Annotated in this window: 446 protein-coding genes, 2 tRNA genes, 4 pseudogenes and 1 riboswitch (1 of these 453 cut by a window edge); of the genes and pseudogenes, 206 read left to right on the forward strand and 246 right to left on the reverse strand. The window is 60.1% G+C overall.

Annotated elements, in window-relative coordinates; translation table 11 throughout:
* Positions 1–70 precede the first annotated feature (70 nt).
* From HX790_RS01925 to HX790_RS01945, 5 genes are all read left to right on the forward strand, one after another.
* The gene (locus tag HX790_RS01925) at positions 71–1,351 is read left to right on the forward strand and encodes a glycerate kinase (protein WP_017136237.1); all 1,281 of its coding nucleotides are present in this window, start codon (positions 71–73) and stop codon (positions 1,349–1,351) included.
* Positions 1,341–2,756, forward strand: coding sequence for a pyruvate kinase (gene pyk, locus HX790_RS01930; protein ID WP_099549034.1), 1,416 nt, complete (start codon positions 1,341–1,343; stop codon positions 2,754–2,756). The genes HX790_RS01925 and pyk overlap by 11 nt, the downstream gene beginning before the upstream one ends.
* A 138-nt stretch (positions 2,757–2,894) precedes the next feature.
* A complete protein-coding gene (locus tag HX790_RS01935; RefSeq protein ID WP_017136236.1) occupies positions 2,895–3,767 on the forward strand; it encodes an urea transporter in 873 nt (290 codons plus the stop codon).
* A 31-nt stretch (positions 3,768–3,798) separates the two neighbouring features.
* Positions 3,799–4,623, forward strand: a complete 825-nt coding sequence (locus tag HX790_RS01940) for an ion transporter (RefSeq protein WP_017136235.1) — start codon at positions 3,799–3,801, stop codon at positions 4,621–4,623.
* A gap of 96 nt (positions 4,624–4,719) precedes the next feature.
* Complete coding sequence (locus tag HX790_RS01945; RefSeq protein WP_017136234.1) at positions 4,720–5,724, forward strand: sulfate ABC transporter substrate-binding protein; 1,005 nt, start codon at positions 4,720–4,722, stop codon at positions 5,722–5,724.
* Positions 5,725–5,868: 144 nt separating this feature from the next.
* Here HX790_RS01945 and HX790_RS01950 read toward each other — a convergent pair whose 3' ends face one another.
* Positions 5,869–6,483 carry a DUF5666 domain-containing protein gene (locus HX790_RS01950; protein ID WP_017136233.1) on the reverse strand — a complete coding sequence of 205 codons (615 nt, stop codon included), beginning with the start codon at positions 6,481–6,483 and terminating at the stop codon, positions 5,869–5,871.
* Between the two features lie 178 nt (positions 6,484–6,661).
* On the opposite strand from HX790_RS01950, the gene HX790_RS01955 reads away from it, so the two are divergent.
* Complete coding sequence (locus HX790_RS01955) at positions 6,662–7,861, forward strand: MFS transporter (protein WP_017136232.1); 1,200 nt, start codon at positions 6,662–6,664, stop codon at positions 7,859–7,861.
* Between the two features lie 30 nt (positions 7,862–7,891).
* On the opposite strand, the gene HX790_RS01960 is transcribed toward HX790_RS01955, so the two are convergent.
* The 12 genes from HX790_RS01960 to HX790_RS02020 all read right to left on the reverse strand — a co-directional run bounded on the left by HX790_RS01960 (position 7,892) and on the right by HX790_RS02020 (position 22,044).
* Positions 7,892–9,133 carry a cysteine desulfurase-like protein gene (locus HX790_RS01960; protein ID WP_017136231.1) on the reverse strand — a complete coding sequence of 414 codons (1,242 nt, stop codon included), beginning with the start codon at positions 9,131–9,133 and terminating at the stop codon, positions 7,892–7,894.
* Positions 9,134–9,164: 31 nt separating this feature from the next.
* Positions 9,165–10,535: a cysteine--tRNA ligase gene (gene cysS / locus HX790_RS01965; protein ID WP_017136230.1), complete on the reverse strand. Its 1,371-nt coding sequence runs from the start codon at positions 10,533–10,535 to the stop codon at positions 9,165–9,167.
* Positions 10,536–10,585: 50 nt separating this feature from the next.
* Positions 10,586–11,212, reverse strand: coding sequence for a glutathione transferase (yfcF, locus tag HX790_RS01970; protein WP_017136229.1), 627 nt, complete (start codon positions 11,210–11,212; stop codon positions 10,586–10,588).
* 49 nt (positions 11,213–11,261) lie between these two features.
* Positions 11,262–12,539: an ATP-grasp domain-containing protein gene (locus HX790_RS01975; protein WP_017136228.1), complete on the reverse strand. Its 1,278-nt coding sequence runs from the start codon at positions 12,537–12,539 to the stop codon at positions 11,262–11,264.
* Positions 12,536–13,495 (reverse strand): EamA family transporter, encoded by a 960-nt coding sequence (locus HX790_RS01980; protein WP_080593748.1) that lies wholly within the window; start codon positions 13,493–13,495, stop codon positions 12,536–12,538. Before HX790_RS01980 ends, HX790_RS01975 begins: the two co-directional genes overlap by 4 nt.
* A 28-nt stretch (positions 13,496–13,523) precedes the next feature.
* Complete coding sequence (locus HX790_RS01985) at positions 13,524–14,495, reverse strand: JmjC domain-containing protein (protein ID WP_157786482.1); 972 nt, start codon at positions 14,493–14,495, stop codon at positions 13,524–13,526.
* Complete coding sequence (locus tag HX790_RS01990; RefSeq protein WP_017136225.1) at positions 14,492–16,051, reverse strand: thioredoxin family protein; 1,560 nt, start codon at positions 16,049–16,051, stop codon at positions 14,492–14,494. The genes HX790_RS01985 and HX790_RS01990 overlap by 4 nt, the downstream gene beginning before the upstream one ends.
* 35 nt (positions 16,052–16,086) lie before the next feature.
* A complete protein-coding gene (locus HX790_RS01995) occupies positions 16,087–17,484 on the reverse strand; it encodes a KamA family radical SAM protein (protein ID WP_017136224.1) in 1,398 nt (465 codons plus the stop codon).
* A gap of 265 nt (positions 17,485–17,749) precedes the next feature.
* On the reverse strand, positions 17,750–18,382 hold the full coding sequence (locus tag HX790_RS02000) for a DUF2282 domain-containing protein (protein ID WP_017136223.1): 633 nt from the start codon (positions 18,380–18,382) through the stop codon (positions 17,750–17,752).
* A gap of 653 nt (positions 18,383–19,035) precedes the next feature.
* Complete coding sequence (locus HX790_RS02010; protein WP_017136222.1) at positions 19,036–19,830, reverse strand: DNA-binding domain-containing protein; 795 nt, start codon at positions 19,828–19,830, stop codon at positions 19,036–19,038.
* The gene (locus HX790_RS02015) at positions 19,820–20,656 is read right to left on the reverse strand and encodes a DUF692 domain-containing protein (protein WP_329606352.1); all 837 of its coding nucleotides are present in this window, start codon (positions 20,654–20,656) and stop codon (positions 19,820–19,822) included. Before HX790_RS02015 ends, HX790_RS02010 begins: the two co-directional genes overlap by 11 nt.
* Before the next feature lie 266 nt (positions 20,657–20,922).
* Entirely contained in the window at positions 20,923–22,044 is a 1,122-nt protein-coding gene (locus tag HX790_RS02020; protein WP_170039013.1) for a cytochrome P450, read from the reverse strand.
* 74 nt (positions 22,045–22,118) lie between these two features.
* Between HX790_RS02020 and HX790_RS02025 the strand changes: the two genes are divergently transcribed.
* Complete coding sequence (locus HX790_RS02025) at positions 22,119–22,850, forward strand: helix-turn-helix transcriptional regulator (protein WP_176991178.1); 732 nt, start codon at positions 22,119–22,121, stop codon at positions 22,848–22,850.
* A gap of 117 nt (positions 22,851–22,967) precedes the next feature.
* Here the strand turns inward: HX790_RS02025 and phnP are convergent, their stop codons facing one another.
* The 13 genes from phnP to phnC all read right to left on the reverse strand — a co-directional run bounded on the left by phnP (position 22,968) and on the right by phnC (position 33,404).
* Positions 22,968–23,717, reverse strand: coding sequence for a phosphonate metabolism protein PhnP (phnP, locus tag HX790_RS02030; RefSeq protein WP_176991179.1), 750 nt, complete (start codon positions 23,715–23,717; stop codon positions 22,968–22,970).
* A complete protein-coding gene (gene phnN / locus HX790_RS02035) occupies positions 23,708–24,280 on the reverse strand; it encodes a phosphonate metabolism protein/1,5-bisphosphokinase (PRPP-forming) PhnN (RefSeq protein ID WP_169985727.1) in 573 nt (190 codons plus the stop codon). Before phnN ends, phnP begins: the two co-directional genes overlap by 10 nt.
* Complete coding sequence (locus HX790_RS02040; RefSeq protein WP_017136216.1) at positions 24,280–25,425, reverse strand: alpha-D-ribose 1-methylphosphonate 5-triphosphate diphosphatase; 1,146 nt, start codon at positions 25,423–25,425, stop codon at positions 24,280–24,282. Before HX790_RS02040 ends, phnN begins: the two co-directional genes overlap by 1 nt.
* On the reverse strand, positions 25,415–26,134 hold the full coding sequence (phnL, locus tag HX790_RS02045; protein WP_017136215.1) for a phosphonate C-P lyase system protein PhnL: 720 nt from the start codon (positions 26,132–26,134) through the stop codon (positions 25,415–25,417). The genes HX790_RS02040 and phnL overlap by 11 nt, the downstream gene beginning before the upstream one ends.
* On the reverse strand, positions 26,134–26,943 hold the full coding sequence (phnK, locus tag HX790_RS02050; RefSeq protein WP_171045849.1) for a phosphonate C-P lyase system protein PhnK: 810 nt from the start codon (positions 26,941–26,943) through the stop codon (positions 26,134–26,136). Before phnK ends, phnL begins: the two co-directional genes overlap by 1 nt.
* Entirely contained in the window at positions 26,904–27,770 is an 867-nt protein-coding gene (locus HX790_RS02055) for an alpha-D-ribose 1-methylphosphonate 5-phosphate C-P-lyase PhnJ (protein WP_017136213.1), read from the reverse strand. Before HX790_RS02055 ends, phnK begins: the two co-directional genes overlap by 40 nt.
* Positions 27,763–28,839: a carbon-phosphorus lyase complex subunit PhnI gene (locus HX790_RS02060; protein WP_176991180.1), complete on the reverse strand. Its 1,077-nt coding sequence runs from the start codon at positions 28,837–28,839 to the stop codon at positions 27,763–27,765. Before HX790_RS02060 ends, HX790_RS02055 begins: the two co-directional genes overlap by 8 nt.
* Positions 28,839–29,429: a phosphonate C-P lyase system protein PhnH gene (gene phnH, locus HX790_RS02065; RefSeq protein ID WP_138451751.1), complete on the reverse strand. Its 591-nt coding sequence runs from the start codon at positions 29,427–29,429 to the stop codon at positions 28,839–28,841. The genes HX790_RS02060 and phnH overlap by 1 nt, the downstream gene beginning before the upstream one ends.
* On the reverse strand, positions 29,429–29,866 hold the full coding sequence (gene phnG / locus HX790_RS02070) for a phosphonate C-P lyase system protein PhnG (protein ID WP_138451749.1): 438 nt from the start codon (positions 29,864–29,866) through the stop codon (positions 29,429–29,431). Before phnG ends, phnH begins: the two co-directional genes overlap by 1 nt.
* A 3-nt stretch (positions 29,867–29,869) precedes the next feature.
* Positions 29,870–30,574 carry a phosphonate metabolism transcriptional regulator PhnF gene (gene phnF, locus HX790_RS02075; RefSeq protein WP_169985717.1) on the reverse strand — a complete coding sequence of 235 codons (705 nt, stop codon included), beginning with the start codon at positions 30,572–30,574 and terminating at the stop codon, positions 29,870–29,872.
* Between the two features lie 36 nt (positions 30,575–30,610).
* Positions 30,611–31,393: a phosphonate ABC transporter, permease protein PhnE gene (phnE, locus tag HX790_RS02080; RefSeq protein WP_017136208.1), complete on the reverse strand. Its 783-nt coding sequence runs from the start codon at positions 31,391–31,393 to the stop codon at positions 30,611–30,613.
* 143 nt (positions 31,394–31,536) lie between these two features.
* The gene (gene phnD, locus HX790_RS02085) at positions 31,537–32,538 is read right to left on the reverse strand and encodes a phosphonate ABC transporter substrate-binding protein (protein WP_017136207.1); all 1,002 of its coding nucleotides are present in this window, start codon (positions 32,536–32,538) and stop codon (positions 31,537–31,539) included.
* Between the two features lie 32 nt (positions 32,539–32,570).
* Positions 32,571–33,404, reverse strand: coding sequence for a phosphonate ABC transporter ATP-binding protein (gene phnC / locus HX790_RS02090; RefSeq protein ID WP_017136206.1), 834 nt, complete (start codon positions 33,402–33,404; stop codon positions 32,571–32,573).
* A 560-nt stretch (positions 33,405–33,964) separates the two neighbouring features.
* Between phnC and HX790_RS02095 the strand changes: the two genes are divergently transcribed.
* Complete coding sequence (locus HX790_RS02095) at positions 33,965–34,240, forward strand: DUF6124 family protein (RefSeq protein ID WP_138454414.1); 276 nt, start codon at positions 33,965–33,967, stop codon at positions 34,238–34,240.
* 31 nt (positions 34,241–34,271) lie between these two features.
* Here the strand turns inward: HX790_RS02095 and HX790_RS02100 are convergent, their stop codons facing one another.
* Entirely contained in the window at positions 34,272–35,174 is a 903-nt protein-coding gene (locus HX790_RS02100; RefSeq protein ID WP_138454164.1) for a LysR family transcriptional regulator, read from the reverse strand.
* A gap of 110 nt (positions 35,175–35,284) precedes the next feature.
* Between HX790_RS02100 and HX790_RS02105 the strand changes: the two genes are divergently transcribed.
* Complete coding sequence (locus HX790_RS02105) at positions 35,285–36,469, forward strand: MFS transporter (RefSeq protein WP_176991181.1); 1,185 nt, start codon at positions 35,285–35,287, stop codon at positions 36,467–36,469.
* Positions 36,470–36,834: 365 nt separating this feature from the next.
* On the opposite strand, the gene HX790_RS02110 is transcribed toward HX790_RS02105, so the two are convergent.
* The 10 genes from HX790_RS02110 to ccmA form a co-directional block, all read right to left on the reverse strand.
* Entirely contained in the window at positions 36,835–37,227 is a 393-nt protein-coding gene (locus tag HX790_RS02110; RefSeq protein ID WP_017136202.1) for a hypothetical protein, read from the reverse strand.
* Between the two features lie 15 nt (positions 37,228–37,242).
* The gene (gene ccmI, locus HX790_RS02115; protein WP_017136201.1) at positions 37,243–38,427 is read right to left on the reverse strand and encodes a c-type cytochrome biogenesis protein CcmI; all 1,185 of its coding nucleotides are present in this window, start codon (positions 38,425–38,427) and stop codon (positions 37,243–37,245) included.
* The gene (locus HX790_RS02120) at positions 38,420–38,893 is read right to left on the reverse strand and encodes a cytochrome c-type biogenesis protein (protein ID WP_017136200.1); all 474 of its coding nucleotides are present in this window, start codon (positions 38,891–38,893) and stop codon (positions 38,420–38,422) included. Before HX790_RS02120 ends, ccmI begins: the two co-directional genes overlap by 8 nt.
* Positions 38,890–39,426, reverse strand: a complete 537-nt coding sequence (locus HX790_RS02125; RefSeq protein ID WP_017136199.1) for a DsbE family thiol:disulfide interchange protein — start codon at positions 39,424–39,426, stop codon at positions 38,890–38,892. Before HX790_RS02125 ends, HX790_RS02120 begins: the two co-directional genes overlap by 4 nt.
* A complete protein-coding gene (locus tag HX790_RS02130) occupies positions 39,423–41,411 on the reverse strand; it encodes a heme lyase CcmF/NrfE family subunit (RefSeq protein WP_017136198.1) in 1,989 nt (662 codons plus the stop codon). Before HX790_RS02130 ends, HX790_RS02125 begins: the two co-directional genes overlap by 4 nt.
* A gap of 3 nt (positions 41,412–41,414) precedes the next feature.
* A complete protein-coding gene (gene ccmE / locus HX790_RS02135) occupies positions 41,415–41,870 on the reverse strand; it encodes a cytochrome c maturation protein CcmE (RefSeq protein ID WP_017136197.1) in 456 nt (151 codons plus the stop codon).
* Positions 41,867–42,043 carry a heme exporter protein CcmD gene (ccmD, locus tag HX790_RS02140; protein WP_017136196.1) on the reverse strand — a complete coding sequence of 59 codons (177 nt, stop codon included), beginning with the start codon at positions 42,041–42,043 and terminating at the stop codon, positions 41,867–41,869. The genes ccmE and ccmD overlap by 4 nt, the downstream gene beginning before the upstream one ends.
* Positions 42,040–42,795: a heme ABC transporter permease gene (locus HX790_RS02145; RefSeq protein ID WP_017136195.1), complete on the reverse strand. Its 756-nt coding sequence runs from the start codon at positions 42,793–42,795 to the stop codon at positions 42,040–42,042. The genes ccmD and HX790_RS02145 overlap by 4 nt, the downstream gene beginning before the upstream one ends.
* 85 nt (positions 42,796–42,880) lie before the next feature.
* The gene (gene ccmB, locus HX790_RS02150) at positions 42,881–43,549 is read right to left on the reverse strand and encodes a heme exporter protein CcmB (protein WP_176991182.1); all 669 of its coding nucleotides are present in this window, start codon (positions 43,547–43,549) and stop codon (positions 42,881–42,883) included.
* On the reverse strand, positions 43,546–44,181 hold the full coding sequence (ccmA, locus tag HX790_RS02155) for a cytochrome c biogenesis heme-transporting ATPase CcmA (protein ID WP_017136193.1): 636 nt from the start codon (positions 44,179–44,181) through the stop codon (positions 43,546–43,548). Before ccmA ends, ccmB begins: the two co-directional genes overlap by 4 nt.
* A gap of 200 nt (positions 44,182–44,381) precedes the next feature.
* On the opposite strand from ccmA, the gene HX790_RS02160 reads away from it, so the two are divergent.
* Positions 44,382–45,950 (forward strand): flagellar hook-length control protein FliK, encoded by a 1,569-nt coding sequence (locus tag HX790_RS02160; protein ID WP_176991183.1) that lies wholly within the window; start codon positions 44,382–44,384, stop codon positions 45,948–45,950.
* Positions 45,947–46,276 carry an EscU/YscU/HrcU family type III secretion system export apparatus switch protein gene (locus HX790_RS02165; RefSeq protein WP_099549057.1) on the forward strand — a complete coding sequence of 110 codons (330 nt, stop codon included), beginning with the start codon at positions 45,947–45,949 and terminating at the stop codon, positions 46,274–46,276. Before HX790_RS02160 ends, HX790_RS02165 begins: the two co-directional genes overlap by 4 nt.
* A 118-nt stretch (positions 46,277–46,394) precedes the next feature.
* Here the strand turns inward: HX790_RS02165 and glp are convergent, their stop codons facing one another.
* Entirely contained in the window at positions 46,395–47,582 is a 1,188-nt protein-coding gene (gene glp / locus HX790_RS02170) for a gephyrin-like molybdotransferase Glp (protein ID WP_050547735.1), read from the reverse strand.
* A gap of 22 nt (positions 47,583–47,604) precedes the next feature.
* The gene (gene moaB, locus HX790_RS02175; protein ID WP_017136189.1) at positions 47,605–48,144 is read right to left on the reverse strand and encodes a molybdenum cofactor biosynthesis protein B; all 540 of its coding nucleotides are present in this window, start codon (positions 48,142–48,144) and stop codon (positions 47,605–47,607) included.
* A gap of 76 nt (positions 48,145–48,220) precedes the next feature.
* Between moaB and mobA the strand changes: the two genes are divergently transcribed.
* Positions 48,221–48,823 carry a molybdenum cofactor guanylyltransferase MobA gene (gene mobA, locus HX790_RS02180; RefSeq protein ID WP_017136188.1) on the forward strand — a complete coding sequence of 201 codons (603 nt, stop codon included), beginning with the start codon at positions 48,221–48,223 and terminating at the stop codon, positions 48,821–48,823.
* 79 nt (positions 48,824–48,902) lie between these two features.
* Positions 48,903–49,124, forward strand: coding sequence for a YgdI/YgdR family lipoprotein (locus tag HX790_RS02185; RefSeq protein WP_017136187.1), 222 nt, complete (start codon positions 48,903–48,905; stop codon positions 49,122–49,124).
* Between the two features lie 56 nt (positions 49,125–49,180).
* Here HX790_RS02185 and HX790_RS02190 read toward each other — a convergent pair whose 3' ends face one another.
* From HX790_RS02190 to HX790_RS02200, 3 genes are all read right to left on the reverse strand, one after another.
* Positions 49,181–50,071, reverse strand: coding sequence for a pseudouridine synthase (locus tag HX790_RS02190; protein ID WP_099549059.1), 891 nt, complete (start codon positions 50,069–50,071; stop codon positions 49,181–49,183).
* A 71-nt stretch (positions 50,072–50,142) separates the two neighbouring features.
* Positions 50,143–50,478, reverse strand: coding sequence for a hypothetical protein (locus HX790_RS02195; protein WP_003189932.1), 336 nt, complete (start codon positions 50,476–50,478; stop codon positions 50,143–50,145).
* 118 nt (positions 50,479–50,596) lie between these two features.
* Positions 50,597–51,508 carry a LysR family transcriptional regulator gene (locus HX790_RS02200; protein WP_099549060.1) on the reverse strand — a complete coding sequence of 304 codons (912 nt, stop codon included), beginning with the start codon at positions 51,506–51,508 and terminating at the stop codon, positions 50,597–50,599.
* Between the two features lie 166 nt (positions 51,509–51,674).
* Here HX790_RS02200 and lysA point away from each other — a divergent pair, with 166 nt between their 5' ends.
* Positions 51,675–52,997, forward strand: coding sequence for a diaminopimelate decarboxylase (gene lysA / locus HX790_RS02205; protein WP_170038989.1), 1,323 nt, complete (start codon positions 51,675–51,677; stop codon positions 52,995–52,997).
* A gap of 49 nt (positions 52,998–53,046) precedes the next feature.
* On the opposite strand, the gene HX790_RS02210 is transcribed toward lysA, so the two are convergent.
* Together HX790_RS02210 and HX790_RS02215 are read right to left on the reverse strand one after the other, a co-directional pair.
* Complete coding sequence (locus HX790_RS02210) at positions 53,047–53,283, reverse strand: glutaredoxin family protein (RefSeq protein WP_169985704.1); 237 nt, start codon at positions 53,281–53,283, stop codon at positions 53,047–53,049.
* A gap of 89 nt (positions 53,284–53,372) precedes the next feature.
* Positions 53,373–54,581, reverse strand: a complete 1,209-nt coding sequence (locus tag HX790_RS02215; protein WP_138450029.1) for an ammonium transporter — start codon at positions 54,579–54,581, stop codon at positions 53,373–53,375.
* Positions 54,582–54,934: 353 nt separating this feature from the next.
* Between HX790_RS02215 and HX790_RS02220 the strand changes: the two genes are divergently transcribed.
* From HX790_RS02220 to HX790_RS02255, 8 genes are all read left to right on the forward strand, one after another.
* A complete protein-coding gene (locus tag HX790_RS02220) occupies positions 54,935–55,249 on the forward strand; it encodes a YqjD family protein (protein WP_017136182.1) in 315 nt (104 codons plus the stop codon).
* 5 nt (positions 55,250–55,254) lie between these two features.
* Positions 55,255–55,644, forward strand: a complete 390-nt coding sequence (locus tag HX790_RS02225) for a phage holin family protein (protein ID WP_017136181.1) — start codon at positions 55,255–55,257, stop codon at positions 55,642–55,644.
* The gene (locus tag HX790_RS02230) at positions 55,641–55,973 is read left to right on the forward strand and encodes a hypothetical protein (protein ID WP_017136180.1); all 333 of its coding nucleotides are present in this window, start codon (positions 55,641–55,643) and stop codon (positions 55,971–55,973) included. Before HX790_RS02225 ends, HX790_RS02230 begins: the two co-directional genes overlap by 4 nt.
* Positions 55,974–56,065: 92 nt before the next feature.
* Complete coding sequence (locus tag HX790_RS02235; protein WP_169985702.1) at positions 56,066–57,229, forward strand: EAL domain-containing protein; 1,164 nt, start codon at positions 56,066–56,068, stop codon at positions 57,227–57,229.
* A gap of 71 nt (positions 57,230–57,300) precedes the next feature.
* A complete protein-coding gene (locus tag HX790_RS02240) occupies positions 57,301–58,632 on the forward strand; it encodes a deoxyguanosinetriphosphate triphosphohydrolase (protein WP_138450032.1) in 1,332 nt (443 codons plus the stop codon).
* A 166-nt stretch (positions 58,633–58,798) separates the two neighbouring features.
* Positions 58,799–59,194: a response regulator gene (locus tag HX790_RS02245; RefSeq protein WP_017136177.1), complete on the forward strand. Its 396-nt coding sequence runs from the start codon at positions 58,799–58,801 to the stop codon at positions 59,192–59,194.
* A gap of 256 nt (positions 59,195–59,450) precedes the next feature.
* Positions 59,451–60,077, forward strand: coding sequence for a response regulator transcription factor (locus HX790_RS02250; protein ID WP_017136176.1), 627 nt, complete (start codon positions 59,451–59,453; stop codon positions 60,075–60,077).
* Between the two features lie 8 nt (positions 60,078–60,085).
* Positions 60,086–63,721: a transporter substrate-binding domain-containing protein gene (locus HX790_RS02255; protein ID WP_099549064.1), complete on the forward strand. Its 3,636-nt coding sequence runs from the start codon at positions 60,086–60,088 to the stop codon at positions 63,719–63,721.
* 25 nt (positions 63,722–63,746) lie between these two features.
* On the opposite strand, the gene HX790_RS02260 is transcribed toward HX790_RS02255, so the two are convergent.
* Both HX790_RS02260 and HX790_RS02265 read right to left on the reverse strand, forming a co-directional pair.
* Entirely contained in the window at positions 63,747–64,229 is a 483-nt protein-coding gene (locus HX790_RS02260) for a GAF domain-containing protein (RefSeq protein ID WP_176991184.1), read from the reverse strand.
* Positions 64,226–65,116 carry an ATP-binding protein gene (locus HX790_RS02265; protein ID WP_017136173.1) on the reverse strand — a complete coding sequence of 297 codons (891 nt, stop codon included), beginning with the start codon at positions 65,114–65,116 and terminating at the stop codon, positions 64,226–64,228. Before HX790_RS02265 ends, HX790_RS02260 begins: the two co-directional genes overlap by 4 nt.
* 163 nt (positions 65,117–65,279) lie before the next feature.
* Between HX790_RS02265 and HX790_RS02270 the strand changes: the two genes are divergently transcribed.
* A complete protein-coding gene (locus tag HX790_RS02270) occupies positions 65,280–67,589 on the forward strand; it encodes a response regulator (protein ID WP_176991185.1) in 2,310 nt (769 codons plus the stop codon).
* Here the strand turns inward: HX790_RS02270 and HX790_RS02275 are convergent.
* From HX790_RS02275 to msrB, 3 genes are all read right to left on the reverse strand, one after another.
* Positions 67,543–68,034, reverse strand: a complete 492-nt coding sequence (locus HX790_RS02275) for a MarR family winged helix-turn-helix transcriptional regulator (protein ID WP_017136171.1) — start codon at positions 68,032–68,034, stop codon at positions 67,543–67,545. The genes HX790_RS02270 and HX790_RS02275 overlap by 47 nt on opposite strands.
* Positions 68,031–68,516, reverse strand: a complete 486-nt coding sequence (locus tag HX790_RS02280) for a glutathione peroxidase (RefSeq protein ID WP_017136170.1) — start codon at positions 68,514–68,516, stop codon at positions 68,031–68,033. The genes HX790_RS02275 and HX790_RS02280 overlap by 4 nt, the downstream gene beginning before the upstream one ends.
* Positions 68,517–68,722: 206 nt before the next feature.
* Positions 68,723–69,115 (reverse strand): peptide-methionine (R)-S-oxide reductase MsrB, encoded by a 393-nt coding sequence (gene msrB, locus HX790_RS02285; RefSeq protein ID WP_017136169.1) that lies wholly within the window; start codon positions 69,113–69,115, stop codon positions 68,723–68,725.
* A 202-nt stretch (positions 69,116–69,317) separates the two neighbouring features.
* On the opposite strand from msrB, the gene HX790_RS02290 reads away from it, so the two are divergent.
* Both HX790_RS02290 and htpX read left to right on the forward strand, forming a co-directional pair.
* Positions 69,318–70,529, forward strand: coding sequence for a pyridoxal phosphate-dependent aminotransferase (locus tag HX790_RS02290; protein WP_017136168.1), 1,212 nt, complete (start codon positions 69,318–69,320; stop codon positions 70,527–70,529).
* Positions 70,530–70,834: 305 nt separating this feature from the next.
* Positions 70,835–71,722, forward strand: a complete 888-nt coding sequence (gene htpX, locus HX790_RS02295) for a protease HtpX (protein WP_017136167.1) — start codon at positions 70,835–70,837, stop codon at positions 71,720–71,722.
* A gap of 134 nt (positions 71,723–71,856) precedes the next feature.
* On the opposite strand, the gene HX790_RS02300 is transcribed toward htpX, so the two are convergent.
* Complete coding sequence (locus HX790_RS02300; protein WP_176991186.1) at positions 71,857–72,513, reverse strand: thiopurine S-methyltransferase; 657 nt, start codon at positions 72,511–72,513, stop codon at positions 71,857–71,859.
* Positions 72,514–72,616: 103 nt separating this feature from the next.
* Here HX790_RS02300 and HX790_RS02305 point away from each other — a divergent pair, with 103 nt between their 5' ends.
* On the forward strand, positions 72,617–73,384 hold the full coding sequence (locus HX790_RS02305; RefSeq protein WP_138451885.1) for a class III extradiol ring-cleavage dioxygenase: 768 nt from the start codon (positions 72,617–72,619) through the stop codon (positions 73,382–73,384).
* 197 nt (positions 73,385–73,581) lie between these two features.
* Here the strand turns inward: HX790_RS02305 and HX790_RS02310 are convergent, their stop codons facing one another.
* Positions 73,582–75,255 (reverse strand): DEAD/DEAH box helicase, encoded by a 1,674-nt coding sequence (locus tag HX790_RS02310; protein ID WP_017136163.1) that lies wholly within the window; start codon positions 75,253–75,255, stop codon positions 73,582–73,584.
* A gap of 424 nt (positions 75,256–75,679) precedes the next feature.
* Here HX790_RS02310 and HX790_RS02315 point away from each other — a divergent pair, with 424 nt between their 5' ends.
* The gene (locus HX790_RS02315; protein WP_017136162.1) at positions 75,680–76,471 is read left to right on the forward strand and encodes a crotonase/enoyl-CoA hydratase family protein; all 792 of its coding nucleotides are present in this window, start codon (positions 75,680–75,682) and stop codon (positions 76,469–76,471) included.
* Positions 76,472–76,591: 120 nt separating this feature from the next.
* Here the strand turns inward: HX790_RS02315 and HX790_RS02320 are convergent, their stop codons facing one another.
* Complete coding sequence (locus tag HX790_RS02320; RefSeq protein WP_017136161.1) at positions 76,592–77,347, reverse strand: spermidine synthase; 756 nt, start codon at positions 77,345–77,347, stop codon at positions 76,592–76,594.
* Positions 77,348–77,471: 124 nt separating this feature from the next.
* Here HX790_RS02320 and HX790_RS02325 point away from each other — a divergent pair, with 124 nt between their 5' ends.
* Positions 77,472–78,818, forward strand: coding sequence for a class II 3-deoxy-7-phosphoheptulonate synthase (locus HX790_RS02325; protein ID WP_017136160.1), 1,347 nt, complete (start codon positions 77,472–77,474; stop codon positions 78,816–78,818).
* A 171-nt stretch (positions 78,819–78,989) separates the two neighbouring features.
* On the opposite strand, the gene HX790_RS02330 is transcribed toward HX790_RS02325, so the two are convergent.
* A complete protein-coding gene (locus tag HX790_RS02330; protein WP_176991187.1) occupies positions 78,990–80,207 on the reverse strand; it encodes a winged helix-turn-helix domain-containing protein in 1,218 nt (405 codons plus the stop codon).
* A 45-nt stretch (positions 80,208–80,252) separates the two neighbouring features.
* Positions 80,253–80,459: a DUF1127 domain-containing protein gene (locus HX790_RS02335; protein WP_026013616.1), complete on the reverse strand. Its 207-nt coding sequence runs from the start codon at positions 80,457–80,459 to the stop codon at positions 80,253–80,255.
* A 70-nt stretch (positions 80,460–80,529) separates the two neighbouring features.
* Between HX790_RS02335 and HX790_RS02340 the strand changes: the two genes are divergently transcribed.
* Entirely contained in the window at positions 80,530–81,411 is an 882-nt protein-coding gene (locus HX790_RS02340) for a LysR family transcriptional regulator (RefSeq protein WP_169985693.1), read from the forward strand.
* On the opposite strand, the gene HX790_RS02345 is transcribed toward HX790_RS02340, so the two are convergent.
* Complete coding sequence (locus tag HX790_RS02345; RefSeq protein WP_065929730.1) at positions 81,401–82,150, reverse strand: sulfite exporter TauE/SafE family protein; 750 nt, start codon at positions 82,148–82,150, stop codon at positions 81,401–81,403. The two genes, HX790_RS02340 and HX790_RS02345, sit on opposite strands and share 11 nt — an antisense overlap.
* Positions 82,151–82,258: 108 nt before the next feature.
* On the opposite strand from HX790_RS02345, the gene HX790_RS02350 reads away from it, so the two are divergent.
* The 3 genes from HX790_RS02350 to HX790_RS02360 all read left to right on the forward strand — a co-directional run bounded on the left by HX790_RS02350 (position 82,259) and on the right by HX790_RS02360 (position 84,349).
* Positions 82,259–83,209 carry a LysR family transcriptional regulator gene (locus tag HX790_RS02350; RefSeq protein ID WP_017136155.1) on the forward strand — a complete coding sequence of 317 codons (951 nt, stop codon included), beginning with the start codon at positions 82,259–82,261 and terminating at the stop codon, positions 83,207–83,209.
* A gap of 79 nt (positions 83,210–83,288) precedes the next feature.
* Positions 83,289–83,741, forward strand: a complete 453-nt coding sequence (locus HX790_RS02355) for a MarR family winged helix-turn-helix transcriptional regulator (RefSeq protein ID WP_017136154.1) — start codon at positions 83,289–83,291, stop codon at positions 83,739–83,741.
* Positions 83,742–83,929: 188 nt separating this feature from the next.
* Positions 83,930–84,349 carry an organic hydroperoxide resistance protein gene (locus HX790_RS02360; protein WP_076017342.1) on the forward strand — a complete coding sequence of 140 codons (420 nt, stop codon included), beginning with the start codon at positions 83,930–83,932 and terminating at the stop codon, positions 84,347–84,349.
* Positions 84,350–84,416: 67 nt separating this feature from the next.
* Here HX790_RS02360 and HX790_RS02365 read toward each other — a convergent pair whose 3' ends face one another.
* Positions 84,417–84,989: an elongation factor P gene (locus HX790_RS02365; RefSeq protein ID WP_017136152.1), complete on the reverse strand. Its 573-nt coding sequence runs from the start codon at positions 84,987–84,989 to the stop codon at positions 84,417–84,419.
* 49 nt (positions 84,990–85,038) lie between these two features.
* Entirely contained in the window at positions 85,039–86,172 is a 1,134-nt protein-coding gene (gene earP, locus HX790_RS02370) for an elongation factor P maturation arginine rhamnosyltransferase EarP (RefSeq protein ID WP_176991188.1), read from the reverse strand.
* A 132-nt stretch (positions 86,173–86,304) separates the two neighbouring features.
* Between earP and HX790_RS02375 the strand changes: the two genes are divergently transcribed.
* Together HX790_RS02375 and HX790_RS02380 are read left to right on the forward strand one after the other, a co-directional pair.
* Positions 86,305–86,685, forward strand: a complete 381-nt coding sequence (locus HX790_RS02375; RefSeq protein WP_026013615.1) for a hypothetical protein — start codon at positions 86,305–86,307, stop codon at positions 86,683–86,685.
* A 12-nt stretch (positions 86,686–86,697) separates the two neighbouring features.
* Positions 86,698–87,180, forward strand: a complete 483-nt coding sequence (locus tag HX790_RS02380) for a GreA/GreB family elongation factor (RefSeq protein ID WP_069788694.1) — start codon at positions 86,698–86,700, stop codon at positions 87,178–87,180.
* A 135-nt stretch (positions 87,181–87,315) separates the two neighbouring features.
* Here HX790_RS02380 and cysB read toward each other — a convergent pair whose 3' ends face one another.
* From cysB to HX790_RS02405, 5 genes are all read right to left on the reverse strand, one after another.
* Positions 87,316–88,290: an HTH-type transcriptional regulator CysB gene (gene cysB, locus HX790_RS02385; RefSeq protein ID WP_003189876.1), complete on the reverse strand. Its 975-nt coding sequence runs from the start codon at positions 88,288–88,290 to the stop codon at positions 87,316–87,318.
* A gap of 103 nt (positions 88,291–88,393) precedes the next feature.
* On the reverse strand, positions 88,394–88,894 hold the full coding sequence (locus HX790_RS02390) for a universal stress protein (protein ID WP_017136149.1): 501 nt from the start codon (positions 88,892–88,894) through the stop codon (positions 88,394–88,396).
* 48 nt (positions 88,895–88,942) lie between these two features.
* On the reverse strand, positions 88,943–89,860 hold the full coding sequence (locus HX790_RS02395; protein ID WP_017136148.1) for a 5'-nucleotidase: 918 nt from the start codon (positions 89,858–89,860) through the stop codon (positions 88,943–88,945).
* Between the two features lie 16 nt (positions 89,861–89,876).
* Positions 89,877–90,830 (reverse strand): putative 2-dehydropantoate 2-reductase, encoded by a 954-nt coding sequence (locus HX790_RS02400; protein WP_017136147.1) that lies wholly within the window; start codon positions 90,828–90,830, stop codon positions 89,877–89,879.
* A complete protein-coding gene (locus tag HX790_RS02405; protein ID WP_017136146.1) occupies positions 90,827–91,213 on the reverse strand; it encodes a hypothetical protein in 387 nt (128 codons plus the stop codon). Before HX790_RS02405 ends, HX790_RS02400 begins: the two co-directional genes overlap by 4 nt.
* Here HX790_RS02405 and HX790_RS02410 point away from each other — a divergent pair.
* Both HX790_RS02410 and HX790_RS02415 read left to right on the forward strand, forming a co-directional pair.
* A complete protein-coding gene (locus HX790_RS02410) occupies positions 91,212–91,646 on the forward strand; it encodes a PilZ domain-containing protein (RefSeq protein ID WP_017136145.1) in 435 nt (144 codons plus the stop codon). The genes HX790_RS02405 and HX790_RS02410 overlap by 2 nt on opposite strands.
* Before the next feature lie 130 nt (positions 91,647–91,776).
* Positions 91,777–92,853 (forward strand): 3-deoxy-7-phosphoheptulonate synthase, encoded by a 1,077-nt coding sequence (locus tag HX790_RS02415; RefSeq protein ID WP_017136144.1) that lies wholly within the window; start codon positions 91,777–91,779, stop codon positions 92,851–92,853.
* Positions 92,854–92,981: 128 nt separating this feature from the next.
* Here HX790_RS02415 and HX790_RS02420 read toward each other — a convergent pair whose 3' ends face one another.
* Entirely contained in the window at positions 92,982–93,263 is a 282-nt protein-coding gene (locus tag HX790_RS02420) for a GNAT family N-acetyltransferase (protein WP_003189869.1), read from the reverse strand.
* Positions 93,264–93,885: 622 nt separating this feature from the next.
* On the opposite strand from HX790_RS02420, the gene oprI reads away from it, so the two are divergent.
* Positions 93,886–94,137 (forward strand): outer membrane lipoprotei OprI, encoded by a 252-nt coding sequence (gene oprI, locus HX790_RS02425; protein WP_003172710.1) that lies wholly within the window; start codon positions 93,886–93,888, stop codon positions 94,135–94,137.
* A gap of 135 nt (positions 94,138–94,272) precedes the next feature.
* Here oprI and HX790_RS02430 read toward each other — a convergent pair whose 3' ends face one another.
* The 3 genes from HX790_RS02430 to HX790_RS02440 form a co-directional block, all read right to left on the reverse strand.
* Positions 94,273–95,244, reverse strand: a complete 972-nt coding sequence (locus HX790_RS02430; RefSeq protein WP_017136143.1) for a L,D-transpeptidase family protein — start codon at positions 95,242–95,244, stop codon at positions 94,273–94,275.
* 84 nt (positions 95,245–95,328) lie between these two features.
* Positions 95,329–95,619 carry a hypothetical protein gene (locus HX790_RS02435; RefSeq protein ID WP_017136142.1) on the reverse strand — a complete coding sequence of 97 codons (291 nt, stop codon included), beginning with the start codon at positions 95,617–95,619 and terminating at the stop codon, positions 95,329–95,331.
* A gap of 58 nt (positions 95,620–95,677) precedes the next feature.
* Positions 95,678–96,283: an arylesterase gene (locus tag HX790_RS02440; RefSeq protein WP_017136141.1), complete on the reverse strand. Its 606-nt coding sequence runs from the start codon at positions 96,281–96,283 to the stop codon at positions 95,678–95,680.
* Between the two features lie 10 nt (positions 96,284–96,293).
* Here HX790_RS02440 and HX790_RS02445 point away from each other — a divergent pair, with 10 nt between their 5' ends.
* Together HX790_RS02445 and HX790_RS02450 are read left to right on the forward strand one after the other, a co-directional pair.
* On the forward strand, positions 96,294–96,977 hold the full coding sequence (locus HX790_RS02445; protein ID WP_017136140.1) for an ABC transporter ATP-binding protein: 684 nt from the start codon (positions 96,294–96,296) through the stop codon (positions 96,975–96,977).
* Positions 96,977–99,487: an ABC transporter permease gene (locus HX790_RS02450; protein WP_099549076.1), complete on the forward strand. Its 2,511-nt coding sequence runs from the start codon at positions 96,977–96,979 to the stop codon at positions 99,485–99,487. Before HX790_RS02445 ends, HX790_RS02450 begins: the two co-directional genes overlap by 1 nt.
* A 44-nt stretch (positions 99,488–99,531) precedes the next feature.
* Here the strand turns inward: HX790_RS02450 and greB are convergent, their stop codons facing one another.
* Both greB and HX790_RS02460 read right to left on the reverse strand, forming a co-directional pair.
* Entirely contained in the window at positions 99,532–100,005 is a 474-nt protein-coding gene (gene greB / locus HX790_RS02455) for a transcription elongation factor GreB (RefSeq protein ID WP_056857197.1), read from the reverse strand.
* 126 nt (positions 100,006–100,131) lie between these two features.
* Positions 100,132–101,178, reverse strand: a complete 1,047-nt coding sequence (locus HX790_RS02460; RefSeq protein ID WP_099549077.1) for a hypothetical protein — start codon at positions 101,176–101,178, stop codon at positions 100,132–100,134.
* A 238-nt stretch (positions 101,179–101,416) separates the two neighbouring features.
* Here HX790_RS02460 and HX790_RS02465 point away from each other — a divergent pair, with 238 nt between their 5' ends.
* The 3 genes from HX790_RS02465 to HX790_RS02475 are packed head-to-tail and all read left to right on the forward strand — an operon-like array spanning position 101,417 to position 104,799.
* Positions 101,417–102,343, forward strand: a complete 927-nt coding sequence (locus HX790_RS02465) for an ABC transporter ATP-binding protein (RefSeq protein ID WP_099549078.1) — start codon at positions 101,417–101,419, stop codon at positions 102,341–102,343.
* Positions 102,340–103,065: an ABC-2 transporter permease gene (locus HX790_RS02470; protein WP_176991189.1), complete on the forward strand. Its 726-nt coding sequence runs from the start codon at positions 102,340–102,342 to the stop codon at positions 103,063–103,065. Before HX790_RS02465 ends, HX790_RS02470 begins: the two co-directional genes overlap by 4 nt.
* 15 nt (positions 103,066–103,080) lie before the next feature.
* Positions 103,081–104,799, forward strand: coding sequence for a Gldg family protein (locus tag HX790_RS02475; protein ID WP_176991190.1), 1,719 nt, complete (start codon positions 103,081–103,083; stop codon positions 104,797–104,799).
* Positions 104,800–104,806: 7 nt separating this feature from the next.
* Here the strand turns inward: HX790_RS02475 and HX790_RS02480 are convergent, their stop codons facing one another.
* The 3 genes from HX790_RS02480 to HX790_RS02490 form a co-directional block, all read right to left on the reverse strand.
* The gene (locus tag HX790_RS02480; RefSeq protein WP_003172695.1) at positions 104,807–105,115 is read right to left on the reverse strand and encodes a hypothetical protein; all 309 of its coding nucleotides are present in this window, start codon (positions 105,113–105,115) and stop codon (positions 104,807–104,809) included.
* Positions 105,116–105,375: 260 nt separating this feature from the next.
* Positions 105,376–105,810 (reverse strand): DoxX family protein, encoded by a 435-nt coding sequence (locus tag HX790_RS02485; RefSeq protein ID WP_017136132.1) that lies wholly within the window; start codon positions 105,808–105,810, stop codon positions 105,376–105,378.
* A gap of 103 nt (positions 105,811–105,913) precedes the next feature.
* Complete coding sequence (locus HX790_RS02490; protein WP_017136131.1) at positions 105,914–107,335, reverse strand: transglycosylase SLT domain-containing protein; 1,422 nt, start codon at positions 107,333–107,335, stop codon at positions 105,914–105,916.
* 236 nt (positions 107,336–107,571) lie between these two features.
* On the opposite strand from HX790_RS02490, the gene HX790_RS02495 reads away from it, so the two are divergent.
* The 3 genes and pseudogenes from HX790_RS02495 to HX790_RS02505 all read left to right on the forward strand — a co-directional run.
* The gene (locus HX790_RS02495; RefSeq protein ID WP_176991191.1) at positions 107,572–108,393 is read left to right on the forward strand and encodes a TatD family hydrolase; all 822 of its coding nucleotides are present in this window, start codon (positions 107,572–107,574) and stop codon (positions 108,391–108,393) included.
* A gap of 210 nt (positions 108,394–108,603) precedes the next feature.
* Positions 108,604–110,085, forward strand: a complete 1,482-nt coding sequence (locus tag HX790_RS02500; protein WP_138449876.1) for a methyl-accepting chemotaxis protein — start codon at positions 108,604–108,606, stop codon at positions 110,083–110,085.
* 109 nt (positions 110,086–110,194) lie between these two features.
* Positions 110,195–110,443, forward strand: a pseudogene (locus HX790_RS02505) (terminase); the annotation flags it as partial.
* 6 nt (positions 110,444–110,449) lie between these two features.
* Here the strand turns inward: HX790_RS02505 and HX790_RS02510 are convergent.
* From HX790_RS02510 to HX790_RS02520, 3 genes are all read right to left on the reverse strand, one after another.
* Positions 110,450–111,247, reverse strand: coding sequence for an acyl-CoA thioesterase II (locus HX790_RS02510; protein WP_176991192.1), 798 nt, complete (start codon positions 111,245–111,247; stop codon positions 110,450–110,452).
* A 90-nt stretch (positions 111,248–111,337) separates the two neighbouring features.
* Entirely contained in the window at positions 111,338–112,099 is a 762-nt protein-coding gene (locus HX790_RS02515) for a CHAD domain-containing protein (RefSeq protein ID WP_017136127.1), read from the reverse strand.
* A 42-nt stretch (positions 112,100–112,141) separates the two neighbouring features.
* On the reverse strand, positions 112,142–112,420 hold the full coding sequence (locus HX790_RS02520) for a hypothetical protein (protein WP_010176194.1): 279 nt from the start codon (positions 112,418–112,420) through the stop codon (positions 112,142–112,144).
* A gap of 237 nt (positions 112,421–112,657) precedes the next feature.
* On the opposite strand from HX790_RS02520, the gene HX790_RS02525 reads away from it, so the two are divergent.
* Entirely contained in the window at positions 112,658–113,695 is a 1,038-nt protein-coding gene (locus tag HX790_RS02525) for a patatin-like phospholipase family protein (RefSeq protein WP_099549110.1), read from the forward strand.
* A 122-nt stretch (positions 113,696–113,817) separates the two neighbouring features.
* On the opposite strand, the gene HX790_RS02530 is transcribed toward HX790_RS02525, so the two are convergent.
* The 6 genes from HX790_RS02530 to kdpF all read right to left on the reverse strand — a co-directional run bounded on the left by HX790_RS02530 (position 113,818) and on the right by kdpF (position 121,821).
* The gene (locus HX790_RS02530) at positions 113,818–114,507 is read right to left on the reverse strand and encodes a response regulator (RefSeq protein WP_053255124.1); all 690 of its coding nucleotides are present in this window, start codon (positions 114,505–114,507) and stop codon (positions 113,818–113,820) included.
* Between the two features lie 37 nt (positions 114,508–114,544).
* A complete protein-coding gene (locus tag HX790_RS02535; protein ID WP_176991193.1) occupies positions 114,545–117,196 on the reverse strand; it encodes a sensor histidine kinase KdpD in 2,652 nt (883 codons plus the stop codon).
* A 125-nt stretch (positions 117,197–117,321) separates the two neighbouring features.
* Positions 117,322–117,867, reverse strand: coding sequence for a potassium-transporting ATPase subunit KdpC (kdpC, locus tag HX790_RS02540; protein ID WP_017136081.1), 546 nt, complete (start codon positions 117,865–117,867; stop codon positions 117,322–117,324).
* A 75-nt stretch (positions 117,868–117,942) separates the two neighbouring features.
* Complete coding sequence (gene kdpB, locus HX790_RS02545) at positions 117,943–120,000, reverse strand: potassium-transporting ATPase subunit KdpB (protein ID WP_026013603.1); 2,058 nt, start codon at positions 119,998–120,000, stop codon at positions 117,943–117,945.
* Between the two features lie 21 nt (positions 120,001–120,021).
* Positions 120,022–121,722 carry a potassium-transporting ATPase subunit KdpA gene (gene kdpA / locus HX790_RS02550; protein ID WP_017136083.1) on the reverse strand — a complete coding sequence of 567 codons (1,701 nt, stop codon included), beginning with the start codon at positions 121,720–121,722 and terminating at the stop codon, positions 120,022–120,024.
* 9 nt (positions 121,723–121,731) lie between these two features.
* Positions 121,732–121,821 carry a K(+)-transporting ATPase subunit F gene (gene kdpF / locus HX790_RS02555; protein WP_003218754.1) on the reverse strand — a complete coding sequence of 30 codons (90 nt, stop codon included), beginning with the start codon at positions 121,819–121,821 and terminating at the stop codon, positions 121,732–121,734.
* A 396-nt stretch (positions 121,822–122,217) separates the two neighbouring features.
* Between kdpF and eat the strand changes: the two genes are divergently transcribed.
* Both eat and HX790_RS02565 read left to right on the forward strand, forming a co-directional pair.
* Positions 122,218–123,582 (forward strand): ethanolamine permease, encoded by a 1,365-nt coding sequence (eat, locus tag HX790_RS02560; RefSeq protein WP_017136084.1) that lies wholly within the window; start codon positions 122,218–122,220, stop codon positions 123,580–123,582.
* A 111-nt stretch (positions 123,583–123,693) separates the two neighbouring features.
* Positions 123,694–123,861: a DUF2897 family protein gene (locus tag HX790_RS02565; protein WP_017136085.1), complete on the forward strand. Its 168-nt coding sequence runs from the start codon at positions 123,694–123,696 to the stop codon at positions 123,859–123,861.
* A 6-nt stretch (positions 123,862–123,867) separates the two neighbouring features.
* On the opposite strand, the gene HX790_RS02570 is transcribed toward HX790_RS02565, so the two are convergent.
* Together HX790_RS02570 and HX790_RS02575 are read right to left on the reverse strand one after the other, a co-directional pair.
* Positions 123,868–124,716, reverse strand: coding sequence for a DUF1989 domain-containing protein (locus HX790_RS02570; protein ID WP_138449011.1), 849 nt, complete (start codon positions 124,714–124,716; stop codon positions 123,868–123,870).
* Positions 124,717–124,731: 15 nt separating this feature from the next.
* The gene (locus HX790_RS02575) at positions 124,732–125,376 is read right to left on the reverse strand and encodes a GntR family transcriptional regulator (RefSeq protein WP_026013604.1); all 645 of its coding nucleotides are present in this window, start codon (positions 125,374–125,376) and stop codon (positions 124,732–124,734) included.
* Between the two features lie 133 nt (positions 125,377–125,509).
* On the opposite strand from HX790_RS02575, the gene HX790_RS02580 reads away from it, so the two are divergent.
* Positions 125,510–126,088: a TetR/AcrR family transcriptional regulator gene (locus tag HX790_RS02580; RefSeq protein ID WP_176991194.1), complete on the forward strand. Its 579-nt coding sequence runs from the start codon at positions 125,510–125,512 to the stop codon at positions 126,086–126,088.
* A 27-nt stretch (positions 126,089–126,115) separates the two neighbouring features.
* On the opposite strand, the gene HX790_RS02585 is transcribed toward HX790_RS02580, so the two are convergent.
* Both HX790_RS02585 and HX790_RS02590 read right to left on the reverse strand, forming a co-directional pair.
* Entirely contained in the window at positions 126,116–126,448 is a 333-nt protein-coding gene (locus HX790_RS02585) for a helix-hairpin-helix domain-containing protein (protein ID WP_017136089.1), read from the reverse strand.
* A gap of 111 nt (positions 126,449–126,559) precedes the next feature.
* Positions 126,560–128,554, reverse strand: coding sequence for a nucleoside-diphosphate sugar epimerase/dehydratase (locus HX790_RS02590; protein ID WP_099549089.1), 1,995 nt, complete (start codon positions 128,552–128,554; stop codon positions 126,560–126,562).
* 1,189 nt (positions 128,555–129,743) lie between these two features.
* On the opposite strand from HX790_RS02590, the gene wecB reads away from it, so the two are divergent.
* From wecB to HX790_RS02640, 10 genes are all read left to right on the forward strand, one after another.
* Complete coding sequence (gene wecB / locus HX790_RS02595) at positions 129,744–130,883, forward strand: non-hydrolyzing UDP-N-acetylglucosamine 2-epimerase (protein WP_026013605.1); 1,140 nt, start codon at positions 129,744–129,746, stop codon at positions 130,881–130,883.
* The gene (wecC, locus tag HX790_RS02600; protein WP_099549091.1) at positions 130,880–132,145 is read left to right on the forward strand and encodes a UDP-N-acetyl-D-mannosamine dehydrogenase; all 1,266 of its coding nucleotides are present in this window, start codon (positions 130,880–130,882) and stop codon (positions 132,143–132,145) included. The genes wecB and wecC overlap by 4 nt, the downstream gene beginning before the upstream one ends.
* Positions 132,146–132,281: 136 nt before the next feature.
* Positions 132,282–133,526 carry a hypothetical protein gene (locus HX790_RS02605; protein ID WP_017136092.1) on the forward strand — a complete coding sequence of 415 codons (1,245 nt, stop codon included), beginning with the start codon at positions 132,282–132,284 and terminating at the stop codon, positions 133,524–133,526.
* A gap of 2 nt (positions 133,527–133,528) precedes the next feature.
* Positions 133,529–133,990, forward strand: coding sequence for a serine O-acetyltransferase (locus HX790_RS02610; protein WP_026013606.1), 462 nt, complete (start codon positions 133,529–133,531; stop codon positions 133,988–133,990).
* A 16-nt stretch (positions 133,991–134,006) separates the two neighbouring features.
* The gene (locus HX790_RS02615; RefSeq protein ID WP_176991195.1) at positions 134,007–135,629 is read left to right on the forward strand and encodes an O-antigen ligase; all 1,623 of its coding nucleotides are present in this window, start codon (positions 134,007–134,009) and stop codon (positions 135,627–135,629) included.
* Positions 135,629–137,470: an asparagine synthase (glutamine-hydrolyzing) gene (gene asnB / locus HX790_RS02620; protein ID WP_099549093.1), complete on the forward strand. Its 1,842-nt coding sequence runs from the start codon at positions 135,629–135,631 to the stop codon at positions 137,468–137,470. The genes HX790_RS02615 and asnB overlap by 1 nt, the downstream gene beginning before the upstream one ends.
* Before the next feature lie 60 nt (positions 137,471–137,530).
* A complete protein-coding gene (locus tag HX790_RS02625; protein ID WP_176991196.1) occupies positions 137,531–139,159 on the forward strand; it encodes a heparinase II/III family protein in 1,629 nt (542 codons plus the stop codon).
* 7 nt (positions 139,160–139,166) lie between these two features.
* On the forward strand, positions 139,167–140,345 hold the full coding sequence (locus tag HX790_RS02630; protein ID WP_176991197.1) for a glycosyltransferase family 4 protein: 1,179 nt from the start codon (positions 139,167–139,169) through the stop codon (positions 140,343–140,345).
* A 2-nt stretch (positions 140,346–140,347) separates the two neighbouring features.
* Complete coding sequence (locus HX790_RS02635) at positions 140,348–141,307, forward strand: SDR family oxidoreductase (RefSeq protein ID WP_138449026.1); 960 nt, start codon at positions 140,348–140,350, stop codon at positions 141,305–141,307.
* Positions 141,304–142,320, forward strand: coding sequence for a glycosyltransferase family 4 protein (locus tag HX790_RS02640; RefSeq protein ID WP_176991198.1), 1,017 nt, complete (start codon positions 141,304–141,306; stop codon positions 142,318–142,320). Before HX790_RS02635 ends, HX790_RS02640 begins: the two co-directional genes overlap by 4 nt.
* 60 nt (positions 142,321–142,380) lie before the next feature.
* Here HX790_RS02640 and HX790_RS02645 read toward each other — a convergent pair whose 3' ends face one another.
* The 11 genes from HX790_RS02645 to mtnA form a co-directional block, all read right to left on the reverse strand.
* A complete protein-coding gene (locus HX790_RS02645) occupies positions 142,381–142,608 on the reverse strand; it encodes a LapA family protein (RefSeq protein ID WP_169985671.1) in 228 nt (75 codons plus the stop codon).
* 19 nt (positions 142,609–142,627) lie between these two features.
* A complete protein-coding gene (gene ihfB, locus HX790_RS02650) occupies positions 142,628–142,921 on the reverse strand; it encodes an integration host factor subunit beta (RefSeq protein WP_003172657.1) in 294 nt (97 codons plus the stop codon).
* 132 nt (positions 142,922–143,053) lie between these two features.
* Positions 143,054–143,338 carry a hypothetical protein gene (locus HX790_RS02655; protein WP_017136101.1) on the reverse strand — a complete coding sequence of 95 codons (285 nt, stop codon included), beginning with the start codon at positions 143,336–143,338 and terminating at the stop codon, positions 143,054–143,056.
* 161 nt (positions 143,339–143,499) lie between these two features.
* A complete protein-coding gene (gene rpsA / locus HX790_RS02660; RefSeq protein WP_017136102.1) occupies positions 143,500–145,194 on the reverse strand; it encodes a 30S ribosomal protein S1 in 1,695 nt (564 codons plus the stop codon).
* A gap of 120 nt (positions 145,195–145,314) precedes the next feature.
* Positions 145,315–146,004: a (d)CMP kinase gene (cmk, locus tag HX790_RS02665; RefSeq protein ID WP_003172653.1), complete on the reverse strand. Its 690-nt coding sequence runs from the start codon at positions 146,002–146,004 to the stop codon at positions 145,315–145,317.
* A complete protein-coding gene (locus HX790_RS02670) occupies positions 146,001–148,211 on the reverse strand; it encodes a bifunctional prephenate dehydrogenase/3-phosphoshikimate 1-carboxyvinyltransferase (protein ID WP_026013608.1) in 2,211 nt (736 codons plus the stop codon). Before HX790_RS02670 ends, cmk begins: the two co-directional genes overlap by 4 nt.
* 28 nt (positions 148,212–148,239) lie before the next feature.
* Positions 148,240–149,352 carry a histidinol-phosphate transaminase gene (gene hisC / locus HX790_RS02675; RefSeq protein ID WP_017136104.1) on the reverse strand — a complete coding sequence of 371 codons (1,113 nt, stop codon included), beginning with the start codon at positions 149,350–149,352 and terminating at the stop codon, positions 148,240–148,242.
* 9 nt (positions 149,353–149,361) lie between these two features.
* A complete protein-coding gene (gene pheA / locus HX790_RS02680) occupies positions 149,362–150,456 on the reverse strand; it encodes a prephenate dehydratase (RefSeq protein WP_003172650.1) in 1,095 nt (364 codons plus the stop codon).
* Positions 150,456–151,541 (reverse strand): 3-phosphoserine/phosphohydroxythreonine transaminase, encoded by a 1,086-nt coding sequence (gene serC, locus HX790_RS02685; RefSeq protein ID WP_026013609.1) that lies wholly within the window; start codon positions 151,539–151,541, stop codon positions 150,456–150,458. Before serC ends, pheA begins: the two co-directional genes overlap by 1 nt.
* Positions 151,542–151,787: 246 nt before the next feature.
* Positions 151,788–154,451 (reverse strand): DNA gyrase subunit A, encoded by a 2,664-nt coding sequence (gene gyrA / locus HX790_RS02690; protein ID WP_017136106.1) that lies wholly within the window; start codon positions 154,449–154,451, stop codon positions 151,788–151,790.
* 423 nt (positions 154,452–154,874) lie between these two features.
* Entirely contained in the window at positions 154,875–155,945 is a 1,071-nt protein-coding gene (mtnA, locus tag HX790_RS02695) for an S-methyl-5-thioribose-1-phosphate isomerase (RefSeq protein WP_099549097.1), read from the reverse strand.
* 109 nt (positions 155,946–156,054) lie between these two features.
* Between mtnA and HX790_RS02700 the strand changes: the two genes are divergently transcribed.
* The 4 genes from HX790_RS02700 to HX790_RS02715 all read left to right on the forward strand — a co-directional run bounded on the left by HX790_RS02700 (position 156,055) and on the right by HX790_RS02715 (position 159,743).
* Positions 156,055–157,386 carry a TRZ/ATZ family hydrolase gene (locus HX790_RS02700; RefSeq protein ID WP_017136108.1) on the forward strand — a complete coding sequence of 444 codons (1,332 nt, stop codon included), beginning with the start codon at positions 156,055–156,057 and terminating at the stop codon, positions 157,384–157,386.
* Between the two features lie 64 nt (positions 157,387–157,450).
* Positions 157,451–158,149, forward strand: coding sequence for a bifunctional 2-polyprenyl-6-hydroxyphenol methylase/3-demethylubiquinol 3-O-methyltransferase UbiG (gene ubiG / locus HX790_RS02705; RefSeq protein ID WP_003172645.1), 699 nt, complete (start codon positions 157,451–157,453; stop codon positions 158,147–158,149).
* A 4-nt stretch (positions 158,150–158,153) separates the two neighbouring features.
* Positions 158,154–158,825, forward strand: coding sequence for an N-acetylmuramic acid 6-phosphate phosphatase MupP (gene mupP / locus HX790_RS02710; protein ID WP_099549098.1), 672 nt, complete (start codon positions 158,154–158,156; stop codon positions 158,823–158,825).
* A 177-nt stretch (positions 158,826–159,002) separates the two neighbouring features.
* Entirely contained in the window at positions 159,003–159,743 is a 741-nt protein-coding gene (locus HX790_RS02715; RefSeq protein ID WP_017136110.1) for a YciK family oxidoreductase, read from the forward strand.
* A gap of 166 nt (positions 159,744–159,909) precedes the next feature.
* Here the strand turns inward: HX790_RS02715 and HX790_RS02720 are convergent, their stop codons facing one another.
* From HX790_RS02720 to HX790_RS02745, 6 genes are read right to left on the reverse strand one after another with little or no spacing between them, the layout of a single operon-like run.
* The gene (locus tag HX790_RS02720) at positions 159,910–161,424 is read right to left on the reverse strand and encodes an ABC transporter substrate-binding protein (RefSeq protein WP_176991199.1); all 1,515 of its coding nucleotides are present in this window, start codon (positions 161,422–161,424) and stop codon (positions 159,910–159,912) included.
* Between the two features lie 35 nt (positions 161,425–161,459).
* Positions 161,460–162,431: an ABC transporter ATP-binding protein gene (locus HX790_RS02725; protein ID WP_026013610.1), complete on the reverse strand. Its 972-nt coding sequence runs from the start codon at positions 162,429–162,431 to the stop codon at positions 161,460–161,462.
* Positions 162,428–163,384, reverse strand: a complete 957-nt coding sequence (locus tag HX790_RS02730; protein ID WP_176991200.1) for an ABC transporter ATP-binding protein — start codon at positions 163,382–163,384, stop codon at positions 162,428–162,430. Before HX790_RS02730 ends, HX790_RS02725 begins: the two co-directional genes overlap by 4 nt.
* On the reverse strand, positions 163,381–164,238 hold the full coding sequence (locus HX790_RS02735; protein ID WP_176991201.1) for an ABC transporter permease: 858 nt from the start codon (positions 164,236–164,238) through the stop codon (positions 163,381–163,383). Before HX790_RS02735 ends, HX790_RS02730 begins: the two co-directional genes overlap by 4 nt.
* The gene (locus tag HX790_RS02740; RefSeq protein WP_017136113.1) at positions 164,235–165,182 is read right to left on the reverse strand and encodes an ABC transporter permease; all 948 of its coding nucleotides are present in this window, start codon (positions 165,180–165,182) and stop codon (positions 164,235–164,237) included. The genes HX790_RS02735 and HX790_RS02740 overlap by 4 nt, the downstream gene beginning before the upstream one ends.
* 3 nt (positions 165,183–165,185) lie before the next feature.
* Positions 165,186–166,073 (reverse strand): proline iminopeptidase-family hydrolase, encoded by an 888-nt coding sequence (locus tag HX790_RS02745; RefSeq protein WP_176991202.1) that lies wholly within the window; start codon positions 166,071–166,073, stop codon positions 165,186–165,188.
* Between the two features lie 183 nt (positions 166,074–166,256).
* Between HX790_RS02745 and HX790_RS02750 the strand changes: the two genes are divergently transcribed.
* Both HX790_RS02750 and HX790_RS02755 read left to right on the forward strand, forming a co-directional pair.
* Positions 166,257–167,021, forward strand: coding sequence for a LuxR family transcriptional regulator (locus HX790_RS02750; protein WP_170038929.1), 765 nt, complete (start codon positions 166,257–166,259; stop codon positions 167,019–167,021).
* Positions 167,022–167,114: 93 nt separating this feature from the next.
* Positions 167,115–168,047, forward strand: coding sequence for a proline iminopeptidase-family hydrolase (locus HX790_RS02755; RefSeq protein ID WP_176991203.1), 933 nt, complete (start codon positions 167,115–167,117; stop codon positions 168,045–168,047).
* 99 nt (positions 168,048–168,146) lie between these two features.
* Here HX790_RS02755 and HX790_RS02760 read toward each other — a convergent pair whose 3' ends face one another.
* Positions 168,147–169,649, reverse strand: coding sequence for a nucleobase:cation symporter-2 family protein (locus HX790_RS02760; protein ID WP_017136117.1), 1,503 nt, complete (start codon positions 169,647–169,649; stop codon positions 168,147–168,149).
* A 158-nt stretch (positions 169,650–169,807) separates the two neighbouring features.
* On the opposite strand from HX790_RS02760, the gene HX790_RS02765 reads away from it, so the two are divergent.
* On the forward strand, positions 169,808–170,641 hold the full coding sequence (locus tag HX790_RS02765) for a nucleoside-binding protein (RefSeq protein WP_176991204.1): 834 nt from the start codon (positions 169,808–169,810) through the stop codon (positions 170,639–170,641).
* Between the two features lie 157 nt (positions 170,642–170,798).
* Here the strand turns inward: HX790_RS02765 and punC are convergent, their stop codons facing one another.
* Entirely contained in the window at positions 170,799–171,983 is a 1,185-nt protein-coding gene (punC, locus tag HX790_RS02770; protein WP_169985654.1) for a purine nucleoside transporter PunC, read from the reverse strand.
* A 122-nt stretch (positions 171,984–172,105) separates the two neighbouring features.
* Between punC and punR the strand changes: the two genes are divergently transcribed.
* The gene (gene punR, locus HX790_RS02775; protein WP_099549104.1) at positions 172,106–173,020 is read left to right on the forward strand and encodes a DNA-binding transcriptional activator PunR; all 915 of its coding nucleotides are present in this window, start codon (positions 172,106–172,108) and stop codon (positions 173,018–173,020) included.
* 119 nt (positions 173,021–173,139) lie between these two features.
* On the opposite strand, the gene HX790_RS02780 is transcribed toward punR, so the two are convergent.
* Entirely contained in the window at positions 173,140–174,309 is a 1,170-nt protein-coding gene (locus HX790_RS02780; RefSeq protein ID WP_176991205.1) for an aspartate aminotransferase family protein, read from the reverse strand.
* 103 nt (positions 174,310–174,412) lie between these two features.
* Between HX790_RS02780 and HX790_RS02785 the strand changes: the two genes are divergently transcribed.
* Positions 174,413–175,318, forward strand: coding sequence for a LysR family transcriptional regulator (locus HX790_RS02785; protein ID WP_176991206.1), 906 nt, complete (start codon positions 174,413–174,415; stop codon positions 175,316–175,318).
* Here the strand turns inward: HX790_RS02785 and HX790_RS02790 are convergent.
* Positions 175,315–175,938 (reverse strand): HAD family phosphatase, encoded by a 624-nt coding sequence (locus tag HX790_RS02790; RefSeq protein WP_017136123.1) that lies wholly within the window; start codon positions 175,936–175,938, stop codon positions 175,315–175,317. The genes HX790_RS02785 and HX790_RS02790 overlap by 4 nt on opposite strands.
* 244 nt (positions 175,939–176,182) lie before the next feature.
* Positions 176,183–177,376, reverse strand: coding sequence for an enoyl-ACP reductase FabV (gene fabV / locus HX790_RS02795; RefSeq protein ID WP_065929256.1), 1,194 nt, complete (start codon positions 177,374–177,376; stop codon positions 176,183–176,185).
* A gap of 275 nt (positions 177,377–177,651) precedes the next feature.
* Between fabV and HX790_RS02800 the strand changes: the two genes are divergently transcribed.
* Together HX790_RS02800 and ppnN are read left to right on the forward strand one after the other, a co-directional pair.
* Positions 177,652–178,476, forward strand: coding sequence for an aspartyl/asparaginyl beta-hydroxylase domain-containing protein (locus tag HX790_RS02800; protein ID WP_169985652.1), 825 nt, complete (start codon positions 177,652–177,654; stop codon positions 178,474–178,476).
* A 149-nt stretch (positions 178,477–178,625) separates the two neighbouring features.
* Positions 178,626–179,999 carry a nucleotide 5'-monophosphate nucleosidase PpnN gene (ppnN, locus tag HX790_RS02805; RefSeq protein WP_176991207.1) on the forward strand — a complete coding sequence of 458 codons (1,374 nt, stop codon included), beginning with the start codon at positions 178,626–178,628 and terminating at the stop codon, positions 179,997–179,999.
* Here the strand turns inward: ppnN and HX790_RS02810 are convergent, their stop codons facing one another.
* Positions 180,000–180,392 (reverse strand): RidA family protein, encoded by a 393-nt coding sequence (locus tag HX790_RS02810; RefSeq protein WP_176991208.1) that lies wholly within the window; start codon positions 180,390–180,392, stop codon positions 180,000–180,002.
* A gap of 155 nt (positions 180,393–180,547) precedes the next feature.
* Between HX790_RS02810 and HX790_RS02815 the strand changes: the two genes are divergently transcribed.
* The 3 genes from HX790_RS02815 (at position 180,548) to HX790_RS02825 (ending at position 181,643) form a co-directional block, all read left to right on the forward strand.
* Entirely contained in the window at positions 180,548–180,805 is a 258-nt protein-coding gene (locus HX790_RS02815; RefSeq protein ID WP_017137462.1) for an AbrB/MazE/SpoVT family DNA-binding domain-containing protein, read from the forward strand.
* Positions 180,802–181,197 carry a PIN domain-containing protein gene (locus HX790_RS02820; RefSeq protein ID WP_053255073.1) on the forward strand — a complete coding sequence of 132 codons (396 nt, stop codon included), beginning with the start codon at positions 180,802–180,804 and terminating at the stop codon, positions 181,195–181,197. Before HX790_RS02815 ends, HX790_RS02820 begins: the two co-directional genes overlap by 4 nt.
* A gap of 77 nt (positions 181,198–181,274) precedes the next feature.
* Complete coding sequence (locus HX790_RS02825; RefSeq protein WP_176991209.1) at positions 181,275–181,643, forward strand: hypothetical protein; 369 nt, start codon at positions 181,275–181,277, stop codon at positions 181,641–181,643.
* Positions 181,644–181,664: 21 nt separating this feature from the next.
* Here HX790_RS02825 and HX790_RS02830 read toward each other — a convergent pair whose 3' ends face one another.
* Positions 181,665–181,994 carry a YXWGXW repeat-containing protein gene (locus HX790_RS02830; protein ID WP_099549597.1) on the reverse strand — a complete coding sequence of 110 codons (330 nt, stop codon included), beginning with the start codon at positions 181,992–181,994 and terminating at the stop codon, positions 181,665–181,667.
* Between the two features lie 159 nt (positions 181,995–182,153).
* Entirely contained in the window at positions 182,154–183,029 is an 876-nt protein-coding gene (locus tag HX790_RS02835) for a LysR family transcriptional regulator (protein ID WP_176991362.1), read from the reverse strand.
* A 120-nt stretch (positions 183,030–183,149) separates the two neighbouring features.
* On the opposite strand from HX790_RS02835, the gene HX790_RS02840 reads away from it, so the two are divergent.
* Positions 183,150–183,815 (forward strand): NAD(P)-binding domain-containing protein, encoded by a 666-nt coding sequence (locus tag HX790_RS02840; RefSeq protein ID WP_240792720.1) that lies wholly within the window; start codon positions 183,150–183,152, stop codon positions 183,813–183,815.
* 67 nt (positions 183,816–183,882) lie between these two features.
* Here HX790_RS02840 and mqo read toward each other — a convergent pair whose 3' ends face one another.
* The gene (mqo, locus tag HX790_RS02845; protein WP_099549600.1) at positions 183,883–185,538 is read right to left on the reverse strand and encodes a malate dehydrogenase (quinone); all 1,656 of its coding nucleotides are present in this window, start codon (positions 185,536–185,538) and stop codon (positions 183,883–183,885) included.
* Between the two features lie 435 nt (positions 185,539–185,973).
* Between mqo and HX790_RS02850 the strand changes: the two genes are divergently transcribed.
* Positions 185,974–187,161, forward strand: a complete 1,188-nt coding sequence (locus HX790_RS02850; RefSeq protein ID WP_176991210.1) for an MFS transporter — start codon at positions 185,974–185,976, stop codon at positions 187,159–187,161.
* 113 nt (positions 187,162–187,274) lie between these two features.
* Here the strand turns inward: HX790_RS02850 and HX790_RS29520 are convergent, their stop codons facing one another.
* From HX790_RS29520 to HX790_RS02865, 4 genes are all read right to left on the reverse strand, one after another.
* Positions 187,275–187,496, reverse strand: a complete 222-nt coding sequence (locus tag HX790_RS29520) for a hypothetical protein (RefSeq protein ID WP_225933040.1) — start codon at positions 187,494–187,496, stop codon at positions 187,275–187,277.
* 145 nt (positions 187,497–187,641) lie between these two features.
* Complete coding sequence (locus tag HX790_RS02855) at positions 187,642–188,007, reverse strand: DUF6124 family protein (RefSeq protein ID WP_176991211.1); 366 nt, start codon at positions 188,005–188,007, stop codon at positions 187,642–187,644.
* Positions 188,008–188,314: 307 nt separating this feature from the next.
* A complete protein-coding gene (locus HX790_RS02860; RefSeq protein ID WP_176991212.1) occupies positions 188,315–188,725 on the reverse strand; it encodes a hypothetical protein in 411 nt (136 codons plus the stop codon).
* A complete protein-coding gene (locus tag HX790_RS02865; protein WP_176991213.1) occupies positions 188,718–189,620 on the reverse strand; it encodes a hypothetical protein in 903 nt (300 codons plus the stop codon). The genes HX790_RS02860 and HX790_RS02865 overlap by 8 nt, the downstream gene beginning before the upstream one ends.
* Positions 189,621–189,994: 374 nt before the next feature.
* Between HX790_RS02865 and HX790_RS29785 the strand changes: the two are divergent.
* Positions 189,995–190,081 (forward strand): annotated as a pseudogene (locus HX790_RS29785) (tRNA-dihydrouridine synthase); the annotation flags it as partial.
* A gap of 269 nt (positions 190,082–190,350) precedes the next feature.
* Here HX790_RS29785 and HX790_RS02875 read toward each other — a convergent pair.
* Together HX790_RS02875 and HX790_RS02880 are read right to left on the reverse strand one after the other, a co-directional pair.
* Positions 190,351–190,872 (reverse strand): hypothetical protein, encoded by a 522-nt coding sequence (locus tag HX790_RS02875; RefSeq protein ID WP_176991214.1) that lies wholly within the window; start codon positions 190,870–190,872, stop codon positions 190,351–190,353.
* A complete protein-coding gene (locus HX790_RS02880) occupies positions 190,869–191,717 on the reverse strand; it encodes a ParA family protein (protein ID WP_176991215.1) in 849 nt (282 codons plus the stop codon). Before HX790_RS02880 ends, HX790_RS02875 begins: the two co-directional genes overlap by 4 nt.
* Before the next feature lie 407 nt (positions 191,718–192,124).
* Here HX790_RS02880 and dusA point away from each other — a divergent pair, with 407 nt between their 5' ends.
* The gene (gene dusA, locus HX790_RS02885) at positions 192,125–193,111 is read left to right on the forward strand and encodes a tRNA dihydrouridine(20/20a) synthase DusA (RefSeq protein WP_176991216.1); all 987 of its coding nucleotides are present in this window, start codon (positions 192,125–192,127) and stop codon (positions 193,109–193,111) included.
* 669 nt (positions 193,112–193,780) lie between these two features.
* Positions 193,781–194,707, forward strand: a complete 927-nt coding sequence (gene tal, locus HX790_RS02890; protein WP_099548685.1) for a transaldolase — start codon at positions 193,781–193,783, stop codon at positions 194,705–194,707.
* A gap of 196 nt (positions 194,708–194,903) precedes the next feature.
* Here tal and rssC read toward each other — a convergent pair whose 3' ends face one another.
* A complete protein-coding gene (gene rssC, locus HX790_RS02895) occupies positions 194,904–195,386 on the reverse strand; it encodes an anti-sigma factor antagonist RssC (protein ID WP_003172602.1) in 483 nt (160 codons plus the stop codon).
* On the reverse strand, positions 195,386–196,567 hold the full coding sequence (gene rssB / locus HX790_RS02900) for a two-component system response regulator RssB (protein ID WP_099548684.1): 1,182 nt from the start codon (positions 196,565–196,567) through the stop codon (positions 195,386–195,388). The genes rssC and rssB overlap by 1 nt, the downstream gene beginning before the upstream one ends.
* A 276-nt stretch (positions 196,568–196,843) precedes the next feature.
* Here rssB and HX790_RS02905 point away from each other — a divergent pair, with 276 nt between their 5' ends.
* On the forward strand, positions 196,844–197,140 hold the full coding sequence (locus HX790_RS02905) for a PilZ domain-containing protein (protein ID WP_017137444.1): 297 nt from the start codon (positions 196,844–196,846) through the stop codon (positions 197,138–197,140).
* Positions 197,141–197,202: 62 nt separating this feature from the next.
* On the opposite strand, the gene HX790_RS02910 is transcribed toward HX790_RS02905, so the two are convergent.
* Positions 197,203–197,892 carry a VacJ family lipoprotein gene (locus tag HX790_RS02910; RefSeq protein ID WP_065929195.1) on the reverse strand — a complete coding sequence of 230 codons (690 nt, stop codon included), beginning with the start codon at positions 197,890–197,892 and terminating at the stop codon, positions 197,203–197,205.
* Between the two features lie 209 nt (positions 197,893–198,101).
* Between HX790_RS02910 and HX790_RS02915 the strand changes: the two genes are divergently transcribed.
* Together HX790_RS02915 and HX790_RS02920 are read left to right on the forward strand one after the other, a co-directional pair.
* Positions 198,102–198,710: a phosphatase gene (locus HX790_RS02915; protein WP_099548682.1), complete on the forward strand. Its 609-nt coding sequence runs from the start codon at positions 198,102–198,104 to the stop codon at positions 198,708–198,710.
* Between the two features lie 110 nt (positions 198,711–198,820).
* Positions 198,821–199,087, forward strand: a complete 267-nt coding sequence (locus tag HX790_RS02920) for a DUF4404 family protein (protein ID WP_017137441.1) — start codon at positions 198,821–198,823, stop codon at positions 199,085–199,087.
* A gap of 75 nt (positions 199,088–199,162) precedes the next feature.
* On the opposite strand, the gene queF is transcribed toward HX790_RS02920, so the two are convergent.
* Complete coding sequence (queF, locus tag HX790_RS02925) at positions 199,163–199,993, reverse strand: NADPH-dependent 7-cyano-7-deazaguanine reductase QueF (RefSeq protein WP_176991217.1); 831 nt, start codon at positions 199,991–199,993, stop codon at positions 199,163–199,165.
* Positions 199,994–200,059: 66 nt separating this feature from the next.
* Positions 200,060–200,590 (reverse strand): cupredoxin domain-containing protein, encoded by a 531-nt coding sequence (locus tag HX790_RS02930; RefSeq protein ID WP_176991218.1) that lies wholly within the window; start codon positions 200,588–200,590, stop codon positions 200,060–200,062.
* 156 nt (positions 200,591–200,746) lie between these two features.
* On the opposite strand from HX790_RS02930, the gene HX790_RS02935 reads away from it, so the two are divergent.
* Together HX790_RS02935 and HX790_RS02940 are read left to right on the forward strand one after the other, a co-directional pair.
* Positions 200,747–201,427 carry a heavy metal response regulator transcription factor gene (locus tag HX790_RS02935; RefSeq protein WP_169985568.1) on the forward strand — a complete coding sequence of 227 codons (681 nt, stop codon included), beginning with the start codon at positions 200,747–200,749 and terminating at the stop codon, positions 201,425–201,427.
* A complete protein-coding gene (locus HX790_RS02940; RefSeq protein ID WP_176991363.1) occupies positions 201,424–202,779 on the forward strand; it encodes a heavy metal sensor histidine kinase in 1,356 nt (451 codons plus the stop codon). Before HX790_RS02935 ends, HX790_RS02940 begins: the two co-directional genes overlap by 4 nt.
* Before the next feature lie 105 nt (positions 202,780–202,884).
* Here HX790_RS02940 and HX790_RS02945 read toward each other — a convergent pair whose 3' ends face one another.
* From HX790_RS02945 to HX790_RS02955, 3 genes are all read right to left on the reverse strand, one after another.
* Positions 202,885–204,132: a lipoprotein-releasing ABC transporter permease subunit gene (locus tag HX790_RS02945; RefSeq protein ID WP_170038821.1), complete on the reverse strand. Its 1,248-nt coding sequence runs from the start codon at positions 204,130–204,132 to the stop codon at positions 202,885–202,887.
* Between the two features lie 61 nt (positions 204,133–204,193).
* The gene (gene lolD, locus HX790_RS02950) at positions 204,194–204,877 is read right to left on the reverse strand and encodes a lipoprotein-releasing ABC transporter ATP-binding protein LolD (RefSeq protein WP_020372695.1); all 684 of its coding nucleotides are present in this window, start codon (positions 204,875–204,877) and stop codon (positions 204,194–204,196) included.
* A 7-nt stretch (positions 204,878–204,884) separates the two neighbouring features.
* Entirely contained in the window at positions 204,885–206,135 is a 1,251-nt protein-coding gene (locus HX790_RS02955; protein WP_099548679.1) for a lipoprotein-releasing ABC transporter permease subunit, read from the reverse strand.
* 94 nt (positions 206,136–206,229) lie between these two features.
* On the opposite strand from HX790_RS02955, the gene HX790_RS02960 reads away from it, so the two are divergent.
* Both HX790_RS02960 and HX790_RS02965 read left to right on the forward strand, forming a co-directional pair.
* Positions 206,230–206,808 carry a PilZ domain-containing protein gene (locus tag HX790_RS02960; protein WP_138453757.1) on the forward strand — a complete coding sequence of 193 codons (579 nt, stop codon included), beginning with the start codon at positions 206,230–206,232 and terminating at the stop codon, positions 206,806–206,808.
* 44 nt (positions 206,809–206,852) lie between these two features.
* A complete protein-coding gene (locus HX790_RS02965; RefSeq protein ID WP_017137433.1) occupies positions 206,853–207,575 on the forward strand; it encodes a glycerophosphodiester phosphodiesterase in 723 nt (240 codons plus the stop codon).
* Between the two features lie 42 nt (positions 207,576–207,617).
* On the opposite strand, the gene sthA is transcribed toward HX790_RS02965, so the two are convergent.
* Positions 207,618–209,012 carry a Si-specific NAD(P)(+) transhydrogenase gene (sthA, locus tag HX790_RS02970; RefSeq protein ID WP_017137432.1) on the reverse strand — a complete coding sequence of 465 codons (1,395 nt, stop codon included), beginning with the start codon at positions 209,010–209,012 and terminating at the stop codon, positions 207,618–207,620.
* A gap of 235 nt (positions 209,013–209,247) precedes the next feature.
* Here sthA and HX790_RS02975 point away from each other — a divergent pair, with 235 nt between their 5' ends.
* Both HX790_RS02975 and HX790_RS02980 read left to right on the forward strand, forming a co-directional pair.
* The gene (locus tag HX790_RS02975; RefSeq protein WP_138454216.1) at positions 209,248–209,790 is read left to right on the forward strand and encodes a chalcone isomerase family protein; all 543 of its coding nucleotides are present in this window, start codon (positions 209,248–209,250) and stop codon (positions 209,788–209,790) included.
* A 273-nt stretch (positions 209,791–210,063) separates the two neighbouring features.
* The gene (locus HX790_RS02980) at positions 210,064–211,362 is read left to right on the forward strand and encodes an MFS transporter (protein WP_017137430.1); all 1,299 of its coding nucleotides are present in this window, start codon (positions 210,064–210,066) and stop codon (positions 211,360–211,362) included.
* Positions 211,363–211,524: 162 nt separating this feature from the next.
* Here the strand turns inward: HX790_RS02980 and HX790_RS02985 are convergent, their stop codons facing one another.
* Positions 211,525–212,988 carry a glyceraldehyde-3-phosphate dehydrogenase gene (locus HX790_RS02985; protein WP_017137429.1) on the reverse strand — a complete coding sequence of 488 codons (1,464 nt, stop codon included), beginning with the start codon at positions 212,986–212,988 and terminating at the stop codon, positions 211,525–211,527.
* A gap of 340 nt (positions 212,989–213,328) precedes the next feature.
* Here HX790_RS02985 and mfd point away from each other — a divergent pair, with 340 nt between their 5' ends.
* The 3 genes from mfd to HX790_RS03000 are packed head-to-tail and all read left to right on the forward strand — an operon-like array spanning position 213,329 to position 220,059.
* Complete coding sequence (mfd, locus tag HX790_RS02990; protein WP_017137428.1) at positions 213,329–216,778, forward strand: transcription-repair coupling factor; 3,450 nt, start codon at positions 213,329–213,331, stop codon at positions 216,776–216,778.
* An 11-nt stretch (positions 216,779–216,789) separates the two neighbouring features.
* Positions 216,790–217,359, forward strand: a complete 570-nt coding sequence (locus HX790_RS02995; protein ID WP_058419621.1) for a CsiV family protein — start codon at positions 216,790–216,792, stop codon at positions 217,357–217,359.
* A gap of 9 nt (positions 217,360–217,368) precedes the next feature.
* Complete coding sequence (locus HX790_RS03000; protein ID WP_099548677.1) at positions 217,369–220,059, forward strand: DEAD/DEAH box helicase; 2,691 nt, start codon at positions 217,369–217,371, stop codon at positions 220,057–220,059.
* 100 nt (positions 220,060–220,159) lie between these two features.
* Here HX790_RS03000 and nagZ read toward each other — a convergent pair whose 3' ends face one another.
* Complete coding sequence (gene nagZ / locus HX790_RS03005) at positions 220,160–221,170, reverse strand: beta-N-acetylhexosaminidase (RefSeq protein WP_176991219.1); 1,011 nt, start codon at positions 221,168–221,170, stop codon at positions 220,160–220,162.
* 134 nt (positions 221,171–221,304) lie between these two features.
* Complete coding sequence (locus tag HX790_RS03010) at positions 221,305–222,012, reverse strand: TetR/AcrR family transcriptional regulator (protein ID WP_017137424.1); 708 nt, start codon at positions 222,010–222,012, stop codon at positions 221,305–221,307.
* Positions 222,013–222,275: 263 nt separating this feature from the next.
* Here HX790_RS03010 and lexA point away from each other — a divergent pair, with 263 nt between their 5' ends.
* On the forward strand, positions 222,276–222,884 hold the full coding sequence (gene lexA / locus HX790_RS03015; protein WP_017137423.1) for a transcriptional repressor LexA: 609 nt from the start codon (positions 222,276–222,278) through the stop codon (positions 222,882–222,884).
* Between the two features lie 10 nt (positions 222,885–222,894).
* A complete protein-coding gene (sulA, locus tag HX790_RS03020) occupies positions 222,895–223,368 on the forward strand; it encodes an SOS-induced cell division inhibitor SulA (RefSeq protein WP_170038815.1) in 474 nt (157 codons plus the stop codon).
* 251 nt (positions 223,369–223,619) lie between these two features.
* Here the strand turns inward: sulA and HX790_RS03025 are convergent, their stop codons facing one another.
* The 7 genes from HX790_RS03025 to HX790_RS03055 form a co-directional block, all read right to left on the reverse strand.
* The gene (locus tag HX790_RS03025; RefSeq protein ID WP_010212068.1) at positions 223,620–223,853 is read right to left on the reverse strand and encodes a hypothetical protein; all 234 of its coding nucleotides are present in this window, start codon (positions 223,851–223,853) and stop codon (positions 223,620–223,622) included.
* A 227-nt stretch (positions 223,854–224,080) separates the two neighbouring features.
* The gene (locus HX790_RS03030) at positions 224,081–224,602 is read right to left on the reverse strand and encodes a DUF6586 family protein (protein WP_026013729.1); all 522 of its coding nucleotides are present in this window, start codon (positions 224,600–224,602) and stop codon (positions 224,081–224,083) included.
* Between the two features lie 127 nt (positions 224,603–224,729).
* Positions 224,730–227,351, reverse strand: coding sequence for a type I DNA topoisomerase (gene topA / locus HX790_RS03035; protein ID WP_099548675.1), 2,622 nt, complete (start codon positions 227,349–227,351; stop codon positions 224,730–224,732).
* A gap of 114 nt (positions 227,352–227,465) precedes the next feature.
* Complete coding sequence (locus HX790_RS03040) at positions 227,466–227,702, reverse strand: DUF1653 domain-containing protein (protein WP_017137419.1); 237 nt, start codon at positions 227,700–227,702, stop codon at positions 227,466–227,468.
* Between the two features lie 97 nt (positions 227,703–227,799).
* On the reverse strand, positions 227,800–228,975 hold the full coding sequence (fadA, locus tag HX790_RS03045) for an acetyl-CoA C-acyltransferase FadA (protein ID WP_017137418.1): 1,176 nt from the start codon (positions 228,973–228,975) through the stop codon (positions 227,800–227,802).
* Positions 228,976–229,004: 29 nt separating this feature from the next.
* Positions 229,005–231,152 carry a fatty acid oxidation complex subunit alpha FadB gene (gene fadB, locus HX790_RS03050; protein ID WP_017137417.1) on the reverse strand — a complete coding sequence of 716 codons (2,148 nt, stop codon included), beginning with the start codon at positions 231,150–231,152 and terminating at the stop codon, positions 229,005–229,007.
* 499 nt (positions 231,153–231,651) lie between these two features.
* On the reverse strand, positions 231,652–232,089 hold the full coding sequence (locus HX790_RS03055; RefSeq protein WP_017137416.1) for a hypothetical protein: 438 nt from the start codon (positions 232,087–232,089) through the stop codon (positions 231,652–231,654).
* A gap of 104 nt (positions 232,090–232,193) precedes the next feature.
* Between HX790_RS03055 and HX790_RS03060 the strand changes: the two genes are divergently transcribed.
* Positions 232,194–232,646, forward strand: a complete 453-nt coding sequence (locus tag HX790_RS03060; RefSeq protein WP_176991220.1) for a universal stress protein — start codon at positions 232,194–232,196, stop codon at positions 232,644–232,646.
* A gap of 181 nt (positions 232,647–232,827) precedes the next feature.
* Here HX790_RS03060 and HX790_RS03065 read toward each other — a convergent pair whose 3' ends face one another.
* Positions 232,828–234,750, reverse strand: coding sequence for an ATP-binding cassette domain-containing protein (locus tag HX790_RS03065; RefSeq protein WP_017137414.1), 1,923 nt, complete (start codon positions 234,748–234,750; stop codon positions 232,828–232,830).
* 213 nt (positions 234,751–234,963) lie between these two features.
* Here HX790_RS03065 and HX790_RS03070 point away from each other — a divergent pair, with 213 nt between their 5' ends.
* A complete protein-coding gene (locus HX790_RS03070) occupies positions 234,964–236,892 on the forward strand; it encodes a transglycosylase SLT domain-containing protein (RefSeq protein WP_017137413.1) in 1,929 nt (642 codons plus the stop codon).
* A gap of 229 nt (positions 236,893–237,121) precedes the next feature.
* Here the strand turns inward: HX790_RS03070 and HX790_RS03075 are convergent, their stop codons facing one another.
* Entirely contained in the window at positions 237,122–238,909 is a 1,788-nt protein-coding gene (locus HX790_RS03075) for an ABC transporter transmembrane domain-containing protein (protein ID WP_176991221.1), read from the reverse strand.
* Between the two features lie 235 nt (positions 238,910–239,144).
* Here HX790_RS03075 and HX790_RS03080 point away from each other — a divergent pair, with 235 nt between their 5' ends.
* Positions 239,145–239,318 carry a PA1571 family protein gene (locus HX790_RS03080; protein ID WP_017137411.1) on the forward strand — a complete coding sequence of 58 codons (174 nt, stop codon included), beginning with the start codon at positions 239,145–239,147 and terminating at the stop codon, positions 239,316–239,318.
* Positions 239,319–239,511: 193 nt separating this feature from the next.
* Here the strand turns inward: HX790_RS03080 and pdxB are convergent, their stop codons facing one another.
* Positions 239,512–240,654 (reverse strand): 4-phosphoerythronate dehydrogenase PdxB, encoded by a 1,143-nt coding sequence (gene pdxB, locus HX790_RS03085; RefSeq protein WP_176991222.1) that lies wholly within the window; start codon positions 240,652–240,654, stop codon positions 239,512–239,514.
* Between the two features lie 208 nt (positions 240,655–240,862).
* Here pdxB and HX790_RS03090 point away from each other — a divergent pair, with 208 nt between their 5' ends.
* Positions 240,863–242,245, forward strand: coding sequence for an MATE family efflux transporter (locus HX790_RS03090; RefSeq protein WP_017137409.1), 1,383 nt, complete (start codon positions 240,863–240,865; stop codon positions 242,243–242,245).
* On the opposite strand, the gene tusA is transcribed toward HX790_RS03090, so the two are convergent.
* A complete protein-coding gene (gene tusA / locus HX790_RS03095; RefSeq protein ID WP_058419610.1) occupies positions 242,242–242,487 on the reverse strand; it encodes a sulfurtransferase TusA in 246 nt (81 codons plus the stop codon). The two genes, HX790_RS03090 and tusA, sit on opposite strands and share 4 nt — an antisense overlap.
* A 125-nt stretch (positions 242,488–242,612) precedes the next feature.
* Positions 242,613–243,689: a 23S rRNA (cytidine(2498)-2'-O)-methyltransferase RlmM gene (gene rlmM / locus HX790_RS03100; protein WP_017137407.1), complete on the reverse strand. Its 1,077-nt coding sequence runs from the start codon at positions 243,687–243,689 to the stop codon at positions 242,613–242,615.
* A 196-nt stretch (positions 243,690–243,885) separates the two neighbouring features.
* On the opposite strand from rlmM, the gene acnA reads away from it, so the two are divergent.
* Positions 243,886–246,627, forward strand: a complete 2,742-nt coding sequence (gene acnA, locus HX790_RS03105) for an aconitate hydratase AcnA (protein ID WP_176991223.1) — start codon at positions 243,886–243,888, stop codon at positions 246,625–246,627.
* 64 nt (positions 246,628–246,691) lie between these two features.
* Here acnA and HX790_RS03110 read toward each other — a convergent pair whose 3' ends face one another.
* Both HX790_RS03110 and cysK read right to left on the reverse strand, forming a co-directional pair.
* Positions 246,692–247,630 (reverse strand): aspartyl/asparaginyl beta-hydroxylase domain-containing protein, encoded by a 939-nt coding sequence (locus HX790_RS03110; RefSeq protein ID WP_017137405.1) that lies wholly within the window; start codon positions 247,628–247,630, stop codon positions 246,692–246,694.
* Positions 247,631–247,942: 312 nt separating this feature from the next.
* Complete coding sequence (gene cysK / locus HX790_RS03115) at positions 247,943–248,917, reverse strand: cysteine synthase A (protein ID WP_099548669.1); 975 nt, start codon at positions 248,915–248,917, stop codon at positions 247,943–247,945.
* A 124-nt stretch (positions 248,918–249,041) separates the two neighbouring features.
* On the opposite strand from cysK, the gene HX790_RS03120 reads away from it, so the two are divergent.
* From HX790_RS03120 to HX790_RS03130, 3 genes are all read left to right on the forward strand, one after another.
* Positions 249,042–250,118 (forward strand): DUF748 domain-containing protein, encoded by a 1,077-nt coding sequence (locus HX790_RS03120; RefSeq protein WP_176991224.1) that lies wholly within the window; start codon positions 249,042–249,044, stop codon positions 250,116–250,118.
* A 238-nt stretch (positions 250,119–250,356) separates the two neighbouring features.
* A complete protein-coding gene (locus HX790_RS03125; RefSeq protein WP_017137402.1) occupies positions 250,357–251,202 on the forward strand; it encodes a MoxR family ATPase in 846 nt (281 codons plus the stop codon).
* The gene (locus tag HX790_RS03130; RefSeq protein ID WP_176991225.1) at positions 251,202–252,380 is read left to right on the forward strand and encodes a VWA domain-containing protein; all 1,179 of its coding nucleotides are present in this window, start codon (positions 251,202–251,204) and stop codon (positions 252,378–252,380) included. The genes HX790_RS03125 and HX790_RS03130 overlap by 1 nt, the downstream gene beginning before the upstream one ends.
* 106 nt (positions 252,381–252,486) lie before the next feature.
* On the opposite strand, the gene HX790_RS03135 is transcribed toward HX790_RS03130, so the two are convergent.
* From HX790_RS03135 to HX790_RS03145, 3 genes are read right to left on the reverse strand one after another with little or no spacing between them, the layout of a single operon-like run.
* On the reverse strand, positions 252,487–253,401 hold the full coding sequence (locus tag HX790_RS03135; protein ID WP_169985547.1) for a biotin-dependent carboxyltransferase family protein: 915 nt from the start codon (positions 253,399–253,401) through the stop codon (positions 252,487–252,489).
* Complete coding sequence (gene pxpB / locus HX790_RS03140; protein ID WP_169985545.1) at positions 253,398–254,102, reverse strand: 5-oxoprolinase subunit PxpB; 705 nt, start codon at positions 254,100–254,102, stop codon at positions 253,398–253,400. The genes HX790_RS03135 and pxpB overlap by 4 nt, the downstream gene beginning before the upstream one ends.
* A complete protein-coding gene (locus HX790_RS03145; RefSeq protein WP_017137398.1) occupies positions 254,099–254,839 on the reverse strand; it encodes a 5-oxoprolinase subunit PxpA in 741 nt (246 codons plus the stop codon). The genes pxpB and HX790_RS03145 overlap by 4 nt, the downstream gene beginning before the upstream one ends.
* 175 nt (positions 254,840–255,014) lie before the next feature.
* Here HX790_RS03145 and HX790_RS03150 point away from each other — a divergent pair, with 175 nt between their 5' ends.
* Positions 255,015–255,929 (forward strand): LysR family transcriptional regulator, encoded by a 915-nt coding sequence (locus HX790_RS03150; protein ID WP_017137397.1) that lies wholly within the window; start codon positions 255,015–255,017, stop codon positions 255,927–255,929.
* A gap of 109 nt (positions 255,930–256,038) precedes the next feature.
* On the opposite strand, the gene HX790_RS03155 is transcribed toward HX790_RS03150, so the two are convergent.
* The 3 genes from HX790_RS03155 to HX790_RS03165 are packed head-to-tail and all read right to left on the reverse strand — an operon-like array spanning position 256,039 to position 257,936.
* Positions 256,039–256,581: a DUF2937 family protein gene (locus HX790_RS03155; protein WP_099548664.1), complete on the reverse strand. Its 543-nt coding sequence runs from the start codon at positions 256,579–256,581 to the stop codon at positions 256,039–256,041.
* A gap of 11 nt (positions 256,582–256,592) precedes the next feature.
* Positions 256,593–257,369: a class II glutamine amidotransferase gene (locus tag HX790_RS03160; RefSeq protein WP_017137395.1), complete on the reverse strand. Its 777-nt coding sequence runs from the start codon at positions 257,367–257,369 to the stop codon at positions 256,593–256,595.
* Between the two features lie 30 nt (positions 257,370–257,399).
* Entirely contained in the window at positions 257,400–257,936 is a 537-nt protein-coding gene (locus tag HX790_RS03165; RefSeq protein ID WP_017137394.1) for a hypothetical protein, read from the reverse strand.
* Positions 257,937–257,957: 21 nt separating this feature from the next.
* On the opposite strand from HX790_RS03165, the gene HX790_RS03170 reads away from it, so the two are divergent.
* On the forward strand, positions 257,958–260,000 hold the full coding sequence (locus tag HX790_RS03170; RefSeq protein WP_170040555.1) for a S9 family peptidase: 2,043 nt from the start codon (positions 257,958–257,960) through the stop codon (positions 259,998–260,000).
* A gap of 70 nt (positions 260,001–260,070) precedes the next feature.
* Complete coding sequence (locus HX790_RS03175) at positions 260,071–260,544, forward strand: cyclic nucleotide-binding domain-containing protein (protein WP_017137392.1); 474 nt, start codon at positions 260,071–260,073, stop codon at positions 260,542–260,544.
* Here the strand turns inward: HX790_RS03175 and HX790_RS03180 are convergent.
* Positions 260,541–260,825: a hypothetical protein gene (locus HX790_RS03180; RefSeq protein ID WP_026013726.1), complete on the reverse strand. Its 285-nt coding sequence runs from the start codon at positions 260,823–260,825 to the stop codon at positions 260,541–260,543. The genes HX790_RS03175 and HX790_RS03180 overlap by 4 nt on opposite strands.
* A gap of 78 nt (positions 260,826–260,903) precedes the next feature.
* Here HX790_RS03180 and HX790_RS03185 point away from each other — a divergent pair, with 78 nt between their 5' ends.
* Positions 260,904–261,590: a spermidine synthase gene (locus HX790_RS03185; RefSeq protein WP_099548662.1), complete on the forward strand. Its 687-nt coding sequence runs from the start codon at positions 260,904–260,906 to the stop codon at positions 261,588–261,590.
* Between the two features lie 140 nt (positions 261,591–261,730).
* Here HX790_RS03185 and HX790_RS03190 read toward each other — a convergent pair whose 3' ends face one another.
* Positions 261,731–262,651: a ParB/Srx family N-terminal domain-containing protein gene (locus tag HX790_RS03190; RefSeq protein WP_099485661.1), complete on the reverse strand. Its 921-nt coding sequence runs from the start codon at positions 262,649–262,651 to the stop codon at positions 261,731–261,733.
* A gap of 151 nt (positions 262,652–262,802) precedes the next feature.
* Between HX790_RS03190 and HX790_RS03195 the strand changes: the two genes are divergently transcribed.
* The 3 genes from HX790_RS03195 (at position 262,803) to HX790_RS03205 (ending at position 264,216) form a co-directional block, all read left to right on the forward strand.
* Positions 262,803–263,177, forward strand: coding sequence for a YajD family HNH nuclease (locus HX790_RS03195; protein WP_003210675.1), 375 nt, complete (start codon positions 262,803–262,805; stop codon positions 263,175–263,177).
* 162 nt (positions 263,178–263,339) lie between these two features.
* Positions 263,340–263,807: an RNA methyltransferase gene (locus tag HX790_RS03200; RefSeq protein WP_003189607.1), complete on the forward strand. Its 468-nt coding sequence runs from the start codon at positions 263,340–263,342 to the stop codon at positions 263,805–263,807.
* A 67-nt stretch (positions 263,808–263,874) separates the two neighbouring features.
* Positions 263,875–264,216 (forward strand): DUF2892 domain-containing protein, encoded by a 342-nt coding sequence (locus HX790_RS03205; protein ID WP_017137388.1) that lies wholly within the window; start codon positions 263,875–263,877, stop codon positions 264,214–264,216.
* Between the two features lie 51 nt (positions 264,217–264,267).
* Here the strand turns inward: HX790_RS03205 and HX790_RS03210 are convergent, their stop codons facing one another.
* Positions 264,268–265,488 (reverse strand): hypothetical protein, encoded by a 1,221-nt coding sequence (locus HX790_RS03210; RefSeq protein ID WP_176991226.1) that lies wholly within the window; start codon positions 265,486–265,488, stop codon positions 264,268–264,270.
* A 12-nt stretch (positions 265,489–265,500) separates the two neighbouring features.
* Positions 265,501–265,950 (reverse strand): YcgN family cysteine cluster protein, encoded by a 450-nt coding sequence (locus HX790_RS03215; protein ID WP_017137386.1) that lies wholly within the window; start codon positions 265,948–265,950, stop codon positions 265,501–265,503.
* Between the two features lie 153 nt (positions 265,951–266,103).
* Between HX790_RS03215 and HX790_RS03220 the strand changes: the two genes are divergently transcribed.
* The gene (locus HX790_RS03220; RefSeq protein ID WP_017137385.1) at positions 266,104–266,688 is read left to right on the forward strand and encodes a nitroreductase family protein; all 585 of its coding nucleotides are present in this window, start codon (positions 266,104–266,106) and stop codon (positions 266,686–266,688) included.
* Positions 266,689–266,840: 152 nt separating this feature from the next.
* Here HX790_RS03220 and HX790_RS03225 read toward each other — a convergent pair whose 3' ends face one another.
* The 5 genes from HX790_RS03225 to HX790_RS03245 all read right to left on the reverse strand — a co-directional run bounded on the left by HX790_RS03225 (position 266,841) and on the right by HX790_RS03245 (position 271,638).
* Complete coding sequence (locus tag HX790_RS03225) at positions 266,841–267,773, reverse strand: D-2-hydroxyacid dehydrogenase (RefSeq protein ID WP_017137384.1); 933 nt, start codon at positions 267,771–267,773, stop codon at positions 266,841–266,843.
* 108 nt (positions 267,774–267,881) lie between these two features.
* A complete protein-coding gene (locus tag HX790_RS03230; protein WP_017137383.1) occupies positions 267,882–268,175 on the reverse strand; it encodes a YcgL domain-containing protein in 294 nt (97 codons plus the stop codon).
* Complete coding sequence (gene rnd, locus HX790_RS03235; RefSeq protein ID WP_169985534.1) at positions 268,172–269,305, reverse strand: ribonuclease D; 1,134 nt, start codon at positions 269,303–269,305, stop codon at positions 268,172–268,174. Before rnd ends, HX790_RS03230 begins: the two co-directional genes overlap by 4 nt.
* 122 nt (positions 269,306–269,427) lie before the next feature.
* On the reverse strand, positions 269,428–270,027 hold the full coding sequence (locus tag HX790_RS03240) for a class I SAM-dependent methyltransferase (RefSeq protein WP_017137381.1): 600 nt from the start codon (positions 270,025–270,027) through the stop codon (positions 269,428–269,430).
* Positions 270,028–270,267: 240 nt separating this feature from the next.
* Positions 270,268–271,638: a glutamine synthetase family protein gene (locus HX790_RS03245; protein WP_176991227.1), complete on the reverse strand. Its 1,371-nt coding sequence runs from the start codon at positions 271,636–271,638 to the stop codon at positions 270,268–270,270.
* A gap of 333 nt (positions 271,639–271,971) precedes the next feature.
* On the opposite strand from HX790_RS03245, the gene HX790_RS03250 reads away from it, so the two are divergent.
* Positions 271,972–272,736 carry a transporter substrate-binding domain-containing protein gene (locus HX790_RS03250; protein ID WP_026013725.1) on the forward strand — a complete coding sequence of 255 codons (765 nt, stop codon included), beginning with the start codon at positions 271,972–271,974 and terminating at the stop codon, positions 272,734–272,736.
* Between the two features lie 50 nt (positions 272,737–272,786).
* Positions 272,787–273,623: a cache domain-containing protein gene (locus HX790_RS03255; RefSeq protein WP_017137378.1), complete on the forward strand. Its 837-nt coding sequence runs from the start codon at positions 272,787–272,789 to the stop codon at positions 273,621–273,623.
* A 71-nt stretch (positions 273,624–273,694) separates the two neighbouring features.
* Here HX790_RS03255 and HX790_RS03260 read toward each other — a convergent pair whose 3' ends face one another.
* Together HX790_RS03260 and pobA are read right to left on the reverse strand one after the other, a co-directional pair.
* The gene (locus HX790_RS03260; protein ID WP_176991228.1) at positions 273,695–275,212 is read right to left on the reverse strand and encodes an MDR family MFS transporter; all 1,518 of its coding nucleotides are present in this window, start codon (positions 275,210–275,212) and stop codon (positions 273,695–273,697) included.
* A 67-nt stretch (positions 275,213–275,279) separates the two neighbouring features.
* Positions 275,280–276,464 carry a 4-hydroxybenzoate 3-monooxygenase gene (pobA, locus tag HX790_RS03265; RefSeq protein WP_171045816.1) on the reverse strand — a complete coding sequence of 395 codons (1,185 nt, stop codon included), beginning with the start codon at positions 276,462–276,464 and terminating at the stop codon, positions 275,280–275,282.
* Between the two features lie 190 nt (positions 276,465–276,654).
* Here pobA and HX790_RS03270 point away from each other — a divergent pair, with 190 nt between their 5' ends.
* Complete coding sequence (locus HX790_RS03270) at positions 276,655–277,530, forward strand: helix-turn-helix domain-containing protein (protein ID WP_017137374.1); 876 nt, start codon at positions 276,655–276,657, stop codon at positions 277,528–277,530.
* Between the two features lie 58 nt (positions 277,531–277,588).
* On the opposite strand, the gene HX790_RS03275 is transcribed toward HX790_RS03270, so the two are convergent.
* Together HX790_RS03275 and HX790_RS03280 are read right to left on the reverse strand one after the other, a co-directional pair.
* Positions 277,589–277,765 carry a hypothetical protein gene (locus HX790_RS03275; RefSeq protein ID WP_017137373.1) on the reverse strand — a complete coding sequence of 59 codons (177 nt, stop codon included), beginning with the start codon at positions 277,763–277,765 and terminating at the stop codon, positions 277,589–277,591.
* A 99-nt stretch (positions 277,766–277,864) separates the two neighbouring features.
* Positions 277,865–278,770 (reverse strand): LysR family transcriptional regulator, encoded by a 906-nt coding sequence (locus HX790_RS03280; protein WP_170040559.1) that lies wholly within the window; start codon positions 278,768–278,770, stop codon positions 277,865–277,867.
* 104 nt (positions 278,771–278,874) lie between these two features.
* On the opposite strand from HX790_RS03280, the gene HX790_RS03285 reads away from it, so the two are divergent.
* A complete protein-coding gene (locus HX790_RS03285; RefSeq protein WP_176991229.1) occupies positions 278,875–279,741 on the forward strand; it encodes an MBL fold metallo-hydrolase in 867 nt (288 codons plus the stop codon).
* A 33-nt stretch (positions 279,742–279,774) separates the two neighbouring features.
* Positions 279,775–280,389, forward strand: coding sequence for an NAD(P)-dependent oxidoreductase (locus HX790_RS03290; RefSeq protein WP_169985526.1), 615 nt, complete (start codon positions 279,775–279,777; stop codon positions 280,387–280,389).
* A 138-nt stretch (positions 280,390–280,527) separates the two neighbouring features.
* Here HX790_RS03290 and HX790_RS03295 read toward each other — a convergent pair whose 3' ends face one another.
* A complete protein-coding gene (locus tag HX790_RS03295; protein ID WP_176991230.1) occupies positions 280,528–281,400 on the reverse strand; it encodes a LysR substrate-binding domain-containing protein in 873 nt (290 codons plus the stop codon).
* A 111-nt stretch (positions 281,401–281,511) separates the two neighbouring features.
* On the opposite strand from HX790_RS03295, the gene HX790_RS03300 reads away from it, so the two are divergent.
* The 3 genes from HX790_RS03300 to HX790_RS03310 all read left to right on the forward strand — a co-directional run bounded on the left by HX790_RS03300 (position 281,512) and on the right by HX790_RS03310 (position 285,723).
* A complete protein-coding gene (locus HX790_RS03300) occupies positions 281,512–283,137 on the forward strand; it encodes a 5-guanidino-2-oxopentanoate decarboxylase (RefSeq protein ID WP_176991231.1) in 1,626 nt (541 codons plus the stop codon).
* Positions 283,134–284,576, forward strand: coding sequence for an aldehyde dehydrogenase family protein (locus HX790_RS03305; protein WP_176991232.1), 1,443 nt, complete (start codon positions 283,134–283,136; stop codon positions 284,574–284,576). The genes HX790_RS03300 and HX790_RS03305 overlap by 4 nt, the downstream gene beginning before the upstream one ends.
* Positions 284,577–284,787: 211 nt before the next feature.
* Positions 284,788–285,723, forward strand: a complete 936-nt coding sequence (locus HX790_RS03310) for a LysR family transcriptional regulator (RefSeq protein WP_176991233.1) — start codon at positions 284,788–284,790, stop codon at positions 285,721–285,723.
* Positions 285,724–285,726: 3 nt separating this feature from the next.
* On the opposite strand, the gene HX790_RS03315 is transcribed toward HX790_RS03310, so the two are convergent.
* The 3 genes from HX790_RS03315 to HX790_RS03325 all read right to left on the reverse strand — a co-directional run bounded on the left by HX790_RS03315 (position 285,727) and on the right by HX790_RS03325 (position 288,306).
* Positions 285,727–286,089 (reverse strand): 5-carboxymethyl-2-hydroxymuconate Delta-isomerase, encoded by a 363-nt coding sequence (locus HX790_RS03315; protein ID WP_017137365.1) that lies wholly within the window; start codon positions 286,087–286,089, stop codon positions 285,727–285,729.
* A 68-nt stretch (positions 286,090–286,157) separates the two neighbouring features.
* Positions 286,158–287,345: a low temperature requirement protein A gene (locus tag HX790_RS03320; protein WP_169985522.1), complete on the reverse strand. Its 1,188-nt coding sequence runs from the start codon at positions 287,343–287,345 to the stop codon at positions 286,158–286,160.
* A 25-nt stretch (positions 287,346–287,370) separates the two neighbouring features.
* Positions 287,371–288,306, reverse strand: a complete 936-nt coding sequence (locus HX790_RS03325) for a LysR substrate-binding domain-containing protein (protein WP_017137363.1) — start codon at positions 288,304–288,306, stop codon at positions 287,371–287,373.
* A 129-nt stretch (positions 288,307–288,435) separates the two neighbouring features.
* Between HX790_RS03325 and HX790_RS03330 the strand changes: the two genes are divergently transcribed.
* A complete protein-coding gene (locus HX790_RS03330; protein WP_176991234.1) occupies positions 288,436–288,615 on the forward strand; it encodes a hypothetical protein in 180 nt (59 codons plus the stop codon).
* A gap of 31 nt (positions 288,616–288,646) precedes the next feature.
* Positions 288,647–289,039 (forward strand): VOC family protein, encoded by a 393-nt coding sequence (locus HX790_RS03335; RefSeq protein ID WP_017137361.1) that lies wholly within the window; start codon positions 288,647–288,649, stop codon positions 289,037–289,039.
* A gap of 125 nt (positions 289,040–289,164) precedes the next feature.
* Here HX790_RS03335 and HX790_RS03340 read toward each other — a convergent pair whose 3' ends face one another.
* Entirely contained in the window at positions 289,165–289,317 is a 153-nt protein-coding gene (locus HX790_RS03340; protein ID WP_157786503.1) for a hypothetical protein, read from the reverse strand.
* 191 nt (positions 289,318–289,508) lie between these two features.
* On the opposite strand from HX790_RS03340, the gene HX790_RS03345 reads away from it, so the two are divergent.
* Entirely contained in the window at positions 289,509–290,813 is a 1,305-nt protein-coding gene (locus HX790_RS03345; RefSeq protein ID WP_017137359.1) for an MFS transporter, read from the forward strand.
* On the forward strand, positions 290,813–291,571 hold the full coding sequence (locus HX790_RS03350; protein WP_017137358.1) for a substrate-binding domain-containing protein: 759 nt from the start codon (positions 290,813–290,815) through the stop codon (positions 291,569–291,571). Before HX790_RS03345 ends, HX790_RS03350 begins: the two co-directional genes overlap by 1 nt.
* Here HX790_RS03350 and HX790_RS03355 read toward each other — a convergent pair.
* Entirely contained in the window at positions 291,563–292,465 is a 903-nt protein-coding gene (locus HX790_RS03355) for a LysR family transcriptional regulator (protein WP_017137357.1), read from the reverse strand. The two genes, HX790_RS03350 and HX790_RS03355, sit on opposite strands and share 9 nt — an antisense overlap.
* A gap of 345 nt (positions 292,466–292,810) precedes the next feature.
* Here HX790_RS03355 and HX790_RS03360 point away from each other — a divergent pair, with 345 nt between their 5' ends.
* From HX790_RS03360 to HX790_RS03370, 3 genes are read left to right on the forward strand one after another with little or no spacing between them, the layout of a single operon-like run.
* Positions 292,811–293,092 (forward strand): type II toxin-antitoxin system ParD family antitoxin, encoded by a 282-nt coding sequence (locus HX790_RS03360; protein ID WP_176991364.1) that lies wholly within the window; start codon positions 292,811–292,813, stop codon positions 293,090–293,092.
* Positions 293,089–293,403 (forward strand): type II toxin-antitoxin system RelE/ParE family toxin, encoded by a 315-nt coding sequence (locus HX790_RS03365; protein ID WP_176991235.1) that lies wholly within the window; start codon positions 293,089–293,091, stop codon positions 293,401–293,403. The genes HX790_RS03360 and HX790_RS03365 overlap by 4 nt, the downstream gene beginning before the upstream one ends.
* Before the next feature lie 50 nt (positions 293,404–293,453).
* Entirely contained in the window at positions 293,454–294,332 is an 879-nt protein-coding gene (locus tag HX790_RS03370; protein WP_017137354.1) for a hypothetical protein, read from the forward strand.
* Positions 294,333–294,424: 92 nt separating this feature from the next.
* Here HX790_RS03370 and HX790_RS29720 read toward each other — a convergent pair.
* From HX790_RS29720 to HX790_RS03400, 6 genes and pseudogenes are all read right to left on the reverse strand, one after another.
* Positions 294,425–294,660, reverse strand: a pseudogene (locus tag HX790_RS29720) (histone deacetylase family protein); the annotation flags it as partial.
* A gap of 20 nt (positions 294,661–294,680) precedes the next feature.
* A complete protein-coding gene (locus HX790_RS03380; RefSeq protein ID WP_176991236.1) occupies positions 294,681–295,448 on the reverse strand; it encodes an anti-sigma factor in 768 nt (255 codons plus the stop codon).
* Positions 295,445–295,942: an RNA polymerase sigma factor gene (locus HX790_RS03385; RefSeq protein ID WP_017137351.1), complete on the reverse strand. Its 498-nt coding sequence runs from the start codon at positions 295,940–295,942 to the stop codon at positions 295,445–295,447. The genes HX790_RS03380 and HX790_RS03385 overlap by 4 nt, the downstream gene beginning before the upstream one ends.
* A gap of 60 nt (positions 295,943–296,002) precedes the next feature.
* Positions 296,003–296,554 (reverse strand): tetratricopeptide repeat protein, encoded by a 552-nt coding sequence (locus tag HX790_RS03390; protein ID WP_017137350.1) that lies wholly within the window; start codon positions 296,552–296,554, stop codon positions 296,003–296,005.
* A 40-nt stretch (positions 296,555–296,594) separates the two neighbouring features.
* Positions 296,595–297,146 carry a cytochrome b gene (locus HX790_RS03395; protein ID WP_017137349.1) on the reverse strand — a complete coding sequence of 184 codons (552 nt, stop codon included), beginning with the start codon at positions 297,144–297,146 and terminating at the stop codon, positions 296,595–296,597.
* Positions 297,147–297,289: 143 nt separating this feature from the next.
* Entirely contained in the window at positions 297,290–297,544 is a 255-nt protein-coding gene (locus HX790_RS03400; protein WP_017137348.1) for a hypothetical protein, read from the reverse strand.
* 276 nt (positions 297,545–297,820) lie between these two features.
* On the opposite strand from HX790_RS03400, the gene HX790_RS03405 reads away from it, so the two are divergent.
* From HX790_RS03405 to HX790_RS03420, 4 genes are all read left to right on the forward strand, one after another.
* Positions 297,821–298,693, forward strand: a complete 873-nt coding sequence (locus HX790_RS03405; protein ID WP_099548643.1) for a DUF6216 family protein — start codon at positions 297,821–297,823, stop codon at positions 298,691–298,693.
* A gap of 392 nt (positions 298,694–299,085) precedes the next feature.
* Entirely contained in the window at positions 299,086–300,312 is a 1,227-nt protein-coding gene (locus HX790_RS03410) for an MFS transporter (RefSeq protein ID WP_017137346.1), read from the forward strand.
* Between the two features lie 424 nt (positions 300,313–300,736).
* Positions 300,737–300,976, forward strand: coding sequence for a type II toxin-antitoxin system RelB/DinJ family antitoxin (locus HX790_RS03415; protein ID WP_026013721.1), 240 nt, complete (start codon positions 300,737–300,739; stop codon positions 300,974–300,976).
* Complete coding sequence (locus HX790_RS03420; protein WP_170040570.1) at positions 300,966–301,253, forward strand: type II toxin-antitoxin system RelE/ParE family toxin; 288 nt, start codon at positions 300,966–300,968, stop codon at positions 301,251–301,253. The genes HX790_RS03415 and HX790_RS03420 overlap by 11 nt, the downstream gene beginning before the upstream one ends.
* A 69-nt stretch (positions 301,254–301,322) precedes the next feature.
* Here HX790_RS03420 and HX790_RS03425 read toward each other — a convergent pair whose 3' ends face one another.
* From HX790_RS03425 to dapA, 7 genes are all read right to left on the reverse strand, one after another.
* On the reverse strand, positions 301,323–301,772 hold the full coding sequence (locus HX790_RS03425; RefSeq protein ID WP_017137342.1) for a DUF86 domain-containing protein: 450 nt from the start codon (positions 301,770–301,772) through the stop codon (positions 301,323–301,325).
* Positions 301,762–302,157, reverse strand: a complete 396-nt coding sequence (locus HX790_RS03430) for a nucleotidyltransferase domain-containing protein (protein ID WP_017137341.1) — start codon at positions 302,155–302,157, stop codon at positions 301,762–301,764. The genes HX790_RS03425 and HX790_RS03430 overlap by 11 nt, the downstream gene beginning before the upstream one ends.
* A gap of 119 nt (positions 302,158–302,276) precedes the next feature.
* Positions 302,277–302,366, reverse strand: a tRNA-Ser gene (locus tag HX790_RS03435).
* 83 nt (positions 302,367–302,449) lie between these two features.
* Positions 302,450–303,163, reverse strand: coding sequence for a phosphoribosylaminoimidazolesuccinocarboxamide synthase (gene purC / locus HX790_RS03440; protein WP_017137340.1), 714 nt, complete (start codon positions 303,161–303,163; stop codon positions 302,450–302,452).
* Between the two features lie 27 nt (positions 303,164–303,190).
* Positions 303,191–303,949, reverse strand: coding sequence for an MBL fold metallo-hydrolase (locus HX790_RS03445; protein ID WP_017137339.1), 759 nt, complete (start codon positions 303,947–303,949; stop codon positions 303,191–303,193).
* Between the two features lie 4 nt (positions 303,950–303,953).
* Complete coding sequence (gene bamC / locus HX790_RS03450) at positions 303,954–305,069, reverse strand: outer membrane protein assembly factor BamC (protein ID WP_017137338.1); 1,116 nt, start codon at positions 305,067–305,069, stop codon at positions 303,954–303,956.
* 17 nt (positions 305,070–305,086) lie between these two features.
* Complete coding sequence (dapA, locus tag HX790_RS03455; RefSeq protein WP_017137337.1) at positions 305,087–305,965, reverse strand: 4-hydroxy-tetrahydrodipicolinate synthase; 879 nt, start codon at positions 305,963–305,965, stop codon at positions 305,087–305,089.
* A 273-nt stretch (positions 305,966–306,238) separates the two neighbouring features.
* Between dapA and HX790_RS03460 the strand changes: the two genes are divergently transcribed.
* Together HX790_RS03460 and HX790_RS03465 are read left to right on the forward strand one after the other, a co-directional pair.
* Complete coding sequence (locus HX790_RS03460; protein ID WP_017137336.1) at positions 306,239–306,799, forward strand: glycine cleavage system protein R; 561 nt, start codon at positions 306,239–306,241, stop codon at positions 306,797–306,799.
* Between the two features lie 10 nt (positions 306,800–306,809).
* Entirely contained in the window at positions 306,810–307,283 is a 474-nt protein-coding gene (locus HX790_RS03465) for a peroxiredoxin (protein ID WP_169985512.1), read from the forward strand.
* Positions 307,284–307,413: 130 nt separating this feature from the next.
* Here the strand turns inward: HX790_RS03465 and HX790_RS03470 are convergent, their stop codons facing one another.
* Together HX790_RS03470 and HX790_RS03475 are read right to left on the reverse strand one after the other, a co-directional pair.
* Positions 307,414–308,484, reverse strand: a complete 1,071-nt coding sequence (locus HX790_RS03470) for an AI-2E family transporter (RefSeq protein ID WP_017137334.1) — start codon at positions 308,482–308,484, stop codon at positions 307,414–307,416.
* Between the two features lie 31 nt (positions 308,485–308,515).
* Positions 308,516–308,755 carry a sulfurtransferase TusA family protein gene (locus tag HX790_RS03475; RefSeq protein ID WP_017137333.1) on the reverse strand — a complete coding sequence of 80 codons (240 nt, stop codon included), beginning with the start codon at positions 308,753–308,755 and terminating at the stop codon, positions 308,516–308,518.
* Between the two features lie 95 nt (positions 308,756–308,850).
* On the opposite strand from HX790_RS03475, the gene HX790_RS03480 reads away from it, so the two are divergent.
* On the forward strand, positions 308,851–310,284 hold the full coding sequence (locus HX790_RS03480; protein WP_017137332.1) for a M48 family metalloprotease: 1,434 nt from the start codon (positions 308,851–308,853) through the stop codon (positions 310,282–310,284).
* A 67-nt stretch (positions 310,285–310,351) separates the two neighbouring features.
* Here the strand turns inward: HX790_RS03480 and HX790_RS03485 are convergent, their stop codons facing one another.
* The 4 genes from HX790_RS03485 to rpoE all read right to left on the reverse strand — a co-directional run bounded on the left by HX790_RS03485 (position 310,352) and on the right by rpoE (position 314,203).
* Positions 310,352–311,791, reverse strand: coding sequence for a DegQ family serine endoprotease (locus HX790_RS03485; RefSeq protein WP_017137331.1), 1,440 nt, complete (start codon positions 311,789–311,791; stop codon positions 310,352–310,354).
* A 234-nt stretch (positions 311,792–312,025) separates the two neighbouring features.
* Positions 312,026–312,985, reverse strand: a complete 960-nt coding sequence (locus HX790_RS03490; protein ID WP_176991237.1) for a MucB/RseB C-terminal domain-containing protein — start codon at positions 312,983–312,985, stop codon at positions 312,026–312,028.
* Positions 312,986–313,001: 16 nt separating this feature from the next.
* Positions 313,002–313,589, reverse strand: coding sequence for a sigma-E factor negative regulatory protein (locus HX790_RS03495; protein WP_017137329.1), 588 nt, complete (start codon positions 313,587–313,589; stop codon positions 313,002–313,004).
* Positions 313,590–313,621: 32 nt separating this feature from the next.
* Positions 313,622–314,203: an RNA polymerase sigma factor RpoE gene (gene rpoE, locus HX790_RS03500; protein WP_003172477.1), complete on the reverse strand. Its 582-nt coding sequence runs from the start codon at positions 314,201–314,203 to the stop codon at positions 313,622–313,624.
* Positions 314,204–314,665: 462 nt separating this feature from the next.
* Between rpoE and nadB the strand changes: the two genes are divergently transcribed.
* Positions 314,666–316,282, forward strand: coding sequence for an L-aspartate oxidase (nadB, locus tag HX790_RS03505; RefSeq protein ID WP_017137328.1), 1,617 nt, complete (start codon positions 314,666–314,668; stop codon positions 316,280–316,282).
* Here nadB and HX790_RS03510 read toward each other — a convergent pair.
* Complete coding sequence (locus HX790_RS03510; protein ID WP_017137327.1) at positions 316,251–316,697, reverse strand: hypothetical protein; 447 nt, start codon at positions 316,695–316,697, stop codon at positions 316,251–316,253. The two genes, nadB and HX790_RS03510, sit on opposite strands and share 32 nt — an antisense overlap.
* On the reverse strand, positions 316,681–316,935 hold the full coding sequence (locus HX790_RS03515; protein ID WP_017137326.1) for a succinate dehydrogenase assembly factor 2: 255 nt from the start codon (positions 316,933–316,935) through the stop codon (positions 316,681–316,683). The genes HX790_RS03510 and HX790_RS03515 overlap by 17 nt, the downstream gene beginning before the upstream one ends.
* Positions 316,936–317,075: 140 nt before the next feature.
* Between HX790_RS03515 and HX790_RS03520 the strand changes: the two genes are divergently transcribed.
* Together HX790_RS03520 and HX790_RS03525 are read left to right on the forward strand one after the other, a co-directional pair.
* Complete coding sequence (locus HX790_RS03520) at positions 317,076–318,017, forward strand: folate-binding protein YgfZ (protein WP_176991238.1); 942 nt, start codon at positions 317,076–317,078, stop codon at positions 318,015–318,017.
* 36 nt (positions 318,018–318,053) lie between these two features.
* A complete protein-coding gene (locus HX790_RS03525; RefSeq protein ID WP_017137324.1) occupies positions 318,054–318,875 on the forward strand; it encodes an HDOD domain-containing protein in 822 nt (273 codons plus the stop codon).
* Here the strand turns inward: HX790_RS03525 and HX790_RS03530 are convergent, their stop codons facing one another.
* The gene (locus HX790_RS03530) at positions 318,876–320,261 is read right to left on the reverse strand and encodes a sensor histidine kinase (RefSeq protein ID WP_017137323.1); all 1,386 of its coding nucleotides are present in this window, start codon (positions 320,259–320,261) and stop codon (positions 318,876–318,878) included. It lies immediately after the preceding gene.
* Entirely contained in the window at positions 320,254–320,925 is a 672-nt protein-coding gene (locus tag HX790_RS03535; protein ID WP_017137322.1) for a response regulator, read from the reverse strand. Before HX790_RS03535 ends, HX790_RS03530 begins: the two co-directional genes overlap by 8 nt.
* Before the next feature lie 235 nt (positions 320,926–321,160).
* On the opposite strand from HX790_RS03535, the gene HX790_RS03540 reads away from it, so the two are divergent.
* From HX790_RS03540 to HX790_RS03560, 5 genes are read left to right on the forward strand one after another with little or no spacing between them, the layout of a single operon-like run.
* Positions 321,161–322,450: an OprD family porin gene (locus HX790_RS03540; protein ID WP_099548635.1), complete on the forward strand. Its 1,290-nt coding sequence runs from the start codon at positions 321,161–321,163 to the stop codon at positions 322,448–322,450.
* A gap of 33 nt (positions 322,451–322,483) precedes the next feature.
* Positions 322,484–323,467, forward strand: a complete 984-nt coding sequence (locus tag HX790_RS03545; RefSeq protein WP_017137320.1) for a tripartite tricarboxylate transporter substrate binding protein — start codon at positions 322,484–322,486, stop codon at positions 323,465–323,467.
* A gap of 60 nt (positions 323,468–323,527) precedes the next feature.
* Complete coding sequence (locus HX790_RS03550; RefSeq protein WP_099548634.1) at positions 323,528–323,986, forward strand: tripartite tricarboxylate transporter TctB family protein; 459 nt, start codon at positions 323,528–323,530, stop codon at positions 323,984–323,986.
* 1 nt (position 323,987) lies between these two features.
* Positions 323,988–325,502, forward strand: coding sequence for a tripartite tricarboxylate transporter permease (locus tag HX790_RS03555; RefSeq protein WP_017137318.1), 1,515 nt, complete (start codon positions 323,988–323,990; stop codon positions 325,500–325,502).
* Complete coding sequence (locus HX790_RS03560; protein ID WP_026013720.1) at positions 325,495–326,532, forward strand: AbrB family transcriptional regulator; 1,038 nt, start codon at positions 325,495–325,497, stop codon at positions 326,530–326,532. The genes HX790_RS03555 and HX790_RS03560 overlap by 8 nt, the downstream gene beginning before the upstream one ends.
* 126 nt (positions 326,533–326,658) lie before the next feature.
* Here the strand turns inward: HX790_RS03560 and ung are convergent, their stop codons facing one another.
* On the reverse strand, positions 326,659–327,351 hold the full coding sequence (gene ung, locus HX790_RS03565) for a uracil-DNA glycosylase (RefSeq protein WP_017137316.1): 693 nt from the start codon (positions 327,349–327,351) through the stop codon (positions 326,659–326,661).
* Positions 327,352–327,486: 135 nt separating this feature from the next.
* Between ung and HX790_RS03570 the strand changes: the two genes are divergently transcribed.
* On the forward strand, positions 327,487–328,599 hold the full coding sequence (locus HX790_RS03570; protein WP_017137315.1) for an enoyl-CoA hydratase/isomerase family protein: 1,113 nt from the start codon (positions 327,487–327,489) through the stop codon (positions 328,597–328,599).
* A 54-nt stretch (positions 328,600–328,653) separates the two neighbouring features.
* On the opposite strand, the gene HX790_RS03575 is transcribed toward HX790_RS03570, so the two are convergent.
* The gene (locus HX790_RS03575) at positions 328,654–329,019 is read right to left on the reverse strand and encodes a hypothetical protein (protein WP_017137314.1); all 366 of its coding nucleotides are present in this window, start codon (positions 329,017–329,019) and stop codon (positions 328,654–328,656) included.
* A gap of 305 nt (positions 329,020–329,324) precedes the next feature.
* Here HX790_RS03575 and HX790_RS03580 point away from each other — a divergent pair, with 305 nt between their 5' ends.
* The 12 genes from HX790_RS03580 to HX790_RS03635 all read left to right on the forward strand — a co-directional run bounded on the left by HX790_RS03580 (position 329,325) and on the right by HX790_RS03635 (position 343,370).
* Positions 329,325–330,947: a methyl-accepting chemotaxis protein gene (locus HX790_RS03580; RefSeq protein WP_099548632.1), complete on the forward strand. Its 1,623-nt coding sequence runs from the start codon at positions 329,325–329,327 to the stop codon at positions 330,945–330,947.
* Between the two features lie 157 nt (positions 330,948–331,104).
* Positions 331,105–331,208: riboswitch (guanidine-I (ykkC/yxkD leader) on the forward strand.
* Between the two features lie 60 nt (positions 331,209–331,268).
* The gene (locus HX790_RS03585; protein WP_176991239.1) at positions 331,269–332,336 is read left to right on the forward strand and encodes a putative urea ABC transporter substrate-binding protein; all 1,068 of its coding nucleotides are present in this window, start codon (positions 331,269–331,271) and stop codon (positions 332,334–332,336) included.
* A 12-nt stretch (positions 332,337–332,348) separates the two neighbouring features.
* Entirely contained in the window at positions 332,349–333,164 is an 816-nt protein-coding gene (locus tag HX790_RS03590) for an ABC transporter permease (RefSeq protein WP_176991240.1), read from the forward strand.
* Positions 333,161–333,925, forward strand: coding sequence for an ABC transporter ATP-binding protein (locus tag HX790_RS03595; protein ID WP_176991241.1), 765 nt, complete (start codon positions 333,161–333,163; stop codon positions 333,923–333,925). Before HX790_RS03590 ends, HX790_RS03595 begins: the two co-directional genes overlap by 4 nt.
* Entirely contained in the window at positions 333,922–334,647 is a 726-nt protein-coding gene (locus tag HX790_RS03600) for an urea amidolyase associated protein UAAP1 (protein ID WP_138453786.1), read from the forward strand. Before HX790_RS03595 ends, HX790_RS03600 begins: the two co-directional genes overlap by 4 nt.
* A gap of 9 nt (positions 334,648–334,656) precedes the next feature.
* A complete protein-coding gene (locus tag HX790_RS03605) occupies positions 334,657–335,286 on the forward strand; it encodes an urea amidolyase associated protein UAAP2 (RefSeq protein WP_138453787.1) in 630 nt (209 codons plus the stop codon).
* Positions 335,287–335,527: 241 nt separating this feature from the next.
* Positions 335,528–339,166, forward strand: a complete 3,639-nt coding sequence (gene uca / locus HX790_RS03610; protein WP_176991242.1) for an urea carboxylase — start codon at positions 335,528–335,530, stop codon at positions 339,164–339,166.
* Positions 339,167–339,194: 28 nt separating this feature from the next.
* Entirely contained in the window at positions 339,195–340,967 is a 1,773-nt protein-coding gene (gene atzF, locus HX790_RS03615; protein WP_176991243.1) for an allophanate hydrolase, read from the forward strand.
* Between the two features lie 51 nt (positions 340,968–341,018).
* Positions 341,019–341,231, forward strand: coding sequence for a cysteine-rich CWC family protein (locus tag HX790_RS03620; RefSeq protein ID WP_017137305.1), 213 nt, complete (start codon positions 341,019–341,021; stop codon positions 341,229–341,231).
* Positions 341,231–341,923: a pseudouridine synthase gene (locus HX790_RS03625; RefSeq protein WP_017137304.1), complete on the forward strand. Its 693-nt coding sequence runs from the start codon at positions 341,231–341,233 to the stop codon at positions 341,921–341,923. The genes HX790_RS03620 and HX790_RS03625 overlap by 1 nt, the downstream gene beginning before the upstream one ends.
* Positions 341,924–342,227: 304 nt before the next feature.
* On the forward strand, positions 342,228–343,112 hold the full coding sequence (locus HX790_RS03630; protein ID WP_017137303.1) for an alpha/beta fold hydrolase: 885 nt from the start codon (positions 342,228–342,230) through the stop codon (positions 343,110–343,112).
* A gap of 184 nt (positions 343,113–343,296) precedes the next feature.
* Positions 343,297–343,370, forward strand: a tRNA-Gly gene (locus HX790_RS03635).
* Positions 343,371–343,564: 194 nt separating this feature from the next.
* Here HX790_RS03635 and HX790_RS03640 read toward each other — a convergent pair.
* A complete protein-coding gene (locus HX790_RS03640; RefSeq protein ID WP_017137302.1) occupies positions 343,565–343,804 on the reverse strand; it encodes a DUF6124 family protein in 240 nt (79 codons plus the stop codon).
* 464 nt (positions 343,805–344,268) lie between these two features.
* Between HX790_RS03640 and HX790_RS03645 the strand changes: the two genes are divergently transcribed.
* Both HX790_RS03645 and HX790_RS03650 read left to right on the forward strand, forming a co-directional pair.
* Positions 344,269–344,562: a type II toxin-antitoxin system RelE/ParE family toxin gene (locus HX790_RS03645; RefSeq protein ID WP_026013719.1), complete on the forward strand. Its 294-nt coding sequence runs from the start codon at positions 344,269–344,271 to the stop codon at positions 344,560–344,562.
* A 2-nt stretch (positions 344,563–344,564) separates the two neighbouring features.
* Positions 344,565–344,873 (forward strand): addiction module antidote protein, encoded by a 309-nt coding sequence (locus tag HX790_RS03650; RefSeq protein WP_017137300.1) that lies wholly within the window; start codon positions 344,565–344,567, stop codon positions 344,871–344,873.
* Here the strand turns inward: HX790_RS03650 and HX790_RS03655 are convergent.
* Together HX790_RS03655 and HX790_RS03660 are read right to left on the reverse strand one after the other, a co-directional pair.
* On the reverse strand, positions 344,858–346,057 hold the full coding sequence (locus tag HX790_RS03655) for an MFS transporter (protein WP_176991244.1): 1,200 nt from the start codon (positions 346,055–346,057) through the stop codon (positions 344,858–344,860). The genes HX790_RS03650 and HX790_RS03655 overlap by 16 nt on opposite strands.
* Complete coding sequence (locus HX790_RS03660; protein WP_176991245.1) at positions 346,054–347,217, reverse strand: MFS transporter; 1,164 nt, start codon at positions 347,215–347,217, stop codon at positions 346,054–346,056. Before HX790_RS03660 ends, HX790_RS03655 begins: the two co-directional genes overlap by 4 nt.
* A 95-nt stretch (positions 347,218–347,312) precedes the next feature.
* Between HX790_RS03660 and HX790_RS03665 the strand changes: the two genes are divergently transcribed.
* The 5 genes from HX790_RS03665 to HX790_RS03685 all read left to right on the forward strand — a co-directional run bounded on the left by HX790_RS03665 (position 347,313) and on the right by HX790_RS03685 (position 349,977).
* Positions 347,313–348,206, forward strand: coding sequence for a LysR family transcriptional regulator (locus HX790_RS03665; protein ID WP_176991246.1), 894 nt, complete (start codon positions 347,313–347,315; stop codon positions 348,204–348,206).
* A 167-nt stretch (positions 348,207–348,373) separates the two neighbouring features.
* Positions 348,374–348,556 (forward strand): type II toxin-antitoxin system HicA family toxin, encoded by a 183-nt coding sequence (locus HX790_RS03670; RefSeq protein WP_017736377.1) that lies wholly within the window; start codon positions 348,374–348,376, stop codon positions 348,554–348,556.
* A 22-nt stretch (positions 348,557–348,578) separates the two neighbouring features.
* On the forward strand, positions 348,579–348,989 hold the full coding sequence (locus HX790_RS03675) for a type II toxin-antitoxin system HicB family antitoxin (protein ID WP_017137295.1): 411 nt from the start codon (positions 348,579–348,581) through the stop codon (positions 348,987–348,989).
* 75 nt (positions 348,990–349,064) lie between these two features.
* Positions 349,065–349,388 (forward strand): hypothetical protein, encoded by a 324-nt coding sequence (locus HX790_RS03680; protein ID WP_017137294.1) that lies wholly within the window; start codon positions 349,065–349,067, stop codon positions 349,386–349,388.
* An 88-nt stretch (positions 349,389–349,476) separates the two neighbouring features.
* Positions 349,477–349,977, forward strand: coding sequence for a methylated-DNA--[protein]-cysteine S-methyltransferase (locus HX790_RS03685; protein ID WP_017137293.1), 501 nt, complete (start codon positions 349,477–349,479; stop codon positions 349,975–349,977).
* Here HX790_RS03685 and HX790_RS03690 read toward each other — a convergent pair whose 3' ends face one another.
* The gene (locus tag HX790_RS03690; protein WP_169985479.1) at positions 349,978–350,760 is read right to left on the reverse strand and encodes a GNAT family N-acetyltransferase; all 783 of its coding nucleotides are present in this window, start codon (positions 350,758–350,760) and stop codon (positions 349,978–349,980) included.
* A gap of 181 nt (positions 350,761–350,941) precedes the next feature.
* On the opposite strand from HX790_RS03690, the gene HX790_RS03695 reads away from it, so the two are divergent.
* On the forward strand, positions 350,942–351,367 hold the full coding sequence (locus tag HX790_RS03695; protein ID WP_017137291.1) for a low affinity iron permease family protein: 426 nt from the start codon (positions 350,942–350,944) through the stop codon (positions 351,365–351,367).
* Between the two features lie 54 nt (positions 351,368–351,421).
* Here HX790_RS03695 and HX790_RS03700 read toward each other — a convergent pair whose 3' ends face one another.
* The 3 genes from HX790_RS03700 to fos all read right to left on the reverse strand — a co-directional run bounded on the left by HX790_RS03700 (position 351,422) and on the right by fos (position 353,175).
* Positions 351,422–351,949, reverse strand: a complete 528-nt coding sequence (locus tag HX790_RS03700; RefSeq protein ID WP_017137290.1) for a DUF4142 domain-containing protein — start codon at positions 351,947–351,949, stop codon at positions 351,422–351,424.
* 119 nt (positions 351,950–352,068) lie between these two features.
* On the reverse strand, positions 352,069–352,710 hold the full coding sequence (locus tag HX790_RS03705; RefSeq protein WP_169985477.1) for a LysE family translocator: 642 nt from the start codon (positions 352,708–352,710) through the stop codon (positions 352,069–352,071).
* A 54-nt stretch (positions 352,711–352,764) separates the two neighbouring features.
* A complete protein-coding gene (gene fos, locus HX790_RS03710) occupies positions 352,765–353,175 on the reverse strand; it encodes a fosfomycin resistance glutathione transferase (RefSeq protein ID WP_176991247.1) in 411 nt (136 codons plus the stop codon).
* Between the two features lie 101 nt (positions 353,176–353,276).
* On the opposite strand from fos, the gene HX790_RS03715 reads away from it, so the two are divergent.
* Positions 353,277–353,516, forward strand: a complete 240-nt coding sequence (locus HX790_RS03715; RefSeq protein WP_017137287.1) for a CopG family ribbon-helix-helix protein — start codon at positions 353,277–353,279, stop codon at positions 353,514–353,516.
* A complete protein-coding gene (locus tag HX790_RS03720; RefSeq protein ID WP_017137286.1) occupies positions 353,506–353,790 on the forward strand; it encodes a type II toxin-antitoxin system RelE/ParE family toxin in 285 nt (94 codons plus the stop codon). The genes HX790_RS03715 and HX790_RS03720 overlap by 11 nt, the downstream gene beginning before the upstream one ends.
* A gap of 7 nt (positions 353,791–353,797) precedes the next feature.
* On the opposite strand, the gene HX790_RS03725 is transcribed toward HX790_RS03720, so the two are convergent.
* Positions 353,798–354,715 carry a LysR family transcriptional regulator gene (locus tag HX790_RS03725; protein ID WP_176991248.1) on the reverse strand — a complete coding sequence of 306 codons (918 nt, stop codon included), beginning with the start codon at positions 354,713–354,715 and terminating at the stop codon, positions 353,798–353,800.
* A gap of 68 nt (positions 354,716–354,783) precedes the next feature.
* Here HX790_RS03725 and HX790_RS03730 point away from each other — a divergent pair, with 68 nt between their 5' ends.
* Positions 354,784–355,272 carry a DMT family transporter gene (locus tag HX790_RS03730; protein ID WP_176991249.1) on the forward strand — a complete coding sequence of 163 codons (489 nt, stop codon included), beginning with the start codon at positions 354,784–354,786 and terminating at the stop codon, positions 355,270–355,272.
* Here the strand turns inward: HX790_RS03730 and HX790_RS03735 are convergent.
* The 6 genes and pseudogenes from HX790_RS03735 to yiaY form a co-directional block, all read right to left on the reverse strand.
* Positions 355,273–356,599 (reverse strand): annotated as a pseudogene (locus HX790_RS03735) (MFS transporter). It abuts the gene before it with no gap.
* Between the two features lie 59 nt (positions 356,600–356,658).
* Positions 356,659–357,600, reverse strand: coding sequence for a hydroxymethylglutaryl-CoA lyase (locus tag HX790_RS03740; protein ID WP_017137282.1), 942 nt, complete (start codon positions 357,598–357,600; stop codon positions 356,659–356,661).
* On the reverse strand, positions 357,597–358,790 hold the full coding sequence (locus HX790_RS03745; protein WP_176991250.1) for a CaiB/BaiF CoA-transferase family protein: 1,194 nt from the start codon (positions 358,788–358,790) through the stop codon (positions 357,597–357,599). The genes HX790_RS03740 and HX790_RS03745 overlap by 4 nt, the downstream gene beginning before the upstream one ends.
* A 218-nt stretch (positions 358,791–359,008) precedes the next feature.
* Positions 359,009–359,920, reverse strand: coding sequence for a LysR family transcriptional regulator (locus HX790_RS03750; RefSeq protein ID WP_017137280.1), 912 nt, complete (start codon positions 359,918–359,920; stop codon positions 359,009–359,011).
* On the reverse strand, positions 359,920–360,594 hold the full coding sequence (locus HX790_RS03755; protein WP_138453635.1) for an NAD(P)H-binding protein: 675 nt from the start codon (positions 360,592–360,594) through the stop codon (positions 359,920–359,922). Before HX790_RS03755 ends, HX790_RS03750 begins: the two co-directional genes overlap by 1 nt.
* 92 nt (positions 360,595–360,686) lie before the next feature.
* Positions 360,687–361,835, reverse strand: a complete 1,149-nt coding sequence (gene yiaY, locus HX790_RS03760) for an L-threonine dehydrogenase (RefSeq protein ID WP_017137278.1) — start codon at positions 361,833–361,835, stop codon at positions 360,687–360,689.
* A gap of 123 nt (positions 361,836–361,958) precedes the next feature.
* Here yiaY and HX790_RS03765 point away from each other — a divergent pair, with 123 nt between their 5' ends.
* A complete protein-coding gene (locus tag HX790_RS03765) occupies positions 361,959–362,975 on the forward strand; it encodes a DUF4917 family protein (protein WP_099548612.1) in 1,017 nt (338 codons plus the stop codon).
* A gap of 140 nt (positions 362,976–363,115) precedes the next feature.
* Here the strand turns inward: HX790_RS03765 and HX790_RS03770 are convergent, their stop codons facing one another.
* Positions 363,116–363,643 carry a helix-turn-helix domain-containing protein gene (locus HX790_RS03770; protein WP_058421756.1) on the reverse strand — a complete coding sequence of 176 codons (528 nt, stop codon included), beginning with the start codon at positions 363,641–363,643 and terminating at the stop codon, positions 363,116–363,118.
* A gap of 106 nt (positions 363,644–363,749) precedes the next feature.
* Between HX790_RS03770 and HX790_RS03775 the strand changes: the two genes are divergently transcribed.
* The 6 genes from HX790_RS03775 to HX790_RS03800 all read left to right on the forward strand — a co-directional run bounded on the left by HX790_RS03775 (position 363,750) and on the right by HX790_RS03800 (position 370,965).
* Positions 363,750–364,532, forward strand: a complete 783-nt coding sequence (locus HX790_RS03775) for an aldolase (protein ID WP_017137275.1) — start codon at positions 363,750–363,752, stop codon at positions 364,530–364,532.
* A gap of 27 nt (positions 364,533–364,559) precedes the next feature.
* Complete coding sequence (locus tag HX790_RS03780) at positions 364,560–365,432, forward strand: dihydrodipicolinate synthase family protein (protein ID WP_176991251.1); 873 nt, start codon at positions 364,560–364,562, stop codon at positions 365,430–365,432.
* 158 nt (positions 365,433–365,590) lie between these two features.
* Complete coding sequence (locus tag HX790_RS03785; protein WP_017137273.1) at positions 365,591–366,130, forward strand: RNA polymerase sigma factor; 540 nt, start codon at positions 365,591–365,593, stop codon at positions 366,128–366,130.
* Positions 366,127–367,095: a FecR domain-containing protein gene (locus tag HX790_RS03790; RefSeq protein WP_169985460.1), complete on the forward strand. Its 969-nt coding sequence runs from the start codon at positions 366,127–366,129 to the stop codon at positions 367,093–367,095. Before HX790_RS03785 ends, HX790_RS03790 begins: the two co-directional genes overlap by 4 nt.
* A gap of 128 nt (positions 367,096–367,223) precedes the next feature.
* Positions 367,224–369,782 (forward strand): TonB-dependent receptor, encoded by a 2,559-nt coding sequence (locus HX790_RS03795; protein WP_176991252.1) that lies wholly within the window; start codon positions 367,224–367,226, stop codon positions 369,780–369,782.
* A 229-nt stretch (positions 369,783–370,011) separates the two neighbouring features.
* Positions 370,012–370,965 carry a DMT family transporter gene (locus HX790_RS03800; protein ID WP_017137270.1) on the forward strand — a complete coding sequence of 318 codons (954 nt, stop codon included), beginning with the start codon at positions 370,012–370,014 and terminating at the stop codon, positions 370,963–370,965.
* A 39-nt stretch (positions 370,966–371,004) separates the two neighbouring features.
* On the opposite strand, the gene HX790_RS03805 is transcribed toward HX790_RS03800, so the two are convergent.
* From HX790_RS03805 to HX790_RS03820, 4 genes are all read right to left on the reverse strand, one after another.
* On the reverse strand, positions 371,005–372,222 hold the full coding sequence (locus tag HX790_RS03805; protein WP_017137269.1) for an SAM-dependent methyltransferase: 1,218 nt from the start codon (positions 372,220–372,222) through the stop codon (positions 371,005–371,007).
* A gap of 188 nt (positions 372,223–372,410) precedes the next feature.
* Entirely contained in the window at positions 372,411–373,028 is a 618-nt protein-coding gene (locus HX790_RS03810; RefSeq protein ID WP_176991253.1) for a TPM domain-containing protein, read from the reverse strand.
* Positions 373,029–373,059: 31 nt separating this feature from the next.
* On the reverse strand, positions 373,060–373,788 hold the full coding sequence (locus tag HX790_RS29725) for a YgcG family protein (RefSeq protein WP_026013717.1): 729 nt from the start codon (positions 373,786–373,788) through the stop codon (positions 373,060–373,062).
* 18 nt (positions 373,789–373,806) lie between these two features.
* Positions 373,807–374,418 (reverse strand): LemA family protein, encoded by a 612-nt coding sequence (locus HX790_RS03820; RefSeq protein WP_017137266.1) that lies wholly within the window; start codon positions 374,416–374,418, stop codon positions 373,807–373,809.
* 241 nt (positions 374,419–374,659) lie between these two features.
* On the opposite strand from HX790_RS03820, the gene bglX reads away from it, so the two are divergent.
* Positions 374,660–376,951, forward strand: a complete 2,292-nt coding sequence (gene bglX, locus HX790_RS03825; protein WP_017137265.1) for a beta-glucosidase BglX — start codon at positions 374,660–374,662, stop codon at positions 376,949–376,951.
* Between the two features lie 113 nt (positions 376,952–377,064).
* Here bglX and HX790_RS03830 read toward each other — a convergent pair whose 3' ends face one another.
* The 7 genes from HX790_RS03830 to HX790_RS03860 all read right to left on the reverse strand — a co-directional run bounded on the left by HX790_RS03830 (position 377,065) and on the right by HX790_RS03860 (position 384,394).
* Entirely contained in the window at positions 377,065–378,222 is a 1,158-nt protein-coding gene (locus tag HX790_RS03830) for a phosphatidylserine/phosphatidylglycerophosphate/cardiolipin synthase family protein (RefSeq protein ID WP_099548607.1), read from the reverse strand.
* Position 378,223: 1 nt separating this feature from the next.
* A complete protein-coding gene (locus HX790_RS03835) occupies positions 378,224–378,805 on the reverse strand; it encodes a YceI family protein (RefSeq protein WP_017137264.1) in 582 nt (193 codons plus the stop codon).
* Positions 378,806–378,978: 173 nt separating this feature from the next.
* A complete protein-coding gene (locus HX790_RS03840; protein ID WP_017137263.1) occupies positions 378,979–379,737 on the reverse strand; it encodes an IclR family transcriptional regulator in 759 nt (252 codons plus the stop codon).
* 64 nt (positions 379,738–379,801) lie between these two features.
* Complete coding sequence (locus tag HX790_RS03845) at positions 379,802–381,244, reverse strand: amidase (protein ID WP_176991254.1); 1,443 nt, start codon at positions 381,242–381,244, stop codon at positions 379,802–379,804.
* Positions 381,241–382,551 (reverse strand): citrate-proton symporter, encoded by a 1,311-nt coding sequence (locus HX790_RS03850; RefSeq protein WP_176991255.1) that lies wholly within the window; start codon positions 382,549–382,551, stop codon positions 381,241–381,243. The genes HX790_RS03845 and HX790_RS03850 overlap by 4 nt, the downstream gene beginning before the upstream one ends.
* A 59-nt stretch (positions 382,552–382,610) precedes the next feature.
* Positions 382,611–383,786 carry a M20 aminoacylase family protein gene (locus HX790_RS03855; protein WP_176991256.1) on the reverse strand — a complete coding sequence of 392 codons (1,176 nt, stop codon included), beginning with the start codon at positions 383,784–383,786 and terminating at the stop codon, positions 382,611–382,613.
* Between the two features lie 236 nt (positions 383,787–384,022).
* The gene (locus HX790_RS03860) at positions 384,023–384,394 is read right to left on the reverse strand and encodes a colicin E1 family microcin immunity protein (RefSeq protein ID WP_017137259.1); all 372 of its coding nucleotides are present in this window, start codon (positions 384,392–384,394) and stop codon (positions 384,023–384,025) included.
* A gap of 395 nt (positions 384,395–384,789) precedes the next feature.
* Between HX790_RS03860 and HX790_RS03865 the strand changes: the two genes are divergently transcribed.
* On the forward strand, positions 384,790–385,083 hold the full coding sequence (locus HX790_RS03865; RefSeq protein ID WP_099548603.1) for a DUF3077 domain-containing protein: 294 nt from the start codon (positions 384,790–384,792) through the stop codon (positions 385,081–385,083).
* A 179-nt stretch (positions 385,084–385,262) separates the two neighbouring features.
* Here HX790_RS03865 and HX790_RS03870 read toward each other — a convergent pair whose 3' ends face one another.
* Entirely contained in the window at positions 385,263–385,577 is a 315-nt protein-coding gene (locus HX790_RS03870) for a hypothetical protein (protein WP_058421741.1), read from the reverse strand.
* Entirely contained in the window at positions 385,574–386,656 is a 1,083-nt protein-coding gene (locus HX790_RS03875) for a serine hydrolase (protein ID WP_017137256.1), read from the reverse strand. Before HX790_RS03875 ends, HX790_RS03870 begins: the two co-directional genes overlap by 4 nt.
* Before the next feature lie 185 nt (positions 386,657–386,841).
* Between HX790_RS03875 and olsB the strand changes: the two genes are divergently transcribed.
* Together olsB and HX790_RS03885 are read left to right on the forward strand one after the other, a co-directional pair.
* Positions 386,842–387,597, forward strand: coding sequence for an L-ornithine N(alpha)-acyltransferase (olsB, locus tag HX790_RS03880; RefSeq protein ID WP_017137255.1), 756 nt, complete (start codon positions 386,842–386,844; stop codon positions 387,595–387,597).
* Positions 387,597–388,388, forward strand: coding sequence for a lysophospholipid acyltransferase family protein (locus HX790_RS03885; protein WP_017137254.1), 792 nt, complete (start codon positions 387,597–387,599; stop codon positions 388,386–388,388). Before olsB ends, HX790_RS03885 begins: the two co-directional genes overlap by 1 nt.
* A 26-nt stretch (positions 388,389–388,414) precedes the next feature.
* Here the strand turns inward: HX790_RS03885 and HX790_RS03890 are convergent, their stop codons facing one another.
* Positions 388,415–388,999 carry an ACP phosphodiesterase gene (locus tag HX790_RS03890; RefSeq protein ID WP_176991257.1) on the reverse strand — a complete coding sequence of 195 codons (585 nt, stop codon included), beginning with the start codon at positions 388,997–388,999 and terminating at the stop codon, positions 388,415–388,417.
* 154 nt (positions 389,000–389,153) lie between these two features.
* Here HX790_RS03890 and HX790_RS03895 point away from each other — a divergent pair, with 154 nt between their 5' ends.
* The 3 genes from HX790_RS03895 to HX790_RS03905 are packed head-to-tail and all read left to right on the forward strand — an operon-like array spanning position 389,154 to position 391,747.
* Positions 389,154–389,480 (forward strand): helix-turn-helix transcriptional regulator, encoded by a 327-nt coding sequence (locus tag HX790_RS03895; protein WP_017137252.1) that lies wholly within the window; start codon positions 389,154–389,156, stop codon positions 389,478–389,480.
* A 13-nt stretch (positions 389,481–389,493) separates the two neighbouring features.
* Entirely contained in the window at positions 389,494–390,660 is a 1,167-nt protein-coding gene (locus HX790_RS03900) for an MFS transporter (protein ID WP_017137251.1), read from the forward strand.
* A gap of 31 nt (positions 390,661–390,691) precedes the next feature.
* A complete protein-coding gene (locus HX790_RS03905) occupies positions 390,692–391,747 on the forward strand; it encodes an alkene reductase (RefSeq protein ID WP_170040890.1) in 1,056 nt (351 codons plus the stop codon).
* 358 nt (positions 391,748–392,105) lie between these two features.
* Here the strand turns inward: HX790_RS03905 and HX790_RS03910 are convergent, their stop codons facing one another.
* Positions 392,106–392,738: a TetR family transcriptional regulator gene (locus HX790_RS03910; protein WP_017137249.1), complete on the reverse strand. Its 633-nt coding sequence runs from the start codon at positions 392,736–392,738 to the stop codon at positions 392,106–392,108.
* A 265-nt stretch (positions 392,739–393,003) separates the two neighbouring features.
* On the opposite strand from HX790_RS03910, the gene HX790_RS03915 reads away from it, so the two are divergent.
* The 8 genes from HX790_RS03915 (at position 393,004) to HX790_RS03950 (ending at position 406,408) form a co-directional block, all read left to right on the forward strand.
* Positions 393,004–394,152, forward strand: a complete 1,149-nt coding sequence (locus HX790_RS03915; RefSeq protein ID WP_138452460.1) for an efflux RND transporter periplasmic adaptor subunit — start codon at positions 393,004–393,006, stop codon at positions 394,150–394,152.
* A gap of 3 nt (positions 394,153–394,155) precedes the next feature.
* Positions 394,156–397,317: an efflux RND transporter permease subunit gene (locus tag HX790_RS03920; protein ID WP_017137247.1), complete on the forward strand. Its 3,162-nt coding sequence runs from the start codon at positions 394,156–394,158 to the stop codon at positions 397,315–397,317.
* On the forward strand, positions 397,314–398,771 hold the full coding sequence (adeC, locus tag HX790_RS03925) for an AdeC/AdeK/OprM family multidrug efflux complex outer membrane factor (RefSeq protein WP_017137246.1): 1,458 nt from the start codon (positions 397,314–397,316) through the stop codon (positions 398,769–398,771). The genes HX790_RS03920 and adeC overlap by 4 nt, the downstream gene beginning before the upstream one ends.
* Positions 398,772–398,935: 164 nt before the next feature.
* Positions 398,936–400,633 (forward strand): molecular chaperone HscC, encoded by a 1,698-nt coding sequence (locus tag HX790_RS03930; RefSeq protein ID WP_017137245.1) that lies wholly within the window; start codon positions 398,936–398,938, stop codon positions 400,631–400,633.
* Between the two features lie 11 nt (positions 400,634–400,644).
* Positions 400,645–402,327 (forward strand): J domain-containing protein, encoded by a 1,683-nt coding sequence (locus tag HX790_RS03935; RefSeq protein ID WP_176991258.1) that lies wholly within the window; start codon positions 400,645–400,647, stop codon positions 402,325–402,327.
* A 153-nt stretch (positions 402,328–402,480) separates the two neighbouring features.
* Positions 402,481–403,731, forward strand: coding sequence for an OprD family porin (locus HX790_RS03940; RefSeq protein WP_169985446.1), 1,251 nt, complete (start codon positions 402,481–402,483; stop codon positions 403,729–403,731).
* 83 nt (positions 403,732–403,814) lie between these two features.
* On the forward strand, positions 403,815–404,702 hold the full coding sequence (locus tag HX790_RS03945) for a polysaccharide deacetylase family protein (RefSeq protein WP_176991259.1): 888 nt from the start codon (positions 403,815–403,817) through the stop codon (positions 404,700–404,702).
* A gap of 110 nt (positions 404,703–404,812) precedes the next feature.
* Entirely contained in the window at positions 404,813–406,408 is a 1,596-nt protein-coding gene (locus HX790_RS03950) for a M91 family zinc metallopeptidase (protein WP_176991260.1), read from the forward strand.
* A 27-nt stretch (positions 406,409–406,435) separates the two neighbouring features.
* On the opposite strand, the gene pcaC is transcribed toward HX790_RS03950, so the two are convergent.
* The 11 genes from pcaC to pcaR all read right to left on the reverse strand — a co-directional run bounded on the left by pcaC (position 406,436) and on the right by pcaR (position 417,505).
* Complete coding sequence (pcaC, locus tag HX790_RS03955) at positions 406,436–406,834, reverse strand: 4-carboxymuconolactone decarboxylase (protein WP_017137238.1); 399 nt, start codon at positions 406,832–406,834, stop codon at positions 406,436–406,438.
* A 245-nt stretch (positions 406,835–407,079) separates the two neighbouring features.
* A complete protein-coding gene (pcaD, locus tag HX790_RS03960; protein WP_017137237.1) occupies positions 407,080–407,871 on the reverse strand; it encodes a 3-oxoadipate enol-lactonase in 792 nt (263 codons plus the stop codon).
* Positions 407,872–407,881: 10 nt separating this feature from the next.
* On the reverse strand, positions 407,882–409,246 hold the full coding sequence (locus tag HX790_RS03965) for a 3-carboxy-cis,cis-muconate cycloisomerase (protein WP_176991261.1): 1,365 nt from the start codon (positions 409,244–409,246) through the stop codon (positions 407,882–407,884).
* Positions 409,247–409,255: 9 nt separating this feature from the next.
* Positions 409,256–410,551, reverse strand: coding sequence for an MFS family transporter (locus tag HX790_RS03970; protein ID WP_017137235.1), 1,296 nt, complete (start codon positions 410,549–410,551; stop codon positions 409,256–409,258).
* A gap of 189 nt (positions 410,552–410,740) precedes the next feature.
* Positions 410,741–411,307, reverse strand: coding sequence for a protocatechuate 3,4-dioxygenase subunit alpha (pcaG, locus tag HX790_RS03975; RefSeq protein ID WP_017137234.1), 567 nt, complete (start codon positions 411,305–411,307; stop codon positions 410,741–410,743).
* A gap of 1 nt (position 411,308) precedes the next feature.
* The gene (pcaH, locus tag HX790_RS03980) at positions 411,309–412,013 is read right to left on the reverse strand and encodes a protocatechuate 3,4-dioxygenase subunit beta (RefSeq protein ID WP_017137233.1); all 705 of its coding nucleotides are present in this window, start codon (positions 412,011–412,013) and stop codon (positions 411,309–411,311) included.
* Between the two features lie 17 nt (positions 412,014–412,030).
* Positions 412,031–413,233, reverse strand: coding sequence for a 3-oxoadipyl-CoA thiolase (pcaF, locus tag HX790_RS03985; RefSeq protein ID WP_169985849.1), 1,203 nt, complete (start codon positions 413,231–413,233; stop codon positions 412,031–412,033).
* Complete coding sequence (locus HX790_RS03990) at positions 413,230–414,009, reverse strand: CoA-transferase subunit beta (protein ID WP_058421725.1); 780 nt, start codon at positions 414,007–414,009, stop codon at positions 413,230–413,232. Before HX790_RS03990 ends, pcaF begins: the two co-directional genes overlap by 4 nt.
* Positions 414,009–414,866 carry a CoA transferase subunit A gene (locus HX790_RS03995; protein WP_017137230.1) on the reverse strand — a complete coding sequence of 286 codons (858 nt, stop codon included), beginning with the start codon at positions 414,864–414,866 and terminating at the stop codon, positions 414,009–414,011. Before HX790_RS03995 ends, HX790_RS03990 begins: the two co-directional genes overlap by 1 nt.
* 311 nt (positions 414,867–415,177) lie before the next feature.
* Positions 415,178–416,518, reverse strand: a complete 1,341-nt coding sequence (locus HX790_RS04000) for an MFS transporter (RefSeq protein WP_017137229.1) — start codon at positions 416,516–416,518, stop codon at positions 415,178–415,180.
* A gap of 144 nt (positions 416,519–416,662) precedes the next feature.
* Entirely contained in the window at positions 416,663–417,505 is an 843-nt protein-coding gene (gene pcaR, locus HX790_RS04005) for a pca regulon transcriptional regulator PcaR (protein WP_017137228.1), read from the reverse strand.
* Positions 417,506–418,009: 504 nt separating this feature from the next.
* Between pcaR and HX790_RS04010 the strand changes: the two genes are divergently transcribed.
* Positions 418,010–418,210, forward strand: coding sequence for a hypothetical protein (locus HX790_RS04010; RefSeq protein WP_003189295.1), 201 nt, complete (start codon positions 418,010–418,012; stop codon positions 418,208–418,210).
* Positions 418,211–418,549: 339 nt separating this feature from the next.
* The gene (locus tag HX790_RS04015; RefSeq protein ID WP_017137227.1) at positions 418,550–420,025 is read left to right on the forward strand and encodes an inorganic phosphate transporter; all 1,476 of its coding nucleotides are present in this window, start codon (positions 418,550–418,552) and stop codon (positions 420,023–420,025) included.
* Between the two features lie 201 nt (positions 420,026–420,226).
* On the opposite strand, the gene ccoM is transcribed toward HX790_RS04015, so the two are convergent.
* The 3 genes from ccoM to HX790_RS04025 all read right to left on the reverse strand — a co-directional run bounded on the left by ccoM (position 420,227) and on the right by HX790_RS04025 (position 421,235).
* Entirely contained in the window at positions 420,227–420,343 is a 117-nt protein-coding gene (gene ccoM, locus HX790_RS29730) for a cytochrome c oxidase subunit CcoM (RefSeq protein ID WP_017137226.1), read from the reverse strand.
* Positions 420,344–420,486: 143 nt separating this feature from the next.
* Positions 420,487–420,681: a hypothetical protein gene (locus HX790_RS04020; protein ID WP_138452551.1), complete on the reverse strand. Its 195-nt coding sequence runs from the start codon at positions 420,679–420,681 to the stop codon at positions 420,487–420,489.
* A gap of 68 nt (positions 420,682–420,749) precedes the next feature.
* Positions 420,750–421,235, reverse strand: a complete 486-nt coding sequence (locus HX790_RS04025) for a lipocalin-like domain-containing protein (RefSeq protein ID WP_176991262.1) — start codon at positions 421,233–421,235, stop codon at positions 420,750–420,752.
* A gap of 158 nt (positions 421,236–421,393) precedes the next feature.
* Here HX790_RS04025 and HX790_RS04030 point away from each other — a divergent pair, with 158 nt between their 5' ends.
* The 3 genes from HX790_RS04030 (at position 421,394) to HX790_RS04040 (ending at position 424,005) form a co-directional block, all read left to right on the forward strand.
* Positions 421,394–422,266, forward strand: a complete 873-nt coding sequence (locus HX790_RS04030; protein WP_099548592.1) for a LysR substrate-binding domain-containing protein — start codon at positions 421,394–421,396, stop codon at positions 422,264–422,266.
* A gap of 90 nt (positions 422,267–422,356) precedes the next feature.
* Positions 422,357–422,827, forward strand: coding sequence for a RidA family protein (locus tag HX790_RS04035; RefSeq protein WP_099548591.1), 471 nt, complete (start codon positions 422,357–422,359; stop codon positions 422,825–422,827).
* Positions 422,824–424,005: an aminotransferase class V-fold PLP-dependent enzyme gene (locus HX790_RS04040; protein ID WP_169985434.1), complete on the forward strand. Its 1,182-nt coding sequence runs from the start codon at positions 422,824–422,826 to the stop codon at positions 424,003–424,005. Before HX790_RS04035 ends, HX790_RS04040 begins: the two co-directional genes overlap by 4 nt.
* Here the strand turns inward: HX790_RS04040 and HX790_RS04045 are convergent.
* Positions 424,002–424,343, reverse strand: coding sequence for a hypothetical protein (locus HX790_RS04045; protein WP_017137220.1), 342 nt, complete (start codon positions 424,341–424,343; stop codon positions 424,002–424,004). The two genes, HX790_RS04040 and HX790_RS04045, sit on opposite strands and share 4 nt — an antisense overlap.
* Positions 424,344–424,560: 217 nt before the next feature.
* On the opposite strand from HX790_RS04045, the gene rapA reads away from it, so the two are divergent.
* On the forward strand, positions 424,561–427,407 hold the full coding sequence (gene rapA / locus HX790_RS04050) for an RNA polymerase-associated protein RapA (RefSeq protein ID WP_017137219.1): 2,847 nt from the start codon (positions 424,561–424,563) through the stop codon (positions 427,405–427,407).
* A gap of 166 nt (positions 427,408–427,573) precedes the next feature.
* Here the strand turns inward: rapA and HX790_RS04055 are convergent, their stop codons facing one another.
* Entirely contained in the window at positions 427,574–428,920 is a 1,347-nt protein-coding gene (locus tag HX790_RS04055) for an MFS transporter (RefSeq protein ID WP_176991263.1), read from the reverse strand.
* 251 nt (positions 428,921–429,171) lie between these two features.
* Here HX790_RS04055 and HX790_RS04060 point away from each other — a divergent pair, with 251 nt between their 5' ends.
* Positions 429,172–429,537: a YkgJ family cysteine cluster protein gene (locus HX790_RS04060; protein WP_099548587.1), complete on the forward strand. Its 366-nt coding sequence runs from the start codon at positions 429,172–429,174 to the stop codon at positions 429,535–429,537.
* A gap of 138 nt (positions 429,538–429,675) precedes the next feature.
* Entirely contained in the window at positions 429,676–431,940 is a 2,265-nt protein-coding gene (locus tag HX790_RS04065; RefSeq protein WP_176991264.1) for a bifunctional diguanylate cyclase/phosphodiesterase, read from the forward strand.
* 284 nt (positions 431,941–432,224) lie between these two features.
* Here HX790_RS04065 and HX790_RS04070 read toward each other — a convergent pair whose 3' ends face one another.
* Positions 432,225–432,545 carry a DUF2288 domain-containing protein gene (locus HX790_RS04070; RefSeq protein WP_017137214.1) on the reverse strand — a complete coding sequence of 107 codons (321 nt, stop codon included), beginning with the start codon at positions 432,543–432,545 and terminating at the stop codon, positions 432,225–432,227.
* Positions 432,542–432,748, reverse strand: coding sequence for a hypothetical protein (locus HX790_RS04075; protein ID WP_138453093.1), 207 nt, complete (start codon positions 432,746–432,748; stop codon positions 432,542–432,544). Before HX790_RS04075 ends, HX790_RS04070 begins: the two co-directional genes overlap by 4 nt.
* 138 nt (positions 432,749–432,886) lie before the next feature.
* On the opposite strand from HX790_RS04075, the gene HX790_RS04080 reads away from it, so the two are divergent.
* The 5 genes from HX790_RS04080 (at position 432,887) to HX790_RS04100 (ending at position 437,883) form a co-directional block, all read left to right on the forward strand.
* Complete coding sequence (locus HX790_RS04080) at positions 432,887–434,014, forward strand: branched-chain amino acid ABC transporter substrate-binding protein (RefSeq protein WP_017137213.1); 1,128 nt, start codon at positions 432,887–432,889, stop codon at positions 434,012–434,014.
* Positions 434,015–434,242: 228 nt separating this feature from the next.
* Positions 434,243–435,166 (forward strand): high-affinity branched-chain amino acid ABC transporter permease LivH, encoded by a 924-nt coding sequence (gene livH / locus HX790_RS04085; RefSeq protein ID WP_017137212.1) that lies wholly within the window; start codon positions 434,243–434,245, stop codon positions 435,164–435,166.
* Complete coding sequence (locus tag HX790_RS04090) at positions 435,163–436,416, forward strand: high-affinity branched-chain amino acid ABC transporter permease LivM (RefSeq protein WP_017137211.1); 1,254 nt, start codon at positions 435,163–435,165, stop codon at positions 436,414–436,416. Before livH ends, HX790_RS04090 begins: the two co-directional genes overlap by 4 nt.
* Positions 436,413–437,180, forward strand: coding sequence for a high-affinity branched-chain amino acid ABC transporter ATP-binding protein LivG (gene livG / locus HX790_RS04095; RefSeq protein WP_017137210.1), 768 nt, complete (start codon positions 436,413–436,415; stop codon positions 437,178–437,180). The genes HX790_RS04090 and livG overlap by 4 nt, the downstream gene beginning before the upstream one ends.
* Before the next feature lies 1 nt (position 437,181).
* Positions 437,182–437,883, forward strand: a complete 702-nt coding sequence (locus HX790_RS04100) for an ABC transporter ATP-binding protein (protein ID WP_017137209.1) — start codon at positions 437,182–437,184, stop codon at positions 437,881–437,883.
* 50 nt (positions 437,884–437,933) lie between these two features.
* Here HX790_RS04100 and HX790_RS04105 read toward each other — a convergent pair whose 3' ends face one another.
* Positions 437,934–439,226 carry an MFS transporter gene (locus HX790_RS04105; RefSeq protein WP_176991265.1) on the reverse strand — a complete coding sequence of 431 codons (1,293 nt, stop codon included), beginning with the start codon at positions 439,224–439,226 and terminating at the stop codon, positions 437,934–437,936.
* Between the two features lie 225 nt (positions 439,227–439,451).
* On the opposite strand from HX790_RS04105, the gene HX790_RS04110 reads away from it, so the two are divergent.
* The 4 genes from HX790_RS04110 to HX790_RS04125 are packed head-to-tail and all read left to right on the forward strand — an operon-like array spanning position 439,452 to position 441,926.
* The gene (locus tag HX790_RS04110; RefSeq protein WP_017137207.1) at positions 439,452–439,760 is read left to right on the forward strand and encodes a DUF2282 domain-containing protein; all 309 of its coding nucleotides are present in this window, start codon (positions 439,452–439,454) and stop codon (positions 439,758–439,760) included.
* Between the two features lie 23 nt (positions 439,761–439,783).
* Positions 439,784–440,671, forward strand: a complete 888-nt coding sequence (locus HX790_RS04115) for a DUF692 domain-containing protein (RefSeq protein ID WP_176991266.1) — start codon at positions 439,784–439,786, stop codon at positions 440,669–440,671.
* A complete protein-coding gene (locus HX790_RS04120) occupies positions 440,668–441,444 on the forward strand; it encodes a DNA-binding domain-containing protein (protein WP_017137205.1) in 777 nt (258 codons plus the stop codon). Before HX790_RS04115 ends, HX790_RS04120 begins: the two co-directional genes overlap by 4 nt.
* A complete protein-coding gene (locus tag HX790_RS04125) occupies positions 441,441–441,926 on the forward strand; it encodes a DoxX family protein (RefSeq protein WP_017137204.1) in 486 nt (161 codons plus the stop codon). The genes HX790_RS04120 and HX790_RS04125 overlap by 4 nt, the downstream gene beginning before the upstream one ends.
* On the opposite strand, the gene HX790_RS04130 is transcribed toward HX790_RS04125, so the two are convergent.
* Positions 441,917–442,831 carry a LysR family transcriptional regulator gene (locus HX790_RS04130; protein WP_099548581.1) on the reverse strand — a complete coding sequence of 305 codons (915 nt, stop codon included), beginning with the start codon at positions 442,829–442,831 and terminating at the stop codon, positions 441,917–441,919. The two genes, HX790_RS04125 and HX790_RS04130, sit on opposite strands and share 10 nt — an antisense overlap.
* A 104-nt stretch (positions 442,832–442,935) precedes the next feature.
* On the opposite strand from HX790_RS04130, the gene HX790_RS04135 reads away from it, so the two are divergent.
* The 3 genes from HX790_RS04135 to HX790_RS04145 all read left to right on the forward strand — a co-directional run bounded on the left by HX790_RS04135 (position 442,936) and on the right by HX790_RS04145 (position 446,024).
* Entirely contained in the window at positions 442,936–443,535 is a 600-nt protein-coding gene (locus tag HX790_RS04135) for a short chain dehydrogenase (protein ID WP_176991267.1), read from the forward strand.
* A 97-nt stretch (positions 443,536–443,632) separates the two neighbouring features.
* The gene (locus HX790_RS04140; protein ID WP_099548579.1) at positions 443,633–444,304 is read left to right on the forward strand and encodes a COG3650 family protein; all 672 of its coding nucleotides are present in this window, start codon (positions 443,633–443,635) and stop codon (positions 444,302–444,304) included.
* Positions 444,305–444,410: 106 nt separating this feature from the next.
* On the forward strand, positions 444,411–446,024 hold the full coding sequence (locus HX790_RS04145; RefSeq protein ID WP_176991268.1) for an NAD(P)/FAD-dependent oxidoreductase: 1,614 nt from the start codon (positions 444,411–444,413) through the stop codon (positions 446,022–446,024).
* Positions 446,025–446,159: 135 nt separating this feature from the next.
* On the opposite strand, the gene HX790_RS04150 is transcribed toward HX790_RS04145, so the two are convergent.
* A complete protein-coding gene (locus HX790_RS04150) occupies positions 446,160–447,254 on the reverse strand; it encodes a PLP-dependent cysteine synthase family protein (RefSeq protein WP_176991269.1) in 1,095 nt (364 codons plus the stop codon).
* A 215-nt stretch (positions 447,255–447,469) separates the two neighbouring features.
* Here HX790_RS04150 and nhaA point away from each other — a divergent pair, with 215 nt between their 5' ends.
* Entirely contained in the window at positions 447,470–448,645 is a 1,176-nt protein-coding gene (nhaA, locus tag HX790_RS04155) for a Na+/H+ antiporter NhaA (RefSeq protein WP_176991270.1), read from the forward strand.
* A 196-nt stretch (positions 448,646–448,841) separates the two neighbouring features.
* On the forward strand, positions 448,842–450,464 hold the full coding sequence (locus HX790_RS04160; protein WP_169985418.1) for a methyl-accepting chemotaxis protein: 1,623 nt from the start codon (positions 448,842–448,844) through the stop codon (positions 450,462–450,464).
* Positions 450,465–450,747: 283 nt separating this feature from the next.
* On the opposite strand, the gene HX790_RS04165 is transcribed toward HX790_RS04160, so the two are convergent.
* The 3 genes from HX790_RS04165 to HX790_RS04175 all read right to left on the reverse strand — a co-directional run.
* On the reverse strand, positions 450,748–451,212 hold the full coding sequence (locus tag HX790_RS04165; RefSeq protein ID WP_017137197.1) for a glycine zipper 2TM domain-containing protein: 465 nt from the start codon (positions 451,210–451,212) through the stop codon (positions 450,748–450,750).
* A 262-nt stretch (positions 451,213–451,474) separates the two neighbouring features.
* Complete coding sequence (pdxH, locus tag HX790_RS04170; protein ID WP_099548576.1) at positions 451,475–452,122, reverse strand: pyridoxamine 5'-phosphate oxidase; 648 nt, start codon at positions 452,120–452,122, stop codon at positions 451,475–451,477.
* Positions 452,123–452,149: 27 nt separating this feature from the next.
* Positions 452,150–453,262: the 3' portion of an OmpA family protein gene (locus HX790_RS04175; protein WP_099548575.1), read on the reverse strand. The gene runs 45 nt beyond the window's last position; the window shows 1,113 of its 1,158 coding nt (coding positions 46–1,158); its start codon lies off the right edge, out of view — the gene reads right to left on this strand; its stop codon occupies positions 452,150–452,152.

Raw genomic sequence — 453,262 nt, forward strand, 5'->3', positions numbered from 1 at the left:
CCAGCTCCCACATTTTGATCCCGTTTCAAGTCTTAACTCTAATAACAAGAATCCCCCCGGGAGCCCGCTTATGTCGGTCGATCCGCAACACCTGCTTCGCGAGCTGTTTGCCACAGCCATCGACGCCGCCCACCCCCGGCAAGTCCTTGAACCTTATCTGCCCGCCGACCGCAGCGGCCGTGTAATCGTGATCGGCGCCGGCAAAGCCGCGGCCGCCATGGCGCTGGTGGTCGAGAACTGCTGGCAGGGCGAAGTCTCGGGCCTGGTGGTCACCCGTTACGGCCACGGCGCACCGTGCAAGAAAATCGAAGTGGTCGAGGCCGCACACCCGGTGCCCGATGCGGCCGGCCTGGCCGTCGCCAAGCGTGTGCTGGAACTGATCAGCAACCTCACCGAAGACGACCGCGTGATCTTCCTGCTCTCCGGCGGTGGTTCGGCCTTGCTGGCCCTGCCCGCCGAAGGCATCACCCTGGCCGACAAACAAACCATTAACAAAGCCTTGCTCAAATCCGGCGCGACCATTGGCGAGATGAATTGCGTGCGCAAGCACCTCTCGGCCATCAAGGGCGGCCGGTTGGCCAAGGCCGCATGGCCGGCGACGGTGTACACCTACGCCATCTCGGATGTGCCGGGCGACCAGGCCACGGTGATCGCCTCCGGCCCCACCGTCGGCGACCCGAGCACCTCGCAGCAAGCCCTGGCGATTCTCAAGCGCTACAACATTGAGGCGTCGGCATCGGTGCGCAGCTGGTTGCAGAACCCCGCCTCGGAAACCGTCAAACCCGGCGACCCGGTGCTCGCCCGCAGCCACTTCCAGTTGATCGCCCGCCCGCAGCAATCGCTGGAAGCGGTAGCGGTGAAAGTTCGCCAGGCCGGGTTCAGCCCGTTGATCCTCGGTGACCTCGAAGGTGAAGCACGCGACGTGGCCAAGGTACACGCCGGTATCGCCCGGCAGATCGTGCAGCATGGCCAGCCCTTGGCGGCGCCGTGCGTGATTCTCTCGGGCGGTGAAACCACCGTCACCGTGCGCGGCAATGGCCGTGGCGGGCGTAATGCCGAATTCCTGCTGAGCCTGACCGACAGCCTCAAAGGCCTGCCCGGCGTGTACGCACTGGCCGGTGACACCGACGGCATCGACGGCTCCGAAGACAACGCCGGCGCAATCATGACCCCGTGCAGCTACCGCCGCGCCGAAGCCCTGGGCCTGTCGGCCAGCGACGAGCTGGACAACAACAATGGCTATGGCTACTTCGCCGCACTCGACGGTTTGATCGTCACCGAGCCGACCCGCACCAATGTCAATGACTTGCGCGCCATCCTGATTCTTGAGACTGCCAAACATGACGCCTGACAAGAAAGTCAAAATCCTCGCCACCCTCGGCCCGGCCACTGACGGCATCGATGACATCCGCGAGCTGGTGGAAGCCGGGGTGAATATCTTCCGGCTGAACTTCAGCCACGGCGAGCATGCCGACCACGCCCAGCGCTACCAGTGGATTCGCCAGGTGGAGCGCCAGCTCAACTACCCGCTGGGCATCCTCATGGACCTGCAAGGGCCGAAACTGCGGGTCGGGCGCTTTGCCGAGGGCAAAGTGCAACTGGTGCGCGGCCAGGCGCTGCGCCTGGACCTGGACCCGACCCCGGGCGATCAGCGCCGGGTCAACCTGCCCCATCCCGAGATTATCGCGGCGCTGGAGCCGGGCATGGACCTGCTGCTGGACGACGGCAAATTGCGCCTGCGCGTGATCACCAAACATGCCGACGCCATCGACACCACCGTGCTCAATGGCGGCGAGCTGTCCGACCGTAAAGGCGTGAATGTGCCGCAAGCGCTGCTGGAACTCAGCCCGCTGACCGCCAAGGACCGCCGCGACCTGAGCTTCGGCCTGGAGCTGGGCGTGGATTGGGTGGCGCTGTCGTTTGTGCAACGTCCGGAAGATATCCGCGAAGCCCGCGAACTGATCGGCGACAAAGCCTTCCTGATGGCCAAGATCGAAAAACCCTCAGCCGTGCTGCGCTTGCAGGAGATCGCCGAACTGAGCGACGCGATCATGGTTGCAAGAGGCGACCTGGGTGTGGAAGTGCCCGCCGAGAGCGTGCCGCAGATCCAGAAAGACATCATCAGCACCTGCCGCCAATTGGGTAAACCGGTGGTAGTAGCCACGCAGATGCTCGAATCCATGCGCTTCTCACCGGCACCGACCCGCGCCGAAGTGACCGACGTGGCCAACGCCGTGGCCGAAGGCGCGGACGCGGTGATGCTCTCGGCCGAAACCGCCTCGGGCGAATACCCACTGGAAGCCGTACAGATGATGAGCAAGATCATCCGCCAAGTGGAAAACGGCCCGGATTACCAGGCGCAACTGGACGTGAGCCGGCCCAAGGCGGATGCCACGGTGTCGGACGCCATCAGCTGCGCGATCCGGCGCATCAGCAGCATCCTGCCAGTGGCGGTTCTGGTGAACTACAGCGAGTCCGGCAGTTCCAGCCTGCGCGCGGCGCGGGAACGGCCGGTGGCGCCGATCCTCAACCTCACGCCGAACCTGTCCACGGCGCGGCGGCTGAGTGTGGCCTGGGGCGTGCATTCGGTGGTCAATGACCGGCTGCGCCAGGTGGACGAGGTGTGCTCGACGGCGCTGGAGATTGCCCAGGCGCAGGGCATGGCGCAGCGCGGGGACACCCTGGTGATTACCGCGGGGGTGCCGTTCGGGCAGCCGGGGTCGACCAATTCGTTGCGTATCGAGACGTTGATTTAGCGTCTGTAAGGGCCTCATCGCGGGCAAGCCCGGCTCCCACAGTTGATTGGGTTCGCACCTCTTTATGTGTGAACACAGCCAACTGTGGGAGCTGGCTTGCCTGCGATAAGGGCAACTCGGTCTCACTGACTAACCACCATGCACAACCCAACCTGCCCCGACTGGGCCGAAGCCCTGCTCAACGGCTTCAGCCAGATATTCCTGCAGCGCCAGCCGTTGTGCGGCCTGCTGTGCCTGTTGGCCATCCTGATCGGCGCCCCGGCCTTGCTCGGCGGAGCGTTGCTGGGCGGCCTCGCCGGTTTGCTCACGGCCCAGCGCCGGGGTTATCCCAAGGCAGAGCGCCAGGCCGGCCTGTATAGCTACAACGGCGTGCTGCTGGGTGTGTTGATCAGCCAGCACTTCGCCTGGTCGGCGTTGTTGCCGCCGTTGATCCTGGCGTGCGGCGGCCTGAGTGCGATGCTCACGCGGCTATGGTTGAAACATACCCATCACCCGGATGACTTGTCCGCGTACACCGCGCCCTTTGTCGGCCTGGGTTGGCTGTTGATCGGCAGCGCGCCTCAGCCTACGTTTGCCTTGGTCGAGCCCAACTTCTTTGCGATTGTCAGCGCGCCCTTTATTGGCCTTGCGCAAGTCATGCTGCTGGACCAACCACTGGCGGGAGTCTTGATTGCCGTCGGCTTGTTGTTGGCCAACCGTCGCGCCGCCCTGTGGGCCTTGGTCGGTGCCACTGCTGGCGTGCTGGTGGCTCTACTACTCGACGAACCCGCCAGCGCCCTCCTCGGCCTGCACAGCTACAACCCGGCGCTGGCGGCACTGGCCTTGAGCCAGTCACGACGCCAGCCGTGGCTGCCACTGCTGGGCATCCTGCTGGCGATTATCCTCACACCCGGTTTTGCCATCCTGCACCTGCCCGCGTTGACTGCGCCGTTTATCCTCGCCTGCTGGCTGGTGCGCGCCACGCAGCGGATGTTCAAAGCCCGCGTGGACAGCCCGTTCGAATCCCCCTAGGCTTGCTCGATATTCGATTCAGGCGGGTTTTATGAACAGCAACAGCGACTGGCGCCAGCGCCTCTATGTCATGGTATTCCAGAGCGACACCGCAGCCGGGCGGCGCTTTGACGGCATCCTGCTACTGATCATTCTTGCCAGCATTGTGATCGTGATGCTCGACAGCATCGACGAAATCCACCAGAACTACGCCGATGTGTTGGCCTATATCGAATGGGGCTTCACGCTGATCTTCGCCATCGAGTACGGCTTGCGGCTGTACTGCTCGCCCAAACCCTTGCGCTACGCCTTCAGCTTTTATGGCTTGGTGGACTTGCTGGCCATCGTGCCCGGCATCCTCGCGCTGTATTACAGCGATGCGCAATACCTGCTGATTATCCGCATCATTCGGATGCTGCGGATTTTCCGCGTGCTCAAGCTCAGCCCGTACCTCAAGCAAGCCAACTACCTGATGGCGGCGCTGCGCGGCAGCAAGCAGAAGATCGTGGTGTTCCTGGTCAGCGTGTGCACCCTGGTGACGGTATTCGGCACCCTGATGTATGTGATTGAAGGCCCGGAGCACGGGTTTACCAGCATTCCCAAGGGCATTTACTGGGCGATCGTGACCCTCACCACCGTAGGCTTTGGCGATATCGTGCCGAAGACGCCGCTGGGCCAGGTGATTTCGTCGCTGGTGATGATCACCGGTTACTCGATCATCGCCGTGCCCACCGGGATTTTTACCGCTGAACTGGCCAGCGCCATGCGCGGTGAGCAGCTGGAACACGATTGCCCGGTGTGCAAGAAAAACAGCCACGAACCCAACGCAGCGTTTTGCTCGCGCTGCGGCAGCAACCTGTTTCATAAAGTGGAATAAGCACAGTACGTTTTAATCTTTAAACGCCTATGCAGGCCCGGCTATAGTCGCTGGCAAATTGCCCCCACTCTTCTCTCGAACAACAAGGAATGAGCAGTGAAAAAAATCCTCAGCGCCTCTCTTCTGGCCGCGGGCCTGGCCCTGGCCGGTGCCGTGCAAGCCGCACCGGTCACACTGCTTAACGTCTCCTACGACGTGATGCGCGACTTCTACAAGGACTACAACGCCGCCTTCCAGAAGCACTGGGAAACCGAGCACCCGGACGACAAGCTGACGTTGCAGATGTCCTTCGGCGGTTCCAGCAAACAAGCGCGCTCGGTGATCGACGGCCTGCCGGCCGATGTGATCACCATGAACATGGCCACCGACATCAATGCCCTGGCGGACAACGGCAAACTGGTGCCGGACAACTGGGTGACCCGCCTGCCGAACAACAGCGCGCCGTTCACCTCCGCCACCGTGTTTATCGTGCGCAAGGGCAACCCCAAAGCCCTGAAAGACTGGCCCGATCTGCTCAAAGATGGCGTGCAAGTAATCGTGCCCAACCCGAAGACCTCGGGTAATGGCCGCTATACCTACCTGTCGGCCTGGGGTTATGTGCTGAAAAACGGTGGTGATGAAGACAAGGCGAAGAAGTTCGTCGGCGAATTGTTCAAACATGCACCGGTGCTGGACACTGGCGGCCGTGCCGCTACCACCACCTTCATGACCAACCAGATCGGCGATGTGCTGGTGACCTTTGAGAACGAAGCCGAAATGATCGCCCGTGAATTCGGCCGTGATCAGTTCGAAGTGATCTACCCAAGCGTCTCCGCCGAAGCCGAGCCGCCGGTGTCGGTGGTCGACAAAGTGGTCGACAAGAAAGGCACCCGTGTGGCTGCCGAGGATTACCTGAAGTACCTGTGGTCGCCGGAAGGCCAGGAAATTGCTGCCAACAACTACCTGCGCCCACGTGACCCGAAAGTGCTGGCCAAGTACACCGACCGCTTCCCGAAAGTCGACTTCTTGTCGGTGGAGAAGACCTTTGGTGACTGGCGTACCGTGCAGAAAACTCACTTCAATGATGGCGGGATTTTTGACCAGATCTATTCGGGTCAATAACTGAAGGTACGCGGTAAAAAATGTGGGAGCTGGCTTGCCTGCGATAGCATCCCCTCGGTGTAACTGATACACCGAGGTGATTGCATCGCAGGCAAGCCAGCTCCCACACAAGCCAGCTCCCACATTTGTTTTGTGTTGGGTCCGTTACATCGGCGGTGTCACGCCATCCTTGCCAGCTGAGATCGCCTGGGCCGTAATGGTCCCATCCGCGCCCTGCGCCGCAAACAACACCACCTTCACGCCCGCCTTGAGCAAGCTGCGATCGCCCGGCTCCAGGTTCACGATTGGCACATCATCCGGCACCACAATCTTCTGCTCGCCGCCTTTGTACTTCACGGTCAGGGTGCGCCCGTTGCTGACCACCAGGTCGCCAACCGTGCCGTTGGTCATGCTGCTGCCTTCTTTCAAATCAAACGCGCGGTGCCCGTCACCCGTGCCGGCCATGGCCGGTGGGAATACGTGGACTTCCAGCGCAGTCAGGGTGCCATCGGCGTTCGGCATGGCAGCCGAGCCAATGTAGCTGCCGGGCTTGATCTCATCGATCTTGGCCAAGGTAACGGCGCGTACCTGGGTGGCCGGCGTCAGATGCACCACAACCTCTTCGCCACTGTTGACCTTGACGTGCATCGCGTCACCGTCCATCGCAGTAATGGCGCCGCGTACGCCGACCCGTGGGGCCTCGGCGGCGTTGGCCAGCCCGATGGCCATGGCCGCAGCCAGGGTGGAGGCCAGGAGCATCTTGTTCAGCGTGATTTTCATCGCAGTGGATTTCCTGTTTCGACAGTTATGCCTGAATGTATCATTGGCGCTCGCCCCAAAAGTTAACGATTCAGTCATTAATTTGCGGCATGAGTGATATCAATGCGCGCGCTCTACACCGGCGCAGACGTTGTCTTTACTCTCGCCCGCTACCTTCCTTCGCTTGAATGAGAACACCATGACCGCTACCTCACACGCTTCAAGCACCATGACCCGAGGCATGGTGATGCTGTTTGCGTTCTGTTGCGGCGCCATTGTTGCCAACATCTACTACGCCCAGCCGATCATCGAGTTGATCGCGCCGGACATCGGCCTGACCCCGGCACTGGCGAGCCTGATCGTCTCACTCACGCAAATCGGCTATGCCCTGGGCCTGTTCTTTCTGGTGCCGCTGGGCGACCTGCTGGAAAACCGCAAGCTGATGATCATCACCAACCTGGTGGCCATCGCCAGCCTACTGGGTGCGGCGTTTGCCGAGCAGCCGAATGTGTTCCTGCTTGTGTCGTTGCTGATCGGCTTCAGTTCCGTCTCGGTGCAGATTCTTATCCCGCTGGCCGCGCATCTGGCGCCCGCCGAGTCCCGAGGCCGTGTAGTCGGCAGCATCATGGGCGGCCTGTTGCTGGGCATCCTGCTGGCGCGGCCGGTGTCCAGCCTGGTGGCTGACCACTTTGGCTGGCGTGCAATGTTCATGGCGGCCGCCGCGGTGATGGTGTTTATCAGTGCCGTGCTGATGCTGACTATCCCCAAGCGCCAACCCGACCACAGCGCCAGTTACGGCCAACTGCTGGGCTCGCTGGGCACCTTGCTGCGCAAGCAACCGCTACTGCGTCAGCGCGCCTTCTACCAAGGCTGCATGTTCGCCACCTTCAGCCTGTTCTGGACCGCTGCACCGTTGGAGCTGGCGCGTAACCACGGCCTGAGCCAAAGCGAAATCGCCCTGTTTGCCCTGGTCGGCGCCCTGGGCGCGATCGCCGCGCCTATCGCCGGGCGCCTGGCCGATGCCGGGCACACGCACCGCGCTTCACTGCTGGCCATGCTGTTTGCCGCGTTGAGTTTTCTGCCAGCCTTTGTGCACCCGTTGTACAGCGTGATCGGCCTGGCGGTGACCGGCGTGGTCCTGGACTTCTGCGTGCAGATGAACATGGTCCTCGGCCAACGCACCATCTACGCCCTCGACGCCAACAGCCGCAGCCGCCTGAACGCGCTGTACATGACCAGCATCTTCATCGGCGGCGCCTTCGGCTCGGCGATTGCCAGCAGCGTGTATGAACACGGCGGCTGGCTGGGCGTGATGCTGGTGGGCAGTGCGTTCCCGCTGGTGGCGTTGTTGCGGTTCCTGAGCGCTTCGCGCCAGGGCTCACCCGCGATTGCCTCATAATCCTGGCGGCCATCAGCGGCTCAACGCCTCTCAGCGAAAATGCTGCATGGCCAAGAGGAAGCGCTGAACATCCTCCGAAGACGTGTACTGAGCAAAGCTGATTCGGACCACACCATCATTCTGGTCAAGGCCGAGTGCATGGAGGGTTTCAGGGCTGAAGTTATTGCCATGCCAGAGGCGAATGCCCTGCCGGGCCATATGCTGGGAGACCACCGCACTGGGCGTCGACTTGAGTGTAAAAGACAGGGTTGGAACTCGACATTGCAGATCATGGGGCTTGCATAGGCCATAAATCTTCACTTCGTCCAGTGCTTCGAGCCCCGCCAACACCTCTTGCACCAAGCGTTGTTCATGGGCAATCACCGCGTGCATGCCACTCACGATCTGATTGCGTTGGCTCCCATTCACAGGGCTGCCACCCAGGGTGCGCCCTATCCACGCTAAATGCTCGATCGCTCCTCCCACACCCGCGATGGCCTCCCTGCTTTTAGTTCCGGTTTCGAACTTGTAGGGAGGCTTATCGAGCGTAGGTCGAGGTTTGTAGGCAATGAGCTGCTCAAGCAGAGCAAGACGGCCCCACAGAACCCCCTGATGAGGTCCATAGAGCTTGTGCGAAGAACAGGCCAGCAAGTCACACCCCAAGGCCTGGACGTCGATCACGCCATGCGGGGCGTACTGAACCGCATCCACGTAGACGATCGCGCCCATGTTTCTGGCCAACGCTGCAACTGCTGCTACATCGTTAATCGTGCCCGTGACATTGTTCGCATAGCTCAAGGCTACGACCCGGGTGCGCTCAGTGATCAACGAGGCTGCCTGGGATAGATCAAAACCATAGGTTTCGAAATCGAAAGGTAGCCAGCGCACGGTTAATTCCAGGTCTTTTGCCAATTCAAGCCAAGGGGAGATATTGGCTTCGTGGTCTGAACGGGTCAGGACGATCTCGTCGCCCTTGCGCAGGCTTCGCCCGATGCAACGCGACATATGAAACGTCAGGGCGGTCATGTTCTGGCCGAAGACAATTTCCTGCGCACACGATGCATTAAGCAGTGCCGCTGCAGCCGATCGCGCGCGGTCGAGATCCTGCTCGGCAATGATGGAGGTCGAGAAATGCCCCCCCAGATTCGCGTTGTTTTCAATGGACGCCCTGACACTCGCCTCCAGTGCCCTGCTGCACATCTGCGTGCCTGCAGCGCCGTCAAAAAATACCGCACCCTCCAGAGAGGGCACGGAAAAGACCGGAAACTGCTGCCTGATTAGCGCTACATCCACAATGCCGCTCCTTGTTCAATGCACAGATGCCTCAAGCTTTCAGATCGCTGACACCGATACCCTGCGCCAACAGCAAGTCCCTGATCCGATCAGACTCTGACCAGTTCTTCATCAGGCGTGCGACACGTCGCGCCTCAATCAAACTTGCCTGCTCCTGGGTTAATTCAACCTGTACCTCGTCAAACAAGCCCACGCTGAGTATGCCGTCAAAACTACGCAGTAAATCGAGGCGTTCGGCGTCATCCAACACATCAGCCTTGAGCACCCACCACAGCTCGGCAACCGCCCCTGGCGTATGCAGATCCTTATCCAGCGCGCCGAAAAAACGCGTTTTAGCTGCAACATACTCTGGCGAGAACGAAGCCTGCGGCTGGACATTGTCGCCCTGGATCTGCGCGATACGCAGCCGAGCCTTGCGTAAGGCGGTCGACGCTGCGTCCAGGGCATCCCACGAGAACGTCAACGCGCTGCGGTAATGGGATCCCAGTACCAGCAATCTGAACGCGAGCGGGTCGTAGCCTTTATCGATCAGTGTGTCGACTGTGAGGAACTCGCCCTTGGACTTGGACATTTTCTCTGCATCGACATTGAGAAACTCACAGTGAAACCAATAATTGACCCAGCGGTGGCCAAAACAGCATTCCGACTGGGCCACCTCGTTGGAGTGGTGCACATTGATATGGTCAATACCCCCGCAATGGATGTCGATTCGATCGCCGAGATAGCGGCTTGCCATAGCCGAACATTCAATATGCCAGCCCGGAAACCCAAGCCCCCAGGGCGATTCCCACTTCATGATCTGATCGGGAAATTTCGACGTCGAAAACCATAACGCGAAATCCGACTGTGAGCGCTTCAGCGGGTCATGAGCAACCCGGTCGGTAGCTTGCTGGTCTTGAAGTTTCAGCTGGCCCAGTTCGTGATAGGTGGGAAATTTTTCCAGGCTGAAGTAGACATTTCCGGCACTGATATAAGCCACGCCTTTTTCCAACAGTTGCTCGACCATGGCGATTATTTCAGGGATATGCTCCGTCGCTCGGCATACGATATCCGGCCGTTTTACATTCAACGACGCGCTGTGCCTGAAGAATGCCTCCTCGTAAAACCGAGCAACCTCCCAAGGGGTTTTCTGTTCACGCGCCGCCCCCAGCATCAATTTGTCATCACCAAAATCAGCGTCCGATTGCAGGTGGCCGACATCCGTGATGTTCATCACGTGCCGCACACTGAAACCCTGCTCGCGTAACGTTTTGGCGAGCACATCCTCAAATATGTAGGTACGCATATTGCCGATGTGGGCGTAGTGATAAACCGTCGGCCCACACGCATAAAACCCCACGTTTTTCCCTGCAACCGGGACGAAGGGCATTAGCGTCTTACCCAGTGTGTTGAATAATTCCATGTGCCATCCCTAGGTTTCTTATTTCTGCCGGTGCGGGCTCACACCTTGATTCAGCCTGCCCGCGCCCTGCTACGGTCAATCTCCAGCCACTCACGAACAGACGCACGATCCCATGCCCGAAGTGCGTAATCTTTGAGTACATCAGGAACTGGATCATCACTATAAATAAGCCGATTCAACATGCCTGCAGCGTCAACATCGGCAATACACCACTCGCCCAGTAAAAACATCCGGCCGTCGCGCAAGCTGTGCGACAAGCCCTCAACCAGCCGTCGCGCGTCGCTCGCAGCCAGTGGCCCGAGCGGCTCATGGGCAGGTTCAATAAAGATGGTTTCGGTGGGCCGCTCGCCGCGCAAGTTGAAAAAATCGCTCCTCAACCAAGCCTGAATCTGCCGGGCCTGGGCTCGCGCCCGCGCATCAATGGGATACAACGGTTTGTTCACCGAACACTCATTCACGTACTCGGCAATCGCGGACGATTCGGTCAGCGAAAATCCGTCCTCCACCCACGTCGGTACACGCTGCGTCAGCGAAACCTCACTGAAGGGTTGCTGGTGGTGATCGCCACGGGACAAGTTCAGATAGTGCATGTCAAACGCCACCTGACACTCACGAAGGGCCACGAAGGCCGACATCGCGAACGGTGAAGTACATTGATGATCGACATAAAGTTTCATGAGCGATGCTCCGCCAATTGGAAGGTTCGGGCCAGGTGCGACAAAGCGCTCAGCACAGGTGCGCGACAACTGCGCTACTGAGTTTCACGTCAAAAAAGCCGGTGGCTTGAGCCTCTTTCTCACGGATCCACAGGTAGTCTGCATAGGTGACCGCCGGGTCTTCGTGAATAAGGTAGATAAACCCGTAATTGGTCGAAATGCCGATGGTGGGCGCAACACTGTCGCCTATCTGCGGAGCTCTGATCATCTTGAAAAAACTCGGCCTGGCGCTCAGCTCATCGAGCCAATGCCGATGCACAACGGTGCCTGACACGCTATTGATCATGCCGATGACTTCACAGGTCGCATTCGAACGATTGACTTTATCGAGCATGGCATCAAACGCCGTTGGGTCGGCGTAACAGGCCACGCACAGATTGACCGCATTCACCCCACTTACACGCGTCATTGCGCTGAGTTCCTGGGTGCCCATCATCCTGGCCGCCCACTCGATCAACTTGGGGCCGTCCGCTGTCACCATCACTTCAAGAAACGAAGGCCCAATGTGCACTCCAAAGGCATCCAGGCAACGTTGCACATAAGCGATGATCGGCGCGGCCTCTTGTGATTGCAGATCAATCAGCACTTCGCGGTCATTGACCACGCCAGCGCCCAGTACACGCTTGCGATTGTCTCGCCAGATTTCAAACACCAAGTGCTCGCCGTCTCGTGAAACCGCTTGAATCAGGTACTGCTGCCCAGCCAGATGCTCCATTGCCAACATGCGATCATTGATAAACCCCATTTCGTTGAGCCGGCCCAACTCTTTGTCGATGGCGTGACGGACTTGCTCTTGATCAAAGCAAAAGTAGATGCCGTCGGCACCCGCGCTGTTCACGGGTTTGATGACCACCGGCCAGTCGCCAATCAAATCGATGGCCTGGGGTATATCGTGTGCGTGATGGATCAGCGCGACGCGTGCGGCCGGAATCCCCAGGTGATGCAGGCGCTGCGCCATATGCCATTTATCGCGGCGGCAAGGGGACAATGCCGTGCCATTTCCCGGCGTGCCCATCAACTCGCTGAGCTGGTCCGCCAATTCAACGCCAGACTCACACCCCGGAATGATAAAGGCCGGCTCAAAAACAGCCAGAGCGTCGGTCAACGCCTTGAGATCCTGGGTCGCGACAAACAGGTGCTGAAAATCATCGGGCTGAAAGCTATCGACGTCGTAATCGAGAATTTCAGCGGATGTCTGCACGTGAATACAAGCAAAGCCACGGAGCTTAAGTTCGTCAGCAAGGCGCGCACCGGTGGAATAAGCATCAACAATCACCGCATATTTCATACGTTAACTCCTTCAGTCGGCAGCCGACTTAAATGGGCATAACCGTTATAGGTGGCCGCCATGCAAATGAGGATGACGCCGATGAAACTGAACATTGAAAACGTCAGCCTCGAATCAGCAGCTTGAAAAATGATCGTAAATAGCGGTGCCATCGCCAGGATGGCTTCAATGGTCACAGGTTCGCAGCGCTTTATGCCTTCCTGGAGTAAAAGCAGCGGTAATATCACGCCTCCCAATGCCAGCAGGGTTAACGTCACTAGATGCTCGACCACCGCAGACAGCGCGCCGGTATTCAACGCTGCGTAGGTGCCCGAAATCGCCAGCAACAGATAAAACCGATGTGCGTAGAGATAACGACTGGATACACCATGGTCGGCGACCATTTTTGAAAGAATCGTGGTCAATGCCATGGCAACACCGCACACCAGCATCATCAGATAACCCAGTAATACCTGATACCGTTCTGGTTCATCCTGGACCGCGGTGCGGTCAGCAAATGAGGCCCAGCACAAATAGAGACTGGCGAAAACGATAAGACCAGCGGCCAAATAATCGGCACCGATCATGACTGCCGACGGGCGCATCAGCTTGTTCAGTATCAATACCGACACCATCCCGACACCGCCCACCAGCGCACTGACAATTGCCGGTTCGACCCATTTCAAGGCACACAGAAAAGAGATCCACAGCGCAGCCGAACTGAAATTCAACATCACCACGCAACGTCTCACGGACGCTTTGTGGGTGGTCAGGCTTTGCATCCCGCGGGTTGAACCGGGGTTCAACAGGTAACTGATAAAAAACACCGGCCAAGCGATGGCAAACAACACGAATGTCACGACAACCGTGTCGAGCGCTTGTACCAACATACCGAAGTAAACTTCCTTAAGCCCGTCCACTGCATTGACGAGCATCAGGGCGGTTATCCCGATAAATAAACTTTGAGCTGCACGCATGGCGAGAGGTCCGCTGGTTAAATCGTACTTAAAGAGCGCTCAACGTACGCACATTGCCTTTACGTGATTGCTTATAGCGTTGAAGCAATTGCTCGGGCGTCAACTGGCTGGATAACCTCCCGGCTTCATCAAGACCCTGCTGAATACTCTCCAGAATCGACGTGCGCGCCTGTACCGATAACGTATCAAGCGGGTGCGCCCTGAGCGCTTCAATGCCATGCAACTTTTCCAACACGGCGTAGGTAATGAGATCGGCCAGCGTCGGAGGATTAATCACGAAGCCTATTGAAAACGACTCCTCATGGGCCACCGTACTGTGCCAATAGCCACGCGGCATAAAGGTTGTGGTGCCCGGCTTGACTAACCGCACCTGTTTATTTTCAGGCATCACGCGCGGTAAGGCCGCCCCTGTATAGGGCTGAATACCGTCGGTGTAAAAGCGGTTCGGGTTGTTTGGGAAAAACGGATAAATCGGATCGGGCAATGCGGTATTTTCGGCAAAGGCCCAGGTCTTCTCGCCCTTTATCTGGATCATGAAATTCGTTTCGTGATCAAAGTGCGTGGCGACCTCTACGCCATAGTTGGCGGCAAACGCTTCACAGCTGACATAGTGCCGTGGAATATCCAACACACTGGCCAGCTCATCACAGGCCTTGGAAATGGTCGGAATCGCTTCCAGGTCCTTTATATAAACCATCGCGGCACCGTCGTTGTAAGGCGCAAGAGCGTCGGCTGACTTTGCCACGGTGATACGTTTGCCTCCGGGGAAAAGCAGATCGACAGATCCCGGCAGTGCACTGAAGAGCTTGCGGATATCCTGGAACTCATCCAAGGCTGCCAACGCGCTGAACCGGCTCATCTCACCGTCCGCGACGTAGGCGTGTTTCGGCCAGCATGTTCCCAGGAACGTCTCGGTTTGATCACCAAACATCTGCTGCACTATATTCATCACGGTTCCATCCTTGAAGCGGCGCGCAAGGCGCGCCGCCGGGTCATTCACACCGCAGCTGCTTGCGACTGGGCTTTCAATGGAGCATGGGCGCCAGCATTGGACTTATTGAGATACCCCTCGTAAACCCGGGCAAGCTCGTCACTGCGCTCTTTCAATTGCTGCGCGGCATTGGCGAAAAGCGCGTGCTGTTCTTCGTGAGACAAGCCAACCATTTCCCCTTCGGCACGTCCAAGCGCATTAAACAGAAGCTTGGCCAGCAACTCCGTCTCCGAACGTTCGTGGCCGATGCGCTGGCAGATGGTTTCGACAACCGCTGCATGATCATGGAAATGCCAACCCAAGCGGCACATACGGAATTTTATCGAGACCGGTGAGTCCTCCCACCAGCTGCGGGTGGCGTCGAGCTCGGCATCGCTGATACCCGAGAACTCCTCAACCAATTGCTGATGACGCTGCTCCCAAAGCGCCAGCAGAGAATGGAGGTTGCCGAAGTTAGACGGCGCTGGGCCATATTTTTCCCAGTTGAGCATCGCCGGGCTGACCTTATCCGTTCTCTCGATATTCGAGCGGCTCGCCTCCAGGGTCGAACGTATGGCGGGGGCATGCGCCCAGAACTCAGCCATGACGCAGTGCACAATATTGTTGCGGATCGTGCGCTGCTTGCCGAGGGTGTAATTCTGATGGAGATGCTGCTGATCGTATTCAGCGCCCTTGAGCCCGATGAGGCTGGCCTGCAGATCCCGGAATGCCACTTGCCAGTCACGAACGATCATCTGCGCACGACTCAAGCCTCGACCTTGCGCGTTTCGCTGTTGCGCTGCGTCCGTGGCAACATCCATCAGCATTTGATAAATACCCAGGCACAGTTCACGCAGACAGTCGGTGTAATGCGCCCAACCGCCTTCACCCTGTACGCCGGGCCAGTCGACCATCAATTCATGATCCGGCACTTGAATCAGCGTATTGCAAAAACGTCGCACTTCTCGAGCGATAGGGGTCTGCGCAATCCCCGTTTCGGGCAGGCTGTCTTCAGGATATTGCCCACGCGCCTGGGCGATCGGCAGCCAGTACTCAGCTTCACGCACTGCGATACTTTCGGCATCGCGAGTATCCAGTCCTTTTCTCAGGAGAGACTCAGCCACGCTATAGTTGTGGGAGGCCATCGCCTGTTTAGCCAGGCCTACCGACAATTGCGCGAGGACTTCTTTGGCATCGATATCACCGGCCACATCGTGATGCACACGGCAATAACCCAAGTCCAGCCTTGTGTGCAGGGGAGCGCCCAGGAACTTGTGGTAAATATCCCCCTCACTGGAAATAAGCTGGAGGACCGGCGACATAATAAAAATGTGGCTGCCTACCAATTCTGAAATACGTGGATCCGGCTTGTCGTTTTCCACTTCGACCCAGACTGGAATCACCGAGCCGCTGACCGCTCCAATCAATTGCGGATCATTCAAAACACTGTCCACCAGCCGGTTACAACCGCCACATGAGCGGCTATTGAAATAAATCAGTATCGGCTTACCCGTCGACTTGGACTGCGCGATGGCCTGAAGGTAGTCCTGGTGACGAATCCAATCAATCTTATTAACTTGGTTCATTTCGATGCTTCCATTCACGGTGATTGAACATTTCGTTAGTATGCAGCGTGTACAACGTCATTCAGCAACTGCGTCCTCGACGCGGGACTCAGCCACAACGCCTGAACATCCGAAGCCAACGTATGCAACGGATCACAATACAAAAAGAACTTGTCTTTCTTAACCGCTGGCGCTCGGTAAACAGCCACACCTACGTGCTTGTCATAATAATCAAAACTATGAATATCACGTTTACCGCCACCACCCGGCAAGTCCACAATAAAGTGCGGCGTGTTATGCCCGGCGATTAAGCCGCGCGTCGACTTCTCCAGGGCGATAGAGTCGGCAAGGCTGGTTCTTAGTGTTTCTACGCCCCGAATCATGTCACCTTGAAAACAGTAATATGGACGCACATTACAATACGCCAGGCACTCATTCAGCCGATGCATGTCCGTCGCGTTATTATTAACGCCTTTCAAGATAACCGCCTGATTTCTGACCTCCACACCCCGCTCATACAAAATCCGCAGTGCCTTCACCGTCATGTCGGTAATTTCATTAGGGTGATTGAAGTGCGTATGAATGGCGATCGACTTACCCATTTTGCGTGCACGATCGGACAAGCGAGCGATGGCATCGGTCCATTCGTGATCACTCTGGATTTTCATCGGCAGTACAGCCAACCCCTTGGTGGCAAAACGCATGCGCCGCACGTGGGGAATCTCCAGCAAACGCTCGCCAATATCAGTGATCTGCCGCGCTTTGAGGCGATAAGCATCGCCACCGGAAACCACCACATCCTCCACGCTGGAGTTGGCTGCTATGTAGCGAAACGCCGGCTCCCAACGCTCTCCAGGTGCATTGATTTTCTGCTTAGTCACCACATCGGTATCCAGCCCCACCGCATAACTACGGGTGCAGTAACGACAGTAGACCGGGCATACATTGGTTGCCAGAAACAACACACGGTCCGGGTAACGGTGAGTAAGGCCCATGGCGGGGGAGTCATTCTGTTCGCCCATCGGATCAAGCTGGACCATGGGGTGATCAACTTCGATTTCCGACGCCAGTGGCAAGAACTGTCGACGCAACGGGTCAAAATAAGGATTAGACCAATCAATCAATGACAAAATATAGGGTGTCAGTCTTATCGACATCGGGGCCAGTTGATGGCCCTTCTCAATATCGCTCACAAAACCGGCAGGCGTTATATCTTTGATGAGATCGCCCAGTACCGCAACACTGGTCACCGCATTCTTTTCTTGCCAGAGATGATTGAGAAATGTATCCGCATCCACCGAATGCCAACGCTCCAGCTTGCGCCAAAATTCGTCTTGCCTGAATTCATACTTGGAGGTGCCCTTCTGCTCAACGCATTGCCCCGTGAATGAACTCACTATCACCGAATTCAAACGGTCAGCCACTGAGTCATATTCCACATTTTCACCCGACATGTTTGCAGTCCCTTTCAAGCGGTGGCGTCCATAGACAGACAATACTGAAAACCATCTTTAAATCAACAAGCCTTTGTCTTTTTTTATTTTGCTTTTTTACACTCGACGGCCGTCGAGCCGCATTAAAACCTGCAACTTAATAACGCCTCGCCCGCGCAACTAACCACGCAATCGACTGTGATACTTAGTCGATATTCAACGCATGAGCAGCGTAAGGTGAGTGTATTTAAAAAGGCGGGATTTCATCCCGGCGCAGTCGCTGTTATCAGCGTGTGACCGCCGTTACCGGGCCGGTCGTATCAGCCTGACCTTGCACCGTCGCCGGCACCGCTGTTGTCGAGGGCTGGACCAGGTACTGCACCACGTTGGCAATGTCTTCGTCATTCAGGGATTTGGCAGCCGCTACCATGACAGGGGACGGGCGAGAAGCGTCGCGGAAGGCACGCAGTTGGGAGTCAAGGTATTTGCCGAACTGTCCTGACAACTTCGGATAGTCGGCATTTTGCGAATCACCGGCCACGCCATGGCATGAAGAACACGCAGGAATACCACGGGTATGATCGCCTTGATTGAACAGGCGCTCGCCCATTTGCGCACTCTTCACCGAAGTTTCCGTCTGCTCATCGGCCTGGCATGCATAAGGCTGGGCTCTGAGCACCCCGCCCATTTGCGTACACGTGCCTTTGGGCACAGCCATCCACTCGTTCGGGTCATTGTCGACCTTGCTCGATTCCGAGCAGTCATGCAGGCAACTGCTGTCGGAGCAATCATTGTGCCCTGCCTTGGCCACACCGTAGCAGACCTCGGTTTCTACTGTTTTCTCGGTGGCTGCATCGGCCAACGCAGCACCGCTGATAGAAGCCAAGGCGGTGGCTACCAGAATATCTTTTAGATTCATCACGCAAGTTCCCGGTTAAGGATGGGTACATTCAATTATTTTTTTTACGCTCACGTACGTGAGCCAACTAACATTGGAGCCAGTCAGGGGTTATTCATCAAAGATGTGAAGACTACACTGAGCCGATCGGAGCCTTTCAGGGCTCGGCGATCAAGGTGGGGCAGAAGATCAGACGAAGGGAATGAACCAGGCACTCGACATGACGCCGAAGCTCGGAGCTTTTGTGCCCCGCAACCAGAAGGTTCTCCGGCCGACACGACGCAGAGGCGGCTGTTAAGCAGATCGGATGCATGTGTTGCTCCTTGCAAAACTTTGCCGCACGGGGCGGCATCGTCGGAATCCATTCCTGACCCGGGTCTGCGACGCGTCTTTCTTAGCCAAAGACGCACGCTGCCAAGCGTATCGTTACCAGATCAGCAAAGGAGCACGGACAGTGCTTATTCCTGAATGCACACTTGGTAACTGCTTTTGTTCTATGCGTTATTTTTTATAGCCCATGGCTTAAATATGTCGAATTAATTCAGACCGGCAAATGTTTCAAGATGTTAAAATTGGATCCAATCATCTGAAAGCCCTTGGTTCCCGGCCACGGCTCTGCGCGCCTATCCTGGGAAAGCGGCGTGACACCCAGTGAAACAATGCTGTTCAAAAACCTACGGTATGGCGACCAGCAACCCATCACACAACCAGCGCGTCACCCATGCAGCGCTGTCAATGAACGCGCCGTCATCGCGATTCATTGCATAGTGTTCCTGCGCGGCCAGCAGTGCATCCCCCAAGGTCGCATGCTCCAGCAGACGGGCCAGTGCAGTGAACTCCCAAGCATCAACCTCGCGAACCTCCACGCGCCAGCCACTTCGATACACCAGCGCCGAACAGGCGCCACCGGCCACCTTCGGCACGCTCTGGTCACCCTTGTTATGGGCCGCCCAGATAGCAAAGATCGGCCACCCACTGCTCACCAATGCACAACCCGGAGCCAAAGTGAGTTGCGTACTTTCCAGGGCCTGGGCACCTATCGCCGCCATTGCCCGAGCATCCAATGCATTGACGTCACTGGCTGTGCAGGCGCAATGAACTGCCCACTCCAAGGCTGCCACGTCGGCGAAATACGGATACGCTGCCACGGGCACATAAGTACCCAGAAACTCCGCGAGGTGCTCACCGAACCGCCCCAGATCAGGGTGATGCGAGGGATACCGTTGACCATAGGAAAAAGCCAGGGTGCGAAAGAATTCATCGCCCACCAATGCCTTGATCACCGGATGAGTGAGTGCCAACGATTGCTCCTGATGCTGCCACAGGCCACTGCGGTAGCGAGCGAAGCGTCGTTCACTACCCGATACACCGGCCAGCAGCCAGCTCTGCGGTAAGCGGGGTGATGGAGCCGGGTCCTCCAGAGCGCGGGAAAATTCGAGCTGTAACACCGCCAGTTCTTCAAGTGTCATGCAACACCTCTTCGGCAATCGCCCTGGCGATCCGTACTTGATCAAGCAACTCGCCCAGCGGCGGCAGGTGAGTGTCCCATTCGACCAGCACCGGCACCGGCCCAAACTGACGCAAAGCCGTGCGATACAACGACCAGACCGGCTCCGCCACAGCACTGCCATGGTCATCGATCAACAGCCCCTCAGCGTGGCTATGGCCGGCCAGGTGCAATTCGCCAACGCTGGTCGAATCCAGCCTGCGCATCGCCTCGAGCGCAGGTTCACCGTGGTTGCACTGGTTCACGTAAAGGTTGTTCAGATCAAGTAACACAGCACTCCCCGTGCGTGCGACCACTTCAGCGAGAAATTGGGTTTCTCCCAGCGTGTCGCCCTTGAACCGCAAGCTGGTGGACACGTTTTCGAGCATGAGCGGCCGGCCCAGAGCGTTTTGAACCTGATCGACCCGATCACAGACCAGGTTCAGTGACGCCTCCACCAAGGGCAATGGCAACAAATCATTCAAGCAGCGCCCTTCCACAGCCCCCCAGCTCAAATGCTCCGAAATCAGAAAGGGGTTGATCAGCTCGGCCAAGGCCCGAATTCGCTCGACATGTGCGTTGCTAAAGCCATGGACTGAGCCGATACCCAAACCGACGCCATGCAGGCTGATCGGGTAGCGCTGTGCCAACTGACGGAGGATATGCAGGTCTTTCCCTCCGGGGCCCAGGTAGTTCTCCGTATGAACCTCCAGCCAATCGACCGCAGGGTGATGGTTCATGAAATCTTGATAGTGGGGGGCTCTGAGGCCAACACCAATCCGTGGTAACGGGCTCACTGGATAATTCACTCGCGTAATGGTCCGCCCAGGATCATAGCGCAGCAGGGGCGCTGAGCCCGGCGTTTTTACCGAACGTTATCGTGCAGCAATGGGTGTCTCAGGACCTGTATAGCCGGGCGCCGGAATTGACCGGTTAACAACGCACCCACTTCTCCAACGCCGCATCCGCCAGAATATTCTCGCCCTCATCGAGCGCGCTACCGCCGAGCTGATCGCTTCCGGCAGGTCGAATGGCGAGTACCAAGGCTCAAGCGTTTGTGGAATAGGGAGAAGGGTTACTGGCTTAGCGCCGCAGCGCTGAACCTGGGGATACGGCCGTTAAGCGAGGGCCAGTAGCTGAACCGGCCAGCGTCCGCCAGCAAGGCAGGCTGATGACGCAACAAACCCAACAGCGCTTGCGCGGCGATCGTCAACGCCATCTGTTGGCCTGGGCACTGATGGCGCCCGATACCAAAGCTGAACAGACGCCGTTGCGTGCGCGCCAGCACAAAACTGTCGGGATCGAGGTTGGCCTCAGCGTCCCGATTGGCCGATGCCAGCAGGACTAAAACACTCTCTCCCGCCGCCAACACCCGGTTGCCGATGGTGCAGCGCGCCGCCACGAATCGCCGTGTGTTTTGCACCGGTGAATCGTAACGCGCCACCTCCTCCACCAGCGCCGTGGCGAGGGCTGGCGTGCGCATAATCTGCGCAACCCGCTCAGGGTGCCGCGCGAGCATCACCAGTGAGTTGCCGATCAACCCGGCGCTGGCTTCGCAGGTCTGCGACAACAGGCCGATCAAATTGGCCGTCAATACCTGCGCACTTTCCCAGTTGCCACTGCGGATATGAGCCAGCAGCGCTGTTTCTTCCAACACCGCACAAAACATCTGCTGCAACTGCGACGCGCCGGCCTGCGCATTGCACAACTGCGCTTCACTGCTCAGCGGTGAAAGGCCGGCGACAAACGCCCGCGTTAGCCCGGCGACACATGCCAGCTGTGGCGCCGGGCATCCCAGCAGCGACGCGACCACCGAGACGGGCAAGGTAAACATCAGTGCATCCAGGGTCTGCACGCTGCCGATCAACCGAGCGACCCGTTCAGCAATGGCCGACGCCTCCACCGCCGCCAACGCGGGTTCAATCGCCGCCCGCGGGCATCGATGCGCCGGGCCTTCGTTCATGCGCATCAACCGCGCAAAAACCTGTCCTGCCGCGCCCTGTGCAAGCGCCTTGGGCACCGGCTCATGCAACGGGCGTACGCGACAATCCGGGTGTGCCAGCACCGCCTCTACCGTCTTGGCGCGGCTGGCGACCCACAGCCCCAACTCGGCATCGAACAACAGTTCTTCATGGCGACGCAGGCTTGCGTAATACGGATAGGGATCAACATGGGTAGCGGCTTGCAGCGGTGTCATCCGGGACGTCCTGTGCTTAAAGAAGCGTTACTATCGGCCCTCCCACGCGGCAATGATTCGTTCAGGAACGAAATATGAACGCCTTTGATGATGACGCGGCACTCTCACAAATCGCCGGTGCGATAGCAGAGCCTGCGCGCACAAAAATGCTCTGCGCGCTGATGGATGGCCATGCGCGCACCAGTACCGAGATGGCCGTGATTGCCGGCGTCAGCACCTCGACGGCCAGCGCCCACTTGGCCAGGCTCAAGGACGATGGCCTGCTCAAGCTGCACACCCAGGGCCGACACCGCTACTACAGCCTCGCCGGCGCACACGTGGCCCAGGCCATCGAAGGGTTGATGGTGATCAGCCGCAACACCGCCCAGGCATTTGTCCCCAGCACGCCCAACCGCCTGCAGCTCGCACGCACCTGCTACGACCACATGGCCGGCACGCTGGCGGTGCACCTGCACGACCATTTCATCGCCTCTGGTTGGCTGGTTGGCGACGGCACCTATGCACTGACGGCCCCCGGCGAAACCGCAATGATCGCGTTGGGGCTGAATATGCCTGCGTTACGCGCGCAACGTCGGCGTTTCGCCTGTGCCTGCCTGGACTGGAGCATGCGCCGCCCGCATTTGGCCGGGGCATTGGGCGCAGCGGTCTTGCAGTGCGTGATTCGTCGTGGGTGGGTGACTCAGGATCTGGACAGCCGCGCGCTGGGGGTCACCGCCAATGGGCGCAAGGCGTTTGCAGCGCGCTTTGGAGTCGAGTGGTTGAAGCAAGAGCCAGATCAAGTGCAAAGCAAAAGCCTATCTACCTGATGCAACACAGTCTAAATGTGGGAGCTGGCTTGCCTGCGATGCAGACACCTCTGCACATCAGGCACACCGAGTTGATGCCATCGCAGGCAAGCCAGCTCCCACAGGGTTATGCGGTGTTCAAATAATCCGGCCATCCCAGGCCACCGTCACATGCCGTGGCAACTCGCGTCGGTGCTCCAGTAGCCACGCATCCAAGGTGTGCCCCACATGGGTCAAAACACCCAACTGCGCACCCGTCTCCTCAATGCTCTGCAACGCCAACGTCAGGTCATTGTGGTTACGCGGCGCTTGCGGCTGCGGCGGCATGGAGCAGTCGAGCACCAACACGTCCAACGGCTGCCGTTGCAACCAGGCCAGCGTGGCCGGCGGCAAACCCACCGTGTCGGTGAGGTAGGCGATGCGCCGCCCCTCGCCTTCCAGCAGATAACCCAAGGTCGGTTTTGAATGTTGCAACGGCAATGCAGTGACGCTCAGCTCACCAAACTGCCGTGTTTCGAACTCGGCAAACGGCTGGCTGAAATCGAGGATGCCCGGATGTTTGTAAAGGTCGGACAAACCCTCCGGGTCGGCGGGGCCGTGTACCGGAATGATCAAGCCCTGGCCCCAACGCAGGTGCAACAAACCCTGAGCGTGATCGGCATGATAGTGCGTCTGCAAAATCCCATTAAAACTGCGCGGCGGGAAGCGTTCGCAGAGGTCGGGCAAGCCGCTGTCGATCAACCAGCGCTGCTCGCCGCACTCGATCAACGCGCTGCACGGGCGGCGGCGCAGGCTGGCATCGGTGCGCGCCAAACCGCACGCCGCGCACTCGCAGCCATACACCGGGACTTGCCGCGCGTCACCGGTGCCCAGTAAGGTCAGGCGCATGCCGTGTGTCCGTGATCGAGGCAGCACAGCAAGCGCTCGACGGTGTTTTCCAGCGGGCCGGAATTGTCGAGCACAAACAAGCCGGCGCCATTGCCTGCGATCAAATCGGCGGTGAACCGCGCATTGCGCGCCAGGCGTTCCTCGATATCGGCCTGGGACTCGCGCCCGCGCGCCATCAGGCGCTGGCGCAATACGGCCTGATCCACCGTCAACAGCAATACCAGCAAGCTCGGATAGCGCTCGCGGGTTTGTGCCAGGTGCGCACGCGAACCATTGACCAGCACATCGTCCCCCGCCGCCAGCCATTCGTCGATGGCCTTGGGAATGCCATACCACAACCCATTAGCCTGCCAACTGAGGGCAAACGCGCCCTCGGCCTGCATCGCGGCGAACTGTTCCGGGCTCACCCCTTGTGCGGCCTCGCCCACCGCTTCCGGCGAGCGGGTGATCACCCGGCGCACAATGCGGCAGCCGCGCTCGGCCAAGCGTGGGCGTGCGGCATCCAGCAGGCTGTCCTTGCCCGAACCGGATGGCCCGATGAGATAGATCAACCTGCCTGCCATCAAAACACCCTCTTCGCTTGTCGCCAGACTTGTTGCACCACAGGAAGCCCCTCGCAGCGGCGGGCTTGCACCAAATCCGCTCGCAGGCCAATGGCAATTTCACCCCGATCATTGAGGCCCGCCGCTTGTGCAGGCGCCAGGCTGATCATCTTGACGGCCCGCGACAGGTCGCCGCCATCCTGTTGATCGGCCAGAACAAAGGCCGCCTGCAACAGGCTGGCCGGGTAGTAGTCACTGGAAAGTATATCCAGCAATCCTTCGGCAGCCAGACCGGCGGCGGCCACATTACCCGAGTGCGACCCTCCGCGCACCACGTTCGGCGCGCCCATCAGCACTTTCATGTTCAGCGCCTGGCAGCCCTTGGCCGCCTCAAGTGTGGTGGGGAATTCAGCAATGGTCATGCCATAGCCCGCCGACTCCTCCACATGCGCCAGCGTCGCGTCGTCATGGCTGGCCACCGACAGGCCGCGTTCCAGGCAATGCGCAACAATGGCGGCGCGATAGCGGTCGCTATATTGCTTGGAATTGGCCATTTGCAGCACGATAAACGCGTCCATGGTTTCGTCGTTGAGGTGGTACTTGCCCATGTAGTACTCACGGTACTTGGATTCGAGCACGAACTGTCGCTGGCCCGGCGAATGGTCCATCACCGACACCAGGCGCACCAGCGGGTTTTCCACCAGGTCGCGGAACACGCTGAGGGTGTCCGGGTGGCACAGCTCGCAGCGCAGGTGCAGGTGGTGTTCGGCGCGGGTCAGGCCGGCGTCTTCAGCCTGGGCGATCGCGTCGAGCATCGCCGGCAGCTTTTTCATGCGGTTGCCCTTGGGGTTCACATCGCCGATGGACACCGCGTCGAACACTGTAGTGATCCCCGCCGCGATGATTTGCGCATCATGGCTGAGCACCGCCGAGATCGACGGCCAATCCACGCCTGGGCGCGGGGTCATGTGTTTTTCCAGGTTGTCGGTGTGCAGCTCCACCAGGCCCGGCAGCAGGCAATCGCCGCCCAGGTCCTGAGCCTGGGGCAACTGGCTGCGGCCTTCGGCGAGGTCGACAATCTTGCCATCGCGCAGCACCACCGTGCCCTGGAACATGCGCTCCGCCGTGACGACCTGGGCATGGGTGAGGATCTGTTCAGCGGGCATGGGCGTATTCCTCTTGGGCGACGGGCGATGGGGTCATGTCGAAATGGCGGTCGGCGACCGCTTCACGGGCGGCGCGGTCGTGGAAGATGCCGATCAGCGCCGCGCCGGCGGCCTTGGCTTCGTTCATCAGTTCCAGCACCACCTGGCGGTTGCTGTCGTCCAGGGACGCGGTAGGTTCGTCCAGCAACATCACCGGCCAGGCGACCATGAAGCCCCGAGCGATGTTGACGCGCTGTTGTTCGCCACCGGAGAACGTGCCGGGCGCCAGTTGCCACAAGCGCTGCGGGATGTTCAGGCGCGTGAGCAGCTGTTCGGCGCGGGCCTGTGCATCGGCCTTCGGCCAGCCACGCGCCAGGGCCGGCTCCATCACCACGTCCAGGCAGGCCACGCGGGGGATGACGCGCAGAAACTGGCTGACGTAACCGAGGGTCTGCTGACGCACCTGAAGAATGTCACGCGGCTCGGCGCCGACCAGCTCCAGCCACTCACCGGCATGCTGCACACGAATACTGCCGCCCGCCGGCAGGTAGTTGCCGTACAGGGTGCGCAGCAAGGTGCTTTTACCCGCGCCGGACTGGCCATGCAGCACCAGGCACTCACCGCCCTGCACACTGAACGCCACACCGCGCAACACGTTAAGCACCACGCCGTGTTGCTGATGCAGGGTGAAGGTTTTCGAGAGGTCACGGACCTCGATCAAGGCATTCATCATGGCTGCAATACCGAAGACACCAGCAGTTGAGAGTAAGGGTGCTGTGGATCGTCGAGGATCTGGTCAGTGAGCCCGGTTTCCACCACGTGCGAGCGGCGCATCACCATCAGGCGGTCGGCGAGCAAACGCGCAACGGCCAGGTCGTGGGTGACGATCACCACCGCCAAATCCAGCTCACGTACCAGGCCGCGCAACAGGTCGAGCAGGCGCGCTTGCACCGACACATCCAGGCCGCCGGTGGGTTCATCCATGAATACCAGGCGCGGGCTGGAGACGAGGTTGCGGGCGATTTGCAGACGCTGCTGCATGCCGCCCGAGAAGGTGCGCGGCAAGTCGTCGATGCGCTGCGGGTCGATTTCCACCTGGCCGAGCCAATCCAGACCGGCGCCGCGCAGTTGCGCGTAGTTGCGCACGCCTTGGGCCATCAGGCGTTCGCCGATGTTGGCACCGGCCGACACGCCCATGCGCAGGCCGTCCCGTGGGTTCTGCTCGACAAAGCCCCACTCGGTGCGCAGCAAGGTGCGGCGCTCGGCTTCACTGGCGCTGTACAAATCCAGCCATTCGCCGTCCTTGCTGCGGTAGCCGATGCTGCCCGCTTGCGGCGGCAAACGCCCGCTCAGCAGCGAGAGCAAGGTGGATTTACCTGAGCCGGATTCGCCGACAATTCCCAGCACTTCGCCAGGGTAAAGATCAAAGCTCACGCCCTGGCAACCCTTCTCCGGGCCGTACAGCAACGACAGGTCACGTACTTGAAGCAAAGGCTGGCTCACTGGTTGTTCTCCTTGACCCGTTGGGCGCAATACCAGGTGTCGGAACACACAAAACTCTGGGTTCCCGCGTCGTCGAGAATCAGCTCATCAAGGAAGGAATCGTGGCTGCCGCAGATGGCGCAGTTGTGTTCCCACTGCTGCACTTCGAACGGATGGTCTTCGAAGTCCAGGCTGGTGACCCGGGTGTACGGCGGCACCGCGTACAGGCGCTTTTCGCGACCGGCGCCGAACAGCATCAACGCCGGGCTCATGTCGAGTTTGGGGTTGTCGAATTTGGGGATCGGCGACGGGTCCATCACGTAGCGCTCATCGACCATCACCGGGTAGGCGTAGCTGGTGGCGATATGGCCGAAGGTGGCGATGTCTTCGTAGAGTTTGACGTGCATCACCCCGTAGTCGTTGAGGGCGTGCATGGTGCGGGTCTCGGTTTCCGAGGGTTCGATAAAGCGCAGCGGCTCGGGGATCGGCACTTGGTAAACCATGATCTGACCGGCCTGCAGCGCCGTTTCCGGGATGCGGTGGCGGGTCTGGATCACGCTGGCGTCGGGCGTCGCTTCAGTGGTGGCAACCCCCGCCGTGCGGGCGAAAAAGCGCCGGATCGACACGGCATTGGTGGTGTCGTCGGCGCCCTGGTCGATCACCTTGAGCACGTCATCATCACCGAGGATCGCGGCGGTCAATTGCATGCCGCCGGTGCCCCAGCCGTAAGGCAATGGCATTTCGCGGCCGCCAAACGGCACTTGGTAACCGGGAATCGCCACGGCCTTGAGCAAGGCGCGGCGGATCATGCGTTTGGTCTGTTCGTCGAGGTAGGCGAAGTTGTACGCCGGGTCGCGCACAGCCGGTAGGGTCAAGTCATTCATGGCGGCTGCCCTCGGCCGGTTGGCGCAGTTTGCGGATCAGTTCCAGCTCGGACTGGAAGTCCACGTAGTGAGGCAATTTGAGGTGCGAGACAAACCCCGCCGCCTCGACGTTGTCGCAATGGGCCAGCACAAACTCTTCGCGCTGGGCCGGTGAGATGATTTCTTCGTTGTATTCCCCGGCGCGCAGCGAGCGGTCGACCAGCGCCATGCCCATGGCCTTGCGCTCCGCATGCCCGAACGCCAGGCCGTAACCACGGGTGAACTGCGCAAGCTCAGTGGCCGAGCCGACAAACTGGTTGACCATCTCGCACTCGGTGACTTCGATGCTGCCCAGGCAGATGGGAAAGCCCAACTCTTCGGGGTCGATCCACACTTCGACGTCGCCGATGCGAATCTCACCGGCAAACGGGTGGTTGCGGCCGTAACCGCGTTGGGTCGAGTAGCCCAGCGCCAGCAGAAAACCCTCGTCGCCACGGGCCAGGGCTTGCAGGCGCTCGGCGCGGCTGGCCGGGTATTCCAACGGGTCGCGGGTGATGTCGGCGACGCTGGCGTTGTCGTCGGCTTCGTGCTTGATCAGGCCTTCTTTGGCAAGCAAACCGAGCACCCGTGGGCAGGCGTCAATCTGCGCGTCCGTCGTGGTCTGCGGGCCTGGGTATTGACCTTCGGCCAGCAGCGAAAAATCCAGCAGGCGGTGGGTGTAGTCGAAGGTCGGGCCGAGCAGTTGGCCGCCGGGCACGTCCTTGAACGTGGCCGACAAACGTCGGCTCAAGCACATCTGCGACGTATCAATCGGCAGGCTCGGGCTGAAGCGCGGCAGCGTGGTGCGGTAGGCGCGCAGCAGGAAGATCGCCTCGACCAAATCCCCTGCTGACTGCTTGATCGCCAGCGCAGCCAGCTCTTCGTCGAACAACGAGCCTTCGGTCATCACCCGCGCCACCGCCAGCGGCAATTGCTCGCGGATTTGCCTCACGCTGAGTTCAGGAATGGCGGTATCGCCCCGACGTTTTTTTGCCAGCAGGCGGTGGGCATTGTCGATGGCCTGTTCGCCACCTTTGACGGCTACGTACATCAGGCGTGCTCCTGTGCAATACGGCTGCTGCGCGGCAGGCCGATCAGGTGGTGGCCGGCGGTGAACACCAGGTCCAGGCCACGCGGGAAAGCTTCACGGCGTTGGCGCTCTTGCCAGAAGGCTTGCGGCACCGGCAGGTTGACCAGGCGCTGGGTTTTGATCCCTGGGCCGCGCCAGTGCAGGCCGCGACCGGATTCCAGGTCGGTAAGCTGCACGAGCAAGGTGCAGGACTGATCCGGGTAACGGTCGTTGCCGTGGTCGAAGCCGCCGAGGTCGAGCAGGTCTTGCTCGCCGAGCAGCGCGAACACCGCGTCTTCGCGTTTATCGGTGAGCGGGCAACCGCAGTGGAAGGCCAGGTTGGCGCGGATCAATGGCGTGTCGAAGCTCGGCGCCAGCCACAGCGGCGTGTCCATATCCAGCAGGGCCAGGCACAGCGCGTAAGTAGCCGGCGCCAGGCCGTCGAGGCGTGGCGCGGACGGCAGATGCTGGATCAAACCGGGTTCGGCCAGCGCCTTGAGGGCCGCACGAAAACCGCGTTGGGCATCCAGCACCGGCTCGACAAACGCCGGTTGCAACAGGTGAGCGTTCATCAGTTTTCTCCTCGCACCAGGGTGAAGAACTCGACCTTGGTGGCAGCGGTGTCAGCTTCTTTTTGCGCACGGCGCTGGGCCTGGGCAGTGGCCAGGGAGGTGATCAAGTCGCTGAGCCACAGGCTCGGTTGCGTGCCTTGCAGATGGGCGTCCGCCAACGCGGCCAACTCGGCATGCAGCTTGTCGCGCCCGGCCAGGTAGCTGTAGCCGGTGCGGCCGTCGGCCAGGCGCACCACGCAGCGGGTCACGCTCATTTCGCCGACGTTGAAGGCTGCGCCGTCACCGCCCATGCGCCCGCGTACCAGGGTCATGCCGATTTCCGGGGCGCGGATCAGTTGGTATTCGGCGTCCTTCAAGGCGGCCTCAAAGGGTTGCAGTTCATTGAGCTGGGCGCGGGCTAATACGCCGATCCAATGTTGTCGCGGGGACACACTCATCATTCAAGTCACCACTTGGTACTGGAAGCGATCCGAACGGCTGGTGGACTGCGCCAGCTCCACCGGGCGGCCATCGCGATCGCAGGAAAGGGTAAACACCGTGAGGGCCGGCAAGTGCCGAGGCATCATCAGCAGCGCGGCTTCATCACGGTTGGGCAAACGCGCACCGATCAGGCTTTGGGTGCGGGTCAGCGGCAGCGCTCGTTCACGCAGGTACTGGCGCAGAGAGCCGCCGTTGTAATCGGCCAGCAATGGCGCACGGCTGGCGCAGTAGCGATGACGGATCAGGCTGACGGGCTGGTGATCAAGCTTGCGCAGGGTTTGCAGCTCGATCATCGGGGCCATCTCGGCGATGCCCAAATGCTCGGCTTCGTCGCGGCTGGCGTAGCAATAGCGGCGCTTGAGCAACACCGCCTGCACGCCGACGCCCTGGGCCGACAGCGATTGGCTGTAGGAGGTCTCGGCGCCCATCGAGTAAATCAGCGGGCGGTCGAGCACCTGGGTGCCCTTGCCCTGACGGCGCAGCAGGCTGCCTTCGAACACCAACTCGTCGATGGCGCGGCGCAAGGTGTGGCGGTTGACGCCAAAGCGCTCGGCCATGTGCACCTCGCCGGGCAGGAAGTCACCGGCCTGGTAGCTGCTCAATTCACGGCGCAGGATATCCGCGAGTTCGCGGTACACCGGCTCATCTTGTCTAGACAACTGCATGCTTAAAAAAAGCGCCGCGCGGGCACCCCTCAGGCGTCAGATGAACTGCTTGCGCAGGCGTTGGGACAGCACGTCGATACAGCTCACCACCACGATGATCACCAGCAGCACCGCGCAGGTTTGTACGAACTGGAAAGCGCGAATGTTTTCCCAGAGGATCACGCCGATCCCGCCGGCGCCGACCATGCCCACTACGGTTGCCGAACGCACATTGGCTTCGAAGCGGTACAGCGCGTAGCTCACCCACAGCGGCATGACCTGCGGGATCACGCCGTAGATCACCTCCTGCAAAGCACTCGCGCCGGTGGCTCGCACGCCTTCTACCGGGCCGGGGTCGATGGCCTCGACGGCTTCGGCAAACAGCTTGGCGAGCACGCCGGTGGTGCTGATCCACAAGGCCAATACACCGGCAAACGGACCGAGGCCGACGGCGACCACGAACAACATCGCGAAGACCATTTCATTGATGGAGCGGAACGCATCCATCACGCGGCGCAGCGGTTGATGGACCCACCACGGGGTGATGTTGTCGGCGCACAAGATGCCCAGCGGCACCGAGCAGACGATGGCCAGCACCGTGCCCCACAGGGCGATTTGTACGGTGACGATCATCTCCTTGAGGTAGGAGCGCCATTCGTGGAAGTCGGGCGGGAAGAAGTCGGCGGCGAAGGTCGCCATATTTCCGGAATCGCGGTACAGCGCCAGCGGGTTCATCTCGGCGCCGTGCCAGGCCCAGGCCAGCAGGACCAGGAACAGGCCCCAGCCGAGGTATTGCGGCCAGGTTCTTTTACCCACCGCTTCAGCATGTAAAGTCGTCATGGTTGTCCTCGATCAAAATGTGGGAGCTGGCTTGTCGGATCGCCGCACCGCTGCGATAGCGGTCTGTCAGTTACAAATTTGTTGGCTGATACACCGCAATCGCGGGCAAGCCCGCTCCCACATGAATCCGGTTCCTACTGGGGTTAGCCGTTTGCTGCGGTCTTCTTGTCCAGCTCGGAGATGCGCTGTTGCAGCTTGGCCAGGTCAGCATCGATGTCGGCGAGCTTCTTGGCCTTGTCGGCTGCCTCAAGCTTGTTGTCGGCACTGATGGTGGTGCGCTGCTTGAACAGCTCCAACTGGCGGATCGGCAAGAGCTGGTCGTCGTTGGAGGCGAGGAACTTGCCCAGTTGCATGTTCTTCAACACCGCCTTCTCTTCATCGGTGTCGCCGTAGTGGGCGAAGAAATCACGGATCTTGGTTTTCTCGCTGTCCGTCAGCGCCTTGCTCCACACCATCGGGTCGGCCGGAATCAGCGGCGATTTCCAGATCACCTTGAGCATTGCGGCTTTGTCCGGCTGGGTGACTTCCAGGCGGTCCCAGCTTTCGGTGTTGAAGGTGGCCACGTCCAACTGCCCCTTGGCGACGCTGAGTGCGTTGACTTCATGGCTGGAGTTGAGCGTGCGTTTGAACGCGGTGGCGGCATCCACATGGTTCTTGGCGAACACGTAGTAGCCCGGCACCAGGTAGCCCGAGGTGGAGTTCGGGTCACCGTTGCCGAAGGTCAGGTTCTTGGCGTTCTTGAGCATGTCGTCGACGTTGTTGATCGGGCTGTCCTTGCGCACGATCAGCACGCTCCAGTAACCGGCGGCGCCGTTGGCGGCGGCGGTCTGGGCGAAGATCTCGCCGTTGGAACGGTCCACGGCTTCCATCGCCGCCTTGTTGCCCAGCCAGGCCACGTCGACCTTGTTAAAGCGCATGCCCTGGATCAAACCGGCGTAGTCGGAGGCGAAGGTGGCGTTGATGGTCAGGCCTGTTTTCTTGTGCATGTCATCCAAAAACGGCTGCCAGATGCTCTTGAGGTTCTGCGAAGACTCGGTGGACATGATGCCGAAGTTGATGGCTTTGTCGGCAGCCTGGGCATTGCCCATGGCGGCGCCGGCCAGCAACACCGCAGACAGAAACACTTGGCCGATACGGTTCAACATGGACGGGATTCCTGTGGGTCGTGAGTAGGGTTTCAAGCGCGCGCCATGGCCAGCCGAGGCGTGGCGACGGCTGTGCGGGTGTGGTCGGAAAACATCAGGCTGGTGTCGACGTCGGCACCGTACAAATCGTTGAGGAACTGGCTGCTCATGGCGCTGCCCTGCCCGTCGAAATGAATCCGGCCGCCTTTAAGGGCCACGGCACGCGGGCAATAACGCATGGCGTAATCGACTTGATGCAGGGTCACCACCACGGTCTTGCCGTCGCGGCGGTTGATGTCGGCGAGGATCTCCATGACCTTGCGCGCCGACTCCGGGTCCAGCGAGGCAATAGGCTCATCGGCGAGGATCACTTCGGCGCGCTGGGTCAATGCACGGGCAATCGCCACGCGCTGCTGCTGGCCGCCGGACAAGGTCGAAGCACGCTGCCCGGCCAAATCGGCCAAACCCACACGGGCGAGGGATTCGAGGGCAAACGCCTTTTCCTCGGCATTGAACAAACCGAGGTTGCCGCGCCAGCGCGGCATGCGGCCCAGGCAGCCGAGCAATACGTTGTCGAGCACGCTCAGGCGGTTGACCAGGTTGAACTGCTGGAAGATGTAGCCGATGTCTGCGCGCAACCGCCGCACCTTGCCATTCAAGCGCCCACTGGCCTGCACCTCCCGGCCCAACACCTTGACGCTGCCACCGTTGCTCTTGTCGCAACAGGCCAGGCCCGCCAAATGGCGCAACAATGTGGACTTGCCGGAACCGGAAGCGCCAATCAGCGCGACCATCTCACCTGCGGCAATGGTGAGTTCGAGGTCGACCAATGCGGACTTCTTCGCAAAGGTCTTGTTCAAGTGATCGACATGGATAGCGTGAGTCATGGGCTTCTCTGTCTGGTTTGAACAGCCACACAAGGGCTGCGGTTGAGTTCAAACGACAGTAGGCGCGGGAGGTGTCAGTGCTATTACTTGCACATGACTGGCGGGGGGCGGTTTGATGAAGGTTTTGTGAAAGGTTGGATGCGACCCTGAGAGGTCTTGTTGTGGCGAGCAGGCTTGCCCTGCTCGCCACAGGGGATTGGCTTGCCTTAAGGTATTCAGTGTTGACCGATCGTTCCCACGCTCTGCGTGGGAATGCCGCCTGGGACGCTCTGCGTCCCGAAGCAGGCGAAGGTTTGCGCAACGGTGACGCAGAGCGTCACGGGATGCATTCCCACGCAGAGCGTGGGAACGATCGGTAGCCTGCGTATGGCTCTCTCTTCTTAGCAGCCCTCTTGTTAGGACATGCCCTACACAGATTTCGGGTTGCGTCCGAACATAGCTCACCGCTAACCTTCTCGAGTCGTTGCAAAATCAACGACCGGGTGTGGAAGCCCGAATGATCCAGGCGCCTTAGCGCCCACAGAAGTGAGCGCTTTTTTCATAACTCACGGAGTATCCGTATGAAAAAAGTAACGCCTAACCCAATATCGTCTACCCCGGATGAAACCTCACAAGCCACAAAGAACATCATCTTCACCGTCCGCCCCGGCCTCAGTACCGAAGTTGCCTTGAGCAATGCCAGCGAGATGCTGGAATCGGCGACGGTGTGTGCCTATGACTGTGCCGAGCATTTGGACGGTTCAAGCCGCAAACAGGTGCTGGCGGTGGTGCAGATGGTTGAGATTGCGCAGTTGTTGGTGGATCAAGCGCTGAATCGGGAGTGTCCCGTGGCCTGATGGCTGAGGCGATCTAGTGTGGGAGCGTACATCAGGGGATATTTGCGTCACGCACGCGCAGTCGCGGGGTGACGAAGTCCAGGAAGGCGCGCACTTTCAACGGCAATGGCGCCTGCCCTTTATGCACCAGGCTGATGGGCAATGCCGCTGATTCATAGGGCTGCAACACCACCTGCAAATCACCCTTTTGCACTGCGTCCGCCACTTGATACGACAGCACTCGAATCACGCCAACACCCAGTGTTGCCGCCGTGATCGCCGCTTCCGCCGTGTTTACCGACAGCCGCGAATGCACGGGCACGGTCTGTTGCGCTTTACCCGCCCCAAACACCCAGGCGCCCACCGAGGACAGCACTTCAAAGGTGATGCAACTGTGGTCCGTCAGCGCCTGCGGCGTGGTCGGTTCGCCATGGGTTTGCAGATAGTGGGGACTGGCACACACCACCCGCCGCACCGTGCCGACTTGCAGCGCCTTGAGCGAACTGTCCGGCAAGTCACCAATACGCACGGCCACATCGCACTGTTCTTCCATCAGGTGTACTACGCGGTCGGTGAGCATCAGGTTGACGCTGATCTCGGGGTATTGCGCCAGAAACTCCGCCACCACCGGCACGATATGCAGGCGCCCGAACACGATGGGCGCGGTCACCGTGAGCTCGCCTTTGGGCACGGCATATTCGCCGGTGGCGGCCCGTTCGGCTTCGCCGATCTCTTCGAGAATCCGCCGGCACGCCGCCAGATAGGAAGCGCCCACGTCCGTCAGCGACAACTGCCGCGTGGTGCGGTGCAGCAGCCGGGATTTCAGGTGAGCTTCCAGTTCCGCGACTTTACGGCTGACGGTGGCCAGCGGCATGCCCAACTGGCGCGCAGCCGCCGACAGGCTGCCCGCCTCCACCACCGCAACAAACACCGACATCGATTCAAGACGGTTCATAACGCCCTATCAATTTTTGGAAGGATGATTCCCGATCCTAGGGGATTATCGACATAAACGCGACTGCGTAAGGTTGGCGACTCATCCCCCAGCGACATGAGGCAAACGCCATGACATCCGAGAATGCACCGCCGCGAGGCAAGATCATCATGATGGCGGTGATCGCCGGCGCGGTGGTCACCAACATTTACTGCACCCAGCCGGTGCTGCCGTTGATCGCCTCGGACATGGGCGTCGCAGTGTCGACGGTCAACCTGGTGGCAGGCGCAGCCTTGCTGGGGTTTGCCACCGGGTTGGCGTTTTTATTGCCCATGGGCGACCGCTTTGACCGGCGCAAGCTGGTACTCGGGCAGATTGCGCTGGCGTTCTGCTTTGCCTTGGCGGCGGCTTTTGCGCCGAGTATCTGGGCGTTGATCGGCGCCTCGTTCGGGCTGGGCGTGGTGTGTTGCGTTCCGCAGCAACTGGTGCCCTTTGCGGCAGTGATGTCGCAGCCCCACGAACGCGGGCGCAATGTGGGCACGGTGGTCAGCGGGATCATGTTGGGGATTTTGCTCGGCCGCACCATCAGTGGTGTGGTCGGTGAGGCGTATGGCTGGCGGGCGGTGTACGCCATGGAGGCAGCGTTCATGATCCCGGTGTGGTTTATCGCGGCCAGGCTACTGCCGCCGGGCGTGCCGAGTACGAACCTGTCCTACCCTCGCCTGCTGGCTTCACTGTGGCCGTTGATGCGCGATAACAGCCCGATTCGGCAATCAATGTTGGTGCAGGCGTTGTTGTGGGCATGCTTCAACGCGTTTTGGGTGAATTTGGCCGGGTTGCTCGCCAATGGGCCGTGGCAGCTGGGCAGTGCCTGGGCCGGTGGTTTCGGGATTATCGGCGCGGTGGGTGCGTTCGCGGCGTCGTATGGCGGCCGGGCGGCGGACAAGCTGGGTTGTCGCAAGGTGATTGGCGCCAGCGTGGGGATTGTGACCTTGGCGTTCTTGCTGCTGGCGGGGGCGCAGACGTCATTGATCTTGCTGGTGCTGGGGGTGATTGTGCTGGATATCGGTGTGCAGGCCGGGTTGGTGGCGAATCAGACACGGGCGTTTGCGGTGGACCCCAAGGCCCAGGGGCGGATTAACAGTTTGTATATGACCGCGACTTTTGTGGGTGGAGCGGTTGGGGCAACGGTGAGTGGCTGGTTGATGGCGCAGTTTGGTTGGGTGGGGATTGTGGAATTTGGGGTGGTATTGGGACTGTTGGCTGGGGTGATTCACTGGCTCGGAGCGCCGCGCCAGGTTCGAGAACTGGCGTAAATCTCAGATCAAATGGAGATCAAAACTGTGGGAGCGGGCTTGCCCGCGATAGCGGTGGACCAGGCAATACCTAGCCAGCAGGTGTACCGCTATCGCAGGCAAGCCAGCTCCCACAGGGGATTGCGTTTCAAGTCAGGTAATGCTCGTTCCCACGCTCTGCGTGGGAATGCCGCCTGGGACGCTCTGCGTCCCGAAGTGGGCCTGACGCAGAGCGTCACCGCATGCATTCCTTTGCTGCGCGTGGGAACGATCAAATTCGAACGATCAAAGGGGATCTACTGTGGGAGCTGGCAAGCCAGCTCCCACAGTGGATTGCATTTCAAGTTGAGTGATAAAAAAGGCGACCTTTCAAAGGTCGCCTTTTGTTATTGCGCGTATTGCTTGCTCAACCCCGGCGGCACGCCGTGTATGTCGGTGTCTTCCCACGGCCCGTTCGGGCTGATGGAGCGGCTCCAGCCGTTGCTCCAGCGGTAGTAGGTGCGCTGGCGGTAGAAGGTGTCGGGCTGTTCGTCCAGCACATACACCTGCATCTTGCCGTCCCAGTGGCTGGCGGCGCCCGGTGGAGGGGCGAAGGTCGGCGATTTGCTTGGCACAGGTTTCGGCGGCGGTGTTACCGGGCCGGAAGGCTTGGTGCCCGGTTGGGTCGACGGGCCAGACGGTGGGATGGTCGGGCCAGTGGGTGCGGGAGGCCGATGGACCGCACAAGCGCTCAGCCCCAATACCAGGCTGAGTAAGGTGATACGTGCAAATGCGGTCATAGGCGTTTCCTCGATTTACTTGTCCGGAGTGTCAATGGTCAGTTGCTGCAGCGCAGTGGTAGTGCTGGCCAAAGGTTGGCTGCGGCCGATCCACTCGCCAGTGGTCGGCTGACCGGCCCGGGATATGCGCGCAACCAGTTGGACTTCGGGGAAGTTCGACAGTTTCAACTGCGGCATCATTGCGTCCGCATCGCCCAGTTCGACGGTAACCGGCAGTTCAGCCACGGTGACACGCTTGGCCGCCAACGGTGCCGGAGGGCCATTCACGGCGCGGGCGAAGATGAACACGCTGTCGGTGGGCAGGGCTTTGGCCTTCACATCAGGTGCCAGGTCCACACGGACTTTCATCACGGTTTTTGCCGCGACGGTGCCACCGCTTTCCTTGAGCTTCTCGGCCGCGCGGTCAATACCGCCTTGCAGCGCGACACGGGAGTTGTCTTGCGCTGGCAACTGGGCCAACAGGCGGTTCCAGTAATCGATGGCTTCCTGATAACGCTGGCCTTCAAAGGCGGCGATACCCAGCAGGCCAAGGCTGGTGACTTCCTTGGGGTCGAGCTTCAAGGCTTCATCGGTCAGCGCCTGCACCTTGGGCGACCATTGTTTGTTGTCGGCAAAGTACTGCGCCTGGGCCCATTGGCCGAGCAGTTCGGGCTGGCGACCGGCGAGAGCGACGGTGCGCTCGAAGATTTTCGCGGCATCGGCGGAACGGTCCTGAGCCATGTAAGCGCGACCGAGGAAGTACAAGCCTTCCGCCGAGTCCGGCTGGGCGGCGGCGGCGCGCTCCAGGCGGCGGGTCATGTCTTGCATCGACACCGGCGGCTGGGAGAATTCGCGGGTCAGCTCGACCTTGTCGCTCGCCCCGTAATGCAGGTACAGCGCAACGCCCAGGACCGGCACGAGAAACGCCGCCAACAACGGCAGTGGTTTGCCCAGGCGCGATTCACGCGGCTTTTCCACGCCTTCGGTATCAGCCAGCAACTCACGCGCAGCCTCGGCGCGGCCGGTGTCGAGCTGGGCGGCATTCAGCACGCCTTCGTCCTGCTGCACTTGCAGCTCGGCTACGCGTTCCTGGTAGAGCGCCACGTTCAGTGCGGTGCGGTCCTCTTCACGCTGGGCACGGCGGCCGCGCAGTACAGGGATCAACAGAAAACTCAGGGCAATCAGGAGCAGCAACCCTGCTGCGAGCCAAAAATCAATCATCAGTCTTGGTGTCCAGCAATTGGTCGAGGCGTTTGCGTTCATCCGGGGAGAGCGCATCGGAACCATCAGTAGGCGCAGCGCGGCGACGGCGCACGATCACGGCCATCACCACCACGCCGGCCAGCAACAGCCCAGCGGGGCCGAACCAGAGCAACGCAGTCTTGCCGGTAAGGGCCGGTTTGTAGCGCACGAAATCACCGTAGCGGTCGACCATGAAGTCGATGATCTGCTGGTTGTCCTTGCCCTCCCCCAGCATGCGGAAAATCTCTTTGCGCAGGTCGGCGGCGATCGGGGCGTTGGAGTCGGCGATGTCCTGGTTCTGGCACTTGGGGCAGCGCAGTTCCTTGGTCAATTCGCGAAAACGCTCACGGTCACCGTCCTTGGCGAACTCGTAGGTGTCGATGGCCGCATGGGCGACGCCAACCAGTCCAAGTGCAAGAACCGCAGCGGCTAACAGACGCTTCATGGCTTGGCCTCATCGACCAGTGCCTGGTACTTGGCGGCCAGTTGCTCGCGCCAGACCACTTCGTCGATCACGCCAACATACTTGTCGCGGATCACGCCTTTGGCATCGATGAAGAAGGTTTCCGGCGCGCCGTATACACCGAGGTTGAGACCGAGGTTGCCGTCCTCATCGCGGATATCCAACTGGTAGGGGTTATGGAACTCGGCCAGCCACTTCAAGGCGGCAGCATTGTCGTCCTTGTAGTTGATGCCGTAGATCACCACGCCCTGCTCGGCCAGTTTGTTCAGTACCGGGTGTTCAACGCGGCAGGAAATGCACCAGGTGCCCCACACATTGACCAGCGCCGGTTTACCCAGCAGGTCGGCCTGGGTCAGAGTCTTGTCGCCCTGCACCGTCTTCAGGCTGAACGCCGGGAATGGCTTGCCGATCATCGCCGACGGCAACTCGGCTGGGTCCAGGTACAAGCCACGGTATAAAAACACTGCCATCACCAGAAAGGCCGCCAGCGGCAACACCATCAACCAACGCTTCATGCCGCCGCTCCTTGCAGGCCGAGGGCTTCACGCACACGGCTTTTGACCTTGACGCGATAACGCCGGTCCAGCGCGGCCAGCAACCCGCCGAAACCGGTGAGCAAACCGCCGAACCAGATCCAGCGCACAAACGGTTTGACGTGCACGCGCACCGCCCAGGCGCCGTCGCCCAGCGGCTCACCCAATGCCACATAGAGGTCACGGGTGAAACCGGCGTCGATACCCGCTTCAGTCATCATCGAGCTTTGCACGGTGTACAGGCGTTTCTCCGGGTGCAGCACCGCCACTTCCTTGCCGTTGCGCACGACACGAACAGTGCCTTTGTCGGACGTGAAGTTCGGGCCTTCGAAGTGCTTGGCGCCTTCGAAGATGAAGTGGTAACCGGCCAGGTCCATGGACTCACCCGGCGCCAGGCGCAGGTCGCGCTCGGCGCTGTTCTGGCTGGACAGCACCACGCCGAGGGCGCACACGGCGATGCCGATGTGGGCGACTTGCATGCCCCAGTAGCTGCGGGTCAACGTCGGCAAGCCTTTGATCAGGCCTTTGTGACGGGTCTTGTCGAAAATATCGCGCACGCCGGCCAGCAATACCCAGGCAGCCAGCAGGAAAGTGGCAAGCACCGCCCAATTGAAATCGCCGTAGGCGAACCCGGCGATCACTGCCAGGGCCACGCTGCCCAGCAGCACCGGCATCAGCATGCCGGCCAGCCATTTGACCGGCGTGTCTTTCCAGCGCACCAGCACACCAACGGCCATGACCACCATCAACAGGCCCATCAACGGGATAAACAACGCGTTGAAGTACGGCGGCCCGACGGACAGCTTGGCGCCGCTCAAAGCGTCCAGCACCAAGGGGTACAGGGTGCCGAGCAGGATCATCGACGCGGCCACCACCAGCACCAGGTTATTGCCCAGCAGCAGGGTTTCCCGCGACCACAGGTTAAAGCCGACCTGGCTCTTGACCACGGGTGCGCGCAACGCAAACAGGGTCAGCGAGCCGCCGACTACAAACAGCAGGAAGATCAGGATGAACACGCCGCGCTCCGGGTCGGACGCAAACGCATGCACCGAGGTCAACACGCCCGAACGCACCAGGAAAGTACCCAGCAGGCTGAGGGAAAACGCGGCGATGGCCAGCAACACGGTCCAGCTTTTGAACACGCCGCGTTTTTCGGTGACGGCCAGCGAGTGAATCAGCGCGGTGCCCACCAGCCAGGGCATGAACGAGGCGTTTTCCACCGGGTCCCAGAACCACCAGCCGCCCCAGCCGAGTTCGTAGTAGGCCCACCACGAACCGAGGGTGATACCGATACCGAGGAACGCCCAGGCCACAATGGTCCATGGCCGCGACCAGCGCGCCCAGGCCGCATCGAGGCGCCCGCCGAGCAAGGCGGCGATGGCAAACGCAAAGGCCACGGAGAAACCGACGTAGCCCATGTAGAGCATCGGCGGGTGCACGATCAGGCCGATGTCTTGCAACAAGGGGTTGAGGTCATGCCCATCCATCGGGATCTGCGGCAGGATGCGCGTGAACGGGTTGGAGGTCATGATCAAAAACAGCAGGAAGCCGATGCTGATCATGCCCATCACCGCCAACACGCGGGCCAGCATGACCTGCGGCAGTTGGCGCGAGAACACCGATACGGCAAAGGTCCAGCCGCCAAGGATCAAGGCCCACAGCAGCAACGAACCTTCGTGGGCGCCCCACACGGCGCTGAACTTGTAGTACCACGGCAGCGCGCTGTTGGAGTTATTGGCGACATAGGCGACGGAAAAGTCGTCGGTCATAAAGGCGTAGGTCAGGCAGCCAAACGCGAACACCAAAAAGGCAAACTGGCCCCAGGCGGCCGGTTGCGCCAGGCTCATCCACAGTCGGTCGCCGCGCCAGGCGCCGAGCAACGGCACCACGGCCTGGACGATGGCGAAGCACAGGGCGAGGATCATCGCCAACTGGCCCAGCTCCGGAATAAACAGTGCGGACGTCATGGCTTAGCCCTCCTTGGCAGGTGCTGGGGCCGATTGGCCGCTGTCTTTCAACGCCTTGGTCACTTCCGGCGGCATGTACTTCTCATCGTGCTTGGCGAGTACTTCATCGGCCACCACCACGCCGTCGGCGTTGAGCTTGCCCAGGGCGACGATGCCCTGGCCTTCACGGAACAGGTCCGGGAGGATGCCGCGATAGGTGATGGTCACGGCTTTGTTGAAGTCGGTGACCACAAAGGTCACGTCAAGGGAATCACCGGAACGCTTCAAGGAGCCCTTCTCGACCATGCCGCCGGCGCGGATGCGCGTGTCGACAGGCGCTTCGCCATTGGCGATCTGGGTCGGGGTGTAGAACAGGTTGATGTTCTGCTGCAAGGCGCTCAGGGCCAGGGTCACGGCAATGCCGACGCCGGCCATGATGGCGAGGATGATCAACAGACGCTTTCTACGCAGCGGATTCACTTATCGGTCTCCCGGCGCAAACGACGCGCCTCTTGTTGCAGGTAACGCTTGCGGGCCAGGATCGGCGCGGCAACGTTGAGGGCCAGCACCGCCAGGCAGATGCCATAGGCCGTCCAGACATACAGGCCGTGATGGCCCATGGCGAGAAATTCACTGAACGAGTTGAAGTTCATCCGCGCGCTTCCAGGCTGTTTTGCACTTCGGTCTTGACCCAACTGGTGCGGGCTTCACGCTTGAGCACTTCGAGGCGCATGCGCATCAGCAGCACGGCGCCGAAGAAGCAGTAGAACCCCAGCACCATCAGCAGTAGCGGCGCCCACATTTCCAAGGGCATCGCCGGTTTTTCGGTGAGGGTGAAAGTGGCGCCCTGGTGCAGAGTGTTCCACCATTCCACCGAGTATTTGATGATCGGGATGTTGATTACGCCGACAATCGCCAGCACCGCACAGGCCTTGGCCGCGCTGTCGCGGTTGCTGATGGCATTGCCCAGGGCGATGAGGCCGAAGTACAGGAACAGCAGGATCAGCATGGAGGTCAGTCGCGCATCCCACACCCACCACGAACCCCAGGTGGGTTTGCCCCAGATCGCGCCGGTGACCAGCGCCACGGCGGTCATCCACGCGCCGATGGGCGCGGCGCATTGCAGGGCCACGTCGGCCAGTTTCATCTTCCACACCAGCCCGACGATGCCGCACACGGCCAGCATCACGTAGCAGGACTGGGCCAGCATGGCGGCAGGCACGTGGATATAGATGATGCGAAAGCTGTTGCCTTGCTGGTAGTCCGGCGGCGCGAAGGCCAGGCCCCAGACCAGGCCGATGCCGATCAGCAAAATGGCGGCGATGCTCAACCACGGCAGCAATTTGCCGCTGATGCCGTAAAACCATTTGGGCGAGCCGAGCTTGTGAAACCAGGTCCAGTTCATTGCTGTTTCCATCACGGTGGCTGTGCGTCATTGCGCAAAGCTCAGGGTCTTTACTGGCCAAGGCATAACACTTGGCCAGACCTCATTATTCGCCGACGCTGATCTTCAGGCCAGCCGCTATAGCAAAGGGTGTCAGGGTTACCGCCAGGGCGGTCAGGCTGCCAAGCCACAGGAGGTAACCGGTCGCCGGCATGCCCATGAGCGCGGCCTGCAAGGCGCCGCTGCCCAGGATCAACACCGGGATGTACAAAGGCAGAATCAGCAGGGCCAGCAACAGGCCACCCCGCTTCAAACCGACGGTCAACGCTGCGCCCACCGCCCCCAACAGGCTGAGCACCGGCGTACCGAGTAACAAGGACAGGAGCAACACCGACAGGCACTCAACGGGCAAGCCGAGCATCATCGCCAGCAGCGGCGAGAGCAATACTAGCGCCAAGCCGGAAAAAACCCAGTGTGCCAGCACCTTGGCCAGTACCAGAAGTGGCAAGGGGTGCGACGAAAGGACCCACTGTTCGAGGGAACCGTCTTCAAAATCACTGCGAAACAGCCCGTCCAGCGAGAGCAGCACCGATAAAAGCGCGGCCACCCACACCAGTCCCGGGGACAAGGTTTGCAACAGTTTAGTCTCGGGGCCGACTGCCAGCGGGAACAGCGCGATGACGATGGCGAAAAATACCAAAGGATTGGCCAATTCAGCCGGGCGACGGCACAACAGGCGGGCTTCACGGGCGACTAACAGCGCGAACACACTCATGCCGACCACCGCCCTAAATCCAGGTCGCGGTAACCGGCGGGCCTGCGCGCCAGCGTGTGGTGGGTGGTGAGCAGCACCAGGCCACCCTGTTCACAGTGCTGTGCCAGGTGTTCTTCGAGTTGGGCGACGCCCTGCTTGTCGAGGGCGGTGAAGGGTTCGTCGAGAATCCACAGCGGCGGGCCAGGCAGATACAAACGTGCCAGCCCCACGCGGCGCTGCTGGCCGGCGGACAAGGTGTGGCAAGGGACATCTTCGAAGCCTTTAAGGCCAACAGCGGCCAAGGCTTGCCAGATGGCATCGCGGGGCGCCGGATGATGCAGGGCGCTGAGCCAGCTGAGGTTTTCTTCCGGCGTGAGCACGTCCTTGATGCCGGCGGCGTGGCCGATCCAGATCAGGTTGCGCGCAAGCTCGGTGCGTTGTTCGTTGAGGGGCTTGCCGTTGAGTCGAACCTCACCGGCCGTCGGCTGCATCAACCCGGCCAGCAGGCGCAACAAACTGGTCTTGCCGCTGCCATTGGGGCCGCTGATCTGCACCATGTCGCCGCCCGCCAGCCGCAGTTCGAGGTGCTCGAACAGCAGGCGCAGGTCGCGTTCACAGGCAAGCGCTACGGCTTCTAGAAGAGGGCTGGTCAAAAGATCGCGGGCCTTTACGGTTCAAGTCGGCGGTGCAGCGGCCGTTATAGAGAAGTGCACAATAACGGCTTTGGCGACCGATTTTAGAGAGCTGGATCAAATAGTTGTGAGGTTTTTACCGCTCTCTTTGCAGACGGGCGGCATTATACATGTGATGCCCTACTCTAAAGAGGGCAATTTCCCCAGAGACGACGCGCACGATGACCGGTGAGATCAACCTTCCTACGCTGCCGCCAGCACCGACGCCCGGGCCTGCCCCGCTGCCGCCGACCGGCGAGTTGTTGAAACTGCTGGAGCCGCAGACCGGCCTGATCGACCCTGGCAAAACCGCGAACGCCGAGGTGATAGCGCTTAAACAAGGCGGCGATGCGTTTCAGCTGTTGCTCAAGTTGACCCTCGAAGGCGGCCGCCAGACATTGGTACAGGCCAGCAGCGCCCAGCCGTTGCCGCTGGGCAGCAACGTGGCGGTGAGCCAGACGCCGACCGGCAACCTGACCATCACCTTGCAGCAAGCCCTGAGCGCCAATGTGGCCGCCCTGACCCGCATCGACACCACGCAACTGCCGGTGGGCACGCTGTTGCAGGCCAAGGTGCTGACCACCCAGATGCTGCCGCAAGGCACCGCGCAACCGGCGATCTATCGCTCATTGGTCAGCGTGCTCAATAACGCCCTGGCCGGCACCACGTTGAGTCTGGAAAGCCCGCAGCCGCTGCGGGTCGGCAGCTTGCTCAGTGCGGTGGTGCAGAACGCGCAGACCCTGAATTTCGTGCCGTTGAGCGGTCTCAAGGATCAACTGGCCGTGGCGCAACAGTTGTCGACCCAGCAAAGTCGCCAAGGCTCGCTGGATGTGCTGTTCAACGCGCTGCAAAGCCTGCCTGCCGACGACACCACCTCCAGCGACCTGCGCGCCGCCGCCGCGCGCTTGCTCAACGCCCTGCCCGACCTGGCGCAAGTCAGCAACCCCAAGGTGCTGGCGCAGTTGGTACAAAGTAGCGGCGTGTTTCTTGAAGCCAAACTGCTGGCCGGGCAAGACCCGCAAGTGCCACCGCTGGACATGAAAGGCAGCCTGCTGCGGCTGGTCGCCGAACTGCTGCCCGCCGCCACTAATCTGAACGCCATCCTCGCCGCCAATACCCTGGCCCAGGTACTGCCCAACTTCGTGCGCAACCCGCTCAGCACCCTCGGCCAGATCGGCGCACGACAAGCCCCGGCGGGCTTTCCGCTGCCGGACCGGCTGATGGCCAAACTTGCAGGCGAAGGCGACCTGGAAAACCTGCTGCGCCTGGCCGCCGGGGCCATTTCCCGGCTGCAAAGCCACCAGTTATCGAGCCTGGAGCAAACCGGCACTACCGCCGATGGCCGCCTGCAAACCACTTGGCAGTTGGAAATCCCCATGCGCACCTTGCAGGACATTGTGCCGTTGCAGGTCAAGTTCCAGCGTGAAGAACCGCCGCCGGACAAGGACCAACCGGAGCGCAAGGACAAGAAAGACCCCAAGCAAATGCTCTGGCGCGTCGAGCTGGCCTTCGACATGGAGCCGCTGGGGCCGTTGCAGGTGCAGGCGCAACTGACCCAGGGCAAATTGTCCAGCCAGCTGTGGGCCTCGCGCCCGTTTACCGCCAGCCTGATCGAAAGCCACTTGGGCAGCTTGCGCGAGCGCCTGGTGACCTCGGGCATCAATGTCGGCGACCTGGACTGCCACCTCGGTACGCCGCCACGTGGGCCACGAACCGGATTGGAGCAACGCTGGGTGGATGAAACCGCATGAAAAACTCCCTTCCGCCACGCCAGGCGATTGCCCTCAAGTACGACGGCCAGCAAGCGCCGACCCTGACGGCCAAGGGCGACGATGCCCTGGCCGAAGCCATTTTGAAGTTGGCGCGGGAAAATGAAGTGCCGATCTATGAGAATGCCGAGCTGGTGAAACTGCTGGCGCGCATGGAATTGGGCGACAGCATCCCCGAGGAGCTGTACCGCACGGTGGCCGAGATTATTGCGTTTGCGTGGACGCTCAAGGGCAAATTCCCGGTGGGCTATGACCCGAATGCCGAGCCGGTGGAGCGGGATGTGACGGCACGTGGGGATGATTACTAGCTGCACACAAATCCAAATGTGGGAGCTGGCTTGCCTGCGATGGCATCAACCGGGTGTACCTGACACTCCGAGGTGTCTGCATCGCAGGCAAGCCAGCTCCCACAGTCGGTCTCTATTGTCAGTTCAGGACTTCACTCAAGGGAATGAAATTGACGCGGTCGCCAATATCGAGTGTCGTCCCCTCCAACACCTCCACAAACCCTTCGGCCCACGCCGCGCTGCGTAGCACGCCGGAGCTCTGGTTGCGGTAGATAATCGCCCGGCCCTGCTCGATACGCCCGCGCAGGTACTCGCGGCGGTTGCCCGGCTGAGGCCACACGAACCCCACCGGCACTTCGAAGCGCAGCGGCGCCACGTCCTGCACGCCTTGGCGGCGCAGCAGATAGGGCCGGGCCAGCAGCGCAAAGGTCACCAAAGTCGACGCCGGGTTGCCAGGCAGGCCGATCACCGGCACACCGCGAAAGTGCCCGAAGGTCAGCGGTTTGCCTGGTTTGATCGCAAGTTTCCACAGGGCCAGTTCGCCCTCTTCGCGCAGGGCGATGCCGAGAAAGTCCGCCTCGCCGACCGAGACACCGCCGGTGGACAGGATCAGGTCGACACTGCCCAGGCTTGCCAGGCGTGTGCGGGTCTTTTCCAGGTCATCCGGAAGAATCCCGGCATCGATCACTTCACAGCCCATGCGCACAAGCCAGCTGCATAACACACGCCGGTTGCTGTTGTAGATCTGCCCCGGCCCCAGCGGCAGGCCGGGTTCGATCAGTTCATCGCCGGTGGACAGCACGGCCACGCGTACCCGGCGCACCACACTTAAACAGTCATGCCCGAGGGAAGCAGCCAGGCCCAGCTCTATCGGGCCAAGCCGGGTGCCTGCGTTTAGCACCAACTCGCCGACCGTGGTTTCCTGGCCTTGGGGGCGGATGTTCTGGCCGGCCCGCAAGCGCTCGGTGAAGCTCACGCGGTCGTCGGCGTGGACCACGGCGTTTTCCTGCATCTCTACACAATCGGCGCCTTCGGGCACGGGCGCGCCGGTAAAGATGCGCGCGCAAGTGCCGGCCGCCAGTGGCTGCGGTGCCTGGCCGGCGAAGATGCGCTGGCTCACGGGCAGCGGCTCGCCGGTCCAGTCCGACAGGCGCAGGGCGTAACCGTCCATGGCGCTGTTGGGCCAGGGCGGCAGGTCGAGGGTGGAGACCAAATCTTGCGCCAATACGCGGCCATCACACTCGGCCAAGGGCTGCACGTCGTGCTCGCGAATCGGCGTTGCTTCAGCCATGTCCAATAGTTGCTGCAGCGCTTGTTCCACCGGCATCAGTGCACCGGACTTGCCAGGCTTATCCACGGGATTCGCAGGGTTCGGCCTGCTTCAGGTGCGGCACAAAGTTGCACGGGCGGTGGCGGTTATCCAGTTGCTCGGCAAGGATGCCATCCCAACCGGTGCGCACCGCGTTGGTCGAACCCGGCAGGCAACACACCAGCGTGCCATTGGCCAGGCCGGCCAGGGCGCGTGATTGGACGGTGGAGGTGCCGATATCAGCCACGGAGATCTGGCGGAACAGCTCGCCAAAACCATCGACCTGCTTGTCCAGCAGGCAACTGACGGCTTCGGGCGTGCTGTCGCGGCCGGTGAAGCCGGTGCCGCCGGTGATCAGCACCACTTGCACCACGTCTTCGGCGATCCAGTGGGCGACCTGGGCGCGGATTTTGTACAGGTCGTCCTTGAGCAGCACGCGCTCGGCCAGGTTGTGGCCGGCGGCGGCCAGGCGATCGACGAAGACCTGGCCGGAGGTGTCGGTGTCCAGGGTGCGGGTGTCGCTGACAGTCAGCACAGCGATATTGAGGGGTACGAAGGGCGCATCAGCCTTGGCTTTCATGGCTTGGTCCGGTTGTCGAATGAACAGCCCGATGTTATATCACAGGCCCCTATTTGCCTGCCGCTGCGGAACCACCATGTCGCTTGATTCTTCGCCCCTGCCTTGTTCGATCCTGCTGCTGGCCGGCGGCCGTGGCCAACGCATGGGCGGCCAGGACAAAGGCCTGCTGCCCTGGCACGGCCAGCCATTGGTTGCACATTTGCAGCGCCTGACCCGACCGCTGACCAATGACCTGATCATCTCGTGCAACCGCAACCATGAGCAGTACGCGCCCTATGCCGACCAGTTGGTGAGCGACGACAGCCCGGACTTCCCCGGCCCGCTGGCGGGCATCCGCGCGGGCCTGGCCGCCGCGCGCCATGCGCATGTGCTGATACTGCCGTGTGACGTACCCAACATCGACGTGGGACTGTTGGCCGATTTGTGTGAGACGGCACACCGCAACCCGCAGGTGCCGGTGATGGTACGCCATGGCGAGTTCTGGGAACCCTTGATCTGCATCATCCCCACCCACCTCAAAACCCAGGTACAACAGGCATGGGACGCCGGTGAGCGCAGCCCGCGCAAGATATTCCTGCAGTTGGGCGGTGTGGGCCTGGAATGCCAAGCTGACGACCCACGCCTGGCCAATCTGAATACACCCGAGCTGTTGCACCCTGGGTCTGGCGTGTCAGAATGAACCTCGCACAAGGAACTTTGTCGACGCCATGCGCGTCACAAGGTCAGCTATTTAAAAGAATTCTCTTGGAGACAAACTCATGACTCAACGGACCATCGCCGCTCTCATGCTTGCACTGGGCCTCGCCACTCTCGCCGGTTGCGCTTCGCCTACAGTGATCACCCTGAATGACGGTCGCGAAATCCAGGCCGTCGACACCCCTAAATACGACAAGGCTTCGGGCTTCTACGAGTTCGAACAACTTGACGGCAAGCAGACCCGTATCAACAAGGATCAGGTTCGCACCGTTAAAGACCTGTAAGTCTTAAGCGTTTGCCCACAAGGCCCGCCATGTGCGGGCCTTGTCGTTTCTGGCGGTTACCAGTCGAGGGTGATGCGGCTGCGAAAATGACGTTGTTCACCGGTCACCGGGTCAATAAAGCGCACGCCCTGAGCCAGCAGTTTGAGTGGGTTGGCGTAGTCGTCCTCGGCATCTTTGAGCACATCGGGGTAGAACGGGTCGTTGCAGATACTCGCCCCCAGCGCCGTCATGTGCACCCGCAGCTGGTGCTTCTTGCCGGTCACGGGGAACAGGCCGTAGCGCCACAGATCGCCATTTTTCTCGCGCACTTGCACCGCCGTTTCGGTGTTGCTGGCGCCCGGCCCTTCCTGCATGCGAAAGAACGGCTGGCCATCGACCAGGCGACTTTTATGCACCAGCGGGAAGGTCAGGTCGGGTAAGGCCGGGGCAATGGCTTCGTAGAATTTATCGATGCGCCGCGTGGGGAACAGCTGTTGATACGCCGACCGGGTTTGCGGGTTGGCCGAGAACAGCACCAGCCCCGCCGTGTGCCGATCAATGCGATGCAGGGGCACCAGCGCGGGGTTATCCAGGCGACGAATCAGGCGGCGCAACAGGGTTTGCTCGACGTATTCGCCGGCCGGGGTCACCGGCAGAAAGTGTGGTTTGTCGGCCACTACCAAGTGCTCATCGGCATACAGGATGCTTTCCTGAACCGGGATCACCTTCTCATTCGGCACTTCGCGGAAATAATAAATGCACAGGCCTTCCTTGTAGGCGAGGTCCAGGCTGATTGGCAGGCCATTGATGTCCAAGACGCGGCCACGGGCGACGCGGTCCAGCCAGTGTTCACGGCTGATCGCCGGAAAGTGCTCGCACAGGCAATCGAGCACTGTCGCCCAGGGGCCGGGTGGCAGATACAAGGTGCTGGCTTGATGCTGGGACGCAGAGAAAGCGGATGTGGACATGCAATGCTCGAAACCTGGATAAACCGGCAGGCATTATCCCGCATGGAACGCGATTGGGCCTAGGGCGGATCTCAGGCCTTGGCCAATTGCGCTCGCAACACCGGCGAGGCGCTGGCCGCCTCGGTAAATTCCTTGAGCCAGCGCAACACGTCCACCGCTTCCCAGCGGCCGGGATCGTAGAGCGCGTACAACAAGCCCTGGTAACCCACCACGTCCAGCTGCTTGTGGTAACCAGCGCGCTGGAACAACGCCTCGATCTCGGCAAAGCAGGTATTGAAATGCACTTTGTTAAACGGCGTCTTGCCTTCCGTGACCAGGCCGTCGAGGCGCAGCTCATTCACCGCGTCGCGCACGACGTCGGCGGACATGCGATTGACGCTGCTTTTCAGTTGTTCAACATTCACCACGGGCGTTCCCTCTATTCAATCGCTGTACAAACATACAGTAACTTAATATTCGGAAACTCGCCATCGCGAAAACGCGCCTGTGCAATCAAGACCACCCGTGCGCGACCAGTGGGCCTGCTCAGAGGTTCTGCAACTGAGCACTTATGCGCTGACAATGGCTGCGCAGCACATCCACAAAGTGAATGACGCTGGACGATTCAGGGCGGTGCAACGGCCGCACGACACTCACACAGTAAGAAATCGAATGGGAAAAACGCCGGATCTGCAAACCTCTGCCTACATAGTCCAGAGCGGTGAGCGGATTGACGATTGCTACGCCCACACCCAGGTTTACGGTCGCACACACAGCGCTGGCGTTATGCGTTTCGACCACCAGCCGTCTCTCAATGCCCGCCTGCTGAAAGATCGCGTCGGTTTTGATCCTGTAGGGGTCATCCGCCGCAAGGTAAACAAAGTTTTGCCCATTGAAGTCCTCTGGCGTGAGGACTGCTTTTGCATTGAGCACATGATGAGAAGGCAATACACACACCACATCAAGGTTTAACAAGGTTTCGCTGTGGGTTCCAGGTGGTGTCTCAAGGGTTTCAGTCAGCCCCAAATGATAACGCTGAGCCGTCAGTGACTCTTCCAGGGCAGGAGATTCCTGCGGCGTGACATTGATGCTGACACCCGGGAACTTAATACAAAAATCCTGGCAGACCTGTGGCAGCAAGGCATTCGAAAACGCAGGCTGGCAGGTCAGCGAAATTTGCCCATGGCGAAAGTGCCGGATGGCCTCAGCGGCGTTCTTGACGCGAGCCAGGCCCACATAGCTGCGCTGAACTTCATCGAAGAGCATCAGGCCATGCTCGGTGGGAATCAGTTTCGCGCCCGCGCGTTTGAACAAGGTCAACTGAGTCAAAGTTTCAAAACGACTCAGCTCGCGGCTGATAGTGGGCTGCGAGGTATGCAGCAATGCCGCGGCAGCGGTCGCACTGCCGGTGGTCATGACCGCCCAGAACACTTCCACATGGCGAAAACTGAAATTCATGAGCACACCCACGCGTTGAATTGAATGGGTCGAACCATATCAGAAATGAATAGATGGCCATCATTTTGATATTTTTTCTTTATTTTTTCGCCATGCACACTTGCATCGTCTGCGCCGAGAAAGTTGTCAGTGCGTTTAGTCGGAGTCATCCAATCGAGGTAGGAAGATGGACCATTTTAATTTTATCAACGGCCATTTACATGTAGAGCAAGTGGATGTAAATGCCATTGTCGAACAGCACGGCAGCCCTGTTTATCTCTATTCAGCACAGACGCTGAAAAATCACTATGCCGTACTACAAAACGCATTTTCTGCACTGGCGCCTTTGATTTGTTTCTCGGTTAAAAGCTGCAGCAATCTCAGCGTCCTCAAGCTCTTGGTCGACCAAGGATCCGGCCTCGATGTGGTCAGTGGCGGTGAACTGTACCGGGCACTGATGGCAGGCGTGACCGCAGACAAGATAGTGTTCGCGGGTGTCGGCAAGTCCCACGAAGAAATCAGCTATGCCGTTGACGTGGGCGTATTCCTTTTCAATGTGGAGTCCGAGGCAGAGCTGCTGCGCCTGGATGCGGTAGCGTCGGCGGCCGGCAAGCGTGTAAAGGTGGCCATTCGGGTCAATCCGGATGTGGTGGATGCCGGTACCCATGAGAAAACGGCCACTGGCGGCCGCCAGACGAAATTTGGCATACCGATTGAACGCGCCTATGAACTGTTTGCCCCAAAGCGTTACGCGAGCGTCGATGTCGTTGGCATCCATATACATCTCGGGTCCCCGATCCCATCGGCCCACACCTACTTGTCTGCCATCGACAAGATTGAAGAAATGGTCAACCGGCTTCAGGCCGCTGACTGCCCGATTGAGTTCATCAATATCGGCGGTGGGTTTCCAGCGCAATACGGCAACGAAAGCAATCCCGTCTGTTCACTGACTGAAACGGGAGCGCATATTTGTGAGCGTCTGCAAGAACTGAAACGTCGTGGTCTGCGCTTCATCATTGAGCCGGGCCGTTCGATCAGCGCGAACGCGGGCGTTTTACTCACCACGGTCGAGTACATCAAACAAGGCTGGGATCGCAAGATTGCGATTGTTGATGCGGGTATGAACGTCCTGCTGCGCCCCACTTTATACGGCGCGAATCACGTCATCTGGCCAACCCGATTTGGCGACTTTTCCGGCCATTGGACGGCGTTGAGCGAAAGCGTCCGTGAGGCGGGAGCCGCGCCTCTGGAAGAGGTCGACATTGTTGGCCCCATTTGTGAAACCGGCGATCACTTCGCATTAGGCCGGCCCTTGCCCGTACTGGAAGACGCAAGCTTGTTGGCGATTTTCTCATGTGGCGCTTATGGGATGAGCATGGCCAGCCAATACAACTCCCGAGGGCGCCCACCAGAAGTGCTGGTGGAGGGAGCACACGCCAAATTGATACGGCGGCGCGAAACCCACGATGACTTGATCGCGCATGAGCGCTGCGGTCTGGAGAACACTTAAAGCGCTTGAACAACCAAAGCCTGGTGGTCGGCAAGCCACCGGGTTCGCGCTATTTAAGGAAGTTGACCACCTGTTCGCTCTCAAACGGCCAATCCAGCTCCGCCCCTGTATCGGCGCGCCGAAGCACCGGGATGCGCAGCCCGTAAACTTCAGTGAGGTCGTCGGGGTCAGTAATATCCACTAACTCCACCAGCAACCCGCCCTCGACGAGCAGCATGATTTCGGCTTCAGCAAGCTCACAGAGATGGCAACCCAGGGTGCCGAACAACTGGCATTCAGGAAGCATGGCGAATGGACCCGATCAAAAACAGGCAACCATTCTAAGCCCACCCACCTGACTGTGGCGAGCGGGCCAGCCTGTTGCCAGACAGTCGATCAATCCTGGCTGACCGCACCAATTTTGTGAATCGACAGATCCGCGCCGTAATACTCCTGCTCCTGACTCAGACGCAGCCCGTGCACGCGCTTGATCACGCCGTATACCAGCAAGCCGCCGCCCAATGCCACGGCCACGCCCAGCGCGGTGCCGATCAACTGGCTGATCAGGCTGACGCCGCCCAGGCCACCGAATGCGGTCTGGCCAAAGATCCCGCAGGCAATGCCGCCCCACACACCACACAGGCCATGCAGCGGCCATACGCCCAGCACGTCGTCGATCTTCCAGCGATCCTGGGCGGCAATAAAGCACCACACGAACAGCCCACCCGCGACCACGCCCGTGACCAGTGCGCCCACCGGGTGCATCAGGTCGGAGCCGGCGCAAATCGCCACCAGCCCTGCCAGCGGGCCGTTGTGCAGGAAGCCAGGGTCATTGCGGCCGATCACCAAGGCTGCGACCGTACCGCCGACCATCGCCATCAGTGAGTTGACGGCGACAAGGCCGCTGACGCCGTTGAGGGTTTGCGCGCTCATCACGTTAAAGCCGAACCAGCCGACGATCAGAATCCACGAACCCAACGCCAGGAACGGAATGCTCGAAGGCGCAAACGCGACCAGCCGCCCTTCCCTGTAGCGCCCGTTGCGCGGGCCCAACAGCAGCACCGCCGCCAGCGCCAGCCAGCCGCCCATGGCGTGCACCACCACGGAGCCGGCAAAGTCATGGAAGCTGGCGCCAAAGCGCGCGAGCAACCAGGCTTGCAGGCCAAAATTGCCGTTCCACACCATGCCTTCGAAAAACGGGTAGATAAACGCCACGATCAGCGCGGTGGCACACAGCTGCGGGGCGAACTTGGCGCGTTCGGCAATGCCGCCGGAAATGATCGCCGGGATCGCTGCCGCGAAGGTCAACAGAAAGAAGAACTTCACCAGGCCATAGCCGTGATCGGCGCTGATCACCGCCGCCGGCTGCATAAAGCTCACGCCATAGGAGATCCAATAGCCTATAAAGAAATAAGCCAGGGTCGAGATGGCGAAGTCACTGAGGATTTTCGACAGGGCGTTGACCTGGTTTTTCTGGCGCACGGTGCCGACTTCCAGGAACGCGAAGCCGGCGTGCATGGCCAGGACCATGACCGCACCAATCAGGATAAACAGGGTATTGGAGCTGTGGACGAGGGTGTCCACTGCGCTTTGCAAATTTTCCATGGAGGTTGGCAGGCCTGCATTCAAGGCAAAAAGCACCAAAGCGGTTCAAGCCAGGGTTGCGCGCACTAAATTGGCACCACCGGCACCGCCCCTCTTGAGAGGGCGTGAACCGCTTTAGCGCAGCGATCAACACAATGGGCCGTTGCCGACAGGGTTTTTCCGCGAGTTTGTGTGATTTAGGGTAAGGTTTTTCCAGGCATTGGCCTCGATCCGCCCCGACTCGGCGCAAGCCCCAGGGCCTGCGCACCAAGGCAAAGCAAAAGCTGTACCAGACAATTGAAGTGAACCTTCACCGAAACCGGTGACTCGAAACCACACGTACCAAACCAGATCAGCCAATCACGGAGATACCCATGGCCAGAAGAACTGCAAAGACTGCTCAAGAAATACTGATGGCGGATTTCCAAACCCTGGTCAGTGACACCGAAAAGTTGCTCGACGACACCGCCGTGCTGGCCGGTGACCAGGCCGATGAGCTGCGCAGCAAGATTCACGAAAGCCTGCTCAAAGCCCGTGAAACCCTGCAACTGACCGAAGATTCCCTGCGTGAACGCGGCCAGGCGGCGGTCACGGCCACCGAAGATTACGTGCAGGCCAACCCTTGGCAGTCTGTAGGCATTGCCGCCGGCGTGGGCTTTTTGATCGGTCTGCTGGCTACAAGGCGCTAACTATCATGTCTATCGGCGAAACCGGCTCGTCCACGGGCACCAGTTCCACTTCACGACGCCTGGGCGCAGCCGTTCTGGGCTTGCTGCACAGCCACGTCGAATTATTTGGCATCGAGTTGCAGGAACAGAAGGCCCGCACCGTGAGCCTGCTGCTGTTTGCAGGCTTGGCGCTGGTGTTTGCGCTGTTATTGCTGGTGGGGTTGTCGACGTTGGTGATGATTCTGGTGTGGGACACCGGCTATCGTCTCACCGGGATTATCTGCCTTTGCGTGTTCTACAGCCTGGCCGCGGCCTTCTGCGGGGTGCGCTTGAAAGCGGCGGTGTTCGATGAATCCACGCCCTTCCACGCCACCCTTGAAGAGTTGGCCAATGATCGGGAGCGCCTGCTGCCATGAGCATGACTGAAATCCCGCAAAACACCTCGCGCCGGGAAATGCGCAAGGCGTTGATTCGCCTGCGCATGGAAATGCATCGCCAGGAGATTCGTCACGAGTCCCAGCAACTGATGGCGCCGTTGAACAAAATGCGCGACATGCGCCACAACTGGCAAGACAGCCTGGGCATCAAGCACGCGCCGCTGTGGGGCGTGGCGGCGGTGACCCTGATGGGCTTTTTCACCGGCAAGGGCGCCAAGGGCGGCGGCATCAGCAGCCTGACGCGCCTGGTGCGGCTGGGTGCCGGTTTGATCCCGCTGATCAAATTGGCCATGCAGCGTAAAGGCTGAAGCTGGCTGGCTGCATTCTTGCAAACAGAATCGGCCCGGCCCTCGTCATTGAGGGCCGGGCCTTTTTTCGCCAGCTCTCTTAAGGAGGCCCCGTGATCGACGGGCAACCGCTCGCCTGCTTCCAACCCTTCATCGACACCGCCACCGGGCGCATTGCCGGCGTCGAAGCCCTGGGCCGCTTGCGTCAGGCCGATGGTCACTTGCAGTCGGTAGGCCCGCTGTTTGCCGACCCACGCACACCGGGTGTGGCCCTGCGCCGTCTGGACCGGCAGATCCGCGAGAATGCCTTGAGCCGCCTGCATGAAGCCCCCGCCGACTGGTTTCTGAGCCTGAACATCTCACCGCGCTGGATCAACCGCCTGCGCCCTGGCCAAGCCTTGCCCAGCCTGAAACAAGTGCAGGCCCACAATGTCGATCCGCGGCGCATTGTGTTTGAAATCACCGAGCTGGGCGGCGACATCCAGCGCCTGGCCGAGGTGGTCGCACGCTACCGCGACGCTGGCGCACGCATCGCCATCGATGACTTCGGTGCCGGCTATTCGCAACTCGACCGCGTACTGGCGCTGCAGCCGGACATTCTCAAGCTCGACATGCGCCTGTTCCAGGAAGCCGCCAAAGGCGGGCCGAGCAGTGACGTGGTGCGGGCACTGGCGCAAATGGCCGAAAAAACCGGCTGCTGGATCATCGCCGAGGGCGTGGAAACCGAGGCGCAACTGAATTTTGCCCTGGAGTGCGGCGCACGTTATGTGCAGGGCTATCTGTTTGCCCAGGCCCAACTGGACTGGTTTGCGGCCGATGCGTTCGTCGCGCGCTTTGCCCAACTGCGCGGGGTTTACGTGCAACACAAACTCGCCGAGCGTGGCCGTGTGATGCAGTTGCGCGTGCAATTGGCCGAGCTGATGAGCATCCTCCAACGCTGGGCACAGGCCCGCGCGCCGCTCGATCAACTGCCCCAATTGCCGGACTTTCCATGGCTGCTGCGCTTTTACCAGTGCGACCGCCATGGCACCCAACTGACGCCCAACTTCGAGTGGCGCCAGGATGCCTGGCAAGCCGACAGCCGCTACCTGGGCCACAACTGGTCATGGCGGCCATACTTCTATCACCTGCTCGCCGAAGGCTGGGAGGAGCGGCGCCTGACGCTGTCGTCGACCTACCGCGATGCCACCACCAACCAGTACTGCCTCACCGCCGGGCAGTTCTTCGATAACGGTCAGCGCTTGCTGTTAATCGATATCGATGCGGCCGGCCTGTAGATTTTTGCTTGCCGATGCCGCGCTGAACCGGGAAGCTGGGAGGGTCATTCACCGCACGGAGAGTAACCGCCTTGGATTGGCCCACCCTGCTTACCCGCGAACGTCTTGGAAAACCCCTGCACAGCCCGGAAGAACTCGGCCGTAGCCCGTTCCACAAAGACCACGATCGGATTATTTTCTCCGGCGCGTTCCGCCGCCTGGGCCGCAAGACTCAAGTGCACCCGGTGTCCAGTAACGACCATATCCATACACGTCTGACCCACTCCCTGGAAGTCAGCTGCGTCGGCCGCTCCCTTGGCATGCGTGTCGGCGAAACCTTGCGCAGCGCCCTGCCCGACTGGTGCGAGCCAAGCGACCTGGGCATGGTGGTGCAATCGGCTTGCCTGGCCCATGACATCGGCAACCCGCCGTTCGGGCACTCGGGTGAAGATGCTATTCGCCATTGGTTCCAACAGGCAGCCGGACGCGGCTGGCTGGATGACATGAGCACGGCCGAGCGCAATGACTTCCTCAATTTCGAAGGTAACGCCCAAGGTTTCCGGGTGCTCACCCAGCTGGAATACCATCAGTTCGACGGCGGCACACGCCTGACCTACGCCACCCTCGGCACCTACCTGAAGTACCCCTGGACCGCCCGTCACGCGGATTCGTTGGGCTACAAGAAGCATAAGTTCGGTTGTTATCAGAGCGAGTTGCCGATCCTTGAACAGATCGCCCACAAGCTCGGCCTGCCCCAGCTGGAAGAGCAACGCTGGGCCCGTCACCCGCTGGTCTACCTGATGGAGGCGGCCGATGATATCTGCTACGCCTTGATCGACCTCGAAGACGGCCTGGAAATGGAGCTGCTCGAATATGCCGAAGTCGAGTCGCTGCTGCTAGATCTGGTGGGTGATGATTTGCCCCAGACCTACCGGCAACTGGGCCCGCAGGATTCACGCCGGCGCAAGCTGGCGATCCTGCGCGGCAAGGCCATCGAGCACCTGACCAATGCGGCGGCACGCGCCTTCGTCGAGCAGCAGGACGCATTGCTCGCCGGCACGCTGCCAGGCGACCTGGTGGAACACATGCACGGCCCGGCCAAGCGCTGTGTACTGGACGCCAAGGACATGGCGCGCAAAAAAATCTTCCAGGACAAACGCAAGACCCTGCACGAGATCGGCGCCTACACCACCCTGGAAATCCTGTTGAACGCGTTTTGCGGTGCCGCCCTGGAGCAGCATGGCGGGCGTACGCCGTCGTTCAAGAACCGACGCATCCTTGACTTGCTGGGCAACAGCGCGCCGAACCCAGCCTGGTCGCTGCACGCTTCGTTTCTGCGCATGATCGACTTTATCGCCGGCATGACCGACAGCTACGCCACCGAAATGGCACGGGAGATGACCGGGCGTTCAAGCCCACAGTAAAACCTTAGGTTATGCCGCCTGCGTCCCGTACAGACTTTACCTACGACGGGAACAGAGCGGCCTGATCGAATTCGCACATCGGCTCGAGGAATAATCGCGCACGCTTCTTGCGAACCTGACACGCAATTCCTACGTCACGCCCCTCTGACTGAGCCATGTGCCTTCTATGCCCATACCCCGTCTTCGAATCCTATTGGTGGAGGATCATCCCTTTCAACTCCTGGCCACGCAGTGCCTGCTCAAAAGCTTCGGTTTCGAACAACTGACCCTTGCGGAAAATGCCGAGCAGGCGATCCGCTCGATGTCTTGCGCCACCCGCCCCTTTGACTTGATGCTGTGCGATCAATGCCTGCCTGACCTGCCTGGGCTGGAACTGGTAGACATTGCCAGCCGCCAACACTTCATCACCGGCGCAATCCTGTTGAGCGGGCTGCCCGCAACAGAGTTGTCCAACCTGACACTCCAGGCCCGGCGGCGCGGGCTGCCCCTGCTTGGTTATTTATTGAAGCCCCTGAATAAAGATGCACTGACAGAGTTGATTGCGCCACTGCTCTCGTTATAACTGTAGGACTATAAACACCGTTCACCGGTAAACAATCGCCGCAAAACCATCGCCGAATCCCAGGCACGGCTCCAAGGCTTACTGATCCAACTATTACTTACATCCGACGACGCAAAGCCTTATCGAACCGTAGGTCGTTACCTTTTATTATGTAGGAATTCTCCTGTTTTATATCTACTCCCCCCAACGCTCGTCCTCCTCCCTCTTCTTCTGAGCTAATGTGCCCGCTTTATTTGCACTTGCATGGAATATGATTATGAACACGGTTTTTATCATTGATGATCACCCGGTTATCAGGCTGGCGATTCGCATGTTGCTGGAACACGAAGGTTATAAAATCGTTGGCGAAACGGACAACGGTTGTGACGCGATACAAATGGTTCGCGAATGCCTGCCCGACCTGATCATCCTGGACATCAGTATTCCAAAACTCGACGGCCTCGAAGTGCTCTGCCGATTCAACGCGATGAACACCTCGATGAAAACCCTGATCCTGACGGCCCAGAGCCCGACGTTGTTTGCCACCCGCTGCATGCGCTCGGGCGCAGACGGCTATGTGTGCAAGGAAGGCGACCTGAGCGAACTGCTGAGTGCCATTCGTGCGGTACTGTCTGGCTACAACTACTTCCCCAGCCAGGCACTCAATTCCAATGGCGCCGACAGCAAGGACGCACTGGAACTTGAGTTATTCAAGGCCGTGAACGACCGGGAACTGATGGTGCTGCAACTTTTTGCACAAGGTCGTACAAACAAAGAAATCGCCAAAGGTATGTTTCTAAGTAACAAGACAGTAAGCACCTACAAAAAAAGGCTGATGCAAAAACTTAAAGCCAAGTCCTTGGTAGAACTTATCGAGATGGCAAAACGAAACGCGCTAGTGTGAGAAAGCGGATGCCAAGGCGTATAAAGGACTATCTGATTATATTATTGGCCGGCCTGTGCTTGAGCACTACCGTGCCCGCGGCCCCTCAAATCGGACCGGAACACTTCACCTTATTGAGCCGCGCGGGTACCGTTCAACTCGATATTCAGCTGGATAAGACCCAGCGCCAGTGGCTAATGTACAAACGTGAGCTGGTACTGGGCACCTCGGCACCCGACTATCCGCCCTTCGACCTCACCTCCAGCGGTCGCGACTATGAAGGCCTGACCGCCGATTACGCAGGGCTGCTGGCCAAAGCCATGGCTCTGCCCGTCAAGGTATTGCGTTATCCGACACGAGACGCCGCGATCCATGCGCTGGAAACCGGGGAAATCGACCTGCTGGGCTCATCCAATGGCTTTGAGGCCGCCAACCCGAAACTCATCCTGTCGCAGCCGTATGCGGTGGACCAGCCCGTACTGGTGACCCGCGAAGGTGAAACGCGCAGTTTAAGCGATGGCCTGGCTGGCCTGCGCTTGAGCCTTGTTTATCACTACCTGCCGCTGAACGAAGTGGAAAAGTTATACCCGCAGGCGGATATCCGCGCCTTTCCTTCCTATCAAAACGCGCTCAATGCCGTGGCGTTCGATCAGGCGGACGTGTTTCTGGGGGACACTATTTCCACCCATTACATGATCAACAAGGGCTACCTCAAAAATATCCACATGGCCAACTTCGGCAAGCATGAAGCCTATGGGTTCAGCTTCGCCTTGCGTCACGATCAGGAGGTTCTACAGAGCATCGTCGACGCGGTGCTGACGGCCGTCCCCGTTAATGAACGAGACAGCATTGCCAAGCGCTGGAGCGCCGGCAGCGACATCTTGCTGACCGACAAGAAACTGCAACTGACCCAGCGTGAAGAGCGCTGGCTCAAAGATCACCCGGTGGTAAAAGTCGTGGTCAATGAGACGTTCGCGCCGCTGACGTTCTTCGATGCCGACGGCAACTTTCGCGGTATTACCGCCGACCTGCTGGAACTGATCCGCCTGCGCACCGGCCTGCGTTTTGAAATACAGCGCAGTCGCGAAGTCAGCACGATGATCGAGCAGCTCACCACGGGTAAAGCCGATATCATCGGGGCCATCGTCCCCAGCACCGAACGCGAGGTTCAGCTCAGCTTCAGCCGCCCGTACCTGGAAAACTCCTACGTCCTGCTGACCCGCAAGGAGCCCGACGCGGCCACAAACCTGGAGCAGATGGCAGGCAAGCGCCTGGCAATCACCCTCGGTAACCCCCTGGAAAAAACCTTGCAAGAGAACTTCCCACAGATTCGCCTGGTGGAAGTCAGCGATACCTTCAAGGCCTCGGAAATGCTGGCTCAGGGAAGCGTGGACGGGGCAGTGAACTCACTGGTCATCGCCAACTATTTCCTGGCCTCCCAGGTGTTCCAGGACAAACTGCAGATCAGCGCCAGCATTGGCACGCTGCCCGCCACCTTCGCCCTGGCCACGCCGCGCGGTGCCGTCGAACTGAGCTCAATCCTGGACAAGGCGCTGCTGAGCATTGCCCCGGACGAAATGGGCGTGATCAACAGCCGCTGGCGCGGTTACACGCCAGCCTCGGACAGTTACTGGCGCAATTACCACCAACTGATTGCGCAAATCATCATTGGCACCGGGTTGCTGCTGCTGATTTCCCTGACCTGGAACGCCTACATGCGCCGCCAGATCAAGCACCGCAAAATGGCCGAGCGCGCCCTCAATGACCAGTTCGAGTTCATGCGCGCACTGGTCAATGAAACACCGCACCCAATCTATGTGCGTGATCGCAAGGGCCTGTTGCAGACCTGCAATGACAGCTACCTGCAAGTGTTCGGGGTCAAACGCGAAGAGGTCATCGGCAAGAGTGTGGTGCAAATGGACATGGCCCTGGCGCCTGAAGCCGCGCAGTACCATGCCGACTACCAACGGGTGGTGGTGGAAGGCACTCCGCTGATCCTTGATCGCACCCTGCACATTCACGGCAAAAAACTCACGATCTACCACTGGATCCTGCCCTATCGCGACTCGGACGGCGAAGTCCAGGGCATCATCGGTGGCTGGATCGATATCAGTGACCGGCGCCAACTGTTCGACGAGTTGCGCACTGCCAAGGAACGCGCCGACGAGGCGAACCGCGCCAAAAGCACCTTCCTCGCCACCATGAGCCATGAAATCCGCACGCCGATGAATGCCGTGATCGGGATGCTGGAACTGACGCTCAAGCGCGCCGATCAGGGCCATCTCGACCGTCCGGCTATCGAAGTGGCCTACAACTCGGCCAAGGACCTGCTGGAGCTGATCGGCGATATCCTCGACATTGCACGTATCGAATCCGGCCGCCTGAGCCTGGCTCCCGAGCGCGTGAACCTGCGCGAAGTGATCGAATCGGTGGTGCGCGTCTTCGATGGTCTGGCCCGCCAGAAAACCCTCAGCCTGTTACTCGAATTCGACCCCAACCTCGACAACACCGCCGTGCTGATAGACCCGCTGCGCTTCAAGCAGGTGCTGTCCAACCTGGTCAGCAACGCGATCAAGTTCACCGAGCGCGGGCAGGTGAAGATCAAGGTGCAGGTGCAAGCCACCGAGCAGCCCCAAGAGGTGCAGATGAAGCTGGTAGTCGAGGACACAGGCATCGGCATCAGCCGGGACGACCAATTGCGCCTGTTCGAACCCTTTGCCCAGGCGGACAACTCCGGGCACCTGGCCAGGAGCGGAGCGGGCCTGGGGCTGGTGATCTGTCGCAGCCTGTGCGAGATGATGGGTGGGCAACTGAGCCTGAGCAGCGTGCCAATGGTGGGCACTCAAGTGCAGGTCAGCCTGAAGATGACCTGCCTCAAGCCCATTGAAGCGCTGGACGAGCTCAAGTCTCAGGCGCCGACAGCCGCGGCGGTGCTCAATGTGCTGGTAGTGGACGACCACCCGGCGAACCGTTTGCTGATGTGCCAGCAATTAGGTTACCTCGGGCACCAGTTCACGGCAGCCCAACATGGCGCCGCAGGGTTTCAGGCCTGGCGCCAGGAGCACTTCGACCTGGTGATTGCCGATTGCAACATGCCCATCATGAATGGCTATGAGCTGAGCCGTTCGATCCGTGAATACGAGCAGCGAGAACAGCAGGTGCCCTGCGTGATCCTCGGTTTCACCGCCAATGCCCAACCCGAGGAGAAACTTCGCTGTGCGCAGGCGGGCATGAATGACTGCCTGTTCAAGCCCATCAGCCTCACTGCACTGGAGCAGCAACTGGCGCAGATCAAACCCCGATCCAGCGGCCAGCGGCTGGAACTCGATTGCCTGGACGCACTGACCGGAGGCGACCCGCAGTTGAGCCAGCGTTTGCTTGCGCAACTGTTAAGCAGCAGCCGTCAGGACCGCGAGGACCTGGTGGCCTTGATGGCCCGCCAGGCAGCGCCCCAGGCGATCATTGAGCAAGCCCACAAGATCAAGGGCGCCGCGCGCATCGTCCAGGCAAGTGCATTGGCCGCGCAATGCGAAGCACTGGAGCTGGCCTGCGCCCGCAACGAGGAGCGCCCCACGATAGACATGGGGGTCAAGGCCCTGGAAAAACTCATGCTGGAGCTTGAGAGGACGCTGCAAGTACAGCTCCATAAGCTGGACAGCCAATAACGGCGGCCGACCCTCTCCTGCGGGATCAGCAGTCGGTCAACCGCAGGAAAATCGCCGCCAACTGCTCGATGCCCGCCTGGTCCTGCGCGGTAAAACGGGCCAGCGACGGGCTGTCCAGATCCAGGACACCCACCAGTAGGTCATCCTTGACCAAGGGCACCACCAGTTCGCTGTTGGAGGCACTGTCACAGGCAATATGGCCTGGGAACGCATGCACATCTTCTACCCGCTGGGTTTGCCGGGATGCCGCCGCCGCACCGCAGACGCCACGACCGAAGGGAATACGCACGCAAGCGATCTGGCCCTGGAACGGGCCAAGCACCAGTTCTTCATTGCGATTGAGGTAGAAGCCCGCCCAGTTCAAGTCGTCCAACTGGTTGAACAGGAACGCCGAGAACTGCGCACTGTTGGCGATAAAGTCACGCTCATCGGCGAGCAGCGATTCCAGCTGCGCGCAGAGCATGGCGTAGCCATCCAGGCCGGTGCCGGCCTGTTGTAAATCGATCATGGTTGACGCTCCAACAACTTGAGACCCACCCAGTAACGGGCGAATTGATACGCGCAACGGCCGTTGCGGTTGCCACGCCCGGTGGCCCAGCGCACGGCCAGGATGTCGAGGGCTTCATCACGCTGCCACTGCAAGCCAGCCTTGCTGGCCAGTTCGCCGATCCAGTGTTCGACCACATCCAGGAAGTGTTCCTGGCTGAACGGATAGAACGACAGCCACAGGCCAAAACGGTCGGACAAGGCGATCTTGTCTTCCACCGCCTCGCTGGGGTGCAACTCACCGTCCACGCGCTTCCAATTGTCGTTGTCGCTCTGGTTTTCCGGCACCAGGTGACGACGGTTGGAGGTGGCATACAGCAACACATTTTCCGGCGCTTGCTCAAGGGAGCCGTCCAGTACGCTTTTGAGTACGCGATAATCGCCCTCACCCGCTTCGAAAGACAGGTCGTCACAGAACAGGATGAACCGTTGCGGCAGCTTGAGCAGTTGCTCGACCACGCGCGGCAGGTCAGCCAGGTGATCGCGCTCGATTTCAATCAGGCGCAAACCGGCCTTGGCATGCTGGGCCAGCAAAGCACGCACCATGGAGGATTTGCCGGTGCCGCGCGAGCCCCACAGCAACGCATGGTTGGCGGGCAGGCCATCGAGAAATTGCTGAGTGTTGCGAGCCAGTTGCTCACGTTGCTTGTCCACGCCGATAAGGTCGGACAGGCGCATGTCCAGGCTCACTTCAAGCGGGAGCAAAAAGCCAGTACGGCCTTCGCGCTGCCAACGGGCGGCGAGGCAGTTATTCCAATCGATGGCTTGGCGCGGTGCAGGTAACAGCGGTTCCAGGCGCGCAAGGACCGCATCGGCCCGCTCAAGAAAGGCATTCAATCGAGAATCCACGATTATTCCTCTGGCAAGTTCTTGCAAAAGATGGCGTATTGGCAACCCTGTGGCAGACCCCACGAGGCTGCGTATAAAACGATTCATGCCGGCCAAGCCAAAGCCTGTGGATGTTCAGCTATGCTTGCCGGGCGAAGGGAAACGTGAAGTGGTTCAACACCCGATGGATATCAAGTTCGCCCACCGCTTGTCTTATAAACAAGCTCGATTGACTGTGCTGGTCGGTTTCGTCTTGGGAACCTTGCTCAGCCTGATCCAAATCGGCATTGATTATGCCAGCGAAGACGCCTCGATCAACCGTGAAATACGCTCACTGATCGAAATCAGCCATAACCCTGCCTCACGTATCGCCTACAACATTGATGCCGAACTTGCCCAGGAACTGACCCTGGGCCTGTTGCACTCGCCGGCCATCACCCACGCGCAACTGGTCGATAACAATGGCGTGGTACTGGCCGACGTGAACCGGCCGCGCAAAGAGAACGCCTACCGGCCCATCAGTGACTTCCTGTTTGGCGCCAACCGCTTGTTTGAAGATCGACTGTTCCTGAGCCACATGCCCGAGGATTCCCTCGGCGTGCTGCGCCTGGACGTCGACACCTACGCCTTTGGCAGCCGTTTCCTGCACCGCGCCGAGATAACCTTGCTCAACGGGTTCGCCCGCAGCCTGCTGCTGACAGGCATTCTGCTGGGCCTGTTCTACGTGATGCTGACTCAGCCACTGGTGCGCATCATCCGTGCCTTGAGCACCAGCAAGCAGGCCCGCCTGGATTGCCCGCCAGGTCACGAAAACGATGAAATCGGCGTGCTGGTGAACGTCGCCAACCAGCAATTCGAAAACATGCAGACCGAAATCCAGCAACGGCGCCATGCCGAGGACCGCCTCACCGAGTACCTGGGCCAACTGGAAGATATCGTCTCGGCACGCACTCTGGAGCTTAAGGCCAGCAACCAGCGCTTGAGCCAATCCAACGATGAACTCGAAGCCGCCAAATTGACCGCCCTGGCCATGGCCCAGGCGCGCGCCGCGTTCCTGGCCAATATGAGCCATGAGATCCGCACGCCGCTCAATGGCTTGCTGGGCATGATCGCGCTGTCGCTCGACAGCCCGCTGAACACCGAACAACGCCAGCAACTGTCCATCGCCCACGATTCGGGCAAGGTGCTGGTGGAACTGCTCAACGATATCCTCGACCTGTCGAAATTCGACGCCGGCCAGTTGGAGCTCGAACGCATCCCGTTCGACCTCGGCTCATTGGTGGAAGACACCGCCAACCTGCTGTCGCAGAACGCGGCGCCGAGTGTCGAGTTGACCTGCCTGATCGACCCGCTGTTTCCTGCGCAGGTGATTGGCGACCCGACACGGGTGCGGCAAATCGTCAGCAACCTGCTTTCCAATGCCTTGAAGTTCACCCGCTTCGGGCGTGTGGACGTGCGCCTCAGTGCCGAGGATGGCCGGGTAAAAATCGAAGTCTGTGACACCGGCATCGGCATTGCCCAGGAAGCGCAGGTGAAAATATTCCAGCCGTTTACCCAGGCCGGTGCGGGTATCACACGCCAGTTCGGCGGCACCGGGCTGGGGCTGGCGTTGACGCATAACCTGTGTGAAGCGATGAAGGGCCGCTTGAGCATCAGCTCGGAAGTCGGTTTTGGCAGCCAGTTCTGCGCCGACCTGCCGCTGCCCACACATTTGCCGGCCGCACGACAAGCGCCGCTGTTGGGCGAAGTCATCGCCATCACCAACACCGGGAGTGGCCTGGCGGAATTGCTCGGCACCTTGCTGCCGGCTTGGGGGCTGGCGCTGCGCTGTTACTCCCAGGATGACGACCTGACCGGGCTGGCCCCCGACCTGCTGATCACCGATTGCCCGGAGTGCCTGTTCCGCCTGCGCCCAGGCATCAGCGCGCCGATCCTGCTGGTGACGGCCTATGGCAACTTCATGCCCAGCGAAGAAGTCGCGGCTCTGATGCCGCTGCAGCAACAGGCACGCCCGTTGAGCCGCAACGCGCTGTATCAGATTCTGCAGCGCAACCTGCGCAGCGAGGCGCAACTGATCCTCGACCCTGTCCAGATGGAAGCCGTGCCCCTGGCACATCGCGCGCGCATCCTGCTGGTGGAGGACAACCCGGTCAATCAATTGGTAGCCAAGGGCATGCTCAGCAAGCTCGGCTGCGAAGTGATTGTGGCTGCCCATGGCGGCGAGGCGCTCAAGTTGCTGGAGGAGCAGCGCTTCGACATGGTGTTGATGGACTGCAATATGCCGGTGATGGACGGCTACGAGGCCAGCCGGCAGATTCGCCGCAGCGGGCGCTGGCCGGAGCTGCCTATCGTCGCCCTGACCGCCAACGCCCTGGCGGAAGAACGCGAGCGCTGCCGGGCGGCGGGAATGGATGACTACCTGGCCAAACCGTTTCGTCGCGAAGAGCTCAAAGCCCTGCTGGACCTGTGGGTGCCGAACTCGACAAGTTTTTGATCTGCGCCAGCAGCTCGTCCAGACCATTGCGCAACACGTCGGCCTGGTTCAGGTCCACACCGCTGTCGCACAGCAGCCGGGTTTTCAGGGCATGGGCCTGGTCGCGCAACTGTACGCCCGCGGGGCTCAGGCTCAGATGCACCTCGCGCTCATCCAGCGCGCTGCGCCGGCGCTGCACCAGCGCCAGCTGTTCCAGGCGCTTAAGCAGCGGCGTCAGCGTGCCAGAGTCCAGCATCAGGCGCTCGCCCAGGGCCTTGACCGTGGGTTGCGTTGGGGTCGCGCAGTGCCATTCCCACAACACCAGCATCGCCAGGTATTGCGGGTAGGTCAGGCCCAACTGATCGAGCATGGGCTTGTAAGCCCGCGTCACCGCTCGGGACGCGGCATAGAGCTTGAAACACAGCTGGTCGTCCAGCGCCAGGGACACGCGGGGCAAGTCGGTCATTTGAGCAGGGCTTCAATCTCTTGGGTCAGGGCTTCGGGCTTGGTGGTCGGGGCAAAACGCTTGACCACCTTGCCATCACGGCCGATCAGAAATTTGGTGAAGTTCCACTTGATACCTTTGGAGCCCAGCATCCCCGGCGCTTGTTTTTTAAGTTGCACGAACAGTGGGTGGGCGTCGCTGCCATTCACGTCGATCTTCTTGAACAGCGGGAAGCTGACGCCGAAGTTCAGCTCGCAGAACTCGGAAATCGCCCCTTCGTTGCCTGGCTCCTGTTTGCCGAACTGATTGCAGGGAAAGCCCAGCACCACCAGACCCTGGTCCTTGTACTGCTGCCAAACCTGCTCCAGGCCTTTGTATTGTGGGGTGAAACCACATTTGCTGGCAGTGTTGACCACCAAAATGGCCTTGCCGGCAAAATCGGCCAAGGTCTTTTGCTCACCCTTGATGGTGGTGCACGGGATGCTCAGCAGGTTGTCGCTCATGGCAGCGCCTCGGATACGGATAAAGAGCTATAAAGGTAGTAGGCAATTCAATTGCGTGCAATTTAATTGACCGCAGTGATGCCTGCACATAGATCGTTCCCACGCTCCGCGTGGGAATGCAGCCCAGAACGCTCTGCGTTCGCTTCTAAAGTCGTGACGCGGAGCGTCACAGGAGGCGTTCCCACGCGGAGCGTGGGAACGATCAGTCAGCGTGGAACGAGGTCCAGGCACACCGAGTTGATGCAGTAACGCAGGCCGGTGGGCGGCGGACCGTCCGGGAACACATGCCCCAGGTGCGCGTCGCACTTGGCACAGGTGACTTCGGTGCGGATCATGCCGTGGCTGATGTCACGGATCTCGATCATCGCGCTGTCGGCAATCGGCGCGTAGAAACTCGGCCAGCCGCAGCCGGAATCAAACTTGGTGGTGGAATCGAACAGCGGCTCATTGCAGCAAATGCAGTGGTACACGCCATCAGTCTTGGTGGCATTGTATTTGCCGCTGAAAGGTCGCTCGGTGCCTTTGAGACGGCACACGTTGTACTGCTCCGGATCGAGCATCGCCTTCCATTCTTCAACGGTTTTCTGCAACTTATCCATCGATACACCTCGGCAACTGAAAAACCCTGATCTGTGTCTTTTCCATGGATCAGGCGGCACGTATGATTGCGCCTCTTCAAAACGCCAGTCTGGCACCCGCGCTACCGGCATTCAAACGTATTTATGGGTGCGAGCCCCGCAGGTTTCGCAGTACGGTAGTGTCCACGCCGTCTGGATCGTTCATTTTCAGGATCACATCGCCATGCAGGTCAGCAAATCGAACAAGCTCGCCAACGTCTGCTACGACATTCGCGGCCCAGTGCTCAAGCACGCCAAACGCCTGGAAGAGGAAGGCCATCGCATCCTCAAGCTGAACATTGGCAACCCGGCGCCTTTTGGTTTCGAAGCGCCGGACGAAATCCTCCAGGACGTGATCCGCAACCTGCCGACAGCCCAGGGCTACAGCGACTCCAAGGGCCTGTTCAGCGCGCGTAAAGCCGTGATGCAGTACTACCAACAAAAGCAGGTCGAAGGTGTCGGCATCGAAGACATCTACCTGGGTAATGGCGTGTCCGAGCTGATCGTGATGTCCATGCAGGCCTTGCTCAACAATGGCGATGAAGTGCTGGTGCCGGCGCCCGACTACCCGCTGTGGACCGCTGCCGTGACCCTCGCCGGCGGCCACCCGGTGCACTACCTGTGCGATGAAGGCGCGGACTGGTTCCCGGACCTGGCCGACATCAAGGCCAAGATCACCCCGAACACCAAGGCCCTGGTGATCATCAACCCGAACAACCCCACCGGCGCCGTGTATTCCAAAGAAGTGTTGCTGGGCATGCTCGAACTGGCGCGCCAGCACAACCTGGTGGTGTTCTCCGACGAGATCTACGACAAGATTCTCTACGACGACGCCGTGCACATCTGCACCGGCTCCCTGGCACCGGACCTGCTGTGCCTGACCTTCAATGGCCTGTCCAAGTCCTACCGGGTGGCGGGTTTCCGCTCCGGCTGGATCGCCATCTCGGGCCCCAAGCACAATGCCCAGAGCTACATCGAAGGCATCGACATGCTCGCCAATATGCGCCTGTGCGCCAACGTGCCGAGCCAACATGCGATCCAAACCGCTCTCGGCGGCTACCAGAGCATCAACGACCTGGTCTTGCCCCAGGGCCGTCTATTGGAGCAACGCAACCGCACCTGGGAACTGCTCAACGCGATCCCGGGCGTCAGCTGCGTGAAACCCATGGGCGCGTTGTATGCCTTCCCACGCATCGACCCGAAAGTCTGCCCGATCCTCAACGACGAGAAATTCGTGCTCGACCTGCTGCTGTCGGAAAAGCTGCTGGTGGTGCAGGGAACGGCGTTCAACTGGCCGTGGCCGGATCACTTCCGCGTGGTGACCTTGCCGCGTGTGGATGACCTGGACATGGCCATTGGTCGCATCGGCAACTTCCTCAAGTCCTATCGCCAGTAACCTAAAAGTCGCGGTACGACCGCCATTCGGTCGTACAGCGAGTATCTGGCAACACTTCTCTAGCCTGCCTTCCCTCCTCGCTCGCCGCTGCACACCACGCACCGGTCAACCCCTTGTAATTACAGGGCGCCAAGCCATGAGCGGGGTGATCACCCGTCACTTTCCAGGTCAGAAATTCCCTTCAAGGCTCTACATTGATGCTGTAGGACACAGTTTGAAATAGTCGCTCGGTTGAATCACCTTAGGCCGCACCTTATATACCCCGCAGTACGCGACATATTAAGCATGAGGAGAACTCTACAACCATGATGCGCATCCTGCTGTTCTTGGCCACTAACCTGGCGGTCGTGCTGATTGCCAGCATCACCCTGAGCCTTTTCGGCTTCAACGGGTTCATGGCGGCCAACGGGGTTGATCTGAACCTCAATCAGCTGCTGGTTTTCTGTGCGGTCTTTGGTTTTGCCGGCTCGCTGTTTTCGCTGTTCATCTCCAAATGGATGGCGAAGATGAGCACCAGCACCCAGGTCATCACCCAGCCACGCACCCGGCATGAACAATGGTTGCTGCAAACCGTTGAGCAACTGTCCCGCGAGGCCGGCATCAAGATGCCTGAGGTCGGGATCTTCCCCGCCTATGAAGCCAACGCCTTCGCCACCGGCTGGAACAAGAACGACGCGCTCGTTGCGGTGAGCCAGGGCATGCTCGAACGCTTCTCCTACGACGAAGTGAAGGCCGTGCTGGCCCACGAGATCGGCCACGTAGCCAATGGCGACATGGTCACCCTGGCGCTGGTACAAGGCGTGGTGAACACCTTCGTGATGTTCTTCGCACGGATCATCGGCAACTTTGTCGACAAGGTGATCTTCAAGAACGAAGAAGGCCGTGGTATCGCTTACTTCGTGGCGACCATCTTTGCTGAAGTGGTGCTGGGCTTCCTGGCCAGTGCGATCACCATGTGGTTCTCACGCAAACGCGAGTTCCGCGCAGACGAAGCCGGCGCCCGCCTGGCCGGCACCGGTGCAATGATCGCAGCGCTGCAACACCTGCGCTCCGAACAGGGCCTGCCGGTACACATGCCCGACAGCCTGACCGCGTTTGGCATCAACGGTGGCATCAAGCAAGGCTTTGCCCGCTTCTTCATGAGCCACCCGCCACTGGAGGAGCGTATCGACGCGCTGCGTCGTCGGGGCTGATGCGACACAGAAAGGGGCGATTTGATCGCCCCTTTTTTGTAGGTGCTGATAACGCCATCGCGGGCAAGCCCGGCTCCCACATTGGAACGCATTCACTGTGGGAGCTGGGCTTGCCCGCGATGGCGATGCAATAGTCAACGCAGAGTCAGTTGATACACACGCTCCTCCAGCCGCGTAACGCCGTCCTGCACAAACTTCCAGCTCTCGCCCAGGATGTCTTGCTCTTCAAGTACAGTCAGGCTCCAACGCAAGCCCAGCAATACCCTGACTTCTTCGTCAGCCACCGCAAATGGCGGCCCAGCCTTCTGCGTCTGATCATAGTCCAGGGTGATCAGCAGCCCCTTGCAACCCGGACGCAGAAGCGTATTGAGGTGCTCAGCGTATTGCGCCCGCATCAGTGGCGGCAGAGCGATCAACGCCGCGCGATCATAGAGTGCAGTGCAATCGCTCACCGCCTCGGCGTCGACAGCGAAGAAGTCGCCGCACCACACCTCGATCAAGCCGGACGCATACACCTTGAACGCGCCTTGCTGGCGGATATGCGGCGTCAACGATTGCTCATTGAAGAAGGCTTCAACCGCCTGCTCCGACAATTCCACGCCCATTACGCGATACCCATGGCTTTCGAGCCAGATCATATCCAGGCTCTTGCCACACAACGGCACCAGCACTTTTGCGCCAACCGGCAGTACCAGTTTCGGCCAATGCCGTTGCAGGTAAGGGTTGACGTCAGGCAGGTGAAAGCCAATCTGATTGCGCGCCCAGCGCTCTTGCCAAAACTTAGGCTCCATAAATCACCCTGAAAATTCGATCAAAAGGCGCTAAAACTTATATTAGATTTAGATCAATGATCTGATTGAAGATGGGCCTATGTTAACCCTCAGGACCCGACTTATGCTCCCCAGCCTGTTTATCTCCCACGGTTCGCCCATGCTCGCCCTGCAACCCGGTGCCAGTGGCCCGGCGCTGCGCCGTTTGGCGGCTGAACTGCCACGGCCAAAGGCGATTGTGGTGGTATCGGCGCACTGGGAAAGCGACCAATTACTCGTCACTGGCAGCGCCGCCCCGCAAACCTGGCACGACTTCGGTGGGTTCCCTCCCGAACTGTTTGCCGTGCAGTACCCGGCGCCGGGCAACCCGCAGCTGGCCGCGCAAATCGTCGGGCTGCTGCAAGCCGATGGCCTCGACGCGCAACTCGATGAACGCCGCCCCTTCGACCACGGCACCTGGGTGCCGCTGTCACTGATGTACCCGGCGGCGGATATTCCAGTGGTGCAGGTTTCCTTGCCTAGCCGCATGGGCCCGGCGTTGCAAACCCGAGTCGGGCATGCCCTGGCGAGCCTGCGCGAACAGGGTGTGCTGTTGATCGGCTCCGGCAGCATCACCCATAACCTGGGTGAGCTGAACTGGCGCGCCGGCCCTGAGAGCATCGAGCCGTGGGCGCGGGATTTTCGCGATTGGGTGGTGGATAAACTTGCCGCCAACGATGAAGCGGCCCTGCACGACTACCGCCGCCAGGCGCCGCATGCCGTGCGCAGCCATCCCAGCGATGAGCATTTGTTGCCGTTGTACTTTGCACGGGGCGCCGGAGGCGATTTCAGTGTGGCGCATCAGGGGTTCACCTTGGGCGCTCTGGGGATGGACATCTATCGTTTCGGCTAACAGAAATCTAAAGGTGGGAGCTGGCTTGCCTGCGATAGCGGTGGTTCAGTTAGCCTATTTGCCACTGATACACCGCTATCGCAGGCAAGCCAGCTCCCACATTTGATCGGGTGCTGATCCGAAAGAAATGCCAGGCATAAAAAATCCCCGAACCAGTCGGGGATTTTTTATCTGCGATCAATCAGCCCAAGGGCGGATCAATCTTCGCGGTAGCGACGCAGCTTCAGCTGCTTACCGGCAACGCGAGTGTCTTTGAGCTTGGCCAGCAGTTTTTCCAGGCCGTCTTCCGGCAGCTCCACCAGGGAGAAGCTGTCACGAACCTGGATGCGACCGATGGCTTCACGTGCCAGGCCACCCTCATTGAGGATAGCGCCCAGCAGGTTCTTGGCAGCGATGCCATCACGCGCGCCCAGCGCGGTACGGCAGCGAGCACGACCTTCAGCCAATGGAACCGGAGCGCGACGCTCACGATCACCACGGTCTGGACGGTCACCGGTACGCTCTGGACGATCACCGCGTGGCGCGTTGTTCGGTACCAGTGGGCGTTCTTTCTCGATCGCTGCCAGGGTCAGGGCCTGACCGTTGGTGGCTTTGCGCAGCAGAGCTGCAGCCAGGGCACGTGGGGTGCAACCGATATCGGCAGTCAGGCGGTCCAGCAGGTCGCCGTGGGTCGATTCAGCGTCAGCCACCAGCGGCGACAAGCTGTTGGTCAGTTTCTTGATGCGAGCATCGAGAACGGCCTGGGCATCCGGCAGGCGGACTTCGGCAACTTTCTGACCGGTTACACGCTCGATCACTTGCAGCATGCGGCGCTCACGCGGAGTCACCAGCAGCAGTGCACGACCTTCGCGACCCGCACGGCCGGTACGGCCGATACGGTGAACGTAGGACTCTGGATCGTAAGGCATGTCAACGTTGAACACGTGAGTGATACGTGGAACGTCGAGGCCACGGGCGGCAACGTCGGTCGCCACAACGATGTCCAGACGGCCATCCTTGAGGGAGTCGATCACGCGCTCACGTTGGTTCTGGGCAATGTCACCGTTCAGCGCAGCGGCTTTATAGCCTTTGGCTTCCAGGGCACTGGCCAGGTCCAGGGTCGCTTGCTTGGTGCGCACGAACATGATCAGGGCGTCGAAGTCTTCGACTTCCAGCAGGCTCAATACAGCCGAGGTCTTCTGGTCAGCGTGAACCAACAGGTGAGCCTGTTCGATCGCGGTAACGGTCTGAGTCTTGGTCTGGATCTTCACGTGTTGCGGATCGCGCAGGTGGCGTTCGGCAATGGCACGGATCGACTGTGGCAGGGTGGCCGAGAACAGTACGGTCTGACGGGTCGGTGGCAGTGCTTTAAAGATGACTTCCAGGTCATCCATGAAGCCCAGCTTCAACATTTCGTCAGCTTCGTCCAGAACCAGGTGGTTCACGGTCGACAGCACTTTCTCGTCACGACGCAGGTGGTCGCACAGACGGCCCGGCGTGGCGACAACGATCTGTGCGCCGTTACGGATTGCTTTAAGTTGTGGGCCCATAGGCGCGCCGCCGTAAACGGCCACAACGGTTACGCCTGGCATTTGCTTGGCGTAGGTTTCAAAAGCGGTTGCTACTTGCAGCGCCAACTCACGGGTTGGCGCCAGGATCAGGGCTTGCGGCTCGCGCTTGGCAGGATCGATGCAGTGCAGGATAGGCAGGGCGAACGCGGCGGTTTTACCGGTACCGGTTTGCGCCTGGCCAATCATGTCCTGGCCGGCCATGATGATCGGGATCGATTGCTGCTGAATAGCCGAAGGTTCTTCGTAGCCGGTCGCGATGACGGCAGCGAGAATGTTCGGGTTAAGATTAAAAGCGGCGAAGCCGCCGGTTTCCTGGGTCATGGGTCTGCCTCTAAGTGCATCCGCAAAGACCCATGCTCCAAAGCTGCGCATGCCGTGTTGAGACTCAAGAGTCGCCCTGGCTGCTTTGTCGGCGGGGATTTGCGAAAACGAATGAATGAAAAAGATTCGTCAAGGGAGAGTCCGCTGTGCGGACGTGCAGCCGAAGCTGACTTCGGGGAATTGCGCTACCTAAACGCGGCCCGGTTAAAGGCCGGCGCGCACTATACCGGAAATAGCTGAAAAAGGGAGCTTTTTTTATCCGAAAGTGCCGATATACCGCGCTGCGTCACCTTCTTTGCGTATACCCGCGCCAAGGTCTATTTTTCAAAGGCCCGGCCCTGTTGGTCACAACACTTAAACGGTTCACCTGCCCATTAAGGCCCACTGGTCTAAAACCCTACCCAAGCCCCCGAGGCCACCCCCGATGAATCAAGCCAGCAGCAGTCGCGTCAGCCGTGAATTACAGGGTCATGTCCTGCTGTTGGGGCTGGATCGAGTGGCCAAGCGCAACGCCTTTGACCTGGACCTGCTCAATGAGTTGAGCCTGGCCTATGGCGAATTTGATCGAAACGACGACGCTCGGGTGGCCGTGGTATTTGCCCACGGCGAGCATTTTACCGCCGGGCTGGACCTGGCCAATGTCAGTGGCGTGATGTCGGGAGGCTGGCAACCACCGTTGGGCGGCTGCGATCCGTGGGGCGTGTTTGCCGGCCCCCGCGTCAATAAACCGGTGATCGTCGCGGCCCAGGGTTACTGCCTGACCATCGGCATCGAATTGATGCTGGCGGCGGATATCAACCTCTGTGCCAGCAATACGCGCTTTGCGCAGATGGAAGTGCAGCGCGGGATTTTCCCGTTTGGCGGCGCGACCCTGCGCTTCCATCAGATCGCCGGCTGGGGCAACGCGATGCGCTGGCTGCTGACCGGCGATGAGTTCGACGCCCATGAGGCGCTGCGTCTGGGGCTGGTGCAGGAAGTGATGGCCAGTGAAGACCTGCTGCCGCGCGCCATCGAACTGGCCAGCCGCATTGCCCGCCAGGCACCGCTGGGCGTGCAGGCGACGTTGATGTCGGCGCGCCAGGCACGCATGGAAGGTGAAGCCGTGGCGGCGGCCGGGTTGCAGGTGGTGGTGGAGAAACTGTTGAACAGTGAAGATGCCAAAGAAGGTGTGCGGGCGATGGTTGAGAAGCGGCCGGGGGTGTTCAAGGGGATTTGAGTAGGCTGTGCGGGCCTCATCGCGGGCAAGCCCGCTCCCACAGGTGGAATGCATTTCAACCGGAAAATGCTATTCAACTGTGGGAGCCGGGCTTGCCCGCGATGGCGTCAGTACAGGCAACTAGGTCGCCGGCCGAATCGCCTTGATCAACGCCTGCAACGAATACCCCAACCGCGGCGCCAACGCCTCGGCGCGGTCCGACAACGCTGCCATATCCAGTTCCTGATCCAGCTCCGATGGCACCAGCAAAATCACATTGCCCTCCTTCACCGGCAGTTCCCAGTAATGCCGGTGATACAACCCGCGCAACAACGCCGCGCCCAATGGTTTACCGTCATCGGTCGCCCACTGGTTGATCACCAGCCAGCCACCCGGGTTGAGTTTTTTCTGGCAGTTTTCCAGAAAGGTCCAGGCCAGGTGCCCGACGCCTGGGCCAACATCCGTATACAAGTCGACGAAAATCAAGTCGGCCGACTCGGCGGTATCGAGCAATTGCAACGCGTCACCAATACGGATGTACAAGCGCGGGTCGTCATCCAGCCCCAGGTACTCGATGGCCAGGCGCGGCACATCCGGGCGCAGCTCGATGGCCTCGACGTCTTCCAGCGGCAGAAACTTGAGGCACGCCTGGGTCAGCGTACCGGCGCCCAGGCCGAGGAACAGCGCGCTTTCCGGTTGCTCATGGCACAACGCGCCAATCAACATCGCGCGGGTGTAGTCGTACTCCAGCCAGCTCGGGTCGGCGGTAAACACGCAGCTTTGCTCGATGGCATCGCCAAACTCGAGAAAACGGTAATCAGCCACTTCGAGCACACGAATCATGCCGAAATCATCATGGACTTCAGCCAGCAGGCGCTCGACACGCTCCTCGCTCATCACTACTCCTAAAGGGTTTACCGCACGGCAAAGGCGCGATTGTCGGCCAAGCGGCGGCAACAGGTCACGCACTAATTGCTGCTAACATTGGCGCCCGACCGTCAATCAACCTATCGAGTTCATGATGAGCCAACCCTGGAGCCCCGACAGCTGGCGCGCCCTGCCGATCCAGCAACAACCCCAGTACCCGGACGCTGCGCACTTGCTGCAGGTGGAGCAAAGCCTGGCCAGCTACCCGCCACTGGTGTTTGCCGGGGAAGCCCGCGAATTGCGCCGTCAGTTTGCCGAAGTGACCCAGGGCCGCGCCTTCCTGTTGCAAGGTGGTGACTGCGCCGAAAGCTTTGCCGAGTTTTCTGCTGCAAAAATCCGCGACACCTTCAAGGTGCTGCTGCAGATGGCGATTGTGATGACCTTCGCCGCCGGTTGCCCGGTGGTCAAAGTCGGACGCATGGCCGGCCAGTTTGCCAAGCCTCGCTCGGCCAACGATGAAACCATCGACGGCGTCACCCTGCCCGCCTACCGGGGCGATATCGTCAACGGTATCGGCTTCGACGAAAAGAGCCGCGTGCCAGACCCGGACCGCCTGCTGCAGTCTTACCACCAGTCCACTGCCACCCTGAATTTGCTGCGCGCGTTTGCCCAGGGCGGGTTTGCCGACCTGCACCAGGTGCACAAGTGGAACCTGGACTTTATCGCCAACTCCGCGCTGGCCGAAAAATACAGCCAACTGGCCGATCGCATCGACGAAACCCTCGCGTTCATGCGCGCCTGCGGTATGGACAGCTCGCCGCAATTGCGCGAAACCAGCTTCTTCACCGCCCACGAAGCGCTGCTGCTGAACTATGAACAGGCCTTCGTGCGCCGCGACAGCCTGACCAACGACTACTACGACTGCTCGGCCCATATGCTTTGGATCGGCGACCGCACCCGTCAGCTGGACGGTGCCCACGTCGAGTTCCTGCGCGGGGTCAACAACCCGATCGGGGTCAAGGTCGGCCCAAGCATGAAGCCTGAGGACCTGATCCGCCTGATCGACATCCTCAACCCGGACAACGACCCAGGCCGCCTCAACCTGATTGCGCGCATGGGCGCCGGCAAGGTCGGCGACCACCTGCCCAACCTGATTCGTGCGGTACAGCGCGAGGGCAAGCAGGTGCTGTGGAGTTCGGACCCGATGCACGGCAACACCATCAAGGCCAGCAGCGGCTACAAGACCCGCGACTTTGCGCAGATTCTTGGCGAGGTGAAGGAGTTCTTCCAGGTCCACCAGGCCGAGGGCAGCTATGCCGGCGGGATCCATATCGAGATGACCGGGCAGAACGTCACCGAATGCATTGGCGGCGCGCGGCCGATTACCGAAGATGGCTTGTCTGACCGTTATCACACGCATTGCGACCCACGGATGAATGCCGATCAGTCGCTGGAATTGGCGTTTCTGATTGCCGAAACCTTAAAGCAAGTCAAACGCTGACTCATGGGTTTGATGGGCTTGTTGTGGCGAGCGGGCTTGCCCCGCGTTGGGTGGCGAAGCCACCCTGAAACCAGCCAGCCCGTTCTTCCAGATATACCGAGGTGTTTGTAATGGGGCTGCTTCGCAGCCCAACGCGGGGCAAGCCCGCTCGCCACAAAAGCCCTCGACAACTCATATTTGCAACATCGCCACCCGAAGCCGCGCCGCACTCGGCCGCTGGCAGTTGAGCTGCACCTGCTCCAACCCAAGCCAGCCCGCCATCTGCCGCAGATTCAGGGCCAACGCCTGCATCCCTTCCTCATCCAGCCCCGGTTCTTCCTCGTGCACCGCGTGCACTGCCAGGCGCCCATTGGCGCGTTCGGCGCGCAGGTCAACCCGCGCGGCAATCCGCTCATTGTGCAAAAACGGCAGCACGTAGTAGCCATACACCCGTTTGTGTTGCGGGGTGTAGATCTCCAGCCGGTAACGAAAATCGAACAGACGCTCGGTGCGGCTGCGCTCCCAGATCAATGAATCGAACGGCGAGAGCAAGGCGCTTGCGGGCACTTTGCGTGGCACTTTGGGTTCAGGCAGGCAGTAAGCCGCCTGCTTCCAGCCCTGCACCTGGCACACCTGCAACTGCCCATCCTCGACCAACTCGGCCAGGCGGCCACGGCTGTCGGCGGGGTCCAGGCGGAAATAGTCGCGCAGGTCTTTTTCGGTGGCGACGCCCAATGCAGTCGCGCTGTGCAGCAGCAAACCGCGCTGAGCTTCGGCTTCGCTCACAGACGCTTGAAGAATATCGGCGGGAATGACCCGTTCCGGCAAATCATAGAGCCGCTCAAAACCGCGCCGCCCCGCGACGGTGACCAAACCGGCGGCGAACAGCCATTCCAGCGCGTGTTTTTCCTCACTCCAATCCCACCAGGGGCCGGCACGCTCCTCGCGGGTCGACAAGCTGCCCGCGCCCAATGCGCCTTGCTGCTCGACGGTGTGCAGCACGCGCTGAATGGTGGCCTGCTGCTCACGCCCAAAGCGCGCCATCTGCGAATAGATGCCCTGCCCCAACTTTGCCCGCTCCATGCGCCAGCGCATCAACGGGTACAGCGCCATGGGCAGCAAGGAGGCCTCATGGCCCCAATACTCAAACAACGAGCGGCGCCGGCCCTGGCTCCAGGCAGCGTGTTCAAGGATCAACGGGGAGTAATGGCCCAGGCGCGAAAACAGCGGCAGGTAATGGGAACGCACCACGGCGTTGACCGAATCGATCTGCAATACACCCAACCGCTCAATCAAACGGTTGAGGTGCGCAGCCTTGATCAATGCTGGCGCCTGGCGCCCGGAAAATCCCTGGGCCACCAGCGCCATGCGGCGTGCTTGCTTGAGGGAAAACGACAGGTCGACGGGCATGGGTCTCTCCGTGTGAGCTCGCCGACCACCCTACTGCATCCTGGCTTATTTTCGCAGCGGGTCTTGCCAGAAATGCAGATGACGCTCCTGCTCGACATCGCTGCGGTTAAGCCCAATATCCTTAAGCGCTTCATCGCTCAAGCTTGCCAGGGCATGGCGCTCCTCATGCAGCGCCTGCCAGCGGGCAATGCTGCGAAGCAGCACGGAAAACGGGCGCTTGCCCAGCAACACAAAACCTTTCTGACCTTTCATCTTCTCGCCCTCCAGTGGGGATGGCGCAAGTGTGTGCCTAGCCTTATGATCAATCCAACGAATGTTTCTTATGCAATACATCTCTGAGATTGATCAATTGTCCAGCTACCCAAGCATTGACACCGACGTACTGCGCACCTTCGTCGCCATCGCCGACCAGGGCGGCTTTACCCGCGCCGGCGAGTTGGTCAACCGCACGCAATCGGCGGTGAGCATGCAGATGAAGCGGCTGGAAGAAGACGTGCTGCAACGCAAGTTGTTCGAGCGCGATGGCCGCCAAGTAAGGCTCACGCCGGAAGGCGAGGTATTACTGGGTTATGCACGGCGCATCCTGAAACTGCACAGTGAAGTGTTCAACACCCTGCGCGAACCGCATATGGTGGGATTGGTGCGCATCGGCACGCCGGATGACTACGTGATGCGCTTTCTGCCGGGCATTCTCAAACAGTTTTCCAAGGCCTACCCACTGATCCAGATCGAGATGCACTGCGAGTCGTCATCGGTGTTGATGCAGCGCAGAGACTTGGCGCTGACCGTCATCAGCCGTGAACCCGGTAAGGAAATCGGCGAGTTGTTGCGCACCGAGCGCATGGTGTGGGCGGCCGCGCCGTGCTTCTGCGTGGACGAGCACGAGGCACTGCCCCTGGCCGGTTCCGGTACTGACTGCCTTTACTACCAGTGGACCCGCGCAGCGCTGGATGCGGCCGGGCGTGATTATCGCATGGCCTACCACAGCTCTAATGTGGCAGCGATCCAGGCGGTGGTTAACGCGGGCCTGGCCGTGATGGTGTGCATGGAAAGCCTGGTGACCGACGACTTGCGAATCCTGAGCAGCGACGACGGCTTCCCGCCACTGCCCTCGATGAACCTGCACTTGTTACGCAACCCGGCAATGACCTCGCCGATCACCGAATGCCTGGCGCAATACATCGTCGAAGGCTTCAGACTTTAAAGGTCAACATCACCGCACACACCGCCAGGAAAGCGCAGAACAGCCCGCGCAACACACGCTCCGGCAACGCATGGGCGACTTTCACGCCCCAACTGATGCTCAGCAGGCCACCCACCGCCAGCGGCACGCCGATCATCCAGTCCACTTCATGGTGCCAGGCGTAGGTGACCAGCGTCACACTGGTACTGGGCAATGCCAGGGCCAGCGACAAGCCTTGCGCAACCACTTGGGTGGTGCCGAACAGGCTGGTCAGTACCGGCGTGGCAACCACCGCGCCGCCCACGCCGAACAAGCCGCCCATGGAACCGGACGCAGCACCCAGCACGCCGAGCCATGGCCAGGAATAACGCATTTGCGCAGTCGGCGGTGCGTTGCGGGTGAACAGGCGCAGCAGGTTGTACGCCGCCAGCGTCAGCAAGAACGCGATGAAGCCGATGCGCATGGCCCCGGCGTCCAGGCCCACCGCCCAGATCGAACCCAGCCAGGCAAAGCTGAAGCCCATGACCCCCAGCGGCAGCGCGTGACGCAATTCAATCCGGTTGCGTTGATGGTAACGCCACAACGCCAGCATCACGTTGGGCACGACCATCACCAAGGCCGTGCCTTGGGCAATCTGTTGATCCAGGCCGAACAACACGCCCAGTACCGGAATTGCGATCAGCCCGCCACCAATGCCAAACAACCCGCCGACCGTACCGAGCGCCGCGCCCAATACCAGATACATCGCCAAATCCATCACCGCTCACCACTCCAGAAGCCCAGGCCTTGCATGCTACGCAGTCGGCTATAGCGTGGAAACGCACAGCAACGCACAATGGCTGTGCCAATCTCGCATAAGCGCACACCCATGAACCCCAACACTCTGACCGAGCAACTGAGCCTGTTTCTGGATGTATTGGAGACCGGCAGTTTTTCCGCCGCCGCGCGCCGCCACCCACTGACACCCTCGGCGGTAGCGCGGCGCATCGACAGCCTGGAAAGCTCGGTGGGCAGCCGCCTGTTCCAGCGCAGCACCCACGCGGTGCTGCCCACGCCGGCGGGCCTGGCCTTCGCCGAGCGGGCGCGGCGGATCGTCAGCGAATTGCAGCTGGCCCGTGCCGAAGCCGTGTCCTTGAGCCATGCGCCGGAAGGCTTGATCCGGGTGGACGCCCCGGCCGCCTTTGGTCGACGGCACTTGGCGCCGGTAATTGCCGACTTTTTGAATGTGTACCCTGGGCTCGATGTGCACCTGCACTTGATCGACAGCTTTGTCGATATGCAGGGCGCGCACCTGGGCAAAGTCGATTTGGTGCTGCGCGCCGGGCATATCGTTGACACTCGCCTGGTGGCCACGCCCCTGGCGAGCATTGTGCGCATCGCCTGTGCCAGCCCGGCATACCTCAAAAGCCATGGCACGCCCAGCCACCCACGCGAGCTGAGCGAGCACGATGGCCTGGACTGGGACGGCCTGGCGCCGATGTTCGCGTGGCGCTTCGAACTGGATGGGCGCCGCACCCTCTACCGGCCGCGGCGTATCCGCATGAGCGCCAACAACGCCGAAGCCCTACTGTCTGGCGCCCTTGCCGGGCTGGGTATCGCCCACCTGCCCACGTGGCTGGCCAGCGAATACCTGGTGCGCGGCGAGTTGCTGCCGCTGTTTTGCGAAAAAGGCCTGCCCAGCCCGGAAACCGCTGGCATCTACGCGTTGCGCCTGGAACAGCAACCGAATGCGCGCAGCCGTTTGCTGCTGGAATACCTCAAATCGCGTTTCAGCCCTGTGCCGCCATGGGATCTGGCGCTGCAAAGCGGCCTGGTCTGACCGCTGCGCCAGAATTATCTGGCGCATTAAAGGTTTGCCCGCTAGATTCCTGGGCATACACGCTTTTTAAGGCAGCACCATGAGTAAAAATCCCAACCCGTGCGAAAACCTGATGCTGGACAACCAGCTGTGTTTCGCCCTGCACTCCACCTCGTTGCTGATGACCAAAGTCTACAAGCCGCTGCTACAAGCCCTCGGCCTGACCTACCCGCAGTACTTGGCCATGATGGTGCTGTGGGAAGAGGATGGCTTGACCGTCGGCGAAATCAGCCACCGCTTGCTCACCGATCCGGGCTCCCTCACGCCATTGCTCAAACGCCTGGAAGCCGAAGGCCTGCTCAGCCGCACCCGCAAGCGTGAAGATGAGCGGGTGGTGGTGGTGGAACTGACCGAAGCGGGACGTGCCTTGCAGGAAAAGGCAATGGGGATTCCGCAGTGCATTCTGGGGGCGAGCGGTATGCAGCTTGAGCAGTTGCGCAAGCTACAGGCGGATCTGATTGCGTTGCGTAGTAATTTGCAGGGTGCTGTCTGACGCGATTTTCCAAACACTAAAAATCTGAATGTGGGAGCGGGCAAGCCCGCTCCCACATTTTGGGATTTTTGTACTCAACAAAACATTTTTTATATTTATCTTGCGCGCTAAATATTAGCGCTATATATTCGCCTTACCAACTACTTAGCGCGCAAACATTTAGCGCTAAACCACAAGAGGACGACACCATGCAAACGCTCTATACCGCAGTAGCCACCGCCACCGGCGGCCGTGATGGTCGCGCTGTTTCCAGCGACAACATCCTCGACGTCAAACTCTCCACCCCAAAAGAATTGGGCGGCGCTGGCGGCCAGGCCACCAACCCCGAGCAACTGTTCGCCGCCGGCTATTCGGCCTGCTTTATCGGCGCGCTGAAATTCGTCGCCAGCCAGACAAAACGCAAAATCCCGGATGACGCCTCGATCACCGCCCACGTCGGCATCGGCCAAATCCCCGGCGGTTTCGGCCTGGACATCGACCTGCACGTCAGCCTGCCGGGCCTGGCACAAGACGAGGCGCAAAGCCTGGTCGACGCCGCGCACCAGGTCTGCCCGTACTCCAACGCCACCCGTGGCAACGTCGATGTGCGCCTGCACGTGACGGTCTGATTTACACACGCGCACAAAAAAGCCCGACGCCAGGTCGGGCTTTTTTTGTCGTACGGTTGGGCCAGAATTACTTCTTGGCGCGACCTTTGTACGAACCACCTTCACGGGTGTCGATTTCGATCATGTCGTCGATTTCGATGAAATCAGCAACTTGCAGCTCGGTACCGTTAGCCAGTTTGGCAGGCTTCATCACCTTGCCCGAAGTGTCGCCGCGAGCGGAACCTTCGGTGTAGGCAACTTTACGCACGATGGTGGTCGGCAGCTCTACGGAAACCAGACGGTCTTCGAAGAAGATCGCTTCGCAGACGTCTTCCATGCCTTCTTCCACGAACGGCAGAACGGCTTCGATATCTTCAGCGTTCAGCTCGTACATGGTGTAGTCGGTGGTGTCCATGAACGTGTAGGTGTCGCCGCTGATGAAGGACAGGGTCGCTTCTTTGCGGTCGAGGATCACGTCGTCCAGTTTGTCATCGGCGCTGTAGACGATCTCGGTCTTGTAACCGGTCAGCAGGTTCTTCAGCTTGGTCTTCATGATTGCGCTGTTACGACCAGACTTGGTGAACTCAGCTTTCTGAACCAGCCAAGGGTCGTTTTCGAGACGGATCACTGTACCGGGTTTCAGTTCTTTACCAGTTTTCATTGCATATATCCGAAATTTGGATGGGATTTACAAAATTCAAGGTGGCGTATCATATCCAACTTTCATAAAACTGTACCAGCGCCGTCGCAAGATCGGCCTGCAAGCCTTGTTCCAGACACCAGGTTTGCGCGTGCAGGTGTACCTCCGGCCAGTGTTCCATGAGCATTTTCCACGCTTGTGCCATATCGCCATCAGCGTTCCAGGCTTGCCACAGGGTCACCACAGCGACCTTGGCGGCGGGCGACAACGCGGCGGTGTACAGCGCCAGAAAGGCGTCGAGCTTGTCCAGGTGGATGTCTTCGTCCTGGCGATAGATGTGCCACAGCAACGGCCGCCCTGCCCATTGGGCACGCACGAACGAGTCTTCGCCGCGCACGGCGTTGAAGTCGCAGCACCACAGCAGGCGGTCATATTGTTCCTGGCGCACGAACGGCAGCACCTGCACGGTCAGCGCCTCGCGTTGATGCACATCGCCCACCGCCAGCGCCTCGACACCGAGCCAGCGCTGCACGTCGCCGAGGATGCGGCCTTCCGGCACCAACAGATGAGTGGCATGCCCATCCGTCGCCAACACGTCCAGCCAGCTGGCGAGCCCGGCATTTTCATAGGCAAACAACGACATCAGCCGCGCACCGGCTGCCGGAACGACGCCTATCGACTGCAGGAATTGTTGTCGCGCTGCGCCGTCATGCTGAAATGCCTGACGCTGCTCCAACAACCCGCCTTCACGCAAAAGCCCGCCCGTGCCCGGACGAAACCCCGGAAAGAAGAAGTACTTTTGCACGCCCTTGAACTTCACCGACGGCAGACGGTGGCAACCCACCACCCAGTCTTCGGCGCTGAGGTAATCCAGATTCATCCACAACGGCGTGCGTTCGCGCGCGGCCATGGACTCCATATAATCGGGCGGCAACTGGCAAGCGAAGGCGGCGATCACAACGTCGGCGGGTAGCGTCTGCGGCCAGTCGGCCGCCCAGTGACGCACTTCAACGCCTTCCTGCCATTGCTGATCGCGCTGCACCTCGATTTCGGGGCACATGCGTTCGAAGGCGCGCAGGTCGTCGACCCATAAGCGCACTTCGCACGCATGCTCAACCACCAACTGCCGGGCCAGGCGCCAGGTCACGCCGATGTCGCCGTAGTTGTCGACGACGCTGCAAAAAATATCCCAGCGGGCTTTCATTCCGGGCTCCAACATTCAAAGGCTCGATTGTCCGCATAAATGCGCCGATGCAGAAGGCTTGATCGCGATTATTCTGCACAGTGGCTGTGCGACAATCGCCGCCACGCCGTCAATGCCTGCCAGGAGGCCAACATGTCTGAACGTCCGTTGTCGCTGTTCAAGCTCAGTGCTGCCGTGGCCTTTGGCCTGTGGCTGGGGTTTATCGCCATTGTGCTGACCGCCTGGCTGGTCTCGCGCTACCTGTTCCCGCAAAGCCTCGCACCCGTGGCTCAAGCGGTTCAACAAGCCGTTCAACAGATGGGCAAACCGGCCGCCGTGGCGCCGGAGCCGCCGAACCGTATGTTCGAGCAATACACCGAGAACCTGCGCAAGCAGGAACAACAACAAACCCTGGACCAGGCGCGCAACAATGCGCGCAACCTGTCTAACCCCAAATGCCAGTTCTGGCTGCAACAAGACCAGAACGCGCCCAATGAAAAGAGCAAGGCGAATGTCCTGCAATTTTGCGAATGACCCAGCACACTCATGAATAAACATGCCGTTCACCAGTTGATCCTGGAAAAACTCAGCGTCGACCTCGACATCGCTCAGCGTGCCGCACAGACCGCCTACGAAACCGCGACCCACGAAGAAAACATCGCGGAGAACAAGTACGACACCTTGGGGCTGGAAGCTTCCTACCTCGCGGCCGGGCAAGCCAAACGCGTCGAAGAGATCAAGCAAGCGCTGGCGTTGTGCCAGAACCTGCAACTACGCGCCTACGATGATCAACGCGGGATTGAGGTCGGCACGCTACTAGGCCTGGAGGACGAGAACAGCCGCCAGCAGTGGCTGTTCCTGGCGCCGGATGCGGCAGGCTTGAAAGTCGATGTGGTGGGCCAGCCGGTGACCGTCATCACCCCGCGCTCGCCCCTGGGCAAAAGCCTGCTGGGCAAGTTCGAGGGTGATGAGGTGGAGATTCTGGTGGCGGGCGCCCGGCAACACTTCACGGTTACCGAGGCCAAGTAAACCACTCTAAGCACAGGGGCTTACCGTGGCGAGGGAGCTTGCTCCCGCTCGGGTGCGCAGCGCCCGCAAGCTTTTTGGGGCCGCTACGCAGCCCAGCGGGAGCAAGCTCCCTCGCCACACCTGCAATAATCAATATCAGTGGACGGGCAATTCAACGCCGTCAAACAGCTCTTCCAGTTCCTGCTTGTTATGGCACTGGATCGCCTTGGCCATGACTTCACGGGTCAGGTGCGGTGCAAACTTCTCGATGAAGTCGCACATGAAACCACGCAGGAAGGTGCCACGGCGGAAGCCGATCTTGGTCACGCTGGACTCGAACAATTCGCTGGCGTCGAGCACGACCAGGTCTTTATCGAGGTTGGTGTCGACCGCCATTTTGGCGACGATACCCACACCCAGGCCCAGGCGCACGTAGGTCTTGATCACGTCGGCGTCAGCGGCGGTGAACACCACTTTCGGCGTGAGGCCGCGATGGCTGAAGGCTTCATCGAGCTTGGAGCGGCCGGTAAAGCCGAACACATAAGTGACGATCGGGTATTCAGCCAGGGCTTCGAGGGTCAGCTTCGGCAGCTTGGCCAACGGGTGGCCCTGGGGCACGACCACGCAACGGTTCCAGCGGTAGCACGGCATCATCACCAGGTCGCCGAACAGCTCAAGGGCTTCGGTGGCGATGGCAAAATCGACGGTGCCGTCAGCGGCCATCTCGGCGATCTGCATCGGCGAACCCTGGTGCATGTGCAGGGCCACATCGGGGTATTGCTTGATGAAATCGCGGATCACCGGCGGCAAGGCATAACGCGCCTGGGTGTGGGTGGTGGCGATCGACAGGGTGCCTTTCTTCTCGTTGGAGAATTCCTGGGCGATCTGCTTGATGCTTTCGACTTTGCGCAGGATCTCGCCGGCGGTGGTGATAATGCGCTCACCGGCCGGGGTCACACGGGTCAGGTGTTTGCCGCTGCGCGCGAATACTTCGACGCCCAGCTCGTCTTCGAGCAGGCGGATCTGCTTGCTGATACCGGGTTGCGAGGTGTAAAGGCTTTGAGCGGTAGCGGAAACGTTGAGGTCGTGGTGCGCCACTTCCCAGATGTAGCGCAGTTGTTGAAGCTTCATATATGTCCCTCAAAGCGGATAGACGCCACGGGTATCAGCGACGGTATATAACTATATTAAAGGTCAGACAGATAAATCTAGAACTTTTTATCGTTTTTACCCATCACGTGTCATCAGTGCGTCGACGCTGCAGCGACGGCACCATGTAAACCGGCACTGTGGCCAGTTGCAGTACCCGCGCCGCCGTGCGCCCAAGCGGTGTGGCGGTCGCGGTTGTGTGGCTATGACTACCTACGATCAACAGGTCAACGGAAAGTTTACGCAGTTGGTCGAGAATCACCTCGCACGGGTCCCCCTGGATCACGCGCACCGAGCGAATCAACTGCAGGTCTTGCTCGCCCTCCCCCAACTCCTCGCGAAAACTGTCGAGCACCCGTTGCTCAATGGTCGCCATCACCGTGTTCAGGCCCTGGCTCTGCCATTCACTCAGGGCCTTCTCATCAAGGTAGCTTTGCAACACCGATTCGGCGAACAACCCGATCGGCTCGACCACATGAATCACATACAAATCCGCCTTGAACGTCCGGGCCAGCGCCAGCGCATGTTGCATGACATACGGCGCATACAGACCGAGGTCCGTGGCATACAACATCGAACGAATCATAGAACCTCCTGGACTGCCAGGATGGCGGGGATTGATTGAGCTTAGCAGCTAGCTCTCGGTCTGGATTTTCAACTCATTGCTGATGCCATGGGGCACATGCCCGGTGGTTACCACCTCCCTGGCTTTCTCACAATGACCGGCCTGGTCGTCGAAAAACACATCGGCGGCGAACGCCTCCAAAAACGCGGATTTCTCCAGGCCGCCAAGGAACAGTGACTCATCCAGGCGGATGTCCCATTCGCGCAAGGTGCGAATCACCCGCTCATGGGACGGCGCCGAACGCGCGGTGACCAGGGCGGTGCGGATCGGGCAGGCGTCGTCCGCGAACTCGCGCTGCAACAGGTTGAGCGCCGCCAGGAAGCCCTTGAACGGACCGCCGTGCAAAGGCTCGCGTGCCGACTCGCGCTCGCTGGCATGAAACGCCTCTATCCCACCGACCTGATACACGCGCTCCGACTCATCGGAAAACAGCACCGCATCGCCGTCGAATGCAATGCGCAGTTCTTCACTCGATGCCCGGCGCGCGCCGCCGGACAGAATCGTCGCCGCAGCGAAACCAGCATCCAGGGCGCTGCGCACATCTTCAGCATGGGTCGACAAAAACAAATGGCAACCAAACGCGGCCAAATAAGGATATGGACTACGCCCTCCTACGAAAGCGGCGCGGGAAATATCCAGGCCGTAATGCTGGATCGAATTGAACACGCGCAAACCGGTGTCGGCGCTGTTGCGTGACACCAGCACCACTTCGACGCGGGCACGCCCGAGGCTGGCGTTAAGGCTAAGGAGCTTTTTGACCAGCGGGAAGGCGTCGCCGGGTTCGAGGGTTTCTTCCTCGTGTTCGATCTGGTATTTGCGATACGCCTCCACCCCTTCGTTCAGGTAGATCTTGTGGCTGTCGCTCAGGTCGAACAGTGCCCGCGACGAAATCGCCAGCACCAGTTTGTCGCCCAATCCTTTCGCCATAGTGTTTCTCCCCAATTCAGCGATTGCGCCGATCAATAAAACTCAAGGCCTGGTAGAGCGCCTGCATGCATGGCAATTCACAGCCCGCCGCTTTGGCAGCGGCCAATGGCCGGGCGTAGATCGCCGCCAGTTCCAGCGGGCGTTTGTGCACGTGGTCGTGGTACATGCTGGGCAGGTAGTCAGCCATGGTGTCGGTCATGGTGAGCATTTGCTCGACGTAACTGCCGGGAATTTCATGGCCACAGGCGTGGGCGCCCTTCACCACTTCAGTCATCAGGGCCTGGATCAGTTCGCGGCTGGACTCATCGGCCATCATCGCGCTGGTGCCGGTGCCCAGCAATACCGAGAGGCCATTGAACGGCACATTCCAGACCAATTTATGCCACCGCGCCTGGTGCACATTGGCCATGGCTTGGGACTCGATGCCGGCCTGGTGAAACAGCGCGGCGCCCTCCTCGACAATGGCCTTCTGCTGCGCCTCATCGTTGGCCGCCGTGCCACTGTGATAGCCAAGATTCACCCGGCCCAACGCCTGATGCTCGACGACACCCGGCCCGGAACGATGCACGCCGATGTAACACAAGCCGCCCAACAGGTGCAGCGACGATGGCAGGTGTTCGCGCAGGCTGTCTTCAACATCGAGGCCGTTTTGCAGGAGCACTACCTTGGCGCCCGGTGCGGCGACCTGGGCAAGGGTTGGGGCCAGCTCCACGTTGCCGGTGGATTTGGTGCCGACCAGCAGCCAGTCGCACGCCGGCATATCGGCAGCCTGGGCATAGGCCTGCACAGGGTGCAGGTGCAACTTGCCGTGCACAGTACTGTTGAGGTGCAGGCCATGCTCGGCGACCGCCGCATATTCACTGCGCAACAGAAAGTGCACATCGAACCCGGCACGCGCCAGCATCAGGCCGTAAAAACCACCGATGGCACCGGTGCCGATAATGCCGATGCGGGGCGACTGTGCTGTCATGGCAGATCCTCTGGAGTACGGGTAAGTGCTTGATTAATCGCGTCCGCAAGGTCGGGCCGGGTAAGACGCGCCTGTAACTGCCCAAGGAATTGACCCTCGCACACGAGGAACAACGCGGGCAAATGAAAGATCTGGTAGCGCTCAACCGCCCCGCCGTTGTGCCCGGCATCCACCCAGCACACGCGCTCGACCGGCAACGTCCAGCCGGGCAGTTGCTGGCGTGCCCAACGGCAACTGGAACAGCCCACGCTGGTAAACACCAGCAGCGAAATACCTGGCAATCCCAGCAATTGCTGGTCAATATCCAGGTCGGTCAATTCCAGTTCCTTCACTATACTGCTGCCACTGCCGTCAATTGGACGGTGCTCGGAGTCCGTGTACATGGGTCGTTTTTTACCTCACCCTGATGATGTCGCTGTCGAGTTAATCCAACGTCCCGCCCCAGCTATTCCCCGCCAACGCCTGCACACTATCGGCCTGGGCGGCGTCGCCTGCAATTGCCCGCGTGCCTGGCGCCAGGGCTCGGCGGTTGATCTGCGCATCCCGTCACTGGGCGCCAGCGCCCGTTATCCGGGCTATGTGGCCTGGTGTCGCAAAGTCGATAATGGCTACCGTATCGGCATTTCCTTTACCGATGAACATGCCTTGTTCGGTGCGCGCATGGGCGAGCAAGTGTGCCAGATCGAACGCTACTGCCGCCTGCACGAAGACGCCGAGCCAACCCCTGCCCAGCTCGAGACCATGGCCCGTGAGTGGGTTTCACGCCATGCCAGTGAGTTCGCCCACGACACCTTTGTGGCGCCGGTGCTGGATTAAAGCCGGCTTTGCCCATTGTCGCGGCCCCGTGTTACGCGCTAAGGTTCCTCCCCCCTGCATTCAAATCATGCTGTGCCCGCCGCACGGGGATAGCAGGCGGCCGGCACCCGTGACCCTGGCGAGTAACACGATGGCTGATTTACCGATCAATGACCTTAACGTCGAATCCAACGAGACCCTGATCACCCCTGATCAGCTCAAGCGCGAAATCCCTTTGAGCGATGCTGCCCTGCAGACCGTGACCAAGGGCCGCGAAGTCATTCGTGACATTCTCGATGGCACCGACCACCGCCTTTTTGTAGTGATCGGCCCGTGCTCGATCCACGACCTCAAGGCTGCCCACGAATACGCCGAGCGCCTTAAAGTGCTGGCGGCTGAAGTGTCCGACACCTTGTATCTGGTGATGCGCGTCTATTTCGAGAAACCACGCACCACCGTCGGCTGGAAAGGTTTGATCAACGACCCGTACCTGGACGACTCGTTCAAGATTCAGGACGGTTTGCACATCGGTCGCCAATTGCTGCTGGACCTGGCCGAAATGGGCCTGCCGACCGCGACCGAAGCGCTGGACCCGATCTCCCCGCAGTACCTGCAGGACCTGATCAGCTGGTCGGCCATCGGCGCACGCACCACCGAGTCCCAGACCCACCGCGAAATGGCGTCCGGCCTGTCCTCGGCCGTGGGCTTCAAGAACGGCACCGATGGCGGCCTGACGGTTGCGATCAACGCCCTGCAATCGGTGTCCAGCCCGCACCGTTTCCTGGGTATCAACCAGGAAGGTGGCGTGTCCATCGTCACCACCAAGGGCAACGCCTATGGCCACGTGGTACTGCGCGGCGGCAACGGCAAGCCCAACTATGATTCGGTCAGCGTGGCGCTGTGCGAACAGGCGCTGAACAAGGCCAGGATCAAGCCGAACATCATGGTCGACTGCAGCCACGCCAACTCCAACAAGGACCCGGCCCTGCAACCGCTGGTGATGGAAAACGTCGCCAACCAGATTCTTGAAGGCAACCAGTCGATTATCGGCTTGATGGTCGAAAGCCACTTGAACTGGGGCTGCCAGTCGATTCCAAAAGACCTGGCCGACTTGCAGTACGGCGTGTCGATCACCGATGCCTGCATCGACTGGTCAGCCACCGAGACCACCCTGCGCAGCATGCATGCCAAGCTCAAGGACGTGTTGCCCAAGCGCAAACGCACCTGACCTTACACTGCGCACACAAAAACGCCGGGCTTAGCCCGGCGTTTTTGTGTGCGGCATCTGATTGATCGTTCCCACGCTCTGCGTGGGAATGCAGCCATGGACGCTCCGCGCCCCGCCTCACTCAATATTCAGAGCTTCGCGGCATGGCGCTGATGGCGCTCCATGTAGCGCTCTACGTAAGAGCACGAAGGGATCACGGTGTACCCGGCCTCTTCGGCGAACTTCAACGCTTCCTCGGTCAACGCAGCAGCAATGCCGCGCCCGCGCAATGCGTTGGGCACGAAGGTGCGATAGATGTCCAGGGTCTGTTTGCCCAGGTCCATATAGGTCAGATAGGCACGATGACCGTCCACATTGGTCTCGAACTGATGACCAGCCTGGTCATGGTGGATGGACAACGCCTCGCTCATCACTACTCCTCGCGGGTCTTGGATTTCGACCCCTACCTTACCGATGTTTTTCCGGCGAAGGAACATCTACGCCACCCCGTGCCGGTTTCGACAACGAGAAAACCTATAGCGCTCACAACCAGCACGTAGAGAATAGTAGGCACCAATGCTGCAATAGCTCAAGGCGCACTCGTCATCCCTTGCCGCTGGCGGTTACAGAAAGGGCTTCGATCAATCGATGATCGATAGCCTGAACATTGCCGGCAGTTGAAGCTTGAGACGAACTGCCGCTCTTAAAGTCACCTCTAGATGCGCCTACATGCGCAAAAGATGCCGGGCCAGGCAAAGGCCAACTGAAAAAAAGTGTCATCGTAGATATATAAATTTACACCTGCTTACCCAGCCTGACACAGGCTGGCCGGACCTCTCAGCTTGGATCCAGTTCCCGACGAAATGAAAATTTTTGAGCAGTTTTTATACAAACCTCCAAAAGATTAGCCAAAATAGATACGGCACAAGAATTTTTTTTGCTTCTTGCGCTACGTCAGTTTACTTACTACAAGTAATGAGTAGTATGTACGCCGGCTATCAGCTCACCCTGAGAAAGTAGCCATTTAATAGAAAGTCCTTGAAGGGGAACACGATGAACAACGTTCTGAAATTCTCTGCTCTGGCTCTGGCCGCAGTTCTGGCTACCGGTTGCAGCAGCGTCTCCAAAGAAACCGAAGCTCGTCTGACTGCAACTGAAGACGCAGCAGCTCGCTCCCAGGCTCGTGCAGACGAAGCCTACCGTAAAGCTGATGAAGCTCTGGCTGCTGCTCAAAAAGCACAACAGACTGCTGACGAAGCTAACGAGCGCGCTCTGCGCATGCTTGAAAAAGCAAGCCGCAAGTAATAATCCCTCGGGGTTGTTATCAAGCCGATCCATTCTTGGATCGGCTTTTTTATTGCCTGCAATTCAGCCCTGAATCCAGCGCAATAAAAAGCCCGCCATAGCGCAAGGCCTTGGCGGGCTTTTGATCGAACAGGCTTATTGCTGCAGATCGATAGGCGTGCTGGACACCACCGGCGTGTTGGCACCCGGTACCCCAATCTCGGTGGGCAGGCCATCTTCGGCGGCCACCACATCACGCACCTGATCCCAATTGACGCGCAAATTGTTGGCCAGGTCTTCGCGCTTGAGCAGGGCATTGATGACCGCAGTGTGCTTGTCGACCACCGAAGGCGTGCCATCGTCGTTCAGCGGCGTATGCGCTTCAAGGTAGACCTTGCCGCCACTGCTGCCGAACTTGTACGCATCGTTGATGATGCGCACCGAGGTGCCGACCGGCACCATGTCGGCCATCTCCAGCACGTTGTTGTTGAACATGCGGAAGCAACCGTGGCTTGTACGCGTGCCGATACCAAATTTCATGTTCGAACCATGGATCAGGTAACCCGGCGTGCCCAAGGTGAACTTGAACGGCCCCAGTGGGTTATCCGGCCCGGCCGGCACCACATTGGGCAGCGGGTCGCCATTGGCGGCGTGCTCGGCCTTGATCGAGGCGGGCGGGGTCCAGGTCGGGTTGGGGATTTTGCCGGTGATGGTGGTGTGCGCGACCGGCGAACCCCAGCCCTCACGGCCAATGCCCAACGGGAAGGTGTACACCACGTTCTGGCCCTTGGGATAGTAATAGAGCCGGTATTCCGCCAGGTTGATCACGATACCTTCGCGCGGGCCGGGCGGCAGAATAAACCGCGTGGGCAGCACAATCTCGGTGCCCGCGCCGGGCAACCAGGCATCCACACCCGGGTTGGCCGCGACCATTTCCGAATAGCCCAGGTCATAGGTGGTGCCCAGGTCGGCAAAGGTGTCTTCGTACTTGGCCTTGATCACCTGGACCTGACCGACGATGTCTTCACCCGGCGGGGGCAAGGGCAACTGCAAGGCTGACGCCGAACCGGCTGCACACAAGGCAGCAAGAGACAGGCAGCAGGTAACGACGGAAAGGCGCGACAACATCCGGAAAATCCTTCGCAGAACGACGGGTAGGAAAACACTGATTGTATACGTGAAGCGCGATCCAGGCATCAACCTGCCCCGCTGCTACTCGAAGCGCAGCTCTGGCCAGATCAGCGGCGTGCCACGCTTTTGCGATTCGAGAATTGCCCGGCACAGCGGGCACAGGCGCTGGTCCTGAAAAATCGCACGGTCCACCGATGACCAGCGTGGTTGCGCCGGCAACAAAGTGCCGCACAGCGTGCGGTCGATCGAGCCACCCAGCTCCAATTGACGCGCAACCAGATGCACCCGGACTTCCTGGCAGGCGAACAGATCCAGCTGCTCGTCAGGCTCGATCAGTTGGTAGTTGAACAGGGACCAGGCAGGGCGCGACATCGGGGGCTCCAGATCGGGGGGGCGCCACCTTAGCCGAAAGCCTGCCGGTAGAAAAGCGTCATAGCAGCGGTTTTAGCGTCGGCCAGACATTTTCCAGCAACTTGCCCTGTGCGCCGACTGCCGGGTGAAGCTGATCGGCCTGCATCAACTCGGGATGGCCGCCCACGCCCTCAAGGAAAAACGGCACCAGCGGGATGCTTTTTTCCTTGGCCAAGGTACCGTAGACCTCGGCAAATGCCGTGGTGTATTTAGGGCCATAATTTGGGGGCAACTGCATCCCCAGCAGCAGCACCTTGGCGCCCTTGGCCTTGGACTGGTCAATCATCGACGCAAGATTTTGTTTCAATTGCGCTGGCGGCTGCCCACGCAGGCCATCATTGCCACCCAACTCGAGAATCACCACATCCGGTTTATGCTCTGCAAGCGCCGCCGGCAGCCGCGCCAGGCCTCCGGCACTGGTGTCGCCGCTGATGGAGGCGTTGACCACTTTATCGTCGAAACCTTCGCTCTTGAGCCGTTGTCCCAGCAACGCTACCCACCCTTTGCTGGTATCCAGCCCGAAACCGGCACTGATACTATCGCCAACGATCAGGACTGTACCCGCCGCTGCGTTCTGGGCCATGCACATCAAGGCCAGGCCAGCACTCAAAAACCACATTCGCATCGGATTCTCCATGGGCGCAAGCATTCTCACCGCGCGAAACCTTAGCAAAGTGGTTCCCAGCGCGGAAGGTGAACTGACTATCCTGCACGAACTGAGCCTGGAACTGAACAAGGGCGATAGCCTGGCTATCGTCGGCAGCTCCGGTTCCGGCAAATCCACCCTCCTCGGCCTGCTGGCCGGCCTCGATCTGCCCAGCAGCGGTGAAGTCACGCTGGCCGGGCAAGCCTTGAGCACCCTCGACGAAGACCAGCGCGCACGCATACGCGCCGAGCACGTGGGTTTTGTCTTCCAGTCATTCCAACTGCTCGACAGCCTCAATGCGCTGGAAAACGTCATGCTGCCGCTGGAGCTGGACGGCCGCAAGGACGCCCGCGAGCGCGCCACCCACCTGCTGGAGCGTGTGGGCCTGGGCCAACGCCTGACCCACTCGCCGCGCCAGCTTTCCGGTGGCGAGCAGCAGCGCGTCGCTATCGCCAGGGCCTTCGCCGCCGAACCGGATGTGCTGTTTGCCGATGAACCCACCGGCAACCTCGACAGCCACACCGGCGAGCGCATCAGCGACCTGCTGTTCGAACTCAACAAAGAAAGCGGCACGACCCTGGTGCTGGTCACCCACGACGAGCGCCTGGCCCACCGTTGCCGGCGCCTGATCCGCCTTGAAGCCGGCCTGATGGTCGCGCCCCTGGAGCCTTGATGGCACGTTTGCCGCTGTTGCGCCTGTTCAGCCTTGCCATGCGCCAATTACTGCGCGACGCCCGCGCCGGTGAGTTGCGCGTGTTGTTTTTCGCCCTGCTGGTGGCGGTCACGGCCAGCACCGCCATTGGCTACTTCGGTGCACGCCTGAACGGCGCCATGCTGTTGCGTGCCACCGAATTCCTCGGTGCCGACCTGGTACTCGAAGGCAGCTCGCCGGCCCGCTTCGAGCAAATCAGGTCAGGCACCGAACTGGGCCTGGATCACGCGCGCATTGTTGAGTTCTCCAGCGTTATCGCGACCGATAATGGCATCCAGCTCTCCAGCATCAAGGCGGTCAACGAGCAGTACCCGTTGCGCGGCGAACTCAAAAGCGCCACGCAGCCGTTCGGCGCAGAAACTGCAGGAGGCGGCCCAAAACCCGGCGAAGCCTGGGTGGAAGCACGGCTGCTGACGGCGCTGGACCTCAAAGTCGGCGACAGCATCGACGTGGGCATGAAAACCCTGCGGCTGACGCACATCCTGACCTACGAGCCCGATCGCGCCGGTAACTTCTACAGCCTCACGCCACGGGTGATGATCAACCTCGCCGACCTGGACGCCACCGGCGTGGTGCAACCCGGCAGCCGCGTGAGCTACCGCGAACTGTGGCGTGCGCCCCAGGGCAGCACGGCACTGCAAACCTATCGCGACCTGGTCAAGCCGGGCCTTGCCGCCAACCAGCGCTTGCAGGATTCGCGTGACGGCAACCAGCAGATCGGCGGAGCCCTGGGCAAGGCCGAGCGTTACCTGAACATGGCCAGCCTGGTGGCAGTGCTGCTGGCCGGCGTGGCCGTGGCGCTGTCGGCCAACCGCTTCGCCAGCCGCCGTTTCGACGCCAGCGCGCTGCTGCGTTGCCTGGGTTTGTCACGCCGCGAAACAATGCTGCTGTTCAGCCTGCAACTGAGCGTACTGGGCCTGTTAGCCAGCCTCACCGGCGCCGTGCTCGGCTGGTTGGCGCAATTTGGCCTGTTCTATTTCCTGCATGACTTGCTGCCGGCCGACGTGCCGCCCGGCGGGCTGCTGCCAGCAGTGGCGGGCATCGGCACCGGGCTGGTCGCCCTCGCCGGCTTCGCATTGCCGCCCTTGGCAGCGTTGGGCCGGGTGCCGCCGCTGCGGGTATTGCGACGTGACATGCTGCCGATCCCTTCCAGCACCTGGATGGTGTATGGCGCTGCGCTGTTCGCCCTCGGCCTGATCATGTGGCGCCTGAGCCTCGATCTGGTGCTGACCTTCGCATTGCTCGGCGGTGGCGTGATGGCCGCGCTGATCCTTGGCGGCCTGCTGTTGTTGTTACTGCAAAGCCTGCGCCGGCTACTGGCTCGCGCCTCGCTGCCCTGGCGCCTGGGTTTGGGCCAGTTGCTGCGCCATCCCTTGGCCGCAGCCGGCCAGTCCCTGGCATTTGGCTTGATCCTGTTGTCCATGGGCTTGATCGCCCTGCTGCGCGGCGAATTACTCGACACCTGGCAAAACCAGCTACCCAAGGACGCCCCCAACTATTTCGCCTTGAACATCCTGCCGGCCGATAAAGACGCCTTTGGCGCCCGCCTGCTGGAGTTGCAAGCACAAGCGGCGCCGCTGTACCCGGTGGTGCCGGGCCGCTTGATCAGCATCAATGGCGCGCCAGTGCAGGAGATTGTCAGCAAAGACTCCAGCGGTGACCGCGCTGTGCAGCGCGACCTGAGCCTGACCTGGGCAGCCGACCTGCCACCGGGCAACCTCCTCACTGCAGGCGCTTGGTGGTCACAGCAACCGGGCGATGGCATCCCAGGGGTGTCGGTAGAAGCCAAGGTCGCTGAAAGCCTGAAGCTGAAGCTCGATGATCACCTGGTGTTCACCGTCGGTGGCGAGAACCGCGAAGCACGGGTGACGAGCCTGCGAACCATCAACTGGGACAACTTCCAGCCCAACTTTTTCATGATTTTCCAGCCGGGCACCTTGAAGGACCTGCCCGCTACTTACCTGACCAGCTTCTATCTGGCGCCGGGGCATGACCAACAGATCGTCGACCTGTCCCGGGCCTTCCCGGCCGTCACTATCCTGCAGGTCGAAGCCTTGCTGGAGCAGTTGCGCAGCATCCTCGCCCAAGTGACCCTGGCGGTGGAGTACGTGTTGCTGTTTGTGCTGGCGGCGGGCATGGCCGTGCTGTTTTCGGGCCTGCAGGCCACTCTGGATGAGCGGATTCGCCAAGGCGCGCTGTTGCGGGCGCTGGGGGCCGAGCGCAAGTTGCTGGTCAAGGCGCGACGGATCGAGTTCGGCTTGCTGGGTGCGGTAAGCGGCTTGCTGGCAGCCCTGGGCACCGAGCTGGTGACCTGGGTGCTGTACCGTTACGCCTTTGACCTGGCGTGGCATCCGCACGCGTGGTTGCTATTGCTGCCAGTGATCGGTGCCGTGCTGATCGGCGGCGCTGGTGTATTCGGTACGCGTCGCGCGTTGAATGCCAGCCCATTGACGGTGTTACGCGAAGGTTGAAAACCAGCGCTGGCCAGCACGCCCGACGGCGTGCCGGCCAGCGTTTACTTCACATACTCGATACCCGTAATCCACCAGCACACCTCGCCGGTTGGCGTCTGCACCATGGCTTCATCGTCGACTTCCTTGCGCAGCAACGCCCGGGCCATCGGGGAGTCGATGGAGATGTAATCCATGCGCTCATAAATTTCGTCATAGCCGACGATCCGAAACCGCTTGGTCTCGCCCTGCTCATTTTCGATATCGACCCAGGCGCCGAAAAACACCTTGCCCTCCTGCTCGGGCATGTACTCCACCACCCGCATGTCTTCCAGGCGCTTGCGCAGGTAACGCACACGCCGATCAATCTCACGCAGCAGTTTCTTGTTGTATTGATAGTCCGCGTTCTCGCTGCGATCACCGAGGGACGCCGCCCAAGTCACCTTGCGGGTGGTATCTGGACGCTTTTCACGCCACAGGTAATCCAGCTCTTTTTTCAGCGCCTCATGACCTTCTTTGGTTATCAGCTTGGTACTCAAACGCGTGCATCCCCAGACAGTGTCCAATGGTGCCGATACGCCAAGGCGTCATGCCCTGGCGCCGGCCGGCTGGGGTTGATGATAAATGAACCCTGAAAAGTAGCCAGACCGTAGAACACATCAGCTTCAAGCCTGGCCGTCCAGGGTTTGATCAAGCTCCAGGAGTACACTCTGCAGGCGCTGGCGTATTCCCGCCACCTGCGACAGCGCCAGCGTCAACTTCTCAGCCTTTTGGCCAACCTCAAGGTTTCGCGCCTGCAACTGCGTTGCTTGTTGCTGCAACTCCTGGCTCCTTTCGTCCAGCTCACTCTGTTCCTGCTCGAGTCGTGCCTGCCACTGCGTTAGCATTTCCTCGCGCTCGTTCACCGCAAGTTGCTGTTGCGACAGCTCTTGGGCGACCTTTGCCAGGCTGGACAACGTGCTGTCTACCTCAACCAACGAGGCATGTTCCATCTTCGGCACAGGTGGGCGCGGTGCAGGCGCTGCTTGCTCGACCTGAACAGGTGGCGCGCTGAGCTCGACGGGCACTGGCACTGGCACTGGCACGGGTTCTGGTTCAGGTTCAGGTTCTGGCGCAGGGGCTATCGCGGCGGGAGCCTCCAATGGTTGAGCCTGGGCCGGCTCTGAAACGGGCGGCTCGACGGGCCTGGCTGGGTTCGTGGCCCTGGGCGGCGAAATCATCTGCGACGAGAAGCGAATCGAAGGCACGATCAACGAAGCACTTTCGATGGCCGGCAGCACGGGTGCCGACATGCCCAGGGTAATGACCTTCATGACCAATGCCTTCTTGATGATCATCGAGTGATGGTCCTCAGGCCTGGCGGGCGGTAACTTGCAGCCTTTCAAATCAATGAAATGAAAAGGCACCGAGGATTCGATAACGGTGCCGTTCTTAGTCCCGGAAGCAGCGGCCACCATCAGGATTTGCTTGAACACTTGCATGGCAACTTGCAGGTCTTCCTTGGACTCGACCCCGCCGAGGAAGTACCGGTCGAGTTTCTTGCGTAGCGCCGCGATGTAGACCCTGGAGTTACCAGGTTCGGTCTCTTCATCCAGGCTATAGACCAAAAAATTGGAATCGGTCTGTGCAACGGCAAACCCACAAAGCAGTGCACCGTTGACCGGCGTGTCCTGACCGCTGCGTTCAAGAACAAGCGTGCGAAGAAGCATCATGATATTCAGGCCTTATTGCGAAAGAGTAAACCTTATATAAGCGCCAGATAAATACCCGGCCATTAACTAACCTCGGAACAACGCAATTGTTTCAGCAAGTTATCCGATTCGGCGTAGGAATTATCTGAGAAGTATGTCCCCTTGTTCCCAAGTCCAATGATTAAACGTATCTTTCTCGGCGCTTACCGTGCATGACGGTACAAGTTCTTACGCCTCGCAAAACTTATTCGGTAAAAAGATGCTCGAGATAAGCAGCCTGACAAAGCGTTTGGGTAAAAGAAACGTCATCACTAATCTCTCGTTCAGCGCTCAACGCCAGGAATGTATCGGCTTGTTCGGGGAGAGTGGCGCAGGCAAAACCACACTGCTGAATGTTATCTCCGGTTTGGCCAGCCCCTCGGCCGGGCATGTCACTGTCGAAGGCTTTGATACCCAGGCTCATCCTCTGCAAGCGCGAAGAGCCCTCGGCTATCAACTCCAGGACGGCCTTAGCCATCAAACGATGTCGGTCAAAGGCGTGCTCAATTTCATTGCCGCCGTACGCGGCTTCAGCGGTGCTGAAAAACGCAGCCGGGTTGATCGAGCAGCCATGCGCCTGGAATTATCACGTGTACTCGATGCACCGATCGATACGCTTTCCGTCGGTTTGAAGCGCAGAGTCGCTATCGCCCAGGCGATCCTGCACACCCCCGGCCTGCTGCTGCTCGATGAACCGATTGAGGGGCTGGCAACGGATCAACTGCTCAAGTTCAAGACCCTGATCCAGTCGCTGACCGAAGACATGACGGTCCTGATCGCCTCCCGGCATTGCGACAACCTGTCGAGCCTGTGCACGCGCGCCTTGGTCATCGCTGCAGGGCACCTTGTGGCAGACACCCCGCTGCCCGATTTGCAGCGCAACTCCCGGCATTACCGAGCTGTCACGCTGGCCGCAGAAACACCCCTGGATTTACTCGCCCTTGCCGTATTACCCGGCGTGGCAGGTATAGAAGAGGACCGGCATGCGCCCGGCACCGTAACGGTTCTGGCGATGCCCGGGCACGCCATCTACCCCCATATCAACGCACTTATCGCCAGCCGCGGCTGGAACATAACGTCACTGAATCTGGAGCCAGGTCGCCTGAACGAAGTCGTTCAGCATCTGAGCCACGAGGTCACTCTTTGAAACTGCTGCCTGTCATTTTCAAGCGCCAACTGGCCAGTTATGCCTGTACACCCAGCACGTACCTCGGTATTGCCGCGTTTTTAGTGTTGTGCGCCACCTTGGGGTTGTACACAAGCAAATGGCTGGAACAGGAAAGCGGCGACCTGCAGGGGTTTTTCCAATTGCACCCTTGGCTCTACCTGTTGCTGATTCCCATGTTGTCGACGCAATTATGGTCGGACGAACACCACGCCGGCATGCGCGACATGATGAAAACCCTGCCCATCACCAGCGCAGAGCGGGTCATCGGAAAGTTTCTGGCTGCGTGGGTCGTGTGCGCAATCGCATTGCTGCTTACTTTCCCACTGGTAATCCTCGCCAACTACCTCGGCACCGCCGACAACCGTGTTATCGCTTCACAGTTTCTAGCCAGTTGGTTGCTGGCCGGCGCTTATCTTTCTGTCGGATGCTTTACGTCTACCCTGACCCACCAACGTTTGGCTGTCTTCCTGATAACGGTGGTGATGTTACTGGCCGCCAGCGGACTTTCATCGGTTCTCGACGCACTTGAGCATCAGGCGCCGATCTGGGTCATAGACAGCCTGGTCTCGATTAACCCGATTTCACGTTTCGGGGCTATCGACAACGGCAAACTGACGCTGCATGACGGCTTGTACTACATCAGCATGATCCTTGCCTTTCTCTCGGCATCCACCGTCACGCTCAACTACAAAACCAGTTGAGAAGGAAAGCAAACGATGCGTTCTACTCTGAGTACGGGTATGACATTGGTGGTCATATTGCTGCTTTTCCTTGCATTCAATCTCGCGTGGGTCGGCAAACTACCGAATATCCGCTGGGACTTCTCACAGCAGAAAATCCACACGTTATCGCCCCCTGCGCGACAACTGCTTGCCTCTCTGGAACACCCACTGGATTTGTATTACTTCAACTCAAGTAATGACCCAAGAAGAAGCCAGGCAATAAACCGCTTCGGCGAACGAGTGGAAGATTTACTCAAAGAGTTCGAAAAAGCGTCAGCAACCATGATTAACCTACATGTTATAGATCCTACTCCTTATTCAGAGGATGCCTACAAGGCCGGCCTGTTCGGATTGGATGACAAGCAAGGCTTTCTTGGCCTCATCGGCACCCGCCCAGGCCAGCCCGCGCAACGTATCAATGTACTGCGCCTGGATGACGAGCCCTTGCTTGAGTACGAAATCAGCCATCTGATCCACCAACTGATGCACCCCGAGCCCCCCACCGTCGGCGTATTGACGGGGTTGGCATTGAACGCGTCCGGTGAACAGTTGCTGGCACAGATGCATCAGCATTTTGATCTGACAGGTCTGGCATCAAGCACTCCGACAGTGCCCGAATCGATCAAAACCCTGATGCTTGTGCACCCGCGCGCCCTGCCGGAACAAACCCTGTATGCAATTGACCAGTTTGTATTGAGGGGCGGCAAACTGATGCTCTTTATTGACCCGGTGAGCGAGGCCGAGACAGACGCCAAACCCGTCGACACAAGGCTGGACGGGCTACTGGCGGCTTGGGGCATACAGATGCCGGCGGACAAACTGCTGGTCGATCACGCATTTGGTTCAGGTGCGCCAGCAGTACTGCACCCGGCCAAGCTGAACCTGCCACGGCAAGCAATGGCGGCCAACGATGTGAGTGCCTGGAAACTGGATACAGTCATCGTATCAAGCAGCGGTGCGCTGTCGCGCGTGAGGAAAAGCCGCACCACACTCACGCCTCTGTTACAAAGCTCCAGGCGCTCCACCCTGCTGGACGCAGGCCGCTTTGCAGCAACGTCTGCAGACGACTTACTGGCTGAAGGGATACCGGCTGCCACGCAACCCCACGTGATCGCGGCGCGCCTCGAAGGCCCCGCCTACTCGGCCTTTCCAGACGGCATTGACGGGCAGCCTGCAGGCTTGCAAAAGGCCGCACAGATCGAGGTGGTGGTGGTCGCGGACACCGATTTACTGATGGACGCTGTGATCAACTCTGCGCCCAACAACAACGTGATGTTTGTCTTGAACACCTTGGATAACCTTGCGGCTCCCGACGTGCTCGCAAGCATTCAACCCCGTGCAAGCAGCCAGTCCACCCACGCACTGGAGCAACTGCGCGAGGCGGCCGCACAGGCTTATGCACAAAAGGCCGGGGAACTGCAAAAACGGCTGGAGCAAACCGAGCAAGAATGGCAACGCCTGAACCCACCGAGTATTGGCTTCGGCACCCGTGCAGTGGACACCAATATCCAGTTGCAGGCGCTCAACAAGGAACGCCTGCGGCTGCCCATGGAGTTGCAGGCACTCAAGGTCCAGGCGTATGCATCGGTGCATCGAACAGAACGCAACCTCAAGCTGCTGATGATTGGCGCAGTACCGCTGCCGTTATGCCTGATCGCCTGTGCAGTGTTCCTCTACCACCGGCGTCGTCGATCGGCGGCTGTCGTTCACTGATCAGCCGTCAACGACGCGCAATCAGCCCTTGCCGGGCGATGCGCGTCAGTTGGCGGATCACTTCCTCGGCATCGCCCGCGCTGGGTGCCTGGATAACGGCAAGATCAAAGCTGTTGCTGGCAAAACGCGCCAGGGAGTCGCCATCTTCCACAAACTGGATCAGAAATGCTGAAGGGCGCCCGGTGCGGCGCGGCCATCCGTCGAGGTAACGCAGCAAGGTCGGCTGATGCTTGCCACCCAAGAGGATTTTGGGGTTGCGTTGAGTCAGGTCCGCGGTGATCGGAGCCAGGCGTATGAGGGGGCGTGGTGCATTCATCGTGTCGTGTCTCTGCCTCAAAAGTCTGCGGGCAGGTGAGAGGCAACACCGAACCAGCGCTTTAGCGGTATTTCGAAACCTGACTCTTGATGAGTGCATGCTTCTGTCGGGCTGCATTGAGTCCCAGTGGCGCCCCGCAATTAGCTGTTTAAATCGGCGCATGAGCAGCATCCTAGAGAAGCCGGTGGGGCGATGTCAAGAATCCCGAGCAATGAAAAAGCCCGCTCATGGCGGGCTTTTTCAGCAGGTAACGCGGGTCATCAGTGGGCGATGGCGCGGTCGACCGAAAGTTTGCCAGCACCTTCGAACAGTACCGCCAACGCACCACCGAGCAAGGCCAAGGCGAACTCATAACCGTTGTTGGCCATGAACAAGCCGTTATGGATATGCACCGAGAAGATTGCCACCAGCGACAGGAAGGTCAGGCCCAAAGCCGCTGGACGCGCCAGCAAGCCGATGATCAAGGCCAGGCCGGCGAAGAACTCAGTACCGCCGGACAACACCGCCATCAGCGTGCCTGGGGTCAGGCCGAGGCTTTCCATGTATTGCGCAGTACCGGCCAAGCCGCCGCCGCCAAACCAGCCAAAGAGCTTTTGCGAACCGTGAGCGGCGAAAACGATGCCGACAAAAATTCGCAGGATGGTCAGGCCGTAACCGGCGCGAGTGGACAGAATGCGAGTGATCAGTGGGCTCATGGAGAGAATCCTTTTCAAAGTAGGGGTTGGTTGGCCGCTATATTAATCGGATCAGACAATGATAAAAGCGCAAAAATCGCCTAATACTTATCGATAAAACCGATTATTTTCGTGAGGCAATTTTCGGCGCCGACGGCTCCAGGGATTCACGCTCCCGATCAAACGCCAAGTAATACTTGTTCACGCTATTAACATAGCTGACGCCGCCCATTCCCACCTGTTCCATGGCAATACGTTCGACCTGGAAGAACCACTGATTGGGGTTCAAGCCCCGCCGGCGAGCTTCTGCACGCATACCCTGGACCCGCTCCGGCCCCATGTTATAAGCCGCCAGCACAAAGGCCATGCGCTCGCGCTCGTTGAGTTTGGGGCTGGCGAAGAACTTGCGGCGGATCATCGCCAGGTAGCGCGCACCGGCCTGCACATTGCTGTCCAGGCTCTCGATATTGTTCACCCCCACCCGCTGCGCCGCCGATGGCGTGATCTGCATCAGCCCGGTCGGCCCGCCGCTGTTGCGCGCGCCAGGGTCGAGTGCGGATTCCTTGAACGCCAGCGCGGCCAGGTTCAGCCAGTCCATACCCTGCTCGCGGGCGTGCTTTTGCAGCACCGGACGCAGTTTCTCCAGGCGCTGGCGGTCGGCGCGGGCCAGCGGGTTGCGCACTTGGTAGAGACGTCGATAGATCCGCTGGAACGCCACGTCCTGGTCGGACGGCGTATGGTAAGTCTTGAGGAAGCGATCGATACTGGCCCGCAGCATCGAGGCATCCTGGCGCACAAACCAGTATTCGTCGCCCGGCTCGCTGATCACCACCTGCCGATCAAAACGCAGTTTGGGCAGGATTTTCGACCAGCGCTCGGCAATCGGTTTTTCAACGATGGTGAGGTGGAAGATCCCGGCCTGGACCATCTCCAACACATCCTCCACGGCCAGCGTCGGGTCAACCCACTCCACCTTTACCGGCGGGCGCTTGTGCAGCGCCAGTTGCTGGTTGACCTGATTGATCGCGTCCGCCGCCGCACTGCCGGTGGTCAACGCCAGGGTGCGCCCGGACAATTGCTCCAGCTTGGTAAACCGCCGCTCACCCTTCACGCCCACCAGCCATAGCGGCACACCACTGGCAATCGGGTCGCTGGTGCTGATTTTGTGCGCGGCCTTCACATCGAGTAATTCACCCGGCGCCACCAAGTCGCCTTCGCCACGGGCCAACGCGCCGAGCAATTGGTCCTTGGCCTTGGGAATAATCTTGAGGTTGATTGCTTCTCCATCCCGGGCATGGCCGTTCAGGTATTGCTCGAAGGCTCGCAGACGATGGTATTCGACCCCGATGGCCTGGCCCTGGACCTCACCGGAACTGTTACGGCTCTGGTTGACCAGCACACGCAGGGTGCGGCTGGAACGGATCTGCGCCAAATCACGAACCTTGCCGGGCTTGGTCACTTCCAGCGGCCCGTCGAGACGTGCGACCGCCGCCATGGGCAGCAGTAACGTCAGGCACAACATAAGCAACGCCGAGGGTCGGATCATCCGCTCTCCGGAAAGAATACTGGCCAGCCATCTCGTGAAAGACGAGAAGCTGGAGGTCAGAAACAGAGCGCTTCAAGCGCTGGCAAGGCACGCAACGGTGGCGTCGGGGCAGGCGGCGGGCCAGCCACAATGTCACTTGCGACGTTCAAAGACAGCTATAACGCGTTGTAGTTCTTAGTTTTTCTTATAAATCTACAGCTCTGATATGCTTTCCGGCCGCAGGCGGAGCTAGCACCATGCAACTCATTGATATCGGCGTCAACCTGACCAACCCCAGTTTCGACGAGAGGCACCAGGCCGTTCTCGACCGTGCCTACGCCGCCGGCGTGCAACAATTGGTGCTCACCGGTACCAGCGTCGAAGGCAGCGAGCAAGCCCTGGAACTGTGCGTAAAACTCGATGACAGCGGCCAACGCCTGTTCAGCACCGCCGGCATCCACCCGCACTCGGCCAGTGACTGGAACGGCGACAGCGCCCAACGTTTGCGCGGGTTGCTCAACGAAAGCCGCGTGCGTGCGGTGGGCGAATGCGGGCTGGACTTCAACCGCGACTTTTCCCCGCGTCCGCAGCAGGAAAAAGTCCTTGAAGAGCACCTGGCACTGGCGGTTGAGCTGAAACTGCCGGTGTTTCTGCACGAACGTGACGCCAACCAGCGCCTGCTGGAGATCCTCAAGGATTACCGCGACCACCTCAGCGCCGCCGTGGTGCATTGCTTTACCGGCGAGCAACAGGCGCTGTTCAGCTACCTGGACCTCGACTTGCATATCGGCATCACCGGCTGGATCTGCGACGAGCGCCGTGGCACACACCTGCATCCGCTGGTCAAAGAAATTCCCCGTGGCCGCCTGATGCTGGAAAGCGATGCGCCGTACTTGCTACCGCGCACCCTGCGGCCGAAACCGAAAAATGGCCGCAATGAACCGGCTTATTTGCCCGAAGTGCTGCGTGAAGTGGCACTGCATCGCAATGAAACGCCGGAAGACCTGACCGAGCACAGCACCGCCTGCTCCCGTGCGTTTTTCGGTTTGCCCTCGGTGGCAACGCAGGGTTCGACGTGAGCTCAGAAGCCATACCCGATTAAATGTGGGAGCTGGCTTGCCTGCGATGCAGGCACCTTGGTATGTCAGGTGTACCGAGTTGATGCCATCGCAGGCAAGCCAGCTCACACATGATGCGGCGCATTGACCCATGTCAAAAACGCTTTCCTGAGTAGCGGCACAATAATGGCACCTTGCCAATGCTGTTTCCGCTATCAGAGAAAACCTTCCATGGGTGCCTGGCTTAGCAATATCTCGCTGAAGTACAAATTCTGGGCCGTGAATGCGGTCGCTTTCATCACCACCTTACTGCTGGTGCTCTATGCCGTGCAGCTCGAGCAACAGGCCCGCAGCGATGCATCTCGGGCCTCGGCGCAGGCCCAGGCGCGATTACTCGGTGCCTGGCCGGCCAACACCCCATTACCCAAAGATGAACATTGGCTGACCTTTGCCCGCGGCCAAATCCCATCGTTGGCTGATCAGGATCTGTCCGCCTTGAGCACCGCCAGCGGTTGGGTCGAACTCAATCACATGCCCTTGCTCGGGGAAAACCCACTGATCGGTGCCGACGTCGTCACACGGGCCGATGGCCAACAGATCGCCGTGTTGGCCTATGGCCGCAGCCTCAGCCAGGTCTTCAGCGAACGCTTCGCCAACTACGCCGTGGCCGTGTTGATCCTCATGCTGGCGATGCTCGGTGCGTCGCAGTTGTTGATCCGCTTCCTGCTCAGCCAACTCAACACCCTCAAGGACGTAATGCTGCACGTGGAGAAGACCGGCGACCTGTCGGCCCGCGTGCCCCTGGCCTGCACGGACGAGGTGGGCCAGATGGCCAGCGCCTTCAACGCCATGCAGGCCGGCTATCAGCGCGTGGTGAGTACCGTGGCGCGCACCGCCCAGCAACTCGATGACGGCGCCGCGCGCCTGGCCAGCAGCATGAACGAGGTACAGCACGGCATGCTCGGCCAGCAAAGCGAAACCGACCAGGCGGCTACCGCCATCAATGAGATGACCGCCACCGTCTACCATATCGCTCAACATGCCGGCGCTACCCGCGACCTGTCCCAGACCGCCGACACCCTCGCCGGCAGCGGCCAGGAAGTGGTCACCCGGGTACAGCGCTCTATCGCCGGCCTGTCCACCGGCGTGCAGCAGACGGCTGAAATGATCCAGAAACTCGCCGAAGACAGCCAGAAAATCAACGGTGTGGTCGGCGTGATCCATAGCATTGCCGAACAGACCAACCTGCTCGCCCTCAACGCCGCCATCGAAGCCGCCCGCGCCGGCGAAATGGGCCGTGGTTTTGCCGTGGTCGCCGACGAAGTACGCAACCTGGCCAAGCGCGTGCAAAGCTCCACCGATGAAATCACCCGCATGGTGTCGGCGCTGCAAGCCGGCACCCGCGACGCGGTGGACTTCATGCAGGAAAGCTCGTTCAAGGCCGACGACTGTGTGCAACAAGCCCAGGATGCCGGTGCCGCACTGGCCGAAATCACCAGTGCTGTGGCCCAGATGCGCGAAAGCAACACCCAGATTGCCGTGGCCGCCGAACAGCAGAGCCATGTGGCCGAAGAGATGAACCGCGCGGTGGTGAGCATTCGCGATGTGACCGAGAACACCGTGCAGCAGACGGTGGAGTCGGCCACCACCAGCAATCAGCTGGCGACCTTGGCCGGGGAGTTGAGCAAGGCGATCGGGCAATTGAAGCTATAAGCCAAACAAGGCTGGCTATGGCCTCCATAGCGAGCCTTGATTCGCCGTCCCAGGGGCCTGCGACCTAAACTTTGTCCATGTTGTTTCAACGGACAGAGGATTGATCATCATGGGCAAACGTCACCCCAACTTCCCCGCCTGGCAATGGCGCACTCAGCCACAGGCTCACCAGCACCCCACCAACCTGGGCCTGCAACTGATTGCCGTGCCTTTGCTGATCATTGGTTTTCTGTTGATGGTGTCTGGCGTATTCAGCTTCAGCCTGGCCAGTTTTGCCATCGGCGTCGTCGGCGTGTTGGCGGGCCTAGCACTGCAACGCCACGGCCGCACGCTGGAAGCCCAGGGCAGCCAGCACTTCTGAGGCTCAGGCGAAGACCACCACGGTCTGTCGGCTGATGGCGATCAACTCGCCGCTCGGGCTCCACAGCGCGGCAGCGGCATGGCCGTAGCCGTCGCGGGCGTGCTCGATGTTGACGTAGTACTGGCACCAGTCAAGGGTGGTCAGGCTTTGCAGCGGCTGGATGAACTCGATGGTCCAGGTCAAGGTGCTGCCCGGCGCGGGCTTGGTCAGGTGCGGCAGCAAGGCCGGTGGCCAGGCGTCGACCAGGGCAAGAATATGCGACTCGGTCAGCGGCTCTTCCTTCACGTCCCCACGCAAACGCACCCAACCGCCCATGTCGCGGGATTTATTACCGGTAAACGGCAGGCCGCCGACACTCCAGCGCATCGCCAAGTGACGCATGAATTCGGGGGTAACGCCCTTGATATAGGGCAGTTCCTGGCACTCATCCCAGTGTTTGAACACCGGCGGCGCTTCGCTCGACACATCAATTACCGACTCACGGGCCGCGCCAAAGCTGGCTTGTACCAAGGTCGCCACTTCGCCGTTCTGCACCACGCGGCCGAGCAACTGGCTGACCGCCTTGCCTTCGCGCAGCACTTCGACTTGATAACTGGCGGGCACATCCGGCGCTACCGGGCCGACAAAAGTGATGGCCAGCGAGCGCAAAGGCCGATCCACCGGCACTTGGGCGCGCAAGGTTTCGTATTGCAAGGCAGCCACCAGGCCACCAAAGGTTGCGCGGCCCTGCGCCCACTCGGCAGGGATGGTCACTTCGAGCGGGTTGTTACGGGCGGCATCGAGCAAATCACAAAAGCGCATGGCAACCTCACATCCAGAAAACCGATGTCGGGATCTTAACCAGCAGGTTGAGCAGGCACAGCGCCTATTCCGGCCAAAAGCCGGACCGGTTTAGAAACAATCCGCGCTGAGCTTGTCCAGCACCCGATCCGCCTGGCCTTCAGCCTTGGCCATGGTGCGCTGCCAAACCGCAACACACGGCTGCAGGTCGGGTTGATGTTCAGCCTGGGCCAGCCATTGCCAGCAATCGTGCCAATCGCCGAGGGCGCCTTGCGCTTGCTTGAGGCGTTGCATCGCCTTGGCCGGCAGTTTGTCCAGTTCGGGGTAGGCTTCGCCCGCGTAGCGCACGCGCTTGATCAGCAGGCGCAGACGGTGGCGGTCATGATCCGGGTCTTTGAGGGCGTCATCGAGTTTCTGCGACTGCTTGGCCAGACGCTTCTCGATGCGCGGGCGCAGGCCTTTGAGCAGTCTCTGGTGTTGGGAGGCGCGGATAAAACGCGGGAAGGCATCCAGGATCAGCAGCAAATGCGCGAGTTCCGGGCTTTGCGCCACCTGGCGGTAAGCATCGGCCTGCAAACGCAGGCGCCGGTCGGCCGCCGCGTGATGGCCGTGCTGCTGCAAATACGCCGCCAGTACCTCACGGTCACGCAGCGGCGTGGTCAATTGGCCGACCGTGCTGGCGGCCAATTCCAGCTGCTCGACACCCGGTAGCCCACGCAAGGGGCGCAATAAACTGCGCAGGCGCCGCACGGTGGTGCGCAGGTCATGCAAGGCTTCATCGTCGGTAACGGCGGCGAGGCGAGCCTGGCAGCTCAGTAACCCTACTTCCAGGCCAATGACCTGAGCGACTAACTGATCAACCAGCGCTGACATCCCTTCCCCCTTAACGATGAAACCCTAGTCCCCGCTTACCGATCAACGCCCGGCGCGGGACTCACGAATGTAGAAGCGCGCTTTCTCGGCCTTATTGGAACAGCCTTCAAACGCTTCGAATTGCTGCTGGGTCTTGGCGCCGGTTAACAGCGACAAAGCCTTAGAGTAGCTCACGGTGCCGGCAAAGCCTTCGGCCTTGGCCAAATCCAACTCGTGCCAGGCCGCATCCAATTGCGTGCCACAGCTGTCGCGGTATGCGGTTTTGCCGGCACAACCGGCCAGGGCCAACACGATCACAGGCACACACATCCAGGCTTTCATCAATGACACCTCAAATATAGAAAAACAGTCGTAGGCTGTAGACGTTGCCTCCAAGGAAAAGTGCCTTGGGGGCCGCCTGAAATCAGAAGTGTCCATTCAAAAGTGCTTTCAGCAGTGCCTGCTCAGAAATGCCTACCGCCAGAGCATACCCGAGCGTAATGGCTATTCTGGAAAAATATTTTGATGCCCTCGGCCGGTAAGCGCATTGTGGGCCACTGTTTTGCGAAGGATCAGCTCATGAAAAAACGTGTTGCCTTGGTGCTCGGCTCCGGCGGCGCCCGCGGTTACGCCCACATCGGCGTGATCGAGGAAATCGAACGGCGCGGCTACGACATCGCCTGTATCGCCGGCTGCTCCATGGGCGCCGTGGTCGGCGGGATCTACGCCGCCGGCAAGCTCGACGAATACCGCAACTGGATCGAGAGCCTCGACTACCTGGACGTGCTGCGCCTGGTGGACGTGAGCTTTCGACTGGGGGCGATTCGTGGCGAAAAAGTCTTCGGGCAAATCCGCAAGATCGTCGGCGAGATCAATATCGAAGAACTGCGGATTCCCTACACCGCCGTGGCCACCGACCTGACCAACCAACAGGAAATCTGGTTCCAGGAAGGCTGCCTGCACCAGGCCATGCGCGCTTCGGCGGCGATTCCCAGCCTGTTCACGCCGGTGATGCAAGGCAACCGCATGCTGGTGGACGGCGGCCTGCTCAACCCGCTGCCGATCGTGCCGGTGGTGTCGAGCCATTGCGACTTGATCATCGCAGTCAACCTCAACGCCACCAACCAGAAGCACTACCACCTGCCAGTGATCCAGCGCCCGCCGGCGTTCAAGAGCCGCTTCAACAGCTTGGCCAAATCGCTGGGTTCGCACCTGCCGTTTCGGCGCAAACAGGCCGAGCAACTGATGAAGCTGGAACAGGAAGCCTTGCAGTCCCAGGCCGCCGAAATCAACCCGTGGCTGGAGTCGGCCGAACCCGAAGCCCAACAACCTGCGGCCGCCCCGGAAAAACAAGGCGCCCCGAAGTCCGCGACCGGCTCGTTCATTATCGATAACGTCGGGCCGGCGTCACTGCTGGACCTGATCAACCAGAGCTTCGAAGTGATGCAGACCTCGTTGGCGCAGTACAAGATTGCCGGTTATCCGCCGGACGTGCTGATCAACGTGCCGAAGCGGGTGTGCCGGTTTTTCGAGTTCTACAAGGCGCCGGAGTTGATCGCGTTGGGGCGGGAAATTGCCAGTGATACCTTGGACAAGTATGAGAGTGAGCAGGGTTGAACGTGTGGATGTGGCTGATGGCCCTATCGCAGGCAAGCCAGCTCCCACCTTTGAATGTATTCACAAATCAAAAGGTGGGAGCTGGCTTGCCTGCGATGAGGCCCGTTCAGGCACTGCAACATTCAGGCATTCAACAACCGATACCCCACACCCGCCTCGGTCACGATAAACCGTGGCTGGGTCGGATCATCCGCCAACTTCTGACGCAGATGGCCCACCACAATGCGCAGGTAATGGCTGTCTTCAGTATGGGTCGGCCCCCAGATATCCTTGAGCAATTGCTGCTGGGTGATCACCCGCCCAGGATGCCGCGCCAGTTGCGCCAGCACCGCGTATTCCTTGCGGGTCAGGGCCACCTCGACACCGTCCAGCAGCACCCGGCGATAGGCCAGGTCCACGGTCAACGGGCCGAAACTCAACGCCGCTTCCTGAGCCTCTCCCGCCGGTGCCTGGCGCAACAAGGCGCGCACACGGGCAAGAAATTCCTGGATGCCAAAGGGCTTGGTCACGTAGTCATTGGCGCCGCTGTCCAGGGCTTCGACTTTTTGCACTTCGCTGGCGCGCACCGACAGCACCAATACCGGCACCGTCGACCACTCACGAAACTCGCGCAACACTTGCTGGCCGTCCATGTCGGGCAGGCCAAGGTCGAGCACCAGCAAATCCGGTTTGCTCAATGCCGCTTGGGCCAGGCCCTCGTTGCCGGTGCCGGCCTCGATCACCTTGTAGCCCTGGGAGGCCAGGCTGATACGCAGGAATTTGCGGATCTGCGGTTCGTCATCAATGACTAAAATCGTCGCGGTCTGGCTCATGGTGTCCAATCAAAATCCGTGGAGAAAAGAGGGTAGCTCAAGGCTCGCGCTCCGGGCCAGGTTGCGTCGGTAACGGCAGGAACAAGCTGATGCAGGTGCCGCGCCCTTCTATACCATCCTCGACGCGGATATGCCCGCCGTGTGCGCCCACCATGCCCTGGCAGATCGCCAGGCCAAGGCCTGTGCCCTGCCCGCCGCGATCACCACGGGCGGCGGTGTAGAACATATCGAAAATCTTCGCACGCTCGTCCTCGGGGATCCCCGGCCCCTCGTCGGCCACGGCAAAAAACAGCTGCTCATCGGCCACGCCGGCACTCACCTGCAAACGGCCGTGGGGCGGTGAAAACCGCGCGGCGTTTTCCAGCACATTGACCAAGGCCTGCTCGATCAACGCGGCGTGCACATACAGCAACGGCAACTGCGCCGGCACGTCGGTGTGTACCTGCAACGGCGCCAGTACCGCGCGCAAGCGGCCCAGGGCGCTGCCGACGATATCACCCGGCGAGACCCAATCGCGTGCCAGCTTCAGGGCGCCGTGACCCAGGCGTGTCATGTCCAGCAGGTTCTGGATATAGCGGTCCAGGCGCTCGGCTTCATCGCGAGTGCCTTCAAGCAATTCGCGGCGGTCTTCCAGCGGGATGGCTTCACCGAGCGCCAGCAGGCTGTCGATGCTGCCGCGCATCGAGGTCAACGGCGTGCGCAAATCGTGGGACACCGAGGCCAGCAAGGCGCTGCGCAGTTGTTCGGTTTCGCCGTGCAGGCGCGCCGATTCCAGCTCCTGCGCCAGCTGTGCGCGCGCCAGAGCCTGGGCCAATGGCTGGCTCAATGCGGTGAGCAGACGACGGCGTTGGCCGCTCAATTCCAGGCCGGGTTTGGGGCTGACGCCTAGCAGGCCCAACGGCCCCTCCTCGCCCGACAGCGGCCACCACCACCAACGCCCAAACGGCAACGTGCCGGTGCCCATGCCAGCCGGTTGATCATGCTGCCAGGCCCAATCGGCGGCGGCGCGTTCGGCTTCGGTGAGGTTCAGCGCGGTGCCGGTTTCAACCTTCCAGCCGCCCTGGCCGTCGCGATTAAGCAGACACAGGTCCAGATCACTCCAGCCGTCCAGATGATGGGCCGCTGCACTGATCACCGCCTGGCGGTCGGTGGCCGCAGTGAGTTTGCGCGACAGGTCGAGCAGTTCGCTGGTTTCTTCCTGGGTGTCGCGCAAGGCCTGCAACTGCCGACGCTGACGCGCCGCGAGGTTGCCGGTCAGCGCCGCCATCAGCAAGAAAAACAACAGGGTCAGCACGTCTTCTTCACGCTGGATGGCGAAGGAGAATTTCGGCGGGATAAACAGAAAGTCGTAGCTCAGGAACGACAGCGCCGCACACACCAGCGACGGTCCCAGGCTGCTGCGCACACCGACCAGCAGTACCGCAGCGAGAAACACCAATGAGATATTCGGCAGCGGCAACACACTGGCTACCGCCCAGGCCAGCGCCGCCGCGACGATGGTTGCAACCACCGCCAGGCCATAGTCGAACCACACCAGCCCGCGCACATCCGGCAGGCGTGGCGGCGCGGGCATGTCGTCGCTGTCGAGCACGTTGATCTCCAAACCCCGCGCATTGCGCAGCAAGCGTGTCGCCAAGCCACCTCCGAACAGCCTGCGCCGCCAGCGCATCCGCGACTGCCCCACGAGTAGCAGGCTGGCGCGGCGTTCGGCGGCATGCTGGATCAGCGTCTTGGCCACTTCGCCAGCGCGCAGCAACACCACTTCGCCGCCCAGCCGTTCGGCCAATTGCTGGGCGTTCTGCAGGCGCAGGCGCGATTGCTCGTCGTGCGCACGGCCGTTATCGATATGCACCATGCTCCACGGCAAATGCCGGCGCTGGGCCACGCGGCTGGCGTGACGCACCAGGCGTTCGGCCTGCGCATCACCGTCCACGCCCACCAGCAAACGCCCGCGCACCGCCGGGGCGGCCTGACCGAGCTGGCGGTAGCCTTGGGCCAAATCGTCATCGACATGCGCAGCAGCGGTTTGCATGGCCAGCTCGCGCAGGGCCATCAGGTTGGTCTGGGTGAAGAATGCGTCGATGGCGGCGCGGGCCTGTTCCGGCACATACACCTTGCCGTCGCGCAGGCGCTCGAGCAGCTCGCGGGACGGCAGGTCGATCAGCAGCAGTTCGTCGGCCTCTTGCAGCACCCAGTCGGGCAAGGTTTCACGCACTTGCACGCCGGTGATGCCACGCACTTGATCGTTCAAGCTTTCCAGGTGCTGGACGTTGACCGTGGTGAACACGTTGATGCCGGCGGCGAGCAGTTCCTGGATGTCTTGCCAGCGTTTTTCATGGCGGCTGCCGGGGGCGTTGCTGTGGGCCAGCTCATCCACCAGCACCAGCTTGGGCTTGGCGGCGAGCAGGCCGTCGAGGTCCATTTCTTCGAGCATCACGCCACGGTATTCGCTGCGCAGCAAGGGTTGCTGCGGCAGGCCGCTGAGCAAGGCTTCGGTCTCGGCGCGGCCGTGGGTTTCAACCACGCCTGCGATCAGGCGCACACCCTGGCGCAGTTGAGTGTGGGCGGCCTGGAGCATGGCGTAGGTCTTGCCCACACCGGGCGCCGCACCGAGGAAGACTTTGAGCCGGCCACGGCCGTCCCGTGGCAGATCGGCTAACAGGGCATCGGCGCGGCCGGAGTCGCTCATGCTTTGGAGTTCCTTCAGGTGTTTATTTGGAATCCTTCAGGCCGTCATCGCGGGCAAGCCCGCTCCCATATTTGGAATGCATTTCCCTGTGGGAGCGGGCTTGCCCGCGATGACGGCACCACGGTTTACAACGTTTCCAGCGCCATGTTCAGCGCCAGCACATTCACCACCGGCGGCCCCACCAGCGGGCTTTCGATGTGCTCATCGAGCAAGCGCTGCAGTGTAGACACGGGCACATTTCGCGCCGCCGCCACTCGCGCCAGTTGATAGGCAATCGCCGCCGGTGGCAAGTGCGGATCAAGGCCGCTGCCGGAGGTAGTCAGGGAGGCCAAAGGCACCGGCCCCTGGCCTGGCACCAACTGTTTATTCGCGTCATCAAAAATACGCGTGGCCAATGCCGGGTTGCTTGGGGCCAGGTTGCTGGCGCTGCTGGAGACCGTCGCAAACGCGCCAGCCGATGGGCGTGGGTGGAACCAGCTGTCACCGGTAAAATCCTGGGCGATCAGGCTGGAGCCGCGCACTTTGCCCTCGGCGTCACGCACCAGGCTGCCGTTGGCCTGGTCGGGGAACGCAACTTGGGCGACACCGGTGACCACCAGCGGGTAGGCAACGCCGGTGATCAGGGTCATGAGGACCAGCAGGCTCAGGGCCGGGCGGATCATGTTAGTCATCTTGAAATCCTCAATAAATCGAGTAACCACTGTGGCGAGGGAGCTTGCTCCCTCTCCACAAAAAGTGCGATCCAGTTACACCAGGTGCAGCGCGGTCAGGAGCATGTCGATCGCCTTGATGCCCACGAACGGCACCAAAAGCCCGCCCAACCCGTAGATCAGCAGGTTGCGGCGCAGCAACGCCGCCGCACTCGCCGCCTGTACGCGCACACCGCGCAGTGCCAGGGGAATCAACACCACGATAATCAGCGCGTTGAAGACGATGGCCGAGAGAATCGCGCTCTGCGGGCTCTGCAAATGCATAACGTTGAGCACGCCCAACTGCGGGTAGATCGAGGCAAACAGCGCCGGCAAAATCGCGAAGTATTTAGCCACGTCGTTGGCGATGGAAAAGGTCGTCAACGCACCGCGGGTCACCAGCAGTTCCTTGCCGATCTGCACCACGTCCAGCAGCTTGGTCGGGTCGCTGTCGAGGTCGACCATGTTGGCCGCTTCGCGAGCGGCCTGGGTGCCGTCGTTCATCGCCATGCCGACGTCGGCCTGGGCCAGCGCCGGAGCGTCGTTGGCGCCGTCGCCGCACATGGCAACCAGGCGACCGTCGTTCTGCTCGTGGCGGATGCGGGCGAGTTTCTTCTCTGGCGTGGCTTCGGCCAGCACGTCGTCCACGCCCGCTTCAGCGGCAATCGCGGCGGCGGTCAACGGGTTGTCGCCGGTGACCATCACGGTGCGAATCCCCAGTTTGCGCAGTTCGGCGAAGCGTTCGCGGATGCCGGGTTTAACCACGTCCTTGAGGTGGATCGCACCGAGCAGTTTGCCATCGGCGCATACCAGCAATGGCGTGCCGCCGCTCTGGGCGATCTTGTCGATTTCCCGCGAGAGTGCCGGCTGCAGGTCACGGCGTTGTTGGCCGATAAACGCCAGCAGTGAATCGACCGCGCCTTTGCGGAACACACGGCCTTGGTAGTCGACACCGGACAAGCGCGTTTCGGCACTGAACGGCACGGAGGTCAGCTCCTCCACGGTTGGCTCGGCCTGAGGGTGCAAAGCACGCAGGTATTCGACGATGGATTTGCCTTCCGCCGTGTCGTCCGCCAGGGACGCCAGCAACGCGCCTTCAGCCAGGTCGCGACCACTGACGCCAGGCGCTGCAATCACGGCTGCACAGCGACGGTTGCCGAAGGTGATGGTGCCGGTCTTGTCCAGCAGCAGCACATGCACGTCACCCGCCGCTTCCACCGCACGCCCGGATTTGGCGATGACGTTGAGGCGTACCAGGCGATCCATGCCGGCGATACCGATGGCCGATAACAGGCCGCCGATGGTGGTCGGAATCAGCGTCACCAGCAGCGCGACCAGGAACACCAGCGGCAAGCTGCCATTGGCGAAGTGGGCGAACGGCTGCAGGGTGACCACCACCAGCAGGAAGATCAGCGTGAGGCCGATCAGCAGGATATCCAGCGCCACTTCATTCGGGGTTTTCTGGCGTTTGGCGCCTTCCACCAGGGCGATCATGCGGTCCAGCGTGGACTCGCCCGGGTTGACGGTGATGCGGATCAGCAACCAGTCCGACACCAGCCGCGTGTTGCCGGTGACGGCCGAACGGTCGCCGCCGGATTCACGGATAACCGGTGCGGATTCGCCAGTGATCGCCGCCTCGTTGACGGCCGCGATACCTTCGATGACCTCGCCGTCACCGGGGATCATCTCCCCGGCCGCGACGCGCACCACATCACCTTTGCGCAGGCTGGTGGCCGGCACGACCTTGAAGCTGCCGTCGGCCTCTTTGCGGCGGGCGCTCAGGCCTTCGCTGCCGGCTTTGAGGCTGTCGGCGCGGGCCTTGCCGCGACCTTCGGCCAAGGCTTCGGCAAAGTTGGCGAACAGCACGGTGAACCACAGCCACACGGCGATTTGTACCGCCACAAAGGTCGGCACCGAAGTGTCCGGCACAAAGCACAACACGGTGGTGAGGATGGCGGTCAACTCGACCACCAGCATCACCGGCGAGCGTTGCAGTTGGCGTGGGTCCAGCTTGACGAAAGCCTGGACCAGCGCCGGACGCCAAAGAGCGGAGATGGCGGTTTTGGCCGGTTCCTGAGAACTCACAGGGGCCGCATTTTTTGCAGGCATATTCATTTTCATATCCCCTCTAGCTCTTTATTTAGGAGCAGCCATGCTCAGGTGTTCAGCAATTGGGCCCAGTGCCAGCGTCGGCAGGAAAGTCAGGCCGCCCACCAGCAAAATGGTCACGGTCAACAGGGTCACGAACAGTGGGCCATGGGTCGGGAAGCTGTTCTGGCCAATCGGTGCGGTTTTCTTCATCGCCAGGCTGCCGGCAAGGGCCAGTACCGGGAGGATGTAGCCGAAGCGGCCGATCAACATACCCAGGCCCATCATCAGGTTGTGGAACGTGGTGTTGGCACTGAAGCCGCCGAACGCCGAGCCGTTGTTGGCACTGGCCGAGGTGTAGGCATACAACAATTGACTGAAACCGTGCGGGCCGGGGTTGCTGATGGCCCCCGCCGGACCCGGCAGGCTGGCGGCGATGGCGCCCAGTACCAGGGTGCCGATCGGCATCACCAGCAAAGTCACCACCAGCAATTGCACTTCCTTGGCCTGCAGCTTCTTGCCCAGGTATTCCGGGGTGCGGCCGATCATCAGGCCGGCGAGGAACACCGCGATCAACACGTTGAGCAACATGCCGTACATACCGGCGCCGACGCCGCCGAAGATCACTTCGCCGACCATCATGTTGACCAGCGCCACCATGCCGCTCAGCGGGTTGAGGCTGTCGTGCATACCGTTGACCGAACCATTGGACGCCGCTGTAGTGGTGACCGACCACAACACGGTGGCAGTGGTACCGAAGCGCACCTCTTTACCTTCCAGCGGCGCGGTTTGCTCAACAGCTGGGTTGTTCAGGGTGGGGTTGGGCTGGTATTCGGCCCACAGCGAGGTCGCGCCGCCGATCAGGAACAAGGCCAGCATACAACCGAGGATCGCCCGGCTCTGACGCAGGTCTTTCACGTAATGGCCGAAAGTGAACACCAGCGCCACCGGGATCAGGATGATCGCCGACAACTCGAACAGGTTGGCCCAGGCAGTCGGGTTCTCAAACGGGTGCGCCGAGTTGACACCGAAGAACCCGCCACCGTTGGTGCCCAACTGCTTGATCGCAATCTGGCTGGCTGCCGGGCCGAGTGGGATCACTTGGTCCACGCCCTGCATCGTCACGGCATTCACATAGTGAGCGAAGGTTTGCGGCACGCCCTGCCACACCAGGAACAACGCGAACACCAGGCACATCGGCAGCAGGCCGTAGAGGGTGGCGCGGGTCATGTCGACCCAGAAGTTGCCCAGGGTCTTGGTGGATTTACGCCCGATACCACGGCACAACGCGACCAGCACAGCCAGGCCAGTGGCGGCGCTGACGAAGTTCTGCACGGTGAGACCGATCATCTGGCTGAGATAGCTCAGCGAGGCTTCACCGCTGTAGTTCTGCCAGTTGGTGTTGGTCATGAAACTGACCGCCGTGTTGAAGGCCAGCGTCCATTCCTGACCCGGTAATTTCTGCGGGTTAAGTGGGAGATATTCCTGGAACAACAACACGGTAAACAGCAACACAAAACCGGCCAGGTTGAACGCCAGCAGTGCCAGCGTGTACTTCTGCCAGCTCTGTTCCTGGTGCTCGTCCACGCCGGACAGGCGATAACAGCCGCGCTCGACAGGGCCGAGCACGGGCGAGAGCCAGGTGCGCTGGCCTTCCATCACCTTGTAGTAGAACCGCCCCAGGAACGGTGCCGGCACCAGCACCACGGCAAAGAAGGCGATGATCAGCCAATAGTCATAACTGTGCATAGCCTGCTCCTAGTTCCGATCCGCGCGTAACAGCGCAACCAGCAGATAAATGAACAGCGCCACGGCCAATAGCAGTGACACCCCGTCCAGAACGCTCATGGAAGTCTCTCCGTTTTGCGGCGATTGCCGCGTGTGGGGCAATTGTCGGCAGGAGTGGCGTAAAGGAACGAGAGCGAGGGTATGGGCGGGGCGTAAAGACGGCGTAAAGAGTGGGTTTATGCGGGGTTTACAGGGGGATTTTCAGCGCCTGGGCGGGCCTCATCGCGGGCATGCCCGGCTCCCACCATTGAAATGCATTCCCTGTGGGAGCCGGGCTTGCCCGCGATGGCGTCGGTGAGGCCACCACCGCACCCATCTGGTGCGACGTCGAAAAAATTCAAACGCCAAACCGTCCCCATGGCGACAGTTCGGCGCCTTTACGACATGAGTTCGCGCAATGGCATGGCCGCTGCAACACCCAGTAATCAATCCAACCCGTTCAGGGAGCGCCACACGATGAACACACAACTCAAACCCACCTTGGGCACCCTGCATTTATGGGGCATTGCCGTCGGGCTGGTGATTTCCGGCGAATACTTTGGCTGGAGCTATGGCTGGGGCGTGGCCGGCACGCTGGGCTTTTTGGTGACCTCGTTGATGGTCGCCGCCATGTACACCTGCTTTATATTCAGTTTCACCGAACTGACCACCGCGATTCCTCACGCGGGCGGGCCGTTCGCCTACAGCCGTCGCGCCTTTGGCGAGAAAGGCGGTTTGATCGCGGGCCTGGCGACCTTGATCGAATTTGTCTTCGCACCACCCGCGATTGCCTTGGCCATCGGCGCTTACCTGAACGTGCAGTTCCCGGCACTCGACCCGAAACACGCGGCTGTGGGGGCCTACATCGTGTTCATGGGCCTGAATATCCTGGGGGTGAAGCTCGCCGCGACCTTTGAACTGGTGGTGTGCGTGCTCGCCGTCGCTGAATTGCTGGTGTTCATGGGCGTGGTCGCGCCGGCGTTCAGCTTCAGCAACTTTGCCCTGAACGGCTGGGCGGGTTCCGACACCTTTGGCGCACCGGCCATTGCCGGGATGTTTGCAGCCATTCCTTTCGCCATCTGGTTCTTCCTCGCCATCGAGGGCGCAGCCATGGCAGCTGAAGAGGCGAAAGATCCCAAGCGCACTATTCCAAAAGCCTACATCAGCGGCATCCTGACCTTGGTGATCCTGGCCATGGGCGTGATGTTCTTCGCCGGTGGCGTGGGCGACTGGCGCACCCTGTCGAACATCAACGACCCGCTGCCGCAGGCGATGAAAAGTGTGGTGGGCACCGGCTCTGGCTGGCTGCACATGCTGGTGTGGATTGGTCTGTTTGGCTTGGTGGCAAGCTTTCACGGCATCATCCTCGGCTATTCGCGGCAGTTCTTTGCCCTGGCCCGTGCTGGTTACTTGCCGCCGTTCCTGGCCAAACTGTCGCGTTTTCAGACACCGCACCGGGCCATTATCGCCGGCGGTGTGGTCGGTATCGCCGCGATCTACAGCGACGGCCTGATCAACCTGGGTGGCATGACGCTGACCGCAGCGATGATCACCATGGCGGTGTTCGGCGCCATTGTGATGTACATCATGAGCATGCTCAGCCTGTTCAAGCTGCGTAAGACCGAACCGCTGCTGGAACGCACCTTCCGCGCACCGGGCTATCCGATCGTGCCGGCTATTGCGCTGGTATTGGCGCTGGTGTGCCTGGTGGCCATGGCCTGGTTCAATGCGCTGATCGGCTTGATATTCCTGGGCTTTATGCTGGCGGGGTTCATCTACTTCCAGCTGACCGCCCAAGACCGTGCCGACGCACCGGCTGATGCGATGTTGACCGGGCGCTAAGGTTAACGAGGCGGAACAGGCCTACAATGAACTACTCAGAACGCCTGTTACTCAAAGCCGTTATTAGCGTGGGAACATCCTCCGACGCTGGTCCGCCTCAAGGAGAGCCTTATGCCGTGGTATGCGTGGTTGATTTTAGTGGTAGCGATCGGGTCGATCGTCGGTGGGCTGCTGATGCTGCGTGACAGCGCCAACAAGGTGGAACTCACCGACGAACAACGCAAACGCGTGGTCGAGCGCAACGCCCAGGCGGACGCCAAGGATGCGCAGGACCGCTGAAGCAGGTTACTCCCAGGCTGCCTTGGCAATATGCAAGCCGTGCTGCCCCTTGTAGGCAGCACGCTCAGGCTGGCTCCAGCCGTTGAGCAACTCCTCCTCCAAGCGATAGATCTCTACGCCCAGCGGGCGGCACACGGTCAATGGGTCTTGCGCGTCCGGCCCCCACATCGGTAGCGACAAGTCCCCGCCCGGGCACGTCGACAATGCGCAGAGCAAATCAATCTCGGCAAAAAACTCCAGGTAATCGCCCTTCTGCGCCGGGCAGGCTTTCATGAAGTACATGTCGTCATGATTAAGGCCGGTGCACTGGAAAATATTCAGCACATCGTGCACGTCAAATTCGGTCAGGCCATGGGGCAGCACGGCGCGGGTCAAGTTGGAATGGCAATGGTGGTGGAAGTCTTCGCCTGTGAGCATGCGGTTCACATACGGGTCACAGCGAGTGCCGAGCAAATCGTGCAGGCGCCCACCGTGTTCATCGATGCCGTAGCCCGCCAGGCTGTCATCAGTGATGGTCACCAAGGGGCGCAGAAACGGCAGGTTCGACCATAGCCGGTCATGGGTACTGACATGGGCGCCCTGCAACTGCCGCGTGCGTGCCGCCCATAGGCGTTCGCGCGGGTCATTGGCGTTCCACACATTGAAATCGCCGACCTGTGGCCCTACCGGCGTTGTCACGCGAAACACATGCCCGGCCGGCACTTTCCACGCCCTGCCCGTGCGAATCGGCACTTCAAACTGCTCGATCAATGTGCGTTTACCCGCCTGGTCGCGAATACGTGCGTAGAAGGCCGTGTCCACTTGCAGCGCCGAGCCTTTGCTGACCTGATAGGCAGCCGGATAATCTTTGTACATGGGTGCAATCCTCCATCAAGGGTAATCAAACAGCGCCAGGGACAGCTGTTCAGAATCGTGCAGATAGAGGCTCATCGCCTCCTGCGCAGCTGGTTTATTGCCCTGCGCCAGCAAGGTGTAGATCTCACGATCACGCTCCAGCCAGGGCGACTGAAAACGTTGTTCATCGGGCGCCGCACAAAACACCAGGCGCAACTGAGCAATCACTTGGGCGAAAAACTCATCGAATAAAGGGCTGCGCATCAACCCGACAACGTGCTGGTGGAACACCAGGCTATGAGTGGCAACGGCGCGCCAATCTTCGCGCTCTCGCGCCAGCGTGGTGGCGTCGATGGCATTTTGCATACGCACGTCGTGGTCGCCCGTCAGCGTGCCACTCTGGGCGATGGCCTGCAGCTCAAGGGTACGGCGGACCACAAACAGGTCACGCACGTCGTCGCGCGCCACACGCCGGACCATCACGCCCTTGTTGCGCACATAACGGGTGAGCCCCTCCTGCCCCAAACGGTGTAACGCTTCGCGAATGGTATTGCGCGAGGCGTTGTAGCGCTTGACCAGGTCCACTTCGACCAGCGCTACACCTGGCAGCAGCCGCCCACCCATGATGTCGGCGCGCAGTTCAAGGGCAATCTGATCGGCTAGAGACAAGCTGAGCGTCATCATGGCACCTCGATTGTTGAACAATTCATGCAACGGATGTAATCACTTTTCATGCCAAGCCCGCTGAATACTGTCTCTATGGGTAAACAGGTTCGACTCCGCTAAAATGCGCACTCGTTCTCGAGGCCGTCCTATGCGTTATTCAACAGACCACAAAGCCCAGACTCACCAACGCATCGTCAAGGAAGCCTCCGTACGATTTCGCCGCGATGGTATTGGCGCCACCGGCCTGCAGCCCTTGATGAAAGCGTTAAACCTGACACACGGCGGGTTCTACGCGCATTTCAAGTCCAAGGATGAACTGGTGGACAAAGCTCTTCTGGCCGCCGCCGCAGAGCTGGATGCCCATTGCGCAATGTTGTTCAGCCAGAAACGGCCGCTGGATGCGTTCATCGACAGCTACCTTTCGCAATGGCACCAGACCTCGCCGGGTGAAGGCTGCCCGCTGCCCACGATGTCGTCGGAGCTGGGCCTGCGAGGGCAGCATAGTCCGGTAACGGATGCGGTACTTGAAGCCAGGTTGACGCAGATCGACTCAGCATTGGAGCACCCAAAGGGGGAACACGAGAGCCTGGTACTGATGTCGACATTGGTGGGCGCATTGGTGTTGGCCAGAAGCGTCGAAAACCCGGAACTGGCAGCCCATATCATGGAAGTGGTACGCGGGTGTTTGAAAGAACAGGTCTCGGACAAACAGAAGGCCGGTCAATGACCGGCCTCTTGCCCAGGATTTACACCCTTAGTTGATTGCCAGCCTGTCGCGGTTTTTCTCCAGCAACGCCTTACCGATGCCTTTGACTTCCAGCAACTCGTCTACCGCCGTGAAAGGCCCGTTGCTGTCGCGATAGGCGATAATCGCCTTGGCCTTGGCGGCGCCAATACCGAACAGGTCGCGGCGCAGGACTTCAGCGTCGGCGGTGTTGAGATTGACCTTGGTGGATTGCTCGACGTTAGCCATCTGGGCCGTGATAGGCGCCGGGGCTTCGGGTTTGATGGAGGGGGCTGCGGTGGTTGCTACGGAGAGGCTGGTGAGGACTGCAAAGATCAGGGAAGAGATATAGGCGTTTTGCATTGGTGACACTCCATGACATCGGTAGAAGAAAAGCAGCTTTCCAAAAGCTGCTTTTCTAACTTAGGCGATGTGGGGAGAGAGTCAAAAACGGGTGAGTAACAGGGTGTTAACTCACGGCTCCAAACGGCGCTGCTGGTAGATCCAATCGACGATTTCGCCGTCGGGCGAGTAGCCACTGACTGTCTCGCGCAGGATCTGACGCACACGGGTGTAGTCGTCCTCACTCACCGCGCCGAGCAATTCGCTCAGTTTGCTTTTGAGTACGTCCCACGCCAGGTGATCCTCGTTGGCGCTCATAATCATCGGGTGCTGGGTAGCGACGACGTTGTTGCCGATCAGCAACTCCTCGTAAAGCTTTTCGCCTGGCCGCAATCCGGTGAACTCAATCGCGATATCCCCGAGAGGGTTTTTATCCGTGCGTACACTCAGCCCGGATAAATGAATCATCTTTTCCGCAAGCTCTACAATTTTTACGGGCTCACCCATGTCCAGAACGAACACGTCCCCCCCCTGCCCCATGGAACCGGCCTGGATCACCAGTTGGGCCGCTTCGGGGATGGTCATGAAATAACGCGTAATTTTTGGGTGTGTGACGGTCAATGGACCGCCTGCCTTGATCTGCCGGTGAAAAAGCGGAATCACTGAGCCGGAAGAACCCAGTACATTGCCGAACCTGACCATCGTGAAGCGCGTTTTGTTTACGCGGGCCACGCCAGACTTGTCGCCAAACATCACCGGCGCTTTTTCAACGCTGAGGGCTTGCAGGGCTAATTCTGCAAGGCGCTTGGTACTCCCCATCACATTAGTGGGGCGAACAGCCTTGTCGGTGGAAATCAGCACAAAGTTCACCACACCGGCCTTCAAGGCTGCCTGGGCGGTATTCAAAGTACCAATGATGTTATTCAAGACACCTTCGGCAATGTTGTGTTCGACAATCGGCACATGCTTGTACGCAGCCGCATGATAAACCGTGTCGACGTGCCAGCTCTTCATAACATCAAGTAATTTATTCTCGTCGCGTACCGAACCCAGAATGGGCAATAACTTAATGGGCATTGACTCATGCGCAACGCGGTGTTCAAGTTCGGACAGGATACTGTAGAGGTTAAATTCGCTGTGTTCGAACAAGAGTAAGGTCTTGGGTTTCTGCGTCAAAATCTGCCGGCATAGCTCAGACCCGATCGACCCCCCTGCTCCCGTGACCAAGACCGACTGGCCAACGATACAACGTGCAAGTAGGTCTTCCTGGGCTGGCACTGCATCACGCCCCAGCAAGTCGGCAATATCGACTTCCTGAATATCGTCGACCTTGACGCGGCCACTGGCCAGGTCCATAAAATCCGGAACACTGCGCACATGCAGCGGAAAACGCTCCAAGTTCGAGAGAATCTCACGCCTGCGCCCGCGGCCCGCCGAAGGCACTGCGAGCAATATCTGCTGAGCGCCTGTTGTGTCGATCATCTGCTGAATATGCTTGGGCTTGAACACCTGCAGCCCAGAGATGACACGACCTGCGATACTCCCGTCGTCATCGATAAAGGCGACCGGCCGCATGACACGCCCCATGCGCAACGCAGCAACCAATTGATTACCCGCCGAGCCGGCTCCGTAAATGGCAACTTTCGTCAAGCCATCATCACGATTGGTAAAGGGAACATGCTGTGCTGCAGAGAACCAATCCCCCATGAAGTACTGGCGCATCGCTAGTCTCAACCCGCCTACGGTAACCAGGCACAACCACCAATAATTGAAAATAACCGAGCGTGGAACAACGTATTGATGGTTGCTGTAAAGATAGACAGCCAAGCCAAGAATAAGTGAAGAAAGGCTCACCGCCTTGATAATAGTAATAAGTGCATCGTTACCAAAGTAACGCATGACGGCGCGGTACATGCCAAAGCGAACAAACAGGGGAATGGCAATAACCGGAGCGCTCACGAACAGCCATAAGTATCGCTGGATCGGTTGTTCCATCTCGGCAATTCCAAGCCGTACGACGAAGGCCAACCATAATGAAATCCACACCAGTACAATATCGACAAGCACCTGAAGAATGCGCTTGTGGCGGCGCGGCAGATTTAATAAAAAAACTCTCATCTTATCCATGCCCCTCTCCAACACTTTTCCACGCTCCTAGAATCAAAACCCTGCCCGCGAATAGACGAAAATAGCGATCCACAATGAATAACCCGCACTGAACAAAAATCGTACAGACGTGGCAACTGCATGAAAATCTCCTTTCAGAAAAATCGCACTCCTTTGACGACCTTTCCTTGGGTTAATAACCCCTATTCTGTACAGAAAATACCACGGTGGTACTCGACACCTACAGTAAACACCATAGATGGGATGATACCCTTGTTGTGTCGGAAATCCTTTGAAATCCTTTCTCAGCCCCAAAAAAAACCAGGACGGGTAGGCACTGACCCCTACGAAACCGCGGGGTTCGAGCGCTCACGAACAAAAAATGGCGAACACCTGACAAGCTGCTAGGCTTGGCCCGAGACGTTGAGTTGCAGCCGTATCATTAGCTAGCACAGCAACAGTATCGTATAGCAAAATGTAACAAAAATGGTCACCCTTAAAACAATACGAGAGAGGCTGATGCCACCGTCGATGTTCATTAATGGTATAGCTGGACTCTAAGTCCCTTAATCTAGAACGTCTCGCGAATGCCCTTTTAGAGCCAGTCGAACAGCTGTTCCATTCCAATCTTGGAAAAAACACGCCTAAAGAGGCTATACTCCGCAACGCGTTCACCTGCGCCGCTACAGCGGAAAGCGCTGTAGGAAAAATCTGTAAGCATCCGCCGCGACAAAATAATGACCGGATCACCCGCACTTGACGGTTGACTTTAATCATAGAGATGCTAATCCGCGATCATGTTTTAACGAAACTAACCAGCCCCAATGCAAGCCAATTTTTGCCTTGGAGCCGAATGGGAGGGATACTTTAGAGTATGCGCACTACTTGCTGAGTGATCATCGCAGGTGTACATACGCACTGCCAAACGGGACGAAAGGAGGACGCCCGAGAATTTTCACTAGACCCAGGCAAATGGCTTGGAATTCGCACGAACCTCAACTCACGGGCCTGCAACTGCCTGCGAGTGGAATTCCAAAAAATAACGCATGCACAACTATCAGATGTCATGTTTCCACTATCTGATTGTGCTGTCCCGCGGCCCTGCGCCCTGGCATAGCGTGTGCAAAAACGTATCACAACTGACGGCACCCTAATCCGCGGATTATGACGTAAGCGTGCATTGATTTTTACTTTAAGTAGCGGTGTTGCGATGACTTTAAGAACCCTGTGTGTATTCGGCACACGACCTGAAGCAATCAAAATGGCTCCCTTGGCGTTGAGCCTTGCAGCAGATGAGCGCTTCACTGCCAAGGTCTGCGTGACTGGACAGCACCGAGAAATGCTCGACCAAGTGCTCAGTCTCTTTGAAATCAAGCCTGATTTCGATTTGAACATCATGAAGTCCGGCCAGGATCTGACCGATGTCACGAGTGCCATCTTGCAGGGAATGAAAACTGTCTTCGCAACCTTCAAACCGGATATTGTCCTGGTCCATGGCGACACAGCGACGACGTTCGCCACCACATTGGCCGCTTACTATCACCAAATTCCTGTGGCTCACGTCGAAGCCGGCCTGCGCACCGGAAACCTCTATTCTCCGTGGCCTGAAGAGGCAAACCGCAAGCTGACTGGCGCTCTTGCGGCATTGCACTTCGCACCCACTGAAACGTCCAGGCAGAATTTGCTGAGAGAGGGGGTCGCAAGCCAAAGCGTCCATGTGACCGGCAACACTGTCATTGACGCGTTGCTGGATGTGGTGGGCCGAATCAAGACCCGTCCAGCCCTGCAACAGCAATTTCACCAGCAGTTCTCGTTTCTGGGCGATTGCCAGCGAGTGATCCTGGTCACGGGTCATCGCCGCGAAAGTTTCGGCGGTGGCTTTGAGAATATCTGCCAGGCCTTGATCAATACGGCCCTGGAGTTCCCCGATGTCGAGATTGTGTACCCCGTTCACCTGAATCCGAATGTACGCGAGCCAGTCAATCGCCTGCTCAGCGACATCCAGAATATCCATCTGATCGAACCCCTGGATTATCTGCCCTTTGTGTATTTGATGGATCGCTCTTATCTAATTTTGAGTGATTCAGGTGGCATTCAGGAAGAGGCCCCCTCTTTAGGTAAACCTGTGCTGGTGATGCGTAACACCACAGAGCGTCCAGAGGCGGTTGACGCGGGCACAGTCAAACTTGTCGGGACTGAAATTGAGGCCATTACCTCTAACTTGAGAGTCTTGCTGACTGATGTTGAAGCCTATGGCCAGATGAGCTTCGCTCACAACCCCTATGGTGACGGAAAAGCATCCGCACGAATTCTCGATGTACTTTCACGAATTAAAAAGGCTAATTCATGAGCTTTGAAACTGTTTCTGTAGTCGGCCTCGGCTATATAGGGCTTCCGACGGCAGCTGTTTTCGCTGCACGTAAGAAAAAAGTCATTGGCGTCGACGTCAACCCGAACACAGTTGCAACCATCAACCGCGGCGAAATCCATATTATCGAACCGGATCTGGATATCGTCGTACGGGCCGCCGTTACCGAAGGCTATTTGCGGGCAACTCTAACCGCAGAGCCGGCCGATGCCTTCCTGATTGCCGTCCCGACACCGTTCAAGGGCGATCACGAACCCGATCTTTCCTACATCGAATCAGCCAGCCGAGCCATTGCTCCCGTCCTGAAAAAGGGTGACTTGGTCGTGCTGGAATCAACCTCCCCAGTCGGGGCTACCGAGCAAATGTCTGCCTGGCTGGCAGAAGCCCGTCCGGACCTGACATTTCCGCAAACCCATGGCGCAGAGTCGGACATCCGCATAGCGCATTGCCCCGAGCGCGTGCTGCCGGGTCACGTACTGCGGGAGTTGATCGAAAACGATCGCATCATCGGCGGGCTTACCAGCAAATGTTCAGAAGCTGCGCGGTCTCTATATAAAACATTCGTTGAGGGTGAATGCATCATCACCGACGCCCGCACCGCCGAAATGTGCAAACTCACAGAGAACAGCTTTCGCGACGTGAATATCGCGTTTGCCAATGAACTGTCGATGATCTGCGACGAACTCAACATCAATGTATGGGAGCTGATCCGCCTTGCGAATCACCACCCTCGCGTTAATATCCTGCAACCTGGCCCCGGTGTGGGCGGTCACTGCATCGCTGTCGACCCCTGGTTCATTGTCAGCAAAACGCCCGCCCTGGCACGCCTGATCCGCACCGCAAGGGAAGTAAATGACAGCAAGCCAAAGTGGGTATTGGAGCAGGTTCAACTGGCTATCGGTCAATTCCTGCAGGAACACCCGTCGAAAACCGCCAAGGACGTTACGGTTGCCTGCCTCGGGCTGGCCTTCAAGCCGGACATCGACGACTTGCGTGAAAGTCCATCCTTAGAGATCACCGCACACATTGCCCAGTCCCATCCCGGTACTGTTCTGGCGATTGAACCGAATATCGCGCACCTGCCGGCTCGCCTTGAAGGTATTGCAACCCTGAGCGGAATCGATCAGGCGCTGTCATCTGCGCACGTGATTGTCCTGCTGGTCGATCACAGCGTATTCAAGAAAATCCCGGGCGCACGCCTGTCCTCGCTCAAAGTCATCGACACACGCGGTGTGTGGGCTTGAAAAAAGCTTGATGAATACCGCTTGGAAATCGACGCAAGCCGTTAGTATTGCGTCGGTTTCCGAGCACCGAGCTGGGCACGTTTGTTAAATGATCATGCAATTGCATTTGTCATGATGAGGTTCAAGAGGTTCTGGCATGGTCAATTTATTGATCCAGGTGCTGACACTGATAAGTGGCCTGGTTGTTAACTTTGTGATTCCCGGACTTTACGGCTTGGAAGCGTACGGCGCATTCATCAAGGCCAACGTGCTGGTATTTTTATTTCAAAAACTGTTGGATATCGTCAATGAGCAGCTGATTGCCACCGTGGAGGCCGAGTACATTCTGGTGACTTCATTATTTATGGCCGTACTGATTTTTGTACTGTTCAGCGCTGTGAACCTGATTGACCACATTGGCAACCCACTCCTGCTTGGGGTGATGCTTTTGAGCTCGGCATGCCTGTTATCGCTGTTCGGGCTACGCCTGCAACGCTGGATCGTGGCCTACCTGGTGCTATTTCTTGGCGTGTTTTTCACGCTCCTATTTATCAGCTACCAACAAATAGTCTCGCTGACTATCGTCGACATACTGATTCTGACCAACTTGATTCCGTGCGCGTTTGCGGTAGCGGTGCTGTTTTTCAAAGGTGCGAAACTGCCCGTCGGCAAACAGCTGCTGCAGACCTGCCAAGGTGTGCTGCTGTTATTACCCAGAATGATATCCATCACCCTGGTGTTCAATCTGTTCACCAACATCTTGCCCTTCATTCTTTCCAAGAGCCTGCCCGTGCGCGACCTTGGATTGTTCAGGGTCATCGTCTCGATCATTCAATCCGCTACCAGCCTGTTCCCCATCAACGTCAGGGCAGTGTTTGTCGCCTTCGTCTCGGGCGGGCAACGCCAAGCGCAATATAGAATCATCACGTCGATCGCTATTTTCTACTTCGCGTTGGTAGGCTTATCGGGGTACGCAGCGGTTTGGCTGTTCCCTCAGTACTCGAACTATCTGGTGATGCTGCCCTGCCTGCCAGTGCTGTACTGGGCAGTGGTAACAGAGCGCTATCTGGTCGCCTCCGGCCTGCACCGTAAAGTCATCGTGGCAAACCTTGTCATTGCCCCACTGGCCATAACGAGCATGATTCTGTTTGTCAAAGACTTGAACCAGGCACAGTTGTTCTACGCTATCGGGTTCTCGGCCTACTTGTTGTTCCTGCACATAAGCTGCCGTCCAGGCATTCGCTTGCCGGTAGTTTTTTGGGTCGCCTTACTCTCTCCCCTGACTATCTTTTTGACACACATCAGCCTGGTCTGGGCCGTGCTGTATATGTGCTCGCTCATGATCATTGCAGTGGGAGCACTCCAGCTTCGACCCGCTGATCTTCGCACGCTGAGGTTTTAACCGTGAACGCAGTAAAACTTTATCGAGTTGGAAACTGGCTGCACCGGCGTCGAGTGCCGTTATTACCAGGCCTTGTTCGAAATGTGATTTTCCTACTGTTCAACTCTTACATTCCAATTACCGCAACGATCGGAAGGGGCACGATATTCGCCTATGGCGCGATCGGCGTTGTACTGCACGCAAATGCCAAGGTTGGCGACGGCTGTGTGCTGGGCCAAGGCATCACCATCGGCGCCGCTGAGGGTTATGTCACCAGCGAGATCAATCGCTGCCCCGTCATCGGTGACAACTGCTACATAGGGGCCGGGGCAAAGATCATTGGCGATATCGTCATCGGCAATAACTGTCAAATTGGCGCTTCAGCGGTCGTATTGAAAGACGTGCCTGATAATTCAATCGTTGTGGGAATACCCGCAAAAGTGATTGGACAAACAGCCAGCGACTATAAAGCCATACGCCCTTGAACAATGGAGTACCGCAATGCGTCAACCTGACTGCGTAAAAAATTCCATGGCGATCACGGCGGCAGCGCTCATCGCCATTTTATTTATGCTGGATCCTGGCGTGCTTTTCTACACGGCCATTATCGGCAGCGCTTTATTGGTATTGACGGCCATCATGTCGCCTTGGCTGGGTTTATTGGCGCTATTCCCATTGGCCTTTGCTCTCCACCCCGCGCCCACTTCGCTGGGCGCTCAGGAAGTGGCGTTTGCTGCCCTGCTGGTGGCGGTATTCCTCAGCGCATTGATCAAATTGCTCCGTACTCTGGGTTTTACATCGGTCCTGCGCCTGTTCGCCGCGCCATTGCTAATAGGCCTTGGGTTTCTAGTGCTGAACCTGGTTGTAGCGATGTACCACCATGTTCCGATGACTGATTGGCTCAGAGGGGTCGTGCCCTTTCTGTTTATCTATGCACTGATCCCGATCTGCGCTCTTGTAGGCCGCGAAGAAAACAACGTTCGTTGGCTCGGCGCTTCGGTGGGAACCCTGATTTTATTGACCGCAGGCTACATCGTTTTCTATTACTTCTATCACGGTCTGTGGCAGCCGTACTGGACCCTTGAGGTCAACGGGGAGATGGTAAAAATCCCTTATGAAGAAGCGCTGCGCAACGTTAACGCACAGGGCCCAATGCGTGATCGCATCACCATGGTGCTGGCGCAAGCAACCGACGCGATCCTGCCGCTGGGCATGGTGCTCGGCTATGTCGTCGGCACGCTGACCCCTGACCGAAGGGTTGCATGGATCAGTGGCCTGATATCGCTGCTGTGCACAGCCGCCGTGCTGATCACATTCACACGAAGCATGCTGATCAGTGCATTTCTCGTCATTGGCTTGTTCGCGCTCTATACCTTTTTCGCGCGCAGGCACTTATGGCTAAAAGTAGTATCCGGCATTGTCATTCAAGCGCTGTTTTGCCTTGTGTTTATTTTTGCCACCGGCATGCAAGACGTATGGCTCGGGCGCATGAACTCCCTGGCGAATACTGCATTACCTATCGCAACCTCTTCCATTGCGTCCATGGGAGAGAAACACACGCAACCTGACGCTGCGGCGCCTGTAGCCTCCGAATCCAAGCCCGCTGCCAACGAGAAGCAGGACTTCAACGTCTCTTCCCGGGTACAGGAATATAAAATCGCCTGGCGCATGTTTCAGGACCACCCCGCGCTGGGCAATGGTATCGGGATCAAACACGAGATGCGCTGGGAGAGACCCGGCGGTGATTCATTCACGGAGTCAGTTGGCTATATCCATAACTGGCCACTGTACATGCTGATGGTCGGCGGCGTCTTAGGGCTGCTGATGTACATCACTGTCCTCGGTGCTCCCGTTTTATATCGGTTCACCACTCTAAAATCCGACCCCGCTCACCTCACCGTGATTCGCACGGCGGTCATGACGCTGGCGATCTACGGGTTGTTCTTCGCGGTGTTTCGCCTGATCTCTTTCAACTTACTGCTCGCAGCAGCTTGGGGCGTAATGCTGGCGCATAAGCATTCAAATCAAATGATGGGTACCGCCTTGCCTGACGGGCATACAGCGTCACTCTCCAACACCAGGCCGGAAACGGTCGTCAAAGACCCCAGGGAGACGTCGGTATAATGTGTGGCCTCAGCTTTTTTGCAGTCAAAGACGGTGTACCCGAGACCCAGGCCCAAATGGAAAAAAGCCTGGCGGTTACACGGCACCGTGGCCCGGATGCATCCGGCACCTATTTCGCCAGTGTCGCGGGCTATCAGGTAGGGCTAGGACACAACAGGCTGAGCATCCTGGATTTGTCACCGACTGGCAGCCAGCCGATGTTTGCCGACAATCATGGTGTAAGTATCGTGTTCAATGGCGAGGTGTTTAACCATCACGAATTGCGCCGGCAACTGATCGAAAAAGGCTATACCTTCAAAGGCACCTCCGATACCGAAGTTATCCTGCAATTGTACGTAGAACATCAAGAGCAGGCCTTTGCACTGCTTGAAGGCATGTTCACGTTTGTCATATTGGATGAGCCGCGCCAAAAAACCTTTCTGGTAAGGGACGTCGTTGGCATCAAGCCGGTGTATTGCTACACCGGCGTCGACGGCTTCTACGCCTGCTCAGAAATCCGCGGCCTGAAATGTTTTTCGCAGGTAAACACCGACATAGACCCTGATGATGTCTTTGAGTTTTTCAACAACGGCTTTCTCTACGAACCCAACACCGGCTACACATCCATCAAGAAACTGATGCCCGGTAGTTACCTGGCGTTCGACCTGGCAACCGGCAAGATGACAACCCAGCGTTACCAGAGCGCCATGAACTTCAAGACCGAGCAAAGCCTCGTGCAGGATGTGCGTTCTGCCGTGACGCGCCAATTGGAAGCGGACGTCCCGGTCGGGGTATTTTTCAGTGGTGGCGCAGACTCCAGCATCCTGGCAAGTTTCACCGGTGATGCTGACTTATTTTTTGCACAGTACGACGCAACGGACGACTCCGCTGTCGATACGAAGTTTTCCGCCAGGATCGCCGAACACCTTGGCAAAAAGCTGGTGGTCACGGAGATTCTCGACTCAGATATAGACCCCTTCGAGTCCATCGACTTCGTCGCTGCCAACACCGAAGAACTGGTATCCGACTATACGTTCTGGGCAACCTACCGCTTGTCCACCGAAGCCAGGAAAAGTGGATATACCGTCATGCTCAGTGGCATGGGCGGAGATGAGGCGTTTGCAGGTTACCCACGCTACACAGTACTCAAGCATCACACACTCATCAGGCTGCTGTATCCCGTATTAAGTACACTGCTAAAACTCAAGTTATTTCCAAAGCGGCTCGACAAAAAGTTCGAACGGTTGGTGTCCTATGCTCAGGAAAACTATTGGCCCCTGGCGTATTCGCGCATGCTGGGGTACTTCTCCCGCCAAGAGTTGCAGGGCTTTTTTCGTGACTACAACGAGCTTGAACGACACTACAAGCAACGCCTGTCCGGCGTAATGGATCAGTACAGCGGCGCCGTTGAAGACAAAGTCAAATGTGCACAGCATTTTGACCAGACAGGCTTCTTGAGCCATAACCTGAGTGTCTCGGACAAGGCCAGTATGCTGGCCAGTATCGAACTGCGCGTCCCCTTGCTGGACGAGCGCGTGGTGGCCAGCGGTCTTGCAACCTCAAGTGCAGATTTGCTTAAAGGCGGAGCGCCAAAGGCCCCACTCAAGGAGCTGCTGAAAAGTCTGCTTCCCGCCTCATTGGTTGATCGCCCCAAAACAGGCTTCAACCCACCTCTGGATGGGATTATCCAACGCATAGGCCAACAACGCCTGCTCACCGAGTTCGAGCGCATCTACACCTATGTGGCCCGAGGAGAGGTGGAAAAATTAGTGAACAATCATTTTTCAGGCAGCGCAAACAACACCTACAAACTCTGGCAGGTGTTGTACTTCGAGCGCTGGCTGAAAATAAATTTCCCTTAACTGGCGTCAGTCAATACTCACTACTTTAAGTTTCAAGTGACTGACCTAAGCAGGACGTTGATGCAACGAATAATCAAGCTCTACCACACCGTTAAAATGCTGCGATTGAAGCAGGTTGTTTACCGTCTTTACTATCGCTTCGCTAAAGTTCGGCCTTTTTCGGCGCAAGGCTTTACCCGGCGCCCCGGAATTAACCTGGCGAAGGCTCCCCATTGGTGTGCCTCGCGCTTCGGTGCCGACGAACAGTTTGAATTCATGGGCCTGACGGCGCCGATTGATTGGCACGATCAGACACGCCCGAAAATTTGGCAATACAACCTGCATTATCTGGATCATCTGGCCTCTTCAGGCGAAGACCGAAGAGACTTCGACACGCGCCTGGTCAACAGTTGGATCACAAACAACGCCCCCTTTCATGGATGCGGCTGGGAACCCTACACGCTCTCTTTACGCATCGTAAATCTGATCAAGTGGCTGCAACAACAACCGAGCCTGGAACCGCACTGGCTGGACAGCCTGGCTACACAGGCCCACGCGCTGTCTGAACAGATCGAATATCACATTCTCGCTAACCATTTGTTCGTGAATGGCAAGGCACTGGTGTTTGCCGGGAGCTTTCTGAACGGCGATCGGGCAGACAGCTGGCTGTCCAAGGGTTTGAAGATCCTTGATGAGGAAATCAAGGAGCAGTTTCTGGCGGACGGTGCGCACTTCGAACTTTCACCCATGTACCACGCGTCTCTTCTTTGGGACATCTGCGACCTGCTGAACCTGGCCACTCACTCCGAGCTGCCGAAACTTAACATTCGCAAAAACCAATGGAAACACCAGATTGAGCAAGGCCTGGTCTGGTTACGCAGCCTCCAGCACCCGGACGGTGGCATTGCGTTCTTTAATGACTCGGCATTCGGCATTGCACCCACACTGCTCGATATAGAGGCGTACGCGCTTGAATTGGGATGCCGTGCGCCCAATGACATGCCCACCGCTACGATTGCAGCTGTACACCAGGTTGAAAGTGGCTACGTGGCGATCAATTTTGGCGATCAGTGCAAAGCATTGTTGAACCTTGCGCAGGTTGCGCCTGATTACCAGCCAGGTCATACCCATGCGGACACCCTGAGCTTCGAACTCAGCCTGTTTGGACAGCGCGTGTTCGTCAACTCTGGAACGTCTCAATACGGCGAAGACGCGGAACGTCAACGGCAACGCAGCACGGCAGCGCACAACACAATAGAAGTGAACGGTGAAAACTCATCTGAAGTCTGGGCCGGATTCAGGGTCGCACGGCGCGCACGTACCACCGTGGGTAAGCTGGAACAAACAGTCGATACCGTACGTATCAGCGGCAGCCATGACGGCTACCTGCGTCTACCGGGGAAAAACCTGCACGTTCGCGAGTGGGTTGCGATGGCCGGTGAATTACAGGTGATAGATTCCGTCTCCGGCACATTCGATCAAGCTGTATCAAGGCTATTTTTACACCCTGATATCCGTATCACTCAACAAGGCAACACGGTAACGATCACCCTGCCCGGCGGTCAGGTCGCTGTCGCGACACTAGAGGGCGCAACCCGGATCAATGTGGTGTCTTCCACATGGCATCCGGAATTCGGCAAGTCTGTTCCCAATCAGTGCATCGTCGCTGAAATGTCGACAGACAAACTGACCACCCGCATAACCTGGTGAGGCTTACGTGAAACTTTTGATTTTGAGCTTTTACTACCAGCCTGATCTGTCAGCCGGTTCATTCCGCACGACAGCACTGGTAGACGCACTTCTGGAGCAACTCCCTGCAGACGCCCATATTGAGTTGATCACAACCCTGCCGAATCGCTACAGCTCCTTCAGCAGTCAAGCCCCGGAACTGGAGAAGCACCCGAGGCTCACCATCCGCCGAGTGGCCCTGCCTGGCCACAAGAGCGGGATGGTCGATCAAGCAAGAGCGTTTCTGGTGTATGCCAACGCTGCACGCAAGATTGTGCGAAACCAAGACTACGATCTTGTCTATGCGACTTCTTCACGCCTGATGACCGCTACGCTGGGAGCGGTGATCGCACGCACAAAACGAACGCCGCTCTACTTGGATATACGCGACATCTTTGTCGACACGATCAAGGATGTGCTGTCCAAAGAAAAAGTCTGGTTGCTTAAACCCTTATTATCGCTGGTTGAACGTTTTACCATTCACTCGGCGCAAAAGGTCAACCTGGTCTCTGAAGGTTTTCTTCCTTACTTCAAATCACGCTATCCCGACCAACGCTACTCCACCTATACGAATGGCATCGATGGCGAATTCCTGGATGCGCAACCCGTCGCTAAAGAAAAGGTGCCCAGCCCGATCCTGGACATTGTCTATGCGGGAAATATCGGTGAAGGCCAGGGGCTGCACAACATTATCCCCCAACTGGCCAAACAACTTGAAGGGAAGGTGCGATTCCGCGTGATCGGCGACGGAGGCCGGATCGAGCTGTTAAAACAAGCCATTGTCACTCACGCCTGTACTAACGTTGAACTCTTGAAACCGGTCAAGCGCGAACAATTGATCGAGGCTTATCAGTCGGCGGATGTGCTTTTCCTGCATTTGAACGACCACGACGCCTTCCGCAAAGTCTTGCCATCAAAAGTCTTTGAATACGCTGCACTGGGCAAACCGATCTGGGCGGGCATCTCTGGTTACGCAGCCAGTTTTGTCTCTGAACATATTGAAAACGCTGCCGTGTTTGCGCCGTGTGACGCCGCCGCAGGGATCCAGTCCTTCAAGACTCTCAATATTATGACGCGCCCGCGCCATGCCTTCGTCGAGCGTTTCGCGCGTGGCCGCATCATGCGCGAAATGGCGAAAGATGTTCTTTCACTCACAGGAACTCCTTGATTATGCAAATCCTCCTGACGGGAGCGAGTGGCTTTGTCGGTAGCGGGTTAATCGCGCCACTGCTTAAACGCCAGCACTCGATTACCGCTGCTGTACGCGAGCTCAAGGCCGATCTTGATACGCGCGTCAACCAGCGCCTTATCGGCGGGCTATCCGACGATCAGGATTGGCAGCTGTTGCTCGAGAGCCAAGAAACGGTGATCCACCTGGCCGCCCGGGTCCATGTCATGAGTGACGCATCCACCGATCCACTTGCCGAATACCGGCGGATCAATGTCGAAGGCACCTTAAACCTGGCCCGCCAAGCGGCGGCTGCCGGGGTTAAGCGCTTTATATTTATCAGCTCGATCAAGGTCAATGGCGAGAGCACGGCGACTGGCGCGCCGTATACGGCTGACGGTCCCACAACCCCTACCGACCCTTACGGCATCTCCAAAAAGGAAGCAGAGCAAGGCCTGCGAAAACTGGCTTCTGAAACTGGCATGGAAGTGGTGATCATTCGTCCCGTATTGGTCTACGGACCCGGCGTTCAAGCGAACTTCCTGAGCATGATGCGCTGGTTGCATAAAGGCCTGCCCTTGCCCTTTGGCGCCGTGAACAATCGACGCAGCCTGGTTGCCCTGGACAACTTGATTGATTTGATTGTGACGTGCACCGAGCACCCCGCTGCCGCCAATCAAACCTTCCTGGTCAGTGACGGGGAGGACCTCTCGACCACAGCGCTTTTGCGTCGAATGGGAACGGCTCTGAACAAGCCCGCACGCTTGCTACCTGTGCCGAGTTGGTTGCTGCAAACCGGCGCCACTGCGCTGGGTCGCCGGGCACTCGCTCAAAGGCTATGCGGCTCCCTGCAGGTCGATATTGGCAAGACCCGCGAACTGCTGGGCTGGACACCGCCGAGCAGCGTTGACCAGGCACTGAGTAAAACAGGTAAACACTTTTTGGAACGGCAAACTAAATGAATATGTGGTGGTTGTTACCGGCTGTGACGATTGTCGCACTCCTTTTAACGGGGGCCTTGCGTCATTACGCTCTGGCTCGAAGCCTGATCGACATCCCGAATGCGCGCAGCTCGCACGTCGTGCCTACGCCCAGGGGCGGTGGTGTCTCGATCGTCGTCAGCTTTCTGTTAGCGCTATTGCTGACTGCCAGCCTTGGCCTGATTACATGGCCACTCACGTACGCATTATTCGGCGCCGGGACCGGCATCGCGGTATTGGGTTTTTTGGACGACCATGGCCATATCAGCGCACGTTGGCGCCTGCTAGGGCACTTTATAGCCGCGGCATGGGCACTGTTCTGGATCGGTGGCCTGCCGCCGCTGGTGGTGGCGGGATTCGCCGTCGACTTGAGCTGGATCGGCCATATGCTGGCAGCGGTCTACCTGGTATGGCTGCTGAACTTGTATAACTTCATGGATGGAATTGATGGAATAGCCAGCGTCGAGGCTATTTGTGTATGCCTTGGCAGTGCGCTGCTCTATTGGCTAACAGGTCATGAGCTGATCGCGTTTACACCGTTATTACTGGCGTTTGCAGTGGTTGGCTTCCTGTATTGGAACTTCCCAAAAGCCCGTATCTTCATGGGCGATGCGGGCAGCGGGTTCCTCGGCATCACGCTGGGGGTGCTGTCGCTGCAAGCGGCCTGGGTCTCGCCGCAGCTACTGTGGAGCTGGCTGATCCTGCTGGGTGTGTTTATCACTGATGCGACATGGACCTTGCTGCGCCGCCTGCTCAGAGGCGACAAAGTCTATGAGGCCCACCGCAGCCACGCCTACCAGTTCGCTTCTCGCCAGTTCGGTAAACACGCACCCGTTACCCTGGTGGTAGCGGCAATCAACATTGGATGGCTGTTACCTATGGCGCTGCTCGTGGGCAACGGCACGTTGGATGGCTTTCTGGGACTGCTGGTGGCCTATCTGCCGCTGATAGCGCTGGCCGTAAAGTTCAGGGCTGGAGAGAAAGAACCGAATTGAACCAGTGCAAAGGGGCGGCGATCGCCTCCCCTTCCTTCCACTCATCAATAGTGGCCAGGATCAAACTCGAGTCTTGCGCCGCGCCCTGGCAACCCACGCCATCAGTGGGCCAACAAGCATTCCGACCAATAGAGCGAGCACTACGAAAACAGAAATTGGTAACTGCGGGGCTGCCCAACTCAGAAACTGCAGAGAAACCGACTGTTGATTTTCCAGCACAAATGCCACGATGCACAGCAGCAGCACCAACACTACCAGCATTGCAATAACACGCGTCAATCTACTCATGCCCACTCCCTCACGAGTATCAAACCTCGTCTTCATCCTCATTAACTCGATCGCGCAATTCCTTGCCCGGCTTGAAGTGAGGCACAAACTTGCCGTCAAGGCTGACGGATTGCCCGGTTTTCGGGTTGCGACCCACTCGCGGTGCACGGTAGTGCAGGGAGAAACTGCCAAAACCACGGATCTCAATTCGATCCCCGGTAGCCAGGCATTGGGACATCTGTTCAAGCATAGTCTTGATAGCCAGCTCTACATCCTTGGATGAAAGCAGCCCTTGATGGGTGACAATTCGTTCGATCAACTCCGACTTCGTCATATTTTTCCCTTCTTTTTCAAGCAGCTAGGAAAAGCGCTTCGAAGGTTTTAGCATGACTTGGTGAATTTGAACAGCCCACCTGCCAACTTATCTGCAGCATAAACGGATACCCGGAACACATGCTTGACCCCCTCAATTACAGATCACCAACATGGTACGAGTGACAGCGCCGGCAGGGTTCCAGCCGAACAGATAGTCACCCTCCTCGTCCTTGGCATCACTGGATCGGGTGATGACCTTGTAGCCCTGCATCTTGCACTCCCGGGCAGCGCGCTTCTCACACTTGTCCCAGTTGCTGCCAAGGCCCGAGCAATCGATCTCAATGCCGCTGACGCCGCGCTTGGCGTGTGTTTTGGCACTGGTGGCAGTGCAGCCGGCCAGCAGCACCACTGCAAATAAAACGATAAGCCTGTTCATTCAAATCCTTATTGAAACAACAACACAGCGGAGCATTTGTTAAGAACTATAGTCAGCTCTGACACTGGGCTGCACGCCTTGGTTCTAACTTGTTGATTCAACGAATTTCAGGCACAAAAAAGGGCGACCGAAGTCGCCCTTTTTCTATGGTCTGACAGAACTTAGTTCTGCTTTTCCATTTGTGCACGCAACAGGTCGCCCAGAGTGGTCGGACCCGAAGCGATGTCAGAGGTAGCTGGCTTGTCGCGCAGGCTCTGGATTGCTTCTTTCTCTTCGATCTCGTCCTTGGACTTGATGGAGAGTTGGATCACGCGGCTCTTGCGGTCAACGCTGATGATCTTGGCTTCTACTTCCTGGCCTTCTTTCAGAACGTTGCGCGCGTCTTCAACGCGGTCACGGCTGATTTCGGAGGCTTTCAGAGTCGCTTCGATATCGTCGGCCAGAACGATGATGGCGCCTTTGGCGTCAACTTCTTTCACAGTGCCTTTAACGATTGCGCCTTTGTCGTTCTCTTGAACGTACTCGGAGAACGGATCGCTTTCCAGTTGCTTGATACCCAGGGAGATGCGCTCGCGCTCTGGGTCAACCGACAGGATAACGGTGTCCAGCTCGTCGCCCTTCTTGAAACGACGAACAGCTTCTTCGCCCACTTCGTTCCAGGAGATGTCGGACAGGTGAACCAGGCCGTCGATGCCGCCGTCCAGACCAATGAAGATACCGAAATCGGTGATCGACTTGATGGTGCCGGAGATTTTATCGCCCTTGTTGAACTGGCCAGAGAAATCTTCCCATGGGTTAGATTTGCACTGCTTGATGCCCAGGGAGATACGACGACGCTCTTCGTCGATGTCCAGAACCATAACTTCCACTTCGTCGCCGACTTGTACGACTTTCGAAGGGTGGATGTTCTTGTTGGTCCAGTCCATTTCGGAAACGTGTACCAGGCCTTCCACGCCTTCTTCCAGCTCTGCGAAGCAGCCGTAGTCGGTCAGGTTGGTAACACGCGCGGTTACGCGAGTGCTTTCTGGGTAACGAGCTTTGATAGCAACCCATGGATCTTCGCCCAGCTGCTTCAAGCCCAGGGAAACGCGGTTACGCTCACGATCGTACTTCAGAACCTTGACATCGATCTCGTCGCCAACGTTGACGATTTCGGAAGGATGCTTGATACGCTTCCAAGCCATGTCGGTAATGTGCAGCAGGCCATCGACGCCACCCAGATCGACGAATGCGCCGTAATCGGTGAGGTTCTTGACGATACCTTTGACTTGTTGGCCTTCCTGCAGGGATTCCAGCAGAGCTTCACGCTCGGCGGAGTTCTCTGCTTCCAGGACGCTGCGACGGGAAACGACAACGTTGTTGCGCTTCTGGTCGAGTTTGATGACCTTGAATTCGAGTTCTTTGCCTTCCAGGTGCGTGGTGTCGCGCACAGGACGAACGTCGACCAAAGAACCTGGCAGGAACGCACGGATGCCGTTAACGTCGACAGTGAAGCCGCCTTTAACCTTACCGTTGATAACGCCCTTGACCACTTCTTCAGCTGCGAAGGCTGCTTCGAGAACAATCCAGCATTCAGCGCGCTTGGCTTTTTCACGGGACAGCTTGGTTTCACCGAAACCGTCTTCAACCGAGTCCAGAGCAACGTGAACTTCGTCACCGACATTGATAGTCAGATCGCCAGCATCGTTGTAGAACTGTTCCAGCGGGATCAGAGCTTCAGACTTCAGACCAGCGTGAACGGTTACCCAGCGAGCTTGGTAATCGATATCAACGATAACACCGGTGATGATGGAGCCTGCCTGAAGGTTCAGGGTTTTTAGGCTTTCTTCAAAGAGTTCCGCAAAGCTTTCGCTCATTTTAATTCCTGTTGATAAGGGCGAAGAATACGCCCATCTCCACACCCCAGACGGTGTGGGTCAGTTTCAGTTAAAAGAAGCCACCGCAGGACTATGACTGGTCCCCTGCGGCCTTCTTGATCACCCGGCGATATCGCGAATGGCGATTTCACTCAAGATGCGTTCCAGCACCTGCTCGATGGACAACTCCGTGGAATCCAGCTGTATGGCGTCAGCCGCCGGCTTTAGCGGGGCTACCGCACGCTGGGTATCACGCTCATCGCGTGCACGGATCTCATCTAGCAGACTCGACAGACTAACACCATCGACTTTGCCCTTCAACTGCAAGTAACGGCGGCGAGCACGCTCCTCGGCGCTGGCGGTCAGGAAAATCTTCAGCGGCGCCTCGGGAAACACCACGGTACCCATGTCACGGCCATCAGCGACCAGGCCCGGCGGCTCCTGAAACGCCCGCTGGCGCTGCAGCAATGCGTCACGCACGGCCGGCAGAGCGGCAACCTGGGAGGCCCAGGAGCCGACTTGTTCGTTGCGCAGGTCATCGGTCACGTCATCACCCTCAAGGATGATGCGCTGCGGATGACCTTCCGTCGCGCCGACGAACTGCACATCAAGGTGCGCCGCCAGCAGCTTCAGGGATTCTTCGTTGGTCAGGTCGACGCCATGGTTGCGTGCGGCAAAGGCCAGCAGGCGGTACAGCGCGCCGGAATCCAGCAGGCACCAGCCCAGGCGCTTGGCCAGAATGCCGGCGATCGTGCCTTTGCCCGAGCCGCTTGGCCCGTCGATGGTAATCACCGGTGCTTTGATATTCACAATTGAGCCTCTTGGGCAACACGGATGCCGACGTGGGCACACAGTGTAAGAAAATTCGGAAAAGACGTAGCAACATTGGCGCAGTCACGGATACGAATCGGCGCGGCCGCCCGTAGGGAGGCCACGCTGAACGCCATGGCGATGCGGTGATCACCATGGGATTGCACTTCGCCACCGCCCATCGGGCCACCGTCAATGATAATCCCATCAGGTGTCGGTTCACACTTCACGCCAAGGGCCAACAGACCATCGGCCATGACCTGGATGCGGTCGGACTCCTTGACCCGCAGTTCTTCGGCGCCACGCAGCACGGTGCGCCCTTTGGCGCAGGCCGCCGCCACGAACAACACCGGGAACTCGTCGATCGCCAGCGGCACCAGGGCCTCGGGAATCTCGATGCCTTTTAACTCAGCGGCGCGCACGCGCAGGTCGGCAACTGGCTCACCGCCCACTTCACGCGGGTTTTCCAGGGTGATATCCGCGCCCATCAGCCGCAGGATATCGATCACGCCAGTGCGCGTCGGGTTAACGCCAACGTGCTCCAGCAGCAACTCGGAGCCTTCAGCAATCGAAGCCGCCACCAGAAAGAACGCCGAAGAGGAAATATCCCCCGGCACTTCTATATGTGTAGCCTTCAATGCATGGCCCGACTCGACAGACGCCGTAGCCCCCGCCACGGCAACCGGATAACCAAACCCACGCAACATCCGCTCGGTATGATCACGGGTCGGCGCAGGCTCGGTCACCGAGGTCTTGCCCTCGGCATACAACCCGGCCAGCAACAGGCAGGACTTCACCTGCGCACTGGCCATCGGCATCGAATAGTCCAGGCCTTTGAGCGCCTGGCCACCGCGAATTGTCAACGGCGGATGCCCGTCCGGCCCGGTCTCGATCACTGCGCCCATTTCCCGCAGTGGCTTGGCCACGCGGTTCATCGGGCGTTTGGACAGCGATGCATCACCGGTCAACACACTGTCAAAGCGCTGCGCCGCGAGCAACCCGGACAGCAAACGCATCGACGTACCGGAGTTACCCAGGTAGATCGGCCCCGGCGCCGGCTGCAAACCGTGCAAACCCACGCCATGAATCGTCACGCGCCCATGGTGCGGCCCTTCAATCACAACGCCCATGTCACGAAACGCTTGCAGGGTTGCCAGGGCATCTTCGCCTTCAAGGAAACCTTCGACTTCGGTCACGCCGTCGGCCAATGAACCCAGCATGATCGAACGATGGGAGATCGACTTGTCGCCCGGCACCCGGATCTGCCCGCTCAAGCGGCCGCCCGGGTTGGCGAGAAAGGTCTGCTCATTGGCGTTCACAGCGGTTTCCATGTAGGCCCGGCGCGCCAGGATCTTGCTGAAATGCTCACGCGCCACCCGCGCACGGGTAAACACGCCCAATAATTGATGGCCATCACCCGCATCAACCGCATCGCGCAAGGCGTCGAGGTCACTGCGGAAGGTGTCCAGGGTGCGCAACACAGCTTCACGATTGGCGAGGAAGATGTCGTGCCACATCACCGGGTCACTGCCGGCAATCCGCGTGAAATCGCGAAAACCACCGGCGGCGTAACGGAAAATCTCAAGGTTTTCGTTGCGCTTGGCCAGAGAATCCACCAAGCCAAAGGCCAGCAAGTGCGGCAAATGGCTGGTCGCCGCCAACACTTCGTCGTGGCGCTCGACCTGCATATGCTCGACATCGGCGCCCAATTCGCGCCACAGACGATCCACCACCGCCAAGGCCGCCGGATCGGTCTGCTCAAGCGGGGTCAGAATCACCTTATGGCGACGGAACAACTGCGCATTGGACGCCTCGACGCCGCTCTGCTCGGAACCGGCAATCGGATGGCCCGGCACAAAACGCGCCGGCATGCCGCCAAATGCGAGTTTGGCGGCGCGCACCACATTGCCCTTGGCACTGCCGACGTCCGTGAGGATCGCCTGCCCAAGGTCCATGCCGGCCAGCAAGGCCAGCAACTTCTCCATCGCCAGAATCGGCACGGCGAGCTGGATCACATCCGCGCCCTGGCACGCCAGCGCCAGGTCTGCCTCACAGCGGTCCACCACGCCCAGCTCCACCGCCAGCTTGCGCGATTGCGGGTCAAGGTCCACACCGACCACCTCGCCACACAGCCCGCTTTCACGCAGGCCCTTGGCGAAGGAGCCACCGATCAACCCCAGGCCGACCACCACCAGGCGACCGATCATAGGCACAGCAGGTTGCAATGCAGTGACATCAACCACGAGCCAGAACCTTGGCCAACGCCTCCAGGAAGCGACTGTTTTCGGCCGGCAAGCCAATGGTGATACGCAGGTGGTTCGGCATGCCGTAGTTGGCCACCGGGCGCACGATCACGCCTTCGCGCAGCAGGCCCTGGAACACCGGCGCGGCGACTTGGCCGAGGTCCACACAAATAAAGTTGCCCTTGGAAGGAATCCAGCCCAGGCCCAGCTCACGGAAACCTTCCTGCAGCTGCAGCATGCCGCTTTCATTGATGCGACGGCCTTCTTCGAGGTACTCGGCATCCTTGACCGCCGCACACGCCGCCGCCAACGCCAGGCTGTTGACGTTGAACGGCTGGCGCACACGGTTGAGCACATCGGCAACCACCGCGGTGGACAAGCCGTAACCCACGCGCAGCGATGCCAGGCCGTAGGCCTTGGAGAAGGTACGCGACACCAGCAGGTTCGGGTAAGCCGCCAGGAAGTCCAGGCCGTCCGGCAGGTCGCTGCCTTCGGCGTACTCGATGTAGGCTTCGTCCAGCACCACCAGCACGTGCTCGGGCACATCCTGCAGGAAGTCGTTCAGCGCCTGGGCGTCGAACCAGGTGCCGGTCGGGTTGTTCGGGTTGGCGATAAACACCACGCGGGTTTGCGCGTCGATGGCCGCCAGCATGGCCGGCAGGTCATGCCCCCAATCCTTGGCAGGAATGACGCGGGCGTCAGCCCCCACAGCCTGGGTCACGATCGGGTAGACGGCGAACGCGTGCTCGCTGAACACCGCATTCAGGCCTGGCGCCAGGTACGCACGGCCGACCAGCTCAAGAATGTCGTTGGAACCGTTGCCCAGGGTTACCTGGTTCGGTTCGACGCGGCAGTTCTCGGCCAGCAGCGACTTGAGGGCGAAGCCATTACCGTCCGGGTAGCGGGTCAGCTCAGTCAGTTCCTCACGAATCGCCGCCAATACTTTTGGGCTTGGGCCCAGCGGGTTTTCGTTACTGGCCAGTTTTACGATCTTCGACGGGTCCAGGTTCAACTCACGCGCCAGCTCGTCCACAGGCTTGCCTGGAACGTAAGGCGACAGTTGTTGCACGCCCGGCTGAGCCAGGGCGAGGAAGTTGCCACTCATGTTAAAGCCTCACAAAACCGCTTTCGGGTAAGAGCCCAGCACCTTGAGTGCCACGGCTTCTTGACTGATTTTCTCCAGCACCCCTTTGACCAGCGGGTCGCGGTGGTGGCCGATGAAGTCGATAAAGAACACATAAGTCCATTTACCGCTGCGCGAAGGGCGAGTTTCGATTCGCGTCAGGTCAATCCCGTTATCGTGGAACGGCACCAGCAGCTCATGCAGCGCGCCGGGCTTGTTGCTCATGGAGACGATGATCGAAGTTTTGTCGTCGCCGGTCGGCGGCACTTCCTGGCTGCCGATCATCAAGAAGCGCGTGGAGTTATCCGGGCGGTCTTCGATTTTTTCGGCCAGGCGCGTCAGGCCATACAGGCCCGCAGCCATGTCACCGGCGATGGCCGCCGAATTCCACTCACCCTTGACCCGCTTGGCCGCTTCGGCGTTGCTGGACACCGCCACGCGCTCGACATTCGGGTAATGCGCGTCCAGCCACTTGCGGCACTGGGCCAGCGATTGGGCGTGGGAGTAGATACGGCTGATGCTGTCGGTCTTGGTGTTCTCGCCCACCAGCAGGTGGTGGTGGATACGCAGTTCGACTTCACCGCAGATCACCATGTCGTGCTCAAGGAAGCTGTCCAGCGTGTGATTGACCGCGCCTTCGGTGGAGTTTTCCACCGGCACCACGCCAAAATTCACCGCACCGGCCGCCACTTCGCGGAACACTTCATCGATGGCCGCCATCGGTTTGCTGATCACCGCGTGGCCAAAATGCTTCATGGCCGCTGCCTGGGTGAAGGTGCCTTCCGGGCCGAGGTACGCCACCTTAAGTGGCTGCTCCAGCGCCAGGCACGACGACATGATTTCACGGAACAACCGCGCCATCTCTTCGTTGCCCAACGGGCCTTTGTTGCGCTCCATCACGCGCTTGAGCACCTGGGCTTCGCGCTCAGGCCGGTAGAACACCGGCACTTCGCCCTCAGCCAGGGACGCCATTTTCACGCGGGCGACTTCCTGGGCGCAACGCGCACGTTCACTGATCAGCTCCAGGACTTTCTCGTCCAGGCTGTCGATGCGTACACGCAGGGCCTTGAGTTCTTGCTCAGACATTAGCCGTGTTCCTTTTCGAACTCTGCCATGTAGGCAACCAGCGCGTTGATCGCGTGGATGTCGACAGCGTTGTAGATGGAGGCGCGCATGCCACCGACCGAACGGTGGCCCTTGAGGTTCAGCAGGCCACGTGCGTCGGCACCGGCCAGGAATGGCTTGTCCAGGCGGTCATCGGCCAGGCGGAACGGCACGTTCATCCACGAGCGGTCGGTGAGGTTGATCGGGTTGCTGTACAGGCCGCTGGCGTCGATGAAGTCGTACAGGGTGCGCTTCTTCTCTTCGTTGAGCTTGCCCATGGCGGCAACACCGCCCTGCTCTTTCAGCCATTCAAACACCAGGCCCGACAGGTACCAGGCGAACGCCGGCGGCGTGTTGTACATCGAGCCATTATCGGCCGCGACCTTGTAGTTGAGCATGGTCGGGCACAGCGAACGCGCGCGACCCAGCAGGTCTTCGCGGACGATGTTGACCAGGATGCCGCTCGGACCGATGTTCTTCTGCGCACCGGCGTAGATCATGCCGTATTTGGACACATCGATCGGGCGCGAGAGGATGTCCGAAGACATGTCGCACACCAACGGCACGTCACCCACTTCCGGCACCCAGTCAAACTCCAGGCCGCCGATGGTTTCGTTGGCGACGTAGTGCACGTAGGCCGCGTCTTTCGACAGCTTCCACTCGTTCTGACCGGGAATGGCGAAGTAATCGTACGGCTTGGCGGTGCCCGCCACGTTGACGTGACCGTAGCGCGAGGCCTCTTCAATCGCCTTCTGACCCCAAATACCCGTGTCGATATAGTCGGCAGTGCCGTCTTCCGGCAGCAGGTTCAATGGGATCTGCGCGAACTGCTGGCTCGCGCCACCTTGCAGGAACAGCACTTTGTAGTTGGAAGGGATGTCCAGCAAGTCGCGCAGATCCTGCTCGGCCTTGGTGGCGATGGACACAAACTCATCGCTGCGATGGCTCATTTCCATCACGGAGAGGCCTTTTCCATGCCAGTCGAGGAGTTCACCCTGCGCACGCTGCAGGACTGCTTCAGGAAGCGCCGCGGGACCGGCACAGAAGTTATAGGCTCTCTTGCTCACATCCAATCTCACTCTGATCTGGTTGGGGCTGCAATCATGTTCGGCAACGGCCTTGCGCTGGCGCGAGCCCTTGTGGGAGCTGGCTTGCCTGCGATACAGGCACCTCGGTAGTTGCAGTGATACCGCGGTGATGCTATCGCAGGCAAGCCAGCTCCCACAGGGATCGAAGCCAGACCAAGGACATGTGTTTCAAAGGGGACACAAACAACAAGGGGGCGAATCTTCATCCGCCCCCTGTGTGTCCGCTTATTCCTGCGGTTCTTCTTCGTCTGCGGCAGCATCGAGGGTTGGCTCGTCGACGTTGTCATCGCCGGTTGCGATCACCTCGCCATCGAATACCGCACCGTCTTCGCCTTCCAGCTCTTCGCCTTCGACTTCCGATGGCTCCTGAACGCGCTCCAGGCCTACCAGCGTTTCGTCGCTGGCCAGCTTGATCAGCGTCACGCCCTGGGTGTTACGGCCCAGGCTCGACACTTCAGCCACACGGGTACGCACCAGAGTGCCCTGGTCAGAAATCAGCATGATCTCCTCACCATCAAGCACCTGCACCGCGCCAACCAGACGGCCGTTGCGGTCGTTGCTGACCATGGCGATTACGCCCTGGCCGCCACGCTTGTACTCCGGGAACTCGCTGATGGCGGTCCGCTTGCCATAACCACGCGCCGAAGCGGTGAGGATCTGGCTGCCTTCTTCCGGGATCAGCATCGAAATCAGCTTCTGCCCTTCCGGCAGACGCATACCGCGCACACCGCGAGCGGTACGGCCCATGGCGCGAACGTCGGATTCCTTGAAGCGTGTCACTTTGCCGCCATCGGAGAACAGCATGACTTCACGCTCGCCATCGGTGATGGCCGCAGAGATCAATACGTCGCCTTCGTCCAGCTCCAGGGCGATCAGGCCCACGCTGCGCTGGCGGCTGAAGGATTCCAGCGGGGTCTTCTTCACAGTACCTTTGGCGGTGGCCATGAAGATGAAGTGACCTTCGGTGTATTCCTCGACTGGCAGCATGGTGGTGATGTATTCATCACTGTCCAGCGGCAGCAGGTTGACCAACGGACGACCACGGGCAGCGCGGGAGGCTTCCGGAATCTCGTAGGTCTTGAGCCAGTACACCTTGCCTTTACTGGAGAACAGCAACAGCGTGGTGTGGCTGTTGGCAACCAGCAGGTGAGCGATGTAGTCCTCATCCTTCACGCCGGTAGCCGATTTACCTTTACCGCCACGACGCTGAGCCTGGTACGCAGCCAATGGCTGGGTCTTGGCGTAGCCACCGTGGGAAATGGTCACCACACGTTCTTCTTCCGGGATCATGTCACCCAGGGTCAGGTCGAGGCGCGCATCGAGGATTTCGGTGCGGCGCACGTCGCCGTATTCGGCACGGATCACTTCCAGTTCTTCGCGGATCACTTCCATCAGGCGCACAGCGCTGTTGAGGATGCGGATCAGCTCGCCGATCTGGTTGAGAATCTCCTGGTACTCGGCCAGCAGTTTCTCGTGCTCCAGGCCGGTCAGACGGTGCAAACGCAGTTCCAGAATGGCCTGGGCCTGTTCCGGCGACAGGAAGTACTTGCCGTCGCGCAGGCCGTATTGCGGGTCCAGGGTCTCCGGGCGGCACGAATCGGCACCGGCACGTTCAACCATCGCCACGACGGCGCTGGATTCCCATGGCATCTTGATCAGCGCTTCCTTGGCTTCCGACGGCGTCGGCGAAGCCTTGATCAGCGCGATCACCGGGTCGATGTTCGACAGCGCTACCGCCTGGCCTTCCAGGATGTGGCCGCGCTCGCGGGCCTTGCGCAGTTCGAACACGGTGCGGCGGGTGACCACTTCGCGGCGGTGACGCACGAAGGCTTCGAGCAGGTCCTTGAGGTTCAGGATGCGCGGGCGGCCGTCGATCAAGGCCACTACGTTGATACCAAACACGCTTTGCAGCTGGGTCTGGGCGTAGAGGTTGTTGAGGATCACCTCAGGCACTTCGCCACGACGCAGCTCGATCACCACGCGCATACCGTCTTTGTCAGACTCGTCGCGCAGTTCGGTGATGCCTTCGAGCTTCTTCTCTTTAACCAGCTCGGCGATCTTCTCGATCAAACGCGCCTTGTTCAGCTGGTACGGGAGTTCGGTAATGACGATCTGCTGGCGGCCACCGACCTTGTCGATGTCTTCGATCATCGAGCGGGCGCGCATATAAATGCGGCCACGGCCGGTACGATAGGCTTCGATGATGCCGGCACGGCCGTTGATGATCGCGGCAGTCGGGAAGTCCGGACCGGGGATGTATTGCATCAGCTCATCGACGGTCAGCTCAGGGTTGTCGATGAGGGCCAGGCAACCGTCGATGACTTCACCGAGGTTGTGCGGCGGGATGTTGGTGGCCATGCCCACGGCAATACCGCTGGAACCGTTGACCAGCAGGTTGGGAATACGGGTTGGCATGACGGCCGGGATCATTTCGGTGCCGTCGTAGTTCGGCACCCAGTCCACGGTTTCTTTATGCAGGTCAGCCAGCAGCTCGTGCGCCAGCTTGGTCATGCGCACTTCGGTGTATCGCATGGCCGCAGCGTTGTCGCCGTCGACCGAACCGAAGTTGCCCTGGCCGTCTACCAGCAGGTAGCGCAGGGAAAACGGCTGGGCCATCCGAACGATGGTGTCGTACACCGCAGTGTCGCCGTGAGGGTGATACTTACCGATCACGTCACCGACAACACGGGCAGATTTCTTGTACGGCTTGTTCCAGTCGTTACCCAGCTCGCTCATCGCGAACAGCACACGCCGGTGCACGGGCTTCAAGCCATCGCGCGCATCAGGCAGTGCCCGACCGACAATTACGCTCATTGCGTAGTCGAGGTAGGACTGTTTCAGCTCGTCTTCGATATTGACCGGGAGGATTTCTTTGGCCAGTTCGCCCATGAGAAGCCTGATTCCTTTTTCGGGTGAAACCTCGTCACATCCATATGGGACGAACGAAGCTCGCCGTTGCTGGCAAAGTGCCTGACAACGACTTACGACAAATCAACGAGTTATGACACGGATCTGCACGTTATGGGCAACCCCTCGGGGCGGCCCTGGAAACCGCCGGATGTTATCACAATCGCCGCCACGCACCTATCCCCCTGATGCGCATGGAGGCTAGTAATTTGACGGATGACAGGCTTGAGGGGGACGAGAGAGGCTCAGAGCGGGGTGGGTGCTGTTTTTTGAGGCTGGATCCAAGGGTTTTATTGACTTACAGGGCCAATCGCGGGCAAGCCCGCACACACATGTTGGCCTGCGAGCACCGTAAGTGTGAGAGCTGGCTTGCCTGCGATAGCGATCCAACAGCCACCAAAGCCCTCAATGCAGGCGCTTACGGCACATCAACTTGGCCAGCTTGGCGGTATCAGGCCGTTCGACGATGCCTTTTTCGGTCACGATCACATCAATCAGGTCCGCCGGCGTCACATCGAAGACAGGATTAAACGCCGCAACCTCCAACCGCTGACCGTTAACCTCCAGCAACTCCGCCGCATCACGCTCTTCCAGGCTGACATCATCACCGGTGGCCATCATCAAATCGAGCGTCGAACTGGGCGCCACCACCATAAAACGCACGCCGTGGTGCATGGCACACACCGCCAATTGATAAGTGCCGATCGGGCCGATCACATCACCATTGGCCGCAATGCAGTCGGCGCCGACCACGACCCAGGTCACGCCTTTGGTCTTGAGGATATGCGCACCGGCCGAGTCAGCATTGACCGTCGCCGGGATACCCTCACCTGCCAGCTCCCACGCGGTCAGCCGCGAACCTTGCAGCCACGGGCGGGTTTCGTTGACATAGACATGCTCGACCAAACCCTCGAGGAACGCTGCGCGGATTACCCCAAGGGCCGTGCCCACGCCGCCAGTGGCCAGGGCGCCCGCATTGCCGTGGGTGAGGATCGCCTGGGCGTTGCCCTGGTGCTTGCGAATCCGTTCGAGGCCCAATTGGGCCATGACCAGGTTGGCTTCGCGGTCGCTTTCATGGATCGCAATGGCTTCGGCTTCCAGCACCGCCAGCGGGTCGGCGTGTTTTTTGACCCGATCCAGGCGGTCACGCATACGCTTCAAGGCCCAGAACAGGTTAGCGGCGGTCGGACGGCTATCGGCCAGCAATGCGTAGTCTTCTTCCCATGCCGCCTGCCAGTCACCGCCCTCGGCGATCCGCTCGCGGGCGGCCAGCACCAGGCCGTAGGCAGCACTGATGCCGATAGCCGGCGCGCCACGCACAGTCATGCTGCGAATGGCTTGGGCGACTTCAGCCGCCGAAGTGCAGGCCACCCAGGTTTCCCGCGAGGGCAAGGCACGCTGATCGAGCAGGTGCAGTGCGCCATCACGCCAATCGATGGCCTTCACTTTCTCTGCAGCTAACAGTCGGTCGCGCATCCCTTACCCCGCACTCATGAACAAAAGCCGCCGATTATAGCGATCCGCCAGCCAGGACGCTCGGGTATACTTCGCCCTTCTTTTATAGCTGCCTGGGAAGAAGCCTGCGATGACCTCCACTGCCGCCCCGCTCGACTTATTGCTGCTGCCAACCTGGCTGGTACCTGTCGAACCCGCTGGCGTGGTGCTCAAGGAGCACGGCCTGGGCATCCGTGACGGGCGCATTGCGTTTATCGGGCCACGGGCGGCGGCCTTGAAGCTGACAGCCAGCGAAGTGCGCGAGCTGCCGGGCATGCTGCTCAGCCCCGGTTTGATCAACGCCCACGGCCACGCGGCGATGAGCCTGTTTCGCGGCCTGGCCGACGATCTGCCGCTGATGACCTGGCTGGAAAAACACATCTGGCCCGCCGAAGCCAAATGGGTCGATGAAGCTTTCGTGCGCGACGGCACCGACCTGGCCATCGCCGAACAGCTCAAGGGCGGCATCACCTGCTTCTCGGACATGTACTTCTACCCCAAGGTCGCCAGCGACTGCGTACACAACAGCGGCATGCGCGCGCAGATCGCGCTGCCGATCCTCGACTTCCCGATCCCAGGCGCCAGCAGCGCCGATGAGGCGATTCGCCAGGGCGTGGAGCTGTTCGGCGACCTCAAGCACCACCCGCGTATCAAGATCACCTTCGGCCCTCACGCGCCCTACACCGTGAGCGACGCCAACCTGGAAAAAATCCGGGTGATTGCCGAAGAACTGGACGCCGCCATCCATATGCATGTGCACGAAACCGCCTTCGAAGTGCAACAAGCCGTGGACAAGACCGGCGAACGCCCACTGGCGCGCCTGGGCCGTCTGGGCCTGCTCGGCCCACGCTTCCAGGCCGTTCATATGACCCAAATCAGCGAGGACGACCTGGCTTTGCTGGTAGAAAGCAACACCAGCGTCATTCATTGCCCGGAATCGAACCTGAAACTGGCCAGCGGCTTTTGCCCGGTGGAGCGTCTGTGGCAGGCTGGCGTGAACGTGGCCATCGGCACCGACGGCGCGGCCAGCAACAATGACCTCGACCTGCTGGGCGAAACCCGCACGGCAGCGATGCTGGCCAAGGCCGTCGCCGGCTCGGCCACCGCCCTGGACGCCCATCGCGCCCTGCGCATGGCTACGCTCAATGGGGCGCGTGCCATGGGCCTGGACAGCGAGATTGGCTCGCTCGAAGTCGGCAAGGCGGCGGATATCGTCGCATTCGATCTTTCGGGGCTGGCGCAACAACCGATCTACGACCCGGTCTCAACGCTTATATATGCCACCGGACGCGAGTGTGTGAAACACCTTTGGGTCGCCGGCAAGCAGTTGCTCGACGACCGGCGATTGACCCGCATGGATGAACAGCAGTTGACCGCCACGGCCATCGCCTGGGGCCAACGGATCAGCGGGCACAGCGAATAACGAAGGTCTTGAACCGCGCCGTTCAGGACTGAATAACCGATTTATCAGATTTAGAGGATTCACCATGAGCAACGTCGACCACGCCGAAATCGCCAAGTTTGAAGCCCTGGCCCACCGCTGGTGGGACCGCGAAAGCGAGTTCAAACCGCTGCACGACATCAACCCGCTGCGCGTCAACTGGATTGACGAGCGCGTCAACCTGGCCGGCAAGAAGGTGCTGGACGTCGGTTGCGGCGGCGGCATCCTCAGCGAAGCCATGGCCCAGCGCGGCGCCACCGTGATGGGCATCGACATGGGCGAAGCGCCGCTGGCCGTGGCCCAACTGCACCAGCTGGAATCCGGCGTGAGCGTCGAATACCGCCAGATCACCGCCGAAGCCCTGGCCGAAGAGATGCCCGAGCAGTTCGACGTGGTTACTTGCCTTGAGATGCTCGAGCACGTGCCTGACCCGTCCTCGGTGATCCGCGCCTGCTTCCGTATGGTCAAGCCGGGCGGCCAGGTGTTCTTCTCCACCATCAACCGCAACCCCAAGGCCTACCTGTTCGCGATCATCGGCGCCGAATACATCATGAAGCTGCTGCCGCGTGGCACCCACGACTTCAAGAAATTCATCCGCCCAAGCGAGCTGGGCGCCTGGAGCCGTCAGGCCGGGCTGACCGTCAAGGACATCATCGGCCTGACCTACAACCCGCTGACCAAGCACTACAAGCTGGCGAGCGACGTGGACGTCAACTACATGATCCAGACCCTGCGCGAGGAGTAAGCCTGTGAAGTTGCGAGCAGTTCTCTTCGACATGGACGGCACCTTGCTGGACACCGCGCCGGACTTTATCGCGATCTGCCAGGCCATGCGCACCGACCGCGGCCTGGAGCCGATCAACCCCCAGCACATCCGCGATGAAATTTCCGGCGGGGCACGGGCGATGGTCGCCGTGACCTTCTCGATGGACCCCGAATCCCCTGGCTTTGAAGCGTTGCGCCTGGAGTTTCTGGAGCGCTATCTCAAGGGCTGCGCAATCCACAGCAAACTGTTCGACGGCATGGCCGAGTTACTGGAAGACATCGAGAAATCCAAACTGGTCTGGGGCGTGGTCACCAACAAACCGTTGCGCTTTGCCGAACCGATCATGCAGCAACTGGGCCTGGCCGAGCGTTCGGCACTGCTGATCTGCCCGGACCACGTGAAGAACAGCAAGCCCGACCCCGAGCCGCTGATCCTGGCGTGCAAGATGCTCGACCTGGACCCGGCCAGCGTGCTGTTCGTGGGCGATGACCTGCGCGATATCGAGTCTGGCCGCGACGCTGGCACCCGCACTGCGGCGGTCACCTTCGGCTACATCCACCCGGACGACAACCCACGCAACTGGGGCGCCGACGTGGTAGTGGACCACCCGCTGGAGCTGCGCAAAGTGCTGGATAACGCGCTGTGCAGTTGCTGATTGTGCGAGATACCCACTAGCACTGAGATCACTGTGGGAGCTGGCTTGCCTGCGATAGCGGCCTGCCAGCTAGCACTTGCGGTGACTGATACTCCGCCATCGCAGGCAAGCCAGCTCCCACATGAAATGGATTCCACTTCAAGGCCTGTATCAGCTTGAATTCTGTCGAGGTTTTTTATGTTTGATTACTCCGCACGTCCAGAACTGCTCAAAGACCGGGTGATCCTGGTGACCGGTGCCGGTCGCGGGATCGGCGCGGCGGCGGCAAAAACCTATGCCGCCCACGGTGCCACCGTATTGCTGCTGGGCAAGACCGAAGCCAACCTGGCCCAGGTGTATGACGAGATCGAAGCGGCCGGCCAGCCGCAGCCGGTGGTGATCCCGTTCAACCTGGAAACCGCCCTGCCCCATCAATACGATGAGCTGGCAGCGATGATCGAAAAAGAATTCGGTCGCCTCGACGGCCTGCTGCACAACGCCTCGATCATTGGCCCACGCACGCCGATCGAGCAGTTGTCCGGTGAGAATTTCATGCGCGTGATGCACGTAAACGTCAACGCGATGTTCATGCTGACCAGCACATTATTGCCACTGCTCAAGCTGTCCCAGGATGCGTCGGTGGTGTTCACCTCCAGCAGCGTCGGGCGCAAGGGCCGGGCGTACTGGGGCGCTTATGGGGTGTCGAAGTTTGCCACCGAAGGCTTGATGCAAACCCTGGCAGACGAGCTGGAAGATGTGGCTTCGGTACGCTCAAACAGCATCAACCCGGGCGGCACACGCACCAGCATGCGTGCCCAGGCGTATCCGGGCGAAAACCCGATGGAAAGGCCTGCACCGGAAGACATCATGCCGGTGTACCTGTACCTGATGGGGCCGGACAGTGCCGGGATCAATGGGCAGGCGTTTGATGCGCAGTAAGCACTGACACTGTTCACCTGAAACCCCAATGTGAAACTGGGTTCATGTGGGAGCTGGCTTGTGTGGGAGCTGGCTTGCCTGCGATGCGGGCAACTCGGTCTATCTGTTAAACCGAGTTGATACCATCGCAGGCAAGCCAGCTCCCACATTTGCTTAGCGGTGACCGTTAGTTCTTCACCACTTCCTCAAGGGTAAAACGCCCCAGCGGGTTCTGCAGGAAGTTGCTCACGTTCTTGCGTGAGATGTTGATGTACGGGCTGTAGTACAGGTCAATCCAGTTCACATCCTGCTTCGCCAGCTTCTGCAACTCCACATACATCTGCTCACGCTTGGCCGGGTCGGCCTCGATCCGCGCCTGCGCTACCAGTTCCTTGACCTTGTCGTTCTTGTAGCGGGTCATGTAGTTCTGGTTGGTGTCATGGCCGAGCACGAAGGTGGTCTTCTGGTCCGGGTCGAGGATGTCGTTGGTCCAGTACATCACCGAAATATCGTACTCACCGTCCACCAGCATCTGCCAGCTTTGGGTCGGGTCGACCTTTTGCAGGTTGGCGGTCACGCCGACCTTGGCCAACTGGTCCTTGATGATCACCGCAATCTGCTCGTCAGCTTCGTTGCCGGCGTTGACCACGTAGTTGAGTTTCAAGTCCTTGGCACCAGCCTCTTCCAGCAGTTTCTTGGCGGCGGCTGGGTCATACGGGCGTTGCAGGTTGTTGGCGTAGTGGTACAGCGAGCCTTTGGGGATGTAGGAATAGGCCACGGTGCCTTGGCCGTACGTGGCGCTCTTGACCAGCGACTGCTTGTCGATGGCCATGTCCAGCGCCTCGCGCACCTGCGGCTTGGCCAGCAGGCCGTGGGCGTGGTTGATCAGCAGGTGATCTTCGCGGGTCGACGGGTCGGCGTGGATCACCACGCTTTTGTCTTTCTTCAGCTCTTCCACGCGGGAGAACGGCACGAAGATCGCCGTGTCCAGCTCGTTGTTCTGCACCATGCGCATGCGCGTGTTGTCGTCGGTGACCGAAACCCACTCCACGCCATCCAGGCTCACGTTCCTGGCCTGCCAGAAGTTCGGGTTCTTTTTGAGGATCACGCGGTCGCCCTTGCGCCACTCCTCCACGGTAAACGCGCCGGAGGTCACTGGGTTTTCCGAGTAGGCGTCTTCGCCCATCGTGGTCATGGCTTTTTGCGACAGGATCGATACCGTCGGCGAGGCCAGTTGCGAGAGGAAGGCCACAGCCGGGGTTTTCAGCGTGACCACCAGGGTCTGCGGGTCGCTGGCCTTGGCCGTGCTGATCAGGCTGAACGGATCTGCCCACAGCGACGCTTTGTTGTCGCGGATGCGCAACAGGCTGAACGCCGCGTCATCGGCGGTGATCGCCGAGCCATCAGAGAACTTGGCGTCACGCAGCTTGAAGGTGTAGGTCAGGCCGTCCTTGGAAATCTCCCAGCTTTCGGCCAGGCCCGGTTCCATCTTGGTGCCCAAATTATCCACGCGCACCAGGGTGTCGTAGACGTTGGCGAACACCCACGTGTCGCGGTTCTGTGCGCTTTTGATCGGGTCGAACGTGGTGCTGTCTTCACGGCAGCCGATGGTCAGCACGCCGGCGGCGTGGGCCAGCCCGGCAGTGAGGGACCAGGCGGTCAGTGTCGCGGCGGCGAGCAACTTCAAGTGGCGCGATTGCATGTCATAACTCCTTGTTCATGAATGGCAGAAGTGGGTCAAAACAGAGGTTCTTCAAGCACGCAACTGTACCGATGCTCGTGCAGGTAATGGGTCGGCGGCAACACCACGGAACACATCGTCCGGGCATGCCGGCAGCGCGGGTGAAAGGCGCAGCCGGTGGGCAACTTCAGCGGGCTCGGGGGCTCACCGGGCAACGGTTCTGCGGGCAACGGCCGGTGCGGATCGATCTCGGGAATCGCCTCGATCAACGCCGCCGTATACGGATGGCGTGGCGCAGTAAACACTGCTTCCACTGGCCCTTCTTCGACGATTTTGCCCAGGTACATCACCGCCACGCGGTCGCACAGGCGCCGCACGATGGCCAGGTCATGGGCGATAAACAGAATCGCCAGGTTCATGCGCTGTTGCAGCGCCAGCAACAGGTTGATGATCTGGCCCTGAATCGACACATCCAGTGCCGCCACGCATTCATCGGCAATGATCAGACGCGGCTCCACCGCCAGGGCGCGGGCGATGCCGACGCGCTGGCACTGGCCACCGCTGAGGGAGCCGGGTTTACGGCTGGCGAGTTCAGGGCGCAGGCCCACCAGGTCAAGCAGCTCGACCACGCGAGCCGGTATCTGCTCCGGGGCGACCTTGCGCTGCACCCGCAGCACTTCGGCAAGGGTTTCGCCAATGCTGTGCCGCGGGTTCAGGGCAGCGTAGGGGTCTTGGAAAATCATTGCGGTTTCATGCCGCAGGCGGGCGATGTCGATAGCACTGCCCCGGGCCATGTCGACGCCATCGAACAACACCTGCCCGGCGCTGATCGGGGTGAGGTGCAGAATTGCCCGCCCCAGCGTGCTTTTGCCACTGCCGGACTCGCCCACCAACCCCAGGGTTTGACCTGCGGCCAGGTTGAGCGACACACCATTGACCGCCCTCACCCACTGTTTATTAAGGCCCAACACACCCGTGCCGGACGCGGCAAACCGCACCTCCAGGTCCTTGATCTGCAACAGGCTCATGGGCGCTCTCCCAGCGGATAGTGGCAGGCTACGCGCGCACCTTCGGGCAGCACCTCAGTACACAACGCCGCCACTTGCGGGCAGCGCGGGTTGAAGCGGCAACCGTCGGGCAAGGCATCCAGTAACGGCGGCTGGCCAGGGATGGTGCGCAGCAAGGCGTGGCCGCTGCTGTGGGCGGGTTGGCAATCGATAAGGCCAGCGGTGTACGGGTGTTGTGGATGGGCCAGCACGTCGTATTTGCTCGCGTGCTCGCACAGGCGTCCGGCGTACATCACCGCGATGGAATCACAGGTCTGCGCCACCACGCCCAGGTCATGGGTGATCATGATGATCGCCAGGCCACGCTGGTCACGCAGCTCCAGCAGCAGGCGCAGGATCTGCGCCTGCACCGTCACGTCCAGCGCGGTGGTCGGCTCGTCGGCAATCAGCACTTGTGGGTTGCAGCCCAGGGCCACGGCGATCATCGCGCGCTGGCGCATGCCGCCGGAGAACTCATGAGGGTAGTTGTCGACCCGCGCCTTGGGATCGGGAATACCGACCTGGCGCAGCACCTCGATGGCTTGCAGGCGCGCGTCTTTTTTCGACGCACCCTGATGCAAACGGATGCCTTCGGCGATCTGCTCGCCGATGCGCATCAACGGGTCAAGGTGACTGCTGGGGTTCTGGAAAATCATGCCCAGTTGCCCACCGCGCACGGCGCGCATGCCAGCCTCATCGAGTTGCAACAGATCGCGACCGGCCAGGCGCACAGCGCCGCCTTGCACCCGCAGGTTGGGCGACGGCAACAGGCGCATCAGGCCGCGACAGGCCAGGGTTTTGCCCGAGCCGCTTTCACCCACCAGGCCGAGGATTTCACCTTCGGCCAAATCAAAGGACACACGATCAACCAGCGTGACCTCTCGCCCACCATTGTTGGCGATCACGCTGAGGTCCTGCACCTGAAGCAGGCTCATGAACGATCCCCCAACACTTGCGCCACACCATCGGCGAGCAGGCTGAAACCCATGGCCAGGGTCACAATGGCCAGACCCGGGAAGGTGCAAAGCCACCAGGCGGTGGTGATAAACGCCTGCCCTTCGGCGACCATCGTGCCCCACTCCGCCGTCGGCGGTTGCACGCCCAGGCCCAGGTAGCTCACGGCGGCGCCGTTGAGCAGCACCAGCACGGCGTCGGACATCGAAAACACAATCGAGCCAAACATCGCGTTGGGCAATAAGTGCCGGAACAGAATGCGCCCATGGCCAAAGCCCAGGCTCTTGGCGGCCAGGGCGAAGTCGCTTTCCTTGAGCACCAGGATCTGCGAGCGGATCAACCGCGCATACGACACCCAGCCCACCAACGCCATGGCGATATAAAAACTCTGCAAGCCCGGCCCGAGGATGGCCATGATCGCCAGCATCAACACCAGGAACGGGAACGCCAGCACCACGTCGATCACGCGCATGCACACGCTGTCGAAGCGCCCGCCGATGTAGCCGGAAACAGCGCCGATAAAAGTGCCAATCAGGAACGGGAAGATCACGCCGATAACGGCCAGTTGCAGGTCAATCCGCGCGCCCCATATCACCCTCGAAAGGATGTCTCTGCCGTAGTTATCCGTGCCAAATGGATGGGAAAGGCTGGGCGCCAGCAAACTCAGATCGGTGTTCTGCGCAATCGGGTCATACGGCGCGATCCTCGGCGCGAACAACGCCAGGGCCAGCCACATAAACAGGATCAGCAAGCCCCATGCGGCGGTCAGCCGACCATTGCGAAAACCAAACCGCAGGCGCAAACGCCACGGCGCAATCAGTGGTCGGCTGCTCATTGCATCTTCACCCGTGGGTCGAGGGCCACGGTCGCCACGTCCGCGACGAAGTTGACCACCACCGTCGCACACGCCAGCACCATCGCCACGCCCTGCACCACCATGTAGTCGCGGGTAAAAATGCCGCGCACCAATAATTGGCCGATGCCGGGAATCGCGAACAGGCTTTCGATCACCACCGTGCCGCTGATCAGCCAGCCGATATTCACCGCCAGCAGGTTAACCGCCGGCACCAGGGAGTTGGGTAACACATGCCGACGAAACACCGCCGCCTCCGATAACCCGCGTGCGCGCGCGGCGGTGACATGGTCAGCCTGCAACTCCATCAGCATGCTCGCCCGCAGGTTGCGCACCAGCACCGCCGCCAGCGCCAGCGCAATGGTCAAGCACGGCAGGACCATGTGGTGGGCTTTATCTGTAAACGTGCGACCGTAGCCCGATACCGGGAACAACCCCCACTTCACACTCAGCAACAGAATCAGCATCAAGCCCAGCCAGAAGGCCGGCATGCCCAGGCCGACCGTGGTGAACACGCGGATCAGGTTATCCGCCCAACCGCCTTTGTTGCGCGCCGCCACGGTGGCCAGCGGCACCGCGATCAACAGCGCCAGCAGCACACTGCCGAGCACCAGCACCAGCGTCGGCTCGATGCGGGTGACGATCAGTTTCAACGCGTCGACCTTATAGAGCAGTGACTGGCCGAGATCGCCCTTGAGCAGGTTCTTGAGGAAGTAGAAATATTGCAGCCACAAGGGCTGGTCCAGGCCGTATTGGGCACGGATTTTCAGCAGCGCGTCCGGCGTGCTGCGCGAGCCCAGCAAGGCCCGCGCCGGGTCGCCGGGGATCGAGCGCACCAGCACAAAGGTGATCAGGCTGATGCCAAACAACACCGGCAGCAATTGCAGCGGCCGGGACAGCACAAAACGGTAACGCGCAAGATTCATCCGTCAGCCTCGGTGGCGAGCGAGGAAGTCCAGCAGCACCGGGAAGTACGCGTGGGGTTCCTCATAAAACGGCATATGGCTGCTGTTGGGGAATACATGCAACTCGGCGTGTGTGGCGGCGAGTTTCATGCGATGGGCACAGGCGGGTGTGAGTTCGTCGTGATGGCCGGTGGTGATCAGGATCGGCATCTTGAAATCGGCCATCTCCGGGATGCGGTTCCAGTCCTTGAGGTTGCCGATATAGAGGAACTCGTTGGGGCCTTGCATGGTTTCGTAAGGCCCCATGTTCCAGTCGCCCAGGGAGCGCTTGACCGGCTCCGGCCATTCGTCCAGACGGCAGACGTGGCGGTAGTTGAGCAAGGTGATAGCGGCCTGGTACTGCGGATGGTCGAGTGTGCCCATGGCTTCATGGCGCTGCATCATGGCCACGGTTTCGCTGCCGAGGGCACCGCGCAGGCGTTCGAGCTCCTGGGACAGGTGCGGAATATCGCCGACGGTGTTTTCCAGGATCAGGCTTTTCAGGGCGTCAGGATAGTGGATGGCGTACTCGATGCCCAACCAGCCGCCCCACGAATGCCCAAGCAGATGCACACGGCCCAGGCCCAGTGCCTGGCGCACGGTTTCGACTTCTTCGACATAACGGCCAATTTCCCACAGGGAAACATCTGATGGTCTGGCTGATGCGCCCGTGCCAAGCTGATCGAATGCAACCACTCGCAGGTTATGCTCTTTGAGCCAGCCATGGGCGTCGCGCAAGTAGTCACACGGCAGGCCCGGGCCGCCGTTGAGACACAAGAGCACCTCATCGCCGTCGCCAAAGCTGTAGGCCACGAGGTTATGGCCATCGACCTGCACGTTGTACTGCTGGTCGGGGGCAATTTCACGCCACATGCATACATTCCTTGTGTTGTATCGGCCTGGCAGGTAGCGGCCGTTTACAGGGCCAACACTACCGAGGATGCCGCGCGTCCATAACCTAGTAGTTCTTATAGGTTTGGCCTGGCAGTCCTTCGCCGGGGCGTGGCATTCTACTTGCCGCAAGTCGAGATTCAAATGAATTCGGGAGCAGAACGGATGCTGTCCAAACTTACTGCCTTCAACAACCGCCTCATGCCCGGCAGGAGCCTGGTTGAACAGATGGACAACACGTTTGTCCTCGCCCAGCAGTTGGGCTTTGATGCGTTGGTGTATGACTACACGCCGGTGCCCATCGACCAGGACGGTTCGCTGATCACGCCTTCGGTGCTGGAGTCGCGCAACACGCCGTCGGACTGGCACGCGTTATGGTGCAGCGAAGGTTTTTACCAGATCGACCCGGTGCAGCACCTGGCCTTGAGCACGGTGTCGCCGTTCGTGTGGTCCTATGAGGCCAAAGCCGACACTGCGCTGCAAAAGATCATCGACCCGTGCCATGCGCCCGTGTCCTCTTACCTGCATGAGCGCCAACTGACCTGCGGCGTCACCGTGCCGATCCACCTGCCCCGTGGCGGCTTCGCGTCGCTGACCGGCCTGCGCACCGGCAAGGCCAGCACGGTGCTGGAAGATGCCCAGCAAACCTTGACGGACTTCAGCCTGATCACCCATGCCTTGCAGGAAGCGGCCTACCCGCTGCTGAGCAAAGAGCTACGCACCTACCCGCACATCCATCTGACCAAGCGCGAGCGCGAGTGCCTCAAATGGGCGGCCGAGGGCCTGACCGCCGCCGAGATCGCCACGCAGTTAAGCCGCTCACTGGCGGTGGTCACCCTACACCTGGCCTCGGCCATGCACAAACTGGGTGCCAAGAACCGCGTACAGGCGGTGGTGCGCGCGACCCATTACCGCCTGCTCGAAGATTGATCCGTCGGTAAAACCTAGCTGTTTTGCTAGTTACTTAAACGCTGCGTGCCGACTATCGTATCCCTGATCCTTTTTTTCAGAGCAGGGTACGAAATGGAATTCATCGAGAAAGTCCGCGAAGGCTACGCGGCCTTCGGCGCCTACCAGACCTGGTACCGCGTCACTGGCGACCTGGGCACCGGCCGCACGCCCTTGGTGATCCTCCATGGCGGCCCCGGTTGCACCCATGACTACGTAGACGCGTTCAAGGACGTCGCCGCCAGCGGCCATGCGGTGATTCACTACGATCAAATCGGCAATGGCCGCTCTACGCACTTGCCGGACAAGGACGCGTCGTTCTGGACCATCGACCTGTTCCTCGACGAGCTGAACAACCTGCTGGACCACCTGCAGATCAGTGACAACTACGCGATCCTGGGGCAATCCTGGGGCGGCATGCTCGGCAGCGAACACGCGATTTTGCGACCCAAGGGCCTGCGCGCGTTTATCCCGGCCAACTCGCCCACCTGCATGCGCACCTGGGTCAGCGAAGCCAACCGCCTGCGCCAACTGTTGCCCGAAGGCGTGCACCAAACCCTGCTCAAACACGAACAGGCCGGCACTTACCAAGACCCGGAATACCTTGCGGCGGCGCGGATCTTCTATGACCAGCATGTGTGCCGAGTAAACCCATGGCCGGAAGAAGTGGCGCGCACCTTTGCAGCCGTAGACGCCGACCCGACGGTGTACCACGCCATGAGCGGCCCGACCGAATTTCACATCATCGGCAGCTTGAAGGATTGGAGCGTGATCGGGCGCCTGTCGGCGATCAATGTGCCGACGCTGGTGATATCAGGACGCCACGACGAGGCCACGCCCTTGGTGGTCAAGCCGTTCCTGGATGAAATCACTGACGTGCGCTGGGCGTTGTTTGAAGACTCCAGCCACATGCCCCACGTGGAAGAACGCCAGGCGTGCATGGGGACGGTGGTGAAGTTTCTGGACGAGGCGTGTTCGCTGCCGCACCGAGCACTCAAGGCCGGCTGAGTTCAACTGTGGGAGCTGGCTTGCCTGCGATAGCGGTACATCAGTTACAGGTGCAGTGACTGGCTCGCCGCCATCGCAGGCAAGCCAGCTCCCACAGTTTTAGACCTCGGTGGTCTCAGGCTTTGCGGCCTTCCTCGGCACTTGCGCCACCACTGGAATCTCCTTCCCTTCAGCATCAAACAATTTACCGCCACTGAAGTAATCGCCATCGCGCAACGCCGCCACGTCGTGGAAGCACAAACTGCGCTCAGTCCCGGCCACAAACACCGACTGCTGGTCCGAGTTACCGGCGGTGAAGTGGTTGAACGCCAGGTTCAGCAGAATCGCCATGATCGCCGACGAACTGATGCCCGAATGGAAAATGGTCGCGAACCAGGTGGGGAAGTGATCATAAAAGTTCGGCGCTGCAATCGGGATCATGCCGAAACCGATGCTCGTTGCCACGATGATCAGGTTCATGTTGTTGCGGTAATCCACCTTGGACAGCGTGCGAATCCCACTGGCCGCCACGGTGCCGAACAACACAATACCGGCGCCGCCAAGCACCGAAGTCGGCACCGCCGCAATCACCCGCCCCATAAACGGCAACAAGCCCAACACCACCAGGAACACGCCGCCGGTGGCCACCACAAACCGGCTTTTCACGCCAGTGACCGCCACCAGGCCGACGTTCTGGGCAAAGGCGCTTTGGGTGAAGGAACCGAAGATCGGCGCAAACATGCTCGACAGCATATCGGCACGCAGGCCATTACCCAGGCGCTTGGAGTCGACTTTGGTGTCGATGATCTCGCCGACCGCGAGGATGTCCGCCGAGGTTTCCACCAACGTCACCATCACCACGATGCACATGGAAATGATCGCCGCCACATGGAAGGTCGGCATGCCGAAATGGAAAGGTGTCGGGAAGCCGAACATCGGCCCTTGGGCGACGCTGGAGAAGTCCGCCATGCCGAGGAATACCGCGATCACGGTGCCAATCACCATGGCCAACAGAATCGACAGGCGCGAGATGGTCGCGCTGCCGATCTTGCTCAGTAGCAACACCAGCACCAGGGTCAGTGCCGCCAGGCCGATGTTGGCCATGCTGCCAAAGTCCGCTGCGCGGCTATTGCCGCCCATGGCCCAGCGCGCTGCCACCGGCATCAGCGTCAGACCGATGGTGGTGATCACGATGCCGGTGACCAGCGGCGGGAAGAACTTGGTGATCCGTGAGAATACCGGCGTGATCAATAAGCCGATAAACGACGCGGCCATCACCGCCCCGAGAATCGCCGGCACCCCGCCCGCGCCATCACTGCCGACAATCGCCACCATGGTTGCCACACCGGCAAACGACACGCCCTGCACCAGCGGCAACTGGCAGCCAAAAAACGGCAGGCCGAGGGTTTGCAGCAACGTGGCCAGGCCACCGGCAAACAGCGAGGCGGCGATCAGCAGGCCGATATCCGCCGGCGACAACCCGGCCGCCTGGCCGACGATCAACGGTACGGCAACGATGCCGCCATACATGGTGAGCACATGCTGCAGGCCGTAAGCCATGTTGGCCGCGACGCCGAGATTCTCGTCTTCTGGCCGCTGCGGTGACGCCTTCGGGATAGTCATGGTGAGGGGTTCTCTGTTTTTGTTGTGCGAACACTGTATGCAATGTTTGGACTGGATGTCCATAGAGTTGTATACAATCAATCGAACAAGATACCCTCCATCGGCGTTACAAAAACAATCCGGCCGTCATGAGCCAGAACGCCAAAGGACCTAGAACAATGAAAAAGGCATTACAGGGCGCCACCGTTGCATTGACCCTTCTCGGCGGTGGGGAGGCCGTCGCGCTGGAATGGATGAACAACAGCGTGGGGTTTCGCTACGGCCAGCACTTCACCAACCCCAACAACCCCGACGACTTCAGCAAGCGCATCTACAGCTTTACCCACGCCAGCGGCTACCAGTACGGCAGCAACTACCTGAACCTCGATGTGTTTCTGTCCGACAGCAGCGACCCACGTAAGGGCACCGACCACGGTGGCAGTGAGGTCTACGCCGTGTACCGACACCAGCTGTACGCCTCACGGGTATTCGATGTGCCGCTGGGCACCGGCCTGGTCAAGGATTACGCCCTGACCCTGGGCTTCGACGCCAACCGCAACAACAACTTCGCCTCAGCTAAAAAACGCGCGCTGGTGATCGGCCCGACGTTGAAGTTCAACACCGTCGGCGTGCTGGATTTGAGCCTGATGTACTACAAGGAAAAGAACCACACCGGCATCCCCGGTGCGAAAGAGTCGAACCACACCTTCGACGACACCTACATGCTCAACCTGACCTGGATGCGCCCGTTCGACATCGCCAACCACGCGGCGAAGTTCCAGGGGTTTATCAATTACGTCGGGGAAAAGGGCGAGGACTACCACGGCCGCGACACCGCGCCGGAAACCCTGATGCGCACCGCGCTGATGGTGGCGGTGCGGCCGGGTAAAAGCGTGAAGCCGAACCTGTACCTGGGGGTGGGTTACGAGTACTGGCATAACAAGTTCGGGGTGGATGGTGGCATGGGCACCCGGACCTCCACGCCTACGCTGAATATGGAAGTGACGTTCTAACTGAAAAAAACCAATCAACTGTGGGAGCTGGCTTGTGTGGGAGCTGGCTTGCCTGCGATGCAGACAACTCGGTACATCAGGTGCGCCCAGTTGATGCCATCGCAGGCAAGCCAGCTCCCACACTAGCCCTCCCCACATTTTTGCTTGGGTTTCAGTTTTAGGCGCTTGCGAGTTCCGACTTATCGGCTTTCGGCCGCGCCAGCCAGTAACCCAACACCGCCAGCGGCGCAGTCGCCAGCATCACGATAACGGTGATCAACAGCGGCTGGTCGATCAACGACGACACCAGCAGGCTGCTCAGAAAGCACAGGCCCAACTGCAGGGTGTTCTGCAGCGCCGCCGCCTTGCCGGAATTTTCCGCAAAGGGCATCAACGCATTCGCCACCACGATGGGGTAACTCGCACCGTTGACCAACGCCATCAGGCAGAACGGAATCAACAAGGTGGTCAGGGTCGGCACGGTCAAGGTCGCAACCAGGTACAACGCCACCATGCTGATGCAATAGGCCACCAGCAACCACGGCAGCAGGGTTTTGCCCTGGTAATGCTGCAAGGCACTGCGACAGCTGTAACCGCCGACCAGAAAGGACAAGGTCGGCAACACATAACTCAAGCCGATGTCATTCGGGCTGTAACCCATGTCGCCAAGGATAAACGGCGACGCGGTGAGCCAGGCGAAGAAGCTGGCTGAACAGGCGGCGAAGATCATCACATTGCCGGTAAACACCCGGGAGGTCAGCAACTGCCCATAGCCCAGGCGCGAAGGTTCGCCCTCCTCGGCCAGACGTTTCGGCATTTTGCGCAGCAGCAACGTCGGCAACAGCAACAGCACTGACACAACCAGCAATACCGCGAAAATCGCCTGCCAGCCAAAGTGGTTCAGCACCATCGCGCCCAACAGCGGCGCCAACGCCGGTGACAGCGACATCAGCGGCATGATGCTGGCGAACACACGGTGGGCCTTGTCGGCCGGGTAACGGTCAATCACCAGCGCCTGCCAACTCACGGCGGCGGAACACACACCAATCGCCTGGATAAAACGCAACGCCAATAACTGCGGCGCCGTCTCGACCCAGAACATCCCGGCGCAGCCCAGCACAAACAGGCTCAGCCCGGCGAGCAGCACCGGCTTGCGCCCCAGGCGATCGGACAATGGCCCCCACAGCAACTGCCCGAGCGCAAAGCCGGCGAGGAAAATACTCAAGCTGGCGCCCACCGCGCCCGCACTGATCTGCAACTGCTCGCCCATGGCGCCAAACGCCGGCAAGTACATGTCCATGGCCAGATAACCGAGCATGCTCAGCCCCGCCAAATACCAGGTGAAACCAAAAGAATTTTTCATTGAAGCCTTGTGGATGCTGCCATCAAACTATTTGCTGACTGGCGCCCATTATGAAGCTGACAGGCTGTGTGTGAAGCGATAATAATTGGACACTTGAATCAAATATTTTGAAGGCAACCGCTATGTGGTCCGAATACTCCCTGGATGTAGTCGATGCCGTGGCACGCCATGGCAGCTTCAGCGCCGCCGCCCAGGAATTGCACCGCGTGCCGTCAGCCATCAGCTATACGGTGCGCCAGTTGGAGGAATGGTTGGCGGTGCCGCTGTTTGTGCGCCGCCATCGCGATGTGGAGCTGACCCCCGCCGGCCGTCTATTTATAGACGAAGCGCGCGGGGTGATGAAAAAAATGCTCGGCACCCGGCGTTTGTGCCAGCAGGTGGCCAATGGCTGGAGCGGCCAGTTGAAGGTCGCGGTGGACTCCATCGTCAAACCCCAGCGCTGCCGGCAACTGGTGCTGGATTTTTATCGGCAATTCCCTGAGGTGGAATTGCTGCTCGAATACGAGGTGTACAACGGCGTGTGGGACGCCCTGGCCGATGAGCGCACCGACATTGTGATCGGCGCCACCAGCGCAGTGCCGGTGGCCAGCCGCTTCACGTTTCGGGACATGGGCCTGCTCAACTGGCTGTGTGTGGTCAGCGCCCAGCACCCGCTGGCAAGCGTCAACGGCTTGCTCAGTGACGACCAACTGCGCCCGTTCGCCTCGCTGTGCATGACCGACACCTCGCGCAACCTGCCCAAGCGTGACACCTGGACCCTGGATAACCAGCGCCGTTTGGTCGTGCCCAACTGGGCCTCGGCACTCGATTGCCTGCGCGATGGGCTGTGCGTGGGCATGGCGCCGGCTCATCAGGTATTGCCGTGGGTCGAGCGTGGCGACCTGGTGGCGCTGCAACTGAGCCGACCGTTTCCGGCCAGCCCGTCGTGTGTGGCGTGGGCGCAGGATAAGGTATCGCCGGCGATGAGTTGGTTATTGGAGTACCTGGGCGATACCGAAACCATGAACCAGGAATGGCTCAATGGCCCGGATCTCTGAATATCACGCCGATCCAATGTGGGAGCTGGCTTGCCTGCGATAGCGGACTGTCTGTGCCAACTACAGTGGCTGACACACCGCTATCGCAGGCAAGCCAGCTCCCACAGTTTGATCCGGTTTCAATCCAGGAGACGGGTGATGGCCCGCACAATCATCTCAACCTCCTTGGCATCCAGTGTCAGCGGCGGCAACAGGCGGATGATCTTGCCCCGGGTCACATTGATCAGCAGCCCATGCTCCTGGGCCGCACGCTGGGCCAGGTCACGATAAGGCCTGGCCAACTCGATGCCGACCATCAAGCCTTGGCCGCGAATCGCCAGCACCTGCGGGTGCTCGCTCAACTCCACCCGCAACCGCGCCAGCAGGCGCTCGCCCTGTAGCGCGGCGTTGTGCAGCAAGCCTTGTTCTTCAATGATGTCCAACACCGTGCAACCCACGCGGCAGGCCAGCGGGTTACCGCCAAACGTGCTGCCGTGGCAGCCTGGCGTGAACAACTGGGCCACGGCGTCCCGGGCCAGGCAGGCACCGATGGGCACGCCGTTGCCGAGGCCTTTGGCCAGGGTTATCACGTCGGGCACGATGCCTTCGTGCTGGAACGCAAACCAGGCGCCAGTGCGGCCGATACCGGTCTGGATTTCATCGAGCATCATCAACCAGCCGTGGCGCGTGCAGTGATCGCGCAGCGCCTTCAGGTAACCGGGCGGCGCGGGCAGCACGCCGCTTTCACCCTGGATCGGCTCGAGCAAGACCGCCGCGATGCGCGTGCCGAATTGCTCGGTAATGGCCGCCAATGCGGCCAAGTCGCCAAAGCGCACCTTGAGAAAGTCCCCCGGCAGGCGCTGGAAACCCAGGCGCACCGAAGGCCCGTCACTGGCGGCCATGGTGCCCAGCGTACGCCCGTGAAACGCGTTCTCCATCACCACCACCAAAGGCTCTTCAATGCCTTTTTTCCAGCCATGCAACCGCGCCAGTTTCAGCGCGGTCTCGTTGGCTTCGGCGCCGGAGTTATTGAAGAACGCACGGTCCAGGCCGGATAACCGCGTCAGGCGCTCGGCCAGGCGCTGCTGCCAGTCGATGCTGTAGAGATTGGAGGTGTGCAGCAACAGGCCCGCCTGCTCGCTGATCGCCGTGACCAATTTGGGGTGGGAGTGCCCGACATTGGTTACCGCCACACCGGCCACGGCGTCGAGGTATTCACGGCCCTGCTGGTCCCACAGGCGCGTACCCAGGCCACGGGTAAAGCTTAGGGCCATGGGTTGATAGGTGGTCATCAGGCAGGCGGCGGTCATGGTGGCAGGCTCCAGTGCATCGTTGTGATGCTGCCAGTATCGTTAGCCACCTGAGCTGGATAAACTGCGCATTCCTGCAATGACTTTAAATCAGGGCTTGATAATGGATCTGTTCCAGTCGATGTCGGTGTACGTGAAAGTGGTCGAGGCCGGCAGCATGACCGCCGCCGCGCAGGAATGCGGGCTGTCGACCACCATGGTCGGTAACCACTTGCGCGCGCTGGAGCAACGGCTGGGGGTCAGCTTGCTGAAGCGCACCACGCGCAAACAGAGCCTCACCGAATTTGGCGGGCAGTATTACCAGCGTTGCCTGGAGGTGCTGGGGCTGGTGGCCGACTCTGAACTATTGGCAGAGCAGATCCACAGCGAAACGCCCAAAGGCAGCCTGCGCATCACCGCGCCACCGGTGTTCGGCACCGAACGCCTCACACCGGCCTTGAGCGAATTTGCCCAGCGCTACCCGCAGATCAATCTGTATGTCGAACTCAGCAATGAGCGCATGGATCTGGTCGACAGCGGCTTCGACGTTGCGATCCGCCTGGGTGAGCTGGAAACCTCAAGCCTGATCGCCAGGCCGATGCAGGCCTATACCCTGACGCTCTGCGCGTCACCGGCGTACCTGGCGCGACGTGGCACTCCGCAGACGCCCGACGACTTGCGACAGCACGACTGCCTGGCATTTGCCTACCCGGCGAACGATAACTGGCGAGACACCAGCAAACTGTGGCGCATGACCGGCGATGCAGGCGAAGTGGAGGTGCCGGTGGCCGGAGCATTGACCATCAACAGCTCCCAAGGCTTGCGCCAGGCAGCCGTGAACGGCATGGGCATCATCATGCTGGCCGATGCCCTGGTGCAACCGGACCTGGAGAGCGGCAAGCTGGTGGCGTTGCTGACCACCTATCAACTGCCCAGCCGCCCCATGCACCTGCTCTACCGACAGGACCGCTACCGCCTGCCCAAGCTGCGCGCTTTTGTGGATTTCGCCATGGAAAAGTGGGCGCGCTAAAAGCTCACGCCCAACGCGCGCAAACGCGCGGCAGTGCGCTCGGCCGACACATGGTGAATGCCCTGCCAGCCGAGGGCTTCAGCGGCCTCGATATTGCCGGCAACGTCGTCGATAAACACCACTTCCCTGGCCTGGATATCCGGCAAGTGAGCGCGAACCTGATCAAGGCTCGCGTGATAGATCGCGGGGTCCGGCTTGATCAACTTCAACTCGCCAGACACGACGATATCGCGCAAGTGCTGCAGAAACGGGTAGTTGGCCCGTGCGTAAGGGAAGGTTTCAGCCGACCAATTGGTGAGCCCGAACAGCGGCATATCGGCCTTATGCAGCGCCTCAAGAATGGCCACGCCATCGGGCAACGCGCCACGCAGCATTTCGTGCCAACGGTCGTAATAGGCCTGGATCAGGGGTTCGTGCTGCGGGTATTGCTCGATAAGGTGGCGGGTGCCTTCGGCCAGGCTGCGGCCGGCGTCTTGCTCGGTGTTCCAGGCTTGGGTGCAGATGGTGTCGAGAAAGTGTTGCCGTTCGGCGTCGTCGGCAATCAGCTTGCGGTAAAGGTGCTGCGGGTTCCAATCGAAGAGGACACCGCCAAAATCAAAAACTACTGCACGAATCGTCATCAGATCCTCCGTTAGCGTGGCTTGATAGCGCAAGGAGTCTGGCAGATTGTGAGGAAGGGTGGGAGCGCGAGGGAATGTAGGAGGGTTCTGAATTAACCCGAAGCAAATGTGGGAGCTGGCTTGTGTGGGAGCTGGCTTGCCTGCGATAGCATCGCCTCGGTGCACCTGATATACCGAGGTGACTGTATCGCAGGCAAGCCAGCTCCCACATAAGCCAGGCTCCCACATTTTTTTCTGACCGTGTTTAGGCTTGGATAAGGCCCTTGATCTTCACAGTCGGATTCACATCAGCTTCATAGTCCACGCCGTCGATTTCAAACCCGAACAAACGCAGGAACTCCGCCTTGTAGCCAGCGAAATCGCTGATCTCGTTGACGTTGTCATCGGTCACCTGATTCCACAGTGCAGCCACGGCGTCCTGAACCTTCGGCTCCAGCTCAGCCAAGTCGGCGCGCAGGCGGCCGTCGGCGTCCAGCTTCGGCTCGCTGCCGTACAGGCTGTCTTTGAACAGGCCGTAAACCTGCTCGATGCAACCTTCGTGGGTGCCCTGCTCTTTCATCACTTTAAACAGCAGCGACAGGTACAGCGGCATGATCGGGATCGCGGAGCTTGCCTGGGTAACCACGGCCTTGAGCACCGACACACGGGCGTCGCCCTTCAGCGCAGCGAGGTTGTCGCGCAGGGTCAGGACTTTTTTGTCGAGGTCTTTCTTGGCTTCGCCGATGGAGCCGTTCCAGTAAATATCCTGGGTCAGCTTCTCGCCGAGGTAGGTGAACGCAGTGGTCTTGGCGCCTTCGGCCAACACGTCGGCGTCACGCAGGGCGTCGATCCACAGCTGCCAGTCTTCGCCGCCCATGACTTTCACGGTGCCGTCGATTTCTTCCTGGGTTGCAGGCTCAAGGGTGGTATCGACCACAACGCCTTTGTCGGTGTTGATACCGCGCAGGGTCACGGCCTTGCCGATCGGCTTGAGGGTGGAGGTGTGCACCACGCCTTGCGGGTCGGTACGGCGCGGCGCGGCCAGGCTGTAAACCACCAGGTCGATTTTGCCCAGGTCTTTCTTGATGGTTTCGATGGTCAGGCGCTTGATCTCGTCAGAGAACGCGTCGCCGTTGATGCTCTTGGCGTACAGGCCTTTTTCCACGGCAAACTTCTCGAACGCCGCGCTGTTGTACCAGCCGGCGGAGCTCAGCTTGCCTTCTTCGCCTTCTTTCTCAAAAAACACGCCCAGGGTGTCGGCGCCGCAGCCAAACGCAGCACTGATGCGCGCGGCCAGGCCATAACCGGTGGAAGCGCCGAGGACCAGCACCTTTTTTGGGCCGCCTTCGATGGCGCCATGCTGGGTTACGTAGTCGATCTGCTCTTTGACGTTCGCTTCACAGCCAACAGGGTGAGCGGTCACACAGATAAAGCCACGAACCCGCGGTTTGATGATCATAAAATTTCTGCCTCTTCCAAGGGGTCGACGGCCAGTGGTGGCCATTCAACTTCAATCGTACCGGTCTATGACGCGCGAAAAACCGAAGCGTCACGATAGACGCAAATCTTCTGTTTACAAAATCCAATCGGCAAAACAGCTGGCGCGCAGCACCGCCTGGTTAAAAACTGTGTTCAACGTTCACAAATTCGCAATATTTAAAACGCCCGGCACCGTGATAACCCACTATTATGGCGGGATTGTTTCGCTTTGTTTCAGGTCCGGAGCCTCGCTTCATGAGTAAAAGTGCTGTGCAAAAAAAATTGGTCTCAGTCGCCTGGGTACTCGGCGTTCTGCTGTTCATCTATTGCTTCCCACGTACCAGCCTGGTGTTTCTGCTGCTGGTGCTGTTCTGCGGCATTTATGACTTCCTGCGCAACGGCCTGTACGACCGCGACAGCATCAAGAAATACTTCGTCGGTAACGGCCGCAACACCTGGATATTGGCGCCGTTCAATACCCTGTTCGACCTGTTGAGCCTGCGCAACCGCCACGTCTACACCATGCGCGACCTGCCGCCCGCCTGGCGCGAAGACCTGCAACAAGTCATCGACGACGCCATGGCCAACAAGGACGAAATCATCAGCTACCTGGACGAGCGCATGGCCGAGAAAAAGCGCGGCATGTTGTTCTTCCAATGGTACGGTCGCCCGATCGAAACCACCCTGGACATCCCGCAACTGCGCAAGAAACTGCCGTTTGTGAAGACCATCGGCGTCTCGGTGTTCAACGAAAACCGCTCCACGTCCTTCCACTTCGGCCCGCTGCGCATGATGTTCCGCGTGCTCTACAACATGGCGCCGGCGCCGCATCACGACGGTGTTTACATCCAGGTGGGCAAGCACAAGCACTACTGGCACGATGACCCGCTGTTCATCTTCGATGACACGCTGATGCATGCCTCCTTCAACAAAAACGACGCAAAGCGTTACTGCCTGTTCATTGACATCGTGCGGCCGACCTTGCTGCCCTCAGTGCTCAACGCCGTGATTTCGGGTTTTGCCGGGTTGGTGTTTACCCTGCGTCGGGTTTTCTACAAAAACTGGAAGCTGATTCAGTAAGTTCTGCGGCATGATGGTGTTGACGGCGTTTGCGCCCTGCCCTTCTGGCGGCCAAACTAACTGTCTAGTGCGACCGAGTTCGGCGCTCACCATTCTCCAGCCATCGCCGCCCCTGGCGGCTGCGATGGCTGTGCTTTCAAGGAATCAGAATGCCCCAACGTCAAGTCATCAATGCCTCCGTCAGCCCCAAGGGCAGCCTCGAAACCCTGTCCCAACGTGAAGTCCAGCAACTGAGTGAAGCCGGTTCCGGCAGCATCTACACGTTGTTCCGCCAGTGCGCCCTGGCCATCCTCAACACCGGCGCGCATATCGACAACGCCAAGACCATCCTCGACGCCTATAAAGACTTTGAAGTGCGTATTCACCAGCAAGACCGTGGCGTGCGCCTGGAACTGTTGAACGCCCCCGCCGATGCCTTCGTCGACGGCGAGATGATCGCCAGCACCCGCGAAATGCTCTTCAGCGCCCTGCGCGATATCGTCTACACCGAGAACGAGCTGGACAGCCAGCGCATCGACCTGAGCAACTCCCAGGGCATCACCGACTACGTGTTCCACCTGCTGCGCAACGCCCGTACATTGCGCCCGGGTGTCGAACCGAAAATCGTGGTGTGCTGGGGCGGGCACTCGATCAATACCGAAGAATACAAATACACCAAGAAAGTCGGCCACGAACTGGGCCTGCGCAGCCTTGACGTGTGCACCGGCTGCGGCCCCGGCGTGATGAAAGGCCCGATGAAAGGCGCGACCATTTCCCACGCCAAGCAACGCATTACCAACGGCCGTTACCTGGGCCTGACCGAGCCGGGCATCATCGCGGCCGAAGCACCGAACCCCATCGTTAACGAGCTGGTGATTCTGCCGGACATCGAAAAACGCCTGGAAGCCTTTGTGCGCGTGGGCCACGGCATCATCATCTTCCCGGGCGGCGCCGGCACGGCCGAAGAGTTCCTGTACCTGCTGGGCATCCTGATGCACCCGGATAACCGCGATGTACCGTTCCCGGTCATCCTCACCGGGCCGAAACAGGCCGCGCCGTACCTGCAACAACTGCACGCGTTCGTCGGCGCCACCCTCGGCGAAGCGGCGCAGGCGCACTACCAGATCATCATCGACGACCCGGCCGAAGTGGCCCGCCAGATGACCATCGGGCTCAAGGCCGTGAAGCAGTTCCGCCGTGAGCGCAACGACGCGTTCCACTTCAACTGGCTGCTGAAGATCGACGAAGGCTTCCAGCGCCCGTTCGACCCCACCCACGAAAACATGGCCAGCCTGCAACTGAGCCACGCGCTGCCGCCCCATGAGCTGGCGGCCAACCTGCGCCGCGCGTTCTCGGGGATTGTGGCCGGTAACGTCAAGGACAAGGGTATTCGCCTGATCGAGCAGCATGGCCCGTATGAGATTCACGGTGACCCGGCGATCATGAAACCCTTGGACGAGCTGTTGCAGGCATTTGTCGCCCAGCACCGTATGAAGTTGCCGGGCGGCGCAGCCTATGTGCCGTGCTATCGCGTGGTGCAGTAACTAGCGCTGCACCGCCACGCATTTGATTTCCACCAATAGGCCGGGGTGTGCCAGTTCGGACACCCCGATCGTGGTCCAGGCGCAATGCCCGCGCGGGAACAGGCGGTTTTTCACCGCACGGAAAACCGCCATGTGCTGGCGCATGTTCACGTGATAAGTGGTCATGTCCACCACGTCATCGAAGCTGCAACCGCCCTCTTCCAATACTTCCCTCAGGTTTTCCCAGGCCGCGATAAATTGCGCCTCGGGGTCTTCGATCACGGCCAGCTGCGGTGTACGGCCGACCTGGCCTGCGCAGTAAAGAGTGTTGCCAACTTTTACCGCAGGCACGTAGCCGGCGCGCTCGACAATGGGTTGCATGGCGGCAGGAATGATGAGCTGACGTTCGGTCATAGCTTGTATCTCTTTGGGTCGCAGGCGGGCGTGTGAGCGCGCAGAGTTCGAGCTAGGGTTTTACCTGTTCCCACTCACTCACACCAGCAGAGCACCCTATGGACCAACGGATCTTGTCCTTCATCAATCCTTACCTTAACGTAAGGAATATCACGATGGAGATTTTCACTATGGCCACCGCCACACTCACCTCGAAAGGGCAAATCACTATCCCCGTGCAAGTGCGCACCGCGCTTGGTCTGGAAACAGGCGACCGGGTTGAATTTGTCGAAACGGAAGACGGCAAGTTTTCCATTATCGCCGCGAGCAAAACCGTGCAGGACCTCAAGGGGCTGATCCGCAAGCCTGCGCAGGCCGTGTCGATCGAAGACATGAACCGCGCCATCGCCGCGCAAGGAGCAAACGCCGGATGATCGGGCTCGATACCAATGTGCTGGTGCGCTATGTCACCCAGGATGACCCCGTGCAATCGCCCAAGGCCTCGGCGCTGATCGAGTCGCTCACCAGCGTGTCACCAGGCTTTGTCAGCCTGGTGTCGGTGGTGGAATTGGTCTGGGTGCTGCAAAGCTGCTACCAATCGGCCAAAAGCGACGTGGTGACCGTGCTGGAAACCCTGCTGCGCACCCGTGAACTGACCGTCGAGCACGCCGAGATTATCTGGCAGGCACTGCGACGATTCACAGGCGGCAAAGCCGACTTCGCCGACTACCTGATCGAACGCTGCGCCCATGCCGCCGGCTGTGAATACACCGCCACCTTCGACCTTAATGCGGCAAAAGCCACGGGAATGAAGCGCCTGGCTTGAGCCGCAGCATTGCGACGCATGCCGGGCTTTGGTAAAAAACGCCACTGCCCTTGATCAAGAGAACTCCCCACGTGCGCATGCTGCTTCTTGTTGCCATGGCCCTGGCGCCGACCCTCGCCCTGGCCGAGACCATCACCTGGCCCGACCTGCCGACAACCTGCTTCGTCAGCGGCCGCTCCGCGACCAGCGTGGATATCGACAGCGGCTGCGCGGCGTTTACGCTGAATGTGCAAGGCAAGCCCGCGGGTTCACCGATCAAGGTGGATGTGCCGCAGTACGCCCTGCATGTGGATGAAGCCACCGGCAAGGAAACACCGGTGATCATCATCCAGGCCGAAGAACACGGCGACACCCAGATAGTTGGCTATCAGGAGTTGGGCAGCGATCAACTCGGTGCCGCGCTGCTGCGCGAGGTCAAGCTGTTAGGCACCCAAAAACCGAGCTAGCCGTTTTGTCAGGTGCCAGGTTCAGCGAACCCAGCCACCGCCCTGCCAGTGATAACCGTCATTACGCTGCACCCAGTGCGGATGCACATAACGATAACCTTCGCGCACCTGCTCCCAATGGCCGTGCACCGCCACATAGCGCCCACCTTCCCAACGCCAGTAGCCGCGTGACCACACATAACCGTAGCGAGCCGCTGGCTCGACTTCGATCACCTGCACCGGCGGCGGCTGCGGCGCCACCACCTCGACATACTCTCGTTGCACCGGCCCGCGCTCGTGCACCACGCGCTCTTGTACACACCCGGACGCCGCGACGACAAACGCCGCCAATGCCGCATAACGTAGCAACATACACACCCCTCGGGCGCCAGCGCCCAACGAATACACCGGTAAAAAATGCCCCCTTGCTGCAGCCTCGCTCCTGCTTGGCTCTGGGTTATTTTTAACAGGTGGTGTCTGTCAGGTTGCTGAACCTGAGGTATTCGCGCCACAGGGCCGGTATTTGAGCGCTCAAGCGGGTCCGAAACGCCCCAGCACCGCCTCGACAAAGCGCCGCAACTTGGCCGTGCGCTGGCGGTTCGCCGTGTAGACCAGGTGCATCGAGCGGCTCGGCGCCTCGAAGCCTGGCAGCACCCGCACCAACTCGCCCTTGGCCAGTGCCGTGCGCAAGAAGTCTTCAGGGCCAAGCACGATGCCGAAACCATCCAGTGCCGCCGTCATCAACGCCCGGCTTTCGTTGACCTGCAAACGGCTGGCAACCTGCACCTTGTGCACAGTGGTGCCTTGGTAAAAGACCCATTCACGCTCTGCCGGGCGTGACCAGAACGCATAACCCAGGCATTCGTGATGCTCAAGGTCTGCCGGCACCAAAGGCACGCCCCGTGCGGCCAGGTAGGCAGGCGCGGCGCAGGCCACCAGGCGATAAGGTGCCAGCGGCCGAGCCGTAAGGCCCGTCGTTGCAAGCGGGCCGATGCGAAAAGCCGCTTCATAACCCTCCTCCACCAGGTCGACAAAACGGTCGGTCAGGTGCAAGTCGATTTCCACATCCGGGTTGTCACGCAAAAACCCGGTAATCAGCGGCATCAGGCTGTAGGAGCCGAACGTGACCGGGGCGGTGACCTTCAACTTGCCGCGCGGGGTGTCATTCATGATCTGCGCCAGCGAATCGGCCGCCTCGGCTTCCGTGAGAATATGTTTGCAGCGCTCGTAGTACGCGCTACCCAGCTCCGTCAGGCTTTGCCGGCGCGTGGTGCGGTTGAGCAAGCGGGCGCCCAGGTGTTGCTCCAGCGCGGTGACATGCTTGGCCACCATCTGCGGCGACAGGTTCAAGCGCTCGGCGGCGCGGGCATAAGAGCCCAGCTCGGCGGCCGTTACAAACGCACTCATGCTGGTTAGACGGTCCACAATTAACTACTCCCAGTAACTACACTGACTCCAAACCACACATTTATCACCCAATGGTTGCCAATCATCATAGCCACTCCCCCACTTCGCAGGAGCAAGGCCATGAAGATTGGCGTGATTGGAGCAGGTTTTATCGGGCGCGCCGTGGCCCAACTGGCCCTGGCTGCCGGGCACGCGGTGATGCTGAGCAACTCCCGTGGCCCGCAGACCATGAGCAGCGTGCGCAGCGGCATACCCGGTGTGCAAGTGGGCAGCGCGCAGGATGCCGCCCAGTTTGGCGACGTGGTGCTGGTGGCGATCCCGCTTGAACACTACCGCAGCGTGCCCGCGCAGTGGCTGGCAGGCAAAACGGTGCTGGACGCCAACAATTACTACCCTGACCGCGATGGGCATATCCCGGTGCTGGACCGTTTTGAAACCACCACCAGCCGCCTGTTGGCCGAGCATTTTGCCGACTCAAAGGTCGTCAAAGTGTTTAATGCGATCTTTGACTCAGACATCAACCGCGATGCACGCCCCCACGGCGCGCCTGACCGTCGCGCCCTGCCGGTGGCCGCCGATGATGCGACGGCAAAGGCGCATGTGATCACGCTGCTCGACGAGCTGGGTTTCGACGCCGTGGACGCGGGAACGCTGGATGAAAGCTGGCGCTTTGAACGGGCCAAGCCTGCGTACTGCGTGCCGCTGGATAAAGCCGGTTTAAAGGCCGCATTGGCCGCCGCCGAACGTACGGTGGAACTGCCGCCAGCCGAACGCTCCCGCACCTGAACCCACGCCCACAAAAAAGCCCGCTGACCGTTACCGGTTCAGCGGGCTTTTTAACATCAGGCTTGGCTTACAGCGCCAGGTCAGACGTCGGCTTGCTCGGCTCAGCCGCAGGCTTGGCAGCCTCGGTGGCCTGGGTTGCCTTTGGTGCGCTCAACTGCGGGATCGCAGGCGGAGGCGTCAGTTGCAGGATACCGGCGGTGTAGGCCCATTCCTTGGCAACCGCTTCCGGGCTGTCGTTCAGCTTGGTGCCGTAGCTCGGTACGATCTGGTGCAGTTTGGCTTGCCACTCAGGGGTCGCGACCTTGTCCTTGAACACTTTTTGCAGCACGGTCAGCATGATCGGAGCCGCGGTGGACGCGCCTGGCGATGCACCCAACAGGCCGGCGATGGTGTTGTCGGCGGAGCTGACCACTTCGGTGCCGAGTTTCAGGACGCCGCCCTGCTCTTCGTCACGCTTGATGATCTGCACGCGCTGACCGGCTTGCCACAGGCGCCAGTCGGACTGCTTGGCGTTCGGGAAGTACTCTTGCAGCGCCTTGAAGCGGTCGTCATCAGACAGCATCAGTTGGCCGGCGAGATACTCGACCAGTGGGTATTCACGAATACCGACTTTGGTCATAGGCCAGATGTTGTGGGTGGTGGTGCTGGTCAGCAGGTCCAGGTACGAGCCTTCCTTCAGGAACTTGGTCGAGAAGGTTGCGAATGGGCCAAACAGAATCACACGCTTGCCATCCAGCACGCGGGTGTCCAGGTGCGGAACCGACATCGGTGGCGCGCCAACCGAAGCCTTACCGTAGGCCTTGGCCATGTGCTGCTCGGCGATGGCCGGGTTATCGGTCACCAGGAACGAACCGCCAACCGGGAAGCCTGCGTATTCCTTGGCTTCAGGAATGCCCGACTTTTGCAGCAGGTGCAGTGCACCGCCGCCCGCGCCGATGAACACGAACTTGGCGTCGGTTTCGGTCTTGGTGCCGTCTTTCAGGTTTTTGTAGCTCACACGCCACGAACCGTCGGCGTTCTTGGTGATGTCCTGCACTTCGCTCGACAGTTTGAGATCAAACTTCGGCGTGGTTTGCAGGTGAGCGACGAACTGGCGGGTGATCTCGCCGAAGTTCACGTCGGTGCCGATCGGGGTCCAGGTGGCGGCGATCTTCTGCTTCGGATCACGGCCTTCCATCATCAATGGAACCCACTTGGCGATCTGCGCCGGGTCTTCGGAGTACTGCATGCCGGCGAACAGCGGGCTGGCTTGCAGGGCTTCGTAGCGTTTTTTCAGGAACTTGATGTTGTCATCGCCCCACACAAAGCTCATGTGCGGTGTGGAGTTGATGAACGAACGCGGGTTCTTCAGCACGCCCTGCTGAACCTGCCAGGACCAGAACTGACGGGAAATCTGGAACGCTTCGTTGATCTCGACCGCTTTCGGGATCTCAACGGTGCCGTCCTTGTTTTCCGGGGTGTAGTTCAGCTCGGCCAGGGCCGAGTGACCGGTACCGGCGTTGTTCCAGCCGTTGGAGCTTTCTTCGGCCACGCCATCGAGGCGCTCGACCATCTCCATCGACCAGTCCGGCTGCAGCTCATTGAGCCAAACACCCAGGGTCGCACTCATGATGCCGCCGCCGATCAGCAGCACATCGACTTTCTTTGCCTCTTCCGCGTGAACGGACGTGATCCCCATCGACAAAGCCAGCCCCAGCAGGGCAGTGTTTACTTTTTTAAACATCAGTAGCACCTATGATAAAACGCCATCCGCCCCACTGCCCCTGACTCTGCAGGCCGTAGGGTGGGCACACAAGGCCGACGTAGCGACCTCACTGTTTTTGTCCCTTCTGCGCTGACTTCTTATCATTATTGGCTTCAGCTACCTGGGCGACAGCCGACCGCCGGGACGTATACGGGTGTACGCACCGGGGAAAGACTAGACCAAGACGGCGCGCAGAATATCACGCTGAACCGCATTTATGCGCCGTTTGGCCAATTGACAGCTCTAAATCGCGGCTTTTAACGCGCACGTGTCAAGCATCCCAGCCGCGACCTGGGGTCACAGGGCGTTTAATCAAACTGAACGCTCGCGCAAAACGCTGTTCTAGACACCTTCGTGGCGGCTTGCGTAGCATCGCCACTGTCCTTCGTGCACTTTTTTCCTACAGAGTTACCCATGACTATCCAGCAAACACCCGGGCACGTACTGCCCGCGCGCAGCGCCGCCAAAATGGAAGCGGCCATGGCCGTGGGCGCCTTCGCGATCGGCACCGGCGAATTCGCCATCATGGGCCTGATGCCCGACATCGCCCAAAACCTGGGCTTAAGCGAACCCCAAGTCGGCCACGCCATCAGCGCCTACGCTCTGGGCGTGATGGTCGGCGCGCCACTGCTGGCCATCCTCGGCGCCAAGCTGCTGCGCAAACACATGCTCTTACTGCTGATGGGCCTGTACGCCCTGGGCAACCTCGCCACCGCCTTCACCCCGACCTTCGGCTCGCTGGTGGCCTTCCGCTTCATCAGCGGCCTGCCCCACGGCGCCTACTTCGGCATCGCCGCCGTCGTCGCCTCCAGCATGGTGCCCAACGACAAACGCGCCGGCGCCGTGGCCCGCGTGATGATGGGCCTCACCCTCGCCATGCTGCTCGGCAACCCCATCGCCACCTTCCTGGGCCAACACCTGGGCTGGCGCTCGGCGTTCGCACTGGTCAGCGCCATCGCACTGTGCACCATCGCCCTGGTCTGGCAATTCGTCCCCGACCGCCACGACGAACCGCGCAGCGACCCGCGCAAAGAACTGCGCGCCTTCACCAAACCCCAAGTGTGGATGGCCCTGTCCATCGGCGCGATTGGCTTTGCCGGCATGTTCTGCGTGTTCAGCTACCTCGCCCCGACCATGCTCGAAGTGACCAAAGTCTCGCCCCAATGGATCCCCTTCGGCCTCGCCGCGTTTGGCTTGGGCGGCATCATCGGCAACATCGCCGGTGGCAAACTGTTCGACCGTATGCAATTTCGCGCCGTGGGCTGGATTATGGTGTGGTCGATGGCCGTACTGATCTTCTTCACCTTCGCCGCCAGCTCGCTGTGGAGCGTACTGCTGGGCATCGGTTTGGTCGGCACCATGATTGCCATGGCCGCGCCGCTGCAAATCCGCCTGATGGACATTGCCCACGAAGCCCCAAGTTTGGCGGCGGCGTCCAACCACGCAGCGTTCAACCTGGCAAACGCGTTGGGCCCATGGTTAGGTGGAATGGCAATTACAGCGGGATATGGCTGGACCAGCACCGGCTACATTGGCGCCGCCACCGCGCTGGTCGGCCTGGGCATCTACCTCATCGCCCGCCGCATGAAAGACGGCCACTGATACATCACAGGCCACCCCTGTACCAATGTGGGAGCCCTGCACCCATGTGGGAGCGGGCTTGCCCGCGATAACGGTGGGCCAGTCAACAAATCAACGACTGCCCACCCGCCCACTCAATCATCATGCAACAACCCCGACCCATACTCCCCATAACTACTCCCCAACCCACTCCCGCCAAAACTCATCTTGGCCGCCTTGCTCGGGCTATGGTCCCCAAACGCCTGGCATCCGCCAGTAAAGCAAGGATCACCACTCCCGCCCGACGACCCCGTCGAACAAGCGCCCAACAGCAACGCACCAGCAATCAGCGCGACTTTAACCAGGTTCGAGATCATGTTTTCAGTTCTCTATGGGCTGGAGGTGCGGGGGGCCTCTCTTGAAGAGGATCGTAGACCTCAAAGGCGCTGGGGATTATGAAATTTTGCGCGGTGACAGCAGGGGTTCAGGTTGCCGCCTTGGAGTAAGGCGGCGGGGTTGGGGTCAGGCGGTGGCTGGGCTGGCGGCAGGGGCGACTTGCTCTTGGGCGCGGGCGACGAGTAAAGCGCTTAGGTCGATGAGTTGCTGGATGCCGAGGATGATGGCGCGGTGCGGGTCTTCGAGGTCGAAGGCCAGGGTGGCGGTTATTTGGTTGGCGGAATCGAGGTGCTCGGCGGCGTTGGCTAGGAGGGTTTCGGTGTCGATGTTGGGGCTGACGGAGAATAGGTTGCTGGTTGGGTTGTCGGCGGGGGCGGCGGCGTCAGATGGCGGCAGGTAATGGTGGATCGCTCTCTGGGCAGCCTTTTGTAGCTTGGCATCAGCGGGTGCGGTGTTTTGATCGACATAAAGATTGGGTGATTTGTTATGCATGGGCGAAGCTCCAAATATTTTCGGGAGTTAAAACGCCTTAGCAATACGGACTTCCACCTCCGGCCACTGGGTTTGCAGCGGCTTGGGTAGACTAGCCACAGAGGGTCCCACGGGCAAGCCTAAAAGAGTGTGGGAAAGTTCCTGGCAATATCGTGGCCTGCACCCTGTATCCGCCACACATACGGCCGCAAGATCTGCGGCAGCTTGAGGAAGTTAACGATGAGAGCGGTCAACCCCAGAAAAAGCGCACGCCTCCAAAAAATTTTGGATTCCAAAAAATAAATTTTAAATCTCTGCATACAATAATTTATCGGTTTTTCAACTCTATCAGTTCAAAGAGGAAATTTGCCACCGCAGTCGCCTGAACTAGTTCAGAAAAAGCATATTCAATTTCGTCTACTGATACACATACCCACTTAGAATCCGGAGCTTCGAGTACAAATGGATAACCGTGATCCCGATCAATTATAAAATATGCAATCCGCCGCCCCTTCGTCGTATCATGCGTTGATACTGCATAAAGAGAGAAGACAGAATGCCCCAGAATCGCCATATTATGGTTCGCATACGGTTCGAATTGGAGCTCAGCAGCACCAAAAGTCCCTTGTAACACCAGAGCCTGGAGCGAATTTAATTTTTCATCAATTTCACGTCTTTGCCTATCAGTATTTTTCGCAGATTCAAGGCCCGCAGCTAACGCACTCATAAAGTCAGTCATAATATCTAGTCACTCGTCCATACACAGGTAAATGATCGAATTTTTTAAAAAAACTACCATCAAGATACTCATCCTCTTGATAGTTAAACACAGATGTGAACTCCTCATCAAGATGCCAAGCGGTATGCCCCATGAATGCAGACGACACTATAATCTGATCAAATGTAAACCACTTAGTCACATGCCCACTTGCCTTATAATAATAAGTCCCATAGCAGGGCGACATAATATTTTTTCGTTTATACGGTTTAATCCCACCTAAAGTTCTCCAAAAAGGATTGTAAAGTATAAAAGGCTTATTAAACACTACATCCCTATCGCGAGTAGCAATTAGCTTATCATATATAGGCTTGTCAAATGGCTCATCATTATAATCTCCCATTAGAATAATTTTTGCAGCGTACCCTTCCTCCTCAAATACCTCATCGATTTCAGATCTCAACTTATATCCAAGCTCATCTCGCCCCAGGTCTGGCCGAGACATACGACTAGGCCAATGAGAAACATAAAAATAAAAAACCTCACCTGTAGATTTGTTTTTAAACTCCAGCTTAACTGCCACTCGCAACGCACCCGAATAATGTGGATGCACTATATTCTGACTCCTTACAAACTCCAACTTGTCAACCCGATAGAAAATAGCAATATCAAATATTATTCGCCCTTCCTTACCAGTTATACTAACCGACTCAAACCCCATCCTTAAAAACGAAATCGCCAATGTTTGAACAAACAAATCAGAAACTTCCCCAAAAGCCATAACATCAAGCTTTAACGTCTCTTCCAAATGGCAAAATAAAAACCAGGGGCGCAATACACTAGATATAGCTGGTTCTTTAGCTGATGCCACTGGTGGCTTCAACCCGACATTCCACCACGCAAAGGTTATATCCACACAAAACTCCTCTTAGTCGAGAACCGCTTCCATCAAGCAACGCTCCTTAAAATCAAAAGCTAAAAACAGAAAATCTTACAAATCAAACTTAACATACTTCGTAGAAATAAAAGAACTATTGGACGCCCCCATCTATTTTCCTCAACGATCACTTTCTGCGCAAATAGCAATGGCTATTCCGTAGCTATATTAGAGACAAAGAAAAAGTGGGACAGATTTATTTAACACTGGGTCGCGCGTGGCACAATCAACACCCAGCCCCCTTAGGTCCGTTCCTGATAAACTCCCCACCCCTCGTAGTCTCCATCCCAGATCCCAATGCTCTCAGATATAGCTCCACCTCAAACCCTCTCCCGCGCTTCTCCGTCGCCCCCATGATGGATTGGACCGACCGCCACTGCCGGTACTTCCTGGGCCTGCTCTCCAAGCACGCCCTGCTCTACACCGAGATGGTCACCACGCAGTAGAAATAGGGTCAGACCATATTTAGATAATGGTGGTCTGACCCTATTTTTCCATAAGCAATCATACAGGCGTAAAAAACGTAGGTAGGTGTTTATGGGCGATTAAACGCCTTTAGCTTGGTCGGACTTCCACATCCAGCCGCTGGGTTTGCAGCGGCTGGAGGGGTTAGCCAGAAGATGTCTGAGCGGCAAGCTGAGTAGACTGTGAGAATTTTCTCAAGCCCCTAGCTACTCAACCTGAACATTCGACTCGCTATATGGCAACTTCAGTTACGCAATAAAAACTCCGCCAAATTTTGATAACCTTTATCGAGCATACCCGCGTCCTCTTTTGTATCCATAACTCGCCGTACAAACTTCTTCACATCATCAACAGGCATTTTCGCGACCAACTCTACTAGCTTAGGGACTGCGTCTTTTCTTGACTTCCCAGCATAAAAGCTTTTCTCCAAAGAAAGCCCAAATTTCCTGATGCTATCTAAACTCGATAGGTACTTCCCGCTCTCCAGACCTGCCACGAATACCGACAGAACTTCAAGTTTTTCAGGATCATCCACCTGAAAACTTGAAAGATCAATCACTCTTTCACCACCAGCCGATTTGGCCGAAACTCTCCTCGTACCTGCGTCCTGACCAGTACCAGTCTTCTGGTTCGCCCTCACGTTATCAAAGATAGTATCTATCCGAGACTTCCTAATAAATTCAAAGGCTTCAATCAGCTCACCTTTAGTAAACTCATTTTGAAGCGAAAGTATTTTTATCACTGCTTGCTTTACTTTCGATCTCACTTCAACCCTACCTTTCTGAGAAACTCATCAGATACATTATTGAACTCCGAAACAACGTAATCTCGCGCATAGTTAGTCTGAAATATGGGTGTGCCATCTCTAGAACCCGCAGGATATGAGTCTGAATGATGGGCGGCATTTTTCAACACAGACCAGCCTTGTTTTTTGGCGATTTCAGCAACATCGGCCATTGAGCGAATTTGCTCATTTGGCGTATTCGTCCTACGCAATCCGTTGAATATAATTCCACCCATATCTATGACTTGACCTGGATGCTGCAATTTAAATTCATTCAGGGAGCGAGCAAGTAAAGGTAGCCCGATTGTAGCTAAAAACTCCGGCCTTACAGGAACAAAAACATATCTACTAGACCGATAAGCCGCAACAGTTAAAATAGACTCAGTCGGAGCACAGTCAATAATAATCAGATCATATTGATCTTGAACTCTAGACAAAAACTGAGGCAAAAGATGTGCTTTCTCAGTAGGATTTTTTAAAGTCCATGAAAGCTCCAATCTGGACGGAACGAGGTGTAACAGACTCCCATCCGTCCATTCTCTTAATTTATGGATTACTTCGTGAGGCTGAACTAATGTTGGTGCGCCGTGTGCGGCATTAGGCGCAGAAAACTGTTCAAACACATCTACAATTGTTTTAGATTTCTGGAGGAGCTCTAGATATGCCTGCGCCCCCAAAAAATACTGACTTAAGTTCGCTTGCGGATCTAAATCCACAGCCAGTACACGAAGATTTTCTTTCCACGCTGACCTCCAAGCTAAATTAAAAGTCAGAGTAGACTTTCCAACACCGCCCTTCATATTTATCATAGAAACTACAGTCGCCATATCCTTCCCCACTTGTGCAGTGCCAAAAAAGGCATCCCAACACGCAATATTCCGTTATTAGAAATAAGTACCAGCTACAACTGAATAAAAAACCAGCTCAGTCTGGTTTTTTATAAATATAGTTTATTACTGCTCAGTGAAAAACCAAAAAGAGCATCAAGCGCGGATAAAATTGCTCCATTTCTTCACCAAGATCAAGCCCCAGGCGAACCCATTATGCCGAATGGCGTCCAGCTCTCTTAAAATCTTATTCAGCTACATATCGACATTTACGCAGTTTCCGCCCTCAGGCAGTCGGAAAGACCGTCCTTACGAAAAGGTGAAGCGCACAGACCACGCCTCCCCCACACCTAATACCCATCCCTGATAAACTGCGCCCCATTCACCCCGCTGACTCAGATCCCCCCATGCCCCTACAATCCGCCCCACTCTCCCGCCGCTTCTCCGTCGCCCCGATGATGGATTGGACTGACCGCCACTGCCGGTACTTCCTGCGCCTGCTCTCCAAGCACGCCCTGCTCTACACCGAGATGGTCACCACTGGCGCGATCCTGCATGGCGACCACGACCGTTTCCTACGCCACAACGAAACCGAGCACCCGCTTGCTTTGCAGCTGGGTGGCAGTGTCCCCGCCGACCTCGCCGCCTGTGCGCGTATGGCTGAGGCTGCCGGTTACGATGAAGTGAACTTGAACGTCGGTTGCCCGAGTGATCGGGTGCAGAACAATATGATCGGCGCGATCCTGATGGCACACCCTGCCCTGGTGGCGGAGTGTGTGAATGCGATGCGGGATGCGGTGTCGATTCCGGTGACGGTGAAGCATCGTATCGGGATCAATGGGCGGGACAGTTATGCCGAGCTGTGTGATTTCGTTGGCACGGTGAGGGACGCGGGGTGTACCAGTTTTACGGTGCATGCGCGGATTGCGATTCTGGAGGGGTTGTCGCCGAAGGAGAATCGGGATATTCCGCCGTTGCGGTATGACGTGGCGGCGCAGTTGAAGCAGGATTTCCCGGCGTTGGAGATTGTGTTGAATGGCGGGATCAAGACGCTGGAGCAGTGCCAGGCGCATTTGCAGGTGTTTGATGGGGTGATGTTGGGGCGGGAGGCTTATCACAATCCGTATGTGTTGGCGGAGGTGGATCAGCGGTTGTTTGGCAGTGAGGCGCCGGTGGTGAGTCGGGCGCAGGTGTTGGCGCAGTTGCGGCCTTATATTGCGGAGCATTTGGCCAGTGGTGGTGCGATGCATCACATTACTCGGCATGTGTTGGGGTTGGGGACTGGGTTTCCGGGGGCTCGTCGGTTCAGGCAGTTGTTGTCGGTGGATATTCATAAGGCGAGTGATCCGTTGGCGTTGTTGGATCAGGCTGGGGAGTTGTTGGAGGGGCGGTGAGGGGTTGGGTGTCAGTTGGTTTATTTGGAGGCTGACAGGCCGCTTTCGCGAGCAAGCCCGCTCCCACAGGCTTGAGTGCAGGGTGTCAGGGGGTTGGTTGGTGGCTGGGCTGGCGTTATCGCAGGCAAGCCAGCTCCCACAGTTTGAGTGCGGGGTGTCAGGGAGTTGGTTGGTGGCTGGGCTGGCGTCATTGCAGGCAAGCCAGCTCCCACAGTTTGAGTGCAGGGTGTCAGGGGGTGGTTGGTGGCTGGGCTGGCGTTATTGCAGGCAAGCCAGCTCCCACCGTTTTGGGTGATGGGTGTCAGGGTTGGTCGGTGGCTGGGCTGTTGTGGCGAGCAGGCTTGCCCTGCGTTGGGGTGCGTAGCGGCCCTGATGACTATGACGGCGTTCTGAATGAAAAACTCGATCGCCTTACTGGGGCTGCTTCGCAGCCCAACGCAGGGCAAGCCTGCTCGCCACAGGAAGCCAGCTCTCACACGGGGCCGCGTGGGCTGGGGGAACTTGGGTTGAACCTGTTGGGGGTTTTGGTCTCCTATTTAGCACCAAGACGGGGCATTCAAACGGCTGTTTTCAGGTTGTTGCCCTCGCAAAGGACTGAATGTATTTGCGCCCTTGAGCGCTTGTCGGCGCTCGGGTAATGTCATCAGACCCACAGGACAGAGCACGCCCATGACTTCCAAGCTGGAACAACTCAAGCAATTCACCACCGTTGTAGCCGATACCGGCGATTTCTCCACCCTCGCCAAGCTCAAGCCGCAAGACGCCACCACTAACCCTTCCCTGCTGCTCAAGGCGGCGTCGATTCCAGGCTATGCCACGCTGCTGGATGAAGCTGTGAAGGACTGCAACGGTGACGTCGGCCTGGCCAGCGACCGTTTTGCGGTGGCGGTAGGTCAAGAGATTCTCAAAGTCGTGCCGGGGCGTATTTCCACCGAGGTGGATGCGCGTTTGTCGTTCGATGAAGCCGCGATTCTCAAGCGTGCGCACCGTCTGATCGACCTGTACGACAAAGCCGGCGTAGGCCGTGACCGCGTGCTGATCAAGATCGCCTCCACCTGGGAAGGCATCCGCGCAGCGGAGAAGCTGGAAAAAGAAGGCATTCAAACCAACCTGACGCTGCTGTTTTCGTTTGCTCAGGCCGTGGCCTGCGCCGAAGCCGGTGTGTTCCTGATTTCGCCTTTCGTGGGCCGTATCTACGACTGGTACAAGAAGGCTAACGGCAACGACTACACCGGTTCCGATGACCCGGGCGTGCAGTCGGTGACGCGCATCTACAACTACTACAAGGCCAATGGCTATAAAACTGTAGTGATGGGTGCGAGCTTCCGTAACCTCAGCCAGATTGAAGAGCTGGCCGGCTGTGACCGCCTGACCATCAGCCCGGACCTGCTGGAGAAGCTGGCGGCGGATGAAGGCAAGCTGGAGCGCAAGCTGTCGCCAGGCCATGCCGGTGAAGCGCGGGTGCATTTGACTGAAGCGCAGTTCCGTTGGGAGTCCAACGAGGACGCAATGGCGACTGAGAAGCTGGCAGAGGGGATTCGTCAGTTTGCTCGGGACCAGGAGAAGCTGGAGGCGTTGTTGACTGCCAAGTTGTAAGGCAGGCGGCGACAAAAAGGGCGGCACCTGTGAGGGTGCCGCCCTTTTTCATGTTTGCTGATCTCAAACCAAACCCCATTCAAACTGTGGGAGCTGGCTTGCCTGCGATAGCGGTAGGTCAGCAATGAATAGGTGGCTGACATACCGCTATCGCAGGCAAGCCAGCTCCCACATTGGATTGGGTTTCAACTGAAGGTCAGTGGCGCTCTAGGGCATTGACCAGGTCGTGGAAGGCTTCGCGGTTGGACTCGTTCAGGCCCATCAGGATCTTGTGCGCTTCCAGCACCTTGACCCGTACCACTTCTTCGGACTGGTCTTGCGAAGGCAGGTCGGTCAGGCATTCCGGGCAGGGGATCGGGCGGTCAACGATGTTGAACACCTGGTCAAAACCCATGGACTGCAACAGACGGGTGATGTCTTCGTGGGTGGTGACGACGGTCGGCAACAGGCCAACCTTCTGCCGAGACAGAATGGACAACTTGGCCAGCAGGCCAAGGGTGGTGCTATCGATGCTGCGGGTTTCGGTCAGATCGATCACGATCGCTGAGAAGTTCAGCGCGGTGAAGATCCGCTCAATCGTCGCATCCAGCGCCGAACACAAGGTCAGGCGCACTTCACCGACAAACTTCAGGACGAAGGTCCCGTCTTGCTCGGCGAATTGGATTCTTCCGGTACTCATCAAAGATTCCTGCTCAACACCAATAGGGCGATATCATCCGGCATCTCCCCTAGCGTGGACAATCCAAAAACCTGCCGCAGGCCATCCAGGCTGCCGCCCGCCGACTTGACCTTTTGGGGCAAGGCGGCTTCTTTCTCTTTGAGTGTAGGCTCTGGAAGAAGGTCCAGTATGCCGTCGGACATCAGCGTAAGGCTGAAAGTCGGCGGCAATTCCAGAATGTGGTCTTCGTAGGTGGCTTCGTTAAACAAGCCCACCGGCAGACCACGGCCTTCCAGGTAACGCACACTGTCGGGAGTGTATAAAACCGGCATCGGCAGGTGACCGCCGATGCTGTAGGTCAAAAGACCGGTTTCTTCATCAATAACGCCGCCAACCATCGTCACGTGCTTGCCCAGCTTGCAGCTGATCAGGCCTCGGTTGATGTGGCCCAGCACCTCGGAGGGGGTGAACTCCGGCAAGGTGCCATTGCGCTTGGATTCGAACAACAGCCGTGTGGTCATGAATTTCAACAACACGGTAACAAACGCAGAAGAAGCGCCGTGGCCGGACACGTCGGCCAGGTAGAACGCCACACGTCGCTCATCGACGCGGAAGTAGTCGACAAAATCACCCGACAGGTACAGCGACGGGATGATCTGGTGCGCAAACTTGAATTCGTCGATGGTCCACGGGCTCACCGGCAGCATGTTCATCTGCACCTGGCGACCGGCGTTCTGGTCTTCCTGGAGCAAATTGAGGCTGGCTTCGAGTTCGCGGTTGGCGGTTTCGAGCTTTTCGCGGTAGCGCTGGTTTTCCAGCAGCAGGCGAGCACGGTCCAGCGCGCGGCGCACCGAATGCTCCAGCACCGCCAGGTCTTCCAGGGGCTTGATCAGGTAGTCGGCAGCGCCCAGGCGCAGGGCCTCGACAGCATCGTTCATCACGCCGGCACCGGACACAACAATCACTGGCGTCTGCGGCGCACGCTCGGTTACCTGGCGAATCAGCTCGAGGCCGCCCATTTGGGGCATGCGCAGGTCGCAGATCACGAGGTCGGGCTTGTCGCGCTCGAACACCTGGAGACCCTGTTGGCCATTGCTGGCCTGCAGGACGCTGAAGCCACTGTCTTCCAAATAGGCCGCGAGGCTCGCGCGCACTACTTCGTCGTCATCGATTATCAGCAGCGTGGCACTGGTTTTTTGCATGTGGGCAAACGGCGCCAGAATTAGGTTGGCGTAGGCGGCTCGGCAATGGCCGGGCTCACGTACTGGATTCGCTTTCTAGCCTCTCTGTCCTACAAAGTACTGGGATTTCTCCCATGCACAACGGTAAAGCAGAGGTGCCCTTCTAAGGCGCAGACGGTACTCCCATCCGTCAGGGGTTTCAAGCTCATGCCGATGGTCGCCGGGCGTCTTTACACCGCAAATCACCGGGAGTTATAAGAACAGTCACCACCACAACACAAAGTAAGGATGGAACCCGTGAGCGAACATGAGCGCGGCTACGACGAAAAACGCGATTTCATCCGCATGCGCGTGGATGCCGATGTGGCGCTGATCCACGCGGGGCAAGAGATTGCCGGGGTTTGTGTGGACCTTTCCAGCTCCGGCATGCAGGTTGAGGCACCTCGCCAGTTTCAGGTGGGAGACCAACTGACCGTGCGCATCGATTCGGAACATGCCGCCCTCACGGGCCTGGAGGCGGACACCGAGGTGGTGTGGGCCAAAAACGAAGGCGAGCGCCAGCACCTGGGCCTCAGGATCTTGAAAATGCGCTGAAAAACGCGCACAAAAAAGGCGACCTATAGAGGTCGCCTTTTTTCATTTCAAAACGTCACGGCTTAAAAGTCGTCGACGACCTTGCCGTCTTTTACCTTGAACTCACGGTTCTGCAGGTAAGCGTTACGGATAAAGGTGTACTTGTCGCCCGTGATCAGCTTCTCGCTGTCGAGCAGGCTGGCACGGGTATCAACGATGTTCAGGCCGAAGGTGCTGTTGCGCCAGCCGATATCGTTCATGTAGCGGTACGGTTGGGTGTAGCTGTCGACGTATTTGGACGGCGCATCACGCAGGGTGCTTGGGCCGAGCAGCGGCAGCATCACGTAAGGACCGCTGCCGACGCCCCAGTAGCCGAGGGTCTGGCCGAAGTCTTCATCGCTGCGTTGCAGCCCCATTTTGGTGCCCACATCAACAAAGCCAAGCACGCCGAAGGTGGTGTTCATCAACAGGCGGGCGGTGTCTACACCAGCGGCGTGCGGCTTGAGCTGCAGCACGTTGTTGGCCAGGTTGCCGACATCGCCGATGTTGCGGAAGAAGTTGTGGATGCCGTCTTGCACAAATTGCGGGGTTACAAATTGATAACCCTGGGCAATCGGCTTGAGCGCGTAGGTATCAACGGTGTCGTTGAAGGTGAAGATCGGGCGGTTGACGCTTTCCCATGGATCGTCTTCCGACGCAGCCTGGGCCGCGAAGGGGGCGAGCAGGATAGTTGCACACACAGATAGCTGAGCGAAGTACTGGCTCCAGCGCATAGCTTTGGCTCCTTGAATGATCTGTCATGGGCGCTATGCCCTGAATAAGACCGTCAGTATATGACGGATGTGTGGATTTAGGCAGTAACGAGGAATCGACATACGCAAAATGCACAAAATTCCTACAAACAGGTTAAGTGTCATCCGCTTGTCATGCAGCCCGGATAGCGTCGTAGCTATTTCAGGATAGTTATTTCAGGGAAGTCGAAATGCCTCACGCCGAAATTGCCATAGCCAGCGCCCCCACCTTGACTGCCGTGCTGTTTGGCCTGAGTGGCTGCCTGGTGGATTTCGGTTCCCAGGCCCGCACAGACTCGCCCTGCCCCGACTCCCAGGCCACGCCCGGCGCGCTGAAGATTCTGCGCAGCCTCAAGGACCAAGGCGTGCCCTGCGCCTGGCTGGATGAGCTGCCCGCCTCGGTGACCACACCCCTGTCGGCCGCATTGCCCGACTGGGTGAAGGCAACACCGCCCTCCTCCCTCCGCTGGCCGGCGCCACATGCCTGCTGGCAAGCCTTGATGGCACTGAATATCGAACGCCTCGAAGGCTGTGTGCTGGTCAGCGGCGAGCCGCGTTTGCTGCAATCAGGCCTGAATGCCGGGTTATGGACCATCGGCCTGGCGTCCTGCGGCTCGCTGTGCGGCCTATCACCTGAGCAATGGCAGGCGTTGACCGAACAACAGCGCGAGCACAAGCGCGGCAAAGCCACGGTGGCGCTGTATGGGCTGGGCGTGCATTCGGTGATCGATCACCTTGGCGAGCTGGGCACCTGCCTGGCGGATATCAGCCTGCGCCAGCTTAAAGGCGAGAAGCCCTGATAGAGATCATGCACTCAAGGCGCCGGTGGATTAATCTACAGGTCAGCCCGTAGACCTTTCACGGCGTGCCGCGGTCTATGCCAGTGCCTATCGATAAAAGGAAGAACGTCATGCCTGACCGCATAAAGCTTGAAGAACAGGTCAACATCCTGCGCGGGCAGTTGGAACAGCAACCGCCGCTGTCTGAAGAAAAACGTGAAGCACTGGAAGCCTTGATTGCCAAGTTCGAATTACAACTCGAACTTGAACCGGCCACCCAAACGCCCAGTATTTCCGACGATGTGAATCAAGCAGCCATAGAGTTCGATGCCGAACACCCGGTCATTTCCGGGACATTGCGCAATATCATGATCACCTTGGGCAACATGGGGATCTAACCCGGCCCCAAGCCAAACACAGAACCAAAATGTGGGAGCTGGCAAGCCAGCTCCCACATTTGTTTTGTGTGACGGCTACTGACGCGCCAGGCGCACGTTCTGGAACTGCACATTCTCAGTGCTGCGATACGGGTTGATATCCAACCCACCGCGCCGCACATAGCGCGCATACACCGTCAACTTCTCTGGCTTGAGCAACCGCTGCAAGTCCAAAAAGATGCGCTCCACGCACTGTTCATGAAAGTCCGAGTGCTGGCGAAAGCTCACGATATATTCCAGCAAACTGGCGTGGTCCAGCGCGTGACCACGGTACTCCACCACCACGCTGCCCCAATCCGGCTGACTGGTGACCGGGCAGTTGGATTTGAGCAGGTGGCTGTGCACGCTCTCCTCAACCATGCGCGAGTCGTCGCAACGCAGCAGCTCCGGGCGCGGGTGCTCGTAGTTGCTGACACTGATGTCCAGGTCGTCGATGCACGCCCCCGGCAACGCCATCATGCCTTCGGCCTCAACCTCGGCCAGGCTGCGGATGCGCACACTCACAGGCAGGCCGGCGGCAGCGCTGAGGTCGGTGCGCAAGGTGGCTTCCAGGCTTTGCGTGTCGGCAAACGCGGTCTGGTTCAGCGAGTTGAGGTACAACTTGAAAGATTTGGACTCGATGATGTTCGGCGACTCGGCCGGGATGCTGAATTCACCGATGGCCACCACCGGCTTGCCGGATGGCAGCAACCACGACAGCTCGAAGCAGTTCCAGAAATCCACGCCCTTATAAGGCAGGGTTTCGGCAGTCAGGCCCAGCTCGGCCCATTTGGCGGCGCGAGGGATCGGAAACAGCAACGACGGCGTGTAGGTAGAGATGTATTCACTGGACTTGCCCAGCGGCGAATGTTCGGCTGCGGGATGCATGGCGGAAACCTGGCTAAATAAATCGCGCCAGTCTACCAGCCTTTGCTCCCGCCCTTAAGAATCGCCTCACTCAACGGTCAGCTTGCCGACCATGCCCGCCTGATAATGCCCCGCAATGTTGCAGGCAAACTCAAGACCGGTGGCCTTGTTGAAGGTCCAGGTCAGCTCGGCGGTCTTGCCCGGTTCCACCAGCACGCTGTTGGGATCGTCATGCTTCATGCAACCCATCTCGCCCATATCGCCATGCCCCATGGCGGCGTGGTCCATCTTGCCCATGCCGGTGGCCGTGAGCATGCCGCTGGCCTGCATCTTGAGCATTTCTTTTTGGTGTTCGGCGTGCATCGCCGCATCACCCAGGTTGAACTCGTGCAGCAACTGGCCTTTGTTGACCAGCACAAAGCGCACGGTCTCACCGGCTTTTACATCTAGAGCCTTGGGCGAAAAGGAAATGTCCTGCAGGGTTACTTCCACGGTGCGCGTGGCTTTATCGGCCGGTGCCGGGTGACCAAACGCGTAGGTGTGAGCCTCATCAGCCATTGCATCAACGCTCAATGCCAACAAACAGCCCGCCAATAACAGAGGTGTACGCAACGCCATGACGCTTCTCCAAAAAAGTGTGTCCAGCTTGGTCAGCACTTTAAGACGACTCTGCTGCCAGCCAGCTGACTGCTAGATTACAACTTTGTCAGGTTACGCCCTGACGCTGCCGCCCACGGTATAAAGCCCATCGCCACCTGTTGCCACGAGTTGCCCATGAAACTGCTGATCGTTGAAGACCAACCGAAAACCGGCCACTACCTGCGCCAGGGCCTGACCGAGGCTGGCTTTACCACCGAGTTGGTGGCCGACGGCACGAGTGGGCAGCATTTGGCCCTGACCGGCGATTACGATCTGCTGATCCTCGACGTGATGCTGCCCGGCCGCGACGGCTGGCAAATTCTGCACGCCGTGCGCAGTGCCGGCCTGGAAATCCCGGTGTTGTTCCTCACCGCCCGCGACGCCGTGGAAGACCGTGTGCACGGCCTGGAGCTGGGCGCCGATGATTATCTGGTCAAGCCTTTCGCCTTTTCCGAATTGCTGGCGCGGGTGCGCAGCCTGTTGCGCCGTGGCAGCAGCACCCCGCAGGAAACCACGCTGCAACTGGCCGACCTGCGCCTGGACCTGATCCGCCGCCGCGTCGAGCGCGGCGGCCAGCGTATCGACCTCACCGCCAAGGAGTTCGCCTTGCTGGAGCTGCTGCTGCGCCGCCAGGGCGAAGTGCTGCCCAAGAGCCTGATTGCCTCCCAGGTGTGGGACATGAATTTCGACAGTGACACCAATATCATCGAAGTGGCGATCCGCCGCTTGCGCCTTAAAGTCGATGACAACTTCCCCACCAAGCTGATCCACACCGTGCGCGGCATGGGCTATGTGCTGGAGGAACGGTGCAATTGATTGCGCGCCTGTCCCTGGCCAGCCGTCTGGCCCTGTTATTTGCCGGCTGTACGGCGGTGGTCTCGCTCATCGCTGGCGTGTTGTTCAACCAAGCCAGCGAAGCGCACTTTATCGAGCTGGACCAGCAGCAACTCGACGGCAAACTGATCGCGCTGCGCAGCACCTTGCAGGGTGTCGACTCACTGGCGGCCTTTACTCAGCGAGAAGCGCAACTGCGTGCCGAACTCAGCCGCCAGCCGGACCTTGCCTTGCGCATCAGTGCCGCCGGCCAACGCTGGTTTGATGGCGCGCCGAGTGTCACGCTGCCCGCAGCGCCCGGCCTGCACAGCCTGCAAAACGCGGGCACCGACTACCGCGTGTACAACGCGCCGTTGCTGGAGGGCCAACCCGGCTCGCCGCAAGTGACGCTGATCCTCGACATCACGCACCACCAGCACTTTCTGCAACGCATGCAGCGGTTGATCTGGCTCACGGTCGGCTTGTCCGCCCTGGCCACCGCGCTGCTCGGCGCATGGGCAGCGCGCAGCGGGCTGCGGCCGTTACGGCGCATGAGTGAAGTGGCCGCCGGCGTGTCGGCCCACTCCCTGACCCAACGATTGCCCCAGGCGCAAATGCCGGTGGAACTGGCCGAACTCGCCCAAGCGTTTAACGCGATGCTGGGACGGCTCGACGACGCGTTCCAGCGCCTCTCGTCTTTCTCCGCCGATATCGCCCATGAACTGCGCACGCCCCTGTCGAACCTGCTGACTCAAACCCAGGTGATCCTCACCCAGCCGCGCCCGCTGGAGGACTACCGCGAGGCGCTGCACAGCAACCTGGAGGAGTTGCAGTGGATGGCGCAATTGGTGAATGACATGTTGTACCTGGCCAAAGCCGACCATGGCCTGCTGATGCCCAAGCGCGAAGCGCTGGCGCTGCACGATGAAGTGGAGGCGTTGCTGGAGTTTTTTGCGCTGTTGGCCGAAGACGCGCAGGTCAATCTGGTGTGCGAAGGCACGGCTCAAACGGCGGGCGATCGCGGTATGTTGCGCCGGGCCGTGTCGAACTTGCTGGATAACGCGCTGCGGTTTACCCCGGTGGGTGGCGAGGTGCGGGTGCGGATTATGGAAAGCGCACAGGCTGTGACGCTGACTGTGGCCAATACCGGGGAAGGTATTCCAGCGGCTTTGTTACCTAAATTGTTTGATCGGTTCTATCGGGCAGACCCCGCGCGCCGTGAAGGCAGCAGTGAACATGCGGGGCTGGGGTTGGCGATTACCCAGTCGATTGTGCGGGCGCATGGAGGGAGGATTTATTGTGAATCTGAAGCCGGGTGGACCAGGTTTGTGATTGAGTTGCCCAAGGGGGATTGATGCAAGCTGGGCCGGCCCTATCGCAGGCAAGCCAGCTCCCACATTCGAATGTATTCACACATCAAAATGTGGGAGCTGGCTTGCCTGCGATAGCGGTCTTAGCGTTTACGAATACCTGAGGGCATGCGCCGGCTCAATCTTCGCCGCCCGATACGCCGGGTAAATCGTCGCCATAAAGCTCAACACAAACCCGGCCGTGCAAATCAGCAGCACATCGCCGCCTTGCAGCTCGGAAGGCAGGTTGCTGACGAAGTACACGTCCGAACTGAAGATATGCTGCCCGGTCACGCGCTCCAGCCAGCCCACCAGTTCACTCACGTTCAGCGCCGCAATCACGCCCAGCACGCCGCCGATCAAGGTGCCGACGATACCGATCACCGTGCCCTGCACCATGAAGATCGCCATGATCTGCCGTGGCGTGGCGCCGATGGTGCGCAAAATCGCGATGTCCGCGCCTTTGTCGTTCACCACCATGATCAGGGTGGCGATGATGTTGAACGCAGCGACGGCGACGATCATCAGCAACAGCAGGCCGATCATGGTCTTTTCCATCTTCATGGCGCTGAACAGGCTGCCCTGGGTGTGGGTCCAGTCATCCGGCTTGTAGCCGGCGCCCAGGCTCGCGGCAATGTCGGCCGAAACCTTGGGGGCCGCGTACAAGTCTTTCACCGCCAGGCGCACGCTTTGCACCTGGTTCGGCTGCCAATGCTGGATCTCGGCGGCGTCGGCCATGTTGATCAGGGCCATGGAGCCATCCAGCTCGGCGCCGACCTTGAAGATACCGACCACGTTCAGGCGCTGCATGCGCGGGGTGATGCCACCCGGTGCGGCCGTGCTGATTTCCGGCACGATCAGGGTCAGCTTGTCGCCCACATTCAGGCGAAAGCGCCGTGCGGTGATGTCGCCGATCACTACGCCGAACTCGCCGGCCTTCAGGTCTTCGAGTTTGCCGCGCACGATATGCTGGGCAACGATCGACACCTTGCCTTCCTGGGCCGGGTCAACGCCGCTGATCTCGATCGGCTGCATCGCGCCCTTGTAGGAGAACATGCCGTCCATCTGTGTGAACGGCACCGCAGCGGTGACCTCGGGGTTCTTCAGCGCGGCGGCGGCCACGGGCTGCCAGTTATCAATCGGGTTTACACCGACGATAGTGGCGTGGGGCACCATGCCGAGGATGCGCGTGCTCATTTCACGCTGGAAGCCGTTCATTACCGACAGCACCACGATCATCGCCAGCACGCCCAGGGCGAGGCCGATCATCGAGGTCATCGAGATAAACGAGACAAAACGGTTGCGGCGCTTGGCGCGGGTATAGCGCGTGCCGATAAAAATCGATAACGGTCTGAACATTCGCGGGCACCGTTTAAAAAAATGAAAAAGCCTGGCTTAAAAAAGCCAGGCTTGAAACGGGTCAGATGGCGACCAGATGACCTTCCTGCAGGTGCAACACGCGGTCCATCTGGCGGGCCATGCTCATGTCATGGGTGACCACCAGGAACGCGGTGCGCATCTGGGTGCTCAGTTCCAGCATCAAGTCCTTGATGCCTTGCGCGGTATGCGAGTCGAGGTTGCCGGTCGGCTCATCGAGCATCACCAGGCCTGGGTTGTTCACCAGGGCACGGGCGATGGCCACACGCTGGCGCTCGCCGCCGGACAGTTCCGCCGGTTTGTGCTCCAGGCGATGGCCAAGGCCGACGCGCTCCAGCAGTGCCTTGGCGCGCTGGCGGGCTTCCGGGATCGCGGTCTTGCCGATCAGCAGCGGCATGCACACGTTTTCCAGTGCGGTGAATTCCGGCAGCAGGTGGTGGAACTGGTACACAAAACCGAGCGAACGGTTGCGCAGTTGGCCACGGGCTTTTTCACCCAGTGCCGACAGTTCTTCGCCGGCCAGCCACACGCTGCCCTCGGAAGGCGTATCCAGGCCGCCCAACAGGTTGAGCAAGGTACTTTTGCCGGAACCGGAACTGCCGACGATCGCCACGCGCTCGCCCGGGTGCAGTTCCAGCTGCAGGTTGGACAACACCACTACCGACTCCGGGCCTTCCTCGTAGGATTTGCCCAGGTTGCGGCAGCTCAAGATAGCTTTTTCACTCATGCCCGATTCACTCATAACGTAAGGCCTGTGCTGGCTGGGTGCGTGCCGCGCGCCAGGCTGGATACAGGGTGGCAAGGAAACTCAATAGCAACGCGGCGCCGCCCACCATCAACACGTCCTGGGCCTGAACCTGGGACGGCAAGTAGTCGATGAAGTAGACGTCAGCGTTGAGAAACTTGTGGCCGATGACTTTTTCCAGCGCGGCAATGGCGGCGCTGACGTTCAGCGCGGCCAGAATGCCGACGGCGGTACCGATCAAGGTGCCGACTACGCCGATCACGGTGCCCTGCACCATGAAGATCGCCATGATCTGGCCCGGCGTGGCGCCAAGGGTACGCAGGATGGCGATATCGCCCTTCTTGTCGTTCACCACCATCACGAGCGTGGAGATGATGTTGAACGCAGCCACGGCGACGATCAGCAGCAACAGCAGGCCAATCATGGCTTTTTCCATGCGGATGGCCTGGTAGAGGTTGCCGTGGGTGCGGGTCCAGTCGCGGGCGTAGTACTGCGAGTCGCCCAGGTGCTGGGCGATTTCCCACGCGCCGCGCGGTGCATCGAACAGGTCGTTGAACTTGAGGCGCAGGCCCTGCACCTGATCCGGCTGCCAGCGATGCAGGCGGGCCAGGTCGGTAAGGTTGGTGAGGCCCAGGTAGCCGTCGATTTCGCCGGCGCCGACGTGGAAGGTGCCGACCACGGTAAAGCGCTTCATGCGCGGGAACATGCCGGCCGGGGTCACGGTGACTTCCGGCGCGACGAAGGTCAGCTTGTCGCCGATGCCCACGCCGAGCTTGGCCGCCGCCTTGTCGCCGATCACGATGCCGAAGCTGCCGGGTGCCAAGTCGTCGAGTTTGCCCTGCAACATGAACTTGTCGATGATCGACACGTTACGTTCCTGGGCCGGGTCAACGCCATTGAGCAGGATCTTCTGCACCTTGCCGTCGTTGGTCAGCAGCCCCTGCATCTGGGTAAACGGCGCAACGGCCACCACCTTGGGGTTCTGCTTGACCTTGGAGGCCAGGCTTTGCCAGTCGTTGATGGGTTCATCGGACTCGATGGTCGCGTGGGGCACCATGCCCAGCACGCGGGTGCGCATCTCATGATCGAAGCCGTTCATCACCGACAGCACCACGATCATCACGACCACGCCCAAGGCGAGCCCGATCATCGAGGTCAGGGAAATGAACGACACAAAATGATTGCGGCGCTTTGCACGGGTATAACGCGTGCCGATAAATACGAAGAGAGGTCTGAACATGTCGGGGCTTGTTCGGAGGAAAAGAAGACGTCCCGGTGGCGGGGTCTGGTAAGCAGCTTTACACTCTGACCATTACCGTTACCTGGGGTTCGCCATGTCGACATTAGATGAAGAAGAACGCCGCGAATACTACCGTATCGACGACATGATCGCACTTCAAATCAGCACACTGTCTGCCCCGGAAGCGGCGAGCAAGGAAGTGTTGCTGGATGATTCCCCGCTGTTCAATCTGCTCAGCGAACTGCACCTCAGCGAATTCGAAGCCCAGCACCTGCTGCGCCAGATCAGCGAGAAGGACCGCAGCCTGGCGGCCTTTCTCAAAGTCCAGAACAAACGCGTGGACCTGCTCAGCCAGATCATGGCCCGTGGTCTGTTGGACGAAGTCGGCGCACCGCAGCCGGTGATCATCTCCGAAGGCGGCATCGACTTCCAGCACCCCACGCCGCTGGCGCCCGGCGCGCACCTGGCGGTCAAGCTGGTGCTGATGCCCCAGGCGCTCGGCCTGCTGTTGCGCGCACGCGTGACGCATTGCGAGCCCAAAGGCGATGGTTTTGACGTGGGCACGGAGTTCGAATCCATGACCGACGCCCAACGCCAGTTGCTGGCGCGCTATATCCTGCAGAAACAGGCACAGGAACGCCGTCTGGCGCGGGAACAAAGCGACGACCTCTGAATACGTATTGAACACGCCAGCCTATCTGGCGCAAAGGAGCAACTGTGACCCTGATTTACGGCCACCGCGGTGCCAAAGGCGAAGCACCGGAAAACACCCTGACCAGCTTTCAGGAGTGCCTCAAGCACGGTGTACGCCGTTGCGAACTGGACTTGCACCTGTCCATGGACGGCGAGTTGATGGTGATCCACGACCCGACCCTCAAGCGCACCGCCGACCGGCGCGGCAAGGTCGTCGAGTATTCGGCGGCAGACCTGGTAAAGATGGACGCGCGCAAAGGTGGCCCAGGCTGGGTCAAACCGTGCCCGATTCCGCGCCTGGAAGAACTGTTCGAACAGTGCGACTTCGATCACTGGCAGCTGGAAGTCAAAAGTGCCTCGCGCACCCGCGCCGCGACCACTGTGCTGGCGATCCGCGAGATGGCCGTGCGGCATGGCCTGATGGACAAGGTCACCGTGACCTCAAGTTCTCGGGAAGTATTAAAAGCGGCGGTTGAGCTCACCCCGGACCTGTCACGCGGCCTGGTGGCCGAATACGCCTGGCTCGACCCGTTGAAGGTCGCGCAGAACTACGGCTGTGAGTACTTGGCGTTGAACTGGACGTTGTGCACCCCCGAGCGCCTGGAAAAAGCCCAGCGTCAGGGTTTGCACGTGTCCGTGTGGACGGTCAACGAACCTGCGCTGATGCGCAGGCTCGCCGACTTCGGCGTAGATAGCCTGATTACAGACTTTCCCGGTTTGGCCACTGCCACCCTCGAGAATTACTGAAATCGGTCTCCCCGGCCGGCTCAGGCCACCGGCCGGAGCCGCTCAAAAAAGCCGGTTGAGGCCGTCGTAGGCCGCTACCCGATAGGCTTCGGCCATGGTCGGGTAGTTGAACGTGGTGTTTACAAAATACTTGAGGGTATTTTGCTCACCCGGTTGGCTCATGATCGCCTGGCCGATGTGCACGATCTCCGAGGCCTGGTAGCCGAAGCAATGCACGCCGAGAACCTCAAGGGTTTCACGGTGGAACAGGATCTTCAGCATGCCTTGCGGCTCACCGGCGATCTGCGCACGCGCCATGCTCTTGAAGAATGCCTTGCCGACTTCATAAGGCACCTTGGCCTTGGTCAGTTCGTGTTCGTTCTTGCCGATCGAGCTGATCTCGGGAATCGTGTAGATCCCGGTCGGCACGTCGTTCACATAACGCCAGCTGCCATTGTCGACGATGCTGCCAGCGGCCGAACGGCCCTGGTCATGCGCAGCACTGGCCAGGCTCGGCCAGCCGATCACGTCACCGGCACCGTAGATGTTCGGTACGCAGGTGCGGTAATTCTCATCCACTTCGATCTGGCCACGGCTGTTGACCTTGACCCCGATGTTTTCCATGCCCAGCTTGTCGGTGTTGCCGGTACGGCCGTTGCACCACAGCAAGGCGTCGGCCTTGATCTTCTTGCCGGACTTGAGGTGCAAAATCACCCCGTTATCCAGGCCTTCGACCCGCTCGTACTCTTCGTTGTGGCGCACGGTGATGTTGTTGTTGCTGAAGTGGTAGCTCAACGCCTGGGAGATTTCCGAGTCGAGGAAGCTCAGCAACTGGTCGCGGTTGTCGACCAGCTCCACCAACACACCCAGGCCACTGAAGATCGAGGCGTATTCACAGCCGATAACGCCGGCGCCATAGATGATCAGTTTGCGCGGGGTGTGGCCCAGGCTCAGGATGGTGTCGCTATCGTAGATACGCGGGTGGTGGAAATCGATATCGGCTGGGCGATACGGGCGCGAACCGGTGGCGATGATGATGTGCTTGGCCACCAGCTTCTCGACCACGCCATTGGCGCAGACCACTTCGACGGTTTGCTCGTCGGCGAAACTGCCGGTGCCAAAAAACAGGTCGACGCGGTTACGGGCGTAGTAACCCGTGCGAGACGCAACTTGCTTGGAGATGACTTTCTCGGCGCTTTTAAGCACGTCCGGGAACGAGAACCAGCGCGGCTCACCAATGGCCCGGAACATCGGGTTGGTGTTGAACTGCATGATCTGGCGCACCGAGTGACGCAAGGCCTTGGACGGGATGGTACCCAGGTGGGTGCAGTTACCGCCGACCTGGCGACGGCTATCGACCATCGCCACCTTGCGCCCCGCTTTGGCGGCGTTCATTGCCGCACCTTCTCCAGCCGGGCCGGAACCCAGTACCACCACGTCGTAGTTGTAGACAGCCATGCGTACTCCTCAGAACAGGCCAGGCGTACGGTTGGACGCCTGGCTAAATCATGCCGCGGCCAGCGGGCATGAAGGAAATTTTTGGCTCAAGTGTGTGAGCCGGGGCACAGTCTATATAAGGCTCAACGCCGCGCACATTAACCCTTGGTCGCGTCGTAGGCCAGTCTTGCCTTTACTACAGGAACTGCAAACTGGCATTACACTGCTGACACGCACCTTCGCAGGCGGGGCCATTATGCGGCATGTGGTTTTCTGTTTAATGATGATTTTTTCGCTGACAGCGCACGCCAGTGAAGCGAGTCGGCTTAAGCAAGCCGGTTTTGCTGCGCAAACGCATGAGCTGGCGCTGAAAAACCAGGCGGTGCTGGTGTATCTCTGGGCGGATGTGTATGCGGCCGCGCTGTACGCTCCAGCTGATATCAGCGCCAAACAGGCCTGGGACCAGCAAAAGGCTGTGCGCCTGGCGCTGTATTACTTTCGCGACATCGACCGCAATGATGTGATCAAGGCCGCTACGGCTACCCTTGAACGTCAGCAATCCGCTGCAACCCTCGCCCGCCTGAAGCCTGAGCTGGACCAACTGCACGCCAGTTTCCGCAACATTCGCAGCGGTGACCGTTACGCCCTGGATTTTCGTCCTGGGCGTGGGCTGAGCCTGGAGATCAATGAGCAAGTGGTGTTCAGCAGTCGCGATGATGAATTGGCAAAGGCCTACCTCGGTATCTGGCTCGCGCCGAAAGGCCTGTCGGACAGCCTGCGCAACGCCCTCCTGAACTAACCAACGCCCCCAAAAACACCAAAGAACCCTGTGGGAGCTGGCTTGCCTGCGATAGCGGTGGGTCAGCCATTCATTTGCGGACTGACACACCGCTATCGCAGGCAAGCCAGCTCCCACATTTGATTTTCATCGCCCCCGATAACTGCGCATTTAGTCAGCTTGCTACCGGTTTCTATTGCCCGTAGTGGCTAATACACATATGGTTACAAAACTGTAGCAAGGACGAGTAATGACCAGGGATCACTAATAAGACAGCCAACATGAGTGCATGACATGTCCACTACCACGGGCAAAGGCAAAGCGATTTTTCGCGTTGTCAGCGGCAACTTCCTCGAGATGTTCGACTTCATGGTCTATGGCTTCTATGCCACGGCCATTGCCAAGACCTTCTTTCCCAGCGACAGCGCGTTTGCCTCGTTGATGCTGTCGCTTGCGACCTTCGGCGCCGGTTTCCTGATGCGGCCACTGGGCGCAATCTTCCTTGGCGCCTATATCGACCGCCACGGCCGCAAAAAGGGCCTGGTCATCACGCTGGCCTTGATGGCCGCCGGCACCATCCTGATTGCCTGTGTGCCCGGCTACGCCACATTGGGTGTGGCCGCGCCGCTGATCGTGCTGTTCGGTCGACTGCTTCAGGGTTTCTCTGCCGGCGTCGAGCTGGGCGGTGTGTCGGTGTACCTGGCAGAAATCGCCACACCGGGCCGCAAGGGCTTTTTCGTCAGTTGGCAGTCCGCCAGCCAGCAGGCTGCGGTGGTGTTCGCCGGTTTGCTCGGCGTGGGCCTCAACCACTGGCTCAGCCCGGAAGAGATGGGCGACTGGGGCTGGCGCGTGCCGTTCCTGATCGGCTGCCTGATCGTGCCGGTGATCTTCGTGATTCGCCGTTCGCTGGAGGAAACCCCAGAGTTCCAGGCACGTAAACACCGCCCTACCCTGCAGGAAATCGTGCGTTCGATCGGCCAGAACTTTGGCATCGTCATCGCCGGCATGGCGCTGGTGGTGATGACCACCGTGTCGTTCTACCTCATTACCGCTTACACCCCGACCTTCGGCAAGGCCGAACTGCACCTGTCTGACTTCGACGCATTGCTGGTGACGGTGTGCGTGGGCATCTCCAACTTTATCTGGCTGCCGGTGATGGGCGCGGTGTCCGACAAGATCGGGCGCAAACCCTTGCTGCTGGGTGCGACGATTCTGGCAATTCTCACAGCGTATCCGGCGCTGTCGTGGCTGGTGGCGAATCCGAGTTTCAGCCATCTGCTGATCGTGCTGTTGTGGTTGTCGTTCCTGTATGGCTCGTACAACGGGGCGATGGTGGTGGCGCTTACCGAGATCATGCCGATTGAAGTGCGCACCACTGGATTCTCGCTGGCTTATAGCCTGGCAACGGCGACCTTTGGTGGGTTTACGCCGGCGGCCTGTACTTACCTGATCCATGTGCTGGATAACAAGGCGGCGCCAGGGATTTGGCTCAGTGGTGCGGCGGTGTTGGGGCTGATTGCGACGTTGGTGCTGTTTAAAGGCAATCGGCATGAACTGCGGACTGCGCAGGCTTCGGTGGTTGGCGGCGCCTGATAGACCGCTATCGCAGGCAAGCCAGCCCCCACATTTGACGGTGCTCACAAGTCGAAATGTGGGAGCTGGCTTGCCTGCGATGAGGCCCTGATATTCACCACAAAACCAACAGCCACAAAAAAGCCCCGAACCAGTCGGGGCTTTTTCATTTACCGCAAAGGCTTAGCGCGGGAATGCTGGCGGGTTAACCCCGGCCATGTCTTCCATCACACGAACCACCTGGCAGCTGTAGCCGAACTCGTTGTCGTACCACACGTACAGAACAACGCGGTTGTCCTGGGTAATGGTCGCTTCAGCGTCGACCACACCGGCGTGACGCGAGCCCACGAAGTCGGTGGACACCACTTCCTGCGAGTTAACGAAGTCGATCTGCTTATGCAGGTCGGAGTGCAGCGCCATGTAGCGCAGGTACTCGTTCATCTCTTCGCGGGTGGCGGCTTTCTCAAGGTTCAGGTTGAGAATGGCCATCGACACGTTCGGCGTCGGTACGCGGATCGCGTTACCGGTCAGCTTGCCGGCCAGCTCAGGCAGGGCCTTGGCAGCAGCGGTGGCGGCACCGGTCTCGGTGATCACCATGTTCAACGCGGCGCTACGGCCACGGCGATCGCCTTTGTGGAAGTTGTCGATCAGGTTCTGGTCGTTGGTGTACGAGTGAACCGTTTCAACGTGACCATTCACGATGCCGAACTTGTCATTCACAGCCTTCAGCACCGGCACGATGGCGTTGGTGGTGCAGGAAGCAGCGGACACGATCTTGTCGTCAGCGGTGATTTCGCCGTGGTTGATACCGTGCACGATGTTCTTGAGCTTGCCCTTGCCAGGCGCAGTCAGCACAACGCGGTCGATACCTGGGCAGGCCAGGTGCTGGCCCAGGCCTTCGGCATCACGCCATACACCGGTGTTGTCCACCAGCAGTGCGTCCTTGATGCCGTATTGGGTGTAATCCACCTCGGCCGGGTTCTTCGCGTAGATCACCTGGATCAGGTTACCGTTGGCGGTGATGGTGTTGTTTTCTTCGTCGATGACGATGGTGCCGTTGAACGGGCCATGTACCGAGTCGCGGCGCAGCAGGCTGGCACGCTTGGTCAGGTCGTTCTCGGCGCCTTTACGCACCACGATGGCACGCAGGCGCAGGCCGTCGCCGCCACCGGTTTTTTCGATCAGGATGCGCGCCAGCAGGCGGCCGATACGACCGAAGCCGTACAACACCACGTCGGTGCCTTTGCGGGCTGCAGCGTTTTGCTGGCCAACCACATCGGCCATTTCTTCACGCACGAACTGCTCGGCGCTGCGGCCGGCACCTTCTTTGCGGAACTTGTAAGCCAACTTGCCCAGGTCTACCGAAGCCGCGCCGAGCTTGAGCTCGCTCATGGCTTTAAGCAGAGGGAATGTTTCGTGGACGGAGAGTTCGCTGTCGTCGGCAGAACGATGGCGAGCAAAGCGATGGGCTTTGAGAATCGCGATGACTGACTGGTTGATCAGGCTGCGGCCATAGATCGAGCTCACCACATTGTTATTGCGGTACAGCTGACCGATAAGCGGAATCATCGCTTCAGCGAGTGCTTCACGGTCGATCCATTCACCAAGACACTGGTCGGGCTTCTGAGTCACGGGAACCTTCCACATGTAGGGGCAGAAAAAAGGGGCTACATTATGCCGCCCGACCGGCCTCGGAGCAATGCGCGTCGGGCAACAAAAAGTGCTTGCGAAAAAATCACACCCCGCTGCAGCCCAGTAAATACGCGGCTTCCAGAAGGCCGCTGGTTGAGCGCCAACGTCGACTTGTCCGTAACCCTCCGAAACATCCACGCAAAATAGCACTACATATTGAGTCAAAACCCGCCATTGTTTGTCTTAGCCACTACATTTCCTGCAAACCGTAATAGGCTCAGTCAGCAACTGACAGGCGGCACCTTGGACCGCTACAATTACCGACTTTGTCGCAACGCTTGGAGCTCAACCTTCCGTGCCCGTTCTGCGTCTACCGCTTCTCCCTGCCGCGGCAGGTAAACAGCACTGGGGCAACCTGCCCGGTGCCGCCCTGAGCCTGGCCATTGCCGAGGCTGCCAGCGCAGCCAAGCGCTTTACCCTGCTACTCACCGCCGACAGCCAAAGCGCCGAGCGGCTGGAGCAGGAGCTGAGCTTCTTCGCCCCCGATTTGCCGGTGCTGCATTTCCCCGACTGGGAAACCCTGCCCTACGACCTGTTCTCGCCGCACCAGGACATCATTTCCCAGCGCATCGCCAGCCTGTACCGCCTGCCGGAACTGGCGCACGGCGTGCTGGTGGTGCCGATCACCACCGCCCTGCACCGCCTGGCGCCGACCAAGTTCCTGCTCGGCAGCAGCCTGGTGCTGGATGTCGGCCAGAAACTCGATGTAGAGCAGATGCGCACGCGCCTGGAAGCCAGCGGCTACCGCTGCGTCGACACGGTGTACGAACACGGCGAATTCGCGGTGCGTGGTGCGTTGATCGACCTGTTCCCGATGGGCAGCAAACTGCCGTACCGCATCGACCTGTTCGATGACGAAATCGAGACGTTGCGCACCTTCGACCCGGACAACCAGCGCTCCATCGACAAAGTAGAGTCGATCAAGCTGCTGCCGGCGCGCGAATTCCCGCTGCAAAAAGACGCGGTCACGCGCTTCAAGGCGCGCTTTCGCGAACGCTTCGACGTCGACTTCCGCCGCTGCCCGATCTTTCAGGATTTAAGCAGCGGGATTACACCGGCCGGTATCGAGTACTACCTGCCGCTGTTCTTCGACGAAACCTCCACCCTGTTCGATTACCTGCCCGCAGACACCCAAGTGTTCTCGCTGCCGGGCATCGAGCAGGCGGCGGAAAACTTCTGGAACGACGTGCGCAACCGCTACGAAGAGCGCCGCGTCGACCCGTCGCGACCTTTATTGCCGCCCGCCGAGCTGTTCCTGCCGGTGGAAGACTGCTTCGCCCGCCTGAAAAACTGGCCGCGCGTGGTCGCCAGCCAGCAGGACGTGGACACCGGCAGTGGTCGCGAGCGTTTCCCGGCGAGCACGTTGCCGGACTTGGCGATCCAGGCCAAAGCCACCCAGCCACTGGAAGCGCTGTCGAATTTCCTTGGCGACTTCCCTGGCCGCGTGCTGTTTACCGCCGAATCCGCCGGCCGTCGCGAAGTGCTGCTGGAATTACTGGAACGCCTGAAGCTGCGCCCGAAAACCGTCGACAGCTGGCCGGATTTCGTCGCCAGCAAAGAGCGCCTGGCGATCACCATTGCGCCGCTGGACGAAGGCTTGTTGCTGGACGACCCGGCGCTGGCACTCATCGCCGAGAGCCCGCTGTTCGGTCAGCGCGTGATGCAGCGCCGGCGCCGTGAAAAACGCGCCGACGCCAACAACGACGCGGTGATCAAGAACCTCACCGAGCTGCGCGAAGGCGCGCCGGTGGTGCATATCGACCACGGCGTGGGCCGCTACCTGGGCCTGCAGACCCTGGAGATCGACAACCAGGCCGCCGAATTCCTCACCATGGAATACGCCGAAGGCGCCAAGCTCTATGTGCCGGTGGCCAGCCTGCACCTGATCGCCCGCTATACCGGCAGCGACGACGCGCTGGCGCCGTTGCATCGCCTGGGCTCCGAGACCTGGCAGAAAGCCAAGCGCAAGGCCGCCGAACAGGTGCGCGACGTAGCGGCCGAGTTGCTCGACATTTATGCCCGCCGTGCCGCGCGCGAAGGCTATGCGTTTGCCGACCCGAAAGCCGACTACGCCACCTTCAGCGCCGGTTTCGCCTTCGAAGAAACCCCCGACCAGCAAACCACCATCGAAGCGGTGCGCGCCGATATGCTGGCGCCCAAGCCGATGGACCGCCTGGTGTGCGGCGACGTGGGCTTCGGCAAAACCGAAGTGGCCATGCGCGCAGCTTTTATTGCCGTGCACGGTGGCCGCCAGGTGGCGATCCTGGTACCCACCACCCTGCTCGCCCAACAGCACTACAACAGCTTCCGTGATCGCTTTGCCGACTGGCCGGTGACCGTGGAAGTGATGAGCCGGTTCAAATCCGCCAAGGAAGTCAACGCCGCCGTCGCTGACCTGGCCGAGGGCAAGATCGATATCGTGATCGGCACGCACAAGCTGCTGTCGGACGATGTGAAGATCAAGAACCTGGGCCTGGTGATCATCGACGAAGAGCACCGCTTTGGTGTGCGTCAAAAAGAACAGCTCAAGGCCCTGCGCAGCGAAGTCGACATTCTTACGCTCACTGCGACGCCGATCCCACGCACGCTGAACATGGCCGTGTCGGGCATGCGCGACTTGTCGATCATTGCCACGCCGCCGGCGCGCCGGTTGTCGGTGCGCACCTTTGTGATGGAGCAGAACAAAAGCACGGTCAAGGAAGCACTGCTGCGCGAATTGCTGCGTGGCGGCCAGGTGTATTACCTGCACAACGACGTGAAGACCATCGAGAAATGCGCCGCCGACCTCGCCGAACTGGTGCCGGAAGCCCGTATTGCCATCGGCCACGGGCAGATGCGCGAGCGCGAACTCGAACAAGTCATGAGCGACTTCTATCACAAGCGCTTCAATGTGCTGATTGCCTCGACCATCATCGAGACCGGCATCGACGTGCCAAGCGCCAACACCATCATCATCGAGCGCGCCGACAAGTTCGGCCTGGCGCAATTGCACCAGCTGCGTGGCCGTGTGGGCCGTAGTCACCACCAGGCCTATGCCTACCTGCTGACTCCGCCGCGCCAACAGATCACCTCCGATGCCGAAAAGCGCCTGGAAGCGATCGCCAATACCCAGGACCTCGGTGCCGGTTTTGTGCTGGCCACCAACGACCTGGAAATCCGTGGCGCCGGCGAACTGCTCGGCGACGGCCAGAGCGGGCAGATCCAGGCCGTGGGTTTCACCTTGTATATGGAGATGCTCGAGCGCGCAGTGAAAGCCATCCGCAAGGGCGAACAACCGAACCTCGACCAACCCTTGGGCGGCGGCCCGGAAATCAACCTGCGTTTGCCGGCGCTGATTCCCGAGGACTACCTGCCCGACGTGCATGCGCGGCTGATTCTGTACAAGCGCATCGCCTCGGCCACCGACGAAGAAGGCCTCAAGGACTTGCAAGTCGAGATGATCGACCGCTTCGGCCTGCTGCCCGAGCCAACCAAGAACCTGGTGCGCCTGACGCTGCTGAAATTGCAGGCCGAACAGCTGGGCATCAAGAAAGTCGACGCCGGGCCGCAGGGTGGGCGCATCGAGTTCGAGGCGCAAACGCCGGTGGACCCATTGGTGCTGATCAAACTGATTCAGGGCCAACCCAACCGCTACAAGTTCGAAGGGGCTACGCTGTTCAAATTCATGGTGCCGATGGAGCGTGCCGAAGAACGCTTCAATACCCTGGAGGCGCTGTTTGAGCGCCTCATCCCGAAATCTGCTTGAAGGACGCCCCCATGCGCCTGTTCCGCATTCTGAGCTTAGTGTTGGTGGTGGTCGCACCTTCGGCGTTTGCCGACAGCCCGTACCTGGTTGAAATGATCCTGGTGCGCCAGAACGCCGAACCGGTGATCAACAGCCGCGCCGCGCCGGAAAACTGGGATGCCGGCGCTGCGCGGTTGCCGACCGACAAGCTGAGCCCACCGCGGCTGGGCAACATCGTCGACAAGCTCAGTGCGGACAATAGTTACACCGTATTGCTGCACCGGGCCTGGGATCAGAACCTGGGCGAGCAACCCGTGAAGCTGGCCATTACCGACGGCCAAGAGCAGTTCGGCCAGTTCCCCATCGAAGGCACGCTGAACCTGCAACTGGGGCGCTTTACCGATATCGACGCGGATTTCTGGATCAACCGGTTCGACGCCAATGGCAGCGTGATTGCCAGCGAACACTTGAGCCAGCAAGACGTGCGCACCAAGAACAACCAACTCAATTACCTGGATGGCGGCCACTTGGCGCTGCTGATCAAGATCACTTCGCTGACCGCCAAACCACCCAGTGCGCCACCGCCCGACATTCAGGACTGATCCAGCGCCATGCCCCTGACGTCGTCGTTGACCAAACCCCTGGCCCCTTCGTGGGCCAATCGCTTTAAAGAGCAAAGCCTTGAGCGCGGGCGGCGCTACGCCCTGGAAAACCGCGTGCGCATCGTCGAGTCCGGCGACAGCACCATCATCGCCAGCTGCGAAGGCTCGGGCGGCAATGTTTACCGACAAACCATCTCGCTGCGCGAATCGGCCAAGGGCACGCTGATCCTGGTGGACAGCCGCTGCACCTGCCCGGTACACACCAACTGCAAACACATCGCGGCCGTGCTGCTCAAGGTCCAGGAAACCCTGGCTTACCCGGCCGCCGCGCAAGATGCCGAGTTGTTGGAAAAACTCCAGGCCGTGCTGGATAACCGCGTGGTGCTGCCACAGGTGGTGATGGAAGATGTGCGGCCAGTGCCGCGCCTGTGGCTGGCCAGCGTGGAGTTCAGCGCGTTTGAACCGCGTAATGGCAAGATGCAGCGCTATATCCAGCACCGTGCGGCGCTGTCGTTCAATTACCTGGGCAACTATGTCAGCGGGCAAAAAAACGCCGACATCATCGTGCGCCAGGAAACCCAGAGCCTGCGCATCAAGCGCCATCCGGAACTGGAGCAACCCTATCGCGAACAACTGCGCCTGCTGGGCTTCAAGATCGCTACACGCCAGAGCAAGGCCTTGCCGGAGAGTGCCGGTGAATTGTTCGAAATGGTCAATGACAGCGCCTGGTTGAACTTCACCCTCAACGCCTCGCCGACCTTGCGCGCCGAGGGTTGGGAGTTGCAGATCGATGAGGATTTCGGTTTCGACTTGAGCACCGTCGATGACTGGTACGCCACCGTCGACGAAGGCCCGGAACGCGACTGGTTCGACCTGGAGCTGGGGATTATCGTCAATGGCGAGCGCCTGAGCCTGTTGCCGATTTTGCTCAACTTGATGCGTTCGCATACCGAAATCCTCAACCCGGAAAAACTTGCCCGGCGCCGTGACGACGAGCTGATCCTGGTGAATATTCCCGGCCTGCCCAACGGCCACGGCCCGCTGCAAGTGGCGTTGCCGTACGGCAGGCTCAAGCCGGTGCTGGCAACCCTTGGCGAGTTTTACCTACAGGAAACCGGCACCACCAGCTTGCGCCTGGCCAAAGCCGATGCCATACGCCTGAACCCGCTGGAAGACCTACCGCTGCAATGGGAAGGCGGTGAGAAGATCCGCAATTTCGCCCAGCGCCTGCGCGACATCAAGGACTTCACCTGCGTGGCGCCCGAGGGCTTGAACGCGACCTTGCGCCCGTATCAGCTGGAAGGCTTGAGCTGGATGCAGTCGCTGCGTCAGCTCGATGTCGGCGGGATCCTTGCCGATGACATGGGCCTGGGCAAAACCCTGCAGACCCTGGCGCATATTCTCAGCGAAAAGGCTGCCGGACGCCTCGACCGACCGTGCATGGTGGTGATGCCCACCAGCCTGATTCCCAACTGGCTGGATGAGGCGGCGCACTTCACACCGCAACTGCGGGTGCAGGCGCTATACGGCGCCGGTCGCAAGAAACATTTCCCCCATTTGCAGGACTATGACCTGCTGCTGACCACCTACGCGCTGCTGCCCAAGGACATCGACACGCTCGCCGCCCTGCCCTTGCATGTGCTGATCCTCGATGAAGCCCAATACATCAAGAACCCCAACAGCAAGGCTGCCCAGGCCGCGCGCGAGCTCACTGCTCGCCAGCGCCTGTGCCTGAGCGGCACGCCGCTGGAAAACCACCTGGGCGAGCTGTGGTCGCTGTTCCACTTCCTGCTGCCGGGCTGGCTGGGTGACGTAAAAAGCTTCAACCGCGATTACCGCGTGCCCATCGAAAAGCGCGCCAGTGAGGTGCGCTTGCAGCACCTCAACGGTCGGATCAAACCCTTCCTGCTGCGCCGCACCAAAGAGCAGGTGGCCACCGAGCTGCCGCCCAAGACCGAGATCATCCACTGGGTCGACCTCAACGAGGCCCAGCGCGACGTGTACGAAACCATGCGCCTGGCCATGGACAAAAAGGTGCGCGACGAAATCACCCGTAAAGGCGTGGCGCGCAGCCAGATCATCATTCTTGAAGCACTGCTCAAGTTGCGCCAGGTGTGCTGCGACCTGCGCCTGGTCAACGATGCCACCCTGCCCGCCCGTGGCAGCAGCTCGGGCAAACTCGACAGCCTGCTGGAGATGCTCGAAGAGCTGTTTGCCGAAGGGCGCCGGATATTGTTGTTCTCGCAGTTCACCTCGATGCTGAGCCTGATCGAAGCCGAGCTGAAAAAACGCGGCGTGCCCTACGCATTACTCACCGGCCAGACCCGCGACCGGCGCACGCCGGTGAAGGATTTCCAGAGCGGCAAGCTGCAGATTTTTCTGATCAGCCTGAAGGCCGGCGGCGTCGGTTTGAACCTGACCGAGGCCGACACGGTGATCCACTATGACCCGTGGTGGAACCCGGCGACGGAAAACCAGGCGACCGACCGTGCGTACCGCATCGGGCAGGAGAAGCCGGTGTTCGTGTACAAGATGATTGCGCGAGGCACGGTGGAGGAGAAGATCCAACACCTGCAGAAGGAAAAGTCTGATCTGGCAGCAGGCGTGCTGGATGGGCGCACGACCGGGGATTGGCAGTTGGGTAATGAGGATATCGAGGCGTTGTTTGCGCCGCTGCCCAACAAGCAAGAGAAGCGCTGACGGTTAGATCGCTATCGCAGGCAAGCCAGCTCCCACCCTTGAATGTATTCACAAATCGAGAGTGGGAGCTGGCTTGCCTGCGATGGCAGCGATGCGGTGTTCAGTCGATCAACTGAGCATCGCGCAACGCGGTAAGCGCCACCAGCCAACGCGGATCCTGCTTGTACTCCGTAGAGGCAATCGCCTGCCCACGCATCCGCGCAATCCGCGCCGACGGCGTGACCTTCATGCGCTGCGCCGCAGTCAGTGCCAGCTCAGCAGCAGCACGGTCATTACACACCAACCCCATATCACAACCGGCCGTCAGCGCCGCCTCAATTCGACTGGCCGCATCACCGACCACATGAGCGCCGGCCATGGACAGGTCATCGCTGAAAATCACCCCATCAAATTGCAGCTCGCCGCGCAGAATGTCCTGCAACCAGCGACGCGAGAAGCCGGCGGGTTGGGCGTCCACTTGCGGATAAATGACGTGGGCCGGCATCACTGCAGCCAATTGCCTGCTCAGGCGTGCGAAAGGCACCAGGTCATTTGCGCGAATCTGTTCCAGGCTGCGCTCGTCGTTTGGAATCGCGACGTGGGAATCCGCCTCGGCCCAGCCATGGCCCGGGAAGTGTTTGCCGGTGGCCGCCATGCCGGCGCTGTTCATGCCGCGAATGAATGCACCCGCGAGCACGGCAGCTCGCTCCGGATCGCCTTCGAAGGAACGGGTGCCGACAACGGCGCTGCGTTGGTAGTCGAGGTCAAGCACCGGGGCGAAGCTCAGGTCGAGGCCGACCGCCAGCACTTCAGTGGCCATGATCCAGCCGCACTGCTCGGCCAGGTATTCGGCGTTGGGTTTATCCGCCAGCAGGCGCATGGCCGGCAGGCGCACAAAGCCCTGGCGCAGGCGCTGCACACGCCCGCCTTCCTGATCGACCGCCAGCAGCAGGTCTGGGCGCACCGCGCGAATGGCCGCGCTCAATTCGCGCACTTGCTGCGGGTGCTCGATATTGCGCGCAAAAATGATCAACCCGCCCACTTCAGGCTGGCGCAACAACTGGCGATCCTCGGCCGTCAGCCAAGTACCGGCCACATCGACCATTAACGAACCTTGCAGGGCAGCAGTCATAAACTTTCCTTAAATAACGCACACAACCCGTTGCCCTCACCTGGCGCAATAAGCGCAGCGAGCACAACGGGTTGCGAGTAAATAGCTGAAATCGGCATGGCGGCTAGCTTAGCCGCCGCGCACACCTGGGGCAATCACGCCTTGGCGACGGCCGGCGTAGATTTGCTGCGCGCACGCAACTGGGCGGCGGCCATGACCGGGTCGGTCACGCCGGTTTCGGCGCGCATGCCGGCGGCAAGGAATGGCACCATCAGGCGCATCACTTGCTCGATGGAGGTGTTGACGCCGAAATCGGTCTCAGCAATCGCGCGCAAGGCCTTGATACCGGACATGCTGAACGCGGCGGCGCCGAGCATGAAGTGCACACGCCAGAACAGTTCGATCGGCGGAATACGCGGCGCAGCTTCGTTGACCAGCAGCATGTAGCGACGGAACACCTTGCCGTACATGTCTTCCAGGTAACGGCGCAAGTGGCCCTGGCTCTGGCTGAAGGCCAGCCCTAACAGGCGCATGAAGATCGACAGGTCATTGCCGCTGCGCGGTTGAACCACCAAGGCTTGCTCAACCAGGATTTCCAGCAGGTCTTCCAGGCTTGGCTTGTTTTCGGGCTTGGTCTGGCGACGCTCCAGCTCACGGTCGAGGCTGGCGCAGAACGGCCCCAGGAAGCGCGAGAACACCGCCTGGATCAGGGCTTTTTTCGAGCCGAAATGATAGTTCACAGCGGCGAGGTTAACCCCAGCCTTGCTGGTAATCAGCCGCAATGAAGTTTCAGCAAATCCTTTTTCCGCGAACAATTGCTCGGCAGCATCGAGAATGCGTTCAACGGTTTCCGACTGGGCCATGGCTACTCCGCCTGACAAACACTTGTTTGAAACATACGTTTCAGGGTGTGTCTTGTCAAGCCTGCGAGGCCGTTTTCCGGCCGGGCAGTCATCTATTTCATCGCTATTTAATCACATCCTTCGCGCCCTGTAGGCAGCGCTGTCTATGCCTTGCAGGAAGAGTGACAGACGACCGTCCAGCGGAGTGCCAAAAAAGGATGATTGCCAAGCGCAGTTCACTGTATATAATCCCAGTCACTGTATAAAAAGACAGAGCGATCAACATGCTAAAACTGACGCCACGCCAAGCTGAGATTCTGGCTTTTATCAAGCGCTGCCTCGACGACAACGGCTACCCGCCGACGCGAGCGGAAATTGCGCTGGAACTGGGGTTCAAGTCCCCCAACGCCGCCGAAGAACACCTCAAGGCCCTCGCCCGCAAAGGCGCGATCGAGATGACCCCAGGTGCTTCACGCGGTATTCGCATCCCTGGCTTTGAAGCCAAGGCCGACGAATCGACCCTGCCGATCATCGGTCGCGTCGCCGCCGGTGCGCCGATCCTGGCGCAGCAGCACGTCGAAGAGTCCTGCAACATCAACCCGACTTTCTTCCATCCGCGTGCCGACTACCTGTTGCGCGTACACGGCATGAGCATGAAGGACGTGGGCATTTTCGACGGTGACCTGCTGGCTGTCCACACCACTCGCGAAGCCCGTAATGGTCAGATCGTCGTCGCCCGTATCGGCGACGAAGTCACCGTCAAACGCTTCAAGCGCGAAGGCAGCAAGGTCTGGCTTATGGCCGAGAACCCTGAGTTCGCCCCGATTGAAGTGAACCTGAAAGATCAGGACCTGGTGATCGAAGGCTTGAGCGTCGGCGTTATTCGCCGCTAAAGGAGGCACCATGCAACTCGTGCACACCCCACAACACACACAACTGTCGCTGTTCGAGGCCTTTATGGCCCAACCCCTTGCGCCCATTCTCAAGGAAGCGGTCGAGGCCCCTTGGGGCTCCGAACCTGAGGCGTTCAGTGAACTGTCGTTGCGCGGTGCTGCCGGGAGCTGCCTGAGCCTGCTGGCGCCGATCCTTCGAGAATTGAGCGAGGAGCAGGACGCACGCTGGCTGACGCTGATTGCCCCACCCGCCAGCCTGACCCAGGCCTGGCTGCGGGACGCCGGGCTCAACCGTGAGCGCATCCTGCTGCTGCAACCGCGCGGTGCGCAAAGTGCTCAGCAACTGACGTGCGAAGCCTTGCGCCTGGGGCGCAGCCACACGGTGGTGAGCTGGTTGAACCCACTGAATGCAACAGCCAAGCAGCAGCTGATCAGCGCCGCGCGCACGGGCGATGCGCAGAGTTTGAATATTCGATTGGGGTAATGGGATCTGCTGCAGGCCAGCCGTATGGATGGGCTTGTTATGGCAGGCGAGCCTGTTGTGGCAGGTGAGCTTGTTGTGGCGAGCGAGCTTGCTCGCGCTGGGCTGCGCAGCAGCCCCAAAACCAGGCACCGTGGAATACCTGATACAGCGCATTAAATCTATTCAGGGCCGCTTCGCAGCCCAGCGGGAGCAAGCTCCCTCGCCACAGAAGCCCGGTCGTCAGAACACTTCCGAGAGCGCGTCATTGCTACTCAGTGAAGCACCCGCGGCCCATCTTCCTTCTCCGGCTCGCCTTCGGCCAGGCGACCAGCCATCTGCACACCAACGCTCAACATGGCTTTTGCCACTTCTACATGTTGGCCCTGCAGGAACACTTTTGCATCTTCGGAAAAATCCAAAATAACCAGAGAACCCTCGTCCTCGGCCCTGCGCAGCTCGATTCGGCCGTCAGGCAACTCTACAATTTCCAGAAAGGACGTTGGCATATAAGTCTGTTCTCCACGAAAGGCCGGGATTATATCAGTCATCCACCCAGCCTCGCTGAGGATCTGAACAGGTTTCTTAACGGCTTGATGAATGGTGCTCTTCGGCAAGACTGCTCTCAATGTGGGAGCTGGCTTGCCTGCGATTACGGTGCATCAGCAAATGGCCGGCAAGCTGACCCAGCCTATCGCAGGCAAGCCAGCTCCCACCTTTGTTCAGCGCAAACCTCTTAACACTCGTTCAAGCCTTCACGAAACCGCAACGCCATCTTCTTCAGCTCCTGGCGCCAGCTTTCCAGCTCTTCGCGGCTCAAGGGCTTGGGCTCATCCTCTCCCAGCGCAACGGCCACGATCAGCGGCTGTGTCACATCACCCTTGGGCACATGGGGAACACGCGGCGGCTGGAACATATCCGCATGCGCTTTGAGCAATCGAGCAACCCAACTGTCGGGGCTCTGCGCCATTTCCACCAGTTCGGCCAGTTCAGGAATCGCCATGCTGTCCAGCACTTCGCGGTTCATGAGCATTTCTGCGCGTGGTGCGCCCGCCTGGGGCAAGCGGTAGAACCCGGCAATTTCATGGCACAGGCCCAGCAAAGCGCCATAGAGGTGGAACAACGCCGCCTCACGCCCGGCCTGGACCAGCGCGATGGCATTCATCTCCTTCCCTTCCTCGGCGCGGCCAAGGGCTTCCAGGGACAAACCCGCGAAGTAAATTTTCTGATTGGTACGGGTATAGAGTTCGTTGGCCATAACGGCAATCTCCACAACGAAATAAGCGTGATGCTGGCTGAACAGTGTCACGGATCAGCCAAGTTTCCTGCAAGCGTAAAAAAAGGCCGCCTTTTCAGGCGGCCTTTGTAGCTGGCAGATCAGCCGATCAAGCGCCCTGGCGCTTGTCCTCGACCTTCCACTTGCCGCCGTCGTAGAAGGCTTTCCAGCCGGTAGGCTTGCCGTCCACTTCGGTCTGCACGTACTGCTCCTTGGTTTTGCGGCTGTAGCGGATCACGGACGGGCGACCGTCGGGATCCTTCTTCGGCGCTTCACACAGGAAGTGGTACTTCGGATCGATCTCGTCCTTGTGCGGCACGATCTCCATCACCAAGGGTGCACGGGTCTCGCGGTTTTTCGGAAACTGACTGGCCGCCAGGAACAGGCCCGAAGCGCCGTCACGCAGGATGTAGGTGTCGTTGACCTTCTCGCACTTGAGTTCAGGCATCTTCACCGGGTCCATCTTCGGCGGCGCCGCGTCACCGCTTTTGAGCAGTTTGCGCGTGTTCTTGCAAGTCGGGTTGGTGCAGCCGAAGAACTTGCCGAAACGACCGGTCTTGAGCTGCATCTCGCTGCCGCACTTGTCGCATTCCAGGCTCGGACCTTCGTAGCCTTTGATGCGGTAGGTGCCCTCTTCGATCTCGTAGCCATTGCAATCCGGGTTGTTACCGCAGATGTGCAACTTATGCTTCTCGTCGAGCAGGTAGGCGTCCATCGCCGTGCTGCAGATCGGGCAACGGTGCTTGCCGCGCAGTACCAGCGACTCGGATTCACCCTCGTCGTCGGCGGCAATCTCATCGCCTGGCACCAGGTTAACGGTGGCCTTGCAGCGCTCTTTCGGCGGCAGGCTGTAGCCCGAGCAACCGAGGAACACACCGGTGGATGCGGTACGAATCTGCATCGGGCGGCCGCACGTCAGGCACGGGATGTCGGTCATCACCGGTTGGTTGGCGCGCATGCCGCTTTCAGGGCTTTCGGCTACTTCGAGTTTCTTTTTGAAGTCGCCGTAGAACTCATCCAGCACGTTTTTCCAGTCGCGTTCGCCCTGCGCCACGTCATCAAGGTTCTCTTCCATGCCGGCGGTGAAGCCGTAATCCATGAGGTTGGAGAAGCTCTCGGACAGGCGTTCGGTGACGATGTCGCCCATCTTTTCCGAGTAGAAACGACGGTTGTGCAGCGCTACGTAGCCACGGTCCTGGATGGTCGAGATGATTGCCGCATAGGTCGAAGGACGACCAATACCGCGTTTTTCCATCTCTTTTACCAGGCTGGCTTCAGAGTAACGCGCCGGCGGCTTGGTGAAGTGCTGGGACGGGTCGAGCTTGATCAGCTTCAACGTGTCGCCCTGGGCCATGTCCGGCAGCACGTCGTCATCGCCTGGCTTGGCGATTTGCGGCATCACGCGGGTATAGCCGTCGAACTTGAGGATACGGCCCTTGGCACGCAGCTCGAAGTCGCCTGCGCCCACGCTGACGGTGGTGGACAGGTATTGCGCCGGCAGCATCTGGCAGGCCAGGAACTGGCGCCAGATCAGCTCGTAGAGGCGCTCAGCATCACGCTCCATGCCGCTCAGCTTGCTTGGCTCGGTGTTGGCGTCGGAAGGACGAATCGCTTCGTGAGCCTCTTGTGCGCCTTCCTTGCTGCTGTAGACGTTCGGCTTTTCCGGCAGGTACTTCTTGCCGAACTCGCTTTCAATATAAGTGCGCGCCATCGCCACCGCGTCTTGCGACAGGTTGGTGGAGTCGGTACGCATATAAGTGATGTAGCCGGCTTCGTACAAGCGCTGGGCCATCATCATGGTCTTCTTCACGCCAAAGCCCAGGCGGTTGCTCGCGGCTTGTTGCAAGGTGGACGTGATGAACGGCGCCGACGGCTTGCTGCTGGTTGGCTTGTCTTCGCGCTTGACGATGCTATAGCTGGAAGCCTTGAGCTTCTCCAGCGCGGCCATGGCCTGGGCTTCGTTCAGCGGCTTGAAGGCCTCGCCTTTCTCACGGGCCACTTCAAAGCGCACGTTGGCGCCCTTGGCAGTACCCAGGTCAGCGTGGACTTCCCAGTATTCTTCGGGGTTGAACGCACGAATCTCGCGCTCACGCTCCACCACCAGCTTGACCGCTACCGATTGCACACGGCCGGCGGACAGGCCACGGGCGATTTTCGCCCACAGCAGTGGCGAGACCATGTAACCCACCACGCGGTCGAGGAAACGACGCGCCTGCTGGGCGTTAACACGGTCGATATCCAGCTCACCCGGCTTGGAGAAGGCTTCCTGGATGGCTTTCTTGGTGATTTCGTTGAACACCACACGCTTGTAGCGGCTGTCATCACCGCCGATGGCTTCGCGCAGGTGCCAGGCAATGGCTTCCCCTTCGCGGTCCAAGTCCGTCGCGAGATAGATGGTGTCGGCATCTTTGGCGAGCCGGCGCAGCTCTTCGATGACCTTTTCCTTGCCCGGAAGGATTTCGTACTTGGCCTTCCAGCCGTGATCCGGGTCCACACCCATGCGTGAGACCAGCTGCTTGCGCGCTTTCTCTTTAGGGCTGAGCACCGGACCTTCGCCCGCAGCGGCCTTGCCGCGCTTGGCGGCAGGCTCCTTGCTGGCGCTAGCCGAACCGCTGGTGGGCAGGTCTCGGATATGGCCGATACTCGACTTCACCACGTACTCGTTGCCCAAGTACTTGTTGATGGTCTTGGCCTTAGCCGGGGATTCCACAATGACCAGCGATTTGCCCATGGATCGGAAAATTCCTGAATTCGAGAAGTGAAAGGCAGTTGGCGCCTGTCGCGGCAACGCTATATATAGTGGCAACAAGGTGAGGTCAAGCGCAGCATTCTGCGCGGCCTGCCGTTATTGCCCTGAAAAAAGACTGGGTTCGACCTGCACCAAAGCAAAGCGCGGGACCTGCTCGCCGTCAACTTCGACGGTCTCCAGGAACATGCTCAATGGGCGCACCCAAAAGCCGTAATCGCCATACAGTGCTTGGTAAAACACCACTTCTTCTTCGGTCTCGGAGTGCCGCGCCACATTAAAAACGCGGTACTGCGGGCCCTTATAATGTTGGTAGAGCCCTGGTTCGACTTTCATGCTTTGGCCCTCGTGCAAAATTTGTTGAAAAAAAATATTAAAAATTCCAAAAAACAAAAACCGGGGCACTGGGCCCCGGCTTCCATCAGCGAAACGTTTAGATACGTTCGAAGACGGTGGAAATGCCTTGGCCGAGACCAATGCACATGGTTGCAACCCCAAGGTTGCCGCCATTTTGCTTCATCACGTTAAGCAAAGTGCCGGAGATACGTGCACCGGAGCAACCGAATGGGTGGCCCAGGGCAATCGCGCCGCCGTGCAGGTTAACCTTCTCGTTCATCTTGTCGAGTACTTTCAAATCTTTCAGCACTGGCAGGGCCTGTGCGGCGAAAGCTTCGTTGAGCTCGAAGAAGTCGATATCGGAGATGGTCAGGCCCGCGCGCTTCAAGGCTTTTTGTGTGGCCGGTACTGGACCATAGCCCATGATTGCCGGGTCCACACCTGCCACTGCCATCGAACGGATCACCGCCATCGGCTGAATGCCCAGGTCCTGGGCACGTTGCGCCGACATCACGATCATGCACGAAGCACCGTCGGTGATTTGCGACGACGTACCGGCTGTCACGGTGCCGCCCTTGGGATTGAAGGCGGGTTTCAAGGCCGCCAGGCTTTCCAGGGTGGTATCCGGACGAATGGTTTCGTCGTAGTCGAACAGTTTGAGGAAACCGTTCTCGTCGTAACCGTTCATCGGGATGATTTCATCCTTGAACTTGCCTTCCACGGTCGCCTTGTGGGCCAACTGGTGGGAACGCACGCCGAATGCGTCCTGGGCTTCGCGGGTAATGCCGTGCATTTTGCCGAGCATTTCTGCGGTGAGGCCCATCATGCCCGAGGCTTTTGCCGCGTACAGCGACATGTGCGGGTTAGGGTCGACGCCGTGCATCATGCTGACGTGGCCCATGTGCTCCACGCCGCCGACCACGAACACATCGCCGTTGCCGGTCATGATCGCTTGCGCAGCGGTGTGCAGCGCGCTCATCGACGAACCACACAGGCGGCTGACGGTCTGGCCAGCTGCGGTGTGCGGGATCTGGGTCATCAACGACGCCATGCGCGCGATGTTCCAGCCCTGCTCCAGGGTCTGGTTGACGCAGCCCCAGATCACGTCTTCGACTTCGTTAGGGTCGACCTTGACGTTACGCTCCAGCAATTTGCTGATCAGGTGCGCCGACATGTCTTCGGCGCGGGTGTTGCGGTGCATGCCGCCCTTGGAGCGGCCCATTGGCGTGCGACCGAAGTCGACAATCACCACGTCTCTTGGATTCAAGCTCATAAATATTCTCGCTCTAGTCGTCTGGGCGCTTAACCGAAGAAGCTCTGGCCGTTTTTGGCCATTTCACGCAGCTTCGCGGTCGGGTGGTACAGCGGGCCCAAATCAGCGTATTTGTCAGCCAGGGCAACGAACTCAGCCACACCGATCGAGTCGATGTAACGCAGCGCACCACCACGGAATGGAGGGAAACCAATACCGTACACCAGGCCCATATCGGCTTCGGCGGCGGTTTCAACGATGCCGTCTTCCAGGCAACGCACGGTTTCCAGGCACAGGGCGATCATCATCCAGTTGATGATGTCCTCATCGGACACCTCACGCTGCTCGTAGATGACTGGCGCGAGTACTTCGTGAACCGACGGGTCGGCCACTTTCTTCTGCTTGCCCTTCTTGTCAGCCTCGTAGGCGTAGAAGCCTTTGCCGTTTTTCTGGCCCAGGCGCTTGGCCTCGTAGAGCGCGTCGATCGCCGAGCGGCGGTCGTCTTTCATGCGGTCCGGGAAGCCTTCAGCCATCACGTCACGACCGTGGTGGCCCGTGTCGATACCGACCACGTCCATCAGGTACGCCGGGCCCATTGGCCAGCCGAATTTTTCCATAACCTTGTCGATGCGTACGAAGTCGACACCGGCGCTGACCAGCTTGGCGAAACCGCCGAAGTACGGGAACAGTACGCGGTTGACCAGGAAGCCCGGGCAGTCATTGACCACGATCGGGTTCTTGCCCATTTTCTTGGCGTAGGCAACGGTGGTGGCAACCGCCAACTCGCTGGACTTCTCGCCACGGATCACTTCCACCAGCGGCATCATGTGTACCGGGTTGAAGAAGTGCATGCCGACGAAGTTTTCCGGACGCTTGAGGGCTTTGGCCAGCAGCGAGATGGAAATGGTCGAAGTGTTCGAGGCCAGGATAGTGTCGTCTTTAACCTGGGCTTCCACTTCAGCCAGTACGGCTTGCTTGACCTTCGGGTTTTCGACTACGGCTTCGACCACCAGGTCGACGTGACCGAAATCGCCGTAGGACAGCGTAGGACGAATGCCGTTAAGCACTTCAGCCATCTTCGCGGCGGTCATGCGACCTTTATCAACGCGGCCCACCAGCAGCTTGGCGGCTTCTGCCAGGCCTTGCTCGATGCCGTGCTCGTTGATGTCCTTCATCAGGATCGGCGTGCCTTTGGACGCCGACTGATAGGCGATACCGCCGCCCATGATACCGGCGCCCAGTACGGCAGCCTGTTTCACGTCGCGGGCGATTTCGTCGTAGGCCTTGGCCTTTTTCTTCAGTTCCTGATCGTTCAGGAACAGGCCGATCAAGCTTTGTGCTGCCGAGGTTTTCGCCAGTTTGACGAAACCTGCCGCTTCCACTTCCAGGGCTTTGTCGCGACCGAAGTTCGCAGCTTTCTGGATGGTCTTGATCGCTTCAACCGGCGCCGGGTAGTTCGGGCCGGCCTGGCCGGCCACAAAACCTTTGGCGGTTTCGAACGACATCATTTGTTCGATGGCGTTGAGCTTGAGTTTTTCCAGCTTCGGCTGACGTTTGGCCTTGTAGTCAAATTCGCCGCTGATGGCGCCTTTGATCAGGTTCAGGGCGGCTTCAGCCAGTTTGTCCGGGGCAACCACGGCATCGACTGCACCGACTTTCAGCGCGTCTTCGGCACGGTTTTCTTTACCGGCGGCGATCCACTCGATCGCGTTGTCAGCACCGATCAGGCGCGGCAGACGCACAGTGCCGCCGAAACCTGGGTAGATGCCCAGTTTGACTTCAGGCAGGCCGATTTTGGCGGTGGCCGACATGACGCGGAAGTCTGCAGCCAGGCACATTTCCAGGCCGCCGCCCAACGCGATGCCATTGATGGCAGCCACGGTTGGCACGTTGAGGTCTTCGAAATCGCTGAAAATCTTGTTGGCTTCGAGGTTGCCGGCCACAAGCTCTGCATCGGGCAGCTTGAAGTTGTCGACGAATTCGGTGATGTCAGCGCCGACGATAAACACGTCCTTGCCGCTGGAGACGATCACGCCCTTGACCGAAGCATCTGCTTTGATGGTGTCTACGGCCTGACGCAGTTCGTTCAGGGTTAGACGGTTGAACTTGTTGACGGACTCACCCTTGAGGTCGAATTTCAGTTCGACGATGCCACTTTCAAGAGCCTTAACCGTGATGGCTTTACCTTCGTAAATCATCAACTGATCTCCACGATATGGAAGCTGAACAGTACACACTGGACGCTGGCCTATTGGTTGGACATTGATAGTTGCCTCAATGCTCATGCCAATCCGCCAGGCACACCCGCCAATGCGCTAGTCGGGGTTCTGTATGAGTCGTCTGACAGACAAACGCTCAATTCATACGCCCGTTTGATTTGGGTACGTCACCTTCATCCAATTCAGGGCAATTGTCAATCGCTCGAAAGGCCAGGAAAAACGCGACTTTCCAGTCAGTTCAGAACTCCACGCCCACGCCTGAGCCCTGTCAATATTCAAATATTCACAGAATCAATAATAAAAAAGATGTGGGAAAAGGCTGTACAGAATCGGATATGCCGCTAGGCTTGCGACAACCGCAAAGCGCCCCGTGATGAACACCCGGCGCGAGGAACACAGAATTACCGGCCTGCCTGGCCAACTCCAGCCCGATGATGATGTCGGGCTTTTTAATGCCTGTCTTTTAACGCTAATGGCGTCATGCCAGGGCCTTGAGCAGCGTATCGATGTCCTTCAGCACACTGGCCTCACCCTTCTCGCCCCAATACAGGGCGATCATTTGCTTGTCGGCCTCGACCTTGTAGACGTTGGCCGGCAACGTCGCAAAATGCGGCAACAACTTTTCATCCTCACACACTTCACGCCATTGATTGACCCATACGCCTGGCGACATTTGCCAATAACTCCACAGGGCCGGCGTGCTGCCCCGCCGTGGTCTGCAGTACTGCGCGCAGGGGCTCGGCGGCTCTTGCGCAAGCCAGTGCGGCCACTCCTGTGGCGCCAATTGCATGGCTAAACCGATGCGGCGCGCCTCCATGCGCAGGGCCATGCGCCCGCTCTGATGGCGCGACGGGCGCAGCCAGGCCAGGGGGCTAAGAACCACCAGAAGGATTGACACCACTATCCAGACCGTCATATGTGTACTCCCGAATTTCTAGATGCGCGGATTTGAGCTGACGCAACCCATCCGCTTGAAACCAGCCATACTGAACTTATTGCAGTCTCCTGGAGGAACGCGCCATGCCCAACGAACATTCCTACAAACATATCCTGGTCGCGGTCGATCTGACCGAAGAGTGCGACCCGGTTATCAAGCGCGCTCAGGCTTCAGCAATCGCCAACGGCGCCAAGCTGTCACTCGTGCATATCGTCGAGCCCATGGCCATGGCCTTTGGTGGCGACGTACCCATGGACCTTTCCCAGTTGCAGCAACAGCAGTTTGACCAGGCCAAAGAGCGCCTGGACCGTTTGATTCTCAAGTACCCGCACTTGAAAAAGGAAGACTGCCACCTCACCTACGGCCAACCGCGCCAGGAAATCCATCACCTGGCCAAAGAGCAGAACTGCGACCTGATCGTGGTCGGCAGCCATGGTCGTCATGGCCTGGCGTTGTTGCTGGGTTCTACCGCCAATGACGTGCTGCACGGCGCGCCGTGTGATGTGCTGGCGGTCAAGCTGGTCAAAAGCGCGTAAGGCCGATGAAGATCTAATGTGGGAGCTGGCTTGCCTGCGATGCAGGCACCTCGGTGCTTCAGGCAGACCGAGGTGAGGCTATCGCAGGCAAGCCAGCTCCCACATTTCGAATCGCATTTCATATAAAAAGCCCGGCGATCATACCGATGAGCGCCGGGCTTTTTTATGGCGTGCGAATCAATCAGGCATCCAGCTCAGCCCAACGCTCCATCAGCACTTCCAGCTCCTGGTTCAACGTTTCCAGGGAAGCAATCACCTTGGCGGTTTCCGCCGCCGGGCGCAGGTAGAAACCCGCGTCAGCCATGTCTGCTTCTACCGCAGCGATCTGCTGTTCCTTGGCGTCGATATCACCCGGCAAGGCTTCCAGCTCGCGTTGCAGCTTGTAGCTGAGCTTCTTCTTGGCCGCCGGTGCAGCTTCCGCAACCGGTGCAGCAGCAGCGGCCACAGGCGCCACGACTGCCGAGGTCAGGTCGGCCTTGCCGGACTTGCTCTCGGTCACGCCCAGCAGGCGCGGCGAGCCGCCCTGACGGATCCAGTCCTGGTAACCACCGACGTATTCACGCACCTTGCCTTCACCTTCGAAGACCAGGGTGCTGGTCACCACGTTGTCGAGGAATGCCCGGTCGTGGCTGACCATCAGCACGGTGCCGTTGAAGGTCAGCAAAACCTCTTCCAGCAGCTCGAGGGTTTCCACGTCGAGGTCGTTGGTCGGTTCGTCGAGTACCAGCAGGTTGGACGGCTTGCTGAACAGCTTGGCCAGCAGCAGGCGCGCACGCTCACCACCGGACAGGGCTTTGACTGGCGTACGCGCACGCTGCGGGCTGAACAGGAAGTCGCCCAGGTAGCTCAGCACGTGGCGGCTCTGACCGTCGATGTCGATAAAGTCGCGGCCTTCGGCAACGTTGTCGATCACGGTCTTTTCCAGGTCCAACTGATGGCGCAACTGGTCGAAGTAGGCCACGTCGATGCGCGTGCCTTCTTCCACGGTGCCGCTGGTCGGTTGCAGGCCATTGAGCATCAGTTTGAGCAAGGTGGTCTTGCCGGTGCCGTTGGCGCCCAGCAGGCCGATACGGTCGCCGCGCTGCAGGACCATCGAGAAGTCCTTGATCAGGAACGGGCCATCCGGGTGGTGGAAGCTGACATTCTCCAGCACCATCACCTGCTTGCCCGACTTGTCGGCGGTGTCCAGCTGGATATTGGCCTTGCCGGTGCGCTCGCGGCGCTCACTGCGCTCAACACGCAGGGCTTTGAGGGCGCGTACACGGCCTTCGTTACGGGTGCGACGGGCCTTGATGCCCTGGCGGATCCAGACTTCTTCCTGGGCCAGCTTCTTGTCGAACAGCGCGTTGGCGGTTTCTTCAGCGGCCAGCGAGGCTTCTTTGTGTACCAGGAAGCTGGCGTAGTCGCCGTTCCAGTCGATCAGGCCGCCACGGTCCAGTTCGAGGATGCGCGTGGCCAGGTTTTGCAGGAAGGAGCGGTCGTGCGTGATGAACAGCACGGCGCCCTGGAAATCCTTGAGGGCTTCTTCGAGCCAGGCGATAGCGCCGATGTCCAGGTGGTTGGTTGGTTCGTCGAGCAGCAGCAGGTCGGGCTCGGACACCAGCGCCTGGGCCAGCAACACGCGACGGCGCCAGCCACCGGACAACTCGGCGAGGGTCTTGTCGGCCGGCAGTTGCAGGCGGCTCAGGGTGCTGTCGACCAGTTGCTGCAAGCGCCAGCCGTCACGGGCTTCGAGGTCTTGCTGGACGTGCATGAGCTTGTCCAGGTCGGCTTCGGTGACGCAGTTCTGCGCCAGGTGATGGTACTGCGCGAGCAACTCGCCAACGCCGTCGAGGCCTTCGGCAACCACGTCGAACACTGTCCGTCCGTCGGCCACCGGCAATTCCTGCGGCAATTCGCCGATCTTGAGGCCCGGCGCGCGCCATACAGAGCCGTCATCGGGCTTCTGGTCGCCTTTTACCAGCTTCATCATGCTGGACTTGCCGGTGCCGTTGCGGCCGATGATGCACACCCGCTCACCACGGGCGATCTGCCAGGACACCTTGTCCAACAACGGCATAGCGCCGAAAGCAAGGGACACATCGCTGAATTTGAGCAGGGTCATACGCTTCTCCAAAAACTGGGCGCGCATTCTACCTGACTTGAGGGTGGGATGCGGCCGGCATTTTTGCCACAGACACGTTCTGTAGGACATTTACGGTGAACTGCTGCCAGCCGGCCGGCAAAGCTTTCGCCAGCCGCTGGCAAAAGGCTAAGCTAGGGGCAATCAGTGTCGGCGGTGCCGGTGCTAGTCGTGATTTCTCTGCACGGACGTCTCATGCGCAGTCGCCTTTTCAACTTTTTATCTTGTCTGCTTCTTTCCGCCACCGCCGTTCAATCCGCCCAGGCCGTGGACCTCACCACCCAACGTCAGTATTACGATGAAGCCAAACGCGCCCTCGCCAAAGGCGACAGCGGCCCGTATATGCAATACAGCCAGGCCCTGGCCGACTACCCGCTCACGCCGTACCTGGCCTACGACGAGCTGACCGCGCGCCTCAAAACCGCGAGCAACGAGGAAATCGAACAGTTCCTCGCCAAAAACGGCGACCTGCCCCAGGCCAACTGGATGAAACTGCGTTGGTTGCGCTGGCTGGCCGACCGTGGTGACTGGCAAACCTTCGAAAAGTACTACGACGCCAAGCTCAATTTCGTCGAACTGGACTGCCTGCATGGCCAGTACCAGCTGACGCACAACCTCAAAGCCGAAGGCTACAAGACCACCGAAAAACTCTGGATGACCGGCAAATCCCAGCCGGCCGCCTGTGACGCCACCTTTGGCCAGTGGGCCGCCGATGGCCAACTCACCGAACAGAAAATCTGGGACCGCGCCAAGCTCGCCGCCGAAGCCCGCAACTACGCATTGGCCAACAGCCTGGTGAAAACCCTGCCAACCCTTGGCGCCCAAGGCCGCTTGATGATCGACGTGGCGCAAAAGCCCGACATGCTCAGCGACCCGTCGCGCTTCCTGCCGGCCAACGAGGCCATGTCTGACGCTGTGGGCCTGGGCCTGCGCCGCCTGGCACGCCAGGACCCGGACAAGGCCATGGCCCTGCTCGACGGCTATGCCAGCAGCATGCACTTCTCCCGTGACGAAAAAGTGTCGATCGCCCGCGAAATCGGCCTGACCCTCGCGCGCCGCTACGACCCACGCGCCCTGGACGTGATGACCAAGTACGACCCCGAACTGCGTGACAACACCGTCTCCGAATGGCGCCTGCGCCTGCTGTTGCGCCTGGCTCGCTGGGAAGATGCCTACCAGTTGACCCGCAAACTCCCGCAAGACCTGGCCACCACCAACCGCTGGCGCTACTGGCAGGCGCGTAGCCTGGAACTGGCCGAGCCGAAGAACCCGCAGCCGCTGGTGCTGTACAAGAACCTTGCGCAGGAACGTGATTTCTACGGGTTCCTCGCGGCTGATCGCTCCAAAGCGCCCTACCAGTTGAAAAACAAACCCTTGGTGATGAGCCAGGCGCTGATCAACAAAGTGCGCAACACCCCCGGTGTGCGCCGCGCGATGGAGTTCTATGCACGCGGCCAGATTGTTGATGGCCGCCGCGAGTGGTACCACGTCAGCCGTCACTTCAACCGCGATGAAATGGTCGCCCAGGCCAAGCTGGCCTACGACATGAAGTGGTACTTCCCGGCGATCCGCACCATCAGCCAGGCGCAGTACTGGGATGACCTGGATATTCGTTTCCCGATGGCACACCGCGACACGCTGGTACGCGAAGCCAAGGTGCGTGGCCTGCATTCAAGCTGGGTGTTCGCCATCACCCGCCAGGAAAGTGCCTTCATGGACGACGCGCGCTCCGGCGTCGGCGCCAGTGGCCTGATGCAACTGATGCCCGGCACTGCCAAAGAAACCGCACGTAAATTCAGCATCCCACTCGCCTCCCCGGCCCAGGTGCTGGACCCGGACAAAAACATCCAGCTCGGCGCCGCCTACCTGAGCCAGGTACACAGCCAGTTCAACGGCAACCGCGTACTCGCCTCCGCCGCCTACAACGCCGGCCCCGGCCGTGTGCGCCAGTGGCTGCGCGGTGCCGACCACCTGAGTTTCGATGTGTGGGTGGAAAGCATCCCGTTCGACGAAACCCGCCAGTATGTGCAGAACGTGCTGTCTTATTCAGTGATCTACGGGCAGAAACTCAATTCACCGCAGCCGCTGGTGGATTGGCATGAGCGGTATTTTGATGATCAGTAAGACTGACTGAAGTCCGATCAGCAGGCTTGCTGTGGCCAACAGGTTTCATTTGGGCACCAGGCTTTATGTGGCAAGTAGGCTTGTTGTGGCGAGCAGGCTTGCCCTGCGCTGGAGTGCGAAGCGCTCCCCATTCAGCCCCGCCGCGGTGTAACTGATAGACCGAGTCGGCAGGTTTTGGGGCTGCTACGCAGCCCAACGCGGGGCAAGCCCGCTCGCCACATAGATCGCGCTAGCCTTCGTTTTTCACAACCTCACCGCCATCACTGAACTGCAACGCCGCTAACCGTGCATACAACGGATTACTCGCAATCAACTGTTGATGCGTACCCACTGCCACCAGCTTGCCCTGGTCCATCACCGCAATCCGGTCGGCGTTCTTCACTGTGGCCAACCGATGCGCAATCACCAGCGTGGTGCGGCCCTGCATCAGTTGCGGCAAGGCTTGCTGTATCAAATGCTCACTCTGCGCATCCAGGGCGCTGGTGGCTTCGTCCAGCAGTAGGATCGGCGCATCCACCAGCAACGCGCGGGCGATGGCCAGGCGTTGGCGTTGGCCGCCGGACAGGCCCATACCGCCGTCGCCCAGATGGGTCTGGTAGCCGTCGGGCATTTGCAGGATGAAGTCATGGGCGTGGGCGATGCGTGCCGCGGCTTCGACCTGTTCGCGGGTGGCGGACGGGTTGCCATAACGGATGTTTTCTTCAACGCTGCCGAAGAACAGCGCCGGGCTCTGGGAAACCAGCGCGAAATGACGGCGCAGGTCCATTGGCTCGAGTTCGGTCAGCGGGTGGCCCTCAAGCAGGATGCGGCCGTGCTGCGGATCGTAAAAGCGCAGCAGCAAATCAAAGATCGTCGATTTACCCGCGCCGGATGGGCCGACCAACGCCAGGGTTTCACCGGGGTTGATGCTCAGGCTCAAACCGTCGATGGCGTAGCTGTCCGGCCGCGACGGGTAGGAAAAACGCAAGTCTTGCAGTTCCATACGACCGCTGACCCGCTCCGGCAACTGCACGCTGCCTTCGGCGGGTGCCTGGATGTCATTGCTCGACTGCAACAGTTCGCCAATCCGCTCAGCGGCACCGGCGGCACGTTGCAGCTCACCGAGCACTTCGCTCAGAGTGCCAACCGCACTGCCGACGATCAGGCTGTAAAACACGAACGCCGCCAGTTCACCGCCGGAAATCCGCCCACTGATCACATCCATACCGCCCACCCACAGCATCACCCCCACGGCGCCGAGCACCAGCATGATCACCAGTGTAATCAGCCAGGCGCGCTGCGCGATGCGTTTACGCGCCGTGGCAAACGCCTCTTCCACGGTGATGGCAAAGCGCTGTTCGTCCTGCACCTGGTGGTTATAGGCCTGCACGGTCTTGATCTGGCCAAGCGTCTCCGACACGTAACTGCCCACATCGGCAATACGGTCCTGGCTCAGCCGCGACAGGCTGCGCACGCGGCGACCGAAGATCAGGATCGGCGCCAGCACCAGCGGCAGCGCCACCACCACGATGCTGGTGAGCTTGGGATTGGTGACAAACAACAGCACGATGCCGCCGATCACCATCAAGGAATTGCGCAGGAACAGCGACAGCGACGAGCCGATCACCGATTGCAGCAACGTGGTGTCGGTGGTCAGCCGCGACTGGATTTCCGAACTGCGGTTGTTCTCGTAAAAGCCTGGGTGCAGGTAGATCAGATGATTGAAGACTTGCCGACGAATGTCCGCCACCACCCGTTCGCCGATCCACGACACCAGGTAAAACCGCGCAAACGTACCCACGGCCAGGCCCAGCACCAGCACCATAAACAGGCCAATAGACTGGTTGAGCAGGTGCGGCGACTGGGTCATGAACCCCTGGTCCACCAGCAGGCGAATGCCCTGCCCCATGGACAAGGTGATGCCCGCAGTGACGATGAGTGCCAACAAAGCACCCAGTGCCTGCCAGCGGTACGGCGCGATAAAGCGGCTGGCCAGGCGAATGGCACGGCGTTGACGGACTGAGAACATGGCGGGCATACCGATGAGGAACCTGTACACCAACATTGGGGGAACTTAGCTAAATAACAATGCGTCAGGTTAATTATGCCCGCCGATGTTGATGCCTAGAGGCTATCGGTCTAACGCCTGGGTGGAAATTTGTATCGGTTTCTGCTGGACTGGGCGTTCGAAGCGGTGATCGTGTAAGCAGTTGTAATAGCGCGGTCACGCGCAGGTATTAGATTAGGCACACAACCTGATGAGGAGACAGGCCATGACCTTGCAAAACAGCAGTGACGCCAAAATTGAAGTGATTCGCCAGCCGCAGCACCTGCCTTGCTCGTATATCGACGCCAAGGGCCGCGAAGTGCAGATTACCGAAGAAATGATCCAGCAAGCGTGCAGCGACCTGGAACAGCGACTGGTCAAACCTGCCAAGCAAGGCTGACGCGCCCACGCTCTTTCAGACCCGGCCTTGATGGCCGGGTTTTTTATGCCTGTTTTTTGTGGTCCGCCTTTTGTGGCGAGGGAGCTTGCTCCCGCTGGGCCGGGCTGGCGCTCCAGTGCGCAGCGCCCCTGAAAGCCTGCGACTGCTGCGCAGTCGAACGGGAGCAAGCTCCCTCGCCACAGGCGTAACCGTCCTATAAAGGCATGGCGCCCAATGCAGTGACGATGTTCGACAACACTGCCGACTCGCCATTGATCCGCACCTTCAAGCCATCTATCTCGCGACGCTCCGGGTAATGCTTGCGCAGCAGGTCGAACGCCTTGCGTTGCTCTTCCACGGTTCCCACAAGGCTGCGGCGCAAATCCGCATCATCGCGGCGCGGGTCGTACACACTGCGGCACAAGGTCGCCAGCGCCCAGGCCGGGTCTGTCGATGCATTCAAGTGCACCTCGGCCAGCCATGGCTGCGGCAACAAATCACTCAACTGGATACTGGGTTCCTGGCCCATATGGGCGCACAAAGCCTGGTAGATCTGCGCGGTGCCACGCTGTTTGCCGTCGAGGCTGTAGCCGGCGATATGCGGTGTGGCCAGCACGCACAGGTCGGCCAGGTCGACGTCCACTTCGGGCTCGCCTTCCCACACGTCCAGCACGGCTTGCAGGTCTTCGCGCTCCAGCAGTACTTCGCGTAAGGCCGCGTTATCGACGACAGGGCCGCGACTGGCGTTGATCAGCCAGGTGCCGGGCTTGAGGCGACCAAGGCGTTCACGATCAAACAGGTGCCAGGTGGAGCCGTTACCAGACTTGGTCAGCGGCGTGTGCAGGCTGATCACATCGCACTGCTCGATAATCTGCTGCAGGCTGACGTAATCACCGTCTTCGGCAATCTGGCGCGGCGGGTCGCACACCAGCACGTTCCAACCCAGACCTTTAAGCACCTTGACCAGGCGCCCGCCCACTTCACCGGCACCGACGATGCCATAAGTGCGCTGGTTCAGGTCGGCGCCTTCGATCTCGGCCAGGGTCTGCAAGCTGCCCAGCACATAGTCCACCACGCCTCGGGCATTGCAGCCCGGGGCGCTGGACCAGGTGATACCGGCCTGTTTGAAGTAATCCAGGTCCAGGTGATCGGTGCCAATGGTGCAGGTGCCCACAAAGCGCACTTGAGTGCCGTCCAACAAGGCACGATTGACGTTGGTTACCGAGCGCACCAGCAGCATATCGGCCTGCTCGACCATGGCGCGGTCGATGGAACGGCCGGGCACCCGGCGAATTTCGCCAAACCCTTCAAAAAAGGCATCGAGCAGCGGGATATTTTCGTCGGCAACAATCAGCATGGCAGGCTCCTTTCGCGGACCAGCAGTGTACAGGGATGCGTAGTTCGAGTGTGGGAGCTGGCCAGCTCCCACATGGGCCAGTTCCCACAGGGGTTTATCCTCTACCGGGAAAGCGCATTACAAATCAGCAACACAGGTTTTTTCCTGACCACTGCGTCAAGGCGTAGACTTCGCCGTCCTTTGCAACTCTTTTACTGGACAACCGCACGTGAACACCGCCACCGCCACCCTCTCCCGCCCCGCCCGCGTCAGTCGCGAGGTGCGCAGCCTGCTGACCCTGGCCCTGCCGATCATGATCGGCCAACTCGCCACCACGGCCATGGGCTTTGTCGATGCGGTGATGGCCGGGCGCGTGAGCCCGCGAGACCTGGCGGCGGTGGCCTTGGGCAACTCGATCTGGATTCCGGTATACCTGCTGATGACCGGCACGCTGCTGGCCACCACGCCCAAAGTCGCCCAGCGCTTCGGCGCCGGTCACCACACCGAGATTGGCCCGCTGGTGCGCCAATCCCTGTGGCTGGCAGTGGTGGTGGGCATCACTGCCCTGCTGATGCTGATCAGCGCCGAGCCGATCCTGCACGCGATGAATGTCGACCCCGAGCTGATCAAACCCTGCATGGCCTACCTGCACGGCATCGCGTCCGGCATGCCCGCCATCGCCCTGTATTACGTGTTGCGTTGCTTCAGTGATGGCCTGGGCCGTACGCGCCCCAGCATGGTCATGGGCCTGTGCGGGCTGGCATTGAATATTCCACTGAACTACGTGTTCATTTATGGCCACTTCGGTGTGCCGGCCATGGGCGGCGTGGGCTGTGGCTGGGCTACAGCCATTGTGATGTGGGTGATGATGCTCGGCCTCGCCGCCTGGACCCGCTGGGCACCGGCATACCAGAGCAGCGAGTTGTTCAAGCGTTTCGACTGGCCGCAATGGGCCGTGATCAAGCGCGTGCTGGGCATCGGCCTGCCGATCGGGATCGCGGTGTTTGCCGAATCGAGCATCTTTGCGGTGATCGCCCTGCTGATCGGCAGCCTGGGCGCCAACGTGGTGGCCGGGCACCAGATCGCGCTGAACTTCAGCTCGCTGGTGTTTATGATCCCCTATTCGCTGAGCATGGCGGTCACGGTGCGGGTCGGCCAGGCATTGGGCCGTGGCGAGCCGCGTGAAGCACGCTTTGCCGCCGGGGTCGGCATGGGCACGGCACTGACCTACGCGTGCCTGTCCTGCAGCCTGATGCTGCTGTTTCGCGAACAGATTGCCACGATTTACACGCCTGACCCGCGGGTGATCCACGTGGCATCGATGCTGATCGTGTTTGCGGCGCTGTTCCAGTTCTCCGACGCGATCCAGGTCACCGCGGCCGGCGCGCTGCGTGGCTACCAGGACACACGGGTGACCATGGTGCTGACCTTGTTTGCTTACTGGGGTGTGGGGTTGCCGGTGGGTTATGCCCTGGGGCTGACCGATTGGCTGGGCGCAGCAAGTGGGCCGAGTGGGCTGTGGCAAGGGCTGATCGTGGGCTTGAGCTGCGCCGCGGCGATGCTGGTGATCCGCCTGGCACGCAGCGCGCGCCGGCGGATTCGCCTGGTTTAAGCAGACTTCTTGCGAATCCAGTACAGGTATTTGCCGGCCTGTTCCTGCTGATCCACCAGTTCGTGGTCAAGGAACACACAGAACTTGGGAATATCGCGGCGGGTCGACGGGTCGGTGGCGATCACCTTGAGCAAGCCGCCCGGCGGCAGGTCGCGGATGTGCTGGTGCAACATCATCACTGGCTCCGGGCAGTTGAGGCCGGTGGCGTCGAGGGTGCCGTCGACAGGCAATTCAATACTCATAATCACTCCTGAAACTGGCCCGCTCCAGTGTGGGAGCGGGCTTGCCCGCGATGACCGGGGCACATTCAACATAGATTTCAACCGTTATACCGCTATCGCAGGCAAGCCAGCTCCCACATTGGGTTTCAGCGACCTTTAGGTTTTTTTGCATCAACCAGCCGACGCAGGTGGCAAGTCACTTCCTCTCGGTCGTGATACAGCTGCTTGCAGCCGATTTCCACCCGAATACCACGAGCCTTGAAGCCGTCTTCGATGCGCTCAAGCAAACGCTTTACCTCAGCATAACGCTGCTTCATCGGCAGTTTGAGGTTCACCACCGCTTCGCGGCAATGCCCTTCGCCAATCCAGGTTTCCAGCAGCGCGGCGTTACGTGCCGGTTTCTCGACGATATCGCAGACCATCCAGTCCACGGGCTGCTTGGGCACGAAGGTAAAACCGTCGGCCATCAAATGCTGCACCAGGCCGGTGTCCATCAGGCTTTCGGCCATGGGGCCGTTGTCGATGGCGGTCACCAGCATGCCACGGTTGACCAGTTGCCAGGTCCAGCCGCCCGGCGCGGCGCCGAGGTCGACGCCGGTCATGTCGCCATGCAGGCGCTCGTCCCACTGATCGCGGGGGATGAAGTGGTGCCAGGCCTCTTCAAGCTTCAAGGTCGAACGGCTTGGCGCGTCACGCGGGAACTTGAGGCGTGGGATGCCCATCGGCCACATCGCCGAGTTGTTCGACTCGGCCAGGCCCATGAACACTTCGCGACCGCTTTTGAAGGTCAACAGCAGGCGCGGCTTGCTCGGGTCGTCCACCAGCTTGCCGGCGTTGAGCAAGGCTTTGCGCAGATGCACTTCAAATTTCTTGCAGAAGTTCGACAGCTCTTTGCCGTCGTTGGTGTCGACCATCTCCAGCCACAGGCTGCCGCACACCGGGAATTCGCGCAGGTGGGCGAGGATCACGCTGATGCGGTCGGTTTCCGGCAGGTCGATGAATACCCCGCGCGCCCACTGCCTTGGGAAGATCAGCTCGGCAAAGCGCTGGCCGTGCATGAGGCGCTGGGCGCCGTCTTCTTCGGTGCAGACAAATTCGGCGCAGGCGCTGCCGGTCTTGGCCTTGGCGTAGCCGGAAACGTTCAGGCGCGCGGCGTGTTCCGCGATCTCGGAACAGACTTCGCCTTCAAAACCCGGGCGGCAGTGCATAAAAAGGGTGTTCATCAACTCTCCTGGTGACTCAACCGGCCTTGCGCTATCGCAATACCTGTCATGAAAACGCGCGCATGATAGCCGAGTTCGGAACCTTGGACTTAACGATAGAGTCCAGTTATTAGCCTGCTAATGAAAACAGGGCTAAGTTGAAAGCTCTGTTCGTCCCGTCAGGTCCGTAGCCGTGCGGACCATAAGGAGTCATGTAATGTCATCGCTAGATAGCCTGAGAACCCTCAAAACCCTGCAAATCGACGACAAGACTTACCACTACTTCAGCTTGCCCGAAGCCGCCAAGAGCCTGGGTGACCTGGACAAGCTGCCGATGTCCCTCAAGGTGCTGCTGGAAAACCTGCTGCGCTGGGAAGACAACAAGACCGTCACCGGCGCCGACCTCAAGGCCATCGCCGCCTGGCTCAAAGAGCGCCAGTCCGACCGCGAGATCCAGTACCGCCCGGCCCGCGTATTGATGCAAGACTTTACCGGCGTACCCGCCGTGGTCGACCTGGCCGCCATGCGCGCCGCCGTGGCCAAGGCCGGTGGCGACCCGCAGCGCATCAACCCGCTCTCCCCCGTGGACCTGGTGATTGACCACTCGGTGATGGTCGACAAGTTCGGCAGCACCAGCGCCTTTGAACAGAACGTCGACATCGAGATGCAGCGCAACGGCGAACGCTACGCCTTCCTGCGCTGGGGCCAAAGTGCGTTCGACAACTTCAGCGTGGTGCCACCGGGCACCGGCATCTGCCACCAGGTCAACCTTGAGTACCTGGGGCGCACGGTGTGGACCAAGGACGAAGACGGCCGCACTTACGCCTTCCCCGACACGTTGGTGGGCACCGACTCCCACACCACCATGATCAACGGCCTGGGTGTACTGGGCTGGGGCGTGGGCGGTATCGAAGCGGAAGCGGCGATGCTCGGCCAGCCGGTGTCGATGCTGATTCCGGAAGTGATCGGCTTCAAGCTGACCGGCAAATTGAAAGAAGGTATTACTGCCACCGACCTGGTGCTGACCGTCACCCAGATGCTGCGTAAAAAAGGCGTAGTGGGCAAATTCGTCGAGTTCTACGGCGACGGCTTGGCCGACCTGCCCCTGGCCGACCGCGCTACCATCGCCAACATGGCCCCGGAATACGGCGCCACATGTGGCTTTTTCCCGGTGGACGAGGTGACGCTGGACTACCTGCGCCTGTCCGGCCGCCCGGCAGAAACCGTCAAGTTGGTGGAGGCCTACACCAAGGCCCAGGGCCTGTGGCGTAACGCCGGCCAGGAACCGGTGTTCACCGACACCCTGGCGCTGGACATGGGCAGTGTCGAAGCCAGCCTGGCTGGGCCGAAACGCCCGCAGGACCGTGTGTCACTGCCCAATGTAGGCCAGGCGTTCACGGACTTTCTCGACCTGCAGTTCAAACCCGCCAGCAAAGAAGAAGGCCGCCTGGAAAGTGAAGGCGGCGGCGGGGTTGCCGTGGGCAATGCGGATTTGGTCGGCGAGACCGATTACGAGTACGACGGCCACACCTATCGCCTCAAAAACGGCGCGGTGGTGATCGCCGCGATTACCTCCTGCACCAACACTTCCAACCCCAGCGTGATGATGGCCGCAGGCCTGGTGGCGAAAAAGGCCGTGGAAAAAGGCCTGACCAGCAAGCCGTGGGTGAAAACCTCCCTGGCGCCCGGCTCCAAAGTGGTGACCGATTACTACAAGGCGGCCGGCCTTACCCAATACCTCGACAAGCTGGGCTTTGATCTGGTCGGCTACGGTTGCACCACCTGCATCGGCAACTCCGGGCCATTGCCTGAGCCGATCGAAAAAGCCATCCAGAAGGCCGACCTGGCGGTGGCTTCGGTGCTGTCGGGCAACCGCAACTTCGAAGGCCGTGTGCATCCATTGGTGAAAACCAACTGGCTGGCCTCGCCGCCGCTGGTGGTCGCCTATGCCTTGGCCGGCACCGTGCGCATCGACATCAGCAGCGAGCCGCTGGGCGAAGGCAAAGACGGCAAGCCGGTGTACCTCAAAGACATCTGGCCGAGCAGCAAAGAGATTGCCGACGCGGTCGCGCAGGTCAGCACCGGCATGTTCCACAAGGAATACGCCGAAGTGTTTGCCGGTGACGAGCAATGGCAGGCGATTGAAGTGCCACAGGCCGCGACCTATGTGTGGCAGAAAGACTCCACCTACATCCAGCATCCGCCGTTCTTCGACGATATTTCCGGGCCATTGCCGGTGATCGAGGACGTCAAGGGCGCCAACGTGCTGGCCCTGCTGGGCGATTCGGTGACCACCGACCACATCTCCCCCGCCGGCAATATCAAGACCGACAGCCCCGCCGGGCGCTACCTGCGCGAACAAGGCGTGGAGCCACGTGACTTCAACTCCTACGGCTCACGCCGTGGCAACCATGAAGTGATGATGCGCGGCACCTTTGCCAACATCCGCATCCGCAACGAAATGCTCGGCGGCGAAGAAGGCGGCAACACGCTGTACATCCCCACCGGCGAGAAAATGCCGATCTATGACGCGGCCATGAAGTACCAGGCCTCGGGTACACCGTTGGTGGTGATCGCAGGCCAGGAATACGGCACCGGTTCAAGCCGCGACTGGGCGGCCAAAGGTACTAATCTGCTGGGGGTAAAGGCAGTGATCGCCGAGAGTTTCGAGCGGATTCACCGTTCCAACCTGGTGGGCATGGGCGTGTTGCCGTTGCAGTTCAAGCTGGATCAGAACCGCAAATCGCTCAAGCTGACCGGCAAGGAGAAGATCGACATTCTTGGGCTTACCGATGCCGAGATCGAGCCACGGATGAACCTGACGCTGGTGATTACCCGCGAAGACGGCAGCAGCGAGAAGGTTGAGGTGCTGTGCCGGATTGATACGCTTAATGAGGTGGAATACTTCAAGGCCGGTGGCATCTTGCACTATGTGCTGCGCCAGTTGATCGCGTCCTAAGCAACACGGGAGATCAAATGTGGGAGCTGGCTTGCCTGCTCCCACAGTTTTGACCGTGTTCAGATCAGCCGAACAGCCACTTCCACAGCAGCACCAGCACAACCACAGCCAGCACCGGCCGCGCAATGCGGTAGGCCTTGGGATGCTTGCGTTTCCACTGCTTGACCACACCACTGAATTTGTCACTGAACGTCTTGCTCCAGGCATACGCCTGGTTGATCCCGCCCACACGCTCGTCATCCAGGTTCTGCGGCGCAGTCGCGCGACCCAGCTGCTTGCTGACCCAGCGGTTGATGCCGGTCATGAGGCGGTTGCTCAGCGGGCGTTCGATATCGCAGAACAGAATCACACGGGTCTTTTCAGTTTCGTTCTTCACCCAATGCACGTAGGTTTCATCGAACATCACGTCTTCACCGTCGCGCCACGCGTAGACCTGGCCGTCGACGAAGATGCGGCAGTCGTCGGAGTTCGGCGTGGACAGGCCCAAGTGATAACGCAAGGAGCCTGCAAACGGGTCACGGTGCGGGTTGAGGTGGCTGCCACCCGGCAGCAGCGCGAACATCGCGCCCTTGACGTTAGGGATGCTGCTCACCAAGGCCACGGTTTTCGGGCACAGCGCCTCGGCCGATGGCAGGGGTTTGTCGTACCACTTGAGGTAGAAACGCTTCCAGCCCTTCTTGAAGAACGAGCCGAAACCGGCGTCGTTGTTTTTTTCGGCGGCGCGGATATAACCCTCGTCGAACAGGTGCATAGCCTCTTCGCGGATCACTTCCCAGTTGTCCTTGAGCACATCCAGTTCCGGGAACTTGCTGCGGTCCAGGTACGGCTTGGACGGCACGGCCGAGAACAAGTACATCAAGGCGTTATACGGGGCGAACAGCGCCGAATGGTTGACGAACTGGCGCAACACCGGCAAACGCGCCTTGCCGCGCAAGTGCACATACAGAATGCTGCCGATAAACAACGCCAGCACCGACAGTTTGGCGGCCAAAGAAAAGGTCATGCAGCAACTCCTGAAAATAATCGCCTGGCCAGCAACCTCCCGTCAACGGGAAACCAGACGTAGCAGCCGGCCATGATAAACACTTGGGCCATTATGCAGAAGGCCCAGGCCGACCGGCTGATATACATCAACTCCGATGATGAGCGGAGCCGTTGTGGCAAGCAGGCTTGTTGTGGCGAGCAGGCTTGCCCTGCGTTGGAGTGCGAAGCACTCCCAATTCAGACTACGCGGTGTACCTGATAGACCGATTCGTCGGGTTTAGGGCTGCTTCGCAGCCCAGCGCAGGGCAAGCCTGCTCGCCACAGGAGATCATCACGCCTGGGTTTCTTGATCGGTAAACAGATCGCTGAACAACATGCTCGACAGGTAACGCTCGCCGGAGTCCGGCAGGATCACCACGATGGTCTTGCCCTGCATTTCCGGCTTCTCGGCCAGACGCACGGCCACCGCCATGGCGGCGCCGCAGGAGATACCGCACAAAATCCCCTCTTCCTGCATCAGGCGCAGGGCCATGGCCTTGGATTCGTCGTCGGTCACCAGCTCCACGCGGTCAACCATCGACAGGTCGAGGTTTTTCGGCACAAACCCGGCGCCGATGCCCTGGATCTTGTGCGGGCTCGGCTTGATCTCCTCACCGGCCAGCGCCTGGGTGATCACCGGCGATACCCTCGGCTCAACCGCCACCGACAGAATCGGCTTGCCCGCAATGTTCTTGATATAGCGCGAAACGCCAGTAATGGTGCCGCCAGTGCCCACGCCCGCCACCAGCACGTCCACGGCGCCATCGGTGTCGTTCCAGATTTCCGGGCCGGTGGTTTTCTCGTGAATAGCCGGGTTGGCCGGGTTTTCGAACTGGGCCGGCATAAAGTAGGTGGCCGGGTCGCTGGCGACAATCTCGCCAGCCTTGTCGATAGCGCCTTTCATGCCCTTGGCCGGCTCAGTCAGCACCAACTCGGCGCCCAGGGCCTTGAGCACTTTGCGTCGCTCGATGCTCATGGAGGCCGGCATGGTCAGCAGCAGCTTGTAGCCACGGGCGGCGGCGACAAATGCCAGGCCGATGCCGGTGTTGCCGGAGGTCGGTTCGACAATGGTCATGCCCGGCTTGAGTTTGCCGGTGCTTTCGGCGTCCCAGATCATGTTGGCGCCAATGCGGCACTTCACCGAGTAACCCGGGTTACGCCCCTCGATCTTGGCCAGGATGGTCACGCCACGCGGCGCAATGCGGTTGATCTGCACCAGGGGCGTGTTACCGATGGAGTGCGCGTTGTCGGCAAAGATACGGCTCATGACGGGTCCTTAAGGCAATTTCAAGAAGGCCCCAAGGGTATGCCTCAGGCCTTTGGGCGTCCAGTCAGAGGAACGTTGCGCCCGCGCGTGCGGTCCATCGCCTATACCGTTGGAGAGCATTGACATGAAACGTCGCTACAGTGGGCTGCTATGGATCGTCGCCGTACTGGTGGTAGCACTGATCGCCCTGGACCTGGCCCTGCCCTATCTGGTGCGCAATTACCTGAACGACAAGCTGGCCGACATGGGCGATTACCGTGGCCAGGTCACTGACGTGGACCTGGCCTTGTGGCGTGGCGCCTACCGCATTAATGGCCTGAAAATCGTCAAGGTCGACGGTAAAGTACCTGTGCCGTTCGTCAACGCGCCGCTGATTGAATTTGCCGTCAGCTGGCACTCGCTGTGGTACGACCATGCCGTCGTCGCCGAGGGCCATTTCGTAAAGCCTGAAATCAACTTCGTCGACGGCGGTGCCAACAAACAGGCGTCCCAAACCGGTAAAGGCACCGACTGGCAGCAACAGTTGAAAAAACTGCTGCCGATCACGCTGAATGAAGTGCGCATTGAAGATGGCAAGATCGCCTTTCATAATTTCAGCTCCAAGCCCCAGGTGAACATCAAGGCCACCGAGGTCAATGCCAGTCTGTACAACCTGACCAACGTGGTAGACCTCAAAGGCAAACGCGACGCGCGATTCGAAGGCAAGGCCCTGCTGCAGGGCCAGGCCCCTATGGAGGCCAACGCAACCTTTGATCCTTTAAATAATTTTGAAGACTTCGAATTCCGCTTCCGCGCCCGCGACTTGCAACTTAAACGCATGAACGACTTCGCCTCGGCCTATGGCAAATTCGACTTCAAGGCTGGCACCGGCGACGTGGTGATTGAAGCCCAAGCGGAAAAAGGCCAGCTCACTGGCTATATCAAGCCGCTGCTGCGCGATGTAGAAGTGTTCGACTGGAAACAGGACGTGGAGAACAAGGACAAAAACATCTTCCGCTCGATCTGGGAAGCCGTGGTAGGCACCAGCGAAACCGTGCTCAAGAACCAGAACAAAAACCAGTTTGCCACCCGCGTGGAACTCAGTGGCAGCGTGCATCAGCAAGATATCAGCGCGTTCTCCGCATTTTTGGCGATTTTGCGTAATGGCTTCATCCAGGCGTTCAATGCGCGCTACGAACAACCCAAGCCTTCCGCCAACTAACCCTGGGAGCTGGCTTGTGTGGGAGCTGGCTTGCCTGCGATAGCATCAACTCAGTCTGCCTGAATCACCGAGGTGCTCGCATCGCAGGCAAGCCAGCTCCCACATAAGCATCAGCATAACCCCCGCCCGTTGGCCTGCGATGTGACCGGCCATTCAGAGACTGAATAACCCGTCTGCGTTCACAGTCGCCGGGGCTGCGCGGTATAGTCCGGGCATTGATGAATTCGAGGAATGACCGATGAAGTTCGAAGGCACCCAGGCCTATGTGGCTACCGATGACCTGAAACTGGCCGTCAACGCCGCCATCACCCTGGAGCGGCCGCTGCTGGTCAAGGGCGAACCGGGCACCGGCAAGACCATGCTCGCCGAGCAATTGGCCGAGTCCTTTGGTGCCAAGCTCATCACCTGGCACATCAAGTCGACCACCAAGGCGCATCAGGGCCTGTATGAGTACGATGCGGTCAGCCGCCTGCGCGACTCGCAACTGGGCAACGAGAAAGTCCACGATGTGCGCAATTACCTGAAAAAGGGCAAGCTCTGGGAAGCCTTCGAGTCCGAGGAGCGCGTGATCCTGCTGATCGATGAAATCGACAAGGCCGACATCGAGTTCCCCAACGACCTGCTGCAAGAACTCGACAAGATGGAGTTCTACGTCTACGAAATCGACGAGACCATCAAGGCCAAGAAACGCCCGATCATCATCATTACCTCCAACAACGAAAAAGAGCTGCCGGACGCGTTCCTGCGCCGCTGCTTCTTCCATTACATTGCGTTCCCCGACCGCAGCACCCTGCAAAAGATCGTCGACGTGCACTACCCCGATATCAAGAAGGATTTGGTCAGCGAAGCGCTGGACGTGTTCTTCGACGTGCGCAAAGTGCCGGGCCTGAAGAAAAAGCCGTCCACCTCCGAACTGGTCGACTGGCTCAAGCTGCTGATGGCCGACAACATCGGCGAAGCGGTGCTGCGCGAGCGCGACCCGACCAAGGCTATTCCGCCGCTGGCCGGTGCCCTGGTCAAGAACGAGCAAGACGTGCAGTTGCTGGAGCGTCTGGCGTTCATGAGCCGTCGCGGTAATCGCTGATGCTGCTCAACCTGTTCAACGAGATGCGCGCCGCCAAGGTGCCGGTGTCGGTGCGCGAGCTGCTCGACCTGATCAGCGCGCTTAAACAGCGCGTGGTCTTCGCTGACATGGACGAGTTTTATTACTTGGCCCGGGCGATCCTGGTCAAGGACGAACGGCACTTCGACAAATTCGACCGTGCGTTCGGCGCCTATTTCAATGGGCTGGAAAAGCTCGACGACCACCTGCAGGCGTTGATCCCTGAAGAATGGCTGCGCAAGGAATTCGAACGCTCGCTGACCGATGAGGAACGCGCGCAGATCCAGTCCCTTGGCGGCCTGGACAAGTTGATCGAAGAATTCAAGAAACGCCTGGAAGAACAGAAAGAACGCCACGCCGGCGGCAACAAGTGGATCGGCACCGGCGGCACCAGCCCGTTTGGCTCCGGCGGCTATAACCCGGAAGGTATCCGGGTTGGTGATGCCGGCAAACGCCAGGGCAAAGCCGTAAAGGTCTGGGACCAGCGCGAATACAAGAATCTCGACGATCAGGTCGAGCTGGGCACGCGCAATATCAAGATCGCCCTGCGCCGCCTGCGCAAGTTTGCGCGTCAGGGTGCGGCTGAAGAGCTGGATATCGACGGCACCATCGACCACACGGCGCGGGATGCCGGCTTGCTGAATATCCAGATGCGCCCGGAGCGGCGCAACACCATCAAGCTGTTGCTGCTGTTCGATATCGGCGGCTCGATGGACGCTCACGTGAAGATCTGCGAAGAGCTGTTTTCGGCGTGCAAAACCGAGTTCAAGCACCTGGAGTACTTCTACTTCCACAACTTCGTGTACGAGTCGGTGTGGAAGAACAACCAGCGCCGCACTTCAGAGCGCACCTCTACCCAGGACCTGCTGCACAAGTACGGCGCCGACTACAAAGTGATCTTTATCGGCGATGCGTCGATGGCGCCGTATGAAATCACCCAGGCCGGCGGCAGTGTCGAGCACTGGAACGAGGAGCCTGGGTATGTGTGGATGCAGCGCTTCATGGCCAAGTACAAGAAGCTGATCTGGATTAACCCGTACCCGAAAGACACTTGGGGCTATACGGCGTCGACGGGGATTGTGCGCGAGTTGGTGGAGGATCAGATGTATCCGCTGACGTTGCGTGGGCTGGAAGAAGGCATGCGTTTTCTGTCTAAGTAGGTGGTGTATTCACTGACGCTATCGCAGGCAAGCCAGCTCCCACAGGGGAGTGCATTCCAAAGTTGAAATGCATTCCCCTGTGGGAGCTGGCTTGCCTGCGATGCTTTTAGCGATTCAAAAACCGCTGCAAAAACTCGATGTGCTGCCGATGCGCAGTCTCCTGCACCACTGGCGCCAGCCTCACCTTCTCCCCCGGCAAACACTGCGCCAGCCGCGCCAATGCCAACGGCGTCAGTGCGCCCAAACGCGGATAGCCGCCAATGGTCTGCCGATCATTGAGCAACACAATCGGCTGCCCATCCGGCGGCACCTGGATCGCGCCCAACGGGATGCCTTCAGAGATCAACGACGGCCCCTGGTACTGCAACGGCGTGCCCAGCAGGCGCATGCCCATGCGGTCGGCGCGGCTGTCCAGCGACCAGTCGGTATTGAATGCATCGAACAGGCTCTGCCCACTGAACTGGCCGATCTGCGCGCCGACAATCACGTCCAGCGGCGCTTTTGCCGGCAGATCAGGCGTGCTCAGCACGTTCATCGCGCCGCCCGTACCGGAATAAACCAACCGCCCGCCTTCGGCCAAGGCCTTGCCGAAACCGTCCAGCCCACCTAATGCCTCACGTACCACCGTGGAACAACTGCCCAGCACAGCCGGCGCATCAAACCCGCCGGGCGCCGCCAGGTAAGCCCGCGCACCACTGAATGGCTGGGTAAAGCGCAGACGCTGACCCTTTTGCAGGATAAAACTGCGCCCGGGACTGATGGCGCGTTCGTCGATATAGGCGCCCAAATCCGCCCCGGCCAATGCCAGCAAACAATAGTCTTCGGCCTGCACGGTAAACCCGCCCAGGGTGATTTCCACCACCGGCGCATCCAGCGTATTACCCAGCAGCCAATTGGCCCAAGACATCGACACCCAGTCCAGCGCACCGCCCTGGGTCACGCCCAGGTGGCGCACGCCAAAGCGTCCGGCGTCCTGTAACAGGCACAGCGGCGTGCTGGCCTCGATCAACAAGCGGCTCATGCCTGCGCCTCCAACGGCGTGTCATCGCCACCCAAATGGATGAATTCGGCGTGGCCGACCGCTTCGAAACGCACGGTATCGCCCGGCTGCATCAGGCTGTAGCCGTCACGCTCGCGGTCGAACAGTTTGGCCGGGGTGCGACCGATCAGGTTCCAGCCGCCCGGCGACACCACCGGGTAGGCGGCGGTTTGCCGCTCGGCAATGCCGACACTGCCGGCCGCCACGCGTTTACGCGGCGTGTTGAGGCGTGGTGTGGCGAGGATTTCGTCGACCAAGCCCATAAAGGCAAAACCGGGCGCGAAGCCGAGGGCAAAAACTTGGTATTCGTGGGCACTGTGGCGATGGATCACCTGCTCGATCGACAACCCGCTGCGCTGGCTGAGCAACGTCAGTTCCGGGCCGACACTCAGGTCGTACCACACCGGCAACACGTGGCACTGGCCGCTGCCCTGCGCCTGGGGTTGCAAGTCAGTCAGCGCGCGGTCGATCAGTTCCCGCGCCTGGGCCGGGCTTAACGCTGTGAGGTCGTAATGCACCATCAAGGTGGTGTAGGACGGCACCAGATCCACCAGCGCGTCACCAAAACCTTCACGCAGACGTTGGGTGGCGGCGAGCATCCACGGCATGTTGGCTTCCGCAATCACCTCAAACAGACGCACCATCAGGCAGTCGATGGCCACCACTTCAATGCGTGGCTTCATGCTGGTTTCAACGCCTCGCGGATGCGCTGCACAGCGGCGATCGAGCTGGCGTTGTCGCCGTGTACGCACAGGGTGTTGGCCTGCAACACCAGAGCGCTGCCGTCGCTGGCCGTCAGGGCTTGCCCACGGGAAATGGTCAGGGCTTGCTGCACGATGGTGTCGGCGTCGTGATGGACCGCGCCCGGCAACTGACGCGAAACCAGATGGCCCTTAGGGTCATAGGCGCGATCAGCGAAGGCTTCGAACCACAGTGTCAGGCCGAATTCATCGCCCATCGCCTGGGCCTCGCTGTTGTCGCTTTTGGCCAGCAACATCAAGGGCAAATCGCCATACGCGGCCACAGCCTGCATCACCGCTCGCAGTTGCGCCGGTTTGGCCATCATGTCGTTGTACAGCGCACCATGGGGTTTGACGTAGCTGACGCGGGTACCCTGCGCACGGCAGATGCCCTCAAGGGCGCCGATCTGGTAGTGCATGAGGTCCTGGATTTCCTGCGGCGTATAGGCCATGGAACGGCGGCCGAACCCTTGCAGGTCCTGGTAGGCCGGGTGCGCACCTATTTGCACGCCATGCTTGAGTGCCAGGCTGACGGTCTGGCGCATGATGCTCGGGTCGCCGGCATGAAAACCACAGGCCACGTTGGCGCAATCGATGAACGGCATGACCTCGGCGTCCAGACCCAGGGTCCAGTTACCAAAGCTTTCGCCGATGTCGCAATTCAAAAGCAGACGGCTCACGGTGGTTGCTCCTGTAGGCTTTGTATTTTTTGTAGTGTGGGATTTTTTACGCAGAACTCGCAACTTGTCCTGACACCCTAACGGCGCTTATCGTGGAATGCCTCGATTTTTGGCGTTTGCCGGGTGCGGCGTCCAACTAATAAAAACCGATCCAAGCATAAGAAAAGTTGATCCCATGAATTTGAAGTTCCTCGAAACTTTCGTCTGGGTGGCCAAGCTCAAGAGCTTTCGCCTGACCGCCGAAAAGCTGTTCACCACCCAGGCCTCGATTTCCAGCCGCATCGCCGTGCTCGAAAGCGAACTGGGTGTGAAGCTGTTTCTGCGCGATTCACGCGGCGTCAGCCTGACCCCGGAAGGCTTGAAGGTGCTCGATTATGCCGAGCAGATGATGGTCACAATGCAGGGCTTGAAGCAGTCCCTGGAGACCACCAGCAGCAAGGTGGGGCGCATCCGCATCGGTGCCATGGACACGGTGATCCACACCTGGCTGAGCCCATTGGTGGCGCAATTGATGGATCACTTCCCGCGGGTAGAAATCGAACTGGTCGCCGATACGGCGCTTAACCTCAGCGATCAGCTGCAAAAAGGCTTCCTCGACCTGATCCTGCAAACCGACCTGCTGCGCCTGGAAACCGTGCGCAGCCTGGAGCTGGCCAGCCACCCCATGGCCTGGATAGTCGCCAGCCACTCCATCTACAACCGTGACTACGCCTCCCTCGCCGAACTGGCCCAGGAGCGCATCATCACCTACTCGAAAAATTCCCACCCACACCAGGATGTGCTGAGCCTGATGCAGGCCAACGGGGTGGCCTCGCCACGCATGAACTGTGTGAACTCGGTGTCGGCGATTACCCGCTTGCTACGCGATGGCTTCGGGATTGGCGCGTTACCGCCGGTGCTGGTGATGGAGGAATTGGCCAGTGGGGAGTTGGTGATGCTGCCAATGGCGCAACGCTTGCCGAACTTGCAGGTGGTGGTGTCGTGGCGTGTGGGGGTGGAGTTGGTGGAGGAGATTGTGGGGTTGTGCCAGAAGGTGGTGGCGCGGTATGCCGAGGAAGTGGGCGAAGAAAGGATGGTACTAAGCCAATGATCTTTCCCACGCTCCGCGTGGGAACGCAGCCCGGGACGCTCTGCGTCCCAAAGCCTGACGCAGAGCGTCACAAGAGGCATTCCCACGCAGAGCGTGGGAACGATCATCTTTAGAGGCCTTTAAGGTCGCGCTCTTCAATCGGCCGGCTCTGGCGCAGGCGCTTGCCGCCCAACACCACCCAGTCGATCAGGCGAAACAGGCATTCGATGCCGAACGACAACAGCATCGCCCCGCCCAAACCCCAGCCCATCGCCTCAGGCGTCAGCAAAATCTGGTAGCTGTAGCCATTCCAGGTTTCCAGGCGGATATCCGGGTCGGCAGCCACCGCCACTTGCAGCGCGCGGATGTACCACGGGCCTTGCATGGCCTGGAACTGCTTGTCCAACGCCACCTGACGATCGAGCAAAGTGCCCAGGCTGTTGGCATCGCTGCGAAACACCGGGTCATCACTGGCGCGGTAATGGGCCACCAACGCCTGCAAGTCCCCATTGAAGAACTGCTGCGCCGTGGCATCAAAGCCGCGCAGGCCGGTCTGGGCTTCGATCAAATGGGCTTCAACGCGCTTGGCGTAGTCGTTGATAAACCCCGGCACTTGCACGCCGACCAACAAGCCAATGGCAAACAGCACCAACCGCAGATAACTGAGCAACATGGTCGATATCCTTACTCGGTAACGCCTTGGCTGACGCATTCACCGCGTCGCCACAGGCTCCATTGGCCCGGTTCGTAGCGGGTCCAGTTTTCATTGTCGGTCAAGGGCTCGGTGGCGATCACCGTGACTACGTCATCAGGCGTGGTTTCGGCCTGAAAATCGACGATCACGTCGACATCTTTCAAACGCGCCGGGCCAAACGGGGCGCGCCGGGTAATCTGCGCCAGTTTGGTCGAGCAGTAGCAAAACAGCCAGTCGCCGTCGCTGAGCAGGCAGTTGAACACGCCTTTGCTGCGGTATTCGGCGCACGCGGCGATCAGGTCCGGCAGCACCTGCTCGATCTCCACCGGCTCCGGAAAGGCTTCGCGAACGCGATTGAGCAGGTCGCAGAACGCCGCTTCGCTGTCGGTGTCGCCCACCGGCCGGTAGAACGTGGCGCGCGGGTTGAAGTCGGCCAATTGGCCGTTATGCGCAAAGCACCAGTTACGGCCCCAGAGTTCACGCACGAACGGGTGCGTGTTGGCCAGGCTCACCTTGCCCACATTGGCCTGGCGGATATGGCCGATCACCACTTCACTTTTGATTGGATAACGCTGCACCAGCAGGGCGACTTCCGACTCGCTGCTCGCGGCCGGGTCCTGGAACAGCCGCAGGCCACGGCCTTCGTAAAACGCGATACCCCAACCGTCGCGGTGGGGGCCGGTACGCCCGCCCCGCTGCATCAGCCCGGTAAAGCTGAACACGATATCGGTGGGGACGTTGGCACTCATGCCCAATAATTCACACATGCCAGGGCTCTCGCTGCAGGGCTTACAACGTTAAAGACGCGGCTCAACCCGCAGATTGCCGGCAGGCGGCGGGCGACGGAAAGGTTCGTCGTCTTCGTCTACCGGCTCGGCGGCCAGTGCGGCGTCGGCGGCGGCCTTGCGCTCACGGCGGGCGTTGGCGGCACGCTCGATGGGCCAGCGGATCAACACGAACACGATATACACGCCAAACGCGATCATCGTGTACATGAACAGGTCGGAGATGGCCCGCCAGGCGTTATTGCCCACGTGCAGCACCAGGTCCAGGGCGGTAATGGCCACGGCTGGCGCAAACTGGGTCTTGACCGGGTCGACGATGGTCGGGCTGAACAGCAACACCGCCATCAACAATTGCAGCGGCTCACGCAGCCAGCGCCAGATCCAGCGGGTCATGCGCCACCACACCAACAGGCAGCCCAAAGCGGCGAAGGCGTAAAGGCCCCAAGCGGTCAGATAGTCGTTCTCGGTCATGGTGTCCATGGCAAGGCTGGCAAAGAGGCGGCTATGATAACGGCTTTTGCGTGTCTCGGCTGCAATGCCTGCCACCATCCGCCAGACAGAGAGTGATCCATGCCTATATCGACTGCCCCGATCGCCCGCAAGGCCCAAGGCCCGGACCCGTATGCCTGGCTGCAGGAACGTGACACACCTGAAGTCCTCGATTACCTCAAAGCCGAAAACGCCTGGCAGGAAGACCAGCTCGCCGGCCAGCAAGCCCTGCGTCAAAGCCTGTTCGAAGAAATCAAGGGCCGCATCCTGGAAACCGACCTGTCGTTGCCTTCGCCGTGGGGCCCGTACCTGTATTACACACGCACCACCGCCGGTGATGAATACGCCCGCCACTACCGCTGCCGTCGCCCGGCGGATGACAGCAACACGGTGGACGAAAGCAGCGAAGAATTGCTGCTGGACCCGAATGTGCTGGCAAACGGCGGCTTTTTCTCCCTGGGCGCGTTCAGCATCAGCCCCGACCACCTGCGCCTGGCCTACAGCCTCGACACCAGCGGTGAAGAGATTTACACCCTGTACGTGAAGGAATTGGCCACCGGCAAGGTCAGCGAACTGGAGTTTGAAGACTGCGACGGCAGCATGACCTGGGCCAACGACAGCCTGACGCTGTTCTTCGGCGAACTGGACGACACCCATCGCCCGCACAAGCTTTACCGCTACCGCCTGGATGGCACGGCAGCGCAGGAAGTGTTCCACGAGCCCGACGGGCGGTTCTTCCTGCATTGCTACCGCTCCAGCTCCGAGCGCCAATTGCTGCTGGCCCTGGGCAGCAAGACCACCAGCGAAATCTGGGCGCTGGACGCCGACCAGCCACAGCAGGCTTTCACCTGCCTGGCGCCACGGGTCGAAGACCATGAATACGATGTCGACCACGGCATGCTGGATGACCAATGGACCTGGTTTATCCGCAGCAACCGTGACGGCATCAACTATGCGCTGTTCATCGCCGCCGACACTGGCAGTGTGCCAAGCGAGGATCAATGGCAGAACCTGGTCCCCCACAGCGATGACGTGATGCTCGACGGCGTGACCCTCAATGCCAGCGCCATGACCTTGAGTCTGCGTATCGGCGGCCTGCCGGTGATCGAAGTGCACCCGCAGGGTTCGAGCGCCTACCGCGTGGAATTGCCTGACGCCGCCTACAGCCTTTACGTGCAGAACAGCCTGGAATTTGCCAGCGACAAGATCCGCCTGCGTTATGAAGCCCTGAACCGTCCGGCCCAGGTGCGCCAGCTTGAACTGGCCAGCGGCGCGCAGGTGGTGCTCAAGGAAACCCCGGTACTCGGTGTGTTCAACGCCGACGATTATGTCAGCCAACGGCTGTGGGCGACTTCTGCAGATGGCACTCAGGTGCCGATCAGCCTGGTGGTCAAGCGTGATCAGCTTGGCCAACCCACGCCGCTGTACCTCTATGGCTACGGCGCCTACGGCTCAAGCCTCGACCCTTGGTTTTCCCATGCGCGCCTGAGTTTGCTGGAGCGTGGCGTGGCATTTGCCATCGCGCATGTACGCGGCGGCGGTGAGCTGGGTGAAGCCTGGTACCGCAATGGCAAGCAGGAACACAAACAGAACACGTTCAGCGACTTTATCGCCTGCGCCGAGCACTTGATCGCCGAAGGGCTGACCACCTCCAAGCAGCTGGCTATCAGCGGCGGCAGTGCCGGCGGCCTGTTGATCGGCGCGGTGCTCAATCAACGCCCGGAGCTGTTCCAGGCGGCGATTGCCGAAGTGCCGTTCGTCGACGTGCTCAACACCATGCTCGACCCGGAACTGCCGCTGACCATTACCGAGTACGACGAGTGGGGCAACCCGCAAGAGCCCGAGGTGTATGAACGCATCAAGGCCTACGCGCCCTATGAAAACGTCCAGGCCCAGGCTTACCCGCACATGCTGGTGATTGCCGGCTACAACGACAGCCGCGTGCAGTATTGGGAAGCGGCCAAGTGGGTGGCCAAATTGCGCGACACCAAAACCGACCACAACCTGTTGCTGCTCAAGACTGAACTCGGTGCCGGCCATGGCGGGATGAGCGGGCGTTACCAGGGATTACGTGACGTAGCGCTCGAATATGGATTTGTCTTCAAGGCCCTGGGGCTCGTTTAAGGAACTTAGCAAGGCGGTCCTGTCTGAACACAAGACCGCCCGACTTGATTGATGGACCAAGATTGCAGCTATGCCACTACCGACTCTGATGAACAACGAAATCCGCGACATGCTCATGGATTGCGGCCTGTTCGACCCGCTGTTACCGGAAGATTTTCACGTGGCCGCCGGCTACTTCAATATCAGCAGCATTGCCCGCGATGAGGTGATTTTCCTCGAGGGCGATGCGGGCACCTTCATGTGCATCCTGCACAGCGGCCAGGTGGCCGTGCAAAAAACCAATCACACCGGCCAGCGCCTGACCATCGCCACCCTGCGCAGTGGCCGGGCTTTTGGCGAGATGGCCGTGCTTGACGGCGAGCGGCGCTCCGCCAGTTGCGTGGCCGCCAGTGATTGCGTGCTGTTGAACCTGGGCAAAGATGCGCTGGAAAAAATGCTCAACGAAGCCCCCAGGGTAGCGGCCAAGATCATTCGCGCGATTGCGATTGCCTTGTCCAAGCGCCTGCGCATGGCCGACGGGCAATTACTGTCCCAGCAATTTTAACCGCCGGGCGTCTTCGGCTTGCTGTCATTTTGCAGCAGGCCAGGCACCGTCTGATCCTTGGGCGGCGTTGGCAACACAATCGGCACCAGCGCCGGTGAGCCGTTCGCGGTGGTTTTGGGCGCCACGGGCGGAGTGACTTGCGGGTACAAGGTGGGCGTCGGCGTGCCCGGCGCACCGGGGGTTGGCGTAGGCGCCACGGGCACGGTTTGCGCCTCTTGCGCCTGCGCCGCACCCAATGTGAGCGCGCTCAACGCAATGACCGTTAGAATGCTGCACTTCATCGATGGCTCCATGGCCTGACCGGAATGTCGTAAGGCTACTCCCAACCGCGCAAGAATGCCCTTCCCAATGAGATTTCCATGAAACGTTTCGTTCTGCTCGACACCACCCCAATCCCCGACAACGGCGGTGCCTTGTGCCTGTTCGAATACGGCGAGGATTTTGTCATCAAGATCCAGGGCGGTGACGGCGGCCAGTTGATGAACACGCGCATGCATGGTTCCGAAGACGCGCTGGCGGAGATTCCTTGCCGTAAAGTCGCCGGTCGGCCGGGTTCGCGGGTGCTGATCGGCGGCCTGGGCATGGGCTTTACCCTGGCCTCGGCACTCAAGCATTTGGGCAAGGGCGCTGAAGTGGTGGTAGCGGAATTGGTGCCTGGCGTAGTGGAATGGAACCGTGGCCCACTGGGGGAAAAATCCGGCCGCCCGCTGCTGGACCCACGCACGGTGATCCGCATGGAAGACGTGGCCAAGGTGCTGCAGGCCGAGCCGCAAGGCTTTGACGCGATCATGCTGGATGTGGACAACGGCCCCGAAGGCCTGACGCAAAAAGCCAACAGTTGGCTGTATTCGGCCGGTGGCCTGGCCGCGTGTGCCAAAGCGCTGCGGCCTAAAGGCGTGCTGGCGGTGTGGTCAGCCAGCGCCGACAAGCTGTTCAGCGACAAACTGCGCAAGGCCGGGTTCAAGGCCGAGGAAGTGCAGGTGTTCGCCCATGGCAACAAGGGCACCCGGCATACCATCTGGATTGCCGAGAAGCTCAAGGGCTGAGGCCCCCAGACACCACAAATTCCCTGTGGGAACTGGCTTGTGTGGGAGCTGGCTTGCCTGCGATGCCGGCACCTCGGTGATTCAGGTAGAACGAGGTGATGCAATCGCAGGCAAGCCAGCTCCCACATTTTGGTTCTGCGTCAGTTTCGGGATTTTCGGTAATCGATCACATACGGCACTTTTTTCTCGAAGGTCTTGTCCAGCTCGCCCTGGTCCAGTTGGGTCATACCGCCCAGTTGCCTGGCAGTAAAACCGCTGCTGCCCACCTGCGAACCCGGCGCCAGGCTGACCATGCGCTTGGCAACCGCCTCAATCGCATCCTTGTAGCCGCCCTTCTTGTTCAGGTTGTACGCCTTCAAATCAATCTGCGTACGCAGCCAGTTGCCCCAGTAGAACTCCAGGAATTCCGGCGCAATCGCGCCATCGTCCGGCTTGCCATAGGCGGCCTTGCGGGTGAAATACACCAGGCTGCGAAACGTGTCGTCCTGCAGGTTCTTGAAGCCCAGGTGCGCAGGCAGCTGTTGCGGCGGCAGGGTCTGGCCTTGATTGTCCTTGAGCCAGACCTTGCGGGCCGCTTCCATGCGCTGCCAGAAGGTGTTCATGTCGGCACTGTTGCTGAAGTCATCGGTTACCTTGACCCACATTTTCAGCTGCGGGCCGCCGCCGGGCACTTCCCACAAGGTGGTAAAACTATGGTGACCGTCGGTCAGGTACAACTGGCCACCGGGGCCGACCACCACGGTTTTCATGTCGTCGGGGTGGGTGCCCACCGGGTCTTTGCAGGTGAAGCTGTCGGGTTGGTGCAGGTCGGCTTTCTTCGGCACGTTGTCGGCGGCGCCCTGGCCGTTGGTTTCGCAGTATTCGTCGAACACCTTGGCCGGTTTGTCGGCGAACAGCCCCAGGCTGTAGTAGATCTGGTCAAAGCCCACCACGGCCTGGGTCGGGTGCAGTTGCTCAAGGGCCACCTCGATCACCTGGCCGGGCTTGGGTGTGGAGAACGCCTGGGCTTGAGCGGCCAGCACGCTGAGCAGCAGGGCTGCGGTCCATGTGTACACACGCATAGGTTTCAGATCCTTGTGAAGTGAATGTGCCGATACTACAAACGTTCGCTCAAGCGCAGCTGTACCGCGGCTGAAAAAGCCAGCGGTCATTTGCCTCGCGAGCGGCTAGAATCAACCCTATCCGTGAACCCCCAAATAGCCAGGAGCCATGATGAGCTCGACCAACCCGCCCTCCCACACCGCCAAGCTGGACCGCATCCTCGCCGATGCCCAGCGCGACCGGGAAATGGGCTACCGCGACAAAGCCTTGAAGATGTACCCGCACGTGTGCGGCCGCTGTGCCCGTGAGTTTGCCGGCAAACGCTTGAGCGAACTGACCGTACACCATCGCAACCACAATCATGATGACAACCCCCAGGACGGTTCCAACTGGGAGTTGCTGTGCCTGTACTGCCACGACAACGAACACTCGCGCTACACCGACCAGCAGTATTTCGGCGAAGGCTCCACCAGCAGCCCGACGATTGCCAAGGCGACGCACAACCCGTTTGCGGCGTTGGCGGGGTTGATGAAAAAGGACGACTGAAGCCCTTCTTTGTCTGTGCGGGCCTCATCGCAGGCAAGCCAGCTCCCACAGGGGAATGCATTCCAAGTGTGGGAGCCGGGCTTGCCCGCGATAGCGATCGCCCAAGCAACACATGCCTCCAAGGCCGTATAATCGCGGTTTTCCTCCAAGGCACCCTTCCCCGTGGGCAATAAACGCTACAGCTGCATCGGTCTGTATAACCCCAAATCCCCCGAAAACGTCGGCTCGGTGATGCGCGCCGCCGGCTGCTACGGCGTGGCCTCGGTGTTTTACACCGGCGTGCGTTACGAGCGCGCCCGGGACTTCATCACCGACACCAAGAAGGTCCACCACGACATTCCGTTGATCGGCATCGATGACTTGAAAAAGATCCTGCCGCTGGGCTGTATCCCGGTCGCCGTGGAGCTGGTGGAAGGCGCCCGCCCGCTGCCCGAATACACGCACCCGGACCGCGCGCTGTACATCTTCGGCCCCGAAGACGGCTCGCTGGACAAAGAGATCCGCGACTGGTGTGAAGACGTGGTGTACATCCCGACCACCGGCTGCATGAACCTTGCAGCCACCGTCAATGTGGTGCTGTACGACCGTCTGGCCAAGGGCAACAACACCCGCTCAGGCCCCAAGTACTGATATTTCGGGAACATCCGGCGCCTGCAAACAGTCAGCTACTTACACTTGCCTTTGTTGGAGACAAACCATGAGCGACAGCAAAACCCTGCGACCTATCATCGAACACCTGCAGCCAGCCCCCAAAAGCGAGCAAAACGTACACGGGTCGGAACGCATTCTTTCGGTGGCCGGCGGTGTGATGATGGTCGGCAAAGGCCTGCGCCGTGGCGGCATCTTCGGGCTGATCCAGGTGGCGATTGGTGGCGTGGCGCTGGTGCGCGGCGTGACCGGGCACAGCTCGCTCAAGGACAAGCTGGAGCAAGGCCGCCAGGAAATGAACAGTGTGCGCACCAAGATCGAACGCGCGGGCGAAGAGTTGAAGAACTTGAAGACCAAGGCTGAAGTGGCGGCAGAGAAAGCCACTAAATAGCCCGGCCAACCCCAATCAACTGTGGGAGCCAGCTCCCACAGTTGTTTTGGGTCAACGCAATAATTTGTTGTCCAGCACCACCGACGACTCGCCGATCACACTTTCAGCCAACTGCACAAACTGCGCCGTATTAACACTGTTCGCCCGCATCACCGCCTGCGCCAGATCATCCAGCGAACGTTTGTTGTGGGTCTTTACGCGGATCTCGCGGTCCAGCTCCTGCAACACCAGCACCGCCCGCGCCACGGTCGCAGCGTTGACTTGATTGCCGCGCAGGCTGATCACGCCCTTGCCTTCCTTGTCCAACCGCGTCTGTATCGCCGCATACCGCTCATCGGTAATGCCGCCGGCACGCCGCAGCAGTTCAATGGCGTAATACTCGCCCAACCCTTCGCTGATCCAGTCACTTGTATCGTGGTCGTTAAAACGGCCAATGGCTTGCACCACTTCGCGCAGCAATGGGCTGCTGCCGTTTTCGCTGATCAGCGGCGTGCGGCTGTTAAGGTAAATCGAATCGCGCGATGAGAAAGCGCCACGGCGCATCGGGTCGCTGGCGCCGACGATCAACAGCTTGGCAGGATGGCGTGGCAGTGCGGCTTCGACTTGCGGCCAGACGAACGTCAGCAGCGTCAGCACGTCCATCCGGCGCATAGCCTGCCCCTTGGGCGAGGCCACGGTGACGTCGGTTTCACCCAGGCGCACGCGACGACTGCCGAGGCTGCCAGCGAGCATCCAGCCGGTAGGCCGGTCGAACAGGCGGGACACATTGTCGATACGGAATTTGTGCTTGCCGATACGCGGCCAGGCGGTTTCGACGCTCTTCCAGCCGGCCGGCAATTCAAACATCAGGCGCGACACCAACTCGGTACCGTCCTGCTGGTCCAGCCGCGCAACCGGCACCAGGTCTTCGCCGCGAAACAGCGCCCAGCTCGGCGTCATCCGCGCCTCATACACGCCCGCCTTGCGCGCATGGGCGAGGCGCACGCGGTAAGTCAGGCTGGCTTTGTCGGCGCTGGGTTGCCACAGGCCACGGCTGCCGGTGACCTGCCATTGGCCGTCGGCCTTGAAGTCACTGTAGTCGCCGTCACGGCCCAGGTCGAAGTTCAGGCTGCGCACAGCCGAGCCCTGGGACAGGCTCACGCGGACCTCGGCCTGATCACTCTGGGGCAGCAGCTTGACGTGATAATCGAGGTCGACTTTCTTCGCGCACCACGCAGGCAGGCTCAGTGCCAGCAGCACCAAGGATGCCGCCAGCCGGGTTGCCACCCTCATACACACTCCTTTTCAGCCTGCGCGGAAGATCAGGTAATCCTCCCAGTCATCTTCGGGCACGCTGCCTTCGGCGAGCATGCGCCCGGACTGGGAAATGCGTTCATGGTGCACAGCATCGCGGTCGCCACACACCAGGTGATGCCACAGCGGCAAGTCCTTGCGTTCGCTGACCAGGCGGTAGCCGCAGGTCGGCGGCAGCCATTTGAACTGGTCGGCCTGGCCCGGCGTGAGCTGGATGCAATCGGGCACCGAGGCGCGGCGGTTGGTGTAGTCGCTGCACTGACAGGTTTTCAGGTCGAGCAATTTGCAGGCGATGCGCGTGTAATAGACGCTGTTGTCTTCTTCATCCTCAAGCTTTTGCAGGCAGCACAGGCCACAGCCGTCGCACAACGACTCCCACTCCTCCTGGTCGAGGTGTTCAAGGGTTTTGCGTATCCAGAAAGGTTCGACTTTGGCGGCCATGGCTCTACATCAGTATCGGAAGGTGAAAAGGCCGCCAGTCTAGTGCCCAAGGCGCCTGGGGCCAAGCGCTTACGACTGGCGGTGTAACAACACTTGTCAGTCTAGTGGGCGCGCAGTAGCTTTGAAGGCCGAATTGACGATCAGGAACTGCCCATGACACGCGTTGCCGATTACCCGATCCACACCCAATTCACCGAGCGCTGGTCGCCCCGCGCCTTTACCGGCGAAAGCATCCCGCAGGAGACGCTGCTGAGCTTCTTCGAAGCCGCACGCTGGGCGCCGTCGGCCTACAACTCGCAGCCATGGCGCTTTCTCTACGCGCGCCGCGACACGCCGAACTGGGAGCGTTTCCTGGGGTTGCTCAATGAATTCAACCGTGGTTGGGCGCAACACGCGTCGGCCCTGGTGATCATCGCTTCAAAAACCGACTTTACCGCCCCCGGCGCCAGCGAAGAAACCCCGGCGCTGTGGCACACCTTCGACACCGGTTCGGCGTGGGGCCACCTGGCGCTGCAAGCCAGCCTCAGCGGCTGGCACACCCACGGCATGGCCGGTTTCGATCAGGAGCTGACCCGCAAAGAGCTGAAGATTCCAGAAGGTTATGCCCTGCACGCGGCTGTGGCCGTGGGCAAGCTGGGGGACAAGTCGAGCTTGCCGGAGTACCTGCAAGGTCGTGAAGCGCCAAGCCCGCGTCGGCCGCTGAGCGAACTGGTGTCCGAGGGTGATTTCAGCCTGTAAGCCTTGCATAGATCCAATATGTGCGGGCTTGTGTGGGAGCTGGTTTGTATGGGAGCTGGCTTGCCTGCGATGAAGGCACCTCGGTGAATCAGGTAGACCGAGGTGATGCTATCGCAGGCAAGCCAGCTCCCACATAAGCCCAGCTCACACGTTTAATAGCCGCGTTCGAAGCTGACTTCCCCGCGCAGTGCATCCTTGGCCTGATAAGCCCGCAGGTTCTGCACAAACAATTCCACCATCATCCCCGGCGACGTAGGCGCGGAACTGTGCCCGGTCAACAGCAAGCCCCAGGCGGTCCAGAACGGATGGCGTTGCGGCAAAGGCTCCTGACGGCACACGTCGATCACCGCACCGGCCAAGTGCCCCTCTTTAAGCGCCTCGACCAAATCGGCATCGACCACCGCCACGCCGCGCCCGACGTTGATAAACAACCCCGTCGGCTTGAATTGCTTGAACAGCGCCGCGTTGTACAAATCATGGGTATCAGGCGTGTTCGGCAGCAGGTTGATCACGTAGTCCACCTCGCCCACCAGCCGGCTCAGTTGGTCCAACCCGGCCACTTCGATAAACGGTGCCTGTTCTCGCGCGCTGCTGGCAATCCCGTAGAGCTTGACGCCAAACGGCAGCAAAAAATCAGCAACGCTCTGGCCGATATCGCCGGTGCCAACCACCAGCACCTTGCGTCCCGCCAGGCTTTGGCCCATGCGGTTGTCCCACTTGCGCTCGACCTGGCTGACCAGTCGCGCCAGCACTTCGCGCTCATGGCCGAGCATATAGGTGAGCACGAACTCGGCCATGACCTGGCCAAAGATGCCGACCGCGCGGGTCAGGCGATAGTCGCGCGGCAAGCCATCGGCCAGCAGCGGCGTGATACCCGCCCAGGTCGATTGCAGCCATTGCGGCTTATGGCCCTGGCGCAGCAAGGTGGCGAGCAGGTCCGGCTGGCCCAGCCAAACCGGGCAATCGGCGGCCAGGCGCGACAGTTCGGCCGAGTCGCCGCTGGTCAGCACCTCAAGGTCCGGGGCCGCTTCGCTCAGCAATTGGGCGTAGAGCGGGTGATCCTGTTCAGCAATCAGAACACGCATGGTTCAAACCTTTCAAAAACAGTGCAGACGGCCGCCCGCTTCCTTACGGCCACCGCCAAACGAATACGAGTCCATAAAAGAATGTGCCCGGGACAGGGCACTGACCGGTTACATCGGGTCGTTGCGGCGCAGCAGCTCTTCGGGCAAGTGCTCGATGTACTCGTCCTCGGCCGGTGGCATTTGCAGGTGGTAGCCCTGCTTGTCGAGGTTTTCCAGGACCACGGTAATGTCCTCGCGCGACAACTTGCGCTCCGGCGTGAGTATCATCTCGAATGCAAGATGGGCTTTGCCGAAGGCAGTCATCAAGGGTTCCGGCACACGCTCCAGCGCATCGCTTTTGAGCACGTAGAGGTACATCCCGTCTTTTTTCAAGCTGCGATAAATGGAGCAAATACGTTTCAAGGCTGTTCTCCGGCAGTGGCCAGGCTGTCGAGCAGCGCCTGGCCCATCAACTCGCGGCGCCAGCCACGCAGCGAGTCTGGCAATGTATAAGGCCCATCGGGGTAGCCGCTCTTGACCAGGGCTTCGAGGGTTTTCTTGCGCAGCATCAGTTCCGGCGCCATCTCCAGGCGCTCGGCCTCGGCCTGGCCGAGGGCGCGCAGTTGCTTGATCAGCACAGCAGCGTCCACCGGCAGCGGCTCAGCCACGGCGGGCGGCCACTGGTCCATCGACACGCTGCCGGCGCGCTTGATCAGGTCCAGCAGAAACTGGCCGTCCTGACGCACAGTGCGCGGGTGCATGTCTTCGATCTTGCCCAGCGCAGCGAGGTTATCCGGCTGGGATTTGGCCAAGGGCCACAATGAGTGTTCGCGAATGATGCGGTTGCGCGGCAGGTCACGGGCACGGGCCTGCTGCTCGCGCCAGGCGCACAGCTCACGCAATACGGCGAGCTGCGCACGCGAGAGTTTCCACGCCAGCTTGGCGTCACGGTACACCTCATACGGGTCGACTTCGCGGCGCAGGTTGGCCACCAGTTCGGCGCCGTCTTCCAGTACCCAGACATATTTGTCATCCGACAGCTGCGGGCGCAAGCGCACATAGACTTCGGCCAGGTGCACCGCGTCTTCGGCGGCGTAGCTCACCTGGGTCTCGGACAACGGCCGCTGCAGCCAGTCCGAGCGGGTTTCGCCCTTTGGCAGCTCGATGTCGAGTACAGCCTGCACCAGGCGCGAGTAGCCCATGGAGAAACCGAGGTTCAGGTAAGCCGCTGCCAATTGAGTGTCGAACAACGGCACCGGCAGGCTGCCGGTCAGGCGCAACAACACTTCCAGGTCTTCGCTGCAGGCGTGCACCACCTTGATCACCGCCGGGTTCTCCAGCAAGGCGGCCAAGGGTTGCCAGTTATCGATGGTCAGGGGGTCGATCAGGTAAGCGCGAACGCCATCACCGATCTGGATCAGCCCGGCAATGGGATAAAAGGTGTCGACCCGCATGAATTCGGTGTCGAGGGCGACGAATGGCAACTGCTGCCATTCGGCGCAATGCTGGCCGAGGCTATCGTTGTCGCAGATCCAGTGAATATCGATGGCCACACGGCTCTCCCTTGAAGAATGGCGCGCAGTATATATCGCGAAAGGGACTTGCGAGCATCCGCAGTGCACACACCATCATGAAAACTCTGACAAGAGAGGAAGAATAGTCCGACAGGCGGGACTTAGCCTCTCTTACGCAAAACGTAGACACGCCACAGCTTGGAGCCCGGCAGGAACTCCTGCTGATGGAGAACCTTGAAACCGGCCTGGCGGAATTCGTCCTCCACCGGTGTGCGCGAGCTCACCGCGACAATCACTGTGTCGCGACTGACACGGTGGAATTCGCGCAACAGCGCCATGCGTACGTCGCTGCTGGGCACATGACGAAACAGTTCCAAACAGAAAATACAGTCCACGGCGTTGGCCGACAGACCGATGGAAAACGCCGAACCCTGGAACGTTTTGACCCGCTTGAGCAACGCCGCCGGGTGATGGGTGCGCGCATGGTCGAGCATGTCCTGGGAGTTGTCGGATGCCAGGATCACCCGGTTGACGTGTTCGGCCAACACGGGCCAAAACCGGCCGGAGCCACACGCCAGGTCGAGGATCAACCCAGGCTCACCGGCCACTTTCAACGCTTGGCGCACCAGCCGTTCATCGCGCCAGGCCGCCAGACGCTTGAGCAGCGCGGGCGGACGCGTGTCGCCGCAGACCTGCGCATGCTCGCGGTCACAGCGCTCGGTGAATTCGATCTCGATAGAGGATGGAGGTTGTGGCGACATCGCGGGCTCATGTGGGTGGAACGGTGGTGAACGACCTTGATCCGCAGCTTAACCACTGCAACGTGAAAAAAAGGTTGAAACCGTGACGCCTGTAAAACACCGACGTTCGACTGTGGGAGCTGGCTTGCCTGCGATGCTGGCACCTCGGTACATCGGGTACACCGAGTTGATGCCTTCGCAGGCAAGCCAGCGCCCACAGAAAAGCAGCTCTTCGGTGTATCCAAATCTGCTGCCAGCGGATCACGCCTGATGCAGATACCAGCGCCAATCCTGCTCGCCCACCTCCCCCATGAACTGACGATATTCCTCACGTTTCACCGCCAAATAGACGCCGAGGAATTCACTGCCGAACGCCTCCCGTGCCCAGCTTGAACCCTCCAGCGCACGCAAGGTGGTCAGCCAGTCAGTGGGCAGCAACTCCTTGGCCTGGGCGTATCCGTTACCTTCCACCGGCGCACCGGGGTCGCGCTGCTCGCGAATGCCTCGGTGAATACCCGCCAGGATGGCAGCAGCCGCCAGGTATGGGTTGGCGTCGGCCCCGCAAATCCGGTGTTCGATATGCCGCGAATGAGCCGGCCCGCCCGGTACGCGCAAGCTGACGGTACGGTTATCCACGCCCCAGGTGGCCGCCAGCGGCGCATAGCTGTTGGTCTGGAAGCGCCGATAAGAGTTGGCATTCGGGCAAAACATCAGCAGCGAATCGAGCAAGGTGCTGAGCATGCCGCCCACCGCCTGGCGCAGCAGCGGCGTGCCATCGGCGGCCTCGCTGGCGAACAGGTTATTGCCCTGGGCATCCGCCAGGCTCACATGCATGTGCATGCCGGTGCCCGCCAGGTCATCGAACGGCTTGGCCATAAAGCAGGCGGTCATTGCGTGCTTATGCGCCACGCCCTTGACCAGACGCTTATAGCGCACCGCTTCGTCCATGGCTTGCAGGGCATCCGCGCGATGTTCCAGGGTGATTTCCACCTGGCCCGGCGCATACTCGGAAATCGCCGTGCGCGCCGGAATGCCTTGCAGCTTGCAAGCGCTGTAGAGGTCGGCCAGGAACGGCTCGATTTGCTCCAGCTCACGCAGGCCGTACACCTGGGTCGAGCGCGGGCGATTGCCGTCCACATCCCGTGCCGGTTGTGGGCGGCCGTTGCTGTCGGGTTTCTGGTCGAGCAGGTAAAACTCCAACTCCGCCGCCATCACCGGGTAATAACCGTCGGCCTTGAGGTCGTCGATCACCTTGGCCAGCAAATGCCGAGGGTCAGCCACGGTGGCCGGCAAGCCTTCGGTGGGGTGCATGCTGACTTGCACGGCGGCTGTGGGGATCAGGCGCCACGGCATACGCTGCAAGCTGCCGCTGACCGGGTAGGCGCGGCAGTCGATATCGCCGACTTCCCACACCAGCCCGGAGTTTTCCACGTCGTCGCCGTTAATCGTCAGGCCCAGGATGGTGCTGGGCAACGGGCGGCCATTTTCATACACCGCCAGCAGCTCATCGCGGTGCAGCAACTTGCCGCGTGGCACGCCGTTGTTGTCGAGGATAAACAGCTCGAACATTTCGATGTCCGGGTGCTGTTCAAGAAAAGACTGGGCTTCTTGCAGGCTGGCAAAAACACTCATGGGAACTCTCATACGTTTGCGTCAGGCAGGCGCACAGGTGCGCGTCATTCATGGGGCAGATCAACGTAAGAGAAAGGTATCCGGTGGGCGCGCGTGTCGGCAGTGGAACAAGGCCCAGAAGGCCAGCGCGGACGGCAGTGTCGCGAGGTGAGTGTCAGGGGAGCCGTCCATGCGAGATTCACAGTGAGGTAGATGCCCGGCAGCGTCACACGCCCACAAAGGTTGTTCAATTCAGGGTTGACGGAGTTTGGTTGCAGCCTGGCTAAACAATTGCCATCCCTGCGTATAGCTGGAAATAATGGCAACCCGAGCATGCCCCAAGGATTCGACCGCATGAAAGCTCCCCTGGTCTTCTGTTTACTGGCAAGCGTGGCCACCCACGCCCTGGCCGATTCACGCCTGGACGAGGTACTGCAAAACGGCACCCTCACCGTCTGCACCACCGGCGACTACAAGCCCTACACCTCGCTGCGTGCCGATGGGCGCTACGAAGGCATTGATATCGCCATGGCCGAGTCCCTGGCCAAGAGCCTCAACGCCAACATCAAATGGGTGCCCACTACCTGGAAAACCCTGATGCCGGACTTCCTCGCCCAGCGCTGCGACATCGCGGTGGGCGGTATTTCGGTGTCGTTGGAACGCCAGAAAAAAGCCTTCTTCAGCCAGCCTCTCGGCGTCGATGGCAAGATCCCGCTGGTGCGCTGCGCCGATGTACAGCGCTACCAGAGCGTCGAGCAGATCAACCAGCCGCAGGTGCGTGTGATCGAGCCGGCGGGCGGCACCAACGAGGTGTTTGCCCGCGCCCACCTGGCCAAGGCGCAAATCCGCCTGCATGACAACGTGACGATTTTCGACGAACTGCTGGCGGGCAAAGCCGACGTGATGATCACCGACGCCAGCGAAGCGCGCTTCCAGCAAAAACAGAAACCTGGGCTGTGTGCGGTCAACCCCGAGCGGCAGATGCAATACAGCGAAAAGGCCTTCCTGCTGCCCCGCGATGATGTGGCGTGGAAAAGCTACGTCGACCAGTGGCTGCACCTGAGCATGGCCACCGGGGTGTATGAAGGCATCGTCAATCAGTGGCTGGCGGCGCCCTGAGCAGGAGCCGTCTACGCTGTGCTCACATCAACCATAACGAGGGATCGGTAATGAAGGGATTGCTCCGACTCACCTGCCTGCTGCTGTTGGGGTTCAGCCAGGTGCACGCGACCACTCAGGATGAGGACGCTCGGGCCGCCAAGGCTCTGCTGGAAAAGGCTGTGACTTACTTCCAAAGCAACGGCGACAAAGCCTTCGCCGCGTTCAGCCGCCAGGGTGAGTTTATCGACCATGACCGCTATGTGTTCGTGGTCGACACCAAGGGCGTGTTGTTAGCCAGCGGCGGGCCTTCCTCTGCATTGATCGGCCGTGATGTGTCCGAGGTGCTCGGGCCAGACCTGCAAGCTTCGTTCAAACAGGCGCTGACCGTGCCCGAAGGCCAGGGCATCCAACAAGCCGACTACCGCTGGCAGAACTGGAACGACGGCAAGGTTGAGCACAAGCACGTGTTTTATCAGCGCGTGGGTGAACGCATCCTGGCGGTGGGTTACTACCTGCCACGGGCCACACCGGAACAGGCCCGAGCGTTGCGCAACAAGGCTGTGAAGGCGCTGGTCAAGGATGAGGCAGGCACGCTCAAGGCGATCAACTCATTGCAGGGCGGGTTTCTGCAGGATGATTTGTATGTGTTTGTGGTCGATCTGAACACCGGGCGGTATGTGGCGCATGGCACCAACTTGCGACTGGTCAATACCGACTTTCGCAAGATCAAAGACCCGGATGGCAAGCCGGTGGGTGAACCCATTCTGAAGCTGATGGCCGAGCAGGATCAGGGTGAATACAAGTACCGCTGGAAGAACCCGGTGACCGACAAGGTTGAGAACAAGCATGCGTACGTGCGCAAGGCCGGGCATTTTATGGTGGCGGTTGGGTACTACAGCCCCTGATCTGAGTTGGAATGCAATCCATTGTGGGAGCTGGCTTGCCTGCTCCCACAGTTTGATCATCGTTGTGTCAGTTAACGTGCTTTGTCTTCACGCCCACGCAGCACACGATTGGGCATCGCAATGGCCGCCGCCAACCCCAGCAACGACACCGCCGCACTCACCATCAGCAAATGCCGGAATGTCACCGCCAGCTCCCCGCGCAAGGCATCCTGCGCAGGCCCCGGCGCGGCGTTGAGGCCGTCGAGTAACACGTTGCCGGAACTGCCTTCAGCCCCCAGCGCGCCGCTGGCCAAATGCGCAAAGCTGGAGTCCTGCAACAACGCCAACAGCAGTGCCGACATGCACGCCACACCGACCGCCCCGCCCAACGAGCGGAACAGGTTAGTCGTGCTGGTGGCCACGCCAATGTCGCGCTGCTCCACCGAGTTCTGCGTGCCCACCAGGGACGTCGGAAACTGCATCCCCGCCGCAATCCCGCACAGCAGCATAAACACCGCCGTAAGCTCCACCGCCTGCGGCGCGCTGTAGGCCATGCCGAGAATCGCCAGCGGGCTCAAGCATGCGCCGGTGAGGATCATCGGTTTATAACGCCCGGTCACCGAGGTCATGCGCCCGGCGAAATAGGCCCCCATCGGCAAGCCCATGGCCAATGGCAGCAAGTGCAAGGCGGCGCTGTCGGCCCCCGAGCCGGTCACCGTCTGATAACGCAACGGCATCAACACCGTCAGGGAAATGGCCTGGAAGCTGGTGAAGAAAATCGTGCACCAGCACAGCACTGCGCTGCGATTGGCGAACAGGTGCATCGGCAACAATGGCTCGCGCGCCCGGCGTTCGTGCCACACGAACACCGTCAAGGCCACCAACGCGCAGGCCAACAGCCCCAGCACTTGCTCGTCACGCCAATGATGGCCCTGGCCGATTTCGGTGATGCCCAGCAGCAAGGCGGTCAGGCCGATGATCATCAGCACGGTGCCGAGGTAATCGATAATCGGCTTGCGCTGCGGCACCGGCAGCCCTACCAGTGTGCGGTGCGCCACATACCAGGCCCCGGCGCCCAGCGGCAGGTTGATCAAAAACACCCAACGCCACGACAGGTATTCGGTCATGTAGCCGCCCAGCACTGGCCCGGCCACACTGGCCACCGCGTACATGCTGCTGAAATAGCCCTGGTAACGCCCACGCTCACGGGGCGCGATGATGTCGCCAATGATCGCCTGGCTGACCGAGATCATCCCGCCGGCACCGATGCCCTGGAGAATCCGCGCCAGCACCAACTGCTCCATGCTTTGCGCCATGCCGCAAAACAGCGAGGCCAGGGTGAACACACCCATGCCGATCAACATCATCGGCCGGCGCCCGTACAGGTCGCCGAGCTTGCCGTAGATCGGTACGGCCACGGTCATCGCCACCATGTAGCCGGAGATCACCCAGGCCAGCAGGTCTACATCGTGAAACTGCGCGGAAATCGCTGGCATGGACACGGCGACAATGGTCTGGTCCAGGGCTCCGAGGAAAATCGCCAGCATCAAGGCGGCGAGCACACTGCGAACGGCAGGAACGGGCTGAGCGGGTTGGTTGAGGCTGGTCACGGCAGAACCTTCGAGCAAGGCCCGCAGGCAAGGAAGAGCCTGCGGGAATGCTGGATACGATAGCAGGCTACTCGATAGCTTCGTAAGGAAGTCCGACGTAATTTTCTGCGATGGTTTTGCGCCCCGCCTGCGAATGGATGAAATACTCAAGCTCGCTCTCGGCAATTCGCTGGCTGAAGCCGTCGGCGTCCGGGAACTGGTGCAACATCGAGGTCATCCACCAGGAAAACCGCTCGGCCTTCCACACCCGGCGCAGGCAGATGGCCGAGTATTTTTCCAGCAGGTCCACGCGGCCCTCGCGGTACACCTTGAGCATGATCCGAAACAGCGTGCTCACATCACTGGCCGCCAGGTTCAAGCCTTTGGCGCCGGTGGGCGGCACGATATGCGCGGCGTCACCGAGTAGGAACAGGCGCCCGTACTGCATCGGCTCCACCACAAAGCTGCGCAGCGGCGCGATGCTTTTTTCGATTGACGGCCCGGTGACCAGTTGCTCGGCCAACTGGCTGGGCAGGCGGGTTTTCAGCTCGGCCCAGAAACGCTCATCCGACCAATCATCCAGAGGCTCATCGACCGGCACCTGCAGGTAATAGCGGCTGCGGGTCGGCGAACGCATGCTGCACAACGCAAAGCCACGCGAATGTTTGGCATACACCAGCTCGTCATGCACCGGCGGTGTATCGGCGAGGATGCCCAGCCAGCCGAACGGATAGACGCGCTCGAACACCTGCAACGCCTCAGGCGGAATCGCCTGGCGCGCCACCCCGTGGAAACCGTCGCACCCGGCGATGTAGTCGCAGTCCAGGCGATAGGTTTCGCCGGCATGTTCGAAGGTGAGCCAGGGCCGATCAGTTTTAAGGTCATGGGGCTGCACGTCGCGCGCTTCGTACAGGGTCACAGCCCCGGCAGCCTCGCGGGCGGCCATCAGGTCGCGGGTGACTTCAGTCTGGCCGTAGATCATCACCGACTGACCGCCGGTCAAGCCTTTGAGGTCGATATGGGTCAGTTGGCCATTGAGTGCCAACTCAAAGCCGTCATGCACCAGGCCTTCGGTGTCCATGCGTCGGCTGACGCCCGCCTCGCGCAGCAGGTCGACCATGCCTTGTTCCAGCACACCGGCGCGGATACGGCCTTGCACGTAATCGGCGCTCTGGCGCTCTAGAATCAGGGTCTGGATACCAGCGTTATGCAGCAGTTGGCCGAGCAGCAATCCGGAGGGACCGGCGCCAATAATGGCGACTTGGGTTTTCAGCGTTTTCATTATTTTTATGGCTCGCAAGCTTCACCCGAACGGATAGGGTGAAAGAGTTGTCATTCATCCTGTTGCTGATCATTTTTCACTTGAGTGGCCGCCATAAGAAGGTGAAAACTGAGACAAAGCCTGCGCTTTTTGCCAATTGGGGCGATTACCGCACCACTATCCTGAGTATCGGATTGAAACCATGACCAAAACTGCCAGTACCGCGATTCCAGTCTTCAAGCTTTACGGAGAAAGTCAGCAATGGCCGACTCCGGATTTGTTGCACTGTGAAACCATTTCCCGACGGAGCCGGGAATACCAGTGGGAAATCCAACCCCACCGGCACGCGGACCTGTGCCAGTTGCTGTACGTACACAGAGGCCAGGCGCAGCTGGAAATCGAAGGCCAGCGTACTACCCTCAGCGAAGCCACCTTGCAGGTGCTGCCGCCGTTGTGTGTACACGGGTTTCGGTTTTCTGAAGATGTGGAAGGTTTTATCCTGACGCTGGCCGCGCCGCTGGTCAGCCATTTGCAGACACAGTTGGGCGCGACGGTGGACGGTTTGCAGGCCCTGGGCAATTACCCCGCCGGCAAGGACAGCGATTACCTCAACAGCCTGTTCGCCCGACTGCAGGATGAGTACGCCGATGAACAACCGGCCCGCGACATGATGATGCACGCCTTGGTCAGCGTGCTGCTGGTGTGGATCAGCCGCCAGGCGATCCAGCGCCGCCATCCGCGCGCGCCGCGTGGGCGTGAATATTTTCGGCGCTTTACGCAGTTGGTCGAGCAGCATTACCGCGAACACCCGAAGATTGAAGACCTGGCGCACAAGCTGGGTATCTCGGTCTCACACCTGAACGGTACGTGTCGGGAATTGGGTGGGCAGCCTGCCTTGCAGATCATGCATGACCGCCAGTTGCTGGAAGCCAAGCGCTTGCTGACCTATACCAGCATGACCATCAATGAGATGTCGGAGGTGTTGGGGTTTTCCGACCCGACCAACTTCTCCCGGCTGTTCCGCCGCCGGGTGGGGTTTTCGCCCAAGGCGTTTCGCGAGCAGCTGAAGGCGGATTGACGCGGGACGCGGAGCGTCCTGGGCTGCATACCACGCGGAGCGTGGGAACGATCACAGCCTACCTGAGCGCGCTGAAACTACCAGTACGCGGCACACACAGATCCTGATGGCAACTGATCGCAAAGGTCGGTTGCATACGGGTCTGTTCAACCCGATAGGCGGCCGTGCCGTACAGCGCGGTAGCCAACGCGCACAGGATGAAAATCATCAGGTACTTTCTAATTTTTAGGGTCATGGCACACCTCTGAATAGATCGACTCGGTGCTGTTTAAAGCATAGGTCAGTCAGGGCGAGTTGCCATTATTGGGCGTCATTCAACATCTTTATGTCGGCTTTACAGACCGATATCCCACACCGGCTCTTCCGGGAACCGCAGCACCAGAAAATCCAGCAGGCTGCGCAACGCCAACGGCATGTGTTTACGCGAGGCATACACGGCGTAGACGTTCATTTGCTGCGGCTCAGCCTCGGGCAGCAGCCGGATCAATTCGCCACTGCGGATGTAGTCCCCCGCCTGATAACTGGGCAGCCGCGCCACCCCGGCGCCCGCCAGCGTCACCCGCAGCAAGGTCGTGGCCTCGTTGGCGGTGATATTGCCCTGCACCGCCACCGAGACTGCTTCGCCGTTCTCGGTGAAGTGCCACAGGCTTTTGCCGAAGTAAGAATGCGTCAGGCAGTTGTGCTCCGCCAAGTCGTGGACTTGCCGAGGCTGCGGGTGTTCCAGCAGGTACGCCGGTGACGCGCAGATCACCGAGCGACACAGCGTGAGCTTGCGCGCGATCAGGTTGGGGTCCAGCTCAAAGCTGGTGCGGATGGCCAGGTCGATACGCTCATCCACCAGGTTTACCGTGCGGTCGAGCATCTGCAGGTCGATGCTGACCAACGGGAAGCGCTTGACGAATTCGGCCACGGCATCCGCCAACTGCGCCTGGCCGAATGAGCTGCTGACACTCAGGCGCAACTGGCCACGCGGCGCTTCATCCGGCTCACTGACGGCCGCCTGCATGTCACTGCACAGCTCCAGCATTTGCCGGCAGCGCGGCAGCGTTTCACTGCCGGCGGCGGTGAGGCTGAGCTTGCGCGTGGTGCGATGCATCAAGCGCGCACCGACCCAATCCTCAAGTTCAGCCAGATAGCGCGAGACCACCGGCCGCGACAGGTCCAACTGATCGGCGGCGGCGGACTGGCTGCCCAGGTCAACTACCGTGACAAACACCCGCATTGCTTGAAGACGATCCATGATTTGCACGCTTTTAGAAACAAACTATGTCCAAGCATCGCATTTTTTGTTGTGTTTGGTGCAACTAAGCTCTGTGCATCACTTACCTGCTGCTGGAGCTGCACATGATCTCGGTACTTAAACGATTTGCCCTGGCTTCGGCCGCCCTGGCGTTCGCTGCCCATGCTGCGGCTGCCGACCTGAAGCTGGATGCCTACAACCCTGGCACCTCGGCCATGATGCCGGTCAGCTCGGTACTGGTCAGCGGTGAAAAAGACCTCATCCTGGTCAACGCCCAGTTCGGCAAGACCCAAGCCGAGCAACTGGTGCAGAAAATCCGCAGCAGCGGCAAACACCTCACCACCATCTACGTCAGCGACGGCGACCCGGACTTCTACTTCGGCCTCGACACCCTGACCGCCGCGTTCCCCGACGCCAAAGTGCTGGCGACCCAGCCGGTGGTGGACCATATCAAGGCCACCGTCGAGCAAAAAATCGCGTTCTGGAGCCCGAAACTCGGCGACGACAAGCCAAGCAAAGCCATCATCCCGCAGGTGTTGCAGGGCCATACCCTGACGCTGGAAGGCAAAAGCCTGGAAGTGATCGGCCTGGACGGTCCGCAACCTGAGCGCACCTTTGTGTGGATCCCCTCGATCAAGGCGGTCGTCGGTGGCGTCGTGGTGTTTGAAAACACCCACGTGTGGATGGCCGACACGCAATCCGCCAAATCCCACACCGACTGGCTGGCCACCCTGCAACGTATCCAGGACCTGAAACCGGCCACCGTGATCCCTGGCCACTACCTGGGCACACCGACCGTGCAGTCCGTGGCCTTTACCGCCGACTACATCAAGGCCTTCGATATCGAGACCGCCAAGGCCAAGGATTCGACTGCGCTGATCGCGGCGATGAAAAAGCGTTACCCGAACCTTAAAGACGAAAGCAGCCTGGAACTGGGTGCCAAAGTCGCCAAGGGCGAAATGAAGTGGTGATTGGTTTTAAACCCTAACGTACTGGAGAACGTCATGAGCAAGATTGCAATCATTGGTGCCACCGGCCGTGCCGGTAGCCAACTGCTGGAAGAAGCGCTGCGTCGTGGGCATACCGTTACTGCCATTGCGCGTAACACCGACACGCTGGCCGCACGCCCAGGCCTTACCGTTAAAAAGGTCGACGCCCTTGATGCAACGGCCTTGCAGCAAGCAGTGAGCGGCAACGACGTGGTGATCAGTGCGGCGCACTTCGCCACCCTGCCCGCCAGCGCCGTGATCGGCCCGGTAAAAAAAGCCGGCGTGAAACGCCTGCTGGTGGTGGGCGGTGCGGGTTCGCTGTTGTTGCCAGGTGGCAGTCGAGTGATCGACAGCGAGGGTTTCCCGGCTGAATACAAAGCCGAAGCCAGCGCCGGGGCTGAGTTTCTCGACGTGCTGCGTCAGGAAAAAGAACTGGATTGGACCTTCCTGTCGCCATCGGCGGAGTTTGTTGAAACCGCGCGCACCGGGAAATTCCGTCTGGGCCAGGATGATCTGCTGGTAAGCGCCGAGGGCCGTAGCTGGATCAGTTTTGCTGACTTTGCCATCGCCCTGATCGACGAAGTGGAATCGCCGAAGCACTCGCGCCAACGCTTCACCGTCGGTTACTGACTCTGAGGGAACTGGCTTGTGTGGGAGCTGGCTTGCCTGCGATGGCATCAGCTCGGTTTAACAGATAGACCGAGTTGCCCGCATCGCAGGCAAGCCAGCTCCCACACAAACCCGGTTCCCACAGTTGGATACTCAGTGTTAAGACTGGTGTGCCTCGCTCACCAGCCACGCCATCAACGCTTGCAGCCCAGCCGACGGCTCAATCCCCGGCGGGTACACCAGGTAATAGCCCATCCCCGTCGGCACCCGCAGTTCAAACGGCGTCGCCAGCCGCCCGGCTTTCACATCCTCACCAATCAGCGCACTGTCGCCAATCGCCACACCTGAGCCTTGTGACGCCACCGTCATGGCCAGGTCCAGCGTCTCGAAATGATGCCCCTGGGCCAGGTTGCTCAACCGCGTATTCGCCGCCTTTAACCACAACGCCCAATCCCGCTCGTCCCGCGTGGGGTGCAGCAGCACTTGTTGCTGCAAGTCTGCCGGGGTATCCAAAGCGCCGAGCAGCGCCGGTGCGCACACTGGCGTAAGTTGCTCATCAAACAGGTGCCGTGCCTCAGCCGACTGCTCGGCGATGGGCGCATAGATCACCGCCGCATCAAATTGCTCACGACGAAAGTCCACGGTATAGGCCACGGTGGTGGTGAGTTCCACCGGCACATCCGGGCGCTCCTTCTGCCATTGCAACAGGCGCGGCAGCAGCCAGCGCATCACGCAGGTGGAGGCCTTGAGTTGCAGGGTCGCGCGGCGGCTGCCGATCTGCTCCACCGCGGAGCCGATCAGGCCGAATACTTGCTGCGCACGCAGTGACCACTCGCGGCCTTCTTCGGTCAGGCTCAAGCCCCGTGCCTGGCGCTGAAACAGGGCGTAACCCAAATGGCTTTCCAGGCCGGCAATCTGGCGGCTCACTGCGCCCTGGGTGATGTGCAGTTGCTCGGCGGCGCGGGTGAAGTTGCAGCACTGGGCAGTGACCCAAAACGTGTGCAGCGCAGGCAGCGGCGGAAGGCGTTTCATCGTGCGTGAGCCATGACGTGGGGACATGGCTAGTATGACTTTTTATCGATTGTTGCCGCTACGGGCCAGCCGCTCCAATAGCGCCTCGAATCCATAACAAGAGCGACATGTATGGCGACCTGCGGCGAAGTATTGGTCAACCTCCTGGAAAGCTACGGCGTGGACCAGGTGTTCGGCATTCCCGGCGTACACACCGTTGAGCTGTATCGCGGCCTGGCGCATTCCGGCATCCGCCATGTCACCCCGCGCCACGAACAGGGCGCCGGCTTCATGGCCGACGGGTATGCACGCACCAGCGGCAAACCCGGCGTGTGCTTCATCATCACCGGCCCGGGCATGACCAATATCACCACTGCCATGGGCCAGGCCTACGCCGACTCGATCCCGATGCTGGTGATTTCCAGCGTGCAGTCGCGCAGCCAATTGGGCGGCGGGCGCGGCAAACTGCATGAGCTGCCGAACCAGAGCGCGATGATCGCGGGCGTGTCGGCGTTCTCCCACACGTTGATGTCGGCGGCGGAGTTGCCTGGTGTGCTGGCACGGGCGTTTGCGTTGTTCCAGGCGGGGCGACCGCGCCCGGTGCATATCGAAATCCCGCTGGATGTGCTGGTGGAGAATGCCGACGCGTTGCTGGGCAGCGAGCCGGTCAGCGTTGCCCGCGCCGGTGCGTCGCCGTCGGCGGTCAAGCAGATGAGCCAATTGCTCGCAGCGGCCAAACGCCCGCTGATCCTGGCCGGTGGCGGTGCCATCGATGCCGCGCCAGAGCTGACACGCCTGGCCGACATCCTCGGCGCGCCGGTGGCGCTGACCATCAATGCCAAAGGCATGCTGGCATCGACCCACCCGCTGCTGATCGGCTCGACGCAAACCCTGGTCGCCACCCGTGCGCTGGTCGCTGAAGCCGACGTAGTGCTGGCCATCGGCACAGAGCTGGCAGAAACCGACTACGACGTGACCTTCGCCGGCGGCTTCGAGATCCCCGGCGCACTGCTGCGTATCGACATCGACCCCGACCAGACTGTGCGCAACTACCCGCCGCACGTGGCACTGGTAGCCGATACACAGATAGCCGCCGACGCCTTGCTCGCCGAATTGGATAAAACCCCATTGCCTGCCCGCAACCGCGATTGGGGCGCTGAACGAGTCGCGCGTTTGTGGGCCGAACTGGCGCCCAACTGGGACGCTGCCACCCGCGCACAAACCCTGTTCCTCAACACCGTGCTGCAAGCGCTGCCCAACGCCGTGCTGGTGGGCGACTCCACCCAGCCGGTGTACAGCGGCAACCTGACGCTGAATCTTGACCACCCACGCCGCTGGTTCAACTCCTCCACCGGCTACGGCACCTTGGGCTACGCCCTGCCCGCTGCAGTCGGTGCCTGGCTGGGCCGAGGTGACGGCCAGCCGGTGGTGTGCCTGATCGGCGACGGCGGCCTGCAATTTTCCCTGCCGGAACTGGCCAGCGCGGTAGAGGCGCAGGTGCCAGTGATTGTGCTGCTGTGGAATAACCAGGGCTATGAAGAGATCAAGAAATACATGCTCAACCGCGCCATCGAGCCGGTCGGTGTGGACATCTACACCCCGGACTTTATCGGCGTAGCCAAGGCCTTGGGTTGCGCAGCGGAAAGTGTCCAGGGCATCGAGCCTTTGCGCAGCGCGTTGCGCACCGCCGCGGATCGCCAGGGGCCGACACTGATTGAAATCAACCAAGGGCTCTGGATGCAGGAGGTGGCGGTATGAGCGCAGTCTTGAACGGTGTGTTTATCAACGGCCAATGGCAGGCGGGCCATGCGGTGCTGGAGGTGATCAACCCGGCTACCGAAGCGACATTGGCCCATGTCAGCGTGGGCGATGCCTCAGCAGTGGAACTGGCGGTCGACGCAGCCAGCGCGGCTTTTGTCGACTGGTCGAAAAGCAGTGGCCGTGATCGCGGCGCCTTGTTGCGCAAGGTCGCCCAAGGTGTGAGCGAGCAACGTGAACAACTGATGCAGTTGCAGTCGAGCAACAACGGCAAGCCGCTGTTTGAAGCGGCTATTGATGTGGATGACGTGATTGCCACCTTCGAATACTACGCGGGCATCTGCGACGCGATGGACGCAGGTCAAGACTGCAAGGTGGCATTGCCCAGCGACGATTTCAGCGCACGCCTGCGCCGCGAACCCTGTGGCGTGGTGGGTTTGATCGTGCCGTGGAACTTCCCGATGGTGACCACCGCCTGGAAGCTTGCCCCCGCGTTAGCGGCCGGTTGCTGCGTGGTGCTTAAGCCGTCGGAAGTCACGCCCCTGGCGGAGTTGCAATTGGCGCGGATTATTGCCGAAGCAGGCTTCCCGGCGGGTGTGTTTAACCTGGTGTGTGGCACGGGGCTGGCGGTCGGTGCACCGCTGGCTGCGGACCGTCGCGTGGCGAAAATGTCCTTTACCGGCAGCAATGCGGTGGGCGTGCAGGTGATGCAGCGCGCCGCCGAAACCATCAAGGGTGTGAGCCTGGAACTGGGTGGCAAATCGTCGTTGCTGGTGCTGGCCGATGCCGACCTCGACCTGGCAGTGGAGCTGGCCTGTGGCGGTGGTTTTTTCAATGCCGGGCAGATCTGTTCGGCCACCAGTCGCGTGCTGGTAGCCGACAACCTGGCGGATGAATTCCTGCAGCGTTTGCAGGCGCGGGCTGAAGGGATTCGCGTGGCCGACCCGTTTGCCGAGGATGTGGAGATGGGCGCGCTGATCAACCGTGCGCAGTATCAGCGGGTGCTGGGGCATATCCAGCGTGGTATCGACCAAGGCGCGCGCTTGTTGTGCGGCGGCGCTCGCCCGGCTGATCTGGAAAAAGGCTTTTTCATTCGCCCGACAGTGTTTACCGACGTGCCATCAGGCAGCGCCTTGTGGAATGAAGAGATCTTCGGCCCGGTGCTGTGTGTACGACGTTTTACCACTGAAGCCGAGGCCATCGCCCTGGCTAACGACAGCGATTTCGGCCTGGTCGCCAGTGTGGTGAGCGCCAATGCCGAAGCCGCCGAACGCGTGGCCAATGCCTTGCAGGCGGGCCTGGTGTGGATCAACGCACCGCAGGTGATCTTCCCGCAGACGGCGTGGGGCGGTTACAAACAAAGCAGCATCGGCCGCGAACTGGGGCCCTGGGGGTTGGCGGCGTTTCAGGAGATCAAGCACGTGATTCGCGCTAGCTGACACCACGGTCCCCTGTGGGAGCTGATGATCGTCACACGCTTGAACCCAAAGCATTACAGCCGACATATTCACTGACGTCGTGTTGCCAACATTTTATGTCCCACACCAAACATAGAAACGCCCTACAGCGCTTTCTATTGGTACGACCGTTCCGTTAAGCTTTTGCCAGTCTTGTACTGAGTTCGGTACAAAGGGTTTACGGACGAAACCGATGCTAAACAGTAACTTGCTCAGAAAGCTTGATATGCAGGACTTGATGGTGTTTATCGCCGTCTATGACCAGAGCAGCGTTACCGAGGTGTCCGAGACGCTGTTCGTCAGTCAGTCAACCGTGAGCTACAGCCTGAAGAAGCTGCGCACCAGTTTTGAGGATGAGCTGTTTATCAACACGCGGGCCGGCATGCGCCCGACGTACAAGGCCACAACCATGTACGAACACGTGCAGAAGATCCTTGAAAGCATCAACCTGTGCCATGCCGGCAGCCAGGCCTTCGACCCGACGCAGCAGGCGGTGACCTTCAATGTCTGTGCCCCGGAATACTTCGAGCAACTGATCCTGCCACGCCTGTTGAAGAACTTCGACCAAGCCGACTTGCCGGTGATCATCAATGTGCAAAAGCTGGAAACCGAGCTGCCCGCCGAGGACCTGCGCGAAGGCCGTCTCGACCTGGTGATTTGCTTCGGCCCGCACTTTCACCGTGCCCACAAAGACTTCAAGACCCAGATGCTGCTGGAAGACGATTTAGTGTGTGTGTTTGATAAACGCGCCACGCCGCGCGAGCCGGCCTTCAGCCTGCAATCGTTTGTCGAACGGCGCCACGTGTTCCCCGCGCCCTGGACCTCCGACACCAACATGATCGACGGCTGGCTGGCACGCCAGGCTCACAAGCGCCAGGTGATTGCCCGTGCCAACAGCTACAGCGCCGCCTTGAAGATGATCAGTGGCACCGACTTTATCGTCACCCTGCCCCGTCGCGTGCAAAAGCTGCTGGCCCCGGCCACCGTGTTCGGCCATTGCGAAGCGCCGAACGGGTTACCGGGGTTTACCCTGGATATGCAGTGGAATGAAACCAGTGGCCAGGACAGCGCCAATACCTGGTTTCGCGAGCAGATCGTCAAGGTGTGCGCCGATCAATGCTTGTTGTAACCCTTAGCCGATAGCGACTTTGCTGTAGGAATCACGATCCATGTCCATCAACTGCACACTGAGTTGAACCTGCAGATCGGCCGGCCACTCAGCCGCGTCATGCAGGGCCGCCAACAAGCTTTCCGACAACTGCTGCTTGACCTGCGGTGACCGCCCGCTGAGCAGCGAGAGCTTTACCGCAATAAAACCGCGCGGGCTGAGGGAAGTGCCCACCTGGAAACTCTCGACCTTGATTGCGCGGCTCTTGATATCGAACTCGGAACCGAACTGCCCGGACGCCATCAGCACGTTGTTCAGGCGCAGCAGGGTTTTCTCGACGGCAAGGCCGGTCAGGTTGGCGGTGTATTCCAGGTGCAGGTGCGGCATGAAAAGCTCCGAGTGGGCTTGAAAAGAAACCTACATATAGCATGCAGTTGAACGAAGGCAGACCGATTTCAATGTGAAACTTCGGTCAGCCCCCGCAGCGAACGATTTTCCCAGAACGCCACGATCACCAACACCGCCGTGGTCAACGCGCCCAGCGCCAGCGCCGAAAACATATGCTGCAACCCCAGCGGCAACAGCACCAGCAACATCAGCAGCCCGCCCAGGTGCGAGAGCGGTGGCAACGGTCGGTCACTCATCACCCACTTGAACAACGCACTGCCGAGCAAAAACAAAAACGGCCCGGCAATCATCGCCAGCACGCCCGCCTGGCTGGCATGCCCTGGATGCACCAGCACCAGTTCGTCGGCCACCGCGCTGACGATGATCCCGGCGACGATCAGCACATGCAGATAGGTGTAGGCGATACGCGCCTGGCGGCCGGGGTCGGCGGAGCTGGCAATCCGGTGATGGGCGCGCTCGGCGCCGCTGTCGAAATAGATCCACCACAGCGCAATACTGCCCACCACGGCCACCAGGAAAGCACCCAGGCCTTCGACGCTCCACGGCAACTCGGCGAACGTGGCGCCGGTCACCAGCAAGGATTCACCCAGGGCGATAATCACAAACAGGCCGCAACGCTCGGCCATGTGGTTGCCTTCGACATTCCAGTCCGCCAGGGTCGAGCGCCCAAGCCCTGGCACCCAGAAAAACACCGACGGCGATATCAGTTCTATCAGCAGCGCCAGCGCCCAGAAAGCCAGGCGTTGCTCGCCTTCGAGCAGGCCGCCGGTGAGCCAGAACACCCCGGAACACAGCATCCACGCCAGGATCCGCTGGAAGTTGCGGGTCATGTTCAGCGACTCGCCGCGAACGGCCCACAACGCAAACAGCGTGCGGCCCACCTGCATGAAGACGTAAGCGCCGGCGAACAACAGGCCGCGATCGGTAAAGGCTTTGGGGATTGATGAAGACAGCAACAGGCCGGCGACCATCAAGCCGAACAGGCCAATGCGGATAGGGATTTTTTCCGGGTCCAGCCAGTTGGTGATCCACGAGGTGAAGATCCACACCCACCACACAGCGACCATCATCAGCGCCACCTGCACCGCGCCGCCGAGGCTCAGGTGGGCCAGCAGCGAGTGGGACAACTGGGTCACGGCGAACACGAACACCAGGTCGAAAAACAGCTCGACCATGCCCACCTTGCCGCTGTCATGACTGCCGCGCCCACGCAGCAAAGAACGGGATGAAGTCATCGGTGGATCTCCCTGAAGGCTTATCTCAAGATTTTTCCGCGATTACCGGCAGCCTGTCGCGTTCACTCATGAACGCTTCCAGCCGTGAACGCATCCAGCGTTCGGCAGGGTCCGTGTCGACGTGGCTGAGCCAGACCATGGACAGGTCCAGGGTCGGGGTTTCGAACGGGAACGGCTCGCAAAACAGGTTGCCGCCGGCGGCCATGGCGTGGGCGGTGTAATCCGGCAGGCTGGCGATCATGTCGGTGCCGGCGAGCAACGCCGGCAATGCGCTGTACTGAGGTACGGACAGCACCACGTGGCGCTTGCGACCAATCTCGGCCAGCCACTCGTCGGCAAACCCCGACACGTTGGCGGTGTGAGAGACCAGCACATGGGGACGGGCGCAATATTCGTCGAGGGTCAGCGGTGTGTCCGAGGCATCGGCGCGCAACAGGCAGGGGCGAATATGCCGCAACAACTTGCGCTTGGCATTGGCCGGCAGGCCGCGGGTCTGGGTGATGCCCACGGTGATATCGCCGGAAGCCAGCAGGTCGGGGATGCGCCAGTAATCGACGTGTTGCACCACGAACACCACCAACGGCGCTTCCTGACGCAAGGCCCGCAGCAGCGGCGGCAGCAGGCCGAACTCGACGTCATCGGACAGGCCGATGCGGAAGGTCATGGTGCTTTGGGTCGGGTCGAAATCGTGGGTCAGGCTCAAGGCCGACGACAAAGAGTCCAGGGCCGGCGACAGGTGCTGGATGATCTCTTCGGCCCGCGCGGTGGGCTCCATGCGGTGACCGACGCGAATAAACAGTGGGTCGTTGAACAAGGTGCGCAAGCGGTTGAGCGCCGAACTGATGGTCGGCTGGCCGAGAAACAGCTTCTCTGCCACCCGCGTCACATTGCGCTCGAGCATCAGTGCTTCGAAGACCACCATCAGGTTGATGTCGGCCTTGCGTAATTCATTGCGATTCATCGGCGCCTGCCCCTTTCCCCAAGACAAGCCGCAGTTTAGAAAGCCCGCGGGGCTGCGTCTATGTGAACACTGTTCATCCAGCGCCTTTGGGACTATAAATCAGCGCTTGAAGGTCAAAGGAACGCCATCGTGCTGCTCATTATTGCCTTGGCCATGGTCGTGGCCGGGCTCTGCCTCTGGGTCGTCCGGCTCATTGCCAACCCTACCGTCAGGACACTGACGCGGGTGTTTATTGGCTTATGCCTGGCCGCGGCAGTGGCCTATTGGGTGCTGGCGTGGGGTTTTCCTATCTCAGTATTGGCTTCATGAACTGTCACTTTTTCTGCAAGGACTGCCTATCTTGAAATTCGCCTACACCATTATCTATGTGCCCGACGTTGCCGCGTCACTGGCATTCTTTGAAGCAGCCTTTGGGTTCAGTCGCCGCTTTTTGCATGAATCCGGCACTTATGGCGAGCTGGAAACGGGGGACACCACGCTGTCGTTTGCCGCGCATGAACTGGGCGAAATGAACTTCGACGGCGGGCACGTCGAGGCGCACGCCTCCCGAAAGCCGCTGGGGATGGAGGTGGGGTTTGTCACCGAGGATGTATTCGTCGCCCATGCCAAGGCGCTGTTACACGGTGCGAAGGAGCTGTCGCCACCGAGCACCAAGCCCTGGGGGCAAGTGGTGTCTTATGTGCGCTGCCCGGATGGCACGCTGGTGGAGTTGTGTACGCCGATAGTGGGCTGAACACAGAAACATTGTGGGAGCTGGCTGGCCTGCGATAGCGGTGTGTCAGGCACAGATGTAGAGACTGACCCGCCGCCATCGCAGGCAAGCCAGCTCCCACAGTTTGATCATCATCGCCTTGGAATTCACGGCTTGAGCGGTCGCTCCTGATCGCGCTCGGACAGCTCGGTGCCGTCGTCCGGATGTTTCCAGGTCTGCGGCTTGTCTTCTTCGCGTTGCCGCCGGGCCTGCTCGTGCTCCGGCTCGTCCTGACGTTTGTGCTCGTCACCCATACGCACCTCCCTTCCATAAGAAATTGGTCACTTCTGAAGCATAGAACAGCAGTGAGATTTTGGCGGACCTGCTGATTGATAGCCAAAACGCATCAATGCATCCAAATTACTCACTTATCATTTCTAAATGTGTCAGCCACTATCCGCGGTCTTAAGCGAAACAAGCACTTTAAAAAGAACGCTGGAGACACAAAACCATGACTAGCCCTTCCCGGCCCGACTCTGCCCGCTCGAAAGTTGGTGCGGTATTCCGCGTTACTTCGGGCAACTTCCTCGAACAGTTCGACTTCTTTCTGTTCGGCTTCTACGCCACCTATATCGCTGCCGCGTTCTTCCCCGCCGCTAATGAGTTTGCGTCATTAATGATGACCTTCGCCGTGTTCGGTGCAGGCTTCCTGATGCGGCCCCTGGGCGCGATTATCCTGGGTGCCTATATCGATGACGTCGGTCGTCGCAAAGGCTTGATCGTGACCCTGTCGATCATGGCCAGCGGTACGTTGCTGATCGTGCTCGTGCCGGGGTACCAGACCATTGGCCTGTGGGCGCCGTTGCTGGTGCTGCTGGGCCGCCTGCTGCAAGGCTTCTCGGCTGGCGCAGAACTGGGCGGTGTGTCGGTTTACCTGTCTGAAATGGCCACGCCGGGCCGCAAAGGCTTCTACACCAGCTGGCAGTCGGGCAGCCAACAGATCTCCATCGTGGTGGCCGCCGCACTGGGCTACGGCCTGAATGTGTGGATGGAACCCTCGGTCGTTGCCGATTGGGGCTGGCGCATTCCGTTCGCCCTCGGCTGCGTGATCATCCCGTTCATCTTCGTGCTGCGTCGCAACTTGCAGGAAACCGAAGAGTTCGCCAACCGCAAGCATCGCCCGACCATGCGCGAAGTGCTGGCGACCCTGGTGAAAAACTGGAGTGTGGTAATCGGCGGCATGCTGATGGTGGCCATGACCACCACCGCGTTCTACTTGATCACGGTATACGCGCCGACCTTCGGCAAGACCGTGCTGCAACTGAGCACCTCCGACGCCCTGCTGGTGACCTTGCTGGTGGCCGTGTCGAACTTTGTCTGGCTGCCGATCGGCGGCACCCTGAGTGACCGCTTTGGCCGCAAGCCGGTGCTGGTCGCAATGACCGCCCTGACCGTGATCACCGCCTACCCGGCACTGTCGTTCGTGGTCAGTGCGCCAAGCTTTGCGCATATGCTCGAAACCCTGCTGTGGTTCTCGTTCCTGTACGGCATGTACAACGGCGCGATGATCCCGGCGCTGACCGAAATCATGCCGGTGGAAGTGCGGGTGGCGGGCTTCTCCCTGGCCTATAGCCTGGCAACGGCGATCTTCGGTGGCTTCACGCCGGCGATCTCCACGTGGTTCATTCACATCACTGGCGACAAAGCCTCGCCGGCCTATTGGATGATGTTTGCCGCGTTGTGCGCGCTGTGCTCGACCCTGGCGCTGTACCGTCGTGCCAACACGCGTGGCCAAGTCATGCAGGGGGCGGTGTAATGAAGACGCTATTGAAAACCCTGACGGCCCTGGCCCTCGGCGCCCTGGCGCTGACGGCCCAGGCCGAACAGCTCAAGGTGATGACCTCCGGCGGTTTCACCGCCGCCTATAAACTGCTCGGCCCGCAATATGCCGAGCACAGCGGCGACACCCTGGACACCATCCTCGGCCCGTCGATGGGCAAGGCGCCGGAGGCGATCCCCAACCGCCTGGCCCGTGGCGAACACGCCGATGTGGTGATCATGGTCGGCTATGCCCTGGATGACTTGATCAAACAAGGCAAGGTCGACCCGGCGTCCCGTGTGGAACTGGCGGATTCGCGCATCGGCCTGGTGGTCAAAGCCGGCGCAGCCAAACCTGCGATCGGCACCGATGCCGAGCTGAAGGCAGTGCTGAGCCAGGCCAAGTCCGTGGCGTATTCGGACAGCGCCAGCGGTGTGTATGTCGAGAAGGAGCTGTTCAAGAAGCTCGGCATGCCCGCCAAGGGCAGCATGATCGAACGCATCCCGGTGGCGTCAGTGGTCGCCAAGGGTGATTACGAGGTGGGCCTGCAGCAAGTGGCGGAATTGTTGCCGGTGCCGGGCGTGACCTACGTGGGCAAGATCCCGGAAGACGTGCAGTCGGTGACGCGCTTTGCGGCGGGCATTCCGGTCAACGCCGAACACCCGGCCCAGGCCAAGGCGTTGCTGCAGTTCCTGGCCTCGCCCGAAGCGCAACCGGTGGTGCAATCCACCGGCCTGGACTCGGTTTCACACTGACCGAAACGGCATCTCGCGCACCAACCGCTCCAACTCCAGCGCCGCTGGCGGCAATGTCCGCCCGCGGCGTTTTATCAAGCCCACATGGCGCATCACCTGCGGCTCGATCAGCGGCACACTCACCAGAATCGGGTGTTCGCACGCCGGCATCGCAATCGACGGTACCATCGCCACGCCCAGCCCCGCCTCCACCAGCCCGATCATGGTGGTCACGTGGTGGGTCTCGCAGATACTCGGCTTTTTCACCCGCACGCCGCGCAAAGCCTGGTCCAGCAGGAAGCGGTTGCCCGACGTTTTGTCGACGGTGATGTAGTCGTGCTCGTAGGCTTCGGCCCAGCTTACGCTGTCGCGTTCGGCCAACTCATGGTCACGGCGGCAGGCCAGCACATAGCGCTCCTGGAACAGCAACTCGAACTCCACTTCATCGGCCAGGCTGCCGCTGAAACTCACGCCGAAATCCGCCTCACCGCTTTCCACCGCATTGCACACCTCACCGGCGCTGGCATCCAGCACACGCAGGCGAATCTTCGGGTATAGCTTGTGAAATTCGGAGATCACGTGGGGCATGAAGTAATACGCGGTGGACGGCACGCAGGCGATGGTCACGTTGCCCATGCGCGTGGAGGCGACGTTACTGATACCCATCAAGGCGATGTCGAGGTCGTCGAGAATGCGCTCCACCTGAGGCAGAAACGCGCGCCCGACCATGGTCAGGCTGACCCGGCGCGTGGTGCGTTCGAACAGCTTGACGTCGAGGGCCGATTCAAGTTTTTCGATACGCCGGCTAAGGGCTGGCTGTGAGATGCGGATGGCCTCGGCGGCGCCGCGAAAACTGCCCTTGTCTACCACGGCGCGGAAGGCTTGGAGGTCGTTGAGGTCGAAGTTGATGATCACGGGGGATGGGCCAGTGTGGTCGATTTGGGGGGCATTATCGTATGGCCGGGGGTAAGGCGCCATGCGTGCCGAGGGCGGTTGGCGTTAATAACCCTGCTACAAATATGAAGTCATACATATCAGTGCGTTATTGGCTGAGTGGCGCCACGCAATCGCTGAAAAGCGTCAATACTTGCAACCTGAGTTACTCAACAGGAGAGAGAAACGCTCATGGAAACCTGCCAGAACCCCTACCTATTTTGGATCGACGATGAGATGCCGGACACCGACATCGGTCAGTTGCTCCTTGCAACACGCCAGTGGTCGAGTAGGATTGAATCCTACCCACTGTCCGCAGGCTTCGACATGCGCTCAACCCAGCAAATGAGCATTACCTTGCCACTCGAGATGGCCGCCCTGGTCAAAGCCAAGGTCACCTCCGGTGAATATGCGAGCGAAAGTGAAGTGATACGCGACGGCCTCAGGGCGCTGATGGCCCGTGATCGCGCCATGGAAGACTGGTTGCGCGACCAGGTGATCTCCGCCGCCGCCGCTCTCGAGGCAGCCCCTGGCCGAGCGCTCTCCACCGAGCAGGTTCGCGAACACATGGCAGCCAAACGCCAGCGAACCGGTACAGAAAAACCGTGAGCTATACGGTAGCCTTTGCGCCTGAGGCGTTAGCCCAACTGGACGCCCTTGAAGACTACATCAGCAAAACCGAAGCCCCCGATGCTGCAGCACGTTTTATCGACAACATCATCGGCTACTGCGACAGCCTCAGTGTGTTTCCATTGCGCGGTAAATGCCGTAACGACCTGCTGCCTGCCTTGCGCATCACCCATTACCGGCACACCACCGCCATCGCATTCAGCGTGGCCGCCGAGACTGAAGCCGTGTCGATCCTGGGCGTGTTTTACGGCGGCCAGGATTACGCCGCCCAATTTCAGAATCATGGGTGAGAGCAAGCATCACGCCCAACGACGGCGCGCCCAAAAACAAGGAAGAAAAAATGACTGACACCCCAAACCCGCGTCGACCTTTGCGCTGGGTGTTAAGCCTGACCGGCTTGCTGGCTGTTGCGACCCTGGGCTTTTTCGCCTGGCAAAGCTTCTACCCCGTCAGCGCGGCGACCGGCTGGAGCGTGCAAACCGTGCACAGTGACGTGCCCAAAGCCGCGTCATTGATGCCCATGCCGGATGGCTCGCTGATGATCAGCCAGGAACTCAATGACGCCAAAGGCAGCATCGTGCGTATCCATCCCGACGGGCGACGTGACGTGGTGGTGGGCAGCCTGTCCAAGCCCGATGGCATGTTCGCCACCCATGGCGGTTGGGTGTTCAGCCAGGAAACCGGCGACGCCCCGGTCAGCTTTCTCAAGGACGGCGTGGTGACCGAGCTGTTTCGCGGCGAAAACGTGCAAGGCCTGTGGGTCGAGGGCGACGACCTCTACGCCATCGAAGACCGCAAAGACAACGGGCGACTTTTGCGTTACCGCTGGAGTGACCAATCGCTGACTGTCATACGCGACAAGCTGCACGAAGGCGAGTCCATCACCCGTTGCACCGACGGCCGAATGCTCTACACCGAAAAGAAAAAAGGCGTGGTGCGCGAACTGACCGACGACGGCAGCGATCCGGTGGTGCTGGCAGGCTTGAACAAACCCACGTTCTTGATGTGCGATGAGCGCGGGCTGTGGGTGAATGAAGATTCGACGCACCGAGCAAGATTGCTGCTCATTGATAAACAGGGGCGGCAACAGACGATTTTGTCGTTCCTGAAGGCGCCGCAGTCAATTGTGCCGACGAATCGAGGCACTTACCTGCTGGCGGAAGGCGGGAGGAATCGGGTGTTGGAGTTGACGCCTGAGACTCGCACGCTGTCGCCTTAAAAAATTTTGCAGTACGGGCCAATTTGAATGCTCGCGAACCTGTCATAAAATCAACAGGACATCTTCTATCGCGACACCACCTCTCGCCAGACGCGCGTCACCGCGACTTTGCTTTGCGGGTCCAGCTCGCAAATTTCAAAGCCCAGGGACAACCCCAGCGCATCCGCCGAAAAGTCCTTCAGCGCCGCAGGGCCAGTTCGAGCTTGTCGAAGAACACGGCTTCACGGGCGCCGTGGATGGACACATACAACACGTCGTCCCGCTCGTAGAAAATCTCCTGGAAACCTTGACCGTGGTGCAGGTCGGTGTCGAGCACGGCGACGCGCTGCGGACGACGACTCACTGAGGTCAGGCCGGCAAGCGGCTCTCGACACCAATGGCCATGTGCTGCAAATCCTCAACCGGGTTTTTCCCAATCAGCATGAAAGCGTGGGCAGGGTTGGCCCAATACACCACGTTCAGGCCTCGGCGCTGTTCGCTGGCCAACGGCTGCATGCCCTTTTTACTGGCGGTGATGCACAGTGCCAAAGGCCCGTGGCGTGGGTCGAGGTAGGTGAGTTGACCGATCAACACGCCGTCATAGTCGAGGATCTGCGCCCGTCGGAATTCGGCGCCAGGCAGGCTCACGGACTCAGGCGATAACGACACGCCCAGTTGTGCGCCCACGGCGGTCAACTGGGCCGTGTGGGAGGCCGGGTCGAGGCTGAGGTTTTCCAGGGTCTGGGGCGTGTACAAGGCCATGTATTCGGCCACCGAGGCCCGCCAGCCTTGGCCGGGTTCAGTACGTTGCCACCCCAAGAACAGGCGATCGGCCGCCACGCCAGCTACTGCGAAACTCGCAGCCACGGCAAGAAAACGCCGACGGCTCCAGGCTTGGGGCGGCGCCGGTGGCAAGGCGTTGAGCATTGCGTGCAGGCGTTCAGTCGGGGCGTGTTCCAGCACCGTGTCGAAGGCGGCCTTGAACGGCAAGTCAGCGCAGCGCAATGCGTCCAGGCGTGCGGCAAGCGCCGGGTCAGCGCTGGCCTGGTCGGCGATCCGTTGATGTTGGTCTGCGCTCAGTTCGCCATCCAGATAAGCCGATAACTGCTCATCGGACGGTGTGTCAGTGTGGCTCATCGCCGTTCTCCGTTGGCTTTATCCTGCCGGGCTGTTGGGGAGGCGGCTTCGGCCAGCTTAATGCGGGCGGCCGCCAACCGGCTCATCACTGTGCCGATAGGTATCTGCAGGATTTCGGCAATTTCCTTGTATGAAAGCCCTTCGACATACGCCAGAAACACCGTTTCGCGCTGCGCTTCGGGCAAACCGTTAACGCGCTTGATCACTTGTGCGGCCAGTATCTGTTCCTGCGCCTGGCGCTCGCCATCAAACGACAGCACCTGCTCGGCATCAACAAACCCCTGCCCTTGCCGCACCCGTTGCGAGCGCAGTTCGTTGAGCCAGATCGAGTGCATGATCGCCAGCAACCAGCGATCCAGGCGCGTGCCGGCCACGAATTGCCCGGCACGCTCCAAGGCCCTTACGCAGGTGGCTTGCACCAGATCTTCGGCCAGGTGCTTTTGCCGCGACAACACCCAACCGTATCGCCACAAGCGTGGCAACAATTGGCCCAACTCGCGGCGAAACTCAGCGTCCCGAACGATGGCTGCCTCCTGCGGACAGGTTCACGGCGTTCAAGCCTGTGGCGCTGCGGCGATGGCTGCGGCCAGGTCTTCGTATTCTTCGCAGGTGGTACTGCACAAGGCTTTGATTTTCACCAGTTGCTCTTGCGCCAGGTCGACCCGGCCCTTGATCACATAGGCCTCGCCCAGGTACTCGCGAACCTGTGCGTAGTTGGGGTCAAGCGCGACCGACTTCAGGTAATAACCGATGCCTTCATCGGTGCGCCCCAGCTTGCGCGTGGCGTAGCCGCGATAGTTGAGGGCCTTGGCGGTGTTGGGATTTTGCAGAGTGTCGAGCAAGGCCAGCGCCTCATCAAAGCGCCCATCCTTGGCCAGGCGGTAGGCGTAATCGGTGCGGTCGGCGTCGGAGGTGGCCTTGCTGGTTTGCAGCACGCACTTGCCGGTCTTGGTGTCCCAGACCTGGCCCTTGGGGCAGTTGGGCTTGGGCGGGGCCGACTCATCGCCGGAGGCGTGGGCCTGGCCTGCGAGCAAAGCGGCGGCCAGGCAAGCGCCGAAGACCAGCGCGGTGCGGTAGGTGACAGGGTGTTCGTGGCGAGCCTTCATGGTTGTCTTACTCCGTAATGATAGGGAGGAAACATCACTGTTAAAGCGCATTGCGTGCGCCCGGCAACATCCGGCGCAAGGTGCTGTCGCCCAGCACGTAGTGATGCCAGAGCGCAGCTATGGCATGCACGCCCGCCAGCAAGATGATCGCCCAGGCCACATTGTTATGCAGGCCGCCCAAGGTGCCCCGCCAGGCATGATCGATCACAAAAGGCGCGGGCACGGCAAACAGTCCGAAAAAATTGAAGGGTTCACCTTGAGCCCAGCGAAACAGGAAGCCCAACACAATCTGCGACACCAGCAACAGGTACAGGCAACCATGCGCCAATTTCGCCAGCAGGTTAAGCGCCGGGTGACTGTCGGCCTTGGGCCGATTGCCGCCGAACATACGCCACACAATCCGCGCGGCAATCAACAGCGCCATGACGATACCTAAAGAGATATGCACCGCTTGCAGGCCCTTGCGCAGTGGTGTGCCCTTCTCCAGGTTTTCCCAGATATGCGCACTGGCAAACATGAAGATCACCACGGCGGCGGTCAGCCAGTGGAAGCTGCGGGTCAGGCGGTCGTAGCGGTCGGATGCTGTGTTCATGGGCGTTTCCTGGGTGGTCTGTGAAGTGAACACCGCAGTGGCGAAAGTTATTCGGTGGGGGGCAAATAATTTTTGCTGATCGGGAAACCAAGAAGCCCCGTCGCTGATTCAACGACGGGGCGTTTTTATGCGGTTTTTATGACTCAGTTTCCCCGCTCTTTGTTGGCTTGGGACAGGACTGAGGCCGCCAAGGACTTGGTTTCCTCACTGTATTTATCGCTTTGAAGGGCTTTGCCGGCCTTTTCCTCCATGTGTGCACTCGTCTGCTTATCAGTACCGGTCTGGGACAGCGCCGACGCAGCCAGGCTCTTGGCTATGGCCGAGGCGTTTGGATTATTCAAGGTTTCGGCGGCCAACGTCGCCAGGGTGCTGGAGGTCTTTTTGGTGTTTTTGCTCATGGTGCATTTCCTTTGCGTTTGAGGGGAAAGCCTACGAGTGAACGTCTCGTAGTCAGAAGATAGTGAGTTAAATATCCGTTCGCAACGAACTGGCTGTAGCCTTTGTTTTTAAACCACGTAAGAAAGATTCCAGCGTTATGTAGTACCCGCCCAGTTCGAAGTTCAACGCAATGATAATGTTTGAAAAGTCGTCTTGTTTTTATTAGATTTTCGCCCGGCCAGTCACAGCAACTTCGCTGACGCACCGCTCTAATAACCCTTCAAGGATGACCCTGCATGTCCCAACCTGTACTCAACGATAATATCGTCACATGGACGTTTCAAAACTATGCCGCCATCGTCGGGCTGCTCAGTGGCCTGGCAATATGTGCGCTGGTTTTATATATCTACTCGCGCTCAGGCTCGCTGATTTTTCTGCGTGACTTGATGTGGCGGTTCTTCGGTGGCTCGACCACGTTTGAAAACCCAAAATATGAAGCCACCCGCAAAGACCTGCGCGAAGTTGAATATTATCGGTTCGAATTCAATATCCCCGCGCAAAACCTGGAACACGCGCGGCAAGCCGATCAGTGGATCACTGACAACAACTTCAGTTACAACGATGTGGCCAGGATCAGAAAGTACATTGACTGGAAAGACTTCACTCAGTTATCGCTTAAAGAGGCAATGATCACCCCCTTCAAGCGTAATTGGTTTTTGGGGTTGGGCGCCTTTTTCCTGGCGATTATCAGCATCACGCCGCCATTGGCTGACTCCAGCTACCTGATGGTGTCCTTGAAAAAAGCCTCGGATGTGCCGTCTTTCTATCTGTCGGAAAACAACGCCAAATTCCACTTCTGGCCCAGCGAAACGCTGTCTGTGGACGAGTGCAAATCACCAACGGCACTGGAAAAGTTCTATAACGAGGACTTCTCGGAAAGCACCATCAATACCATTTGCACGCTATTTCTTTCGCCCACTTATGGTGAAAATGTAAAAACCGGGTTGAAAGAGCAAAAAGGCTTTTTGCTGTTCATTGCCTGCCTGTCGATATGTGCGGTCTTCTGTATTTTGACCAAGCTCTCGCGTTTGGGCGTTGCCCGCAAACTCCATGACCAGATGACCGCGCAGAGTACAAATACGACCGCAGAGACCGCCGCTCAACCGTAAACACTGTCACTGTGGCAAGCAGGCCTGTTGTCCTTGATGTAGCAAGCAGGCTTGTTGTGGCGAGCAGGCTTGCCCTGCGTTGGGCGGCGAAGCCGCCCCATCCCAGGCGCCGAGTGTCAGGGGGGGATCACGGTGGCAGGTTTTAGGGCCGCTACGCAGCCCAACGCAGGGCAAGCCTGCTCGCCACAAAAAGCCTGCTCGCCACAAGGCTACTTGCCATAGCAGGCTGGCTCACCGACCATCAAGGCCGTCCCAGAGCGTCGAATCGATTGCACTGATGGTTATTATCGAAACGAGCGCCTGTGTGATTGCCAGCACCGGTTCCTATAATCGCCTCCACTTTCCCTCCCCTTCGCCTGGCTTCAGGCGACATTCCTTCTGGAACCGACACTATGCCAAGCCCCAGCCAGGCCCACAGCGGCCGTCCCGAACATAATCAACAAAGTGTCAAACAGCAGTGGCTGGCGATTCTCTCGGTCGCCGTAGGCGCTTTCGCCCTGGTAACCAGTGAGTTTCTGCCGGTGGGCGTGCTCAATGACGTCGCCAGCGACCTGGGCATCAGTGCCGGTCACGCTGGCCTGATGGTCACGCTGCCCGGCATCATGGCCGCCCTCGCCGCGCCGTTGCTGTCGGTGATCATTGGCGGCATGGACCGTCGTTACCTGCTGATCGGCCTGACGCTGATCATGATCATCGCCAACACGGTAGTGGCCTACGCCAGCGACTTCAGCCTGCTGCTGTTCGGCCGTGTCCTGCTCGGCATCAGCATCGGCGGCTTCTGGGCCACGGCCATTGCCCTCAGCGGCCGCTTGGCGCCCAAGGGCGTAGGCGTAGCGAAGGCTACCTCGATCATCATGATGGGCGTGACCCTGGCCACCGTGCTGGGCGTACCCGTCGGCACCTGGCTCAGTGGCCTGATGGGCTGGCGCATGACCTTCCTGGTGACCGCGATTGTCGGCGTGCCGGTGCTGCTGGCGCAGGTGTTCCTGCTGCCGCGACTCACCCCGGAAAAGGCCATCCAGATCCGTGACCTGCCGGCCTTGTTTATCAACCCACAAGCGCGGGTCGGCTTGATCGCCGTGCTGCTGATCGGCCTGGCGCACTTTGCTGCCTACACCTATGTCGCGCCGTTCTTCAAAAACAGTTCCGGCTTCGACGGACCGACCATCGGCTCTCTGTTGCTGCTGTATGGCGTGGCCGGCGTGATGGGCAACGTCTTTGCCGGTTTCGCCGCCAACCGCAGCGTGCGTCACACCCTGCTGCTGGTCGCGCTGATGATCGGCACCAGCACCGCGCTGTTCCCTCACTTCGCCACCGGCATGACCGGCGCCGCGATGCTGATCGCACTCTGGGGCTTCGCCTTCGGCGCCTTCCCGGCCTGCGCGAGTATCTGGATGTTTGTGGTCGCACCTAAAGACGTCGAACGCGGCATGCCGCTGTTCGTTGCCCTGTTCCAAGTGATCATCGCCCTGGGTTCATTCTTTGGCGGCCGGATCGTGGACCAAATGGGCAGCGCAATGCTCTTGAGCCTGGCCACGGCGCTGGTGGGGCTTGGGTTTGTGACCGTGCTGGTGTTGGGGCGTAATGTGAGTAATAGCTTGGCTGCGCAGCCGGGCTGACACGACTCGGTAACCACTAAAAAGCCTGCTGAGCATTGAGCTCGGCAGGCTTTTTTTGTTTCAGGGGTAGAGGGATAGTTGCCTGGTTTATCCGTTGGGCATGACGCTCAAGTGCAGCGTCGACCAATGCCTGAGCATTCTCGATCAATTGCGCGAGGCCCATGATAGCTGCAGAGCCAATGCCACCGGGAGTCACGCTTTTGGAAATGCTCAGTAATGAGTGTTCCCAAAATGAAGCTTGTGTACCCAAGCCCCTGGGCTAGCCTAAAAAAGATCGCTGGTGTGCTGAGGAGCCTCTATGACACATGGACATTGTGACGCGCTAACAAGGGAGTATGCGAACGCCATACATCCCGACAGGCTTGCCAATAAGCCCCTCTTGATCCAATGTAATGACCAACGTCATTACACGAGGATCTTTCCCATGGCGACTATAAGCATCCGTATCGATGACGACCTGAAAGCGCGCGCCTATCTCGAACTGGAAAAGCTCGGCGTTACGCCTTCCGAACTGATGCGCCAGGCCCTGCAATACGTGGCGGATCGCGGCCAGCTACCTTTCAAGCCCGTTCTGATGACTGAGGAAGATGAAGCGTTGATGGCCACCGTCCGGGAACGATTAGCATCGCCTCAACGGGTAAAGGTTTCTATAGATGACCTATAGCCTTGATTTCGATGCGCGTGCATTGAAGGAGTGGCAAAAGCTCGGCGACACCATTCGTCAGCAGCTCAAAAAGAAGCTGGCGGCCATCCTGAACAACCCACGTATTGAAGCCAATCGCCTGCATGACCTGCCCGACTGCTACAAAATCAAGCTACGCAGCAGCGGTTACAGGCTGGTTTATCAGGTGATCGATCAGGAAATCACAGTGGTGGTGGTGGCCATTGATAAACGGGAGCGTGAACAGGCTTATCGTAAAGCGGGCGAGCGTTTGAGCTAGCAGTAGATCTGACATCCTTCGCAATATTGCGCTTGGACAGAAAGCCCAGGGGGACCAAGTCAAGCTCGTTCAAATGAACCCAGTATCTGCGACAACCGCTGACTGCCCTGCATCCTTAGTCAGGATAAATGCGCTAAATGCCAGAAAATCACCTAAATGCTGAGTGATGATTGCAACAGTGATCGGCAACTGAAGCGTTTGATACTCATGCACTGCGATATTGCGGAAACCGACCATGTTTTTCAGGTTGGTCAGCAGAGACGATTGGACCCAACCGCCTCGTGACAGCAACTCAAACACGTCTCGAGCACCCTGAGGAACACCCAGTCGTTCACGTCGAATTAGATGCTGCCCCATATCCAGAGCGGCCTCACACGCACGCTGAATATTAAGAATCGCCGCATCCTGACGGGTGAAATCAGTAGCGAAACTGGTGGGGTTCTTGTCGTATTCCTCGCGAGCGCGAGCGACACAACGCTCAATGCTCGACGCTTTGTTGATGAGCACATCATCGACCATGCACTTTCCCTTCCTTCTGGATATCGGCCAGCAACCCTGCCCTTGCAGTGTCCAGCTCGGTTTTTTCGCTGAGGATGTAACTCTCGAAAATACCTGCTTGGCTGTCCTTGTTCCAGAGCCTGCGCCCTGTTGTTATGACTTGATATTGCATGACGGTGGACGCCGCCCGCAGGTCGAGTAAATCAACGGGCACCGCCACAATGTCAGCAAGCTCTCCAGCTAACCGCCACAACAGCAGCGGATCCACAGAGCCCGCAACAAGCACTGCCAAGTCCAGATCGCTGTCAGCATGTGCCTCGCCTGTCGCCTGACTGCCAAAGACATAAACCGCGATCAGATCAGGAATACCGGCCAATAAGTGAGCCAACACTTGCTCAACGTTCATGTTGCGCTCCACGTGTCATCTGATGAATGACCGTAGCAGAAATCGCCTCGACATTTCTGCCCCAAACAAAAAACCCCCAACAACAATTAAGTTATCGGGGGTTTTTCGTTATTCAATAATGGCGGAGAGATAGGGATTCGAACCCTAGGTACCGGTGAAGGTACAACGGATTTCGAATCCGTCCCATTCGGCCACTCTGGCATCTCTCCAACGGCGCGCATCATAACAGTGTGTTTCGCGAAAGCAAACCAAAAAAGCGATTTTTTTCCGTGCTATCAGATGCTTGCGTCGGTTACAGCGGTACGCCGAGACGGTTGGCGACTTCTTCGTAGGCTTCGATGACGTCACCGAGGCCTTGGCGGAAGCGGTCTTTGTCCATCTTTTTCTTGGTGGCTTTGTCCCACAGGCGGCAGCCGTCCGGGCTGAATTCGTCGCCCAGGACGATGGTGCCGTCGTGGAACACGCCGAATTCGAGTTTGAAGTCGACCAGCAGCAGGCCTGCGTCGTCGAACAGCTTGCTCAGCACGTCGTTGACCTTGAGGGACAACTCCTTCATGCGTACCAGTTGCTCAGCGGTGCCCCAGCCGAATGCCACCACGTGGGATTCGTTGATGAACGGGTCGCCCTTGGCGTCGTCCTTCAGGAACAGTTCGAAGGTGTAAGGGTTGAGCTTGAGGCCCTCTTCCACGCCCAGGCGCTTGACCAGGCTGCCGGCGGCGTAGTTACGCACGACGCATTCGACCGGGATCATGTCGAGCTTCTTGACCAGGCACTCGTTATCGCCCAGCAGTTTGTCGAATTGGGTCGGAATGCCGGCCGCTTCGAGTTTTTGCATGATGAAGGCGTTGAACTTGTTGTTCACCATGCCTTTGCGATCAAGCTGTTCGATGCGCTTGCCGTCGAACGCCGAGGTGTCGTTGCGAAACAGCAGGATCAGGCGGTTGGCGTCGTCGGTCTTGTATACCGACTTGGCTTTGCCGCGGTAGAGTTCTTCACGTTTTTCCATGATGGGCTCCGCTTGCTAAATGGTGGGCTAGGCGATGTGTCGCCAGTCGAGCCCTGAATCTTGATCGGCCAGTTGCAGCCAGTCCGGGTCGCACCCAAGGGTGTCGACAAAACATTGCCGCGCAAGCGCAGGCAGGTTGTTCTTGCTGCTCAGGTGGGCCAGGACCAGGTGTTGCAAGTCTTGCCAGCCCAACTCATACACCAGGTACGCCGCCTGGTGGTTGTTCAAATGTCCCAGTTCGCCGCCTACCCGCTGCTTGAGAAAGTAGGGGTAATGACCACGTGCCAGCAGGTCGCGGCAGTGGTTGGACTCGATCATCAAGGCATCGAGGTCACGGTAACCGTCCAGCACCTTGGAGCAGTAGGAGCCCAGGTCGGTGAGCACGCCGAAACGCCGCTGACCGCCACTGAATACATACTGCGTCGGTTCCTGGGCGTCGTGCGCTACGGCAACTACGTCAATGCTCAACGCACCGATCTGCAGCGTCTCGCCACCGGCCAGGAAGCCTGCGGGTTCTATGGGTTTGCGCATCCCGCGCAAGGTGCCGCGACTCAGGTACACCGGAAGATTGTAGCGCCGAGACAGCAAACCCACGCCATGCACGTGGTCGGCATGTTCGTGGGTCACCACAATTGCGCTCAGCTGCGAGGGGTGAACCCCCAGGCGCAGCAGGCGCCGCTCGGTTTCTTTTAACGAGAAACCACAATCCACCAGCACATACGTGTCGTCATGTGCGACCAGCGTGCCGTTCCCTTGGCTACCGCTGCCGAGAACGGCAAAACGCATCGGGTCAGCCCAGGTTGTCCTGAATCACGCCCAACACTTTGCGCGCTGTTTCAGCCGGCGCAACGGTGTTGATGTTCTTCTCGACGGTCACTTGTACGCTCTCGCCCACCTTGCTCAAACGAACCTGGTAACGCTCGGCACGTGTTTCGATCTCTTCCTTGGTCGGCTTGCTGCCGAACAACTTGCCGAAGAAACCTGGCTCGTCGTCTTTCTTCTCGGCCTTTTCCGCTACGTTGATGTAGTACAGGCCCAGGCTGCGGTTGATGTCTTCAACGCGCCATGGACCTTGCTCCAACGCACGGCCAACACTGGCCCAGGCACGGTCGAGGTCTTCACCCAGGGTGAGCACCACGTTGCCGCTGCCGTCTTCGGTGAGGCTGACGCGGTTAGGCGTGTCGAAGTTACCGGCGGCGAGCAGGGAAACCGAACCGCCCTTCTCGGAGATACGGCTCATGCTGGCCAGCATCTCGTCGACCAACGCGGCGTCTACGCCCATGTTGACCGAACGCGGGGTGAAATCGACGTTGGCAGTGCTGCCGGCAGGACGCTCGGCGCTCACCACGTAGACTTCACTGGTATTGCGCTGCACGCCTGGCTCGATGCGCACACGCACACGGGCTTCGCTGTCGGGCGCTACACCGCTCGCCTGCAGACGCTTGGCCATGCTGGCGGACAGTTCGCTGCCATGCTGCCATGCCGTGGTGAACTCACCGGTTTGCGGGCGTTGTTGATCAATGCTGAAACCGTTGTCCTGGAAGAACTGCACCGCCACTGGCCAGACTTCAGCCGGTGGGCGTTGGGCCATGATCCAGCGGTTGTCGCCGCTCTTTTGCAGGCTGTAGTCGCTGGTGTCCGCCACGGCCGAGATCGGCTGCGGGCGTGGCACTACGTACTCGCCCTTGGTGGTGTCATCGGCGACGTTGCGCGGAATCGGCAACAACGGGTCAAGGCGCTTGGCGACGTTGACGTCCGGCGGCAGTTGCATCGGTTTGGTTGCTTGGGCTTCCAGGTAATCGCTGCCGCGGTCACGGAAGTAGCCTTCCGGGCCCCATACCCAACCGCAGCCACTGGTGCTGGAGATAATCAAGGCAAGTGCGGAAAGTCCGGCCAATCGCTTCATGCGTAGTGCTTCCTCAATTAAACCAGGACGCCGGACTGGCGCAGGGCCTGTCGCAGCGGTTCGTGACAGGCTTCGCTGAGCCGGGTGAGCGGCAGACGGATACCGTCCGGCATCAAGCCCATCTCAAACAGCGCCCATTTCACGGGAATAGGGTTGGATTCAATAAACAGTGTCTTGTTGAGCGGCATCAGTTGCTCATGGATCGCACGGGCTTTTACGGCGTCACCGGCGATGGCGGCGGCGCACATGTCGCTCATGGCGCGTGGCGCGACGTTGGCGGTCACCGAGATGTTGCCTTTGCCGCCCAGCAGGATCAGCTCGACCGCCGTGGCGTCGTCACCGGAATACACCAGGAAGTCGCTGCTCACGCCGGCCAGGATGTCCTTGGCGCGCTGCAGGTCGCCGGTAGCTTCCTTGATGCCGATAATGTTCGGCACGGTGGACAGGCGGATCACGGTCTCGGCCTTCATGTCACAGGCCGTGCGGCCAGGAACGTTGTAGAGGATCTGCGGGATGTCGACGGCTTCGGCGATGGCCTTGAAGTGCTGGTACAAGCCTTCCTGGGTCGGCTTGTTGTAGTACGGGGTTACTAGCAGGCAGGCATCGGCGCCGGCTTTCTTGGCGTTCTTGGTCAGCTCGATCGCTTCACGCGTCGAGTTGGCGCCTGTGCCGGCGATTACGGCAATGCGGCCCGCCACGCGCTTGACCACGAACTCGATGACCTGGATGTGTTCTTCCACATCAAGGGTGGCCGATTCACCTGTGGTGCCGACCGCCACGATGGCGTTGGTGCCTTCTTGCAGGTGGAAGTCCACCAGTTTGCCAAGGCTGTCCCAGTCGAGATGACCTTGTGCATCCATGGGTGTGACCAGTGCCACCATACTGCCCGCAATCATGCAACCGCTCCTGCCGGAAAAAGAGAGCCGTAATGGTACTGGCGCCAAGATGCTTGTACAAGCGAAGTACCGCCTGAGGATGCGTTCTGGGGCAACTAAACGACGGGCAATGCCATCATTGGGCCAAAGCGCGGCTTGAAGCACGCTGAAATCAGACCGATCGCGTAATGAAAACGCCACCTCCTAGCCCTTGGCGATGGTTTTCGCTACCCTTCATCCTTTGATCGATACGGCCCACACAGTATCGACCGCTCATCGCTTTAGGAAGGCTGCATGTCCACCCCCACAGTTCGCGAACAATTCCTTGTTATCAGTGCCCTCGGCGCCAACCCCATGGAGCTGACCAACGTCCTGTGCCGCGCCAGCCATGAGAACCGCTGCGCCGTCGTGACGTCCCGCCTCACCCGCCACGGCGAGTGCAGCGCGTTGGTGCTGCAGATCTCCGGCAGCTGGGACGCCCTGGCGCGCCTCGAAACCGGCCTGCCGGGCCTGGCCAAGAAGCACAACTTCACCGTCAACGTCGTGCGCAGCGCCGCCCTGGAAAACCGCCCGCAGGCCCTGCCTTATGTGGCGTATGTCAGCTCGGCCTACCGCTCGGACATCGTCAATGAGCTGTGCCAGTTTTTCATCGACCACAACGTCGAGCTGGAAAACCTGACCTGCGACACCTACCAGGCCCCGCAAACAGGCGGCACCATGCTCAACGCCACGTTCACCGTGACCTTGCCGGCCGGCGTGCAGATCAGTTGGCTGCGTGACCAATTCCTGGATTTCGCCGATGCCCTGAACCTCGACGCACTGATCGAGCCATGGCGCCCACAGAACCCAATGTAAGGAAGTACCTATGCCGGTAGCCATCGACAAACCCGTGGCCGATTTCGAAGCCCAGGCCACCAGCGGCCAGACGTTCAGCCTTGCAGCCCTCAAGGGCAAGCAAGTGGTGATCTACTTCTACCCAAAGGACAGCACCCCGGGTTGCACCACCGAGGGTCAGGGTTTTCGTGACCAGTACGCCGCGTTCAAGGCTGCCAATACCGAAGTGTTTGGCTTGTCGCGAGACAGCGTGAAGTCCCACGAGAACTTCAAGGCCAAGCAGGAATTCCCCTTCGAGCTGATCTGCGACAAGGACGAAGCGGTTTGCCAGCTGTTTGATGTGATCAAGCTGAAGAAGCTGTATGGCAAGGAATACCTGGGCGTGGACCGCAGCACGTTCCTGATCGACAGGGATGGCGTGCTGCGTCAGGAATGGCGAGGTGTGAAAGTGCCGGGCCATGTGGATGCGGTGTTGGCGGCGGCACAGGCATTGAATAAAGCTTGACCCTGCTGTGGCGAGCGAGCTTGTTGTGGCGAGCGAGCTTGCTCGCGCTGGAGTGCGAAGCGCTCCGGCTTTTACGGGGCCGCTATGCAACCCAAAGGGAGCAAGCCCCCTCGCCACAATAAGGTTGCTGCTACAACAAAGGTGCAACCACCGGCTCTTGCCGCGGCCACGCATCCAGTACGGCCTTGAACAGCGTCGCCAGCGGGATTGCAAAGAACACGCCCCAAAACCCCCACAGCCCTCCAAACAACAGCACCGCGCAGATAATCGCCACCGGGTGCAGGTTGACGGCCTCCGAGAACAGCAGCGGCACCAGCACGTTGCCATCCAGGGTCTGGATAATCCCGTACACCGCCATCAGGTAGATGAACTGGTCGCTCCAGCCCCACTGGAACAACGCGATCAACATCACCGGCACGGTCACCACCACCGCGCCCACATACGGCACTACCACCGATACACCCACCAGCAAGGCGAGCAGCGCCGCGTAGTTCAGCCCGAGCGCGACAAACGCGATGTAGGTGACGCCGCCACAGATCACAATCTCAATGACCTTGCCGCGAATATAGTTGGCAATCTGCCGGTTCATTTCCTCGGCCACTCGGGTGATCAGCGCCCGTTCACGCGGCAGATAGCCGCTGACCCAGCGGCCGATCATTGCGCGGTCTTTGAGGAAGAAGAACACCAGGATCGGCACCAGCACCAGGTAGATCATGATGTTGACCAGGAGCGGCAGGCTGGACAGGGAAAAAGTCAGCGCCCATTGTCCGAACTTTCCGATCTCGCCGCGCGCCACTTCAATGGCCTGCAACACCTGCTCGTCCGATACCAGGTGTGGATAACGCTCCGGCAACAGCAGCAACAGCGATTGCCACTTGGCGAGCATGCCCGGCAACTCGTTGAACAAGGTGATCAACTGATGCCACAGCAATGGCAGCACCACGACGATAAACACCACCAACAGCCCCATGAACAGGGCAAAGACCAGCCCTACCGCCACACCGCCGGGCAAACGCAGACGTTCCAGGGTAGTGACCAAACCTTGCATCAGGTAGGCCAGCACCATACCCGCCAATACTGGCGCCAGCATGCCGCCCAAGGTGAGCACGGCGGTAAAAGCCAGGAATAGCAGGACGGCCAGCACCACCGCTTCTTCATCGGAAAAATAGCGCTGAATCCAGTCTCGTAACACTTTGAACATCAATCAACCTCGGGCGGTGGTGGCGAACAGTTCAGGCCTTGCGCAACCAGTAACGGTACACACCGGCGGCATCTTCTTCGTGCAGCAGGGTGTGCCCGGCCAGCTTGGCAAAGGTGCGAAAATCGCGCTGGGAGCCTGCGTCCGTGGCGATCACCTTGAGCACGGCACCGCTGGCCAAGCGGTTGAGTTCCAGCTTGGCCTTGAGCAGGGGCAGCGGGCAATTGAGGCCACTGGCATCGAGTTCGGCGTCAAAGGCTACAGCGTTGGTCATCGGTTTGCTCCGGGCATGCGTTTGGAGTGCTTAGAATATCTGGTCCGAAGCTCAGTGTCCGGCTACAGTAAGCTCTTTGTCGAAAGGCTTTGTGCATGACTTTTTTGCGCCCTACCCTGCTGACGCTGGCTTGCCTGCTGGCCTCCCCGGCCTTCGCTGACGACCTGCCGTCACTCGGCGACGCCAGTTCTGCCATTGTCTCGCCGCAACAGGAATTCCAACTGGGCCGCGCATGGCTGGCCTACCTGCGAGGCCAGGTCTCGCAACTCAATGACCCGCAGCTCAAGGATTACGTCGAAACCAGCGTGTACAAGCTGGTGGAGACCAGCCAGGTGAATGACCGACGCCTGGAGTTCATCCTCATCGACAGCCCGCAACTCAACGCCTTTGCCGCACCCGGCGGGATTGTAGGGGTTAACGGCGGCTTGTTCCTGAATGCTCAGACTGAAGGCGAATATGCCTCGGTACTCGCTCACGAATTGGCTCACTTGTCCCAACGTCACTTCGCGCGAGGTGTGGAAGCGCAGTCGCGCATGCAGATTCCGATGATGGCCGCCCTGCTCGGCGGCATTATCGCGGCGGCGGCGGGTGCAGGTGATGCTGGCATTGCCGCGATTGCGGGCAGCCAGGCGGCAGCTATCCAGGAACAGCGCAGGTTTTCGCGCCAGAACGAACAAGAGGCCGACCGTATCGGCATCCTTAACCTGGAAAAAGCCGGTTACGACCCACGCTCCATGCCGACGATGTTCGAACGCCTGATGCGCCAATACCGTTTCGATGCCAAGCCACCGGAGTTTTTGCTGACTCACCCGGTGACCGAGTCGCGGATCGCCGACACCCGCAACCGTGCCGAACAAGCCAAGCAGGGCGGCAAGGAAGACAGCTTGCGCTACCAACTGATTCGCGCACGGGTGCAGCTGCAATACGAAGACACGCCGGGGCTGGCCGCCAAGCGCTTCCAGGCGCAATTGGACGAGAACCCGAAAAACGATATAGCGCGTTATGGCCTGGCCATCGCGCAGATCAAGGGTACCCAGTTCAAAGAGGCGCGGGAAAGCTTGCAGCCGCTGCTGGCCAAGGCGCCCAACGACATTACCTACAACCTGGCGCAGATCGAGTTGGATATCGACAGCAACCGCCTGCCGGATGCCCAGCAACGTACTGATCGGATGCTGGCCCAGTACCCCGGCAGCTATCCGCTGAATCAGATTCGCATAGATGTGCTGCTCAAGCAGAACCGTACGGCCGATGCTGAAAAGGCATTGGACGGGTTGCTCAAGTCGCGCCCCGATGATCCGGATGTGTGGTACCAGGTGGCAGAGACTCGCGGCCTGTCCGGCAATATCATTGGTCTGCATCAGGCGCGCGCCGAGTACTTTGCTTTGGTGGGTGACTTCAAGCAGGCCATTCAGCAATTGGACTTTGCCAAGCGCCGGGCCGGCAACAACTTCCCACTGTCCTCGCGTATCGACGCGCGCCAGCGTGAGCTGATCGAACAGGAACGCTTGGTGAAAGGGATGATGAGCTAAAACCATCGCCCACAAAAAAGCCCCGCTTTCGGTAACCGAAAGCGGGGCTTTTTATTGAGCTAGCGGATTACTCGGCCAGCTTGAAGGTGATGAAGCTTGCACGGCCCTGACGCAGCACGCGCATCGACACCGAGCGATTCTTCGGCAACGCTTTGGCGATGTCGGTGAATTCCTTGGTGGAGTTGATCGCCTGGTTGTTCAGGTGGGTGATCACGTCGCCCGGCTGCAGGCCGATCAAGGCGGCTGGGCCGTCCTGGACTTCTTTGATCACAACACCGCTCTTGAGGTCGAAGCTCTTCTTCTGCTCGTCGGTCAACTCAACCACGGCAATGCCCAAGCGATTGCTGCTGCGCTCAACGCCTGGCTTGGCGTTGCCCAGTGCGTCCAGGGTTGCACCCTCTTCCGGGATCGCGCCGACGGTCAGCTCAACGGTCTGGCGCTTGCCGTCACGAATCACTTCCAGCTTGGCTTTGCTGCCGGCTTTCAGAGCGCCTACCAGATGCGGCAGGTCGGCGGACATGACGATCGGCTGGCCATTCATGCTCAGGATCACGTCGCCCACTTGCAGGCCGCCCTTGGCAGCCGGGCCGTCGTCCTGAATCTGCGCGACCAAGGCACCGGCCGGCTTGTCGAGGCCGAACGATTCAGCCAGGTCTTTGTTCACTTCCTGGATCACCACACCCAACCAGCCACGGCTGACTTTGCCGCCGCTTTTGAGCTGGTTGGAAACGTCCATGGCCACGTCGATCGGGATGGCGAAGGACACGCCCATGAAACCACCGGAACGGGTGTAGATCTGCGAGTTGATCCCCACCACTTCGCCCGCCAGGTTGAACAGCGGACCACCGGAGTTACCCGGGTTGATCGGCACGTCGGTCTGGATGAACGGTACGTAGTTTTCATTTGGCAGGCTGCGACCGATGGCGCTGACGATACCCTGGGTCACGGTATGGTCGAAACCAAACGGTGAACCGATCGCAACCACCCATTGCCCGGCTTTAAGGTCCTGGGATTTACCCAGTTTCAGTACGGGCAGGTCTTTACCTTCGATTTTCAGCAAAGCCACGTCGGAACGCGGATCGGTGCCCACCAGCTTGGCTTTCAACTCACTGCGGTCGGCCAGGCGCACGAGAATTTCGTCAGCGTCGGCAATCACATGGTTATTGGTGAGGATGTAGCCGTCTGGCGAAATAATGAAGCCCGAGCCCAGGGACTGCGCCTCACGCTGCCCGCCACCGCCGCCACGCGGGGAGCGTTGTTGCGGCATACCGCGCTCAAAGAACTCGCGCAGCATGGGCGGCAAGCCTTCCAGGTCAGGCATCTGCTGGTTCGAGACTTTGCGATCCGGCAGCTTCTGCGTGGTACTGATATTCACCACGGCAGGCGAAGCCTGCTCCACCAATTGGGTGAAGTCAGGCAGCTCGGCCGCTTGCGCGGACACTGCCTGACCCAGCACCAATACCGTGGCGACTATGGTTAGGTAAGACTTCAAACGTGGTATCGACATACAGCTCCCGTTACGACGAGCAGGGTTGAGCGACAGGGTTCAAGAAACGCCGAAAACTTCGACCGGCATTTTTGTTCCGCGAAGAAAATAAGGTCAGAGCCGACAAGCTCTGACCTATAAAAAACATGGGGATGTTTTGCAAGTGAAAATACTGATCCAGAAATTTCATGCTCTCAGCCCCCAACCGCGCAAAGGCTCACATTGAAAGGTCAGGATGAACATAGGATTAACGACTCATGGCTTGGCGGCGGTCTTTTCGCCGCGCACCGACAGCGCGATGCGTTCGGCGGTGCCGATGGGGATTTCGCCTACAACCGTCACCATGACTTCGCCATCGACCGTGTTCAGACGGCGCGACACGGCCACAGTTGGGCCAAGCTGCGTGCGTGTTTCGCTCACACTCGCACCGTCGGTGGACTCAAGAAACACTGAGAAACGTGCAAGCCCGTCGTCGTACATCAGACTGTCGACAGTGGCGTGGGTCTGAGTATCTTTTCGCGAGACGCTGTTGGTGAGCTGAAAACCTGGAGGCAACCAGTCCAGATGCCATGCGTGGGTGGCGGGCACCTCGGGTGCTTTGGTGCTGGAAACAGCCACAGGTGAGCATTCGCTGCTGGGCAGTAAGTCACGATCTGATGGCGCAACCGAAGTGTTCAGTCGAGTGAACTGGAAGCGCTCCAACAACTGACCCTGCTCATTGAGTAACAGGGACTTTAGCGGCAGCGCGGTTTCACGATCCAGGTGCAACTCAAAGCCATATCGGTATTGATCACGGGGAGTAATTGACACAATCACCGCATTCCGACCGGCCACGCGAGATTTGCCAATAACGGCCAGTTCGTAGAATTGAGTTAGTTTTTGCGGATCCAGAGCGCGCGAAGGCGCATCAGGCGAGTTGCCAAGGCCGGCAACCAAGGTGCCACTGACACACTGCGTGCGTCCATCTACGCGCACCAGTTCCTGGGCAGAGCCGTCGAGTTGCAACAGCCGCTCGCGGACGTGACCGTCCTGGACGCGATGCCAGATGTCATGGGTAGAGAAACTGCCGTTACGCTCGTAGACGAACGTACCTGCAAAGCTTTGCTGCTGTTCTGCACGCCCAAGTCGAGTCAGCCAGTCTTGGGCTTCGTCGGCATGGGCGGATAGTGCAAAACAACCACTGAGCAAAAGCGTAAGGAGCGGTATGGCGCGCATAGTGCCCCTTAGCGGTTTAGCGGTTTTCCAGGCTGGCTGCACGAGCGTATGGCAGAGCGCTTTCAGTGCCTTTCAAGGCCGATTCCTGTGCGTGTTGGCGCAGGTAGCCTGGAAGACGCTGGTCCTGCCAGCCGGATTGCCCTTGAAGTACGCCGTTGGCCATAGGGCCGGTGGCATCAGAGCTTTCCTTGTAGCCGGCCAGTACCGCTGGGCCTTTGACTTGCGGACCGGCCATGACCGGTTGCTGAGTCTGCTGGGCCAGTTCGGCACCGGCAATTTCGTCCTGGTTGTACAGGCGAACACCGGCCAACACGGCAACAGTCACCGAGGCAGCTACTGCCAGGCGACCCAGGCTACGCCATGGACCACGAGCAGCTTTTGCCGGAACGGCTTCATCGGCCAACGCGACAGAAACGGCCGCAGCAATATCCAGACGAGGGATTAAAAGATCCTTGTGCATCACCGCCCGAGCGACTTGGTAACGAGACCAGGTATCACGGGTTTCGGCATCATCAAATGCGTTGAGCACCCGACGAAGTTCCAGTTCATCCGCTTCGTTATCCATCACTGCGGACAGCGATTCCTGCAGGGCATCACGACTCATGGCGGTTCCTCTCTTGGCTGTCGCCGCTGTCTTTAGTTTTCCTGCAACAACGGTTGCAAGGCTTTGTCGATGGCTTCCCGGGCCCGGAAAATCCGTGACCTTACAGTCCCCACCGGACATTGCATGACGCTCGCAATGTCTTCGTAACTGAGACCATCGAATTCACGTAAAGTTAACGCCGTACGCAAATCTTCTGGCAGTTGCTGAATAGTGCGATGAACGGTGCCTTCGATCTCGTCGCGCAGCAAAGCACGTTCCGGCGACTCGAGATCTTTGAGGCCGTGATCACCATCGTAAAATTCTGCATCTTCTGAACTTACATCACTGTCCGGTGGGCGGCGGCCGCGAGACACCAGATAGTTCTTCGCCGTGTTAATGGCGATGCGGTACAGCCACGTGTAAAACGCACTGTCACCGCGAAAATTGCCAAGTGCACGGTACGCCTTGATAAAGGCTTCCTGTGCAACGTCCTGCGCTTCATGGGTGTCGTGCACAAACCGCACGATCAACCCGAGAATTTTGTGCTGGTATTTCAGCACTAGCAGATCAAATGCTCGCTTGTCGCCACGTTGAACGCGCTCGACCAGCTGCTGATCCTCTTCCTGGGTTAGCATGAACACTCCTCGTTGTACTCGCAGGAGGCTTGCATAACTAAACGATCAGGCTTGCAAACATAGACTAGGACTTCTCGCAAAAGTTCTCCCCCTCCAAGCAAGTTTCCGGCATGCACTGATTTGGCACACACGAAAAACGCAGCACGGGCTAGGCCGGCTGCGCGAATAATCTTGTCGCCGGTTTTCTGACGCGTCCAATGCTCCAGACGGGCCAATAAACTCAACGTTTTCCCAGCTTTCGGGCAACCTGCTATTGAGTCGGGGCTCATGCAAAAAGTTCCCATCTCAATAGCCGGCCCATATGACCCAGCTGTGCACCGTAATTTCACATTGCCACGAATGCCCGGCTATTGTGCCGCTCCCCCCCTCTATATACTAGTGGCCCGTGTGACCCTTTGATTCGCCGATCCAGGCGTCCTGTTTGCGCCAGCCCTTTGGATCGCTTTTTGCGGAATCCTTCAAATGAGCCAACAGTTTCAACACGATGTTCTGGTGATCGGTAGCGGTGCGGCCGGCTTGAGCCTGGCGCTCACCCTCCCCAGCCACCTGCGCATTGCGGTCCTGAGCAAGGGCGACCTGGCCAATGGCTCGACATTCTGGGCCCAAGGCGGTGTCGCCGCGGTACTGGACGACACCGACACAGTGCAATCCCACGTCGAAGACACCCTTAACGCCGGCGGCGGCCTGTGCAACGAGGACGCGGTGCGCTTCACCGTCGAGCATAGCCGCGAAGCCATCCAATGGCTGATCGACCAGGGCGTGCCGTTCACCCGCGACGAACACGCGGGCAGCGATGACGGCGGATTCGAGTTCCACCTGACCCGCGAAGGTGGCCACAGCCATCGCCGCATCATCCACGCCGCCGATGCTACTGGCGCCGCCATCTTCAAGACCCTGCTAGAGCAAGCCCGCCAACGCCCCAACATCGAATTGCTGGAGCAACGCGTCGCCGTCGACCTGATCACCGAAAAGCGCCTGGGCCTGGACGGCGAACGCTGCCTCGGCGCCTACGTGCTCAACCGCGCCAGTGGCGAAGTGGACACCTACGGCGCACGCTTCACCATCCTGGCCTCAGGCGGTGCCGCCAAGGTCTACCTCTATACCAGCAACCCCGACGGCGCCTGCGGTGACGGTATCGCCATGGCCTGGCGTTCAGGCTGTCGGGTGGCCAATCTGGAATTCAACCAGTTCCACCCCACCTGCCTGTATCACCCGCAAGCCAAGAGCTTCCTCATCACCGAAGCCCTGCGCGGTGAAGGTGCGCACCTGAAACTTCCCAACGGCGAGCGCTTCATGCAGCGCTTCGACCCCCGCGCCGAACTGGCGCCACGGGATATCGTGGCCCGCGCCATCGACCACGAAATGAAGCGCCTGGGCATCGACTGCGTCTACCTCGACATCAGCCACAAACCCGAAGCCTTCATCAAGACGCACTTTCCCACCGTCTATGAGCGCTGCCTGGCGTTCAACATCGATATCACCAAAGGCCCGATCCCGGTGGTCCCGGCTGCGCACTACACCTGCGGTGGCGTGATGGTCGACCAACACGGTCGCACCGACGTGCCCGGCCTGTATGCGATCGGCGAAACCAGCTTCACCGGCCTGCACGGCGCCAATCGCATGGCCAGCAACTCGCTGCTCGAATGTTTCGTCTACGCACGCTCGGCGGCCACCGACATCCTTGAACAGCTACCCCGCATCCCGGTGCCCGCTGCCCTGCCGCGCTGGGACGCCAGCCAGGTGACCGACTCCGACGAAGACGTGATCATCGCCCACAACTGGGACGAACTGCGGCGCTTCATGTGGGACTACGTAGGCATTGTGCGCACCAATAAGCGCCTGGCACGGGCTCAACACCGCGTGCGTTTGCTACTGGACGAAATCGACGAGTTCTACAGCAACTACAAAGTCAGCCGCGACCTGATCGAGTTGCGCAACCTGGCCCAGGTTGCCGAGTTGATGATCCGCTCAGCCATGGAACGCAAGGAAAGCCGCGGCCTGCATTACACCCTCGACTACCCGCAGATGCTGCCCGAAGCCCGCGACACTATTCTGGTGCCAGCCACCTACGGCGACTGAACTTCAAGCGCACCCGCAGGCGTCGGTGCACATCGGCGACCTGCGAATCCATCGGCACACAGACCGAACGCACCCACCACTCGCCCTGCACCCGATAGCGCAGCACCACGATCAGCGGCAACGCCAGGCTGTCCGGACGCAGCTGTACGCTGTGCCAGCCGCGCTCGGCACTGAACAATTGCCAGCCATCTTCGTCACGGCGCAGGCCACGAATCGACGAACGGTGAGTCAGCAGGATATGACGCGGCAACACCCAGGCGGCATGGGCCAGGCACACCAGAATGCCAAGGCTTGCGAAGGGCAAATCGATAAACAGCAAGGCACCCAGCGCGAACAACTGGGCAAGCAGGTACGCCGCCAGCAACAGCCGAGAGGCCTGCCAGCGGCATTCGAAGCGATTACTTGGGCTGGACACGATCCAGGATCATCCGAACCATGCGCTGCAACTCCGGGTCTTCAGATTCGGCGCGTTCCATGAACCAACCGAACATGTCCTGGTCTTCGCACGTCAGCAGCCGCACATAGAGATCGCGGTCTACCTTATCCAGCGTCGCGTACACTTCTTTAGTGAACGGCACCAGCAACACATCCAACTCCAGCATGCCACGGCGGCTGTGCCAGTAGAGGCGGTTGATTTCTACTTCTTCGACCATGGACTGCTCCTCAAATAGCGCGCAAGTATACAGGCCCGACGGCAGCGGAACACTCGGCTTTGGTCGCCCCATACGGAAACTATCCATTTGCCGGGCGCCCCTCTATGATGCACGCATGACTTTTTGACCTGCGAAGACCCATGGCCGACTCTGCATTTTTCTGCCCCCTGACACACGAAGGCGTCCTTGCCGTCCGCGGCTCCGACGCCGCCAAGTTCCTGCAAGGGCAACTGACCTGCAACCTCAATTACCTGAGCGACACCCAGGCCAGCCTTGGCGCGCGTTGTACGCAAAAAGGCCGCATGCAGTCGAGTTTTCGCATCCTGCTGCAAGGTGACGGCGTGTTGCTGGCCATGGCCACTGAGCTGCTCGAACCGCAACTGGCAGACCTGAAGAAATACGCGGTGTTCTCCAAATCCAAACTCACCGACGAAAGCGCCGCCTGGGCACGCTTTGGCCTGTCGAATGCGGATCAAACCCTGGCCACCCTTGGGCTTGAGCTGCCAACTGAAACCGACAGCGTGGTGCGCACCGACACATTGATTGCCATTCGTGTCTCCCAGAACCGCGCCGAACTCTGGGTGCCTGCCGAACACGCCGAAGGCGTACGCCAGCAATTGGCCAGCCAACTGCAACAAGCTGACTTGAATGACTGGTTGCTCGGCCAGATCCGCGCCGGCATCGGCCAGGTCATGCCGCAGACCCGCGAACTGTTTATCCCGCAGATGCTTAACCTGCAGGCCGTAGGCGGCGTCAGCTTCAAAAAAGGCTGCTACACCGGCCAGGAAATCGTCGCGCGCATGCAGTACCTGGGCAAACTCAAGCGTCGCCTGTATCGCCTGAGCCTCAATGCGGCGCAATTGCCCGAGCCAGGCACTCCGCTGTTCTCGTCCAACCATAACAGCGCGATCGGCGAAGTCGTCATCGCGGCAAAAGCTGACCATTCCATTGAACTTCTGGCCGTGCTGCAAGCCGAAGCTGCCGACAGCGGCGATGTACGCGTCGGCACCCTGGAAGGCCCCGGCTTACAACTGCTCGACCTGCCGTACCTACTGGATCGAGATAAAGAGATCCAGCGTTAATCGACGCACCTTTTTGCAACACCCTAGAGAGCATGAATGAACAAGCTGGCGGAAAAAGTCCAACAGGCTTTGGTAACGGCCATCGACAACGATGACCTGGTTCTGCCGACATTACCGGAAGTGGCCTTGAACATTCGTCAGGCCGCGGAAGACCCGGAGATCAGCATCAGCCACTTGAGCAAAGTGATCGGTCGCGATACCGCGCTGTCGGCGCGCCTGATCAAAGTGGTGAACAGCCCGCTGCTACGCGCAACCCAGGAAGTCACTGATCTGCATACCGCCATCACGCGGCTGGGCACCAACTACAGCAGCAACCTGGCCATCGGTCTGGTCATGGAACAGATCTTCCACGCTCGCTCCGAAGTCGTCGAACTGAAAATGCGCGAAGTGTGGCGCCGCAGCCTGGAAGTGGCGGGCGTGAGTTATGCCCTGTGCCGCAACCACAGCCACCTCAAGCCGGACCAGGCCGCCCTCGGCGGGCTGGTGCATCAGATTGGCGTGCTGCCGATCCTCACCTACGCCGAAGACCGTTACGAGCTGTTGGCCGACCCGGTCAGCCTCAACCATGTCATCGACAGTATTCACCCGTTGCTGGGTGACAAACTGCTGGGTGTGTGGGATTTCCCGGAAATGCTGGCCAAGCTGCCGGGGCAGTACCTGGATTTGGAGCGTGACTCCCCAAGCCTGGACTACATCGACGTGGTGCAAATCGCCGTACTGTATTGCCACCGAGGCACCGCGCATCCATTGGCCAACGTAGACGTTACCAGCCTGCCGGCGCTCAAGAAGCTGCGCATCGACCCCTACAGCGAAACATTGCGTGCCGAGCTGGATGAAGCGCGCTCGATGTTCTATTGACTACCCCGCGATAAAACTCACCCGCACCTTCAACCCCGCCAATTCACCATCATGCAGGCTGATCTGCGCCAAATGCGCCCGGCAGATCTCGCCGACAATCGCCAGCCCCAAGCCCGAGCCCATGCCCTGCTGGCTGCGACGGTAGAAACGTTCGAAAACCCGGTCCCGCTCATCCAGCGGGATGCCTGGGCCGTCATCTTCAACTTCCAGGATCGCCGGCGCGGTCACCCGCAGAATCACGTTCCCGCCCGATGGGGTGTGGGCCAGGGCGTTATCCACCAGGTTGCTCAGCAGTTCATTCAGCAAGGTCGGCTCACCGCGCAGCCACACCGGTTCGTCCGCCTCCAATGCCAGGGCAACGCCCCGCGCGTGGGCCAGCGGCGCCATGGCCATGCCGAGTTCCCGCGCCAGCTGGCTGAGGTCAAGCAATTGCGCACCGCCCTCGGCAATCGCCCGCGCGCCGTTTTCGATGCGTGCCAGGGACAGCAATTGGTTGGCCAAGTGGGTCAGACGGTCGGTGCCTTGGGCTGCGGTTTCCAAGGTACTGCGCCACGTCGCCGGGTCGCTGCTGCGCAGGCCCAGCTCAAGCCGGGCCTTGAGCGCCGCCAGCGGGGTGCGCAATTCGTGGGCGGCGTCGGCGATAAACTGCGCCTGGCGCTCGAACTGGCCGCGCAAGCGCTCGGTGAAATGATTAAGCGAGCGCACTAACGGGCCGAACTCATGCTGCACCTCCACCAGCGGCAGCGGGCGCAAGTCGTCGGGCTGGCGTTCTTCCACGGCGGTGCGCAGGCGTTCCAGCGGGCGCAGTGCCGCACTCACGGCAAACCACACCAGCAATAACGCACCGACCGCCAGCATGCCCAGGCGCAGCAGAGTGTCGGCCATCAGGCTGCGAGCCATGCTCTCGCGAGCTTCGTCAGTTTCGGCCACGCGAATTTCCGCCATGCCGTTCATGTTCGGCTCTGACACCGCCTTGAGCAGGCTGACCACCCGCACATGCTGGCCCTGGTACATGGCGTTGTAGAACCGCGCCAACGCCGGGTAATCATCGGTGCGCGGCGTGCCCGGCGGTGGGCCAGGGAGGTTTTCGTAGCCGGAGATCAATTTTCGGTCGATGTCATTGACCTGATAATAGATCCGCCCGGCACTGTCGTAGGCGAAGGTATCCAGCGCCACATAAGGCACATTGGCACTCAGGGTACCGTCCACCTGGGTCAACCCGGCGGCGATGGTGCGCGCAGAAGCCAGCAAAGTGCGGTCATAGGCGGTGTCGGCGGCTTCGCGGCCATTCCAGTAAGCACTCATGCCGCTGGCGAGCATCAGCACCACCAGCAGCAGCGCCAGGTTCCACAGCAGCCGCCAGCGCAGGCTGCTGGGCTTATGCATCACGGGCTTCCAGCAAGTAGCCAAGGCCACGGAAGGTCACGATGGCGATGGGCTGGCCGTCGAGCTTCTTGCGCAGGCGGTGCACGTAGATTTCAATCGCGTCGGGGCTGGCTTCCTCGTCCAGGCCGAACACCTGGGAGGCCAGTTGCTCCTTGCTCATCACGCGTCCGGGCCGCGCGATCAGCGCCTCAAGCACCGCCTGCTCGCGAGAGGTCAACGTCATCAGCTCGCCGCCTACGGTGAAACGCCGGGTATCCAGGTCGTAGACCAGCACGCCACACGCCTGCTGACGCTCGCCGCCCAGCACACTGCGGCGCAACAGCGCCTTGACCCGCGCTTCCAGCTCGGTCAACTCGAAGGGCTTGGCCAGGTAGTCATCAGCGCCCAGGTTCAGGCCATGCACACGGTCTTTTACATCACTGCGCGCCGTCAACATCAGCACTGGCAGATTTTTCCCACGCGCCCGCAGACGCGCCAACACCTCAAAACCATCCATGCGCGGCAGCCCCACATCGAGGATCACCACCGCATATTCCTCGCTGCTCAAGGCCAGGTCCGCGGCCACGCCGTCGTGCAGTACGTCGACGGTCAAACCCGTGCTCTTGAGCGCTTGGGCAACACTTTCGGCGAGTTGCAGATGGTCTTCAACCAAGAGGACACGCATGGATTTTCACCTCGTTCGGGCATGGTCGACGCCACGCTTTGGCGGGCAGTTTACAGGCGCCGCCTGCCCTGTGAAGCCCGAAAACATTGAAAGGCAGCTGAAAGGTTAGTGAAAGCTTCGCCCTTTAGCATCCAGCAACGGTGGGTAATGCCCGCCGAGCTACCTGATCCGTAGCGATCGAAAAACGCCTCGAAGCGTTTTCGCCAAAATAAGAACAATAACGGAGTACACCACGATGCTGTCGACCCAGCCCCAGGCTTGCCCGCCTGTCCGTTTTTCCCGTCTTGCCAAGACCGCCCTTGCCAGTGCCACCGCCCTTGCCGGCTTTTCGCCGCTTGCCCAGGCTGCCTTCTTTGAAGACAGTAGCGCGACCCTGGAAACCCGCAATATGTACTTCAACCGCGACTTTCGCGACGGCACCAGCGCGCAGCAATCCAAGCGCGACGAATGGGCTCAGGGCTTCATGCTCAACCTGCAATCGGGCTACACCGACGGCACCGTCGGCTTTGGTGTGGACGCGCTGGGCATGCTTGGGGTCAAGCTCGACTCCAGCCCCGACCGCACAGGTTCTGGCTTGCTGCCCACTGACAACGGCCGCGCTGTCGACGACTACGCCAAACTCGGCCTGACCGGCAAAGTAAAGATCTCCGCCACCGAACTCAAGATCGGTGCGCTGATCCCCGAACTGCCGACCCTCAAGCCCAACGACGGCCGCATCCTGCCGCAGACCTTCAACGGTGGCTTGCTGACCTCCAAAGAATTCAAGAACCTGGTGTTTACCGGCGGCCGCCTGGACAAAGCCAAAGACCGCGATTCCACCGACTACGAAGAAATCGCCCTCAATAACAAGAACAGCCGTTTCGTCAGCGGGGCTACCGGCAAGCACTTCAACTTCGGCGGCGTTGACTACAAGCTCGCCGACAAGATCACCGGCAGTTACCACTTCGCCCAACTCGATGACGTGTACCGCCAGCACTTCCTCGGCCTGGTGGCCTCGCGCCCACTCGGCCCCGGCACCTTCGGCACCGACCTGCGCCTGGCCATCAGTGATGACACGGGCGCGGCCCATGGCGGCAAGATCGACAACAGATCCCTCAACGGCCTGTTCAGCTATGCCCTCAATGGCCATAAGCTCAGCGCCGGCTACCAGCACATGTCCGGCGACAGCGCCTTTCCGTATGTGGATGGGGCCGACCCGTACCTGGTCAACTTCGTACAGATCAACGACTTTGCCGGCGCCGAAGAACGCTCCTGGCAAGCGCGCTACGACTACGATTTCGCCAAGCTGGGCATTCCCGGTCTGAGCTTCATGAGCCGTTACCTGTCGGGTGACAACATCAAGCTCAAGAACGGCGAGACCGGCAAGGAGTGGGAGCGCAACAGCGAGATCCGCTACATCGTGCAAAGCGGCACGTTCAAGGATGTCGCGTTTCGCCTGCGTAACGCCACGTACCGCTCCAACTACTCGGCCCGTGATGCGGATGAAGTACGCGTGCTGGTCAGCTATAGCGTCGCACTTTGGTAGTAGCCCCTAAATAACAACAAGACGGAGATTCAAATGACCTATTCACTGCGTAAATTGGCCCTCGCCGCCGGCTGCATGTTGTTCGCCGGCCAACTGCTGGCCGCCGACGAACCCAAACGCCCGGAATGCATCGCCCCAGCCTCCCCCGGCGGTGGTTTTGACCTGACCTGCAAACTGGCGCAAAGCGCGTTGGTCAATGAGAAGCTGCTGAGTAAACCGATGCGTGTGACCTACATGCCCGGCGGCGTGGGCGCGGTGGCCTATAACGCGGTGGTAGCACAGCGCCCAGCGGACGGCGGCACACTGGTGGCCTGGTCCAGCGGTTCGCTGTTGAACCTGGCCCAGGGCAAGTTCGGCCGTTTTGATGAAAGCGCCGTGCGTTGGTTGGCAGCGGTCGGCACCAGCTACGGTGCCATCGCAGTGAAAAGCGATTCGCCCTACAAGACCCTCGACGATCTCGTCAAAGCCTTGAAGAAAGATCCGGGCAGCGTGGTGATCGGTTCCGGCGGCACCGTAGGCAGCCAGGACTGGATGCAAACCGCCCTGATCGCCAAGGCCGCCGGCATCAACCCGCGCGAACTGCGTTATGTCGCCCTCGAAGGCGGCGGTGAAATCGCCACCGCCCTGCTCGGCGGCCACATCCAGGTGGGCAGCACCGACATCTCCGACTCCATGCCGCACATCCTCAGCGGTGACATGCGCCTGCTAGCGGTGTTCGCCGAAGAGCGCCTGGACGAGCCGGAAATGAAGAACATTCCGACCGCCAAAGAGCAAGGCTACGACATCGTCTGGCCAGTGGTCCGCGGTTTCTACCTTGGGCCAAAAGTCAGCGATGCCGACTACGCCTGGTGGAAAGAAGCGTTCGACAAACTGCTGGCCTCCGAAGAGTTCGCCAAGCTGCGTGACCAGCGCGAGCTGTTCCCGTTTGCCATGACCGGCCCGGAGCTGGACACCTACGTGAAGAAACAGGTGGCTGACTACAAAGTGCTGGCCAAAGAGTTCGGCCTGATCCAGTAATCGCCCCTCTTTTGCACGGCTGCGCCCTCTTTAACGGGCGGCGCGGCCCAGGAGTTCCACATGCTCTTACAACGCATTTTCGCCTCGGTGATGCTGCTGGTCTGCGCCGGCCTGGCACTGATGGCCTGGCCGTATCAGGCGGCGTTTTCCTACGAGCCGGTCGGCCCACGTGCCTTTCCGCTGCTGATGCTCGGCCTGATGAGCCTGGGCCTGATCTACATGATCTTTCGCCCGCAGCCAACCAAGCACACCGAAGAAGAACCCGCGCTGGACCGCGAAACCCTGATCAAGATCAGCCTTTGCGTCGCGCTGCTGATCGTGTTCGCCGGCACTTTCGAGCCCTTGGGTTTCATCCTCAGCAGCATGTTGATCGGTATTCCGATGGCACGCCTGTATGGCGGCCGCTGGTTGCCCAGCGTAGTGATCGTCACCCTCATGGCTATCGGCCTGTACCTGCTGTTCGACAAGGCCATGGATGTACCGCTGCCCCTCGGCCTGCTTGAAGTTCTGGAGAACTGATATGGATACGTTCAGCTATTTGGGCCAGGGCTTCGGCGTTGCACTGACCCCTTACAACCTGGTGACCGCGCTGTGTGGCACCTTGATCGGCACCGTGGTCGGCCTGTTGCCAGGCCTGGGCCCGATCAACGGCGTGGCCTTGTTGATCCCCATCGCGTTCGCGTTGGGCCTGCCGCCGGAATCGGCGCTGATCCTGCTCGCGGCCGTGTACCTGGGCTGCGAATACGGCGGCCGTATCAGCTCGATCCTGCTCAACATCCCGGGCGAAGCTTCTACCGTAATGACTACCCTCGACGGCTACCCGATGGCCCGCAAAGGCCTGGCCGGTGTGGCGTTGTCGCTGTCGGCATGGAGTTCGTTCATCGGCGCGTTTATCGCCACCTGCGGCATGGTGCTGTTTGCGCCGCTGCTGGCCAAATGGGCGATTGCCTTCGGCCCGGCGGAATATTTCGTACTGATGGTGTTCGCGATTGTCTGCCTGGGCGGCATGGCCGGTGACAAACCGCTGAAGACGTTTGTTGCAGCGCTGATCGGCCTGTTCCTCTCGGCCGTGGGCATCGATGCCAACAGCGGCGTGTACCGTTTTACCGGCGACAACATCCACCTCACCGACGGCATCCAGTTTGTGGTGTTGGTACTGGGCCTGTTCTCCATCAGCGAAATCCTGTTGCTGCTGGAAAAAACCCACCGTGGCCAGGAAGCCGTGAAAGCCACTGGGCGCATGATGTTCAATGTCAAGGAAGCCGCATCAGTGTTTGTCGTGAACATTCGTTGCGGCGTGCTCGGCTTTATCATGGGTGTCTTGCCGGGTGCCGGCGCGACTTTGGCCAGTGCCGTGGCCTACATGACCGAGAAGCGCATCGCCGGCGCCTCGGGCGAATTCGGTAAAGGTGACAAACGCGGTCTGGCTGCACCGGAAACTGCGATCGGCGCGGCCGCTTGTGGCGCTCTGGTCCCCATGTTGACTCTCGGCGTGCCAGGTTCTGGCACCACCGCAGTGATGATCGGCGCCCTGTCGCTGTACAACATCACCCCCGGCCCGCTGCTGTTCCAACAGCAACCGGACATCGTCTGGGGCCTGATCGCTTCGTTGTTTGTCGCCAACATCATGCTGGTGATCCTCAACATCCCGATGATCCGCATCTTCACGCGCATCCTCGCCGTACCGAACTGGGCGCTGGTGCCGGTGATCGCCATCATCACCGCCATCGGTGTGTACGCGGTTCACGCCACCACCTTCGACCTGTTCCTGATGGTCGGCATCGGCATCTTCGGTTACATCCTGCGCAAGCTGGACTTCCCGCTGTCGCCGGTACTGCTGGGCTTTATCCTCGGTGGCCTGATGGAGCAGAACCTGCGCCGCGCGCTGTCGATCTCCAACGGTGCGCTGGAAATCCTCTGGTCCAGCCCGATCACCTTTGGCGTGTGGGTACTGACGGCGATCATGTTGTTCGTGCCGCTGCTGCGTATCTGGCGTAAACGTGCCCAACAGCGTCGCGCCCTGGCCGATGTCTGAGGTCACCTTTAAACAATGGTGGGCAACACCGCTGGTCGGCCTGGCCGGCGGTTACCTGGCCAGCCTCGTCGGCTGGCCTTTGCCCTATATGGTCGGCTCGTTGCTGGCGATTATCCTGGTGCGCTGCCTCACGCCGTGGCAGTTGGCGGAGATTCCCGGCGGGCGCAAATGTGGCCAATGGGTGGTAGGCATCGGCATCGGCCTGCACTTCACGCCGGTGGTGATCGAGCAAGTGATGAGCCACTTCGGCCTGATTTTCTTCGGTGCGCTGATCACCAGCCTGTCGAGCGTGGTCGGCGTGTGGTTAATGCGCCGCAGCGGCGAAGACCGCGCCACCGCGTTTTTCTCCAGCATGCCGGGCGGTTCCGGTGAAATGGTCAACCTCGGCGCCCGTAATGGCGCAGTGCTCAGCCGTGTCGCAGCGGGGCAAAGTTTGCGTGTGCTGGTGGTGGTGCTGTGTGTGCCGGCGATCTTCAAGTACTTGCTCGAAGGCGGCACGCCGCAGTTTCACCCGGCGCCAGTGAGTTGGGGTTGGCTGGCGCTGCTGTTCCCGCTGGGCGCGCTGGTGGCCTGGGGCTGGCAGCGTTTACGTCAGCCAAACCCGTGGTTGTTCGGGCCACTGTTGGTCAGCGCGACTGCCAGTGTTGTCTGGGACTTGCATTACGGCCTGCCGGACGGCGGCAGCCAGATCGGCCAGTGGCTGATCGGCAGCGGCCTGGGCTGCCACTTCAACCGTCAGTTCTTCCGTCGTGCGCCGTCGTTCATGGGCCGTACCTTGATCGGCACCGCCTTGACCATGGCGCTTGCGACGTTGGCGGCGGTGGGCTTGAGCGCGCTGACGCAGCTGGATTTGCGCTCACTCACCTTGGGCATGATGCCGGGCGGCATTGCCGAAATGAGCCTCACGGCAGAGACTTTGCAGCTATCGGTGCCGCTGGTAACGGCGATGCAAGTGATGCGCTTGTTGTTTGTGCTGTTTTTGGCTGAGCCGTTGTTCAGGCACTGGAATCGTCAGCCGGAAAAAATCTAAGCCTTCACAAAATTCCAATGTGGGAGCTGGCTTGCCTGCGATAGCGGTGGTTCAGTCAATAAATGTATCGGCTGATAGATCGTCATCGCAGGCAAGCCAGCTCCCACAGTAGGTTGCGGTTAACCTTCAGGCTGGCGGCAACCGCCACTCAATCGGCGTCTCGCCATTCTGCTCAAGAAACTTGTTGGTACGACCGAAGTGCCCACACCCCAAAAACCCGCGATACGCCGACAGCGGCGACGGGTGCACCGAGGTCAGCACCAGGTGCTTGGTCGCATCCACCAGCTTTTGCTTGCCTTGCGCATGGGCGCCCCACAACAGGAACACCAGGTGCGGCTGGTGCTCGCTGACCACTTCGATCACACGATCGGTAAAGAACTGCCAGCCCTTGCCCGCGTGGGCATTGGCATTCGCGCGCTCCACGGTCATGGTGGTGTTGAGCATCAGCACGCCCTGGTCGGCCCAGCTTTGCAGGCAGCCGTGGTTGGGAATGTCGATGTTCAGGTCGCGCTTGAGTTCTTTGTAGATATTGACCAGCGACGGCGGCGTTGGCACGCCCGGTTGTACCGAGAAGCACAAGCCATGAGCCTGGCCGGGGCCGTGGTACGGGTCCTGGCCGAGGATCACCACCTTGACCTTGTCCAAAGGCGTTGAGTTAAGCGCGTTGAAAATCAACGGGCCAGGCGGGTAAATCTCTTTGCCGGCGGCATGTTCCTGGCGCAGGAACTCGCGTAGTTCGGCCATGTAGGGCTTGTCGAACTCATCCCGCAGGGCGTGTTTCCAGCTGGGTTCGAGTTTGATGCGGTCGCCTTCGGTCATGGTGTGTTCATCGTGTAAAAAAGAATGGGCGAACCCTAGGAAAGCCGACCCCGCTTGTCAATTGATCTGACACATCATCGGCACTTTCCTTTGAAGCGTTCATACTGAACCTTCACTTTCTCGATTGAGGTCACGATGAACCTGCACTTCGAAGAGCTGACCGGCAGCGACGGTGCCCGCCTCGGCATCGCCAGCCTGGACGCGGAAAAATCCCTCAACGCACTGTCCCTGCCCATGATCCTGGCCTTGGACGAACGCCTGGAGGCCTGGGCCAAAGACCCGAATATCGTGTGTGTACTGCTGCGCGGCAATGGCCCCAAAGCCTTTTGCGCCGGTGGCGAAGTCCGCAGCCTGGCCCAGGCCTGCCGTGAACTCCCCGGCGAAGTGCCCGCCCTGGCCGCGCAGTTCTTCGCCGCTGAATACCGCCTCGACTACCGCCTGCACACCTACCCCAAACCGCTGATCTGCTGGGGACACGGTTATGTGCTCGGCGGTGGTATGGGCCTGCTGCAGAGCGCTTCGGTGCGTATCGTCACACCGAGCAGCCGCCTGGCCATGCCCGAGATCAGCATCGGCCTGTACCCGGATGTTGGGGCCAGTTGGTTCCTGTCGCGGTTACCGGGCAAGCTGGGGTTATTCCTTGGCCTCACCGGCGCCCATATCAACGGCCGCGATGCGTTGGACCTGGGCCTGGCCGACCGTTTCCTGCGCGATGACCAGCAGGAAGCGTTGATAGATGGCCTGCTGCAATTGAACTGGCAGGAACAAACCGCGATGCAGCTCAACAGCCTGCTCAAGGCGCTCGCCCAGGAAGCCGTTGACCAGCAACCCGAAGCGCAATGGCTGCCGCGCCGTGCGCAGATCGACGAATGGCTGGATGTGGCTGATGTGCGCTGTGCCTGGCGCGCCTTGAGCCCGTTACGTGAGCACGCCGACCCGCTGTTCAGCCGCGCCGGCAAAAACCTGAGTGAAGGCTGCCCGCTGACCGCGCACCTGGTGTGGGAGCAGATCCAGCGGGCGCGGCACCTGTCGTTGGCCGAGGTGTTCCAGATGGAATACACACTGAGCCTCAATTGCTGCCGTTACCCGGAGTTTGCCGAAGGCGTGCGGGCACGGTTGATCGATAAGGACCAGACGCCCCATTGGCATTGGCCGGATATCAATACGATCCCGGACGCGGTGGTGCAGGCGCATTTCAACAAGGTGTGGGAAGGCCGGCATCCGCTGGCGGATTTGTCCGATTACTGAAAAGTGTCGCCCACAAAAAACGGCGCTTCCTGCGCCGTTTGCATTCAAGGCCTGTCAGCGGTGACCGCCGCGGCCACCTCCATGATCGCCACCCCGACCGTGCCCGCCTCTGCCGCCGTGATCGCCCCAACCCTGGTTCGGATAAGGCCGGTAACCGCCCCTTGGGCCCGAGGGGTAGTAGCGCGGGGCCGGTTGGTAATAACGCGGCGCCGAGTAGTAACGCGGTGCGGGGGCGTAATAGCGCGGAGCCGGTGCGTAATAACGTGGCGCCGAATAGTACGTGCCACCGCCGTAGTAATACGCCGGCGCCGGCGCGGTGTAGACCTCGGATCGATAGTAGCTACCGCCTCCATCGTAGTAGGGCACACAAGCAGAAAGGGTAAGACCGAGTAAAGCGCTGAGCAGCAGTCGTCGATACATGGCGGCCTCCTGGACCGCGGAAGAGCACCTCCAGCGACGCGGGAGGGCGGCACCCGACTTTCGCCGAATGACACAGTATCGGACATCGAAAACCAGATCTGGTGCGTTTTGGTAACAACTTGATACATGACCGTAGGCGGTCGATACGATCCGTTGCGCATCCCGGTAACTATCAAGTTACTTTATCGATTCAGTAAATTTTGCTGGCCCGGAACCTTGTCGATTGCGATGATGTCACTATGACATCGCACATGGCCAGGGAGGCTCTATCGTGCGCCCCTCGCCAATATCGCCGGATTAGAGTCATGAAAATTTCAACCAAGCTGCTGCTTTCATTCCTACTGTGCGCACTGGTCACCCTCGGGGTTGGCCTGCTGGGTATCAAAAGCGTCGTGCGCCTTTCCAGCGCATTGGAACTCACGTTCTCCAACAACCTGGTTTCCGTCAGCAACACGGCAAGTACGCTCAATGGTCTGGTCGCCCACAACCGTGGTCTGTACCGTTTGCTGGACGCCAGCAAGGGCGACGTCTCCGCCCAGGACCGCGACCGCGTGACCCAGGACATCGCCAACGAACTCAAACGCAGCCAGAGCGCCTACGCCACCTACCGCGCCACGCCGCTGGCAGACGACGAACGGGCAGCCGGTGACAAGCTCGACCAGATCTGGCCCACCTACATCAGCAACTCCGAGCGCATCGTCGCGATGATGAACGGCGGCCAGCTCGAGCAGGCGCGCGCTCAGCTCAACAGCACCAACAATGAGCTGTTCCGTCAGGCGCGCGAGCTGATCCGTGTGATTATCGATTCCAACAACCGCCAGATCCAGGAAGGCGCCGCCGCCGCCGCCGACCTGCGCAGCAGCGCGTTGACCTGGATGATCAGCGGCATCGTGCTGGCCTTCATCATCGCCCTCATCATTGGCGTGCTGATCACCCGCCTGATCACCCGCCCTATCGCCCAGGCCGTCGAGAGCGCCCAACGCATTGCCAAGGGTGACCTGACCCAAGCCATCATCACCGACCGTACTGACGAAGCCGGAAAATTGTTGATGGCATTGGCCGACATGCAGGGCGGGCTGAAAAGCACGCTGGTGGAAATCGCCAACGCCGCCGACCAGCTCGCCTCCGCCGCTGAAGAACTCAGTGCGGTCACCGACGAAAGCAGCCGTGGCCTCACGCGCCAGAATGACGAAATCCAGCAAGCCGCCACTGCCGTCAACCAGATGACGGCGGCGGTGGATGAAGTGGCAAGCAATGCGGTGTCGACCTCCGAAGCCTCGCGCCAGGCCACCACTGAAGCGGAGGAAGGCCGTGAGCAGGTGGCGCAGGCCGTGTCCGGTATGAGTTCGATGGTGGTCGAGATCAACGATTCGACACAATCGGTGGCCGACCTGGCCAGCCAGGTGCGCGAGATCGGCAAGGTGATCGACGTGATCCGCGGTATCGCCGACCAGACCAACCTGCTGGCCCTTAACGCCGCCATCGAAGCCGCACGCGCGGGTGAGCAAGGCCGTGGTTTTGCGGTGGTGGCCGATGAAGTCCGCGCGCTGGCCCATCGCACCCAGACCTCCACCGTCGATATCGAAAAAATGATCGGCGAAGTGCAGGTCGGCGCCGATGACGCCGTGGCAGCCATGAACAAAAGCCTGACCTGGGCCAACAACACCCAAACCCTGGCGCAAAACGCCGGCGAAGCCCTGGAACGCATCACCGCCAGCGTGGCGAAGATCAACGAACGCAACCTGGTGATCGCCTCCGCGTCGGAAGAGCAGGCGCAGGTAGCCCGCGAAGTGGACCGCAACCTCCTCAACATCCAGGACCTGTCGACCCAGACCGCTGCCGGTGCCAACCAGACCAACGCCTCCAGCCAGGACCTGTCCCGCTTGGCCACCTCATTCAACGTGCTGGTCAGCAAGTTCCGGTTGTAACCGCCTCATTGCAGTGCGCCAACGCACCCGAGTGGCGCACGCACACCCCTCTTCCCCGCCACGCCCGGCCGTAAACCGGGCCTCTGGCCCAGTTGGCACGACTCTCGCTTTGCCTCTCCCGTGCAGGATTCATCACAGGTTCGCGGCACCACAATTTGCAATGGCCGACTAGGGTTCCGGCTCGCTTGAAAAGCGAGTGGCTGGTCCGAGAGTTGGCGACCTCCAGTTGAGGTTACACGGCGGGATAAAAGCCCGGGAGACAAGCCACCGTTCACGGTGCCGCGTTGCTCCTGCTCGCCCATGTTCAACTGGAGAAGCCCCATGCCCACAATCCGTTTACCCGCCCTGCTCGCCGCCGCCTTCGCCGCCGTGCTGAGCTTTCAAACCCAAGCCGCGACCAAAGACCACTTCAGTGTGTGCTGGACTATCTATGCCGGCTGGATGCCGTGGGAATACGCCGGCAGCCAAGGCATCCTCGACAAGTGGGCCAAGAAGTACGGCATCAAGATCGACATGGTGCAGCTCAATGACTATGTCGAGTCCATCAACCAATACACCGCTGGCCAGTTCGACGGCTGCACCATGACCAACATGGACGCCCTGACCATTCCCGCCGCCGGTGGTGTGGACAGCACCGCGCTGGTGGTCAGCGACTTTTCCAACGGCAATGATGGCGTGGTGATCAAGGGCACCGGCAAGACCGTGGCCGACCTCAAGGGCATGAACGTCAACCTGGTGGAACTCTCGGTGTCTCACTACCTGCTGGCCCGCGCCCTGGAATCCGCTGATCTCACCGAAAAAGACCTCAAAGTCGTCAACACCTCCGACGCCGACATCGCCGCGGCCTTCAACACCGACCAGGTGCAAGCCGTGACCACCTGGAACCCGATGCTCTCCGAGATCAAGGCTAAACCGGGCGTCACCCAAGTGTTCGACTCCAGCAAAGTGCCCGGCGAAATCATGGACATGATGGTGGTCAACACCCAAACCCTCAAAGACAACCCGGCCCTGGGCAAAGCGCTGACCGGTGCCTGGTTTGAAGTGGTCGCGCTGATGAACGCCAAAAACGCTGCCAGCACCGCGGCGTTTGAACATATGGCCAAGGCCTCCGGCACCGACCTCAAGGGTTTCCAGGCGCAACTGGACACCACCAAGCTGTTCGCCACGCCCAAGGAAGCGCTGGCGTTCGCCACCAGCGCGCAACTGCCCGCCACCCTGCGCAAGGTCGCCGAGTTCTCGTTTAAACACGGCCTGCTCGGCGAAGGGGCCAGGGACGCCAGCGCCGTGGGCATGAGCTTCGCCAATGGCGTAACCAACGGCGACACCGCCAACCTCAAGCTGCATTTCGACCCCAGCTACGTACAGATGGCCGCCGAAGGCACGCTGTAAGAGGACCCGGCCATGCGCCTGATCAACCGTCACCCGGAACGCTCCAGCCGCCTGCTGTTGGTGCTGCTGCCGTTCGCCCTGCTGCTGTTCGCCTACTTTGTAGGCTCGGCCGAGCGCCTGGCGGATAACCCCAACGACAAACTGCTGCCCAGCGCCGCGCAAATGGGCGACGCGGTGAAACGCCTGGCGTTCAGCGCCGATACGCGTACCGGTGAATATGTGCTGTGGCAAGACAGCGCCTCCAGCCTGCGCCGCCTGGCGATCGGCTTGGGCATCAGCGCCCTCGCCGGCCTGTGCCTGGGCATCGCCGCCGGCACATTGCCGCTGTTTGGCGCGCCGCTATCGCCCCTGCTCACGGTGCTGTCGATGGTGCCACCTTTGGCGATATTGCCGATTCTGTTCATCGTATTTGGCCTGGGCGAACTGTCCAAGGTGATGCTGATCGTCATCGGTATCACCCCGGCGCTGGCCCGTGACTTGGAGCAACGCGCGCGGGAAATCCCCGTGGAGCTGCTGGTCAAGGCGCAGACCCTCGGCGCGTCCACCTGGACCTTGATGCTGCGCGTGGTACTGCCGCAACTGCTGCCGCGCTTGCTGATCTCGCTGCGGCTGATGCTCGGCTCGGCGTGGTTGTTCCTGATCGCCGCCGAGGCCATCGCCTCCACCGACGGCCTCGGCTACCGGATCTTCCTGGTGCGCCGCTACCTGGCGATGGACGTGATCTTGCCCTACGTGGTGTGGATCACCCTGCTCGCCTGGCTGATGGACTGGGGCCTCAAAACCCTCACACGGCGTGCGTTCCCCTGGTACGAAGGAGCGCGGCCATGAGTTTTATCAGCGTCAACAATGTGTGGCAGCGCTATGGCGAACAGGTGGTGCTGGAAGGGCTCAACCTGCATGTCGATGAGGGTGAGTTTTGCACCCTGGTCGGCACGTCCGGCTGCGGCAAATCGACCTTCCTGCGCTTGTTGCTGGGCCAGGAAACCGCGAGCAAAGGCCAGATCCTGCTGGACGGCCAACCACTTGCCGGCGAGCCGGATGCCAGCCGTGGCGTGGTGTTCCAGCGTTACTCGGTGTTCCCGCATTTGACGGTGCTGGACAACGTTGCGCTTGGCCTTGAGCTACCGCGCTCGCCGCTGCTGGGACGGCTGTTCGGCAAAGCCAAACAAGACGCACGGGAACAGGCCGCCGCCCTGCTGCAAAAAGTCGGCCTCGGCCACGCACTGGACAAATACCCGGCGCAGCTCTCCGGCGGCATGCAGCAACGCCTGGCCATCGCCCAAGCCCTGATCATGAAACCCCGCGTGTTGCTGCTGGACGAACCCTTCGGCGCCCTCGACCCGGGCATTCGCAAAGACATGCATCAGCTGTTGCTGGCGCTATGGCGCGAAACCCGGCTGACGGTGTTCATGGTCACCCACGACCTCAGCGAAGGTTTCAGCCTCGGCACACGCTTGCTGGTGTTCGACAAAGTCCGTGTCGACCCCCACGCCCCCGGCGCCTATGGCGCGCGCATCACCTACGACATCCCTTTGAACAGCGAGCGCCGCAAAGCGCTGGCCGCCGAACTTGGAGCGACTTGCAAATGACCGATTCCATTCAACTGTTCCCACCCTTCGCCGAAGAAATGCTACCCGGCGGCGGCCACCGCTCCTTTGTGCTCAAGCGCGGCCAACTGCTGCGCCTCACGGATATTCGCGGTGGTGCCAACGTCAGCCTGACCCTGCTCAATGCCAATGAAAAAACCGAGCGTCTGAACCTGCCCGACAGCCTCAAATGCCAACACACCGCCAAACTCACCCGCGGCCACTGCCTGTACTCGGACATGGGCCGCGTGCTGGCCGCCATCACCGCCGACACCTGCGGCTGGAGTGACAGCATCGGCGGCGTGCTGTGCGCCGCCGAGGTCGCTGAAAAGTACGGCCAGGGCCGTTATCAGGAGCTGCGCAACGGCTTCTTTCGCAACGGCACCGACAACCTGCTGGTGGAATTGGGCAAGTGGGGGTTGGGGCTTAGCGACCTGCTGATGACCCTCAACCTGTTCAGCCGGGTCAGCGTTGACGAAGGCGGCGGCCTGCACTTTGTGCCGGGCAATTCCAAAGCCGGCGACTACATCGAACTCTACGCGCCGATGGACACACTCGTGGTGCTGACCGCGCTGCAACACCCGATGGACCCCAACCCGAACTACGCGCCGCAACCGCTGAAACTCAGCTGGATGAACGCCGATTCCAGTGTCGCCGAACACTGCCGCACTTCGCGCCCGGAAAACGAGCGCGGCTTTATCAACACCGACCGCCTGTTCGCCTGAGGAACTGCCATGTCTATCGCACTGAAACAACCCGAGGCAGCCGTGTACCGCGCCACCATTCCTGCTGGCGAGCCATGGCTGATGGAGGTCAAGGCCGGGCAGACCCTGCGCATCCTCGACCTGGAGGGCAACCAGGCCGTCGACACGCTGTTCTACAGCCGCAAAAACCCCAAGGAACGCTACGACGTACAGCGCACATTACGCCGGCAAAACCGCGTGTACCTGAGCACCGGCAGCGTGCTGTATTCCAACCTTGGCCAGCCGATGCTGACCATCGTCGATGACACCTGCGGGCGCCACGACACCCTCGGCGGTGCCTGTGCCCAAGAGAGCAACACCGTGCGCTACGCCCTGGAAAAACGCTACATGCACAGCTGCCGCGACAACTACCTGCGCGCCTGCGCCCACGACGGTCGGCTGGGTAAAGGTGACATCGGGCCGAACATCAATTTCTTCATGAATGTGCCGGTCACCGCCGACGGCGGGCTGACCTTTGAAGACGGCATTTCCGCGCCCGGCAAGTACGTCGACCTGCGTGCGCAGATGGACGTGATCGTGCTGATCTCCAACTGCCCGCAACTGAACAATCCATGCAATGGCTACAACCCGACGGCTGCGGAGTTACTGGTATGGAACTGAAAATAAAACGCCTGCGTAAGTGGTTATTCGCCCTGTGCCAGTCCCGAGCCGGGCAATGCATCCGAAAACACTAGCGATCAACTGTGGGAGCTGGCTTGCCTGCGATAGCGGTCCATCAGCCAACCGATAAGCTGACTGCCCTACCGCCATCGCGGGCAACCCCGGCTCCCACACTGACCACAGGCACTGCGGACGACCGCAGTGCTCCCTCACTTTGCGGGACGGCCCGCAGGGTTTTGCCATGTTCGAAAAACTCTTGATCGCCAACCGTGGCGCCATCGCCTGCCGCATCCTGCGCACCTTGCGCGAGCTGCAGGTCAAAGGCATCGCCGTCTACGCCGAAGCCGACGCAGCCAGCCTGCATATCCAGCAAGCCGACGAGGCCTACAGCCTCGGCGAAGGCGCGGCGGCGGCCACCTACCTGGCAGTGGAAAAAATCCTCGCCACCGCCAAGGCCTGTGGCGCCAAGGCGATTCATCCTGGCTACGGTTTTCTCTCAGAGAACGCCGCCTTTGCCCAAGCCTGCGAAAATGCGGGGATAGCCTTCGTCGGTCCGACACCCGAACAGCTGCGCGTATTCGGCCTCAAGCACACCGCGCGGGCCTTGGCCAAACACCATCAAATTCCATTATTGGAAGGCACCGAGCTGCTCGACAGCCTCGATACAGCGTTGCTGGCGGCCGAAACCGTGAGCTATCCGGTCATGCTCAAAAGCACCGCAGGCGGCGGTGGCATCGGCATGCGTGTGTGCCACAATGCGACAGAGCTGAGTGAGTCCTTTGAAGCGGTCAAACGCCTGGGGCAAAACAACTTCAGCGATGCCGGTGTGTTTATCGAGAAATACATCGAGCACGCCCGCCACCTGGAAGTGCAGGTGTTCGGCGACGGTTTGGGCGACGTCATCGCCCTTGGCGTGCGCGACTGTTCCGTGCAACGGCGCAACCAGAAAGTCCTCGAAGAAACACCCGCGCCGAACCTGCCCGACGGCATGGCCGAAGCCTTGTGCACGGCGGCCATCACCCTGGCCAGGGCGGTCAATTACCGCAGCGCCGGCACCGTAGAGTTCATCTTTGACAGCGCTGACGGCCGCTTCTACTTCCTCGAAGTGAACACGCGCCTGCAGGTAGAACACGGCGTCACCGAACAAGTCTGGGGCGTCGACCTTGTTCGCTGGATGGTGCAATTGGCGGCGGGTGAACTACCTGCGTTGAGCGAATTGAAGCTGCACCCTCAGGGCCACGCGATTCAGGCGCGGCTGTATGCGGAAGATCCAGGCAAGGATTTCCAGCCGAGCCCAGGCCTGTTAACCCGTGTGGATTTCCCGACGGCTGAAGGTTTGCGGATCGACACCTGGGTGCAAGCCGGTTGCGAGATACCGCCCTACTTCGACCCGATGATCGCCAAGCTCATCACGTGGGCGCCGACCCGCGAACAGGCGCGTCTGAATCTGCATCAGGCATTGAGCGACAGCCAGCTCTACGGCGTGGAAACCAACCGCGACTACCTGCGCCAAATCCTGCTGGCCACGCCGTTTGCCAGCGGCCGCCCGTGGACGCGTTGCCTGGAAGGCCTGGTCTACAGCGCCAGCACCTTCGAAGTGCTCAGCGCCGGCACCCAAACCAGTGTGCAGGACTACCCCGGCCGCCTCGGCTACTGGGCCGTCGGTGTGCCGCCCTCCGGGCCAATGGACAGCCGCGCACTGCGCCTGGGCAATCGCCTGCTGGGTAACGACGACGGCGCGGCGGCGCTGGAAATCACCATGAATGGGCCGCTGTTGCGCTTTAATTGCGCGGCGGTCGTCGCTGTTACCGGCGCAGCCATCACGCTGTTGCTGAACGACCAACCAGTGCCGATGAACACCGCGTTGCGGATTGAAGCAGGCGCGGTGTTGAGCCTTGGCAGCATCATAGGTGCCGGTGCGCGCAGCTATCTGTGCCTGCGCGGCGGGTTGCAAGTGCCAGATTACCTGGGCAGCAAAAGCACCTTCACCCTCGGCCAGTTCGGCGGGCACGCCGGGCGCGCTTTACGCACTGGCGATGTGTTGCATTTGCTGCCACTGACAGACGCCGACGCCGGCCAGCAATTGATCGCGGAACCCCTGCCTGCGGTGCGCACGCTGCGGGTGATTTATGGCCCGCACGGCGCGCCGGAATACTTCAAGCCTGAATACATCGTCACCTTCTTCGCCACCCAATGGGAAGTGCACTTCAACTCCAGCCGCACCGGCGTGCGACTGATCGGGCCAAAACCTTTATGGGCGCGCACGGACGGTGGCGAAGCGGGGCTGCATCCGTCGAATATCCATGACAACCCCTATGCCATCGGCGCGGTGGATTTCACCGGGGACATGCCGGTGATCCTGGGGCCGGATGGGCCGAGCCTTGGCGGGTTTGTGTGCCCGGTGACGGTGATCGAGGCGGACCTTTGGCAGTTGGGGCAACTCAAGGCCGGGGACAAACTGCGGTTCGAACCGGTGAACCTGAAAACCGCCCGCGACCTCGCCCTGAAATGGGATCAATGTGGGAGCTGGCTTGCCTGCGATCCAGACAACTCGGTACCTCAGGCAGACCACATTGATGCCATCGCGGGCAAGCCCGGCTCCCACATCGACCGTGGCCCACTTACGATCGGATCGCCTGTGGTGCTGGAGTTGGGTGAAGGCGACACCCGCCTCGTCGCCCGCCTCGCCGGCGACACTCACCTGCTGCTGGAAATCGGCGCCCCCGAGCTGGACCTGGTGCTGCGCTTTCGTGCTCATGCACTCATGCAAGCCCTGGAAACTCTCGCCCTGCCAGGTGTCATCGACCTGACCCCAGGCATCCGTTCCCTGCAAATCCACTACCAGCCCGAACAACTGCCGCTGGCTGGTTTACTGGCGTTGATCACCACGCAATGGGCCGCTGTGTGCGCCACCCCCAACCTGCAAGTGCCCTCGCGCATCGTGCACTTGCCGCTGTCGTGGGACGACCCGGCGTGCCAGCTGGCGATCGAAAAATACATGACCACCGTGCGCAAGGACGCGCCGTGGTGCCCGAGCAACCTGGAGTTCATTCGCCGCATCAACGACCTCGCCAACCTCGACGAGGTGCGCCACACGGTGTTCGATGCCAGCTACTTGGTGATGGGCTTGGGTGACGTCTACCTCGGCGCTCCGGTGGCCACGCCGCTGGACCCGCGCCACCGTCTGGTGACCACCAAATACAACCCGGCGCGCACCTGGACCGCCGAGAATTCGGTGGGCATTGGCGGCGCTTATTTGTGCGTGTACGGCATGGAAGGCCCGGGCGGTTATCAGTTTGTGGGCCGCACCTTGCAGATGTGGAACCGCTACCGGGAGGTCTCGGCGTTTGATGGCAAGCCGTGGTTATTGCGGTTCTTTGACCAGATCCGTTTTTACCCGGTGACGGCTGATGAGCTGGTGCAGATCCGGCGCGACTTTCCGCTGGGGCGCTTTGAATTGAGCATCGAGCACAGCCAGTTGAACCTCGCGGAGTATCAGGTTTTCCTCGCGCGCGAAGCCGCAAGCATTGGCGCGTTTCGTGAGCATCAGCAGCACGCCTTCAATGCCGAGCGTGAACGCTGGATTGCCAGTGGCCAGGCGCATTTCGACAGTGAAGAACTCGCGGCACCACAAGGTGCAGACACGCCGTTGCAGGCCAACCAAATCAGTGTCGACAGCCCGATCGCCGGCAACCTCTGGCAAGTCCAGGTGGCTAACGGCGAGCGCGTGTCGGCTGGCGATGTGCTGGTGATTCTGGAGTCAATGAAAATGGAAATCCCGGTAGTGGCGCCGTTCGCCGGCACCGTGCGCGAGATCCCCGTGCAACCCGGCAGCGGCATCGGCGCCGGGCAACGGGTGGTGGTGCTCGAACGTGACTGACTCTTCTATTTCTACAGGCGGACAAGCCATGAACCTGCAACTGGACAACCTGCGCAATGCCTACCTGAGCGGCGACACCACGCCCCGTGAAGTGCTGCTGCACCTGCGCGAGAAAGCCGCGCACTTGAACCCCGATTATCACCTGTTTATCCACTTGCTTACCGAAGCGGAGCTGGAGCCGTACCTGGCCGCATTGGACGCGCGTGAACCGGCTGAGTTGCCGTTATTCGGCGTACCGTTTGCGATCAAAGACAACATCGACTTGGCTGGCATTCCCACCACCGCCGCGTGCCCGGCGTTCGCCTATGTGCCGCAGCGCAACGCGAGCATTGTCGAGCAGTTGATCGCCTTGGGCGCGGTGCCAGTGGGCAAGACCAACCTCGACCAGTTCGCCACCGGGCTCAATGGCAGCCGCTCGCCGTATGGCGCGTGCCCCAACAGCGTGTTGCCGGAGTATCCGTCGGGCGGTTCCAGCGCCGGGTCGTCACTGGCCGTCGCGTTGGGTGTCGCGAGTTTTGCCCTGGGCACCGACACGGCCGGTTCCGGGCGGGTGCCGGCGGCGCTGAATAACCTGGTGGGGCTCAAGGCGAGCAAAGGCTTGATCTCCACAGCCGGCGTGGTGCCGGCGTGCCGCACGCTGGATTGCGTCACCACCTTTACCCGCACCGCGCGCGAGGCCAGCCAGTTACTGGCGCTGACTGCCAAACTCGATCCGTTGGATGCGTACAGCCGAGCGAACCCGGCGTGGAATGATGCATCGGCGTTTGGCGCACCCCGCGCGTTTCGTTTTGGCGTACCGCGCGAGCAGGACCTGGAGTACTTCGGCTGCGAGCAAGGCCCGCAGTTGTTTGCGCAGGCCATCGACCGCTTGATTGCACTGGGTGGCGAGCCGGTGACGCTGGACCTGTCGCCCTTCCTGGAAGCCGCGCGCCTGCTCTACGAAGGGCCGTGGGTGGCTGAACGCTACAGCGTGGCCGGTGAACTGATGGAGCAGAACCCCGAGGCCGTGCTGCCGGTGATTCGTGCGGTGCTGGCCAAAGCGCCAGCGGTAAACGGCGTACAGACCTTCCGTGCGCAGTACCGCCTGCAAGCCTTGAAAGCGCAGTGCGATGGCATGCTTGAAGGCCTCGACTGCGTACTGACGCCGACCATAGGCCGCCCGGTGACGCTGGAAGAACTGCGCGCCGAACCGGTGCTGCGCAACGCCGAGCTGGGCTACTACACCAACTTCATGAACCTGCTGGATTACGCCGCCGTCGCCGTGCCCAGCGGCTTTATGCACAACGGTTTGCCTTGGGGTGTGACGCTGTTTGGCCGAGCGTTCACCGACCAATACCTGTTGGGCGTGGCGGATGCGTTGCAGCGCCAGCACGATACGTCGCTGCCTGTGCCTGTCGGCAGCGCAGGTCATGACTTTACCCGGCTGGTGGTGTGCGGCGCGCACCTGCAGGGGCTGGCGCTTAACGGCCAATTAGTGCGGCGTGGCGCGCGCCTGCTGGAGCGCACCCACAGCTCGGCCGACTATCAGTTGTTCGCGCTGGCCGGTGGGCCACCCTGTCGCCCCGGCATGTTGCGGGTGAGTGAAGGCGGCGTGGCCATTGAGGTGGAAGTGTGGGAGCTGCCGAGCCGCGAATTGGGCTCCTTCCTCACCGGTATCCCCGCCCCCTTGGGCCTGGGCAAGGTGCAACTGGCCGACGGGCGTTGGGAAACCGGCTTCATCTGCGAGCCCTACGGCTTGACCGGCGCCGTGGACATCAGCCACTTCGGCGGCTGGCGCGGCTACCTGCGCAGCTTGCAATAGTAGGGCGGGGCTGTATCGTGCAGGGAACTGCGCGATACAGCCCGAACCGACATGACCACACCCACCCTTTGCCCTGCCTGCGGTGCCCGCAACGACTGCACCCTGGCCGACCCACGCACCGCCGACCAAGCCTGTTGGTGCTACAGCGTCACCATCGACCCGGCGGTACTCGAAGCGCTGCCCGATGAACTGCGCAATAAGGCCTGCCTGTGCCCACGCTGTGCGCAGGTAGATGCGCAATTGCGTGGGGCTGAACAGCCGTAATGCGCGTTGATCGTTTCCTCAGCAACCTGCCGCGTTTCAATCGCCAACAAGTGCGTGTGCTGCTGGTTGAGCGACGGGTGACAGTTGATGGCGTGGCCGTCAGCGACCCACACCATGAAGTGCGAGCATTCAGCCGCGTCTGTGTCGATGATGAGGTACTGCAAGCCGGCAAACCGGCGCGTTATTTCATGCTGCACAAACCCCAAGGCTGCGTGAGCGCTACCGCCGACCCGGTGCATCCCACCGTGCTTGATTGGCTGAGTGAACCGGACACGCATGAGCTGCACATCGCCGGCCGTCTGGACTTCAACACCACCGGGCTGATGCTGATCACCAACGACGGCCAATGGTCGCGGCGCCTGACACAGCCCCAGACCAAACTGCCCAAGGTTTACCTCGTTGAAACCGAGCAGGACATTGGTCCTGAGTATGCAGCCACCTTTGCCGCTGGCCTGTATTTCGCCTTTGAAGATCTCACCACTCAACCCGCCGAACTTGAGCTACTCAGCCCCAGGACCGCACGTCTGAGCATCATCGAAGGCCGTTATCACCAGGTGAAGCGCATGTTCGGGCACTTTGATAATAAAGTGATTGGCCTGCACCGTGAGCGGATGGGGCCTTTGGTGCTGGATAACGCCCTTGCGCCGGGCCACTATCGGCCGCTGACTGACGACGAGATCCGACAGGTCTGACGACCGTTCAGCCGGTGATGGCAAAAAACCAGCTTGGCGCCTTGCGAGCTGGCGCCTGTGCTGCTTGAATCAAGACGTCAGCCAAATTATGACTGGCGAGTCGCCCCATAACCTCCAAGAAACACCTTGCCCCGCCCGCGCTTGATCTATGGGCGTTCCAGGCAAACAGCCCGCCATAACAACACCCGTCGGCCAGCCGTTATCGGACCGACATGGGCCTCATCTTCCAGGCGTATGCCTACCTGTCATAAAGCTCGTGCAGAGTGATCTGCGCGCCCTACCCGCTTGCCAGGAGTCTTACGACATGAGGCCAGAAATCGCTGTGTTGGATATACAGGGTCAGTATCGGGTTTACACGGAGTTCTATCGCGCGGACGTTGCTGCAAAGACCATCATCCTGGTCAACGGCTCCATGGCCACCACGGCATCCTTCGCTCAAACCGTGAAAAGCCTGTACCCGCAATTCAATATGGTTTTGTACGACCAGCCCTACGCTGGCCGCTCCAAAATCCATAACCGTCATGAGCACATGCTGACCAAGGAAGTCGAAGGCCAGATCCTGCTGGAACTCATCGAACACTTCGGCGCCGAACACGTGCTGTCGTTCTCCTGGGGCGGCGCCGCTGCCCTGGTCGCCCTCGCCCACCGCCCGCGCCGGGTGGAAAAGGCCGTGATCAGCTCGTTCTCGCCGGTGATCAACACCCCCATGCGCGACTACCTCGAACGCGGTGTCGACTACCTCGGCAACCTCGACCGCCACGGCGTCGGCCACCTGGTCAACAGCACCATCGGCAAACACCTGCCGTCACTGTTCAAGCGCTTCAACTACAAGCATGTGAGCGGCCTGGCCGAGCATGAATACGGGCAGATGCACTTCCACATCAGCCACGTGCTCAACAGCGACCGGCTGTGCTACCTAAAAGCCGCCAGGCAGATCGACATTCCGGTGCTGTTTTTGAATGGCGAATGGGATGAATACACCAGCGCCGAGGATGCCAAGCTGTTTGGCCAGCACGTGGCCAACAGCAGCTTCAGCACCATCCAGGCGACCGGGCATTTTCTGGACATGGAGCACAAGGCGGCCTGCCGGGACAGCCGGGATGCGGTGGTGGGCTTTTTGAAACCAGAACGCCAGGTGAGCCGGTTGCGTTATCACCAGGGCCAGACGCAGCATGCGTTTGCTATCTGAAAGGCGGCTTATGTGGGAGCCGGGCTTGCCCGCGATGCAGGCGCTGCGGTGTGCCAGTCACACTCAGGTGATGCAATCGCAGGCAAGCCAGCTCCCACACAAGCTTGATGAACCCAACTTACACATTTTTCGAAGAAAAACTTCAAATCCCGGCGAACATCTGGTACAAAGTCAGCCGCTTTGAGCGGGTATAGTTTAGTGGCAAAACGAAAGCTTCCCAAGCTTTAGTTGAGGGTTCGATTCCCTCTACCCGCTCCACTCAGATTTTGGTCTTGCGTCAGGTTGGTTCTGGCGGGAGATGCACCAAAAAACCGGCCCTTGGTGGCCGGTTTTTTTATGTTCTAAATTTGGCTTCATGCGTGAGCGACCGGTTCCGATGCAGGGTATCTGGCTCCCCTTCCCCTTGGTATGTGCGGCCTGGGAAGGCAAGCCTGTTGCAGGGCGTGAAAAACCTACGCGGCGCGGTCCACGCGGTCTTGCGCCGCTTCTACCAGCATCAGCCCCAGTTCGATCATTTGCTGAATGGCCAAGGCCAGGTAGCGATGTTGAGAAGGCAGGCTTTCGGCGAACTCGTTGGTCATGGCACCCGCGCCAGCAATGGTTTCGTAGGCGTTGGCGAGCAAGGCTTCGGTGTTGGCTTCAGGGCGAACGCTGAACAGGGTCGCGGTTGGGTTGCAGGAGTCAGTACACATCTGTTGATCCTCGGTAAGGACCACCTTCCAGAGCTACTAAACAATGGGTGGCGGCTGTATGCAGGTTAGTAGACCGGCGGATCAACGAAACCGGCGCACCCGAAAGTGCCCTGCGTACAGCCACCATTGAGGACAGACATCGAGATGCCTGACTGATAGGACAGCCATACGCCGTTGATCAAATCGGGCTACTAAACCCGACCGCTGATGGGCAGCGGCAGACGAACCTTAAAGCGCTCGTCCAAGGCGTACAACTCAGACGATTCTGTGTGTTGTGTAGGCAATAACGCAACATTCGGGACCGCTGTACCGTTCTCTTTCAGACTGTAAATTCTGGCAATAGGAAAACCCTGAAGAACGTTTGAAACCGGCACGCCCTCGCATCACTCTCCCCAGCCTTCGACACTGACGTGTCTCTTGCCAACCCGTATCCAAGTAGATACAGTGAGATTCTGTGAGGCCCCGTGCGTTATTCGATCCAGCAAACCCAAGCCTTCACTCAATGGTGCTCGGCAATTCGCGATCTGCGAGCAAAAATCACCATTGCTCGACGTATCGAGCGAGCCAGTGTGGGCAATCTGGGGGATTTCAAGGTGCTGGGCGGCGGTGTTTCAGAGATGCGGATAGACGTAGGTGCAGGTTATCGCGTTTATTTCACCCTGCGCGGCAGGGAGGTTGTCATCTTGCTGGCAGGTGGCGACAAGTCCTCACAAGAGGCCGATATCCGGCGAGCAAAAAAATTAGCAAAGGAGGTTTGATCATGACTCAAACACTGACGACATTTGATATGGCCGAGCTGCTCGACAGTGATGAGGCCATCAGCGAATACCTTTCTCAGGTGCTGGCTGACGGTGACAACGAAGAGTTCCTTCGCGCCGTAGGCTACGTAGCCAAAGCCCGTGGCATGACAAAGATCGCCACGGATGCGGGCGTAGGGCGCGAGAGCTTGTACAAGGCATTTGCCCCGGGCGCAAAACCTCGTTTTGAAACGGTTCTGAAGGTGCTTCACTCACTGGGCATTGATCTGTTGGCTCGGCCTGGGCATACCAGCAATTATTCGATTGTTTGAGGCGCACACCCCCGCTGCACCACCCACGCCAGCGGCAACGTCACCAACAACATGCCCGCCAATACCATCACCGCCACCGGCACGCCCAGTGCATCGCCCACACCACCAAACAGAACCGGCGCCAGCGCGCCGCCGCCGATCGTACCGGTGTAGAACACAGCAAACGCCTGCTCGCGTTTTCCCGCCGCTGCCAGGTCCGGCACGGCGCCGTACAGCACTGAGGAGGTGCCATTGAGCACCAACCCTAGCAGCGGCAGCATCACCATCAGCCCATTCAGCGGCAGGTACACGGCGGCAATGATCAGCAGCGCCGTGCTGGTTTCCGTCAGCCATACGGTTTTCATCATGCCGATGCGGGCACCGAGGTAGCCGCAGAGCAATTTGCCGAACGCGCCACCGATAAACAGCAGCGTCAACGCCAGGCCGATGCCGGCAGTTCCCGCGCCTTTGGCTTGCAGCAGAAACGGCAGGAAGGTGAGAAAGCCCATGCGCACGGCGCTGTCGAACGTGCCGGTAAGCATCAGGGCGCGCAGGCCGGTAATGGAACCGGTTCCGCTGAGGGGTTTGGCTTTTTTTACAGAAGCGGTTTCGGACATTTGCGCAGGCACTAGCCACCACAACAACCCCGCCGCCGCCACGCCGAGCAAGCCCAACAGTGTGGCACTGGCGCGCCAACTGATGACGGTGAGCAGCAAGCCGACCAACCCCGGGATCAGGGTTTTGCCGATATCGCCGGAAAAGTTGTATTGGGACAGGGCTTGCTTGACCCCGCCGCCGTCCTCATAAGCATCAGCAATCATCGAAGAGGCTAATGGGTGTTGGGTGCTGGCGCCCAAACCGCCTAACAGCAACGCCAATAGCAGCATGATCAGCCCAGTGGCCTGCCCCACCAACAAATAAGCGACGCCAGCAAGCGCCGTGCCGCCCACCAGCATCGGCATGCGCCCCCATCGTCGGGCGGCGCGGCTGGCCATCAGCTGAAACACGGCCATCATCCCGGAATAGGCACCGCGCAACAGCCCGATCTGCGCGTAGGAAAGAGCGAACTGTGCCTGCCAGATCGGCAGCAGCACGTAGATCACATCCGTGAGGCCATCGTGTACGGCATGGGCGCCGCACCCGGCGATCAGCGAGCGGCGGCGGTTTGAGGTTTCGCGGGCAGGCACAGCGCTGGTGTCGGTCATGATGCTTGGATCAACTCAGGTTTAAGGGGCTTCCAGCCCGTCAGGGCGATCAGCAACGTCAGCAGTTGAAAGCCGATAATCAGCGCTACACACCCAGCCCAGCCCCAGCGCTCCCACATCAAGGCGGGGACGATGGCACCACAACTGCCGCCCAGGTAATAACAGGTGAGGTAAACGCCCACGGCGCCTGCCTTGTTGGCCTGCGCGGTGGCACTGATGAACGCGTTGGCGGCGGCCTGGGCGAGAAAGACACCGGTCGAACTGAGCGCCAGGCCCGCCACGATGCACCCCAGCGACGGCGCCAGGGTCAGTGCCGAGCCACTGATGCCCAGCACGGCAGCCACAGCCAGCAGCTCGGCGTGGGGCCGCGCTTTGCTGAGGCGGCCGGCGATAGGGATCACGATCAAGGCCAGCAGAAACACCATGTACAGCGTGCCCAAGGCCGCAGGCCCGAGGTTGAAAGGCGGTAGGCCAAGGTAGAGTCCCGCGTAGGTAAATGCCGCAACCTGGGAGAACAACACACAAAACCCTACGGCGTAGGCAGCTACCAATGGCTTGCGAAAAACGCCTGACGAAGCAGCCTTGACCGGTGCGACTCGCGGCGGGTTATCGGGCAGCAAAAACTGAATGAACCCACCGACCATCAAACTCAATACGGCCAACAATTCAAAGGCCTCGCGCCAGCCGACATATTCGGTCATCACGCCGGTGACGAAGCGCCCGGCGAACCCGCCCAGTACGGTGCCCGCCACATAGAGGCTGGTGACTTCGGTCACCGTGGCGCCGTGCCAGCGGTCGCCGATGTAAGCCACGCTGGTGGCAAACACCACCGGGATCAACATGCCTTCCACAAAGCGCCACACCAACACTTCGGCAAAGCTGCCGGCGTAGGCGGTCATCAGCGCGGGCAAGGCCAGTAACAGCGCGGTCACAGCGATGACCGTACGCTGCTGGAAACGCCCGGTCAGCCGGCCGACAAATGGCGCGGTCACTGCCACCGCCAGGGTGGTGACCGTGATACTCCAGCCCGCCGCCCTGGCGCTGATATGAAACTGCTCGGCGAACGTGGTCAGGATGCTCTGGGTGGCATACAGGTTTAGAAACGCCGCGCAGCCACACAGGAACAGGGCAAGACGGGCACAATGCAGGCGCGGTTTCATGAAACCTCTCGTTTTATTTTGTGAGGTCTTTATAGAATGGCCAGCGGGTCTTAAACCAATACCGAATTCGAACCGATCAATACCCAGGGATCAGGATGCTCGACCTACGCAAGCTGCGTTACTTTCTGACGGTCGCCGAAGAACTGCACTTCGGTCGCGCAGCCCTTCGCCTGCACCTGGCCCAGCCGCCGTTGACCCGGCAGATCTCGGCGCTGGAAACGGAGTTGGGCTTCAAGTTGTTTGATCGCACCAGCCGCACGGTTTCCCTCACCGCTCAGGGCCGTTCGTTCTTGCCCTATGCGCGTAGCGTGTTGGAACAGGTGGAGCTGGCACAGGTAATCGCCGGTAAATTGGCCGCCGGGACCGCTGGGCAGCTGACCTTGGGTTACGTCAGTTCGATCGCGCTGTCGGACCTGTTCAGCCAGGCGATCCAGGCCTTCGCCCAGGGTTTTCCCGATGTGCAGTTGACCTTGGTGGAGTGCGCTTCCGGCAGCCTGGGGGCACAGGTGGCAGATGGGCGCCTGGATGTCGGCCTGAGTCGTCTGCTGCCGCAAAGCCAGGCCGTGCAAGCGCTGTCGCTGGGTGAGGAGCGCTTGTGGGCGGCGGTTTCCAGTGAAAGTCCGTTAGCCGACCAAACGCAGGTGAGCCTGGCGCAGCTCAGTGCTTACCCGCTGATTCTGTTTCCGCCCGATTACGGGTCGGGGTTGAACCAGTCGATCGAGCAGTTGTACCGACATCACGGCGTGCCCCTGCGCGCCGGGCCGACCGGGCGGCAGATCACTTCGATCATTGCGTTGGTGGCCGCCGGGCAAGGCGTGGCATTGGTACCCGAATGCACCCGGAGCTTGATGAACAAGGGTGTCACCTATAAGCCCATGGTCGAGGTGGATGCCTGTGCGCAGCTGTTGGTGCTGACGCCTGCGGCCAGAAAAAGCCTGTTGGCTGACGCATTTCTCGCCGTTCTCGCCCATGTCTTAAACAACGAGTAACACTTCGAAAATCCCCGCAATACCTCTCTAAGACGCCGTTTTCAAAGGCTCATACACTTCATTCAGCACTTACCGAAACGCCGGTCGTCAGCCGTCGGTAGGTAGAGTGTTGATAATTTATTTTCAGTGGTTATAGTCACCACCAACACACACCACAAGGAGGTGCTGTGGATAGCCGATATTTGATAGGTCACATTGTTGCGGATGGCTGGTACCTGGTACGCACCCGAGGCAGTCACCACCACTTCAAACACCCGACCAAACCGGGGCTGGTGACGATTCCTCATCCAAAGAAAGACCTGTTGGACAAGACCGCCAAGAGCATTTTGAAACAGGCGCTGCTGAGCTGAGCGCCCCTGGAGAGCAATAGACATGCTTTACCCCATCGCAATTTCAACCGGTGACGAGGACCACGCCTGGGGTGTGGAAGTGCCGGATATTCCTGGCTGCTACTCCGCCGGCGACGACCTGGACGACGCCATGGCCATGGCCCGCGAAGCGATCGAAGGGCACTTTGAAATCCTTGCAGAGGATGGCGCGCCGATTCCCACCGCTCAAAAAGTCACCCTGCACGCGGCCAACCCGGAATATGCCGGCTGCATTTGGGCCGTGGTTGATATTGATGTCACTAAATATCTGGGCAAAGCGCAGAAGCTCAATATCACCCTGCCGGGTTACCTGCTGAATCGAATTGATGAATACGTGTTGCATCATCCTGAAGAAAAAAGCCGTTCCGGCTTTCTGGCATCGGCAGCACTAAAGGTTCTGCAGCAGGAACATTGACTTAAGCAAATTCCTAAAGCGACGAAGACGACCTTCGTTAAAAATGCGCACATATCTTACCCATGAGCAGAGCCAATGCGCGTGCCTGTACAAAAAACTGAGAGCCAAGTCGTTAGAAAGGTGGTGGGGCTGGTATTGATCATTCCACTGCTGTTACCGCTGACGCCAATCCCTTTCGGCCTGAGGAGCCTGGCGTCGATAGCGGCTCTGGCGGGATCCATCTATGGCGTCTGGTATTCAAGGCAGAACGCCAGCCGAGGCATCACACTCTGCGCAACCGCACTTGCGCTACTTAACCTCGGTTCATGGGTAGCACTGTCGACGCCCTCGATCGTCTGGTTCATCTATTTCGTCGCTTGGGCCTATGGTTCCGGTAACTGGATTCACTGGAGCATTTAGTCCCAGTAGAATTTGACCGCAAGAAACTGGGTTTCCCAACCGCCCACAAGGTGGATAGTGGCCCCCTACATCTTCAAGGAGCCCGCTCATGCCCTACCAATACAAGCTCATGCCTTCCCCCGTCGGCCAGCTCACCCTGGTGGCGCGCAACGGCAAACTCAGCGCCATCCTGTGGGAAAAAGAACGCGCCAATCGCGTGCGTCTGGGCGAGTTGCATCTAGCCGACGACAGCCCGGTGTTACTGGAAGCCGAGCGCCAGCTACGGGAATACTTTACCGGCACCCGCAATCAGTTCGATCTGGCGTTGGACTTCGACGGCACCGATTTCCAAAAACAAGTCTGGCAGGCACTGCTGACCATCCCCTTCGGCGAAACCCGCAGCTACAGCCAGATTGCCCAGCAGATCGGCAACCCCAAGGCCGTGCGCGCGGTAGGCGCAGCCAATGGCCGCAACCCCATCTCGATCGTCGCGCCCTGCCACCGGGTGATCGGTGCTTCGGGCGGGCTGACCGGGTTTGCCGGTGGGCTTGAGGCCAAGCAGTATTTGCTGGCGCTTGAGGATCGCGGCCAGGCAAAGCTGGCCCTCTGATTACGCGTCTGCAAGGGCGTCACGGGTAAAGGCCTGGCACTCGTACAAAGGTTCGAAACCTAGTTGCCGGTACAGCGCGAAGGCACCCTGCGAGGCTTCTAGAAAGCATCGCAGGGCCCCGAGGCTCGACGCGTGCAGCAGAGCGGCATGGATCAATCGAGTGGCGTACCCTCTGCCACGCAAGCCCATGAGTGTGCCGATATCGCTAAGCCGGGCCTCGCCATCACACAGGGACAGCACCAGCGAAGACCTTACCTGCCCCTCATCGGACAAGGTGAAGTGATAAAGCGCCTCACCCGCGTCCAGGGCCCGCTGGTGGCGGACCTGATAACGCGCAACCTCCTCGGGCAGCCTCATGAACGCACTGCCAAAGGGCTCAGCCCAATCGTTCATGTTCCGCGTGAGCTGGACCTGCACACCGCTCTCGCCCACCCATGGCGCCAGGCACGCCAGGTCACCCACCATCGCGGTGGTCTTTTCGACCGGCTTAAAGCCGTGTGCCAAAAACACCTCACCCAACGCTTCGACCTGTTCCTCATGGATCACCACGCGTATTGCCTGCGTGGTACGCCGGATAAGCTCCAGCGGTGCGGCCAAAGCGTTATCCAGCAAAGTGCTGCCAACCCGGATAAACAACAAATTGAACGGGCTGAAATACTCATCCGTGAAGTAAGCATTGATGCCGCCGCTGTATCGACGATGCGTTGGGCACACCGCGGCAAAAAAATGCTCTTCGGTTTTACCGTAGAGCGTGGGCAAATCGCAGGCGGCGTTAGCGTGCATGGGAGAACATCCGGATAAAAAAACCAGTCTTGCTCCCGCCATTCAAAGGCGCAGTAGGCCAATTCCTAAGATAGCCGGAGGAAAAAGCACGGCATTGTTCTAACCCTAAAATGTAAAAAGAAATTTCGAAGCGGGCCTGCGGTCCATAATTTCATCACCCTCCGGTCAAGGAAAAACGGTCATGAAATTCTCTGCAGTCTCCCAATCTCTGTCCCGTTGGGCAGGCAGTGCCCGCACGTTCTACGTGGCTGTCGCACTGATTTTCCTGTGGAGCCTCAGCGGGCCATATTTCCACTACAACGACACCTGGCAACTGATCATCAATACCTCGACCACCATCATCACCTTCCTGATGGTGTTCCTGATCCAGAACACGCAAAACCGCGACAACGACATCCTGCATATCAAGATCGACGAGTTGCTGCGCGTCTCCAAGGATGCGCAAAACGCCGTGCTGAGCCTCGATGGCCTGGACCGTAAGGAACTGGAAAAACTGCGCAGCGAATACCGCAGCATCGGCGCCGCAGGCAATGTCAGCCTCAACAGCAGTTGCGGCGAAGTAGTCGACGATGCGGTGACCAACAAAACCGATCTGAACCAGGCATAAAAAAACGGCGGTTGGAGAAAGTCCAACCGCCGTTTTCTATCTCAAGTGACGGACTCAACCGTCGCCTTGATGACCTTTGCCATAGGTCGACGCCAAGGCACGGGCCTTTTGCAGGCGCTCCTCCAACTTGGGCAGCGTTTCATCCACCAGCGCTTTGATTTCCGGCACATCCGACGCCGCACCTTCCTGTTTGAACAGGGCAATGGCGTCTTCGTTTTCCTTGACCTGTTGCGCGGTGTAGGCCGCGTCGAAGGAGTCGCCGTCCTTGAGTTCGGGCATCAAGGTTTCGGCTTTATCGACGATCTTCTCGCGCGGGGCCACCGGCAAGTCGAGTTTCTTGGCGATGGCTGCCAGGTGCTGGTTGGCCTGGGTGCGTTCGTTGATCACCTCGATGGTGTAGTCCTTGATTTCCTGGGACGAGGTTCTGGCGTGGGCCATGCGACTGGTTTCAATATCGGCCATCCCTTTGGCCGAAGCCTGCTCGATGAATTCAGCAGGCGACTGGGCGAAAGCATTGCTGGCGCCGAGGCCCAGCAGCATCGCGAAACTGGCGGTGCGTAACCGGATAGCCATGCGGCTCATGATGGGTTCCTCCAGGTCAAAAATAGGTGCGGGAACAGACGCCCCGCCCTGAATTCGAATTTTCAGGGCGGCAAAGGTTTAGAAAAAACTCGCCAGTGCGACGAACGGTCGTCGCTGTATCAGGCCGGTTTGCTGCCAAACAGGCCCGGCAACGCATGCGCCAGGGCATTGATGGCGAAGCCGATAAACATCACGCCACAGAGTTTGGTGATAAGGATTTCATGGCGCTGATACACGGTGCGCACACGTTGGGCGCCGACCACGCCGATCAGAATGGCATAGGCCAGCAGGCCACCGATAAAGCTCAGGAAGATCAACGACGGCAGCATCGCCCACGTCAGCAACTCGGCACGGCTGGACAACAACGCGGTGAAGGTCGCCACGGCCACCGGGTAAGCCTTGGGGTTGGTGAGACCGAACACAATGCCGTGCCAGAACGGGTGCCGCGCCGCGTCCTGAGGTGCATCGCTGCTGCGCCGCTGGGTACGGATCGCACGCCAGCCGAGCCAGAACAGGTATAAACCGCTGAGCACGCCCAGTGCATCAAAGGCTGTGCTGCCCACTTCCCGCGCGCCCACGATGGCAATCAGCGCCGTGCTGCACCACACCACGTCACCGAGCAAATGCCCGCACAAAAAACCCGCCCCGGCACGGCGACCACGGGCAGCGCCGATACCGAATACGGCGAGCACGCCCGGACCGGGCGTAATGCCATAGATAAAACCCGAAGCAAGCACGGCGAACAGCAGGGATAGGGTCATGGGCGCGACTCTGATAGACGGTGATGAGGTGGATCGATTCTGCACGTTCCGCCGCTACGGGTAAAACTTCATTCCTGCATAAGGCTTGGCGCGACAGGCCTGCAAACGTGAGGCCAGATCGCCGACGTGGGCTTCGAGCTTGTGGCCATCGGGGTCGAGAAAGTAGAACGACGCGCCTTCACTGCGGTTGTCGCGCCATTCCCGCACCTGCGCAGCGCGCAGGCGCGCCACCAGCGCCGCAAAATCACCGGTATCGGCGGTAAACGCGTAGTGCGTGTATTCAGCCGCAGGCTCTGGCGAGCGCAATGGGTCGAGGGACAAGCACAGCCATAAACCGGGTAGGGACAAATAGGCGCCGCCGTCCCAGGTCGCATCGAGCCGAAGTTGCAACAATTGATAGTAGAAGCCGATGCTGCGGTTCAGGTCGGTGACGGCAAGGGTCAGGTGGTTAAGGCCGCAGAGCATGGAATGTCCTTTTATCTATTCACCCAGTGACGAACGGGGCAAACCGTTTTTGCGATGACGATGTAGTATGTTGCACTACACATCACTACATCGAGGCTCTTATGTCTGTTATGTCTCTACGCATACCGGAAGACGTCGCCGACACGCTTGCCAGTCTCGCCAAGGCGACAGGGCGCAGCAAATCCTTTCTAGCCGTAGATGCATTACGCGAATACCTGACGCGTGAGGCCTGGCAAATAGAGGAAATTCAAAAAGCATTGAAAGAAGCTGATGCGGGCGACTTTGCGACAGCGGCCGAAGTAAAAGCAGTCGCCGATAAATGGCGTAACAATGCAGGTTGATTGGCTGAGGGCTGCCCTCAGGAATCTTGACGATGAAGCGGCCTACATTGCCGAAGAAAACCCGAAAGCTGCCCATGAGTTCGTGCAGGCGATCTTGACCGGGCTTGAACATGTCGCTGAATTTCCGGCAATGGGCAAAGAAGGCAGAGTGCCCGGCACGCGCGAATGGGTAGTGCCCCGATGGCCCTATATCGTTCCCTACCGTATTCGAGATGGCCGGTTACAGGTGATGCGAATTTTTCATACACGCCGCCAGCCACCCGCTTCCTGGTAGCCACGGTTCAGACGGACAATACACCCTGCACCTGCCCAATCAACCACTGCAACCCCGAATCCCCGCCCCGCCGCGCATGCCACGCCAACTCAAACGCAAACGAAGGGATATGAAACGGCGGCGGCACAGCCAGCAGGTGCTGCTGATCGATGTTGAGCAAGCCTCTGGATGACACCGTCAAAACCAGGTCTGTGCCCTGGATCAACTGCGGTGCCACGCCCCAGTGCGGCAGGCTGATCGCCACATGCCGGCGCTCACGAATTGCCGTCAACGCCCGTTCGATCTCCGGGGTGCCGCTGCCGCGCATTTCCAGCAACACATGCGGACGCGACAGGTAAGCGGGCAGGTCGAGCACGCCGTTTTTCGGCAGGCTTTCGCGGTCAATCAGGCAGGTGTAATGCTCCTCGAATAACGGCGTGGTGCGCAGTTCGGCGGGCATGTCGGGGAACACCCCGGCGGCCAGGTCGAGGTCACCATTGAGCACGCCGTCGACCATGCCTTCGCGGCTGGCCTGGACGATTTGCAGGTCGATGCCAGGCGCTTCACGGCGCAAGGTGCGGACCAGCCCCGGCAGGAAAATCGCCGCGCTGTAGTCCGACATCGCCACACGAAACCGGCGCTTGGCCGATGCTGGATCAAACCGGTTGGGCGCCAGCAGCGCCTGCACCTGGGCCAGGGCTTCGGCCAGTGGCGCGGCCAGCTCCAGGGCGCGGGCGGTCGGCACCAAGGCACCGCCCTGGCGCACCAGCAATGGGTCACCAAGCAGATCACGCAAGCGCGCCAGCGCATGGCTGACCGCCGGCTGGCTCAGGTGCAGGCGCTCGGCGGCGCGGGTGACGTGTTGCTCGCTGAGCAAGGCGTCGAGGATCACCAGCAGGTTGAGGTCGATGCGACGCAGGTCATTCATCAGCTGCATGCTCAGCATAAGAACTTGGAATTTAAATTTGCGCGACGAATAGCCTAGAGTCCAGCAAAACCTCTGGGAGAACTGAGATGACGACGTTGCATTGGGTAGGTCTGTTGGCACTGGCGGTGATCGCCGGCGCGGTGGTGCCGTTTCAGAGTGCGATCAACGCAAGCCTCGGGCGCGGGCTGGGGCACCCGTTGTGGGCCACGCTGGCGTCACTGCTGGTGAGCATTATTGTGTTGCTGCCGGTCATCATCGTGCTGCGCCTGCCCTTGCCGAGCCTGGCCTTTATCACCAAGGCGCCGCTGTGGATATGGGCCGGAGGCGCGTTTGGCGTGTGCTTTATTTCGCTGGCGCTGATGTTGCTGCCCAAGCTCGGCGCGTCAGGGTTTATTGCGCTGGCCATGGCCGGGCAGATTCTCGCTTCGCTGCTGCTCGATCACTTTGGCCTGTTCGGCCTGATGGAACGCCAACTGACAACGCCCCGCGTGCTGGGGGCGTTGTTGTTGATTGGCGGGGTGGTGTTGATTCAGTTCAGCGCCACACCGGCTCGCGCCCTTGCCACGGCAGGCTGATCAGCCCTTGTCCAGCGTGCGCAGCTTTTGCGGCAAGCCCCACAACAGCAGCGCCGCCGCCAACAGCGCACACACGCCGATCACATACAGCGCCGGCGTGGTGCTGCCGGTGAGGTCCTTGATGCGCCCCACCATCACCGGGCTGACAATACCGCCGAACTGCCCGAGGGTGTTGATCACCGCAATGCCACCGGCCGCACCCGCACCGGCGCCAGCCAGCAATTTGGGCGGCAGCGTCCAGAAGGTGGGGATCGAGGCAATGATGCCCGCGCCCAACAGGCCCAGGGCGATGATCAGGAAGGTGGTGTGGTCGGCAAAGATCCCGGCGCAGAAGAAGCCAATGGCGCCCAGTACCACCAGGCCGCAGACAAACTTGCGGCGCTCACCGGTGGCGTCCGACAGTCGCCCGATCACCACCATGCTGATCGCCCCGCACACATAGGGAATGGCGGTGAGCAGGCCGATCATCACCGGGCTCTGGGTACCGGCACTGCGGATCAACTGTGGCGCCCAGAAGTTGAGACCGTAAGACGCCACCTGGATCAGAAAGTAGATAAACCCAAGCATCAAAAACCCAGGAATACGGATCGCCGAAAGCAGCGAGCCACCATGCTGGTTCGGCTCATGCTTGGCGATGCGACTCGACAGCAGGGTTTTCTCGGCAGGCGTCAGCCAATGCGCATCTTCAATGCGGTCCTTGAGCAAGGTCAGCACCAGAAAACCCAGGCCGATGCAGGGCAAGCCGCCGAGCAGGAACAGCCAGTGCCAGCCGCGCATTTGCAGCACGCCGTCGAGGTGCTCCAGCACCAGCCCGGAAAATGGCGCGCCGACCAAACCGGCGAACGCCGAGGCCAGGAACAGCATCGAGGTGATGCGCCCACGAAAGTGCTGCGGGAACCACAGCGTCAGGTAATACAGCACGCGCAAACCCCGCCTCCATGGCGCCAATGATGAAGCGCAGGCCATAGAACTGCCATTCGGCGGTGACAAACACCATGGCCGCCGTGGCCAGGCCCCACGACATCATGATGCGCGCGATCCAGCGGCGGGCACCGACCTTGTAGAGCATCATGTTGCTCGGCACTTCGAACAGCACATAACCCACCACAAACAAGCCGGCGCCCAGGCCATAGGCGGTGTCGCTCAGGCTCAGGTCGGTTTGCAGCTGGAACTTGGCGAAGCTGATGTTGATACGGTCAAAAAACGCGAACAGGTAGCACACCATGATCAGCGGCATCAGGCGCCAGGCGACCTTGCTGACCAGGGCTTTTTCGGCATCGATTTCAGCGGCCGGGCGCACGCCGGCCTCTAACGTATTAGTGCTCATGGTTTCTCTCCAGCGGGCTGCTCGCAGGCGCCCGATTGTTTTTGTTGTCTGGTAGCGCGTTACAGCGTGGCGATGTAAGCCGGTGGCGGGTGCAGGTCGCCATTGCGCCCGGCCTTGGCCACTTGGCCGGGCAGTTCATGCCCAAGCAAGGCCGGCAAGCGACGGGACATTTGCAACAGGTGCGGCAGGTCGATGCCGGTGTGAATGCCGACCTCTTCGCAGAGGTTGACCAAATCTTCGGTGCAGATATTGCCTGACGCGCCCGGTGCAAACGGGCAACCGCCGAGGCCACCCAATGCCGCGTCAAACCGGCGGGCTCCAGCCTCGTAAGCGGCCAGCACATTGCACAAACCCAGGCCACGGGTATTGTGAAAATGCAGGGTCAGATCGCTGGCCGGCACCTGTTGCAGCACGCGCTTGACCAAACGTTCGACCTGTCGCGGATTGGCCATGCCGGTGGTGTCGGCCAACGTGATGCCCTGAATGCCCAACTCGCGATAGGCGTCGACTATTTGCAGCACGCGGTCTTCATCGATCTTGCCTTCGAACGGGCAGCCAAAGGTGGTGGCAATGCTGCCGTTGAGCCGCACCGGGTGGTCGGCGGCAAAGCTGACGATATCGCCAAACGCCGCCAACGATGCCTCGCAACGCATGCGCATATTCGCCAGGTTGTGGGTCTGGCTGGCGGACATCACCAGGTTCAGCTCATCGGCGCGCGACTCGATGGCGCGCTGGGCGCCCTTGAGGTTGGGGATCAGCGCCACATAAATCACACCGGCCCGGCGCTCAATGCCCTGGAACACCTGCTCGCCATCACGCAACGCGGGAATGGCCTTGGGCGACACGAACGAGCCCGCCTCGATTCGCGAAAAACCGGCCTGCGCCAGCGCGTTGATCAGCGTGATCTTGTCGGCGGTTTCAACCCACGTCGGTTCGATCTGCAAGCCATCGCGCGGGGACACTTCCTGCACGATCAGCGCGTCAGAATAATCAGTGATCATTGCACCACTCCCGCGGTTTTCAAGCGCTGGATATCGGCGCCGGTAAGGCCCAGGCTGCCAAGGATGTCATCGGTGTGCTGGCCCAGGGTCGGGCCTTGCCAGTTCACACCACCGGGGGTTTCAGAAAGTTTGGGCACAATGCCGGGCATCTTCACCGACACGCCGCCGGGCAATTGGGCATTGAGCAGCATGTCACGCGCCTGGTAGTGCGGGTCGCTGACGATATCGGCCACCGAGTAAATGCGCCCGGCCGGCACCTCGGCGGCTTCGAGCGCGCTGAGCACCTGGTCGATAGGCAGGCTGCTGGTCCAGTGGGTAATGGCCGCATCGAGCAGGCCACTTTTGGTGGCGCGGCCGTCGTTGTGGGCAAACTCCGGCGCTTCAGCCAGGTCGGCACGGCCGATGGTGTGCATCAGACGCTTGTAGATCGGGTCACTGTTGCCGGCGATCACCACATAGGCGCCGTCGGCAGTCAGGTAGGTGTTGGACGGCGCAATACCCGGCAAGGCGCCGCCGCTGCGCTCACGCACATGGCCGAGCATGTCGTATTCGGGCACCAGGCTTTCCATCAGGTTGAACACACTTTCGGCCAGTGACACATCGACAACCTGCCCCTCGCCCTGCCCGGTCTTGACCCGCAGCAGCGACATCAGCGCGCCGATCACCGCGTGCAACGAGGCGAGAGAGTCACCCAGGCTGACGCCAACCCGCGCCGGCGGAGAGTCGGGGTTGCCGGTGGTGTAGCGAATGCCGCCCATGGCCTCACCGATCGCACCAAACCCTGGGCGATCGCGGTAAGGCCCGGTCTGGCCGTAGCCGGAGATACGCACCAGAGTCAGCTTGGGGTTCAGCGCATGCAGCACGTCCCAACCCAGGCCGAGTTTCTCCAGGCCGCCAGGGCGCAGGTTTTCGATCAGCACGTCGGCGTCGCCCAGCAATTGCTTGATCAACCCCAGGCCTTCCGGGGACTTGAGGTCCAGGGCGAGCGACTTTTTGTTACGCGATTGCAGGTACCACCACAGCGACGTGCCTTCGTGCAGCTTTCGCCATTTACGAAGCGGGTCGCCCTGGCCCATGGCTTCGATCTTGATCACCTCGGCGCCAAACTCGGCCAGCATCCGCGCGGCGAACGGCGCGGCAATCAGCGTGCCGATTTCAATCACCTTGATACCGCTCAATGGCGCTGTCATGGGATGGTCCTCTTGTTCTTGGAATATGCAGCCAAGGCTAGAGGACAGAGGGAAGATAAATCCAACCGTCAGTTGGCAAGGAGCGTTCGCGAAATGCGAACGGCTATTAGGTGTCGGTGTCAGTCAGATCGCTATCGCGGGCAAGCCCGGCTCCCACAGGAGGAATGCGGCCCCTTGTGGGAGCCGGGCTTGCCCGCGATGAGGCCCACAGGGTTTCCTCACGTCAGTGGCGTGCGCAGGTAGTCAAACAACAACCGGCTCACCGGCGACAACTGCGCTTCATCACGCACCACCACAATCAAGCTGCGATCCGACCACGTGTCGGTCAGCGGCACCGCATGCAACCCCAGCGCGCGACCAAACAGCTCATAGGCTTTTTGCGGCAAAATACCGATGCCCATATTCGCCTGGACCATCCGGCACATCGCATCAAACCCCGGCACATGGATACGCAGGCGCAGCATCTTGCCGGCCTCACGCGCAGCGGCATGGGTACGCATGTTGATCGAACTGGCGGCGTGCAGGCCCACGTAATCGCTGCCCAGGGTTTCCTCGAAGGCCAGGGTTTGGCGTGCGGCCAAGGGATGCTCCGCCGGCATCAACACCACCAGCTTGTCATGGCGATACAGCACACTGGGCAAGCCTTTGGTATCAGTGTCGCTGGAGCAGATGCCCAGGTCTGCCACCCCGTCCAGCACGCCCTGGACCACGCCGTTGCTGGGGCGCTCTTCCAGATCAGTCTTGACCTCGGGGTGCCGTTGGGAAAAGTCGCGCAGGTCTTCCGGAAGGAACTGAATGATCGCCGACAGATTCGCCAGCATGCGCACATAACCGCGCACACCGTGGCTGTGTTCGCCCAGTTCAAGGCCCATTTTCTCGACGTTGAACAGCATCTGCCGCGCATGGTGCAGCAATGTTTCGCCCGCCGCAGTCAGGTCCATGCCCTTGGCACGGCGCACGAACAGGCTCACGCCCAATACCTGCTCCAGCTCCATCAGGCGCTTGCTGGCTGCCGACACGGCGATGGCTTCACGGGCCGCAGCGCGGGTCAGCGTGCCTTCTTCAAACACTGCGACGAACAGTTGCAGAGTGATCAGGTCAAGGCGACGCACCAGGCTTTTGTGCAGCATCAGCGCGGCTCGCTGGCCAGGCGATTGATCTCGGCCTGCTCCACCACGGCTTGCGGCGCGCCATGACGCGCCGCCGCCAACATCGCCAGGCCGACGGTCTCGGTGCTCACCACCCAGCTCGGTTTGACCCGACGAAAAAACGACAACAGCGGCCCGAGCACGGTATAGAACGATTGATACAGCGGCGTTTTCGAGCGCACGCCATGCAACGGCTGAATCACCCCGGGCCGAAACAGGTACACCGCCTTGAACGGCAAGCGCAGCAAGGCGTTTTCGGTCTTGCCCTTGACCCGCGCCCACATCGACTTGCCCGCCTCGGAGCTGTTGGTGCCGGCGCCGGACACATAGATAAAGGTCATCTGCGGATTGAGCCGCGCCAAGGTGCTGGCGGCGACCAGGGTGAGGTCATAGGTGAGGTGGGTGTACTTGGCTTCATTCATGCCCGCCGACGACACGCCGAGGCAGAAGAAGCATGCATCAAAGCCTTGCAGCAGGTTTTCCAGCGGCTGGAAGTCCAGCATGTCGCTGTGCAACACCTGGTGCAGCTTGCCGTGTTCCTGGGTCAGCGGCGTGCGGCCCACGGCGACCACTTCCTGCACGTCAGCGGCCAGCAGGCACTCGCGCAGCACGCCTTGGCCGACCATGCCGGTGGCGCCGAATAATAGAACTCTCATCAGGTGACCTCAGCGGCAAGCCGCAAGCTTCATGCTCAAGTTAAATACCGTTCAACTTGTAGCTTAACGCTTGCGGCGTGCAGCTGCCGCCTTTAGAACGCGCTGCGAAATATCTCCTCAATTTGTCGCTGATCCGCCCGGCGCGGGTTGGTCAGACCGCAGGCATCCTTCAACGCATTGGTGGCCAGCAGCGGAATGTCCTGCAACTTGGCGCCCAATTCGCGCAAACCGGCCGGGATCTCAACGTCATGGGCCAAGGCGCGAATAGCGACGATGGCCGCCTGGGCGCCCTCTTCCGGGGTAATGCCCTTGATATCGGCGCCCAAGGCGCGCGCCACGTCGCTCAAGCGTTTGGCGCACACGCTGGCGTTGAAGCTTTGCACATGGGGCAGCAACACCGCGTTGCACACGCCGTGGGGCAGGTCGTAGAGGCCGCCGAGTTGGTGGGCCATGGCGTGCACAAACCCCAGCGAGGCATTGTTGAAGGCCATCCCGGCGAGGAACTGCGCATACGCCATGTTTTCCCGCGCGGCTTTGTCGCTGCCATCACGTACCGCCAGACGCAGGTTGGCGCTGATCAGTTCCATGGCCTTGATCGCACAGGCATCGGTGATTGGCGTGGCGGCCGTCGACACATAGGCTTCGATCGCATGGGTCAGCGCATCCATGCCAGTGGCCGCCGTCAGCCCCTTGGGCATGCCGACCATCAGCGTCGGGTCGTTGACCGACAGCAGCGGCGTGACATTGCGGTCGACGATGGCCATTTTCACATGGCGGGTTTCATCGGTGATGATGCAAAAACGGGTCATCTCGCTGGCCGTGCCGGCGGTGGTGTTGATCGCCACCAGCGGTAACTGCGGCTTGCTCGACTGATCGACACCTTCATAGTCGCCGATGTGCCCGCCGTTGGTGGCGCACAACGCGATGCCCTTGGCGCAGTCATGGGGCGAACCGCCGCCCAGGGACACCACAAAATCACAGGCGGTGGCCTCCAGCATCGCCAGGCCTTTCTCGACGTTCTCCACATTGGGGTTAGGCTTGGCGCCGTCGTAGATCACCGAGTCAATGTCCTGCATCGCCAGCTTTTCGGCGATCATGCTGGCCACGCCGGCCTTGGCCAGCCCGGCGTCGGTGACGATCAGCGCCTTGCGAAAACCGTAGTTGCGGATGGCCGTCATGGCTTCGTCGAGGCAGTCGGTGCCCATGATGTTGACGGCGGGAATAAAAAAGGTGCTGCTCATGGTCAATCCTCGGAGGCGGTATGCCGACAGAATCAACCGCTAACGCGTGGCGCATCTTGATCAGGATCAACGCCCGCTCATGATAAAGTCACCACCCAGCCGATTTCGAGTAGACCCGCCGCAATGAAGGATTTCCAGGATATTGACGCCCACCTTGAAGACTGGAGCGCACTGCGCAGCGCCATCGACTTCAATGGGATTCTGATCGGCAATGGCGCCAGCCGTGCGATTTGGGAAGACTTTGCCTACGACTCGCTGTTCGAAAACGCCCGCACCGTCGAAGAAAAGCCCCTGAGCCCATCCGAACTCAGCGTGTTCGACGCCCTGCAAACCCGCAGTTTCGAGCAAGCGCTGGGCGCCTTGAAGACCACCAGCCGGGTCAACAAGGCGCTGGCGGTCAGCTCGGCGGCACCGCGCAATCGTTATTACGCGATCAAGGAAGCGCTGATCAACACCATCCACGCCGTACACATTCCGTGGCGCCTGGTGCAGCCGTCGACACTGGCGACGATCAACACTGAACTGAAGCGCTACGCGACGGTGTTCACCAGCAATTACGATTTGCTCAACTACTGGGCGATTTTGCACACGCCGGGCATCGACGACCTGTTCCGCAGCGCCGACGCCAGCTTCGACCTGCGCAACACCCGCACCGACGCCACGCGCATCCTCTACCTGCACGGCGGCCTGCACCTGGTGCGCAACCTCGACGGCACCGCGCGCAAATTGCCGACCACCGAGAGCACCTTGCTCAGCAGCTTTGCAATAAACAACACGATCAAGACGTTGGACGATGTGCCGTTGTTTGTCAGCGAGGGCAAGGTGGAGGAGAAGCTCAAGACCATTCGCAGTTCGGATTACTTGTCGTTCTGCTACGAGCAGTTGCTGAGTCATGAAGGCGCGTTGTGCATCTTCGGCCATGACTTGGGGGCTCAGGACAGCCACTTGGTGGACGCGATCCGCCAGGCCAGACTGACGACACTGGCAATTTCGGTGTCGGGCCGCAGTGACGGGTTTATCCGCCAGCAGAAGCGCCGGTATTCGCAGTTGTTTGACGGCAGTGGCGTGGAGCTGAAGTTCTTTGCGGCGCGCACGCATCCGTTGGGTAATGCCGCACTCTCAGTACCCGTCGAACGCTGATCTACTGAACAACGAAGATCAACTGTGGGAGCTGGCTTGCCTGCGATAGCGGTGTGTCAGTTAAGACAGTACTGACTGGCCCACCGCTATCGCAGGCAAGCCAGCTCCCACAGTGACTGTGTTCCAGCCTGGGAACACAGTCACTCGTCGCTGCTGTGCACCACCACCAGCAACTGCGCCTGCACCTGCCCCACCGAGCGAATTCGGTGAGGTTTCTGTGCATTGAAGTGCAGCGCATCGCCCCGTTCCAGAATCACCCGTTCGTTCATGAAATCCACTTCCACCTGGCCTTCGTGCACAAACAAAAACTCCTCGCCCAGATGCTCCTTGAAGGTCTTGTCGGTGAATTCTGCCGGCGGGTAGATGATGAACGGCAGCAGGCTGCGCTCGCTGACCTGATGGGCCAACACGGCATAACCCGGCGCGGTGTCGGGACGTTCGTGGCTGCGCACCAGGCTGTAGCTGTCGAGGCTGACGTTGTCTTCGCTGAACAGTTCTTCGACCTTCACGTTCAACGCCTTGGCCAGTTTCAGCGCGGCAGCAATCGACGGTGTGTTGAGCCCACGCTCGACCTTGGACAGATAACTCTTGGTCATCCCGGACTTTTCGGCCAGGGACTCCAGGGTTACGCCAAGTTTTTTTCTCAATAATTTCAAACGGATAGACATGTGCTGCGGTTAATCCCTGCAGAAAAGGCAGAATCACGCTTGCCAATGACACAAAGTGTCATATAGCATCTTTAGTGTCATTTGCTCTAACCCAAAGGACACCGATATGGCCAAGACATTAGCACTTCCCAAAGACCAACTGGTCAAGCAAGCACTGATCCAGATGCAAAACAGCCTGGCGGATAATACGTGGACCGACCGGCAAAAGCTGGCGCTCACTTGCCGCATCCTGTTCGAACACGGACACGACTCCGGCCTGGCCGGGCAGATCACCGCACGTGGACCAACGCCTGGCACCTATTACACTCAGCAACTGGGCCTGGGTTTCGATGAAATCACCGCCAGCAATCTGTTACTGGTCAACGAAGACCTTGAAGTACTCGAGGGGCATGGCATTCCCAACCCGGCCAACCGTTTTCACACCTGGGTCTACCGTGGGCGGCCGGATGTGAACTGCATCATCCATACGCATCCCACGCATATTGCCGCGCTGTCGATGCTCGAAGTGCCGCTGCAGGTGTCGCATATGGACCTGTGCCCGCTGTACGAAGATTGCGCCTTCCTGGAAGCCTGGCCGGGCGTGCCGGTGGGCAATGAAGAAGGCGAAATCATCACAGCAGCTTTGGGCGACAAGCGCGCAATTCTGCTCTCGCACCACGGTCAGCTGTCCACCGGCGCAAGCATCGAGGAAGCCTGCGTCATCGCGCAGTTGATCGAGCGCGCGGCCAAGTTGCAGTTGCTGGCAATGTCGGCGGGCACCATCAAGCCGATCCTGCCGGAGTTGGGTCGCGAGGCCCATGACTGGATCTCCAAGCCCAAGCGCCATGGCGCCGCATTCAACTACTACGCCCGGCAGAACCTGCGCAAACACGCCGATTGCCTGAACTGATTGCCCTTTTTCACGCGGAGACCTCCCATGCCCACCCCCACTATTCACGGCATCATCGGCTACACCATTACCCCGTTCAGCGCCGACGGCCAGCGCATTGACCTCGACGCCCTCGGCCGCTCCATCGACCGTCTGATCGACAGCGGCGTACACGCCATCGCGCCTTTGGGCAGTACCGGTGAAGGCGCGTATTTGAGCGATGCGGAGTGGGATGAGGTCAGCGCCTACAGCCTTGCGAAAATCGCCAGGCGCGTACCCACTGTTGTCAGCGTGTCTGACTTGACCACCGCCAAGGCCGTGCGTCGCGCCCGTTATGCCGAAGCCAATGGCGCCGATGTGGTGATGGTGCTGCCGGCCTCATACTGGAAACTCAGCGAAGCGGAAATCCTCGCCCACTACGCCGCGATTGGCGACAGCGTCGGCGTGCCGATCATGCTTTACAACAACCCGGCTACCAGTGGCACGGACATGTCGGTGGACTTGATCCTGCGCATCGTCAAGCAGGTGGCGAACGTGACCATGGTCAAGGAAAGCACCGGCGATATTCAGCGCATGCACCAGTTGCGCCGCCACAGCGACGTGCCGTTTTACAACGGCTGCAACCCGCTGGCGCTGGAAGCCTTCGCGGCGGGTGCCAAGGGGTGGTGCACGGCCGCGCCGAACCTGATCCCGCAGCTGAACCTGGAGTTGTATGACGCGGTGCTGGCCAATGACCTGACACTGGCGCGGGAGCTGTTCTATCGCCAGTTGCCGTTGCTGGAGTTCATCCTCAAAGGCGGTTTGCCGGCGACGATCAAGGCCGGGTTGCGGCTGACCGGCCTGGAGGCGGGCGATCCACGCTTGCCGGTGTTCCCGTTGGGTGAGGCTGGGATCGAACAGCTCAAAGCATTACTGCGCTAAAACCGCGGTCCTCTGTGGGAGCTGGCTTGCATCGCTATCGCAGGCAAGCCAGCTCCCACATTTTTGAACCCATGAACCCGTTACATAGAGACAAATGACAATAGTTCTCGATATCATTCGCGACTTATCTACGTCGTGCTTCCTCAAGAAGGATATCCATGTCTCGTCCCAAGCCCGACCCGTTGTCGGCCGATGCCTTTCGCGGGTTTTATGCAGATATCCTGCATTTCCTGCGCAAGCGCACGGACAACGCCAACGACGCGGCGGACATGACCCAGGATGTCTTCACCCAGTGGCTGGACTACCGCGACCGCGCCAAGGTCGAGCAGCCACGGGCGTTTCTGTTCCAGATGGCGCGCAACCTGTTGCGCGATCACTGGCGTAAACAGAAGGTACGCCAAAGCGCTCACTCCGACCCGGCCGACGCTGACACGGAGCCGGTCACCGACGCACAAAACGACCCCATGGCCGCCGCGCAGCGCCTGCAACGCCTGGAACAGTTGAAAGAAGTCCTTGCCGAACTCTCGCCCCGCAGGCGAGAAGCCCTTATGCTGCACCGCTTCGAAGGCTTGAGCCAGGCGCAGATCGCCGAACGCATGGGCATTTCGACCAGCATGGTCGAAAAGCACATCGCTTTTGCCCTGCTGCATTGCAAGCGACGCCTTCAACCAGAACCCGGCACGGAGCAGCCAGAATGAACCGCCTGAGCGACATCGACGCCCTGGACATCGAAGCGAGCGACTCCATCGATGCCCAAGCCGCCAGCTGGTTTGCCCGCAACCGTAATGGCGCAGCACGGGCCGAGCGCAAAGCCTTTGCCGCCTGGCAGGCAACGCCCGCCCACGCCCGTGCCTATGCCGAATTCGAACAACTGTGGGACGACCTCGCCCAGTTGCAGCAACTGAATAAACCCGTACCGCTGCCCAAGCGTAAACCCTCGATAATGCGCCCGGCTCTGGCCGTGGCCGCCGCACTGGTCTGCGCCGTGCTGACGACAAATATCGGTGCACCCCGCGCGCTGTTCCACAGCCAGATTGCCGGGCACGCCAAAGGCATGCGCACCCTCGCCTTGCCCGACGGCAGCACGCTGTATGTGAATGCCAACACCCACCTACGCGTGGACTTCAATGCGCATCAACGCATCCTGCACCTGGACAAGGGCCAGGTCTTTATCGAAGTTGCCGCCGACAAAGAGCGCCCGCTCTACGTGCAAGCCGGCGAGGCCAATGTGCGGGTGGTCGGCACCGGGTTTGACGTGCGACGCAGCCAGCAACAACTGGTGGTCAGCGTCGCCCACGGCCAGGTCGCCTTCGAGCCGGACGCCAAAAGCCCGGTGGCGTTGCTTAGCGCCCAGCAACGTGCCACGTACAGCTACGCCAAGGGCACCGTGCAGCAACAGACACTCACCACCGAAGAAGTGGCCGACTGGCGCAGTGGGCACCTGTCGTTTCGCAATCGGGAGTTGGCCAGCCTGATCGATGAACTGAGCCTCTACCGGCCTCAAGCGCCCTTGCAGGTCAACAAAGCCGTGGCGCAACTGAAGGTCTCGGGCAATCTGGATGTGAATGACCCGGATGCCCTGCTCAGCGCCCTGCCCGCGCTGCTGCCGGTTAAAACCGTGGCCTCGGCCGATGGCATTGTCCGCATCGAACCACTCAAGTAAGGCCTGCAAGCATCACACTTGAGAATATTTTGCATTCGCATGTGTGGTTTTTTGCAGCTGCCCCGTCTTCCTCCCGACTGTGTTGGATACGCACACCTTTTGGCTATTTAGCCACCCCGGGGGATTTCATGTTTCGCGCGCCTTGCCACGCTCCGCACCTGTTTCTTCGACCGACCCTTATTGCCACCTGCATGGCCTTGAGCCTCAACGCCCAGGCCGAGTCGCTCAGGCTGCAACTGCCTGCCCAATCGCTGGCCACGTCCCTGAGCTTTGTCGCGCAGCAGGCGAAAATCCAGCTGTTGTTCGATGAGACACTGCTCAAACATGTGCAGGCGCCGGCGCTCAACGGTGAATTCAGCCCGGAAGTGGCGATTCGCAGCTTGCTGAAAAACGGCGAGTTCACCCTGATCAAAGTCGGCAACACCTACGTGGTGCGCCCCGACGAGGGCAAGACCACCCACAGCGGCGCCATCCAGCTGGATGCCCTCAGCGTGATCGGCACCGGTAACGAAGTCGACTCCAGCACCGTCAACCGCTCGACCATGACCCAGGCCGACATTGACCGCTACCAGTCCAACAACATCCCCAGCCTGTTGCAGACCTTGCCCGGCGTGAGCCAGGGCGGCTCACTGAAACCTGGTGGCCAGACCATCAATATTCGAGGTTTCGGCGATGCCGAAGACGTGCCGATGACCGTCGACGGCGCCACCAAAACCGGCTTTGAGCGCTACCAGCAAGGCACCGTGTTTATCGAGCCGGAGCTGATCAAGAGCATCGAGGTCGAGAAAGGCCCCAACTCGCCGTTCACCGGCAACGGCGGCTTTGGCGGCACGGTCAACATGACCACCAAGGACGCCCCGGACCTGCTGCAAGACGGTCGCAACAGCGGCGCGATGCTCAAATACGGTTACTCCAGCAATGACCACGAACAGATCTACAGCAGTGCCGTGTACGGCCGCACCGACGACGGGCGTTTCGACGCGCTGGCCTACCTGACCCAGCGCGACGGCGGCGACATGAAGGTGGCCGCCAAACTGCCCAACGACAACAACGAATACCCGGTCAACCCGCAGCGCCTGCCCAACAGTGCCCAGGATGTGGACGGCAAACTCTTCAAGGTCAACGCCCACTTCACCGAGGAGCACAGCGTTGGCCTCTCTTACTCGCGCTCCCACAGCAACCGCTGGACACCATTCTCCGCCGCCAGCTACCCGACGCCGCCGACCCAGGCCAACATCGACCGCTACGGTTACGAAAACGCGCTGAAGCGTTTTTTAGCCCAGCGTGACACCACTGACACCACCTGGTCAGGCAAGTACGAATACACGCCGGTGAATAACCCGCTGATCGACCTGACCGTCAAATATTCCCAGTCCAATACCGACCAGACCGACGAACGCGACGCCACCGCGTTTTTCCAACTGGCCACCGGCGGGCGCAAGATGGACACCGCCTACACCGACAAGAACCTCGACATCCGCAACGTCAGCCTGTTTGACACCGGCCCCTTGCAGCATGCGGTGACCGTCGGCGGGCAAATCCGCAAGCACATCCGCGAAACCGAAATGTGGATGCCCGGCACCACCTACAACACCGCGCGCTACAACTACGGGCACTTCCAGCCGGGTTTCATGCCCCACGGCAAGGTCGACACCAACAGTTTTTTTGTCCAGGACGCAGTCACCGTGGGCGACGTGACCATCACCCCGTCGCTGCGCTACGACCATGTGCGCAACCGTGGCGAAGGCAATGACGCGCCGTACTACAACAACCCGAACCCGTCCTTCGGCCACGATTACAGCGACCGCACTTACACCGGCTGGTCGCCGCGCCTGGCGCTGTTCTGGAACGTCACGCCGAACCTGGGGCTGTTCGCCAACTGGAGCAAGACTTGGCGGGCGCCGGTGATCGACGAGCAATATGAAGTGCAAGGCCTGGGCAGCCGCACCGCCACCAGCGTCGACCTCGACCCGGAGCGCATCACCTCGATTACCCTGGGTGGCGTCACCAGCTTCGACAACCTGATCGCCCAGGACGATAACCTGCAAGTACGCGCCACGCTGTTCCACAACAAAGTCGAAGATGAAATCTTCAAGGCCACCGGCGTTGGTTGCCAAAACCAGGCCATCAACGGCGGCACCATTGCCAACGCTTGCCCGCCTGGGGCGATGTCCAACTACCGCAACATCGGCGGCCTGACCATCAAGGGTTTTGAGCTGGAGTCTTTCTACAACTCCACCTACCTGTTCGGCTCGGTGTCGTTCGCCTACGCCAAGGGTGAACACGAAGGCGCCTACACCAACCCGTGGGGGCCGGATGTACCGGCACGTGACATTCCACCGACCAAATGGGTGCTGGTAGTGGGCACCAACATCCCGGCCTGGGATGCCCAGGTGGGCTGGATGGGCCAGTTCATTGGCGCGACCGATCGCTTGCCGAGTGACAAATATTCCGGCGGCCCGGGCAGCAGTTTGGGCGACCTGTTCTACGACCAGTACGGCAACAAGGCCTACAACACCCAAGGCCTGTTCGCCAAATGGAAACCGCAACAGGCCTACCTCAAAGGCACCGAGGTGAACTTCACCGTGGACAACCTGTTCAACAACAACTTCCGCCCGGCCTTGAGCGGTGATCGTGCCTACACCAAGGGCCGCGATGCGAAGGTCAGCATTACGCGGTTCTTCTAAAGACCAGGGTGACGCCATCGCAGGCAAGCCAGCTCCCACAGAAGATCTCGGTCCATCAGACGATAGAGATCAACTGTGGGAGCCGGGCTTGCCCGCGATGGCGCCGTGCCTGCCAGCTTAAAGATTGAAACTGTACGGATAAATCTGCGACCAGCTGTAGGCCCTTAATCAGCGAGGGTTGTGGCTAGATGGGCTTCCCTTGAAGCCCTCCAGATTCTGGTCCCCACTCATGAGCTCGCGCGAAAACACCGGCATGGCCCTCGGCCTGCTGGGCGTCGTCATCTTCAGCCTGACTTTGCCCTTCACCCGTATCGTGGTGCAGGAAATCCACCCCTTGCTCAATGGCCTCGGGCGCGCCTTGTTCGCGGCGATCCCGGCAGCAGCGCTGTTGTTGTGGCGACGCGAGCGCTGGCCAACCTGGCGCCAGGTGCGCGGTCTGTGCCTGGTGATTGCCGGGGTGATCCTGGGTTTCCCGGTGTTGTCGGCCTGGGCCATGCAAACCTTGCCGGCGTCCCATGGCGCGCTGGTCAACGGTTTGCAACCGCTGTGCGTGGCACTGTATGCGGCGTGGCTGTCACATGAGCGGCCGTCAAAAGCCTTCTGGGCCTGCGCAGCGCTGGGCAGTGCGTTGGTGCTGAGTTATGCGTTGATCACTGGCGCGGGCAGTATCCAGGCCGGCGATTTGCTGATGCTCGGCGCGATTGCCGTGGGCGGCCTGGGGTATGCCGAAGGCGGCCGGTTGGCCAAGGAAATGGGCGGCTGGCAGGTGATCTGCTGGGCGCTGGTGCTGTCGACGCCAGTATTGATCGGCCCGGTGTGGTACTTGGCGGCGCAGCATCAAGGCGCGATTTCCATGCGCACCTGGTGGGCGTTTGGGTATGTATCGCTGTTCTCGCAGTTTTTGGGGTTCTTCGCCTGGTACGCCGGGCTGGCCATGGGCGGCATTGCGCGGGTCAGCCAGATTCAGCTGCTGCAGATATTCTTTACCATCGCGTTTTCGGCGTTGTTCTTTGGTGAACATATCGAGCCGATTACCTGGGTGTTTGCGTGTGGCGTGATCATTACGGTGATGCTCGGGCGCAAGACGGCGGTGCAGCCTGCACCGGCTTGTGTGGGAGCTGGCTTGTCGAATCGTCGCACCGCTGCGATGCAGACACCTCGGTCTATCAGCAAACCCAGGTGATGCCATCGCAGGCAAGCCAGCTCCCACAGGAGACCGCATTCAGTTCAAGAAGCCATCCGCGCGCAGCAGGGTTTCCAGGCAGTGTTCGCTGATGTGGTAGAACGCCTTCAGCTCCTGGATTTTTTCCAACAGTTGCGCATTGTCCACAGGCTCGGTGCGCTTGACCGCCAGAATCATCTTGTTCTTGTTGGTGTGTTCCAACGAAATGAACTCGAACACCTTGGTCTCGTAGCCACAGGCTTCCAGGAACAACGCACGCAAGCTGTCGGTGACCATTTCCGCTTGCTGGCCCAGGTGCAGGCCGTACTGCAGCATCGGCTTGAGCAGCACCGGGCTCTGGATCTGCAGGCGGATCTGTTTGTGGCAGCACGGCGAGCACATGATGATCGACGCACCGGAACGGATGCCGGTGTGGATCGCGTAGTCGGTGGCGATATCGCAGGCATGCAGGGCGATCATCACATCCAGTTCGCTGGGCGCCACACTGCGCACATCACCACACTTGAACACCAGCCCCGGATGCTCCAGGCGTGCGGCGGCGGTGTTGCACAGGGTTACCATGTCTTCACGCAATTCCACACCCGTCACTTCGCCCTCGGCCTTGAGGGTGTTGCGCAGGTAATCGTGAATGGCGAACGTCAGGTAGCCCTTGCCCGAACCGAAATCCGCCACGCGCACCGGCTGGTCAAGCTTCAACGGCGATGAGGTCAGCGCATGGCTGAACACTTCGATGAACTTGTTGATCTGCTTCCATTTGCGCGACATCGATGGGATCAGCGCCTGCTTGGCGTCGGTGACGCCCAGGTCCGCGAGGAAGGGTCGGCTCAAGTCGAGGAAGCGGTTTTTCTCGCGGTTATGCTCAGCCGAAGGCGCCTCGCGCAATTGCTGCGGCTTGCTTTTGAACAGCGAGCTTTTGTTCTTTTTGCTGTATTCCAGCTGGGCTTCGTCGGTCAGCGACAACAGGTGCGCATTCTTGAACGACGCCGGCAGCAGCGCGGCAATTGCCGCCACGCCTTCGGCCAGCGGGAAGTTCTTGGTAATGTCGCGGGTCTTGTAGCGATAAACAAAGGACAGGCACGCCTGCTCCTTGACCACGACCTGCTTGATGATCAGCCGCTGCAACTCGGCTTCTTCGCCGACGTACTTGGCCAGCACCAGCTTGATAAACGCGTTCTGCGCGAGGCTTGCGCTCAGCAGTTCGATGAACTGGGCGTGATGATCCGGCGCAGGGCTGGCAGGTTGAGCGGTGACAGACATGAACAAAAACGCCTCGGGCAAAGAATGCCGGGCATTTTAGGGGGGATGAAGGTTTAGGGCACGGGGTTATTTGATCAACGGTCGCTCAGCCGCCGCAAATCAAATGCGGGAATCACTTTTCTCTGGAAACTGACTTATGTGGAGGGCAAGCCAGCTCCCACACAAGCCCGGCTCCCACAGAAAAGCAGCTATTCCAGCACTATCAGGCGGTTAGGCAGCTCATTACGCGTCTGCGTCACCGGCACATGCACCTTCAGCAATTCACCACACGCCTCGATGCAGGCAATAAACCCCGCCAGCGTCTGCCCCTGCTTCACCTGCTGGGTGAATGCCTTGACGATCTCATCCCAACTGCTGTCATCCAGGTGCCTGGAAATACCATCGTCCACCAGGATCTCCACATACCGCTCCGCCTCGCTGACAAAAATCAGCACGCCGGTGCTGCCCAGCGTGTGGTGCAGGTTTTGCTCCAGGAACTGTCGACGGGCCAGGTTCGATGCACGCCAGTGGCGTACCGAACGCGGAATCAGGCGGGTGGTGACCTTGGGCAGGCGAAACAACAGGCACAGCACAATGAAGGTCGCCCATTGCGCCAACAGCAAGGTGTACATGGTCAGGTAGCCCGACAGGTAGTGCACGATGCCAGGTACCACCAAGGCGACCAGGCTGGCCCACAGCAGCGGGATATAGGCGTAATCATCCGCGCGCGCGGCCAGCACGGTGACCAGCTCGGCGTCGGTGGTTTTTTCGACGCGTGCGATCGCTTCGGCGACTTGGCGCTGCTCGTGTTCAGTCAGTAATGCCATGGTTGTAGATGCTCTGTTCTAGTTATTGTCATTACCAGCCACCTGAGGCACCACCGCCGCCAAAACCACCGCCGCCGCCTCTGAAGCCACCACCGCCGCCCCCGCCACCGCCGCCGCGTCCACTGCTGCTGAGAATCGCCAGCAGGATAGCGCCAACGGGCAGCCCCAGCCGATTACACAGCCACAACACGCCGATCAGCAGGATGAACAAACCGATGGAAAACCCCGGATTATCCTTGGCAAAATTCGCATCCGCCACATGCGCCGGCACGGCCAGCGGCTCGCCGCCCACCACCTGAATCATGGCCGCAACGCCGTCGCTGATGCCCTGGCTGTAATTACCGGCCTTGAACTTGGGCGCGATCACCTGGTTGATGATCACCCACGACTGCGCATCGGTCAGCACGCCTTCGAGGCCATAGCCGACTTCGATGCGCAATTTGCGCTCATCGCGGGCGACGATCAACAGCGCGCCGTTGTCCTTGCCCTTTTGGCCGATGCCCCACTGGCGGCCCAATTGATAACCGTAGTCCTCAATGGGCACGCCCTGCAGGTCAGGCACAGTGACCACCACGATCTGGTCACCCGAAGTTTGCTCCAGCGCCTGCAATTGCTGGGTCAGCTGCGCACGTACCGCCGGGTCGATCATCTGTGCGGTGTCCACCACCCGCCCGGTCAAGGCCGGGAAGGTCAGCGCCGCCTGGGCCACGCCCACGCAGGCCAGCAGCCACAGCGCCAAGCCTATCCGTAATAAACGCATCGACACCTCAGAGAAGCCTTATTTGAACTTCACTTGCGGCGCTTTATCGGCGTCGGCACTGGTGGCTTCAAACGTGGCGCGGATCGGCAAGTCGCTGTACATCACGCTATGCCACAGGCGGCCGGGGAAGGTGCGGATCTCGGTGTTGTAAGCCTGCACCGCCTGGATAAAGTCGCGACGGGCCACGGCAATACGGTTTTCGGTGCCTTCAAGCTGAGACTGCAACGCCAGGAAGTTCTGGTTGGCTTTGAGGTCCGGGTAACGCTCGGACACCACCATCAGACGGCTGAGTGCGCCGCTCAAACCGTCTTGAGCCTGTTGGAACTGCTTGAGCTTCTCGGGGTTGTCGAGGGTGCTGGCATCCACTTGGATCGAGGTGGCCTTGGCCCGCGCCTCAATCACAGCGGTGAGGGTGTCTTGCTCATGGGCCGCATAGCCCTTGACCACTTCCACCAGGTTGGGAATCAGGTCGGCGCGGCGTTGGTATTGGTTCTGCACCTGGCCCCAGGCCGCCTTGGCCTGTTCGTCCAGGGTCGGAATGGTGTTGATGCCGCAACCGCTCAGCACCGTGCTGATCAGTAGCAAAGCCGCGGCCTTGAAGCCCCAGCGGTAATGTTGTGCTGCTTGCATAGTGTTTCTCCTGCCCAATCTGGATGGAATGTGACGACTAACCCTATAAACCGCGCGCTTGGGGCATAATCCGCCACCACTGGATTGCGTCGAGCCAATCAGCTAAAAAGATGCCCAGCGCGAATAAGAGTTCACAAGTGTGGTGCATTTACTGCAATAACACTCGAACAACAACATAGGTTCCCCCACATTTTGGCAGACCAGCGCATTTTCGCTGTGCAGTAGCCGAAAAAGGATATTCATGAAAAAGCTGTGTTTGCTCGGCCTTGTTGCCACTCTGGCCACCCACCCCGTCTGGGCAGAAACAAAGCCTGCTGCGCTTAAAGACAAGGACGCCTTCGTCAGCGACCTGCTCAAGCAGATGACTCTGGATGAAAAGATCGGCCAATTGCGCCTGATCAGCATCGGCCCGGAAATGCCCCGCGAGCTGATCCGCAAGGAAATCGCCGCCGGCCGCATCGGCGGCACGTTCAACTCGATCACCCGCCCGGAAAACCGTCCGATGCAGGACGCGGCCATGCGCAGCCGGTTGAAGATCCCGATGTTCTTCGCCTATGACGTGATCCACGGCCACCGCACCATCTTCCCGATCAGCCTGGCCCTGGCCTCCAGCTGGGACATGGACGCCATCGGCCGCTCCGGGCGCATCGCCGCCCAGGAAGCCGCTGCCGACAGCCTCGACATCACCTTTGCGCCGATGGTCGACATTTCCCGCGACCCGCGCTGGGGCCGCACCTCCGAAGGTTTTGGTGAAGACACCTACCTGGTCTCACGCATTGCCGAAGTGATGGTCAAGGCCTTCCAGGGCGTAAGCCCGGCTAATGCCGACAGCATCATGGCCAGCGTCAAGCACTTCGCCCTGTATGGCGCGGTGGAAGGCGGTCGCGACTACAACGTGGTCGACATGAGCCCGGTCAAGATGTACCAGGACTACCTGCCGCCGTACCACGCGGCGATCAAGGCCGGTTCCGGCGGCGTGATGGTGGCGCTCAACTCGATCAACGGCGTACCGGCCACCGCCAACACCTGGCTGATGAACGACCTGTTGCGCAAGGACTGGGGCTTCAAAGGTTTGGCCGTGAGCGACCATGGCGCGATCTTCGAGCTGATCAAGCACGGCGTGGCCAAGGACGGGCGTGAGGCTGCCAAGCTGGCGATCAAGGCCGGCATCGACATGAGCATGAACGACTCGCTGTACGGCAAGGAATTGCCCGGCCTGCTCAAATCCGGCGAAATCGAGCAAAGCGACATCGACAATGCGGTGCGCGAAGTGCTCGGCGCCAAGTACGACATGGGCCTGTTCAAAGACCCGTACCTGCGCATCGGCAAGGCTGAAGATGACCCGGCCGACACCTATGCCGACAGCCGCCTGCACCGCAGCGATGCGCGCGATATTGCACGCCGCAGCCAGGTCTTGCTGAAAAACCACAACAACACCCTGCCGCTGAAAAAATCCGCGACCATCGCCCTGGTAGGCCCGCTGGCCAAGGCCCCGATCGACATGATGGGCAGTTGGGCCGCCGCCGGTAAGCCTGAACAATCCGTCACGCTGCTGGACGGCATGAACGCTGTAATCGGCGACAAAGGCAAAATCATCTACGCCCGTGGCGCCAACATCACCAATGACAAGGCCGTGGTCGACTACCTCAACTTCCTCAACTTCGATGCGCCGGAAGTGGTCGATGACACCCGCCCAGCCCAGGTGATGATCGACGAAGCGGTCAAGGCCGCCAAGGCAGCCGACGTAGTGGTCGCCGCCGTGGGCGAGTCCCGTGGCATGTCCCACGAGTCTTCCAGCCGCACCGACCTGAACATCCCGCAAAGCCAGCGCGACCTGATCAAGGCGCTCAAAGCCACCGGCAAACCGCTGGTCTTGGTGCTGATGAACGGCCGCCCGCTGTCGATTGTGGATGAAAACAAAGAGGCTGACGCGATCCTGGAAACCTGGTTTGCCGGCACTGAAGGCGGCAACGCCATCGCCGACGTGCTGTTCGGTGACTACAACCCATCGGGCAAGCTGCCGATCACCTTCCCGCGGTCGGTGGGGCAGATTCCAACCTACTACAACCACCTGAGCATCGGCCGGCCGTTCACCCCAGGCAAGCCGGGCAACTACACCTCGCAGTACTTCGATGACGTCACCGGGCCGCTGTTCCCGTTCGGTTATGGCTTGAGCTACACCACGTTCAGCCTGTCGGACATGGCGCTGTCGTCCACCACCCTGAACAAGACCGGCAAGCTCGACGCCAGCGTCACCGTGAAGAACACCGGTAAAGTCGATGGCGAAACCGTAGTGCAGTTGTACATCCAGGACGTGGCCGGCTCGATGATCCGCCCGGTTAAAGAGCTGAAGAACTTCCAGAAAGTCATGCTCAAGGCCGGTGAAGAGCGCACTTTGCACTTCACCATCAGCGAGGAAGACTTGAAGTTCTACAACACTCAACTCAAGTTCGCGGCGGAACCGGGCGAGTTCAATGTGCAGATCGGGTTGGACTCCCAGGATGTGCAGCAGCAGACGTTCGAACTGCTCTGATGATCGTTCCCACGCTCCGCGTGGGAATGCAGCTCGGGACGCTCCGCGTCCCACAGCGTGACGCGGAGCGTCACATGAGGCATTCCCACGCAGAGCGTGGGAATGATCACGTGTCAGCCCCGCCGATCCAGCAGGTTGACCACCAACCGATCAATCCAGCCCCACACCCGCTGCTTCACCCGCCGCCACAGTGGCCGCGCCTTCCAGGCCGCCAGGCTCACCGCCTGGCTCTTGGCAAAATCACCCTCGAAACTGCCCACCACCGCTGCCGTCAATTCTGGGTCGAGCGCTTCCAGGTTGGCCTCCAGGTTGAAGCGCAAATTCCAGTGGTCGAAATTGCACGAGCCAACGCTCACCCAGTCGTCCACCAGCACCATTTTCAGGTGCAAAAAACACGGCTGGTATTCAAAGATCTGCACGCCTGCGCGCAACAACCGTGGGTAATAACGGTGCCCGGCGTAGCGCACTGAAGGGTGATCGGTGCGCGGGCCGGTCAGCAATAAACGCACATCCACGCCACGCCCGGCTGCGCGGCGCAACGCACGGCGCACGCTCCAGGTCGGTAGAAAATACGGGGTGGCCAGCCAGATGCGCGTCTTGCTGCTGTTCAGCGCGCGGATCAGCGACTGCAAAATATCGCGGTGCTGACGAGCATCGGCATACGCCACGCGCCCCAGGCCAGGCCCGGTGGCCGGCACCTTGGGCAAGCGCGGCAAACCGAAATGGGTGGCGGGTTTCCACTCACGGCGCGCCGCGTTGGCATGCCATTGGCGGTCGAACAACGCCTGCCAGTCCAGCACCAACGGGCCGCTGATCTGCACCATCACTTCATGCCAGTCGGCGGTGTCTTGCCCTGGCGTCCAGAACTCATCGGTAACGCCCGTGCCGCCGACCACGGCGATGCCCTGATCAATCAGCAACAGTTTGCGATGGTCGCGGTACAGGTTACGCATCCAACGGCGCCAGCTCAGGCGATTGTAGAAGCGCAGTTGCACGCCCGCGTCGGTGAGGCGCTTACGCAGGCCCAGCGTGAAGGCCAGGCTGCCGTAATCATCAAACAGGCAGCGCACCTGCACGCCGCGCTCGGCGGCTTGCACCAACGCTTGCACCATGGCTTCAGCGCAAGCACCCGCCTCCACCAGGTACAACTCCAGATCGACCTGGCGCTCGGCCCGGGCAATACCCACCAGCATCTGCGGGAAGAAACTCGGGCCGTCGATCAGCAACTCGAAGCGGTTGGCGCTGCGCCACGGGAACACTGCGCCGCTCACGTCAGCGCGCCGTGAAAATCAGCACCGCACCGACCGGCACCGACAAACTGATCGACGCCAAGCCGGCCGCCTTGCGCAGTGCCGCCACACCCGGCACCAAATCGAAATCCTCGGCATGCAGCACCACAGGTTCCAGGGTTACCACCTGGAAGCGTCGATCATCCAGGCGTGTGGCGAGCAGTTCGGCGCTGTAGGTCTGGGTCTTGCCATGCAAAGTCACCGACAGTGGCAGGCGCAACTCAATTTGCGCGCCTGGGGCCAGGTCATTGATCGGTTGCAGATTAATCTGCGCGCTGATCAGCGCTTCGGGGAAGGCCTTGATCTGGAACAGGTCATTGCGCATGCGCTCATCGCGCAGCGGGATGCCGCTGTTGATCGACTCCATCTCGACCTCAAGCTGCGCCGCGCCTTTGCTGTCGACCTTGCCGTGCAACACCAGGAAGCGATGCACCTCGGCAATCTCGGTGTTCTTGGTAGTGACGAACGACAGGCGCGAGGATTCGTTATCCAGGTACCAGTCGGCGTGGGCAGGCAAGGCGGCGCACGTCAACAGCGTGAAGGCCAGGGGTTTGAGATTGAACATAGAAACTCATGGGGCAAAAAACCTGCACGAACCTTAAGCGCAATCTCACAAGCGGCGCAAATCCAATGTGGGAGCTGGCTTGCCTGCGATGACGGCGGCACAGCCAGCAGCAAGGGTGACTGACCTGCCGCTATCGCAGGCAAGCCAGCTCCCACAGAGTTCGGTGGTTGCCTTCAGATCAGCGCCCGCTGCACATCGCGCACCGTCGCTTCGAGGCTGGCCATGTGCAGGTTTAATACGCGTTCCACCGGCGCCTGATGCATCGGCCAGTGCAGCGCCATGCTGCCCACCAGCCGCCCATTGGCCTGCACCGGCAAGGCCACCGCGCGAATCAGAAACGGCAGGCGCACCGGGTATTCCCAATAGCCTTCAGTACGCTGGCCAAACCCCTGGTGCTGGGTTTGCTCGCAGGTATGCACCTGCTCGTCCGCAGCGACATGATCGCGGCCCGCCAGACGCTGCACCTCCTCAACCGGCAATTGCGTCAGGCACGCCTTGCCCATCGCCGAGTGAAACAGGCTGGCGTGCTGGCCGACGATCTGGCAGTTGTTGGGGTACAGCTTGCGCAACACACTGGGGATCGCGCTTTCCATGACTTCCAGGCGCTCGCCATCAAAGCAGGACAGATCCACCACCAGCCCGGTGCGCTCGCTGAGTTCCAGCAGCCAGGGCGCGGCGCTTTCCACCACCTGGCGCTTGAAACGTTGCTGGGTGTCGCCGAACAAGCGCTGGGCGCGCAGGCGGTAACGACGGTCGCTGAGGCCGCGATAGACCCACCCCTGTTCCTGCAAGGTCAGCAACATGCGCGACACCGTCGCCTTGGGCAGTCGTGTGAGGTAGTGCAACTCCTCCAACCCCAAGGCCTGGTGTTCGCCGAGCAGTTCGACGATGGCGAGTGCGCGCTCAACCGACCGTACCGTGCCTGTCTCCATGTTCGATCTCCCTGTTGCCGGTGGATGATCATTTTTCACAGCAAGATACAGGCCCGATCGCAGGTCAACTCGTCGATTCAAGGCACGCAGGCGGGCGGCGTTGTACCCATTGCGTCAGCTGTTCATGGGCATAGGCCAGCTGCAAAACCGCCCGGTCCGCCTGGGCCGGGCCGATAATCTGCAGGCCCATGGGCAAGCCTTGAGGATTGAAGCCCACCGGAATATTCATGCTCGGCAAGCCGGCCAATGTAGGGCCGATCACCACCTCCATCCAGCGGTGATAAGTGTCCATTTCGCGCCCACCCACACGGCGCGGCCACGCTTGTTGTGCATCAAAAGGGAACACTTGGGCAGTGGGCAACAGCAGGAAATCGTAACGTTCAAACAGCTTGGCCAGGGCGCGATACCACTCGCTGCGGTCCACCGACGCCTGGTACACCTGCTGCGCACTCAAGCCCAGCCCGCCCTCCACTTCCCATTGCGCTTCGGGTTTAAGCAACGCGCGTTTTTGCGGGTTGGCGTAGGCCGCACCGAGGTTGCCGTGCACCAACCAATGGCGATGCACCAGCCAGCAGCGCCATAGCCGCGCCAGGGAAAATTCCGGCTGGCAGCTTTCCACCTCGCAGCCCAGCGCAGCAAAATCGCCGAGAGCCGACTCGCACAGGCTCATCACACCCTCGTCCATCGGCAGGTAGCCGTTGTAATCCCCCAGCCAGCCCAGGCGCGCGCCTTTAAAATCGCGCTGCAACGGCAAGCCGAACACCGACGGATCGTCCTTGGATGAGAGCGGCACCCGAGGGTCGTAACCGGCCTGGATGCTCAATAACTTCGCCACATCCGTGACGCTGCGGCCCATTGGGCCTTCGGTGCCCAGTTGCTGCACAAACAATTCCGGCACCGGCCCGTGGGGCACGCGCCCCTGTGAAGGGCGCAAACCAAACACATTATTGAACGCCGCCGGGTTGCGCAGCGAACCCATCATGTCGCTGCCATCGGCCACCGGCAACATGCGCAACGCCAGCGCCACCGCCGCCCCGCCGCTGCTGCCTCCGGCCACCAAACGTGGGTCATAGGCATTGCCGGTGGTGCCGAACAGCGTGTTGTAGGTCTGCGAGCCGAGGCCGAATTCCGGCACGTTGGTCTTGCCGATGATGATCGCGCCGCTGGCCCGTACGCGCGACACGCTGATCGCATCTTCGGCGGGCACATGCTCGGCGAACAACGGCGAGCCCAAGGTGGTGCGCAAGCCCTTGGTGGCCGCCAAATCCTTGATCGCCTGGGGCATGCCGTGCATCCAGCCTCGCGATTGGCCCTGGTCCAACTCACGATCACAGGCACGCGCTTCGGCCAGCACTTCATCGGCATCACGTAATGACACCAGCGCATTCACACGCGGGTTAAAACGCTGGATCTGCGCCAGGTAATCGCCCATCACGTCTTCACACGACACCTGCCGCGCATGGATCGCTTGCGACAGCTGCGTGGCATCCCAATCAACACGGCTCAAGGCTTCACCTCATTGGAAAAGGGCAGCGTTTTTTTCGCCCGTGGGGCTTCGTGCATGCAGTAAGTGCCCATCAACGTCAGCACGCAAGCGAACAGTACATAAAACGACGGCGCCACTGGCGTACCCAGTACTTTGGTCAGCCAGGTCACGATCAACGGTGCAAAACCGCCGAACACCATGACCGCGACGTTATAAGCCACCGACACACCCGTTGACCTCACCTCAATCGGAAACTGCTCGGCCAGGGCCGTCGGTGCCGGGCCGAAAAAGCCGCCGATGACCGTGCACAGCAGCACTTGCATCACCAGCAAGCGCTCGATGGACGGTGCCGCGGCCACCCACACATACAACGGGTAAACCATCACAAAGAATGCCAGGGTGAAAGCCATCAACACCGGCCGCCGCCCCAGCCGGTCCGAGAGCATGCCGGACAGCGGAATCACCACGGTCATCAGCGCCACTGCGAACATCTGCACCATTAGCACTTGGTCCAGCGGCAAACCGAGGCTCTTGTGCGCGAAGGTCGGCATATTCACCAGCACCACGTAGAACGACACCGTCGCGCCGCAGGCCAAGCCCATGGAGACAAGGATGCTGCGCCGATGCTCGCGCAGCACGCCCATCAAGCTCGGCGCCGGGCCGGTGGCCTGTTTGCGTGCCTGGATAAACTCTTCCGGGTCTTCCAGGTGCCGGCGAATCCACAAGCCCACCGGGCCGATCAGCAAGCCCAGCACAAACGGCACGCGCCAGCCCCACAGGTCGAGGGTTTGCGGCGAAAAGAAGTGCGTGACCAACGCCACCATCGCCGCCCCACCAAATACCGCCAGGCATTGCCCCACCAACTGCCAGGAGCCATACAAGCCCTTGCGATGGGCCGGCGCACTTTCCACCAGAAACGCCGTGGCACTCGCGTACTCACCGCCGGTGGCAAAGCCCTGGAGCATGCGCGCCACCACAATCAGCAGCGGCGCGCCCATGCCGATGGCGGCGTAATTGGGCGCGAAGGCGATCAATGCGATAGACACGGTCATCAGCCGGATAATCAACTGCATCGCGGCTTTGCGGCCTTTGCGGTCGGCATAAATGCCGAGCAGGATGCCGCCCACCGGGCGCATGAAAAAGCCCACGCCGAAGGTGGCCAGGGCCATCAGCAGCGAGGCGTATTCATCCTGCGACGGAAAGAATTGCCGGGCAATGATGCTGGCCAGAAAGCCGTAAACGATAAAGTCATACCATTCCAGCGCATTGCCGATCACAGCCGCCACCACCTGGCGGGTGCGCGATACGCCTGTGTTTGAAGTCTGCATGAGGAACACTCCATTCAACCGATAAGGGCAAGGGTCCAGCGGCAGAAAAAAAGAGGTCGTCAGGCAGGCTTGAGCCAGCTCTCGGCCAGCGCGCCCCAGTAGGCGGCGCCGGTCAGCAGGATGTCGTCGTTGAAGTCATAGGCAGGGTTATGCACCATCGGCCGCGACACGCCGTTGCCGATAAACAGGTAACTGCCGGGGCAGCGTTGCAGCATCCAGGCGAAGTCTTCACTGCCCATCAGCGTGCGGGTGTTGCCGTCCACCGCGTCGGCGCCGAGCAAGGCAATGCCGACCTGGCGAGCGAACTCGGTTTCTTCGGCGTGGTTGACCAGCACCGGGTAGGCCGGGCGGTGTTCGACCTGCACCGTGCAGCCGAAGCTCGCGGCCTGGGTCTGGATGATCGCGTTGACCCGTTCGAGCATCTGCTCGCGCACCTTGGGGTTCAGTGCGCGCAGGCTCAGGCGCAACAGCGCTTGCTGAGGAATCACGTTGGCGGCCTGCCCCGCTTGCAGCGCACCGACCGTGACCACGGCGGCTTCCTGGGTGTCGATATTGCGCGCCACCACCGTTTGCAACGCCATGACCATACTCGCCGCCGCCACCAGCGGATCCACCGTCAGATGCGGCATGGAACCGTGGCCACCGACGCCTTCCAGCGTCACCGTGAGCAAGTCCTGCGAGGCCATCATCGGCCCGACCCGCAGGCCCAGATGCCCCGCCGGCAAGCCCGGCATATTGTGCATGCCGAACAGGCCATCGCACGGGAAGCGCTCGAGCAAACCATCGGCCAGCATCGCCTCGGCGCCGCCCTGGCCTTCTTCGGCGGGTTGGAAAATCAGGTTCAAGGTGCCGTCAAATTGCCGCGTCGCCGCCAAGTAACGCGCGGTGCCGAGCAGCATGGTGGTGTGGCCGTCATGCCCGCAGGCGTGCATGCAACCAGCGTGCTGGCTGGTGTAGGCCGCGCCGGTGTTCTCGATGATGGGCAAGGCGTCCATGTCGGCGCGAATCCCCAGCGTGCGCGAGCTGCTGCCATTGCGCAGCACGCCGACCACACCGGTTTTGCCGATGCCGGTGTGCACCTCGTAGCCCCATTCTTTCAAGGACTGCGCAACGAGCGCGCTGGTGCGGTTTTCTTCAAAGCCGAGTTCGGGATGGGCGTGGATATCGTGGCGCACAGCGTGCAAGTCGCTGGCGACGTCGCTGAGCCAATCCATAATGTGCTGGTGTGGGCGCATGGTGATTCTCCTCACAGGCGGGTGGTCCCGTTCTTGTTGGCGGCACATCGACAGCTAAGCGCGATGTGAGCACGAGGACAATCAAAGGTGGTTCCACTGGGTGGAATCTGAGGCCGACACCTAATAACCCTGTGGCGAGCAAGCTTGCTTGCGCCGGGGTGCGAAGCGCGCCCAAAACGCGGGGCCCAACAACTAGAGGTTCCGTTCTCAGAAAGCAGAGGCCGCGCGAACGGGCACTATTTTTTCAGCCACAACCACAGCCCATAGAAGACGCCAAGCGGAATGGCAAAAACGAAATAAAACATCCATAGCAGTGTGTGACCACCATTCGATGCGGCGGTCTGTAGGGGATGTGTCGCCCAAAATTCTTTTCCAGTAAAACGAAAGACAACGTTTTCGACTGCACGCCTGGCCAGCGGGAACAACAGCGCATTAACCCCGCAGATCAAAATATAGATCGCGGCCTTTTCGCTTGATTTGAAACCGTAGACGCTCATGCAAAAAATAAACAACGCAATAACGAAGCTTTTTAAATAATAGTTTTTCTCCAGGCCCATTCGCGTTCTTATCATCCTGAAGTATTTTTCGGCCTTGCGCCCCAGCGTCATAAGTCTCCTTTTATGCCTGTTAACGGCCGACGTGTGTGGGGTCGGCCGCGGGCAAGGTTACTACAGGGGCGCGCGCTGGAAACACAGCACCCGGCAAGTTTCAAGGCAACAACCGACACTTCTGCCGCTGCGCATAACCCTGTGGCGAGCAAGCTTGCTTGCGCTGGGGTGCGAAGCGCCCCCAAAAAGCCGGTGGCTGCTGCGCAGTCAAACGGGACGGTACGGCGATCCGACAAGCGCCCTCGCCACACAACGCAGATTGCGGACAGCTATTGGCCACCGGTTGCGACGCCGCGTACATAGGGTTAACCTCGCCTCCGTCGCTGCTCATCAGCGACCGGGCGTGGAATCCCGAGAAAAGAAGCTCTTTTTGGTTGTACCAAAGGAGCAAGCATATGCCGTACGAAATACCCTCAGCCGAAACCATCGGCGCCGCCACCTTCGCAGACTGCGGAGAAAACAAAAGCCATTTGAAACTGTTCCGCGTCAACGCCGGGGTTCCGCTCGTAGAAGCCCTCGAACACGCATCCCACGTGCTCTATTACGCAAAAATGCTCTCCCTTGAAGCCGCCATGGACCCCAAGGCGGAGAAGTTTGCATTCGCCTCGCATTACCTGGGGGAAATGGGCAAGGCGATCATCGATGACCTGTTGCTGGCCTTGCAGCCTGGCAGCCCAACCCCGCAGTAAGTCGTCCGCGCCCGGTGCAGTGCATCGGGCGCCTGTCCGGACTGCCTCATTTCCCAAGATCAGCACAAATCCATGTGGGAGCTGGCTTGCCTGCGATAGCGGCCGGTCAGTCAACATCACTGTTGCCTGTGCCGCCGTCATCGCAGGCAAGCCAGCTCCCACAGAGAATCTTTGGTGCGTCAGGGGTTGAGGCGGCAGCCCTGGCGATCACCCAACCAGCGCGCCGTGTGCGTGCGTCCTAAACCACTCGCCGTCACTTCACTGCGTTCCGGCGAATCAGTGAACGCACTGGTCGGCACATACTGCTTCACATACCCCAGGCAATAATCCGCCGGGTTGTTCTCCACATACCGGCACGAGCAATATTCCTTGGCCGTGTACGCCGCGATGATGTCGGGGAAGGCTTGCAGGTTGACGCGTTCGTGCCACACCCAGCCCGACAGGGCGAGCAACAGCAGCAAAAACACGCTGATAAACGGATGACGACGGATCATGGTTGCACCGCCGCCAGTACGCGCTTGAGCAGTTCGTTGTGACGGTAAGTGCCGTCACGGTCATCGCCGTAGCGCACGATCACCAGGTGTTCGTCGGGCAGCACATAGAGCGCCTGGCCCCAATGGCCGAGGGCGGCGAAGGTGTCGGCAGGCGCATCGGGCCAGGGTCTTGGGGCACCTTGTACGTCGAGGTTGAGCCACCATTGCCCGCCGGGGACGGCGTCGTCCTGGCCGGCCTTGTATTTATCGAATGGCTGGCGGTTGAAGGCGACCCACTCTTTAGGCAGCAACTGCTGCTCTCCCCAACGACCGTCGCGCGCCATCAGTAGGCCGACCCGCGCCAAATCGCGAGCGGTGAGGTAGGCATAGGACGAGGCGACGAAGGTTTCGTCGGCGTCGGTTTCCCAGGTGGCGTTGTGAATGCCCAGCGGCTTGAACAGCGCGTCCCACGGGTAACTCATATAGGCCTTGTGGCCGAGCATGCCTTTGAGGGCGGCGGACAAAATATTGCTGTCGCCGCTGGAATAACGAAAGGCCTGGCCCGGTGCGGCGGCGGCCTCGGTGCCTGCGGCAAACTCGGCCATATCGCTGCGGCCACGGGTGTAGAGCATCGCCACCACCGAGGAATTGAGTGGGGCGTATTCGTAGTCTTCCTGCCAGTCCAGGCCCGAGGCCCAGTGCAGCAGGTCGGCCATGGTGACTTTGGGGTGCTGTTTCATCGGCGGGTAAAAACGCGCGGCCGGGTCATTCAGTTTGAAGCGATTTTCGCCGTAGGCCACGCCGAGCACAGTGGCCATCAGGCTTTTGCTCACTGACCAGGTCAGGTGCGGCGTGCTGGCGGTGTTAGGCGCGCCGTAGCGTTCATAGATGATCACGCCATCGCGGATCACCAGCAGCGCGTCGGTGCGGATGCCTTTACGAGTGGCGTCGTCACGGGGTGGAAAAGCATAGGCATTCAGTGCATCGACCGCCGGGCCTTCGAGCGGCGCGCCCTTGGCCCATTCCTTGTCCGGCCAGGTGTCGGCGTGGGCGGCAGCGGTGACTAACAGCAGGGCAACGCACAACAGGCCTCGGACCATGGACGCAAACTCAAGGGGGCTTTCAAGCCCGCGAGCCTAGCCCAGGCGCATGACAGATTTGCGACAGGAAGGCCTGTCATCCAAGCGTCACCATAACTTCATGGAGCTGACACCGAGCCTACATAGCCTGAGTTTGGACAAACAAGTCGACCGGCCGGTAAGTGGCCGGCACTCGGAGATTCGCCATGACTCAGATCGCCCGCATCAGCGACACCGGCAATGAACGCCGTCTGCAAGCCGAACGCCTGGTTGGCGCCAAGGCTTTGCAGGAAGCCCAGGCCCTGCGTTTCAACGTGTTCAGCGGCGAGTTCAACGCCAAGCTGAAAGGCGCGGAACAGGGTCTGGACATGGATGACTATGATGTTCACTGCAGCCATATAGGCGTGCGGGATTTGAACAGCGGTCGACTGGTGGCCACCACCCGTTTGCTCGACCACCAGGCCGCCAGCACCTTGGGCCGGTTCTACAGCGAAGAAGAATTCAGCCTGCATGGCTTGCTGCATTTGCAAGGCCCGATCCTGGAGATCGGCCGCACCTGCGTCGACCCGGCCTATCGCAATGGCGGCACCATCGCGGTGTTGTGGGGCGAGTTGGCCGAAGTCCTCAACCAGGGCGGTTACAGCTATCTGATGGGTTGCGCGAGCATCCCGATGCACGACGGCGGCATCCAGGCTCACGCGATCATGCAGCGCCTGCGCGAACGCTACCTGTGCAACGAGCACCTGCGCGCCGAACCGAAAAAACCACTGCCGGCGCTGGACCTGCCGTCCAACGTCATCGCGGAAATGCCGCCGCTGCTCAAAGCCTATATGCGCCTGGGTGCGAAGATCTGCGGCGAGCCGTGCTGGGATGAAGACTTCCAGGTGGCCGATGTGTTCATCCTGCTCAAGCGCGATGAGTTGTGCCCGCGCTACGCCCGCCACTTCAAGGCGGCCATGTGATGAGCCGCCTGCGCGTGTACGGGCGCATTGCCCGGGTGCTGCTGGTGGTGGCGCTGGGGTTGAGCATGGCCAGTGTGTTTGGTGTATTCGAACGCATGGGCATTGCCAACTCGATGGTGCGGCGCCAGCGTTGGTCGCGTTTTTTTATGGCACGGCTGACTAACGCCCTGCCCTTTCGCGTGACGGTACACGGTGAGTTGCCGACGCAGCCGATGCTGTGGGTAAGCAATCACGTGTCCTGGACCGACATTCCGCTGCTCGGCGCGGTGGCGCCGATGTCGTTTTTGTCCAAGGCCGAAGTGCGCACCTGGCCGGTGGCTGGATGGTTGGCGGCCAAGGCCGGCAGCTTGTTTATTCGCCGCGGCTCAGGCGACAGCCAGTTGATCCGCAAGCAGATGACTCGCCATCTGGAGCAACAGCATCCGCTGCTGATGTTCCCCGAAGGCACCACCACTGATGGGCGCAGCCTGCGTACGTTCCACGGGCGTTTGCTGGCCAGTGCGATTGATGCGGATGTGTCGCTGCAACCGGTAGCGATTCGTTATTTGCGTGATGGGCAGGTGGATGCGTTGGCACCTTTTATTGGCGATGACGATTTGCTCTCGCACTTGATGCGTCTGTTCAGTAATGACCAGGGTGATGTGGAGATTCATGTGCTCCAGCCGATCGCCTGTGCCGGGCAGGAACGTGCGGCGCTGGCGTATCAGGCGCAGCAGGCGGTGCAGAAAGCGTTGTTTGGGCCGTTGCCGGAAGTTGAGCAGGTGGCGGCTCGACCTGCATTTGCGGCCTGAGATGAACTGAACACCAGCTCCCACATTTAGATCTCAGTAGTCAGTTGGAGCTGTGCAAACTTCTGTAGCTCTGGATAAAACAACCGAAAATCTTCACTCAACGGCTCATACAAAACCCGCAACTCCTGCATCGCATGGCCCAGCTCCTGAGGCTGGGTCAGCCGCCGCGAAATCCCCCGCAACACCTGCTCCATCACCGCAAACTCGCGGTACGAACCCAGCCAATCATCCGCCGCCATATACGGCGCAATCTGCGCCAGCCGCCCCGGCAGTTGCGGCTCGGCCGCCAGCACGCGGTACACCTTCGCAGTGAAGCGTTCCAGCGGCTGCTCGGCGTACAGCGCCCAATCCCGCGCCAGGCAGTGGTCGAAAAACACATCGAGGACAATCCCGGCGTAGCGCTTGCGGGTCAGGCTGAAGCGTGACAACGCCTCATCCACCAGCGGGTGGCTGTCGGTAAAGCGGTCGATTGAGCGATGCAACTGAATCGCCGACTCGATTTGCGGGCTGAACTGGCCTTGCAGGCGGCCTTTTACAAAGTCGCCATACAGGCTGCCGAGCAATTGAGCAGGAAGTTGGCCGCCCAGGTGCAGATGTGCGAGATAATTCATGCCGCGCAGTCTACCACTGCCGATTACGTATCGTTATAACCCGATATACCGAAATAGCCTGATCTCAGATCAAAATCATATTGGTATATCGGGATAGACCGATTTAAAGTTCGCCTCATCGCGATATAACGCTGTACGAAACCGAGCAACCGCCATGTCCATTGACCTCGACGAAATAATAAAAGCCCTGGCACACCCAGTACGACGAGACATCCTCACCTGGCTGAAAGACCCGAAGGTGCAGTTTCCCGAGCAAGTGCACAACCACGAATACGGGATCTGTGCCGGGCAGATCGACCAGCGCTGCGGCTTGTCGCAGTCGACCGTGTCGGCCCATTTGGCCACCTTGCAACGCGCCGGGTTGATCAGCAGCCAGAAGGCCGGGCAGTGGCATTTTTTCAAACGCAACGAGGCAACCATCCAGGCCTTCCTCGCGGCGCTCATCACCGAACTCAGTGCTGACGAAAACGCAGCGCTGTAACAAGGAAACACCAATGCCCCTCTCGCTACTCATACTGGCCCTCAGCGCCTTCGCCATCGGCACCACCGAGTTCGTCATCATGGGCTTGCTGCCCGATGTGGCGGCGGACCTGGGCGTGTCGATCCCCGGCGCCGGCTGGCTGGTCACCGGCTACGCCCTGGGCGTGGCCATCGGCGCGCCGTTCATGGCACTGGCCACCGCCAAGCTGCCACGCAAGGCCGCCCTGGTAGCGTTGATGGGCATCTTTATTGTCGGCAACCTGCTCTGCGCCCTGGCCAGTGACTACAACGTGCTGATGTTTGCCCGTGTGGTCACCGCGCTGTGCCACGGTGCGTTCTTCGGGATCGGTTCGGTGGTAGCGGCCAACCTGGTGCCGGCCAACAAACGGGCTTCGGCCGTGGCCTTGATGTTCACCGGTTTGACCCTGGCCAACGTGCTCGGCGTGCCGCTGGGTACCGCACTGGGACAGGAAGCCGGCTGGCGCTCGACCTTTTGGGCGGTGACGGTGATTGGCGTAGTCGCCTTGATCGGTCTGATCCGCTTCCTGCCGGCCAAGCGTGACGAAGAAAAACTCGACATGCGCGCCGAACTGGCCGCGCTCAAGGGCGCCGGCATCTGGCTGTCGCTGACCATGACTGCGTTGTTCGCCGCGTCCATGTTCACCCTCTTTACTTACGTCGCACCGCTGCTCGGCGATGTCACCGGCGTGTCGCCCAAAGGCGTGACCTGGACCCTGCTGCTGATCGGCCTGGGGCTTACCGTCGGCAACATCATCGGCGGCAAGCTGGCGGACAAACGCCTGGCCGCCACCCTGATCGGCGTGTTCATCAGCATGGCAGTGGTCTCCACGGTGTTGACCTGGACCAGCGTCGCGGTGATCCCGACGGAAATCACCCTGTTCCTGTGGGCCACCGCTTCGTTCGCCGCCGTACCGGCGCTGCAAATCAACGTGGTGACCTTCGGCAAGGCCGCTCCAAACCTGGTGTCCACCTTGAATATCGGCGCCTTCAACATCGGCAACGCGCTCGGCGCCTGGGTCGGCGGCAGCGTGATTGCCCACGGTTTCGGCCTGACCAGCGTGCCTTTGGCCGCGGCGGCCCTGGCGATTCTGGCCCTGCTGGTGACCCTGATTACTTTCCGTCAGAGCGGCGATGCCGACCTGGCCCCTGCGACCAACTGATCAATCCACTTAAAGAGAAGGGTGTTTTCCCATGACGACTATTTTCGATCCGATCAAACTGGGCGACCTGCAATTGTCCAACCGCATCATCATGGCGCCGCTGACCCGCTGCCGCGCCGATGAAGGCCGCGTACCCAACGCGCTGATGGCCGAGTACTACGTGCAACGCGCTTCCGCCGGGCTGATCCTCAGCGAAGCCACCTCCGTGACGCCGCTGGGCGTTGGCTACCCGGACACACCGGGTATCTGGTCCAACGACCAGGTTCGCGGCTGGGCCAATGTAACCAAGGCTATACACGGCGCGGGCGGCAAGATTTTCCTGCAATTGTGGCACGTGGGCCGTATCTCCCATGAGTCGTACCTCAACGGCGAAACCCCGGTGGCACCAAGCGCCATCCAGCCTAAAGGCCACGTCAGCCTGGTTCGCCCGCTGGCCGACTACCCGACGCCACGCGCCCTGGAAACCGCTGAAATCGCCGACATCGTTGACGCTTACCGCGTCGGCGCTGAAAACGCCAAGGCCGCAGGCTTTGACGGCGTGGAAATCCATGGCGCCAACGGCTACCTGCTCGACCAGTTCCTGCAAAGCAGCACCAACCAGCGCACCGACAACTACGGTGGGTCCCTGGAAAACCGTGCTCGCCTGCTGCTGGAAGTGACCGACGCCGCCATTGAAGTCTGGGGCGCCGGCCGTGTGGGTGTGCATTTGGCACCACGCGCCGACTCCCACGACATGGGCGACGACAATTTGGCGGAAACCTTCACCTACGTCGCCAGCGAGCTGGGCAAGCGTGGCATCGCCTTCATCTGCTCCCGTGAAAAAGAAGCCGGCGACAGCCTCGGTCCACAACTGAAAAAAGCCTTCGGTGGCCCGTACATCGCCAACGAACGCTTCACCAAAGACAGCGCCAACGCCTGGCTGGCGGCCGGCAAGGCCGATGCAGTAGCCTTCGGCGTGCCATTCATTGCCAACCCGGACCTGCCGGCGCGCCTGAAGGCCGATGCGCCGTTGAACGAACCGCACCCGGAAACCTTCTACGGCAAAGGCCCAGTGGGTTACATCGACTACCCCACGCTGGCGCTGTGATGTAATTCGCTGAAACGAAAAAGCCCCGGTTCGCAGGAACCGGGGCTTTTTTTCGGCTGATTGATCGTTCCCACGCTCTGCGTGGGAATGCCGCCCTGGACGCTCTGCGTCTGCCCCTAAAGCGTGACGCGGAGCGTCACAGGATGCATTCCCACGCGGAGCGTGGGAACGATCGCACAGTAGCTGGGAAACACTCCTTCACAGCCTTGCAACAATATCGCTACAAAATACTTAGGCGGCTACCTATCAACCGCCCGCCAGCCCGTATATAAAGTCACCCCGCAAATCCTGCGAAGGGACGATTGACTGTCTCTGGACTTTACTGTTGACACAACTGGATGCAATTACGCATTTTGTCTTAATTGCGTAGGCTAGGGCTCAAGCGCAGCATGTCCAGCCCTGCGTCAACCCAGCGTTCGGCGTCCTGATGCAACTGGAAGCTGTCGGGGACTAGTAGCCATTGGCCAATCAGGCCGTGAATATAGGCATGAATGCACACCGCGCCACGCGTGGTGTCGAGGTTTTCCGGAAGTTGCCCGCGATGGACCGCGTTGCGCAGTGTCAGGCTGATACGCAGGTTGCACTCCAGGCTATGGGTCTGGCGTTGGCGCCGCATGTCGCACATTTCATCGGTGAACTCGCACTTATGAAACAGGATTTCGTTGATGCGCCGGGTTTTCGGGTCCAGGGCCACTTGATGATAAAGATGGATCAACAGCTTGCGCATACAGCCCAGCGGGTCGACTTCATCCTCGCTTTCACTGGCCCGGGCCAATTCGTCCAGGGGTTCGTGCAGCGTGTCGAGCAGTGCCTGGAGCAAATCGGACTTGTTACTGAAATGCCAATAGATAGCCCCGCGCGTCACCCCGGCCAACGCGGCGATGTCCGCCAGCGTGGTGCGCGCCACACCGCGTTGATAAAAGGCTTGCTCGGCGGCGTCGAGAATCTGGCTGCGCGTTTCCTGAGCTTCCTCTTTGGTGCGACGAACCATGGCAGTAAAACCTCAATCAGGACACTTTGGATGGTGCTTGAGCAACATCTGAATAATTGTGGGACGACGTCGTCTTGGACGCCGAACGTACTAAAATCGAGGCTTTGGCGCTTGCTTTGTCAACAATCCGCGAAGCCTGTCAAGAGTTTACAAACAACCGTGAACGTAAGTATATTGCGTAGCAAGCTACTTATCCACTCACGGCTTGTTTTTTACCCTTCCACACTTCTTGTGCGCATTTTGCGCGCCTGACCCGAGGATCTTCATGCAACTTAAGCCAGCTGTTACCGCTCTGGTCACTGCCGTCGCCCTGGCATCGCTGCTCAGCGGATGTAAAAAGGAAGAAGCGGCTCCGCCCGCTCAAACCCCTCAGGTCGGCGTGGTCACTATTCAACCGCAAGCCTTTACCCTGACATCCGAGCTGCCAGGCCGCACCACTGCCTACCGCATCGCGGAAGTTCGTCCCCAGGTGAACGGCATCATTCTCAAGCGCCTGTTCAAGGAAGGCGGCGACGTGAAGGAAGGGCAACAGCTCTACCAGATCGACCCGTCGGTGTATGACGCCACCCTCAAAAGCGCTCAAGCGAAACTGACCCAGACCAAGTCCATCACCGACCGCTACAAGCAACTTGTCGATGAGCAAGCCGTCAGCCGTCAGGAATACGACACCGCCGTGGCCAACCGCATGACGGCTGAAGCCGACGTGCAAACCGCCCAGATCAACGTGCGCTACACCAAAGTGTTCGCGCCGATCTCCGGGCGTATCGGTCGTTCTTCGGTCACCGAAGGCGCGCTGGTCAGCAATGGCCAGGCCGATGCCATGGCCGTGATCCAGCAACTGGACCCGATCTACGTCGACGTCACCCAGTCTTCGGCAGAAATGCTGAAACTGCGCCGCGACCTCGAAAGCGGCCAGCTGGAAAAAGCCGGCGACAACGCTGCCAAGGTCAAGCTGACCCTGGAAGACGGCACCGCCTACGCCCAGGACGGCAAGCTGGAGTTCTCCGAAGTGTCGGTGGACCAGACTACTGGCTCCGTGACCCTGCGCGCGGTGTTCCCCAACCCTGAGCACACCCTGTTGCCGGGCATGTTCGTCCACGCCCAGCTGCAAGCCGGTGTAAACAGCAAGGCCATCCTGGCACCTCAGCAAGGCGTGACCCGTGACCTCAAGGGCATCCCGACTGCGCTGATCGTGAACAAGGACAACAAGGTCGAGCAGCGTCAACTGGTTGCCAACCGCACTGCCGGCGCCTACTGGCTGGTGGAAAAGGGCCTGGATGCCGGTGACCGCGTGATCACCGAAGGCCTGCAGTTCATCAAGCCGGGCATCGAAGTCAAGGTTAAAGACGCTGACAACGCCAAACCCGCCGGCACTGCCGCAGCGCCTGCTGCCGATGCTGGTAAAGGGGAGTAATCCATGTCGAAATTTTTTATCGACCGTCCCATTTTCGCCTGGGTAATTGCCCTGGTGATCATGCTGGTCGGGGCACTCTCGATCCTGAAGTTGCCCATCAACCAATACCCGGCCATTGCGCCGACCGCCATCGACATCCAGGTGACCTACCCAGGCGCGTCCGCACAAACCGTGCAGGACACCGTGGTGCAGGTGATCGAACAACAGCTCAACGGTATCGACAACCTGCGTTATGTCTCCTCGGACAGTAACTCCGACGGCAGCATGACCATCACCGTGACGTTCAACCAGGGTACCAACCCGGATATCGCCCAGGTCCAGGTACAGAACAAGCTGAACCTGGCGACCCCACTGCTGCCGCAAGAAGTGCAGCAACAGGGTATCCGCGTGACCAAGTCGGTGAAGAACTTCCTGATGGTGATCGGTCTGGTGTCGGAAGACGGCAGCATGACCAAGGACGACCTCTCCAACTACATCGTGTCCAACATCCAGGACCCGATCTCCCGTACCGCGGGGGTGGGTGACTTCCAGGTGTTCGGTTCGCAGTACGCCATGCGTATCTGGCTCGACCCGGCCAAGCTGAACAACTACCAGCTCACGCCAGTGGACGTCAGCAATGCCATCAAGGCCCAGAACGTGCAGGTGGCCACCGGCCAATTGGGCGGCCTGCCTGCCCTGCCCGGCACCCAGCTGAACGCCACGATCATCGGCAAGACGCGCCTGCAAAGCACCGAGGAATTCGCCAAGATCCTGATGAAGGTGAACACCGACGGCTCGCAGGTTCGCCTGGGTGACCTCGCACGCATCGAACTGGGCGGCCAGAACTACAGCATCAGTGCGCAGTTCAACGGCAAGCCGGCTTCGGGTATGGCGATCAAGCTGGCGGCCGGTGCCAACGCACTGGACACCGGCAAGGCCATCCGCGAAACAGTGAAGTCCCTGGAGCCGTTCTTCCCGCCTGGCATGAAGGCGGTGGTGCCATATGACACCACCCCGGTAGTGACCGAATCGATCTCCGGTGTGGTTCACACCCTGGTCGAAGCGATCGTGCTGGTGTTCCTGGTGATGTTCCTGTTCCTGCAGAACTTCCGTGCCACCATCATCACCACCATGACCGTACCGGTGGTATTGCTGGGTACCTTCGGGATCCTGGCGGCGTGCGGTTTCACCATCAACACCCTGACCATGTTCGGCATGATCCTGGCCATCGGCTTGCTGGTGGACGATGCCATCGTCGTGGTGGAAAACGTCGAACGGGTGATGGCCGAGGAGCACCTGTCGCCCAAGGAAGCGACGATCAAGTCCATGGGCCAGATCCAGGGCGCCCTGGTGGGTATTGCCCTGGTACTGTCGGCGGTACTGCTGCCGATGGCGTTTTTCGGTGGTTCCACTGGTGTGATCTACCGGCAGTTCTCCATCACCATCGTTTCGGCGATGGCCTTGTCGGTAATGGTTGCCCTGATCTTCACCCCGGCTTTGTGCGCCACCATGCTCAAGCCGATTGATCCGGAAAAACACGGCCAGCCCAAGCGCGGCTTCTTCGGCTGGTTCAACCGCACCTTCGACCGTGGCGTACTCAAGTACGAGCGCGGCGTGGGCGGCATGATCAAGCACAAGATTCCGGCATTCCTGGTGTATGCGCTGATCCTGGCCGGCATGATCTGGATGTTCACCCGTATTCCAAGCGCGTTCCTGCCTGAGGAAGACCAGGGTGTGATCTTCGCCCAGGTGCAGACTCCGGTCGGTGCTTCGGCTGAGCGCACACAAAAAGTCGTCGACGACATGCGCGCCTTCCTGCTGAACGACAAGGAAGGCGAGCCAGGCGAAGGCAAGGCGGTGAAGTCGGTGTTTACCGTGAACGGCTTTAACTTCGCCGGTCGTGGCCAGAGCTCGGGGCTTGCATTCGTGATGCTCAAGCCGTGGGATGAGCGTGACTCTACCCAATCGGTGTTCGAAGTGGCCAAGCGTGCCCAGGGTTACTTCTTCGGGGCCTTCAAGGACGCCATGGTCTTCGCCATCGTGCCGCCTTCGGTACTGGAGCTAGGTAACGCCACTGGTTTCGACGTGTTCCTGCAAGACCAGGGTGGCGTCGGCCACGACAAGCTGATGGCTGCACGTAACCAGTTCCTGGGTGCGGCGGCACAAAGCAAGGTGCTGGCCGGCGTACGTCCTAACGGCGTGAACGACGAGCCGCAGTACGAGCTGACCGTTGACGACGAGAAGGCCAGTGCCCAGGGCATCAGCCTAGCGGATATCCAGCAGACACTGGCCATTGCCTTGGGTGGCAGCTACATCAACGACTTCATCGACCGTGGTCGCGTGAAAAAGGTGTATGTACAAGGTGACGCCGCCAGCCGCATGTCGCCGGAAGACCTGGACAAATGGTACGTGCGCAGCAACGACGGGAAAATGGTGCCGCTGTCGGCCATCTCGTCGGGCAAGTGGATCTACGGTTCGCCCAAGCTTTCGCGCTACAACGGTGTAGCGGCGATGGAAATCCTCGGTACCCCGGCACCTGGCTACAGTACCGGTGATGCAATGGCCGAAGTCGAACGCATTGCCAAAGAACTGCCGGCCGGTGTTGGTTATGCCTGGACAGGCCTGTCGTACGAAGAGCGCCTTTCCGGCTCCCAGGCGCCAGCGCTGTACGCACTGTCGCTGCTGGTAGTGTTCCTGTGCCTGGCGGCACTGTACGAAAGCTGGTCGATCCCGATCGCGGTGATTCTGGTGGTACCTTTAGGGGTGATCGGTGCGTTGATCGCCACCAGCCTGCGCGGCTTGTCCAACGACGTGTTCTTCCAGGTGGGCCTGTTGGTGACGGTGGGCCTGGCGGCGAAAAACGCCATCCTCATCGTGGAGTTCGCCAAAGAGCTGCATGAGCAAGGCAAAGGCATCGTCGAGGCGGCTATTGAAGCGTCCCGCATGCGTCTGCGCCCGATCATCATGACCTCGTTGGCGTTCATGCTCGGCGTATTGCCGCTGGCGATCTCCACGGGCGCCGGCTCAGGCAGCCAGCATGCGATCGGTACCGGCGTGATCGGCGGTATGATCACGGCCACTGTGCTGGCGATCTTCTGGGTGCCGCTGTTCTACGCAACCGTATCCGCCGCTGGCGAACGCAAAAAGAAAGACACTACTGAAACTCCTAAAGAGGCTGGCCAATGAGCAAGTCGCTACTTTCCTTAGCCGTCACCGCATTCGTGCTCAGTGGCTGCTCGCTGATCCCTGACTACCAGCGCCCTGAAGCGCCGGTAGCAGCCCAGTTCCCGCAGGGGCCGGCGTACTCGTCGGCCCAGGCGCCGAGCCAGGCCGCTGCCGAGCAAGGCTGGAAGCAGTTTTTCCATGACCCTGCCCTGCAACAGCTGATCCAGACCGCGTTGGTCAACAACCGTGACCTGCGTGTCGCTGCCCTGAACATCGACGCTTATGCGGCGCAGTATCAGATCCAGCGTGCCGACCTGTTCCCGGCGGTTTCGGCCACCGGCAGCGGCAGCCGCTCGCGCACCCCGGCCAAGTTGTCACAGACCGGCGAATCGAGCATCTCCAGCCAGTACTCGGCCGGCCTGGGTATCAGTTCGTATGAGCTGGACCTGTTCGGCCGCGTGCGCAGCCTGAGTGAAGAAGCGCTGCAAAAGTACTTCGCCACTGAAGAAGCGCGGCGCAGCACCCAGATCAGCCTGGTGGCCAGTGTGGCGAATGCCTACCTGACCTGGCAGGCCGACAAGGAACTGCTCAAACTGACCCAGGACACCCTCGGCGCGTTTGAGCAGAGCTTCAAGCTGACCTCGCGCAGCAACGAAGTCGGCGTGGCCTCGGCGCTCGACCTCAGCCAGGCACGCACCTCGGTGGAAAACGCCCGTGTTCAATTGGCGCGCTATACGCGTCAGGTGGCACAGGACGAAAACAGCCTGACCCTGTTGCTGGGCACTGGCCTGCCAGCCAATATCACCAGCAAGCCGCTGTCGGATGACCTGCTCAGCGAAGTGCCTGCCGGGTTGCCCTCGGACCTGCTGCAACGTCGTCCCGACATTGTGCAGGCCGAGTACAACCTCAAGGCCGCCAACGCCAATATCGGCGCGGCCCGTGCTGCGTTCTTCCCGAGCATCAGCCTGACTGCCAGCGCCGGTACCGCCAGCCCTACCCTGGGTGGCCTGTTCAAAGGCGGTTCGGGCACCTGGTCGTTTGCCCCGCAGATCAACATCCCGATCTTCAACGCCGGTAGCCTGCGCGCAAGCCTGGACTACTCGAAGATCCAGAAAGAGATCAACGTGGCCAACTACGAGAAGGCGATCCAGACCGGCTTCCAGGAAGTCTCCGACGGCCTCGCCGCCCGCGAGACCTACAAGCAGCAGCTGGATGCTCAGCGCGGCTTCGTTGCGGCCAACCAGGATTACTACCGCCTGGCCGAGCGTCGCTACCGCATTGGTGTCGACAGCAACCTGACCTTCCTCGACGCCCAGCGCCAACTGTTCAGTGCCCAGCAATCGCTGATCACCGACCGCCTGGCGCAGCTCAACAGCGAGGTCAACTTGTACAAGGCCCTCGGCGGCGGCTGGAACGAGCAGACCGCGAAGAACGAGCCGTTGAAAGAAGAAGCACCGGCGCTGAAGTTGTTCTGATCGTGCTGATGTAGATAAAACCGCTTCCCTTACCGGAAGCGGTTTTTTTTTGCCATGTCGTTAATCAGCGCGAATCAAAGGTGGGCGCTGGCTTGCCTTCCCTTCAACCTTTCAGGGTAAAATTAGTAACAGATTCTTACAGACCACAGAGGGAGCTTGTCGTAATGATCGTAGGAATCGACCTGGGGACGACCAATAGCCTGGCCGCCGTGTGGCGCGGCGATGCGGCCGAAATGGTGCCCAATGCGCTTGGCCAGTTGCTGACCCCCAGCGTGGTCGGCCTGGATGATCAAGGCCGTATCCTGGTGGGCCAAGCCGCCAAGGAACGCCTGCATACTCACCCACTCCTGACCACGTCGCTGTTCAAGCGCTACATGGGCAGTGCCACCGAAGTGCGCCTGGGCGACCGCTCGTTCCGCCCCGAAGAGCTGTCGGCGCTGGTCCTCAAAAGCCTCAAAGAAGACATCGAGCGCACCTACGGCCAAACCGTCACCGAAGCAGTGATCAGCGTGCCCGCCTACTTCAGCGACGGCCAGCGCAAAGCCACGCGCATTGCCGGTGAACTGGCGGGGCTCAATGTTGAAAAACTGATCAACGAACCCACCGCCGCCGCCTTGGCTTATGGCTTGCACCAGCGTGACAAGGAAACCTCGTTCCTGGTGTTCGACCTCGGCGGCGGCACCTTTGACGTGTCGATCATCGAGCTGTTCGACGGTGTGATGGAAGTACGCGCCAGCGCCGGCGACAACTTCCTGGGCGGCGAAGACTTCGACACGTTGTTGCTGGAACACTTCGTCGACAGCCAGCGCAATGCCCAGGGTTTCCCGCCCACCAGCAGTGTATTGCAAGCCCTGCGCCGCGAAGCCGAGCGCGTGCGCAAAGCCTTGGGTCAGGACGACAGCGCCGAGTTCGCCCTGCGTATAGATGGCCAACAGTGGGTCACAACCATCACCCAGGCCGAACTCGCAAAGCTCTACACGCCGTTGTTGGAACGCCTGCGCGCACCGATTGAACGCGCCCTGCGCGACGCACGGATTCGGGTCGGCGACCTCGATGAAATCCTGCTGGTCGGCGGCACCACGCGCATGCCGCTGGTGCGCAAACTGGCCGCAGGTTTGTTCGGGCGTTTCCCGTCCATCAGCCTCGACCCGGACCAGGTGGTCGCCCACGGCGCGGCGATCCAGGCCGCGCTCAAGGCCCGCTCGGCGGCGCTGGAAGAAATCGTGCTGACCGACGTCTGCCCCTACACCCTGGGTATCGAAACCTCGAACCAGTACGGCGGCCATATCGAGAGCGGGCATTACCTGCCGTTGATCGAACGCAACAGCAGCGTGCCGGTGAGCCGGGTCAAAAGCGTGGTCACGCTCTACGACGACCAGCCCCGCGTGCTGCTGAAAATTTACCAAGGCGAAAGTCGCCTGGTGAAAGACAATATCGAACTGGGCCAGTTGGAAATCCCCGTGCCCAAGCGCAAGGCTGGCGAAGTCTCGCTGGACGTGCGCTTCACCTACGACAACAACGGTTTGCTCGAAGCCCAGGTGAACATTCCGCTGACCGGCGAGCAGCACTCGCTGGTGATCGAGAACAACCCCGGCGTGCTCAGCCCGCAAGAGATCCAGCAACGCCTGCAAGCGTTGGCATTGTTGAAAATTCACCCGCGCGACCAGCAGGTCAACACCGTGCTGACCGCCCGCCTCGAGCGGCTCTACCAGGAAAACCTCGGCGAATTGCGTGAGCAACTCGGACACTGGGCCGCGCAGTTCCAGCAAGTGCTCGACACCCAGGACGAACGCCGCATCCGTGAGGCCCGCAGCGAGCTGACCCGACAACTTGAGCAACTCGATAACGGGTTCTGGCGCTGAAGGAAATCCACATGGACTGTTGGACAGTGTTGCAACTGGCAGACGATGCCGACGAACGGACCATCAAGCGCACCTACGCGCGACTGCTGAAAAGCTGCCGCCCGGACGATGACGCCGAGGGTTTCCAGCGCCTGCGCGAGGCCTATGAACAGGCGCTGAACATCGCGCGCTGGCGGGCCGACAACGAGGAAGTGGAAACCGTCGAGGCGCCGATGGCCGAACAGGCACACGGCAATCTCAACGATCTGGCTGAACTGATGGACGTTCGCCCCTTGAGTCCTGCGTCGTTCGAACCGCCCATGGCGAAAAACGCGTATGACCTCGCCGAGCTGATGAACATCAGCCCACTCAGCCCCGCCGCGTTTGAAGCGCCAAAGCCCGACCCGGCCCACGCGCTGCTCGCCGGCGTGAACGTGCACAACCTCGATGAACGCTGGGCCCAGGCCCAACAGCAGAGCTGCGAAGAAACATTCCAGGCCGGCCTGCTGCGCCACTGCTTTGAAGCCCCCGGCGAGCGCAGTGCAATTGCCGGTTGGGCGATGCAACACCTGGAATGGCTGACGCCCTGGCAACAGGTGGTGATGACCCCGTGGCAGCACGAAGCCCTCACCAGCGAGCTGCTGCAGGACTACCGCCGCACCTTGCAGGAACTGCTGGAGCAAAAGGCCGAGCGCGAGTTCATCACCCAACTGACGCACTACAACGAGCAAGCCTGGCTGCGGGTGTTCGATCAGCAGCAACAGTGGCAGCGCATTATTCTGCAACTGCTGCACGACACCCAATGGAGCGTGCCGCTGTTTGAACGCGTGTGCCAGGCCTTTGGCTGGGACGACCAGAAAGGCGTGTACCCGGAACCTGAGTGGATGTGGCGTGGCTTGGTGTCGCGTTGCGAGCAGGAAAGCTTTTATCAGCACCTGCAAACCAAGGCGCAGGACACCACTTGGAAGTCCGCCGATGCCATGGCCGCACGTCTGCTGCTGACGCCCCTGTCAGAGACGCATCAATACAGGATGACGGCAAGTTTCAGCCACAACGATTGGAACGCTTGCCAGCAGTTGGCCGAAACATTGAATTGGCGCTACCCGCAGTTGCTGGAACGCCTGCCACAGACTGATGTGTTTTTCTGGCGCAAGTTTCTGCCCCGTCCGGTGTCCCATCACTGCTGGGTACAGGTATGGGGCGGCCTGGCACTGGCTACCGCCGTGGCCGTTACTCCACATACCACATCGAACTGGACCACCGAAGCGATCATGCTGGTAGCGCTGACCTTTATCCCAGCCTTCATCGCGATTCGCGGCGCCCAATTATGGGCAGCCTTGACCGCATGGCTGATCGTCCCAGACCTGTGGCTAAGCAAGCGTATGCTGCCGGAACGCTTCAACCCGCATCAACATTGGCTGGTGTTGCGCCACAGTATCCCGCAGTTATGCCTGTTACTGACATTCGGCTTGCTGCTGGGAGTGATGGGCATGGCGACGTACCTCGGGATGATTCTGATCCACCTGTTTCACCGCAAGCGGATCGGTAAAGTCAGCGAAAATATCGAGCACCTTTACCCTTGGATCAGCGGCCTGCATTGGGCGCACTGGAGCCCGCTGCAGCCCGTATTTTTAACGGTGATGCTGCTGGCTACCCTGCTTAGCCAGCGCTACCTGCCCGAAATTCCATGGACCAGCCTGATCCACTTTCTATAAACCCTTGAAGCCTGGCCGCCCTGCCGTCAGGGTGGCCCGCAACTTGCGTTCGATCATCGCCCACAACCCGCCTTCCCCCACTTTCATCGCCCCCGCACCGCCCCGCACCATGGCCGGCACCTGCATAAACCCAATAACAACAGGTCCAACACCATGAGCACGTTCCGCCCGCGCCAGCTATTGCTGGCAACTGCTGTCGCCAGCCTTGCCCTGCCCGTCGCCGCCGAAGAACACGGCTTTCTCGAAGACGCCAGCGCCAACCTCAACCTGCGCAACTTCTTCTTCAACCGCAATTACACCAACCCGACCAAAACCCAGGGTGGCGCGCAGGAGTGGACGCAGAGTTTTATCCTCGATGCCCGCTCCGGCTTCACCCAGGGCACGGTGGGTTTCGGTGTGGATGTATTGGGCATGTACTCGCAAAAGCTCGATGGCGGGCGCGGCACCGGCGGCACCCAGCTGTTGCCGCTGGACCGCGACGGCCGCCCGGCGGATAACTTCGGGCGTCTTGGGGTCGCGTTCAAGGCGCGAATCTCCAAGACCGAAGTCAAGGTCGGCGAATGGATGCCGGTGCTGCCGATTTTGCGCTCGGACGACGGCCGCTCCCTGCCGCAAACCCTGCGTGGCGGGCAGATCACTTCCAGGGAAATCGACGGCCTGACCCTCTACGGCGGCCAGTTCCGCGCCAACAGCCCGCGCGACGACAGCAGCATGACCGACATGTCGATGGTCGGTAAAACCGCCTTCACCTCCGACCGCTTCAACTTCCAGGGCGGTGAATACGCCTTCAACGACAAACACACTCAGATCGGTGTGTGGAACGCCCAACTCAAGGACATTTACAGCCAGCAATACATCAACCTGACCCACAGCCAAGCTGTGGGCAGCTGGACCCTGGGCGCCAACCTCGGGTTCTTCTACGGCAAGGACGACGGCAGCGCCCGCGCAGGCGAGCTGGACAACAAGACCTGGTCCGGCCTGTTCTCCGCCCGTTACGGCGGCAACACCTTCTATGTCGGCCTGCAAAAACTCACCGGCAACAGTGCCTGGATGCGCGTCAACGGCACCAGCGGCGGCACCCTGGCCAACGACAGCTATAACTCCAGCTACGACAACGCCCAGGAAAAGTCCTGGCAAGTGCGCCACGACTACAACTTCGCCGCGCTGGGCATACCTGGCCTGACCTTGATGAACCGTTATATCAGCGGTAGCAACGTGCATACGGGCACCATTACTGATGGTAAGGAGTGGGGCCGTGAGAGTGAAGTGGGCTATACGGTGCAAAGCGGCACCTTCAGGAACCTCAATGTGCGCTGGCGCAATTCCACGATGCGTCGTGATTACAGCAACAACGAATTTGATGAGAACCGGTTGATCGTCAGCTACCCGATAAGTCTGCTGTAAACCAGCGTCGGACTTACTGTATGGTGCGCGCCTGCCGCTGCTGATCCGCCCAGCAGCGGCCTCTATTCGAGCGCATGCACACCATGAAATTCTTCGCCATGCTGGTCCTGGCTCTGAGCCTTTGCGGCTGCATCGGCGCACCTGTCGTCCTGACGCCGCAGACGGCGCAACGCTTGCAGGCTCAGGCGCCCATCCGCTTTTTGTTGACCTTCGATGACGGCCCCAGCGCCTCGGGTTATAACAACCCCAGCCGGTCGGTGATGGCCGATTTGCTGCACAACCCGATTCTGACGGGCATCAAGGCGGTATTTTTCCTGCAGACCGAAGCGTCCCGCTCCGGTGGCAGCCTGCGGGGTCGCAAGACCATGGAGCGCGAATACGCCGCCGGGCATGTGTTGGCCTTTCACACAGCCACGGCGTTTCACACCAACCACCGTTGGCTCAATGACGCCGAGCTGGAAAGCACCCTCACCGAGGGCGCAGCCGACATTGCGTCAATCACTGGCACTGCGCCCACGCTGGTACGCCCACCCTTCTGGAACTACGACCGGCGCACCTTCGCCGCCTACCAGCGCCACGGCATGCATGTGCTGCTGACTGACCTGAGTGCCAATGACGGAAAAATCTGGGGTTTCAATGGCAGCCCACGCCGGCGAGCGAACTTGTATCGGCAACTGTCTGTGGTGCGCGAACGCATTGCTCTGGGCGAACTGCCAACGGTGGACGGCGTGATACCCGTGGTGGTGACCTTCCACGATATCAACCGTTACACCGCGCGACACATGCAGGAGTACTTGCAAATCCTGATGGACAGCGCTCGGATCAATGGCATGAAGGTCGCAGCCGAGCCGTTCTACACCGACCACGCCACGCTGGAACGCGCAGCGTTGGCACGCACAGTCAAGGATATGAATGAAGTAGTGCATCTGCCGGGGGTGTGGAACTGGGTGTGGGATGCGGACTCGCATTAGGCGCTCTGCGACGACCGGTTATATTTGCTGCTACTTGCGCTTGCCGCTCATGGGGAACTCAAGTTCACGCCGCCAACACACATAGGGACGTCAATAAAAAAGAGAATCCCATGAACGTCACTTCGCCATCGCTTAATCAGCATTCGATTGCCCTCCCGGATACAACGCCAACAGCATCGCAAGCGCCCATTGAGATCAGTGCCCGGCGTTCCTACTACGTGGGGCGCGACAGACCGATAGATTTTCTATACCTATCCTCGCATTCCAAACTCACTCCCGATCAGCATCCGCTGGACAGTACCCAAAAAAAATACATCAACACCGACGTATTGCGACACGACAAGCACGTGAAGTTCTACCAGGAAATCGCCTACATGAGCGAAAACGGCAAGCCGATAGGCTCGTCCTCCAACGAACTTGTAATCGAGACCGGTAACCGTGCCGACAAGGTAACCATTAAAAAAGGCCCGGGTCATAGTCTGATCGCGACCATCAACAATAAGCCCTATCAACTGAACCTGCTGACGTCCCCTGACGGCAGTGAATCGCAACCCTTACGCATCAGGACCAACGGGGGCGACGATTGTGTTCTGATCGATCCTGAAGTTAAAAACGCCATTCGCATCGAGCTCGGCGCCGGCAATGATTACGCGCGTGCCGGCGCAGGAGACACCCGCCTCTATGGCGGTGCGGGAGACGATATGCTCAAGCTTGGGAGCGGCGACGGCATCGCATTCGGTAACGATGGCAATGACGTGTTGATCGCCGGCACCGGGAACGGTGTCCTGAAAGGCAACAATGGCAATGACCGTATGCAGGCAGGAAAAGGCTCGGCTGATCGTCGCCTGTTCATGGACGGCGGCGACGGTCACGACTTCATGATTGTCACGCGCAACGACACTCAAATCCCGACAGTCCTGCACGGTGGCAAAGGTGAAAACCTGATCGTCACAAATGGCCCCGCCACAATTTACACCGGGCGCGACAAAAACATCGTCAGGTCTGATAACGACAATACCGTCATCTACGCCAAACCGTCGGACGAGGTTCATCGTACCCCGGGCTCCCAGCGCGTTCACACGCAACACAGCGAGGTGGGCAAAAGTGGCTATGTGATTGAGGGCTCTGCCGAGTTCGTACAAAACGTAGAAGACGATATGGAGCTGCTAAGAATATCCCGGCAAGGCAAGAGAATGCTCGGTACTGCCGACGCCGCGGCTCAGCGGAATGATTCCCCGGTACGCATTACTGAATTGACGGAGGACAACGGCAGCTACTACTTCAGTAATGCGGCCATTCGCAACCACCTCGAAGCAGGTCACTCTATGGATACGCTGGCACCTGCGGCCCAAGGCTTCATCACACACCAACAAGCTGGCGCCGTCGCAACGGGTGCGCAGATACAATACAACCCCTCGTATTCGCTGGATGCAGACAGCGCACCCGTCAACGCCCTCTATCACGAAATGGCCCACGCCTATAATGGCGCCTCGGGAACGTTCCTCGCAGGCAGCACCGCCATACCGGAGAACCCCGACGGTGAACCCAATGATGAACGGCAAGCCGTAGGACTGTTTACCGTTGCTCAGCCATTTAATTTTGTAGGTCACCCCGCGGCCGAACCGAGTACAACAAACCCCAAGCCGTTTTCCGAAAATGGGTTTCGAGAGGAGATGCGCCGTCCGTTACGCACTACCTACACCTGAGGGGTATTGAGCGAGGGAGTGGGTTGATCAAACCGACTCCCGTGACTCGACGCCCAGCTCATCCCACACCGACTCGGCCAAGTGGAACGTCGCATTGGCTGCCGGTATCCCGCAGTAGATCGCGCTCTGCATCAGCACTTCCTTGATCTCGGCGCGTGTCACGCCGTTGCTGGCGGCGGCACGCAGGTGAAGTTTTAATTCTTCACTACGATTCATGCCGATCAACATGGCGATGGTGATCAGGCTGCGGGTATGCCGAGGCAGGCCGGGGCGGGTCCAGATATCACCCCAGGCGTGGCGGGTGATCATTTCCTGGAACTCGCTGTTGAACTCGGTCAGGGCATTGAGGCTGCGGTCGACATGGGCATCGCCCAGCACTTCGCGACGCACTTGCAGGCCATCGGCATAACGTTGTTTCTCGTCCACAAAAACTCCTTAAACATTTGATAGAAGCTCGAACACGTGTGGCGAGCAGGCTTGCCCTGCGCTGGGGCGCGAAGCGGCCCCAAAACCTGGCGATGCGGTTCATCGGGAAGAACGCGGTGGCTGTATCAGGGCCGCTTCGCCGCCCAACGCAGGGCAAGCCTGCTCGCCACAACAAGCCTGTCTGTCACAACAAGCCTGCTATACAGAACACGTCAGCTCTCCAGAACAAGCTCGCTGCCACAGGTTTAATCAGCCAACAGGAACGCCAGCACGCGGTCGCTGAACGCGGCGCCGGCCTGTACGTTGGACAGGTGCGCCGCGTAGAACTCGGCGTACTCGGCGCCCTTGATCTGATTCTGGATAAAGCGGCTGCCGGCCGGCGGCGTAACGGCATCTTCGGTGCCGGCAATCGCCAGGGTCGGCACTTGGATCGTGGACAGTTGCTCGCGCAAATCCGCATCGCGTACGGCTGCGCAGTTGGCGGCGTAACCTTGGGGCGACGTGGCGGCAAGCATGTCGGTAATCTGCTGGGCCTGGTGCGGGTTGGCGGCGGCGAAATCGGCGGTAAACCAGCGTGCAATCGACGCATCGCGCAGCGCTACCATGGCCGCCGCACCGTCACGCAAAACCATCTCGATTCGCGGGTTCCAGATCTCCGGCGTGCCGATCCTAGCGGCGGTGTTGCACACCACCAGGCGCAGCAGGCGATCACCTGCGTGGATGCCCAGCCATTGGCCGATCAGGCCGCCCATGGACAGCCCGCAAAAATGCGCACGCTGAATATCCAGCGCATCGAGCAACGCAATCACATCGCGACCCAGCTGCTCGATGCTGTACGGCCCTTCGGTGACCAGGGATTTGCCATGGCCACGGGTATCGAAACGCAGTACGCGAAAGTGCTGGGTGAAGGCCGGGATCTGGATGTCCCACATATGCAGGTCGGTGCCCAACGAGTTGGACAACACCAGCACCGGCGCGCCCTCAGGCCCGTCCAGTTGGTAATGCAATGGGCCTTCGGCCAGTTGTACAAATGCCACGGCGGTCTCCTTACGCAGTCAAAGCAAAATGGTCGGTCACCGCACGGGTAACCCAGGTTTGAGCCTGGCCCAAGTAGTGGGCCGGATCGAGCAGGCGGTCCAGTTCCACCGCCGACAACTCGGCGGTGACCTGTGCTTCGTCCGCCAGAACCGCGCGCAGATGTCGCCGTTCGGCGACGGCGCGTTTACAACATTGCTCCAATAGATGGTGAGCGGTCTCGCGGCCCAGGCGTTGGGCAAGCACGATACTCACGGCTTCGGCCAGCACCAGCCCTTGGGTCAGGTCGAGGTTGTGCGCCATGCGCTCGGGGTCGACCTCCAAGCCTTGGCTCACCAACAGCGCCTGTTTCAAGGCACCGGACACCAGCCGACAAATCTCTGGCAGGGTTTCCCACTCGGCGTGCCACAGGCCCAGGCTGCGCTCGTGCTCCTGGGGCATGGCGCTGAACATCGTCGCCACCAGCCCCGGCACGCGGGTGGCCGCGCTGATCAACACGGCGGCGCCCACCGGGTTGCGCTTGTGCGGCATGGTCGATGAGCCGCCCTTGCCCGGCGCAGACGGCTCGAACACTTCCGCCGCTTCGGTCTGCATCAGCAGGCTGAGGTCGCGCCCCAGTTTGCCAAGGCTGCCGGCGATCAGGCCGAGCACACTGGCAAACTCCACCAGCCGATCACGTTGGGTGTGCCAGGGTTGCTCGGGCAAGCCCAGTTGCAACTCAACCGCCAAGGCGTGCGCCACCGGCATGGCGTGCTCACCGAGTGCCGCCAGGGTGCCGGACGCGCCGCCGAACTGCAGCACCAACAAGCGCGGCTTCAGCTCGGCCAGGCGTTGGCGACTGCGCGTCACCGCGCCCAGCCAACCGGCGATTTTCATTCCGAGGGTGACCGGCGTCGCATGCTGCAACCAGGTTCGCCCGGCCAAAGGTACGTCGGCATAACGCTGGGCCTGGGCAGCTAACACCTCGCCCAATTGCGCCAGGTCCGCTTCAATCAGCGCCAACGCCTGGCGCAGTTGCAACACCAGCCCGGTGTCCATCACATCCTGGCTGGTCGCGCCCAGGTGCACGTAACGCTCGGCACCGGCATCTTCAGCAGCAATCAACTTGCCCAAGGCCTTCACCAGCGGAATTGCCGAATTCCCCGCCGAGGCAATCGCCTCGCCCAGGGTATCCACATCGTAAAGCGAAGCCAGGCACGCCTGGGCAATCGGTGCGACGGCGGCTTGCGGAATCAGCCCGACCCGGGCCTCGGCCCGGGCCAGCGCCGCTTCGAAATCCAGCATGCCCTGCAAACGTCCCTGGTCGCAGAACACTTCGGCCATGCTGTCAGCGGTGAAGTAAGCGTCGAACAGTTGATTGCTCGTGCGCAGTGTCATAACTCATCCCTAGAGGTCGTGATGTAGATAAGCCGCCTGTTTGGGCAGACGCAGGCTGAACAGGAAAGCGACCGCCATCATCGCGGTGACGTACCAGTAAAAGGTATTTTCCATGCCAATGGATTTCAGGCTCAACGCAACGACTTCGGCCGAACCACCAAAAATCGCATTCGCCACCGCATACGCCAGGCCCACACCCAGTGCGCGCACCTGCGGCGGGAACATCTCCGCTTTGACCAGGCCGCTGATCGAGGTGTAGAAGCTGACGATCGCCAAAGCCAGGGTGATCAACACAAAGGCCAGGAACGGACTGGTGACGGTTTTCAGGGTCAGCAGGATCGGCACGGTGAACAGCGTGCCCAGGCCTGCGAACCAGAGCATCGAATTACGTCGACCGATCTTGTCCGCCAACATGCCGAACAGCGGCTGCATGCACATGTACAGGAACAGCGCGCCGGTCATGATGTAGCTCGACGTCTTGGCGTGCATGCCCACGGTGTTCACCAGGTATTTCTGCATGTAAGTGGTAAAGGTGTAGAAAATCAACGAGCCACCGGCGGTGTAGCCCAGCACGGTAATGAAGGCTTTGCCGTGGTCGCGGAACAGCGCGACGATGCTGCCGGCGTCTTTGTCTTCACGCATTTCCTTGCTGGTGGTTTCTTTCAAGGTGCGACGCAGCAGCAGGGAGATCACCGCAGCAATGGCACCGATCACGAACGGAATACGCCAGCCCCAGGCGCGCAGTTCTTCTTCACTCAGGATCTGTTGCAGGATCACCACCACCAGCACCGCCAGCAATTGGCCGCCGATCAGGGTCACGTATTGGAATGAGGCAAAAAAGCCGCGCTGGCCCTTGAGTGCCACTTCACTCATGTAGGTCGCCGTGGTGCCGTATTCGCCACCCACCGACAGGCCCTGGAACAGGCGCGCCACCAGCAGCAAGGCCGGCGCCCAGGCGCCGATATCTTTGTAGGTGGGCAAAAAGGCGATGACCAGCGAACCGGCGCACATCATCAGCACCGAGATCATCATCGAGTTTTTGCGCCCGTGCTTGTCGGCCACTCGGCCAAACAGCCAGCCACCGATGGGTCGCATCAGGAATCCGGCAGCAAACACCCCGGCGGTGTTGAGCAACTGGACCGTGGGATCGTCAGAGGGGAAAAACGCCGGGGCAAAATAAATCGCGCAGAAGGCATAGACGTAGAAGTCGAACCATTCGACCAGGTTGCCGGAGGAGGCCCCGACAATCGCAAAAATCCGTTTGCTGCGTTCTTCTCCGGTGTAGTGACTCGTTTTTGTTGTCATGTTTTTTTACTCAGTGGGAACGGTTATAGCCTAGACATACTTTGCAACAACCATGTTCCGCAAGCAGACTTTTGCATAGGTGCGGCCTTGAGGGCGCCATCGCAGGCAAGCCAGCTCCCACCTTTGAACCTGTTCACCGTTCAAAATGTGGGAGCCGGGCTTGCCCGCGATGGCGCCCGCCAGCTCAACTCAATAATCGAAGAACACCGTCTCCTTGTCTGTGCCCTGCAAAATCACATTCCACTGATGCACACCTTGCGCATCCGGCTTGGCAATCAACGTAGCGCGACGCTCCGCAGGCACACAGGCCAGCAACGGGTCATCGCCATTCAACGCTTCGCCATCGAAATAGATCCGCGTCAGCAGGTGCTTGACCAAGCCACGGGCAAATACCAACACCACCAGATGCGGCGCCTGGGTCGTGCCTTGCAGGCCCGGCACACTGCCCGGCTTGATGGTGGTAAACCGAAAGCGGCCTTCGGCATCCACCGGCACCCGGCCAAACCCTTCAAAGTTGGGATCGACGGCCTTGGCCTGCTCGTCTTCGGGGTGGTCGTACTTGCCGGCGGCATTGGCTTGCCAGACTTCCAGCATGGCGTCGTTGACGACATCACCGTTGCCGTCCACCACCTGCCCGCTGATTGCCACGCGCTCGCCCAAGGTGGCCGGCACGGTCAGGTCTTCGCGGTTCAGCCAGGTCAGGCCGATGTGGTAATACGGCCCGACGGTGTGGGACGTGGTCGCATTGAGGGTCATCTCATTTCTCCATCGGCGTGGCGTCGCGGCCGCGCAAAACGATGTCCCAGCGATAGCCGAGGGCATAGGACGGAATGGTTTTTTCCAGATCAAAACGCGCGATCAGACGCTGCTTGGCGCTGGTGTCCGGCACACAGTTGTAGATCGGGTCGTATTCCAGCAGCGGGTCACCGGGGAAATACATCTGCGTGACCAGTCGCGTCAGTACGCTGGGACCAAACAGCGAGAAGTGGATATGCGCCGGGCGCCACGCGTTGTGGTGGTTGCCCCACGGGTAGGCGCCGGGCTTGATGGTCTGGAACTGATACCAGCCGTCGGCGTCGGTGACGGTGCGGCCGGTGCCGGTAAAGTTCGGGTCCAGCGGCGCGTCGTGCAGGTCGCGCTTGTGGTTGTAGCGACCGGCGGCGTTGGCCTGCCAGATCTCCACCAGAATGCCCGGTACCGGCAGGCCGTTTTCATCCAGCACACGGCCGTGGATGATGATGCGCTCGCCCTGGGGCTCGCCTTCGTGCTGGGCGGTGAGGTCGTTGTCCTTCTCGTTGATCCGCTCGGCGCCGATAGTCGGGCCGGTGATTTCCGACAAGGAGTGCGGCAGAAACACCAATGGCTGGGACGGCGAACGCAGGTTCGTCGACTGGTAGGCCGGGTGCAGGTAATCAGGTTGGGTGCCCGCTTGCGGGCGCCGGTAACCGGGCTTGTCACTCATGGAGCAATCCTCTCTTATCAGATGCGTTCAATCGCCAGGGCCAGGCCTTGGCCGACGCCCACACACATGGTCGCCAGGCCTTTGCGGCCGCCGGTTTTCTCCAACTGATGCAGTGCCGTCAGCACCAACCGCGCGCCGCTCATGCCCAACGGGTGGCCAAGGGCGATGGCGCCGCCGTTCGGGTTGACCTGCGCGGCATCGTCGGCGATCCCCAGTTCACGCAGCACCGCCAGGCCTTGGCTGGCGAAGGCTTCGTTGAGTTCGATCACGTCAAAGTCGGTGACCGCCAAACCAAGGCGCTCCACCAGTTTGCGCACCGCCGGCACCGGGCCGATGCCCATTACACGCGGCGCAACGCCGGCGCTGGCCATGCCCAATACGCGAGCGCGGGCGGTGAGGCCGTGCTTTTTGACCGCTTCGGCAGACGCCAGAATCAGCGCCGCCGCACCGTCATTCACGCCCGACGCATTGCCGGCGGTGACGGTTTTATCCGGGCCATTGACCGGCTTGAGTTTGGCCAGGGCCTCCAGGGTGGTGTCGCGTGGATGCTCGTCGTGCTCCACCACGGTTTCGCCTTTTTTATGGGCGACGCGCACCGGCACGATTTCTTCAGCAAAGAACCCGGCGGCTTGCGCGGCGGCGGTGCGTTGCTGGCTGCGCAGGGCGAAGGCGTCCTGATCGGCGCGGGACACGTTGTAGTCGTCGGCGACGTTATCGGCCGTTTGCGGCATCGCATCCACGCCGTATTGGGCCTTCATCAACGGGTTGATAAAACGCCAGCCGATGGTGGTGTCTTCCAGTTTCATGTTGCGCGAAAACGCCGCGTCAGCCTTGCCCATCACGAACGGCGCACGGGACATCGACTCGACGCCACCGGCAATCGCCAGCTCCATTTCGCCGCTGGCGATGGCGCGGAAGGCCGTGCCGATCGCGTCCATGCCCGAGGCGCACAGGCGGTTGAGGGTCACGCCCGGAATGCTTTGCGGCAAGCCCGCCAACAGCAACGCCATACGCGCGACGTTGCGGTTGTCTTCACCGGCCTGGTTGGCGCAACCGAGGAACACTTCGTCGACCGCGCTCCAGTCCACCGACGGGTTGCGCTCGATCAGTGCCTTGATTGGCAACGCTGCCAAGTCATCGGCGCGCACCGTGGACAAGCCACCGCCGAAACGGCCGATGGGCGTGCGGATGGCATCACAGATAAAGACGTCGCGCATCAGGCTTCTCCCGGTGCTTGGCCGTGGGCAGCAGCAGTGCGCGCTTCGAGATCACGCAGCGCGGTCAACTCCACGTCGGTCGGCTCGGCGGTGGTGCTTACGTGGTCGGCAAAACGAATCGCCCAACCGGTGGCTGCCACCACTTGTTCACGGGTGACGCCAGGGTGCAGCGCGGTGACCACAAACTCATGGCTGCCCTCCTCCGGCTCCATGATGCACAGGTCGGTAATAATCCCTACAGGGCCGGCGCCAGGCAGGCCCAGGCGCTTGCGTGAGTCACCGCCTTCGCCGTGGCCGACCGAGGTGATGAAGTCCAGTTTGTCGACAAACGAGCGCGCCGACTGCTTGAGGATGATCAACACGCTCTTGGCGGAACCGGCAATCTCCGGCGCGCCACCGGCACCCGGCAGGCGCACTTTGGGTTGGTGATAATCGCCCACCACGGTGGTGTTGATGTTGCCGAAGCGGTCGACCTGGGCGGCGCCGAGAAAGCCGACGTCGATGCGCCCGCCTTGCAGCCAGTAGCGAAAAATCTCACCGGTCGGCACGACCGTGTCGGCGGTTTCTGCCAGTTCGCCGTCACCGATCGACAGCGGCAATACGCTTGGCTTGGCGCCAATCGGGCCGGATTCGTAAATCAGCACCACGTCCGGCGAGGAGGTCAGGCGTGCCAGGTTGGCGGCCTTGGAAGGCAAGCCGATGCCGACAAAGCACACCGAGCCGTTCTTGAGGCGGCGCGCGGCGGCGACGGTCATCATTTCATTGGTCGAGTAAGCCATTACTTGGCCTCCTGCGCGTGGGCCAGCTTGGCCTGGAATTCACTGAAGTCAGCGGTGCCGTGGATGTATTCGTCGATCCACGCGGTAAAGGTCCCACGGTCGCGGGCGATCGGGTCCCACGCCTGATAGAAGCGGTTGTCGCGCTCGTTGTAGCCATGGGCGTAGGACGGGTGCGCACCACCGGGTACATGGCACACCGCAGTCAAGGCCCAGGTCGGCAGCACGCAGCTGTTCATCGGTGCATTCAGGTCATCGACGATTTCTTCGACGGTGACGATGCAACGCTTGGCCGCCAAGGCCGCTTCCTTCTGCACACCGAGAATGCCCCAGAGCAGCACATTGCCCTTGCGGTCAGCCTTTTGTGCGTGGATCACGGTGATGTCCGGACGCACCGACGGCACGGCCGCCAGCACTTCGCCAGTGAATGGGCAGGTGACGGTTTTGATCAGCGGGTTGACCTTGGGCAGGTCGGAGCCGGCATAGGCGCGCAGCACCGCAAACGGCAGGCCCGAGGCTCCGGCAACGTAGGCATTGGCCAGGTCGGCGTGGCTGTGTTCTTCGATCTCCAGCGGCTGCGGCCATTGCTTTTCAACGGCGTCGCGCAGGCGATGCAGGGAACCCACGCCCGGGTTGCCGCCCCAGGAGAAAATCAACTTGCGCGCGCAGCCGGCACCGATCAACTGGTCGTAGATCAGGTCAGGCGTCATGCGCACCAGCGTCAGGTCTTTCTTGCCCTGACGAATGATTTCATGACCCGCTGCCGTAGGGATCAGATGAGTGAAGCCTTCGAGGGCGACGGTATCGCCGTCGTTCACGAAGCGCTTGACCGCATCACGCAGGGTGAGAATTTCAGCCATGGGGTTGGGCTCCCGGTGTTGATCGAAAAAGGCGCTGAGGTGGCGCCGAAGTGCTTGAAGATTAAGCCGGGCAAATGGGCCAAACAATCCGATAATCGACTCAGCGTTCGATTATCGAACGGATTGTTGTCTAGCTAATCGTTTACGAAAACTCGCTCAGTCTGAGGGCCTGGCTTATGTGGGAGCTGGCTTGCCTGCGATTGCATCACCACGGTTTACCTGACAGACCGAGGTGTCTGCATCGCAGGCAAGCCAGCTCCCACCCAAGCCAGCTCCCACACAATTTAGCGCCCACTTGAATCGCGCGGGGATCAGGTAGCATCCGCATGGCTGACCATGCCCTTGATCACCACCGCAGCCGTGGCCAACGCCGCCGGAATCACCAGCGCCGTCAGCACCTGCTCGAAGTTCCAGCCCAGGCCCAGCAAGGTGGCGCCCATCCACGCGCCGAGGATCGCGCCGAAGCGACCGATGCCGAGCATCCACGACACACCGGTCGCGCGGCCCTGTGTCGGGTAGAAGCGCGCGGCCAGGGATGGCATGGCCGATTGCGCGCCGTTGACGCACATTCCGGCGATCAACACCAAGGTCGCCAGTACGGTGATATTGCCCAGGCTCTGCCCCACTGCGTAGGCAAACACCCCGGCCAACAGGTAGAAAGTACCGATGACCTTGTGGGGATTGAAGCGGTCCATTGCCCAGCCCACGCCGACCGCACTCAGCACGCCGCCGAACTGGAACAACGCGCCGATAAAGGCTGCCTGTTCCATACTGGCGCCGCTGTCGCGCATCAGGGTCGGCAGCCAACTGGTCAGCAGGTAAACAATCACCAGGCCCATAAAGTAGGTGAGCCACAGCAGCAGGGTGCCGGCGCTGTAGGTGCCGGAGAAGATCACCGCGAACACGTTGCGCGCCTTGACGGTTTTTTGCTCGGGCACGCTGAAGCTGCTCGCCTGGGCAACGATCGTAGGTTCGATAGGGGACAACGTCTTGCGCACCTTGTCGGTGCCACGGTTGCGCACCACCAGGTAACGCGCCGATTCCGGCAGCCATACCAATAGCACCACCGCCAAAATCAACGGCAGAATGCCGCCGATCAGCAGCAGGCTATGCCAGCCAAACGCCGGGATCAGCTTGGCCGAGATAAACCCGCCGCCGGCCATGCCCAGGTTGAAACCGCAGAACATGCTGGTCACCAGCAACGATTTGTGGCGCTCGGGGGTGTATTCGGACAGCAGCGTCGTGGCGTTCGGCATCCCTGCGCCCAGGCCCAGCCCGGTCAGGAAGCGCAACACCAGCAGTTGGTCGACGTTGCTGCTGTAGGCCGAGGCCAGGCTGAATGCGCCAAACACCAACACCGCACTCACCAGCACCACTTTGCGGCCAAAACGGTCCGCCAGCGGGCCGGAACCGAGCGCACCAAACACCATGCCGATCAACGCGGCACTCATTACCGGGCCAAGGCTGGCGCGGTCGATGCCCCAGTCCTGGGACAGCGCAGGCGCAATAAAGCCCATGGCAGCGGTGTCGAGGCCATCGAGGAAGACAATCAGGAAACACAGGATTACCACACGCCACTGGTAACGCGAGAGTGGCTGGGCGTTGATAAAGGACTGCACGTCCAGGGTGGTACCGACAGAAGGCTGATTCATTATTTTTATTCCACACCGATGGCGGGCCAACGACCTGGGGTCGTCATTATTATTGGGCGGCTCTTCAGAGCGCTGCCGCACAGTAATAAGTCGGGGGAAACAGCGTCAATTGATCAAGCCGGGATCTGTGCGGTCACCGAACACTTAGGCAAACAGTTGCGCACTCAACTCGCGGCTGGCGCTGAGCATGCTTGGCAAAAACCGCTGCTCCAGCTCGCTGCGGCTGACACGCCCGGCGTGGGTGCTGACATTGAGCGCGGCCAACACCTGGCCGGAAGCGTCGTACACCGGCACGGCGATGGAGCGCAGGCCCTGCTCCAGCTCCTGATCGACGATGCACCAGCCTTGTTGACGCACTTGTTGCAGGCATTCGAACAAGGCTTCGGGCGTGGTCAGGGTGCGGCTGGTCTTGGTTTGCAGGTCGGCGTGGTCGAGATAGTCCTTGAGCGAGGCATCGTCCAGCGCCGCCAGGAGGATGCGCCCCATCGATGTGCAATACGCCGGCAAACGCCCGCCCACCGACAGGTCCACCGAGATCAGGCGCTGGGTGGTGGCCGAGCGGGCGATATAAAGGATGTCGTCGCCTTCCAGGGTCGCCATGTTGCAAGCCTCGTGCAATTGCTCGCTCATACGGTCCAGGTAAGGCTGGGCCGATACGGCCAATGGCGTGGAGGACAAATACGCATGCCCCAGGGTCAAGACTTTGGGCAGCAGCGAATAGGTGCGCCCATCGGTGGTGGCATAACCGAGCTTGATCAAGGTGTGCAGGCAACGGCGCACGGCGGCACGCGGGATTTCGGTGCGATGACTGATCTGGGCGATGGTCAGGTGGCGTTTGCGCTCCTGAAACGCCTGTACCACGGCCAGGCCGCGCGCCAGGGAGGTCATGAAGTCCGGATCACCGGTAAACGCCTGGATACGCTTGGCCGGTGAAGCCACGATCGGCGGCGCCACTGATGCGAAGGAGTTGCGCAATTGATCGTTCATTTCCAGGGTCCTTCTCTTGTTTTCAACCGCAGGGAGGGTTGGCCGCCATTACAAGCCGTGCCGGCCGGGATGCACAAGGTTGCGCCCGCAACATCGGGCGATTATCGGACAGCCATGCGATTATCGCAATTTTGCCGATGGAACCCGACAGCCGGGTAGACCACTACAGTCATGCGCAAAACGCGCAAATGACTCACACCGTCATGTAACAAAAGTCTCACACGAAGTTGACGCTTTTTAACTTAATGCTGATAGTTTTATCCAAATGCGCCGCTATAATGCAGCTTGTGCAGAGGTCAGCCCGATTTCATTATCATCGGGAGTGGAGCTCACGAGGCGATGCGCGTTACAGGCATCATCGGTCACACATACCTGTTTATAAGATCTGCCCTTTGGCCCTTTTTCAAACTTGAATGGTTCTACTGTTCAATTTTGAACAACCCGAGGACGACTTTCAGGCATGACGCTGCACCGTCAATACACTCAACTTAATTAGGTAACACTGTGACGAAAGACGAACTGCGCGCGGAACTTGAGCGCCAGGAACAACGTTACAAGGACGTTTACGGCGGGGAAGTCACCACCTACGCCGCGCAACCTGAACCCGAGCGCAAACCCTGGCGCAAACGGGCCAGTTTGCTGGATCAGGCATTTGCCCAGGAAATTCAAAAGATTGAACAGGAACTCAAGACCGAAGAGCCATAAGCCCTTCGCTCAGAGTTTCCAGGGTCTTGCTGTCTCTGCCGGCCCAGCGCCGGCGGAAGGCACCGTGCATTGGCTTGGCTCACCATTGGTCAGCGTCCTGCTGCCGCCAACGAAATTTCATACAAATGTTTCAGACATGACGTCTGCATGACAAATCCGTGTCTTTTCGGCCCCGCACTTTATAAATCAAAGACTTGCCAAAGCCCCGAAAACCCTGGGATGCGCCGCTTTGCCCGGTGTTTTTTCAGTGAAGATTGTTACCGATGAGCAGCTAATGCATCGATTACTGAGGTTTTCTGGCATAATCGCGCCCCCTTACGACCGGGTCAGAAAACCTTCATGATCGATTTATTCAGCGGACTGGATGCTTGGGTTCTAGTGAGCCTGTTGCTCGCCCTGGCCTTTGTCCTCGCCTTCGAGTTCATCAATGGCTTTCATGACACCGCTAACGCGGTGGCCACAGTCATCTACACCAAAGCCATGCCGCCGCACCTGGCCGTGTTCTTCTCCGGGGTGTTCAACTTCCTCGGCGTGTTGCTCGGTGGTGTCGGCGTCGCCTACGCCATCGTGCACTTGCTGCCGGTGGAGTTGCTGATCAATGTGAACACCGGCCATGGCCTGGCAATGGTCTTCTCTTTATTGGCAGCGGCGATCACCTGGAACCTGGGCACCTGGTACTTCGGTATCCCGGCCTCCAGCTCCCATACCTTGATCGGCTCGATCCTTGGTGTCGGCCTGGCCAATGCCCTGATCAACGACATCCCATTGGCTGACGGTGTGAACTGGCAGAAAGCCATCGATATCGGTGCTTCCCTGGTGTTCTCGCCGATGGCCGGCTTCCTGGTCGCAGCTCTGGTGCTGATCGGCCTGAAATGGTGGCGCCCACTGTCGAAAATGCACAAGACCCCGGACCAGCGCCGCAAACTTGACGACAAGAAGCACCCACCGTTCTGGAACCGTCTGGTACTGGTGATCTCGGCCATGGCCGTGAGCTTCGTACACGGCTCCAATGATGGCCAGAAAGGCATCGGCCTGATCATGCTGGTGCTCATCGGTATCGTACCGGCGCAGTTCGTACTCGACCTGGGCAGCACCACTTACCAGATTGAACGTACTCGCGATGCCACCGTGCATTTGAGCCAGTTTTACGAGCGCAATAACGCCACGCTCGGCGAGTTCCTGGCACTGGGCAAAAGCGTGAAGGACGACCTGCCGGGCAAGTTTCGGTGCAACCCGCAGCAGACCGAGCCGACTATCAATGCATTGATGGAAACCCTGAAAGGCGTTTCCGACTACCACTCGCTGACTGCCGAGCACCGCATTGAAGTGCGCCGCTACTTGCTGTGCCTGGACGACACCGCGAAGAAAGTCGGCAAGCTGCCGGGCCTGGATGCGCGTGAGAAGTCCGACCTGGACAAGCTGCGCAAAGACTTGACCGCCACCACCGAGTACGCCCCGTTCTGGGTGATCCTCGCCGTCGCACTGGCCCTGGGCCTGGGTACCATGGTGGGCTGGAAGCGTGTGGTACTGACCATCGGTGAGAAGATCGGCAAGCAGGGCATGACCTATGCCCAAGGCATGTCGGCACAGATCACCACGGCGAGCATGATTGGCCTGGCCAACATTTTCAGCCTGCCGGTTTCCACCACTCACGTACTGTCTTCAGGCGTGGCCGGCACCATGGTTGCCAATAAGAGCGGCCTGCAAGGCGGCACGGTGAAGACCATCCTGATGGCTTGGGTGTTGACCTTGCCGGCAACCGTGGGCCTGTCGGCCGGGTTGTTCTGGCTGGCGTCCAAGGCATTGGGTAGTTGATAGGCTGCGGCTGAAAAAGAAGGCGCGATCCTGATGGGGATCGCGCTTTTTTTTATCTCACAACTACAGGTGCGGGACGCAGAGCGTCCTCGGCGGCATTCCCACGCGGAGCGTGGGAACGATCACATTAAATAGCAGGCAAAAAAAAGGGCGACCGAAGTCGCCCAAAATGCCTTGCGTGCTCATGTAACCCAGAAGAACTTACGGTTCTTTACGCTTATTAGCGTCCTTCCAGATAAAAATCCCAAACCCTACAAAAAACAGCACCATGAGGCTGACAGTCAGCACCCCGGCAAACACCACATTATCGAAAAACATGACCGGCCTCCTGCTCATGCCCTGTTGCGATAGGGCTAAGTTAATGGAGAAGGCGGAGTGGAAAATTGACCGGGATCAATGTCGCCCGCAACGGGGCTTAAAGAAGGGTAATAACTGACCTGCATCAACAAATGCAGGCTGTTTCAACGCTTTTTCGGCTTGTTCTTGGGTTTTTTCTTAACTTTGCCAAGCGGCATCGCCTGCTCAAATGCCTGGCGAACTTCATTCAGGCGCTTGTCATTCAAGTCATGCACACGTTTGGCACGTTCGGCATTCAGGTCGATCAGTTTGTCGTCTTCACTCATGGCTGGGCTTACGTCGTGGCGGGAATGGCTCAATAATGCGGCCTCTCCCGCTCGACGGCAAATGCCTGGGTGAAAATCCTCGTACTTCTCTTTCCTGGCGCTTATTTATCCCGCTCAAACGTAATGATGGAACGTGTAGTCCCCGGCCAATTCGGCATTTGGCGCCAGGGCGTCAGCACTTCCAGCGTATCGCCGCTGACCTGAAAATCGCGGCATTGCACCGTCCCCACCCACGCCGGATTCCAGGCAGAATCAACCTCTGTGCACCATTGATTGCCCTCGACCCGCTCAATACCGGTATAAGCCACCAGCGTATTCAACAGCGCTGATTTTTCTGCGTCGGAAGCGCCGGGCTTTCTTCCCTCACCGGTCAACACGAAAGCCACTCGATGATCCGCGGTAAAAATAACGCGCCCGGAAGGACGGCTGCCCATTGCCGGAATTTTCTCACGGGTATCCTGGGACTCGACCTGATAGCCGACCAGCTTCCAGGCCCCGACCAGCGGTGACTCATTCGCTGCTGCGCCCGCGCAAAGGCCCATCGAAACAGCCAACCCGATCACATTTGCCTTTATAGGGAATTTCATCGCTCTACCGTCTCAAAAAAGACACAGAGCTTTGCGCACGGCTGCCCGGGGAGATGTAGGGCATATCCCCAAACTACGACAGGAGAATCTGCGGGCGACAAAAGGAAGCACATCGCCCAAAATCGACACTTCCCAACTTACCCTGTAGGCGCACTCAGTTGGCACTGCACAATGACCTTCCGCCGCTGCTGGCCCTGCGCGCTTTTGAGGCGGTGGCGCGGCACTTGAGTTTTATCAAGGCCGCCAATGAGTTGTCGGTTACCCAGAGCGCACTCAGCCACCAAGTGCAAAAGCTCGAACAGTATCTGGGCAAACCACTGTTTATCCGACGCACCCGCGCGATTGATCTGACCGCCGACGGCCAAGGTTACTACGACGAAATCCGCCCGGCCCTCGATATGATCGCCGCCGCCACCCGCGCGCAGAAAGTCGCCCCCACGACCACAATTTTGCGCGTGGGCCTGCTGGCCTCGTTTGCCACCCTGTGGCTGGCCCCGCGTCTGGCCGGGTTTCTCAACCGCTACCCGCATATCCAGGTGGAACTGCTGCCCGCGATTCAATTAGCCAACGTCGCCACCGCCGAGGTCGACCTGGCCATCCGCTATGGCAAGGGCGACTGGCCCGATGTACAGGCCACGCGTTTGATGGCGGAAGTCATTTCACCGGTGTGCAGCCCGGCCTTCAAGGCCAGCCAACTGCACAATGCGCCCTTGTTGATGGCCACCTCGCACCGCCCTTTCGAGTGGACGGATTGGTCGGCGCACTACCAGGTCAACCTCGACCACCATTCCCGCGTGCTGCTGCACGACTACAACATCGTGGTCGAAGCCGCCGTGGCTGGCCAAGGCATCGCCATGGGCCGTCACCGCCTGATAGAGCGCAGGCTCAAGGAAGGCAGCCTGGTAGAAGCCTTCGACTGGCCGCCCTACCACAGTGAAATCGGTTACTGGCTGATCGTGCCTCAAGGCCCTGCGAGCCAAGCGGTCGAATGCTTCAGTCAATGGTTGAAAGACACCTGCGCCGATGCATGAGCTATTTCGATACGTCGAGTGAGATCTATCCGTTTGTCGCCCATTGATACAACAAACATGCTCAAACCTCTTAACCCAAGAGGATCCAACATGAGCGACTCCATCCGCCAACGCGTACAAGCCCTTGGCCTGACGCTGCCAACCCCTAGCCAGCCGGCGGCCAATTACATCAATCATGTGGTCAGCCAGAACCAGCTGTTTATCTCCGGGCAAATTCCTATGCTCGACGGCAAACCCGCCTACATCGGCCGGCTGGGGCAATCCCTCAGCGATGAAGAAGGTGCCCAGGCAGCAGAGCTGGCGGCGTTGGGCTTGCTCGGCCAGTTAAGTGCTGCCGTCGGTGATGACCTGTCGCGTGTAGTACGCATTCTCCGCTTGGGCGTGTTCATCGCCAGCAGCGGCGATTTCACGCGCCAAAGCGTAGTTGCCAATGGCGCATCCAATCTGGTGGTCAATGCCCTGGGCGACAAAGGCCGGCACGTGCGCACCGCCGTCGGTGTGTCGAGCCTGCCCGCCGGCGTCGCCGTGGAGGTGGACGCAATTTTCGAGCTGCTGTCGTGAGCCCGCTGCAGGTCCAGCATCTGCGTGACGACACACCTGGCTGCCAATCGGGCATCGTGCACTTCAACCATGCCGGTGCCTCGCTGCCGAGCCAAGCCACCCTCGACGCGATCATCGACCAGTTGCAACGCGAAGCCCGCGATGGCCCGATGGAGGCCGGCGAGCATGGCGCGATCCTGGTGGAAAAAGCCCGGCGCGCAGCTGGGCAATTACTCAATGCGCCCGTCTCCTCGATTGCCTTCGCCAGCAGCGGCTCAACCGCCTGGAGCCTGGCGTTCCAGGCCTTGGGGCCGTGGCAGCCGGGCGATCGCATCCTGGTCGGGCGCCATGAATGGGGCGGCAACCTGGCGAGTATGCAGTTGGCCGTGCAAGCGGGTGCCCGAGTGGAGGTGATTCCCTGCGATGCAACCGGCGCAGTCTGCCCATTGGCGCTGGAAGCAATGATTGATGCCAACGTCAAGCTGATCGACCTGACCTGGCTGCCGGCCAACGGCGGCCTGATCAACCCTGCCCAGGCCATCGGCGAAGTGGCCAGGCGCCACGCAATCCCCTACTTCATCGACGCCGGCCAAGCGGTCGGCCAGTTGCCGGTGGATGTGCAGGCGCTGCACTGCGATGTGCTCAAGTCGGCCGGGCGTAAACACCTGCGCGGGCCGCGGGGTACGGCGCTGCTGTATGTGCGACCAGACTTTCTGCAACGCCTGAACCCCGCCCAGCGCGACGTGTTCTCGGCGCCCTGGACCGTTGAAGGGTTCGACCTGCGTAACGATGCCCGCCGCTTTGAAACCAGCGAAGTGTCCTACGCCTTATTAGCGGGGTTGGGCAATGCGTTGCAGGAAGTTAACCGACTGGGCGTGGAGCGGACATGGGAAAGGGTCTTGCAGCTTAGCGGACGAATCCGCGACGCGCTGCGTCAGATTCCGGGTGTTTCCCTGCACGATCTGGGCACGGTTCACTCAGGATTGATCGCCTTTAACCTCGCCGGCTGGGAGGCGTTTGAACTCAAACGTCGGCTGGGATTAAAGCGCATCAACATCGGCGCCAATGGTGTGGCCTACACGCCTCTGGATATGCAGGCGCGGGGTCTTACAAGCATCGCGCGGGTTTCTGTCAGCCCACTCAACACCGAACACGACATCGAGTTGCTGATCGCCGCGCTGCGCGAATTGCGCGATTAAACCTCGACGTCCACCCACAAACCCTGGCGCGGCGCGTCCTCGATCAGCGGCGCTACCGGCACGGTGTTGTCGGCGTTGAGCTCATCGCCGGGGATCGCCAAGTGCGCGTCAGGGTCTTCATCCGCTTCGCGCCGGCGTTTCTGCTGTTCTTGCTGGCGGCGTTGTTCTTCGCGCAGTAACAAAGTCGACTGCTCGGCATCGCCCTTTTTCAGGTCGATGGTGCTTTCGTTGGAGCCGGCCTGCACGGGCACCACGGGCGGGATATCCGGCTTCTGGCGCACCGGATCAAGTTGCGACGTAACCGGCACAACGCTCAAGGGCAGTATGGGTGGCAGCATGGTTTTTAGTCTCCTATTGCGCAGACTGTCGGCTGCGGGAGGGGCGACTTGAGCATCAAGCCCCAAACTTGTGAACCAATCGTCATCTATCCGACGAACATATCGCCCTTTTTCTTGCCGCTTGTAGCTTAAAGCTTGAAGCTGCAGCTATTCCTTTTGGTCTGGAAGCCGTGTTCCGTTAGAATAGTCGGCTTTTTCACGGCGGGAGTCAGGCAGCATGGCGCAGCAGTATCAACCGGGGCAACGCTGGATTAGTGACAGCGAAGCAGAGCTGGGGTTAGGCACCGTTCTGGCACAGGACGGGCGCTTGTTGACCGTGCTCTATCCGGCCACTGGCGACACTCGTCAGTATGCGCTACGGAATGCGCCCCTCACTCGTGTGAGGTTTTCGCCGGGTGACAGCATCACCCATTTCGAAGGCTGGAAAATGACCGTACAGGAAGTCGACGACGTCGATGGCCTGCTGGTCTACCACGGCCTCAATGGGCAGAACGAGCAGGTCACCCTGCCGGAAACCCAACTGTCGAACTTCATCCAGTTCCGTCTGGCCAGCGACCGTCTGTTCGCCGGGCAGATCGACCCGCTGGCCTGGTTCTCGCTGCGCTATCACACGCTGGAACACACCAGCCGTCAGTTGCAGTCCTCGCTGTGGGGCCTGGGCGGCGTGCGTGCGCAACCTATTGCTCACCAACTGCACATCGCTCGCGAAGTCGCTGACCGTATCGCGCCACGGGTATTGCTGGCCGACGAAGTGGGCCTGGGCAAGACCATCGAAGCCGGCCTGGTGATTCATCGCCAGTTGCTGTCGGGTCGCGCCAACCGCGTGCTGATCCTGGTGCCGGAAAACCTGCAACACCAGTGGCTGGTGGAAATGCGCCGCCGCTTTAACCTGCAGGTTGCGCTGTTCGACGAAGAGCGTTTTATCGAAAGCGATGCCGCCAACCCGTTCGAAGACACCCAGCTTGCACTGGTTGCACTCGAATGGCTGGTGGACGACGAGAAGGCCCAGGACGCGCTGTTCGCCGCCGGCTGGGACCTGCTGGTGGTCGACGAAGCCCACCACTTGGTGTGGCATGAAGAAAAAGCCAGCCCGGAATACGCGCTGGTCGAGCAACTGGCCGAAGTGATCCCTGGCGTGCTGCTGCTCACCGCCACCCCGGAACAACTGGGCCAGGACAGCCACTTCGCACGCCTGCGCCTGTTGGACCCGAACCGCTTCCACGACCTGCATGCCTTCCGCGCCGAAAGCGAGAACTATCGCCCGGTAGCCGAAGCCGTGCAGGAACTGCTGGACAAGGGCCGCCTGTCGCCAAAAGCGCACAAAACCATCCAGGGTTTCCTCGGTGACGAAGGTGAAGCACTGCTCAGCGCCGTCAACGATGGCGACACCGAAGCCAGCGCACGCCTGGTGCGTGAGCTGCTCGACCGCCACGGCACCGGCCGCGTACTGTTCCGTAACACCCGCGCCGCCGTGCAGGGTTTCCCGGAGCGCAAGCTGCATGCCTACCCGCTGCCGAACCCGGACGAATACCTCGAACTGCCGCTGGGCGAACACGCCGAGCTGTACCCGGAAGTCAGCTTCCAATCGCAACCGGATGTTGAAGAAGAAAACCGCTGGTGGCGCTTCGACCCGCGCGTCGAGTGGCTGATCGACCAGCTGAAAATGCTCAAGCGCACCAAAGTGTTGGTGATCTGCGCCCACGCCGAAACCGCCATGGACCTGGAAGACGCCCTTCGCGTGCGCTCCGGCATCCCGGCCACGGTGTTCCACGAGGGCATGAACATCCTCGAGCGTGACCGCGCTGCTGCCTACTTCGCAGACGAAGAGTTCGGCGCCCAGGTGCTGATCTGCTCGGAAATCGGCAGTGAAGGCCGCAACTTCCAGTTCTCCCACCACTTGGTGCTGTTCGACCTGCCGTCCCACCCCGACCTGCTGGAACAGCGGATCGGCCGTTTGGACCGGATCGGCCAGAAGCATGTGATCGAACTGCACGTGCCGTACCTGGAAACCAGCCCGCAAGAGCGCCTGTTCCAGTGGTACCACGAAGCGCTGAACGCGTTCCTCAACACCTGCCCGACCGGCAACGCCTTGCAGCATCAGTTCGGCCCACGCCTGCTGCCGCTGCTGGAAAACGCCGACGACGGCGAGTGGCAAGCCCTGATCGACGAAGCGCGTGCCGAGCGCGAGCGTCTGGAACAGGAACTGCACACCGGTCGCGACCGCTTGCTGGAGCTCAACTCCGGCGGCGCGGGTGAAGGCGATGCGCTGGTGGAAGACATTCTTGAGCAAGACGACCAGTTCGCCCTGCCGATCTACATGGAAACCCTGTTCGACGCCTTCGGCATCGACAGCGAGGACCATTCGGAAAACGCACTGATCCTCAAGCCCAGCGAAAAAATGCTCGACGCCAGCTTCCCCCTGGGCGACGACGAAGGTGTGACCATCACCTACGACCGTAACCAGGCGCTGTCGCGTGAAGACATGCAGTTCATCACCTGGGAACACCCGATGGTGCAAGGCGGCATGGACCTGGTGCTGTCCGGCTCGATGGGCAACACCGCCGTGGCGCTGATCAAGAACAAGGCGCTCAAGCCGGGCACCGTGTTGCTCGAACTGCTCTACGTCAGTGAAGTGGTTGCGCCGCGCTCGCTGCAACTGGGCCGCTACCTGCCACCGGCCGCCTTGCGCTGCCTGCTGGATACCAACGGTAATGACCTGTCCGGCCGTGTGTCGTTTGAAACTTTGAACGACCAGTTGGAAAGCGTGCCACGCGCCAGCGCCAACAAGTTCGTGCAGGCCCAGCGCGATCAGCTCACGCCACGCATCAATGCCGGCGAAGAGAAGATCACCCCGCGTCACGCCGAGCGTGTGGCCGAGGCGAAACGCCGTCTGGCAGCCGACACCGACGAAGAACTGGCGCGCCTGACCGCGTTGCAAGCGGTCAACCCGACCGTGCGCGACAGCGAGCTGGTGGCGCTGCGCAACCAGCGCGAGCAAGGCCTGGCCATGCTCGACAAGGCTGCGCTGCGGTTGGAGGCGATTCGGGTGTTGGTGGCGGGTTGATAACCGCCCTGCCCTGCTAAAAAGAAGGCCCGCGCATTGCGGGCCTTTTTTATTTGATCGTTCCCACGCTCTGCGTGGGAACGCCGCCCTGGACGCTCTGCGTCCGCTCCTAGAAGCATGACGCAGAGCGTCACAGGATGCATTCCCACGCGGAGCGTGGGAACGATCAAGCTACAGCGGCAGCAGCCGGCACCTCAACCGCCCCCAACCCATCCTTCATCTTCTTGGCATCGCGCACAAAACTGCGCGAGGCCTGGAACAGAAACAGCATGGTCAAGAACAGCGCCACCGGAATCAGGTACATGGCGTCGTGCAACCCAACCGCTTTATACGCCTCGGTCATCTGCGAGGCGCCATCGGCATACATTGCCGAATGGGCAAAATGATCAGACAGGCCGCCCACCACCACCGGCCCCATGCCACCGCCGAGCAAGTACAACCCCGCAAAAAACAGCGCCATCGCCGTGGCGCGCAGGCGTGGCTCAACAACGTCCTGAATCGCCGTGTACACGCAGGTGTAGAAGTTATAGGCAAACAACCAGCCCACACTGAACAGCACCACAAACACGCCAATCTCAATGCGCCCGGCGTGCAAGGCCCAGGCAGTGGTAATGGTCGAGATAATCAAGCTGCACGCGGCAAACAGCAGCCGGCCGTTGGCGACGCGCTGATGGATCTTGTCGGCGATCCAGCCGCCCAGGGTCAGGCCCACCAGCCCGGTGATGCCGACGATCACGCCGGTGGCCACCGCGGCGTCCTGCAACGGCATCAGGAAGTAACGCTGCAACATCGGCACCAAAAATGAATTGCACGCATAGGTGGCGAAGTTAAAGCACAACCCGGCCAGCACCAGCCACAGGAAGGTCGGCACCGCCAGAACGCGACGAATCGGGCGGTCGACGCGCTCCTGGGAGACTTGCACGGTTTCCGCTGCGCCGCGCTTGGGTTCCTTGATATAGAACATAAAGATCGCGAGGATCAGCCCCGGCACGGCGGCGATAAAGAACGGTGCGCGCCAGCTGTCGAACGCCTTGACCATCGCGCCAATGGTGAAGAACGCCAGCAGCAGGCCCAACGGCAAGCCCAGCATGAAAATGCCCATGGCCCGGGCGCGGCGGTGGGCGGGAAACAGGTCGCCGATCAGCGAATTGGCCGCCGGCGCGTAGCTGGCTTCACCGATGCCGATGCCCATTCGCACCAGCAAAAAGGTCCAGAAGCTGCCGACCATGCCGTTGACCGCCGTCAGCCCGCTCCAGGCAAACAGGCCCCAGCCCATCAGTTTGCTGCGTGAGCCGGTATCGGCCAGGCGCCCGAGCGGCAGGCCGGCGATGGCGTAGACGATGGTGAAGGCGGTGCCGATGATACCGAGCTGGAAGTCGCTCAAGTGCCATTCCATGCGGATTGGCTCGATGATGATGGCGGGGATGGTGCGGTCGAAGAAATTGAACAGGTTGGCGAGGAACAGCAGGAACAGAATGCGCCAGGCATTCGCCGCTTGGGTCGAGTTCTGCATGGGTCCGTCTCTTTTATTGTTATGAGAGCTGCGATGCCCGATGCATCCTGCCCGGTACCTGCAACATAATCAGGCCAGGCACGCTTGTCTGTAATGATTCGTAAAGCTGATAGGGCATGATTTCACCCGCAGTGACGGGACTTTCCCTACGAAAATATAAGTTCGCGCCCCCCTTCCCAACCGCCATGGCACGGATAGAATGGCGAGCCTTCCGTAACACCCACATCCTACTTTTCTTATCGATGACGCCCATGTCCGAAGCCAGTCCGTGTCTGAGTTGCGGTGCCTGCTGTTCACACTTTCGCGTGTCTTTCTTCTGGGGCGAGTGCGCCTCATCGGGCGGCACGGTGCCCGATGACCTGGTGGTGCAGATCAACCCCACACGCGTGGCGATGATTGGTACCGACCAGAAACCCGCCAGGTGTTGCAGCCTCGAGGGTGAGGTCGGCAAGGGCACCCGTTGCACCATCTATGAACAACGCTCAAGCCCCTGCCGAGAGTTCGATGCGTCGTGGAGCCAGGGCGAGCAGAACGTCGACTGCGATACCGCTCGCGCCGCCTTTGGCCTGCCGCCATTAGAAGCACCTTTTGAACTGGACCTGCCGATCAGCGCTTAGCATCAAACGCTATGGCAGGCATGCCAAAATGGTTGAAAGCAAAGTGCCATTATCCATGGAAAATCCTGCGCGGCTTCTATACTCGACTTCATAGGTCATCGCCGTTGGCTGTGACGTGACGCTATGACGGGGCTTGCTATGGAATGGCTGGGTCTGCATTTTTTTACCGACCTGCCAGAGAACGGGCACTTATTACTCAATTGCAGTCATAACCCTTTTCTGGTGCTACTGGCGTATCTGGTTGCTTGCGCGGCCGGCTTCGGCACGCTGGACATGGCTGAGCGCGTCGGCCATGTCGAAGACCCTACCGCCCGCCGTCATTGGCGTTGGCTGGGAGCGGGTTGCCTGGCGGGTGGCATCTGGTCGACGCACTTCATCAGCATGCTGGCCTTCCAGGCACCTATCGCCATTCATTATGAATTGATCATGACGTTCGCCTCGCTGGTGATCGCCTTGATCGCTTCGCTGTTCGCCATGCAAACCCTGAGTCATACCCATCTGCGATTCCATCAATACCTGCTGGCGTCGGTATGGATGGGCCTGGGTATCGCGCTGATGCATTACGTGGGCATGTCGGCCATGCGCTCCCAGGCCGATGTGTACTTCGAGACCGACCTGTTCATGGCCTCCGTGGCGATTGCCATCGGCGCCAGCCTGGCCGCGCTGTTGCTGTCGAGCTACCTGCGCACTGGCGCCGGCGTGTTTCATCAACTGCTCAAGTACGCCGCCAGCCTGGTGCTGGGCGCCGGCATCCTCAGCATGCACTTCACCGGCATGGCGGCCATGCGAATGCTGGTACCGGCCGGTGCTGACCTGTCGTTGCCACTGGATAACAACCCGATTCAACTGGGCCTGTCGGTGGCCGTGATCACCCTGCTGGTGATTGGCAGCAGCGTCAGCGCCGCCCTCGCCGACAAAAAACTGCAGCACAAGGAGCGTGACCTGCGCCGGGTCAACGCCCTGCTCAGTGAGCTGGACCAAGCCCGTGCCTCGCTGCAACAAGTGGCGCACTTCGATGCGCTGACCAGCCTGCTCAACCGTCGCGGCTTCAACCAGATCTTTGCCGAGAAGGTCGCCGAAAAAACCGCCGGCCACGGCATGATGGCGGTGATCTTCCTCGATATCGACCACTTCAAGCGCATCAATGACAGCCTCGGCCACGATGCCGGCGACCAACTGCTCACCGTACTGGCCGGGCATATCAAGGGGTCGGTGCGCAGCCATAGCGATGTGGTCGCGCGGTTTGGCGGCGACGAGTTCTGCATCCTGATCAACATTCACCATCGCGACGAAGCGCGGCACCTGGCCCAGCGCATCATGCATAAGATGAAAGAACCAATCGAACTGGCCGGCCGGCGCATGGTGATGACCACCAGCATTGGCATCAGCCTGTTCCCCGATGACGGACTGACCTGCGAAGAGTTGCTTAAAACCGCTGACCTGGCGCTGTACCAGTCCAAGGATTCCGGTCGCAACAGCTTGAACTTCTTCAGCTCCAACCTTAAAACCCGCGCCTTCCTCGAGCTGCAACTGGAGGAGCAATTGCGCGCTGCGTTGCGCGGCCGCAATGAATTGGTGCTGTTCTACCAGCCGATCTTCGACATGAAGCTGGGCAAGGTCACCCGCCTGGAAGCACTGGTGCGCTGGCAACATCCGCAACATGGGCTGCTGGCCCCGGACCGGTTTATCGGCATCGCCGAAAACAACGGGTTGATTGCCGAACTCGACCACTGGGTATTGCGTCAGGCCTGTCACGATTTGAGCCTGCTGTCTGACCGCGGTTACACCGAGCTGACCATGGCCGTGAACTGCTCGGCCTTGAACCTGGCCCGTGACGAGCTAGCCGATGAGATCGAAGCCGCCCTGCGTTTTGCCGGGATCGCCGCCAGCCGCCTGGAACTGGAAGTCACCGAAAACGCGCTGATGGGCAATATCAGCAGCACCCTGGCACTGTTGCGCCAGATCCGCGCCCTGGGCGTTTCGCTGGCCATTGATGATTTCGGCACCGGTTATTCATCCCTGGCCTACCTCAAGCGCCTGCCGCTCAATACCCTGAAGATAGACCGGTCGTTTATCCAGGACATTCCCAAGTCCACCGTCGATGTCGAGATCGTCCAGGCGATCATCGGCATGGCCCACACCCTGCACTTGCAGGTGGTCACCGAAGGCGTTGAAACCCAGGCGCAATTTGAACTGCTGCTCAAGCACGGCTGCGACTTTATCCAGGGTTACCTGCTGAGCCCGGCGGTGCCTTTGAGCGATGTGGTGGGTGTGATCCAGGGCATCCAGATGCGCAACCCACTCTACCCGTTCAGCATCGAGGGCAATAAGGACGCCATCGCGCCGAAGGACCCTGGTGCAGGCCGCATCGGCCCGCCGTCGATTGTCAGGCCCATTCGATGACGTCGTATCTTTGGGATTTAGCCATCATCTACTTGGATGAACGCCGACGAGCGGCCGAATCATCGGAGTACGCCGGGTACTCCTCTTGAAAAGTCAGGGTTGATCGTTCCCACGCTCTGGCTTTGCCACACCCGGAAACAATTCCCCCGATGTTCCGCCCACTTTAAAACTGTTCCCGTGACGCTTACGTCACCGTCACCTGTGACCTTTCTCTACGGCAAGATGCCATCACGGCGCCAGCGGTTACTCGGCTACACACTTGCTCGGCAAGAAAACGCGCACCTTTATAGTGCGAGCCTTTCTTGCGCCGCCCTTTCCTGGATCAGAATCCACGGCGAAACCACGACCGCCCACAGGCTCGGATCACGCTCAACCAAGTCCAACGCCCGCGTCGCAGACACTTCGCCAAGGCTCCCTGCGGCCAGCCAACCAGCGACTTTGTCGCGGTTATCCTCGGCCATTCCTTCGGCCGCTTCGATCAAATCCAGGCCGGCGTCGACCCACAATAGGGCACCCTTGGCAAAGAACGGTTCAAGCTCCTTCCAGGAAATTTCGGCGGTTTCACCGAGCAGCTTGGCATAGAGGGTGCTAGGTTCTTGCGTCATGGGAATTCACCTGAAGAAAAAATCGGCGCAATCATAGCGTCAGGCGTCAGGCAGAAAAACCCAGTTGCAAATGAGGCACCGAACGAAAGTGTCAGGAAAGCCAAGGATTGCCCGAAACTCTGGCATAAGCCCGCCGCAATTCTGTCTTTTTCTTTCATTAAAGCGACACACCCAAGGTTTGCCCCCAGCAGCCAGCTTTTCAAGCGATCAACCGGCGCTCTACACTGTACCGGTACAGTTGCCAGGGCGATGCCGGGGGGATATCCGCGATATCTGATCCGGTTCTGCAGCTCACAAGGCCGCTAGAACTATAAAAAATACAACAGTAAGAGTGGAGCACTATGAATAAGGCTACTAAGCAGATTTCCAAACTGTTTGCCGCTATGGTCCTGGCTGGGGTTGCCGGCCATTCGTTCGCAGCCGACACCATCAAGATCGGTATCGCCGGGCCTAAGACAGGTCCAGTGACGCAATACGGCGACATGCAATTCATGGGTGCCAAGCAGGCAATCGCTGACATCAACGCCAAGGGTGGTGTCGACGGCAAAATGCTTGAAGCGAAAGAATACGACGATGCGTGCGATCCAAAACAAGCCGTTGCCGTAGCGAACAAAGTGGTCAACGACGGCGTCAAGTTCGTGGTCGGTCACCTCTGCTCCAGCTCCACTCAGCCAGCGTCCGACATCTATGAAGACGAAGGCGTGATCATGATCACCCCGGCGGCTACCAGCCCGGAAATCACTTCCCGTGGCTACAAGCTGGTGTTCCGTACCATCGGCCTGGACAGCGCCCAAGGCCCAGCGGCCGGTAACTACATTGCCGACCACGTGAAGCCGAAAGTCGTTGCTGTTATCCACGACAAACAGCAGTACGGTGAAGGCATCGCCACCGCCGTCAAGCAGACCCTCGAGAAGAAAGGCGTGAAAGTCGCCCTGTTCGAAGGCATCAACGCTGGCGACAAAGACTTCGGCTCGCTGATCCAGAAGCTCAAGCAAGCCAACGTCGACTTCGTCTACTACGGCGGCTACCACCCAGAGCTGGGCTTGATCCTGCGCCAGGCCAAGGAAAAAGGCGTGAACGCCAAGTTCATGGGCCCAGAAGGTGTGGGTAACGACTCCATCTCGCAAATCGCCCAGGGCGCTTCCGAAGGCCTGCTGGTTACCCTGCCGAAATCCTTCGACACCGACCCGGCCAACAAGGCCATCGTTGAAGAGTTCACCAAGAACAAGCAGGACCCAACCGGTCCGTTCGTGTTCCCGGCCTACTCGGCCGTTGAAGTGATCGCCGGCGGTATCGCCGCCGCGAAAAGCGAAGACACCGCCAAAGTGGCTGCTGCTATCCACGCCGGCACCTTCAAGACCCCAACTGGCGACCTGAGCTTCGACGCCAAGGGCGACCTGAAGGACTTCAAATTCGTGGTCTACGAATGGCACTTCGGTAAACCAAAAACCGAAGTTTCCCCTCAGTAAGCCAGGCGTTACTGGTCCAACAAGCCCACTGTGAGAGCAGTGGGCTTTGTTTTACGAGGTTTATGGGCCATGTCACCCGCGATCCGGGCGCTGGCTCACCTGAAAATCTTAAAACCGTCACCAGCGGTTCGCTGGCAAACGCTTCGTGCAACCTGATCACAGAGCAGGGCACCGAGCCGGAAATGACTCCACCAGTGAAATGCGTATCGGGTTTTTAGGAGCGCTGTAATGCCTGAGATCTATCATTTTTTCCAAACGCTGGTTAACGGCATGACCGTTGGCAGCACCTATGCCTTGATAGCCATTGGCTACACAATGGTTTACGGCATCATTGGAATGATCAACTTCGCCCATGGCGAGGTGTACATGATTGGTTCCTACGTGGCCTTCATCGCCCTTGCCGGGCTGGCCATGCTGGGTATCCATTCCCTGCCGCTGTTGATGACCGCTGCGTTCCTGGCATCGATCGTCGTGACCAGTGCTTATGGCTACAGTATCGAGCGCGTCGCCTACCGCCCCTTGCGTGGCAGCAACCGTTTGATCCCGCTGATTTCCGCCATCGGCATGTCGATTTTCCTGCAGAACACTGTATTGCTGTCCCAGGACTCCAAGGATAAGTCCATTCCCAACCTGATTCCGGGGAGCTTCTCCTTCGGCCCAGGTGGCGCACAAGAAGTGCTGATTTCGTACATGCAGGTGCTGGTTTTCGTCGTCACCCTGGTGGCAATGCTCGGCCTGACCCTGTTCATTTCCCGCTCCCGTCTGGGGCGCGCCTGCCGGGCCTGCGCCGAAGACATCAAGATGGCCAACCTGTTGGGCATCAACACCAACAACATCATCGCCCTGACCTTCGTGATCGGTGCCGCACTCGCAGCCATTGCGGCGGTGCTGCTGAGCATGCAGTACGGCGTGATCAACCCCAACGCCGGTTTCCTGGTAGGCCTCAAGGCTTTTACCGCAGCGGTCTTGGGCGGTATCGGCAGTATTCCGGGCGCGATGCTCGGCGGGCTGGTGCTGGGTGTGGCTGAAGCCTTTGGCGCCGACGTGTTCGGCGACCAGTACAAGGACGTCGTGGCGTTCGGCCTGTTGGTTCTGGTGCTGTTGTTCCGTCCGACCGGCATCCTGGGTCGTCCGGAGGTTGAGAAAGTATGAGCAGATATCTTAAATCGGCGTTCTTCAGCGCCTTGCTGGTCTGGGCCGTGGCCTTTCCGGTACTCGGCCTCAAGCTGAGCATTGTCGGCATCAACCTGGAAGTGCATGGCACCGGTCCCGTGACCCTGACCATCATCGCCCTGTGCTCGGTGCTGATGTTCCTGCGTGTGCTGTTCACCCAGCAGGTCGGTGCGTTGCTCAAGGGCAACCGTGGCCCGTTGGTGTCGCCCAAGGTCAGCCAATTCCTGACCCTGCCGCGTACCCAGCGCTACATCATCATCGGGCTGATCGTGGCCGCGTTGATCTGGCCGTTCTTCGGCTCGCGCGGCGCCGTCGACATTGCCACCCTGATCCTGATCTACGTGTTGCTGGGCCTGGGCCTGAACATCGTAGTCGGCCTGGCCGGCCTGCTCGACCTCGGTTATGTGGGTTTCTATGCCGTGGGTGCCTACACCTACGCGCTGCTCTCGCACTACCTGGGCTGGGGCTTCTGGATCTGCCTGCCACTGGCCGGCATGGCGGCGGCCACGTTCGGCTTCCTGCTGGGTTTCCCGGTGCTGCGCCTGCGCGGTGACTATCTGGCGATCGTGACCCTGGGCTTCGGTGAAATCATCCGGCTGTTCCTGCGGAACCTCACCGATATCACAGGTGGCCCCAACGGCATCAGCAGCATCCCCAAACCGACGTTCTTCGGGCTGTCGTTCGACCGCACCGCAGCCGAAGGCATGCAGACCTTCCACGAATACTTCGGGATCGACTACAACCCGGTGAGCAAAGTGGTGTTCCTGTACCTGGTGGCGTTGTTGCTGGCATTGGCGGCACTGTTCGTGATCAACCGCCTGCTGCGCATGCCGATCGGCCGCGCGTGGGAAGCGTTGCGCGAAGATGAAATCGCCTGCCGTGCATTAGGCATGAACCCGACCGTCATCAAACTCTCGGCATTCACCCTGGGGGCAACCTTCGCCGGTTTCGCCGGCAGCTTCTTCGCCGCGCGCCAAGGCCTGGTGACCCCGGAGTCGTTCACCTTTATCGAGTCGGCGATCATTCTCGCCATCGTGGTACTGGGTGGCATGGGCTCGCAGCTGGGCGTGATCCTGGCGGCGATCGTGATGATCCTGCTGCCGGAAATGATGCGTGAGTTCAGCGAATACCGCATGTTGATGTTCGGCGCCATGATGGTACTGATGATGATCTGGCGTCCTCAAGGTCTGCTGCCGATGCAACGCCCACACATGGAGCTGCGCAAATGAGCCGCGAGATCCTGAAAGTCGAAAACTTGAGCATGCGTTTTGGCGGCTTGCTCGCGGTCAACGGCGTGGCCCTGACCGTCAAAGAGAAACAGGTTGTGGCGCTGATCGGCCCGAACGGCGCCGGCAAGACCACGGTGTTCAACTGCCTTACCGGCTTCTACAAGCCGAGCGGTGGCAGCATCCTGCTGGATGGCCAACCCATCCAGGGCCTGGCCGGTCACGAGATCGCCCGCAAGGGCGTGGTGCGAACCTTCCAGAACGTGCGCTTGTTCAAGGACATGACGGCGGTCGAAAACCTGCTGATCGCCCAGCACCGGCACTTGAACACCAACTTCTTTGCTGGCCTGTTCAAGACCCCGGCGTTCCGCAAGAGCGAGCGCGAGGCCATGGAATACGCGGCGTACTGGCTGGACAAGGTCAACCTGACCGAGTTCGCCAACCGCCCGGCCGGCACCCTGGCTTACGGCCAACAACGCCGACTGGAAATCGCTCGCTGCATGATGACCCGCCCGCGGATCCTGATGCTCGACGAACCGGCCGCCGGCCTGAACCCCAAGGAAACCGAAGACCTCAAGGCGCTGATCACGGTGCTGCGTGAGGAAAACAACGCCACGGTGCTGTTGATCGAACACGATATGAAACTGGTGATGAGCATTTCCGACCACATCGTGGTGATCAACCAGGGCACGCCATTGGCCAACGGTACGCCGGAGCAGATCCGCGACAACCCGGAAGTGATCAAAGCCTATTTGGGGGAAGCGTAAAATGCTGCAATTCGAAAACGTTTCCACTTTCTACGGCAAGATCCAGGCGCTGCACAGCGTCAACGTGGAAGTGCGCCAAGGTGAAATCGTCACGCTGATCGGCGCCAACGGTGCCGGCAAGTCGACCTTGCTGATGACCCTGTGCGGTTCACCCCAGGCCCACAGCGGCAGCATCCGCTACATGGGTGAAGAACTGGTGGGCCAGGCTTCCTCCGAGATCATGCGCAAGAGCATTGCCGTGGTGCCCGAAGGCCGTCGTGTGTTCTCGCGCCTGACGGTGGAAGAGAACCTGGCCATGGGCGGGTTCTTCACCGATAAGGGCGATTATCAGGAGCAGATGGACAAGGTGCTGCACCTGTTCCCACGGCTCAAGGAACGCTTCAGCCAGCGCGGCGGCACCATGTCCGGCGGCGAGCAGCAAATGCTCGCCATCGGCCGGGCGCTGATGAGCAAGCCCAAGCTGTTGCTGCTCGACGAGCCTTCACTGGGCCTGGCACCGATCATCATCCAGCAGATCTTCGATATCATCGAACAACTGCGCAAGGACGGTGTAACGGTATTCCTGGTGGAGCAGAACGCCAACCAGGCGCTGAAAATCGCCGACCGCGCCTACGTGCTGGAAAACGGCCGGGTGGTGATGCAGGGCACCGGGGAGCAATTGCTCACGGATCCGAAGGTGCGTGAAGCCTATCTCGGTGGCTGAGCCATTGAGGTAACAAAAAAACGGCCTTCGGGCCGTTTTTTTATCGCGGTTCAAAGCGTCGCGACCAACTCCCCCTTGCCCGCGCGCTGGCCGGCCAGCATCAATGCCCCGCCCAATAGCAACAAGCCCGCCGCCAGGAAGATATACGCGCCGTACACATCCAGCGGCGCGTCGAAATAGGCTATGACGCGCTCTGCCCTATTCAATGTCTGAGAACACACCAGCGTACCGGTCAACGAGGCAATGGCCAGTACCGGCGTGACCGTTGCGGACACACGCCCCATGTAGCCTTCAGGCACGGCTTCCTGAAGCATCGGCCCTTGCACAATCGCAAACACCGAGAAGAACACCCCACAACTGAACATCAGCGCCCAGGCCAGGTAAAACGGCGGATGCAGCGAATACGCCAGGTAACTGAACCCCATGCACAGCAACGCAAAGGTAAAGGCCTGGCGCGTGCTCAATGACTTCAACAGCGGCCGGACCAGCACGGCAGCAATCAACCCGCCGACAGGGAACGCCGCGAGAATCAGGCCGTATTCACAAGGGCTCAAGCCCAGGGTTTTGAATGCATACAAGGACAACGCGACGTTATTGACCCCCAGGGAAAACCCGTACAACGCGACACCGATCAACAACGTCCTGATCGAGGCGTGCCCCCAGGAAAACCGCAGCCCTGCGAGCACTCCATGCCAAAAGGGCAGCCGTTGTTGCTCGGCCAGCAAGGTCCGGCGCAGGCCCTGGGTAGACGCGATGCACAGAGCCGAACAGGCAAAGGCCAGCACATTGATCAGCAGTGCCAGGGCGGGGCCAACCCAGACAAATAAGGCCGGCCCCAGGGACGCCGACAACATTGAAATGCCCGTCAGGGAAAACATTGCCTTGGCCGATGCTTCAACGCGTCGTGCCGAAGGGATGACCACTTGCATGATCGCCTGGCGTGACGGGTTGAAAAACTGTGCGGCCGTGCTGTTCACCAACAACAACAGCAGAACGCCGACGAACACTTGCATCGGGTCCAGCCCGGCCAGTGAATAGATCACGAAAAAGATCAGGAAGTTGAGCACCCGAATGCCGTCCGCCGCGATCATCACGTACAGCGGAGCCATCCGATCGACCCAAGCCCCGGCCAGTGGGGCCACCCATACACGCGGTATAGCCGAAGCCGCCACTGCCAGGCCTACGGCCGTCGGCAAGAACGCGCTGTCGTGAAACAAGTCAGTCACCAGCCACACAATGACGGTGCTCTCGAAAACGAACTCGCCAAACGATGAGAGGGCTTGCCCCAGCCACAGGAATGAGAAATTTCTGCTGATGAAAAAATCTGCAAAGCGGTTCTTCACAGCCAAAGCTCCTTATTGGTCTTGCGCACATTCGCCCAGTGCCCGGCATGGCTTGATCCTACAGCAAGCGCATACGGGGCTTGCGAACACCAAGACTCACGGCGCCATTTGCTCGGCCTCGAAAATTTATTTACTACCTGCTGTAACGCAGCCTGATGCCCCAACTCTAGAGGGGTAAGCAAGCAAAAACGCTTCCTTACCCAACCTCACTGCTGGAGTTACACCATGACTACTAAATCCCGTTCGCTGTCCGCCGCTACCCTCGTTCTGGCCCTGGGTTCGGCCCTGAGCTTTTCCGCCCTGACCAACATGGCCCACGCTGACGAAGCGAAAATGGACAAGTGCTTTGGTGTCGCCGAAGCCGGCAAGAACGATTGCGCTGCAGGCGCCGGTACTACCTGCGCTGGTACCTCGAAAGTCAAAGACCAGGCCAACGCCTGGAAACTGGTCCCAGCCGGCACGTGCGCCAAGACCCCAAGCGCCACCTCGCCGACCGGTTTCGGCCAGGAAGCAGCCTTCACCGCCAAGTCCTGAAACCCTGCAAAACCTGAGTACTGATGATGACGCTTTTACCCCAGCACACGGTCTCACCGGCTCAGGTGCCCGGCCTCCCTTACCGGGCCGGGCTGGGGCTGAAGAACGAGCACTTTCTTGAAGTGCTCGAGACCTCGCCCGATATCGGTTTTTTTGAAGTTCACGCCGAAAACTACATGGTCGCCGGCGGCCCGTTTCATCACTACCTGGGTTTGATACGCGAACAGTACCCACTGTCATTGCATGGCGTGGGTCTGTCCATCGGCGGCGAAGGCCCGCTTAATCGTGAGCACCTGGCACGGTTGGCCACGCTGATCGACCGCTATCAACCCCACTCTTTCTCTGAACACCTGGCCTGGTCCAGCCACGGCCCGGTGTTCCTCAATGACTTGCTGCCGCTTGCCTACGACGCCGCGACCCTGGACCGGGTGTGCGAGCACATCGATCAGGTACAAAGCACCCTCAAGCGGCCGATGCTGCTGGAGAACCCCTCGACGTACCTGCAGTTCCAACGCTCGACCCTGGACGAGACGGACTTCATCAGCGAGATCATCCGGCGCACCGGTTGCGGGCTGTTGCTGGACGTCAACAACGTCTATGTGTCGTGCATCAATCATCAGCGCGATCCACTGGCCTACATCAATGCGCTACCGCTGAAGGCCGTCGGTGAGATTCATCTGGCCGGCTTTGCCGAAGACACCGACAGCCTGGGCGACCGCCTGCTGATCGATGACCATGGCGCGCCCATCGATAACGCGGTGTGGCAGCTCTATGAACAGGTGCTCAAGTACACCGGCCCGGTGGCCACGCTGATCGAGCGGGACAACCAGGTGCCCGCCTTCAGCGTGTTACACGCCGAAGCCCAACACGCCGACTGGCATCTGTCACAGGCGAAGGTATTGAAGCCATGAGCGATCAAGCTGCATTTGCCGGCGCCTTGCTCGACGCCGATCAGGCCTGCCCCGACGGATTGTTCAGCAGCAACGGCGCCGACCCGGCCAGCCGTTTCGCGGTGTATCGAAACAATGTCCACAGCTCGCTGATCAACGCGCTCGCCGCCGCTTATCCGGTAACGCTGCAATTGGTTGGCGATGAATTTTTTCGCGCGATGGCCAGCCTGTACGTGCAAGCCAGCCCGCCCGACAGCCCGTTGATCAGCGATTACGGCAGCACGTTTGCCGCGTTCATCCAGGCGTTCGAACCGGCTGCGAGCGTGCCTTACCTGGCGGACGTCGCACGCCTGGAACGCCTGCGGGTGCGTGCTTATCACGCCGCGGACCGCCAGCCACTGAATCAGCAGGCCATCCTAGAACAACTGCAAGGGCCGACCGACCTGGGGCAGCTAAGCCTGCACCTGCATCCGTCCCTGGCCACCTTGAATTCACCCTACGCCGTGGTTGCGGTATGGGCCGCGCACCAGACCGAAGGCACCATTGCCACCTTGAACCCTTGGTACGCCCAAAGTGCACTGGTGTTACGCCAGGGCTTGGCGGTCAAGGTCTTCGCCATCGACAGCGGTTCGGTGGCGTTTATCAACAGCCTTGACCAGGGATCAGGCCTGGAAATGGCGGTAGAGCACGCGCTTGAAGCATCAGCCGAATTCGACCTCAACCATTGCCTGACACTGCTGATCAGCCACGACGCCATCATTCATTTGCACACAGAACAAAAGGAATCGCCATGAACACTTCCCCTACTTGCCTGGTAAAACGGACCATCGCGCTGTTCGAAAAAATCCCCTACAGCCTGATCGCCTTTCTCGCACGGTTTTCCATTGCGGCGGTGTTCTGGAAGTCCGGCCAGACCAAGGTCGAAGGCTTTGCGATTGATATCATCAACGGCACCTTCCAATTGGGCGAACCCAAGCTTGCCGCTTCAACCCTGCCGCTGTTTCGCAGCGAGTACCACGTGCCCTTGCTGTCACCGGAAGTGGCCGCGCACATGGCAGCATTTGCCGAACACTTTTTCCCGGTACTGATCCTGGTGGGCTTTGCCACGCGCTTCTCGGCCCTGGCGCTGATCGGCATGACCTTGACCATTCAACTGTTCGTCTACCCCGAGGCCTACCCCACCCATGGCACCTGGATCGCGTTACTGCTGCTGTTGGTGGCCAAAGGCCCAGGTTGCCTGTCGATTGATCACCTGATCGCGCGCCGCTACCGCTGAAGGCGATCCAGGGTTTCGCCGCTGCGTCTGAACCAGTCCACCAAGTAGTCGGCCAACACTTGGGTTCGGCGCGGCAGGCCACCTTGATAAGGATGAACCAGGTACATCGGCATGCTGCGCGTTTGATAATCACGCAGCAGCCAGCGCAAGCGCCCGTCGGCTAGTTCTGCCGGTAACACGTAGGACGGCAGGCGGGCGATGCCGGCGCCCACCAAGGCGGCTTTTTTCAACAGGTTGTAGTGGTTGGAAGCGAAGGTACCGCTGACCCGCACCCGCAGCAGTTCATGTTGCTGGTGGTACAACCACTCCTCACGCCCGCTGTAATGGCTGTTGAGCAGACAGGTGTGCGCGGCCAGATCCGCAGGCGTCAGCGGTTCGCCATGCTGCGCAAGGTAGGCCGGGCTGGCGCAGGTCATTTCATGCCAGGCCAACAGTGGCTTGGCCACCAGCCGCTCGTTATCCATCGCCCCCATGCGCACGCCCAAATCGAAGCCATCACGCGCCAGGTCGCGGTAGCTGTTGTTCAGTTCCAGCTCGATCTGAACCTGCGGGTATTGCTGGGTGAACTCCAGCAACAAGCCATCGAAGAAGGTTTCCCCCAGCGACACCGGAACCGTCATACGCACTGGCCCAGCCAGATCGTCCTTGAGCCGCGCCAACGCCTGACGGGCGCGCTCCACCTGGGCCACCAGCGCCTGAGCCTGGGGCAACAACGCCGCACCGGCGGCGGTCAGGCTGAGCTTGCGAGTGGTACGGTGCAATAACACCACCGAAAACTGCGCTTCCAATTGGCTGATGCGCTTGGACAATTGGCCCTTGCTGCAGCCCAATTGCTCCGCCGCCAGGGTAAAACTGCCCGCCTCGATCAGCACGGCAAAGGCCGCCAGGTCATCCATTTCGCTCATGGATTGTTTCCAATTGAAAACCAAAGGTTGCCTATTAGCGCGTTTATCTACTTAAAAAGCCATCCTAGACTGAAACCTCACTTAATCCCCGGAGGAACAGCACGATGAAAATCCTATTGATTGGTGCCAGCGGCACGGTCGGCTCAGCGGTCAAGGCGGAACTGGCGCAGCGTCACGAGGTGATCAGCATCGGCCGCAGCGGCGGCGACTTCCAGGTGGATATCAGCGACAGCGCATCGATCCGCAAACTGTTCGAGCAGACCGGCAAGTTCGACGCGTTGGTCTGCGCGGCAGGCAGTGTGAATTTTGTGGCACTGGGTGAGATGAGCGAAGCCGACTTTGAACTGGGCCTGCGGGACAAGCTGATGGGCCAGGTCAACCTGCTGCTGATCGGCCGCGACTACGCCAACGACGGTGCCTCGTTCACCTTTACCAGCGGCATTCTGAACCGCGATCCGATCCGCACCGGCGCCTCTGCCGCATTGGTCAACGGCGCATTGGATGCCTTCGTCAAGGCGGCGGCGATCGAATTGCCGCGCGGCTTGCGCATCAACACGGTGAGCCCGACCGTCTTGCTCGAAGCCATGGGCAGCTACGCGCCGTACTTCCGCGGCTACAAACCGGCTCCGGGTGCCGATGTAGCACTGGCCTACGCAAAAAGCGTCGAAGGCTTACAGACTGGTCAGACCTTCATCGTTGGCTGAAATATGATGTCTGTCAGAATCGCCTGAACCCGGCGAACGGGCTTGTGGTGCGGTGCGAGCCTGCGTAACGTGGCGGCACTAGTTTGGAGACCCAATAATGCGCGCCGCCCGTACCCTTGCTCTGTTTGCCCTGCTGCCCCTCTTCACCGCTTGCCAGATGTTCGAGAGCGAGCCGGCCAAACCGTCTACCGTCGGGCTGACCCGCATGCAGGGTGAGCTCACGGCAGTGGGCGACAAGCTGCTGTTCCAGCCGTGCGGCGACAAACGCAACTACGTGGTCAATGACACGGGCGGCACCAGCGTCTTGCAGGAAGCCGCGTCCCTGGCCGGCCAGCAAGGCGTGCTGTTTGCCGATTTACGCGGCAAGTTTTCCGGGGTGGCCAGCGGCACCCAGGGTTCGGTCGACCTGCAACAACTGTATCGTGTAGAACGCTCGACCTCGGCCTGTAACGACCCGGACTTCAAACGCATGATTCTGCGGGCCAATGGCCATAAACCGGCCTGGGCGATGAGCGTAACGGCCAAGGGCATGGTGCTGGAACGCGAGGGCCAGCCGCCACTGGCGGTGCCTTTTGTCGAAGAGCAACTGGGTGACGGCCGTTTCAACCTGATGACCGAAGCCAATAACCAGCACATCGAACTGTGGGTAGCCCCACAACGCTGCATCGATGCCGCCAGCGGGAGCTTGCAACACATGACCGCCGAGTTGCGGGTCAATGGCCAGGTCCAGCGCGGTTGTGCATCATTCGGCGGCTCGCGGGACGACTGATTCAGCCTTGGGCTGTTTTAACATGACGGGAATCAGCCTTTGGGGCTTATAATCGCCGGTTTGCAAAACAGCCGGCATCGAAGCCCGCCGCCCACCGGATCCTGTCATGTTACGAATCACCGAACTCAAGCTGCCCATCGACCATCCCGAAGAAGACCTGCGGCCTGCCATCGTGCAGCGCCTGGGCATCGCCAGTGATGACCTGCTCGACTTCACCCTGTTCAAACGCAGCTACGACGCGCGCAAGAAATCGTCGGAGCTGTGCTTCATCTACACCATCGATCTGAACGTAAAGGGCGAAGCCGCCCTGCTGCTCAAGTTCGCCAATGACCGCAACATCAACCCGGCACCGGACGTCAGCTACAAAGTGGTGGGCCAGGCGCCGCAAGGCTTGGTTGAACGGCCGATCGTGGTGGGTTTCGGCCCCTGCGGCATTTTCGCCGGGCTGTTGCTTGCGCAGATGGGCTTCAAGCCGATCATCCTCGAACGCGGCAAGGAAGTGCGCCAGCGCACCAAAGACACTTGGGGCCTGTGGCGCAAAAGCGTGCTCAACCCCGAGTCCAATGTGCAATTTGGCGAAGGCGGTGCCGGGACCTTTTCCGACGGCAAACTCTACAGCCAGATCAAAGACCCGAAGTTCCACGGTCGCAAAGTGCTGCACGAGTTCGTCAAGGCCGGCGCGCCGGAAGAAATCCTCTACGTCAGCAAGCCGCACATTGGCACCTTCCGCCTGACCGGCGTGGTGGAAAACATGCGCGAGCAGATCATCGCTCTCGGTGGTGAAGTGCGTTTTGAGCAGCGCGTCACTGATGTGCTGATCGAAGATGGCCAGTTGAACGGCGTGGTCGTCGACGGCGGCGAGCAGATCCTCTCCAAGCACGTGATTCTGGCCCTGGGCCACAGCGCCCGCGACACCTTCCGTATGCTGCACGGCCGTGGCGTGTACATGGAGGCCAAACCATTCTCGGTGGGCTTCCGTATCGAACACCCGCAGTCACTGATCGACGCAGCGCGCCTGGGCAAATACGCCGGGCACCCGAAACTGGGCGCCGCCGACTACAAACTGGTACACCACGCCAAGAACGGCCGTTCGGTCTACAGCTTCTGCATGTGCCCGGGCGGCACCGTGGTGGCGGCGACTTCCGAGCCGAACCGCGTGGTTACCAATGGCATGAGCCAATATTCACGCAACGAGCGCAACGCCAACTCCGGCATCGTGGTCGGCATCACGCCTGAGGTGGATTACCCAGGCGGACCGCTGGCCGGTATCGAGTTGCAGGAGCGCCTGGAGTCTCACGCCTACATCCTCGGCGGCAGCAACTACGAGGCGCCGGCGCAGCTGGTGGGTGATTTCATCGCCGGTAAGCCGTCCACCGCCATTGGCAGTGTGGAACCGTCCTACAAGCCGGGGGTGGCCCTGGGCGACCTGGCGCTGGCATTGCCGGACTTCGCCATTGAGGCGATTCGTGAAGCGCTGCCGGCGTTCGAGAAACAGATCAAAGGTTACTCGCTGCACGATGCGGTACTGACCGGTATTGAGACCCGCACCTCGTCGCCACTGCGCATTACCCGTAACGAGTCGATGCAGAGCCTGAACGTGAAAGGCTTGTTCCCGGCCGGTGAAGGCGCAGGTTACGCCGGTGGCATCCTGTCGGCGGGTGTTGACGGAATTCGGATTGCCGAGGCGTTGGCGCGGGATATGCTGGGTATAGAAGCTTAAGCACTTCTTACAGCCAACCCGTATCAAATGTGGGAGCTGGCTTGCCTGCGATGGCGGTGGTTCAGTCGATAAATTCGGCGACTGACACTCCGCTTTCGCAGGCAAGCCAGCTCCCACATTAGTTGATGGGGCGTGTCAGATATTGGCGCGCAGGACGCTGGCAGGCAACGGCTCACCCTTCTCTACACTGGCCGCAACGGCTGCTATCAAGCCGCCAAGCTCATACCCCTGCTCCGCCAACCAAGCCTGATCGTAGTACGTGTTCGCATACCGCTCGCCCCCATCACACAAGATCGCCACGATCGACCCCGACTCCCCCGCCGCTTTCATCTGCAGCGCCGCGACCAAAGCGCCGATCAGGTTAGTCCCGCTGGAACCACCCACCCGCCGCCCCAACCGCTCGGCCAGGTAATGCATGGCTGCCAATGACAGCGCATCCGGCACCTTGACCATTGCATCAATCACCTTGGGCAAAAACGACGCCTCGACCCGTGGCCGGCCGATCCCTTCGATGCGTGAACCGCACTCCAGGCGCAAACTGGCATCGCCCGTCTGGTAGTAGTCAAAAAACACCGAACGCTCGGCATCGGCACACAGCACGCGGGTGCAATGCTGGCGATAACGCACGTAGCGGCCCAGGGTCGCCGTGGTGCCACCGGTGCCGGGGCTGGAAATCAACCAGCTCGGCTCCGGGTAATGCTCAAAACGCATCTGCTGGAAAATCGACTCAGCGATGTTGTTGTTTGCCCGCCAGTCCGTCGCGCGCTCGGCGTAGGTGAACTGGTCCATGAAGTGACCGCCACTTTCCTTCGCCAAACGTTCGGACTCGGCGTAGATCTGCGTCGGATCCTTTACCAGATGGCTCTTGCCACCATAGAAGGCAATCTGGTCGATCTTCGCCTGGGACGTGGTGGCCGGCATCACCGCGATAAACGGCAGGTCAAGCAAACGCGCAAAGTACGCCTCCGACACCGCAGTAGACCCACTGGACGCTTCGATCACCGGCGCACCCGGCTTGAGCCAGCCATTACACAGCGCATAAAGGAACAGCGAACGCGCCAGCCGATGCTTGAGGCTGCCAGTGGGGTGGCTGGACTCATCCTTGAAGTACAACTCGATACCCGGCAGCCCCGGCAATGGAAGAGGGATGAGGTGCGTGTCGGCGCTGCGCTGGAAGTCCGCTTCGATGACACGGATGGCTTCGCGAGCCCAGGTACGGTGGTCGTTCATTAGGTGAGTCTCTAAGGGGTTCAGTCCCGATTTTAGGGGCTTTCCTACACGCCACACAGATACAGTGACGACTCAATTAGACACACAATTGCTAAGCTTTGACGCAAGACCAATCCCGACCCTCTCTTATAACAAATAAGAATATAACTTTTGTTTTAACAACTAACAGTACGGGTTAGGGTACCCACCTATTGAACCTTATTGGAGAGCATCCCTTGCCTCTGCGTAGCACTTTCACCCGTTTCTTCCAGCTGGAGGCCGCCAGCGGTCTGTTATTGATCGCCGCTGCCGCTTTGGCGCTGATCATCAATAACTCACCACTATCCCACCTCTACGGCGCCTTCCTCGATACGCCGGTGGTGGCGCAGATTGGCGCGCTGAAAATCGCCAAGCCAGCGCTGCTGTGGATCAACGATGGCCTGATGGCGCTGTTCTTCCTCCTGATCGGTCTGGAGGTCAAACGCGAGTTGCTCGACGGCCACCTGTCCAAGCCATCGCAAGTGGTACTGCCGGGGGCGGCCGCGATTGGCGGCATGGTGGTGCCGGCTTTGATCTATTGGGCACTGAACAAGGACAACCCCGCCGCACTTGCCGGCTGGGCAATCCCGATGGCCACCGATATCGCTTTTGCACTCGGCGTCCTGGCCCTGCTCGGCAAGCGTGTACCGGTGTCACTGAAGCTGTTCCTGATGACCCTGGCCATCATTGATGACCTGGGCGCTATCATCGTCATCGCGGTGTTCTACTCCGCCGAACTGTCGAATGCAGCCTTGGCGGGCGCGGCCACGTGCCTGGTCGCCTTGATCGCGATGAACCGCCTGGGCGTGGTCAAACTCGGCCCGTATATGATCATCGGCCTGATCCTGTGGGTCTGCGTGCTCAAGAGTGGCGTGCACGCCACCCTGGCCGGGGTAACCTTGGCGTTCTGCATTCCACTGCGCACCAAAAATGCCGAACCCTCGCCACTGCTGACTCTGGAGCACGCCCTGCACCCTTGGGTGGCCTACGCTATCCTGCCGTTGTTCGCCTTCGCCAACGCTGGCGTGTCGCTGACCGGGGTTACCCTGGACAGCTTCACTCACCACGTGCCCATGGGCATCGCTGCCGGCCTGCTGATCGGCAAGACCATCGGCGTGTTCGGCCTCACTTGGCTGGCCATCAAGACCGGAATCGCCACCCTGCCCAGCGGCGCCAATTGGGGCCAAGTGCTGGGAGTGGCCATCTTGTGCGGCATCGGCTTCACCATGAGCCTGTTTGTCGGCTCCCTGGCGTTTGTGCCGGGCGCCAGTGAGTTCGCGGGTGAGGATCGAATGGGCATCCTCACCGGGTCGATCCTGGCAGCCTGTATTGGCTACGCGGTCACAGCGCTGGCGAGTCGCAAGAAAGCCTGAGCGCTCTGAACGCCCCACAAAAAGCCCCAACCGGTTACCCGGTTGGGGTTTTTCTTTTGGCGAAGATGACACTTTCGCGTAACGCCTAAAGACTTTGTCTCGGCCGCCGACTAAGGATTGTGGCGATCCGCCTGCCCCGTCTGGGGCACCCGCCTGACACAGCTCTTCAACGCGTTCCCAGCCCGAGCGAAAACCCATGTTCCTGAGAAATATAAGAATCGCAGCCAGAGCCTTCATCGGCTTCGCTGCTATTGCGTCGCTGAGTGTGTTTCTCGGCCTGTTCGCGCTCAAGCAGATCGGCGAAGTGCAGTCCCAGGCTGCCGACATCCAAAACAACTGGATGCAGCGCGTGAGGATCCTCGCCCTGGCCAATGCCTCGCTGGATCGTTTTCGCTTGGGGGAAATGGCGCACATCCTGTCCGCAAGCGACGCCGATATGCAGACCTACGAAGACAAATCCGCCGGTCGCCTGAAGAGCGTCAAGGAGCAACTGGCTCAATATGCAGCGCTGCTGCGCACGCCGGAGGAAAAATCGCGCCTGGACGTGTTTAACCAGAGCCTGGAAGGGTACGCCAAGAACCATACCGAGATGCTCAAACGCTCGCGCTCAGGTGACAAGGCTGGCGCCCGTGACTTTCTCAACAGCATTCGAGAAAGCTATGAGCAGATGACCAAAAACTTCGATCAGTTGATCGACCTCGCCAACAAGGGCGCAGAACTTGCCGGCCAGACTTCCGTGGCCGCGTACCAGCATGCCGTAGGCGGTATCGCCATCGTCATCGTGCTGGTAAGTGGCGGCACGGTGCTGGTGGCCTGGCTGCTGACCCGCAGCATCACCGGCCCCATCATTGAGGCGGTACGGGTGGCTGAAACCATCGCCAAGGGCGATCTCAGCCAGCCCATCAACCCGACCGGCAATGACGAAGCCACACGCCTGTTGCGGGCACAAGAGACCATGCGCAACAACCTGGTGCAGACACTGCGGCAAATAACCGGCTCGTCGAGCCAACTGGCGGCAGCGGCCGAGGAACTGAATGCCGTTACTGCCGAGGGCAGCCGCGACCTGCAGCAGCAACATGGCGAGATCGAGCAGGCCGCCACCGCCGTCACCGAGATGACCACGGCCATTGAAGAGGTCGCCCGGAATGCCGCCACCACCTCCGACCTGTCCCAGGCGTCGCGCAGCATCGCCTTGAAAGGCCAGCAACGTATGGTCGAGGCACTGAGTTCCATCCAGGCCCTGACCCGTGGTGTAGAGCTAAGCTCCAGCCAAGTGGGCGGCCTGGCCGAGCAGGCCAAAGGCATCGGCAAAGTGCTCGACGTTATCCGCACCATTGCCGAGCAAACCAATTTATTGGCACTGAACGCGGCCATCGAAGCGGCGCGGGCCGGTGATGCGGGCCGTGGTTTTGCCGTGGTCGCCGACGAAGTACGCGCCCTCGCCCATCGCACCGCGCAATCGACCCAGGAAATCGAACAGATGATTGGCAGCATCCAGACCAACACCGCCAGCACCGTCAACACCATGCTCGACAGCAGCACCATGACCCAGCAAACCATTGGCCTGGCCGAACTGGCGCAGCAAGCGCTGGCGGATATCCTTGCCGCCAATGACGAGATCAACAACCGCAATCTGGTGATTACCACGGCGGCAGCGGAGCAAGCTGACGTTGCCCGGGCGGTCGACCGCAACTTACTGAATATTCAACAGCTGTCGATTCAGTCCGCCGAAGGCTCGACTCAGACCACCGCCGCTTCGCAATCGCTTGCCAGCCTGGCGCATGAGTTGAATACGATGGTGAAGCACTTTCAGGTGTGAAGTGAGTGCGTGAATGCCTGCCCGGACACCGTACCTGTGGCGAGGGAGCTTGCTCCCGCTGGGTCGCGTAGCGGCCCCTGCTCTTTGCTTTAAAAGCATGGGACCGCTACGCGGTCCAACGGGAGCAAGCTCCCTCGCCACAGGCAAACTTAGACATGGCTTGCAATAAAAACCGCCCTACTAAAGCGGTTTTTTTATTGCCTGCATTTTCTCAAAAAACCGCAGGCAATAAAAAACCCCAACCCGTCACCCGGTTGGGGTTTTGCGTTTCTACAACCAGCGCTTAGCGCGTTACACGGCTGGTGCCGTTAACCGTCATAATGCGCACGCGGTCGCCAATGCGGAAGATTTCGTTAGGGTCGACGGCCTGGACGTAGGCGCGCATGCTGCCGTCGTCTTCGCGAACGGTAACTTCAACACCCTGGGTGCGGGTCAGACCTTCTTCAGCGGCGGAACCCAGCAAGCCACCGGCAACCGCACCGATAACGCCAGTGACGATACTGCCACGGCCACCACCGATCGCGCTGCCGCCAACGCCGCCGACCACTGCACCGGCAACACTGCCGATTGGGGTCTTGGTGCCTTCGATTTTCACCGGACGCAGGGATTCAATGGTGCCCATGCGAACGGTCTGTACACGACGCGCCTCGTCACGGGAGTACGAGTCGCCGGTCAGACTCGAGGCGCAGCCACCCAACAGCAACGACAGGGTGGTAAAGCAGGCAACTAGTAAAACAGACTTACGCATAGCATCAACTCCAAAGGACAGGTATTCATTAGACGCCGCTGCTTGGCGCCTGTCACGGCAAGCACGCCAGAAAATTGCTTTCATTCAGCCTGAGTACAGACTGCCAGCACCAAAAAACTCGACGAACGGTAGCTCCCGCCCTGATCCAAAAATCACGTGGAAGCGCTCTTTATTGTAGTCACGCAATCAAAAACGCCGAAGCCTCTGTGTAGAGACTTCGGCGTGATGATCACCATTCAGATGGAATGACGAAAGGTGTAGCTCAGGGCGCCAGGCGCTCGCGCGTCCACTCGCCCGCTTGCAGGCGATAGTTCAGGCGGTCATGCAGGCGACTGGCGCGGCCTTGCCAGAACTCGATGCGCTCAGGCAACAAACGATAGCCACCCCAATGCTCGGGGCAGTCGGGTTGGGTATCGCTGAAACGCTGTTCGGTCTGCTTGAGCAGCTCCTGCAGCTCTTCACGGTCACGAATGACTTGGCTTTGCGGCGATGCCCAGGCGCCAAGACGGCTGCCCAAAGGCCGGACCTGATAATAGGCATCCGACTCTTCAGGCGTCACCTTGACCACCCGCCCTTCGATGCGCACCTGGCGCTCCAGGGAGGGCCAAAAGAAGGTCATGGCCGCAAACGGCCGCGCCGCGAGTTGTTCACCCTTGGCGCTCTGATAGTTAGTGAAGAAGGTAAAACCCTGTGCATCCAGGCCCTTGAGCAGCAGGATGCGACAGTGCGGGCGACCGTCCTGGTCGACCGTTGCCAGGGTCATGGCATTGGCCTCCACCGGTGGCTGCTCGGTTTTCACCGCATCGCCAAACCATTGGTGGAACAACGCAAACGGCTCGTCCGGGGCCTGGGCCTCGCTCAAACCGTCCCGTGTGTAGTCACGGCGCATATCGGCCAGTGCCTGGGTCATGCAGCTTTATCCTTCTGTTTCAACGGATCAGTTTTTCGCCTGGTCGTTCGCAGCCGGGGCGGCAGCCTTCGGTGCGGCTTTTTTCGCGGCAGGCTTGGCAGCGGCTTTTTTCGCAGCGGGCTTGGCGGCAGCTTTCTTGGCCGGGGCTTTTTTCGCCGGAGCCGCTTTTTTCGCAGCCGGAGCCGGCACAGGGGCTGGCGCAGTTTGCACAGCGACCATGTCAGCGACCGGTGGTTTGCCCGAGTTGTACTTGCTCAGCAGCGCCAACATAGTTGTACGCTGAGTGAACATGATTTCCATGCGACGGTTCAGCGCACGCCCCTGATTGCTGTCGTTGGCGGCACGCGGCATCAGGTCGCCCATACCGCGCAGCATCAAGCGATCCTGCTTCAAGCCGCTGAGGCTGAAGATAGAGGCGATGGATTGCGCGCGTTCTTTGGTCAACGCCTGGCTGGCCGGGGCGGTACCTGTGGCATCAACGTGACCCAGGACCAGGACCGCGGTCTTGGGGTCAGCTTCAACAGCTTTGGCAACGCGTGTGAACGGGCCGAGTGTGACCGGCAGCAGCATTGCCGGGCGTTTCGGGTTGTAGGAGCCGTCCACCGGGGCAATCACGACCAATACGTTGTCACGACGTTCCAGTTGCAGGTTGCTGTCCTTGATGGCGGCGCGCAGACGCGGCTCATAATCATCCAGCCAGGCTTGGGTGATTTTCGGGTCGGGCATCTGCACGTTGGTCACATCAACCTTGGCCAGTGGCTTTGGCTTGCTTTCGAACGGCCACCACCATTTGGTTTCGGTGTCGGTCTTGGCGACGGCAGGCGCAGCATCCGGCGTGGAAGCAGGGGTTGCGGCCTTGAGGTCGGCTTTCAGGTCGGCCTTGGCATCCGCCGCTTTTTCGTCGGCGCTTTTGGCAGCGAACGGCCACCAGTTGAAGCCGGTGTCAGCCTTGGCTACCGGTGCAGGCGCTGGAGCAGCAGCGGCGGCCACAGGTTCGACAGGCTTGGCGCCGGCGGCAGGTTTGGCATCCGGCTTGGCGTCGGTTTGTGTCACGGCGTCCTTGGTAGCAGCCTTGTCAGATCCAAATGACCACCAGTGCCCACCTTCGGCATCACTTTGTGGTGTTTGTGCGCAGCCAGT

This window comes from Pseudomonas sp. IPO3747 (assembly GCF_013385245.1).
Lineage (GTDB): Bacteria > Pseudomonadota > Gammaproteobacteria > Pseudomonadales > Pseudomonadaceae > Aquipseudomonas > Aquipseudomonas edaphica.

Coding starts and splice junctions, on each gene's coding strand:
- HX790_RS01925 (WP_017136237.1), top strand. CDS start 71: ATGTCGGTCGATCCGCAACACCTGCTTCGCGAGCTGTTTGCCACAGCC.
- pyk (WP_099549034.1), top strand. CDS start 1,341: ATGACGCCTGACAAGAAAGTCAAAATCCTCGCCACCCTCGGCCCGGCC.
- HX790_RS01935 (WP_017136236.1), top strand. CDS start 2,895: ATGCACAACCCAACCTGCCCCGACTGGGCCGAAGCCCTGCTCAACGGC.
- HX790_RS01940 (WP_017136235.1), top strand. CDS start 3,799: ATGAACAGCAACAGCGACTGGCGCCAGCGCCTCTATGTCATGGTATTC.
- HX790_RS01950 (WP_017136233.1), bottom strand. CDS start 6,483: ATGAAAATCACGCTGAACAAGATGCTCCTGGCCTCCACCCTGGCTGCG.
- HX790_RS01955 (WP_017136232.1), top strand. CDS start 6,662: ATGACCGCTACCTCACACGCTTCAAGCACCATGACCCGAGGCATGGTG.
- cysS (WP_017136230.1), bottom strand. CDS start 10,535: ATGGAATTATTCAACACACTGGGTAAGACGCTAATGCCCTTCGTCCCG.
- yfcF (WP_017136229.1), bottom strand. CDS start 11,212: ATGAAACTTTATGTCGATCATCAATGTACTTCACCGTTCGCGATGTCG.
- HX790_RS01975 (WP_017136228.1), bottom strand. CDS start 12,539: ATGAAATATGCGGTGATTGTTGATGCTTATTCCACCGGTGCGCGCCTT.
- HX790_RS01980 (WP_080593748.1), bottom strand. CDS start 13,495: ATGCGTGCAGCTCAAAGTTTATTTATCGGGATAACCGCCCTGATGCTC.
- HX790_RS01990 (WP_017136225.1), bottom strand. CDS start 16,051: ATGAACCAAGTTAATAAGATTGATTGGATTCGTCACCAGGACTACCTT.
- HX790_RS01995 (WP_017136224.1), bottom strand. CDS start 17,484: ATGTCGGGTGAAAATGTGGAATATGACTCAGTGGCTGACCGTTTGAAT.
- HX790_RS02000 (WP_017136223.1), bottom strand. CDS start 18,382: ATGAATCTAAAAGATATTCTGGTAGCCACCGCCTTGGCTTCTATCAGC.
- HX790_RS02010 (WP_017136222.1), bottom strand. CDS start 19,830: ATGACACTTGAAGAACTGGCGGTGTTACAGCTCGAATTTTCCCGCGCT.
- HX790_RS02020 (WP_170039013.1), bottom strand. CDS start 22,044: ATGACACCGCTGCAAGCCGCTACCCATGTTGATCCCTATCCGTATTAC.
- HX790_RS02025 (WP_176991178.1), top strand. CDS start 22,119: ATGAACGCCTTTGATGATGACGCGGCACTCTCACAAATCGCCGGTGCG.
- phnP (WP_176991179.1), bottom strand. CDS start 23,717: ATGCGCCTGACCTTACTGGGCACCGGTGACGCGCGGCAAGTCCCGGTG.
- phnN (WP_169985727.1), bottom strand. CDS start 24,280: ATGGCAGGCAGGTTGATCTATCTCATCGGGCCATCCGGTTCGGGCAAG.
- HX790_RS02040 (WP_017136216.1), bottom strand. CDS start 25,425: ATGCCCGCTGAACAGATCCTCACCCATGCCCAGGTCGTCACGGCGGAG.
- phnL (WP_017136215.1), bottom strand. CDS start 26,134: ATGAATGCCTTGATCGAGGTCCGTGACCTCTCGAAAACCTTCACCCTG.
- HX790_RS02055 (WP_017136213.1), bottom strand. CDS start 27,770: ATGAATGACTTGACCCTACCGGCTGTGCGCGACCCGGCGTACAACTTC.
- HX790_RS02060 (WP_176991180.1), bottom strand. CDS start 28,839: ATGTACGTAGCCGTCAAAGGTGGCGAACAGGCCATCGACAATGCCCAC.
- phnH (WP_138451751.1), bottom strand. CDS start 29,429: ATGAACGCTCACCTGTTGCAACCGGCGTTTGTCGAGCCGGTGCTGGAT.
- phnG (WP_138451749.1), bottom strand. CDS start 29,866: ATGAGTGTGTCCCCGCGACAACATTGGATCGGCGTATTAGCCCGCGCC.
- phnF (WP_169985717.1), bottom strand. CDS start 30,574: ATGCAGTTGTCTAGACAAGATGAGCCGGTGTACCGCGAACTCGCGGAT.
- phnE (WP_017136208.1), bottom strand. CDS start 31,393: ATGACGACTTTACATGCTGAAGCGGTGGGTAAAAGAACCTGGCCGCAA.
- phnD (WP_017136207.1), bottom strand. CDS start 32,538: ATGTTGAACCGTATCGGCCAAGTGTTTCTGTCTGCGGTGTTGCTGGCC.
- phnC (WP_017136206.1), bottom strand. CDS start 33,404: ATGACTCACGCTATCCATGTCGATCACTTGAACAAGACCTTTGCGAAG.
- HX790_RS02095 (WP_138454414.1), top strand. CDS start 33,965: ATGAAAAAAGTAACGCCTAACCCAATATCGTCTACCCCGGATGAAACC.
- HX790_RS02100 (WP_138454164.1), bottom strand. CDS start 35,174: ATGAACCGTCTTGAATCGATGTCGGTGTTTGTTGCGGTGGTGGAGGCG.
- HX790_RS02105 (WP_176991181.1), top strand. CDS start 35,285: ATGACATCCGAGAATGCACCGCCGCGAGGCAAGATCATCATGATGGCG.
- HX790_RS02110 (WP_017136202.1), bottom strand. CDS start 37,227: ATGACCGCATTTGCACGTATCACCTTACTCAGCCTGGTATTGGGGCTG.
- ccmI (WP_017136201.1), bottom strand. CDS start 38,427: ATGATTGATTTTTGGCTCGCAGCAGGGTTGCTGCTCCTGATTGCCCTG.
- HX790_RS02120 (WP_017136200.1), bottom strand. CDS start 38,893: ATGAAGCGTCTGTTAGCCGCTGCGGTTCTTGCACTTGGACTGGTTGGC.
- HX790_RS02125 (WP_017136199.1), bottom strand. CDS start 39,426: ATGAAGCGTTGGTTGATGGTGTTGCCGCTGGCGGCCTTTCTGGTGATG.
- HX790_RS02130 (WP_017136198.1), bottom strand. CDS start 41,411: ATGACGTCCGCACTGTTTATTCCGGAGCTGGGCCAGTTGGCGATGATC.
- ccmD (WP_017136196.1), bottom strand. CDS start 42,043: ATGAACTTCAACTCGTTCAGTGAATTTCTCGCCATGGGCCATCACGGC.
- HX790_RS02145 (WP_017136195.1), bottom strand. CDS start 42,795: ATGAACTGGACCTGGTTTCACAAGCTCGGCTCGCCCAAATGGTTTTAC.
- ccmB (WP_176991182.1), bottom strand. CDS start 43,549: ATGAGTGTGTTCGCGCTGTTAGTCGCCCGTGAAGCCCGCCTGTTGTGC.
- HX790_RS02160 (WP_176991183.1), top strand. CDS start 44,382: ATGACCGGTGAGATCAACCTTCCTACGCTGCCGCCAGCACCGACGCCC.
- HX790_RS02165 (WP_099549057.1), top strand. CDS start 45,947: ATGAAAAACTCCCTTCCGCCACGCCAGGCGATTGCCCTCAAGTACGAC.
- glp (WP_050547735.1), bottom strand. CDS start 47,582: ATGCCGGTGGAACAAGCGCTGCAGCAACTATTGGACATGGCTGAAGCA.
- moaB (WP_017136189.1), bottom strand. CDS start 48,144: ATGAAAGCCAAGGCTGATGCGCCCTTCGTACCCCTCAATATCGCTGTG.
- mobA (WP_017136188.1), top strand. CDS start 48,221: ATGTCGCTTGATTCTTCGCCCCTGCCTTGTTCGATCCTGCTGCTGGCC.
- HX790_RS02185 (WP_017136187.1), top strand. CDS start 48,903: ATGACTCAACGGACCATCGCCGCTCTCATGCTTGCACTGGGCCTCGCC.
- HX790_RS02190 (WP_099549059.1), bottom strand. CDS start 50,071: ATGTCCACATCCGCTTTCTCTGCGTCCCAGCATCAAGCCAGCACCTTG.
- HX790_RS02200 (WP_099549060.1), bottom strand. CDS start 51,508: ATGAATTTCAGTTTTCGCCATGTGGAAGTGTTCTGGGCGGTCATGACC.
- lysA (WP_170038989.1), top strand. CDS start 51,675: ATGGACCATTTTAATTTTATCAACGGCCATTTACATGTAGAGCAAGTG.
- HX790_RS02210 (WP_169985704.1), bottom strand. CDS start 53,283: ATGCTTCCTGAATGCCAGTTGTTCGGCACCCTGGGTTGCCATCTCTGT.
- HX790_RS02215 (WP_138450029.1), bottom strand. CDS start 54,581: ATGGAAAATTTGCAAAGCGCAGTGGACACCCTCGTCCACAGCTCCAAT.
- HX790_RS02220 (WP_017136182.1), top strand. CDS start 54,935: ATGGCCAGAAGAACTGCAAAGACTGCTCAAGAAATACTGATGGCGGAT.
- HX790_RS02225 (WP_017136181.1), top strand. CDS start 55,255: ATGTCTATCGGCGAAACCGGCTCGTCCACGGGCACCAGTTCCACTTCA.
- HX790_RS02230 (WP_017136180.1), top strand. CDS start 55,641: ATGAGCATGACTGAAATCCCGCAAAACACCTCGCGCCGGGAAATGCGC.
- HX790_RS02245 (WP_017136177.1), top strand. CDS start 58,799: ATGCCCATACCCCGTCTTCGAATCCTATTGGTGGAGGATCATCCCTTT.
- HX790_RS02250 (WP_017136176.1), top strand. CDS start 59,451: ATGAACACGGTTTTTATCATTGATGATCACCCGGTTATCAGGCTGGCG.
- HX790_RS02255 (WP_099549064.1), top strand. CDS start 60,086: ATGCCAAGGCGTATAAAGGACTATCTGATTATATTATTGGCCGGCCTG.
- HX790_RS02260 (WP_176991184.1), bottom strand. CDS start 64,229: ATGATCGATTTACAACAGGCCGGCACCGGCCTGGATGGCTACGCCATG.
- HX790_RS02270 (WP_176991185.1), top strand. CDS start 65,280: ATGGATATCAAGTTCGCCCACCGCTTGTCTTATAAACAAGCTCGATTG.
- HX790_RS02275 (WP_017136171.1), bottom strand. CDS start 68,034: ATGACCGACTTGCCCCGCGTGTCCCTGGCGCTGGACGACCAGCTGTGT.
- HX790_RS02280 (WP_017136170.1), bottom strand. CDS start 68,516: ATGAGCGACAACCTGCTGAGCATCCCGTGCACCACCATCAAGGGTGAG.
- msrB (WP_017136169.1), bottom strand. CDS start 69,115: ATGGATAAGTTGCAGAAAACCGTTGAAGAATGGAAGGCGATGCTCGAT.
- HX790_RS02290 (WP_017136168.1), top strand. CDS start 69,318: ATGCAGGTCAGCAAATCGAACAAGCTCGCCAACGTCTGCTACGACATT.
- htpX (WP_017136167.1), top strand. CDS start 70,835: ATGATGCGCATCCTGCTGTTCTTGGCCACTAACCTGGCGGTCGTGCTG.
- HX790_RS02300 (WP_176991186.1), bottom strand. CDS start 72,513: ATGGAGCCTAAGTTTTGGCAAGAGCGCTGGGCGCGCAATCAGATTGGC.
- HX790_RS02305 (WP_138451885.1), top strand. CDS start 72,617: ATGCTCCCCAGCCTGTTTATCTCCCACGGTTCGCCCATGCTCGCCCTG.
- HX790_RS02310 (WP_017136163.1), bottom strand. CDS start 75,255: ATGACCCAGGAAACCGGCGGCTTCGCCGCTTTTAATCTTAACCCGAAC.
- HX790_RS02315 (WP_017136162.1), top strand. CDS start 75,680: ATGAATCAAGCCAGCAGCAGTCGCGTCAGCCGTGAATTACAGGGTCAT.
- HX790_RS02320 (WP_017136161.1), bottom strand. CDS start 77,347: ATGAGCGAGGAGCGTGTCGAGCGCCTGCTGGCTGAAGTCCATGATGAT.
- HX790_RS02325 (WP_017136160.1), top strand. CDS start 77,472: ATGAGCCAACCCTGGAGCCCCGACAGCTGGCGCGCCCTGCCGATCCAG.
- HX790_RS02330 (WP_176991187.1), bottom strand. CDS start 80,207: ATGCCCGTCGACCTGTCGTTTTCCCTCAAGCAAGCACGCCGCATGGCG.
- HX790_RS02335 (WP_026013616.1), bottom strand. CDS start 80,459: ATGAAAGGTCAGAAAGGTTTTGTGTTGCTGGGCAAGCGCCCGTTTTCC.
- HX790_RS02340 (WP_169985693.1), top strand. CDS start 80,530: ATGCAATACATCTCTGAGATTGATCAATTGTCCAGCTACCCAAGCATT.
- HX790_RS02350 (WP_017136155.1), top strand. CDS start 82,259: ATGAACCCCAACACTCTGACCGAGCAACTGAGCCTGTTTCTGGATGTA.
- HX790_RS02355 (WP_017136154.1), top strand. CDS start 83,289: ATGAGTAAAAATCCCAACCCGTGCGAAAACCTGATGCTGGACAACCAG.
- HX790_RS02360 (WP_076017342.1), top strand. CDS start 83,930: ATGCAAACGCTCTATACCGCAGTAGCCACCGCCACCGGCGGCCGTGAT.
- HX790_RS02365 (WP_017136152.1), bottom strand. CDS start 84,989: ATGAAAACTGGTAAAGAACTGAAACCCGGTACAGTGATCCGTCTCGAA.
- earP (WP_176991188.1), bottom strand. CDS start 86,172: ATGAAAGCCCGCTGGGATATTTTTTGCAGCGTCGTCGACAACTACGGC.
- HX790_RS02375 (WP_026013615.1), top strand. CDS start 86,305: ATGTCTGAACGTCCGTTGTCGCTGTTCAAGCTCAGTGCTGCCGTGGCC.
- HX790_RS02380 (WP_069788694.1), top strand. CDS start 86,698: ATGAATAAACATGCCGTTCACCAGTTGATCCTGGAAAAACTCAGCGTC.
- cysB (WP_003189876.1), bottom strand. CDS start 88,290: ATGAAGCTTCAACAACTGCGCTACATCTGGGAAGTGGCGCACCACGAC.
- HX790_RS02390 (WP_017136149.1), bottom strand. CDS start 88,894: ATGATTCGTTCGATGTTGTATGCCACGGACCTCGGTCTGTATGCGCCG.
- HX790_RS02395 (WP_017136148.1), bottom strand. CDS start 89,860: ATGGCGAAAGGATTGGGCGACAAACTGGTGCTGGCGATTTCGTCGCGG.
- HX790_RS02400 (WP_017136147.1), bottom strand. CDS start 90,830: ATGACAGCACAGTCGCCCCGCATCGGCATTATCGGCACCGGTGCCATC.
- HX790_RS02410 (WP_017136145.1), top strand. CDS start 91,212: ATGGGTCGTTTTTTACCTCACCCTGATGATGTCGCTGTCGAGTTAATC.
- HX790_RS02405 (WP_017136146.1), bottom strand. CDS start 91,213: ATGTACACGGACTCCGAGCACCGTCCAATTGACGGCAGTGGCAGCAGT.
- HX790_RS02415 (WP_017136144.1), top strand. CDS start 91,777: ATGGCTGATTTACCGATCAATGACCTTAACGTCGAATCCAACGAGACC.
- HX790_RS02420 (WP_003189869.1), bottom strand. CDS start 93,263: ATGAGCGAGGCGTTGTCCATCCACCATGACCAGGCTGGTCATCAGTTC.
- oprI (WP_003172710.1), top strand. CDS start 93,886: ATGAACAACGTTCTGAAATTCTCTGCTCTGGCTCTGGCCGCAGTTCTG.
- HX790_RS02430 (WP_017136143.1), bottom strand. CDS start 95,244: ATGTTGTCGCGCCTTTCCGTCGTTACCTGCTGCCTGTCTCTTGCTGCC.
- HX790_RS02435 (WP_017136142.1), bottom strand. CDS start 95,619: ATGTCGCGCCCTGCCTGGTCCCTGTTCAACTACCAACTGATCGAGCCT.
- HX790_RS02440 (WP_017136141.1), bottom strand. CDS start 96,283: ATGCGAATGTGGTTTTTGAGTGCTGGCCTGGCCTTGATGTGCATGGCC.
- HX790_RS02445 (WP_017136140.1), top strand. CDS start 96,294: ATGGGCGCAAGCATTCTCACCGCGCGAAACCTTAGCAAAGTGGTTCCC.
- HX790_RS02450 (WP_099549076.1), top strand. CDS start 96,977: ATGGCACGTTTGCCGCTGTTGCGCCTGTTCAGCCTTGCCATGCGCCAA.
- HX790_RS02460 (WP_099549077.1), bottom strand. CDS start 101,178: ATGATGCTTCTTCGCACGCTTGTTCTTGAACGCAGCGGTCAGGACACG.
- HX790_RS02465 (WP_099549078.1), top strand. CDS start 101,417: ATGCTCGAGATAAGCAGCCTGACAAAGCGTTTGGGTAAAAGAAACGTC.
- HX790_RS02475 (WP_176991190.1), top strand. CDS start 103,081: ATGCGTTCTACTCTGAGTACGGGTATGACATTGGTGGTCATATTGCTG.
- HX790_RS02480 (WP_003172695.1), bottom strand. CDS start 105,115: ATGAATGCACCACGCCCCCTCATACGCCTGGCTCCGATCACCGCGGAC.
- HX790_RS02485 (WP_017136132.1), bottom strand. CDS start 105,810: ATGAGCCCACTGATCACTCGCATTCTGTCCACTCGCGCCGGTTACGGC.
- HX790_RS02490 (WP_017136131.1), bottom strand. CDS start 107,335: ATGATCCGACCCTCGGCGTTGCTTATGTTGTGCCTGACGTTACTGCTG.
- HX790_RS02495 (WP_176991191.1), top strand. CDS start 107,572: ATGCAACTCATTGATATCGGCGTCAACCTGACCAACCCCAGTTTCGAC.
- HX790_RS02500 (WP_138449876.1), top strand. CDS start 108,604: ATGGGTGCCTGGCTTAGCAATATCTCGCTGAAGTACAAATTCTGGGCC.
- HX790_RS02510 (WP_176991192.1), bottom strand. CDS start 111,247: ATGCGCTTTTGTGATTTGCTCGATGCCGCCCGTAACAACCCGCTCGAA.
- HX790_RS02515 (WP_017136127.1), bottom strand. CDS start 112,099: ATGTCAGCGCTGGTTGATCAGTTAGTCGCTCAGGTCATTGGCCTGGAA.
- HX790_RS02520 (WP_010176194.1), bottom strand. CDS start 112,420: ATGAAAGCCTGGATGTGTGTGCCTGTGATCGTGTTGGCCCTGGCCGGT.
- HX790_RS02525 (WP_099549110.1), top strand. CDS start 112,658: ATGAAAAAACGTGTTGCCTTGGTGCTCGGCTCCGGCGGCGCCCGCGGT.
- HX790_RS02530 (WP_053255124.1), bottom strand. CDS start 114,507: ATGAGCCAGACCGCGACGATTTTAGTCATTGATGACGAACCGCAGATC.
- HX790_RS02535 (WP_176991193.1), bottom strand. CDS start 117,196: ATGAGCGACTCCGGCCGCGCCGATGCCCTGTTAGCCGATCTGCCACGG.
- kdpC (WP_017136081.1), bottom strand. CDS start 117,867: ATGACTAACATGATCCGCCCGGCCCTGAGCCTGCTGGTCCTCATGACC.
- kdpB (WP_026013603.1), bottom strand. CDS start 120,000: ATGAATATGCCTGCAAAAAATGCGGCCCCTGTGAGTTCTCAGGAACCG.
- kdpA (WP_017136083.1), bottom strand. CDS start 121,722: ATGCACAGTTATGACTATTGGCTGATCATCGCCTTCTTTGCCGTGGTG.
- kdpF (WP_003218754.1), bottom strand. CDS start 121,821: ATGAGCGTTCTGGACGGGGTGTCACTGCTATTGGCCGTGGCGCTGTTC.
- eat (WP_017136084.1), top strand. CDS start 122,218: ATGAACACACAACTCAAACCCACCTTGGGCACCCTGCATTTATGGGGC.
- HX790_RS02565 (WP_017136085.1), top strand. CDS start 123,694: ATGCCGTGGTATGCGTGGTTGATTTTAGTGGTAGCGATCGGGTCGATC.
- HX790_RS02570 (WP_138449011.1), bottom strand. CDS start 124,716: ATGTACAAAGATTATCCGGCTGCCTATCAGGTCAGCAAAGGCTCGGCG.
- HX790_RS02575 (WP_026013604.1), bottom strand. CDS start 125,376: ATGACGCTCAGCTTGTCTCTAGCCGATCAGATTGCCCTTGAACTGCGC.
- HX790_RS02580 (WP_176991194.1), top strand. CDS start 125,510: ATGCGTTATTCAACAGACCACAAAGCCCAGACTCACCAACGCATCGTC.
- HX790_RS02585 (WP_017136089.1), bottom strand. CDS start 126,448: ATGCAAAACGCCTATATCTCTTCCCTGATCTTTGCAGTCCTCACCAGC.
- HX790_RS02590 (WP_099549089.1), bottom strand. CDS start 128,554: ATGGATAAGATGAGAGTTTTTTTATTAAATCTGCCGCGCCGCCACAAG.
- wecB (WP_026013605.1), top strand. CDS start 129,744: ATGACTTTAAGAACCCTGTGTGTATTCGGCACACGACCTGAAGCAATC.
- wecC (WP_099549091.1), top strand. CDS start 130,880: ATGAGCTTTGAAACTGTTTCTGTAGTCGGCCTCGGCTATATAGGGCTT.
- HX790_RS02605 (WP_017136092.1), top strand. CDS start 132,282: ATGGTCAATTTATTGATCCAGGTGCTGACACTGATAAGTGGCCTGGTT.
- HX790_RS02615 (WP_176991195.1), top strand. CDS start 134,007: ATGCGTCAACCTGACTGCGTAAAAAATTCCATGGCGATCACGGCGGCA.
- asnB (WP_099549093.1), top strand. CDS start 135,629: ATGTGTGGCCTCAGCTTTTTTGCAGTCAAAGACGGTGTACCCGAGACC.
- HX790_RS02625 (WP_176991196.1), top strand. CDS start 137,531: ATGCAACGAATAATCAAGCTCTACCACACCGTTAAAATGCTGCGATTG.
- HX790_RS02635 (WP_138449026.1), top strand. CDS start 140,348: ATGCAAATCCTCCTGACGGGAGCGAGTGGCTTTGTCGGTAGCGGGTTA.
- HX790_RS02640 (WP_176991198.1), top strand. CDS start 141,304: ATGAATATGTGGTGGTTGTTACCGGCTGTGACGATTGTCGCACTCCTT.
- HX790_RS02645 (WP_169985671.1), bottom strand. CDS start 142,608: ATGAGTAGATTGACGCGTGTTATTGCAATGCTGGTAGTGTTGGTGCTG.
- ihfB (WP_003172657.1), bottom strand. CDS start 142,921: ATGACGAAGTCGGAGTTGATCGAACGAATTGTCACCCATCAAGGGCTG.
- HX790_RS02655 (WP_017136101.1), bottom strand. CDS start 143,338: ATGAACAGGCTTATCGTTTTATTTGCAGTGGTGCTGCTGGCCGGCTGC.
- rpsA (WP_017136102.1), bottom strand. CDS start 145,194: ATGAGCGAAAGCTTTGCGGAACTCTTTGAAGAAAGCCTAAAAACCCTG.
- HX790_RS02670 (WP_026013608.1), bottom strand. CDS start 148,211: ATGATCGGTCGCCTGGTGGTGGTCGGCCTGGGGTTGATCGGTGGCTCC.
- hisC (WP_017136104.1), bottom strand. CDS start 149,352: ATGAGTGGCAACTTCCTCGCCCTGGCTCAGCCGGGCGTGCAACAACTG.
- pheA (WP_003172650.1), bottom strand. CDS start 150,456: ATGTCTGAGCAAGAACTCAAGGCCCTGCGTGTACGCATCGACAGCCTG.
- gyrA (WP_017136106.1), bottom strand. CDS start 154,451: ATGGGCGAACTGGCCAAAGAAATCCTCCCGGTCAATATCGAAGACGAG.
- mtnA (WP_099549097.1), bottom strand. CDS start 155,945: ATGCGCGACCGACTGTTAGCTGCAGAGAAAGTGAAGGCCATCGATTGG.
- HX790_RS02700 (WP_017136108.1), top strand. CDS start 156,055: ATGACCTCCACTGCCGCCCCGCTCGACTTATTGCTGCTGCCAACCTGG.
- ubiG (WP_003172645.1), top strand. CDS start 157,451: ATGAGCAACGTCGACCACGCCGAAATCGCCAAGTTTGAAGCCCTGGCC.
- HX790_RS02715 (WP_017136110.1), top strand. CDS start 159,003: ATGTTTGATTACTCCGCACGTCCAGAACTGCTCAAAGACCGGGTGATC.
- HX790_RS02720 (WP_176991199.1), bottom strand. CDS start 161,424: ATGCAATCGCGCCACTTGAAGTTGCTCGCCGCCGCGACACTGACCGCC.
- HX790_RS02725 (WP_026013610.1), bottom strand. CDS start 162,431: ATGAGCCTGTTGCAGATCAAGGACCTGGAGGTGCGGTTTGCCGCGTCC.
- HX790_RS02730 (WP_176991200.1), bottom strand. CDS start 163,384: ATGAGCCTGCTTCAGGTGCAGGACCTCAGCGTGATCGCCAACAATGGT.
- HX790_RS02735 (WP_176991201.1), bottom strand. CDS start 164,238: ATGAGCAGCCGACCACTGATTGCGCCGTGGCGTTTGCGCCTGCGGTTT.
- HX790_RS02740 (WP_017136113.1), bottom strand. CDS start 165,182: ATGAATCTTGCGCGTTACCGTTTTGTGCTGTCCCGGCCGCTGCAATTG.
- HX790_RS02745 (WP_176991202.1), bottom strand. CDS start 166,073: ATGTGGCGTGAAATTGCCCCCGACCAGCAGTACAACGTGCAGGTCGAT.
- HX790_RS02750 (WP_170038929.1), top strand. CDS start 166,257: ATGCTGTCCAAACTTACTGCCTTCAACAACCGCCTCATGCCCGGCAGG.
- HX790_RS02755 (WP_176991203.1), top strand. CDS start 167,115: ATGGAATTCATCGAGAAAGTCCGCGAAGGCTACGCGGCCTTCGGCGCC.
- HX790_RS02760 (WP_017136117.1), bottom strand. CDS start 169,649: ATGACTATCCCGAAGGCGTCACCGCAGCGGCCAGAAGACGAGAATCTC.
- HX790_RS02765 (WP_176991204.1), top strand. CDS start 169,808: ATGAAAAAGGCATTACAGGGCGCCACCGTTGCATTGACCCTTCTCGGC.
- punC (WP_169985654.1), bottom strand. CDS start 171,983: ATGAAAAATTCTTTTGGTTTCACCTGGTATTTGGCGGGGCTGAGCATG.
- punR (WP_099549104.1), top strand. CDS start 172,106: ATGTGGTCCGAATACTCCCTGGATGTAGTCGATGCCGTGGCACGCCAT.
- HX790_RS02780 (WP_176991205.1), bottom strand. CDS start 174,309: ATGACCGCCGCCTGCCTGATGACCACCTATCAACCCATGGCCCTAAGC.
- HX790_RS02785 (WP_176991206.1), top strand. CDS start 174,413: ATGGATCTGTTCCAGTCGATGTCGGTGTACGTGAAAGTGGTCGAGGCC.
- HX790_RS02790 (WP_017136123.1), bottom strand. CDS start 175,938: ATGACGATTCGTGCAGTAGTTTTTGATTTTGGCGGTGTCCTCTTCGAT.
- fabV (WP_065929256.1), bottom strand. CDS start 177,376: ATGATCATCAAACCGCGGGTTCGTGGCTTTATCTGTGTGACCGCTCAC.
- HX790_RS02800 (WP_169985652.1), top strand. CDS start 177,652: ATGAGTAAAAGTGCTGTGCAAAAAAAATTGGTCTCAGTCGCCTGGGTA.
- ppnN (WP_176991207.1), top strand. CDS start 178,626: ATGCCCCAACGTCAAGTCATCAATGCCTCCGTCAGCCCCAAGGGCAGC.
- HX790_RS02810 (WP_176991208.1), bottom strand. CDS start 180,392: ATGACCGAACGTCAGCTCATCATTCCTGCCGCCATGCAACCCATTGTC.
- HX790_RS02815 (WP_017137462.1), top strand. CDS start 180,548: ATGGAGATTTTCACTATGGCCACCGCCACACTCACCTCGAAAGGGCAA.
- HX790_RS02820 (WP_053255073.1), top strand. CDS start 180,802: ATGATCGGGCTCGATACCAATGTGCTGGTGCGCTATGTCACCCAGGAT.
- HX790_RS02825 (WP_176991209.1), top strand. CDS start 181,275: ATGCTGCTTCTTGTTGCCATGGCCCTGGCGCCGACCCTCGCCCTGGCC.
- HX790_RS02830 (WP_099549597.1), bottom strand. CDS start 181,994: ATGTTGCTACGTTATGCGGCATTGGCGGCGTTTGTCGTCGCGGCGTCC.
- HX790_RS02835 (WP_176991362.1), bottom strand. CDS start 183,029: ATGAGTGCGTTTGTAACGGCCGCCGAGCTGGGCTCTTATGCCCGCGCC.
- HX790_RS02840 (WP_240792720.1), top strand. CDS start 183,150: ATGAAGATTGGCGTGATTGGAGCAGGTTTTATCGGGCGCGCCGTGGCC.
- mqo (WP_099549600.1), bottom strand. CDS start 185,538: ATGTTTAAAAAAGTAAACACTGCCCTGCTGGGGCTGGCTTTGTCGATG.
- HX790_RS02850 (WP_176991210.1), top strand. CDS start 185,974: ATGACTATCCAGCAAACACCCGGGCACGTACTGCCCGCGCGCAGCGCC.
- HX790_RS29520 (WP_225933040.1), bottom strand. CDS start 187,496: ATGATCTCGAACCTGGTTAAAGTCGCGCTGATTGCTGGTGCGTTGCTG.
- HX790_RS02855 (WP_176991211.1), bottom strand. CDS start 188,007: ATGCATAACAAATCACCCAATCTTTATGTCGATCAAAACACCGCACCC.
- HX790_RS02860 (WP_176991212.1), bottom strand. CDS start 188,725: ATGACTGACTTTATGAGTGCGTTAGCTGCGGGCCTTGAATCTGCGAAA.
- HX790_RS02880 (WP_176991215.1), bottom strand. CDS start 191,717: ATGGCGACTGTAGTTTCTATGATAAATATGAAGGGCGGTGTTGGAAAG.
- dusA (WP_176991216.1), top strand. CDS start 192,125: ATGCCCCTACAATCCGCCCCACTCTCCCGCCGCTTCTCCGTCGCCCCG.
- tal (WP_099548685.1), top strand. CDS start 193,781: ATGACTTCCAAGCTGGAACAACTCAAGCAATTCACCACCGTTGTAGCC.
- rssC (WP_003172602.1), bottom strand. CDS start 195,386: ATGAGTACCGGAAGAATCCAATTCGCCGAGCAAGACGGGACCTTCGTC.
- rssB (WP_099548684.1), bottom strand. CDS start 196,567: ATGCAAAAAACCAGTGCCACGCTGCTGATAATCGATGACGACGAAGTA.
- HX790_RS02910 (WP_065929195.1), bottom strand. CDS start 197,892: ATGCGCTGGAGCCAGTACTTCGCTCAGCTATCTGTGTGTGCAACTATC.
- HX790_RS02915 (WP_099548682.1), top strand. CDS start 198,102: ATGCCTCACGCCGAAATTGCCATAGCCAGCGCCCCCACCTTGACTGCC.
- HX790_RS02920 (WP_017137441.1), top strand. CDS start 198,821: ATGCCTGACCGCATAAAGCTTGAAGAACAGGTCAACATCCTGCGCGGG.
- queF (WP_176991217.1), bottom strand. CDS start 199,993: ATGCATCCCGCAGCCGAACATTCGCCGCTGGGCAAGTCCAGTGAATAC.
- HX790_RS02930 (WP_176991218.1), bottom strand. CDS start 200,590: ATGGCGTTGCGTACACCTCTGTTATTGGCGGGCTGTTTGTTGGCATTG.
- HX790_RS02935 (WP_169985568.1), top strand. CDS start 200,747: ATGAAACTGCTGATCGTTGAAGACCAACCGAAAACCGGCCACTACCTG.
- HX790_RS02945 (WP_170038821.1), bottom strand. CDS start 204,132: ATGTTCAGACCGTTATCGATTTTTATCGGCACGCGCTATACCCGCGCC.
- lolD (WP_020372695.1), bottom strand. CDS start 204,877: ATGAGTGAAAAAGCTATCTTGAGCTGCCGCAACCTGGGCAAATCCTAC.
- HX790_RS02955 (WP_099548679.1), bottom strand. CDS start 206,135: ATGTTCAGACCTCTCTTCGTATTTATCGGCACGCGTTATACCCGTGCA.
- HX790_RS02960 (WP_138453757.1), top strand. CDS start 206,230: ATGTCGACATTAGATGAAGAAGAACGCCGCGAATACTACCGTATCGAC.
- sthA (WP_017137432.1), bottom strand. CDS start 209,012: ATGGCTGTCTACAACTACGACGTGGTGGTACTGGGTTCCGGCCCGGCT.
- HX790_RS02975 (WP_138454216.1), top strand. CDS start 209,248: ATGCGGCATGTGGTTTTCTGTTTAATGATGATTTTTTCGCTGACAGCG.
- HX790_RS02980 (WP_017137430.1), top strand. CDS start 210,064: ATGTCCACTACCACGGGCAAAGGCAAAGCGATTTTTCGCGTTGTCAGC.
- HX790_RS02985 (WP_017137429.1), bottom strand. CDS start 212,988: ATGTGGAAGGTTCCCGTGACTCAGAAGCCCGACCAGTGTCTTGGTGAA.
- HX790_RS02995 (WP_058419621.1), top strand. CDS start 216,790: ATGCGCCTGTTCCGCATTCTGAGCTTAGTGTTGGTGGTGGTCGCACCT.
- HX790_RS03000 (WP_099548677.1), top strand. CDS start 217,369: ATGCCCCTGACGTCGTCGTTGACCAAACCCCTGGCCCCTTCGTGGGCC.
- nagZ (WP_176991219.1), bottom strand. CDS start 221,170: ATGACTGCTGCCCTGCAAGGTTCGTTAATGGTCGATGTGGCCGGTACT.
- HX790_RS03010 (WP_017137424.1), bottom strand. CDS start 222,012: ATGGCCCAGTCGGAAACCGTTGAACGCATTCTCGATGCTGCCGAGCAA.
- lexA (WP_017137423.1), top strand. CDS start 222,276: ATGCTAAAACTGACGCCACGCCAAGCTGAGATTCTGGCTTTTATCAAG.
- sulA (WP_170038815.1), top strand. CDS start 222,895: ATGCAACTCGTGCACACCCCACAACACACACAACTGTCGCTGTTCGAG.
- HX790_RS03025 (WP_010212068.1), bottom strand. CDS start 223,853: ATGCCAACGTCCTTTCTGGAAATTGTAGAGTTGCCTGACGGCCGAATC.
- HX790_RS03030 (WP_026013729.1), bottom strand. CDS start 224,602: ATGGCCAACGAACTCTATACCCGTACCAATCAGAAAATTTACTTCGCG.
- topA (WP_099548675.1), bottom strand. CDS start 227,351: ATGGGCAAATCGCTGGTCATTGTGGAATCCCCGGCTAAGGCCAAGACC.
- HX790_RS03040 (WP_017137419.1), bottom strand. CDS start 227,702: ATGAAAGTCGAACCAGGGCTCTACCAACATTATAAGGGCCCGCAGTAC.
- fadA (WP_017137418.1), bottom strand. CDS start 228,975: ATGAGCTTGAATCCAAGAGACGTGGTGATTGTCGACTTCGGTCGCACG.
- fadB (WP_017137417.1), bottom strand. CDS start 231,152: ATGATTTACGAAGGTAAAGCCATCACGGTTAAGGCTCTTGAAAGTGGC.
- HX790_RS03055 (WP_017137416.1), bottom strand. CDS start 232,089: ATGACGGTCTGGATAGTGGTGTCAATCCTTCTGGTGGTTCTTAGCCCC.
- HX790_RS03060 (WP_176991220.1), top strand. CDS start 232,194: ATGCCCAACGAACATTCCTACAAACATATCCTGGTCGCGGTCGATCTG.
- HX790_RS03065 (WP_017137414.1), bottom strand. CDS start 234,750: ATGACCCTGCTCAAATTCAGCGATGTGTCCCTTGCTTTCGGCGCTATG.
- HX790_RS03070 (WP_017137413.1), top strand. CDS start 234,964: ATGCGCAGTCGCCTTTTCAACTTTTTATCTTGTCTGCTTCTTTCCGCC.
- HX790_RS03075 (WP_176991221.1), bottom strand. CDS start 238,909: ATGCCCGCCATGTTCTCAGTCCGTCAACGCCGTGCCATTCGCCTGGCC.
- HX790_RS03080 (WP_017137411.1), top strand. CDS start 239,145: ATGACCTTGCAAAACAGCAGTGACGCCAAAATTGAAGTGATTCGCCAG.
- pdxB (WP_176991222.1), bottom strand. CDS start 240,654: ATGCTGATTGTTGCCGACGAAAATATCCCGCTGCTCGATGCCTTTTTT.
- tusA (WP_058419610.1), bottom strand. CDS start 242,487: ATGAGTATTGAATTGCCTGTCGACGGCACCCTCGACGCCACCGGCCTC.
- rlmM (WP_017137407.1), bottom strand. CDS start 243,689: ATGAACACCCTTTTTATGCACTGCCGCCCGGGTTTTGAAGGCGAAGTC.
- acnA (WP_176991223.1), top strand. CDS start 243,886: ATGTCATCGCTAGATAGCCTGAGAACCCTCAAAACCCTGCAAATCGAC.
- HX790_RS03110 (WP_017137405.1), bottom strand. CDS start 247,630: ATGACCTTTTCTTTGGCCGCCAAACTGTCGGTGCTGGCGTTGTTTATC.
- cysK (WP_099548669.1), bottom strand. CDS start 248,917: ATGAGCCGTATCTTTGCCGACAACGCGCACTCCATCGGTAACACGCCC.
- HX790_RS03120 (WP_176991224.1), top strand. CDS start 249,042: ATGAAACGTCGCTACAGTGGGCTGCTATGGATCGTCGCCGTACTGGTG.
- HX790_RS03125 (WP_017137402.1), top strand. CDS start 250,357: ATGAAGTTCGAAGGCACCCAGGCCTATGTGGCTACCGATGACCTGAAA.
- HX790_RS03130 (WP_176991225.1), top strand. CDS start 251,202: ATGCTGCTCAACCTGTTCAACGAGATGCGCGCCGCCAAGGTGCCGGTG.
- HX790_RS03135 (WP_169985547.1), bottom strand. CDS start 253,401: ATGAGCCGCTTGTTGATCGAGGCCAGCACGCCGCTGTGCCTGTTACAG.
- pxpB (WP_169985545.1), bottom strand. CDS start 254,102: ATGAAGCCACGCATTGAAGTGGTGGCCATCGACTGCCTGATGGTGCGT.
- HX790_RS03150 (WP_017137397.1), top strand. CDS start 255,015: ATGAATTTGAAGTTCCTCGAAACTTTCGTCTGGGTGGCCAAGCTCAAG.
- HX790_RS03155 (WP_099548664.1), bottom strand. CDS start 256,581: ATGTTGCTCAGTTATCTGCGGTTGGTGCTGTTTGCCATTGGCTTGTTG.
- HX790_RS03160 (WP_017137395.1), bottom strand. CDS start 257,369: ATGTGTGAATTATTGGGCATGAGTGCCAACGTCCCCACCGATATCGTG.
- HX790_RS03165 (WP_017137394.1), bottom strand. CDS start 257,936: ATGGTGGCAGGCATTGCAGCCGAGACACGCAAAAGCCGTTATCATAGC.
- HX790_RS03170 (WP_170040555.1), top strand. CDS start 257,958: ATGCCTATATCGACTGCCCCGATCGCCCGCAAGGCCCAAGGCCCGGAC.
- HX790_RS03175 (WP_017137392.1), top strand. CDS start 260,071: ATGCCACTACCGACTCTGATGAACAACGAAATCCGCGACATGCTCATG.
- HX790_RS03180 (WP_026013726.1), bottom strand. CDS start 260,825: ATGAAGTGCAGCATTCTAACGGTCATTGCGTTGAGCGCGCTCACATTG.
- HX790_RS03185 (WP_099548662.1), top strand. CDS start 260,904: ATGAAACGTTTCGTTCTGCTCGACACCACCCCAATCCCCGACAACGGC.
- HX790_RS03190 (WP_099485661.1), bottom strand. CDS start 262,651: ATGCGTGTGTACACATGGACCGCAGCCCTGCTGCTCAGCGTGCTGGCC.
- HX790_RS03195 (WP_003210675.1), top strand. CDS start 262,803: ATGAGCTCGACCAACCCGCCCTCCCACACCGCCAAGCTGGACCGCATC.
- HX790_RS03205 (WP_017137388.1), top strand. CDS start 263,875: ATGAGCGACAGCAAAACCCTGCGACCTATCATCGAACACCTGCAGCCA.
- HX790_RS03210 (WP_176991226.1), bottom strand. CDS start 265,488: ATGAGGGTGGCAACCCGGCTGGCGGCATCCTTGGTGCTGCTGGCACTG.
- HX790_RS03215 (WP_017137386.1), bottom strand. CDS start 265,950: ATGGCCGCCAAAGTCGAACCTTTCTGGATACGCAAAACCCTTGAACAC.
- HX790_RS03220 (WP_017137385.1), top strand. CDS start 266,104: ATGACACGCGTTGCCGATTACCCGATCCACACCCAATTCACCGAGCGC.
- HX790_RS03225 (WP_017137384.1), bottom strand. CDS start 267,773: ATGCGTGTTCTGATTGCTGAACAGGATCACCCGCTCTACGCCCAATTG.
- HX790_RS03240 (WP_017137381.1), bottom strand. CDS start 270,027: ATGTCGCCACAACCTCCATCCTCTATCGAGATCGAATTCACCGAGCGC.
- HX790_RS03245 (WP_176991227.1), bottom strand. CDS start 271,638: ATGAGTGTTTTTGCCAGCCTGCAAGAAGCCCAGTCTTTTCTTGAACAG.
- HX790_RS03250 (WP_026013725.1), top strand. CDS start 271,972: ATGAAAGCTCCCCTGGTCTTCTGTTTACTGGCAAGCGTGGCCACCCAC.
- HX790_RS03255 (WP_017137378.1), top strand. CDS start 272,787: ATGAAGGGATTGCTCCGACTCACCTGCCTGCTGCTGTTGGGGTTCAGC.
- HX790_RS03270 (WP_017137374.1), top strand. CDS start 276,655: ATGACCAAAACTGCCAGTACCGCGATTCCAGTCTTCAAGCTTTACGGA.
- HX790_RS03275 (WP_017137373.1), bottom strand. CDS start 277,765: ATGACCCTAAAAATTAGAAAGTACCTGATGATTTTCATCCTGTGCGCG.
- HX790_RS03280 (WP_170040559.1), bottom strand. CDS start 278,770: ATGGATCGTCTTCAAGCAATGCGGGTGTTTGTCACGGTAGTTGACCTG.
- HX790_RS03285 (WP_176991229.1), top strand. CDS start 278,875: ATGATCTCGGTACTTAAACGATTTGCCCTGGCTTCGGCCGCCCTGGCG.
- HX790_RS03290 (WP_169985526.1), top strand. CDS start 279,775: ATGAGCAAGATTGCAATCATTGGTGCCACCGGCCGTGCCGGTAGCCAA.
- HX790_RS03295 (WP_176991230.1), bottom strand. CDS start 281,400: ATGAAACGCCTTCCGCCGCTGCCTGCGCTGCACACGTTTTGGGTCACT.
- HX790_RS03300 (WP_176991231.1), top strand. CDS start 281,512: ATGGCGACCTGCGGCGAAGTATTGGTCAACCTCCTGGAAAGCTACGGC.
- HX790_RS03305 (WP_176991232.1), top strand. CDS start 283,134: ATGAGCGCAGTCTTGAACGGTGTGTTTATCAACGGCCAATGGCAGGCG.
- HX790_RS03310 (WP_176991233.1), top strand. CDS start 284,788: ATGCTAAACAGTAACTTGCTCAGAAAGCTTGATATGCAGGACTTGATG.
- HX790_RS03315 (WP_017137365.1), bottom strand. CDS start 286,089: ATGCCGCACCTGCACCTGGAATACACCGCCAACCTGACCGGCCTTGCC.
- HX790_RS03320 (WP_169985522.1), bottom strand. CDS start 287,345: ATGACTTCATCCCGTTCTTTGCTGCGTGGGCGCGGCAGTCATGACAGC.
- HX790_RS03325 (WP_017137363.1), bottom strand. CDS start 288,306: ATGAATCGCAATGAATTACGCAAGGCCGACATCAACCTGATGGTGGTC.
- HX790_RS03345 (WP_017137359.1), top strand. CDS start 289,509: ATGACTAGCCCTTCCCGGCCCGACTCTGCCCGCTCGAAAGTTGGTGCG.
- HX790_RS03350 (WP_017137358.1), top strand. CDS start 290,813: ATGAAGACGCTATTGAAAACCCTGACGGCCCTGGCCCTCGGCGCCCTG.
- HX790_RS03360 (WP_176991364.1), top strand. CDS start 292,811: ATGCGCTCAACCCAGCAAATGAGCATTACCTTGCCACTCGAGATGGCC.
- HX790_RS03370 (WP_017137354.1), top strand. CDS start 293,454: ATGACTGACACCCCAAACCCGCGTCGACCTTTGCGCTGGGTGTTAAGC.
- HX790_RS03380 (WP_176991236.1), bottom strand. CDS start 295,448: ATGAGCCACACTGACACACCGTCCGATGAGCAGTTATCGGCTTATCTG.
- HX790_RS03390 (WP_017137350.1), bottom strand. CDS start 296,554: ATGAAGGCTCGCCACGAACACCCTGTCACCTACCGCACCGCGCTGGTC.
- HX790_RS03395 (WP_017137349.1), bottom strand. CDS start 297,146: ATGAACACAGCATCCGACCGCTACGACCGCCTGACCCGCAGCTTCCAC.
- HX790_RS03400 (WP_017137348.1), bottom strand. CDS start 297,544: ATGAGCAAAAACACCAAAAAGACCTCCAGCACCCTGGCGACGTTGGCC.
- HX790_RS03405 (WP_099548643.1), top strand. CDS start 297,821: ATGTCCCAACCTGTACTCAACGATAATATCGTCACATGGACGTTTCAA.
- HX790_RS03410 (WP_017137346.1), top strand. CDS start 299,086: ATGCCAAGCCCCAGCCAGGCCCACAGCGGCCGTCCCGAACATAATCAA.
- HX790_RS03415 (WP_026013721.1), top strand. CDS start 300,737: ATGGCGACTATAAGCATCCGTATCGATGACGACCTGAAAGCGCGCGCC.
- HX790_RS03420 (WP_170040570.1), top strand. CDS start 300,966: ATGACCTATAGCCTTGATTTCGATGCGCGTGCATTGAAGGAGTGGCAA.
- HX790_RS03425 (WP_017137342.1), bottom strand. CDS start 301,772: ATGGTCGATGATGTGCTCATCAACAAAGCGTCGAGCATTGAGCGTTGT.
- HX790_RS03430 (WP_017137341.1), bottom strand. CDS start 302,157: ATGAACGTTGAGCAAGTGTTGGCTCACTTATTGGCCGGTATTCCTGAT.
- purC (WP_017137340.1), bottom strand. CDS start 303,163: ATGGAAAAACGTGAAGAACTCTACCGCGGCAAAGCCAAGTCGGTATAC.
- HX790_RS03445 (WP_017137339.1), bottom strand. CDS start 303,949: ATGCGTTTTGCCGTTCTCGGCAGCGGTAGCCAAGGGAACGGCACGCTG.
- bamC (WP_017137338.1), bottom strand. CDS start 305,069: ATGAAGCGATTGGCCGGACTTTCCGCACTTGCCTTGATTATCTCCAGC.
- dapA (WP_017137337.1), bottom strand. CDS start 305,965: ATGATTGCGGGCAGTATGGTGGCACTGGTCACACCCATGGATGCACAA.
- HX790_RS03460 (WP_017137336.1), top strand. CDS start 306,239: ATGTCCACCCCCACAGTTCGCGAACAATTCCTTGTTATCAGTGCCCTC.
- HX790_RS03465 (WP_169985512.1), top strand. CDS start 306,810: ATGCCGGTAGCCATCGACAAACCCGTGGCCGATTTCGAAGCCCAGGCC.
- HX790_RS03470 (WP_017137334.1), bottom strand. CDS start 308,484: ATGTTCAAAGTGTTACGAGACTGGATTCAGCGCTATTTTTCCGATGAA.
- HX790_RS03475 (WP_017137333.1), bottom strand. CDS start 308,755: ATGACCAACGCTGTAGCCTTTGACGCCGAACTCGATGCCAGTGGCCTC.
- HX790_RS03480 (WP_017137332.1), top strand. CDS start 308,851: ATGACTTTTTTGCGCCCTACCCTGCTGACGCTGGCTTGCCTGCTGGCC.
- HX790_RS03485 (WP_017137331.1), bottom strand. CDS start 311,791: ATGTCGATACCACGTTTGAAGTCTTACCTAACCATAGTCGCCACGGTA.
- HX790_RS03490 (WP_176991237.1), bottom strand. CDS start 312,985: ATGCGCGCCATACCGCTCCTTACGCTTTTGCTCAGTGGTTGTTTTGCA.
- HX790_RS03495 (WP_017137329.1), bottom strand. CDS start 313,589: ATGAGTCGTGATGCCCTGCAGGAATCGCTGTCCGCAGTGATGGATAAC.
- rpoE (WP_003172477.1), bottom strand. CDS start 314,203: ATGCTAACCCAGGAAGAGGATCAGCAGCTGGTCGAGCGCGTTCAACGT.
- nadB (WP_017137328.1), top strand. CDS start 314,666: ATGAGCCAACAGTTTCAACACGATGTTCTGGTGATCGGTAGCGGTGCG.
- HX790_RS03515 (WP_017137326.1), bottom strand. CDS start 316,935: ATGGTCGAAGAAGTAGAAATCAACCGCCTCTACTGGCACAGCCGCCGT.
- HX790_RS03520 (WP_176991238.1), top strand. CDS start 317,076: ATGGCCGACTCTGCATTTTTCTGCCCCCTGACACACGAAGGCGTCCTT.
- HX790_RS03525 (WP_017137324.1), top strand. CDS start 318,054: ATGAACAAGCTGGCGGAAAAAGTCCAACAGGCTTTGGTAACGGCCATC.
- HX790_RS03530 (WP_017137323.1), bottom strand. CDS start 320,261: ATGCATAAGCCCAGCAGCCTGCGCTGGCGGCTGCTGTGGAACCTGGCG.
- HX790_RS03535 (WP_017137322.1), bottom strand. CDS start 320,925: ATGCGTGTCCTCTTGGTTGAAGACCATCTGCAACTCGCCGAAAGTGTT.
- HX790_RS03540 (WP_099548635.1), top strand. CDS start 321,161: ATGCTGTCGACCCAGCCCCAGGCTTGCCCGCCTGTCCGTTTTTCCCGT.
- HX790_RS03545 (WP_017137320.1), top strand. CDS start 322,484: ATGACCTATTCACTGCGTAAATTGGCCCTCGCCGCCGGCTGCATGTTG.
- HX790_RS03550 (WP_099548634.1), top strand. CDS start 323,528: ATGCTCTTACAACGCATTTTCGCCTCGGTGATGCTGCTGGTCTGCGCC.
- HX790_RS03555 (WP_017137318.1), top strand. CDS start 323,988: ATGGATACGTTCAGCTATTTGGGCCAGGGCTTCGGCGTTGCACTGACC.
- HX790_RS03560 (WP_026013720.1), top strand. CDS start 325,495: ATGTCTGAGGTCACCTTTAAACAATGGTGGGCAACACCGCTGGTCGGC.
- ung (WP_017137316.1), bottom strand. CDS start 327,351: ATGACCGAAGGCGACCGCATCAAACTCGAACCCAGCTGGAAACACGCC.
- HX790_RS03570 (WP_017137315.1), top strand. CDS start 327,487: ATGAACCTGCACTTCGAAGAGCTGACCGGCAGCGACGGTGCCCGCCTC.
- HX790_RS03575 (WP_017137314.1), bottom strand. CDS start 329,019: ATGTATCGACGACTGCTGCTCAGCGCTTTACTCGGTCTTACCCTTTCT.
- HX790_RS03580 (WP_099548632.1), top strand. CDS start 329,325: ATGAAAATTTCAACCAAGCTGCTGCTTTCATTCCTACTGTGCGCACTG.
- HX790_RS03585 (WP_176991239.1), top strand. CDS start 331,269: ATGCCCACAATCCGTTTACCCGCCCTGCTCGCCGCCGCCTTCGCCGCC.
- HX790_RS03590 (WP_176991240.1), top strand. CDS start 332,349: ATGCGCCTGATCAACCGTCACCCGGAACGCTCCAGCCGCCTGCTGTTG.
- HX790_RS03595 (WP_176991241.1), top strand. CDS start 333,161: ATGAGTTTTATCAGCGTCAACAATGTGTGGCAGCGCTATGGCGAACAG.
- HX790_RS03600 (WP_138453786.1), top strand. CDS start 333,922: ATGACCGATTCCATTCAACTGTTCCCACCCTTCGCCGAAGAAATGCTA.
- HX790_RS03605 (WP_138453787.1), top strand. CDS start 334,657: ATGTCTATCGCACTGAAACAACCCGAGGCAGCCGTGTACCGCGCCACC.
- uca (WP_176991242.1), top strand. CDS start 335,528: ATGTTCGAAAAACTCTTGATCGCCAACCGTGGCGCCATCGCCTGCCGC.
- atzF (WP_176991243.1), top strand. CDS start 339,195: ATGAACCTGCAACTGGACAACCTGCGCAATGCCTACCTGAGCGGCGAC.
- HX790_RS03620 (WP_017137305.1), top strand. CDS start 341,019: ATGACCACACCCACCCTTTGCCCTGCCTGCGGTGCCCGCAACGACTGC.
- HX790_RS03625 (WP_017137304.1), top strand. CDS start 341,231: ATGCGCGTTGATCGTTTCCTCAGCAACCTGCCGCGTTTCAATCGCCAA.
- HX790_RS03630 (WP_017137303.1), top strand. CDS start 342,228: ATGAGGCCAGAAATCGCTGTGTTGGATATACAGGGTCAGTATCGGGTT.
- HX790_RS03640 (WP_017137302.1), bottom strand. CDS start 343,804: ATGTGTACTGACTCCTGCAACCCAACCGCGACCCTGTTCAGCGTTCGC.
- HX790_RS03650 (WP_017137300.1), top strand. CDS start 344,565: ATGACTCAAACACTGACGACATTTGATATGGCCGAGCTGCTCGACAGT.
- HX790_RS03655 (WP_176991244.1), bottom strand. CDS start 346,057: ATGACCGACACCAGCGCTGTGCCTGCCCGCGAAACCTCAAACCGCCGC.
- HX790_RS03660 (WP_176991245.1), bottom strand. CDS start 347,217: ATGAAACCGCGCCTGCATTGTGCCCGTCTTGCCCTGTTCCTGTGTGGC.
- HX790_RS03665 (WP_176991246.1), top strand. CDS start 347,313: ATGCTCGACCTACGCAAGCTGCGTTACTTTCTGACGGTCGCCGAAGAA.
- HX790_RS03675 (WP_017137295.1), top strand. CDS start 348,579: ATGCTTTACCCCATCGCAATTTCAACCGGTGACGAGGACCACGCCTGG.
- HX790_RS03680 (WP_017137294.1), top strand. CDS start 349,065: ATGCGCGTGCCTGTACAAAAAACTGAGAGCCAAGTCGTTAGAAAGGTG.
- HX790_RS03685 (WP_017137293.1), top strand. CDS start 349,477: ATGCCCTACCAATACAAGCTCATGCCTTCCCCCGTCGGCCAGCTCACC.
- HX790_RS03690 (WP_169985479.1), bottom strand. CDS start 350,760: ATGCACGCTAACGCCGCCTGCGATTTGCCCACGCTCTACGGTAAAACC.
- HX790_RS03695 (WP_017137291.1), top strand. CDS start 350,942: ATGAAATTCTCTGCAGTCTCCCAATCTCTGTCCCGTTGGGCAGGCAGT.
- HX790_RS03700 (WP_017137290.1), bottom strand. CDS start 351,949: ATGAGCCGCATGGCTATCCGGTTACGCACCGCCAGTTTCGCGATGCTG.
- HX790_RS03705 (WP_169985477.1), bottom strand. CDS start 352,710: ATGACCCTATCCCTGCTGTTCGCCGTGCTTGCTTCGGGTTTTATCTAT.
- fos (WP_176991247.1), bottom strand. CDS start 353,175: ATGCTCTGCGGCCTTAACCACCTGACCCTTGCCGTCACCGACCTGAAC.
- HX790_RS03715 (WP_017137287.1), top strand. CDS start 353,277: ATGTCTGTTATGTCTCTACGCATACCGGAAGACGTCGCCGACACGCTT.
- HX790_RS03720 (WP_017137286.1), top strand. CDS start 353,506: ATGCAGGTTGATTGGCTGAGGGCTGCCCTCAGGAATCTTGACGATGAA.
- HX790_RS03725 (WP_176991248.1), bottom strand. CDS start 354,715: ATGCTGAGCATGCAGCTGATGAATGACCTGCGTCGCATCGACCTCAAC.
- HX790_RS03730 (WP_176991249.1), top strand. CDS start 354,784: ATGACGACGTTGCATTGGGTAGGTCTGTTGGCACTGGCGGTGATCGCC.
- HX790_RS03740 (WP_017137282.1), bottom strand. CDS start 357,600: ATGATCACTGATTATTCTGACGCGCTGATCGTGCAGGAAGTGTCCCCG.
- HX790_RS03745 (WP_176991250.1), bottom strand. CDS start 358,790: ATGACAGCGCCATTGAGCGGTATCAAGGTGATTGAAATCGGCACGCTG.
- HX790_RS03750 (WP_017137280.1), bottom strand. CDS start 359,920: ATGCTGCACAAAAGCCTGGTGCGTCGCCTTGACCTGATCACTCTGCAA.
- HX790_RS03755 (WP_138453635.1), bottom strand. CDS start 360,594: ATGAGAGTTCTATTATTCGGCGCCACCGGCATGGTCGGCCAAGGCGTG.
- yiaY (WP_017137278.1), bottom strand. CDS start 361,835: ATGAGCAGCACCTTTTTTATTCCCGCCGTCAACATCATGGGCACCGAC.
- HX790_RS03765 (WP_099548612.1), top strand. CDS start 361,959: ATGAAGGATTTCCAGGATATTGACGCCCACCTTGAAGACTGGAGCGCA.
- HX790_RS03770 (WP_058421756.1), bottom strand. CDS start 363,643: ATGTCTATCCGTTTGAAATTATTGAGAAAAAAACTTGGCGTAACCCTG.
- HX790_RS03775 (WP_017137275.1), top strand. CDS start 363,750: ATGGCCAAGACATTAGCACTTCCCAAAGACCAACTGGTCAAGCAAGCA.
- HX790_RS03780 (WP_176991251.1), top strand. CDS start 364,560: ATGCCCACCCCCACTATTCACGGCATCATCGGCTACACCATTACCCCG.
- HX790_RS03785 (WP_017137273.1), top strand. CDS start 365,591: ATGTCTCGTCCCAAGCCCGACCCGTTGTCGGCCGATGCCTTTCGCGGG.
- HX790_RS03790 (WP_169985460.1), top strand. CDS start 366,127: ATGAACCGCCTGAGCGACATCGACGCCCTGGACATCGAAGCGAGCGAC.
- HX790_RS03795 (WP_176991252.1), top strand. CDS start 367,224: ATGTTTCGCGCGCCTTGCCACGCTCCGCACCTGTTTCTTCGACCGACC.
- HX790_RS03800 (WP_017137270.1), top strand. CDS start 370,012: ATGAGCTCGCGCGAAAACACCGGCATGGCCCTCGGCCTGCTGGGCGTC.
- HX790_RS03805 (WP_017137269.1), bottom strand. CDS start 372,222: ATGTCTGTCACCGCTCAACCTGCCAGCCCTGCGCCGGATCATCACGCC.
- HX790_RS03810 (WP_176991253.1), bottom strand. CDS start 373,028: ATGGCATTACTGACTGAACACGAGCAGCGCCAAGTCGCCGAAGCGATC.
- HX790_RS29725 (WP_026013717.1), bottom strand. CDS start 373,788: ATGCGTTTATTACGGATAGGCTTGGCGCTGTGGCTGCTGGCCTGCGTG.
- HX790_RS03820 (WP_017137266.1), bottom strand. CDS start 374,418: ATGCAAGCAGCACAACATTACCGCTGGGGCTTCAAGGCCGCGGCTTTG.
- bglX (WP_017137265.1), top strand. CDS start 374,660: ATGAAAAAGCTGTGTTTGCTCGGCCTTGTTGCCACTCTGGCCACCCAC.
- HX790_RS03835 (WP_017137264.1), bottom strand. CDS start 378,805: ATGTTCAATCTCAAACCCCTGGCCTTCACGCTGTTGACGTGCGCCGCC.
- HX790_RS03840 (WP_017137263.1), bottom strand. CDS start 379,737: ATGGAGACAGGCACGGTACGGTCGGTTGAGCGCGCACTCGCCATCGTC.
- HX790_RS03850 (WP_176991255.1), bottom strand. CDS start 382,551: ATGCAGACTTCAAACACAGGCGTATCGCGCACCCGCCAGGTGGTGGCG.
- HX790_RS03855 (WP_176991256.1), bottom strand. CDS start 383,786: ATGCGCCCACACCAGCACATTATGGATTGGCTCAGCGACGTCGCCAGC.
- HX790_RS03860 (WP_017137259.1), bottom strand. CDS start 384,394: ATGACGCTGGGGCGCAAGGCCGAAAAATACTTCAGGATGATAAGAACG.
- HX790_RS03865 (WP_099548603.1), top strand. CDS start 384,790: ATGCCGTACGAAATACCCTCAGCCGAAACCATCGGCGCCGCCACCTTC.
- HX790_RS03870 (WP_058421741.1), bottom strand. CDS start 385,577: ATGATCCGTCGTCATCCGTTTATCAGCGTGTTTTTGCTGCTGTTGCTC.
- HX790_RS03875 (WP_017137256.1), bottom strand. CDS start 386,656: ATGGTCCGAGGCCTGTTGTGCGTTGCCCTGCTGTTAGTCACCGCTGCC.
- olsB (WP_017137255.1), top strand. CDS start 386,842: ATGACTCAGATCGCCCGCATCAGCGACACCGGCAATGAACGCCGTCTG.
- HX790_RS03885 (WP_017137254.1), top strand. CDS start 387,597: ATGAGCCGCCTGCGCGTGTACGGGCGCATTGCCCGGGTGCTGCTGGTG.
- HX790_RS03890 (WP_176991257.1), bottom strand. CDS start 388,999: ATGAATTATCTCGCACATCTGCACCTGGGCGGCCAACTTCCTGCTCAA.
- HX790_RS03895 (WP_017137252.1), top strand. CDS start 389,154: ATGTCCATTGACCTCGACGAAATAATAAAAGCCCTGGCACACCCAGTA.
- HX790_RS03900 (WP_017137251.1), top strand. CDS start 389,494: ATGCCCCTCTCGCTACTCATACTGGCCCTCAGCGCCTTCGCCATCGGC.
- HX790_RS03905 (WP_170040890.1), top strand. CDS start 390,692: ATGACGACTATTTTCGATCCGATCAAACTGGGCGACCTGCAATTGTCC.
- HX790_RS03910 (WP_017137249.1), bottom strand. CDS start 392,738: ATGGTTCGTCGCACCAAAGAGGAAGCTCAGGAAACGCGCAGCCAGATT.
- HX790_RS03915 (WP_138452460.1), top strand. CDS start 393,004: ATGCAACTTAAGCCAGCTGTTACCGCTCTGGTCACTGCCGTCGCCCTG.
- HX790_RS03920 (WP_017137247.1), top strand. CDS start 394,156: ATGTCGAAATTTTTTATCGACCGTCCCATTTTCGCCTGGGTAATTGCC.
- adeC (WP_017137246.1), top strand. CDS start 397,314: ATGAGCAAGTCGCTACTTTCCTTAGCCGTCACCGCATTCGTGCTCAGT.
- HX790_RS03930 (WP_017137245.1), top strand. CDS start 398,936: ATGATCGTAGGAATCGACCTGGGGACGACCAATAGCCTGGCCGCCGTG.
- HX790_RS03935 (WP_176991258.1), top strand. CDS start 400,645: ATGGACTGTTGGACAGTGTTGCAACTGGCAGACGATGCCGACGAACGG.
- HX790_RS03940 (WP_169985446.1), top strand. CDS start 402,481: ATGAGCACGTTCCGCCCGCGCCAGCTATTGCTGGCAACTGCTGTCGCC.
- HX790_RS03945 (WP_176991259.1), top strand. CDS start 403,815: ATGAAATTCTTCGCCATGCTGGTCCTGGCTCTGAGCCTTTGCGGCTGC.
- HX790_RS03950 (WP_176991260.1), top strand. CDS start 404,813: ATGAACGTCACTTCGCCATCGCTTAATCAGCATTCGATTGCCCTCCCG.
- HX790_RS03965 (WP_176991261.1), bottom strand. CDS start 409,246: ATGACACTGCGCACGAGCAATCAACTGTTCGACGCTTACTTCACCGCT.
- HX790_RS03970 (WP_017137235.1), bottom strand. CDS start 410,551: ATGACAACAAAAACGAGTCACTACACCGGAGAAGAACGCAGCAAACGG.
- pcaG (WP_017137234.1), bottom strand. CDS start 411,307: ATGACCCTCAATGCGACCACGTCCCACACCGTCGGGCCGTATTACCAC.
- pcaH (WP_017137233.1), bottom strand. CDS start 412,013: ATGAGTGACAAGCCCGGTTACCGGCGCCCGCAAGCGGGCACCCAACCT.
- HX790_RS03990 (WP_058421725.1), bottom strand. CDS start 414,009: ATGGCTTACTCGACCAATGAAATGATGACCGTCGCCGCCGCGCGCCGC.
- HX790_RS03995 (WP_017137230.1), bottom strand. CDS start 414,866: ATGGCTGAAATTCTCACCCTGCGTGATGCGGTCAAGCGCTTCGTGAAC.
- HX790_RS04000 (WP_017137229.1), bottom strand. CDS start 416,518: ATGAATCAGCCTTCTGTCGGTACCACCCTGGACGTGCAGTCCTTTATC.
- pcaR (WP_017137228.1), bottom strand. CDS start 417,505: ATGAACGATCAATTGCGCAACTCCTTCGCATCAGTGGCGCCGCCGATC.
- HX790_RS04015 (WP_017137227.1), top strand. CDS start 418,550: ATGATCGATTTATTCAGCGGACTGGATGCTTGGGTTCTAGTGAGCCTG.
- ccoM (WP_017137226.1), bottom strand. CDS start 420,343: ATGTTTTTCGATAATGTGGTGTTTGCCGGGGTGCTGACTGTCAGCCTC.
- HX790_RS04025 (WP_176991262.1), bottom strand. CDS start 421,235: ATGAAATTCCCTATAAAGGCAAATGTGATCGGGTTGGCTGTTTCGATG.
- HX790_RS04035 (WP_099548591.1), top strand. CDS start 422,357: ATGAGCGACTCCATCCGCCAACGCGTACAAGCCCTTGGCCTGACGCTG.
- HX790_RS04045 (WP_017137220.1), bottom strand. CDS start 424,343: ATGCTGCCACCCATACTGCCCTTGAGCGTTGTGCCGGTTACGTCGCAA.
- rapA (WP_017137219.1), top strand. CDS start 424,561: ATGGCGCAGCAGTATCAACCGGGGCAACGCTGGATTAGTGACAGCGAA.
- HX790_RS04055 (WP_176991263.1), bottom strand. CDS start 428,920: ATGCAGAACTCGACCCAAGCGGCGAATGCCTGGCGCATTCTGTTCCTG.
- HX790_RS04060 (WP_099548587.1), top strand. CDS start 429,172: ATGTCCGAAGCCAGTCCGTGTCTGAGTTGCGGTGCCTGCTGTTCACAC.
- HX790_RS04065 (WP_176991264.1), top strand. CDS start 429,676: ATGGAATGGCTGGGTCTGCATTTTTTTACCGACCTGCCAGAGAACGGG.
- HX790_RS04070 (WP_017137214.1), bottom strand. CDS start 432,545: ATGACGCAAGAACCTAGCACCCTCTATGCCAAGCTGCTCGGTGAAACC.
- HX790_RS04080 (WP_017137213.1), top strand. CDS start 432,887: ATGAATAAGGCTACTAAGCAGATTTCCAAACTGTTTGCCGCTATGGTC.
- livH (WP_017137212.1), top strand. CDS start 434,243: ATGCCTGAGATCTATCATTTTTTCCAAACGCTGGTTAACGGCATGACC.
- HX790_RS04090 (WP_017137211.1), top strand. CDS start 435,163: ATGAGCAGATATCTTAAATCGGCGTTCTTCAGCGCCTTGCTGGTCTGG.
- livG (WP_017137210.1), top strand. CDS start 436,413: ATGAGCCGCGAGATCCTGAAAGTCGAAAACTTGAGCATGCGTTTTGGC.
- HX790_RS04100 (WP_017137209.1), top strand. CDS start 437,182: ATGCTGCAATTCGAAAACGTTTCCACTTTCTACGGCAAGATCCAGGCG.
- HX790_RS04110 (WP_017137207.1), top strand. CDS start 439,452: ATGACTACTAAATCCCGTTCGCTGTCCGCCGCTACCCTCGTTCTGGCC.
- HX790_RS04115 (WP_176991266.1), top strand. CDS start 439,784: ATGATGACGCTTTTACCCCAGCACACGGTCTCACCGGCTCAGGTGCCC.
- HX790_RS04120 (WP_017137205.1), top strand. CDS start 440,668: ATGAGCGATCAAGCTGCATTTGCCGGCGCCTTGCTCGACGCCGATCAG.
- HX790_RS04125 (WP_017137204.1), top strand. CDS start 441,441: ATGAACACTTCCCCTACTTGCCTGGTAAAACGGACCATCGCGCTGTTC.
- HX790_RS04130 (WP_099548581.1), bottom strand. CDS start 442,831: ATGAGCGAAATGGATGACCTGGCGGCCTTTGCCGTGCTGATCGAGGCG.
- HX790_RS04135 (WP_176991267.1), top strand. CDS start 442,936: ATGAAAATCCTATTGATTGGTGCCAGCGGCACGGTCGGCTCAGCGGTC.
- HX790_RS04140 (WP_099548579.1), top strand. CDS start 443,633: ATGCGCGCCGCCCGTACCCTTGCTCTGTTTGCCCTGCTGCCCCTCTTC.
- HX790_RS04145 (WP_176991268.1), top strand. CDS start 444,411: ATGTTACGAATCACCGAACTCAAGCTGCCCATCGACCATCCCGAAGAA.
- HX790_RS04150 (WP_176991269.1), bottom strand. CDS start 447,254: ATGAACGACCACCGTACCTGGGCTCGCGAAGCCATCCGTGTCATCGAA.
- HX790_RS04160 (WP_169985418.1), top strand. CDS start 448,842: ATGTTCCTGAGAAATATAAGAATCGCAGCCAGAGCCTTCATCGGCTTC.
- HX790_RS04165 (WP_017137197.1), bottom strand. CDS start 451,212: ATGCGTAAGTCTGTTTTACTAGTTGCCTGCTTTACCACCCTGTCGTTG.
- pdxH (WP_099548576.1), bottom strand. CDS start 452,122: ATGACCCAGGCACTGGCCGATATGCGCCGTGACTACACACGGGACGGT.